The sequence below is a fragment of the Rhodococcus sp. WB9 genome (genome assembly GCF_007558985.1).
Taxonomy (GTDB): Bacteria; Actinomycetota; Actinomycetes; order Mycobacteriales; family Mycobacteriaceae; genus Rhodococcus_F; species Rhodococcus_F opacus.
On record NZ_CP041769.1, the window covers coordinates 395001 to 832500 of the forward strand.

Annotated in this window: 397 protein-coding genes, 7 tRNA genes, 2 rRNA genes, 1 other RNA gene and 8 pseudogenes (2 of these 415 only partly in view); 228 read left to right on the forward strand and 187 right to left on the reverse strand. The window is 68.1% G+C overall.

Features of this window, described 5'->3' with window-relative positions; all coding sequences use genetic code 11:
- Window positions 1-1518: ribosomal RNA gene (locus tag FND50_RS01930) — 23S ribosomal RNA — on the forward strand (it extends 1613 nt beyond the left edge of the window).
- A gap of 131 nt (window positions 1519-1649) precedes the next feature.
- Window positions 1650-1766: ribosomal RNA gene (gene rrf, locus FND50_RS01935) — 5S ribosomal RNA — on the forward strand.
- A 63-nt stretch (window positions 1767-1829) separates the two neighbouring features.
- Here the strand turns inward: rrf and FND50_RS01940 are convergent.
- Window positions 1830-2210 (reverse strand): hemophore-related protein, encoded by a 381-nt coding sequence (locus FND50_RS01940; RefSeq protein ID WP_144284569.1) that lies wholly within the window; start codon window positions 2208-2210, stop codon window positions 1830-1832.
- A gap of 92 nt (window positions 2211-2302) precedes the next feature.
- Window positions 2303-3316: an Lrp/AsnC family transcriptional regulator gene (locus FND50_RS01945; protein ID WP_144284570.1), complete on the reverse strand. Its 1014-nt coding sequence runs from the start codon at window positions 3314-3316 to the stop codon at window positions 2303-2305.
- Window positions 3317-3418: 102 nt separating this feature from the next.
- Here FND50_RS01945 and FND50_RS01950 point away from each other — a divergent pair, with 102 nt between their 5' ends.
- The 8 genes from FND50_RS01950 to FND50_RS01985 all read left to right on the forward strand — a co-directional run bounded on the left by FND50_RS01950 (window position 3419) and on the right by FND50_RS01985 (window position 12573).
- On the forward strand, window positions 3419-4882 hold the full coding sequence (locus FND50_RS01950) for an MFS transporter (protein WP_144284571.1): 1464 nt from the start codon (window positions 3419-3421) through the stop codon (window positions 4880-4882).
- Between the two features lie 45 nt (window positions 4883-4927).
- Window positions 4928-6364, forward strand: a complete 1437-nt coding sequence (locus FND50_RS01955; RefSeq protein ID WP_144284572.1) for an amidohydrolase — start codon at window positions 4928-4930, stop codon at window positions 6362-6364.
- A 34-nt stretch (window positions 6365-6398) separates the two neighbouring features.
- Window positions 6399-7640, forward strand: a complete 1242-nt coding sequence (locus FND50_RS01960; protein ID WP_144284573.1) for an amidohydrolase — start codon at window positions 6399-6401, stop codon at window positions 7638-7640.
- Window positions 7637-8986 (forward strand): L-serine ammonia-lyase, encoded by a 1350-nt coding sequence (locus FND50_RS01965; RefSeq protein WP_144284574.1) that lies wholly within the window; start codon window positions 7637-7639, stop codon window positions 8984-8986. Before FND50_RS01960 ends, FND50_RS01965 begins: the two co-directional genes overlap by 4 nt.
- A gap of 60 nt (window positions 8987-9046) precedes the next feature.
- A complete protein-coding gene (locus FND50_RS01970; RefSeq protein ID WP_144284575.1) occupies window positions 9047-9442 on the forward strand; it encodes a low affinity iron permease family protein in 396 nt (131 codons plus the stop codon).
- An 81-nt stretch (window positions 9443-9523) separates the two neighbouring features.
- The gene (locus FND50_RS01975; protein ID WP_144284576.1) at window positions 9524-11077 is read left to right on the forward strand and encodes a succinic semialdehyde dehydrogenase; all 1554 of its coding nucleotides are present in this window, start codon (window positions 9524-9526) and stop codon (window positions 11075-11077) included.
- A 2-nt stretch (window positions 11078-11079) separates the two neighbouring features.
- Window positions 11080-11523 (forward strand): SRPBCC family protein, encoded by a 444-nt coding sequence (locus FND50_RS01980; RefSeq protein WP_144288953.1) that lies wholly within the window; start codon window positions 11080-11082, stop codon window positions 11521-11523.
- Window positions 11524-11796: 273 nt separating this feature from the next.
- Complete coding sequence (locus tag FND50_RS01985; RefSeq protein ID WP_260850877.1) at window positions 11797-12573, forward strand: alpha/beta hydrolase; 777 nt, start codon at window positions 11797-11799, stop codon at window positions 12571-12573.
- On the opposite strand, the gene FND50_RS01990 is transcribed toward FND50_RS01985, so the two are convergent.
- The 3 genes from FND50_RS01990 to FND50_RS02000 are packed head-to-tail and all read right to left on the reverse strand — an operon-like array spanning window position 12570 to window position 15903.
- Window positions 12570-14129 carry a long-chain-fatty-acid--CoA ligase gene (locus FND50_RS01990; protein WP_144284578.1) on the reverse strand — a complete coding sequence of 520 codons (1560 nt, stop codon included), beginning with the start codon at window positions 14127-14129 and terminating at the stop codon, window positions 12570-12572. The genes FND50_RS01985 and FND50_RS01990 overlap by 4 nt on opposite strands.
- Window positions 14130-14137: 8 nt before the next feature.
- On the reverse strand, window positions 14138-14920 hold the full coding sequence (locus FND50_RS01995; RefSeq protein WP_144284579.1) for an enoyl-CoA hydratase: 783 nt from the start codon (window positions 14918-14920) through the stop codon (window positions 14138-14140).
- A gap of 11 nt (window positions 14921-14931) precedes the next feature.
- Window positions 14932-15903, reverse strand: coding sequence for an NADPH:quinone oxidoreductase family protein (locus FND50_RS02000; protein WP_144284580.1), 972 nt, complete (start codon window positions 15901-15903; stop codon window positions 14932-14934).
- A 148-nt stretch (window positions 15904-16051) separates the two neighbouring features.
- Between FND50_RS02000 and FND50_RS02005 the strand changes: the two genes are divergently transcribed.
- From FND50_RS02005 to FND50_RS02025, 5 genes are all read left to right on the forward strand, one after another.
- The gene (locus FND50_RS02005) at window positions 16052-16852 is read left to right on the forward strand and encodes a crotonase/enoyl-CoA hydratase family protein (RefSeq protein WP_144284581.1); all 801 of its coding nucleotides are present in this window, start codon (window positions 16052-16054) and stop codon (window positions 16850-16852) included.
- Window positions 16853-16931: 79 nt separating this feature from the next.
- Window positions 16932-18125, forward strand: coding sequence for a thiolase family protein (locus FND50_RS02010; RefSeq protein ID WP_144284582.1), 1194 nt, complete (start codon window positions 16932-16934; stop codon window positions 18123-18125).
- Window positions 18126-18165: 40 nt separating this feature from the next.
- Entirely contained in the window at window positions 18166-18927 is a 762-nt protein-coding gene (locus FND50_RS02015; protein WP_144284583.1) for a 3-hydroxyacyl-CoA dehydrogenase, read from the forward strand.
- Between the two features lie 10 nt (window positions 18928-18937).
- A complete protein-coding gene (locus FND50_RS02020; protein WP_144284584.1) occupies window positions 18938-19579 on the forward strand; it encodes a TetR/AcrR family transcriptional regulator in 642 nt (213 codons plus the stop codon).
- Between the two features lie 55 nt (window positions 19580-19634).
- Window positions 19635-20786, forward strand: a complete 1152-nt coding sequence (locus FND50_RS02025) for an acyl-CoA dehydrogenase family protein (RefSeq protein WP_144284585.1) — start codon at window positions 19635-19637, stop codon at window positions 20784-20786.
- A gap of 68 nt (window positions 20787-20854) precedes the next feature.
- Here the strand turns inward: FND50_RS02025 and FND50_RS02030 are convergent, their stop codons facing one another.
- From FND50_RS02030 to FND50_RS02040, 3 genes are read right to left on the reverse strand one after another with little or no spacing between them, the layout of a single operon-like run.
- A complete protein-coding gene (locus FND50_RS02030; RefSeq protein ID WP_144284586.1) occupies window positions 20855-21832 on the reverse strand; it encodes a nitronate monooxygenase family protein in 978 nt (325 codons plus the stop codon).
- A gap of 23 nt (window positions 21833-21855) precedes the next feature.
- A complete protein-coding gene (locus FND50_RS02035) occupies window positions 21856-22260 on the reverse strand; it encodes a nuclear transport factor 2 family protein (protein ID WP_144284587.1) in 405 nt (134 codons plus the stop codon).
- Complete coding sequence (locus FND50_RS02040) at window positions 22257-23114, reverse strand: crotonase/enoyl-CoA hydratase family protein (protein WP_144284588.1); 858 nt, start codon at window positions 23112-23114, stop codon at window positions 22257-22259. The genes FND50_RS02035 and FND50_RS02040 overlap by 4 nt, the downstream gene beginning before the upstream one ends.
- A 109-nt stretch (window positions 23115-23223) precedes the next feature.
- Here FND50_RS02040 and FND50_RS02045 point away from each other — a divergent pair, with 109 nt between their 5' ends.
- The 4 genes from FND50_RS02045 (at window position 23224) to FND50_RS02060 (ending at window position 26725) form a co-directional block, all read left to right on the forward strand.
- Window positions 23224-23829 (forward strand): TetR/AcrR family transcriptional regulator, encoded by a 606-nt coding sequence (locus tag FND50_RS02045; RefSeq protein ID WP_039951704.1) that lies wholly within the window; start codon window positions 23224-23226, stop codon window positions 23827-23829.
- Between the two features lie 62 nt (window positions 23830-23891).
- Complete coding sequence (locus FND50_RS02050; RefSeq protein WP_005254779.1) at window positions 23892-24893, forward strand: YihY/virulence factor BrkB family protein; 1002 nt, start codon at window positions 23892-23894, stop codon at window positions 24891-24893.
- On the forward strand, window positions 24890-25252 hold the full coding sequence (locus FND50_RS02055; protein ID WP_005254778.1) for a PH domain-containing protein: 363 nt from the start codon (window positions 24890-24892) through the stop codon (window positions 25250-25252). Before FND50_RS02050 ends, FND50_RS02055 begins: the two co-directional genes overlap by 4 nt.
- Window positions 25253-25474: 222 nt before the next feature.
- Window positions 25475-26725, forward strand: a complete 1251-nt coding sequence (locus FND50_RS02060; RefSeq protein WP_144284589.1) for an MFS transporter — start codon at window positions 25475-25477, stop codon at window positions 26723-26725.
- 4 nt (window positions 26726-26729) lie between these two features.
- Here the strand turns inward: FND50_RS02060 and FND50_RS02065 are convergent, their stop codons facing one another.
- Both FND50_RS02065 and FND50_RS02070 read right to left on the reverse strand, forming a co-directional pair.
- A complete protein-coding gene (locus tag FND50_RS02065) occupies window positions 26730-28274 on the reverse strand; it encodes an acyl-CoA synthetase (protein WP_144284590.1) in 1545 nt (514 codons plus the stop codon).
- Between the two features lie 48 nt (window positions 28275-28322).
- Window positions 28323-29636 (reverse strand): MFS transporter, encoded by a 1314-nt coding sequence (locus tag FND50_RS02070; protein WP_144284591.1) that lies wholly within the window; start codon window positions 29634-29636, stop codon window positions 28323-28325.
- Between the two features lie 230 nt (window positions 29637-29866).
- On the opposite strand from FND50_RS02070, the gene FND50_RS02075 reads away from it, so the two are divergent.
- From FND50_RS02075 to FND50_RS02090, 4 genes are read left to right on the forward strand one after another with little or no spacing between them, the layout of a single operon-like run.
- Window positions 29867-30952: a phosphotransferase family protein gene (locus tag FND50_RS02075; protein WP_144284592.1), complete on the forward strand. Its 1086-nt coding sequence runs from the start codon at window positions 29867-29869 to the stop codon at window positions 30950-30952.
- A gap of 34 nt (window positions 30953-30986) precedes the next feature.
- On the forward strand, window positions 30987-32216 hold the full coding sequence (locus tag FND50_RS02080) for an acyl-CoA dehydrogenase family protein (protein ID WP_144284593.1): 1230 nt from the start codon (window positions 30987-30989) through the stop codon (window positions 32214-32216).
- Entirely contained in the window at window positions 32213-33787 is a 1575-nt protein-coding gene (locus FND50_RS02085) for an acyl-CoA synthetase (protein WP_144284594.1), read from the forward strand. Before FND50_RS02080 ends, FND50_RS02085 begins: the two co-directional genes overlap by 4 nt.
- Before the next feature lie 13 nt (window positions 33788-33800).
- Complete coding sequence (locus FND50_RS02090) at window positions 33801-35153, forward strand: MFS transporter (RefSeq protein ID WP_144284595.1); 1353 nt, start codon at window positions 33801-33803, stop codon at window positions 35151-35153.
- Between the two features lie 52 nt (window positions 35154-35205).
- Here FND50_RS02090 and FND50_RS02095 read toward each other — a convergent pair whose 3' ends face one another.
- The 3 genes from FND50_RS02095 to FND50_RS02105 are packed head-to-tail and all read right to left on the reverse strand — an operon-like array spanning window position 35206 to window position 38556.
- On the reverse strand, window positions 35206-36690 hold the full coding sequence (locus FND50_RS02095) for an adenylate/guanylate cyclase domain-containing protein (RefSeq protein WP_144284596.1): 1485 nt from the start codon (window positions 36688-36690) through the stop codon (window positions 35206-35208).
- 55 nt (window positions 36691-36745) lie between these two features.
- Window positions 36746-37369: a response regulator transcription factor gene (locus FND50_RS02100; protein ID WP_144284597.1), complete on the reverse strand. Its 624-nt coding sequence runs from the start codon at window positions 37367-37369 to the stop codon at window positions 36746-36748.
- A complete protein-coding gene (locus FND50_RS02105; protein WP_144284598.1) occupies window positions 37366-38556 on the reverse strand; it encodes a sensor histidine kinase in 1191 nt (396 codons plus the stop codon). The genes FND50_RS02100 and FND50_RS02105 overlap by 4 nt, the downstream gene beginning before the upstream one ends.
- 159 nt (window positions 38557-38715) lie before the next feature.
- Between FND50_RS02105 and FND50_RS02110 the strand changes: the two genes are divergently transcribed.
- From FND50_RS02110 to FND50_RS02190, 17 genes are all read left to right on the forward strand, one after another.
- Window positions 38716-39756, forward strand: a complete 1041-nt coding sequence (locus tag FND50_RS02110) for an ABC transporter permease (protein WP_144284599.1) — start codon at window positions 38716-38718, stop codon at window positions 39754-39756.
- Window positions 39753-40463 (forward strand): ABC transporter ATP-binding protein, encoded by a 711-nt coding sequence (locus FND50_RS02115; protein WP_144284600.1) that lies wholly within the window; start codon window positions 39753-39755, stop codon window positions 40461-40463. The genes FND50_RS02110 and FND50_RS02115 overlap by 4 nt, the downstream gene beginning before the upstream one ends.
- A 129-nt stretch (window positions 40464-40592) precedes the next feature.
- Window positions 40593-41975 carry an MFS transporter gene (locus FND50_RS02120; RefSeq protein WP_144284601.1) on the forward strand — a complete coding sequence of 461 codons (1383 nt, stop codon included), beginning with the start codon at window positions 40593-40595 and terminating at the stop codon, window positions 41973-41975.
- Window positions 41972-43480 carry an aldehyde dehydrogenase gene (locus FND50_RS02125; RefSeq protein ID WP_144284602.1) on the forward strand — a complete coding sequence of 503 codons (1509 nt, stop codon included), beginning with the start codon at window positions 41972-41974 and terminating at the stop codon, window positions 43478-43480. The genes FND50_RS02120 and FND50_RS02125 overlap by 4 nt, the downstream gene beginning before the upstream one ends.
- 259 nt (window positions 43481-43739) lie before the next feature.
- On the forward strand, window positions 43740-44669 hold the full coding sequence (locus tag FND50_RS02130) for a VOC family protein (protein WP_005254764.1): 930 nt from the start codon (window positions 43740-43742) through the stop codon (window positions 44667-44669).
- Window positions 44666-45448: an alpha/beta fold hydrolase gene (locus FND50_RS02135; RefSeq protein WP_144284603.1), complete on the forward strand. Its 783-nt coding sequence runs from the start codon at window positions 44666-44668 to the stop codon at window positions 45446-45448. Before FND50_RS02130 ends, FND50_RS02135 begins: the two co-directional genes overlap by 4 nt.
- 14 nt (window positions 45449-45462) lie before the next feature.
- The gene (locus FND50_RS02140) at window positions 45463-45969 is read left to right on the forward strand and encodes a cupin domain-containing protein (RefSeq protein ID WP_144284604.1); all 507 of its coding nucleotides are present in this window, start codon (window positions 45463-45465) and stop codon (window positions 45967-45969) included.
- A gap of 2 nt (window positions 45970-45971) precedes the next feature.
- The gene (locus tag FND50_RS02145) at window positions 45972-46721 is read left to right on the forward strand and encodes a 3-oxoacyl-ACP reductase family protein (RefSeq protein ID WP_005254761.1); all 750 of its coding nucleotides are present in this window, start codon (window positions 45972-45974) and stop codon (window positions 46719-46721) included.
- Window positions 46722-46737: 16 nt separating this feature from the next.
- Window positions 46738-47520 (forward strand): SDR family oxidoreductase, encoded by a 783-nt coding sequence (locus FND50_RS02150; protein WP_144284605.1) that lies wholly within the window; start codon window positions 46738-46740, stop codon window positions 47518-47520.
- Window positions 47513-49162 (forward strand): thiamine pyrophosphate-binding protein, encoded by a 1650-nt coding sequence (locus tag FND50_RS02155; protein WP_144284606.1) that lies wholly within the window; start codon window positions 47513-47515, stop codon window positions 49160-49162. Before FND50_RS02150 ends, FND50_RS02155 begins: the two co-directional genes overlap by 8 nt.
- Window positions 49159-50289, forward strand: coding sequence for an FAD-dependent monooxygenase (locus FND50_RS02160; RefSeq protein ID WP_144284607.1), 1131 nt, complete (start codon window positions 49159-49161; stop codon window positions 50287-50289). Before FND50_RS02155 ends, FND50_RS02160 begins: the two co-directional genes overlap by 4 nt.
- Window positions 50290-51438: an MBL fold metallo-hydrolase gene (locus FND50_RS02165; RefSeq protein ID WP_144284608.1), complete on the forward strand. Its 1149-nt coding sequence runs from the start codon at window positions 50290-50292 to the stop codon at window positions 51436-51438.
- Window positions 51439-51526: 88 nt separating this feature from the next.
- Complete coding sequence (locus FND50_RS02170; protein WP_144284609.1) at window positions 51527-52261, forward strand: MBL fold metallo-hydrolase; 735 nt, start codon at window positions 51527-51529, stop codon at window positions 52259-52261.
- Between the two features lie 110 nt (window positions 52262-52371).
- Window positions 52372-53331 carry a PDR/VanB family oxidoreductase gene (locus FND50_RS02175; protein WP_186301221.1) on the forward strand — a complete coding sequence of 320 codons (960 nt, stop codon included), beginning with the start codon at window positions 52372-52374 and terminating at the stop codon, window positions 53329-53331.
- A 12-nt stretch (window positions 53332-53343) separates the two neighbouring features.
- A complete protein-coding gene (locus tag FND50_RS02180) occupies window positions 53344-53556 on the forward strand; it encodes a recombinase-like helix-turn-helix domain-containing protein (RefSeq protein WP_144284610.1) in 213 nt (70 codons plus the stop codon).
- A 2-nt stretch (window positions 53557-53558) separates the two neighbouring features.
- Window positions 53559-54590 carry an aromatic ring-hydroxylating dioxygenase subunit alpha gene (locus FND50_RS02185; protein ID WP_144284611.1) on the forward strand — a complete coding sequence of 344 codons (1032 nt, stop codon included), beginning with the start codon at window positions 53559-53561 and terminating at the stop codon, window positions 54588-54590.
- Window positions 54591-54610: 20 nt separating this feature from the next.
- The gene (locus FND50_RS02190; RefSeq protein ID WP_144284612.1) at window positions 54611-55300 is read left to right on the forward strand and encodes a TetR/AcrR family transcriptional regulator; all 690 of its coding nucleotides are present in this window, start codon (window positions 54611-54613) and stop codon (window positions 55298-55300) included.
- Between the two features lie 9 nt (window positions 55301-55309).
- Here the strand turns inward: FND50_RS02190 and FND50_RS02195 are convergent, their stop codons facing one another.
- Window positions 55310-55870, reverse strand: coding sequence for a MarR family winged helix-turn-helix transcriptional regulator (locus FND50_RS02195; RefSeq protein WP_005248915.1), 561 nt, complete (start codon window positions 55868-55870; stop codon window positions 55310-55312).
- 107 nt (window positions 55871-55977) lie between these two features.
- On the reverse strand, window positions 55978-56343 hold the full coding sequence (locus FND50_RS02200) for a RidA family protein (protein WP_005248914.1): 366 nt from the start codon (window positions 56341-56343) through the stop codon (window positions 55978-55980).
- A 105-nt stretch (window positions 56344-56448) separates the two neighbouring features.
- On the opposite strand from FND50_RS02200, the gene FND50_RS02205 reads away from it, so the two are divergent.
- A complete protein-coding gene (locus tag FND50_RS02205) occupies window positions 56449-57099 on the forward strand; it encodes a UdgX family uracil-DNA binding protein (RefSeq protein WP_144284613.1) in 651 nt (216 codons plus the stop codon).
- A gap of 55 nt (window positions 57100-57154) precedes the next feature.
- A complete protein-coding gene (locus FND50_RS02210; protein ID WP_144284614.1) occupies window positions 57155-58084 on the forward strand; it encodes an NADP-dependent oxidoreductase in 930 nt (309 codons plus the stop codon).
- 50 nt (window positions 58085-58134) lie between these two features.
- Here the strand turns inward: FND50_RS02210 and FND50_RS02215 are convergent, their stop codons facing one another.
- Genes FND50_RS02215 through FND50_RS02235 form a run of 5 tightly spaced genes read right to left on the reverse strand, consistent with a single transcriptional unit; the run spans window position 58135 to window position 61509 of the window.
- The gene (locus FND50_RS02215; protein WP_144284615.1) at window positions 58135-59073 is read right to left on the reverse strand and encodes a CopD family protein; all 939 of its coding nucleotides are present in this window, start codon (window positions 59071-59073) and stop codon (window positions 58135-58137) included.
- A 5-nt stretch (window positions 59074-59078) separates the two neighbouring features.
- On the reverse strand, window positions 59079-59612 hold the full coding sequence (locus tag FND50_RS02220; RefSeq protein WP_144284616.1) for a copper resistance CopC family protein: 534 nt from the start codon (window positions 59610-59612) through the stop codon (window positions 59079-59081).
- Entirely contained in the window at window positions 59609-60277 is a 669-nt protein-coding gene (locus FND50_RS02225) for a YcnI family protein (RefSeq protein WP_144284617.1), read from the reverse strand. Before FND50_RS02225 ends, FND50_RS02220 begins: the two co-directional genes overlap by 4 nt.
- Before the next feature lie 41 nt (window positions 60278-60318).
- Window positions 60319-60837, reverse strand: coding sequence for a hypothetical protein (locus FND50_RS02230; protein ID WP_144284618.1), 519 nt, complete (start codon window positions 60835-60837; stop codon window positions 60319-60321).
- Window positions 60838-60855: 18 nt separating this feature from the next.
- Window positions 60856-61509, reverse strand: coding sequence for a DUF6474 family protein (locus FND50_RS02235; protein ID WP_144284619.1), 654 nt, complete (start codon window positions 61507-61509; stop codon window positions 60856-60858).
- Window positions 61510-61671: 162 nt separating this feature from the next.
- Between FND50_RS02235 and FND50_RS02240 the strand changes: the two genes are divergently transcribed.
- Together FND50_RS02240 and FND50_RS02245 are read left to right on the forward strand one after the other, a co-directional pair.
- The gene (locus FND50_RS02240; RefSeq protein WP_144284620.1) at window positions 61672-63228 is read left to right on the forward strand and encodes a TM0106 family RecB-like putative nuclease; all 1557 of its coding nucleotides are present in this window, start codon (window positions 61672-61674) and stop codon (window positions 63226-63228) included.
- 37 nt (window positions 63229-63265) lie between these two features.
- The gene (locus FND50_RS02245) at window positions 63266-63940 is read left to right on the forward strand and encodes a YoaK family protein (protein ID WP_144284621.1); all 675 of its coding nucleotides are present in this window, start codon (window positions 63266-63268) and stop codon (window positions 63938-63940) included.
- A 51-nt stretch (window positions 63941-63991) separates the two neighbouring features.
- Here FND50_RS02245 and FND50_RS02250 read toward each other — a convergent pair whose 3' ends face one another.
- Both FND50_RS02250 and FND50_RS36615 read right to left on the reverse strand, forming a co-directional pair.
- Window positions 63992-64792 (reverse strand): hypothetical protein, encoded by an 801-nt coding sequence (locus tag FND50_RS02250; protein ID WP_144284622.1) that lies wholly within the window; start codon window positions 64790-64792, stop codon window positions 63992-63994.
- A complete protein-coding gene (locus FND50_RS36615; protein WP_260850880.1) occupies window positions 64782-65321 on the reverse strand; it encodes a hypothetical protein in 540 nt (179 codons plus the stop codon). Before FND50_RS36615 ends, FND50_RS02250 begins: the two co-directional genes overlap by 11 nt.
- A 397-nt stretch (window positions 65322-65718) precedes the next feature.
- Here FND50_RS36615 and FND50_RS36620 point away from each other — a divergent pair, with 397 nt between their 5' ends.
- On the forward strand, window positions 65719-66138 hold the full coding sequence (locus FND50_RS36620; RefSeq protein WP_260850881.1) for a hypothetical protein: 420 nt from the start codon (window positions 65719-65721) through the stop codon (window positions 66136-66138).
- A 356-nt stretch (window positions 66139-66494) separates the two neighbouring features.
- Here the strand turns inward: FND50_RS36620 and FND50_RS36625 are convergent, their stop codons facing one another.
- The 3 genes from FND50_RS36625 to FND50_RS02265 all read right to left on the reverse strand — a co-directional run bounded on the left by FND50_RS36625 (window position 66495) and on the right by FND50_RS02265 (window position 68541).
- Entirely contained in the window at window positions 66495-66881 is a 387-nt protein-coding gene (locus FND50_RS36625) for a hypothetical protein (protein ID WP_260850882.1), read from the reverse strand.
- A 178-nt stretch (window positions 66882-67059) separates the two neighbouring features.
- Window positions 67060-67689, reverse strand: coding sequence for a class I SAM-dependent methyltransferase (locus FND50_RS02260; RefSeq protein ID WP_144284623.1), 630 nt, complete (start codon window positions 67687-67689; stop codon window positions 67060-67062).
- Between the two features lie 84 nt (window positions 67690-67773).
- Window positions 67774-68541 carry an SDR family NAD(P)-dependent oxidoreductase gene (locus tag FND50_RS02265; RefSeq protein ID WP_065488603.1) on the reverse strand — a complete coding sequence of 256 codons (768 nt, stop codon included), beginning with the start codon at window positions 68539-68541 and terminating at the stop codon, window positions 67774-67776.
- 168 nt (window positions 68542-68709) lie between these two features.
- On the opposite strand from FND50_RS02265, the gene FND50_RS02270 reads away from it, so the two are divergent.
- Window positions 68710-69057 carry a hypothetical protein gene (locus tag FND50_RS02270; protein ID WP_144284624.1) on the forward strand — a complete coding sequence of 116 codons (348 nt, stop codon included), beginning with the start codon at window positions 68710-68712 and terminating at the stop codon, window positions 69055-69057.
- A gap of 10 nt (window positions 69058-69067) precedes the next feature.
- Here the strand turns inward: FND50_RS02270 and FND50_RS02275 are convergent, their stop codons facing one another.
- The 5 genes from FND50_RS02275 to FND50_RS02295 form a co-directional block, all read right to left on the reverse strand.
- Window positions 69068-69415, reverse strand: a complete 348-nt coding sequence (locus tag FND50_RS02275; RefSeq protein ID WP_144284625.1) for a UBP-type zinc finger domain-containing protein — start codon at window positions 69413-69415, stop codon at window positions 69068-69070.
- Window positions 69408-70856 carry an ATP-binding protein gene (locus FND50_RS02280; protein ID WP_144284626.1) on the reverse strand — a complete coding sequence of 483 codons (1449 nt, stop codon included), beginning with the start codon at window positions 70854-70856 and terminating at the stop codon, window positions 69408-69410. Before FND50_RS02280 ends, FND50_RS02275 begins: the two co-directional genes overlap by 8 nt.
- Window positions 70857-70870: 14 nt before the next feature.
- Window positions 70871-72547: an FAD-dependent oxidoreductase gene (locus tag FND50_RS02285; protein WP_144284627.1), complete on the reverse strand. Its 1677-nt coding sequence runs from the start codon at window positions 72545-72547 to the stop codon at window positions 70871-70873.
- Window positions 72548-72630: 83 nt separating this feature from the next.
- Entirely contained in the window at window positions 72631-73332 is a 702-nt protein-coding gene (locus tag FND50_RS02290) for a TMEM165/GDT1 family protein (protein ID WP_144284628.1), read from the reverse strand.
- Window positions 73333-73613: 281 nt separating this feature from the next.
- Window positions 73614-74141, reverse strand: a complete 528-nt coding sequence (locus FND50_RS02295) for a peptidase (RefSeq protein WP_087561244.1) — start codon at window positions 74139-74141, stop codon at window positions 73614-73616.
- 255 nt (window positions 74142-74396) lie between these two features.
- Here FND50_RS02295 and FND50_RS02300 point away from each other — a divergent pair, with 255 nt between their 5' ends.
- The 4 genes from FND50_RS02300 to FND50_RS02315 all read left to right on the forward strand — a co-directional run bounded on the left by FND50_RS02300 (window position 74397) and on the right by FND50_RS02315 (window position 78815).
- Window positions 74397-75251 (forward strand): polyphosphate polymerase domain-containing protein, encoded by an 855-nt coding sequence (locus FND50_RS02300; protein ID WP_144284629.1) that lies wholly within the window; start codon window positions 74397-74399, stop codon window positions 75249-75251.
- Window positions 75248-75925: a DUF4956 domain-containing protein gene (locus tag FND50_RS02305; RefSeq protein ID WP_144284630.1), complete on the forward strand. Its 678-nt coding sequence runs from the start codon at window positions 75248-75250 to the stop codon at window positions 75923-75925. Before FND50_RS02300 ends, FND50_RS02305 begins: the two co-directional genes overlap by 4 nt.
- On the forward strand, window positions 75925-77400 hold the full coding sequence (locus tag FND50_RS02310) for a CotH kinase family protein (protein WP_144284631.1): 1476 nt from the start codon (window positions 75925-75927) through the stop codon (window positions 77398-77400). Before FND50_RS02305 ends, FND50_RS02310 begins: the two co-directional genes overlap by 1 nt.
- Window positions 77401-77465: 65 nt before the next feature.
- A complete protein-coding gene (locus FND50_RS02315; RefSeq protein ID WP_144284632.1) occupies window positions 77466-78815 on the forward strand; it encodes a hypothetical protein in 1350 nt (449 codons plus the stop codon).
- A gap of 3 nt (window positions 78816-78818) precedes the next feature.
- Here the strand turns inward: FND50_RS02315 and FND50_RS02320 are convergent, their stop codons facing one another.
- Complete coding sequence (locus FND50_RS02320; RefSeq protein WP_144284633.1) at window positions 78819-80258, reverse strand: amidase; 1440 nt, start codon at window positions 80256-80258, stop codon at window positions 78819-78821.
- Window positions 80259-80374: 116 nt separating this feature from the next.
- A complete protein-coding gene (locus FND50_RS02325) occupies window positions 80375-80998 on the reverse strand; it encodes a superoxide dismutase (RefSeq protein WP_005260485.1) in 624 nt (207 codons plus the stop codon).
- Window positions 80999-81256: 258 nt separating this feature from the next.
- Here FND50_RS02325 and FND50_RS02335 point away from each other — a divergent pair, with 258 nt between their 5' ends.
- Entirely contained in the window at window positions 81257-82450 is a 1194-nt protein-coding gene (locus FND50_RS02335) for an acyltransferase (protein ID WP_144284634.1), read from the forward strand.
- Entirely contained in the window at window positions 82410-83120 is a 711-nt protein-coding gene (msrA, locus tag FND50_RS02340; RefSeq protein WP_095868420.1) for a peptide-methionine (S)-S-oxide reductase MsrA, read from the forward strand. The genes FND50_RS02335 and msrA overlap by 41 nt, the downstream gene beginning before the upstream one ends.
- A 9-nt stretch (window positions 83121-83129) precedes the next feature.
- Here the strand turns inward: msrA and FND50_RS02345 are convergent, their stop codons facing one another.
- On the reverse strand, window positions 83130-83597 hold the full coding sequence (locus FND50_RS02345) for a DUF1772 domain-containing protein (RefSeq protein ID WP_005260482.1): 468 nt from the start codon (window positions 83595-83597) through the stop codon (window positions 83130-83132).
- Window positions 83598-83599: 2 nt separating this feature from the next.
- Window positions 83600-84430, reverse strand: a complete 831-nt coding sequence (locus tag FND50_RS02350) for an NmrA family transcriptional regulator (RefSeq protein ID WP_144284635.1) — start codon at window positions 84428-84430, stop codon at window positions 83600-83602.
- Between the two features lie 81 nt (window positions 84431-84511).
- Between FND50_RS02350 and FND50_RS02355 the strand changes: the two genes are divergently transcribed.
- Both FND50_RS02355 and FND50_RS02360 read left to right on the forward strand, forming a co-directional pair.
- Window positions 84512-85453 (forward strand): AraC family transcriptional regulator, encoded by a 942-nt coding sequence (locus FND50_RS02355; RefSeq protein WP_144284636.1) that lies wholly within the window; start codon window positions 84512-84514, stop codon window positions 85451-85453.
- A 108-nt stretch (window positions 85454-85561) separates the two neighbouring features.
- Window positions 85562-86155 carry a hypothetical protein gene (locus tag FND50_RS02360; protein ID WP_144284637.1) on the forward strand — a complete coding sequence of 198 codons (594 nt, stop codon included), beginning with the start codon at window positions 85562-85564 and terminating at the stop codon, window positions 86153-86155.
- 6 nt (window positions 86156-86161) lie between these two features.
- Here the strand turns inward: FND50_RS02360 and FND50_RS02365 are convergent, their stop codons facing one another.
- Window positions 86162-86446, reverse strand: a complete 285-nt coding sequence (locus FND50_RS02365) for a DUF3303 domain-containing protein (protein ID WP_144284638.1) — start codon at window positions 86444-86446, stop codon at window positions 86162-86164.
- Between the two features lie 41 nt (window positions 86447-86487).
- On the opposite strand from FND50_RS02365, the pseudogene FND50_RS02370 reads away from it, so the two are divergent.
- Window positions 86488-86685: pseudogene (locus tag FND50_RS02370) on the forward strand (RidA family protein); the annotation flags it as partial.
- On the opposite strand, the gene FND50_RS02375 reads toward FND50_RS02370, so the two are convergent.
- A complete protein-coding gene (locus FND50_RS02375) occupies window positions 86682-87611 on the reverse strand; it encodes an LLM class F420-dependent oxidoreductase (protein WP_144284639.1) in 930 nt (309 codons plus the stop codon). The pseudogene FND50_RS02370 and the gene FND50_RS02375 sit on opposite strands and share 4 nt — an antisense overlap.
- 41 nt (window positions 87612-87652) lie before the next feature.
- Between FND50_RS02375 and FND50_RS02380 the strand changes: the two genes are divergently transcribed.
- Window positions 87653-88519 (forward strand): S49 family peptidase, encoded by an 867-nt coding sequence (locus tag FND50_RS02380; RefSeq protein ID WP_005248879.1) that lies wholly within the window; start codon window positions 87653-87655, stop codon window positions 88517-88519.
- Here the strand turns inward: FND50_RS02380 and FND50_RS02385 are convergent, their stop codons facing one another.
- Window positions 88520-90301 (reverse strand): hypothetical protein, encoded by a 1782-nt coding sequence (locus FND50_RS02385; protein ID WP_144284640.1) that lies wholly within the window; start codon window positions 90299-90301, stop codon window positions 88520-88522.
- 456 nt (window positions 90302-90757) lie between these two features.
- Between FND50_RS02385 and FND50_RS02395 the strand changes: the two genes are divergently transcribed.
- From FND50_RS02395 to FND50_RS02405, 3 genes are read left to right on the forward strand one after another with little or no spacing between them, the layout of a single operon-like run.
- Window positions 90758-91744 (forward strand): DUF4328 domain-containing protein, encoded by a 987-nt coding sequence (locus FND50_RS02395; RefSeq protein WP_144284641.1) that lies wholly within the window; start codon window positions 90758-90760, stop codon window positions 91742-91744.
- Window positions 91745-91797: 53 nt separating this feature from the next.
- Entirely contained in the window at window positions 91798-92505 is a 708-nt protein-coding gene (locus FND50_RS02400) for a glycerophosphodiester phosphodiesterase family protein (protein ID WP_206033090.1), read from the forward strand.
- Window positions 92506-92538: 33 nt separating this feature from the next.
- Window positions 92539-93453 (forward strand): DUF5926 family protein, encoded by a 915-nt coding sequence (locus FND50_RS02405; RefSeq protein WP_007298297.1) that lies wholly within the window; start codon window positions 92539-92541, stop codon window positions 93451-93453.
- Between the two features lie 68 nt (window positions 93454-93521).
- Here the strand turns inward: FND50_RS02405 and FND50_RS02410 are convergent, their stop codons facing one another.
- Window positions 93522-94067 (reverse strand): ferritin, encoded by a 546-nt coding sequence (locus tag FND50_RS02410; RefSeq protein WP_005260470.1) that lies wholly within the window; start codon window positions 94065-94067, stop codon window positions 93522-93524.
- A gap of 223 nt (window positions 94068-94290) precedes the next feature.
- Between FND50_RS02410 and FND50_RS02415 the strand changes: the two genes are divergently transcribed.
- Entirely contained in the window at window positions 94291-95481 is a 1191-nt protein-coding gene (locus FND50_RS02415; RefSeq protein ID WP_120659926.1) for a lipase family protein, read from the forward strand.
- Between the two features lie 10 nt (window positions 95482-95491).
- Here FND50_RS02415 and FND50_RS02420 read toward each other — a convergent pair whose 3' ends face one another.
- The 4 genes from FND50_RS02420 to FND50_RS02435 all read right to left on the reverse strand — a co-directional run bounded on the left by FND50_RS02420 (window position 95492) and on the right by FND50_RS02435 (window position 99160).
- Entirely contained in the window at window positions 95492-96043 is a 552-nt protein-coding gene (locus FND50_RS02420) for a ferritin (RefSeq protein ID WP_037204959.1), read from the reverse strand.
- Window positions 96044-96066: 23 nt separating this feature from the next.
- Window positions 96067-97275 carry an LCP family protein gene (locus tag FND50_RS02425; RefSeq protein ID WP_247251975.1) on the reverse strand — a complete coding sequence of 403 codons (1209 nt, stop codon included), beginning with the start codon at window positions 97273-97275 and terminating at the stop codon, window positions 96067-96069.
- 264 nt (window positions 97276-97539) lie between these two features.
- A complete protein-coding gene (locus tag FND50_RS02430) occupies window positions 97540-98358 on the reverse strand; it encodes a CPBP family intramembrane glutamic endopeptidase (RefSeq protein WP_144284642.1) in 819 nt (272 codons plus the stop codon).
- A gap of 37 nt (window positions 98359-98395) precedes the next feature.
- Window positions 98396-99160, reverse strand: a complete 765-nt coding sequence (locus FND50_RS02435) for a DUF2470 domain-containing protein (protein WP_144284643.1) — start codon at window positions 99158-99160, stop codon at window positions 98396-98398.
- Window positions 99161-99276: 116 nt separating this feature from the next.
- Between FND50_RS02435 and FND50_RS02440 the strand changes: the two genes are divergently transcribed.
- The 4 genes from FND50_RS02440 (at window position 99277) to FND50_RS02455 (ending at window position 103068) form a co-directional block, all read left to right on the forward strand.
- The gene (locus FND50_RS02440) at window positions 99277-99969 is read left to right on the forward strand and encodes a hypothetical protein (protein WP_144284644.1); all 693 of its coding nucleotides are present in this window, start codon (window positions 99277-99279) and stop codon (window positions 99967-99969) included.
- Window positions 99970-100023: 54 nt separating this feature from the next.
- A complete protein-coding gene (gene pheA / locus FND50_RS02445) occupies window positions 100024-100941 on the forward strand; it encodes a prephenate dehydratase (protein ID WP_005573465.1) in 918 nt (305 codons plus the stop codon).
- Complete coding sequence (locus FND50_RS02450) at window positions 100938-101609, forward strand: histidine phosphatase family protein (RefSeq protein WP_065488623.1); 672 nt, start codon at window positions 100938-100940, stop codon at window positions 101607-101609. Before pheA ends, FND50_RS02450 begins: the two co-directional genes overlap by 4 nt.
- A 64-nt stretch (window positions 101610-101673) precedes the next feature.
- Complete coding sequence (locus FND50_RS02455) at window positions 101674-103068, forward strand: lipase maturation factor family protein (protein WP_397493242.1); 1395 nt, start codon at window positions 101674-101676, stop codon at window positions 103066-103068.
- Window position 103069: 1 nt separating this feature from the next.
- On the opposite strand, the gene FND50_RS02460 is transcribed toward FND50_RS02455, so the two are convergent.
- The 5 genes from FND50_RS02460 to FND50_RS02480 form a co-directional block, all read right to left on the reverse strand.
- Window positions 103070-103864 (reverse strand): ESX secretion-associated protein EspG, encoded by a 795-nt coding sequence (locus FND50_RS02460; RefSeq protein ID WP_144284646.1) that lies wholly within the window; start codon window positions 103862-103864, stop codon window positions 103070-103072.
- On the reverse strand, window positions 103861-105063 hold the full coding sequence (locus tag FND50_RS02465) for a PPE family protein (RefSeq protein WP_064080277.1): 1203 nt from the start codon (window positions 105061-105063) through the stop codon (window positions 103861-103863). The genes FND50_RS02460 and FND50_RS02465 overlap by 4 nt, the downstream gene beginning before the upstream one ends.
- A gap of 34 nt (window positions 105064-105097) precedes the next feature.
- Window positions 105098-105403: a PE family protein gene (locus FND50_RS02470; protein WP_144284647.1), complete on the reverse strand. Its 306-nt coding sequence runs from the start codon at window positions 105401-105403 to the stop codon at window positions 105098-105100.
- A gap of 150 nt (window positions 105404-105553) precedes the next feature.
- Window positions 105554-105904 carry a metallopeptidase family protein gene (locus FND50_RS02475; RefSeq protein WP_005260457.1) on the reverse strand — a complete coding sequence of 117 codons (351 nt, stop codon included), beginning with the start codon at window positions 105902-105904 and terminating at the stop codon, window positions 105554-105556.
- 1 nt (window position 105905) lies between these two features.
- Window positions 105906-107012 (reverse strand): septum formation family protein, encoded by a 1107-nt coding sequence (locus FND50_RS02480; RefSeq protein ID WP_144284648.1) that lies wholly within the window; start codon window positions 107010-107012, stop codon window positions 105906-105908.
- Window positions 107013-107093: 81 nt separating this feature from the next.
- Here FND50_RS02480 and FND50_RS02485 point away from each other — a divergent pair, with 81 nt between their 5' ends.
- From FND50_RS02485 to FND50_RS02505, 5 genes are all read left to right on the forward strand, one after another.
- Window positions 107094-107513, forward strand: coding sequence for an ankyrin repeat domain-containing protein (locus FND50_RS02485; protein ID WP_005260455.1), 420 nt, complete (start codon window positions 107094-107096; stop codon window positions 107511-107513).
- A 33-nt stretch (window positions 107514-107546) separates the two neighbouring features.
- Window positions 107547-108803 (forward strand): serine--tRNA ligase, encoded by a 1257-nt coding sequence (serS, locus tag FND50_RS02490; RefSeq protein ID WP_144284649.1) that lies wholly within the window; start codon window positions 107547-107549, stop codon window positions 108801-108803.
- A gap of 90 nt (window positions 108804-108893) precedes the next feature.
- On the forward strand, window positions 108894-109073 hold the full coding sequence (locus FND50_RS02495) for a bacterioferritin-associated ferredoxin (protein ID WP_005248857.1): 180 nt from the start codon (window positions 108894-108896) through the stop codon (window positions 109071-109073).
- Between the two features lie 92 nt (window positions 109074-109165).
- Window positions 109166-109651 carry a bacterioferritin gene (bfr, locus tag FND50_RS02500; protein WP_144284650.1) on the forward strand — a complete coding sequence of 162 codons (486 nt, stop codon included), beginning with the start codon at window positions 109166-109168 and terminating at the stop codon, window positions 109649-109651.
- A 103-nt stretch (window positions 109652-109754) separates the two neighbouring features.
- Window positions 109755-110942 carry an MFS transporter gene (locus tag FND50_RS02505; protein ID WP_144284651.1) on the forward strand — a complete coding sequence of 396 codons (1188 nt, stop codon included), beginning with the start codon at window positions 109755-109757 and terminating at the stop codon, window positions 110940-110942.
- Between the two features lie 52 nt (window positions 110943-110994).
- On the opposite strand, the gene FND50_RS02510 is transcribed toward FND50_RS02505, so the two are convergent.
- Together FND50_RS02510 and FND50_RS02515 are read right to left on the reverse strand one after the other, a co-directional pair.
- Complete coding sequence (locus FND50_RS02510) at window positions 110995-112542, reverse strand: Rieske 2Fe-2S domain-containing protein (RefSeq protein WP_144284652.1); 1548 nt, start codon at window positions 112540-112542, stop codon at window positions 110995-110997.
- 99 nt (window positions 112543-112641) lie between these two features.
- The gene (locus FND50_RS02515; RefSeq protein WP_144284653.1) at window positions 112642-113469 is read right to left on the reverse strand and encodes a hypothetical protein; all 828 of its coding nucleotides are present in this window, start codon (window positions 113467-113469) and stop codon (window positions 112642-112644) included.
- Window positions 113470-113558: 89 nt separating this feature from the next.
- On the opposite strand from FND50_RS02515, the gene FND50_RS02520 reads away from it, so the two are divergent.
- From FND50_RS02520 to FND50_RS02530, 3 genes are read left to right on the forward strand one after another with little or no spacing between them, the layout of a single operon-like run.
- Window positions 113559-114314, forward strand: a complete 756-nt coding sequence (locus tag FND50_RS02520) for a 1-acyl-sn-glycerol-3-phosphate acyltransferase (protein ID WP_144284654.1) — start codon at window positions 113559-113561, stop codon at window positions 114312-114314.
- Between the two features lie 9 nt (window positions 114315-114323).
- Entirely contained in the window at window positions 114324-115055 is a 732-nt protein-coding gene (locus FND50_RS02525; protein WP_144284655.1) for a 1-acyl-sn-glycerol-3-phosphate acyltransferase, read from the forward strand.
- A 44-nt stretch (window positions 115056-115099) separates the two neighbouring features.
- Window positions 115100-115921, forward strand: a complete 822-nt coding sequence (locus FND50_RS02530) for a Cof-type HAD-IIB family hydrolase (RefSeq protein ID WP_005248850.1) — start codon at window positions 115100-115102, stop codon at window positions 115919-115921.
- 31 nt (window positions 115922-115952) lie between these two features.
- Here the strand turns inward: FND50_RS02530 and FND50_RS02535 are convergent, their stop codons facing one another.
- Window positions 115953-118091 carry an N-acetylmuramoyl-L-alanine amidase gene (locus tag FND50_RS02535; RefSeq protein WP_144284656.1) on the reverse strand — a complete coding sequence of 713 codons (2139 nt, stop codon included), beginning with the start codon at window positions 118089-118091 and terminating at the stop codon, window positions 115953-115955.
- Between the two features lie 236 nt (window positions 118092-118327).
- Here FND50_RS02535 and FND50_RS02540 point away from each other — a divergent pair, with 236 nt between their 5' ends.
- Window positions 118328-119902 carry a SpoIID/LytB domain-containing protein gene (locus FND50_RS02540; RefSeq protein ID WP_144284657.1) on the forward strand — a complete coding sequence of 525 codons (1575 nt, stop codon included), beginning with the start codon at window positions 118328-118330 and terminating at the stop codon, window positions 119900-119902.
- On the opposite strand, the gene FND50_RS02545 is transcribed toward FND50_RS02540, so the two are convergent.
- Window positions 119899-121023: a glycosyltransferase gene (locus tag FND50_RS02545; RefSeq protein ID WP_144284658.1), complete on the reverse strand. Its 1125-nt coding sequence runs from the start codon at window positions 121021-121023 to the stop codon at window positions 119899-119901. The genes FND50_RS02540 and FND50_RS02545 overlap by 4 nt on opposite strands.
- Window positions 121024-121170: 147 nt before the next feature.
- Here FND50_RS02545 and glf point away from each other — a divergent pair, with 147 nt between their 5' ends.
- The 14 genes from glf (at window position 121171) to FND50_RS02615 (ending at window position 143814) form a co-directional block, all read left to right on the forward strand.
- Window positions 121171-122388 carry a UDP-galactopyranose mutase gene (glf, locus tag FND50_RS02550; protein WP_144284659.1) on the forward strand — a complete coding sequence of 406 codons (1218 nt, stop codon included), beginning with the start codon at window positions 121171-121173 and terminating at the stop codon, window positions 122386-122388.
- Window positions 122385-124301, forward strand: a complete 1917-nt coding sequence (locus FND50_RS02555) for a glycosyltransferase (RefSeq protein WP_005248844.1) — start codon at window positions 122385-122387, stop codon at window positions 124299-124301. Before glf ends, FND50_RS02555 begins: the two co-directional genes overlap by 4 nt.
- Complete coding sequence (locus FND50_RS02560) at window positions 124282-124800, forward strand: phosphatase PAP2 family protein (RefSeq protein ID WP_005248843.1); 519 nt, start codon at window positions 124282-124284, stop codon at window positions 124798-124800. The genes FND50_RS02555 and FND50_RS02560 overlap by 20 nt, the downstream gene beginning before the upstream one ends.
- On the forward strand, window positions 124797-125702 hold the full coding sequence (locus tag FND50_RS02565) for a decaprenyl-phosphate phosphoribosyltransferase (RefSeq protein ID WP_005248842.1): 906 nt from the start codon (window positions 124797-124799) through the stop codon (window positions 125700-125702). Before FND50_RS02560 ends, FND50_RS02565 begins: the two co-directional genes overlap by 4 nt.
- A gap of 1 nt (window position 125703) precedes the next feature.
- Window positions 125704-127623, forward strand: a complete 1920-nt coding sequence (gene zomB / locus FND50_RS02570; RefSeq protein ID WP_144284660.1) for a flagellar motor control protein ZomB — start codon at window positions 125704-125706, stop codon at window positions 127621-127623.
- Window positions 127624-127960: 337 nt separating this feature from the next.
- Window positions 127961-128971, forward strand: coding sequence for an alpha/beta hydrolase family protein (locus FND50_RS02575; RefSeq protein ID WP_144284661.1), 1011 nt, complete (start codon window positions 127961-127963; stop codon window positions 128969-128971).
- A gap of 288 nt (window positions 128972-129259) precedes the next feature.
- Window positions 129260-130255, forward strand: coding sequence for an alpha/beta hydrolase family protein (locus FND50_RS02580; RefSeq protein ID WP_081792230.1), 996 nt, complete (start codon window positions 129260-129262; stop codon window positions 130253-130255).
- Window positions 130256-130386: 131 nt separating this feature from the next.
- The gene (locus tag FND50_RS02585; RefSeq protein ID WP_144284662.1) at window positions 130387-132273 is read left to right on the forward strand and encodes an alpha/beta hydrolase-fold protein; all 1887 of its coding nucleotides are present in this window, start codon (window positions 130387-130389) and stop codon (window positions 132271-132273) included.
- Between the two features lie 126 nt (window positions 132274-132399).
- Window positions 132400-132969 (forward strand): DUF732 domain-containing protein, encoded by a 570-nt coding sequence (locus FND50_RS02590; RefSeq protein ID WP_065488638.1) that lies wholly within the window; start codon window positions 132400-132402, stop codon window positions 132967-132969.
- A gap of 6 nt (window positions 132970-132975) precedes the next feature.
- A complete protein-coding gene (locus tag FND50_RS02595) occupies window positions 132976-133956 on the forward strand; it encodes a cutinase family protein (RefSeq protein WP_144284663.1) in 981 nt (326 codons plus the stop codon).
- A 194-nt stretch (window positions 133957-134150) separates the two neighbouring features.
- Window positions 134151-135140, forward strand: a complete 990-nt coding sequence (locus FND50_RS02600; protein WP_005248835.1) for an LLM class F420-dependent oxidoreductase — start codon at window positions 134151-134153, stop codon at window positions 135138-135140.
- A gap of 187 nt (window positions 135141-135327) precedes the next feature.
- A complete protein-coding gene (gene fadD32, locus FND50_RS02605; protein ID WP_144284664.1) occupies window positions 135328-137223 on the forward strand; it encodes a long-chain-fatty-acid--AMP ligase FadD32 in 1896 nt (631 codons plus the stop codon).
- A 73-nt stretch (window positions 137224-137296) separates the two neighbouring features.
- Window positions 137297-142273, forward strand: coding sequence for a polyketide synthase Pks13 (pks13, locus tag FND50_RS02610; protein WP_144284665.1), 4977 nt, complete (start codon window positions 137297-137299; stop codon window positions 142271-142273).
- Window positions 142270-143814: an acyl-CoA carboxylase subunit beta gene (locus tag FND50_RS02615; RefSeq protein ID WP_005565873.1), complete on the forward strand. Its 1545-nt coding sequence runs from the start codon at window positions 142270-142272 to the stop codon at window positions 143812-143814. The genes pks13 and FND50_RS02615 overlap by 4 nt, the downstream gene beginning before the upstream one ends.
- A gap of 20 nt (window positions 143815-143834) precedes the next feature.
- On the opposite strand, the gene FND50_RS02620 is transcribed toward FND50_RS02615, so the two are convergent.
- The 5 genes from FND50_RS02620 to FND50_RS02640 all read right to left on the reverse strand — a co-directional run bounded on the left by FND50_RS02620 (window position 143835) and on the right by FND50_RS02640 (window position 153684).
- Complete coding sequence (locus FND50_RS02620) at window positions 143835-144809, reverse strand: hypothetical protein (protein ID WP_144284666.1); 975 nt, start codon at window positions 144807-144809, stop codon at window positions 143835-143837.
- Between the two features lie 223 nt (window positions 144810-145032).
- The gene (locus tag FND50_RS02625) at window positions 145033-148356 is read right to left on the reverse strand and encodes an arabinosyltransferase domain-containing protein (protein WP_144284667.1); all 3324 of its coding nucleotides are present in this window, start codon (window positions 148354-148356) and stop codon (window positions 145033-145035) included.
- Between the two features lie 66 nt (window positions 148357-148422).
- On the reverse strand, window positions 148423-151659 hold the full coding sequence (locus tag FND50_RS02630) for an arabinosyltransferase domain-containing protein (RefSeq protein ID WP_144284668.1): 3237 nt from the start codon (window positions 151657-151659) through the stop codon (window positions 148423-148425).
- 210 nt (window positions 151660-151869) lie between these two features.
- Window positions 151870-153303: an IS1380 family transposase gene (locus FND50_RS02635; RefSeq protein ID WP_144284347.1), complete on the reverse strand. Its 1434-nt coding sequence runs from the start codon at window positions 153301-153303 to the stop codon at window positions 151870-151872.
- A 120-nt stretch (window positions 153304-153423) separates the two neighbouring features.
- Window positions 153424-153684, reverse strand: coding sequence for a helix-turn-helix domain-containing protein (locus FND50_RS02640; RefSeq protein ID WP_005572349.1), 261 nt, complete (start codon window positions 153682-153684; stop codon window positions 153424-153426).
- 52 nt (window positions 153685-153736) lie between these two features.
- Here FND50_RS02640 and map point away from each other — a divergent pair, with 52 nt between their 5' ends.
- Window positions 153737-154501 (forward strand): type I methionyl aminopeptidase, encoded by a 765-nt coding sequence (gene map, locus FND50_RS02645; RefSeq protein WP_144284669.1) that lies wholly within the window; start codon window positions 153737-153739, stop codon window positions 154499-154501.
- Between the two features lie 7 nt (window positions 154502-154508).
- Here map and FND50_RS02650 read toward each other — a convergent pair whose 3' ends face one another.
- Window positions 154509-156299, reverse strand: a complete 1791-nt coding sequence (locus FND50_RS02650) for a glycosyl transferase (RefSeq protein WP_144284670.1) — start codon at window positions 156297-156299, stop codon at window positions 154509-154511.
- Between the two features lie 214 nt (window positions 156300-156513).
- Here FND50_RS02650 and FND50_RS02655 point away from each other — a divergent pair, with 214 nt between their 5' ends.
- Complete coding sequence (locus FND50_RS02655; protein ID WP_144288955.1) at window positions 156514-157215, forward strand: MspA family porin; 702 nt, start codon at window positions 156514-156516, stop codon at window positions 157213-157215.
- On the opposite strand, the gene FND50_RS02660 is transcribed toward FND50_RS02655, so the two are convergent.
- From FND50_RS02660 to FND50_RS02675, 4 genes are all read right to left on the reverse strand, one after another.
- The gene (locus FND50_RS02660; protein ID WP_144284671.1) at window positions 157212-157484 is read right to left on the reverse strand and encodes a hypothetical protein; all 273 of its coding nucleotides are present in this window, start codon (window positions 157482-157484) and stop codon (window positions 157212-157214) included. The genes FND50_RS02655 and FND50_RS02660 overlap by 4 nt on opposite strands.
- A 112-nt stretch (window positions 157485-157596) precedes the next feature.
- Window positions 157597-159489 carry a galactan 5-O-arabinofuranosyltransferase gene (locus FND50_RS02665; RefSeq protein ID WP_186301223.1) on the reverse strand — a complete coding sequence of 631 codons (1893 nt, stop codon included), beginning with the start codon at window positions 159487-159489 and terminating at the stop codon, window positions 157597-157599.
- Between the two features lie 11 nt (window positions 159490-159500).
- Window positions 159501-160262 (reverse strand): decaprenylphospho-beta-D-erythro-pentofuranosid-2-ulose 2-reductase, encoded by a 762-nt coding sequence (locus tag FND50_RS02670; RefSeq protein ID WP_005248822.1) that lies wholly within the window; start codon window positions 160260-160262, stop codon window positions 159501-159503.
- Window positions 160262-161695, reverse strand: coding sequence for an FAD-binding oxidoreductase (locus FND50_RS02675; protein ID WP_005253221.1), 1434 nt, complete (start codon window positions 161693-161695; stop codon window positions 160262-160264). Before FND50_RS02675 ends, FND50_RS02670 begins: the two co-directional genes overlap by 1 nt.
- A 98-nt stretch (window positions 161696-161793) precedes the next feature.
- Between FND50_RS02675 and FND50_RS02680 the strand changes: the two genes are divergently transcribed.
- The 3 genes from FND50_RS02680 (at window position 161794) to FND50_RS02690 (ending at window position 164511) form a co-directional block, all read left to right on the forward strand.
- Window positions 161794-162270 (forward strand): GtrA family protein, encoded by a 477-nt coding sequence (locus tag FND50_RS02680; RefSeq protein WP_144284672.1) that lies wholly within the window; start codon window positions 161794-161796, stop codon window positions 162268-162270.
- Window positions 162271-162394: 124 nt separating this feature from the next.
- Window positions 162395-163303, forward strand: a complete 909-nt coding sequence (locus tag FND50_RS02685) for a PIN domain-containing protein (RefSeq protein WP_144284673.1) — start codon at window positions 162395-162397, stop codon at window positions 163301-163303.
- A gap of 170 nt (window positions 163304-163473) precedes the next feature.
- Entirely contained in the window at window positions 163474-164511 is a 1038-nt protein-coding gene (locus FND50_RS02690; protein ID WP_039951738.1) for an alpha/beta hydrolase, read from the forward strand.
- Here the strand turns inward: FND50_RS02690 and FND50_RS02695 are convergent, their stop codons facing one another.
- The 6 genes from FND50_RS02695 to rfbA form a co-directional block, all read right to left on the reverse strand.
- Window positions 164512-165588, reverse strand: coding sequence for a S1C family serine protease (locus FND50_RS02695; protein ID WP_144284674.1), 1077 nt, complete (start codon window positions 165586-165588; stop codon window positions 164512-164514).
- A gap of 27 nt (window positions 165589-165615) precedes the next feature.
- Window positions 165616-166023 (reverse strand): PPOX class F420-dependent oxidoreductase, encoded by a 408-nt coding sequence (locus FND50_RS02700; protein ID WP_144284675.1) that lies wholly within the window; start codon window positions 166021-166023, stop codon window positions 165616-165618.
- A gap of 85 nt (window positions 166024-166108) precedes the next feature.
- Window positions 166109-166918 carry an enoyl-CoA hydratase gene (locus FND50_RS02705; protein ID WP_144284676.1) on the reverse strand — a complete coding sequence of 270 codons (810 nt, stop codon included), beginning with the start codon at window positions 166916-166918 and terminating at the stop codon, window positions 166109-166111.
- Window positions 166919-166940: 22 nt separating this feature from the next.
- Window positions 166941-167447, reverse strand: coding sequence for a polyketide cyclase (locus FND50_RS02710; protein WP_005248804.1), 507 nt, complete (start codon window positions 167445-167447; stop codon window positions 166941-166943).
- A 57-nt stretch (window positions 167448-167504) separates the two neighbouring features.
- Window positions 167505-168092, reverse strand: a complete 588-nt coding sequence (locus tag FND50_RS02715; RefSeq protein WP_144284677.1) for a dTDP-4-dehydrorhamnose 3,5-epimerase family protein — start codon at window positions 168090-168092, stop codon at window positions 167505-167507.
- Between the two features lies 1 nt (window position 168093).
- The gene (gene rfbA, locus FND50_RS02720) at window positions 168094-168969 is read right to left on the reverse strand and encodes a glucose-1-phosphate thymidylyltransferase RfbA (RefSeq protein ID WP_007298346.1); all 876 of its coding nucleotides are present in this window, start codon (window positions 168967-168969) and stop codon (window positions 168094-168096) included.
- 63 nt (window positions 168970-169032) lie between these two features.
- Here rfbA and rfbB point away from each other — a divergent pair, with 63 nt between their 5' ends.
- Entirely contained in the window at window positions 169033-170037 is a 1005-nt protein-coding gene (rfbB, locus tag FND50_RS02725) for a dTDP-glucose 4,6-dehydratase (RefSeq protein ID WP_133985918.1), read from the forward strand.
- Here the strand turns inward: rfbB and FND50_RS02730 are convergent.
- The 3 genes from FND50_RS02730 to FND50_RS02740 form a co-directional block, all read right to left on the reverse strand.
- Window positions 170027-170818, reverse strand: a complete 792-nt coding sequence (locus FND50_RS02730; protein ID WP_144284678.1) for a class I SAM-dependent methyltransferase — start codon at window positions 170816-170818, stop codon at window positions 170027-170029. The two genes, rfbB and FND50_RS02730, sit on opposite strands and share 11 nt — an antisense overlap.
- 10 nt (window positions 170819-170828) lie before the next feature.
- Complete coding sequence (locus FND50_RS02735; RefSeq protein WP_005253238.1) at window positions 170829-171821, reverse strand: lysylphosphatidylglycerol synthase transmembrane domain-containing protein; 993 nt, start codon at window positions 171819-171821, stop codon at window positions 170829-170831.
- A gap of 69 nt (window positions 171822-171890) precedes the next feature.
- Window positions 171891-172610 carry a DapH/DapD/GlmU-related protein gene (locus FND50_RS02740; protein ID WP_144284679.1) on the reverse strand — a complete coding sequence of 240 codons (720 nt, stop codon included), beginning with the start codon at window positions 172608-172610 and terminating at the stop codon, window positions 171891-171893.
- Window positions 172611-172714: 104 nt separating this feature from the next.
- Here FND50_RS02740 and FND50_RS02745 point away from each other — a divergent pair, with 104 nt between their 5' ends.
- Together FND50_RS02745 and FND50_RS02750 are read left to right on the forward strand one after the other, a co-directional pair.
- Window positions 172715-173815 carry a DegT/DnrJ/EryC1/StrS aminotransferase family protein gene (locus FND50_RS02745; protein WP_144284680.1) on the forward strand — a complete coding sequence of 367 codons (1101 nt, stop codon included), beginning with the start codon at window positions 172715-172717 and terminating at the stop codon, window positions 173813-173815.
- Complete coding sequence (locus tag FND50_RS02750; RefSeq protein ID WP_144284681.1) at window positions 173815-174780, forward strand: Gfo/Idh/MocA family protein; 966 nt, start codon at window positions 173815-173817, stop codon at window positions 174778-174780. The genes FND50_RS02745 and FND50_RS02750 overlap by 1 nt, the downstream gene beginning before the upstream one ends.
- Here the strand turns inward: FND50_RS02750 and FND50_RS02755 are convergent.
- On the reverse strand, window positions 174770-175726 hold the full coding sequence (locus FND50_RS02755) for an NAD(P)/FAD-dependent oxidoreductase (RefSeq protein ID WP_144284682.1): 957 nt from the start codon (window positions 175724-175726) through the stop codon (window positions 174770-174772). The genes FND50_RS02750 and FND50_RS02755 overlap by 11 nt on opposite strands.
- An 86-nt stretch (window positions 175727-175812) precedes the next feature.
- Here FND50_RS02755 and FND50_RS02760 point away from each other — a divergent pair, with 86 nt between their 5' ends.
- On the forward strand, window positions 175813-176436 hold the full coding sequence (locus FND50_RS02760; RefSeq protein ID WP_144284683.1) for a helix-turn-helix domain-containing protein: 624 nt from the start codon (window positions 175813-175815) through the stop codon (window positions 176434-176436).
- Between the two features lie 61 nt (window positions 176437-176497).
- Window positions 176498-177349, forward strand: coding sequence for an SGNH/GDSL hydrolase family protein (locus tag FND50_RS02765; RefSeq protein ID WP_144284684.1), 852 nt, complete (start codon window positions 176498-176500; stop codon window positions 177347-177349).
- Here the strand turns inward: FND50_RS02765 and FND50_RS02770 are convergent.
- The gene (locus tag FND50_RS02770) at window positions 177321-179504 is read right to left on the reverse strand and encodes a YfhO family protein (RefSeq protein WP_144288957.1); all 2184 of its coding nucleotides are present in this window, start codon (window positions 179502-179504) and stop codon (window positions 177321-177323) included. The genes FND50_RS02765 and FND50_RS02770 overlap by 29 nt on opposite strands.
- An 82-nt stretch (window positions 179505-179586) precedes the next feature.
- Here FND50_RS02770 and FND50_RS02775 point away from each other — a divergent pair, with 82 nt between their 5' ends.
- The 3 genes from FND50_RS02775 to FND50_RS02785 all read left to right on the forward strand — a co-directional run bounded on the left by FND50_RS02775 (window position 179587) and on the right by FND50_RS02785 (window position 183881).
- On the forward strand, window positions 179587-180390 hold the full coding sequence (locus FND50_RS02775) for a glycosyltransferase (protein WP_144284685.1): 804 nt from the start codon (window positions 179587-179589) through the stop codon (window positions 180388-180390).
- An 81-nt stretch (window positions 180391-180471) separates the two neighbouring features.
- On the forward strand, window positions 180472-182361 hold the full coding sequence (locus tag FND50_RS02780; protein WP_144284686.1) for a glycosyltransferase: 1890 nt from the start codon (window positions 180472-180474) through the stop codon (window positions 182359-182361).
- Window positions 182358-183881, forward strand: a complete 1524-nt coding sequence (locus tag FND50_RS02785; RefSeq protein ID WP_144284687.1) for a glycosyltransferase family 39 protein — start codon at window positions 182358-182360, stop codon at window positions 183879-183881. The genes FND50_RS02780 and FND50_RS02785 overlap by 4 nt, the downstream gene beginning before the upstream one ends.
- Here the strand turns inward: FND50_RS02785 and FND50_RS02790 are convergent.
- The 6 genes from FND50_RS02790 to FND50_RS02815 all read right to left on the reverse strand — a co-directional run bounded on the left by FND50_RS02790 (window position 183853) and on the right by FND50_RS02815 (window position 189357).
- A complete protein-coding gene (locus FND50_RS02790) occupies window positions 183853-184728 on the reverse strand; it encodes a class I SAM-dependent methyltransferase (RefSeq protein WP_007298359.1) in 876 nt (291 codons plus the stop codon). The genes FND50_RS02785 and FND50_RS02790 overlap by 29 nt on opposite strands.
- Before the next feature lie 66 nt (window positions 184729-184794).
- Complete coding sequence (gene rsgA / locus FND50_RS02795) at window positions 184795-185877, reverse strand: ribosome small subunit-dependent GTPase A (protein WP_144284688.1); 1083 nt, start codon at window positions 185875-185877, stop codon at window positions 184795-184797.
- A 157-nt stretch (window positions 185878-186034) separates the two neighbouring features.
- Window positions 186035-186946 (reverse strand): glycosyltransferase, encoded by a 912-nt coding sequence (locus FND50_RS02800; protein ID WP_005571491.1) that lies wholly within the window; start codon window positions 186944-186946, stop codon window positions 186035-186037.
- Window positions 186943-187839: an ABC transporter ATP-binding protein gene (locus FND50_RS02805; protein WP_005571489.1), complete on the reverse strand. Its 897-nt coding sequence runs from the start codon at window positions 187837-187839 to the stop codon at window positions 186943-186945. Before FND50_RS02805 ends, FND50_RS02800 begins: the two co-directional genes overlap by 4 nt.
- Window positions 187840-187851: 12 nt before the next feature.
- Window positions 187852-188724 (reverse strand): ABC transporter permease, encoded by an 873-nt coding sequence (locus FND50_RS02810; RefSeq protein ID WP_144284689.1) that lies wholly within the window; start codon window positions 188722-188724, stop codon window positions 187852-187854.
- 48 nt (window positions 188725-188772) lie between these two features.
- Window positions 188773-189357 carry a bacterial proteasome activator family protein gene (locus tag FND50_RS02815; RefSeq protein WP_007298364.1) on the reverse strand — a complete coding sequence of 195 codons (585 nt, stop codon included), beginning with the start codon at window positions 189355-189357 and terminating at the stop codon, window positions 188773-188775.
- 133 nt (window positions 189358-189490) lie between these two features.
- Between FND50_RS02815 and FND50_RS02820 the strand changes: the two genes are divergently transcribed.
- On the forward strand, window positions 189491-190693 hold the full coding sequence (locus tag FND50_RS02820) for a cysteine desulfurase-like protein (protein ID WP_005253261.1): 1203 nt from the start codon (window positions 189491-189493) through the stop codon (window positions 190691-190693).
- 82 nt (window positions 190694-190775) lie between these two features.
- Here the strand turns inward: FND50_RS02820 and FND50_RS02825 are convergent, their stop codons facing one another.
- On the reverse strand, window positions 190776-191771 hold the full coding sequence (locus FND50_RS02825; protein WP_005253262.1) for an NAD(P)H-quinone oxidoreductase: 996 nt from the start codon (window positions 191769-191771) through the stop codon (window positions 190776-190778).
- Window positions 191772-191892: 121 nt separating this feature from the next.
- Between FND50_RS02825 and FND50_RS02830 the strand changes: the two genes are divergently transcribed.
- Window positions 191893-192375: a MarR family winged helix-turn-helix transcriptional regulator gene (locus FND50_RS02830; protein ID WP_005248780.1), complete on the forward strand. Its 483-nt coding sequence runs from the start codon at window positions 191893-191895 to the stop codon at window positions 192373-192375.
- Window positions 192376-192417: 42 nt separating this feature from the next.
- Window positions 192418-192505: transfer RNA gene (locus FND50_RS02835), tRNA-Ser, on the forward strand.
- A 54-nt stretch (window positions 192506-192559) separates the two neighbouring features.
- On the opposite strand, the gene FND50_RS02840 is transcribed toward FND50_RS02835, so the two are convergent.
- Genes FND50_RS02840 through FND50_RS02855 form a run of 4 tightly spaced genes read right to left on the reverse strand, consistent with a single transcriptional unit; the run spans window position 192560 to window position 194991 of the window.
- A complete protein-coding gene (locus FND50_RS02840) occupies window positions 192560-192922 on the reverse strand; it encodes a TfoX/Sxy family protein (RefSeq protein WP_144284690.1) in 363 nt (120 codons plus the stop codon).
- 3 nt (window positions 192923-192925) lie between these two features.
- On the reverse strand, window positions 192926-193717 hold the full coding sequence (locus FND50_RS02845; RefSeq protein WP_144284691.1) for a VOC family protein: 792 nt from the start codon (window positions 193715-193717) through the stop codon (window positions 192926-192928).
- Between the two features lie 24 nt (window positions 193718-193741).
- Window positions 193742-194725, reverse strand: a complete 984-nt coding sequence (locus tag FND50_RS02850) for a TIGR03086 family metal-binding protein (protein ID WP_144284692.1) — start codon at window positions 194723-194725, stop codon at window positions 193742-193744.
- On the reverse strand, window positions 194725-194991 hold the full coding sequence (locus FND50_RS02855) for a helix-turn-helix transcriptional regulator (protein ID WP_241769442.1): 267 nt from the start codon (window positions 194989-194991) through the stop codon (window positions 194725-194727). Before FND50_RS02855 ends, FND50_RS02850 begins: the two co-directional genes overlap by 1 nt.
- Window positions 194992-195133: 142 nt before the next feature.
- Here FND50_RS02855 and FND50_RS02860 point away from each other — a divergent pair, with 142 nt between their 5' ends.
- Window positions 195134-195766, forward strand: coding sequence for a maleylpyruvate isomerase family mycothiol-dependent enzyme (locus FND50_RS02860; RefSeq protein WP_005569415.1), 633 nt, complete (start codon window positions 195134-195136; stop codon window positions 195764-195766).
- Between the two features lie 310 nt (window positions 195767-196076).
- Window positions 196077-197078, forward strand: a complete 1002-nt coding sequence (locus tag FND50_RS02865) for an alpha/beta hydrolase family protein (RefSeq protein WP_144284693.1) — start codon at window positions 196077-196079, stop codon at window positions 197076-197078.
- 8 nt (window positions 197079-197086) lie between these two features.
- Here the strand turns inward: FND50_RS02865 and FND50_RS02870 are convergent, their stop codons facing one another.
- The gene (locus tag FND50_RS02870) at window positions 197087-198787 is read right to left on the reverse strand and encodes a bifunctional UDP-sugar hydrolase/5'-nucleotidase (protein WP_144284694.1); all 1701 of its coding nucleotides are present in this window, start codon (window positions 198785-198787) and stop codon (window positions 197087-197089) included.
- A gap of 89 nt (window positions 198788-198876) precedes the next feature.
- The gene (gene hisC / locus FND50_RS02875) at window positions 198877-199953 is read right to left on the reverse strand and encodes a histidinol-phosphate transaminase (RefSeq protein WP_186301224.1); all 1077 of its coding nucleotides are present in this window, start codon (window positions 199951-199953) and stop codon (window positions 198877-198879) included.
- A gap of 61 nt (window positions 199954-200014) precedes the next feature.
- On the opposite strand from hisC, the gene FND50_RS02880 reads away from it, so the two are divergent.
- The 3 genes from FND50_RS02880 to FND50_RS02890 all read left to right on the forward strand — a co-directional run bounded on the left by FND50_RS02880 (window position 200015) and on the right by FND50_RS02890 (window position 201049).
- Entirely contained in the window at window positions 200015-200740 is a 726-nt protein-coding gene (locus FND50_RS02880; RefSeq protein WP_144284695.1) for a dienelactone hydrolase family protein, read from the forward strand.
- A gap of 99 nt (window positions 200741-200839) precedes the next feature.
- Window positions 200840-200931: transfer RNA gene (locus tag FND50_RS02885), tRNA-Ser, on the forward strand.
- A gap of 45 nt (window positions 200932-200976) precedes the next feature.
- Window positions 200977-201049: transfer RNA gene (locus tag FND50_RS02890), tRNA-Arg, on the forward strand.
- Between the two features lie 59 nt (window positions 201050-201108).
- Here the strand turns inward: FND50_RS02890 and FND50_RS02895 are convergent.
- Window positions 201109-201582, reverse strand: coding sequence for an ArsI/CadI family heavy metal resistance metalloenzyme (locus FND50_RS02895; protein ID WP_144284696.1), 474 nt, complete (start codon window positions 201580-201582; stop codon window positions 201109-201111).
- Window positions 201583-201675: 93 nt separating this feature from the next.
- Here FND50_RS02895 and FND50_RS02900 point away from each other — a divergent pair, with 93 nt between their 5' ends.
- Window positions 201676-202035, forward strand: coding sequence for an Rv2640c family ArsR-like transcriptional regulator (locus FND50_RS02900; RefSeq protein ID WP_144284697.1), 360 nt, complete (start codon window positions 201676-201678; stop codon window positions 202033-202035).
- A 16-nt stretch (window positions 202036-202051) separates the two neighbouring features.
- On the opposite strand, the gene FND50_RS02905 is transcribed toward FND50_RS02900, so the two are convergent.
- Both FND50_RS02905 and FND50_RS02910 read right to left on the reverse strand, forming a co-directional pair.
- On the reverse strand, window positions 202052-202525 hold the full coding sequence (locus FND50_RS02905; protein ID WP_186301225.1) for a hypothetical protein: 474 nt from the start codon (window positions 202523-202525) through the stop codon (window positions 202052-202054).
- A gap of 86 nt (window positions 202526-202611) precedes the next feature.
- Entirely contained in the window at window positions 202612-202977 is a 366-nt protein-coding gene (locus tag FND50_RS02910; protein ID WP_144284698.1) for a nuclear transport factor 2 family protein, read from the reverse strand.
- Between the two features lie 101 nt (window positions 202978-203078).
- On the opposite strand from FND50_RS02910, the gene FND50_RS02915 reads away from it, so the two are divergent.
- A complete protein-coding gene (locus FND50_RS02915) occupies window positions 203079-203990 on the forward strand; it encodes a LysR family transcriptional regulator (RefSeq protein WP_144284699.1) in 912 nt (303 codons plus the stop codon).
- 65 nt (window positions 203991-204055) lie between these two features.
- Here the strand turns inward: FND50_RS02915 and FND50_RS02920 are convergent.
- From FND50_RS02920 to FND50_RS02930, 3 genes and pseudogenes are all read right to left on the reverse strand, one after another.
- Window positions 204056-204196: pseudogene (locus FND50_RS02920) on the reverse strand (SDR family NAD(P)-dependent oxidoreductase); the annotation flags it as partial.
- Complete coding sequence (locus tag FND50_RS02925; protein WP_144284700.1) at window positions 204193-204933, reverse strand: fumarylacetoacetate hydrolase family protein; 741 nt, start codon at window positions 204931-204933, stop codon at window positions 204193-204195. The pseudogene FND50_RS02920 and the gene FND50_RS02925, both read right to left, overlap by 4 nt.
- The gene (locus FND50_RS02930; protein ID WP_144284701.1) at window positions 204930-206378 is read right to left on the reverse strand and encodes an MFS transporter; all 1449 of its coding nucleotides are present in this window, start codon (window positions 206376-206378) and stop codon (window positions 204930-204932) included. The genes FND50_RS02925 and FND50_RS02930 overlap by 4 nt, the downstream gene beginning before the upstream one ends.
- A gap of 209 nt (window positions 206379-206587) precedes the next feature.
- Between FND50_RS02930 and FND50_RS02935 the strand changes: the two genes are divergently transcribed.
- The 5 genes from FND50_RS02935 (at window position 206588) to FND50_RS02955 (ending at window position 212887) form a co-directional block, all read left to right on the forward strand.
- A complete protein-coding gene (locus FND50_RS02935; protein ID WP_144284702.1) occupies window positions 206588-207661 on the forward strand; it encodes a D-2-hydroxyacid dehydrogenase in 1074 nt (357 codons plus the stop codon).
- Window positions 207662-207787: 126 nt separating this feature from the next.
- A complete protein-coding gene (locus FND50_RS02940) occupies window positions 207788-209026 on the forward strand; it encodes a cation:proton antiporter (protein ID WP_144284703.1) in 1239 nt (412 codons plus the stop codon).
- Window positions 209023-210591, forward strand: coding sequence for an MFS transporter (locus FND50_RS02945; protein ID WP_144284704.1), 1569 nt, complete (start codon window positions 209023-209025; stop codon window positions 210589-210591). Before FND50_RS02940 ends, FND50_RS02945 begins: the two co-directional genes overlap by 4 nt.
- Before the next feature lie 102 nt (window positions 210592-210693).
- Entirely contained in the window at window positions 210694-212007 is a 1314-nt protein-coding gene (locus FND50_RS02950; protein WP_037202823.1) for a serine hydrolase, read from the forward strand.
- A gap of 76 nt (window positions 212008-212083) precedes the next feature.
- Window positions 212084-212887 (forward strand): NAD(P)H-binding protein, encoded by an 804-nt coding sequence (locus FND50_RS02955; RefSeq protein ID WP_144284705.1) that lies wholly within the window; start codon window positions 212084-212086, stop codon window positions 212885-212887.
- Window positions 212888-212902: 15 nt separating this feature from the next.
- On the opposite strand, the gene FND50_RS02960 is transcribed toward FND50_RS02955, so the two are convergent.
- The 4 genes from FND50_RS02960 to FND50_RS02975 all read right to left on the reverse strand — a co-directional run bounded on the left by FND50_RS02960 (window position 212903) and on the right by FND50_RS02975 (window position 215764).
- Window positions 212903-213334: a nitroreductase family deazaflavin-dependent oxidoreductase gene (locus FND50_RS02960; protein ID WP_144284706.1), complete on the reverse strand. Its 432-nt coding sequence runs from the start codon at window positions 213332-213334 to the stop codon at window positions 212903-212905.
- Between the two features lie 470 nt (window positions 213335-213804).
- On the reverse strand, window positions 213805-214074 hold the full coding sequence (locus FND50_RS02965; protein WP_144284707.1) for a hypothetical protein: 270 nt from the start codon (window positions 214072-214074) through the stop codon (window positions 213805-213807).
- A 125-nt stretch (window positions 214075-214199) separates the two neighbouring features.
- Window positions 214200-214604 carry a very short patch repair endonuclease gene (locus FND50_RS02970; protein WP_005561220.1) on the reverse strand — a complete coding sequence of 135 codons (405 nt, stop codon included), beginning with the start codon at window positions 214602-214604 and terminating at the stop codon, window positions 214200-214202.
- 14 nt (window positions 214605-214618) lie between these two features.
- Window positions 214619-215764 (reverse strand): DNA cytosine methyltransferase, encoded by a 1146-nt coding sequence (locus FND50_RS02975; protein ID WP_005561219.1) that lies wholly within the window; start codon window positions 215762-215764, stop codon window positions 214619-214621.
- Between the two features lie 180 nt (window positions 215765-215944).
- Between FND50_RS02975 and FND50_RS02980 the strand changes: the two genes are divergently transcribed.
- Together FND50_RS02980 and FND50_RS02985 are read left to right on the forward strand one after the other, a co-directional pair.
- Window positions 215945-217057 (forward strand): hypothetical protein, encoded by a 1113-nt coding sequence (locus FND50_RS02980; protein WP_144288960.1) that lies wholly within the window; start codon window positions 215945-215947, stop codon window positions 217055-217057.
- Entirely contained in the window at window positions 217054-217641 is a 588-nt protein-coding gene (locus FND50_RS02985) for a putative glycolipid-binding domain-containing protein (RefSeq protein ID WP_005248751.1), read from the forward strand. The genes FND50_RS02980 and FND50_RS02985 overlap by 4 nt, the downstream gene beginning before the upstream one ends.
- 49 nt (window positions 217642-217690) lie before the next feature.
- Here the strand turns inward: FND50_RS02985 and FND50_RS02990 are convergent, their stop codons facing one another.
- Entirely contained in the window at window positions 217691-218659 is a 969-nt protein-coding gene (locus FND50_RS02990) for a prephenate dehydrogenase (protein WP_144284708.1), read from the reverse strand.
- Window positions 218660-218708: 49 nt separating this feature from the next.
- Between FND50_RS02990 and FND50_RS02995 the strand changes: the two genes are divergently transcribed.
- The 6 genes and pseudogenes from FND50_RS02995 (at window position 218709) to FND50_RS03020 (ending at window position 221676) form a co-directional block, all read left to right on the forward strand.
- Window positions 218709-219248 carry a tRNA adenosine deaminase-associated protein gene (locus tag FND50_RS02995; RefSeq protein WP_144284709.1) on the forward strand — a complete coding sequence of 180 codons (540 nt, stop codon included), beginning with the start codon at window positions 218709-218711 and terminating at the stop codon, window positions 219246-219248.
- 10 nt (window positions 219249-219258) lie between these two features.
- The gene (locus tag FND50_RS03000) at window positions 219259-219717 is read left to right on the forward strand and encodes a nucleoside deaminase (protein ID WP_005561213.1); all 459 of its coding nucleotides are present in this window, start codon (window positions 219259-219261) and stop codon (window positions 219715-219717) included.
- Between the two features lie 138 nt (window positions 219718-219855).
- Window positions 219856-220047, forward strand: a complete 192-nt coding sequence (locus tag FND50_RS03005; RefSeq protein WP_005561211.1) for a CsbD family protein — start codon at window positions 219856-219858, stop codon at window positions 220045-220047.
- Between the two features lie 55 nt (window positions 220048-220102).
- A tRNA-Ser gene (locus FND50_RS03010) sits at window positions 220103-220193 on the forward strand.
- A 95-nt stretch (window positions 220194-220288) separates the two neighbouring features.
- Window positions 220289-220923 (forward strand): annotated as a pseudogene (locus FND50_RS03015) (SDR family NAD(P)-dependent oxidoreductase).
- A gap of 69 nt (window positions 220924-220992) precedes the next feature.
- A complete protein-coding gene (locus tag FND50_RS03020; RefSeq protein ID WP_005561610.1) occupies window positions 220993-221676 on the forward strand; it encodes a YceI family protein in 684 nt (227 codons plus the stop codon).
- On the opposite strand, the gene FND50_RS03025 is transcribed toward FND50_RS03020, so the two are convergent.
- Window positions 221608-222576, reverse strand: coding sequence for a sterol desaturase family protein (locus FND50_RS03025; protein ID WP_144284710.1), 969 nt, complete (start codon window positions 222574-222576; stop codon window positions 221608-221610). The two genes, FND50_RS03020 and FND50_RS03025, sit on opposite strands and share 69 nt — an antisense overlap.
- A 165-nt stretch (window positions 222577-222741) precedes the next feature.
- Here FND50_RS03025 and FND50_RS03030 point away from each other — a divergent pair, with 165 nt between their 5' ends.
- Complete coding sequence (locus FND50_RS03030; protein ID WP_144284711.1) at window positions 222742-223158, forward strand: VOC family protein; 417 nt, start codon at window positions 222742-222744, stop codon at window positions 223156-223158.
- 37 nt (window positions 223159-223195) lie between these two features.
- A complete protein-coding gene (locus FND50_RS03035) occupies window positions 223196-223693 on the forward strand; it encodes an Rrf2 family transcriptional regulator (RefSeq protein WP_005248742.1) in 498 nt (165 codons plus the stop codon).
- On the opposite strand, the gene FND50_RS03040 is transcribed toward FND50_RS03035, so the two are convergent.
- The 5 genes from FND50_RS03040 to FND50_RS03060 all read right to left on the reverse strand — a co-directional run bounded on the left by FND50_RS03040 (window position 223659) and on the right by FND50_RS03060 (window position 227661).
- Window positions 223659-224411 (reverse strand): IclR family transcriptional regulator, encoded by a 753-nt coding sequence (locus FND50_RS03040; protein WP_005561607.1) that lies wholly within the window; start codon window positions 224409-224411, stop codon window positions 223659-223661. The two genes, FND50_RS03035 and FND50_RS03040, sit on opposite strands and share 35 nt — an antisense overlap.
- Window positions 224412-224426: 15 nt before the next feature.
- Window positions 224427-225386, reverse strand: coding sequence for a PDR/VanB family oxidoreductase (locus FND50_RS03045; protein ID WP_144284712.1), 960 nt, complete (start codon window positions 225384-225386; stop codon window positions 224427-224429).
- Between the two features lie 15 nt (window positions 225387-225401).
- Window positions 225402-225617 (reverse strand): hypothetical protein, encoded by a 216-nt coding sequence (locus tag FND50_RS03050; protein ID WP_144288961.1) that lies wholly within the window; start codon window positions 225615-225617, stop codon window positions 225402-225404.
- A gap of 18 nt (window positions 225618-225635) precedes the next feature.
- On the reverse strand, window positions 225636-226709 hold the full coding sequence (locus FND50_RS03055; RefSeq protein ID WP_144284713.1) for an aromatic ring-hydroxylating dioxygenase subunit alpha: 1074 nt from the start codon (window positions 226707-226709) through the stop codon (window positions 225636-225638).
- A gap of 136 nt (window positions 226710-226845) precedes the next feature.
- Window positions 226846-227661, reverse strand: coding sequence for a class I SAM-dependent methyltransferase (locus FND50_RS03060; protein WP_144284714.1), 816 nt, complete (start codon window positions 227659-227661; stop codon window positions 226846-226848).
- Between the two features lie 121 nt (window positions 227662-227782).
- Between FND50_RS03060 and FND50_RS03065 the strand changes: the two genes are divergently transcribed.
- The 4 genes from FND50_RS03065 (at window position 227783) to FND50_RS03080 (ending at window position 234626) form a co-directional block, all read left to right on the forward strand.
- Complete coding sequence (locus FND50_RS03065) at window positions 227783-228385, forward strand: TetR/AcrR family transcriptional regulator (RefSeq protein ID WP_005253325.1); 603 nt, start codon at window positions 227783-227785, stop codon at window positions 228383-228385.
- A gap of 50 nt (window positions 228386-228435) precedes the next feature.
- Complete coding sequence (locus FND50_RS03070) at window positions 228436-230790, forward strand: MMPL family transporter (protein WP_144284715.1); 2355 nt, start codon at window positions 228436-228438, stop codon at window positions 230788-230790.
- Window positions 230791-230916: 126 nt separating this feature from the next.
- Window positions 230917-232650: an ABC transporter ATP-binding protein gene (locus FND50_RS03075; protein WP_144284716.1), complete on the forward strand. Its 1734-nt coding sequence runs from the start codon at window positions 230917-230919 to the stop codon at window positions 232648-232650.
- On the forward strand, window positions 232647-234626 hold the full coding sequence (locus FND50_RS03080) for an ABC transporter ATP-binding protein (protein WP_144284717.1): 1980 nt from the start codon (window positions 232647-232649) through the stop codon (window positions 234624-234626). The genes FND50_RS03075 and FND50_RS03080 overlap by 4 nt, the downstream gene beginning before the upstream one ends.
- Window positions 234627-234668: 42 nt before the next feature.
- Here the strand turns inward: FND50_RS03080 and FND50_RS03085 are convergent, their stop codons facing one another.
- Window positions 234669-235910, reverse strand: a complete 1242-nt coding sequence (locus FND50_RS03085; protein WP_144284718.1) for a hypothetical protein — start codon at window positions 235908-235910, stop codon at window positions 234669-234671.
- A gap of 5 nt (window positions 235911-235915) precedes the next feature.
- Window positions 235916-237604, reverse strand: a complete 1689-nt coding sequence (locus FND50_RS03090) for a sulfatase-like hydrolase/transferase (protein WP_144284719.1) — start codon at window positions 237602-237604, stop codon at window positions 235916-235918.
- A gap of 106 nt (window positions 237605-237710) precedes the next feature.
- Between FND50_RS03090 and tgt the strand changes: the two genes are divergently transcribed.
- On the forward strand, window positions 237711-238955 hold the full coding sequence (gene tgt / locus FND50_RS03095; RefSeq protein WP_144284720.1) for a tRNA guanosine(34) transglycosylase Tgt: 1245 nt from the start codon (window positions 237711-237713) through the stop codon (window positions 238953-238955).
- Window positions 238956-238998: 43 nt separating this feature from the next.
- Here tgt and FND50_RS03100 read toward each other — a convergent pair whose 3' ends face one another.
- From FND50_RS03100 to FND50_RS03110, 3 genes are all read right to left on the reverse strand, one after another.
- Window positions 238999-239727 carry a queuosine precursor transporter gene (locus FND50_RS03100; RefSeq protein ID WP_005248717.1) on the reverse strand — a complete coding sequence of 243 codons (729 nt, stop codon included), beginning with the start codon at window positions 239725-239727 and terminating at the stop codon, window positions 238999-239001.
- 118 nt (window positions 239728-239845) lie between these two features.
- Window positions 239846-240481 carry an RDD family protein gene (locus FND50_RS03105; RefSeq protein ID WP_144284721.1) on the reverse strand — a complete coding sequence of 212 codons (636 nt, stop codon included), beginning with the start codon at window positions 240479-240481 and terminating at the stop codon, window positions 239846-239848.
- 159 nt (window positions 240482-240640) lie between these two features.
- Entirely contained in the window at window positions 240641-241309 is a 669-nt protein-coding gene (locus FND50_RS03110; RefSeq protein WP_005253341.1) for a hypothetical protein, read from the reverse strand.
- A 531-nt stretch (window positions 241310-241840) separates the two neighbouring features.
- On the opposite strand from FND50_RS03110, the gene FND50_RS03115 reads away from it, so the two are divergent.
- Window positions 241841-242410, forward strand: coding sequence for a DUF4190 domain-containing protein (locus tag FND50_RS03115; RefSeq protein ID WP_144288962.1), 570 nt, complete (start codon window positions 241841-241843; stop codon window positions 242408-242410).
- Here the strand turns inward: FND50_RS03115 and gluQRS are convergent.
- The 3 genes from gluQRS to FND50_RS03130 form a co-directional block, all read right to left on the reverse strand.
- Window positions 242379-243335 carry a tRNA glutamyl-Q(34) synthetase GluQRS gene (gluQRS, locus tag FND50_RS03120; protein ID WP_037239554.1) on the reverse strand — a complete coding sequence of 319 codons (957 nt, stop codon included), beginning with the start codon at window positions 243333-243335 and terminating at the stop codon, window positions 242379-242381. The genes FND50_RS03115 and gluQRS overlap by 32 nt on opposite strands.
- An 11-nt stretch (window positions 243336-243346) precedes the next feature.
- Window positions 243347-243955, reverse strand: coding sequence for a TetR/AcrR family transcriptional regulator (locus tag FND50_RS03125; protein WP_144284722.1), 609 nt, complete (start codon window positions 243953-243955; stop codon window positions 243347-243349).
- 79 nt (window positions 243956-244034) lie between these two features.
- The gene (locus FND50_RS03130) at window positions 244035-244613 is read right to left on the reverse strand and encodes a dihydrofolate reductase family protein (RefSeq protein WP_037239559.1); all 579 of its coding nucleotides are present in this window, start codon (window positions 244611-244613) and stop codon (window positions 244035-244037) included.
- Window positions 244614-244696: 83 nt separating this feature from the next.
- Here FND50_RS03130 and FND50_RS03135 point away from each other — a divergent pair, with 83 nt between their 5' ends.
- On the forward strand, window positions 244697-245278 hold the full coding sequence (locus tag FND50_RS03135) for a TetR/AcrR family transcriptional regulator (RefSeq protein ID WP_144284723.1): 582 nt from the start codon (window positions 244697-244699) through the stop codon (window positions 245276-245278).
- Here the strand turns inward: FND50_RS03135 and FND50_RS03140 are convergent.
- Window positions 245262-245930 (reverse strand): 1-acyl-sn-glycerol-3-phosphate acyltransferase, encoded by a 669-nt coding sequence (locus tag FND50_RS03140; RefSeq protein WP_144288963.1) that lies wholly within the window; start codon window positions 245928-245930, stop codon window positions 245262-245264. The two genes, FND50_RS03135 and FND50_RS03140, sit on opposite strands and share 17 nt — an antisense overlap.
- A 53-nt stretch (window positions 245931-245983) precedes the next feature.
- Between FND50_RS03140 and FND50_RS03145 the strand changes: the two genes are divergently transcribed.
- Window positions 245984-246565: a TetR/AcrR family transcriptional regulator gene (locus FND50_RS03145; protein WP_144284724.1), complete on the forward strand. Its 582-nt coding sequence runs from the start codon at window positions 245984-245986 to the stop codon at window positions 246563-246565.
- Here FND50_RS03145 and FND50_RS03150 read toward each other — a convergent pair.
- The 3 genes from FND50_RS03150 to FND50_RS03160 are packed head-to-tail and all read right to left on the reverse strand — an operon-like array spanning window position 246555 to window position 249498.
- Entirely contained in the window at window positions 246555-248093 is a 1539-nt protein-coding gene (locus FND50_RS03150; protein ID WP_144284725.1) for a metallophosphoesterase, read from the reverse strand. The two genes, FND50_RS03145 and FND50_RS03150, sit on opposite strands and share 11 nt — an antisense overlap.
- Before the next feature lie 38 nt (window positions 248094-248131).
- A complete protein-coding gene (locus FND50_RS03155; RefSeq protein ID WP_144284726.1) occupies window positions 248132-248692 on the reverse strand; it encodes a TIGR03086 family metal-binding protein in 561 nt (186 codons plus the stop codon).
- Entirely contained in the window at window positions 248689-249498 is an 810-nt protein-coding gene (locus tag FND50_RS03160) for a helix-turn-helix domain-containing protein (protein ID WP_144284727.1), read from the reverse strand. The genes FND50_RS03155 and FND50_RS03160 overlap by 4 nt, the downstream gene beginning before the upstream one ends.
- Before the next feature lie 155 nt (window positions 249499-249653).
- On the opposite strand from FND50_RS03160, the gene FND50_RS03165 reads away from it, so the two are divergent.
- Complete coding sequence (locus tag FND50_RS03165) at window positions 249654-250169, forward strand: hypothetical protein (protein WP_144284728.1); 516 nt, start codon at window positions 249654-249656, stop codon at window positions 250167-250169.
- On the opposite strand, the gene FND50_RS03170 is transcribed toward FND50_RS03165, so the two are convergent.
- The 4 genes from FND50_RS03170 to FND50_RS03185 form a co-directional block, all read right to left on the reverse strand.
- Window positions 250144-250824 (reverse strand): YoaK family protein, encoded by a 681-nt coding sequence (locus tag FND50_RS03170; RefSeq protein WP_144284729.1) that lies wholly within the window; start codon window positions 250822-250824, stop codon window positions 250144-250146. The genes FND50_RS03165 and FND50_RS03170 overlap by 26 nt on opposite strands.
- An 86-nt stretch (window positions 250825-250910) precedes the next feature.
- Entirely contained in the window at window positions 250911-251870 is a 960-nt protein-coding gene (locus FND50_RS03175; RefSeq protein WP_005253354.1) for an alpha/beta hydrolase family protein, read from the reverse strand.
- Window positions 251871-252059: 189 nt separating this feature from the next.
- A tRNA-Ser gene (locus FND50_RS03180) sits at window positions 252060-252147 on the reverse strand.
- 59 nt (window positions 252148-252206) lie between these two features.
- Window positions 252207-252701 carry a DUF3558 family protein gene (locus FND50_RS03185; protein ID WP_144284730.1) on the reverse strand — a complete coding sequence of 165 codons (495 nt, stop codon included), beginning with the start codon at window positions 252699-252701 and terminating at the stop codon, window positions 252207-252209.
- A gap of 125 nt (window positions 252702-252826) precedes the next feature.
- Here FND50_RS03185 and ffs point away from each other — a divergent pair.
- Window positions 252827-252921, forward strand: an RNA gene (gene ffs, locus FND50_RS03190) — signal recognition particle sRNA small type.
- A gap of 43 nt (window positions 252922-252964) precedes the next feature.
- Entirely contained in the window at window positions 252965-254263 is a 1299-nt protein-coding gene (locus FND50_RS03195) for an aminotransferase class I/II-fold pyridoxal phosphate-dependent enzyme (RefSeq protein ID WP_144284731.1), read from the forward strand.
- A 51-nt stretch (window positions 254264-254314) separates the two neighbouring features.
- On the opposite strand, the gene FND50_RS03200 is transcribed toward FND50_RS03195, so the two are convergent.
- Together FND50_RS03200 and fepB are read right to left on the reverse strand one after the other, a co-directional pair.
- A complete protein-coding gene (locus FND50_RS03200; protein WP_007298415.1) occupies window positions 254315-255151 on the reverse strand; it encodes a DUF1206 domain-containing protein in 837 nt (278 codons plus the stop codon).
- 86 nt (window positions 255152-255237) lie between these two features.
- Complete coding sequence (fepB, locus tag FND50_RS03205; RefSeq protein WP_260851019.1) at window positions 255238-256089, reverse strand: Fe2+-enterobactin ABC transporter substrate-binding protein; 852 nt, start codon at window positions 256087-256089, stop codon at window positions 255238-255240.
- 71 nt (window positions 256090-256160) lie between these two features.
- On the opposite strand from fepB, the pseudogene FND50_RS37710 reads away from it, so the two are divergent.
- Window positions 256161-257205: pseudogene (locus tag FND50_RS37710) on the forward strand (enterochelin esterase domain-containing protein).
- A gap of 86 nt (window positions 257206-257291) precedes the next feature.
- A complete protein-coding gene (locus FND50_RS03215; protein ID WP_043789991.1) occupies window positions 257292-257885 on the forward strand; it encodes an HhH-GPD-type base excision DNA repair protein in 594 nt (197 codons plus the stop codon).
- Window positions 257886-257891: 6 nt separating this feature from the next.
- On the opposite strand, the gene FND50_RS03220 is transcribed toward FND50_RS03215, so the two are convergent.
- Window positions 257892-259238: an ammonium transporter gene (locus FND50_RS03220; protein ID WP_005566991.1), complete on the reverse strand. Its 1347-nt coding sequence runs from the start codon at window positions 259236-259238 to the stop codon at window positions 257892-257894.
- Window positions 259239-259448: 210 nt separating this feature from the next.
- Between FND50_RS03220 and FND50_RS03225 the strand changes: the two genes are divergently transcribed.
- From FND50_RS03225 to FND50_RS03240, 4 genes are all read left to right on the forward strand, one after another.
- Window positions 259449-261701: a DNA polymerase III subunit gamma and tau gene (locus FND50_RS03225; RefSeq protein WP_144284732.1), complete on the forward strand. Its 2253-nt coding sequence runs from the start codon at window positions 259449-259451 to the stop codon at window positions 261699-261701.
- Window positions 261702-261786: 85 nt separating this feature from the next.
- A complete protein-coding gene (locus tag FND50_RS03230; protein WP_186301226.1) occupies window positions 261787-262485 on the forward strand; it encodes a hypothetical protein in 699 nt (232 codons plus the stop codon).
- 44 nt (window positions 262486-262529) lie between these two features.
- Window positions 262530-264473 carry a sensor histidine kinase gene (locus FND50_RS03235; protein WP_144284734.1) on the forward strand — a complete coding sequence of 648 codons (1944 nt, stop codon included), beginning with the start codon at window positions 262530-262532 and terminating at the stop codon, window positions 264471-264473.
- Complete coding sequence (locus FND50_RS03240; protein WP_005248663.1) at window positions 264470-265144, forward strand: response regulator transcription factor; 675 nt, start codon at window positions 264470-264472, stop codon at window positions 265142-265144. The genes FND50_RS03235 and FND50_RS03240 overlap by 4 nt, the downstream gene beginning before the upstream one ends.
- Window positions 265145-265152: 8 nt before the next feature.
- On the opposite strand, the gene FND50_RS03245 is transcribed toward FND50_RS03240, so the two are convergent.
- Window positions 265153-266802, reverse strand: coding sequence for an amidase (locus FND50_RS03245; protein ID WP_144284735.1), 1650 nt, complete (start codon window positions 266800-266802; stop codon window positions 265153-265155).
- Window positions 266803-267037: 235 nt separating this feature from the next.
- On the opposite strand from FND50_RS03245, the gene FND50_RS03250 reads away from it, so the two are divergent.
- The 4 genes and pseudogenes from FND50_RS03250 to FND50_RS03265 all read left to right on the forward strand — a co-directional run bounded on the left by FND50_RS03250 (window position 267038) and on the right by FND50_RS03265 (window position 272936).
- Window positions 267038-268252 (forward strand): acetyl-CoA C-acetyltransferase, encoded by a 1215-nt coding sequence (locus tag FND50_RS03250; RefSeq protein ID WP_005253367.1) that lies wholly within the window; start codon window positions 267038-267040, stop codon window positions 268250-268252.
- A 29-nt stretch (window positions 268253-268281) separates the two neighbouring features.
- Complete coding sequence (locus FND50_RS03255; protein WP_144284736.1) at window positions 268282-270420, forward strand: 3-hydroxyacyl-CoA dehydrogenase NAD-binding domain-containing protein; 2139 nt, start codon at window positions 268282-268284, stop codon at window positions 270418-270420.
- A 145-nt stretch (window positions 270421-270565) separates the two neighbouring features.
- Window positions 270566-271761: pseudogene (locus tag FND50_RS03260) on the forward strand (ISL3 family transposase).
- 137 nt (window positions 271762-271898) lie between these two features.
- Complete coding sequence (locus FND50_RS03265) at window positions 271899-272936, forward strand: type IV toxin-antitoxin system AbiEi family antitoxin domain-containing protein (protein ID WP_144284737.1); 1038 nt, start codon at window positions 271899-271901, stop codon at window positions 272934-272936.
- Between the two features lie 85 nt (window positions 272937-273021).
- Here the strand turns inward: FND50_RS03265 and FND50_RS03270 are convergent, their stop codons facing one another.
- From FND50_RS03270 to FND50_RS03280, 3 genes are all read right to left on the reverse strand, one after another.
- Window positions 273022-274641, reverse strand: a complete 1620-nt coding sequence (locus FND50_RS03270) for a transposase (protein WP_144284738.1) — start codon at window positions 274639-274641, stop codon at window positions 273022-273024.
- A gap of 137 nt (window positions 274642-274778) precedes the next feature.
- Complete coding sequence (locus FND50_RS03275; RefSeq protein ID WP_005562789.1) at window positions 274779-276080, reverse strand: class I SAM-dependent methyltransferase; 1302 nt, start codon at window positions 276078-276080, stop codon at window positions 274779-274781.
- A complete protein-coding gene (locus FND50_RS03280) occupies window positions 276077-277528 on the reverse strand; it encodes an FAD-binding oxidoreductase (RefSeq protein WP_007298428.1) in 1452 nt (483 codons plus the stop codon). Before FND50_RS03280 ends, FND50_RS03275 begins: the two co-directional genes overlap by 4 nt.
- Window positions 277529-277776: 248 nt before the next feature.
- On the opposite strand from FND50_RS03280, the gene FND50_RS03285 reads away from it, so the two are divergent.
- The 5 genes from FND50_RS03285 (at window position 277777) to FND50_RS03305 (ending at window position 281399) form a co-directional block, all read left to right on the forward strand.
- Window positions 277777-278211 (forward strand): SRPBCC family protein, encoded by a 435-nt coding sequence (locus tag FND50_RS03285; protein WP_005248646.1) that lies wholly within the window; start codon window positions 277777-277779, stop codon window positions 278209-278211.
- A 141-nt stretch (window positions 278212-278352) separates the two neighbouring features.
- A complete protein-coding gene (locus tag FND50_RS03290; RefSeq protein WP_005253373.1) occupies window positions 278353-278670 on the forward strand; it encodes a YbaB/EbfC family nucleoid-associated protein in 318 nt (105 codons plus the stop codon).
- A gap of 9 nt (window positions 278671-278679) precedes the next feature.
- Window positions 278680-279288 carry a recombination mediator RecR gene (gene recR / locus FND50_RS03295; RefSeq protein WP_005248644.1) on the forward strand — a complete coding sequence of 203 codons (609 nt, stop codon included), beginning with the start codon at window positions 278680-278682 and terminating at the stop codon, window positions 279286-279288.
- A complete protein-coding gene (locus FND50_RS03300; RefSeq protein ID WP_144284739.1) occupies window positions 279285-279857 on the forward strand; it encodes a TetR/AcrR family transcriptional regulator in 573 nt (190 codons plus the stop codon). The genes recR and FND50_RS03300 overlap by 4 nt, the downstream gene beginning before the upstream one ends.
- A gap of 84 nt (window positions 279858-279941) precedes the next feature.
- The gene (locus FND50_RS03305) at window positions 279942-281399 is read left to right on the forward strand and encodes an MFS transporter (RefSeq protein ID WP_144284740.1); all 1458 of its coding nucleotides are present in this window, start codon (window positions 279942-279944) and stop codon (window positions 281397-281399) included.
- Window positions 281400-281524: 125 nt separating this feature from the next.
- Here the strand turns inward: FND50_RS03305 and FND50_RS03310 are convergent, their stop codons facing one another.
- Together FND50_RS03310 and FND50_RS03315 are read right to left on the reverse strand one after the other, a co-directional pair.
- The gene (locus FND50_RS03310; protein ID WP_144284741.1) at window positions 281525-281857 is read right to left on the reverse strand and encodes a metalloregulator ArsR/SmtB family transcription factor; all 333 of its coding nucleotides are present in this window, start codon (window positions 281855-281857) and stop codon (window positions 281525-281527) included.
- Window positions 281854-282300, reverse strand: coding sequence for an SRPBCC family protein (locus tag FND50_RS03315; protein WP_144284742.1), 447 nt, complete (start codon window positions 282298-282300; stop codon window positions 281854-281856). Before FND50_RS03315 ends, FND50_RS03310 begins: the two co-directional genes overlap by 4 nt.
- Window positions 282301-282505: 205 nt before the next feature.
- On the opposite strand from FND50_RS03315, the pseudogene FND50_RS03320 reads away from it, so the two are divergent.
- A pseudogene (locus FND50_RS03320) lies at window positions 282506-283515 on the forward strand (type IV toxin-antitoxin system AbiEi family antitoxin domain-containing protein).
- Between the two features lie 84 nt (window positions 283516-283599).
- On the opposite strand, the gene FND50_RS03325 reads toward FND50_RS03320, so the two are convergent.
- The 3 genes from FND50_RS03325 to FND50_RS03335 are packed head-to-tail and all read right to left on the reverse strand — an operon-like array spanning window position 283600 to window position 286499.
- A complete protein-coding gene (locus tag FND50_RS03325; protein WP_144284743.1) occupies window positions 283600-284310 on the reverse strand; it encodes a type 1 glutamine amidotransferase in 711 nt (236 codons plus the stop codon).
- Window positions 284303-285556, reverse strand: a complete 1254-nt coding sequence (locus tag FND50_RS03330) for a MurT ligase domain-containing protein (protein WP_144284744.1) — start codon at window positions 285554-285556, stop codon at window positions 284303-284305. The genes FND50_RS03325 and FND50_RS03330 overlap by 8 nt, the downstream gene beginning before the upstream one ends.
- A gap of 25 nt (window positions 285557-285581) precedes the next feature.
- Entirely contained in the window at window positions 285582-286499 is a 918-nt protein-coding gene (locus FND50_RS03335) for an EamA family transporter (protein WP_144284745.1), read from the reverse strand.
- Window positions 286500-286571: 72 nt separating this feature from the next.
- Here FND50_RS03335 and FND50_RS03340 point away from each other — a divergent pair, with 72 nt between their 5' ends.
- Window positions 286572-287465, forward strand: coding sequence for a LysR family transcriptional regulator (locus tag FND50_RS03340; RefSeq protein ID WP_144284746.1), 894 nt, complete (start codon window positions 286572-286574; stop codon window positions 287463-287465).
- A gap of 57 nt (window positions 287466-287522) precedes the next feature.
- Here the strand turns inward: FND50_RS03340 and FND50_RS03345 are convergent, their stop codons facing one another.
- The 4 genes from FND50_RS03345 to leuA all read right to left on the reverse strand — a co-directional run bounded on the left by FND50_RS03345 (window position 287523) and on the right by leuA (window position 297682).
- Complete coding sequence (locus FND50_RS03345; protein ID WP_005253383.1) at window positions 287523-287900, reverse strand: SHOCT domain-containing protein; 378 nt, start codon at window positions 287898-287900, stop codon at window positions 287523-287525.
- A gap of 169 nt (window positions 287901-288069) precedes the next feature.
- The gene (locus FND50_RS03350) at window positions 288070-293559 is read right to left on the reverse strand and encodes a biotin carboxylase N-terminal domain-containing protein (protein ID WP_144284747.1); all 5490 of its coding nucleotides are present in this window, start codon (window positions 293557-293559) and stop codon (window positions 288070-288072) included.
- 416 nt (window positions 293560-293975) lie between these two features.
- The gene (gene ctaD, locus FND50_RS03360) at window positions 293976-295715 is read right to left on the reverse strand and encodes a cytochrome c oxidase subunit I (RefSeq protein ID WP_005248628.1); all 1740 of its coding nucleotides are present in this window, start codon (window positions 295713-295715) and stop codon (window positions 293976-293978) included.
- Between the two features lie 158 nt (window positions 295716-295873).
- Entirely contained in the window at window positions 295874-297682 is a 1809-nt protein-coding gene (gene leuA / locus FND50_RS03365; RefSeq protein ID WP_144284748.1) for a 2-isopropylmalate synthase, read from the reverse strand.
- 203 nt (window positions 297683-297885) lie between these two features.
- Here leuA and FND50_RS03370 point away from each other — a divergent pair, with 203 nt between their 5' ends.
- Together FND50_RS03370 and FND50_RS03375 are read left to right on the forward strand one after the other, a co-directional pair.
- Window positions 297886-298914: a hypothetical protein gene (locus tag FND50_RS03370; protein ID WP_144284749.1), complete on the forward strand. Its 1029-nt coding sequence runs from the start codon at window positions 297886-297888 to the stop codon at window positions 298912-298914.
- A 1-nt stretch (window position 298915) separates the two neighbouring features.
- Complete coding sequence (locus FND50_RS03375) at window positions 298916-299266, forward strand: hypothetical protein (RefSeq protein WP_144284750.1); 351 nt, start codon at window positions 298916-298918, stop codon at window positions 299264-299266.
- Between the two features lie 86 nt (window positions 299267-299352).
- Here FND50_RS03375 and FND50_RS03380 read toward each other — a convergent pair whose 3' ends face one another.
- From FND50_RS03380 to FND50_RS03390, 3 genes are all read right to left on the reverse strand, one after another.
- Window positions 299353-300318: a pirin family protein gene (locus tag FND50_RS03380; RefSeq protein ID WP_005569602.1), complete on the reverse strand. Its 966-nt coding sequence runs from the start codon at window positions 300316-300318 to the stop codon at window positions 299353-299355.
- 156 nt (window positions 300319-300474) lie between these two features.
- On the reverse strand, window positions 300475-300885 hold the full coding sequence (locus FND50_RS03385) for a DUF732 domain-containing protein (RefSeq protein WP_005248623.1): 411 nt from the start codon (window positions 300883-300885) through the stop codon (window positions 300475-300477).
- Between the two features lie 94 nt (window positions 300886-300979).
- The gene (locus tag FND50_RS03390; protein WP_144284751.1) at window positions 300980-311563 is read right to left on the reverse strand and encodes a type I polyketide synthase; all 10584 of its coding nucleotides are present in this window, start codon (window positions 311561-311563) and stop codon (window positions 300980-300982) included.
- Between the two features lie 349 nt (window positions 311564-311912).
- On the opposite strand from FND50_RS03390, the gene FND50_RS03395 reads away from it, so the two are divergent.
- A complete protein-coding gene (locus FND50_RS03395; protein WP_144284752.1) occupies window positions 311913-312704 on the forward strand; it encodes a putative protein N(5)-glutamine methyltransferase in 792 nt (263 codons plus the stop codon).
- A gap of 28 nt (window positions 312705-312732) precedes the next feature.
- On the opposite strand, the gene FND50_RS03400 is transcribed toward FND50_RS03395, so the two are convergent.
- The gene (locus FND50_RS03400; protein WP_144284753.1) at window positions 312733-313419 is read right to left on the reverse strand and encodes a metalloregulator ArsR/SmtB family transcription factor; all 687 of its coding nucleotides are present in this window, start codon (window positions 313417-313419) and stop codon (window positions 312733-312735) included.
- Window positions 313420-313505: 86 nt separating this feature from the next.
- On the opposite strand from FND50_RS03400, the gene FND50_RS03405 reads away from it, so the two are divergent.
- From FND50_RS03405 to ggt, 3 genes are all read left to right on the forward strand, one after another.
- Complete coding sequence (locus FND50_RS03405; protein WP_144284754.1) at window positions 313506-313943, forward strand: DoxX family membrane protein; 438 nt, start codon at window positions 313506-313508, stop codon at window positions 313941-313943.
- 125 nt (window positions 313944-314068) lie between these two features.
- On the forward strand, window positions 314069-315634 hold the full coding sequence (locus FND50_RS03410; protein WP_260850887.1) for an FUSC family protein: 1566 nt from the start codon (window positions 314069-314071) through the stop codon (window positions 315632-315634).
- A gap of 37 nt (window positions 315635-315671) precedes the next feature.
- Window positions 315672-317642: a gamma-glutamyltransferase gene (ggt, locus tag FND50_RS03415; protein WP_144284755.1), complete on the forward strand. Its 1971-nt coding sequence runs from the start codon at window positions 315672-315674 to the stop codon at window positions 317640-317642.
- An 18-nt stretch (window positions 317643-317660) separates the two neighbouring features.
- Here ggt and FND50_RS03420 read toward each other — a convergent pair whose 3' ends face one another.
- Window positions 317661-318671, reverse strand: a complete 1011-nt coding sequence (locus FND50_RS03420; RefSeq protein WP_144284756.1) for an LLM class flavin-dependent oxidoreductase — start codon at window positions 318669-318671, stop codon at window positions 317661-317663.
- 114 nt (window positions 318672-318785) lie between these two features.
- Here FND50_RS03420 and FND50_RS03425 point away from each other — a divergent pair, with 114 nt between their 5' ends.
- Both FND50_RS03425 and FND50_RS03430 read left to right on the forward strand, forming a co-directional pair.
- Complete coding sequence (locus FND50_RS03425; RefSeq protein WP_005253397.1) at window positions 318786-318977, forward strand: hypothetical protein; 192 nt, start codon at window positions 318786-318788, stop codon at window positions 318975-318977.
- Window positions 318978-318986: 9 nt separating this feature from the next.
- Entirely contained in the window at window positions 318987-321371 is a 2385-nt protein-coding gene (locus FND50_RS03430; RefSeq protein WP_144284757.1) for a glutamate--cysteine ligase, read from the forward strand.
- Between the two features lie 8 nt (window positions 321372-321379).
- On the opposite strand, the gene FND50_RS03435 is transcribed toward FND50_RS03430, so the two are convergent.
- Window positions 321380-321763: an ABC transporter substrate-binding protein gene (locus tag FND50_RS03435; RefSeq protein WP_144284758.1), complete on the reverse strand. Its 384-nt coding sequence runs from the start codon at window positions 321761-321763 to the stop codon at window positions 321380-321382.
- Window positions 321764-322212: 449 nt separating this feature from the next.
- Between FND50_RS03435 and FND50_RS03440 the strand changes: the two genes are divergently transcribed.
- Window positions 322213-322512, forward strand: a complete 300-nt coding sequence (locus FND50_RS03440) for a DUF4193 domain-containing protein (protein ID WP_005248611.1) — start codon at window positions 322213-322215, stop codon at window positions 322510-322512.
- A 9-nt stretch (window positions 322513-322521) separates the two neighbouring features.
- The gene (locus FND50_RS03445; RefSeq protein WP_144284759.1) at window positions 322522-322956 is read left to right on the forward strand and encodes an SRPBCC family protein; all 435 of its coding nucleotides are present in this window, start codon (window positions 322522-322524) and stop codon (window positions 322954-322956) included.
- Between the two features lie 67 nt (window positions 322957-323023).
- Here FND50_RS03445 and FND50_RS03450 read toward each other — a convergent pair whose 3' ends face one another.
- Window positions 323024-324847 (reverse strand): NAD(P)/FAD-dependent oxidoreductase, encoded by a 1824-nt coding sequence (locus FND50_RS03450; protein ID WP_005253401.1) that lies wholly within the window; start codon window positions 324845-324847, stop codon window positions 323024-323026.
- A gap of 220 nt (window positions 324848-325067) precedes the next feature.
- On the opposite strand from FND50_RS03450, the gene FND50_RS03455 reads away from it, so the two are divergent.
- The 4 genes from FND50_RS03455 to FND50_RS03470 are packed head-to-tail and all read left to right on the forward strand — an operon-like array spanning window position 325068 to window position 327849.
- Complete coding sequence (locus FND50_RS03455) at window positions 325068-325508, forward strand: YciI family protein (RefSeq protein ID WP_005253402.1); 441 nt, start codon at window positions 325068-325070, stop codon at window positions 325506-325508.
- A 5-nt stretch (window positions 325509-325513) separates the two neighbouring features.
- Complete coding sequence (locus FND50_RS03460; protein ID WP_144284760.1) at window positions 325514-326773, forward strand: RNA polymerase sigma factor; 1260 nt, start codon at window positions 325514-325516, stop codon at window positions 326771-326773.
- 57 nt (window positions 326774-326830) lie between these two features.
- On the forward strand, window positions 326831-327160 hold the full coding sequence (locus FND50_RS03465; protein WP_144284761.1) for a helix-turn-helix transcriptional regulator: 330 nt from the start codon (window positions 326831-326833) through the stop codon (window positions 327158-327160).
- Window positions 327160-327849, forward strand: coding sequence for a cation transporter (locus FND50_RS03470; protein ID WP_144284762.1), 690 nt, complete (start codon window positions 327160-327162; stop codon window positions 327847-327849). Before FND50_RS03465 ends, FND50_RS03470 begins: the two co-directional genes overlap by 1 nt.
- Here the strand turns inward: FND50_RS03470 and FND50_RS03475 are convergent.
- From FND50_RS03475 to FND50_RS03485, 3 genes are read right to left on the reverse strand one after another with little or no spacing between them, the layout of a single operon-like run.
- Window positions 327822-328847: a crotonase/enoyl-CoA hydratase family protein gene (locus FND50_RS03475; RefSeq protein ID WP_144284763.1), complete on the reverse strand. Its 1026-nt coding sequence runs from the start codon at window positions 328845-328847 to the stop codon at window positions 327822-327824. The genes FND50_RS03470 and FND50_RS03475 overlap by 28 nt on opposite strands.
- The gene (locus tag FND50_RS03480) at window positions 328844-330481 is read right to left on the reverse strand and encodes an acyl-CoA dehydrogenase family protein (protein WP_144284764.1); all 1638 of its coding nucleotides are present in this window, start codon (window positions 330479-330481) and stop codon (window positions 328844-328846) included. The genes FND50_RS03475 and FND50_RS03480 overlap by 4 nt, the downstream gene beginning before the upstream one ends.
- Window positions 330478-331089 carry a TetR/AcrR family transcriptional regulator gene (locus FND50_RS03485; RefSeq protein ID WP_144284765.1) on the reverse strand — a complete coding sequence of 204 codons (612 nt, stop codon included), beginning with the start codon at window positions 331087-331089 and terminating at the stop codon, window positions 330478-330480. Before FND50_RS03485 ends, FND50_RS03480 begins: the two co-directional genes overlap by 4 nt.
- A gap of 79 nt (window positions 331090-331168) precedes the next feature.
- Here FND50_RS03485 and FND50_RS03490 point away from each other — a divergent pair, with 79 nt between their 5' ends.
- Together FND50_RS03490 and FND50_RS03495 are read left to right on the forward strand one after the other, a co-directional pair.
- Window positions 331169-331954: a crotonase/enoyl-CoA hydratase family protein gene (locus FND50_RS03490; RefSeq protein ID WP_144284766.1), complete on the forward strand. Its 786-nt coding sequence runs from the start codon at window positions 331169-331171 to the stop codon at window positions 331952-331954.
- Between the two features lie 140 nt (window positions 331955-332094).
- Entirely contained in the window at window positions 332095-332994 is a 900-nt protein-coding gene (locus FND50_RS03495) for a phosphatase PAP2 family protein (RefSeq protein ID WP_144288965.1), read from the forward strand.
- On the opposite strand, the gene FND50_RS03500 is transcribed toward FND50_RS03495, so the two are convergent.
- Both FND50_RS03500 and FND50_RS03505 read right to left on the reverse strand, forming a co-directional pair.
- Window positions 332963-334120, reverse strand: a complete 1158-nt coding sequence (locus tag FND50_RS03500) for an alpha/beta fold hydrolase (RefSeq protein ID WP_144284767.1) — start codon at window positions 334118-334120, stop codon at window positions 332963-332965. The two genes, FND50_RS03495 and FND50_RS03500, sit on opposite strands and share 32 nt — an antisense overlap.
- A gap of 70 nt (window positions 334121-334190) precedes the next feature.
- Entirely contained in the window at window positions 334191-334424 is a 234-nt protein-coding gene (locus FND50_RS03505; RefSeq protein WP_144284768.1) for a hypothetical protein, read from the reverse strand.
- A gap of 84 nt (window positions 334425-334508) precedes the next feature.
- Here FND50_RS03505 and FND50_RS03510 point away from each other — a divergent pair, with 84 nt between their 5' ends.
- Window positions 334509-334784, forward strand: a complete 276-nt coding sequence (locus tag FND50_RS03510; RefSeq protein ID WP_260850888.1) for a hypothetical protein — start codon at window positions 334509-334511, stop codon at window positions 334782-334784.
- Here the strand turns inward: FND50_RS03510 and FND50_RS03515 are convergent.
- Genes FND50_RS03515 through FND50_RS03530 form a run of 4 tightly spaced genes read right to left on the reverse strand, consistent with a single transcriptional unit; the run spans window position 334767 to window position 337975 of the window.
- Complete coding sequence (locus FND50_RS03515; protein WP_144284769.1) at window positions 334767-335441, reverse strand: DUF2064 domain-containing protein; 675 nt, start codon at window positions 335439-335441, stop codon at window positions 334767-334769. The genes FND50_RS03510 and FND50_RS03515 overlap by 18 nt on opposite strands.
- On the reverse strand, window positions 335438-336112 hold the full coding sequence (locus tag FND50_RS03520) for a glycosyltransferase family 2 protein (RefSeq protein ID WP_186301227.1): 675 nt from the start codon (window positions 336110-336112) through the stop codon (window positions 335438-335440). The genes FND50_RS03515 and FND50_RS03520 overlap by 4 nt, the downstream gene beginning before the upstream one ends.
- Window positions 336105-337172 carry an NAD(P)-dependent oxidoreductase gene (locus tag FND50_RS03525; protein WP_144284770.1) on the reverse strand — a complete coding sequence of 356 codons (1068 nt, stop codon included), beginning with the start codon at window positions 337170-337172 and terminating at the stop codon, window positions 336105-336107. The genes FND50_RS03520 and FND50_RS03525 overlap by 8 nt, the downstream gene beginning before the upstream one ends.
- Window positions 337169-337975: an S-methyl-5'-thioadenosine phosphorylase gene (locus tag FND50_RS03530; RefSeq protein ID WP_144284771.1), complete on the reverse strand. Its 807-nt coding sequence runs from the start codon at window positions 337973-337975 to the stop codon at window positions 337169-337171. Before FND50_RS03530 ends, FND50_RS03525 begins: the two co-directional genes overlap by 4 nt.
- A 20-nt stretch (window positions 337976-337995) precedes the next feature.
- Between FND50_RS03530 and FND50_RS03535 the strand changes: the two genes are divergently transcribed.
- Window positions 337996-339408, forward strand: a complete 1413-nt coding sequence (locus FND50_RS03535) for a hypothetical protein (RefSeq protein WP_144284772.1) — start codon at window positions 337996-337998, stop codon at window positions 339406-339408.
- A 38-nt stretch (window positions 339409-339446) separates the two neighbouring features.
- Here the strand turns inward: FND50_RS03535 and FND50_RS03540 are convergent, their stop codons facing one another.
- The 5 genes from FND50_RS03540 to FND50_RS03560 all read right to left on the reverse strand — a co-directional run bounded on the left by FND50_RS03540 (window position 339447) and on the right by FND50_RS03560 (window position 343950).
- Window positions 339447-340115, reverse strand: coding sequence for a hypothetical protein (locus tag FND50_RS03540; protein ID WP_144284773.1), 669 nt, complete (start codon window positions 340113-340115; stop codon window positions 339447-339449).
- Window positions 340116-340204: 89 nt separating this feature from the next.
- Window positions 340205-340864, reverse strand: a complete 660-nt coding sequence (locus FND50_RS03545) for a class I SAM-dependent methyltransferase (RefSeq protein ID WP_186301228.1) — start codon at window positions 340862-340864, stop codon at window positions 340205-340207.
- Entirely contained in the window at window positions 340861-341373 is a 513-nt protein-coding gene (locus tag FND50_RS03550; RefSeq protein WP_144284774.1) for a hypothetical protein, read from the reverse strand. The genes FND50_RS03545 and FND50_RS03550 overlap by 4 nt, the downstream gene beginning before the upstream one ends.
- 1 nt (window position 341374) lies before the next feature.
- Window positions 341375-342625: a molybdopterin-dependent oxidoreductase gene (locus FND50_RS03555; RefSeq protein WP_144284775.1), complete on the reverse strand. Its 1251-nt coding sequence runs from the start codon at window positions 342623-342625 to the stop codon at window positions 341375-341377.
- Window positions 342626-342741: 116 nt separating this feature from the next.
- Window positions 342742-343950 carry a low temperature requirement protein A gene (locus FND50_RS03560; protein WP_144284776.1) on the reverse strand — a complete coding sequence of 403 codons (1209 nt, stop codon included), beginning with the start codon at window positions 343948-343950 and terminating at the stop codon, window positions 342742-342744.
- A 438-nt stretch (window positions 343951-344388) separates the two neighbouring features.
- Here FND50_RS03560 and FND50_RS03570 point away from each other — a divergent pair, with 438 nt between their 5' ends.
- The gene (locus FND50_RS03570) at window positions 344389-344838 is read left to right on the forward strand and encodes a DUF6325 family protein (RefSeq protein WP_005565516.1); all 450 of its coding nucleotides are present in this window, start codon (window positions 344389-344391) and stop codon (window positions 344836-344838) included.
- Window positions 344839-344854: 16 nt separating this feature from the next.
- Window positions 344855-345172: an SHOCT domain-containing protein gene (locus FND50_RS03575; RefSeq protein WP_144284777.1), complete on the forward strand. Its 318-nt coding sequence runs from the start codon at window positions 344855-344857 to the stop codon at window positions 345170-345172.
- Window positions 345173-345214: 42 nt separating this feature from the next.
- Here FND50_RS03575 and FND50_RS03580 read toward each other — a convergent pair.
- From FND50_RS03580 to FND50_RS03590, 3 genes and pseudogenes are all read right to left on the reverse strand, one after another.
- Window positions 345215-345825: pseudogene (locus FND50_RS03580) on the reverse strand (SDR family NAD(P)-dependent oxidoreductase); the annotation flags it as partial.
- Window positions 345822-346751 carry an alpha/beta hydrolase fold domain-containing protein gene (locus FND50_RS03585; protein ID WP_186301229.1) on the reverse strand — a complete coding sequence of 310 codons (930 nt, stop codon included), beginning with the start codon at window positions 346749-346751 and terminating at the stop codon, window positions 345822-345824. The gene FND50_RS03585 and the pseudogene FND50_RS03580, both read right to left, overlap by 4 nt.
- Window positions 346748-348208: an NAD(P)/FAD-dependent oxidoreductase gene (locus FND50_RS03590; protein ID WP_144284778.1), complete on the reverse strand. Its 1461-nt coding sequence runs from the start codon at window positions 348206-348208 to the stop codon at window positions 346748-346750. Before FND50_RS03590 ends, FND50_RS03585 begins: the two co-directional genes overlap by 4 nt.
- 91 nt (window positions 348209-348299) lie before the next feature.
- Here FND50_RS03590 and FND50_RS03595 point away from each other — a divergent pair, with 91 nt between their 5' ends.
- Window positions 348300-349358 (forward strand): AraC family transcriptional regulator, encoded by a 1059-nt coding sequence (locus FND50_RS03595; protein WP_260850889.1) that lies wholly within the window; start codon window positions 348300-348302, stop codon window positions 349356-349358.
- Between the two features lie 52 nt (window positions 349359-349410).
- Here the strand turns inward: FND50_RS03595 and FND50_RS03600 are convergent, their stop codons facing one another.
- Genes FND50_RS03600 through FND50_RS03615 form a run of 4 tightly spaced genes read right to left on the reverse strand, consistent with a single transcriptional unit; the run spans window position 349411 to window position 354299 of the window.
- Window positions 349411-350298 carry a carbohydrate ABC transporter permease gene (locus FND50_RS03600; protein ID WP_005253430.1) on the reverse strand — a complete coding sequence of 296 codons (888 nt, stop codon included), beginning with the start codon at window positions 350296-350298 and terminating at the stop codon, window positions 349411-349413.
- Between the two features lie 3 nt (window positions 350299-350301).
- Window positions 350302-351339, reverse strand: a complete 1038-nt coding sequence (locus FND50_RS03605; protein ID WP_005253431.1) for a carbohydrate ABC transporter permease — start codon at window positions 351337-351339, stop codon at window positions 350302-350304.
- A 12-nt stretch (window positions 351340-351351) separates the two neighbouring features.
- Window positions 351352-352617 carry an ABC transporter substrate-binding protein gene (locus FND50_RS03610; protein WP_144284780.1) on the reverse strand — a complete coding sequence of 422 codons (1266 nt, stop codon included), beginning with the start codon at window positions 352615-352617 and terminating at the stop codon, window positions 351352-351354.
- The gene (locus FND50_RS03615) at window positions 352614-354299 is read right to left on the reverse strand and encodes a glycoside hydrolase family 13 protein (protein WP_144284781.1); all 1686 of its coding nucleotides are present in this window, start codon (window positions 354297-354299) and stop codon (window positions 352614-352616) included. Before FND50_RS03615 ends, FND50_RS03610 begins: the two co-directional genes overlap by 4 nt.
- Before the next feature lie 183 nt (window positions 354300-354482).
- Here FND50_RS03615 and FND50_RS03620 point away from each other — a divergent pair, with 183 nt between their 5' ends.
- Entirely contained in the window at window positions 354483-355499 is a 1017-nt protein-coding gene (locus FND50_RS03620; RefSeq protein ID WP_039951819.1) for a LacI family DNA-binding transcriptional regulator, read from the forward strand.
- A 2-nt stretch (window positions 355500-355501) separates the two neighbouring features.
- On the opposite strand, the gene FND50_RS03625 is transcribed toward FND50_RS03620, so the two are convergent.
- On the reverse strand, window positions 355502-356584 hold the full coding sequence (locus FND50_RS03625; RefSeq protein WP_144284782.1) for an ABC transporter ATP-binding protein: 1083 nt from the start codon (window positions 356582-356584) through the stop codon (window positions 355502-355504).
- Between the two features lie 229 nt (window positions 356585-356813).
- Here FND50_RS03625 and FND50_RS03630 point away from each other — a divergent pair, with 229 nt between their 5' ends.
- Both FND50_RS03630 and FND50_RS03635 read left to right on the forward strand, forming a co-directional pair.
- Window positions 356814-357818, forward strand: a complete 1005-nt coding sequence (locus tag FND50_RS03630; protein WP_005253436.1) for an ROK family glucokinase — start codon at window positions 356814-356816, stop codon at window positions 357816-357818.
- A complete protein-coding gene (locus tag FND50_RS03635) occupies window positions 357803-358138 on the forward strand; it encodes a WhiB family transcriptional regulator (RefSeq protein WP_005562098.1) in 336 nt (111 codons plus the stop codon). Before FND50_RS03630 ends, FND50_RS03635 begins: the two co-directional genes overlap by 16 nt.
- Window positions 358139-358148: 10 nt before the next feature.
- Here FND50_RS03635 and FND50_RS03640 read toward each other — a convergent pair whose 3' ends face one another.
- The 3 genes from FND50_RS03640 to FND50_RS03650 all read right to left on the reverse strand — a co-directional run bounded on the left by FND50_RS03640 (window position 358149) and on the right by FND50_RS03650 (window position 362898).
- Entirely contained in the window at window positions 358149-359954 is a 1806-nt protein-coding gene (locus tag FND50_RS03640) for a serine/threonine-protein kinase PknD (protein WP_144284783.1), read from the reverse strand.
- Window positions 359955-360006: 52 nt separating this feature from the next.
- Window positions 360007-360255: a hypothetical protein gene (locus FND50_RS03645; RefSeq protein ID WP_016884498.1), complete on the reverse strand. Its 249-nt coding sequence runs from the start codon at window positions 360253-360255 to the stop codon at window positions 360007-360009.
- Between the two features lie 90 nt (window positions 360256-360345).
- On the reverse strand, window positions 360346-362898 hold the full coding sequence (locus FND50_RS03650) for a LuxR C-terminal-related transcriptional regulator (RefSeq protein ID WP_144284784.1): 2553 nt from the start codon (window positions 362896-362898) through the stop codon (window positions 360346-360348).
- A gap of 399 nt (window positions 362899-363297) precedes the next feature.
- Between FND50_RS03650 and FND50_RS03655 the strand changes: the two are divergent.
- The 3 genes and pseudogenes from FND50_RS03655 (at window position 363298) to FND50_RS36645 (ending at window position 365218) form a co-directional block, all read left to right on the forward strand.
- Window positions 363298-364433, forward strand: a pseudogene (locus tag FND50_RS03655) (acyl-CoA dehydrogenase family protein).
- Complete coding sequence (locus FND50_RS36640) at window positions 364433-364699, forward strand: acyl-CoA dehydrogenase family protein (RefSeq protein ID WP_260850890.1); 267 nt, start codon at window positions 364433-364435, stop codon at window positions 364697-364699. The pseudogene FND50_RS03655 and the gene FND50_RS36640 overlap by 1 nt, the downstream one beginning before the upstream one ends.
- A gap of 45 nt (window positions 364700-364744) precedes the next feature.
- On the forward strand, window positions 364745-365218 hold the full coding sequence (locus FND50_RS36645) for an acyl-CoA dehydrogenase family protein (protein WP_260850891.1): 474 nt from the start codon (window positions 364745-364747) through the stop codon (window positions 365216-365218).
- Here FND50_RS36645 and FND50_RS03665 read toward each other — a convergent pair.
- Both FND50_RS03665 and FND50_RS03670 read right to left on the reverse strand, forming a co-directional pair.
- Entirely contained in the window at window positions 365208-367016 is a 1809-nt protein-coding gene (locus tag FND50_RS03665) for an alkyl/aryl-sulfatase (protein WP_144284785.1), read from the reverse strand. The two genes, FND50_RS36645 and FND50_RS03665, sit on opposite strands and share 11 nt — an antisense overlap.
- Complete coding sequence (locus FND50_RS03670) at window positions 367013-368131, reverse strand: AI-2E family transporter (RefSeq protein WP_144284786.1); 1119 nt, start codon at window positions 368129-368131, stop codon at window positions 367013-367015. Before FND50_RS03670 ends, FND50_RS03665 begins: the two co-directional genes overlap by 4 nt.
- 175 nt (window positions 368132-368306) lie before the next feature.
- Between FND50_RS03670 and FND50_RS03675 the strand changes: the two genes are divergently transcribed.
- From FND50_RS03675 to FND50_RS03710, 8 genes are all read left to right on the forward strand, one after another.
- Complete coding sequence (locus FND50_RS03675) at window positions 368307-368729, forward strand: hypothetical protein (RefSeq protein WP_005253445.1); 423 nt, start codon at window positions 368307-368309, stop codon at window positions 368727-368729.
- 12 nt (window positions 368730-368741) lie between these two features.
- Complete coding sequence (locus FND50_RS03680) at window positions 368742-370436, forward strand: SulP family inorganic anion transporter (RefSeq protein WP_144284787.1); 1695 nt, start codon at window positions 368742-368744, stop codon at window positions 370434-370436.
- Window positions 370437-370522: 86 nt separating this feature from the next.
- Window positions 370523-371860, forward strand: coding sequence for a DUF1254 domain-containing protein (locus tag FND50_RS03685; protein WP_144284788.1), 1338 nt, complete (start codon window positions 370523-370525; stop codon window positions 371858-371860).
- Window positions 371861-371993: 133 nt separating this feature from the next.
- Window positions 371994-372965, forward strand: a complete 972-nt coding sequence (locus FND50_RS03690) for a hypothetical protein (protein WP_144284789.1) — start codon at window positions 371994-371996, stop codon at window positions 372963-372965.
- A gap of 95 nt (window positions 372966-373060) precedes the next feature.
- Window positions 373061-374326, forward strand: coding sequence for an aspartate kinase (locus FND50_RS03695; protein WP_005248517.1), 1266 nt, complete (start codon window positions 373061-373063; stop codon window positions 374324-374326).
- Between the two features lie 3 nt (window positions 374327-374329).
- A complete protein-coding gene (locus FND50_RS03700; RefSeq protein ID WP_144284790.1) occupies window positions 374330-375361 on the forward strand; it encodes an aspartate-semialdehyde dehydrogenase in 1032 nt (343 codons plus the stop codon).
- 81 nt (window positions 375362-375442) lie between these two features.
- The gene (locus FND50_RS03705) at window positions 375443-376561 is read left to right on the forward strand and encodes a lipase family protein (RefSeq protein WP_144284791.1); all 1119 of its coding nucleotides are present in this window, start codon (window positions 375443-375445) and stop codon (window positions 376559-376561) included.
- 93 nt (window positions 376562-376654) lie between these two features.
- Complete coding sequence (locus FND50_RS03710) at window positions 376655-377320, forward strand: GAP family protein (protein ID WP_144284792.1); 666 nt, start codon at window positions 376655-376657, stop codon at window positions 377318-377320.
- Here FND50_RS03710 and FND50_RS03715 read toward each other — a convergent pair.
- Complete coding sequence (locus FND50_RS03715) at window positions 377267-378193, reverse strand: hypothetical protein (protein ID WP_260850892.1); 927 nt, start codon at window positions 378191-378193, stop codon at window positions 377267-377269. The genes FND50_RS03710 and FND50_RS03715 overlap by 54 nt on opposite strands.
- 60 nt (window positions 378194-378253) lie before the next feature.
- A complete protein-coding gene (locus FND50_RS03720) occupies window positions 378254-379192 on the reverse strand; it encodes a formylglycine-generating enzyme family protein (RefSeq protein ID WP_144284793.1) in 939 nt (312 codons plus the stop codon).
- Window positions 379193-379292: 100 nt separating this feature from the next.
- On the opposite strand from FND50_RS03720, the gene FND50_RS03725 reads away from it, so the two are divergent.
- The 5 genes from FND50_RS03725 (at window position 379293) to FND50_RS03745 (ending at window position 385637) form a co-directional block, all read left to right on the forward strand.
- Window positions 379293-381119, forward strand: a complete 1827-nt coding sequence (locus FND50_RS03725; protein WP_144284794.1) for a multicopper oxidase family protein — start codon at window positions 379293-379295, stop codon at window positions 381117-381119.
- 100 nt (window positions 381120-381219) lie between these two features.
- The gene (locus FND50_RS03730; protein WP_080606127.1) at window positions 381220-381813 is read left to right on the forward strand and encodes a TetR/AcrR family transcriptional regulator; all 594 of its coding nucleotides are present in this window, start codon (window positions 381220-381222) and stop codon (window positions 381811-381813) included.
- Window positions 381810-383300 carry an NAD(P)/FAD-dependent oxidoreductase gene (locus FND50_RS03735; RefSeq protein WP_144284795.1) on the forward strand — a complete coding sequence of 497 codons (1491 nt, stop codon included), beginning with the start codon at window positions 381810-381812 and terminating at the stop codon, window positions 383298-383300. The genes FND50_RS03730 and FND50_RS03735 overlap by 4 nt, the downstream gene beginning before the upstream one ends.
- Window positions 383297-385009, forward strand: coding sequence for an FAD-dependent oxidoreductase (locus tag FND50_RS03740; RefSeq protein ID WP_144284796.1), 1713 nt, complete (start codon window positions 383297-383299; stop codon window positions 385007-385009). Before FND50_RS03735 ends, FND50_RS03740 begins: the two co-directional genes overlap by 4 nt.
- Window positions 384993-385637: a hypothetical protein gene (locus FND50_RS03745; RefSeq protein ID WP_144284797.1), complete on the forward strand. Its 645-nt coding sequence runs from the start codon at window positions 384993-384995 to the stop codon at window positions 385635-385637. Before FND50_RS03740 ends, FND50_RS03745 begins: the two co-directional genes overlap by 17 nt.
- Before the next feature lie 5 nt (window positions 385638-385642).
- On the opposite strand, the gene FND50_RS03750 is transcribed toward FND50_RS03745, so the two are convergent.
- A complete protein-coding gene (locus FND50_RS03750) occupies window positions 385643-386065 on the reverse strand; it encodes an SRPBCC domain-containing protein (protein WP_005256072.1) in 423 nt (140 codons plus the stop codon).
- Window positions 386062-386373 carry a helix-turn-helix transcriptional regulator gene (locus tag FND50_RS03755; protein WP_005256073.1) on the reverse strand — a complete coding sequence of 104 codons (312 nt, stop codon included), beginning with the start codon at window positions 386371-386373 and terminating at the stop codon, window positions 386062-386064. The genes FND50_RS03750 and FND50_RS03755 overlap by 4 nt, the downstream gene beginning before the upstream one ends.
- A 93-nt stretch (window positions 386374-386466) precedes the next feature.
- Here FND50_RS03755 and FND50_RS03760 point away from each other — a divergent pair, with 93 nt between their 5' ends.
- From FND50_RS03760 to FND50_RS03770, 3 genes are all read left to right on the forward strand, one after another.
- Entirely contained in the window at window positions 386467-386925 is a 459-nt protein-coding gene (locus FND50_RS03760; RefSeq protein ID WP_005256074.1) for a Fur family transcriptional regulator, read from the forward strand.
- Between the two features lie 54 nt (window positions 386926-386979).
- The gene (locus FND50_RS03765) at window positions 386980-388449 is read left to right on the forward strand and encodes a catalase (RefSeq protein ID WP_144284798.1); all 1470 of its coding nucleotides are present in this window, start codon (window positions 386980-386982) and stop codon (window positions 388447-388449) included.
- Window positions 388450-388756: 307 nt separating this feature from the next.
- Window positions 388757-389560, forward strand: coding sequence for a metal-dependent hydrolase (locus FND50_RS03770; RefSeq protein WP_144284799.1), 804 nt, complete (start codon window positions 388757-388759; stop codon window positions 389558-389560).
- Window position 389561: 1 nt separating this feature from the next.
- On the opposite strand, the gene FND50_RS03775 is transcribed toward FND50_RS03770, so the two are convergent.
- From FND50_RS03775 to FND50_RS03785, 3 genes are all read right to left on the reverse strand, one after another.
- Window positions 389562-390569: an ABC transporter substrate-binding protein gene (locus FND50_RS03775; protein WP_144284800.1), complete on the reverse strand. Its 1008-nt coding sequence runs from the start codon at window positions 390567-390569 to the stop codon at window positions 389562-389564.
- A 126-nt stretch (window positions 390570-390695) separates the two neighbouring features.
- Window positions 390696-390769: transfer RNA gene (locus FND50_RS03780), tRNA-Pro, on the reverse strand.
- 54 nt (window positions 390770-390823) lie between these two features.
- Window positions 390824-391795: a metallophosphoesterase gene (locus FND50_RS03785; protein ID WP_144284801.1), complete on the reverse strand. Its 972-nt coding sequence runs from the start codon at window positions 391793-391795 to the stop codon at window positions 390824-390826.
- Between the two features lie 67 nt (window positions 391796-391862).
- Between FND50_RS03785 and FND50_RS03790 the strand changes: the two genes are divergently transcribed.
- Window positions 391863-392330, forward strand: coding sequence for a GatB/YqeY domain-containing protein (locus tag FND50_RS03790; protein WP_005248498.1), 468 nt, complete (start codon window positions 391863-391865; stop codon window positions 392328-392330).
- A 54-nt stretch (window positions 392331-392384) separates the two neighbouring features.
- On the opposite strand, the gene FND50_RS03795 is transcribed toward FND50_RS03790, so the two are convergent.
- Window positions 392385-394730, reverse strand: coding sequence for a transglycosylase domain-containing protein (locus FND50_RS03795; protein ID WP_144288969.1), 2346 nt, complete (start codon window positions 394728-394730; stop codon window positions 392385-392387).
- A 258-nt stretch (window positions 394731-394988) separates the two neighbouring features.
- Between FND50_RS03795 and FND50_RS03800 the strand changes: the two genes are divergently transcribed.
- On the forward strand, window positions 394989-395312 hold the full coding sequence (locus FND50_RS03800) for a WhiB family transcriptional regulator (protein ID WP_005248496.1): 324 nt from the start codon (window positions 394989-394991) through the stop codon (window positions 395310-395312).
- A 63-nt stretch (window positions 395313-395375) separates the two neighbouring features.
- Here the strand turns inward: FND50_RS03800 and FND50_RS03805 are convergent, their stop codons facing one another.
- Both FND50_RS03805 and FND50_RS03810 read right to left on the reverse strand, forming a co-directional pair.
- Entirely contained in the window at window positions 395376-396515 is a 1140-nt protein-coding gene (locus tag FND50_RS03805) for an ArsA family ATPase (protein WP_144284802.1), read from the reverse strand.
- A complete protein-coding gene (locus FND50_RS03810; RefSeq protein WP_054245902.1) occupies window positions 396512-397528 on the reverse strand; it encodes an ArsA-related P-loop ATPase in 1017 nt (338 codons plus the stop codon). Before FND50_RS03810 ends, FND50_RS03805 begins: the two co-directional genes overlap by 4 nt.
- Window positions 397529-397582: 54 nt before the next feature.
- Here FND50_RS03810 and FND50_RS03815 point away from each other — a divergent pair, with 54 nt between their 5' ends.
- From FND50_RS03815 to FND50_RS03825, 3 genes are read left to right on the forward strand one after another with little or no spacing between them, the layout of a single operon-like run.
- Window positions 397583-397747, forward strand: a complete 165-nt coding sequence (locus FND50_RS03815) for a DUF4177 domain-containing protein (protein WP_005248493.1) — start codon at window positions 397583-397585, stop codon at window positions 397745-397747.
- 5 nt (window positions 397748-397752) lie between these two features.
- Entirely contained in the window at window positions 397753-398229 is a 477-nt protein-coding gene (locus FND50_RS03820; protein WP_005256087.1) for a RidA family protein, read from the forward strand.
- Between the two features lie 4 nt (window positions 398230-398233).
- Complete coding sequence (locus FND50_RS03825; protein ID WP_005256088.1) at window positions 398234-399025, forward strand: MBL fold metallo-hydrolase; 792 nt, start codon at window positions 398234-398236, stop codon at window positions 399023-399025.
- A 64-nt stretch (window positions 399026-399089) separates the two neighbouring features.
- On the opposite strand, the gene FND50_RS03830 is transcribed toward FND50_RS03825, so the two are convergent.
- Together FND50_RS03830 and FND50_RS03835 are read right to left on the reverse strand one after the other, a co-directional pair.
- A complete protein-coding gene (locus tag FND50_RS03830; protein WP_005256089.1) occupies window positions 399090-399764 on the reverse strand; it encodes a Crp/Fnr family transcriptional regulator in 675 nt (224 codons plus the stop codon).
- Window positions 399765-399983: 219 nt separating this feature from the next.
- Window positions 399984-400256, reverse strand: coding sequence for a hypothetical protein (locus FND50_RS03835; protein WP_005248489.1), 273 nt, complete (start codon window positions 400254-400256; stop codon window positions 399984-399986).
- A gap of 21 nt (window positions 400257-400277) precedes the next feature.
- Between FND50_RS03835 and nth the strand changes: the two genes are divergently transcribed.
- The 4 genes from nth to marP are packed head-to-tail and all read left to right on the forward strand — an operon-like array spanning window position 400278 to window position 403743.
- Window positions 400278-401123, forward strand: a complete 846-nt coding sequence (gene nth, locus FND50_RS03840; protein ID WP_043943640.1) for an endonuclease III — start codon at window positions 400278-400280, stop codon at window positions 401121-401123.
- 12 nt (window positions 401124-401135) lie between these two features.
- Complete coding sequence (locus tag FND50_RS03845; protein ID WP_144284803.1) at window positions 401136-401798, forward strand: TlpA disulfide reductase family protein; 663 nt, start codon at window positions 401136-401138, stop codon at window positions 401796-401798.
- On the forward strand, window positions 401795-402556 hold the full coding sequence (locus FND50_RS03850) for a CoA pyrophosphatase (RefSeq protein WP_144284804.1): 762 nt from the start codon (window positions 401795-401797) through the stop codon (window positions 402554-402556). Before FND50_RS03845 ends, FND50_RS03850 begins: the two co-directional genes overlap by 4 nt.
- The gene (marP, locus tag FND50_RS03855) at window positions 402553-403743 is read left to right on the forward strand and encodes an acid resistance serine protease MarP (RefSeq protein WP_144284805.1); all 1191 of its coding nucleotides are present in this window, start codon (window positions 402553-402555) and stop codon (window positions 403741-403743) included. The genes FND50_RS03850 and marP overlap by 4 nt, the downstream gene beginning before the upstream one ends.
- A 7-nt stretch (window positions 403744-403750) precedes the next feature.
- On the opposite strand, the gene FND50_RS03860 is transcribed toward marP, so the two are convergent.
- Genes FND50_RS03860 through nhaA form a run of 3 tightly spaced genes read right to left on the reverse strand, consistent with a single transcriptional unit; the run spans window position 403751 to window position 406455 of the window.
- Window positions 403751-404689 (reverse strand): alpha/beta fold hydrolase, encoded by a 939-nt coding sequence (locus FND50_RS03860; RefSeq protein WP_054245904.1) that lies wholly within the window; start codon window positions 404687-404689, stop codon window positions 403751-403753.
- Between the two features lie 9 nt (window positions 404690-404698).
- Window positions 404699-405223 carry a phage holin family protein gene (locus FND50_RS03865; RefSeq protein ID WP_005248483.1) on the reverse strand — a complete coding sequence of 175 codons (525 nt, stop codon included), beginning with the start codon at window positions 405221-405223 and terminating at the stop codon, window positions 404699-404701.
- Complete coding sequence (gene nhaA / locus FND50_RS03870) at window positions 405220-406455, reverse strand: Na+/H+ antiporter NhaA (RefSeq protein WP_005561768.1); 1236 nt, start codon at window positions 406453-406455, stop codon at window positions 405220-405222. Before nhaA ends, FND50_RS03865 begins: the two co-directional genes overlap by 4 nt.
- 176 nt (window positions 406456-406631) lie before the next feature.
- Between nhaA and FND50_RS03875 the strand changes: the two genes are divergently transcribed.
- Both FND50_RS03875 and FND50_RS03880 read left to right on the forward strand, forming a co-directional pair.
- Window positions 406632-408017 carry an MFS transporter gene (locus FND50_RS03875; RefSeq protein WP_144284806.1) on the forward strand — a complete coding sequence of 462 codons (1386 nt, stop codon included), beginning with the start codon at window positions 406632-406634 and terminating at the stop codon, window positions 408015-408017.
- Window positions 408018-408084: 67 nt separating this feature from the next.
- Entirely contained in the window at window positions 408085-409902 is a 1818-nt protein-coding gene (locus FND50_RS03880; protein WP_144284807.1) for an adenylate/guanylate cyclase domain-containing protein, read from the forward strand.
- A gap of 51 nt (window positions 409903-409953) precedes the next feature.
- On the opposite strand, the gene acs is transcribed toward FND50_RS03880, so the two are convergent.
- Window positions 409954-411918 carry an acetate--CoA ligase gene (gene acs / locus FND50_RS03885; RefSeq protein WP_144284808.1) on the reverse strand — a complete coding sequence of 655 codons (1965 nt, stop codon included), beginning with the start codon at window positions 411916-411918 and terminating at the stop codon, window positions 409954-409956.
- 316 nt (window positions 411919-412234) lie between these two features.
- Here acs and FND50_RS03890 point away from each other — a divergent pair, with 316 nt between their 5' ends.
- The 5 genes from FND50_RS03890 to FND50_RS03910 all read left to right on the forward strand — a co-directional run bounded on the left by FND50_RS03890 (window position 412235) and on the right by FND50_RS03910 (window position 418391).
- Window positions 412235-413851: an ABC transporter substrate-binding protein gene (locus FND50_RS03890; protein WP_144284809.1), complete on the forward strand. Its 1617-nt coding sequence runs from the start codon at window positions 412235-412237 to the stop codon at window positions 413849-413851.
- 123 nt (window positions 413852-413974) lie between these two features.
- Window positions 413975-414901 (forward strand): ABC transporter permease, encoded by a 927-nt coding sequence (locus FND50_RS03895; protein WP_005248477.1) that lies wholly within the window; start codon window positions 413975-413977, stop codon window positions 414899-414901.
- A complete protein-coding gene (locus tag FND50_RS03900; protein ID WP_043787389.1) occupies window positions 414894-415868 on the forward strand; it encodes an ABC transporter permease in 975 nt (324 codons plus the stop codon). Before FND50_RS03895 ends, FND50_RS03900 begins: the two co-directional genes overlap by 8 nt.
- The gene (locus FND50_RS03905) at window positions 415865-417610 is read left to right on the forward strand and encodes an ABC transporter ATP-binding protein (protein ID WP_144284810.1); all 1746 of its coding nucleotides are present in this window, start codon (window positions 415865-415867) and stop codon (window positions 417608-417610) included. The genes FND50_RS03900 and FND50_RS03905 overlap by 4 nt, the downstream gene beginning before the upstream one ends.
- 31 nt (window positions 417611-417641) lie before the next feature.
- Window positions 417642-418391: a hypothetical protein gene (locus tag FND50_RS03910; RefSeq protein ID WP_005256119.1), complete on the forward strand. Its 750-nt coding sequence runs from the start codon at window positions 417642-417644 to the stop codon at window positions 418389-418391.
- Between the two features lie 413 nt (window positions 418392-418804).
- On the opposite strand, the gene FND50_RS03915 is transcribed toward FND50_RS03910, so the two are convergent.
- Window positions 418805-419641: an HAD-IB family hydrolase gene (locus FND50_RS03915; protein WP_144284811.1), complete on the reverse strand. Its 837-nt coding sequence runs from the start codon at window positions 419639-419641 to the stop codon at window positions 418805-418807.
- A gap of 380 nt (window positions 419642-420021) precedes the next feature.
- Between FND50_RS03915 and ssd the strand changes: the two genes are divergently transcribed.
- From ssd to FND50_RS03960, 8 genes are all read left to right on the forward strand, one after another.
- The gene (gene ssd / locus FND50_RS03925) at window positions 420022-421107 is read left to right on the forward strand and encodes a septum site-determining protein Ssd (protein WP_144284813.1); all 1086 of its coding nucleotides are present in this window, start codon (window positions 420022-420024) and stop codon (window positions 421105-421107) included.
- Complete coding sequence (locus tag FND50_RS03930; RefSeq protein ID WP_144284814.1) at window positions 421104-422306, forward strand: TadA family conjugal transfer-associated ATPase; 1203 nt, start codon at window positions 421104-421106, stop codon at window positions 422304-422306. Before ssd ends, FND50_RS03930 begins: the two co-directional genes overlap by 4 nt.
- The gene (locus FND50_RS03935; RefSeq protein ID WP_260850893.1) at window positions 422303-423094 is read left to right on the forward strand and encodes a type II secretion system F family protein; all 792 of its coding nucleotides are present in this window, start codon (window positions 422303-422305) and stop codon (window positions 423092-423094) included. The genes FND50_RS03930 and FND50_RS03935 overlap by 4 nt, the downstream gene beginning before the upstream one ends.
- Window positions 423091-423678 (forward strand): type II secretion system F family protein, encoded by a 588-nt coding sequence (locus FND50_RS03940; RefSeq protein WP_007298524.1) that lies wholly within the window; start codon window positions 423091-423093, stop codon window positions 423676-423678. The genes FND50_RS03935 and FND50_RS03940 overlap by 4 nt, the downstream gene beginning before the upstream one ends.
- A gap of 57 nt (window positions 423679-423735) precedes the next feature.
- Window positions 423736-423972: a DUF4244 domain-containing protein gene (locus tag FND50_RS03945; protein WP_144284816.1), complete on the forward strand. Its 237-nt coding sequence runs from the start codon at window positions 423736-423738 to the stop codon at window positions 423970-423972.
- A complete protein-coding gene (locus tag FND50_RS03950) occupies window positions 423972-424346 on the forward strand; it encodes a TadE family type IV pilus minor pilin (protein ID WP_144284817.1) in 375 nt (124 codons plus the stop codon). Before FND50_RS03945 ends, FND50_RS03950 begins: the two co-directional genes overlap by 1 nt.
- Window positions 424343-424699, forward strand: coding sequence for an Rv3654c family TadE-like protein (locus FND50_RS03955; protein WP_144284818.1), 357 nt, complete (start codon window positions 424343-424345; stop codon window positions 424697-424699). Before FND50_RS03950 ends, FND50_RS03955 begins: the two co-directional genes overlap by 4 nt.
- Before the next feature lie 184 nt (window positions 424700-424883).
- Window positions 424884-426290, forward strand: coding sequence for an MFS transporter (locus FND50_RS03960; protein ID WP_144284819.1), 1407 nt, complete (start codon window positions 424884-424886; stop codon window positions 426288-426290).
- Window positions 426291-426299: 9 nt separating this feature from the next.
- Here FND50_RS03960 and FND50_RS03965 read toward each other — a convergent pair whose 3' ends face one another.
- On the reverse strand, window positions 426300-427196 hold the full coding sequence (locus FND50_RS03965) for a LysR family transcriptional regulator (protein ID WP_005256139.1): 897 nt from the start codon (window positions 427194-427196) through the stop codon (window positions 426300-426302).
- Between the two features lie 110 nt (window positions 427197-427306).
- On the opposite strand from FND50_RS03965, the gene FND50_RS03970 reads away from it, so the two are divergent.
- Both FND50_RS03970 and FND50_RS03975 read left to right on the forward strand, forming a co-directional pair.
- The gene (locus FND50_RS03970; protein WP_144284820.1) at window positions 427307-428227 is read left to right on the forward strand and encodes a CoA transferase subunit A; all 921 of its coding nucleotides are present in this window, start codon (window positions 427307-427309) and stop codon (window positions 428225-428227) included.
- Window positions 428224-429006, forward strand: a complete 783-nt coding sequence (locus FND50_RS03975; protein WP_144284821.1) for a CoA-transferase subunit beta — start codon at window positions 428224-428226, stop codon at window positions 429004-429006. The genes FND50_RS03970 and FND50_RS03975 overlap by 4 nt, the downstream gene beginning before the upstream one ends.
- Before the next feature lie 11 nt (window positions 429007-429017).
- Here the strand turns inward: FND50_RS03975 and FND50_RS03980 are convergent, their stop codons facing one another.
- Entirely contained in the window at window positions 429018-431381 is a 2364-nt protein-coding gene (locus FND50_RS03980; RefSeq protein ID WP_144284822.1) for a DEAD/DEAH box helicase, read from the reverse strand.
- A gap of 396 nt (window positions 431382-431777) precedes the next feature.
- Here FND50_RS03980 and FND50_RS03985 point away from each other — a divergent pair, with 396 nt between their 5' ends.
- The 6 genes from FND50_RS03985 to FND50_RS04010 form a co-directional block, all read left to right on the forward strand.
- The gene (locus tag FND50_RS03985; protein ID WP_005248460.1) at window positions 431778-431981 is read left to right on the forward strand and encodes a cold-shock protein; all 204 of its coding nucleotides are present in this window, start codon (window positions 431778-431780) and stop codon (window positions 431979-431981) included.
- Between the two features lie 141 nt (window positions 431982-432122).
- Window positions 432123-432707, forward strand: a complete 585-nt coding sequence (locus tag FND50_RS03990; RefSeq protein WP_144284823.1) for a hypothetical protein — start codon at window positions 432123-432125, stop codon at window positions 432705-432707.
- A 137-nt stretch (window positions 432708-432844) separates the two neighbouring features.
- Entirely contained in the window at window positions 432845-435763 is a 2919-nt protein-coding gene (gene topA, locus FND50_RS03995; RefSeq protein ID WP_144284824.1) for a type I DNA topoisomerase, read from the forward strand.
- 52 nt (window positions 435764-435815) lie between these two features.
- Entirely contained in the window at window positions 435816-437030 is a 1215-nt protein-coding gene (locus FND50_RS04000; RefSeq protein WP_005568358.1) for a DNA polymerase III subunit delta', read from the forward strand.
- Between the two features lie 31 nt (window positions 437031-437061).
- A tRNA-Thr gene (locus tag FND50_RS04005) sits at window positions 437062-437134 on the forward strand.
- A 151-nt stretch (window positions 437135-437285) separates the two neighbouring features.
- Window positions 437286-437500, forward strand: the 5' portion of a protein-coding gene (locus FND50_RS04010) for a DUF3224 domain-containing protein (protein ID WP_144284825.1). Its footprint extends 199 nt past the window's final position; 215 of the gene's 414 nt are visible here — the first part of the coding sequence; its start codon is at window positions 437286-437288; its stop codon lies beyond the right edge, outside the window.

Sequence of the window (437500 nt, forward strand, 5' to 3'; positions counted from 1 at the left end):
TGTGGATGCATGGGACCTGATCTGGTAGTAGCCAAGCGATGGGGTGACGCAGGAAGGTAGCTGAGCCAGTCAGTGGTAATACTGGTGTAAGCCTGTAGGGCGAATGGTAGGCAAATCCGCCATTCACACAGCCTGAGAGGTGACGCATAGCCGAATGAGGCGAATTCAGTGATCCTATGCTGCCGAGAAAAGCCTCTAGCGAGCTTTCACACGGCCCGTACCCCAAACCGACACAGGTGGTCAGGTAGAGAATACTAAGGCGATCGAGATAACTATGGTTAAGGAACTCGGCAAAATGCCCCCGTAACTTCGGGAGAAGGGGGGCCTCGTCCGGTGATCACTCTTGCAGTGTGAGCTGGGTGGGGCCGCAGAGACCAGTGAGAAGCGACTGTTTACTAAAAACACAGGTCCGTGCGAAGTCGTAAGACGATGTATACGGACTGACGCCTGCCCGGTGCTGGAAGGTTAAGAGGACCGGTTAGCCAGCAATGGCGAAGCTGAGAATTTAAGCCCCAGTAAACGGCGGTGGTAACTATAACCATCCTAAGGTAGCGAAATTCCTTGTCGGGTAAGTTCCGACCTGCACGAATGGCGTAACGACTTCTCAGCTGTCTCAACCATAGACTCGGCGAAATTGCATTACGAGTAAAGATGCTCGTTACGCGCGGCAGGACGAAAAGACCCCGGGACCTTCACTACAGCTTGGTATTGGTGTTCGGTTCGGTTTGTGTAGGATAGGTGGGAGACTGTGAAGCGCTCACGCCAGTGAGTGTGGAGTCGTTGTTGAAATACCACTCTGATCGTATTGGACCTCTAACCTCGGACCATGATCTGGTTCAGGGACAGTGCCTGGTGGGTAGTTTAACTGGGGCGGTTGCCTCCCAAAATGTAACGGAGGCGCCCAAAGGTTCCCTCAGCCTGGTTGGCAATCAGGTGTCGAGTGCAAGTGCACAAGGGAGCTTGACTGTGAGACTGACAGGTCGAGCAGGGACGAAAGTCGGGACTAGTGATCCGGCACCGGCAAGTGGAAGCGGTGTCGCTCAACGGATAAAAGGTACCCCGGGGATAACAGGCTGATCTTCCCCAAGAGTCCATATCGACGGGATGGTTTGGCACCTCGATGTCGGCTCGTCGCATCCTGGGGCTGGAGTAGGTCCCAAGGGTTGGGCTGTTCGCCCATTAAAGCGGCACGCGAGCTGGGTTTAGAACGTCGTGAGACAGTTCGGTCTCTATCCGCCGCGCGCGTTAGAAACTTGAGGAAGGCTGTCCCTAGTACGAGAGGACCGGGACGGACGAACCTCTGGTGTGCCAGTTGTTCCACCAGGAGCACCGCTGGTTAGCTACGTTCGGAAGGGATAACCGCTGAAAGCATCTAAGCGGGAAGCCTGTTCCAAGATGAGGTTTCTCACCCCCTCGAGGGGGTAAGGCCCCCGGCAGACCACCGGGTTGATAGGCCAGAACTGGAAGCCAGGTAACTGGTGCAGGTGACTGGTACTAATAGGCCGAGGACTTACCACAAAGAAGCTACGCGTCCACTGTGCAGTATCTGAAACAACACACAGATACTCATTTCAACCCCACCGGTCACCCAGCAGGGTGACCGAGTTGAGGGAACAAAAGAAATTGAGTGTGTGACAGTTTCATAGAGTTACGGCGGCCATAGCGGAGGGGAAACGCCCGGTCCCATTCCGAACCCGGAAGCTAAGCCCTCCAGCGCCGATGGTACTGCACCCGACAGGGTGTGGGAGAGTAGGACACCGCCGAACATCCGTTACCGAAAGCCCCCCAACCATGTTGGGGGGCTTTCGGCATTTCACAACACTTTCACCTCAGTAATTACCGCAGGTCTCGGCGATCGTCAGCGCCTTCGCACGCCACTCGACAGCCGGTCCGTCGGTCGGGACGGTCTCCAGCCGGCTCTTCAGCTGCGGGTGCGCGTCGAGGACGGCCTGACGATCGGCAGGAGCCTTCGCGAAGAAGTCCGCCAGCTGCGCCTTACGCTCGGGCGCCTGATCCAGGCGTGCGGCGAGCTGCGGGGTCACGTCGTGCATCGCCCTATCGATCTGCGCGAAGCTACAGGTGCTGTTCACGAGGCGGGCGGAGTCGGAGTCGGCCGGATCCGCGGACGCGATCCCCGGTACCAGCACGGCGGCGGCGAGGGCGCTGGCCGCCGCGATGCCGAGGTGCAGACGTGCTCGTGAAACGTTCATGACGAGTCCTCCAATGTCGGTTGGTATGCCGGGGACACGTTAGGGGTACGAGTTGTGATTCTTCTGAGGACGGTCTGAATCCCGACCCGCAATCACGTCGGGGCGGGCGAAATCATGGACACCACCGGACCCGTCGCTCTTCCGCGGTCGTCCAGGATGTGCCCCAGGTGTTTACCGATCTGCATGACCACCGATCGGTCCGCCACCCTCGACCCGGGTAGGAGCTTCTCCAGGAGCAGTTCGAACCGGTGGACGTCGTTGAGGGTGCGTAACCAGACGGCCATGATCAGGTTGTATTCGCTTGCCACGAGCACCGCTAACCGTACTTCCTCGATCTTGCCCAGCGACGTCCTCAGTCGCTCGACGAGGGGCGCGGGAACCTGCATGAAGTACCAGGCGTAGATCGGCCACTCCGAGTAGCTCCGGGCGATGTCGGTGCGCAGCCGGAGGGAGCCGTCCCGCCGCATCGTCGCGATCGCGTCGGTGATGCGCTGATTGCTGACGCCGGCGCGTTCCGCGATCGCCGTGGTCGGTGCGCGGCCGTCGATGCCCAGTTCGTGATGGATCAGGCGCTTGAGGCCGGGCGCGACCGTCCGCGCTGCGCGGGGCCGCGGGGGTCTGGCGGCGGGAACCTTGGCGACCTGCTCCGCGGACAGCGTCCGCAGCCGCCAGTTCCCGGCCTCGAAGAGCACTTCCGTGATGAGGTGCGTCCGGGCTCGCCGGATCGCCGGATACTCCCCGAGACGGTGGAGCAGGAATCGTGACGTATCCGCCGAATCCTCGGCCATCAGCGTAAGCAGCAGGTCGCGTCCGCCCGCCGTGAAATCGATGCTCGCGACCATCGGATCTCCGGAGATGGCTTCCGCGGTGGCGACGGATTGCCCGGGTGCGCATTCGATTTCGATCAGCGCGCCACGTCCGGGCGTCCCGGCGTCGTATCCGGTGATCCAGATGAGGCCGGCGTTGCGGAGCCGCTGGTACCGCCTCGACAACGTCACGGGGTCGACGGCCAGTGCGGGCGCAAGCGCCTTCCACGATGCCCGCGGCTCGATTTGCAGTGCATGCACGAGTGAGAAGTCGACGTCATCTGGCTCGTAATCCTGCATGCTTTGCCCTTCAATGCCGAGAATGCTGCAAATTTACACGACGGAATTCACGCAGCGGCACTCTTCCATCAGTCCCTTTCCACTCGTCCTCTTGGAGTCGACATGAGTTCTTCGCGCCACATCCGGGGAGGCGACGCTGCCACCGCAGCGGTCGGGTTCCTCGTGGTCATGGAGTTCGCGAGCGGGCTGCTGCAGGGGTGGTTCTCCCCGCTGCTGCCCGCGATCGGCGAGCGCTTCGATGCGTCGTCCGCCGCATTGAACTGGGTGAGCGCCATGTACCTGCTGGGAACGGCCGCCTGCGTGCCGCTGATCGCCAAACTCGGGGACCTCTTCGGGCACAAACGACTTCTCGTGCTCGCCACGACCTCCGTAGCGCTCGGCTCGTACCTCGTCGCGTTCGCGCCGTCCTACGAACTGCTGCTCGTCGGCCGGGCGCTGCAGGCACCGCTCGCGGCGTTCCTGCCGCTCGAATTCGCGATCGTGCGGGACCGCAACGCAGCCACGGCCGGCCGGAGCATCGGCCGGCTGGTCGGGGCACTGACGCTGGGCGCCGCCGTCGGCGGCCTGCTCTCGGGATTCCTCCTCGACTCCGTCGTCGACAGTGTCGCGCTGGTCCTGCTCGTCCCCGCCGTGCTCATGACGATCTGCTTGCCCGTCGTCTACTTCCTCGTCCCGGAGACGACGGTACGGAAGGAAGGAACAGTCGACTGGGCCGGTGCGGTTCTGCTCACGGTGGGTCTGCTCGGCGTGCTCGGCGGTGTGTCGAACGCGAGCACCTGGGGTTGGACGAGCGCGCTGACGTGGTCGTCCATCGGCGTCGGGGCCGCGGTTCTCGTCGTGTGGGTGCTCGTGGAACGACGCGTCCGGCACCCCCTCGTGGACCTCGACGTCATCGGACGAGGGATGCGGGTGCCGATGCTGATGGCGTTGCTGTTCGGCGCCCAGTTGTTCGGTGTCCAGACCCCCTGCGCCCTCTTCCTGCGTGCCACGCCGGCGACGAACGGCTACGGGATGGGTGTCACCGCGTCGGTGACCGGCCTGATCCTGGCGCTGTTCGCGCTCGCGATGTTCGTCGGGGCATCCGTGAGCGACCGGCTCGCCCGATCCGCCCTCACCGTCCCCGGATCCCTCGCCCTGGGTGCTTTACTCTCGGCGGCGGCCTACGGACTGATGATCGTCGTCCCCGGGAACGCCCCACTGTTCGCCCTGTGGCTCGTCGTCGCGGGCCTCGGCGGCGGAGTGGTGGTCGGGGTGCTGCCCACCGTCATCGTGCAGCAGGCGCCGCCGGATTCGGTCGGGATCGCGTCCGGCCTCTACAACACGTCCCGAACCGCGGCGGGAGCCGTGGCCGGGGCCGTGTTCGCCCTCGTGATGTCGTCGATGGTCACCCCGGCGCTTGCCGGTGGCAAGCAGATCCCCTCCGTGGGCGCCTATCACGTGGTGTGGGCAGTGTGTGCGGCACTGTGCGTGCTCACAGCTCTCCTGGCCCTGAAACTCCACCCCCCGGCGACCATCACCGAAAACGACAAGACCTCACATGCCGACAACGAGCAAGTGCACGCCTGACATCCCCCTCTCCCCCCCCGAGAACCCGAACGAAAGGACATCGAAGTGTCTGTCGATCCACAACTCCTCGGCACCATCGACGAACTCGGCCCGCAGTACGCCGCGTTGAGCGACGCCATCTGGGACAACCCCGAATTGCGTTGGGAAGAACACGCCTCCGTCGACGCGCAAATCGCGGTCGCCGAATCCGAGGGATTCACGATCACCCGGGCGGTGGCCGGCATCCCGACCGCGTTCAACGCCGAAGCCGGAAGCGGCCGGCCGGTGATCGCGCTCGTCGGCGAGTACGACGCCCTCGCCGGGCTGAGCCAGAAGTCGGGAAGTGCCGTGCCGGAACCGGAACCCGGCAACGAGACCGGGAACGGGCAGGGCTGCGGGCACCACCTGCTGGGCGGCGGTTCCCTCCTCGCCGCGACCGCGGTCAAGCGCTACCTCGACGCGAACGGCCTGCCGGGAACCGTTCGCTACTACGGCTGTCCTGCCGAGGAGGCCGCCGCCGGAAAGACGTTCATGGTGAAGGAAGGTGCCTTCGACGACGTCGATGCCGCCGTGTCGTGGCACCCCGGCGACACCACTACCGTGCAGCGGATCCGGACGCTCGCCTACGTCCAGGCGTACGTCCGGTTCACCGGCATCGCCGCGCACGCCGGGGTGTCCCCCGAACGGGGGCGCAGCGCACTCGACGCACTCGAACTGATGAACGTGGGCACGAACTTCCTGCGGGAGCACATGCCGTCGGACTGCCGGATCCACTACGCGATCCTCGACACCGGCGGCCGCTCGCCGAACGTGGTGCAGGCGTCGTCCGAGGCGTATTACCTGGTGCGCTCGCCCGACGTGGCAGGCATGCGCGAGTTGTTCGCCCGGGTGACGAAGATCGCCGAGGGTGCCGCGCTGATGACCGAGACGTCCGTCGAGATCGAGATCGACGGCGGGTGCTCCGACATCCTGCCCAACGTCGTGCTCGAGGATTCGATGCAGGAGCGGCTCCGCGAACTCGGGCCGGTTCCCTTCGACGCCGGCGACCTCACGTCCGCCGAAGCGTTCGTCACGAAGACGGCGTCGGGGCGCACGGCGAGCACGCTCGGCGGCGAAATCGAGGGCGACGGTAGCGCTCTGCACACCGGGATCGCCACGTTCGACGCGCGCACGCCGCGGCCGACGATGACCGGTTCCAGCGACCTCGGCGACGTCAGCTGGGTGACACCGTTCGTGCAGTGCGCCACCGCGTGCGTCGGTGTCGGCACCGCCGCCCACTCGTGGCAGATGGTCGCTCAGGGCAAGCTTCCCGCCGCGCACAAGGGGATGATCCACGCCGCCAAGCTCATGGCCGCGACCGCGGTCGACCTCCTGACGGACGCCGAACTGCTGGCCTCGGCGCGCAAGGAGTTCACCACCCGCATCTCCGAGACCCCGTACGACTCACCGCTTCCCGGTGACATCGTCGCCCCGCCTCTGCGCGGCGCAGTCGTCGCTCCGTGATCGTCGCTCGCAACTTCCAGGAAGGAACCCACCCATGACTCTCGCCACCTCCGCAGGCGACACCACCGACGCGCGTACCGAATCGCTGAAGGGGACTGCGGCGCAGGTACTCCGGAACCACGAGGCCGGCCTGCTCGAACTCAGCCACCGCATCCACGACGCGCCCGAGATCGCGTTCGAGGAGCATCGCGCCGCCGCGCTCGTCGGCCAGGCACTCCGGGACGCCGGCTTCGACACCACCGTCGGGGTGCACGGGCTCGACACGGCCGTCGAAGCGATCTACGGCAGCGGCGACCTCACCGTCGCGATCTGCGCCGAGTACGACGCGCTGCCCGAGGTCGGACACGCATGCGGGCACAACATGATCGCCGCCGCCGGTGTCGGCGCGGCCCTCGCGCTCGCGGCGGTCGCGGACGACGCCGGTCTCCGGATCAAACTCCTCGGCACACCCGCCGAGGAGCACGGCAGCGGCAAGATCCCCATGCTCGAAGCCGGTGCGTGGGAGGATGCCACGCTGTCCCTGATGGTCCACGGGGCGTCGGGAACGGACATGCCGTGCGCCTCGCTGTGGATGCAGGCGGTCGACCGGTTCGAGGTCACGTTCACCGGCCGCGCCGCCCATGCCGCCGGCGCCCCCGAACACGGGATCAACGCCGGTGCCGCCGCGACGATTGCGCTGAACGCCCTCGGGCTGGTCCGTCAGCAGTTCCGGGCGAAGACACGGGTCAACGCGTTCGTGTCGCACGGCGGCGAGGTCACCAACATCATCCCGGCCCGGACGGTCGTGCAGGTCGAGGTGCGCGCACCCGAGATCGAGGAATGGCGCGAGGTGAAGGAACGCGTCCTCGCCTGCTTCGAGGCGGGCGCACTCGCGACCGGCTGCGAATGGGACTACGCGGCAACGGAACCGCCGTACGCGCCGATGGTCCAGAACCCGGTGCTCGCGGCGATCTGGGACCGGAACCTGCAGGCCACCGGTCGCGAGCTGACATCCGCCTCGCTGGGCGGCGGTTCCAGCGACATGGGCAACGTGTCCCAGGTGATGCCGGCCATCCATCCCGCGATCGCCGTCCTCGGCAGCACCGCAGTCCCGCACAACGCCGAGTTCGCCGACGCCGCGGTCACCCCCGCGGCCGACGCGGCGATCCTGGACGGCGCGACAGCCCTCGCGTGGACGGTCCTCGACGTCGCGCTCGATCCCGAGGTCCGCGGTGAGCTCCTGCGCCTGCAAGCGGAACGGCCCACAGGATTCACGCAGACCGCGAACTGGGCATGAGCGCCTACGTCTCCCTGACGGATCTCTTCTCGCTCGGCATCGGTCCCAGCAGTTCGCACACCGTCGGCCCGATGCGCGCGGCAGCGGATTTCGTCGACGAACTGCACGGGTCCGGTGGACTCGGCGGGATCGAGTCGGTGGAGTGCGTTCTCTACGGCGCCCTGGCGGCGACCGGCATCGGCCACGGAACACCCGATGCCGTCGTCGCCGGGTGGGCCGGCGCCCGGCCGGAGACGTGCGACCCCGCCGAGGTCCGGGGCGCGTGGCGACGGCTCGGCGACGGGACCACCGTCCTCCTCGGCGGGCGGCACCCGGTGGTCGTGCGGGAACGCGACGTCGTGTTCGCGCCGCTCACCCGGATGCCGTTGCACACCAATGCCTTGCGGCTGCGGGCGTTCGACGCGAACCGTGGTGCCGTCGCCGACCGGGTGTACTACTCGGTCGGCGGCGGGTTCGTCGTCCCGGAGGATGCCGAGCCCGTGATCGAAAACCGGCCCGCCGTTCCGTTCCCGTTCACGACCGCCGGCGAGCTGCTCGAGATCTGCGACGAGACCGGGAACAGCATCGCCGACGTCGCGGACGCGAACGAGGCCGCGCTGATCGGCGCCGCGCGGATTCCGGAGGCGGTCGACCGCATCTGGTCGGCCATGGTGTCGTGCATCGACGCCGGGGTGTCCACCGAGGGCCGGCTGCCCGGTGGGCTGGACGTCGCGAGGCGGGCCCCCGGCCTGTTCCGGCGACTCGGATCCGGGGGCCACGATGCGATCGACTGGCTGCAGACGTACGCGATGGCCGTCAACGAGGAGAACGCCGCGGGCGGACGCGTCGTCACCGCACCCACCAACGGGGCGGCCGGGATCGTCCCCGCCGTCGGCCGGTACTACGAGCAGTTCCTCGCCGACGGCAGACCGGACATCCGCGCGTTCCTGCTCACCGCCACGGCGATCGGATCGCTGGTCAAGGCGAACGCCTCCATCTCGGGAGCGGAGGCGGGCTGTCAGGGCGAGGTCGGATCGGCGTGCGCCATGGCGGCCGGGGCACTGTGCGCGGTGCTCGGCGGGCGGCCGGCGCAAGTGGAGTACGCCGCCGAGATCGCGATGGAACACCACCTCGGGCTCACGTGCGATCCCGTCGGCGGGCTCGTGCAGATTCCCTGCATCGAGCGCAACGGCATCGCGGCGGTCACGGCACTCAGCGCGGCCCGGATGGCCCTGGGCAGCGACGGCAGCCATGTCGTCTCCCTCGACACCGTCATCGAGACGATGCGGCAGACGGGCCTCGACATGTCCGACAAGTACAAGGAGACATCCACGGGCGGTCTCGCGCTGAACGTCGTGATGTGCTGAAACGGGCATATGTACCGAAACGGGCATATCGGGAGTAGTGGCTGAGCCTAGACTCCGAAGATGGAACGCAGTGCGAAGGCTGCACGCGAGCAGCGCACCGATCAACGGTCGACGTTCGACAAGTTCGTCGAGCAGATCGAACTCCGGGTCAGCCAGGCGCCGTTCTTCGGGATCTGCGCCGGGGTGGTGGTCCTGTGGGTCGTCAGCATTCCGCTGTGGAAGGACCTCCACGAGTGGCAGATCGCCATCCACACCGTCGGCGCCGTGTTCACGCTGCTGCTCGTGGTTCTGCTCGAGAATGCGAGCAGGCGTTCGTCCGAGGCGCTGCAGGAGAAACTCAACGTCATCGCCGAGGCTCTCGCGGCGCTGCTCGACTCCTCCGCCCAGGACGACCCCGAACTGAGGAAGGCGGAGGAGAAGCTGCGGGAGGCGGTCGGGCTCGAGGAGCGGCACTAGACCATCCGCCCCTGTGACTCAGCCCACCGAACAGGTAGGTTATGTGTAACCGCGAAAACTACTAACCAGTAGGGGTACGAAATGCCTGTTCCGACCGCCGCCACGTTCGCGCGGCTCGCCGACCTCATCGCCATTCCGGATGCCGCGGATCGCCCGACGCGGTCCGTCGTCGAGGCGTTCACGGGCAAGGAACTGGCCACCGTCCCGATCGGCACGGCCCAGGACGCGAAGGATGCCATCGCCCGCGCCCGGGTGGCGCAGAAGGAATGGGCCAAGCGCCCGGTCACCGAACGCGCCGCGATCTTCCACCGCTACCGCGACCTGGTGCTCGAGAACCGCGACGCCCTGATGGACATGGCTCAGGCCGAGACGGGCAAATCCCGCGCCGCCGCGCAGGAGGAAGTCCTCGACATCTCGATGACCGCCCGCCACTACGCGCGCGTCGCCCCCAAGCTGCTGCGTCCCCGCCGCATCTCCGGCATGCTGCCCGGCCTCACCAAGACGGTGGTGCGATACCAGCCGAAGGGCGTCGTCGGCGTCATCTCGCCGTGGAACTACCCCATGACGCTCGCGGTGTCCGATGCCGTCGCCGCGCTCCTCGCCGGCAACGCCGTCGTCCTCAAGCCCGACAGCCAGACCCCGTACTGCGCCCTGGCCTGCGTCGACCTGCTGTACCAGGCGGGGCTGCCGCGCGACCTGTTCGCCGTCGTCCCCGGACCGGGCTCGGTGGTCGGCACCGCCCTCGTCGAGAACACCGAGTACCTGATGTTCACCGGATCCTCGGCCACGGGTCAGCTCCTCGCCGAGCAGGCCGGTCGCCGTCTCATCGGCTTCTCCGCCGAACTCGGCGGCAAGAACCCGATGATCGTCACCGCCGGCGCGAACCTCCGTGAGGTCGCCGACGCCGCCGTCCGCGCCTGCTACTCCAACTCCGGGCAGCTGTGCATCTCGATCGAGCGGATCTACGTCGAGGAGTCCATCGCACCCGAGTTCACCCGGATGTTCGGGGAACGCGTCCGCAACATGAAGCTCGGCGCCGGCTACGACTTCGGCATCGAAATGGGCAGCCTCGTGTCCGAGGCTCAGGTCAAGGCCGTGTCCAGCCACGTCGACGATGCCGTCGTCAAGGGCGCCACCGTGGTCGCCGGCGGCAAGGCACGCCCCGACCTCGGCCCCCTGTTCTACGAGCCGACCGTCCTGACCGGTGTCCCCGAGGACGCCGAGTGCTACCGCGACGAGACGTTCGGGCCGCTGGTCTCGATCTACCCCGTCGCCGACGTGGACGAGGCGATCGACCGCGCCAACGACACCGAGTACGGCCTGAACGCCAGCGTGTGGGCGGGTACCAAGGCGGACGGTGAGGCCATCGCCGCCCGGATCAAGGCCGGAACCGTCAACGTCGACGAGGGTTACGCCCCGGCATGGGGCAGCACCGGTGCGCCGATGGGCGGAATGGGAGTGTCCGGCGTGGGGCGCCGTCACGGCGACGACGGACTCCTCAAGTACACCGAACCGCAGACCATCGCGACCACCCGCATCCTCAACCTCGGCGGTCCGCGCGGACTGTCGCCGAAGGTGTGGGCCAAGATCATGCCGCCTTTCGTGAAGGCGCTGCAGTGGATTCCGGGCCGCTAGACGTGGACAGCGCGCGCATCCTGATCGACGTCTCGCCCGGCGAGGTGTGGGACGTGGTGACCGACGTGGAGGGCATGGGCCGGTTCAGCCCCGAGAACACCGGGGCGCGCTGGACGTCCGGCACTCCGGCGACCGTGGGGGCGCGGTTCGTCGGCGCCAACCGGCACGGGCCGGTGCGGTGGAAGACGCACTGCACCGTCGTGGATGTCGTTCCGGGTCAGACGTTCTCGTTCGAGGCGGACGAGCCGAAGGCACGCTGGACGTATCACCTCGAACCCTCCGGCGCGGGCACACTCGTCACCGAGACCCGGGAGATCTACGCAACGCCCGTCTGGTGGGTGCGGCTGGTGCAGAAGTCGAAGGTGCTGGGCAGCAACCGCGACCAACTGATGCAGGACGGGATGAGGCAGACCCTCGAGCGCATGAAAGTCGCCCTCGAGAGCTGATTTTCCACCCTGGGGTGCCGATTCTTCACCCTAGGGTGGCTGGCGTCGCTGTCCGCAGGGCCTGAGACTGGACCATGTCCACACCTCTCGGAGGCGCCTCCCATGAATCCTCGGCCGACACCCGTCGAAGCTGGTCGGTCGTGCCCTGACGTCCGCCGTGAGGACGTGTGGTTCCCCTCGCGGGGACAGCGCTGCGCAGCCTGGCTGTACCGGCGCCATTCCGAAACCCCTACGGCAGCACCCTGTGTGGTGCTCGCGCACGGCTGGAGCGGGGTGCGCGAGCAGAGACTCGACGCGTTCGCGGAACGGTTCGCGGCCGCGGGAGTCACGGCGCTGGTGTTCGACTACCGCTACTTCGGTGCCAGCAAGGGCGAACCCCGCCAACTGCTCGACATCGACAGTCAACTCGACGACTGGGACAGTGCCGTCGCGTTCGTGCGCAGCCGCCCGGACATCGACCCCAGCCGCGTCGCGCTCTGGGGAACGTCACTGTCCGGCGGACTCGTCCTGACGGCGGCCGCGCGGGACCGGCGCGTGGCCGCGGTCGTGTCGCAGGTTCCGTACGTCGACGGTCTGACGAACCTTCCGCGACTCGGCATGGCCGGGCTCGGCCGCATGGCGATCGCCTACCTGCGGGACCGGTACGCCCAGGTGCGGCACCGGCTGCCGTACATGTTTCCCGTCGTCGGGCCGCCGGGCTCGTTCGCGGCCATGACCACACCCGACGCGGAGGCGGGATATCACCGGATGGATCCGCCCGGTTCGACGTGGCGCAACGAAACCCCGGGGCGGGTGGCGTTGCAGGCAGCGCTGTACCGGCCGACGACGACGGTCGCGAAGATCGCCTGCCCCGTCTTCTTCGCCATCGCCGACCACGACGTCGTCACGTTCACCCGCAGCGCGAAGAAGGCCGCGGCCAAGACCCCCGACGCCGAGGTGCACGTGTACCCGGGCGGTCATTTCGACCCCTACTTCGGCGACCTCTTCGAGCGGGTGGTCGCGGACGAGACCGACTTCCTCGTCCGCCACCTCCGTCCACCGGCGGGCTAGCCACTCACCGTGCCGAACTGTTCGCGCAGAACGCCTTTGACGACCTTGCCGCTGGCGTTGCGAGGCAGTTGGGGGAGGACCTCGACGAATTTGGGTCGCTTGTAGCGGGCGACCCGGCCGTCGAGCCAGTCCGCGAGGACGTCGACCTCGAGCGCCGCACCGGCCCGCGGGACGACGACCGCGACGGGAACCTCACCCCAGCGCTCGTCGGCCCGCCCGATCACGGCGACATCCAGGATGTCCGGGTGCGCGGCAAGGGCATTCTCGACCTCGGCGCAGTAGATGTTCTCCCCACCCGAGATGATCATGTCCTTCTTGCGGTCCACTACGTACACGAACCCATCCGAGTCCACCCGCACGAGATCGCCGGAGTGGAACCAGCCGCCGTCGAACGCGTCCGCGGTCGCGTCGGGGTTCCGCCAGTACCCCTCCATGAGTCCCGGTCCGCGGTAGACGATCTCACCGATCTCGCCCTGCGCCACGTCGTTCATCGATTCGTCGACCACGCGCATCGCCACGGTGTCGATCGGTTTCCCGACCGAGCCGAACTTGCGCACGGCGTCCTTGCCGTCGAGCATGCACGTCACGGGCGACATCTCGGTCTGGCCGAAGAACGCGACGATCGCGGCGTCCGGGAAGGCGGCGTACAGGCGGTCGAGCAGGGTCGGGGTGGCCGGCGCGGCGCCCCATCCCAGTACCCGCAGTGCGAGGTCCCGGCCGCCCGCACCGATGCCGTCGAGGATGGCCTGCCACTGGGTGGGCACCATGAACACGCTGGTCACCCGCTCCCACTCGAGTGAGTCGAGCACATCGGTCGCGTCGAACGCGCCCGTCGGGTGGATCACAATGGTGGCGCCGATCAGCAGGAACGGCCCGACGCTGCCGAGGGCTGCGATGTGGAACAGCGGGGACGAGACCAGGTTGACCTCGGACTCGGTGTCGAACAGTCGCCATCCCCGGATGAGAGTCAGCGCCTGCGCCTGCAGATTGAGGTGCGACAGCACCGCGCCCTTCGGACGACCGGTGGTGCCGGACGTGTACATGATGGCGGCGGGGGAGTCTTCCGCCACCTCCGCGATCGGGACGTCGGGATCGGCTGCGCGCAACTGCGTCTCGAGCGAGACGTCGTCGGAGGCGTCGCCGACCACGAGAACCGGCACGCTGTCGTCGACCTCCGCGGCGAGACCGGTGAGTGAATCCTCGACGACCACGACGGTGGCGTCGCTGTCGGCGACGATGAACCGCACCTCGCCGGGGCTGAGCCGGAAGTTCACCGGGACCGCGATCGCACCCAGGCGAGTCGCGGCCAGCATCACCTCGAGGAACTCGGGGCGGTTGGTCAGCAGCAGCACGACCCGGTCGCCGCGGCCGACACCGCGGGCGGCGAGGACGGCGGCCGTCCTCGCGCTGCGGTCCTCGAGCTCACGCCAGGTGGTCGAGGTGCCCCGAAACCGCAGCGCCACCGAATCGGGTTTCGCGAAGGCGTGCCGGGCAACATGATTGGCCCAGTGTGCACGCCGGGACGCGAACGGTTGCGCGTGCGACGTCACCGTCATCGGGGCGCTCATCCCCGGCCGAACACTGCGGGCCGCTTCTCCAGGAACGCCGCGACGCCCTCCCGGTAGTCCGCGGCGGCGAGGAGTTCGAGTTGCCCCGTGCGCTCGCGGTCGAATGCGTTGTCGAGTTCGATGAGGGTCGCGTCGTTGACGGCGTCCTTGGTGAGGTGGAACGCCTCCGACGGTCCGTCGGCGAGTCGGCGGGTGAGGGCGGTGACGGATGCGGCGAACTCGTCGTCGGGGAACACGTCGGCGATCAGCCCGGACGCGAGTGCCTCACGTGCGGGGAGTCGTTCGGCCAGGAGTGCCAGCCGCAGCGCGCGGGCGCGACCGACCGACGCCGCGACGAGCGCGGTGGCGCCGCCGTCCGGCATCAGGCCCACCTTCGCGAACGCGAGCAGGAAGTAGCTCGATTCGGTGGCGACGGTGAGGTCGCAGGCCAGCGCCAGGGAGACGCCGACACCGGCGGCGGGACCGTTGACCGCGCCGATCACGGGTCGGGGGAACGCGCGAATCGCGGCGGCGGTGCGGTTCGCCGCATCGATGGTCGCGGAATCCGGCGGCCCGGAAATGTTCTCACCACCCAGGTCCGCGCCCGTGCAGAAGGCACGGCCGGTACCGGTGAGGATTGCGACGCGGACCGCGGCGTCGCCCGCGTACTTGTCGAAACTGTCGGCGACGGCGTCGAGGGTTTCGGTGGTGACCGCGTTCATGCGGGCGGGACGGTTGAGGATGACGCGCAGGACGCCGTCGTCGACGGTCGTGTCCACGCCGGGAATGTCGGAGCTCATGGGGATCCTTGTCAGGAGGGGCGAACGGAGAGGGCGATCTTGCCGGTGGCGGAACGGGTTTCGAGCGTCCGCAGCGCGTCACAGGCGTGTTCGAACGAGTAGGTGGTCGGCTCGGCGATCTGCAGCGCACCGGACTCGAGGAGCGGGCCCAGGGCCGCCCACTGCCTGCTCGTGTAGCCGGGGTTGGTGCGCACGTACTCGCCCCAGCCGGCCCCGACGACGGAGATGTTACGCAGGAGAAGGCGATTGACCTTGACGGTGGGGATCTCGCCGCCGGTGAAGCCGAGGACAACCAGTCGCCCGTTGGGCGCGAGGCTACGCAGGCTGTCGGTGAAACGGTCGCCGCCGACCGGGTCGAGGATGATGTCGACTCCGCGGCCTCCGGTGAGGTCGCGGACCCGGTCCTTCCAGCCGTCCACGAGGACGACGTGATCGGCGCGGTTGGCCTTTGCGATGCCGGCCTTCTCCTCGCTGCTGACCACGGCGATCGTCTCGAGCCCCAGCGCGGCCGCGACCTGCAGTGCGGCGACCCCGACACCGCCTGCGGCGCCGTGCACCAGCACGGTCTCGCCGGTGCGGTAGCGGGCGCGCTCGTCGAGGGCGAAGTGCACGGTGAGGTAGTTCATCAGGAAACCCGCCCCGGCAGTCAACGACACCGAATCGGGCAGCGGGAACACCGAGTCCGGCTCCACCGCGACGGTCTGCTGCCACGCTCCGTCAGACGCGAGGACGGCCACCCGCTGTCCGGCCCGGATGCCGCTGTCCTCGGGTGCGCTGCGGACCACGCCTGCGCCCTCGACGCCGAGCACGAACGGCAGTTCCCGGACGATCTGGTAGCTGCCCGTGGTCTGCAGCAGGTCGGGAAACGACACTCCGGCGGCGTGCAGATCCACGACGACGAGGCCGGTGCCGTCGGGTTCGTCGATCTCGGTGAGCTGGACTCCGGCGGGGCCGGAAGCGGTGGTCAATTGCTGGGCATACACGTGGTGATCTCCTCCGTCGGTCCCTGAATATCCATACCAGACGCAACTGAACGGGCGCTAGATAAATTCGATCATTGACCGTGCCTGCGACGCCGTGGTACTAACTTTAACGAGCGATCAGTAATCATGCCGAGGCGGAGGATGAGACGTGCCAGAACAGACGGAGACGACGGAGGCAGCCGCACTGTGGGAGCGGCGCGGAGGCATCGGCATCATCACGCTGAACCGCCCCAAGGCGCTCAATGCGGTGAACGGTGCGTTGTCGACCGCAGTGGGCAGTCTGCTCGAGCAGGCCGAGAACGACCCAGAGGTGCGAGTGGTCGTCGTGACCGGGGCCGGCCGCGCGTTCTGCGCCGGCGCCGACCTCAAGGCCCTCTCCACGGGCGGGAACATCGCCGCGGAGGGGCACCCCGAATGGGGCTTCGCCGGATACGCGCAACACTGGATCAGCAAGCCGACCATCGCCGCAGTCAACGGCTTCGCCCTCGGCGGCGGCACCGAACTGGTCCTCGCCAGTGACCTCGCGGTCGTCGATGAGGAGGCGAAGCTCGGGCTTCCCGAGGTCAAGCGTGGACTGTTCGCCGCCGCCGGCGGCGTGATCCGCCTGCAGCAGCAGATTCCGAAGAAGGTCGCGCTGGAGATCGCACTCACCGGCGAACCGATCACCGCGGCGCAGGGCAAGGAACTGGGCCTGGTCAACCGTGTCGCCCCGGCAGGCACCGCCCTCGACGTCGCGCTCGAACTCGCCGAGCAGATCGCCGCGAACGCGCCGCTGTCGGTGCGCGAATCGAAGGCGATGATCCACCGGACCGCCACCGAAGACGACTGGGGCGACCGGGCTTGGGAGGCGAACAACGCCGCCATCGCGACCATCTTCACCAGCGCCGACGCGAAGGAAGGGCCGACCGCGTTCGCCGAGAAGCGTCAGCCCGTCTGGCAGGGCCGCTGACCCGTGAGTACTTGTTAACGCCCCGCGGTTAATAAGTACTCACGGGCGGCGCAGCCGCACACTATCGAAAGGGAACATCATGACCAACGCTGTCATCGTGGACGTCGTCCGCCTCGCCTCCGGTAAAGGCAAGCCGGGTGGTGCGCTGTCCGGCACGCACCCGGTCGAACTGCTGGCTCACGTGCTGCGCAGCATCGTCGAACGCAACGGCATCGACCCCGCACAGGTCGACGACGTCATCGGCGGCTGCGTCGGACAGGCCGGCGAGCAGGCCCTCAACATCTCCCGGACGGCGGTGCTGTCGGCCGGCTTCCCGGATTCGGTTCCGGCCACCACCGTCGACCGCCAGTGCGGCTCGAGCCAGCAGGCGGCGCACTTCGCCGCGCAGGGCGTGATCGCCGGCGCCTACGACATCGTGATCGCCTGCGGTGTGGAGTCGATGTCCCGCGTTCCGATGGGCACGACCACCATCGGGCAGGACGCGTCCGGCCCGGGCATCGCCGCCCGCTACCCCGAGGGGCTGGTCAACCAGGGCATCTCCGCCGAACTGATCGCCGCGAAGTGGAAGTTCGACCGGGACACCCTCGACAGTTTCTCCGCGCAGTCGCATCAGCGTGCCGCCGACGCGCTGTCGAAGGGCTTGTTCGACAAGGAGATCGTCCCGATCTCGGTCACCAACGCCGCCGGTGAGTCGGTGACGCACACCGCCGACGAGACCGTGCGCGCCTCCACCACCGCCGAGGGACTGTCCGGGCTGAAGTCGTCGTTCTACTCCGAGAAGTACGCGGCCCGGTTCCCCGAGGCGCAGTGGCACATCACCCCGGGCAACTCGTCGCCGCTGACCGACGGCGCGTCCGCGGCGCTGATCATGAGCGAGGAGATGGCGTCGAAGCTGGGGCTGACCCCGCGGGCCCGGTTCCACTCGTTCGCCGTTGCCGGTGACGACCCGGTCTTCATGCTCACCGCACCGATCCCGGCGACCAAGAAGATCCTCGCGAAGTCGGGGCTGAGCATCGACGACATCGACGCGTACGAGGTCAACGAGGCGTTCGCGCCGGTGCCGCTGGCCTGGGCGCACGAATTCGGGGCCGACCCGGCCAAGCTCAACCCGTGGGGCGGCGCGATCGCGCTCGGGCACGCACTCGGCTCGTCGGGCACCCGCTTGCTGAGCACCCTGGTCAACAACCTCGAGGCCACCGGCGGACGCTACGGCCTGCAGACCATGTGCGAGGGCGCGGGCATGGCCAACGCCACCATCATCGAACGCATCTGAACAACCTGCTCGAAAAACCCTGCTTCCGAAAGGTATAGACATGATCGTCAACGACAGCGTCGCACTCGTCACCGGCGGTGCCTCGGGCCTCGGCCTGGCCACGACCAAGGCCCTCCTCGCCGACGGCGCCAGCGTCGTCATCATCGACCTGCCCTCGTCCAACGGTGAGACCGTCGCCAAGGAACTCGGCGACCGCGTGCGCTTCGCCGCCGGCGACGTCACCAGCGAGGCCGACGTGTCCGCCGCACTCGATCTCGCGGAGTCGCTCGGACCGCTGCGTGTCGCCGTGAACTGCGCCGGCATCGGCAACGCCATCAAGACCGTGAGCAAGAACGGCGCGTTCCCGCTGGCCGACTTCACCAAGATCGTCACCGTCAACCTCATCGGCACGTTCAACGTGATCCGTCTTGCCGCCGAGCGTATCTCGAAGAACGAGCCGATCGACGGCGAGCGCGGCGTCATCATCAACACCGCCTCCGTCGCCGCATACGAGGGCCAGATCGGTCAGGCCGCGTACTCCGCGTCCAAGGGCGGCGTCGTCGGCATGACCCTGCCGATCGCTCGCGACCTCGCGTCGCTGCTGATCCGCGTCAACACGATCGCTCCCGGCCTGTTCAAGACGCCGCTGCTCGGATCGCTGCCCGAGGCCGCGCAGCAGTCGCTCGGCGGTCAGGTTCCGCACCCGTCGCGTCTCGGCGACCCGTCCGAGTACGGCGCGCTCGCCGCGCACATCGTCAGCAACCCGATGCTCAACGGCGAGACCATCCGTCTCGACGGCGCCATCCGCATGGCACCGCGCTGATCGGCGACCTGTGACTCTGCGCGAGAACGGGCCGACCGCGACGGAGCCGGTGTACGCCGACTGGCGGACGTTCGAGGCCCTGCCGCTGACGCCCATCCTCGAGCAGGCACTGGATCTGTTCAACGAGAACGGTTACCACGGCACGACGGTGCGGCAGATCGCCCGTCGTGTCGGGGTGACCGTTCCGGCCCTGTACTACCACCACGAGAGCAAGGAAGCCGTTCTCGTGGCCCTGTTCGAACTGCAGATGCGCGAACTGAACGACCGCGCCGAGGCAGCCGCCCGCGAGGCCGGCGACGACGTGGTGGCGCAATTCTCCAACGTCGTCGAGGCGATCGTCCTGTACATGACGCACCGGGTGCGGCACGTCTCCCTCGACACCGAATTGCGGCACGTCTCGGCCGACAGCCGCAGCCGCTACGCCGCGACCCGCAAGCGGCTCGAACTGATGATGATCGACCTCGTCGCCGACGGCGTCGCCCGCGAGGTGTTCCACAGCGGGGACGTCCCCGAGACCGTGCGCGCCCTCCTCGGGATGTGCCAGTCCATTCCACGCTGGTTCCAGCTCGGTGGAGCACTGACCCCCGAGCAGGTCGCCGACCGCTACGTCGACATCGCCCTACACACCGTCGGGTATCTACCCGACCACTGACATCGCGCCGGGTCCACCGAGCCGGACGAGCTCGTCCCGGCGACAAGGAGAGACCATGCAGCGCACCCTTTTCGACAGGGATCACGAAGCGTACCGGGAGACCGTGCGCGAGTTTCTCGCCCGCGAGATCGAGCCGAATTACGAACGGTGGGAGTCGGACCGGCTCATCGACCGCTCGGCGTGGCTGGCGGCCGGCAAGTCCGGGATCGTCGGGCTCGCCGTGCCCGATGAGTTCGGCGGTTCCGGCGTCACCGATTACCGCTTCCGGTACGTCGTCGCCGAGGAGATCGCCCGCACCGCGACGACGTCGTTCGGTTCGGGACTGTCCCTCCAGGACGACATCGCCATCCCGTACATCGTGAACCTCGGCACCGAGGAGCAGAAGCAGCGGTGGCTGCCGGGCATGGCCGCGGGCGAGCTGATCGGCGCCATCGCGATGACCGAGCCCGGTGCGGGCAGCGACCTGCAGGGCGTGAAGACCACCGCGGTGCGGGACGGTGACGAGTGGGTGATCAACGGTCAGAAGACGTTCATCACCAACGGTATTCACTCCGACCTCGTCATCGTCGTCGCCCGCACCGACCCGGGCGCCGGTTCCAAGGGCTTCTCACTGCTCGTCGTGGAGCGGGGCATGCCCGGTTTCAGCCGGGGCCGCAAGCTGCACAAGGTCGGCCTGGCCGGTCAGGACACGGCCGAGCTCGTGTTCGAGGACGTGCGGGTGCCCGCCACCAACCTGCTCGGCACCGAGGGCCGCGGCTTCGTTCACCTCATGGAAAACCTGCCCCTCGAACGCATTTCGATCGCAGTCAACGCGATTGCCGCCGCGAAGGCCGCCTACCAGTGGACGAGGGACTACGTGTTCGAGCGTAAGGCGTTCGGGAAGCCGATCGGCGATCTGCAGAACACCCGGTTCGCGCTGGCGGAGATGCTCACCGAGATCGAGGTGACCGAATCGCACATCGACCGGTGCGTACTCGCCTTGAACGCAGGCGAACTCACCGCCGTCGACGCGTCGAAGGGCAAGTGGTGGGCCAGTGAGCTGCAGAAGCGTGTCGTCGACCGCTGCGTCCAATTGCACGGCGGCTACGGCTACATGATGGAGTACCCCATCGGCCGCGCGTACGTCGACAGCCGGATCCAGACGATCTACGGCGGAACCACCGAAATCATGAAGGAAATCATCGGGCGCGACATCGCGGCACGATAGGCGGCTCCGCCGCCCGTGCGCCTTTTTGGTTGTTCCAGCTACCAGAAAGGCGCACGGGCGCGAAGCGCCTAGAGCAGGCGGGCTTTCGCGTCCGCGTACTCGCGGGTGAGGCGTTCGACGATCTCCGCTGCCGGGACGACGGCGTCGACGGCGCCGATGCCCTGTCCGGCGCCCCAGATGTCGCGCCAGGGCTTGGCTTCCGTCTTCGCGGCGTTATCCGCGTCCTCGCCGACACCGAAGTTCATGGCGGACGGGTCCGACACGGCGAGGTTGTTCGGGTCGAGTCCGGCGGCCTCGATGCTGCCGCGCAGGTAGTTGCCGTGCACGCCGGTGAACAGGTTGGAGTAGACGATGTCGGACGCGGTGGAGTCGACGATCATCTGCTTGTAGCCCTGGTCCGCGTTGGCCTCTGCGGTGGCGATGAACGCGGAGCCGATGTAGGCGAGGTCGGCGCCTGCGGCCTGCGCGGCGAGGACCGAGCGGCCGTGGGCGATCGAGCCCGACAGCAGGACCGGCCCGTCGAACCACTCGCGGATCTCCTGGATCAACGCGAACGGCGACAGGGTGCCCGCGTGTCCGCCGGCACCGGCCGCGACGGCGATGAGGCCGTCGGCGCCCTTCTCCACCGCCTTCTTCGCGAACGTGTTGTTGATGACGTCGTGGAGGACGATGCCGCCGTAGCTGTGGATGGCCTCGTTCACGTCGGCGCGGGCGCCGAGGGACGTGATGACGATCGGGACCTCGAACTCGACGATGGTGGCGAGGTCCTCGTCGAGACGGTCGTTGCTCTTGTGGACGATCAGGTTGACCGCGTACGGCGCGGACGGCGTCTCCGGGTTGTTGGCGTCGTGCTTGGCGAGGGCTTCGGTGATGCGGGTGAGCCATTCGCGCAACACCGGCTGCGGGCGGGCGTTGAGCGAGGGGAATGATCCGACGATGCCCGACGTCGACTGGGCGATCACCAGGTCGGGACCCGAGACGATGAACATCGGCGACGCGACGACGGGCAGGCGAAGCCGGTCTTGCAGGATGGGGGGCAGGCTCATGAATTTCTCCTTGATGCAGTGGTTTACGACTGGGAGAGCTGGGCGGCCATCAGCGGGATGAGCGCCTGCAGGCCTTTCACGGGACGGACCATCACCTTGAACGACGTGATCTGGTCGCGGTCGTTCCAGTGGAAGAGGTCGATGCCGTTGACGTGGATGCCGTCGAGTTCGGTGGCGAATTCCAGGACCGCCGAACGGTCGCCGTACCACTCCTCGACGTAGTGGAAACCGGTGCCGTCGAACACGGTCAGGGCGGCGCCGAGATACGCCAGGACCTTCGCCTTCCCTTCCTGCGGAGTGAACACCGCGGGGGAGGAGAACACGGCGTCGTCGGCGATCAGGGCGTCGAGGGCGGCGCGGTCGCGATGTTCGACGACGTGGTGCCAGCGGTAGACGACGCCGGGGCGGGCCGGCAGTGCGGCGGTCATCCGCGGAACGCCGGGGTCGGAAGGTCTTCGCCGAACACGTCCGGCAGGTCGTCGCGGACGCTGTCGGGGAACACGGCGGGCCGTTTCTCGAGGAACGCGGAGATGCCTTCGCGCGCGTCCGGTCCGATGCCGCGGATGTTGATTCCGCGTGTCTCGACGCGGTGCGCGATCATCGGGTGCTCGGCGCCCAGTGCCCGCCACATCATCTGGCGCGACAGCGCCACCGACACCGGGGCGGAGTGCTCGGTCAGGCTCCGGGCCAGCGCGTATGCCTCGTCGAGCAGGGATTCACGCGGGTACAGCTTGTATACGAGGCCGGCGTCGAACGCCTCCGTGGCGGGGAACACCCGGCCGGAATACACCCAGTCGAGGGCCGTCTGCAGGGGGACGAGGCGCGGCAGGAACCAGGTCGAGCAGGATTCGGGGACGATGCCGCGGCGGTTGAAGACGAATCCGATGCGGGCGTCGTCGGCGGCGAGGCGGAAGTCGGCGGCGAGGGTCATCGTGATGCCCACTCCCACGGCCGGTCCGTTGATCGCGGCGATGATCGGTTTGCGGGCTTCGAACATCCGGAGCACTACGCGGCCGCCACCGTCGCGGCGGGCGTCGGCGTCCTCGTCCTCGTCCTGCCAGTGATCGAACGTGGCGGCACCGGCCGACAGGTCTGCGCCCGCGCAGAACGCTCGTCCGGCTCCGGTGAGCACGATCGCCCGGACGGAATCGTCCGCGTCGAGCTGGTCGTAGGCGGCGATCAGCTCGTTCTCCATGGTGGTGGTGAACGCGTTGAGCTGGTCGGGCCGGTTCAGGGTGATCGTCGCGATACCGTCCGCGACGGCGAGTCCGATGTGATCCACCGCACCAGCATGACATTGCTACCGAACGATCGCTAGAGCGGGTTCTGTGACGGGACCCACTATCCTGGAGTCGTCGTGTGACGATCGGAGCGGGAACGGAGACCGAGGGATGTGCGCTGCAAAGGTGGCCGCCGTGAGCACGGGTACCGGGCGGCAGGTGATCCTCGACTCCGCGGTGGCCAACATGAACGAACGCGGCTATCACGGCACGTCGATGCGGGACATCGCCCGCGGCGCGGACATCACCGTCGCCTCGATCTACCATCACTTCGCGTCGAAGCAGGAGATCCTGCAGGACATCATGGTGCGTGCACTTCACGACGCCATCGCCATGACGCGCGGTGCGCTGCTGCGCTCGGGTGGTGCCCCCGCCGACCAGTTGCAGGCGCTGATGCGGGCGTGGGTCATGTTCCACACCACCCGCCAGCTGGACGCGATGGTCGGCGCCACCGAGATACGCAGCCTCGACGACGCCGGCCGCCGGCTCGTCGTGGCCCTCCGCGACGAACAGGAACACCTCTTCCGCGACGTCGTCGAGCGCGGTGTCGAGGAGGGCGACTTCGCGACCGAATACCCGCGGGACGCCGTCCGCGGCATCATCAACATGGGCCAGTCGGTGTGCACCTGGTGGCGCGCCGACGGTCCGCTGAAGCCCGAGGAACTCGCCGAGCGCTACGCCGACCTCGCCCTCGCGATGGTGAAACCGACCGTCTGATCGCCGCCGCCGCGACCCGGGCAGAATCGGGGTGACGGGTTGGCGCGGAAACGGAGCGTGAGATGAAGTTCGCCAGACGGCTCGACGCTCTCCAGCAGAGGTACCCGGCGATGGGCTTCCCGATCGCCGTCACGTACAAATTTCTCGACGACCAGGGCGTGTACCTCGCGGCGTTGATCGCCTACTACGGGTTCATCTCGCTGTTTCCCCTCCTGCTTCTGCTGTCGACGGTGCTCGGGTTCGTGCTGTCGGGACACCCCGAACTGCAGCAGGACATCATCGACTCGGCGCTGAGCCAGTTTCCGGTCATCGGCGCCGACCTGGCCGACCCGCACCGGATCGGCGGCGGGGTGACGGGTCTGGTGATCGGACTCGTCGGTGCCCTCTACGGCGGACTCGGGGTCGCGCTGGCCAGCCAGAACGCGATGAACACGGCGTGGTCGGTGCCCCGCCACATGCGGCCCGACCCGATCCGAGGCCGGTTGCGGGGTCTGCTGTTGCTCGGCACGATCGGTCTCGCCGTCCTCGGCACCGCCGCGGTGGCGGCGGTCGGTGCCGCGACGCACCTGTCCGGATCGTTCACCGTGCTTCTCATGCTCGCCGCGATCACGATCAACTCCGCGATCTTCATCCTCGCCTTCCGGCTCGCCACTGCCCGGCCGCTGTCCGTCGCCGACGTCGCGCCCGGCGCAGTCGCGGCAGCCGTGCTGTGGCAGGTGCTGCAATCGTTCGGTGCGTATTACGTGAGCAAGGTGGTGAGCACGGCGTCCGTGACGAACGGGGTGTTCGCCGTCGTGCTGGGGTTGCTGGCGTTCCTGTTCCTCGCCGCCGCGGCGATCGTGGTGTGTGTGGAGATCAACGTCGTCCGCGTCGACGGGCTGCACCCGCGGGCGTTGCTCGGGCCGTTCACGGACAAGGCCGACCTCGTGGAGGGGGACAGACGGACGTTCACCGACCAGGCGAAGGCGCAGCGTGCGGTACCGCACGAGGGCATCCACGTCACGTTCGACGAAGTTTCTGCGAAGATGGACAGGCCTGGACCGCCGTCGAAGGAGGAACCATGACCGACCCGATCTTCGACAAGTCGGAACAGTTGAAGCAGGTTCAGCAGGGCATCCTCCCCGGAGAGTCGATCATCGCCGTGTACGACTGCATCGGCGCGGGCACCGGCTTCCTCGGGATCACGAACCTCCGCGTCGTGATCCAGGACAAGAGCTTCGTCGGCAAGCGCACCGCGATCACGTCCATCCCGTACAAGAACATCCGCTCGGTCTCGTTCCTCAGCAACAAGTCGTGGGCCGGCCAGTTCTTCTCCTCCAGCAGCATCGCCCTCGACGTCGCCGACACCACGTACGAGGCCGACTTCCGCGGCATGGACAAGGCCCACCACGTGCACACGGTGATCCTCGAACACATCACGTGACGTAGGTCGCTCCGCTCGGGTGCGTCGCGCCAGGTTACGGCGACGCACCCATATGCCGCGCCGGTGAGTGGAATCACCCCCGCGTGAATTATCTATTCGCTTGCGGCCTCGCCCATACTGGTACGAGCCGGTGTGCCACCATCTCGGCCCGGTTCATCCTCAGGCGAGTCCATCGGACGTGCTCGCCGATCCTACGATCAGCCCGACGGGAGTCTTGCTGCCATGACGCCGCCTGCAGTTCACCTCACCGAACCTGCGGTCACCGCTCGTCCGTCTCTGTGTCCGCGGATTCCGTCACCGAGTCGGCGGGGCGCGATGCTGGCGCTTGCCCTCGGCGGGTTCGGTATCGGCACAACGGAATTCGCGTCCATGGGCCTGTTGCCCGCGATGGCCGCGGGGACCGGGGTGTCGGAGCCGGTGGCCGGGCACTTCGTCTCCGCGTACGCGCTCGGCGTCGTCGTCGGGGCGCCCACGATCGCAGCGCTGGCCGCGCGCGTCGAGCGGCGCACGCTGCTCATCGCGTTGATGGCCACGTTCGTCGTCGGCAATCTCGCGACCGCCCTCGCCCCCGGGTACGAGTCGCTGCTGGCGGCCCGGTTCCTCGCCGGACTGCCCCACGGCGCCTACTTCGGGGTCGCAGCGCTGGTCGCCGCGCACCTTGCGGAACCGGGCAAGCGTGCCAAGGCGGTCGCGACCGTGATGATGGGTCTGTCGGTGGCGAACGTGGTCGGGGTGCCTGCGACGGCGTTCTTCGGTCAGATCCTGGGCTGGCGGTCCGCGTTCGTGCTCGTGGTGATCATCGGAATCGTGACGCTGGTGGCGTTGGCGCGCCTCGTCCCGCCGCTGGCGGGGGTGCACGTGAGCAACCCGGTGGCCGAACTCGGGGCGCTGAGCCGGGTGCAGGTGTGGATGACGCTGATCTTCGCGACGGTCGGGTTCGGCGGCTCGTTCGCGGTGTACACGTACATCAGTTCGACGCTCACCGACGTGTCCGGGTTGCCGCACGCAATGGTTCCGGTGGCGTTGATGCTGTTCGGTTCGGGAATGATCCTCGGCAACGTCGTGGGTGGCCGCATCGCCGACAACGCGGTGGTGCCCGGGCTGTTCGGGTGCATGATCGCCCTGATCTGCGTCCTCGCGCTGTTCATCGTCGCCGCCCACAACCCGGTGACGGCGCTGATCGTGCTGTTCTTCATCGGGATGGCGGTGACGGCGATCTTCCCTGCCGTCCAGTCGCGGCTGATGGACGCGGCGGGTGACGCGAAGACGCTCGCGTCGACGCTGATCCACGGCGCGTTCAACCTCGCCAACGCGGGTGGTGCGTGGATCGGTGGTGTCGTGATCGCGGCCGGATACGGCTACACCGCCCCGGCCGCCGTCGGCGCCCTCCTCGGCGTCGCAGGACTGATCGTCCTCACGATCGCGGTCCTCCTCGACCGCCGGCGCCGGGACGAACCGGTCGCCGACGGCTGACGGTTCAGGCGTGAACGCCCGCTGAGTAGCGCTCTCGCAGCGTGCCCTTGACGAGTTTCCCGGTGCGGGTGCGGGGGAGGTCGTCGCTGAAGACCACGTTCCGTGGGACCTTGAACCGGGCGAGCCGGCCCCGCACGTGGTCGAGGAGTTCGCCGGCCAGCGCGTCGTCCCCGGTCACACCCGGAACGGTCTGGACCACGGCCAGCACCGATTCACCCATCTCCTCGTCGGGGATCCCGATCACCGCGACGTCGAGGACGGCGGGGTGTTCGGTGAGGGTGTTCTCGATCTCCTGCGGATAGATGTTGACGCCGCCGGAGATGATCATGAACGACTTCCGGTCGGTGAGGAACAGATACCCGTCCTCGTCGAGGTAGCCGACGTCGCCGGTGGTGGTCCACGTCGGGTGTTGCGGGTGCTGGGCGGCGCGGGTCTTCGCGGGGGCGTTGTGATACTCGAACGGCAGGGTGTCGCGCTCGAAGTAGAGGGTGCCGATCTCGCCCGGTGCGAGGTCGGCACCGTCGTCGCCGCAGATGTGGGCGACGCCGAGCGCGGCGCGGCCGACGGTTCCGGGCTTGCGGAGCCATTCGTCCGAATTCACGAGGGTCATGCCGTTGAGTTCGGTGGACGAGTAGTACTCCGACAGGATCGGACCCCACCACTCGATCATCTGCCGCTTCACCTCCACCGGGCACGGGGCTGCGGCGTGCACGACGATGCGGAGGCTGGAGACGTCGTACTTCTGCCGGGTCTCGGCAGGCAGCTTCAGCATGCGGACGAACATCGTGGGTACCCACTGGCTGTAGGTGACGCGGTACTGCTCGATGTACGCGAGCGCCTGCTCGGCGTCGAAGCGGTCCATCACGACGACGGTGCCGCCGAGGGCCTGCACCGACGCGCAGGTGCGGAGCGGTGCCGCGTGATACAGCGGTGCAGGTGAGAGGTAGACGGTGTCCGGCGTGACTCCCCATACCGTCGCGTTCATGCCGGTCATGGTGTCACCGGGATCCTGGATCTGCCGTGCGGGCAGTTCCGGTTTGATGCCCTTCGGGCGACCGGTCGTGCCGGAGGAATACAGCATGTCCGCCCCGCGGGGCTGGTCGGGGAGCGGGACGTCCGACTCCGCGGCGGCGGCCTGGTCGAGCGAGTCGTAGCCGGGGATCGTTCCCGCGAACGCGAGCCGGTGTTCGGTGGCCGGGGTGAGGGCGGGGAGTTCACGCGCAACCGCGTCGAGTGCGGCGTCGACGATCAATGCCTTGGCACCGCAATCCTCGACGATGTAGGCGATCTCGGGCGGCGTGAGGTGCCAGTTCGCCATCGTGAGGTAGAGACCGGAACGCATGGCCGCCCAATAGATGTCGAAGATCGCGGGGGTGTTCGTGGCCAGCACCGCGACGTGATCTCCGCGGCGCAGACCGAGGGTGTGCAGGTGGCGGGCGATCCGGATCGAGCGGGACTCGAGTTCGGCGAAGGTGACCGTCTGCCCGGTGCCTGCCATGATCACGGCCGGCTTGTCGGGGGTGGTGGCAGCATGAGCGCCGGGGTACATGGTTACTCCAATTCGTGATGGATCTCGAGGGGTGACACTGTCCGGCCGTCAGCCGAGTTGCTCCTGCGCGACCTTGGAGCGGCGGGCCACACCGGCCACCGCGATCAGTCCGATCACCGCGGCGACGATCACGAAAACGGCAGGGGAGAGGACGTTTCCGGTCTTCTCCACCAGCCAGACGGCGACGAAGGGGGCGGTGCCACCGGCGATGACGACGCCGAGGTTCCAGCCCATGGCGACCCCGGTGAAGCGGACGTCCTTGTCGAACAGCAGCGGCATCAGCGTGTACGCGCCGACCTGGGTTCCGACGGTGTTGACCATGATCAGCAGGTAGGCGATCGCGGCAATCCACAGGCTGTGGTGCATGACGGCCATGGCGGGGTAGGTGATGATCGCGAATCCGGCGAGGCTGATCACGGTGAACCGCAACCGCCCGATGCGGTCGGCGAGCATGCCACCGAGCGGCATCACGAGCGCGACGACACCGATGACGGCGGTCGCGATCCAATAGACCGGGGTACGTTCGTAGCCGAGGTTCTTCATGAGATGGATGCTCATGTAGGTGAGGCCGATGTACGCGGTTCCGTTGCACGCCAGACTGATTCCGACCGACTGCAGGAGGGCGAGCGGTTGCCGCCGGAAGACGGCGACGACGGGCGCCTGGACCGGTCCGGAGTCGGCGTCCCCACCGTGCGTCTCCTCGACCCGGGTGCGGGCCCACAGGCAGAGCAGTGTCAGCGGCAACGCGAGCAGGAACGGGACCCGCCATCCCCAGCTCTCGAGTTGCGCGTCGGTGGTCAGCGCCGACACCGTGCCCGCGACCGCTGCGGCCATCGCGAATCCCATCGTGGATCCGAGCGGGGTGAACGCCCCGTAGGTGGCCTCGAGATGTCGCGGCGCGGATTCGGAGATGAACGTGGCCGAGCCGCCGACCTCGCCGCCGGCCGAGAATCCCTGGACCATCCGCACGACGACGAGCAGCACGGTGGCCCAGATCCCCGCCTGCGCGTGGGTGGGCAGGAATCCCATCGCCATGCTGCCGAGGCCCATGCAGACGAGCGTCGCGAGGAGGGCCTTCTTCCGCCCAAGCCGGTCGCCGATGTGTCCGAACACGATGCCACCGAGGGGACGCATGAGGTAGGCGGTGCCGAACACGGCGAGTGCGGACAGCAGCGCGGTGGCCGGGTCGCTGCTCGGGAAGAAGAGCGGGGCCATCACGATCGCGAGGTAGCCGTACAGGCTGAAGTCGTAGTACTCGATCAGGGTGCCCACGCCACCCGCGATCGCGGCGCGGCGCGCTCGGATGCGGTCTTCGGTCCGCCATTCGGTGGTGGCAGCAGACCCGGTCAACTGGTCCGTCATTGGTGTCCTGACCTTTCGGAGGCGGATGAGACGTGCATCACTTCTCGTGGATCATGCCAAGCGAACGATCGATTGGCAAGGTGTTCGGTTGGCTGGCTGTTCTCAGCACTTGTTCGTGCCTAACTCCTGCATACGGGGATATTGACTTCCGGCGCTCGATCGGTTGATGATGGAAGCGTGCCGAACGAGCGTTTGGCTGACGATGTGAAGTACTCGAAAGGACGCAGCGGATGACGACGTCCCACGCCGAAGCGGACACCCACGAGGACCGGGAGGATTCGGCAGGCGTCGACCTCACCGCTCTCGCCCACTACCTCGACGGCGCACTCGACGGCGGTGTGTGCGGCGACCTCGCCGTCTCGCTCATCAGCGGTGGCCGGTCCAACCCCACGTACCGCGTCGCCGACGCCGACCGGACGTGGGTTCTGCGGCGGCCCCCGTACGGGCACGTCCTGCCCAGCGCGCACGACATGAAGCGCGAGTTCACCGTGATCAGGGGACTGGCGGGCACCACCGTCCCGGTGCCCGACGCGGTGCTGCTGTGCGAGGACAAGGACGTGCTCGGCGCGTCGTTCTACCTCATGGAACTGGTGGACGGAACACCCGTCGGAACCGTCGAACAGGCGTCCGCACTCACCCCGGACGACCGTCGCCGGCTCGGGCTCGACCTCGCCGACACCCTGGCCGCACTGCACGGCGTCGACCCCGACGCGGTCGGTCTCGGCTCGTTCGGCCGCCCCGACGGATACCTCGAACGTCAACTCGACCGCTGGGCCCGGCAATGGGAGGCCTCGCGCACCACCGACCGCCCGGAGGTGTCCCTGCTGCTCGACAAGCTGCGCCGGGCGCTGCCCACCTCGCACTTCCCGGGCATCGTCCACGGCGACGTCAAACTCGACAACGTGCTCGCCTCCCGCGCCGACGCCGGGAAGATCGTCGCCGTTCTGGACTGGGAAATGGCCACGCTCGGCGACACCCTCGCCGACGTCGGGATCATGCTGAGCTTCTGGGACCAGCCCGGAGCCGTCGACAACCCGATCACCAAGGGTCTCGCCCGACTCGACGGATTCCCCACCCGTACCGAACTTCTCGACCGGTACGCCACGCAGCGCGGCATCGAGATCCCCGACATCGACTGGTACACGGTGTTCGCCGATTTCAAGATCGCCGTAATCCTCGAGGGCATCAACGCCCGGCACGCACAGGGGGACACCGTCGGTGGGGGTTTCGACGACGTCGGCGACATGGTCGGCCCGCTGTTGCAGCGTGCGCTCGACCTCGCCGCCGCATCGCCCGTCTCCGAACTCCGCCGCTGACCGCGGCACCACCGAACAGATTGGAGCCACGGAAGTGGATTTCGACTACAGCCCGAAAGTGCTGGAACTGCAAGCGAAGCTGACGAAGTTCATGCAGGAGCGGGTACTGCCTGCCGAGGCGATCGCCGAAGAGCAACTGGCGTCGAAGCCGGATCACTGGGGTGCGCCGCCGATCGTGGCCGACCTGAAGGCGGCCGCGAAGCGCGAAGGCCTGTGGAATCTCTTCCTGCCTGCGCGCGAGGGTGCCGGCCTGACGAACCTCGACTACGCGCCGCTCGCGGAACTCACCGGCTGGAGCCCGTTGATCGCACCCGAGGCGTTCAACTGCAACCCGCCCGACACCGGCAACATGGAACTGCTGCACCTGTACGGCACCGACGAACAGAAGCGGGAATGGCTCGAACCCCTGCTCGCGGGCGAGTTCCGGTCGTGCTTCTCGATGACCGAACCCGACGTCGCGAGCTCGGACGCCAACAACGTCCGCCTCGAGATCGCCGAGGACGGCGACGACTGGGTGCTGACCGGCCGCAAGTGGTGGTCCACCGCGGCCCTGCGCGACGACTGCCGGATGGCGATGGTCATGGGCGTCACCGACCCCGACGCCCCGGTCGGCAACCGGCACAGCATCGTCCTCGTTCCCATGGACACCCCCGGTCTGACCATCGTCCGATCCACCACGGTGCTCGGCTTCACCGACCGCCACGAGGGCGGGCACGGCGAGATCGTCTTCGACAAGGTCCGCGTCCCCAAGGCGAACCTCCTCGGACCCCGCGGCAAGGGCTTCGCGGTCGCGCAGGCCCGGCTCGGTCCGGGGCGCATCCACCACTGCATGCGGTTGATCGGCATGGCCGAGCGGGCGATTGCGCTGATGACCGAACGCGCCCGCACCCGGGTGGCGTTCGGCAGGCCCCTCGCCGACGAGGGCGTCGTGCAGGCGACCGTCGCGGACGCGCGGATCCGCCTCGACGCCGCCCGGCTGCTGGTGCTGCGGGCCGCCTGGCGGATGGACGTCGAGGGCACGAAGGCGGCCCGCCACGACATCGCCGCCGCCAAGGTGATGGTCCCGCTGACGGTCAAGCAGATCGTCGACGATGCGATGCAGGTCTTCGGCGGCGCCGGCCTGTCGCAGGACACGATCCTGCCGGTGCTGTACGCGCAGGCCCGGTTCCTGCAGATCGCCGACGGTCCCGACCAGGTACACCGCCGCTCCCTGGCCCGCGCCGAGTTCGCCGCCACCCCGGCACTGACAGAAGTCCGCGGGTGAACGAGGACAGCACGCGCGCCCGGCAGCAGAGCATCGGGGACATTCCGCGGCGGTCCGCGGCGCGTTACCCGGACAAGCTCGCCGTCGTGCACCGCGACGTCCGGCTCACGTTCGCCGAACTCGACACCCTGATCGACAGGGTCGCGGCTGCCCTGCACTCCGAGGGGCTGACGCGGGGCGACCGGCTCGCGCTGTTGTCCCACAACTGCTGGCAGTACCCGGTGCTGAACTTCGCGACCGCCCGGCTCGGTGTGGTCCTCGTGCCGGTCAACTTCATGCTGACCGGCGGGGAGATCGGATACATCCTCGACGACTGCGCAGCCGACGCGTTCGTCGTCGAGGACGCCCTGGTGCCCGTTGCCGAGAAGGCACTCGCGGAATCGAAGGGAAGCGTCCGGGTGCGGGCGACCATCCCGCTCGGCGATGCGGCCACACCGGACGGCTGGCGTTCTATGGCGGATTGGGCGGACGCCGAATTCGGTTCGCCGCCCGAGGTGCTCGTGGCGGACGACGACGTGGTCCGCATCATGTACACGTCCGGCACCGAATCACGGCCCAAGGGTGCGATGCTCACCAGCCGGTCGCTGATGTGGCAGTACATCAGCTGCATCGTCACCGGCGGCATGAGCAGCGACGACGTGGAGGTGCACGCGCTGCCGCTGTACCACTGCGCGCAGCTCGACAACTTCCTCAGCACCGACATCTATCTCGGCGCGACGAGCATCATCGTCGACGGACCCGACCCGCAGGTACTGCTCCGCACCATCGAGGCGGAGCGGGTGACCAACCTGTTCTGCCCGCCGACGGTGTGGATCTCGTTGCTGCAGTCGCCCGCATTCGAGGGCACCGATCTGCGTTCGCTGCGCAAGGGCTATTACGGGGCGTCGCCGTTGCCGGTGGAGGTCCTGCGCGAAATGAACCGCCGGTTGCCGGGTATCCGGCTGTGGAACTTCTACGGGCAGACGGAAATGGCGTCACTCGCGACAGCCCTCGGGCCGGAGGATCAAGAGACGCACGGTGGTTCGGCGGGCAAACCCGCCCTCAACGTGGAGACACGCATCGTGGACGACCGGGACCTGCCGCTTCCGGCGGGCGAGGTCGGCGAGATCGTGCACCGCAGCCCGCACGCCACCGTCGGCTATCTCGGACAACCGGAGAAGACCGCGGAAGCGTTCGCGGGCGGGTGGTTCCACTCCGGCGACCTCGGCTACCTCGACGAGGACGGGTACCTGTGGGTGGTCGACCGCAAGAAGGACATGATCAAGACCGGCGGGGAGAACGTCGCGACCCGGGAGGTCGAGGAAACGCTCTACGAACTCGACGGTGTCGGTGAGGCCGCCGTGTTCGCGGTGCCGCATCCACGGTGGATCGAAGCGGTCGCCGCAGTGGTGGTCCCCGCCGCCGGGGTCGAACTCGACGAGAAGGACGTCGTGGAGCACTGCCGTGGACGACTCGCCGGATACAAGGTGCCCAAGTACGTGATCGTCGCCGACTCCCTCCCGAAGAACCCGAGCGGCAAGATCCTCAAACGCGTCCTCAGAGACACATTCGGTTCCATCGCCCAAGACTGAGCAGGAGACCACCATGCCCACCGATTCCGACACCCGGCCCGCCGGCAAGCCCCGGGCCGCGCGCGCCTCGTTCGCGGCCGCCATCTCGACCTCACTCGAGTGGTACGACTTCTTCATCTACGCGACCGCAGCCGCACTCGTCTTCAACGCCACGTTCTTCGCGACCGACAGCCAGGTCGTCGCCGCCCTCAACTCGTTCGCCACCGTGGCGGTCGGCTTCATCGCCCGACCCATCGGCGGGGTCCTCGCAGGCCACTTCGGCGACAAGGTGGGGCGCAAACCGGTACTCGTCGCGGCCATCGTCATGATGGCCGTCGCGACGTCGCTGATCGGCCTCGTGCCCAACACCCAACTCGTCTGGCTCGCACCCACGATTCTCGTGACCCTGCGGATCTGCCAGGGCCTCGCCGTCGGAGCGCAATGGGGCGGTGCCGTCCTCCTCGCCACCGAGAACGCACCCGCCGGACGCCGCGGGTTCTACGGCAGCTTCGCGCAGCTCGGCGTGCCCATCGGCGTCGTGCTCGGAAACGTCGTCTTCCTCGTCATCACAGCGGTATTCGACTCCGAGTCGTTCCTCGCGTGGGCGTGGCGCATCCCGTTCTGGATCAGCCTCGTGATGCTCCCGGTCGCCTTCGTCATCCACCGCTACCTGGAGGAGACACCCGAATTCCGGGAACTGGCGAAGAAGCTCGCCGAGGCTCCGGTCGCGCGGAAGTCGCCGATCCTGCAGGTGCTGCGCAACAATCCCGGTACCGTGCTCACCGCGGCCGGCGCGAACGCCGTCGGCGTCATCTTCTTCTACACGATGATCACGGGGTCCGTGCAGTTCGCCACCACGTACCTCGGGATCGAACGCTCGACCGTGCTCGGCTTCATCCTCGCCGCCTGCGTTCTGATGATTCCGCTCGTCCCGCTGGCCGGATACCTCTCCGACATCTACGGCCGGAAGCTGATCTTCGGAATCGGCACCGCCGGGATGCTGCTGTGGGGAATTCCCATGTGGCTCATGATCGGACAGTCGAGCCAGGGCACGCTGTGGCCGTTCGCGCTCGCCGTCTTCGGCGCCGTGATCGTCATGTCGTTCCAGACCGGAACGCAGGGAACGCTGTTCGCGGAACTGTTCCCACCCGAGATCCGATTCTCGGGTGCCTCCCTCGGCTACCAGATCTCCGCCATCATCGGTGGCTTCTCGCCGATGGTCATGGTGCTGCTCATCAACTACGACGCGTCCAACGCCTGGCGGGTCGGCGCCTTCCTCGCCGGCGCCGGAGCGATCGGGCTGCTCTGCCTCGTCGCGATCGTCCGGAAATACTCGTCACCCGACGTCCAGCAGGCGACTGCTCGCCGGTCCACCGTGGCGGTGTGAGGTGACGTGAGTGGCACAGTGTGCTGGCGCACGCTTTGCCACTCACCTGGGGTCAGCGGGACAGTCGGCGCTGCCTCGCGTTGGCGGCGCCGACGAGCGCGCGCAGTGCCTGCGGTGCCCGCTTCGCGGTGCGCAGGATGGCCTGGTCGATCATGCCCAGCTTCGGCGCGAGTCGCGGAACGGTCCGGGGCGCGTGGTCCGCGTCGGTGAGGGAGTAGAGGGGCCAGCGGTCGGGAACGCCCTTGAGGTCGTGTTCCCCGGCGTCGGCGAACCGCAGTCCCGAACCCACCACGAGATCGCGCACGGTACGGGACACCAGCACTTCCCCGGCGCGGGCCGTCGCTCCGATGCGCGCGCCGATGTGGACGGTCATCCCGCTGACGTCGGGACCGTTGCGCTCGACCTGCCCCGTGTGGACGCCGGCCCGCACCTCGAGCCCGAGTTCGGTGGCGCCGTCGACGACCGCCCGCGCGCACCGGACCGCGGACGCGGGACCGTCGAAGATGCTGAAGGTGCCGTCGCCGGCGACGTTGAGGAGCCGCCCGCCCGCCTTCTCGACGTCGTCGCGGACCTGCCACTCGTGCGCGGCACGGAGGTCGCGGTAGGCGGCGTCGCCGATCCGCGCGAGCACTTCGGTGGACCCGACGACGTCCGTGAACAGTACGGAGGCCAGGTACCGGCCCGCGTCGGATGCCGGGTGCCCACCGGTGGCCAACTGCTCGACATGGTCGATGATCGGCTTCCACGCCTCCCCGAGCGACGCGCCGGGCGGCGACGGTGGCAACAGGTGGAAACTGCCGGCCGGGATGCGGTCCGCGACGTACTGCGAGGCGGCCACCGACACCGGACTGCCGGGGACCAGCAGCGCCCGCGCCGGGCATTGGATGGACGGCAACGTGTCGGAGTAGTCGAGCCGGAAGATCCACTCGAGGTGGGCCTGTGCGACCGCAGGTGTCGCGGAACTGCGCTCGAGCATCGCCATCAGCCGACGGTTGAACGCCGAGTCCTCCTGGGGATCCCAGAGGGGAACCGTGCTGCCCGACCCCCAGTTCCGGGCGGCCCCTCGCCACTCGTCGACGAATTTGTCGCGTTCGGCGCCGGTCCAGCCGGAGGGGTCGTGGTCACCGCCCACGAGGCGTTCCGCGAACGGCTGGATCAGGACGACGCCGGTGACCCGTTCCGGTGAGCGGGCGGCGACGAGTGCGACGGCACCGCTCCCGCTGGCAACCCCGACCAGCACAGCCTGCCGCATCCCGACCTCGTCCATGATCGCGACGATGTCGTCGGCCTGCTGCTCGAGTGTGGGCAGGTGCTCGACCGGGTCGGACAGCCCCAGCCCCCGCTGTTGGAAGTACACCGTGCGGGCGAACGTGCTGCCCCGTTCCATCAGGTAGTGGATCTGCGGGTCCGTCCACATGAGGTCGAGGTGCATGTTGATCTCGAACAGCCACACCACGTCGCGTTCACCCGCGCCCACCACCTGGTACGCCAGCGCATGCCCGTCCCGCTGCACGTAACGGACAGCAGGCGGGTCCATTTCCCCAGCGTAAACGCATGTGAGTGGCAAAGTGTGCGTCCGCACACATTGCCACTCACCTGGGGATGGTGCCCAGCTCGCGGGCCCGGGCGATTGCGGAGGTCCGGGACTTGACGCCGAGTTTGCCGAAGATGTGGACGAGATGGGACTTCACGGTGGTCTCGGAGAGAAAGAGTTCCTTACCGATATCCCGATTGGACCGTCCGGCAGCCACCAACGTCAGCACCTGGATCTCCCGTGGGCTGAGGCTGGTGGCAGGTCGGCGTACGCGGGTCATCAGTTTCGACGCCACGGCCGGGGAGAGGACGCTGTCGCCGGCCGACGCCGCGCGGACGGCGGCGAGGAGTTCGGGCGGGGGAGTGTCCTTCAGGAGATATCCGGCGGCGCCGGCCGCGACCGCGTCGAGGATGTCGGCGTCCGTGTCGTAGTTGGTGACGACCAGCACGTGCGGTGGGTTCGGCAGTGACCGCAGGTTCCGGGTGGCGTCCACACCCGAGGTACCGGCGCCGAACCGGAGGTCCATGAGCACGAGGTCGACCGGAGTCGTCGCGCACAACGCCACGGCGGCGTCGGCGGTGGCAGCCTCGCCGACCACCTCGATGTCGTCCTCGTGCTCGAGGAGGGCGCGCAGGCCCGCGCGAACGATCGCGTGGTCGTCGGCGAGCAGCAGTCGGATCATGCGCCGACCTCGAGCGGGAACGACACCGCGACCGCGGTCAGTCCGGGTTCCGACTCCACCGACATCGACCCGTCGAGCAGTTCGACGCGTCGGCGAATCGAATTCAGCCCGAACGCTTTCGACGGTTCACGGTCGAGGAGTTCGACATCGAAGCCGACGCCGTCGTCGACCACGTCCAACCGGACCGCGTCCTCGTAGTAGGTGAGCGTGATCGCCATCCGGGATGCGTGTGCGTGCCGGACCACGTTGGACACCGCACCCTGTGCGATCCGCACCAACGCCGCCTCGACGGGCATCGGCAACCGCACCGGCTCCCCCTCGACCACGGCAATGGTGTCGAACGTGTCGCTCCTCGCCTGCGTGCAGATCCGCGCGAGCGCCTCCGCGAGTGACTGCCCGTCGAGGACGGCGGGTGTGAGATCGCCGATGAGCTGACGGGTTTCGGCGAGGCTGTCGGCGGCCGTCTCCCGCGCCAACCGGATGCGGTCCCGGGCGGGGTGGTCGGGGGCGGCACGTTCGACGGCGTGGAGCAGCATCTGAATGCTCGACAGATCCTGCGCGACGGTGTCGTGGATCTCGCGTGCGAGCCGCTCACGTTCGGCCAGGGAGCCGGCGGCACGTTCCTGCTCGGCGAGTTCGGCTCGGGTTCGGGTCAATTCGTCGATGAGGCGATCGCGTTCGACGGCCTCCCGGTACAGCGCCCGGTAGCCGAGGCCGATCGCCACCGCGACGCACGCGCCGATCACCGGGCCGACGACACCCGCGACGCTCCAGCCGCGGTGCATTCCGGTACCCACGACGGCCACGACGGTCGCGGCTGCGACCGCCAGGACTCCCCAGCGTCGCGGCAGCAGATGCAGGTACAGGAAGAACAGCCCGAACGCGAGATAGGCGGCGTCGGGGGCGAGGACCATCAGCGCCACCCACAGAGCCGTCAGCGCGGCGAGCCACCACGCCCCGCGCAGACGACGCGTCGCTCCCGCCGCGTACACCGCGAGAAACGCCACCGACAGCACCACGATCGCCGGTGCCTGTGGTGCGTCCTGAAGGACGGCGCGCAGGATCACGACTGCAGTGAGCGCCGCGATCAGCGCATGCAGTCCCAGTTGGAGACCCGCGAACACGGGCGTGAGAGGGGAACGGTGCACCCCGCCCAGCTTATCGACGCGAGCGCACCCGGCATCCATCGAAAGTCGGAACGCGCACCCGACCTTCGACGACCGAGAATTCCACCCCACGTGCGATGGAACCGTCTCGTGCCCGGGGCACGGTGAGTTCGGAGGCCGTGAGCGCCGCCCCGGCCCGCATCGACTGCGGCGTCGGTCGTGATCTGGAGAGGACCACCTGTGTTCGTCGCATCGAGAGACCTGCGTGCCGCGCGTGGTCGATTCGCGCTGATATCCGTCGTCGTGGTGCTGATCGCGCTGCTCGTCACGTTTCTCAGCGGTCTCACGGCCGGACTGCGTCACCAGAACGTGTCCGTCGTGGAACGCATCGACGCCGAGTCGGTGGTCTTCGCCGCCTCCGACGACGGTCCGTCGTTCGACGAGTCCGTGCTGACGTCCGAGCAAGTGGCCGTGTGGCGGCGGAGCGCCGAGTCGGTGCAGCCGATCGGCGTCGGACGAGGCTCGGCGTCGGCGGTAGGAGGTGCGGCGAAGGGGGTGGCACTGGTCGGCGCGGACGGCGGTGTGGGCGACCGTGCACCGTCCGCGCCGGGAACTGTGATCCTCGGGGCCGGCGCGGCGCGATCCCTCGGCGTCGGCGCCGGCGACCGTCTCACCGTCGGCGACGTCACGTTCGCCGTGACCGCGGTCCGCAGCGACGACTGGTACGGCCACAGCCCGGCCGTGTGGATGACGCTCGCCGACTGGCAGCACGCGAACCCACGTGGGGGTACGGCGACGGTGCTCGCGGTGTCCGGAGGGGACGACGCCGCGAACGCCGTTGCGGGGACGACCTCACGAAGTGTGGCCGACTCCTTCTCCGCCATCGGCTCCTATACCTCCGAGAACGGGTCGCTGACGTTGATGACGGTGATGCTGTTCGCGATCTCCGCACTGGTGATCGGCGCGTTCTTCACGGTCTGGACCCTGCAGCGCACCCCCGATGTCGCGACGTTGAAGGCGCTCGGCGCGTCCACCGGGTCGCTCGTGCGGGACGCGCTCGGGCAGGCGCTCGTCGTCCTGCTCGCCGGCGTGGGTGTCGGTGCCGGGACGGCGGCGGTGGCCGGGTCGATGATCGGCGACGCCGTGCCGTTCGTGCTCGACATCTCCACCACTGTCCTGCCCGCCACCGCCCTCGTCGGGCTGGGCCTCCTCGGCGCCGCGTTCGCGCTCCGCTTCCTGTTCACCACCGACCCCCTCACCGCCCTCGGGAGCACACGATGACCACCCCCGCCCTCACCCTCGACGACGTCACCCTCACCTACCCCGACGGCGCGGGACGCGTCACCGCCCTCGACTCGGTGTCGCTGACCCTCGGCCGGGGTGAGATCGCCGCGATCACCGGTCCGTCCGGTTCCGGAAAGTCGACGCTCCTCGCGGTGGCGTCGACACTGATCCGGCCCGACTCGGGCTCCGTCCGGCTGGGCACCACCGAACTCACCGCGCTGAGCCGGCGGGAGGCGTCCACGCTGCGGCGCGACCGGATCGGCATCGTGTTCCAGCAGTCCAATCTGGTGTCGTCGTTGACGGCCCTCGAACAACTGGAGGTGATGGCGCATCTCGGGCAGCGGATGTTCGTGCCGCGGCGGGCCGGGCGCGCGAAGGCTCGCGACCTGCTCGACGCCGTCGGCCTCGCAGACCACGCCGGGAAGAAGCCCGCGCAGTTGTCGGGTGGGCAGCGGCAGCGGGTCAACCTGGCCCGGGCGCTGATGAACGATCCGTCGCTGCTGGTCGTCGACGAGCCGACCAGCGCGCTCGACCAGGAACGGGGCGCCGCGATCATGGATCTGATCCTCGGTGTCGTGCGAGGGCGCGAGGTCGCGACGCTGCTGGTGACACACGACCACACGCATCTGTGCAGAATGGATGCAGTCCACCGCGTAGTCGACGGCTCTCTCACCCGTGAGCACTTGTTAACCGCGGAAGGTTAATAAGTACGCACAGGTGTGAATAACATGTTTCTTCCAAAGTCAAGGGTTGACGTTTCTCATGTGCGTGAGATTACATCTTAGTGGTAAGCCTTTGAGGGCTTAAGTAAATGCCTCGACCCGACCCTGAGGATGCTCATGACGACGGTATCGCCCGCCATGGCTGCCACAGCTGAGATGATCAGCGCCCGACTCGAACGCCTGCCGATGAGCAGGTGGCACATCAAGGCCCGCGTCATCGTCGGCGCCGTCACGTTCTTCGACGGCTTCGACCAGCTGATGATCGCGTACTCTCTCCCCGTTCTCATCCCCAAGTGGGGTCTGACCCCCGGCGACATCGCCTGGGTGATCGCCATCGGCGGCATCGGCATGCTCGTCGGCGCCCTCGCCGGCGGCTGGTTCGCCGACCGCGTCGGCCGGCTCAACGTCATCATTTTCTCGCTCGCGCTCTACGCCGTGATGAGCCTCGGCATGGCGTTCACCGACAGCCTGATGCTCTTCCTCGTCTTCCGATTCGTGCAGGGTATCGGCCTCGGCGCCGAGGTCCCGGTCGCGGCGAGCTACATCGGCGAGATCACCAAAGCCCACAAGCGCGGACGATTCGTGCTGCTCTACGAGGTGATCTTCCCGATCGGGCTCGTGATGTCGGCGATCGTGTCGGCGTGGGTGGTCCCGAACTACGGCTACAAGATCCTGTTCGCGCTCGGTGCGCTGCCCGTCGTGCTCCTGCCTCTGCTGTGGAAGCTGCCCGAGTCGCCGCGCTGGCTCGCGTCCCGGGGCCGCTTCGAAGACGCACACAATGCCATGACCCGCATCGAGAACGAGATCACCGAGAAGTACGGCAAGACGCTTCCGGCTCCGCAGCCGCTGCCCGCCGTCGCCGTCGATAACCGCCGCGGCACCTTCGCGGAGGCCTTCCGGGGTATCTACCTGCGTCGAACCCTAATGCTCGCGGCGATCTGGGGCTGCGCCTACTTCGTCAACTACGGCATCGCGTCCTGGCTGCCGACGCTGTACCGATCCGCATTCGACGTCAGCGTCGACACCGCCCTGCACTACAGCATCGTCACCAGCGTCGCCGGCCTGATCGGCTGCATTCTCGTCGCGTTCCTCATCGACAACCTCGGACGCCGCATCTGCATCACCGCATCGATGGTCCTGTGCTCGTCGCTGCTGTTCCTGCTCGCCGCCTCCGGCGCCGACACCGCGACGAAGGTCCTGTTCTGGTCGGCCGGATCCGCGCTGTTCGTCTTCGCCGTCAACATGGCGCTCTACGTCTACACCGCGGAGCTGTACCCGACCCGGATGCGAGCCATCGGCTGCGCGATCGGCGGAGCGAGCGGACGCCTCGGCATCATCGTCGGCCCCCTCGCCGTCGGCGCCATCCTCGACGGGGGCGGCACACTCACCGTCGTCTTCGGAATGTTCGCCGCGGTCGCAATGATCGGTGCCCTCGTGGTCGGCTTCTTCGCCGTCGAAACCCGCGAGAAGACCCTCGAGGAGATCTCCCAGTGACCATCCTCGACACCGCACCACAGACACTGCCGTTCGTGCCGGTCGCCGACCGGATCCTCGTCGCCGGACACTGGCGGCAGGCGAACGGCCCCGCGTTCGCGGTCACGGACCCGTCGAACGGCGAAACCCTGCAGGTGATCCACCAGGCCACCGCCAACGACGCCGACGAGGCGGTCCGGAAGGGCCGCGCCGCCGCCGACGACCCGGCGTGGCGCGCGCTGCTCCCGCACCAGCGGGCGAAGTACCTGCACCGCATCGCCGACGCCATCGAGGCGAACACGTCCCGGCTCGCGCTGCTGCAGAGCTACAACACCGGCAAGACGGTCGCCGAGACCACCGCACTCGTCGGCAGCGCGGCCGGCACGTTCCGCTACTTCGCCGCCGTCCTCGAAACTGCGGACGACGACCTCACCACCCCGCGCGGCAACTTCCTCACGATGAGCGTTCTCGAGCCCATCGGCGTGGTCGGCGCCATCGCACCGTGGAACTCGCCGGTGGCCAGCGACGCGCAGAAGATCGCCCCCGCCCTGGCGGCAGGCAACGCCGTCGTCCTCAAGCCCGCCGAGTGGACGCCGCTGGTGTCGCTGGAACTGGCGCGGCTCATCGACGAATCGGGATTGCCGAAGGGCCTGCTGTCGGTGCTGCCGGGCAAGGGCTCGGTGATCGGCGACGCCATCGTCACCCACCCCGGCGTCGGAAAGGTGACGTTCACCGGCGGCACCAACACCGGACGGTCCATCGCCCACGCGGCAGCCGACAAGCTGATGCCCGCGTCGCTCGAACTCGGCGGCAAGTCGCCGACGATCGTGCTGGACGACGCCGACCTCGACGCCGCCATCAACGGCGTGATGTACGGGATCTTCTCGTCCACCGGGCAGAGCTGCATCGCCGGATCCCGGTTGTTCGTCGACCGCCGCATCTACGACGAATTCCTCGAGAAGCTGGTGGCCAAGACGCAGCGACTGCGACTCGGGCCCGGCCGCGACCCCGACACCCAGGTCGGGCCGATGGTCCACCGCAAGCACCGCGACAGCGTCGCCGGATACGTCGACCTCGCTCGCGAAGAGGGCGGACGAGTGCTGTGCGGCGGGGCGATTCCCGACGACGAACGGCTCCGCGACGGCGCGTACTACCTGCCGACGATCATCGACGGGCTCCCCAACAATTCGCGCACCTGCCAGGAGGAGATCTTCGGGCCCGTCCTCGTGGTGCTACCGTTCGACGGCGACGCGGATCTGGTTGCACAGGCCAATGATTCGGTGTTCGGTCTGGCGTCGGGTATCTGGACGGGCGACTACCGCCGTGCCTGGAAACTCGCCCGCCGACTCCAGGCCGGCACCGTGTGGATCAACACCTACAAGCAGTTCAGCATCTCGACGCCGTTCGGTGGCGTCAAGGAGAGCGGGCTCGGGGTGGAGAAGGGGCGCAGCGGTATCGCCGCCTACTCGCGGCAGAAGAGCATCTACTGGGGCCTCGACGAGGAACCCAATCCGTGGGCTGACTGAGCGACCCGCTCGTGGGCTGACTGAGCGACCCGCTCGTGGGCTGACTGAGCGACCCGCTCGTGGGCACATTGAGCGACCCGCGCGTGGGCTGACTGAAGCCTGCTCGCCGAATGTCACACGGGTTCCGTCTGAACCGCTGTCACATCGGCCCACGGGGAAGCTGACGTAGTAGGTCGTCCGGAAAGAAATTCCCGTCAGCTCTGTACGACCTATTACTTTAGCGCTAAGATATTGAGACATAAGCAACTGGAGGCATGCGATGAACCAACCCATAGCCCGGCTGCGGTGCCTGCGCTCCGTCGAACTGCGCACACAGGCCAGCATCGAATCCACCGACTTCTACTCGGAGGTGTGGGGACTGCGCGTGGTCGAGCAGGGCACGGACGGTGCCTGGCTGCGGGGAACCGGTGAGCACCACCACGCGCTGCAACTCACCCAGGCCGAGCGGAACGGCCTCGGCCGCATCACGTTCGCCGTCGCCACGCCGGCCGAGGTCGACGAAGCCGCCCGCCGACTCGAACTCCGCGGCGTCCCGATCGTCAGCGGCCCAGGACCGGTCGACGATCTCGGCGGCGGCTACGGCGTCAGCCTGGTCGACCCCGAGGGCCGCGTCGTCGAACTGCTTGCCGACGCGCTGGCGGTCCCGAAGCTCGGCCGCGAGGACGCCGTCCCGGTGGGTGTCACGCACGTCGTCCTCAACACCGTCGACATCGACGCCGCGGTGACGTTCTACTGCGACGTCCTGGGCATGCGGGTCTCCGACTGGTCCGAGCACCAGATGGCGTTCCTGCGCTGCAACACCGACCATCACAGCATCGCGTTCAACCAGGCCGAGTGGACGTCGGTGAATCACGTCGCCTACGAGATGCCCACCGTCGACCACTTCATGCGCGGCATCGGCCGGCTGCGTCACCACGGCACCGTGCCGCTGTGGGGTCCGGGCAAGCACGGCCCCGGCGACAACACGTTCTCCTACTTCGCCGACCCGGCAGGGCTGGTGTGCGAGTACACGTCCGGCATCGCACAGGTCGACGAGGACCGGTGGCTGTGCAAGGTCTGGCGCCGGGTTCCCGAACTCTCCGACCTGTGGGGCACCGCGGGCCCGCCGTCCAAGCAGGTCCGCGACCACATGGCCGGCATCCCCGACCCCGGAGCGTTCGAGCGGTTCGACCTCGGGCGGGCGTCGTGACGCACGTCGTCGAATCCGGTTCCGGCCCCGCGCTGCTTATGCTGCACGGGATCGGTGGCAGCGCAGACAGTTTCGTGCCACAGTTCGACGAACTGTCGTCGTCGCTGCGACTGCTGGCCTGGGACGCTCCCGGCTACGGCCGCAGCGAAGACCCGGGTCGTCCGTTCGACCTCGACGACTACGCCGACGCCGCCGCCGACGTGATCCGCGACCGTTGCGGTGACGCGGGAGCACACGTCCTGGGAATGTCGTGGGGCGGCGTGATCGCCACCCGGCTGGCGCTGCGCCATCCCGGACTCGTGCGGAGTCTGCTGCTCGGCAGTTCCACCGTCGGCTCGGGAGCGGACGGCGACGCCGCCGGCCGGATGCGCGCCCGGGCCGCGACGCTCGAGCAGGACGGTGCGGAAGTCTTTGCCGCCGAACGGGCCCCGCGGCTGCTGTCCGGAACCGCGGGCGACGAGCTGACCGCGAAGGCCACGGCGATCATGGCGTCGTCGATCCGGCTGCCCGGCTACGGGTACGCCGCCGAGTCGATGGCGGCCACCGATCACACGGCCGATCTGCCGAAGATCGACATCCCCACACTCGTCCTCGGCGGAGACGAGGACAGGGTGACCGGTGTTCCCGCGAGTCAGGTTCTCGCCGGGGGAATTCCGGGCGCCGTGTTCGTCACCATCCGGGGTGCCGGACACCTCGCGAACCAGGAGCGGCCGGAGGCCTTCAACGCCTGGGTCGAATCCTTCATCCACATCACCGAACGCCTACGCAACCACCTCTAGAGAAGGAGCACGACATGACACTCGAATACGGCACCGCCGATCTGAAGGAATTCACCGACTCGCTGATCCTCACCCGTGGCTCCCGCCACGAGGACTGGGACACCCTGGGCTTCCAGGCCAAGGCCGGCGACCAGTTCAAGCGCGCGCAGATCCGCTACGTCGGCTCCGGCGCGACGGGTAACCACGAGAACGACAACCGCACCATCTCCTCGCGCGGATTCACGTTCTCCAACATGCTGCTTCCCCCCGGTGCCGAGGGCCCGGAGCACACCCACCACGACGCCGAGGAAGCCTTCTTCGTCCTCGAGGGTGAGGTGGAGGTCGGCGTCCACCGCGACGGCCAGGTGGAGAAGCGCACCCTCGGCTACCGCGACATGATCGTCGTCCCGGCCGGAGTTCCGCGCAGCCTGAAGAACAACGGCGACACGGACGCTCTGTTCTGCGTCATCATCGGCGCGCAGAAGCCGCAGATCCCGACGTACCCCGAGACGTCGGCCATGCACGGCGTGACGCGGGACTGACCATGAGTCTCGACGGCCGCAGCATTCTCGTCACCGGGGCGGGGCGGGGTCTCGGCCTCGCCCTGGCCCGCCGGCTCGGCGAGGACGGCGCCACCCTGTGGCTCGCCGACATCCGCGAGGACTGGGGCGAGGACGCGGCGGCAAGCCTGCGCGCCGACGGCGTCAAGGCGCAGTTCGTCCGGGTCGATCTCCGCGACGCGGAGTCCGTCGACGCGATGGCGGCCACCGTCACCGCCGGCGGCCCGCTGTACGGCCTCGTCAACAATGCGGCCCTCGCGGACGGCGTGGGCGGCAAACCAATTCATGAACTCGACATCGACGAGTGGGACCGGGTGCTGGGCGTCAACCTGCGCGGCACGTTCCTCGTGAGCAGGGCGATCGTTCCCTCCATCATCGGGAACGGAGGCGGACGAGTCGTCACCATCGGCTCCGACGCCGCCCTGTACGGTTCGCCGCGCCTGGCGCACTACATCGCCTCCAAGGGCGGGGTGGCCGCGCTGACCCGCGCCATGTCCCGCGACCTCGGCCCGCACGGCATCACCGTCAACACCGTCTCGCCCGGTCTGACCGAAAGCGAATCGGCGCAGAAGGTTCCGGAGCACCGGCACGAGCTGTACCGCCTCAATCGCGCACTCGAGCGGCCACAGCAGCCGTCGGATCTCGTCGGCGCCGTCGCGTTCCTGATGGGACCCGAGGCCTCGTACATCACCGGCCAGCAACTCGTCGTCAACGGCGGATTCGTCCTGCACTAGAGAAGGGGACCACGTCGTGGACCTGCAACTGAAAGACCGCACCCACCTGGTGACCGGCGGAAGCTCGGGAGTCGGGCTCGCCACCGTCGCGATGCTGCTCGAGGAGGGTGCCAACGTCGTCACCTGCGCGCGCGACCGCGACCGGCTCGACTCCGTCATCGCCCCGCTGCCCGGCAGCGACCGCGTCCTCACCGCGTCCTGCGACGTCCGGGACCCGGCCGCGGTCGCAGCCTTGATCGACGCCGGTGTCGCCCGATTCGGCGGCCTCGACGGTCTGGTCAACAACGCAGGCAAGTCCCGCATGGTCCCGCGCGGCGAGGCGACCCTCGACGACTGGCGCGACGAACTCGACCTCAAGTTCTCCAGCGTCCTCAACACCGTCGAGGCAGCCCTGCCACTGCTGCGCAAGTCCGGCGCCGCGTCCATCGTCAACATCTCGGCGGTGCTCGCACGTCAGCCCGAGCCGCGGCTGGTCACCACCAGCGCCGCCCGGGCCGGGCTGCTGAACCTCAGCAAGTCGCTGTCTCTCGAACTCGCCGCCGACGGCATCCGCGTCAACTCGGTGTCGCTCGGACTGGTCGACACCGGCCAGTGGCGGCGCCGTTACGAGGAATCCGGCACCGACGCCACATTCGCCGAATGGGAGGCGGAGATCGCCCAGGACCGCGGCATCGGCCTCGGCCGGTTCGGCCGCGCCGACGAGGTGGCCACCATGATCGTGACCCTGCTGTCCCCCCGCTCGTCCTACGTGACGGGCACCAGCCTCGACGTCTGCGGAGGCGTCGCGCGCTATGTCTGAGAGGAACACCATGTCTGTGGGTAATGGGGGCGACCTGCTCGTCCAGGTGCTGCGCGAGGCCGGTGTCGACACCGTCTTCGGCATCGTGAGCGTCCACAACCAGCCCCTGGTGCAGGCGGTCAGCACGCACCTGCGGTTCGTGCCGGTCCGGCACGAGGCCACCGCGGTCAGCGCGGCGGACGGGTACGCCCGGGCCACCGGCGGACTCGGCTGCGCTCTCACGAGCACCGGCACCGGTGCCGGCAACGCGGCCGGCTCGCTGATCGAATCGCTCAGTGCCGGAACGTCGGTGCTGCACGTGACGGGCAACGTCGAGAGCCGGTACCTCGGCTCCGGTCGCGGATTCATCCACGAGACCAAGGATCAGCTGGGGATGCTGACGGCGACGTCGAAGCACGCCGCCACCATCCTCGACACCGACAGCGCCGGAAAGGTGTTGCGGGAAGGCGTCGCCGCCGCCCTCGCCGCGCCCGGCGGCCCGTCGAGCATCGAATGGCCGATCGACCTCCAGTACGCGGAGCACGTCATCGACGTCGTCGAGCCGGTGTCGGAGTCGCCGCGCACGCCGGACGTCGACGAATTGGCCGTCGCCTTCGCGCTGCTGCAGTCGGCGGAACACCCGGTGATCTGGGCGGGCGGCGGCGTCGCCACGTCCGGTGCCGAGCTGACCGAACTGGTGGAGCAGTGGGGAGTCCCGTTGCTCACCAGCAACTCCGGGCGCGGCGCCGTGCCCGAGGACCATCCGCTGTGCATCGGCAACTACGGCAACACCCCCGCGGGGCGCGAGCTCCTCCGGGACGCCGACCTGCTGCTGTCGCTGGGCACCCACTTCCGGTCCAACGAGACCGGCGACTACTCCATGCCCGTCCCCGCCGTGCACGTGCAGGTGGACATCGATGCGGCCGCGGTCGGACGCGTCTACCCGGCGCAGGCCGGGGTCACCGCCGACATCGCCACGTTCCTCCGGCAGCTGTCGGGCCTGGCGCCCGTCGACGCCGCCTGGACCGAACGTGCCCGCGCCACCCGCGAACTCGTCCGCAGCAAGCAGCGCGCCGGACTCGGCGATCACGCCGTGCTGTGCGACGCCGTGCGCGCCGCGTTCCCGCAGGATTCCGTGATCGCCCGCGACGTCACCATCGCGTCGAGTTCCTGGGGCAACCGGCTGCTGCCGATGTTCGACCCCAAGTCCAACGTCTTCCCCCGCGGCGGTGGCATCGGGCAGGGCCTGGGCATGGCCATCGGTTCCGCACTGGCCGACGAGACCCGGCCCACCCTGGCCCTCGTCGGCGACGGCGGCCTGGCCGTCCACTTCGGCGAGATCCTGACCATGGCGCAGGAGAAGCCGTGGCTGGTGCTGCTCGTGTTCAACGACGGCGGCTACGGTGTGCTGCGCAACATGCAGAAGGGCGGCGGCGAAGACACCTACGCCGTCGACCTCGTCACCCCCGACTTCCGGTTGCTGGCACAGTCCATCGGCGTGCCGTACCTGCGGATCGGTGGCGCCGCCGAGGCCCACGAGGTGCTCGCCGACGCCGTGTCGCGGCAGGCGCCGGTGATCGTCGAGGTCGATCTCGCCGCCTATGGCGACATGCCGGCACCGTTCACGCCGCCCGTCACGGTCCCCGGAAAGGCTGCACAGTGACCACGGTCGCCGTCTGCGGCGGCGGCATCGGCGGACTCGCCACGGCGATCGCCCTCCGCAAGTTCGGTCTCGACGTCACGGTCTACGAGCAGACGAGGCAGTTCGCCCGCGTCGGCGCCGACATCAACCTCACCCCCAACGCGGTCCGGGCTCTCGACGGACTCGGCATCGGCCCGGCGATCCGCGAATCGGCCGCCCGGCCGCAGTTCCGGATCAGCCGCACGTGGGACACCGGAGCCGAAACGTCCCGGCTGCCGATGGGGGACAGCGCGGAACAGCAGTACGGCGCACCGCAGTTGACCATGCACCGGGGCGACCTCATGACCGCGCTCGAGAACCGGCTGCCGTCGGGTGTCGTCGAAATGGGTCGCCGGGTCAGCGGCGTCGCCGATGGCCGCATCGAGTTCACCGACGGCAGTACGGCTTCCGCCGACGTGATCGTCGGCGCCGACGGCATTCACTCCGCGGTCCGGACCGCTCTCCTCGGGCGGGAACAGCCGACGTTCACCGGGGTCGTGGCGTTCCGCGCCGTCATCCCCACCGAACGCGTCGGCGAACTGCCGAACCTCGACTGCTTCACCAAGTGGTGGGGGCCGAATCCGTCGACGCAGATCGTGACGTTCCCCCTCAACCAGGGCAAGGACATCTTCGTCTTCGCCACCTGCGGTCAGGAGGAGTGGACCGAGGAATCGTGGACCACACCCGGTTCCGTCACCGAACTGCGTGAGCTGTACCGCGACTTCCACCCCGAGGCACGAGCCCTGCTCGACGCCTGCGACGACGTCCTGAAATCGGCTCTTTACGTTCGTGACCCGCTGGCATCGTGGACCGACGGGCGCGCCGTGCTCCTCGGCGACGCGGCACATCCGATGATGCCGTTCATGGCGCAGGGCGCCGGCATGGCCATCGAAGACGCCGTCGTCCTGTCCCGCTGCCTGAGCCTGTTCGACGACCCCGCGGACGCGCTGCAGACCTACCAGGAGACGCGACTGCAGCGGACCTCGCGCATCCAGCGCGGCTCCCGGTCCAACGAGTGGCTGAAGGTCGCAGGAAACGGCGACTGGGTCTACGAATACGACGCCTGGCACGTGCCGCTGGAGTTGGCCGCGGCCCGAACGGACGCGTGAATGGAACCTGTCGACCGACATCCGCTGTCGAGGCGGCGGGCGCTGGCCCTGCTGGGTTCCGCCGCCACTGCCGTCGCCGCGACGAGCTGCGCGTCCCACACCTCGGACGCGCAGCCGAGTGGTGTGACGCCACCGGACGCCTACGAGTTGTCCGGTGACGTCGACGGCTACGCAACCACGCTGATCCTGCTCGGCACGGCGGCCGGACCCATCGCCGTGCCGGGGCGGAGCGGCACGTCCAGTGTGCTCGTCGTCGGCGACCGACCGTATCTGATCGACGCGGGTCCGTGGTCGAGCCGAAAGCTGATCCAGGCCGGTATCGCCGCGGATTCGCTCGGTGGCGTCTTCGTCACGCACATGCACAGCGATCACATCGCCGATCTGTTCAACGTCTTCTGGCTGCCGGGCGGGACTCCGTCCTACACATTCCGCGACGTGGTGCCGGTGTACGGCCCGGGCTCGGCGGGCAGACTGTCGGCACCGCGTGACGGCCAGACTATTCCGATCCAGAGTCCGGCGTCGCCGGCACCCGGACTCACCGATCTGTTCGCGGGCGTACTCGGCGCATTCGCCTACGACATCAACATTCGCAACGTCGAAAAGGGCGCCGACTCCGATTACGGGCAGCGGCTGTCGCTGCACGATGTACTGCCACCGGAGTCGGCGGGTGCGTCCGCCGACAACACGGCGCCGGAGATGGAGCCGTTCCCGGTGTTCGAAGACGACCGGGTCCGGGTCACCGCGACACTGGTTCCGCACGGCCCGGTCTACCCCTCGCTGGCCTACCGGTTCGACACGGAGGACGGTGCGGTCACATTCTCCGGCGACACCGCGAAGTCGCCGAACGTGGTTCGACTCGCCCGGGGATCCGACATCCTCGTCCACGAGGTGATCGACGTCGACTTCTACGCTCCGACTTCGGGTTCCGCACTGGTCGAGCACATGATCCAGGCGCACACCACCGCGCAGGACGTCGGGCGCGTCGCCACCGATGCGGATGTCCGCCAGGTGGTGCTGTCCCACATCGGACCGGGCGACCCCCGGCAGGTCACCGACGACCAGTGGGAACGAGGCGTGAAGTCCACGTTCGCCGGCACCGTGACCGTCGGGCACGACCTCGTCCGGATCGGCGTCGGGCAACGCCGGTAGCGCCATCGCGTACCCGCAGGATCTTGCGCGCCGCCGCTGTCCCGAGAAGGCTTGTCCTCACGACACCGTGACGTGATCGGAGCCAGGGATGGACACCACGATTACCGAGATCGCTCCCGACATCTACCGGCTGTCCACGTATCTGGACGAGCCCAACCTGATCATGAACCAGTTCCTCGTCGACGGTGAGGAACCGCTGCTGTTCCACACCGGTCAGCGTGCGCTGTTCCCGTCCGTGTCCGCGGCGGTCGGTCGGCTGATTCCTCTCGACAGACTGCGGTGGATCACGTTCGGGCACGTCGAGGCCGACGAGTGCGGTGCGATGAACTCGTGGCTGGCGGCCGCGCCGAACGCCGAGGTCGCGCACGGGGCGATGGGTTGCTTCGTGCAGGTCAACGACCTCGCCGATCGCACGCCGCGTCCGCTGCAGTACGGCGACGTGCTGGAGACGGGCACCCGGCGGGTCCGTCACCTCGACACCCCGCACGTTCCCCACGGGTGGGACGCCGGCCTGATGTTCGAGGAGACGACGCAGACGCTGTTCAGCGGCGACCTGTTCACCGCATTCGGGCATCATCCGCCTGCCACCGAGGAGGAGATCGTCGGCCCGGCCATCGCGGCCGAGGACATGGGGAACGCGACGTGCCTGTCACCGGCGCTCGGGCCCACGATCCGGGGACTCGCCGATCTGGAACCCCTGCTGCTGGCGCCGATGCATGCGCCGGTGTTCACCGGTGACTGCGTGCAGAGTCTGCACGACCTCGCACAGGCGTACGAGGAGCGGCTCGCGGCCGAGACCGTGCGGTACCGCGAAGCGGAGTAGCTCGGCCTGTGTTCGACAGATTTCCCCTCAACTGTGGCGCACAATACATCTTAGTGCTAAATTATTGAGCACTAAGGAACTATGCCTTCGGTTGAGCCTGGGAGTGAGCGATGACAACAGACGCAGACACCGTCCCCATGATGGTGCGTCAGATGCGGGTCGAGTCCGCGGGCGTGGTCTCGCTTCGCCTCGAACGACAGGACGGCGGCGCGGTCGACCAGTGGACGCCCGGCGCCCACCTGGATCTGCACCTGAACCGCGGGACCGTCCGCCAGTACTCCCTCTGCGGAGACCCGGACGACAAGACCGGGTACCGCGTCGCGATCCTCCACGAGGTGACCGGCCGAGGCGGCTCCCGGCACGTCCACGAGACGCTGCGGCCCGGCGACAGCCTGTCGGTGAGCGCGCCCCGCAACAACTTCGAACTGCTGCCGTCGAAGCGCTACGTCTTCATCGCCGGCGGCATCGGCATCACGCCGATCCTCGCGATGGTCGGTGAAGCCGAGCGCATGGGCGCCGACTGGGAACTGCACTACGGCGGCCGCGCCCGCGCGTCGATGGCGTTCCTCGACGAACTGTCCGCATACGGCGACCGCGTGCACGTCGTCACCGAGGAGACCGACGGCGTCCTCGACCTCCCCGCCGTCCTCGGCACCGCCCGCGAGGAGACCCTGGTCTACGCGTGCGGTCCCGAGGGTCTGCTCGGCGCGGTCGAGAGGTTCGCCGGTTCCTGGCCGGACGGCGCCATCCGGCTTGAGCGGTTCAAGGCGAAGGAGATTCCCGCCGACACGCTCGCCGGTGACCGTCCCGTCCGCGTCGTCTGCGAACGGTCCGGCATCTCCGCCACCGTCGCCCCCGACCGGACCATCCTCGACACCCTCGAGGATGCCGGAGTGGACGTCCCCAACTCGTGCCGCGAAGGCATCTGCGGAACCTGCGAGACCCGCGTCCTCGCCGGCACCCCCGACCACCGCGACTCCCTGCTCTCCAGCTCCGAGCAGGAGTCCGGCACCACCATCATGATCTGCGTTTCCCGCGCCCGCTCCGACGAGCTCGTGCTGGACCTCTAGAAGGGAAGAACGATGAGCCTGTATCTGCAACCACGCCAGTCCGGCACGGCACCCACCCAGTACGAGCGGAAGCTGGCCGGTGCGATCGAAGAGGTCTTCGGCACCGGTGTGCACCACCTCGAGGGGCTGGTGAAGGGTCTCAACGCCCTCGGCATCCACAGTCCCGGCGGCGACGCCTGGACCACCGACACTTTCACGGACGAGATCCGACGGATGGGGGCCTGACCATGGTGAACCGACTGCACAAGGCGGCACTGACCGGCGACGAGATCTTCGCGACCGGGATGCGCGACCAGTGGCACGCGGTGTGCCCGTCCGACTTCGTGGCACGCGGCGACATGAAGAAGGTGCGCCGCCTCGGCGAGGACTGGCTGCTGTTCCGTCAGTCCGACGGCACCCTCCGCATGCTCGCCGACCGGTGCCCACACCGCGGCGCCCCGCTGTCTCAGGGGCAGCACCTCGGCGATCGCGTCGCCTGCCAGTACCACGGCGTGCAGGTGGACGGCGGCGGCACCGTCGTGTCCGTCCCGGGCATGCCCGGCTGCAACCTCGAGGGCAAGCGGCTCGTCACCAGCCTCCCCGTGCAGGAGGTCGCGGGGGCCGTCCTTGCCTGGTTCGGCACCGACCCGGACGCCGAACCCGCGCCGCTCGAACTGCCCGAGCGCCTCACCGACGACGGCATCTCGCACTTCCTCTGCTACGCGGAGTGGAAGGCGCCCTGGCGGTTCACGCTGGAGAACCTGCTCGACCCGATGCACGGGGCATTCCTGCACCGCGAATCGCACTCGATGTTCGGCGGCGAGACGTCCGCGAAGTTCCGGATCCGGGAAACCGATCGCGGGTTCTTCTTCGAGAAGACCGACCAGCGTGGTGTGAACTTCGACTGGGTCGAATTCTGCCGGACCGGCATCGACTGGGTGGACCTCGAGATCCCGTACCCGCCGACCGCGGGTCCGGGCGGGTCTTTCGGCATCGTCGGGATGGGAACGCCGATCGACGCCGAGACCACCGCCGTGTTCTTTTGGCGCTACCGGCGCGTCGAGGGCTGGGAGCGCGACGTCTGGCGGTTCCTGTACCGGACCAAGCTCGAGGAGCGGCATTGGGTGGTGCTCGAGCAGGACCGCACCATGCTCGAGGCGATGGCATTCGACGCGGACCAGGCCGAGAACCTGTACCAGCACGACCTCGGTGTCATCCGGCTCCGCCGTCTGTACCGGGCGCAGGCCGAGGCTCAGGCGAAGGCGCTTCAGGGGGCGTAGCGTCGCGCGGGTTGACTTGAATGAAATGTCAACTAAGAATGTGTGACGGCCGACACGTCGGGCGCCGGCCGGGGTACGAGGAGGCGCGTGCGGTGCTTACGAACGGTGACGATCGGGGTCGGCTCGCGCTGGTGGAGGCGGCGGGGCGGTGCTTCGCAGAGCTGGGATACGAGCGCACCACCGAGGCGGTCATCGCCGCCGCAGCCGGAGTGTCGCAGGACGAATTCACCGCCCGGTTCGCCTCCCGGGACGACGCCTTCCGGGCCGTCGCCGCCGACGTGTTCGACACGTTCGTCGAGGCGCAACGCATCCCCGTCCCGCCGGACGCCGACCCGCGCAGCATCCTGCGCGCGGCCACGGCGGCGTTCATCGAGACCGTCTACAGCAGTGGTCGCCTGTTCACGATGATCGAGGACCGCGCCGCCGTCGACCCCGTGATCGGGGAACAGCTCGAGGCGGCACACAACCGGATCCTCGGCCGGTACATCCGATTCATCGAACGGCTCAACCAGGCCGGGATCGCGACGCCGTGCGCCGAACCCGCCCAACTCGCCCGCAAACTGTCCGAGGCGCAGTGGACGGGTGCGGCACGCCTGATCGGTGCATCGCAGGACGAGCAGCGACGTTTCATCGTGGAGATGACGGCGGCATCCGAACGGTTCATCGGATTCGGTGAGGTCGCCGATCTGACCTCCCGCGCGGCCAGCTGATTTTCCCGCTCAGGCGGTGGGGGCCTGGTTCTCGACGATCGAGTGCTCGAGCTTGCGGAGCAGTTCGGCCAACGCCGCCTGATCGTCCTTCGACATACCGCTGAGGATCTGCGACTCGTTGGCGAAGTGGGCTTCCGCGACCTTCTCGATCACCCGCAGGCCCTCGTCGGTGAGTTGCGCGTGCACGATGCGGCGGTCCTCGGCGTCGCGCTCGCGCTGCACGAGTCCCGCCTTCTCGAGGCGGTCGACGCGCAGCGTGACACCGCCCGTGGTGACGAGCGCGGATTCCGCCAGCTGTCCGGACGTCATCCGGTACGGCGGACCCGAACGTCGGAGGGCGGCCAGGACGTCGAACGACGCCATGTTGATGCCGTGTTCCTCGAACACTGCGGCGAGGGACGACTGATAGCGCAGATACGAACGGTGCAGGCGGCCAAGCACTTTCAGCGGACTCACATCCAGGTCGGGCCACTGGTGGGCCCACTGGTCGACGATGTCGTCGACGGCATCGCGATCTGGAACGGGGCGTTGCGTCACCGGGCGCACCTCCTGAATCCTCGAGGGTCTCATCTGTTTAGTACCAAGGTATCGAACGAGCATAAGTGACGGCGACGCGCCGCGGGTCCCCGTCCATTTCTCGGAACGGGGACCCGCGGCGCTGCCGGACAGGTGCGCTGTCAGCGTCCCCCGACCGCCGCGACGGCGTCGATCTCCGCGATGGCGCCGTAGGGGAGGCTGCTGACCTCGAGGAACGTGCGCGCGGGGCGCGGTTCGTCGAAGATGCGCTCGAACTGGCGGTTCGCCTCCTCGCGCAACGACAGGTCGGTGACGTAGTAGGTGAGCTTGACGACGTCCTTCAGCTGTCCGCCGACGGTGGCGAGGCGATCGACCATGCGGTCGACGGCGGCGTCGAGCGCCTCGGTGCGGCCGGGGACGGCGGTGCCCTCGGCATCGACGGACAGTGCGCCGGAGACGAACGCGAGTCCGCCCGCGACCACGGCCGGGCTGTAGGGGTGGTGGGCGGTGACTTCGGTGAGGGACATGGAGGCTCGCTTTCTCGGTGGGCTTCTCCGGTGATTATATCTTAGCGCTAAACTAATTGACAGTGTGGTGCGAATGAAGCTCCGCCCGACGGGTACTCGACGCACATGTCACGCGCCACGAAGCCCTCGGCCGCACCGTTCGTGCCGGACACCGTCGACCTCGACGCGTTGTCCCACGCGGCGGACGGGTGCCACGGCTGCGATCTGTACCGCGACGCCGAGCACACCGTCTTCGGCGCGGGCAGGCGATCCGCGCGGATGATGCTCGTCGGTGAACAGCCAGGCGATCAAGAAGACCGCGCCGGTGAACCGTTCGTCGGCCCGGCGGGAAAGCTTCTGAACAAGGCGCTCGACGCGGCGGGCATCGACCGGAACCTCACGTACGTCACCAACGCCGTCAAACACTTCAAGTTCGTCCCCGCCGAACGCGGCAAGCGCCGAATCCACAAGAAGCCGAACCGTACCGAGATCGTCGCGTGCCGGCCGTGGCTGATCGCCGAACTGGCGGCGGTGCAACCCGACGTCCTCGTGTGCCTCGGGGCCACCGCCGCGCAGGCGTTGCTCGGCCCGTCGTTCCGGCTCACCGAACACCGCGGAGAGTTACTGCACCTCGACGGCGAGGTGGACGTCGACGTGGATCCGGACGTCTTCGCGACGATCCACCCGTCCGCCGTGCTCCGCGGACCGTCGGAGGATCGGGACGACGCGTTCGACGGCCTCGTCGCCGACCTGAAAACGGCCGCTGCCGCACTCTGACGATCAACCCGCCGAATGTGTGGCGCGGCGGACCGTCGAGGACGAGATTGAACCCATGACGAATTCGAACGCGAACCAAACCATGAAGGCAGTGTCCTACTCGTCCTACGGTGGTCCCGAAGTGCTCGAGACCCACGACGTGCCGGTGCCCGAGCCCACCGGCAACCAGGTGCGCCTCGTGATCCGGGCGGCCGGCGTGAACCCGATCGACTGGAAGCTGCGGTCGGGGTCGATGGCCGAGGTGATGTCGGTGCAGTTCCCGAAGATCCCGGGCAGCGAAGTGGCCGGCGTGGTCGACGCGGTCGGTCCGGAGGCGACCGGTGTGGTGGTGGGCGACGAGGTGTTCGGCTGGTCCGACACCGGCGGCTACGCCGAATACGCGCTCGCCTCGATCGTCGTGCCGAAGCCGAAAGGGTTGAGCTGGACGGACGCCGCCAGCATTCCGGTCGCCGGCGAGGCCGCGACGCGTGGACTGCGGCTCCTGAAGCCGAAGTCCGGGGAGACGCTACTGGTGAACGGCGCGTCGGGTGCGGTGGGAACCATTGCGGCGCAACTGGCGCTGGATTCGGGTGTCACCGTGATCGGTACCGCGAGCGAGAAACACCACGACGCGCTGCGGGAGCTGGGCGTGACCCCCACGACATACGGTGAGGGGCTGGCGGACCGGGTCCGCGAACTCGCGCCGAACGGTGTCGACGCCGTCCTCGACGTCGGCTTCGGCGGACTCGAGGCGGCGATGGACCTGCGCGGGGGCACCGACCGGATCGTGACGCTGTCGGACGGTGCCGCGTTCGGGCTGGGAATCACCTTCTCGTCCGGCAACGCCGGCGACCGGAGCGCGGAGACCCTGCGCCGGCTGGGCGCCCTCGCCGCGGACGGGAAGCTGGCCCTCCCGCCGGCCCGCACCTTCCCCCTGACCGACGCGGCCGACGCTCAGCGCGCCGGCGAGAAGGGCGGCAGCCGCGGGAAGATCCTCTTGCGCTGACGCGCCCGTGAGTACTTATTAACCGCCGGACGTTAATAAGTACTCACGGGTCAGGCGGTGGTGGCGAGGGCGGCGGCGAGACCGAACGGAACGGCCATCACCACCACCTCCACGATCGCGCGCCGCAGGGACCCTTCGGCGCTGATCCGGTGTGCGGCGGCCTGCCCGACCCACGTTCGCCGCCACCACCAGCCGAGCCCGAGGAGCGCCGCCAACGCCACCGCCTTCGCGAGCACGATGCGGCCGTAACCGGTGTCGAACAGTGGCGTCACCCCACCCAGCCGGACCGCGGCGTCGACGATCCCGGTCGCGGTCAGCAGCCACACGCACCGCCACGCGACGACGGAATACCGCGGCAGCCACGACGACCAGTCCCCGCGCGACCGGAGCATCAGGCCGAGGGCGGCGAGGAGCCCGAACCACACGGCGGCGGCCAGTGCGTGGACGACGTCGAGGACCGAGCCGAGAACCTGTTGCGACATGTGTCCGGTGATCGGCCGGGCCACCAGGGCGAGGGCCGCGAGCACCAGAACGGGAACGGGGAGCCGGGCGTCGGTGCGGCGGAACGCGACGGCCGACCACGCGGTGGCCGCGGCCGTGCACACGAGAACGGCGAGGTCGACGCGTCCCGCGCTGATCTCGGTCACGTACGCGCCGAACCGTCCGACCGACAGCTCGGACAACCCCAGGGCGTCGGCCTCCGCCGCCGTCATCGACAGCAGCACCGCCTCGGCGAGCATCCACGCACCGGCGACCGCGGTCGACAACCGCCACAGCCGTTGGTCCCGCACGAGGGGACGGCTGTCCGCGCGACTCCACCAGCCCAGCGCGGCGAGTCCGAGCACCGCCGAACCGAGCACCAGGCACAGCGCCCGGACGGCGCTCGACGGGGACGGGTCTTCCGGTTGCGCCAACGCCCAACCGCACGCGACCCCGACGAGCGATGTGGGTACGGTGAACAGCAGCCAGGACTGTCGCGCCGTACCCACCGTGCTCAGTTCTCGCCGCGAGGCTTGCGGAGCGCGAACCACAGCCCGCCGCCGAACACGAGCACACCGGCAACGATGAACGGCCACAGCGGAACTCCGCCGCTGCCGGATTCGCCCGAGCTGTCGGCCGCGGCGCCGGGCGTGCCCGACCCCTCCTGGGTGAGGGTGAACGTGCGGGTTCCGCTCACCGGATGCCCGTCGGCGGACGTGACGCGAAACGCGACGGTGTACACACCGGCCGGTCCCAGCTCGCCGAGTTCGGCACTGACCGTGGGTCCCTCGACGGCCGGGTCACCCTTGGTCCACAGGTTGCCGTCGGGTCCCACCACGGTGAGGGACGCGAACGATTCCTGCAGCGCCTCGTTGAACGTGACGCTCACCCGTTCCGGGCCGGCCGCGACCTCCGCGCCGTTCTCGGGGGTGGAGCTGATCACGACGGAATGGGCGACCGCGGTGCCTGCCCCGAGCATGCTCGCGAGCATGGTCAGCAGTCCGACCGCGATCACCTTCACCGACGTGAAGGTGGTGCGTCTTCTCATGAGCGACGGCTCCGGACCATGGCGCCGAGACCGAGGGCCGCGCCGAGTGCGCCCAGGATCAGGCCGATGCCGCCCAGCCAGCGGGCGGTGTCGTCGGTGCCGGACGCCGTCGTCTCGGTCTCCTCGGACGTCGTGGCGCCGCCCGCGTCGTGGCTGTGGTCTTCACCGCTCGCCGCGGCCAGCGTGAGCGTGGGTGCCGGCTTGTCGGGCTCCGCACCGTCGGCGCCGACAGCCTGATCCCAGTTGACGACCTCGCCGTCGCTGTACGTCTGGGCGGCCGCGAACGACACCTCGTCCTGCTCCGGCAGCGGTCCGGCGGACAGCTCGAACTGCTGGAACTGGCCGGGCGCGACACCGACACCGGGGTCGGCGATCCACGTCACGGACTTCGCGAGCTTCGACGTCGGGTCCTTCTCGACGACGGACGTCCAACCCGGCAGCGGGGTGGTGCGGGCCGATTTCAGGTCGGGGAGCGTGACGGTCAGCTTGGTGGTGGACGCCGTCTCGGATTCGGTGGGAACGCGGAAGGTCAGGACGGAGTAGCCGCCCTGTTCGGCGCCGGGGGCGACGACGGTGACGTGGGCGGCGGCGACACCGGCCGCGAGCAGCATGGCGCCGCCGGCCGCACCGGCCGTGAAAAGGGCACGGGAAAAGAGGGAATTCATCGAAGGTCCTTTTGAGGGTCTGAAGCGAGAAGAGGTGAGAGTCAGACCGTGACCGGGGGTCCGCGACGCGAAATGCTCGCGCGCAGCAGGGCGTCCACGGGATTCGCGGGACGCGCGGGGACGTGCGCCGTAGGCGCCGCCGAGACGGGCTGCGGTTCGCCGCGGAGTACCACCCGCCAGACGTGGACGAGGGGGCCGTACAGACGCTCGGCGTTCGCGATCAGCAGCGCGCAGATCACGGTGGCGGCCGCGTGCGCGGCCAGCATCGGCACGGCCGGGACCACCGAGTGCACGTGCGAGGTGAGTGTGAGAGCGAAGTGTCCGGCCACCTGGCCGACACCGAGGGCGCCCACGAGCGTGAGCGGGCCGTGGACGCGTGCGGGCAGTTGCGCGGTGACCGCGCCGACCCCGCTGCACGTGACGAACAGCAGGGTCAGCGCCGCGGATTCGGGAAGGCCGCCCCCGCCGATGCCGTGCGCGGCGACCGCGAGAGCGGCCACGAGCGCACCGACCGCCGAGCCCCGAAGGGTGGCGGTCGCGGCGGGGCGGGCGGGGGACATTGCGGTGGGTCGGGCGGTTCAGCGCACGCCGAGGCGGGCGAGGAGATCGGCTTCGACTCCGTCGAGTTCGGACGAGATGGCGTGATGGGCGGCCTTGCGGCGGGCCTGCGGCATCTGCTCGGCCGCGCGGACCGCGGTGTTGAGGTCGCCGAGGCGGTCGCGGATGGCGGCTGCGAACTGCTGCGTCTCTGCGTCGTCCGGCTTCTGCCCGAGGATCTCCGTGGTGGAGCTTTCGGCGCCGGCGATGCGGGCGCTGAGCTTGGCGCCGTGCCCGGTGAAGTTCGCGAGCTGATCGATGTCGACGCCCAGGCGGTCGGCGCGGCGGGCATCGATCTGCCCGCGCACGACCGTTGCGGCGCGGTAGGCGATCGGCAGCAGCACCGGCGTCAGCAGGCGTGCGACGCCGAGGTACTTGCGGACGGCGGCGACCGTGAAACCCTTCTGGGCGGCGGCCTTCTCCTCGGCCTTCAACGCAGCGATCTGAGCCTTCTCGACCTTCTTCAGCGACTTCAGTTCGGCAGCCTCGAGCTTGCGGCCGGCACTGGCGGCCTGCTTGTCGCGCTTCCGTTCGTTCTTCGCGCTCAGCTTCGCCTCCACTCCAGCCTTGTGCTTGAGTGCCTTGGCTTCCGCCTTGCGGGTGGCTCGGGACTTACGTTTCTTCAACAACCCCATCGAAAAGACCCCTTTTCCTGGTGTTTCAGCGCAGCCCACGCTACCAACTGCATCCGGTGCTTCGGGATCAGCCTAGGGGAGCACATAATCTTCGTCATCGTGTGTTCCCATATCGGTCAGCAATCAGAACCCGACGCCTCTCCCGGAAAGGCGTCGGGGACGGTGATCGATGCCAGCGCACTGACGCGGTGCCGCCACCGGGTGCACCTCGACGCGGCGTTCCCCGAACAACTCGCGGCCGCGCCCGAGGACCCGGGCGTCCGCCAGCGTCAGGACGCCGCCGCCGCCAAGCGCGAAGACGTCCGGCGGATCCTCACCGAGCATGCACCGCAACGGTGGGTGCAGATCGACACCGAGCAGAGTCTGCGCCGGCGAGCCGAGGACACGGTGGCCGCGTGCGAGGCAGGCGCGGACCGCATCTGGGGAGCCGTGCTCCCGCTCGACCGGGACGCAGGCCGGAGGGCGCGCTGCGAGATCCTCATCCGTGACGAGGACCACGGCGGGTACATCCCCGTGATCGTCGTCAATCACAAGGTCACCGATCCCGGCCGCGGCGCGATGACGTCGGACATGTTCGACTGGCAACCGCGGGAGGACCCCACGCGGAAGCCGCGCGGTCAGGTCCGCGACCAGATGCGCGTCGCGCAGGTGTACCGGATGCTCGAACGGCACGGGCTCGCGAGTCCGGCGCTGGTGGCGGGCGCGATCGGCTACGGCTCCGACGTCATCTTCGTGCACGACCTCACCACGATCCTCGACGACTACGACGAACGATTCGCCGACCGGCTCGCCGTCGCCCGCGGGGAATCGGCGACCGTGCCGTCCAGGATCGGCGAATGCCGTTCCTGCCCGTGGTGGCCCGGGTGCGAGGAGCAGCTGACCCAGACACACGACGTCAGCCTGGTGGCCACCGGTTCGCGCGCCGACATGCTGCGCGACGCGGGCTGCCACACCATCGACGACCTCGCGGCGTGGGATCGCGAGCCGCTCGAGGACTGGCCGCACGGCGCGTTCGAGGACGCCGTCGTCACCGCCAAGGCGTGGCTCGCCGGAGCGCCGCTGGTGCGACGGTTCCCCGAGATCCGGGTGACGCGCGCGGACGTCGAGGTCGACATCGACATGGAGAGCTACCAGGAACACGGCGCCTACCTGTGGGGCACGCTGCTCAACATGGACGGGGTGTCGGCGTACCGGCCGTTCGTCAGCTGGGACCCGGTGCCGACGCAGGACGAGGCGCGGTCGTTCGCCGAATTCTGGACGTGGCTGATGGCCGAGCGGGAAGCGGCGGCGCTGAGCGGCAGAACCTTCGCCGCGTACTGCTATTCGCGGTCCGCGGAGGACAAGTGGTTGCTGGACTCCGCCCGCCGGTTCGCCGGGGCACCCGGCATCCCCACCGAGGCCGAGATCCGGGAATTCATCGACAGCCCACAATGGGTCGACATCTACCAGGCGATCAGCGACCAGTTCATCTGCCCGGGCGGCAAGGGACTCAAGAAGATCGCCCCGGTCGCCGGATTCCGGTGGCGCGACGCCGACGCCAGCGGTGAAGCGTCGATGAGCTGGTACCGCGAAGCCGTCGGCTACGACGGCGAACCCGACCTCACCCAGCGCGAACGACTGCTGCAATACAACGAGGACGACGTCATCGCGACGAAAGTACTGCGCGAATGGATGTCGGATCGGGCCGAGAAGGAGATCCCGCTCGCGTCCGACCTCTAGGCTGCAAGGCAGGGCCCGATTCGGTAGGGGTGGTCAGGTGGAGGTGCCGAAGACATCCACGACGCTGCGGTTCGCTCTGCTCCTCACCGCCGCGGGCGGCTTCCTCGACGCCTACACCTACATCAGTCGCGGCGGCGTCTTCGCGAACGCCCAGACCGGCAACGTCATCCTCATGGCCATCGACCTGTCGGAGCGACACTTCCACGCCGCACGGGCCCACCTGTGGCCGATCCTCGCGTTCATCGTCGGTGTCGCGTTCGCGCATCTGCTCAAGGGCGAACTCGCCCACAGCGTCTTCGACCACCCGATCCGGATCGCCATGGTCGCGCAGATCGTCGTCCTCGTCGCGGTCGCATTCGTTCCCGCAAACGTGCCCAACGCACTGGTCACCGTTCCGATCGCGTTCGTCGCGGCGATGCAGTTCGGACTGTTCCGCACCATCGGGTCGCTGTCGTACATCGCCGTCGCCACCACAGGCAACCTCATGCGTTTCACCGAGTCGGCGTACGCCGGATTCATCGAGAAGGTCCCCGAATCGCGTCAGCACACCCGCGTCTACGCCGCCATCGTGAGCAGCTTCGCCGGTGGGGCCGTCCTCGGGGCGTTCGCCACCCGCTACTTCGGCGGATCCGCCGCCTGGATCCCCGCCGCCCTCCTCACCGTCGCCCTCATCCTGTTCTACGTCGACGACGTGCGGCGCCGCCGCCCGTGAGTGGTTGACGAGTCCAGGGACTCCCTTCGCACGCACGGGCGGCGAAGCCGCCTACTCCGAATTCGCGGGCCCGATCCACTCCGGATACTGCACGGCGACAGGCATCGTCGGCGGCTCGAACCCAGCGGGCGGAACGAGGTTGCCCGCCGCGTTCGGGGCGAAAGCCGGGAACCGCTGCTGCCACCAGTCCGTGCAACCCTGCGCAATGACATCACCATCCATCCGACGCAGGTAGCGAAGCTTCGTGATCTTCCAGCCCTCGAACACATTCCACGTCGGCACCCGATGCGCCCGAGAGTCCTGCTGGGCGGGGTCGGTATCCGGAACACCAGCCTGGCCCGGGTCATCGGCAGTGCGCGCGAGTTCGACACGGAACGCCATGTTGAGCGGATCGAGCGAGATATTCGCACCGTTCTCCGGGAATACGTGGTAATTGCACACCGTGGCGGTCACTGAAGCCCCGGTGGACTCAAAGGCAGTGATGTGGGCGAAGCTTGTTCCAGGAGCCTGCGTATCGTTCTGGACTCCGAGTGAGGTCATGAAGTACTCGATATCGGAATCACCGTGATGGGCCTCGCCGCCGACCGCTCTGGTGAAACCTGGGTACGAATTGTCCGCACCCACGAATGCCGTGTAATCGCCCGCCTCGTAGCTTGCTCGTACCAATTCGGCACCTCGGCCAAACAGATCGACCCCCTGATCGGCTGACCAGACGTTGGAATACAGCACTTCTCGGTCTTGCGACGCGGGTTCCGGTGTCAGTTCATTGCTCGTGTGCGTCCCGCAGCCTGATGCAAGCATCAGCGTCGCTGCCGCAGCGCACATGACCCGCGCTCCGTGCTCAGCCGTCATTGCGGACCACGTCGTCGTAGCCGTTGCGGATGCGCTCGGCGTTGCCGTCAACGGGGTCACCGAGATGGTTGAACATGTCTTGGTACCCATCTTTCGACCGCACATCCAAGTTCGGATTCGACCGCGCGTCATCCCAGGACAAGAGATTTCCGGATTCGTCGAACGCCCACGAGTAGTCCTCTCGGAAGCTCGCGGGAAGTTCCGGTGTCGCTTGGAGAATGTTGTAGTAGTCGCGGTAGAAGTCCGGAGCTTCCAGAGCGACGGACGGTGCCGGCCCTGGCGCCTTGCCGATGACGGCGTCCTGCAGCGGGTCGCCGCCCGCGTCGATCATGGTGTTGATGAATTCCCCGCCGGGATGGCGGTCCAGTCCTACGGAGCCGATGCTGGTGAGAGCGCCGTATGCCGCAGCTTTGCGGTCGTAGATGGCTTGCGCCTGCTCGGCCTTGTCGCTGTAGGTGTCCTCGGTCGAGAGGAGCAGTCCCCCTGTCCATGAGGCCGTGGATTCGGCCGGCGGTGGAGAGGTCGCCACCCGCCAGGGGTGCCGCGGGGTCGGTGTTCATCACGGCGAATACGTTGGACGAGCCGCCGAAGTGGTTGTTGTCGGCGGTGTCTGCCCAGGTGCCGATGTCGAAGCCGGGGTTCTCTGATCTGCCGGCGCCCGCGAGGTCGCTGATGTACGGGCTCATGCTGTGGGACATGGTCCGAAGAAGGTCCGGGTTGACCTCTCCGACGGATTGCCCGTCGGTGCCGGGTATCCCTCGGAGCGTGTCCCAGTCGGTGCTCATGCTCTCGGCGACGGCCGACATGATCTGCCCGCTGCGGGTTGCGGTTTCGACGTCGGCCGGGTTGTTCGGGTCCTCGACAGTGGCCTCTGCGTCGTCGAACCGGAACGTCGAGGCTGCCGCTTGCCCGTTGTCGGACCAGTTGTGAGTGAGGACGTCGCGAACCAAATTCTGGCCGGTGTCGGGCTGGGTGACCGCGTTCTGGACGGCGATCTTGTCGTCGCCGACGGCGGTGAAGATGCCTTCGGTGATCGCCGTGTTGTCAGTTCCCCGGCCGTCGACCGTGAAGTACTCGAATTTGTGGTTCGGGTTCTGTTCGTGCGCGACCTGGGCGTCGAGGTACTGGCGACCGACTTCCAGGAGGTGCTGATCGAGGCTGCTGCCGTTCTTGTACTGCGGATCGCCTGCCTGGACGATGTCGGCGATGGCCTGGTTGTCGGCGACTCCGTTCAGTTCGACGCTGGATGCACCGGTGGGTCCGACCATCTTGAAATCTCGGGTTCGACACGATCTGGAGCGAGTTCGCCAGGGCACGCGCAGAGTCCGGGGGCAGCTTGTCCATGATCTGCTGGATCTCCTGTGGACTCTTCCGTCCAGTGACCGGCTGACCTGGTTCAGATACTCCATCTGCGACGCGGGGATTGTCGCGGTGTTGCCGGAGTTCATGGCGTCGAGTTGTTCGGGGGTCAGTTCGCCGGCTTCGGTCAGTCGCCGGATCTGCTCGGGATTCAATCCGGCGGGGTCGGAGACGAGTTGTGTCCCGTCGGACACACCCTGTTCGGAGCCGAGCGCGGCGGCGGAGGTGAGCGTTTCCCGCAGCCCCTCGCGAGCGGAAGCGAATGCATCCCGGACGGTTGCGTCGGCAGTTTCCGTCGCCGACGCGGCGTCGGCGATGTCGCGTTGCCACCCCGTCATTTCGTTCACGCGATCGTTGTCGGGATCGGGGTCCCGGGGTCGGTGACAGTCAGGTCGTCGGCTACGCGGAAGCCCGCAGACTCGGCGGCCACGATCGCCATCCGCGCACGCTGCAGGGGTGCGTCGACGTCGTGGAAACCCTGCTTCGCACGGTTGGCCAGTGCTTCCAGTTGATCCACGACGACAAGCGCCGTCTTCTTGTCGGCGTTCGCCCTGTTCTGGGCGGCTTCGGCGGTCTTACCCTCCCAGTAGGCGTCGTTGACCCTGGTCACGCCGTCGACGTATCGGGTGAAGAGATCTTCGACCTTGCTGCCGAGGGTGATCCACGCATCACCGATCTCGGTCAGAGTCGCGGGGTTCCAGGATTCGATCTGGGTGCGCGTGAGGCTCATGCTTCACCGCTCCACTCGCCGGTGGCGTTCGTGTACGCGACGACGAACCGGTCGGCTGACGATAGCTGATCTGGACGAGCTCGAACGGCTGGGGGGAACCTTGCACGGGCTGGCCGACGAGGCGGGAAATCGAGCGCAGCCTAGCGTCCCGTGCGTGCCCCGCGAGTCGCTGGACTCCTCAACCGCGCACGGGCGGCGAAGCCGCAACCCCCAGGGAGAAGGCGCCGACGATCTTCGGTGTGGATTTCTCGTAGAAGCGATCGAGGTCTCGGATTTCGAAACCGGCGTTCGTCACAAGGGTGGGAATGTCGCGGGTGAGGTGGCAACCACCGGCCACGGTTTTCTGGATGGGCTCGAGCCGGTGCTGCCACCGCTGGACGTTCTCGTCCGGGGCGAGACCGTGCTCGACGAAATGCAGTGTGCCGCCCGGTTTCAGGACGCGTCGGATCTCGTGCAGTGCGGCGTCGGCGTCGGGGATGGTGCACATCGTCCAGGTGGACAGTGCGGTGTCGAAACTGTTGTCCGGGAAGGGGAGCGATTGGCCGTCCAGGCCGGACCGCTCGACCGGTGTCGTCGACGCCGCCAGCCGCTTGCGCGCCAGCTTCCAGCCGAGGTCGGCGGGGTCGACGGCGCTCACCGAGTCGACGGCGGCCGGGTAGAACGGGACGTTGAGACCCGACCCGAATCCGATCTCCACCACGCGCCCGTGCAGACCGGCGCAGACGCGTCGCCGCGACGGCTCGGTGAACTTCACCCCGCAGCTGACGTTGACGAGCCGGGGAACGACCTGGTCCGAGTAGAAACCCATTTCAGCCCTCCTAGGGCGCTTCGCGCCCCGTGCGCCTTTGTGGTAGCTGGAGCAACCAGAAAGGCGCACGGGCGGCGGAGCCGCCTACCGCGGCGCCATGCGCAGAGCGCCGTCCATACGAATGGTCTCACCGTTGAGGTAGTCGTGTTCGACGATCATCTGAGCGAGCTGGGCGTACTCGGCGGGCTGCCCGAGACGGGAGGGGAACGGGACGCCGGCTTCGAGGCCCTTGCGGTATTCGTCGGTGACGCCGGCGAGCATCGGGGTGTCGATGATGCCGGGGGCGATGGTGTTGACGCGGATGCCGAACTGCGCGAGGTCGCGGGCGGCGGGAACGGTCATGCCGTGCACGCCGCCCTTGGATGCGGAGTAGGCGATCTGGCCGATCTGGCCCTCGAACGCGGCGACGGACGCGGTGTTGATGATGACGCCGCGCTGCCCGGACTCGTCGACGGTGTCGGTCTTGGCGATGGCGTCCGCGGCGAGGCGCATCACATTGAACGTGCCGAGTAGGTTGACCGTGATGACGGTGCGGAACAGTTCGAGGTCGTGCGGGCCCTTCTTCGACAGGATGCGGCCGGCCCAGCCGACGCCTGCGCAGTTGACGACGATGCGCAGCGGCAGACCCGACTCGACGATCTTCTCGATCGCGGCCTGGACCTCGTCGCCGCTGGTGACGTCGGTGGCGAGGAGGGTCACGCCGTCGGGGACGTTGTCGCCGGCGCGCTCGATGGACTGCTGCAGGTCGAGTCCGAACACGGTGGCTCCGGCGGCGGCGAGACGCTTGGCGGTGGCGGCGCCGAGGCCCGAGGCCGCTCCGGTGACCAGTGCGGCGGTTCCCTGAATTTCCACAGTTCGCATCCTTACTTTCCCGGCGACCTCCGTTGGCCGACCCTGGTGACCTGCACCATAACGCCCGCTCGGTGTGACGGCAGAGGCGAGGGAAACGTCACGGGCGGGGGAGCGGGTAGTTTGTCTTCTCGCGCGGATCAGGGGACGCGCAGGACCGTAGGGGGACGGATGAGCGAGGACCGGCTCGAAGTGGACCGCGACGCGTTGGTGCGGTGCATCGCCGCGTGCGAGGTGTTGGCGGCCGACATGCAGGACCTGCGCGAGCGAGCGCATCGTGAACTCGCGCCCGAGAGCTTCGGTCTCGGCGAAACCCATCTGCGGTCGGCGGCGGAACTGGCTGCGCGGTTCCGGGCGACGGCGATCGGCGGCCCGGGTGTCGCAATCGAGAACTCGGCGGCGGGGACGTTCGCGGCGCACGAACGCTACGCCCTGGACCTGAAGGCGAATTTCGAAGCGGCGCTCGCGCGGTACGACGAGCAGGACGCGGCGACGGCACACCGTCTCGGGCAATTCTGACTGCTCGAGTTCAGTGAATCTTCGCCTGCCAGTCCGGCGGAACGCGATCCGCGGGTCCGGGAACGGCCTGGTCGAGCGGATGGTGTTGCGGCGGAGCAAGTTCCGGGCCTTCGAATGCGATTTCGGTGGCATAGTTCCAGAACCAGAGCTCACCGGGCTCGAAGCTCCGCACCACGGGGTGCCCGGTCTGGGCGGCGTGCTTGGTGGCGTGCTGCGCCGGTGAGGAGTCACAGCACCCGATGTGCCCGCACTGCGCGCAGCGCCGCAGATGCACCCACCACCCGCCGGCGCTGTCGCAGTCCACGCACCCGTCTCCGCTCGGCGGCACGCTCGGGTCGATTCCGTCCAGCTCACCCATCTGAGACTCCTTCTGCTGATACGACTTCGGGTTCGATCGGAATGCGCACCTGGAACCGGGTGTCGCCCGGTTCGGATTCCACGCGCAGGTCGCCGCGGTGCTTCTTCACGACGATGCGCCAGGAGATGTCGAGGCCGAGCCCCGTTCCCTCGCCGACGGGTTTCGTGGTGAAGAACGGTTCGAAGATGCGCGACCGGATCTCTTCGGGCACTCCGGGTCCGGTGTCGCCGATCTCGATGAGGGCCATGTCGCCGTCGCGCCGGGTGCGGACGGTGAGGGTGCCGTGGCCGTCCATCGCGGCGACGGCGTTGTCGATGAGGTTGGTCCACACCTGGTTGAGTTCCGCGGCGTAGGCGGGGATCTGCGGCAGCGTGGGGTCGTACTCCTTCACCACCGTGACGGAGTCGCCGATCTTGCGGCCGAGCATCACCAGCGAGCTGTCGAGGAGTTCCCGCAGGTCGACGCGCTGGTACGGGGCGCGGTCCATCTGCGAGTACTGCTTGGCGGCGTTCACGAGCGTGGAGACCCGGGCGGTGGAGTCGGCGATCTCGTTCATCAGCAGTTCGGTCTCGAGGGTGTAGTTGAGCCAGCGGATCGCGCTCTCGACCATCGTCTCGTCGTCGACGGAGGCCGCGATCCGCTCGAGCCACGGCACGTCGAGACCGGCCTGCACGAACGTAGGCGCCAGGTCCCAGCCGCCCGAGACGCCGTGGTCGTCGAACCAGTCGCCGAGTTCGTCCTCGCGGTCGGAGGCCTCGAGCGGAGTGAGCGTCGGCGCCTTCGCCACCAGTTCGGCGGCCTCCTCCTGCAGTCGGATCAACGTGGCGAGCGCCTGCCGGTCGTACACGCCCGACGCGATGACACCCAGTTTCTGCCGCATGTGCGACACCCGGTCGCGCAGCGACGCCGTCGCCCGGACCGCGGCGGCCGCCGGGTTGTTGAGTTCGTGGGTGAGACCCGCGGACAGCGAACCCAGCGCGAGGAGACGCTCCCTCTGGTCGACGACCTGTTTGGCGTTCTGGTTACCGAAGAACAGCCCTTCCAGGAGGTGCACGGCCATCGGAAACCACTCGCGCATCAGCTCCCCGAACCGGTCGGCGTCGAGGACGAAGAACTTCGACGGGGCGGTGATCCGCATCGACGCGGTGTACGTCTGGGGGGCACGGTCACCGAGGTACGACTGCCAGGCACCGGCGTACACGCCGCGCTGGGACGTCCGGTTGAACTCGATCTCCTCGCCGCCGGACAGCTTGCTCAGTACGATCTCGCCCTCGATCAGCACGTAGAAGCACGTCGCGATCTCACCCTCCGCGTATACCGGTCCGGGCTCGATCAGCTCGACGTGCCCGTTCTCGCAGAGCTGGTCGAGTTGGTGATCGGTGAGGTGCTCGAAGAGGAACAGCGTCCTCAGCTCGGGCGGTTTGCACGGGATGTGGGTCATGGGTCTGCCCCCGATCACGGTTGGCCGATGTAGCGGTGGACGAGCATCACGGCCATGGCGCCTTCCCCGACCGCCGACGCCACCCGCTTCGCCGACTCGGACCGCACGTCGCCGGCCGCGAAGATCCCCGGGACGCTCGTCTCGAGGTGGTGGGGGAGACGGTCGAGGGGCCAGCCGCTCGGTGGCTTCCCGTCGACGACCAGGTCGGGGCCGGACAGGACGAACCCGTTCTCGTCCCGCGCGACGACGCCGTCGAGCCATTCGGTGCGCGGTGCGGCGCCGATGAACAGGAACAGGAACCCGGCGTCGACGTTGTCCTCGTGCCCGGTCGCGTTGTTGCGCAGCCGGACCTTCTCGAGATGGCCCTCGCCCTCGACGCCGATCACCTCGGTGCACGGCCGCACGTGGATGCGCGGGTTCCGTTCGATCTGCTGGACGAGGTAGTAAGACATCGAATCCTCGAGCGACTGCGCCCGCACCACGATGGTCACCGAGCGGGCGCCCCGCGACAGGTACACCGCCGCCTGCCCGGCGGAGTTGGCCCCGCCGACGATGTACACGTCCTGGTCGGTGCAGCGGGCGGCCTCGGTGACGGCGGAGCCGTAGTAGACGCCGCGCCCGGTGAGGTCGTCGACCCCGGGCGCCGGATGACGCCGGTAGGAGACACCGGTCGCCAGGATGACGGTGTGCGCGTCGATGGTGTCGCCGTCCGCGAACCGGACGGTGCGTGCCGACCCGTTGACCTCGAGCGCCACGACGTCGCGGGTGGTGATCAGTTCCGCCCCGAACCGGGTTGCCTGCCTGCGGGCCCGCTCGGCCAGCTGGGCGCCGGACACGCCGTCGGGGAATCCGAGATAGTTCTCGATCCGTGAGCTCTGACCCGCCTGCCCACCGGTCGCCGTCCGCTCGATCAGGGCGGTGCGCAATCCCTCCGAGGCGCCGTACACGGCGGCGCCGAGACCGGCCGGTCCGCCGCCGACGACCACGAGGTCGTAGAAGTTCTCCGACGGGTCGGTCCGGAGACCGAGACGCCTGCCGAGTTCGGTGTCGGACGGCTCCACGAGGCATTCGCCGTCGGCGCAGATCACCACCGGCAGGCGGCGGCCGTCCTCCCCGGCGGCGCTGAGCAACCGGCCGCCCTCCGGCTCGTCCGACATGTACCAGCGGTACGACAACTGGTTGCGGGCCAGGAACTCGCGCACTTCCGACGACCGCGGCGCCCAGCGGTGGCCCACGACCTTCGTCTCCTCGGCGGGGTGGTGATCGGACGACGCCCACGCTTCGAGCAGCGTGTCGACCACCGGGTACAGCTTCTCCTCGGGCGGATCCCACGGTTTGAGCAGGTAGTGGTCGAGGTCGATGACGTTGATCGCCTCGATGGCCGCATCCGTGTCGGCGTACGCGGTGAGCAGCACGCGGCGCGCCGACGGGTACAGATCCATGGCCTTCTCGAGGAACTCGATTCCGCTCATCGCCGGCATGCGGTAGTCGGCGAGGATCGCGGCGACGGGATCTCCCCGCAGCTTCATCTGCTTCATCGCATCGAGCGCCGACTCGCCGGATTCGGCGCGGATGATGCGGTACCGCTCGCCGTATCGGCGCCGAAGGTCGCGGGCGACGGCGCGGGAGACCCCCGGATCGTCGTCGACGGTGAGGATCGCCGGCTTGCCGCTCGCTACGGGATTGTTCACGCACGCCCTCTCGTCCGCACAGAACTGCGAGGTACTCCTGGGCTCCGAGTATTGCCCCGGGGCGCGCCTTTGTCGACCGGGATTCAGTCCTGGTGCTGCATCGGTGCGCTCTCCGCGGGGACGCTGCGCCGACGCGACCAGACGGCGCGGACCGCGGCCCCGGCCAATGCCACCACGACGACCGCGGCGCCGGCGATCGGGCCCGCGGGGTTGCCGGGCAGCAGACCCTCGAGCAGCAACCAGATGCCGAACGCGAAGAACAGCACAGCCGCGCCGATGCGGATGACACTCTCGGGCAGGTGCTTGCCGAGTACGGCGCCGACGACGATGGCCAGGGCGTCGGCCGCCACCATGCCGACCGTCGAGCCGATCCACACGCCGATCGTGTCGTGGTCGGTGGCGAGGGTGATGGTGGCCAGCATCGTCTTGTCGCCGAGTTCGGCGAGGAAGAACGCGGACGTGACGGCCAGGAACGCGGAGCGGGTGGCACGGCCCGCCTTGAGCTGTTCGTCTTCGGTGAGGTTGTCGCCGCGCAGCGTCCACGCGCCGAAGATCAGGAACGCGGCGCCGCCGACGATGCTGATCGCCGCGGTCGGCAGCGCGACGCCGAGGTAGTGGCCGACGGCCACGGACACCAGGTGGACCACGGTGGTCGCGACGGTGATGCCGGCGATCACGACCCACCAGCGGTACCGCAGGGCGAACGTCATCGCCATCAGCTGGGATTTGTCTCCCAGTTCGGCGACGAAGATCACGCCGAAACTCAGCAGTGCGGCGGTCAGCACGACAAATCCTCCTCCAGTAGTGGGTCGGAGGATGGGATGGATTCCTCCGGCCTGGCAGACGCGACGATGCGTCTGTCGGCCGAAGGTCTCGCCCACCGGTATCGAAACCGGTCCGCCAGGCCGGGCCCGGAACCTCACGATGCGAGATTGCCGCGCCAGTATGTCGACACAGGCGATTGGGGGCTACTCCCCTTCGTCGACGCCCACGTTAGCGAGGGTTCAACGAAAAGGCAAAAGCGACAAGAAGTTTGGGGTCCCAGGGGCTCAAACTTCGGGTACCCTCACGAGGCCAGCAGCATGGCCAAAACGGCGGTGTCGGGGTCGCTGATCGGGTCGATGCCCACCCGGCTGACCATCGACGTCACCGTCCCGTCCGCCTCGGCCTCCACCCACGCCGCCCGGTGTTCCAGCCCCAGGTGGGGCAGGCCCGGCAGCAGGACGCAGCCCGAGGCCGCACCCGCGCACTCGGGGAGCGACGGCGTGGTCTCGGACGGCGGGTGCAGCATCATCAGCGCCGGCGGCAGATGATCGGCGAACCGGCCCGGAGCGAGCGCGAACTCCCCGAGGACGGTGCCCTCGGCGACCACGAGACCGACCGTCTCGGGTTCGGGTTCCTCCGGCAGGTCCTCGTGCGCGCCGAAGACCGTGGTGGTGTGGAGCAGCCCCGGAACGCACGCCACCCGCACGGCGAGCGCCAAGAGCTGAGCCCACTCCTTGGTGGTGTCGGGCCAGCGGCCGGAAATGACGAATCCCCGCAAAGTACCCGCGGCCTGGAAGGGCGAGATGCCGATGTAGCCGTCCCTGTTCATCTCTGCCTCCTCGGTGTGATGACACGCTGCGAACACGACTGGTTCTGCACACCTCGTTGGGTACTTGAAGAATGCGCCCGACAGTGCCTGGCACACAAGAGCATGTGAGTGCTAACCGGCCCGGGTGAACGCTATTCCACTCACGGATGAACGGCATCTGACGGTCCGCCGTACAGAAAACTGCCAGCTTTACTGCAGGTTTACTCGAGGTGCGGCGGCTGAGGTGGGAGAGCCCACCGACGAAAGGCTGAAAGTATGGGATCGTCCGCGCCCGAACCGGAAGCGTCCGGATACCTGAAGACCGCCAGCGCGCTGCACGCGTTCAACAGATACGAGATCAAGTACCTCGCCCACGAGTCGGACGTTCCACGCCTTCGCGAAGCGCTCTCGGGGCACATGGCGTCCGACGAATTCTCGCCGGTGGGCGGATACCCTGTGACCAGCTTGTACTACGACACCCAGAATCTGCGCTTCTACTGGGAGAAGATCGAGGGCCTGAAGTTTCGCCGCAAACTGCGGGTGCGGCTGTACGGGCCTCCCGCGGAGGCCACCGGGGAGACCCCCGTCTACGTGGAGATCAAGCAGCGCGTCAATCGGGTCACGCAGAAACGCCGGATCCAGCTGCGTTACTCGCATGCCATGCGGTTGTGCGACGCACGACAGCCGATCGACCACGACGTCTCGGCCGGGCCGTTCGTGAACGAGGTGACGACGCTCGTCGGCAACCTCGACCTGTGCCCGACCGTCACCACCGGGTACCTGCGTGAAGCGTTCGTCGGTACGGGGGCCGATCTGGGCCTGCGCGTCACGATCGACCATCGGGTGCACGGTCGCGACCGCGACTTCCACTTCGCGGCGCCGGCGGAAAACCGCTTCATCATTCCGCCGCACCTGTGCATCGTCGAGATCAAGGCCAACGAGCGGGTGCCCTACTGGGTCACCGATCTCACTGCGCGACTGGACATGTCGGTGGTCCGGGTCTCGAAGTACTGCCAGAGCGTGGAGGCCTTCGGGCTTGCGCCCCGATCCCGCATGCACATCCCCGACGAGCTCTTCCCGGCCCCGGCCGACCGTGGCCGCACCCCCGCGAAAACAGGAACCCTGTCATGAATTTCGATCTCCAGGATCTCAGTGGAGCGTTCTCGACGTTCGACATCGTCGTCTCGCTCGCGTTGTCGTTCGTGTTGTCGGCGATCATCGGATACGTCTATCGCCTGACGCACAAGAACGTCTCCTACAGCCAGTCCTACGTCCAGACCCTCGTAATGGTCGGCATGGTGATCACCCTGATCATGCTGGTGGTGGGTTCCAACATCGCCCGCGCGTTCGCGCTCGTCGGCGCGCTGTCGGTGGTGCGATTCCGCAACGCGATCAAGGAGACTCGCGACGTCGGGTTCATCTTCCTGGTGATGGCCATCGGCATGACGACGGGCACCCGGTTCTACGTGCTGGCCGTCGCCGCCACCGTCGCGATCTGCCTCGTGCTCGTCCTGATGAGCCGGTTCGACATGTTCAAGCTGGACGTGCAGCGGCAGGTGGTGAAGGTGCAGGTTCCGCCCGAGTCGGGCTACACCGCCCTCGTGGAGGACGTGCTGATCGACTACACGAAGGAGTTCGAGTTGGTGAGCACGGAATCGGTGCGGTCGGGTGCGCTCACCGAGCTGTACTACACGGCGCAGCTGAAGCCGGGCCGTAAACCGGCGGAACTCATCTCGGCGCTCAGTGGGGTCAACACCGGCCAGCGGGTCACCGTTCTCACCGGTTACGACCAAACCGACATCTGATGCGCCGCAGACTCGTTCACCGGCTGCCGATCCCGGTCCGCCGGCACTGGAAGATCCTCGCCGGCTTCCTCGCGTTCGTGGCGGTGACGGTCGGCGTGTTCGGTCAGGCGCGGGTGCGTCCATACATCACCGGTGACACGACGGTGATCGCCTCCCGCATCACCGAGAACGTCGCCGGGTCGGTCGATTTCTTCGACGCGGAGACCGCACACGACGTGAGCATCGAGTTCTCGCAATCCGATTACGACGACATGATCGCCGCCTACCGGGACGAGGGCGAGAAGAAGTGGATCACCGCAGACATCACGATCGACGGCACCCTCGTCACGGACGTCGGGGTGCGGCTGAAGGGCAACTCGACCCTGATGGGGCTCCGCGGCACCGGCGGTCCCGGCGGCGGGAAACGCGGTATCCCGGAAGAAATAAAACCTCCGGTGGGAACGGCGATGCCGGAGGGCAGGGGCGAAGGCGGGCCGGGCGGCATGGTCACGCTGTCGGCCGAGGACCCGGCGTCGCTGCCGCTGCTGATCAGCTTCGACAAGTACGTGGCGGGGCGGGCGTACCAGGGGATGACACAGCTGTCGGTCCGGCCGGGTTCGCCCGTGCTGAACGAGGCGGTGTCACTGTCGTCGACCGCCGAATCCGGCCAGCCCACCCAGCGATACGCCTACACCACGTACTCCGTGAACGGGTCGCCGACGCAGACCCGGCTCGTTCTCGAGCACCCGGACGAGGGGTATGCGAACTCGTTGTTCGACAGCGACGGCGTCCTCTACAAGGCCGACGCCAACTCGAGTTTCACGTATCAGGGTGACGACCAGACCACCTACGCGGAGCAATTCGACCAGATCAACGCGGAAGGCGCGCAGGATCTGCAGCCGATCATCTCGTTACTGAAATGGCTGGACGATGCGTCCGACGAGCAGTTCGACGCCGAACTCGCCGACCGGGTGGACGTCGAATCCTTCGCCCGGTACGTCGCGACCCAGAATCTGCTGGTCAACAGCGACGACATGGCGGGCCCGGGCAAGAACTACTACCTCTGGTACGACCTCGAGACGAAGAAGATCTCCGTCGTGTCCTGGGATCTCAACCTCGCGCTGAGCGGCAACAGTGATGCGGGCCCGCACGACTCGATCGGGATGGGCGGCGGAGCCGGGCCGGGCGGTGCAGATCCAGGCGGCGCCGGGCCCGGTGGTGGCATGCCCGGCGGAGGTGGCGGGAACGCGCTGAAGGAGCGGTTCCTGGCCTCGGAGGCGTTCACGAGCGTCTACGAGGACGCGTACCGCGATCTCTACCGGCAACTGTTCGGCAGTGGCCGGGCGGTCGAGATCCTCGACGAGATCACGCGGGCCGTACCGCTGTCCGACGGGCTCGGCGCCGAGAAACTCACATCGGAAGTCGAGACCCTGCGTGCGCGGTTGCAGGCCCGCGCGGACGCGCTGGCCGCGAACGAGGTGATCGTCGCCGGGTAGAGGTCTCAGAGAATCCTCAGAATCGTCACAATCTGCCGCTACGAATGCCACCTATCCTCACCGGAATGACCTCTGAGCGCGCACGGAACTCCGCGAATCACGCCCGAACCGAGTCGACGCGAAAGGTCCTCACTTCGCGGCGCGTCGCCGCGGCCGCCCTGGCCGGCTCGGTGCTGGCGTCCGCGGGGGGACTCGGTTACCTGTTCCTCGGTGACAGCGCGGCAGACAGCCGGACCGTGGCGATCGTCAACACCGACGCCGGCGCGACCGTGGACGGAAAACCGGTGCGTGCGAGCGACACCCTGATCGACAAGCTCGAGGCGAACGAGGCCTTCGACTGGCAGGTGGTCGACGCGGACGCGGCGACGGGCGGCGACTGGTTCGCCACGGTGACCGTGCCCGAGGACTTCAGCGAGGCGGTGTCCTCGGTGTGGGGCGCGAAGCCGCGGCAGGCGACCCTCGACCTCGACGTCGCAGGTTCCGACACCGGTGCGTCCGAGGAACTCTCCGGAGTGGTGTCCTCCCAGATCGGCGCGGACGGCATCACGGATCTGCTGGCGGACATGTCCTCGTCGCGGACGCGGTTCCAGCAGGCGGGAATGACGGCCGGGTTCCTCGCAGCCGGGACGGCCGCGGCGGACGATGCGGCGCAACAGCTCACGGAGGGGGCCGACACTCTGCTCCCGTATCTCGAGACGGCGCGTTCCGGCTCGGTGCAACTGCTGGGCGTCGCCGACCAGGTGGCGGGCGTGGTCGACCAGACGTCGGGGACGGCCAACGATCTCGCGGACCGGTTGAGCGCGCTGGGACTGACGCTGGGCGAGGCGAACGACAGCGCCACCCGGATGCGTACCAGAATCGACGAGGCGATCCGCGTTCTCGACGCCACTCCCGTTGCATCGGACGTGGTCCCGTCGCTCCGTCAGGTCAGTGCCGACCTCGGTCTGTTCTCCTCGCAGCTGGGTTCGGTGCCCGGTCTGCTGGGCGGAGGCGTCGGCCCCGACACGGATCTGGGCGAACTCGTCCGTGTCGCGATGGGTCAGCTGACCGACGCCAGCAATCAGCTGAGCAGCGGGGCGCAGCAACTGAACGACGGCATCGTCCCGATCGCCGATCAGGCACCGGAGATGCTCGAAGGCGCCACCTCGCAGATCGTCGACGGGTTCGCAAAGCTGAAGACGTTGTCCGGGCAGCTGTCCGCCGACCTCAACAACGGTGTCGCGGCGATGCCGGTGCGCACGGCCGCTCAGCAGAACCAGTTGGCGACGGTGCTCGCCGAACCGGTTGCGGTGACCCGCACGCTGTCCGCGTCGTCGCCGGTCTTGACCGCCGAGCACCTCGCCGTTGGGTTCGGGATCACGACGGTGCTGCTGGCGGGCGCCGTGGTGTGGATGGGTTTGCGGCGCAGGGCCTGACCGTCAGCGGGCGTCCTGGATACGACGCCACGGCGTGGCCTGCTCGAGCTCGAACGCCAGCTCGAGCAGAGTCCGCTCGTCGCCGTGGTCGGCGGAGAAGTGCGACGCCAGCGGCAGGCCGCGGGACGTCTCGTGCATCGGCAGCGAGATGGCCGGTCCGCCCGACGCGTTGTTCAACGGCGTGAACGCCGTGTAGGCGATCAGCTTGTCGAACAACTCCTCGAAACTCTGTGTCGGCGAAAGATATCCGAGCTCCGGCGTCGTGTGGGCCAGGGTGGGCGACAGGATCACGTCGTACTTCTGGAAGATCTGCGCGTATTCACGGTACGTGCGCCGCAACCGGTAGAGCACCCGGGGAGTCTTCGCGATGTTCTTGCGGTACATCGCGGCGAGTCCGCGCGTCAGATTGTCCGTGGCGTCGCGGTCGAAGTCCGGTCCGAGCATCCGCTTGCCGTTGCTGGAGATGACGAACGACAGGAACCCCCAGTAGATGCAGAAGTCCTCGACGAACGAGGAGTTCACCGGCATCGGGCACTCCTCGACGTGATGCCCGAGGTCCGCCAGCAGATCGGCGGTCGCGTGGACCGACTTGCGGGTCTCGTCGTCCGTGCGGGACACGGTGACCGAGTCGACCACCACCCCGACCTTCAGCCGGGTGCTGCTCGGCCCCTCGACCAACCGGATGGGTGGCAGTGCCGGATTGCGGTAGTAGCGTTCGGCGGCCGCCATCCACCGTGCGGTGTCCCGCACCGAGCGGGTGACGGCGCCCTGCGCGATGATCCGGATCGGCAGCGTCTTGTCCATGGCGTCGGGGACCGTCCGCCCACGGGACGGTTTCAGGCCGACGAGCCCACACGCGGCCGCGGGTATGCGGATGGATCCGCCACCGTCGTTGGCGTGCGCGATCGGCACGACGCCCGAAGCGACGAGTGCGGCCGAACCACCCGAGGACGCTCCCGGCGAGAACGCGAGATTCCACGGATTGTGCACGGCCTCGGCGTCCATGAACTCGGTGGACGCGCTGAACCCGAACTCGGGGAGCCGGCTCTTCCCCAGCGAGAGAACACCTGTGGACAGGTACTGCGTGACGAAGTCGCTGTCGACCCGGGCGGGCTGCGCGGCGAAGGCGACGCTGCCGTGCTGCGTGGGCAGGCCGGCGACGTCGACGTTGTCCTTGACGACGGTCGGCACTCCCGCGAAGACACCCTCGTGCGGGCGGTCCGCCTCCGTCAGAGCACGGTCGAAGTCGGCGAACGCCAGGGCGTTCAGGGCGGGTCCGACCGACTCGGCGCGTGCGATCGCCGCCTCTGTTACCTCGCGGACCGACACCTCCCCGGCGGCGATCCGTGCCGCGAGGCCGGTGGCGTCGAGGTCGCCGAGCGCGTCGTCACGGAAGGCGTGGACGACGGTGTCGTCCCGGGCGGGGTTGCTGAACTCGGTCACTTCCGAAGCCTATTGGACGCTCGGCCTGCTCGGATGGAATTCCGGACCCGAAACGAGCACAAGCGCACAGAAGCGCCGATGACGGCGTTCTGTGCGCTCGGGAACGAGGAGTGTGACTAGCCGATGAGGCCGGCACCCTGGGTGCGGGCACGGTCGAAGCGCTCCTGTGCGTCCGCCCAGTTCACGATGTTCCACCAAGCCTTGACGTAGTCCGGCTTCACGTTCTGGTAGTCGAGGTAGAAGGCGTGCTCCCACATGTCGAGCATGACGACGGGAATGATCGCGGCGGTGATGTTGCCGTGCTGGTCCGTCATCTGCTCGATCACCAGGCGCTGGCCGATGGTGTCGTAGCCGAGCAGAGCCCATCCGGAGCCCTGGATGGTGGTAGCGACACCGGTGAAGTGGGCCTGGAACTTGTCGAAGGACCCGAACTGGTCGTCGATGGCGGCAGCCAGGTCGCCGGTGGGCTTGTCGCCGCCGTTCGGGGACAGGTTCTTCCAGAAGATGGAGTGGTTGGTGTGGCCACCGAGGTTGAAGGCGAGGTTGCGGGAGAGAAGGAGCGCCTTGTCGGCGATCGTGCCGTCCTCACGGGCCTCGGCCATCTTCTCGAGGGCGGTGTTGGCGGCCTTCACGTAGGTCGCGTGGTGCTTGTCGTGGTGCAGTTCCATGATCTTGCCGGAGATGTGCGGCTCGAGAGCTGCGTAGTCGTAGGGGAGTTCCGGCAGCGTGTATTCAGACACGAGGGTCCCTTCTTTGTGGGCGTGCGAGCCCTGATTCTTCCGGGTGCAGACTTCGTGTGATCACGCGTCACACACCCGCCTTCTCTAAACCGTTCTCGGGTATATACCCAATCTCATTGGTACACCCTCCGCAACACCGGGTCTCCCGGGGGCAATTCCCGCACAGGAAAGTTCGGGCACCCGAAAAAAGGCTGTCGCGGTGACACTGGATGTCGTGAGAATTCGTCCGAGCGGTGAACGGCACCTTAAGCTGACGCGATGCCTTCGCTGATACCTGTTGCAGATTCGCACGCGGCCGCGCCGCGTGTGGAGCTCACGGGCGCGAACCTGCTCCGCTTTTTCGCAGTTCTGGCCGTGATCTACTCGCACATTTCGTTCTATCTGATCGACGACCTCGGAACCGGATGGTGGTTCATCGACGTCGTCTACCAAATCCTCATTGAGCGGGGCGGTCTCAACCAGCATCTGTCCTTTCTCGGGGTCGCCGTCTTCATGATGCTGACCGGGGTGTTGATCACCCGTTCGGCCATTCGTCATGAGCCCGGACAATTTCTGGTCAACCGGCTCGGACGAATCCTGCCCGCATTCTGGGTGGCCGTTCTCGCCGCGATCGTGCTGGTCCGCCTCGGCATCAACGGCATGTTCAGCGGCCAGGACGGGGTGTCGAATGTCGACGCCGCCCTGAGTTTCGTGCTCGGCGGTTTCTTCCTCAAACCCGAAGTGGCGGTTCTCGGGGTCACGTGGACCCTCGCCGTGCAGATCTTCTTCTACTTCGCCTGCGTGGCCGCGCGCCCCGTTCTGCGCACCCTGCCCATCGCGATGCCGATGGCCGGTGCCGCGCTCTGCGCGCTGATCCTGCTCTACAACTTGTACGCGCCGCAGCCGTACACGGTCCCGATGCTCTCCAAGATCGCCGCGACGCTGCCCGCCGTGTTCCTCGGGCAGATCATCTACCTCGGCTGGGCACGGCTCGCGGACTGCCGGTGGGTCGTCGTCGCCGGTCTGGCCCAGGTCGAGGTCATCCGCCTCGCCACCGACTTCCGCGTGTACTGGGCGGGCGATCACTACCTCTGGACGTTCGCCGTCGTCACCGCGTGCGTCGTGCTGGTGGGCCGATACGACGGTCCCGCGGCGCACTGGGCCGTCGTGCGCTGGACCGCGACGCGCAGTTACGCGATCTACCTCGTCCACACGCTGATCCTCTACCGCGTGTACGAGCACACGGTCGGCTCGTTCGGCGAGACCGGGGCGGTGATCGCATTCCTCGTGGTGACGGCGCTGGTGTCGGAGGCGCTGTACCGGTGGGTGGAGGTCCCCGCCACGGGGTGGGTGACCGCGCGCGTCGAGCGGATGCGGGCGCACTCGGCGCTCGCCCAGGAGACCACTCCGGCACCGCGCGTACCATCGAATCATGTCTTGGTACGACGAGCTTCTGGGTCGAGCAGCCGCTAAATCCGTGATGGTCACCGCCGAGGATGCCCTCCCCGGTCGCAGTCAGCCGATTCCCGTTCCGGCGATGCACTTCGTCAACGGTCACCCCCTGCAACCCCCGTTCCCCGAGGGCATGCAGACGGCGGTGCTGGGCATGGGATGTTTCTGGGGCGCGGAGAAGGAGTTCTGGCAACTCGACGGCGTCTACACCACCGCGGTGGGATACGCCGGCGGCTACACGCCCAACCCCACCTACGAGGAGACGTGCTCCGGTCGCACCGGACACACCGAGGTCGTGCTCGTGGTCTTCGATCCGAAGGTGATCTCGTACGCCGAGATCCTCAAGGAGTTCTGGGAGAACCACGACCCCACGCAGGGCATGCGTCAGGGCAACGACCAGGGAACGCAGTACCGTTCGGCCATCTACACGATCGACGAACAGCAGGTGGAGATCGCCGAGGCCACCGGTGAGGCGTTCGAGAAGAGGCTCGCCGAAGCCGGATACGGGGCGATCACCACGGAGATCGCCCCGCTCACGCAGTTCTACTACGCCGAGGACTACCACCAGCAGTACCTCGCGAAGAACCCCGGCGGTTACTGCCCAGTGCACGCCACCGGCGTCAGCTGCCCGGTCGGGCTGCTGAAGCAGGACGAGGTGCCGGCGCAGACCGACATCCTGCCGCCCTCGTAGCCCCCGGTCTCAACCGCGGGTCGCGGACCACGTGAGCACCGCGGACGCCGCGATGGCGCTGACGGTGCGCACGTGGTTCCACCCGGTCCATCCCGACACGTAGTCGCGCCAGTACGCCGCCGAGTCGGCCGCGGTGGGATCGATCGCGTCCAGCGCGTTGTTGTGAGGCACGTGGTAGACGACGGTCAGGGCGATTCCCACGAGATACAGCACGCAGGCGATTACCGCGTAGACGGCCGAACCGTCGTGCCGCACCACGCTGACGACCGCGAGCACGATCGATGTCAGTGCGGTGCCGAACAACGCGGTCATGAACCAGAAGTTCGGCGCCTCGCGGTTGATCGCCTGCATCGCCGCGATGCCCTGGGCCGGCTCCAGCCGACCGAGTCCGGTCATGATGAACGTGGAGAACGCGAACATCACGCCGCCCACCACGCCGGCGCCCACCGCCGTGACGATCGTCAGATAGCGCTCCATGGTCAGACCCTCCAGACACCGGCAGCTGCTGCGGCGTGGACATAGTCGGTGAAGTCGCGGGGCGCGCGCCCCAGAGCGCGTTCCACCCCGTCGGTGAGTGATGCGTTGCGCCCGTCCAGCACTTCGTCGAACAGGTAGGTGAGCAGGCCGATCGCGTCGGACGGTACCCCCTGCCCGGCCAGGGCCGTCGAATACTCTTCCGAAGTGATTGGTGTGTACCGGATTTCGCGACCCGTTGCCTCCGCGATCTCGGCGACGGCGTCACCGAACGACAACACCCGCGGTCCGGTCAGTTCATAGAGTTCGCCGGCGTGGCCCTCCCCGGTCAGTGCGGCGACGCCAATCTCGGCGAGATCGTCGGCGTCGACGAAGGGTTCGAGCACGCGCTCATCGACGGGCAGTGCGAGGTCGCCCGCGAGCAGTGAGTCGAGCATGAAACTCTCGCTGAAATTCTGGCTGAACCAACTGGACCGCAGGATCGTCCACTCCGCTCCCGCCTTGCGGATCGCGAGTTCGCTGCGCTCGGCCTCGGTTTCGCCGCGACCGGAGAGCAGGACGAGTCGCCGGGCGCCGTTCGCGACGGCCAGGCCCGCGAACTCCTCGACGACCTCCGCCGCTCCCGGCACCGCGAGATCCGGGTAGTAGGCGATGTACACCGAGGTGATTCCGTCCAGCGCCGGCCGCCACGTGTCCCTGTTCTCCCAGTCGAACGGGGGGCGGCCGGAGCGGGAGCCGCCCCGAGCGGGTACGTCCGCGGCGGCGAGCCGGGCGAGGACGCGGCTGCCGACCTTGCCGGTGCCGGTGAGGACGAGTGTGTGCGGTGTCGTTGTCATGTCTTTCAGTCAAGACGGCGACCTCGAGACTTTCCATGGTTGAAACGCGCTGATCCATACGCGAGCGTCTACGCTGGATGTGTGGATCCCCTCGCCGGTCTCATCAGTGGTCCCCGCGCCGCAGGCGCGTTCGTGCTCCGCTCGATCATGGAACCGCCGTGGTCGCTGCAGATCGACGACCACGCGCCGCTCAGCCTCGTCGCGATGGGCCGGGGTGAAGCGTGGATCCTCCCGCACACCGGCGAGCCGGTGCAGCTCACCGAGGGTGACGTCGCGATCGTCCGCGGACCCGAGCGGTACGTCGTCGCCGACCATCCGGACACCCCGCCGCACGTGATCATCAACCCCGACCAGAGCTGCACGACGCTCCGCGGGGAACCGCTCGCCGAGGCGATGGACCTCGGGGTGCGCACCTGGGGAAACAGTGCGGACGGCCGCACGGTGATGCTGACCGGGACGTACCAGACCCCGGGCGAGATCAGCATGCGACTGCTGACCGCGCTCCCGGAACTCGTCGTGCAGCGCCGCGCCGACTGGGACTCGCGGCTGGTCACCCTCATGCACGACGAAGTGGTGCGGGACGAACCCGGACAGGAAGCGGTGCTCGACCGTCTGCTCGACCTGCTGCTGATCGCGGTGCTGCGCGCCTGGTTCGCGCGGCCGGCGGCCGAGGCGCCGTCGTGGGTGCGGGCGCAGAGCGACCCGGTGGTCGGCAAGGCAATGCGCATCCTGCAGAACAACCCCTCCCGCCAGTGGACCGTGCAGTCGCTCGCCGCGGAAACCGGCCTGTCGCGGGCTGCCCTCGCGCGACGGTTCACGGACCTCGTCGGCGAACCGCCCATGACTTTCCTCGCCGGCTGGCGGCTGTCCCTGGCCGCGGATCTGCTCCGCGAACCCGACGCCACGGTCTCGTCGGTGGCCCAGCGGGTGGGGTACGGGAGCGGATTCGCGCTGAGTGCGGCGTTCAAACGCGTGCGCGGAGTGAGCCCCAAGGAGCATCGTGAGATGGCGGGGAGCAGATGAGTGTATTACGGCACAGTGCCCAAAGACACACCGGATCGACTTGATCTTGTTTGCCTTGCGTACGACCCTGGATGGTAGGGAATTGTCGGCGAGAGGACCGGATCCGGAATGTGGAACAACTCTCCAGCACGGGGGCTGCGTCAGCGGTCGGCCCGTCAGCGGCACAACCCGCTACTCCGGCGCTCGGACCGGATCGAGAACATGCTCACCCTCGCCGTCGTGGTGCTCGCGTTCGCGATGCTGCCCCTGGCCATCCTCGTGGGCGCCCGGACCATCGACAGTCAGCTGACGCTGGCGGAGAAGCAGGTCGCGGACTACCGCACCGTCTCCGCCACCACGCTCGCCGACTCCACCGGCGTGTCCGTCACCTCCGACGTCGCACCGTCGGGCGTCGACACCGCCCCCGCCAAGTGGACGTGGGGTAACGAAACGCGCCACGCCGACATCACCGTCGACCCCGCGACGCCTTCAGGAACGAAGGAAGACGTCTGGGTCAACGCCGACGGCAACCTCACCACCGAACCGATGTCGCCGTCCGCGGCACGAGTGGCCGGCGTGATCGCCGGGATGTTCACCTGGTTCGCGGTGATGATGATCGCGCTGTCCGGCTTCCTCATCTGCCGGGCCTCCCTGAACCGCGCGCGCGACGCGCAGTGGGACCGCGACCTCCGCCAGTTCCTGGATTCGACCACCCGGCACTGAGCCCGCTCAGCTGATCGAGCCCCTCAACTCGACCGCCTGCTGCGCAGCCGTCGTGGTGACGGCGATGTCGGCGACAGGGTAGACATGGAACTCGAAGAAAGGTCCGAATTTCGACGGGCCGTCCAAGACGTCGTTCGGGTCGTCCGCCTCGACGAAGGCAAATCCCCCGGTTCCGTCCAGGCGACCGAGGAAATGATGGAAGGTCGCCCCTTCCGCCGGCGTCCATCTCGCGAACACTTCCAGGCTCCGCCGCGCAGCTTCCTCGTTCTCGGCGGCGGACCCACCATTCACGGCCGTTCCGGTCGTACTTCGAGCATTCCACCGGTGGAAAGGCGTGGCTCACCGTCACGGGATCCGTCAACGCCGAGCCGGGCTACGAGCAGACCACCGCGGTGCTCAACGGGTTCTCCGAGGTGGTGCTCGACGTGTTCGGCCCGGACATCGGCGGCCACGCCCGGACGGCGATCGGGGTGGCCGCGCTGCCCCTCGATCTTCCGGTCGTCGTGGCCGCCGAACTCGAGCTTGCCTAGCTCAGTTGCGGAACGACCTCACTGGCGACCAGTTCCAGGTGGTCGAGGTCGCCGAGATCGAGGGTCTGCAGGTAGATCCGCTGCGACCCCGCCTCGGCGTAGCGGCCGATCTTGTCGACGAGCTCGGCGGGCGACCCGGCGAGTCCGTTCTCCCGCAGCTCGCTCACCTCGCGTCCGATGCTCGTGGCGCGTTTCGCGATCTCCTCCTCGGTACGCCCGCAGCACAGGACGAGCGCGTTGGAGTACACCAACTCGGTGGGGTCGCGATCGATCGCCTTGCACGCGAGCCGGACCCGTTCGATCACGTCCCGCGTCTCGTCGACGGACTGGAACGGGACGTTGAACTCGTCCGCGTACTTCGCGGCCAGCGCGGGAGTCTTCTTCTTGCCGGTGCCGCCGATCAGGACGGGCGGACCCTGCGGCTGCCGCGGCTTCGGAAGTGCGGGCGAATCCTTGACCGTCACGTGCGTCCCGTCGTAGGAGAACGTCTCACCGAGCGGAGTGCGCCACAGCCCCGTGATCACGGCGAGGGACTCCTCTAGCCGCTCGAACCGCTCCTTCAACGGCGGGAACGGAATGCCGTACGCCTGGTGCTCCTCCTCGTACCAGCCGGCGCCGATGCCGAGGTCGACGCGGCCACCGCTCATCTGATCGACCTGCGCCACCGAGATCGCCAGCGGTCCGGGATAGCGGAACGTCGCGGACGTGACGAGGGTGCCGAGACGGATCGTGGACGTCTCGCGGGCGAGACCCGCCAGCGTGATCCACGCATCGGTCGGTCCGGGAAGCCCCTCGGTGTTCATGGCGAGGTAGTGATCCGACCGGAAGAACGCGCCGTAGCCGAAACGTTCGGCGGCCTGCGCCACCGCCAGAAGATCGTCGTAGGTGGCACCCTGCTGGGGTTCGGTAAAGATTCGCAACTCCATGTGAACCACTCTGCCCGATCCGTGATCGGTACGCTGATTTCATGGCCAAGATCCCACTGAACCTGCCGAAACCGCTGGCCGACAAGCTGCCCGACGCGTTCGGAGGCTCCGGCGCCGGCGTGGTGCCGGTGGTGCGACTGCAGGGGATGATCGCGTCCGGCGGAGCGGGGTTCGGGCGGGCGCTGAGCGCGGAATCCGTCGAGGAACCGTTGCGACGCGCGTTCACCACGCACGGTGCCAAAGCGGTGGCGCTGTTGATCAACAGCCCCGGCGGGTCGCCGACGCAGAGCGAATACATCGCCGCCCGCATCCGTCAGCTCGCCACCGAACACGAACTGCCCGTGCTCGCGTTCTGCGAGGACGTCGTCGCGTCCGGCGGCTACTGGCTGGCCTGCGCGGCCGACGAGATCTACGCGACCGCCACGTCGGTGGTCGGCTCCGTCGGTGTCATCTCGGCGGGCTTCGGGTTCTCCGAACTGATCGACCGGCTGGGCATCGAACGGCGGCTGCACTCGGCCGGCGAGGCGAAGGCCCGCCTCGACCCGTTCTTCGCCGAGAAGTCCGAGGACGTGCAGTGGCTCGAACAGATCCAGGAAGGCATCCACGACGAGTTTCGCGACTGGGTGGTCGGCCGCCGGGGGGACAAGCTGAAGGCGGACGGGGCCGAGCTGTTCAACGGCGACGTCTGGCTGGGACGCCGCGCCGTCGAACTCGGCATCGTGGACGGGATCGGAACACTGCGCGAGGTGGTGGAGAAGCGGTTCCCCGACGCCACCCTCGAGATGACCGGGCCGCGCCGCTCCCTCTTCGCGAAGCTCGGGCTGCCCGCTGCGAGCTGGGACGACGTGGCCGCCGCGATCGTCGGCGCGGCCGGTGCCCGCGTCGCCTGGTCGCGGTACGGGCGGTAACTACTTCGGCACGACGACCCCGACCGGGCCCGCGCCGATACACAGCGACAGGTCCGGGGTCAGGGTGCTCACCCGCACGCTCTGCCCGCCGCCGGTGAGTCGCACGAACACCGAATTCGGGCCGCGGTGCACCGGCACCCGCACCGGGCTGCCGACCTCCATGGCGACGGCGATCTCACCGTCCGCGGTGGCCATGTAGTTCAGCTGCGCAGTCCACTCCCAGCCGGTCAGCGGTCCGTCCAGGGGAAGCTGGACGAAACTGCGCTGGTCGACCAGGTGCCCGCAGTCCGGAACCGGTCCGGGATCGATCGCGCGCACCCACGTGACCTGGGCGTCGACCACCGAACCCGCGTCGTCGATCATCCGGAGGTCGGGGGTGCTGTCGGAGAACTCGGGGCGGTCGCGCAGCGGGGCGAAGACCCGGCTCACCAGGTTGTTCGGGTACGCCACCGGCAACAGCACCCAGATGGACGCAGGCTGCTGGAGGATCGGAGCGTCATCCCGTTCGGCGAGCGACGCACGCGCGGTCGCGAGGTACGCGGTGGTCGGGTTCTCCTCCCAACTGCGGGTGAACGTGTACGTCGACCACAGGCTGCTCGCGACGAACGCGACCACGGCGGCGACGGACACCAGCGGCCGCACCCGGACCGGGTCGGCGCGTCGGCGGGGTGCACGGGCGATCACCGCGACGGCGATCGCGAGGATCACCGCGGTGTCCGTGTAGTAGCGCAGCGTCTGCGCGAGTTCGTAGGTGGTGTCCGCGCCCCAGCGGGTGACGACCATCGCGGTCACCGACAGCAGAAAATACGCGGCCGTGAGGACCCACACCCAGCCGATGCGGCGCTTCGACCGGACCGTCGCGACGACCGCCGCGACGAGGACCACCCAGCCGACCACCTCCAGCGCCGTCGACGGGGAGGCCCACGGGGGACTCGGAATCCACCGATCCCACGTCCACGGCCCACCCACGAACGTGGGCAGCAGTCCGAGCGACGTGCCGTGGTGGAACAATTCGAACGCGCGCGACGCACCCGCCCATTCCCACTGTGAGGCGACGGTGGAGAAGTAGAACGCCGCCCACACCGCGAGCACCGCCGCCGACGGGAGCCAGAGGGCCGCGCCTCGCCGCAGCGTCGACCGCACCGGCCGCTCCCGCTCGCCGACGTGCGCGAGCAGAGCCACGGTCGCGAACGCCGCGAACGGGACCACGACGGACTTCTCGAAGAACAGCAGCGACGCGATCAGCACGAGCGTGCCCGACACCGCGTACCGCCGCCGCCCGGTGCGGCACAGTTCGAGGGCGTCGCGCGCCACCCAGGCCAGCGCGATCTGCAGGGGCAGTGCGTTGAGTGCCGCCGCCCACCAGGCGAACGCCGGGACGGTCAGCGGAGAGAACAGGTAGATCGCCAGCGGAACGAGCAGGACGGGTCGTGGACCGAGGATCGTGCGAAGTAACCGGAAGACCGCATACGACGCGACCGCCTGCAACGCGATCATCGTCAGCATCGGCAGGATCCACTGATACGGCGCCACCCGCGTCGCGATACCCGCCACCAGGAAGGCCCCGGGCATGAGATGACCGTCGTGGTCGTAGAGCAGCAGGTCGGCGGAGAGCAGCGGGAGGCTTCCACCGCGTCCGGCAAGGATCAGATCGTCCCAGTAGAAGTCGCTGCGGGCGGCCACCCACGTCCGCACGAGAAGTTGCACCACGACGAGGGCGGCGGCCACCTGGAGGACACGGGCGGGCCCGAGGTGCCACCGCGATCCGACGTCGTCCGTCATCGTTTTCCGAGATTACAGATCGGGTGGAACCAAACCGCGCCGGGCTGCGTCAGATCAAGTGTCGGGACATTTTCGCCCGGCACAGGTGGGGGAGACGACGGCCGGTCCGGAGTTCTCGGGTCGCTTCGCGGGCGATCCGAACTGGAGGGGTAATTCCGGGCCGAGCCGTCGGTCACCGAGTCCGGTTGTTCACCGAGCTGCGATGTCAAGTTCATCCACCGTTGTGGACCGTTCATCCGAAGCTGTCAACAATCGCGGATTCGCATGCGCTCTGACCTGTGTATGAGCACTACTCACACTATCCATAACTGTGTATGAACCTGTGGAAACTGTGGATAACTCGGCATTTCTCGTGGTGCAGCTCACACATTCTCCCCAAAAAGGACGATTCGGTCGTGGGCTGCCCGCATGCGCGGGGCGTGACAGAATCGGCAATGTGAAGTGGGTGCGGAGGGCATGAGCGTCGTCGTTCAGGTGTGCGCGCGATGCGCGGCTCGGTGGCCGGTCCTCGGCTCCCCGGCGCAGTGGTGCCCGCGTTGCCACGGCGTGCTGCTCGCCCCCGTCCGCACCGACCAGCACCAACCACCCGCGAGCCGGGGATTCCGCTGGATCGCGCGATCCCCGCTGCGCCGCAGCGGTCTCGCGGCCGAGGCGCCGACGGCCGGCCCCACCCCGCACTACACCGAGATCCCCCGCTGGGGACTCCACGATCACGTCGAATCACCCTCCGCGCGCCGCGACTGGCCGGAACTGCTCGCCGGCAAGACGGCCTCCTTCCTCACCCTCACCGCCGGTCTGTACGCCTTCGCCGTGATCGCCGAACTGGGCCGATACGCCGTCCTCCTCCGCAACCGGACCCGGCTGATCGATCCCACCCTGCTCGCCGTGTCCGACATCGCGGTGTTCCTCGGCCAGGCCGGCGGAATGCTCCTCGCACTGCTGTCGGGGATCGGCGGAGTGTGCTGGTTGCTGCGGATGCGGCGCCGCACGTTCGCCCGGGCCAAGACGTCCGACCCGCGCACCCCCACCGAGGTGATCGTCGGTTGCGCGGTGCCGGGCCTGAACCTGGTGATGCCGGGTGTGTACCTGCTCGAGGTGATCCGCCGCGACCCCCGCGCGGTCCTGCTGGTCCGCGCCTGGTGGAGCCTGTGGATCTTCGGGGCCGTGCTTGTCGTCTTCAACTGGTTCTGGCGCTCCAGGCCGGGTCTGCAGGCCATGGCGGACAGTGTCCTGCTGGCCGCCTTCACGGCGCTGGTCGCCTCCGCGACCGCCGTACTCGCACTGATGGTGCTCCGGCGGCTCGAGGGCCGGACACTGAAGGGGGCGAAGGAACCCGTCACCCGCTGGGTGATCGCCACCGGTCCGCCGCCGCCGCAGACGGACGCGGAGAAGCCCGCGGAGAAGACGTCCGAGGCCGGCGATCGGGAAGCCGTCGCGCCGTGAGCCCCGACCGGCGCGGACCCTTGGTGGTGGCGCACCGCGGCGCATCCGCGGCCATGCCGGAACACACGCTTGCCGCGTACGAGCTGGCGCTGGAAGAGGGCGCGGACGGGCTCGAATGCGACGTGCGGCTCACCCGGGACGGCCACCTCGTGTGCGTCCACGACCGCACCGTCGACCGGACGTCCACCGGAGCCGGCGTCGTCAGCGAGATGACCCTCGAGGAGCTGGCGGAGTTCAACTACGGCACGGAAGACGAGCCGGCCGAACTCCTCGAGCTGAGTGCGCTGATCGCGCTCACCCTGGACTGGTCGGCGCGCCCGGTGAAACTCTTCATCGAAACCAAGCATCCTGTGCGGTTCGGTGGCCTGGTCGAGAGCAAAGTGCTCGCCGAACTGCAACGCTTCGGCATCGCCGCACCGCCGTCCGCCGACCACTCCCGCGCGGTCGTGATGTCGTTCTCCGCCGGAGCGGTGTGGCGGATCCGCCGGTCGGCGCCGATGCTCCCGACCGTGCTGCTCGGAGAATCCGCCCGGTACCTCGGTGGGGGAGCCGCGACCACCGTCGGCGCCACCGCGGTCGGTCCGTCGGTGAAGACGCTGCACGAACACCCGGACATGGTCGACAAGGCCGCCGCGGCGGGACGCGCCACGTACTGCTGGACCGTCGACAACCGCAGCGACGTCGAACTGTGCCGCGAACTCGGGGTCAGCTGGGTGGCCACCAACCACCCCGGCCGCACCAAGAAGTGGCTGGCGTCCTGACCGGACCGGCGTCGGCGTGTAGGTTTTGGCGTCGTGGCAAAGAAGAGCAAGAGAAACAGTGGTCCGAAGCCCGGTAGTGCCCGCGCCGAGAAGCTCGCGCAGCGGCAGGCGGAACGGGAGAGCGCCGCAGCGGCAGTGACCCGGCCGTTCGAAGGCCTCGCCGCCGAATGCGATCTGGTGGCGCTGCGCGAGTTCGTCCCGTCGGCGACCGCCCCGCTGCCCGTCAAGGATTCGTCCCGTCCGGTGACGCTCGCGACCGTGCTGCCCGGTGCTGTCGCGGCGCTGGTGCGCGACGAGGGAGACAGTGCCACCGGGTTCGTCGGTGTGCAGGTCCAGGCGCATTCCGCGGATCTCGGCGCCGATCTGGCCGCGTCCGTCGCCTGGGTCCGTGACGCCGCAGCCGGCGAATCGCTGACCTCCGCCAACCCTGGATCCGAGACCCCGGCACTGGCCGACGTGATCGACGCGGACGCACAGCTCGACATCACCGTGCACCAGGATTTCAACTGGTGGATCCCCGAAGGCGTGGAGCCGGCCCCCGAGGTCGCGACCACCGTGCAGCACGCGAATGCGGCGATCATGCCGTCCGCGCGAGTCGAGGCCGAAGGCGTCGTCGCGGCGTGGTGGGTGGATGCGGGCGAGAAGGCGCACATCCGCTGGGTGCGCCCGGAGAACGAGGACGATCTGATGCTGGCCCTGGCGCGCGTGCATGCGACCGGCGGCCTGCACCTCGGTGAGGGCTCGCGCTACGCCGGGTCGTTCCGGACGCACGGTCTGCTGGTCCCGGTGTTCGACCTGGACCGCGAGAAGCACGCGAACGAGTGGGCCGCCGCGACCGTCGAACTCGGTCAGCGACTGGCCGAAGCACTCGCCGTCGACGCGCCGCTCACCACCGAGGAGCGACGCGCCCGCGACGGACTGCGTGGCCGTCAGGTCACGTTGCGTTAGGCCCTTCGGGCTCGTGCGCCTTTCTGGTTGCAACCACAACCAGAAAGGCGCACGGGCGGCGGAGCCGCCTAGATGGAACCGCCCGCTGCGTGCGGTGCCCCGGACGTGTCTGCGGGGCCGCTCATCTCGCGTGCGACGAACTCCTCCAGGTCGAACAGGTTGCTGCCCGCGCGGTCGGCGATGGTCAGCAGCGTCGTCATGCTGGCGACCTCTTCGACCTGCTCCTTGAGGAACCACTGCATGAACTGCTCGCCGAGGTAGTCGCCCTCCTCGCGGGCGGTGCTCGCCAATTGCACGATCTGCTCGGTGACCGTCTGCTCCTGCGTCAGGGCGAGGGCGATCGGCTCGCGTGCGTTCTCGAACTGGCCCTTCGCCGCGTCGACACCCGACAGTTCCACGGAGATGTCGCGGTCGAGGAAGTACTGGACGATCATCATGGCGTGGTTGCGCTCTTCGACGGCCTGCTTGTAGAAGTGCTTGGCCAACTGCGGCAGGTCCGCATTGTCGAAATAGATGGCAGTCGCGATGTACTGGTGTGACGCGTTGAATTCGTTGCGAATCTGATCGTGGAGCAGAGCGTGGAATTTCGTCTTGTGCGCGTCAGTGGAAGTCATGAAATGGATAATATCGCTGGTCAGAGCGGGTGTCATCCAAGTTGGACCTAAATTTGGAAAGCTTGCCCAAACTAAAGTCAACCTAATTTCGGGACCATTCTGATGTCATTTTCCTAACCTGAGCTGGCGGCGGATCCTCGGCGGGAACGCGGCAAACTACGTCGGCGGGGCCTCGCCCGTGTATAAAATTCACAGCGTTCCGACGGTGCGGAGGGGCAGGCACATGTTGAGACGATCCGGTGCGTGGCTAGCGTTGATTCTCGGTGCCCTTTTCCTGGGGGCGGCGATTCCGGCCCCGGCGCAGGCCGAACCGTTGTATCCGTGGCCGGATCCCGACCCCTTCTACCTCGCTCCGGCCGACCTCGGGGTCCTTCGTCCAGGCGATGTCGTCCGGACGCGCCGGATCGACACCTGGATGTACGCGAACTCGGACGGGTGGCAGATCGCGTTCCGGTCGACGAATTCGACGGGACATCCGATCCTGGCCGTCACCACGGTTCTGCTTCCCCGCGGTGTCGCGAATCCTCCGCTCGTGTCGTATCAGGCCATCGTGAATTCGCTCGGAACCAAATGTGCTCCGTCGCGGTCGTTGTTCAACCTGGAACTGCAGGAGTCGCCGGGCCTGTATCTGGGTCTGCAACGCGGCTGGGCGGTCTCGGTGCCCGACCATCTCGGCCCGACCGGCGCCTACGGTGCCGCGAAACTCGGCGGCATGATCACCCTCGACAGTGTCCGGGCGGTGCAGCGGGTGGCCGAACTGGGGTTGTCGCACAGCCCCGTAGCGCTGGCCGGATATTCAGGTGGAGGAATGGCCAGCGCGTGGGCCGCGGCGCTGGCCCCGAGTTATGCGCCGGAGCTGAAACTCGACGCGGTGGTGGCGGGTGGGATTCCGGCGGACCTCGAGCAGATGGCCCAGGGCCTGGGATTCAACCCGCACCCGGGGTTCGGGCTCGCTTTCGCTGCCGCGATCGGCTTGGAACGCGAATACCCGGAACAGCTACCGATTTCGTCGCAGCTGAACGCAACCGGACTGTGGCTGCGCGAGTGGATGTCGAACGAATGCCGCCGGTTCCTCCTGTTCCACGGCGCCTTTCGCAGCGCCGGACAGCTGGCCGCGTCGACCAGTCTCATGGCGAGTTCGGGCGCGCATCAGGTGTTGCGCGACAACAGCCTGCGGTACTTCGACGGTGTCCCGACCGCACCCCTCTACCTGTGGCACGGCACCCTCGACGGGCTGACACCGTTCGATTCGGTTGCCGAGACCGCGCACCGCTATTGCGCTGCCGGCGCCAGACTGACGTTCGTCCCGTACGAGATATCCGAGCACATGACGACGGCAGTGGTGGGCTTTCCGGACGCGTACGAATACGTGGCCGCGCGGTTCCGCGGCGAACCGGCGCCCACCCGCTGCTGACCCGGAAGGGTCAGACTCCGCCGCCCGCCCTCTTCGGTGCACCCGGCCGGACCGGCGAGTTCCCGCTCATCTCGCGGGCGATGAAATCCTCGATGTCGAACAGGTTGTCGCCGGCGCGTTCGACGATCGTGAGCAGGGTGTGCATGCTCGCGACCTCCTCGACCTGTTCCTCGAGGAACCACTGGATGAACCGCTCGCCGAGGTAGTCGCCGGTGTCGCGGGCCGTCCGGGCGAGCTTGGTGATCTGTTCCGTGACGACGCGTTCCCGTTCCACCGCCAGGGCGACGGGGGCGCGCACCGAATCGAAATCGGTGACTACGTCGTCGATGCCGGGGACGGTCACGTGGAGGTTGTTGTCGATCAGGTACTGGATCATCATCAGCGCGTGGCCACGCTCCTCGGCGGCCTGCGAATAGAAGCGGCGAGCCAGTTGCGGGAGATCGTGCGAGTCGAAATAGACGGCTACCGCGATGTACTGCTGGGATGCGGTGAACTCGTTGCGGATCTGCTGCAGCAGGAGGGCGTGGAACTCGGTGGGGGTCTTCGTCGCCGATTGAGACATGGGTGTCAGTTTACGGGCGTCGGTCACGGTCCGGTGGTGACCAGTTCGGCCGGGACCTGACGGTCGTTCGCCAGCGCGTCGAAGAACTGCGACGCCCGGTCGTGATCCCAGAGCAGCACGTTCCCGGCGCCGTCGACGTCCTCGAAACCGCCCACGGGAACGGTCGTGGTGATCATGTCGCCGCGCACCGCCCACGCGAGTGCGGCGAGGTGCCAGATGTGGTCGCTCTCGTCGACACGCAGTGATGCGGCGGTGTCGGTGACGAGCGGCCAGACGCGGAACGGGTTGAGCCACGTCGCGGGACTGGTGGCCTTCGACATCAACGCCGCCATGAACATCCGCTGATGGTTCATCCGGTCGATGTCGGCGAGCGCGGTCGCACGGCTGCGGACGAAGCCGAGGGCCTGCGCCCCCGTCAGTTCCTGGCAGCCGGGCGCGAGGTTGATTCCCGCGAGCGGATCGTCGATGGCGGTGTCCAGGCACATGTCGACGCCGCCGATCGCGTCGACGATGCCGGCGAAACCACCGAACCCGATCTCGGCGTAGTGGTCGATGTGCAGACCGGAGGCCTCCTCGACCGTCTGGGTCAGCAGTTGCGGACCACCGAACGCGAACGATGCGTTGATCTTGTCCTCGCCGTAGCCGGGGATCGACACGTACGAGTCGCGCGGAATGCTCACCATCGTCGCCGGGCCGCCGCCGCTGGGGACGTGCACCACGATGATGGTGTCGGTGCGGTCGGGGCCGCTGTTGCCGCCGGTCGACAGCTGCTGTTCCTGCTCGGGGGTCAGCCCGGTGCGGCTGTCCGATCCGACGAGCAGCCAGTTCGTGCCGGGGGTGTCGTCGATCCGGCCGGGGTAATCGGCCAGCGCGTCGATCCGGTTCAGCGAACTGTCGAGGTAGTACGTCATGCCCGCGAGCGCCAGGACCAGCACCAGGAACAGGATGCCGATGCGCCGACCCCAGTTCCGCTTGCGCTTGGGGCGTCGCTGCCCCGGGGGCTCCGGGGTCCGCGGCGGTGCGAGCGGCGGGGGTGGTGGTGGCGTGCGAGGGGGTCGCCGGTCGGGCACCCGAGGCGGCGGTGGCGGCGCGTCACGGTAGGGCTGCGGCGTCTGGGTGGGCGCGTAGCCGCGCGGTCCCTGCGGCGGCGCCGACCGGGACAACTGCGGTTCGGGGGCCTGCGACCACGCCTGCTGAGGCGGCGGGGCGCCGCGTCCGTCGCGGCGGATCACCTGGGTGCCCTCCGGCGGCGGCGCCGGGGGACCCTGCCGGGGAGCGGGATGTCGCGGGCGGGGCGCAGGAGGTCCCTGTTGCGGGGGACCCTGCGGTGGCACCCGCCGCGTCTGCGGAGGAACCCGCTGGTCAGGTGGTGGCATTCGGCGGTTCGGGGGCGGCGGCACCTGCTGCCCGCCCTGCGTCCGCCGGGGCGGACGGGGCGGCAGCGGAGGATAGGGGGCGTCGCCGGTCACCCGCACGACTTTACTGGTCCGGCCGGATTACGGAATCCAGCCGACGTGCCCGCGCAGGGCGGCGTAGCCGACGAACGCGATCGAATCGATGGTGGCGTGGGCGATCACGAGAGGCCACAACCGTCCAGTCTTCTGCCAGTACCGGCCGAACACCAGACCCATGGCGACGTTGCCCAGTCCGCCCCCGAAACCCTGGTAGAGGTGGTATGTCCCGCGGAGCACCGCCGACGCGAGCAGTGACGAATTCTCGCCCCACCCGAGTTGCCGCAGCCGGGTGATCAGATATGCGACAACGAGCACTTCCTCGGCGCCGGAGTTCGCGATCGCCCACAGGATCAGAGCAGGCAGCCGCCACCAGTGATCCCCGATGGTGCTGGGCACGACGGTGAGGTTGGCGCCGACCGCGCGGGCCAGCAGGTAGAAGCCGAGCCCGGGCAGACCGATCAGCGCGGCGAGCCCGACACCCTGCGTCGCGTCGGGACGCCAGCGGAATCGGCCGAGCCCGACGTCGCGCGGGCCGAGGCCGCTGCGCCACAGGAGGTACAGGCCCAGCGCAGCCCACGCGAGGAGTTTCACGACGCCGAGCAATTGCCGGGCGATGTCGATGATCTGGTTCTCCGCGCGGGAGACGTTGAGGGCGACGGCCTGATCGGCGAGGTTTCCGGGGGTCAGCAGCGATTCGGACAGTGACAGCAGTCCCGACAGTCCGCTCGTCCCGAACGTGACGAGCAGGACGATCGTGATCTCGATCCACAGGGCCCGCCGCTCGCTCCCGGTGGCCGGCGGAGCCGCCGGTTCGGGTGGGGCAGGCCGTATCCAGGAGGCGAGCGTTGCACGCGAGATCACGCGGCACACGCTAGCGTGCGCCGAACCGGAATACCGATCAGCCGCGCGCGCGGAGTCCGTTCACGAACGGGCATCCCACCAGCAGCCGGATCGCCCTGCTCAGCGCGACGGTGTCGTCGACCGGCGCCGAGAACGGCATCCAGATGTCGCGATCGCCGTGGTCGTTCTCGACGCGCAGTCGCAGCCCGTACCGGTCGATGCCCAGGGGGCGGACACGTCCGCGTCGCATGTGGGGCGGCAGTTTGCGGGACAGCATGTCGATGAGGTCGCGGTGGTCCTCGTCGAGATGCTGGAGCCAGGCGGTCTCCAGTTCCCAGAACGGGTCGGGCCGGGCGGCGAGCAGGTCGTCGAGGGCGACGGGTTCGGCGCCACTGGAATCGGCGACCACCGCCGATTCGAGGCGGAGCTGCAGCAGCGTCGCATCGTGCCCGACGTCGAGAAGTCCGGGGTGCGGGTATTCGGACGCCACCTCGTCGGCCAGCGTCCGGGTGTGTGCCTCGCAGAGGGCGTGGAGGGTGCCGCGCAGCCAGACGAGCGACCGCACGGGCTCACGCAGCGCGAGCGGTGAGTTGTCGGTCAGCTCCAGCACGGCGGGGATTCCGCCGCCACCGGCGAGCCAGGACAACGTGGCGGCCGCCGATTCGGTGGGCACCGCGACGACGACGTCGCCGCTGGACCGCAGGTGGTGTACCGACGTGACGGTCGGTGCGCTGCCTTCGACGGCGAGTACCGCGTCCTGGGTCCGTGCGCACGAGCTACGCACACGCTCGGCGGTGGACGGACCGGTGGTCGTGACGGGCATGGAGCCTCCTTCAGGGTTCCGCGATACTGAGGTAACCCTAACCTAATCTGGCCGAGTCGGCGATGGCAACACCCCGAGACGATTCCGGTCCACGAGGTGGGCATTACGGTGGGGAGGTGGCTATACCTCTCACCCTCGGTGTCCCGCGATCCCGCGGACCGCAGTCGTTGCTCGCGGAACTTCTCAGCGGATCCCGGGACACGGGCCCGGCCGTCGGCGGCGCACTCGGACCGCGGGTGGTCCCGGCGTCCGCACTGCTCGACGCCGTCGGGACCGACGCCGGCCGCGTCATCGTGGGTCTCGACGTCGATCCCGCCGTTCTCCGCACCAGCGAGCAGGCCTCCTACGAGGCGGTCCGCTTCCACCTCGACTGCCCCGCGGACCAGCTCGGCGACGCGGTCGCGCTCCGGCTGCCGTCTCCGCTCGCGGTGTTCGTCACGGTCGACGGCAGCGACGACCTCGGTCTGGCCGAGTCGGCGCAGCAACTCGCGGACGCCGGCCGCATCCCGGGCCTCGCGAACGGGCACGCCATCGGCGAGGTCGCCGACTTCCTGGCCGTCCTCGCGCACGCGGACGTCGGGTACGTGGCGAGGGCCCGGGACACGGCGGAGGTGCTCGCGCTGCTGTCCGGGACGGTCGCGTCCCTTCGCGGCGACGACGTGCGGGCGGCGCTCGCGGCACCGGATCCCACGACGCTCACCTCGCTGATCCCCGAGGCCGCGGAGGCCGTCCGCGAGGTCCTGCTGGGGGTCGAAGTGCACGACCCGGCGCTCGTCGCCCGTGAGCTGGCGGACGCGGGTCTGCGGTAAACATTCACCGTCAATGCGCCGGTCCGTCAACGCTCGGTGCGTAATCTCGTAGGCGTGCCAAAGATCGCGTATTTCGGACCCTCGGGAACCTTCACGGAGATGGCGCTCGCCCAGCTCGAGGCCGCGGGTGCCTTCGACGGCCCGGTCGAGCGGGTAGCCGCGACGAGTCCGCCCGCCAGCCTGGCCAAGGTGCGCGACGGCGTCGTCGACGGTGCCGTCGTTCCCATCGAGAGCTCCGTCGAGGGGGCCGTGGTGCCCACCCTCGACTCGCTCGCGCTGGGCGACCGCCTGCAGATCGTGGCCGAGACCGAGCTCGACGTGGCGTTCACGATCCTCGGCGGGGCAGGCATCGAGCGGCTCGATCAGGTGCGCACCGTGCGGGCGTACCCGGTGGCGGCCGGTCAGGTGCGAATCTGGCTGGAGGAGAACTGCCCCGGCGCCGAACTCCAAACGGCGTCCTCCAACGCAGGCGCCGCCGAGGACGTGGCGAACGGCCTCGCCGACGCCGCCGTGTCCACCGCGCTCGCGGGCGAACGGCTCGGGCTGCGCAGCCTGGCCGACGGGGTGGCGGACGAGAAGAGCGCCCGCACCAGGTTCGTTCTCGTCACCGCGCCGACCCGGGTGCCCGCCCGCACCGGCGGTGACCGCACCTCGGCCGTGCTCGAACCCCACAACACACCCGGCTCCCTCGTCGATGTGCTCTCCGAGTTCGCGACCCGCGGAATCGATCTCATCCGGATCGAATCGCGCCCAGTCCGCACCACCCCCGGCTTGTACCGCTTCTTCGTCGACTGCATCGGGCACATCGACGACCCGCTTGTCGCCGAGGCGTTCCGTGCGCTGCACCGCAAGTCGCACGTGCGGTTCCTCGGGTCCTGGCCCGCGGCGAACCCCAGCGGCCCGCCGCCGCCGTCCGACGGAGACGCAGCGGACTGGATCGAACGAATCCGTCAGGGAGAGAGGGAATCGTGAGCGGCAAGCTGATCCTGGTCCGGCACGGGCAGACCGAGGCCAACGTCGAGCGCAGGCTCGACACCCGGCTGCCCGGTGCCCGGCTGACACCCGAAGGGCTCTCCCAGGCCGAACGACTGGGCACCGACCTCGCCGCGAAAGCGACGACGGCCGCCCTCGTGTCCTCGCAGGCACTGCGCGCCCGGCAGACGGCGCGCTTCGTCGAACTCGCGTCGGGCATCGCCGTCCAGGTGCGGGAAGGCCTGCACGAGGCCCAGGCCGGTGAACTCGAGGACCGCAGCGACGAGGAGTCGCACAAGCTGTTCATGAAGACGTTCCACCTGTGGCACACCGGCGAGTTGGACGCCCGGGTTCCCGGCGGGGAATCCGCCCACGACATCCTCGAACGGTATGTGCCGGTCGTGGACGCCCTGCGTGAGCAATACCTCGACGACCCGGCGGAATCGGGTGACGTCGTGCTGGTCAGCCACGGCGCCGCCATCCGGCTCGTGGCGGCGCAACTCGCCGGGGTGCCCGGGCTGTTCGCCGCCAACAATCATCTGGCCAACACCCAGTCGGTGGAGCTGACACCGCTCGCGGGCGGCGGCTGGGAGTGCGTGCGCTGGGGAACCGTCGAGCCACCGTTCGAGCACCGGGTGATCCCCGGCGCGGACGACCCGATGGGGTGACGTCGTTGCGCGCACTGTGGGGTTGCGCGACGATGGAGGAAACCGTCCTCGAGGAGTGACGGCGGTGGATTGGTTCGTTGGCGATGACTATTCGCTCGGTCGGCTGCTCGTCACCGAGGGGCTTGCCGCGATCTATCTCGTCGCGTTCGTGGCCGCGAGAAACCAGTTCAGGCCGCTCGTCGGCAGCAACGGGATGCTGCCCGTCCCGAACTTTCTCCGCGCGGTCACGTTCGGACGTTCACCGAGCATCTTCCATTTCCACTACTCGGACCGATTCTTCGAGGCGGTCTGCTGGACCGGCGCCGCACTGTCTCTCGCCGCGCTGCTCGGTCTGACGCAGGTCGTCCCGCTCGCGGCGTGCATGCTCGTGTGGTTCGCCCTGTGGGTGCTGTACCTCTCGATCGTCAACGTCTCCCAGATCTGGTACAGCTTCGGCTGGGAGTCGTTGCTGCTCGAGGCGGGTTTCCTCGCGATCTTCCTGGGCAACGCCTCGGTCGGTCCGCCGATACTCGTGCTGCTCGTGCTGAGGTGGTTGCTGTTCCGCCTCGAATTCGGGGCCGGGCTGATCAAGATGCGCGGCGACCGATGCTGGAAGGACCTCACCTGCCTGTACTACCACCACGAAACCCAGCCGATGCCCGGACCGTTCAGCTGGTACTTCCACCGGCTGCCGAAGCCGCTGCACAAGGTGGAGGTGCTCGGCAACCACTTCGCTCAGCTGGTGGTGCCGTTCGGGCTGTTCGCGCCGCAACCGGTCGCCGCCGTCGCCGCGACGATCATGATCCTCACCCAACTGTGGCTGGTGGCGAGCGGTAACTTCTCGTGGCTGAACTGGACGACCATCGTGCTGGGACTGTCCGTCATCCCGGACGACGCGTACGAGAAGGTGCTGCCGTTCGACGTCCCGGCCGCCGGCGACTCGGCGCCGATGCCCTTCGTCGTGCTGGTGATCGCGGTGACGGCACTCGTCGTCGTGTTGAGCTACTGGCCGATTCGCAACATGATCTCCCACGGACAGCGCATGAATGCGTCGTTCAACAAGTGGCACTTCGTCAACACGTACGGCGCGTTCGGCAGCATCACCCGGGTGCGTTACGAGGTGATCGTGGAGGGCACGTCGGACGCGCACGCCAGTGTGCACTCCGTGTGGAAGGAGTACGGCTTCAAGGGAAAACCGGGTGACGTCAACCGGCGACCGCGCCAGTTCGCGCCGTATCACCTGCGGCTCGATTGGTTGTTCTGGTTCACGGCGATCTCGCCCGGCTACGCCGAACCGTGGTTCCGGGGTTTCGTCGAGAGGCTGCTGCGCAACGATCGGGACACGCTGAAGTTGTTGCAGTACAACCCGTTCCCGGAGGAGCCGCCGAAACACGTGCGTGCGCGGATGTACCGGTACGAATTCACTACCTGGAAGGAGCGCCGCGAGACGGGCGCCTGGTGGAAGCGGCAACCGGTGTAGGTCAGCGGAGCCGGTCGGCCAGCGACTCCAGCGCCTGCCGCAGGCGCTGCGGGGTGCCGGGACTGAGCGACGACCACCCCACCCCGTGCGCGGAGACACTGGACGTGCCGACGATGCGTCCCGCCGACGTGTCGAAGACCGTGACAGGCCCGCCCACGGGGTCGTATCGTCCGTCGCCGTAGACGATTCCGACGATCTCGGCGTAGGAGGTACAGCCGGCCATCGCGTTGCCGAGGACGGTCGCGTCGACCGCGCTCACCCCGAGTGCGGTGAGGGCGGCGGCGAGCGTCTTGCCGTCCCCGCCCTGATCGAAGGCTTCGCCGAGCTGGACCGTGGGTGCGTTGACGACGCCGACGTTCATCGGCTCTGCGGCCCCCAGCGCTCCGATCACGGGGGCGAAGATGTCGGCGCCCGCATCCTGGACGACGTACGTGTCGCCGGCGCGCAGGGCCAGCACCGAGAGAGCATCGCCCTGGGAGATGCACAGTCTCGAGATGCTGCCGTCGACGTACCAGCGAAGGGCGATCTCCCACAGAGGCCGGGCGAGAACCCGTAGGCGGTCGGCGAGTTCGGGGTGAACCCCACCGCCCGGGAGCAGGTCCCGGGCGGCGAGGGTGTCGACTGCGCCGCGGAACGCTGCGTCCCTGGCGTCGTACGTGTCGTACCGCGGGGTGGCGTCGAGCACCACCGGCAGCACATCGAGTGCGAGCATGTCGACGAGATAATCCATTTCGTCGAGGCCCAGGGTCACCGCCGGGAGGGTCGGTACGCCCGGCTGGGTGCCCAGGTCGATCACCGTCCGGACTCCCGGTGGTCGGGGTTCGCGCCGATGACCGACGGAATGACGGTGCGTCCGTCGGAGAAGTGCTCGAAGTTCTTCAGGTAGTCGGGGGTCTCCCGTTCGTCCTCGTCCTGTGAACCCGCCCCGGCGGCGCCCGCTCCACGTCCGACCGTCATCGGTCCGCTGCCGGTGGCGCCGCGCGCCGCCGCAGCCGGGTTCACGTCGGCGCGAACGTCTCCGATCACCCCGCCAGGTGCGGTTGCCGGTGCGCCGGGCCGTGCGCCCTGGCCGCCGTCCGTCTTGCCCCAGCCCTCGGGCAGGGTCGCCCCGCCTGCGGTGCCCGCACCGATCGCACCGACCGAGGTGCGGGCTGCCGCCGCGCTGGTCGAGGCAGAGCCGCCGCCGTACGCGCCGCCGGACATCATCGGCGCACCGCCCACCATCGGGGTGACGCCGCCACCGGTGACCGCGGACAATGCCGCGCCACCGATGTTGCTCGCCGCCGACGTGGCGGTCGAGACGGTGGTGCCCGCGATGCTCCCGACCTGCGACGCGGCCGTGGTGACGGCCGGGTTCTGGCCGGCGGCCATCAGTGCGGCAGCGGCGGCACGCGTCGGATCGAATTCACCGTCGGACGGGATTTCGTCGAAGGTCCCGACCTCCTTCGAATCGGCCTTCGTGACGATACGAGGGGGCTGCCTGTACGTGCGTTTGAGTGCCAGGATGTTCGACGCGGCCTCGTATCCCTCCATCACGAGCCCGGCGCGAATGTCCATCGCGCGGTCCGCGGCTTCGGCGGCCGCGGCGGTGCCGTTGAGCGCCCCACCCGTCGTGTACGCGGTGGCCTTCGCGGTTTTCACTGCGACGATCTCGGGGATGCTGGGCATGATGAGCGCGGCGGTGGTGTAGGCGCCCGCTTCGAGCCCGGCCTTCGCTGCGGTGTCCGCGGCGAGTTCGGCACATTCCGCCGTCCACACCGTGAACGGCGTGATCTTCGCGAGCGCCGCGACCGCGGACACTCCCTGCCAGCCGGCCGCGAGTTCGGCCATCACGCGGACGAGTGTGAGGTTGGCGTCGACGAAGCTCGTGGACAGCGCCGTCCACGCCGCGCTCGCCACGCTGAGCGGCACCGGACCCGCGCCGGCGGCGAGGGTGGTCGAGTTGACGGTTGCCCCTCGGGGCAACCAGATGACACCTGTCAGTCCCATGGTCATGTCTGATCTCCTGGTGGTCTCGAGGCGCCGGCCGTCACATGCCCGCAGCGAGGGACGCGCCGAGCGCGAGGTCCTCGGCGACATACAGCGCGGCCTGGGTGCGGAGTGTGTTCGCGGTCTCGCGCATCTCGAGAATGCCCTGGGCGACAGCAGGAGTGAACGTGTTGGCGACGGTATTGAAGTAGCCAGCCGCGTGCAGCGAGACCTCTTCGCTCCCGGAGGGAAGCACGCGGATGGCCGCGGAGTTGAGAGCGACCGCGGTCTCGAGACGCGCGGCGAGCGCGTCGAGTTCCACGGCGGCGGCGACAAGAGCTTCAGGTGCGACGTGCAGAGCTGGCATTGCGTCGAACTCCTTCTTGACCTAGGCAGGCGGAAGGCAGTTGCCCCCCGGCAAACGAACTGCATGTGCAGCTGTCCCTACACACTTGGACGCTGCAACGCGCTCTTCGGTTCCCCCCGAACCCGAGAAATTTCTTCTCGGGAAAACCGTTCATCCCCAGCCGAGCTCGTGCAAGCGATCTTCTTCTATCCCGAAGTAGTGCGCAACCTCGTGTATCACGGTGACGGCCACCTCGTGGACGACTTCCTCCTCCGAACTGCAAATTTCGAGGAGGGCGTCGCGGTAGACGGTAATCGTATCGGGCAGCGATCCGCCGTAATGGCTGTCCCGTTCCGTCAGCGCGATCCCGTGGTAGAGGCCCAGAAGATACGGGTCCTCGTCGTTGCGGTCGTCGACGAGGACGACGACGTTGTCGATCGCGGACGCGAGCTGGGGTGGGATCAGATCGAGTGCGTCGCCCACCAATTCCTCGAATCGGTCGGGCGTCATGCTCACCGCCACATCAGTTCCCGGGGACCGGCGCTGCGCCGGGAAGCGGTGTCGGAATCGACCTACCCTCCGGGACCGGCGGCGGCGGTACGGGCGCCGCGCCGTTGATGAGGATCTCGCCCCTCGCCGAACCGGTGATGGTCGAGAAGCCGCCGGCGTCGGTCTCCTTGCCCACCGAGCAGTTCACCCGCCTGCTGCCCGCGAGCCAGCTGTCGAGTTCCAGGTTGTCCCAGAACAGCGTGAGCGTCTTGTTGCGCAGCGCGTCGGCGGAACCGAGGTACTCGTTGGCGGCCTGCGTGCACACGCCTTCGAGATACTTGTCCTGGTCTTCGACGGCCGGCATCGAGGAAGGGAACTGGGTGGCCAGGTCGACGACGGAGATCACTTCGAAGGCGTGGGGTTGCGCGCAGTCGACGGGATCGGTGGGCACGTTCTGGTTGATGCCGATGCAGGTGCCCGGATCCCAGATGTTGGATTGGTCCTGCTCGGCCACCTTGCCGGTGAACGGCAGCAACGTCCCTGCGGTGCTGGAGAATTGGAGGCCGCACCGCAGAGTGCGCTCGCCCGCCGCCCAACCGGACTCGCTGGGGAACATGAGACCCACGCTGAACTTGCCGTACGGATCGAACTTCGCGCCGAGGTAGGAGTCGACGGCGGGCACACAGTGTTCGTCGCGCAGCGCGGCGAACCGCAGCGCACCCGGGTAACGCGAACCCGGACCGAACTCGGCGCCCGGATACACGCTGAGGTCCAGCGGCGCCGCCACCTCGAACCGGTGTTCCTCCGAGCAGTCGACCTTCGCGACGTCCTTCCGGTCTTCCTGCGGATCGTTCGACGGCGTCCAGTCGAGGCAGTCGCCCGCGGCCGCCGAAGCGAACGCGTCGCCGTCCACCGAACCCGTCGCCTGCGGTCCGGAACCGGCGGAGTGCGCGGGGAGGTTCTCGCTGCGGTTGAAACCGCCGGCGATCGCGAACGTGGCGATCGCCGCCACCACGGCACCTGCCGCGACGGCCGCGAGCGCGCGACGCGTCGTGGTCGCGGACATGCTGCGGGGAGCCTTCTCCGGTTGCCCGGCATTCTTCGGCTGGGGGTCGGCGCCGTTCGACTGATCTGAGGACATCGATTTCCATAATGCCTGTTCCGCTCGTGGAAGCAGAACAACTCCCGCAATCGGCTGGAACCTGGCGTAACTTCGACGACCATGAGTGACGATCCTCAGCACTCCGCCGAGCCGGTGGATCCTGAACTGCAAGAGCTCGCCGGGCGTGTGTTCGACACGGCACGATCCGGCGACGCCGTGTCCTTGGCCACGTACCTCGACGCGGGCGTCCCGGTGAACCTGGCCAATCAGAACGGCGACACTCTGGTGATGCTGGCCGCCTACCACGGTCACGCCGTGGCCGTTCAGGTCCTGATCGACCGCGGCGCCGACGTCGACCGGCTCAACGACAAGGGACAGTCCCCGCTGGCAGGGGCGCTGTTCAAGGGTGAGGACGCCGTGGTGCGGACCCTCGTCGCCGGTGGTGCCGACGCCACGACCGGCCACCCGACCGCCGTCGACGCCGCCCGCATGTTCGGCCGCGAGGACCTTCTGAGCCTGCTGGAACCGAAACCGGAGTGAGCCGCCCCGCGGCGCCCGGTAGGGTTTGAAGCCGTGATTGACCTGAAGTTCCTCCGCGAGAACCCCGACGCCGTCCGCGAGTCGCAGCGCACCCGTGGCGAAGATCCCGCCCTGGTCGACGCATTGCTCGAGGCCGACGCGTCCCGGCGCGCCGCCGTTCTCGCCGGCGACAATCTGCGTGCCGAGCAGAAGGCGTTCGGCAAGAAGGTCGGGCAGGCGTCCCTGGAGGAGCGTCCGGCGTTGCTCGAGGGCTCCAAGGAACTCGCGGCCAAGGTCAAGCAGGCCGAGGCCGAGCAGCACGAGGCGCAGGCCGCGCTCGACGCCGCGCACCGGGCGATCTCCAACGTCGTCCAGGAGGGCGCCCCCGCGGGCGGCGAGGACGACTTCGTCACCCTCGAGACGGTCGGCGAGATTCCCACGTTCGACTTCGAACCCAAGGACCACCTCGAGCTGGGTGAGTCGCTGGGGCTGATCGACATGGAGCGCGGCGCGAAGGTGTCCGGCGCCCGCTTCTACTTCCTCACCGGCTTCGGCGCGATGCTGCAGCTGGGAATGCTGCAGCTGGCCGCGCAGAAGGCCATGGCCAACGGCTTCCAGATGATGATCCCGCCGGTGCTGGTGCGACCGGAGATCATGGCGGGAACCGGGTTCCTCGGCGCCCACGCGGACGAGATCTACCACCTCGCCGACGACGACCTGTACCTCGTCGGCACGTCCGAGGTCCCGCTGGCCGGGTACCACTCGGGCGAGATCCTCGACCTCGCCGACGGGCCCAAGCGGTACGCCGGCTGGTCGACGTGCTTCCGCCGCGAGGCCGGCAGCTACGGCAAGGACACCCGCGGCATCATCCGGGTCCACCAGTTCGACAAGGTGGAGATGTTCACCTACTGCAAGCCCGAGGACGCCGACGCGGAGCACCAGCGCCTGCTCGGGTGGGAGCGCGACATGCTCGCTGCCATCGACGTGCCCTACCGCGTGATCGACGTGGCCGGCGGCGACCTGGGGTCGTCGGCCGCCCGCAAGTTCGACTGCGAGGCCTGGGTGCCCACGCAGCAGGCATATCGCGAGCTCACCTCGACGTCCAACTGCACGACGTTCCAGGCGCGTCGTCTCGGTGTCCGGTACCGCGACGAGAACGGGAAGCCGCAGACGGCCGCGACCCTCAACGGCACCCTCGCCACCACCCGGTGGATCGTCGCCATCCTGGAGAACCACCAGCAGTCCGACGGCACCGTGCGGGTGCCCGAGGCGCTCGTGCCGTTTGTCGGGACGGATGTCCTGAAGCCATGAACGCAGGCGCAGGGCTTTTGGGAAGGCTACCCTTGCGCGAACGCCGAAATGATGTAACCCTTACCTAATCGAGTTGGTAAGGAGCTCCACATGTTCGTGTGCATCTGCAAGGCAGTGACGGAAGACGAAGTGCACGAGCACTGTGCTGCCGGAGCTGACAGTGCGGATGCCATCGGTGAGCGTTGCGGCGCCGGATGGGGATGCGGAACCTGCGTCGATCGGTTGAAGGAGATTCTGGAGCGGTCGGCCGCCGACAGCGTGGCCGCGTGACGAAACCGCAGCACAACTGAATCCCGCGATTCTCCACATTGCGGGATATTTCCGGTGGTACGTTCGCCTCAACCGGGGCGAACGGAGAAGTCATGCGCGGCGACGACGAGGTTATTGCTCTTCTCAACGAACAGTTGACCAGTGAGCTGACTGCGATCAACCAGTACTTCCTGCACTCCAAGATGCAGGCCAATTGGGGCTTCACCAAACTGGCGGACAAGACTCGGGCGGAGTCCATGGAGGAGATGAATCACGCCGAGATCCTCACCGACCGGATCCTGTTCCTCGAGGCGCTTCCGAACTATCAGAAGCTGCTGCCGCTGCGCATCGGACAGGACCTGCGCGAGCAGTTCCATTCCGACCTCTCCATCGAAGTCGAGGTCGTCGAGCGCCTGCGTCCGGGAATCCAGATGTGCCGCGACAAGGGCGATGCCACGTCGGCGAAACTGCTCGAAACGATCCTCAAGGAAGAAGAGGATCACATCGACTATCTGGAGACGCAGATCGAACTGATGGACAAGATGGGCGACCAGCTCTACATGGCCCAGCTCGTCGATCAGCCGCCGACCGTCGGATAGTCGAAAACGGGGTGACACCCCCGGCGCGGAGTGCGAAACTGGGCGCGTGAGATATCCCGCCGCCCAGCCTTGACCCAGTTCGCAGCGTTCTCTCGCCGTCCGCGTGGTCGGCTACGTGTCCATGCGCGACCTCATCCCGCTCTATGGTCTGTACGACCTGCTGTTCGCCGACCACGGACTGAGCGTCGGTCAGATCTCGTCCCTGTTCGTCATCTGGTCGGTCGTGTCCTTCGTCGCCGAGGTGCCGTCCGGCGCGTGGGCCGACACCGTGTCTCGACGTGGCCTCCTGGTGTTCGCGTCCGTGCTGTACACGGCCGGATTCAGCGTGTGGATCCTCGTGCCGTCGTACGCGGGATTCGCGGCCGGATTCGTGTTGTGGGGCATCAGCGGCGCCATCCAGTCGGGCACGTTCGAGGCGTTGCTGTACGACGAACTCGTGGCGCGAGGCGCCGCCGGTGACTTCGCGAGGTTGCTCGGCTTCGCCAACTCCGGCGCCATGGTGTGCAACCTTCTCGCGACCCTGACGGCGGCGCCGCTCTACGTCCTCGGCGGATATCCGCTGGTCGGATGGGTCAGCGTCGGTGCGACCATAGTCCACGGGGGCTTCGCCCTGCTGCTGCCCGCGGCACCCGAGGTCGAAGAGTCGGACGAGACCCTCGCAGCCGCGGACGAACGACGGGGACTCGCGGCCCGGTATGCCGCGATGCTGCGCGCCGGCCTCGGCGAGGTGACGCGGGAGGCGGTGGTCCGGCACGGAGTGCTGCTGTCGGCGGTGCTGATCGCGTTCCTGGCGTTCGACGAGTACTTCGGGCTCCTCGCCCGCGACGGTGGCACAGCGACGGCGTCCGTACCGCTGCTCGTCGCGATCACGGTGAGCGGTCAGGTGGTCGGCACAGCCCTCGCCGGACGCACGGCGTCGATGCGTGCCGTGACGATGGGGCGGGCCGTCGCCGTTGCCGCGATCCTGCTCGGCGGGGGAGCGCTGCTCGGCGGTGTCCCCGGATTCCTCGCGCTCGGCGTCGGCTACGGCATCCTCGGCAACGCGATGATCGTGTCGGAAGCGCGCGTACAGGATGCGATCACCGGTCCCGCACGCGCCACCGTCACGTCGGTGGCCGGACTGTTCGGTGAGGTGGCCGCGGTGCTGGTCTACGCGGGCGTCGCCGTCGGGTCACTGTGGTTGTCGGTCACGACGCTCGTCGCGGCGCTGGCCGTTCCCGTGCTGCTGTCGGCGGTCCTGGTGCGTCGGTGGCTGCCGCCGGTCCGCGCCGACGCCCCCACTGCCGGGTGAACGTACCCTTCGACGTCTCAGATGCGCCGAAGGGTACATTCGCCCGCCGGGGTCAGAGCTTCGTGGACCGCAATTCGTGACCCTTGGACGTCTTGCAGCGGCCCGACTCGAGGTCCCACTGCCAGCCGTGCAGGTTGCAGGTGAGGTTGGTGCCGTCGACGACGCCGAACTTCGACAGGTCGGCCTTCAGGTGCGGGCAGCGACGCTGAATCTCGTAGCCGCCGAGTTCGATCGACGCCGAGTCGTCGTGGGCCTCGGCGAACCAGCCGTCGGCGTACGCGATGCGCTCGTCGGTGAGGCACTTGAAGAACGTGTAGAGGAATTCGTTGTATCCGCCGACGCGCCACGCCTCGAAGCGGGTGGACAGGAAGATGGTGTTCACCCAGTCGGGCTCGTCGTCGCGCAGCACCGTGCGCACCAGTTCGGGGGCGATGCGGAAGCCGTAGCGGTATTTGCCGTCCTTCTCGCCGCGCGGACGGACGGTGCGCTGCGGGAAGTCGAGGACGACGGTCTCGTCGCCCATCACCAGGCCGACGGGGTAGCCGATGCCGTCGCAGATCAGGTCGGACTGCTTCATGATCGGCTCGAACTTCGCCTTGAGCCCCTCCAGCAGCGGCTCGCCCTCGGCGGGGGCCCACGTGGCCTTCTCGGCGGCGAGGACCGGCGCCATGCGCTTCGCCATGTCCTCGATGTAGGCAGCCTTGTCGGAGAAGATCTTGTCGACCTCGGCGTCCGGGATCGGGTGCGTGAGAGTCAGCTCGCCGCCCTTCAGGTCCGCGGTGGACCCCGGGATCATCAGGATGCCGCCGTCGTTGCCGTGGATCCGCATCTGCTCGAGGAACGTGATCTGGTCGGGGAAGATGTTGCCCTCGTCACCCCGGTCGTCGTTCAGGTAGCGCAGGGCGTCGTCGAGGAACACCGGCGGTCCGGCGGACGGCACCACCCATGTGGCCGCGACCTGCTCGATGTAGCTGCGGCAGCGGTCCATGCCGCGCTGACGCTTCTGCTTGCCGAAGTTGGCCTTCGTCTTGGTGGGGATGTCGTAGACCATCGGGTACCAGATGGCGCCCGAGTACTGCAGCAGGTGGATGTCGATCTTGCCGAACTCGTCGTGCAGGACGTCCATGTCGACGGGTCGTGCGTCGTTCATGTTGAAACACGTGGTCTCGCCGTCGGACACCACGAGACCCGAGTCGCCGATCGGACCGTCCGCGGGTGCGCGCAGCGCGATGATCATGACGTCGAGGTCACCCTTGGGGCCGGTGACCTTGTGCTTGACGGAATCCTCGGTCTCGAAGAAGGTGTGGAAGCCCAGCGCCTCGAGTTCACGCTTGAGGTCCGGCACCGGGTAGTCGGGGAGCAGCACCGTCGCGTCCTTGTTGACGTGCTTGCTCAGGTTCTCCGGGTCGAAATGATCCTTGTGCAGGTGCGACACGTACAGGTAGTCGCAGTTGCCCAGGGCGTCCCAGTCGAGCTGGGTGTTGTCCGGGAACGGGAACCAGGACCCGAAGTATGCGGGGTTCACCCAGGGGTCGCACAGGATCGAGCCTGCCTCGGTCTGGATGTGGAATCCGGCGTGTCCGACGCTGGTGACCTGCACTGGTATGCCTCCTGGGAGCTGAGCGACTGTTCCAGAGTAGGCGGTCCCCCCAGGTGAGTGGCAATGCGCGCTCCAGCACACCATGCCACTCACGTGCGGTCAGGTCACTTCGCCCAGGCAGTAGCCGTCGGGGCCGATGGACAGCGTGAGCTGCCTGGTGTTCGTCACACCGGACACGTCGGTGACGGGTACGGACACTTCCAGGTAGTCGCCGCGGACCGGCGTGGCTGTCATCGCGTCGGCGGCGAACGCCGTGGTCCCGGCGAGGACGTCGGGGTCGAGTTGGAGCGGCGGCCTGCCGCCGGTGCCCGTGCCGGACGGGTCCCAGGGGCTGAAGCCGGGGCAGATCAGCGGGTAGGCGGTCTCGGTGTCCGCCCTGTTCACCGGGGCGCCCGACTCCCGAGACAGGAATCGGGTGACGGCGTACTCGGCGTCGGCGGGGGTGTAGAAGTCGACGGTCCCGGCGGGGTGGACGTGCGGGCAGGCGTAGCCGGACGCGATCTCGCTGCGTTTGACGGACACCGTGGTGCCGCCGCCGGTCCACGACACCGCGAACTGTCCGTCGACGCCGGGTTGCGCGAGGGCCCCGAGGATCGCGGACGTGTCGGCGTACTGGTCGGCGGCTTGGGCGGGCGGCAGCGTCCAGCATTTCGCGGGGACGGTGTCGGGCCGGGTGACCAGGTCGGTGGCCCAGGCGCGGACGGCGTCGACCGCTGCGGGGTTGCCGGGTACGTCGCCGACGATCACCTGCGGCACCGGGGCAGGCGGCGTGGTGGTCGAGGGCTCGGCGGCGGATGCGGGAGCGGACGCGGTGTCGGCCGGGGGCTCCTCCGTCGGGATGCCGGATTGCGAATCGCACGCCGCCCCCGCGCCGAGGATCACCGCGACGACCGGCGCGATGAGCGCCCTCCTGCCCCTGCCAGCCATCTCCAGCGCGCCCTTTCTCTCGACTCCCCACCGAATGTCCGTCCCCGACGGCGGGCCAGATCGCGGATACCCGGCTACGCTAGCCGATTGTGGAACCCGTCTACCGAACCGTCATCGGCATCGCCCGCACCGTATTCGCCCTCGAGGGGCTGAAGTTCACGGTCAAGGGCGATCAGCACATTCCGTCGACGGGTGGGGCGGTGATCGCGATCAATCACACCGGCTACATGGACTTCACCTACGCCGGACTTCCGGCCCGCCGGGTGAAGCGGTACGTCCGCTTCATGGCGAAGAAGGAAGTGTTCGACAACAAGATCTCGGGCCCGATCATGCGCGCGCTCAAGCACATTCCGGTCGACCGGGCCGCCGGCGCGGATTCGTACAAGGCGGCCGTCGACTTCCTGCGCCGCGGCGAATTGGTGGGTGTGTACCCGGAGGCCACCATCAGCCGGAGCTTCGAGATCAAGGAATTCAAGTCGGGTGCCGCGCGCATGGCGATCGAGGCGAATGTGCCGATCATCCCGGTGGTCATCTGGGGGGCGCAGCGGGTGTGGACCAAGGGGTTCCCGAAGCGGCTGGGCCGCACGAACACTCCCATCTCGATCGCCGTCGGTGAGCCGATCCAGCCGTTCGAACCCGCGGCCGAGCTGACCGCGAAGCTGCACGCCACGATGACGACGATGCTCGCCGACCTCCAGCAGGGCTACGACCACCCGGCGGGCGAGTACTGGGTGCCCGCGCGCCTCGGTGGCAGCGCGCCGACACTCGACGAAGCGAACAAGATGGACGCCGCCGACGCCGAGGCGAAGGCACAGTCCCGTCGGGCCCGGGAGACCGGTAACTAGAAGGTGGCGGTGGAGCCTGTCTACACGGCTGTCGAGTCGACGGCCAAGGCGTTGTCCCTTTTCCAGGGGTTGAGGATGACGCGAGTCGGCCTGGACAACATCCCCACCGAGGGTGGGGCGGTTCTCGCCGTCAATCACACCGGCTACCTGGACTTCGTCCAGCTGGCACTCGCGGTCGGTGCGGTGGACCGCAAACTGCGGCTCATGGCCAAGGCCGAACTCGCGCACAACAGGGTGATGGCGTTCCTGATGCGTGGGTGCAGGGTCATCCCGGTCGACCGGACCGCCGGCGCGGGCGCCTACCTCGCCGCGGTGGAACGGCTGCGCGAGGGCGAACTGGTGGGTGTGTACCCGGAGGCGACCATCAGCCGGAGCTTCGAGATCAAGGAACTGAAGTCGGGTGCGGCGCGCATGGCGATCGACGCCCGGGTGCCGCTCGTGCCCGTCATCGTGTGGGGCGCTCAGCGGATCGCCACCAAGGGGCAGCCGAGACAACTTGGGCGGCATCGGTTCCCGGTGACCGTCGAGGTCGGCAGGCCGATCGAGCCGCGGGAACCGGCGGAGGCCCTCACCGAGACCCTGCACACGGAGATGGACGCCATCCTGCGCCGGGTGCAGGACGGATTCGACCATCCGGCGGGAGCGTACTGGGTGCCCCGGCGACTCGGCGGCAGCGCGCCGACCATCGAGGAGGCCACCGAGATGGACCGCCGCGAAGCCGAGGAACGGCGGGCCCGGTAACGGCCGCCCGGCGGCGCCGCGGACTCGGCAGGCAGAATGGCTGGGTGAGCCCAGACCGACCGAGCCTTGTAGCGTCCGATGTCGACGGCACCCTGATCGGGGAGGACGAGCGCATCAGTGCCCGCACCCGCGACGCCGTCGCGTCGGTGGTCGCGTCGGGAACCCCTTTCGTGCTGGCCACCGGCCGGCCCCCACGCTGGATCCATCCGGTGGTCGAGGGCCTCGGCTACGCGCCGCTCGCCGTCTGCGCGAACGGCGCCGTCATCTACGACAGCGACAGCGACCGCGTGCTCAGCGCCGCGACCCTCGACGTCGACACCCTCACGTGGCTGTCGGAGATCGCGCTCCGCGTGTTGCCCGGCGCCGGGCTCGCGGCGGAGCGTGTCGGGGTGAGCGCCCACGACGCCGCGACACCGCAGTTCGTGAGTTCCCCCGGCTACCAGCACGCCTGGCTCAACCCCGACAACACCGAGATGTCCGAGAACGAGGTCGTCGCGGCCCCCGCGGTGAAGTTGCTGATCCGGGTGCCGGAAATGTCCAGTCAGGCGATGGTCGACGCGCTGGCGCCGCACATCGGTCGCCGCGCGGACGTCACGTTCTCCACCGACAACGGGCTGATCGAACTGTCGGCGTCGGGAATCACGAAGGCGTCGGGTCTCGCGCTGGTGGCGGAGCGACTCGGCGTGACGGCGTCGCACATCGTGGCCTTCGGTGACATGCCCAACGACATTCCGATGTTGAACCTCGCGGGCCGGGGTGTCGCCGTCGAGAACGCGCACCCCGACGCCAAGGCGGCCGCCGACGAGGTGACGGCCACCAACTGGGACGACGGAGTCGCGAAAGTACTCGAGCGCTGGTGGTCCTGAGACCACCAGCGCCCGGGAGGGTGAAACCCGATCAGCCGGCCGGAACCGGTGCCGGTTCGACGGGAGCGGGCGCGGGAGCCGGTTCGGGTGCCGGAGCCGGAGCGGGCTCGGCCGGAGCCGGCGGAACCTGAGCCGGGTCCGCGGGCGGTGCGACGGGGGCCGCGGCATCGACCCGGGCACCGTTCTTGTAGGCCTCCGCGTACGTGTCGTTGTAGGTCTTCAACACCTTGGTGACGATGCCGGTGATCTCGTTGAAGATCAGCGAACCGTTCTCGAAGTCGGTGCGCAGACCGCCCGGGATCGGGTACTCGTCACTGGTGGGCAGGCCCAGTTCGCCGTTGTCGGCTCCGAGGTTCTGCCACGTCTTGAAGATCTGTCCGAGGACCGCCCACACACCGCCGTTGGGCGAGGTGAAGATGGCGCCGTTGGCGAACTGTGCGCCCGAGTTACCGGCCTTGGCCTGCAGCAGTCCGGTGATGGCCTGGCCGAGCCGGCCGGTGTCGCCGCCTTCCGCCACCCACTTCTGGGCGACCGGCGACGGGTCGGTGAGCCGCAGCAGTTCGTTGACCAGGGCGGGGATTCCGGCGCCGAGGCTGGCGCTGGCGTCCGTGCCGGGACCGCCGGACGGCGCCGGAGCCTCACCCGAGGGTGCGTCCGAGGCCAGCGACGCGTTGCCGCCGCCGAGGTTGGCCGCCGCGATCTGCCGGATCTCGTCCATGTGTGAGTACGCCGCGTCTCCGGGGCAGGACGTGTTGCCGACGTCGCGGTGCGCGAAGATCACCGGGAGATCGACGGCCTCACCCTCGGCATAGGGAGTGAATTCGGTGCCCTCGGAGTACATCGTCGTCTCACCGAGTGGGTCGAGTCCGGCCTTGCCGAGCTTCCAGCCCAGGAACTTGCCGACGGCGTCGAGGGTGGCCTGCGGCGGATCCTCGGACGAGAAGTCGCCCATCATCGCGACTCCGGTGGTGTTCTCGTTGAACCCGCCGGCGTGCGCGCCCTGGACCGGACGGTCGAGACCGCCTGCGCGACCCTCGAAGATCTGGCCGTATTTGTCGACCAGTGCGTTGTATCCGATGTCGCACCAGCCGAGCGTCTGCGCGTGGTAGGCGTAGATCGCCCGGACGATCTCGGCCGATTCGGCCTTCGAGTAGTCGTTGGCTCCCGCGGTGTGGTGCACGGTTGCACCGCCGATGAAGTCGTCGTAATCGGGGTCCTGGCACCGGATGGACTCGTCCGCGCCCCACTGCTGGCGGCTGATGACCTTGGGACCGCCGCTGTCGAGGGGGCTCGCGATGTCGCCGAGCGTCGCGTCGCCGGGACCACTGCCCGGTTCGATGAGCACGGCCGTGACGTCGTCGGCGCCCGCGCGTGCCGGCTGCTGCCGCAACGGCGTGTTGACGGCGGCAGGGGTGTAACCGAGCGGTGCGGCCCCGTCGGCGGCGGGAGCAGGGGCTGCGGGTGCCGGGGCGGGAGCGGGAGCGGGCACCGCGTCGGGCGCGGGTGCGCCTGCCGGTGCAGGGATCGAGGTGGGGGTCAGGATCTGGATCGCCTTCGTCAGCCCGACGTAGACGGGTTCGGTGGCGACCTTGCCGTCCGACGCCGTCTTGTCCGTGCGACGCGTGTCGATCATGTCGGGGGAGACCCACTGTCCCCACGTTCCGTCGGCCTGCAGCGCCCGGACCTTCGACTCCGCGGACGCGAGGGTCTCGGAGGTGAGCGCCACCATGCTGAACGGGGTGTCGCGGGACAGTTCCTTGACGATCGTGCCGGGCTGCTGATCGGCCGTGGGCAGGATCGCGGGGTCGGAGACGTCGCCCGGGGCGGGGAGCTTCAGTGGGATCTGCAGGTTCGGGATCTGGATTCCGCCCGGGAGCTGCACGTTGCTGGGGATGTGGAGGTACGGCGGGATCTTCAGGTTCCGGAGGTCGCCGATGTTGACGTCGGGCAGGTTCAGCCCGGTCAGTTCCTTCAGCGGAATCACGATGTCGGGGATCTGCGACAGCACGACCTGCGCGATCTCGGTGGACACTGCCGAGTTGGAGGTTTCGTTCGTGGATTTGACGTCGGAGGGTGCGCTACTGATGCCGTAGACCGCAACGGGACTTGCGACAGCCAGAGCGGCGACAGCCCCGAGGACGATCGAGGGCTTCGGTCGACGGTGCGGCAAGGGGGACTCTCCTCAGTTGTAGTTTCCTGCGAGCGACCTCGCGTGTCTGCAACTCGTGATGCTCATGTGACTGAAGAGACTGTTGTTGCTAACTCCAACCACTCTTGCCACACTAGTCACACAGGTCCATAACGCTCAACCTTACATTGAGACTTTATCCCGAATTTCTCGGACCCGCTGAGACGAGGTGCACGCCCCGTCTCAGCGCTCGTTGTTCAGCGATGAGGAGTGCAGTGATGGCGAAGACCGAATTCGGGGTTCGTGCAGGTAGACCTGCCTGGACCCGCAGGAGGCGGTACATCGCGGGCCCTCCCGCCCCGCGCGGATTCACTGCCAGGCTTCTGCGCGCGTCGGCGCTCGGCATCGCACCCGTCCTCGTCGTCGGAGCCGTCACCGGCGTCGTCGTGCATGTGCGCTCCTCCGGCCAGGACGTCCGGGAAACCGTCGCCTCCGACACGCCGTTCACGCTCTCCGGGCACGGCAACGGCCACGGCCGCGGGATGGGCCAGTGGGGCGCCTACGGATACGCGAAAGATCAGGGATGGGCGGCCGAGCGCATCCTCGGCCACTACTACGGCGGCACCACACTCGGCACCCTCGCCGACGCACAGATCAGCGTCCGGCTGCAGGCGCGTGACGATCAGCCGCTCGACGTCTACTCCGACGCCGGCGCCGTCGTCGCCGGCAAGCCCGTCGGACCGGGAGAGGCCGTCCACCTCACGCCGACCGCCGACGGCGGCGCCAACGTCGTGGTGACGCGCGGATGTGCCGGCGAGGTCCTGTGGCAGGACGCCACCGACCATCCGTGGGTGGACCCGGTCGACCTGACCCCGGACCGTCCCGCGAACGAGCACTTGAAGCTGTGCGCCGGTGACACCCCCTACCGCGGCGCGCTCGGGGTCGCGCTCGACGGCGCCGCCGTCCGCACCGTCAACGTCCTCGACATGGACGACTACCTCCTGGGCGTCGTGCCCGCCGAGGCGAAAGCCGGCTGGGCCGACACCGGTGGGGCCGAGGCGCTTCGGGCGCAGGCCGTCGCGGCCCGCTCCTACGCTGCCGCCGAGAACCGGGAAGAGTACGCGAAGACCTGCGACACCCAGAGCTGCCAGGTGTACGGGGGTTCCGCGAAGGAAGACCCGCGGACCACCGACGCCGTCCGTTCCACCAAGGGCACGATCCTGACGAAGGACAACAAGCCCGTTGCCGCCGAATTCTCCTCGTCCACAGGCGGATACACCGCGGGCGGCGAGTTCCCGGCCGTCGAGGACCAGGGCGACACCGTGTCACCGAACCACGATTGGACGGTGACCCTCACCGCGGGCGACATCGCGTCCGCGTTCAACGTCGGAGACCTCGAATCGTTCGAGGTGGTCACCCGCAACAACTTCGGATTCGACGGCGGACGCGTCACCGGTGTGAAGGTGGTCGGATCGTCGGGCACCGCCGAGGCGACGGGCGCCGAGGCGCGGTCGAAGCTGAAACTCAAGTCCGACTGGTTCACGGTCGGTGACGGGCTCGGCGTCCCCGCACCGCCTTCCGCCCCCGAACCCGAGTCCACCCTCGCGTCCGCGGGTGAGGACGAGGACACCGTCGGCACCACCGAGGGTTCGCCGATCGCCGAGAAGTACAAGGAACTGGGCGGCGTCAACAGCACGCTGGGAGCGCCGATCGGTCCCGAGATGATGCTGCCGTCGGAGGCGGGGAAGTTCCGGATGTACACCAACGGAACCATCATCTGGACCGAGAAGCTGGGCGCGCAGGTGATCGACGCCAGCGTGCTACGCGAGTGGCTACCGACGGGCGGCAGTTAGGCCGGGCAGAGCGGACCGGTTCCCTCGAGCACGGCGAGCATCCCGTCGACGGACTCGCCCCAGCCGAAGTCCTCGGCCCGCCGCCGGGCCGACGCCCGGCGCGTGCGTGACGGGATCGCGAGTACGCCGCTCACCGCTTCGGCGAACGCGGGACCCCGGTCCCTGGCCAGGGCGCCGCAGCCGGGTGTGATGATCTCGGCGAGCGCCGACGACTGTGACGCGACCACCGGGGTGCCCGCCGCGAGCGACTCGAGCGCCGACAGGCAGAACGTCTCGTGCGGTCCGGGCGCCAGCGACACGTCAGCCGACGCGAACAGCGACGCCAGGCGGCCCTTGTCGCTGATGAACCCGGTGAAGTGCACGGGGAGCCCGCGGGCGCGGTGCTGCAGCGCCTCACGCCGCGGGCCGTCGCCGGCGATGACCAGCCGGGCGTCGTGGCCCTGCCGCCGCAGCAGCCGGACGGCGTCGATGCTCCGTTCCACCTGTTTCTCCACCGACAGCCGGCCGCAGTGCAGTAGGAAACGTTGCGCCGGGTCGGCGAACGAGTCGCGCATCACCTGGTCGTGTTTGCCGGGATGGAACATCGTGAGGTCCACACCGAGCGGGACCCGGTGCAGATTGGGGGCCCCGATCCGGGTGAACTCCTCGCTCGCGAAGTCCGTCGTGCAGACGACGGCGTCGTAATTGCGGGCCATCCGGCGGTTCGCGACATCGGCCCAGCCGCGGGCCACGCGGCGCGGAGCGAGTTGGCCGAGCAGCCGGTCGAGGCGTTCGTGTGACACGACCACACTGCGCACCCCACGGGTGCGGGCCCAGCCCCCGAAACCGCGCAGAGTGAGCCGGTCGGACACCTCCAGGACGTCGGGTCGCAGACCGCTGACGACGTCGGCCACCCGCCGCGGATTGACCACGCGATAACCCCCGGTCGCGGGGATGGTGGGAGCAGACCGCGTGATCCGCAGGACCCCACTCGGCAGCAGCTCCTCGCAGTCGCGCTGACCTGGGACGACGAGGACCACCTCGTGCCCGCGTTCGACGTACCCCTGACCCCAGTTGTGGAGGGCGGTGCGTAGCCCACCCGACCGCGGTCCGTAGAAGTTCGCCAGCTGGACGATGCGCACCCGCTCATGAAGCGCGATCGCCGCGTCGGCGGGAACAACGAGGTCTGCAGAACCGGTGAATACAGGGAGAACTCCTCGTGCGTGCCGAGGGGGTCCTTGCCCCCCTTGGCCGCGCACGGGCGGCGGAGTCGCTTACCCTGGTTCATCGTGACCGCTGCAACCCCAGAGACAACCGCCCCTGGCCGGTACGACCTCATCGTCGTCGGCTCCGGATTTTTCGGACTGACCGTCGCCGAGCGTGCAGCAACACAGCTGGGTAAGCGTGTGCTGGTGCTCGACCGTCGTCATCACCTGGGCGGAAACGCCTATTCGGAGGCCGAGCCCGAGACCGGCATCGAGATCCACAAGTACGGAGCGCACCTGTTCCACACCTCGAACAAGAGGGTGTGGGACTACGTCACCCAGTTCACCGAATTCACGAACTACCAGCACCGCGTGTTCGCGCTGCACAAGGGGCAGGCGTACCAGTTCCCGATGGGGCTGGGCCTGGTGTCGCAGTTCTTCGGGCGCTACTTCACCCCGGACGAGGCGCGGAAGCTGATCGCCGAGCAGTCCAGCGAGATCGACTCGGCGTCCGCGTCCAACTTGGAGGAGAAGGCGATCTCCCTGATCGGGCGGCCGCTGTACGAGGCGTTCGTGCGCGACTACACCGCCAAGCAGTGGCAGACGGACCCCAAGAACCTGCCCGCGGGCAACATCACCCGCCTGCCGGTGCGGTACACGTTCGACAACCGCTACTTCAACGACACGTACGAGGGCCTGCCCGTCGACGGCTACACCGCGTGGCTCGAGAACATGGCGAAGGACCCGAAGATCGAGGTCCGGCTCGAGACCGACTGGTTCGACGTCCGCGACGACCTGCGCGCCGAGAGCCCCGACGCCCCCGTCGTCTACACCGGCCCCCTCGACCGTTACTTCGACTACTCCGAGGGCGAGCTGGGCTGGCGCACCCTCGACTTCGAGACCGAGGTGCTCGAGACCGGTGACTTCCAGGGAACCCCGGTCATGAACTACAACGACGCCGACGTGCCCTTCACCCGGATCCACGAGTTCCGCCACTTCCACCCGGAGCGGGACTACCCGAAGGACAAGACGGTCATCATGCGGGAGTTCTCGCGGTTCGCGGAGAGCAAGGACGAGCCGTACTACCCGATCAACACTCCCTACGACCGCGCGATGCTCGCCGCCTACCGCGACCGCGCGAAGGAGGAGATGGCGTCGAACCAGGTTCTGTTCGGCGGCCGTCTCGGCACCTACCAGTACCTGGACATGCACATGGCGATCGCCAGCGCGCTGTCGATGTTCGACAACTCCCTGCGTCCGCACTTCGAATCCGGTGCGGCCCTGGTGGGGGATGCCGAATGAGCGCCCGACATCTGCTCGAATCCGAGAAGGTCACCGAGGACGCCCCGTTACTGGGCAAGTCGCTGCTGCAGCGGGTGATCCTGCCGCGTGCCGGCGAGCCGCTCGACGTCCGCACCCTCTACCTGGAGGAGGCGAAGACCAACAGTCGTCGCGCGCATTCGCTGTCGCGCACCTCGCTGTCGGTCGGCGCCGAGGCGGAGGCGTCGTTCTGCACCTACTTCAACGCGTTCCCGGCCAGCTACTGGCGGCGGTGGAGCACCCTGAATTCCGTGGTGCTGCGTCTCGAGCTGTCGGGGCACTGCCGCATCGACGTGTACCGCTCGAAGGCCGACTCGTCGCGCATCCACGTCGAGGGCCGCGAGTTCCAGGACGGTGACGCCGCGCTGGAGTTCGAGATCGAACTCGCCCCGTTCGAGGACGGCGGCTGGATCTGGTTCGACATCACCACCGACACCGAGGTCGTGCTGGAGAGCGCCGGCTGGTACGCGCCGGTCGACGCCCCCGGCGAGGCCACCGTCGCCGTCGGCATCCCCACGTTCAACCGGCCCACCGACTGCGTCAAGGCGCTGACGGCGCTGGCGTCCGACGAACTCGTCATGGACGTGGTCAAGGCCGTCATCATCCCGGACCAGGGCACCCGCAAGGTCAAGGACGAGCCCGGCTTCACGGAGGCGGCCGAAGCGCTCGGCGACCGGCTGGCCATCCACGACCAGGCGAACCTCGGCGGGTCCGGCGGCTACAGCCGGATCATGTACGAGGCGCTGAAGACCACCGACTGCCAGCACATCCTGTTCATGGACGACGACATCGAGATCGAACCCGACTCGATCCTGCGCGCGCTCGCGATGTCGCGGTTCGCGAAGTCGCCGATGCTCGTCGGCGGGCAGATGCTGAACCTCCAGGAGCGCAGTCATCTGCACTCGATGGGCGAGGTCGTCGACCGCAGCATCTTCATGTGGACGGCCGCCCCGAACGTCGAGTACGACCACGACTTCTCCCGCTACCCGCTCAGCGACCGCGAAAACTCCCGGCTGCTGCACCGCCGCATCGACGTCGACTACAACGGCTGGTGGATGTGCATGATCCCGCGGCAGGCCGCCGAGGAACTCGGTCAGCCGCTGCCGCTGTTCATCAAATGGGACGACGCCGAATACGGCCTGCGCGCCCGGGATGCCGGCTACCCGACCGTGACCATGCCCGGTGCCGCGATCTGGCACATGGCGTGGAGCGACAAGGACGACGCCATCGACTGGCAGGCGTACTTCCACCTCCGTAACCGGCTCGTCGTCGCGGCCCTGCACATGCCGGGCAACGGCCGCGGACTCGTGATCAACACCGTCAAGGCCACGATCAAGCACCTGCTGTGCCTCGAGTACTCGACCGTCGCGATCCAGAACCAGGCCATCGCCGACTTCCTGCAGGGCCCCGAGCACATCTTCGAACTGCTCCCGACCGCGCTCGGCAACGTCCACGCGATGCGCAAGGAGTACCCGGACGCCGTCGTGCTGCCGTCGTCGACGAGCCTGCCGCTGCCCTCCGGTGAGGAAGTCGGCGCGGTCGGCCTGCCGACGAACCCGCTCGCGAAGATCGTGCGTCTCGGCAAGGGCCTTGTCCACAACGTGAAGCCCGCGCACGAGCAGCACCACGAGCGCCCCCAGCTCAACGTGCCCACCATCGACGCGCGGTGGTTCCTGCTGTCCCAGGTGGACGGCGTCACCGTCACCACCGCGGACGGGCGAGGAGTCGTCTACCGCAAGCGCAACCCCAAGCTGGCGCTCGCGCTGCTGAAGGAAGCGATCCGGCTGCGCCGTGAACTGGCCCAGCGGTTCCCCGAGCTCAAGCGCGAGTACCAGGACGCCGTTCCTGCCCTGACCAGCAAGGAGAGGTGGGAACGTGTCTTCGGCATCCAGTGAGATCCAGATCCTGCACACCGTCCAGTCGACGATCGCGAGCCGTCCCGGCGTCGTCTCGACCGCCCGGGGTATGTCGCACTTCGGTGAGCACGCCCTCGGGTGGGTGGCCGTCGCCGGCATCGGCGCGGCACTCGACAAGCCTCGCCGCCGGCAGTGGGCGGGAGTCGCGGTGGGTGCGGTCGGCGCCCACGCGGCCTCGATCGTGATCAAACGCATCGTCCGCCGCCCCCGGCCGAATGACCCGTCGATCCAGGTCAACGTGTCGACGCCCAGCAAATTGAGCTTCCCGTCGTCGCACGCGACGTCCACGACAGCGGCTGCCGTGCTGCTCGGCCGTCTCACCGGGCTACCCTTGCCTGCGTTGTTGGTACCGCCGATGCTGCTCTCCCGGCTCGTTCTGGGAGTGCACTACCCGACCGATGTGCTCGCCGGATCTGCCCTGGGGGCCGCTTCTGCGGTCGCGGTGCTGAAGGCCGAGCAGAAGTTTGGAGAGAAATGAGCGAGGAACCGGCCGTCGTCACCGGACCCCCGACATCCCTGGCGGCAGGCATCGTCAAGGCCGTCCGCCCGCGTCAGTGGGTCAAGAACGTCCTGGTCCTCGCAGCTCCCGTCGCTGCGGGCACGGCGACGGAATCCGACGTCCTGCTTCCCGTCGCACTCGCCTTCGTGGTGTTCTGCATGGCAGCGTCCGGCATCTACCTCGTCAACGACGCGATGGACGTCGAGGCGGACCGCGCGCACCCCACCAAGCGATTCCGCCCCATCGCGGCCGGTGTGCTGCCCGTCAACCTGGCGTTCGGCATGGCGGTCGTGCTGCTCGGCGGGTCCATCGCCCTGTCGTTCCTCGCCAACTGGCAGCTGGCGGTCGTGATGGCCGTCTACATCGGTATCCAGCTGGCCTACTGCTTCGGTCTCAAACATCAGGCCGTCCTCGACATCTGCATCGTCTCGTCCGGGTTCCTGCTGCGCGCCATCGCAGGCGGTGTGGCCGCCGAGATCGCGCTGTCGCAGTGGTTCCTGCTGGTCATGGCTTTCGGTTCGCTGTTCATGGCGGCCGGTAAGCGATACGCCGAACTGCAGCTCGCCGAGCGCACCGGCGCGAAGATCCGCAAGTCCCTGGAGAACTACACCACGACGTATCTGCGTTTCGTGTGGACGCTCAGCGCTACCGCGGTCGTGCTCTGCTACGGACTGTGGGCGTTCCAGCAGGACGACCTGAAGGCCACCAACTGGTACGCCATCTCCATGGTGCCGTTCACCATCGCGATCCTGCGTTACGCCGTGGACGTCGACGGCGGCGAGGCGGGGGAGCCCGAGGAGATCGCGCTGGGCGACCGCGTGCTCCAACTCCTTGCGATTGCCTGGATCGGAGTGGTGGGTGTCGCTGTCTACCTCGTCTGACTTGGTAGGAGGCGCCGAGGACTCGGACGCCGCCGCGGAGCGGACCACCGAACGCCACCGGAAGGCCATCCTCTCGAGGGTGGTCTTCCTCGGGGGTGTGGCCATCTCGGCCCTCCTGATGTTCTGGGGTGCCTGGGAACGGCGATGGATTGCCGACGACGGTCTGATCGTGCTGCGCACGGTCCGCAACCTCCTCGCAGGCAACGGTCCGGTCTTCAACTCGGGTGAGCGTGTCGAGGCCAACACCAGTACCGCGTGGACGTACATCGTCTACGCGTTCAGCTGGCTCTCCCAGGCCCGGCTCGAATACGTCGTCCTGACGATCGCGCTGATCCTGTCCACGGCGGCGATCGTGCTCGCCATGTTCGGCACCGCGCGCCTGTACCGCGGTGGGTCCTTCGCCGGCGGCGGCACGCTGTTGCTGATGCCCGCCGGTGTGCTCGTGTACATCGCGGTGCCCCCGGCCCGCGACTTCGCGACGTCGGGTCTCGAAAGCTGCCTGGTCATCTTCTGGATCGCGCTGCTCTGGCTGCTGCTGGTCCGATGGAGTCAGGCCACCGCTCCGTCCACCACCTCGGTGCTCGTTCTCTCGTTCATCGCGGGCATGGGGCCCCTCGTGCGCCCCGAGCTGGCGATCCTGGGTGTGCTGTCGCTGGCCATGATCTTCCTCGCTCCCGGTCTCACCTGGGTGGTGCGGGTGGCGATGGTGTTCGTCGCCGGCATCGTTCCGGTGGGCTACCAGATCTGGCGCATGGGCTACTACGCCCTCCCGTACCCCAACACCGCGGTGTCGAAGGACGCAGGCGGCGCCAAGTGGTCGCAGGGTTTCGCCTACCTCTGGAATCTGCTCGGCCCGTACCTGCTGTGGCTACCGCTGGTCTTCCTGTTCGCCGGCGCCGTGATCGCCTGGCGCGGCCGGGACAAGTCCATCGCAGATGGTGTTCGTCACACAGAAGGAAATCGGCTGACGCGCCTGCGCGGATGGCTGCGAACGCAGAATGCCGTAGTCGTGTTCATTCTCGCGAGCGGGCTGATCCTCGGTCTGTACTCGTTGCGCGTCGGCGGCGACTTCATGCACGGCCGCGTTCTTCTCCCCGTTCTGTTCTGTTTCATCGTTCCGGTCGCCGTAATTCCGGTGCGAATTCCGGACCGGGCGGCGTGGGGGCGTAATAGGGAATCGTCGCTTTTCCTCGCAATGGCTTTCCTGTGGGCCGGCACCGTCGTGTGGGCGTTTTTCGCGTCGAACACGACGGGAATGCCGGAAGGTGTCGTTATCGGACGGTCCGGAATTGTCGACGAACGCGCCTTCTACGTTCTCAACACCGGTCATGCGCACCCGATTCGCGCGGACGATTATCTGGACTACCCGCGGATGCGCGCCATGGTGCAGACCATCTCGGACACCCCGGACGGCGGCCTGCTCATCCCGTCCGCCGATTACACGTACTGGTTCGTCGTTCCTCCGCCCCTTCCGATCCCGGACGGCGGCGCAGGCCACACGGTGTACTTCCTGAACCTCGGCATGACGAGCATGAACGTCGGCCTCGACGTGCGAGTGCTGGACCAGATGGGTCTCGCCTACCCGCTCGCGGCGCACACCGAGCGGTTGGACGACGGCCGTATCGGGCACGACAAGAACCTGTACCCCGACTGGGTCGTGGTGGACACGGGAATGATCGACAAGCACCCGTGGATGCCCGGATTCCTCGATGAGGAATGGGTGACCGAGGCGCGGGTCGCGCTCACGTGCCCCGAGACGCAGGACCTGCTGACGTCGTATCGATCGGAACTGACGTGGCCGCGATTCAAGCAGAATTTCAAGGATGCGCTGCATTTCGCGAGTTATCGATTCGAGCGAGTGCCCGCATATGAAATTCAGCGGTGCAATCTCGAGCCGCCGCTTCCGGAACCGGCCAAATAGGGCGAACCGGGCGGGGCGTGGGTCACCGGGGCGTCCCGGGCAGATCTCGATGTCGGAACATCAGATCTCGTTTGTGTAACGCTGGAACTGTCGGCGACGATGTACGTCGATGATGAGTCATCGTGACGGTGGTCTGGGAAGTTCCCTGGAAAGCGCTCCGTGAGCGTTTGTCAGGGAAGTTCGTGTGACATACAGTCCACCGAGCGCAGTGTGACTTGGAAGAGGTCCGCTGCCGACCCGGCTTCATGCCCGGGCCGGCAGGTCGCCTGTTCCCCGACGGAATCCGCCGGAGCCGCCCAGTGGCGGAGTCCGCAGACGAAGAGAGTGAGCAGTATTCATGCGTTTTGCCAGACCGAGGTTGTCTCAGCGCCTCAAGCAGCGTGCGATGGCCATCGGAGCCGTCGCACTGGTACTGCCTATGGGCGCAGGAATCGCTGGTGGAGCCGTCGCCGCAGCAGCACCGACGCACGCGGGTCCCGCCAAGACCGCGCCGGCCGGTGGCTACGAGGAACTGTGGGTTCCCTCTTCCATGGGACCGATCAAGGTCCAGGTCCAGTGGGCAGCCCGCGGCGGTAGCGCCGCGCTGTACCTGCTCGACGGACTGCGCGCCCGCAACGACCGCAACGCGTGGAGTTTCGAGACCAACGCGTTCGACCAGTACCGCAACGACAACGTGACCCTGGTCATGCCCGTCGGTGGCGAGTCCAGCTTCTACTCCGACTGGTACTCGGCGAGCAACTTCAACGGTCAGCCCGTCACGTACAAGTGGGAGACGTTCCTGACGAAGGAACTGCCCGACTTCCTGGCCAACTACGGTGTCTCGCGCACCAACAACGCCGTCCTCGGCCTGTCGATGGGTGGTAGTGCCGCCCTGACTCTCGCCGCATACCACCGCGACCAGTTCAAGTTCGCCGGTTCGCTGTCCGGGTACCTGAACATCTCGGCTCCCGGCATGCGTGAGGCGATCCGCGTCGCGATGATCGACGCCGGCCGTTACAACGTCGACGCGATGTGGGGCCCGCCGTGGAACCCGGCGTGGCTGCGTAACGACCCGTTCGTGTTCGCCCCGCGTCTGAACGGCCTGTCGATGTTCATCTCGGCTGCCAGCGGTCTGCCCGGCGAGTTCGACCACCCGCGCGCTCCGATCGACTACTACAACACCGCCAACGGCATGGGCCTCGAGGCTCTCGCCCTGGCCAACACCCGCGCCTTCCAGGTGCGTCTGGCCACCCTCGGTGTGCCGGCCACCTTCGACTTCCCCGCCAACGGCACGCACTCGTGGCCGTACTGGGGTGCCGAGCTGTGGAAGGCACGCGGCCAGATCCTGGACACCCTGGGCGCCTGGTGATCTGACACCACCCTCGTGACGACTGCCGCCCCGCCTCACCGGCGGGGCGGCAGTCGTGCGCTCCGGAATGCGCGTCCTCGGCCGGAGGGGACGTGAGGGAAAACCCAGGATTCCCTTCCCCCGAGAGTGCACAACGGAACGTTTTGTCAGTAAGGTGATCCCGTCGAGACGCCACCCGCGCAGCGAGCGCTGCGCGGGTGGCGTCTGTACGTGAGATTTTCACGAGAGTTATCGAGAGGTTGCCGCGGCCGCGGCGCGAGACGGATCAAGCGGAGGGAAGACGAGTTCATGCGTGTTGGGGGTTCGACGAGAACAAGCGGATGGGCCAGGCGTACTGCCGCCGCAATTGCTCTGGCGGTCGCACTGCCGCTGGGCGTGACCATGGTGGGCGGCGGCGCAACCGCATCCGCCGCCTTCGACCCCGCCGCGCAGGACTTCTGGGTCGATTCCGCCATGGGCCCGATCAAGAGCCGCATCTGGCGGGCCGCCGACGGCAACACCAACCGGGTGGTCTACCTGCTCGACGGTCTGCGCGCGCAAGACGACCTGAGCGGCTGGGAGGTCAACACCGACGCGGGCCCGTTCCTCGCCTCGCAGAACATCAACGTCGTCCAGCCGGTCGGCGGGCAGTCCAGCTTCTACTCCGACTGGATCTCGAACTCGAACCTCAACGGCCAGAAGACCCCGTACAAGTGGGAGACGTTCCTCACTCAGGAACTTCGCGACGCACTGGCGAATCGCCTTGGATTCCAGTCCACCCGTAACGGTGTCATCGGCCTGTCGATGGGTGGCAGCGCCGCCCTGACCCTCGCCGCCTACCACCCCGATCAGTTCAACTACGCGGGCTCGCTGTCCGGGTACCTGAACATCTCGGCTCCCGGCATGCGTGAGGCCATCCGCATCGCAATGCTCGACGCCGGCCGCTACAACGTCGACGCGATGTGGGGCCCGCCGTGGAACCCGGCGTGGCTGCGCAACGACCCGTTCGTGTTCGCGAACAAGCTTCGCGACAACAACACCCGCCTGTGGGTGTCGGCCGCCAACGGCATCCCCGCGCCCGGCGGAGCCGCACCGACCGGATTCATGGACGTCTTCAACGCGAGCACCGGTGCGAGCCTCGAGGCGCTGTCGCTGGCGAACACCCGTGCCTTCCAGGTCAAGATGGCGACCCTCGGCGCGAAGAACGTCACCTACAGCTTCCCGCCCCGCGGCATCCACACGTGGCGTTACTGGCAGCAGCAGATCCACGATCTGGCGGGCGACCTCGGCAACACGATCGGGTAGCTCGGAAGTAACAATTGCACCAGCTGTAACAGCGCGGCACTCCCACTCGTCTGTCGTTTGCGTGTAGAAAGAACCGGAACGCGAGGCCGTGCTCCGTGTTGGCCTCGACGCGCAGAGAGAGAGTGAACGTCATGCGAGTAGGCCTGTTCAAGGCAGAACGTCAGCGTTCGTCGGCCCGAAATGTTCGAAGGCGGACGCTGGCCTCGCTTGCCGCTGTGCTCGTGGTGCCGGTGGCGGTCGGGTTCACCCAGACCGCCACCGTCTCGGCTGCGCCGGTCGCCGCGCAGGCTCCGGTGGCCACGCAGGCTCCGGGCGGCGCGACGATCCATCACGTCGACTGGCTCACCGACCGTCGCGTGGCGATCTGGATCAACTCTCCGTCGATGGGCGTGCCCATCCAGGTGCAGATGCTGCTTGCGCGCGACTGGAACTCGAAGCCCACGGAGAAGTTCCCGTCCGTCTACATGCTCGACGGTCTCCGCGCGCAGGACAACGAGAACGGCTGGACGCTCGAGACCGACGCCGAGTCGTTCTTCGCCGACAAGAACATCAACGTCGTCCTCCCGGTCGGCGGCCAGTCCAGCTTCTACTCCGACTGGGTGGCCCAGGACAACGGTCAGAACTACCAGTGGGAGACATTCCTCACGAAGGAACTGCCCCCGATCCTCGAAAGCGACTGGCGCACCACGCAGACACGCGGCGTCATCGGACTCTCGATGGGCGGCACGTCCGCGATGTTCCTCGCGGCCCGCAACCAGGGATTCTTCACGTTCGCCGCGTCGCTGTCCGGCATGCTCACCACCACCGCGCTCGGGATGCCGCAGGCCGTCGCGTACGCGATGAGCGACGCAGGCGGATTCGACGCGGACGCGATGTGGGGACCCCCGACCAGTTCGGCGTGGGAAGAGCACGACCCCTACCTGCTGGCCGACAAGCTCAAGGGCGTCAGCCTGTACATCTCCAGCGGTAGCGGAACCACCGGCCCGTACGACCAGCCGTCCGGAATTCCGGGCGTCAGCACCAATTACGCGGGTATGGGCCTCGAGATCCTGTCGCGGCTCACGTCCCAGACGTTCGCGACCAAGCTCAACAAGCTGGGCATCCCCGCCCAGGTCAACTACCGGCCGTCCGGCACACACTCGTGGCCGTACTGGCAGTTCGAGCTCCACCAGCTGTGGCCGCAGCTCGCCGGCGCCGTCGACGTCGAACCCGACAAGCCGGTGTGCGCCACAGGCGGTTCCATCGCCGGGGTCGCCGGCGCGAACCCGTGGATCGGCGACTGCCTGACCCCCGAGTACAGCCTCGCGGGCGGAACGGTGCAGGACTTCCGCAACGGCCGGATCTTCGCCAAGTCCGACACCGGCGCGCAGCCGGTGGCCGGCGCCATCGGCGGCGTCTACCAGGCGACCGGTGGTCCGGGTGGGCCGCTCGGCTACCCGACGACCCCCGAATTGGCCACCCCCGACGGTCGCGGCCGCTTCAACCACTTCGAGCACGGGTCCGTCTACTGGTCGCCGCAGACCGGGGCGCACGCCGTCCGCGGCGCGATCCGCGACGAGTGGGCACGACAGGGCTGGGAGGGCGGACCGCTCGGATACCCCGTGGCCGAGGAAATTCCGACGCCAGGCAAGGACGGCGCGGTGCAGGGCTTCGAGATCGGCGCCATGTACTTCAGTCCCGCGAACGGCACCCACCGCGTGCAGGGAATGATCATGGGCAAGTACGCCGAACTCGGTTACGAGGGCGGGTGGCTCGGATTCCCGAAGACCAGTGAGATCGCCGTCAAGGACGGCGGCCGGTTCAACCAGTTCGAGGGCGGCAACATCTACTGGAGCCCGCTGTCGGGTGCATGGGCCGTCGAGAACGGACCGATCTTCGACGCCTGGAAGAGTGCCGGCTACGAGGGCGGCCGGCTCGGCTTCCCGATCAGCGACAAGTTCGCCATCCCCGGCGGCGTTCAACAGAACTTCCAGACCGGTTACGTCACAGTGATCGACAACAAGGCCGAGATTCACTGATGGCCGGATCGCAGTAGAAATCTCACGCGCAGCGGGCGGGGCCGGGTCCGGCGGACCAGGCTTCCGCCCGATCTGCGTCTGTACCCTGTCGAGAGACAACGACTTGGAAAGCAAGGACGGAAATAGATGCCGCAGCACTCACGTATCAGCACCACCTTCCGACGGGCGATCGCCGTAGGCGCGCTCGCCGTCGCAGCGAGCGGATTGTTGGTCGGGTGCGGCAGCGACGATTCCACGGCGACGTCGAACCCGTCCACCAGCGCCACGACGTCGGCTGCGGCGTCCAGTTCCGCCGAGAGCTCGGCGTCCGCCGCGCCCAGCGCGAGCGCCTCGGCCTCCGCGCCGGTGACGAGCCCGGGTGAGGCGGCGACGGCGCCGCCGGAGCAGCCCGAGGAAGTTCCGGGCGACTTCCCCGGCCCCAGCGAGGTCCCGGTCAGCGCCGAAGGCCAGAAGTTCCTCGACGCGCTGAAGGCCAAGGGCATCGAGCCGGCCGCCGACGGCACCATGGCCGTGAGCACCGCCGACTTCATCTGCCAGGCCAAGGCCGAAGGCAAGAGCGACGCCGAAGCGATGGTGTTCGTCACAGCGATGGTCGGCACCGAGGCGTCCGCTGCCGGTCAGGAACTGACCCAGGAGCAGGCGACGGCCAACGCCCAGACCTACATGGATGTCGCCCACGCGACCTACTGCAAGTAGACGCCGATGTCGTTGACCGGGCGCGGAACGCGGAAGAAGAAGAGCAGCCTCCTGCGCAAGCTGATGGTGCTGATCGTGATCCTGCTGGTGATTCTCCTCGCAGTGATCGCGCTCTGGTATCTCCTCGCAGGGCGGCTGCCCAAGCCGATCCCGACCCCGCCCGGTCCCGAGCGTCCCAACGCCCAGCCGGCGAGCTGCCCCGACGTCCAGGTGGTGGTCGTCCCGGGCACGTGGGAGTCCAGCCCGACGGACGACCCGTACAACCCGACTGCCAATCCGGCGTCGCTGATGCTCAACGTGTCGCGGCCGCTGCAGGAGCAGTTCGAGCCGTCGCGCGCCGACGTGTACACGGTTCCCTACGTCGCCCAGTTCTCCAACCCGATCGCCTTCCCGCCGGACGGGCAGCAGTCGTACAACAACAGCCGCGGCGCAGGCACGGCCGCCACCAACGACATCCTGATTCGTCGTCACGCCGAGTGCCCGCTGACCAGCTTCCTGCTCACCGGCTTCTCCCAGGGCGCCGTCATCGCCGGCGACGTCGCGTCGAGCATCGGTGCAGGTGACGGTCCTGTTCCGGCAGATCTCGTGCTGGGTGTCGGGCTCATCGCCGACGGCCGCCGCGACCCGGCCGCCGCCACGAATGTCGGCCGGCCCGTCACGGGGGTCGGAGCCGAACTGTCGTTGGCCGGTCTGCAGATCCCGGGTATCACAATGACCGGCCCGCGCCCCGGCGGTTTCGGTGATCTCACGGACCGGGCGGTCGAGATCTGCGCCCCGACGGACGGAATCTGCGACGCCCCGGCGCAGGCGTTGAAACCGAGCAACTGGATCGGAAGCGGTCTGCGTCTGCTCGAGTACAACAACAACCCGGTCCACGCGATGTACAACTCGTACGTCGTCGACGACTCCGGCACGACGGCCACGCAGTGGATCGCCGGATGGGCTGCCGAGAAGATAGACGCCGCCCCGACCCCGGCACACAGTTGATTTTGTGGCGGGTGGGTTCACCGTGGTCGGTGAGCCGTGAAACGTCCCAAACAGATAGGCGAGACGCGTACTGGCCGGTAGTGTGCGTTTCTCGGCACCGGTAGAGTGCTGCACTGTTGCGGCATCACCGGTGCCCGACCCCACCGATGTTCACGTCCTGAAACGCGGGCGTTTCACTACAGGAGAAGCTATTCATGAGTTCCGACGCCAGCTCGTTGCGTAAGTTCCGATTCGCGGCAGGCGGAGAGGGCAACGCGGACGAGGGCGGCGCGCGTCGGTTCGTCAAGCTTGCGCAGAAGGCCGAGGAACTCGGGTTCGACAGCTTCATGATCCCCGACCACCTGGGTAACCAGGTGGGACCGATCGCCGCTCTCGGCGCACTCGCGATCGCCACGGACAAGATCCGGCTCGGCACCGCCGTCCTGGCCAACGGCTTCCGGCACCCGGCGATCCTCGCCAAGGACGCCGCCACCATCGACGTGCTGTCGGGTGGCCGCCTCGAACTCGGCATCGGAGCCGGCTGGATGAAGGAAGAGTTCGACAAGGGCGGCATCGACTACGAGCGCCCGGGCATCCGGATCGCCAAGCTCGAGGAGACCCTGCAGATCCTCGACGTGCTGCTGCGCGGCCAGGAGTGCAACTTCGACGGCAAGTACTACCAGATCAAGGGCCTGACCGGCAGCCCGCGGCCGCGGCAGGGCCCGCGTCCCCCGATTGCCGTCGGCGGCGGCGGCCCCAAGATGCTGGCGCTCGCGGCCAAGTACGCCGACATCATCTCCGTGGCGACGCCCACCAGTAAGGAAGGCAAGCTCCTGCTCTCGGGTGTCACGCTCGAGAAGACGATGGAGCGCGTCGACCGTATCCGGGAAGCTGCCGGTGACCGGTTCGACGACATCGAACTGAACTGGACGATCACCACCATCGTCATCACCGACGACCGTGAGCAGACCGCGGAGATGGCGCTCGCCGCACTCGATCAGGGCTTCCCGCCCAACATCGAGGTCGACACGAAGCTGTCCGTCGAAGACATCCTGAGCTCGCCGTATCTTGCGATCGGAAGCTTCGAGGAGATCGCCGATCAGATACGTATGGTGCGAGAAAAGACGACAATGTCTTACGTCGGTGTGTTCCCCACACAGATGGATGCGTTCGCGCCGATCATCTCGCAACTGAAGGGCGAGTAGACGCAGCGTACCGAGGGCGGCGATGCCAATCTGTAACATATCGATGGTTTGGAATCGATGAACTTATTCGGGTGAGTGGCGTGTTACGTCATTCCCCACGAGTTGTACAAGATCCGATTCGGCGAAGGAAGTCTGGGGCGCAGTCATGCCGGTGGCATGCCTGTGTGATCGCTTCGGAGGAGATGGAATGAACGCGAAGTTCGATGATTTTATCGACGAGAAGGGCCATATCAGGCTCGACTCGGGAAGCACGCTGGTCGACTACGTCCAGCGGCACACCCGGGAGAACTCGGACGAGTTGGCATACCGCTACATCGATTATTCGCGGGACCGAGACGGCGAAGCGCAGGAGCTGACCTGGGAACAGTTCGGCCACCGGTTGCGGGCCGTCGCGGCGCGCCTCCAGCAGGTCACCAAGCCCGGCGATCGTGTCGCGGTCCTGGCGCCGCAGGGTCTCGACTACGTCATCTCCTTCTTTGCCGCCATCCACGCCGGAACGATCTCGGTGCCGCTGTTCGACCCCGACGAACCCGGCCACACCGACCGTCTGCACGCCGTTCTCGGTGACTGCACGCCTGCCGCCATCCTCACGGCCACCTCCTCCGCCGCGGGTGTTCGGCAGTTCTTCCGGTCCCTCCCGGCCGCCGAGCGTCCCCGCATCATCGCCGTCGACGCCATCCCGGACAGCGTCGGCGAGTCCTGGGTGCGCCCTGAGATCGATCTCGACGACATCGCGTATCTGCAGTACACGTCCGGTTCCACCCGTGTGCCCGCCGGTGTGGAGATCACGCACCGCGCCGTCGGCACGAACGCGCTGCAGATGGTCGACTCCATCGAGCTCAACGAGAACTCGCGTGGCGTCACGTGGCTGCCGCTGTTCCACGACATGGGTCTGCTGACGGTCATCCTGCCCGCCCTGGGCGGCAAGTACATCACCATCATGAGTCCGCGCGCGTTCGTGCAGCGGCCGTACCGGTGGATCAAGGAACTGGCAGCGGTGTCCGACGGTGCGGGCACGTTCGCGGCCGCACCGAACTTCGCGTTCGAGCACGCGGCCGCCCGCGGTCTGCCGAAGAACGGTGAGAGCCTCGATCTGAGCAACGTGATCGGCCTGATCAACGGCAGCGAGCCGGTGACCACGTCGTCGATGCGCAAGTTCAACGAGGCGTTCGCGCCGTACGGGCTGCCGAAGACGGCGATCAAGCCGTCGTACGGCATGGCCGAGGCCACCTTGTTCGTGTCCTCCACCCGGCACTCGGACGAGGCCCGCGTCATCTACGTCGATCGTGACGAGCTCAACGCCGGTCGCGTCGTGAAGGTGGACCAGGACGCCGAGAACGCCATTCCGCAGGTGTCCTGCGGGTACGTGGCGCGCAGCCAGTGGGCTGCCATCGTGGACCCGGAGTCGCGCATCGAGCAGCCCGACGACCGGGTCGGTGAGATCTGGTTGCACGGCGAGAACATCGGCATCGGGTACTGGGGTCGTACCGACGAGACCGCCGAGACGTTCCACAACAAGCTCACCAACCGGCTCGCCGAGGGCAGCCACGCGGAGGGCACGCCCGAGGACGCCAACTGGATGCGGACCGGCGACTACGGCGTGTATATCGACGGTGAGTTGTTCATCACGGGCCGCGTCAAGGACCTCGTGATCGTCGACGGCCGCAACCATTACCCGCAGGACCTCGAGTACTCGGCGCAGGAGGCGAGCACCGCGCTGCGCCCCGGTTTCGTCGCCGCGTTCGCGGTCCCGGCGAACCAGCTGCCCGCCGTTGTGTTCGAGAACACGCACTCGGGTCTGAATTACGACGCGGGCGACTCCTCCGAGCAGCTCGTGATCGTGGCCGAGCGCGCACCGGGTGCGGGCAAGGCCGACCCCCAGCCGATCGCGGACACGGTGCGGGCGGCGTTGTCGAGCAGGCACGGGGTCACCGCGCGCGACATCTTGCTGGTGCCCGCGGGCTCGATTCCTCGTACGTCGAGCGGCAAGATCGCCCGCCGCGCGTGCAAGGCGAGCTACATCGAAGGCACCCTGCGCGGCGGATACACGCAGACGGCCTTCCCCGATAGCGTTTCCGAATAGTCCACTTCCTGACGGGTAGCTTGGTGAGTTGATGGCTGAAAAAGATGATGACCGGACCAGCAGCACAGGTGACATGACGGTCGCGCAGCTGCGCGAGTGGCTGCGCAACTGGATTGCCGACGCAACCGGGCAGCCGGTCGGTCAGATCACCGACGACCGTCCGATGGAAGAGTTCGGTCTTTCGTCTCGCGACGCGGTCGCGCTCAGCGGCGAGATCGAGGAACTGGTCGGCGTCACGCTCACCGCGACGGTCGCCTACCAGCACCCCACCATCGCGTCGCTGGCCACCCGCATCATCGAGGGCGAACCCGAGCAGCCCGACGACTCCGCCGACGCCGCGTACTACGCGTCGGTGCCGACGTCGGACGCACACGACATCGCGATCGTGGGTCTGGCCTCCCGCTTCCCCGGCGCGGGTAAGACTCCCGCCGAGATGTGGCAGATGCTCGCGGAGGGCCGCGACGGCATCTCCGACCTGCCCGAGGGTCGATGGGAGGAGTTCACCTCCGACCCGCAGATCAAGGCGGCCGTCGAGAAGGCCAACACGCAGGGCGGCTACCTCGACGACGTGAAGACATTCGACGCGGAGTTCTTCGCGATGTCCCCGCTGGAGGTCGCGAACGTCGACCCCCAGCAGCGCCTCGCGATGGAACTGACGTGGGAGGCCCTCGAGCACGCCCGCATCCCGGCCAGCGACCTCAAGGGTGAGCAGGTCGGTGTGTTCATCGGTAGCTCGGCCAACGACTACCAGTTGCTCGCGGTCAGCGACCCCGTCCACGCGCACCCGTATGCGCTGACCGGTACGTCGACGTCCATCGTCGCCAACCGGGTTTCCTACTTCTACGACTTCCGCGGACCGTCCATCGCCCTCGACACGGCGTGCTCGTCGTCGCTCGTCGCGGTGCACCAGGCGGTGCGCTCGCTGCGGTCCGGTGAGTCGGATCTCGCGCTCGCCGGTGGCGTCAACATGCTCGTCGCGCCGCCCGCCACGCTGGGCTTCGACCAGCTGGGTGTGATGGCCCCCAACGGCCGCATCAAGGCGTTCTCCTCCGACGCCGACGGCATGATCCGAGCCGAGGGTGGCGGCCTCGTCGTCCTCAAGCGTCTCGAGGACGCCGAGCGTGACGGCGACGAGATCCTCGCCGTCATCGCCGGTAGCGCGGTCAACCAGGACGGCCGCTCCAACGGTCTCGCGGCCCCGAACCCCGACGCGCAGGCCGACGTCCTGCGGCACGCGTACCGGGACGCGGGCATCAACCCGGCCGGCGTCGACTACATCGAGGCGCACGGCACCGGCACCATCCTCGGCGACCCCATCGAGGCAGATGCGCTCGGACGCGTCGTCGGTCGTGGCCGCGCCGACGACAAGCCCGCGCTGCTCGGCTCGGCCAAGACCAACTTCGGTCACCTCGAGGCCGCCGCAGGTGCGGCGGGCCTGATCAAGGTCGTGCTGTCGATGCGGGAGGACACACTTCCGCCAACGCTGAACTTCGCCGGACCCAACCCGTACATCGCGTTCGACAAGGCGCACCTGCAGGTCATTCCCGAGGGTGCGGCGTGGCCGCGCTACACGGGCACGGCCGTCGCCGGTGTGTCCGGGTTCGGTTTCGGTGGCACCAACGCGCACGTCGTCGTGCGTGAGTACACCGGACCCGCCGCGGACGACGCGGCCGAGGTCACCGAGCCCGCTGTTCCCACCGAGGAATCGGTGTCGGAGGCCGTCGAGCAGACGGTCGTGCTCGCGGTGTCCGGTGCGCTGCCGTCGCGTCGCCGCCGGGCCGCCGCGGATCTGGCCGACTGGCTGGAGACCGAAGAGGGCAGCACCACTCCGCTCGCCGATGTCGCGCGTGCTCTCGCCCGCCGCAACCACGGCCGCTCGCGCGCCGTCGTCCTGGCGAAGACCCGCTCCGAGGCTGTCACCGGGCTGCGCGCCATCGCCGCCGGGAAGCCCGGGCAAGGTGTGTTCTCGGCGGATTCGCCGTCGTCGAAGGGCGCCGTCTGGGTCCTGTCGGGCTTCGGTTCGCAGCACCGCAAGATGGCCAAGCAGCTCTACCTGGAGAACCCGGTCTTCGCCGCCGCCATCGACGAGGTCGACGCGCTGATCGAGGACGAGGCCGGCTACTCCATGAAGGAGAAGTTCCTCGACGACGCGATCGACTACGACGTCGAGACCTCCCAGGTCGGTATCTTCACCATCCAGATCGGTCTGGCGGCCCTGCTGCGTCACCACGGCGCCGAGCCCGAGGCCGTGGTCGGGCACTCGATGGGCGAGGCTGCCGCCGCGTACATCTCGGGTGGTCTGCCGCTCGAGGACGCGGTGCGGGTGATCTGCGCCCGGTCCCGCCTCATGGGCGAGGCCGAGGCCACGCTCGAGGGCGACGACATCCGTCTGATGGCGCTCGTCGAGTACAGCGCGTCCGAGATCGAGACCGTCCTCACCGACTTCCCGCACCTCGAGGTCTGCGTGTACGCGGCCCCGACGCACACCGTGATCGGTGGCCCCGAGCCCGAGGTCAACGCGATCGTCGCGCGCGCCGAGGGCGAGGAGAAAATGGCCCGCGTGCTTAAGACGAAGGGCGCCAGCCACACCTCCCAGGTGGATCCGCTGCTGGGCGAGCTGGCCGCGGAACTGGCGGGCATCGAGCCGACCAAGCTGAAGTTGGGCGTGTACTCCTCGGTCGACCAGGACACGTATTACCGCGCCGGCCACGAGCCGATCCACCGCGAGGAGTACTGGACCAAGGGCCTGCGCCACAGCGTGTACTTCACCAACGCCGTCCGCCTCGCCGTGGGCAGCGGGCACACCACGTTCGTGGAGCTGGCGCCCAACCCGGTGGCCCTGATGTCGGTGGCCGCCACCGCGTTCGATGCCGGCCTGCACGACATGCAGCTCATCCAGACGCTCAAGCGCAAGGAGGACGAGCCGCTCGGTGTCCTCGCGGCGCTCGCGCAGCTGTACGTGCACGGGCACGCCGTCGACCTGTCGTCGCTGCTCCCCGAGGGCGACTTCGCGTCCGTTCCGCGTACCGCGTGGATCCGCAAGCCGTACTGGGTGGAGACCCGCATCGACTCCAGCGGCAACACCCGTGTCCCCGGTGCGCACGTGTCGCTGCCCGACGGCCGCCACGTGTGGGAGGTCCAGGCCGGCGCGGTCACCGACCTGCCCGCACTGGTCACCGCCGCCGCGTCGCAGGTGCTGTCGGACGTGACGCTCGCCGCGTCCGTCCTGCACGCTCACGCTCACGCGGAGGGCACGCTCACCACCACGCTCAACCCGCATCCGGGTGGCGCGTCGCTGCAGGTGCACGCGAAGAGCGGCCCGAGTTTCACGCTGCTGTTCGATGCCGCCGTCACGTCCGGTGCGGCGTTGCCCGAGCCGGTCGTCGCGCCGCCGGTGCAGTCGACCTCCCCGGTCGAGGAGCTGCCCGAGGTCGTCGAGGACATCGGCGAGAAGTGGGACCCGAACGGTTCGCAGACCCTCGAAGACCGTCTCGCGCTGATCGTCGCCGAGTCCATGGGCTACGCCCCGGAAGACCTGCCCGCCGAGATCCCGCTCATCGAGCTGGGCCTCGACTCGCTGATGGCCGTCCGCATCAAGAACCGCGTCGAGTACGAGTTCGACATCCCGCAGCTGCAGTTGCAGGCGGTCCGGGACGCGAATCTGATGGAGGTCGGCAAGTACCTGCGTTACGCGGTCGAGAACCGCGAAGAGGTGCAGGCGCTGGCGGACAAGCAGAAGGCTGAGAAGGAAGCGGAGGAGGCCGCGGAGGCGGCGGAGGCCGACCGTGACGCGGAGGCCGCTCGTGAATCCGAGGGCGCCGCGTCTCCGCTCGACGCGGAAAACACGTCCGTGGAGGCCGAGGCCGAGGCGATCCTCGCCGCGACGCCGGTGCCGGAGACGGCTGCTACTCCTGAGGCGGCCGCCGTGGACAGCAAGGAAGCGTTCGCCGACGCGACCGGTTCCGACGTTCCGCCCCGCGACGCCGCCGAGCGTCTGACGTTCGCCACGTGGGCCGTCGTCACCGGCGAGTCCGCGAAGGGCATCTTCAACACGCTGCCGATCCTGAACGACGAGACGGCGGAGAAGCTGGCGGCTCGGTTGTCGGAACGCGCGAACGGTGAGATCACGTTCGACGACGTTCTCGACTCCACCACCATCGAGGAACTCGCCAATGTGGTGCGCGGATTCCTCGAGGATTCCGGCAAGATCGACGGACTGGTCCGTGCGCTGCGGGCCCGCCCGGAAGGATCGGATGCCGTCCCCGTGTTCGTGTTCCACCCGGCCGGTGGTTCGACGGTCGCGTACGAGCCGTTGCTGAAGCGTCTGCCCGAGGGCACGCCGATGTACGGGTTCGAGCGCACCGAGGGTCCGATCGAGGTCCGCGCGGCGGAGTACCTGCCGCTGATCCGTGAGATCCAGGGTGACGGACCGTATGTGCTGTACGGCTGGTCGCTGGGCGGTGTGCTGGCCTACGCGGTGGCGAAGCTGCTGCGCGAGTCGGGCGCGGACGTCCGGATCGTCGGCCTGATCGACACGGTGATGGCCGGGGAGAAGGTCGAGGACACCCCCGACGAGATCCGTAAGCGCTGGCAGCGGTACGCCGCGTTCGCGAAGAAGACGTACAACGTGGACTACCCGCTGCCGTACGACAAGCTCGCAGCGGCGGAGAGCGACGAAGAGCAGATCAAGATCCTGACGGAACTGCTCAAGCTGAGTGGTACGAAGATTCCGGGTGGAATCATCGAGCACCAGCGCACGTCGTGGCTCGACAACCGGGCCATCCAGACCGCCGAGCTGGAGCAGTACGACGGCGACGTCGTCCTGTACATGGCCGACCGCTACCACGACGACGTGATGAACCTGGAGCCCGCGTTCAAGACCCGGAAGCCGGACGGCGGCTGGGGCGACGCGGTGAAGAACCTGGAGATCATCCACGTGGGCGGCGATCACATCCAGATCGTCGACGAGCCGTACATCGCGAAGGTCGGTGCCGACCTCACCAAGAAGCTGGCGGCGATCCAGGCCGCCGGAACCGGAGCGCATCAGTGACCACCACGACCGCAGAGAAGCTTGCCGAACTGCGCGAAAAGCTCGAAACGGCGAAGGAACCCGCGGGCGAACAGGCTATCGCCAAGCGCGCGAAGAAGGGTATTCCGAGCGCGCGCGAACGCATCGACATGCTGCTCGACCCGGGAAGTTTCATCGAGGTCGGCGGCCTGATGCGCCAGCCCGGTGATCCGGGTGCCCTGTACAGCGACGGCGTCGTCACGGGCCACGGGACCGTCGAGGGACGACCGGTCGCGGTGTTCTCGCACGATCAGACCGTGTTCGGCGGTTCCGTCGGCGAGATGTTCGGCCGCAAGGTCGCCGCGATCATGGAGTTCGCCGCCAAGATCGGCTGCCCCTGCGTCGGCATCAACGACTCGGGCGGTGCCCGGGTGCAGGACGCGGTGACGTCGCTGGCCTGGTACGCGGAGCTCGGCCGTCGGCAGGAACCGCTGTCGGGGATGTGCCCGCAGATCTCGATGATCCTCGGCAAGTGCGCGGGCGGCGCGGTCTACGCGCCGATCAACACCGACGTCCTGGTGGCCACCGAGGAGTCGTACATGTTCGTCACCGGGCCCGACGTGGTCCGGAAGATCACCGGTGAGGACGTCAGCCTGGAGGAACTCGGTGGCGCCCGGAACCAGGCGCAGTACGGCAACCTGCACCATGTGGCGGCCGACGAGAAGGCCGCGTTCGAGTGGGTGCGCAAGTACCTCAGCTTCCTGCCGTCGAGTTGCATGGAGAAGCCGCCGGTGGTCAACCCGGGTCTCGAACCGGAGATCACGGACTCCGACCGCGACCTCGACACGTTCATCCCGGACGCCGACAACGCCGGCTACGACATGCACGACATCCTGCTGCGGATCTTCGACGACGGCGAGTTCCACGAGATCGGCGGGCAGGTGGCGCTGAACATCATCACCGGCTTCGCCCGCGTGGACGGGCGTACGGTCGGGGTGATCGCGAACCAGCCGCTGGTCGCGGCGGGCGCGCTGGACGCCCAGGCCTCGGACAAGGCCGCACATTTCATCCGTATCTGCGACGCCTTCGACATCCCGCTGGTGTTCGCGGTCGACACGCCCGGGTTCCTTCCCGGCCTCGAGCAGGAGCGGATCGGCGTCATCAAGCGTGGTGGCCGGTTCATCTTCGCGTTCGTGACGGCGACGGTCCCGAAGGTGACCGTCGTGATCCGCAAGGCGTACGGCGGCGCGTACGCCGTCATGGGCTCGAAGCAGCTGGGCGCCGACATCAACTTCGCGTGGCCGACCGCCCGCATCGCGGTAATGGGTGCGGAGGGTGCTGTCGACCTCATCGGGCGTAGGCAGATCGAGGCCGCGGGTGAGAACGCTCCCGCGGTTCGCAGGCAGCTGATCAACTTCTACAACGAGAACATCGCGACGCCGTACATCGCGGCAGAGCGTGGCTACATCGACGCCGTCATCGAGCCCGCCACCACCCGGCTCGAGATCCGCAAGGCGCTGACGATGCTGCGCGACAAGAAGGTGCAGCGCAACCCGCGCAAGCACGATCTGATGCCTCTGTAGGTCGCCACCGCGGCAGTGACTCATGCCGACCGCAGCTTGGGTTCGGTGTGGACGAACACCGGCGGCCGGGGGCGCGACGCCGCCCGCGTGTGCGCCGCGCGGAGGTCGGCGAGCACTGTCGCCGGGTCGGCCTGAATCTGCTTCGGCAGGTGCGTCACGACGACGATGCCCTCGCGCTGCATACGCGCCCGCCGCCTCATCGTCGCCTCGTGGAGTTCCGGCGAGAAGTGGTACTTCAGCGAGTCGATCTCCCAGGCGACGGCGACGTCGTCCAGCCAGCCGTCGGGACGTGTGATCCACAGCCCGGCGGCGGACAGGACGTCCACGTTGTGCAACATCGGCGGAAGACCGCTCGTCGCATACACCTTCTGCGCGTGCACCTCGGCGACGGAATGCGCGTCGTCGCTCAGTTCACGCAAGACCGCGCGGGGCAGGCGGCTTCCGCGGTCGCTGCCGTGCTCGAGTTCACGAACGAGTTCGTTGACAGTCACGTCGCCGCGCTGGATCCCGCCGGCGAGGAGCGCCCGACAGCTGTCGGCCTGAAGCGTGCGACGTCCGGCGTCCAGGAGGCTGCGCGCCGGGGGAGCGAGGCGCAGGAGCCCCCGGTGGACTGGTGCGGGCATGCGCCAAGTCCGCTCGACCTTCACGTACGCCCAGTCCCGGCGGTGCCGGGTGGACGGGATGAGCAGCAGCACGTCGTTCCGGGACGCCGACGAGGTGTAGCCGAACGCGGCGAGCGCGGCGTGACCGGACAGCAACGCGTCCGGACCGCCGTATTCGAGCGCCGCCAGATTGCGCTGCAGCGTCGTCGGTGGCCCGTTGTGGAGCAGGACGACGCCGGGGAGGATCCGCTGCCAGGGACCGCCGTCGGCGCAGCGTGCGGAGATGGTGCCCTTCGCGACACCCAGCCGTTCCAGGGTGGCCGCGCGGACCACACCGTCGCGGCTGACGGCGGCTATCGCAGAAGGATCTTCGGCCCAGGTTCCTCGTCGCATGGGTCAGAGCATGCCGCGGGCGAATCGGACCGTCGCCGGAAAGCCCACGTCGGAAATTGCCCTGTGGATGGACGGACGGTTGTGGACAACTCCGCGGGCGGCGGAGCCGTTTCGCCGTGTCGGCCCGCCCAGCGCGGCGCCCGATGTGACATTCGTTCAGTCAGAGTGAACGCGTGTGACATCGGGCGACGCAAGCAAGCAGAGCAGGAGCGAACAGGCAGGTCTACGGGCTGCTGTACACCCGCAGGGTGCCCGGCTTCCACAGTCCGGATCGGGTGGCGGTCTCGGTGTCGACCGTGGCCGCGGTGGCGTCCGGGTAGTACCGGTCGAAGCGCTCGAGGGAGCCCCAGTCGCGGCCCCAGTCGTCCCGCATGTAGGTGGGGATAGCGGTGGCGCTGGCGAGCAGTTCGGTGAAGCCGAGGGGGCCACCGTTCTCCGGGGACTGCCAGGTGTCGGTGGAGCTGACGGCCAGCGGGCGGTCGGGGAGGATGCGGTAGTTCGGCATCTCCGCGACACCGTACTGGTGGTCGAATGGACGCTGGCACGGGAACTGCAGCCCGACGGCCCAGTCCAGGAGCACCGGCTGCGAGCTGCCGATCGTCGAGTTGAGGGTCTCGAGCTTCGGGACCCGCGGCGGGGTGAAGGCCAGCCACTGGTCGCCGGTGAGGTTGGGGTCGTTGGCGACGATCCGCACGGAGTCGGCGTCGGGGGACAGTTCGCTGATCGGGACGCGCAGGTTGCGCCACGACGGTGCGGGCCCGATGTCCTTGGGCAGGTAGGTGCCCTGGGCCTGCACGGTGCCGTCGGGCTGACGCTTGCCGTATTCGAGGAGCAGTGACTGACCGTAGGTGAGGGCGCCGGTCGAGTCGACCGACCAGATGCGGCCCGCGGCGGACATGACGATCAGCGGGGCGTCGTCGCTGCGCTCGGGGAGTGCGTACCAGCTGGACGACAGCGTCGCCGGTTCCTGCACGCCTTCCTGGTAGCTGCCCATGACGGGTGTGGTGGCGGGGTCGAGTCCGAACGGCAGCTTGGCGGTGCTGCCGTTGACGCCGACGTTTCCGGTGCCGCCGCTGGTTCCCGCGCTCGATCCGGTCTCGAAGCTGGGCCCGACGCTCTGGTTGTCGGTGTTGCCCATGCCCTGCTTGACCTCGACGTAGTCGGCGGTCAGGTCGGACGGCACCCCGTTGGGGGAGAAGCCGACGGGGTTGGCTCCGCCGAGCGGGTCGGCGGGGTTCGCCAGCGGCTGCGCGGGATCGTTGAGGGGTGTGAGGTTGCCGCCGTTGGTGTCGCCTTCGACGAGGACGTCCTCGGCGAGGCCGCACGTCTGCCCGGTGAGGGAGTCGAAGTTCGACCGTGCCAGCGAGTACGCCGGGTACTGGGAGACGGCGCCCTTGAGGAGCGAGAGGACTTCGAACAGCACCATGATGCCGGCGATAACGGTGAGCGGGGCGGCCGCGAATTTCCTGATCCGCCTGCCCTTCTCGGTGTTGGCGCGGGCGGGTGGCGCGGCGAATCCCTCACGCAGGTACTGCCAGGCGGCCAGTGCGACGGCCAGCCCGAACAGGACGAGGAAGAACGTGTTGGACTGGCGGCCGCCGATGGAGACGGTCTTGTCGAACCACGGCACGCCGTAGCTCGAGACGTACCAGTAGCCGTTGATGCCCGCGAACGTCAGGGCCAGCATGAGGAGCAGGCCGGCGAGGAAGATCGTGCGGTTGCGGCGCGACCGCAGCGCGGACGCCGACACCGCGACGGCGGTGAGTGCGGCCAGGGAACCGGCGATGCCCGCGTACGCCCCGAAATGGTGGGTCCACTTGGTGGGGTTGAACATCATGAAGAAGATCGTGCCGAACACGACACCGAGCAGACGCCACGACGGGCCGGTGGCGGCGCCGGGGATCCGCTTGCGGCGCAACAGGATGAACAGCGTCGTCAGCAGGCACAGGATCATCGTCAGGAACGCGAAGCGGCGAGCCACCGAACCGTCGACGGTCGGGACGAAGAGGTAGTAGTAGCGCAGGAAGTCCTTGTACCACTCGAGGTTCGGGCCGATCAGGGTGCGGACCCGGGTGGCCTCCATCACCGCGGCGACAGTCTGGTCGGCGAACACCACGACCAGGACGATCGTGCCCGCGGCCGCGATCGGAGCCAGCAGCGGCAGCGTGCCCACCTGGCGGTGGCGCTTGACGACGATCCGGACGAGCGGACGGGCGCCGGCGAGCAGGGCGGCCACACACATCAGTCCCGTCGGCGCGGCCGCGAGCGTGAACGCGCCGATCAGCACGGCGACAGCCGCGGGGAGGAGACGTCCGGTCGCGATGGAACGCTCGATGGAGCACCACGTGAGCAGGGCGCCGAGCGCCACGATGGGCTCGGGCCGCAGGCCGTTGTTGTAGGGCAGCCAGAACGCGAGGAAGACGAGTCCGCCGGTCCACAGAGCGACCTTGTTGCGCCGGACGGACCGGCCGAGGCGGGGAGCGACCTCCCGGCTGATCACCATCCAGCACAGAATGCCGGCGATGAGGGCGGGCAGTCGCATGAACGGGCTGGCCGTCGAGATCTTGGCCATCGCGGCGAGGACGTCGTAGTACCAGCCGAACGGTGCCTCGGGGACACCGAACCAGCGGAAGTAGTTGGCCATGTAGCCGGCGTGGTCGGAGACCCGGGCCATGGTGAGCAGGTAGCCGTCGTCGGACGTGTTGGCGCCGATGAAGTGCCACAGCACCAGCGTGCCCACGACGATCGTGTCGAGTCCGGTGAATTTCCACCAGTGCGACGGCAGGAAGTTGCGGTGCCCGCGCCCGTCCGTGCCGTCGAGGCGGCCGAGGGCGACCAGGGCAATGGCCGTGGCGAGGAGGGCCACGATCATGGCGACGAGCTTGATGAGCGTGGGGCTCGACGAGAATCGGGAGTCCACGTTCATCGTGAACGACAGGCCTGCCGGTGCCGCCCCGTCGCGGAGGTCGCTGAACACGCCCACCACCTGCGGGCGGAGGTCGCCGGTGAGGGAACCGGCGATCGGGTCACCGGTCGGAGTGGTCAGACCCACGAACTCGGCGGACGTCGCGTCGATGTTCGACGTGATGCGGATCTCGGTGCAGGCGCCCGACTGCACCTGTTCGCGCGGCGCCGTCGCGATGGTGACGTTGCGGTCGAGCACGTCCACGGACTTGTCCGACACCCGCACGAACATCGCGTTCAGTGCCGCACCCTCGCCCTGCGCGGGGGCCGTGGCCAGCAGGATTCCGCCCTGCGGGGGCAGCCCGGCCACCGCCGAACACGGGATCGCCGCCGACAGGTCGACCGGGACCTGCGACATCAGCGGTGCCTCGAGGTCGCCGACGACGCCGTTCTCCGGCCAGTTCACCGCTGCGGTGGTCTGCTGCACCGGCATGAACGGGGTGGCCACTGCCAGCACGAACCCGATGAGTCCGGTGACGATGGCGATCAGACGAGCGGTCCGGTACTCACTCCGCCGGTCCTGGCGAGCAGGTGGCGAAGTGGATTCGGCGTCGGAGACGGAAGTTGTCAGAGCGTCGGGCACGGTTGTCGATGGTATGTCAGGAACCTGAGTAGGCATATTGCCGCCTACCAGAGGGTAGGGACACGTCTAGTAGTAGCGCACCGGTCCGGCCGACCAGGTACCCGACCTGGTCACCTGTTCGGATTCGACCTGCGCGGGCGTCGCCGACTCGTCGAGCGGGGTGTACCGCTCGAGCGAGCCCCAGTCGCGGTCCCAGTCGTTCGACAGGTAGGTGGCCAGGGTGCTCGCCGACAGCAGCTGGTCGGTCCAGCCCAGCGGGCCGCCGCCGAACTTGTCCTGCCAGGCATTGGTGGACTCGGCACCGATGCGGTCGGGGAGGACGCGCCACTGCGGGACCTCGGCGACGCCGTAGCGGTGGTCGAAGGGCCGCTGGCAGGGGAACGCGAGCCCGACGGCCCAGTCGAGGAGCACGGGGTCGCTGGAGCCGACGACGGTCTGCAGTGTCTGCATCGACGGCACCCGGGGCGGCGTGACCGCCAGCCACTGGCCCGGGTCGGTGTCCGGGTCGTCCGCGACGAGCCGGACCGTGTTCGCCTCGGCGGGCAGCTGGTCGAGCGGCACGCGCAGGTTGCGCCACGACGGGGACGGTCCGATGTCGATCGGGTCGACGGTGCCGAGCGCGGTGACGGACCCGTCGGGACCGGTGACCCCGTACTCGACCTTCAGGCTCTGGCCGGGGGTGACGACGCCGTCCGCGTCGACCGACCGGATGCGTCCGGCGGCCGAGATGGTGAGGATCGGTGCATCGTCGCTGCGGTCGGGCAGCCCGTACCAGCCGGTGGTGAGGGAGGCGGGCTTCTGCTCCCCGCCTTGCTGGTAGCTGCCGAGGACCGGTGTCCGGGCGGGGTCGAGGCCGAACGGCAGAGTGACGGTGCTGCCGTTGACTCCGGCGGTGGCCTCGGTGCCGCCACCGGTGCCCGAGCTGGTGCCCGTCGTCGTCTCGTCGGTCTCGGTGTCGACGGTGTTCGCGCCGCCGGTGGCGATCTTCTCGGAGTCGGCGGTGAGGTCGTCGGCGATGCCGTTGGGGGTGAAGCCTTCCGCGGCGGTCGTGCCGAATGCGCCTGCGCCGTTCGGGTCGGTGACCGGGGTGAGCGGCTGTAGCAGGGCGGCGGTGGGGTCGGTCTCGACGAGGACCTCGTCGGCGAGCGCACACGAGTTGCCGGTCACCGACTCGATGTTGGCTTTGGCGATGGAGTACCCGGGGTATTGCGCGACGGCCCCCTTCAGCAGCGACAGCACCTCGAACAGGACAACGGCCCCGGCCGCGACGGTCAGCGGCGACGGCGCCAGCATCCGGGCACGCTTGCCGTTGGGTTTCCTGCCGTTCTCGTACGGTTCGCGGACGTGGTACCAGGCGGCGAGGAGCAGCGTGAGCACGGTGAGTCCCAGGAACAGCGTGGAGAAGCCCTTGCCCGCGATCATCGGCGGCTTGTCCCACCACGGGACGCCGTAGCTGGACACGTACCACCAGCCGTTGGAGCTGGTGAACGCGACCGCGAGGATGAACAGGACCCCCGCGGCGAACAGGGTGCGGTTCCGTTTGGAGCGGATGCTCGCGGCACCCACCCCGACCGCCGCTAGCACCGCGACCGAGCCGGCGAGACCCGCGTACACACCGAAGTGGTGGGTCCACTTGGTGGGCGTGAACATCATCAGCAGCAGTGACGCGAACACGATGCCGAGGATGCGGCGGGACGGTCCGATCGCGGTCCCGGGCACCTTCCCCTTGCGCAGGATCAGCATCACGCAGACCACGACGCACAGCAGCATCACGAACACGCCGAATCGGCGGGCCAGCGAGCCGTCCGGCGAGATCCCCATGAGTGAATCCCACCGCAGCCGCTCGTCGAACCAGGCCACGTTGGGGCCGAGGGCGGTGCGGACGCGCGTCGACTCGAGCACGGTCGCGAGTGTCTGATCCGCGAAGACCGCCACCATCACCACGGTTCCGGCGGCGAGGATCGGCAGGATCTGGGACGCGAATCCCACCCGGTGGCCCCGTGCGATCACGATCTGCAGGATCGGCCGCGCGCCCGCGATCAGGGCGGCGATACAGATCAGGCCCGACGGTCCGGCCGCGAGGGAGAACGCGGCGATGAGCACGGCGACGGCACCGGGGAGGAGTCGTCCGGTGGCGATGGCGCGCTCGATGGAACACCACGTGAGGAGGGCGCCGAGCGCGATGACCGGTTCGGGACGCAGCCCGTTGTCGTAGGGCAACCAGAACGCGAGGAAGACCAGTCCGCCGGTCCAGAGGGCAGTTCTGTTGCGGCGCACGGCCACACCGAGGCGGGGAATGACCTCGCGGCTGATCACCATCCAGCAGAGGAGGGCGGCGAGGAGCGTCGGCAGTCGCATCCACATGCTCGCGGTGCTCACCTTCGCCAGCGCCGCGAGGAGTTCGTACGACCATCCGAACGGTGCCTCGGGGACGCCGAACCAGCGGAAGTAGTTGGCCATGTAGCCGGAATGCTCCGACACGCGGGCCATGCCGAGGAGGTAGCCGTCGTCGGAGGTGTTGGCGCCGACCACGTGCCACAGCAGCAGCGTCCCGATCACGACCGCGTCGACACCGGTGAACTTCCACCAGTGCGCGGGAAGGAAGCGGCGCGCGCGGCGGCCGTCGATGCCGTCCACGCGGTGCAACGCGTACAGCGAAGTCAGTGTCGCGAGGACGCACACGATCATCGCCAGCAGTTTGAGCAGTGTGGGGCTGGACGAGAATCGGGAGTCGGGGTGGACGTGCACGTTCAAATCCGCCGGCGCCGCGCCCTGCAGTTCGGTGAACAGGCCGACCATCTGCGGGCGCTGATCGCCCTCGACGGAACCGGCGAGGGGTTCGGCGGTGCCGGTGATCTCGGCCGACGTCCGCTGATGGTCGGATGTGACGGTGAGGGCGGTGCAGCCCCGGAGGTCCGCGGCGTCCGCCGAGATCAGGGAGATGCCGCGGATCGTGACGTCGACCGTGCCGCCGGCGCCCCCCTTCACGACGAGACCGTTCTTCTCGAAGTCGGGCGCGCGATTCGGGAGGGTGGAGACGACGGTGCCGCCGTCGGGTCCGAGTTGGGTGAACACCGAGCACGGCACGTTCACCTGCATGTCCAGCGGTGTGTACGAGACCAGCGGCGCCTCGACGCTGTTCAGGGTGCCGTCCTGCGGCCAGTCGATCGACGCGACGTCCTGCTTCACCGGCAGGAACGGGGTGGCCAGCGCGAGCACGAACCCGATCAGGCCGGTGACGATCGCGACGAGCCGGGAAGTGCGGATGGTCCGAAGGTCAGGCGGCGGGGATTGGGACGGCACAGAACGATGTTAGGCGATGGTGGCTCCGCCACCCGTGAGTACTTGTTAACGCCCCGCGGTTAAGCCCAAATTCACCGATCGACTGATGTGCCGGTGCTGAGTTTCGTTGTGCGGTAGCGAGTAGGTTACGGGCGTGGGTGATCGTCCGACCTGTGGGTCGGGTTGTTCCACTGGGTCTTTCGCGTCGAGGCTGGGCAGGTGGGGTGGCTGTTAGGCGATGATCGGCTGCGTGCGACCGAAGGTGTTGTCGAACAGAGTTATCCATGCTGTTTCCCAGGGCCAGTGGGTTGGTAGGTGCAGCGTCAGGCGTCGGGCGGAGGAGGCGATGCGTGCGGGGACCGAGACGAGGGTGCGCCGGATGGTGCCGGTGGTCGCCTTCGTCAGCTTGGGATCGCCGGTGAGGGTGGCGGCGGCGCGGGTGAGGTTGAAGGCCATCACCGCGGCGACGAGCCAGGCGGCGTTCGCCTGAAACGAGTTCGACGGGAGATGCGCGAGGGCGGAGTTCTTCAGGTCCGCGTGGACCTGCTCGATGACGGCATGCCCGCGGTGGGTTTTGTCGGCGGCTACGGTGTCGAGGTCGGTGGGGTCGGTTGTGGTGAAGAAGGCGTGGAACCGCCAGATGTCGAACAACGTGCCCTGGCCCTGGTCCTTGGGTGGTCGCAGGTCGGGGATGCGGCGTACGACCAGCCGCCCGGGGATCTGGTGGGCCTTCTTTTGGGAGGCGAACGCGGTGAACGGTACCTCGGCGACCTCCGCCCGCGAGATCCAGGTATCGGTGTCCTCGTCGTAGACGGCGTCGGTGTACTCGATCGGCGTCCACGCGGACTCGTCCACGTCGATGGAGGCGATCGCCCGTTTGATGGTGGAGGTCAGGCGCACCGTGACCGAGACGTCCGCGCCCGCGCGGATCGCGGCACCGACGGTGGGATGGCCGTAGAACGCCGAATCGCACCGCATCAGGACTTTCGGCGCCCCATCTCCACCCGCCCCGCCGGCCTGGGAACGCAGCCGGTCGACGGTGGTCAGGGCGTCGGCGACCATGCGGGCCGCGCCACGTGCGGAGCCGCAGGCTCCTCGGCGTAGGCGTTGGGTGAGGATCACCGGCGCAGCGGTCTGCGTGGTGACAGTGGCGAGCAGTGCGTTCAGCCCGCGCACCCCGGAGTAGCCGTACCCGGACCCTTGCTTGCCGTGGCCGTGGACCTCGATGATCGTGTCGTCGATATCGACCAGCACTCGCCCGGCGTCGATCCCGGCCACCACCGGTGTCCGGTCGGCAAGGCCGATCAGCACGCGGGATGCCACGGCATCGAGCTGGCGGACGTGCCCGAACGTGAACTCCCTCAGAAACGAGCCCAACGTCGACGGGGCATAGGGGCGGTCGAAGACGGTCCCCATCGCCCCGTGCCGCAGGATGCCCAGGTCGGCGATGCTGTCGGCGCCCGCGACCATCCCGCCGACCAGGGACCCGATCTTGCGGCCGGCGTTGGCGCCTTTGTCGGTCGGCACGCTCAGGTGCTCGTCGGCGAGGGTGAGCAGGCCGCTGGCCTGCGCCAACGCAATCACCGGGACCAGCCCCGCGGTCGCCACGAGATTGGGGTCGTCGAACCTGGCCGCAGCGACGGGTCGGGTGTGAGATAATTCCATCTACGAGATGCCCTTCGGTGTGGCTGAATCTGACCCTAGAGAAGTCTTATTCTTCCACTACGACAGGGTATTTCGACGTTATGACACTCTCAGGCGCTCATTCGAATCGGTGCATCGAGGTTAAGAAGTACTCACGGGACCGAAGGTCACGACCGCGGCGACGTCGTCGAGGGAGAGGTCGAGAACCCGGGCGACCGCCGCGATCGTGAAGAACGCGGGCGTCGCGATGCGGCCGGTCTCGATTTTGCGCAGGGTTTCGACGGAGATGCCCGCGTCGAGTGCGACCGTGACCATGCTCATGTCTCCTCGCGCGGATCGCAGCAGCTCACCGAGCCTCTGCCCGCGTTCGAGTTCCTCTGCTGTCAACGGCACACGCACCATGTGTCATATAGTAATACCGGTATAGAAATTGGAAACCGTCGTGGAGGGTGTTGTGGTCGAGTTGAAGACGGCGGCCGAGGTGCAGGCGATGCGCGCGGCCGGCCGGGTGGTGGCCGACGCTCTGGCCGCCGTGCGTGAGGCGGCCGTGACCGGGGTGACGCTTCAGGGGCTCGATGCGGTGGCCGCCGCGGTGATCCGCGACGCGGGGGCGGAGCCCGTGTTCCTGAACTATCACCCGAACTGGGCGCCCAGCCCGTTTCCCGGGGTCATCTGTGCGAGCGTGAACGACGCGGTGGTGCACGGTATTCCCGGCGAATACCGACTTCGCGACGGTGACCTCGTCAGCATCGACTGCGGCGCCAGGCTCGCCGGCTGGTGCGGGGACGCCGCCGTGAGTTTCGTCGTGGGAACGGCCGACCCCGCCGACATCGCACTCGTCGAGGCCACCGAAGCCGCTCTCGCGCACGGCATTGCGGCTGCCCGGCCGGGAAACCGGTTGGGAGACATCGGTGCCGCCATCGGACTGTTCGCGCGCGGCGCGGGGTACGGGATGCTCGCCGACCACGGCGGGCACGGCATCGGCAGGCAGATGCACGAAGATCCGCACGTGCCCAACGAGGGACGTGTCGGGAAGGGAATGCTGTTGCGTCCGGGGATGGTGATCGCGATCGAACCCATGCTCATCGGCGACGGCACCGACGACTACCGGCACGAGGCCGACGGCTGGACGCTCCGCACGGCGACGGGTGCCCGTGCCGCGCACAGCGAGCACACCGTCGCAATCGGTGAGGACGGACCGGAAGTGTTGACGCGGTAGGACTTTCCTACGTCAGTGCTCGCACGTCCCACACCCACACGCCGTCGACCGGCTTCGCGGGCGCCCCGACGAGCTGCTGGACCGTCTCGCGCAGAACGCGATCGTTCTGGGTGTGCGGCAGGACCAGGACGTCGGCGTTCCAGAACTTCAGGTCCGTCAGTGCCTGGGCTTTCGCCGCCTCGTCGATGACAGGCACCTGGCCGGACGACTGTGCGGACGCGAGCAGTAGTGCGGTGGGGCGGTCGTCGGGCCCGTACTTGCCCTGGTCCTCGCTGCCGGCCGGGCCGACGAAATACCCACCGGCGATGGGAAATGCGAGATCCTGCTCGGTCTGCCAGCGCAGCATCCGCGCGTTCTCCGGGGAGGGAAGCGGCACCGTGACGACGGAGCCGTCGGTGACGTACTCCCGCCACGTGCCGTCGGCGAAGAAACTCGGTGCGGTGTCACGCTGCACGACGGCGAGCGGCGTGGGCGCCAGCGGAAGCAGCGCCACCGCGAGCCAGCCGACCCACAGCAGGGTGGTGGTCCGCTGGCCCTCGCGGGCGGACGCCAGGGCGCGGTCGGTGCCCAGCGCGAGCAGCAGGGCGGCGGCGGGCAGGCAGCCCATCGCGAAGCGCGATTCGAGGACGGATTCGAGGAGCGGCAGGTGTGAGATCAGCTTCCACGGCAGGGGAATTCCGGTGTCCCAGCCGCCGATGGTCAGCGACGTCCCGAGCGACAGGACGCCCATCACTGCAACGGTCGCGGCCGCGGCACGAGCCAGCGGCATGCGCCACAGCCACAGGGCCGAGAGGCCGAGGAGGATCAGCAGGGGCCAGCCGAAATACGCGTTCTCCTCGGTGGCGTTCATGCTGAACTCGGCGGACCCGGGCTCGCCTGCCAGTGAGGACGTCGGAAAGCTGGTGAACGCTTCGGTGTCGTTGCCGACCGGGCCGTGTTCGATCGCCCGGTAGCTGTCGGGCCCGAAGAACTGCCACCACAGGGGAACGGCGGCGATGGCCAGCGCGACGCCGCCGGCAATCGCGAACCCCGTGATGCTGCGCGTGGCCGCCGCGAATGCCGCACGCGGACGTGACGCCGCGAAGGCGGCACCGAAAACCGCGAACGCCAGCGCGTAGATCAGCAGCGGTTCTTCGCCGAGGAAGATCTGATAGGCGATCAGCAAGCCGAGGACGATGCCGTCGCGCACCGGGCGCACACCGCTACCCAGCCTGATCACGGCCAGCGCGATGAAGGGCAGCAGGAACAGGGCGACGAAGTTGGGGTGCCCGTTGGTGTGCGAGATCAGGGCGGGGGCGAAACCGCACAGACCGCCGCCGACGGCGGCCGCGAGCCGCGACGACACGACATGCCGCGAAAACACCCAATACCAGGCAATCGCCGTGCCCGACAGGCCAAGTGTGAGCGCGAAAGTGAAGGTGACGTTCGGTCCGAACAACAGCGTGACCGGCGCCAGCGGAATGCTGATGCCGAACATCGCCGTGTTGCCCATGAGGTTGACGCCCAGCGGGTAGTTCTGCAGGTCGCTGGACAGCGGATTCTCCAGATGTACCAGTGAGCGGGCGGCGACTGCGAAGAACCATTCCCACATCGTCTGGTCCTGGCCGCTGCGCACCAGATAGCCGGTCCCGAGGTGTTTCCACTGGCGGGCCAACACGAATGCAGCGAGGCCGACGTAGAAGACGATCGCCGCGACATCGGCCGGGTGCGGCCGGAGACGGGAGCGGAGAGGGCGAGCAGTGGTGCTGGTGCTCTCTGCCTGCCGAGTGGTCTCGACCTGGGTGAGTATCTCAGTCACGCAGCTGCGCCTCCGGTTCTCGGGTCGATGTCAATCGACCGAGGGTACCGGAGGTCGCTGAGAGCTTCCTGGGTTGCGATCGCGTGATTGTTGCGTGTATCACATCAAGTTGATTTGTGAACTTCTGATCAATACAGGGATATTCTCCTGCCCCACTGGTTACGCTCAGCATGCTTTTTCGTATCGGTTGCAGTGCACTCTGAATGGGGTCGGCATGACGGACATCAGCACATCTCGATTTGGGTACAAACGGTTTACACGCTCGGTGGCAGTCGCAGGCATCGCCGCGCTCGCCATGGTCATGGGCAATGGCACCGCGTCGGCCGGTGTGGACAATTCCAGCTCCGTGATCGACGCACGAGGAAATCGCATCGAAGTCGTGCAGGGCGACACGCAGTATCAGACCGTACCGCCGTTGGACGGCGTACCGACCAGCGTGGAGTTCTTCCACAACGGTTACGCCGGGGTCGCCATCACCGGCCCGAACGCGGAGGAGTTCGAGGGGACTCAGCTCACCGTCGGTTATCAGATCGGTTACCCGGTCGCATTGGCCGGCGCGACGATCGTCCTGAACACGCCCGGACTCGGGTTCGCGATCGGGTCGAGCAACGGAATCGACCTGGGGCTCCTCCCGGAGCTCTCGTTGGGTCTGAACGCGGGGACGAACGTCGAACTCGCCGGTGACATCATTCCGTCGCAGGAGCTCGACATCGACCTGGAGCCCGGTGGAATCACCACCGTTCCGATCCTCGAGGGTCAGGAGTTCGACGGATCGGCAGCTGTGGTCAGGATGCAGGGAGTTCATGGCTCCATCTCCGGTGCTATCGGGCCGGTCACCATCCGTCCGTACGCCATGGCCGTGACGGAGAACGGTGACACCGTGATGACTTACGGTGTGCCGCAGAAGCTCAACTAGGCAGCCCGCCCGACAGGGTGCCTGACAGGGGTCGCCGGACTGATGTCCGGCGACCTTTGTCGACTGACATGGACGACGATGTCGCCGGTGATCCATACGGCACCGAGCAAGGCGATCACGAAAAGCACCCAGTGCCCGACGTAGACACCGACGATCGCTCCGATCGTCACGACGAGTCCGGCATGCACGACCACCTCACCGCCGGCGGTGCCGAGCAGATAGTCCTCGGCACCGCTACCGGCACGTCGCGGCTCCACTGCATCCGGCATGACCGCTCCTCGCGACGACCTGACAATTCCCCTCGGGGCGCGGAAAATACCCGCCTCCCTGATTGGCTGCGGTGTTCCCTCGGGCAGGGCGAGATAAACGTGAACAGACCGATCAGTTTCTTGTGACGACCACGAACGGTCCGGTCTCCGACACTGTGAATCGGGGGTCGTCGAACAGTTCCTTCGGGAACGTGACGGTGTAGCGGCGCACGTTGGGGTCGTTGGGATACACGTCCTCGGCGAGCCGCAGCGTGTACCCGTCGGGGCCCTGGCGGAACACGAACGCGTCGGGGGCGCGCCACGGCGCCGTGTCGAGTGCGGTCACCAGCTGGTCGGGCGTCTCGAGCTCGCTCCACTCCGAGATGGTCCGGGCGCGTCCGGCGAAGTCCGCCAGGGGATTCGAGTAGTGCGACGTCAGCGCCTGGAACCCGAGGTAGGGGTAGAAGCTGAGGAAACTGGTGTCGGCGGTGAGGACCACCGTGTCGTCGCGGTCGCGGGGGACCTGCGTCTCGATCAGCTCGTCGACTGCCGCGTAGTGGGCGGCGGCGCCGGGTGGGCGCTGGTCGGCGCGTTCACCGTTGCCGTCGGTGTCGGTGTAGGCGACAGCGATGTCGGAGTCGAGGAACTTGGGGATGTTCTGGACGAACGACAACGCGCCCAGCACCCCGATCACCAGGACCGCCCCTTTGACCCGCGGATTGTCGCTGGTCGCGAGCACGAGCCATCCTGCGAATTCGACGAATCCGAAGACACCTGCCGCGCCGAGCAGGACGATCAGCACAGGCTCGAGCCGGAACGAGAGGAGGGTGCTGCCGAGCACGGTGAACGCCATCGACAGTAGCGACCACAGGTAGATGGCCACCACTCCGACGCCGAGTGCCTGCGCGCGCCGCGACGTCGACGCGCGGGCGACGAGCCAGATGGTGCCGAGCAGGCACAGTGCCCCGGTGAGGGAGAAGTGGATCATCGGCAGCGGCAGATGCGCGCCTGCCTCGGGCAGATAGTGCAGCGCTGTTCCCGACGCCGCGGGCGAACCGCCCACGACCTTCAGAAGATACGGCAACCAGACGGTCAGCGCGAGAAGGCCGGACACGGCGGCGATCACGATCAGCCGGACCAGCGGATCGATCGCCGCCCGCCACGATTTCTGGGCGCGAATCCGCAGGGTCGCGGCCAGTAGTGCGAGCAGGGTGATCGCGAAGGCGGCGAGTCCGAGATACAGCGTGTAGAACGTGGCGGCGAGGCCGAGGAACAGTCCGGTGCCTATTACGGCGCCCCAGCCGCCGCGACCGTCGATACGGTGCAGCCCGCCCCAGGCGAGGACGAGTGCGGGACCGATCAGCAGGGTGATGACGGCGCCGTACGGTTCGGGTGACCCGTAGGCCAGGACGAGTGCCGTGGTCGCGAGGGACACCACGATGGCCAGGTCGTGGCGGATCAGGTTGCTCCACAACACCAGTGCCACGACGGCTGCGACGGCAAGCGATCCGATGGCGTACGGCTTGAAGGCGTCCCAGCCGTTCATGCCGAGGAGGTTGGCGACGCGCCCGCCCACCCAGAACCATCCGGCGGGGTAGTACGGCGGCAGGTCCGCGTACGTCATGTCGCGCAGTGCCGCCGAGTCGGTCAGCCGCGTGAGGTATTCGGTGCGGAACTCCTGGTCGACCGAGACGCCGTGGAGATAGAGCTTGGTGGCCGCGAGAGGCAGGCCGAGGGTGACGGTCACGAACCCGGACAGGCTCGCCCACGACAGCAGCCGGGCGAACCGCGGAGACCGGTGCAGTCGCACGAGCAGCACCGACACCGCAATTCCCGCGATTGCCACGACCTGGCCGACCGTGGTGACGGCCTGAGTCACGTTGGACGAGTTGAACGCCGGCCACTGCACCCGCGCGAACGCGAACAGTCCGACTGCCGCCACCACTGCGGCCACGACGGCCCCCAGCAGCATTTCGAGAGCTGTCGACAGGGACTGTCGGGCCGGTGCTACGTCTGCTTCCGTCACGAGGGCGAAGCTTAGATGGGCAGCTTCTTGAAGATCGGTCGCGGGATGTGCCGCAGGATCATCATCACGTAACGGAAGGCGCCCGGCGCCCACACGAGATCCTTGCCCTTCTCCGCCGACGTGACGGCGAGCTTGGCCACGTCTTCCTTGTTCACGGTGAGTGGGGCTTCCTTCACGTCCGCGGACATGCGGGTGCGGACCTGGCCGGGTCGGATGACGAGGACGCGCGGACCGAATTCACGCAGTGCCTCACCGAGTCCGAGGTAGAAGCCGTCGAGTCCGGCCTTGGTGGATCCGTACACGAAGTTGGAGCGGCGCACGCGCTCGCCTGCGGCGGACGACATGGCGATGATCTGGCCGAAGCCCTGTGCCTTCATCTTCTCGCCCACGAGCACGCCCACCGACACCGCGGCCGTGTAGTTGACCTCGGCGATCTGGACGGCCTTGCGCTGGTTCTGCCACAGTTCCTCGGCGTCGCCGAGGAGGCCGAACGCGACGATGGCGACGTCGACGTCGCTCTTCGCCCACGCTTCGTCGATGACCTTCGGGTGGCTCTCGGTGTCGACGGCGTCGAAGTCGATGACGTCGACGGCGTTGGCGCCGGCCGCCTTCAGCTGGGCGACGGCGGCATCGCGACCGGGATCACCCGGCAGTGCGGCGAGGATCACCCGCATCGGCGCCTTCTTCAGGTACTCCTCGCAGATCGCGAGACCGATCTCGGAGGTGCCACCGAGCAGCAGGAGAGTCTGGGGGTTCCCGACAGCGTTGATCACTAGAGTTCCAACCTTCTGGACATATCGGAGGCGAAGACATTGGTGGGGTCGTACTTGCGGCGGGTGGCGATCCACTCGTCGATCCGCGGGTACATGGCGTGGAAGGTCTCGGCGGTGGTCCGCGAGTCCTTGGCCGTGTAGAGGCGGCCGCCGAACTTCAGCACCCGCTTGTCGAGTTCGGTGACGAACTCGTTCAGGCCGGGCTTGATGCGGAAGTCGACGCAGATGTTCCAGCCCGGGATCGGGAAGCTCAGCGGGGCCTGGTTGCCCTCGCCGAACAGCTTGAACACGTTGAGGAACGAGTAGTGCCCCGACTTCTGGATGTCGCGGATGATGGCCTTGAATTCCTCGACCGCGGTGGTCGGCACCACGAACTGGTACTGCAGGAATCCGTTGGATCCGTAGGCGCGGTTCCACTCACCGAACATGTCGAGCGGGTGGTAGAACTGCGTCAAGTTCTGAACCTTGTCGCGGTACGTGCCGGACTTCCGGAACCACAGCTCGCCGATCATCGAGAAGTTGAACTTGTTGGCGAGGCCGTTCGGGAAGACGTCCGGGAACGTCAGCAGCTGCGGGGCGTCGAACGCGAGGGGGTTCTTCTGCAGCTTGGCCGGCAACTGGTCGAGCTTCGCGAGCGAACCGCGGGAGATCGCGGCGCGACCCAGCTTCGGCGGTGCCGCGATGGCGTCGAACCAGGCACTCGAGTACTCGTAGTTGGATTCGCTGCCGTCGCTGTGCAGCGCGATGGTCTCGTCGAGCGTCTGGGTGACGTCGCCGTCGGCGATGAAGTACGCCGTCTCGGTGGGCGTCATCTTGATGGTGGCCTTGAGGATGATGCCCGTCAGGCCCATGCCGCCGATCGTCGCCCAGAACAGTGCGCCCTTGGGGTCGTTGCGGCCGCCCTTCGGCGTCAGCGTGCGCACCTTGCCGTCGGCGGTGAGCAGGTCCAGCGACACCACGTGGTTGCCGAAGCTGCCGGCGCTGTGATGGTTCTTGCCGTGGATGTCGGAGCCGATGGCGCCGCCGATGGTGACCTGCCGGGTACCCGGCAGCACCGGAACCCACAGGCCGAACGGCAGGGCCGCCTTCATCAGCTGGTCCAGGTTGACGCCGGCGTCGACCTCCACCAGGTGGGTGTCGCGGTCGATGCGGTGGATCCGGTTCAGCGCATTCATGTCGATGACCAGGCCACCGGCGTTCTGCGCCGGGTCGCCGTAGGAGCGGCCGAGGCCACGGGCGATCACCCCACGCTGCAGGTGAGCGGGCTTCGACTCGTTCTGCTCCGCGACCTGGGCAACCGCTCGCGCGATCACTTCCACGTCGGGAGTGGACAGCACCTGCGCGGTGGTGGGCGCGGTGCGTCCCCAGCCGGTGAGGGTGCGGGTCTGTGTGGGGAGCGCCTGGGTGGGCGTCTCTTCTGCTGTCGTGGACATCGAGGTAGAGGGTACCCGGAGGCCGGCCCCGCGGGCCCGTGCGTGCTTATCCACCGCGGACGGTCGACGAGTACTCACGGGGCGCTAGCCTCGTCGTCGTGTCAGAAACCCAGCCGAGTCACGAGCACGAACCGCACGTTCCGCTCCCCGTCGAGATCCCCGTCACCGAGAACATCGCGGACGACGCACTGGACCTGAAGACGCAGATCATCCGTTTCGTCCTGACCGGTGGATTGTCGGCCATCGTCGACTTCGGGCTGTACGTCCTGCTGTTGGAAGTGGTCGGGCTCCCCGTGAACGCGGCGAAGTCGATCAGCTTCATCGCGGGCACCACCACCGCGTACTTGATCAACCGCCGGTGGACGTTCAAGGCCGAACCGAGCCGCGCCCGCTTCGTTGCCGTCGTCATCCTCTACGCGGTCACATTCGGCGTGCAGGTGGGCCTCAACTGGGTGATGTACCACGCATTCCCCGACGAATGGTGGCGTCTGCCGCTCGCGTTCGTCATCGCCCAGGGCACGGCGACGGTCATCAATTTCGTCGTGCAGCGCGCGGTGATCTTCAAGATCCACTAGCGCCGCTGCCGGGCAACCACGCGGCAATGCCCCGGCGGGTGCTGCGATGACCCCGATTCGGGTGTTTCGGTAACGACTCAGCAACTTCTCTGGCGTGGCAGGTGTGTTCGGTCAGAATCGATCAATGCTGATTGTTCTCGATACCTCGGCCGTCACACGAGACGTGCGCTTCGAGACGTTCGTCCGCGACGCCCTCGACCACGGGAGCCGGGTGCTCGTGCCGCGCCTCGTCCTCGTCGAGGTCGCGCACCGGTACCAGCGGGAATCGGTTGCGATGATCGACGCCCTCACCGTCCAGGCGCGGATGTACGACCGGCTCGGGCTCCGGGAGGACCTGTCGGTCTTCGTGGATGCCGCCCGGGCCAAGGCCGACGGGTACGTCGACTCGCTGGCCCGGCAGCTCGAGGCGATGGGCTGCGACGTGATCGAGCCGGCGCACGCGTCGCACCTCGAGATCGCCGGTCGCGAGTTGCAGCGTCGCCGCCCCTATGTGGACAAGAAGCGGCACGGCTACACCGCCACGGTGAACTGGCTGACGGTCCTGGACATCGCCGATCGCCGCCCGTCCGAGGACGTGGTGTGGGTCAGTGCCAACTCCCGGGCGTTCGGTAACGGCGAGCCGTCGACGTGGCACGACGAGATCTGGGCCGAGCTCCAGGAACGTGGTCTCGATCACCGGGTGCGGTGGGTGGTCGACCTGGACGACATGGACGTTCGGGAAACCGGCCAGCCCCGCCGCGAACGGGTCTTCGAGCCGGTCGTCACGTCGCCGCCCGTGGCCGCCGTCGAGGCGCGACTCCCGCCTCGGGCGCCCCTCGCAGCCCGCGACCCCGTAGAACCTCCGGCTCCGGCTCCGGCTCCGGCGGCGGCGCTGCCGCCCGTGCACGTGGCGCGACCCCGGGTGGCACCGCAGCGCATCCTGCCCTCGGGCAACGCGGACAGCGGCGGCCGCCGCGGCATCGGCAGGGTGATGGGCGGACGCAAGCGGAAGGTCACCGTCGTGGAGGAGCTCGACGACCTCGATTTCGGCTGAGCCGTCCGCCCGATGTCCCACATGGCACGCCCGCGATAACGATTCGGGCAAAGGGGATAACGACTTGGGGCCGAAGCCACCATGAGTGACACACGACCGCGACGGGTACTCCAAGGTTGAAGTTACGTATCCGTCAAAGGCGACGGGTATCGGCGACCAGGGGAGAAGGCATGAAATCTGTGCCGAACGACCGCAAGCCGTCCGCGCCGCAGCGGAACGGGACACCGATCGTCCAATACCGTTCGGGTGCGAGGCTCGCGGGGCCGAGTATCGAATCCCAGGTTCTCTACCAGGCATGCAGGTGGTTTCTCCGGCCTGTGGTGCGGATGGCCCCGATCAACGAGTCGGCGATCCGCAGGGCCGCGCTGCTGGATATGGCGGCGGGGATCCGTCCGGCTTCCGGTATCCGCCGCCAGAAGGTGCGACTGCCCGGATTCGACGCGGAGATCGTGCGCGCGCCCGGGGTGTCACCCGATCTCGGTGACGGCGTCGTCCTCTACCTGCACGGCGGCGGCTTCCTGTGCTGCGGGCTGAACACGCATCGGCCGGTGGTCGCGACGATCGCGAAGCTGACCCGGCTGCCGGTGATGCACGTCGGCTACCGGCAACTGCCCGACACGAACATCAGCGGTTCGGTCGACGACTGCCTGACGGCGTACAAGTGGTTGCTGGAGAACGGAGCCCGCGCGGGCGGGACGGTGTTCGCCGGTGACTCGGCGGGTGGGTTCCTCGTCTTCGCGACCGCGCTGAAGGCGCGCGAGGAGGGCGTCGATCTGCCCGCGGGCCTGGTCGGACTGTCGCCGCTGCTGGACCTGGATTGTGCCGACAAGCTGGTGCACGCCAATGCCGCCCGCGACGTGTTCGCGCCCGTGGAAGCGCTCGTCACCATCGGCAAGCTCGGCGGCGAGGTGGACGGCGTTCTCGACCCCGCGCTGTCGCCCGTGAACGGCGATCTCGAGGGTCTGCCGCCTGCGCTACTGGTCGCTGCGGAAGGCGAGGTGCTGCGGTCGGATTCGGAGCTGATGGCGTATCGGCTGAGCGCTGCGGGAGTTCCGACGACACTGCAGATCTGGGACGGCCAGGTGCACGCGTTCCCGGCGTTGTGGCCCGGTCTGCCGGAAAGCCGTGCGGTGCTTCGGCGTATCGCGCGTTTCGTCGCGACGCGTGTGCGGCCGGAGGACGGTGTCGCCCGGGACAAGACCGCCTGACTACCGCGGCGGGCCTTCCTCGAGCACGATCGTTGTCGATCGCTGTCGGCCGGTCTCGTCGAACCAGCGCACCGCGATCTCGTCGCCGGGGTGCCGCGCGATCATGCGTTCGCTGAGATCGTCCGAGGATCGGACGGGTGTTCCGTCGAATTCGGTGATGACGTCCCCGATCTCGATGCCCGCGTCGTCGGCGGGAGTGCCGATGCTGACCCAGAGCACTTCGGCGCCCCGAGCGTCGTCCGTGACGCTGATCCCGAGGAGAGGGGTGTCGCCGATGTGCACGGTGGCGGACGTGGTTCCGGCGCGGACCTGATCGACGATCGTCATCGCGGTGTCGATGGGCACCGCGTACGATTTCGGCTGGGTGGGAGCGGGTTTCGCGGGGTCGGAGTCGGCGTTTCCCGCGGTGTTGACACCGATGACGGCGGCGGTGGCGTCGACGAGGGGTCCGCCGGAGTCGCCGGGACGTACGGCCGCATCGATCTGGATCAGCCCGTTCAGCCGGTTCCGGGAACCGTCGGTGGAACTGCGGGCGGTGATCGTCTGCCCGACGTCGGTCACGAACCCGCGGGCCGCCACCGGAACTCCGCCTCCCTCCGCGTTACCCACCGCCGTCACCGGGTCACCGATGCCGACGGCGGTGTCCTTCGCGAGGGTCGCCACCGGGAGGTCGCCCGCGCCCTGGAGCCGGAGTACCGCGACGTCGCGCGAACTGTCGTACCCGAGGACGTCCGCGGCGTACTCCGCACCGTTGCCCAGGCTCACCGCGCTGATGTCGAGGGCACCGTCGATCACGTGATGGTTGGTGAGGACGACACCGTCGGGGGTGAGCACGATCCCCGTTCCCGCGGTTTCGACGAGACCCGAATCCGCGACGAGCGTGACGATCGCCGGGATCACCGTGGCCTCGACCTCCGCCGGGGTCAGGACCACGGGCGGCGGCGGAGGAGGCGCGGCGGGCTGGGCGACCGTCGCCGCCGGCGGTCCCGGTTCGCGGACCGGTGGTGCGCTCAGCAGCAGGCTGCCGATCACCGCCGTGGCCACGGCGAGGACCGTTGCGGCGCGGGGCGTCGTCATGCCGGTTGTCGTCGTTGCGGAGTCGGTTCAGGACTGTTTCAGCGACCCCCAGCCGTGCCAGGTGTCGATCTCGATCCAGGCGCTGACCCGTTTCCGGTCGCGGACGGGGTACGGCTTGCCGGTGTAATGCGTGGCGAGGCGGTCGATGTCGGCCAGGTCGCCGTCGTCGACGAATTCGGTCACCCGGCCCTGGACGCTGACGTGCGTGATCCAGTCGTCGGGGTCCATTGCGGTGAGGCTGACGCGGGGGTCGCCGCGCAGGTAGTCCAGGCGTCGGCGCTCGGCATCCATGTTGACCAGCACCTTGCCGTCCTCGAACAGGTACCAGGTGGCCACGGACACGGGCTGGCCGTCGGGTCGGACGCAGGCGATGGTGGCGTAATTGGGCCGAGCGAACATCTCGGCGGCTTTCGGTGTCAGAGGTGGCTTCGACATGTCCGAAAGATACTCCTGAGGCCTTCGGCCCTGTGCGTGGTTGGCTGAGTCCAGGCCCTCGTCAACCCCGCACGGGGCAGGCGGTCTAACGTTGGTCCCGGAACCGGGGTTCGCGCTTGTCCTTGCGTGCGGCGGTGGCCTCCTCGAAGTTGTCGGTCAGCAGCCGCACGAGCAGCTGCCCGAGACCCTCCTGGTGGATGTGGGCTTCGAGTGAGGCGGCGTCGAGCCCGGACCACAGCGTGCGCTTCGTCAGTTCCAGGCCGGGCCGGGAGAACCGCGACATGCGCTCGGCGAGGTCGAAGCATTCGTCCAGCAGGTCCTCGCCGGGCACGCACCGCGACACGAGTCCGATCCGCTCGGCCTCGTCGGCGTGCACGTCCCGCCCGGACAGCATGATCTCGAACGCCCGGGACGAACCGATCGCCCGGGGCAGCAGGTAGCTCAGGCCCAGCTCGCTCGCGGTCAGGCCGTTGTTGATGCCCGCCGCCCGGAAGTAGGCGTCGTCCGCCGCGATCCGGATGTCGGAGGCGAGCGCCAGGCACAGGCCGCCGCCGATGGCCGCGCCGTTGACGGCGCTGATCACCGGCTGGTGCATCCGGCGCAGCGAAAGCACCACGTTGTCGAGCATCTCCATGGCCCGCAGGGCGACGGTCGGCGGGGTGAGGCCGTCGACGTGGGGGAGCGTGCCCGCGGATCTCTGGTCGGCGCCGGAGCAGAAGCCGCGGCCCGCACCGGTGATCACCACCGCGCGCACCGCGTTGTCGTTGCTGATCTCCTCCAGTGCGTCGCGGAACGGGATCATCACGTCGAACGCCATCGCATTCATGCGTTCCGGGCGGTTGAGCGTCACCAGGGCGATGCCCGGCCGGGGATGGTCGACGACGACGAAGTTCACGCCCTCGATACTAGAACACGTTTCAATTCTCGGGATCGATTTGCGGTCGCGGACGCCCGGGGGCGACCGTGCGCGCGAGGATGCCCAGCGTCGCGCGCAGAGCGGTCTCGGAAATCACCGGGAAGATCCCGGACTCGCGCCACACCGGGTCGATGGACGACCAGTCGTAGAACGACGTCACCATCGTTCCCTCGTCGATCGGCTCGAGCCGGTAGCCGTACACGTGCCCGATCTGCGGCCGGATCTGCCCGAGGACCTTCCAGGAGATCTCCCGGTCGGGCACGAACGTCTCGATCGTCACCGTCACGTCGTAGAGACCGAGGTCGAAGTCGTTCAACGCGTCGCGGTCCATGTGCACGACGAACGTGTCGCCCGCCGCCGTGACCCGGTCCCCTTCCGCGGACATCAGCATCCCGGAACTGTCGATAGCCACATGTCCCTCGGGATCGCAGAGCAGGCCGAAGATCGTCGCCGGGTCCGCGGCGACAGCCCGCCGGACCTCCAGCCGCTCGCCGGTGTCAGTTGTCATGTCCGCATCCTGCCACCCCATGTGAGTGCCATCGAGTGCTCGGGCACGCAAAAACACTCACATGGGGAAGGTGGGCAGCACTCCGGCGTCCATGGCCTGCTTCAGCGACGGTGCGGCCGAATCCTTCTCGGACAGCTGGAACGTCAGCGGGCTGCCGTCCCTGCCCACCGTGGGCCAGTCGATTCCCAGTTCGGGATCGAGTGGATGGAGGTCGTGATCGAGGGCCGGGGTGTACTCGATCGAGCACAGGTACATCACGGTCGACGCGTCCTCGAGGGACAGGATCGCGTGGCCGACACCGGCCGGAAGGTAGACGGCACGGCGGTCGACGTCGTCGATGAGCACCGAATCCCACTGCCCGAACATCGGCGACCCGACGCGCACGTCGACGATCACGTCGAGGAACGCACCCTTGACGCACGTCACGTATTTCGCCTGCCCGGGCGGGTTGTCGGTGAAGTGGATGCCGCGCAGGACACCGGCGGCGGACACCGAGCAGTTGGCCTGCGCGAGTTCGAGGCTGTGCCCGACGGCGGCCTCGAACTCCGAGCCCTTGAACCATTCGAGGAACACGCCGCGGTCGTCGCCGAACTGCCTCGGGGTGATCTCCCATGCGCCCGGAACCTTCAGTTCCCGATACTCCACGTCACCAGTCCTTGCCGCGTTCGAGAAGTTCGAGGAGATAGTCGCCGTATCCCGACTTGCCGAGAGTCTCGGCGCGGGCACACAATTCGGCGTCGGTGATGAACCCGCGGCGCCACGCGACCTCTTCCGGGACGCCGATCTTCAGCCCCTGCCGGTGTTCGAGCGTGCGCACGAAGTTCGACGCCTCGAGCAGCGAATCGACGGTGCCGGTGTCGAGCCACGCGGTTCCGCGGGGAAGCACCTCGACCTGCAGCCGTCCGGCCTGCAGGTATGCCTGGTTGACGTCGGTGATCTCGTACTCGCCGCGGTCCGACGGCTTCAGATCGCGCGCGATCGAGACGACGTCGTTGTCGTAGAAGTACAGGCCGGGGATCGAGAAGTTCGACTTCGGGGTGGCGGGCTTCTCCTCGATGGACATTGCCCGGCCCGTGTCGTCGAATTCGACCACACCGTACGAACTGGGATCGGACACCCAGTAGGCGAAGACGGCGCCGCCGTCGATGTTCTCGAAGCGGTTCAGCCGGGAACCGAGACCGGGGCCGTAGAAGATGTTGTCGCCGAGCACGAGGGACACGGACTCGTCGCCGATGTGGTCGGCACCGAGCACGAACGCCTGCGCCAGGCCGTTCGGTTCCTCCTGCACCTTGTACGTGAGGTTCACCCCGAACTGGGAGCCGTCGCCGAGGAGCCGGCGGAACTGCTCGGCGTCGTGCGGGGTGGTGATGACGAGGATGTCCCGGATGTTGGCCAGCATCAGGGTGGAGAGCGGGTAGTAGATCATCGGCTTGTCGTAGACCGGGACCAGTTGCTTGCTCACTCCGAGAGTGATCGGGTGCAATCGGGACCCGGTGCCCCCTGCCAGGATGATTCCACGCATGTGCGCAGTGTTCCAGTGTTCGCGTCGGATAGAAACTCGGGCGCGCCACTAGGGTGGGTGCACATGAGGCTTCTCGTGACAGGCGGCGCCGGGTTCATCGGTGCGAACTTCGTGCACCAGACGGTCGCCGAGCGCCCGGACGTGCAGGTGACGGTGCTCGACGCGCTGACGTACGCCGGCAACCGGCAGTCGCTCGACCCGGTGGCCGACCGCATCGAGTTCGTGCACGGCGATGTGGCGGATTTCGCGCTGGTGGACCGTCTGGTCGCGGGCTCGGACGCGGTGGTCCACTTTGCTGCGGAATCGCACAACGACAATTCGCTGGCCGATCCGACGCCGTTCGTGCAGACGAACGTGATGGGCACGTTCTCGCTGTTGCAGGCCGTCCGCGCCCACGACGTCCGGTATCACCACATCTCCACCGACGAGGTGTACGGCGACCTCGAACTGGACGACCCCGAGCGCTTCACCGAGTCGACCCCGTACAACCCGTCGAGCCCGTACTCGGCCACCAAGGCGTCCAGCGACCTGCTGGTGCGGGCCTGGGCGCGGTCGTTCGGGGTGCGGGCCACCCTGTCGAATTGTTCCAACAACTACGGCCCGTACCAGCACGTCGAGAAGTTCATTCCGCGTCAGATCACCAACCTCATCGACGGGGTGCGCCCCCGTCTGTACGGCAGCGGGAAGAACGTGCGCGACTGGATCCACGTCGACGACCACAACGCGGCCGTCTGGACGATCCTGGAGAAGGGGAGTCTCGGTCAGACGTATCTGATCGGCGCGGACGGCGAGGTCGACAACCGGACCGTCGTCGGAACGCTGCTCGAACTGTTCGGCCGCGACGCCGACGACCTCGACTTCGTCACCGACCGCCCGGGCCACGACCTGCGCTACGCGATCGATTCGACGCGGCTGCGCACCGAACTGGGCTGGACGCCGCAGTACAAGGATTTCCGCAGCGGACTCGAGGCCACCGTGCGCTGGTACCGCGACAACGAGTCGTGGTGGCGGGCGCAGAAGGAATCCGCGGAGAAGGCGTACGCGGCCACGGAATCCGTCATCGGCTGACGGTTCCGCGGAACGCCCACGCTCTCGCCGTCAGTGCGATGCGGCCTGCGTCGTCGCGCCGCGAGCGGGCATCGAGCAGGTCGCGAAGCTCGTCTCGGCGCACTGCGGGCAGGGACGCGCAGTATCCGGGTGCCGGTCCCTGCCCGCCCAGAAAGGGCCGCCAGAAATCGTCGAAGTCGGCGAACACAGTGGGCACGTCGAGCGGGTGCACCTCCGCCCCGGCCAGCCCCGCGGTGGACAGTGCGTCGCGGAGCGGCTGCGGCCGGCAGAGCGGGAAGCGGACGCCCTCGTCGAGGTTCGCGGCCTTCTCGTCGAGTGCGCGGGCGGCGTCCCAGAACGCGCGAATCATCTGCATTCCCTCGGCGTAGTCCCACACGTACCCGGCGACCGTCCCGCCGGTTCGCGTGACTCGGCGCATCTCGGCGAGCCCGTCGATCGGATGGGGAACGAAATTGAGGACGAGCCCGGACACCACGCGGTCGAACTCGCCGTCCTCGGCGGGGATGGATTCGGCGGTGCCCGACCGGACGTCGAAGCGGGGATCGTCCGTGCCGGCCCGAGCCGCCGCCGCGAAGGGCTGCGACGGTTCGACGCCGACCACCCGGGCCGGATCCGCCGTGCGGAGAACGGTGTGGGCGAGGGCGCCCGTCCCGCAACCCACGTCGCACCATGCGCCGCCCGGGCCGGCGGCCAGCCACCGCAGGAACTGCGTCGCGACCGGCCGGCTCCAGCGGCCGATGTAGCGCTCGTACGCGGGATCGATCTCCCAGGCGTCCGTCATCGCGTTCTCCTCAGGACGGCTGCGGTACCCGGGAATCCTCGTGGACGAGGGCGTTGCGCAGCGAACGCGAACCGGCGATCGCGGCGACGAAGCCGGCGAGCACCTCGCACAGTGTGAACACCAGGCGTGACGCGAGGGCCAGCCCGAGCGCGACCCCGCTGTCCATGAACGGGGACAGAGCCGCGACGACGACGGCTTCGCGGACCCCGATGCCGGACGGCGCGACGACCACCAGCACGCCCGCGCACATGCCGAGGGCGATCGCGCCGATGCACTGCACCAGGGTGCCCGCCTCGAATCCCGCCGAGCTCGACGCGAGGAACCAGAGGTGCACGCCGTAGAGGACCCAGCTGACGGCGCACCAGCCGAGGGCCAGCCCGATCTTGTGCATGGTCAGCTGCCGCTGCAGCGGGGCACGCCGCAGGATCCGCAGGGCCAGGTTCACCAGCCGGGTGAGGACCGGTGGGTAGCAGCAGACGAGCGCGATCGGGACGAGAACGATCACCGCGACCGCCGCGACGGTGCTGATGTGGAACAGGGCGGGCAGCGCCAGCAGCCCGACGACCAGCGCCGACGTGATGCTCAGCCCGACGGTGACGAGGACGGCGACGAATCCGTTGGCCCGCGACACCCCGGCCCGGCGCACGAGCTCGGTCTGGAGGACGAACGCCCACACGCTGCCCGGCAGATACTTGCCGAGCTGACCGACCAGGTAGCAGCGGGCGGCGTCGAAGGCGGGGATCGGATGTTCGAGGGCGCCGAGCGCGTGCTGCCATGCGCGCACCGCCGCGCCCATGCCGAGGAAGACGAACACCGCGGAGACGGCGAGCGCCCACCAGTCCAGCTGGGTGATCGTGTCCCTGACCTCGGCCCACTGCGATTTCACGGCGAACACGACGGCGACGACGATCGCGAGGGTGACGAGGATCCGCAGCGCGTTCATCAGGACGGCGCGACCGCCGCGGTCCGGGACGATCTCGGGATCGGCGTCCACGAGGACCACCCCCTCACCGGCAGTGTGCTGCGGCAGTGCAGCGTTCGTTTCCGACGATAGCAATCGGAGGGCGCCGGATCAGGAAACGAGCGGTTTCACCGCCAGCTCCCGCCACCAGGCGAACACGTCGGCGAGCGAGTTCGGGAGTTCCGCGTCGGTGTCGAGCCGCCCCGAGGCATACGCCTTCGCCACCGCCGCGATGTCCCGGTCCGCGATCCCGGCGCGGCTCATGCCCACCCGGTTGGTGCCGCGCAGGGTGGCGGGGTTGCCGAACACCGTGGCGAACGGCGGAATGTCCTTGGCGACGACCGATCCCATTCCGACCATCGCCCGCGCACCGATCACCCGCCGCTGATGCACCACCGCGCTCATACCGAGGTTGACGCCGTCGCCGAGAGTCACGTGACCGCCGAGGGTGCTGGACGGCGAGAGGACACAGTCGTCGCCGATCCGGACGTCGTGCTCGACGGACGTGTGGTTCATGACGAATCCGCCGCGCCCGATGGTCGTCGGCCGCTCGGCCCCCTGCTGGACGGCGCTCATCTCCCGGATCACGGTGCCCGCGCCGATCACGACCCCTTGATGCGGACTGATCTCCGTCCACGTGCGGGGATGCGTCTTTCCTATCCACTCCGGCGGCGCCCCGAGCGTCGCGTGGGCGCCGATCCAGCAGTCGTCGCCGATGTCGAGCGGGCCGGTGAGGACGGCATACGGTCCGATGCTCACCCGGTCCCCGATCGTGACGCCGTCGCCTATCACGACGGTCGGGTGGATCTCGCAGTTTTCACCGATGGTCATGAAAGTTGGCGATTCCTTCCAGGAGCCGTGCAGACCGTGGGAACCTTCAAGAGGGTGCAATCTGTGAAGACGGTGTGAACGCACGTCAATCTATCGGAGGAACCGTGATCGCGATCTCGAGTATCTCTTTCGGAGAGGACGTCGAACGCGAGGTTCTCGACACCCTGCGATCAGGGATGGTCGCGCAGGGACCGAAGGTCGCGAGGTTCGAGGAGGGGTTCGCCGAACTCGTCGGCACCCGGCACGCCGTGGCCGTCAACAGCGGCACCACCGCGCTGATCGCGGCGCTGCGGGTGCTGGATCTCCAACCGGGCGACGAGGTGCTCACCACCCCGTTCACGTTCGTGGCCACGCTCAACGCGATTCTCGACTCCGGCGCGACGGCCCGGTTCGCGGACATCGGGGAGACCGATTTCGCACTCGACGCCGACATCGTGTCGCAGTGCGTGAACGAGCGCACCCGGGTGCTGATGCCGGTGCATCTGTACGGGCAGACCGCGGACATGGGTGCGCTGATGCCGCTGGCCGAGACCCGGGGACTCGTCGTCGTCGAGGACGCCGCGCAGGCGCACGGCGCCACGTTCGACGGCAAGGGTGCGGGCAGTTTCGGGCTCGGCTGCTTCTCGTTCTACGCCACCAAGAATCTCACCACCGCCGAGGGCGGCATGGTCACGACGGACGACGACGCGGTGGCGGACCGGTTGCGGGTGCTGCGGAATCAGGGCATGCGTCGCCGCTACGAGTACGAGATGGCGGGCCAGAACTTCCGGATGACGGATCTGCAGGCCAGTCTCGGGTTGCCGCAGCTGGGTTCCTATCTGCAGCAGGTGGAGTCGCGCCGGCGCAACGCCGAGGCGCTGCGGACCGGTCTGAAGGACGTCGAAGGTCTCGTTCTGCCTTCGGAACTCGCGGGCCGCGGACACGTGTGGCACCAGTTCACCGTGATCCTCGCACCCGATGCGCCGATCGACCGCGACACCCTCGCGCAGCGTCTGGGAGATCGGGGAGTCGGCAGCGGTGTCTACTACCCGAGAACCGTCTACGACTACGACTGCTACCGCGAGCATCCCCGGGTGATCATCTCGCCCACGCCGGTCGCGACGTCCGTGGCTCGCCGGTGCCTGAGCATCCCCGTCCACGCCGCGCTCTCCACCGACGACGTCGACCGGATCGTCGCCGCGGTGCGCGAGGCGATGGAGGCGTGATGACGTCCACGCGACCGCGGATCGCGCTCATCGGATCCGGCAGGATGGGTTCGCTGCACGCCCGCGTGCTCGCGCAGTCCTCGCTGTGTGACCTCGCCCTGCTCGTGGAACCGCGGGGGGAACACGGGCGGGAGGTCGCCGCGCGGTTCGACACCGCATGGGCTGCGGATTTCGACGAACTGGACGGCATCGACGCCGCCGTCGTCGCGGCGGCGACACCCGCCCACTACGAGTTGGCGGGCCGCGTCCTCGACCTCGGCAAGCCGGTGCTCGTCGAAAAGCCGCTCGCCGCAACGTACGAGGAGAGCACGGATCTGGTGAAACGTGCCGCCGCGACGGGTGTCCCGCTGATGTGCGGCCTGCTCGAGCGATTCAACCCGGCGGTCCGGACGGCCCGCGAATTCGCCGGTGACGTGTGGCAGGTCAACGGAATCCGGCACTCGCCGTTCGTCTCCCGAATCCCCACCGGCGTCGCGACCGACCTGCTGATCCACGACGTCGACCTCGCGATCGATTTCGTCGGATCACCGCCCGTCGGTGTGAAGGCCGAGTTCGGGTACTTCCACGACAGTTCGCGGCGCAACGAGGCCGAGGACTGTGCGGAGGCGGTGCTGCGTTTCGAATCCGGTGCGGTGGCCACCATCTCGGCCAGCCGGGTGAGTCAGCGGAAGGTCCGGCAGCTGTCGCTGCTGGAGCCGGACCGCCTGATCGAGATCGACCTCCTGCGCCGCGACATCACCATCTACCGGCACATCGACGACGACCTGCCCGCCGACCGCGACGGTTACAAGCAGCAGACGGTGATCGAGATCCCCACCCTCCGCTACAGCGACGAACCCCTCGCCGCCCAGCTCGCGCATTACGTCGGGCTGATCGGCGGCGAGGGGGATGCCGATGCGGAGCGCGACTCGATCCTGCCCGCGCATCGCGTGGTCCACGAGGCGACGGTGTCGGCTACCGGCTGAGCGCTCCGGCGACCGCGAGGCGGGTGTCTTCCGCGATGAGATCGGCGTTGATCGCTGCCGCGGCACTCGAGCCGGCTCCGGCGGCGACGATCACCTGCGCCTTCGGGTCTGCGACGTTGCCTGCCACCCACACCCCCGGAACCGCGGTGGCGCCGGTCGCGTCGGAGGCGACGGCGGTGCCGATCACGTGGCCGGCCATCTCCATCTCGGTGGTGTCCAAGCCGAGGCTCGTGAGGAACTCGGCGCGGGCCCTGAACAGGGGCGGGGCCACCACGGCGGTGAGGGGGAAGACCTGACCCGCGCGCAGCCGGACACCGGTCAGCCGGTCGCCTTGCACCTCGAGCCCGGCCACCCCGCCGTCGATCACGGCGATGCCGCGTGCGGCGAGCTGCTCGTACTCCTCGCCGGTGGGTTCGTCCGCGTCGTTCAGGAACAGCGTCACGTTCTCGGTCCACTGCCGCCACATCAGCGCTTGGTGCACCGCCAGCGGACCGCCGGCGAGGACGCCGATCGGCTGGTCTCGGACCTCCCAGCCGTGGCAGTACGGGCAGTGCAGGACGTCGCGTCCCCATCGCTCGGCCACCCCGGGGATGTCGGGGAGCACGTCCACGAGGCCGGTGGTCACGAGCAGTCTCCGCGCCCACACGGTCGCGCCGTCGGCGAGCGTCACCCGGAACTGTCCGTCATCGACCTTGTCGGCGGACGTGACGGTGCCGGTGACGATCTCGCCGCCGTACCCGGCGACCTCCTCGCGTCCGATGGCCAGTAGTTCGCCGGGAGGGGTGCCCTCTCGGCCGAGATAGTTGTGAATGTGCCCGGCCGGTGCGTTGCGCGGGGCGCCCGCGTCGATCACGAGCACCGAGCGGCGTGCCCGCGACAGGGCCAGTGCCCCGCCGAGTCCGGCCGCGCCGCCACCGACCACCACTACGTCGTAACTGTCTTCCATCGCGTTCTCCTTCGTTCGTCGACCTCGTGACGTCCACTGTCCGTGGAGGCCGCAAAACTGGCAAGCAAGTTTGCCGCTGTGGCAACATGGTGGGTGTGAACGACGACGTATCCGATCTGGACGGCGTCCTCGACGCCGTGGGACCGCGGCTGAAAGCACTCCGTCAGCAGCGCGGCGCGACCCTCGCCCAGCTCTCCGAATCCACCGGGATCTCGGTGAGCACCCTGTCGCGGCTCGAGTCCGGCCAGCGGAAACCCACCCTCGAGCTGATGCTCCTACTGGCCCGCGCCCACCAGCTGCCCCTGGACGAACTCGTCGACGCACCCGCCACGGGCGACCCCCGCGTCCATCTGCGGCCCCTCGAGCGGAACGGCTCGACGATCATCCCGCTGACGCGCAGGCCCGGCGGGATTCAGGCGTTCAAGCACGTGATCCCGCCGGGTGACCCGAACGGCGTCCCGAACCTGCAGGTCCACGAGGGCTACGAATGGTTGTACGTCCTGTCCGGCCGGCTGCGACTGCTGCTCGGCGAACACGACGTGATCCTGACGCCGGGGGAGGTCGCGGAGTTCGACACCCACGTCCCGCACTGGTTCGGCAACCCCGGACCGCAACCGGCGGAGATCCTCAGCCTGTTCGGTCCCCAGGGCGAGCGGGCGCACGTCCGCACGGTCCCGCGGGGAACGGCAGTCGAGCGCGACCGTCGGTAGAATTCGTCCGGACCGGTGACGAGCGCTCCCTCCGAGGCGCAGGACGTGATGGAGAGGCCCCGTGCGACGCTGGATTCTGGGTGTTCCCGTAGCGGTCCTGATTCCGCTCCTCGCCGGCTGTTCCACGACGGTGGCACCGCCCGTCGCGCAACCGCAGCCACAATCGCCGCCCGCAGGTACGACTCTCGTGGGCCTGGGGGATTCGATCCCGGCCGGTGACGGATGCCCCGGCTGCACGCCGTTCGTGGAACTGTTCGGCGATCAGCTGTCCGGCGACGACGCGCTGCCCGTCCAGGTGGCCAACCTGGGTGTCGGGGGCTGGACCAGCACCGACCTGCTCGACTCCCTCGATCCCGGCGAATACGACGCCGACGCCGTCCGCGACGCCGACGTCGTCACCGTCACGATCGGCGCCAACGACTTCTACGCCGAACTCGACGACTACCTGGACGGCGACTGCGGTGGCGACGACGGGCTCGGCTGCTTCCAACCCGTCCTCCCGCAGCTGCAGACCACGCTGACGTCCGTGCTCGACCGCATCGCCGAACTGCGAGCCGGTCAGCCGACCGCGGTGCTGGTCACCGGGTACTGGGACGTCTTCCCGGACGGCGACGTGGCCCGCGAGTTGTTCGGCCCGCAGTTCCTCCGGGACAGCGCCGTGCTGACGTTGCGCGCCAACGACGTCATCTCGGAGGTCGCGGGCGCGGAGGGCGCCACGTACGTCGACCTGTTCAGCACGTTCAAGGGGACGTGGGGCGACGGCGACCCCACCGGACTGCTGGCCGACGACGGCGACCACCCGAACCAGATCGGGCACCAGCTGATCGCCGACGCGTTGTCGTCCGCGGCGGTCGCGGGATCCGGCTCCAGCGAGGTGTCGGCGTTCACGTCGTCCGAGTGGTCGCCGCGCTGAGCCTGCGCCGGCGCACCACCGCATCGACGACGGACAAGATCAGCACCACGACCGTCGCGGCGCCGAATGCCGCTACGGACAGGTTCTGCCGCGGCGGCCGGAACGACACGACCAGATCGTGGTCACCCGGCGGAACCGGCACCTCGAGCAGACCGTGCCATCCGGCGGTCGCGTCCACCGGTTCGCCGTCGACGGTGGCCGAGTAGCCGGGCCACGCGAGGCGCGCGAACCAGACGGTGCCGCCGCTGCCCGCCACCCGCACGGTTTCCGTCGCCGCGCTCGTGTCGGACGAGAGGACCCGGACGCCGTCGGACGCGAACGCCACGCGTCCGGGCAGGGGCAGCGGCCGGTCCCGCTGCAACACCGTCCGGGAGTCGCTGCGTTCGGTGACGTGCCAGCCGGGTGGGGGCGGTGTCGTCGCGACCTCGGGCACGAGCCCGTGCTCCACGACGAGCGTCGACACCCGGAGGTAGTCGATCAGCGGGATCGGGATGTCCGCGTTCACCGGCTGCCAGAGCGCCCCGTACACCCCGGGGCAGACGGCGCCGCGGTAGTCCATGCACAGGGCTTCCTGGAACTCGGTGAACCCGATACCGGTGTAGGCGTTGATGCTGCCCTCGACGGACGACGCCATGATTTCGTTGCCGAACAGGATCCGGCCGGCGGTGACGTCCTCGTGGGACGTGTCGCCCAGGTCGGCGAGTTGCAGCACGGTGCCCAGGTAGCGGTCCGTCTGCTCGGACAGCACCGATGTACTCGCCGGGTCGACGCGGCTGCCGCGCTCGACGTCGCGGGTCAGGGACCAGACCTGCGCGGCGGCCACCACCACGGTGCCCAGGACGAGGGCGGCGACGAGAGCATTCGGCCCCCGCGTGCGCCAGCCGGTGTACGCGAGCACGCACAGCGCCGCGACGAGCAGCGCGAACAGCGTGTGCCGCAGCGTCAGGGCGGGCGAGGACGAGAACGCCAGGTAGAAGCCCAGCGCGATCAGCACCGCCGACGCCGTCGCCCGGTGACGCACCCGGTCGCGCGCGATCCCCAGCGACAGCGCGAGCGCCAGGCCGATCACCACGCACAGGTAAAGGTATTCGACGAGCCGGATCGGCCACCGGAACATCCCGACGTTCGACGGTCCGAACGTGAAGAGGAAGTAGACGACCGCGATCACGGCCAGGCTGATCAGTGGTCGCCCGTGCGCGCGACGGAACTCCGCGGACGCGAACAGTGCGCGGATCCGTCCCCACGGAAGCCACGGCAGCAGTGGCAGCACGAACCACGCGAGGTACAGCGACGGGATCACCTCGACGGGACCCCCGAACGTCATGATCACGGGGAGATACGACGGGCTGCTCATTCCCGCGAGGCCGCCGATCTGCGGTTGCAGGAACGTGTCGTTGAAGATGCCGGTGCTGCCGGCGCGGGTGGTGACGTCGACACTGAGGAACAGCGGCAGGTACGTCACCAGCGCGGCGGTGCCCGCGCACGCGCCGGTGACGACGAGCACGAGCAACCGGAAGAACTGCCGCTCGACCAGCAGGCCGATCCCGATGCCGAGGAGTACGACGACGGCGCCGAGCGCGGCGTACGGGTTGCCCATGCTGACCGTAAGCGCACCGATCACGAAGGTGACCAGCGGGTTCGTGCGACCGCGGGAGAGGCGGAGCGCCGACCACCAGAACAGCGTCACCCACGCGACGGCCATCATCCCGGACGGCCAGCCCGCCGCCTCGTAGAACAGGGTGAAACCGCTGAACGGAATGGTCAGTCCGGCGAGGATCGCGGGACCGCGGCGGGCGCCGTATTCGCGGCACAGCAGATACGTCGCGAGGGCGAGCAGCGCAAGGAACTCGGCCATGATCACGAACGCCGCGACGGACAGGTTCTCGAACTTCGCGGCCAGGACGTAGTTGGCCAGGTTGACCGGGTTGTACAGACCGTACGCGGCCTCGCCCGCGTAGTTTCCGCCGATCCAGGCGTCGGGATTGACGGTGAGCCACCGCCCGGCCAGGAGTTCCGTGCCGATCCGGTGCCAGGACGGCACGAACGATTCCAGCATGTCGCCGCCGTAGTAGAAGCGGTCGTACACGATCCGCGGAATCGTCGCGACGGCTGCGGCAGCCACCGCGACCGCCAGTGCCACCATCCACTCGGGCATGCGGTGTATCGATCGGGTGAACGTCGAAGACACGGACGCGGAGGGTGCCACGGACTCCGAGCCTACGAGTTAGGCTGCGCCCGTGCGCCTTTTCGGTTGTTCCCACGACCAGAAAGGCGCACGTGCGCCGAAGGCGCTGTCGGTCGTCGTCCCGGCCTACAATTCCGCCGCCGTCATCGAGCAGACCGTCCACCGGGTCGCCGAACGACTGGCCGGCCACGACGTCGAGATCATCGTCGTGGAGAACGGATCCACCGACGACACCGTGGACATCTGCACCCGCCTCGCCGCGGACTGGACGCCCGGACGTGTGTCGCTCACCGTCCTGCGGAGCGAGAAGGGCATGGGCAACGCGTTGCGGACCGGAGCGGAGGCGAGTCGCGGCGCGCACGTGCTGCTGACCGCCGACGACCTGCCGTTCGGGTTCGACGACCTCGACGGCGCCGAGAAACTCGCCGCCGGCCACGACGGCCGGCTGCCCGAAGTCGTGATCGGTTCCAAGGCCCACCCCGACTCGCAGGTGCGGCGCGGCGCCCTCCGGGGCACCCTGACGTGGGGTTTCGCGACGCTGCGTCGGGTGGTCCTCGGGATGCGCACCGGCGACCCTCAGGGCACCGTCCTGATGGACGGCGACCTGATGCGGGGACTGGTTCCCGACCTCGTCGAACCCGGATTCCTGTTCACCACCGAACTCGTCTACCTCGCGGAGCGGGCGGGCATCGTGCCGATCGAGGTCCCGGTGCGTCTGAGCGACGACCACGACAGCCACGAAACCCGCATATCCAGGGCAGATGTGCTCGCGATGGGGGTGGGGCTGTTCCGGCTGCGGGCCCGTCACCGGGACGGAGGTCGCCTCGCACGGTCGGGGAGCGGGTCGCGAGGTTGATACCCTGCGAACCGAGAAGAGGATCGTGCCGTCGCCGTGGCGCGGTCCAGCCCACCTCTCGCGGGGAACAGTAGGAGCACTATGAACGAGTCTGCGTCGGTAGCACCTGTGGACGGGAGCACGGCCGCGGTACGGAGTGCTCTCACCGAGCATCGCGCACCCGACCGCCTCGTGGTGGCGCGAGGTCTCTTCACGGGACCGACCACCCGGGTCAAGGACGACCTGTACGCCAGGATCGTCAAGGGCCGTGCCCACCGCGAGCGCCACGTCGTGCACCTCGAGAAGGGTGCGACGGTCGACACCGACACCTACTTCGGCCGGTTCGCGGCCAGCTACTACCAGCGCTGGACCACGGTCACCGACGTGACCGTCGGGTTCCACCACGAGGCCGGCGGACGGGCCGTGGTGGCGCTGCGCGGCTCCGATTCGGGCGGAAATTCGCGCATCCTCGCGACGACGGAGATCGACGGCTCGGGCACGGCGACGCTGTCGGCGAAGCTGGACGCCTACCTCGACGGCGGCTCCCTGTGGGTGGAGTTCACCGCCGTCGACGGCCCCCTCGCGGTGAGCGAACTGGAGTGGACTGTCGCCGCGCCGTCGGTGATCCGGCCCGCCGCGATCGCGATCTGCACGTTCAACCGCGCCGACGACTGCGCGGAGACCGTCGCCGCCATCGCGAACGACTCGACGATGGCGTCCGGCATCGACGCCGTGTACGTGGTCGACCAGGGCAGCGACCACGTGTCGGACCGGGAGAAGTTCATCGAGGTCGCCGAGATCCTGGGCGACAAGCTCGTCTACCTGCGCCAGCCGAACCTCGGCGGGGCCGGCGGATTCACCCGCGGCATGTACGAGGTCTCGGGCATCAACGAGCACGCCAACCTGATCCTGATGGACGACGACATCCTGTGCGAGCCGGAGTCGATCCTGCGGATGAACGCATTCGCCAACGTCACCACCGAGCCGACGCTCGTCGGCGCGCAGATGCTGTACCTGATGAACCCGGAACACCTGCACGTCAGCGCAGAGGAAGCGGACCTGTCGAAGCTGAAGGCGGGCCGCTGGGCGGCCGGGTCGCGGCACGACATCAACCTGATCAAGAAGAAGCAGCACAAGCGCGTCGACGCCGGCTACAACGCGTGGTGGTCGTGTCTGATCCCCGCCGAGGTGGTCGCGCAGATCGGGCTCCCGCTGCCGATGTTCTTCCAGTGGGACGACATCGAGTACGGCATCCGCGCCCGCGCCGCCGGATTCGTCACGGTCACCCTGCCCAACGCCGGTGTGTGGCACGCGGACTTCCACTGGAAGGACCGCGACGACTGGGCCAAGTACTTCAGCATCCGCAACTCGCTGATCGCCGCCGCGCTGCACAGTGACTTCGACGCCAAGTCGCTGAGCAAGATGATGACGCGGGAGATCACCCAGTACCTCGTGTCGATGCAGTACGGGTTGGCGTACACCATGATTCGCGGGATCGAGGACTTCCTCGAGGGCCCGACGGTGCTCGAGGACGGCGGTCAGGCCGTGTTGGCGTCGATCCGCGAGGAGCGCAAGCGGTTCCCCGAAACCGTCAAACACCCCGCGTCGAACATTCCCGGGGTCCGCAACTCCGACCTCGTCACCCGGTACGCCGGTTTCGAGCCGGACAAGAGCAAGCTCGACCTCGTCCTCGCCAAGCGGGCCGCGAACCAGTGGCTCGGCCGCACCCAGCACGGTGTCGCGAGTATCCCTGTGGCGGAGGCGCACTGGTGGCACGTGTCGCTGTTCGACACCGCCGTCATCACCGACGCCTCCCAGTCCGGGGTGCGGGTGCGCCGCCGCGACAAGGAGACGGCCCGGGAGCTCACGGCCCGGACCGCGAAGCTGATGAAACGGTTCCGCGACGATGCGGCGTCCACGCAGCGCCAGTACCGGGACGCGTTGCCGCAGCTCACCAGCCGGGAGAACTGGGCTCGCCTCTACGGTCAGTGACATCGGCCGGACCGTTGCGGGCCCGCGATGTGCGCGGGCTGCTCCGGGATTCGTTTTTCGTCTTCGCTGTCGGTGTGGTGCTCGGCGCGGCGTGGAGTTGGCGTCCGTCGTTCTGGTACGACGAGGTCGCGACGCTGTACTCGAGTCAGCGATCCCGGCCCGACCTGTCGAATCTGCTCGGCCACATCGATGCCGTGCACGGGCTGTACTACGTCGGGATGCACTACTGGTTCGCGGCGTTCGGTGCCTCCGAGTTCTCGGCGCGGTTCCCGAGCGCCCTGGCCACTGGCGCGGCGGGCGCAGGCGTGGTGGTGCTCGGTGCGCTGATCTCGACCAGGCGGGTGGCGGTGCTGTCCGGGATCCTGTTCGTGATCCTGCCCAGTGTCACGTGGGCGGCCGCGGAGGCGCGCGGGTACGCGGCCACGGCGGCGGCCGCGGTCTGGCTGACCGTGATTCTCCTTGCGGCACTGAGGTTCCGGCGCTGGTGGCTGTGGGCGCTTTACGCCGCCGGCCTGGCGGTGTCGATCGTGTTGTTCGTCTACCTGATCACCCTCGTTCCCGCGCACCTGCTGACGATCCTGCTGCTGCGCGAGACCCGGCGGTCCTGGCTCGGTTGGACGTCGGGCACGGCCGCGGGGGCGGTGGTCGCGGCGCCGTTCGTGGCACTGGTGCGCCGGGAATCGGTCCAAGTGGCGTGGATCCCGCCGCTCGACGGGCACCTGCCCCGGGCCGTCGCCGAGTACCAGTGGTTCGTCGGCGCACCGTGGTTCGCGGTGCTGTTCGCCGTGCTGGTGGTGGCCGGGTCGGTGGCGCTGGTGCGCGGTCACCGGCTGCCCCCGGTGCTGTCCGTCGCGTTGCCGTGGATCGCGGTGCCGATGGCGACGCTGCTCGCGTATTCGCTCCTGCGCAGCCCGGTGTATCTCCCGCGGTACTTCACATTCACGACGCCCGCGGTGGCCCTCGTCGGCGGACTCTGCCTGGCCGCCCTCACCCGGAAGTGGTGGCAGTCCGCCGCGGTGATCGCGGTGTTCGCGGTGGCCGCATCGCCGAGCTACCTCGAACAGCGCGAGCAGTGGGCGAAACCCAGCGGCATGGACTTCAGCACCGTCAACGGTTTCGCCGGGGAACACCTCCGCCCCGGCGACTGCGTGCTGTTCGACAAGCCGGCCTGGAACCCCACGTCGCTGCGGCTCGTGAAGAACGTGCGGCCGGAGGCCTTCGACGGCACCCGCGACATCGGGCTCGGGACCACGGCCGCGAGCCGGGGGTCGCTGTGGGACGACGAACTCGCGGTCCCTGACCTCGCGGGCGCGCTCGACTCGTGCTCCGTGGTCTGGTTCTTCACCGACTACGAACGCGACACCGAGCGCATCATCCGGCACACGTCCAACGAGGTGTGGACGCTGCCGCCGTACCACTTCGAGGACACCGAGGCGTTCGCCGCTCTCGCGCGGTCCGGACTGCGGATCGACGAACGCGCGACGTTCAACGTCACGCAGGGGGTGAAGCTGGTGCGGTGATCCGCACGACCACCTGCTCGTGGTTCGCGGTGTAGCTCAGGTACTCGAAGCGGACGCCGGTGCGGTCGACGAACTCCGTCCAGGCCCGGTACTCGTGCTCCTGCCAGCCCGGGAAGTTGAAGAACTCGTCGAACACGATCACCGTGCCCGCGACCAGCCGCCGTTCGAGCCGGTCGAGCACCGACTTCGTGGACGAGTACAGGTCGGCGTCGAGATGCACGAACGACACCGGTCCCGGGTGTTCCTCGAGGAAGCCCGCCAGCGTGTCCTCGAACAGTCCGGGCACCAGCTGCGCGCCCCGCACGTGCGGCAGTTTCTGCTGCGCGAACTCCCCGGCCGGGAATCCGGTGCGCCAGGTCTGCGGCAGACCGGAGAACACGTCGAACCCGAACACCTCGTGCTCGGCGTCCTTCAACTGTTCGACGATGATCCGGAGCGTGGTGCCCGACGCCACCCCGAACTCGAGGGCCAGCCCCTCGACCTCCACCTGCGACAGTCCGTAGCGCAGTGTGTCCTGCGGATTCCAGAACACGGGCGCCTTCGGCATGTGCTCGAGCACGAACGCCGCGGCCTCGTTCGTGGCCCGCACGTCCAGCGCCTGCGTGATGTCGCGGCGGGCCTGCTGCTCGAGTTCGCCGAGCCGCTGCTGGACGTCGGAGATCTCCATGCGGGCATCGGACAGCTCGGACAGCACCCGCGCGAGTTCCTGGTTGGTCGCGCTCAGCTCGGCCAGGGTCTGGTCGTGCTGGTTCTCGGTGAGTTCGCGGGACCGCCGATCCGATTCGGCCACCACCTCGGACATGGCACGTTGAAGCTTGAGACGGGCCTTTCTCCGAAGATCGAACATATACCCATGTTGCCAGTCCGCATCCCGGCTCACCGCTCGAACCGGGATGCGGGTCGGGCGCCCGTGTCAGTGACCGCGACTGCGGTACATCTGACGTTGCCGGCGGGCGATGCTCTTCCACTCGCGTTCACGCTCGGCCCGGAGCCTCGCATCGGTGCGTGACGCGATCCAGCCGTTCTCCCGAATCAGCTTGCGGTAGCTGGCAAGCCTGCGCTCGGGCAGTGCGCCGCGCTCCACCGCGTCGAGCACCGCGCAGCCGGGTTCCGTCCCGTGCGAGCAGTCCGCGAACCGGCACCGCGCCGCGAGTTCCTCTATCTCGGGAAACGTCTTGTCGATGCCGTCGGCGGCGTCCCACATGCCGACACCCCGCAGTCCCGGCGTGTCGATCAGGGCGCCCCCGGAGGGCAGCGGCAGGAGTTCACGGTGCGCGGTCGTGTGCCGCCCCTTGTGGTCGCCCTCGCGGACACGTCCGGTCGCGAGCACGTCTTCGCCGAGCAACGCGTTCGCGAGCGTCGACTTGCCCGCGCCGGACGGTCCGATGAGCGCGACCGTCCCGTCGATCACGGCGGTGAGGACGTCGATGCCGTCGCCCGTGTCGGCGCTCACCGCGAGCACCGTCGCACCCGGCGCCACCGCTGCCACCTCTGCGGTCGCGAGGGAAACATCCTGCACGGTATCGGATTTGGTGAGCGCGACCACCGGCTGGGCGCCGCTCTCCCACACCAGGGCCAGCAGGCGTTCGATGCGTCCGAGATCGAGGGCGGTGTCGAGTCCGGCGGCGATCACCACCGTGTCGACGTTGGCCGCGAGGAGCTGGCCCTCCGACCGGCCGGACGCGGACGCCCGGACGATCGCACTGCGCCGCGGGAGCAGGTCGGCGACGGCGAGCTCGTCGCCGTGACGATGGAGCGTCACCCAGTCGCCGGTGCAGAGAGTGTGCTCGCCTGCGAGCGCGCGGACGATGCCCGCGGGCGTCGCGACGTCGCAGCGACCGCGGTCCACGCGGATCACCCGACCGGGCTCGGGACCGTCGGCCGGGTAGTTGTCGAAGGTGTCGGAAAGTGTGTCGTTCCAGCCGTAGGGCAGGAGTTGTCCAGGGTCGAACATGGTGGGTGTGATCCTCGGGTCGATGAGCGCCGACCGGACCACTGCGCGGGTTCGGTCAGGCGAGGGGGAAGGGGGAGTGGACGCACACGGCGTCGGCCGACGAGACAGTCATCGGACACTCACTCCTTCGCGACACATCGAGATTCTCAGACCGGAACCTCACGATGCTCCCACCCGGCGGAACCCGGGCGCAACCGAATTACGGGCGCTCGAACCGCTCCTGACGGCCCAGCTTCCGCAACCGCATCCACTCCCGCAGACCCTGTGGATCACGCCTCGTGACGAGGAAGTACCACCCGAACCGCACCCATTCCTGCGGCAGCAGCTTCCGCATGCCCGGCTGGGACAGCAGATAACCCCGGTTGCGGTAGGTGAAGAAGCGTTTCGTCTCGTTGTCCGGGTACTGCGTGTGCATGCGGCCACCGAGGATCGGCTTGAACTCCTCCGCGCCGTTCGGGTGCACGTACGCCGTCTGCAGGCAGGTACCGAACGGCAGCCCCGACCGCACCAGCCTGCGATGCACCTCCACCTCGTCGCCGCGGACGAACAGACGCAGGTCGGGAACGCCGACCGTGTCGATCGCCGACGCGCGGAACAGGGCGCCGTTGAACAGCGACGCGATGCCCGGCAGCAGGTCGGCCGAGTCGTCGCCGTCCGCGAACAGTTCGGAACGCAGCCGTCGCCACTCCACACCGCGGCGCAGCGGGAACGCGAGACGGTCGGGGTCGTCGATGTCGCAGACCACCGGGGAGACCTCGGCCAGCCCGTGCCGCTGCGCGCAGTCGAGCAGCGTCTCCAGGACCTTCGGTCCCTCGGGCCGTCCGTCGTCGTCGGCGAGCCACACCCAGTCGGCGCCGAGCGAGAGGGCGTACAGGATCCCCAGCGCGAAGCCGCCCGCCCCGCCCAGATTGTGCTGCGAACCGAGGTAGCTGACGGGAATCCCGGACGATTCGACGAGCTCACGCACGTCGTCCTCGGCGGCGTTGTCCACGACCACCAGGTGGTCCAGCGGACGCGTCTGCGAGCCGAGGACCTTCAGCGATTCCGCCAGCAGTGCGCGGCGCTTGTGGGTGACGACGACACCGACGATCCGCTCGGCAGCAGCGCTCACGCGGACTCCGCCTCGGCTTCCGCGGCCGTACGAACGGGACGCTCGTTCGATCTGTCGCTACGGGCGTCCCGTTCGGCCGAAGCGGTGAGCCCGGACTTCTCCCGGTCCATCTCGTAGATGACGTGGCGGACGTGGTCGGCGGCGTCGTCACCCTCGTACGCGCGGACGACGTCCTCGATGCCGCCCTGCTGACGGATCTGACCGTGGTCGATCCACATGGCCCTGTCGCAGAGTTGGGCGAGGAACTCGTTGGAGTGGCTGGCGAACACCAGGATGCCGGACCGCTCCACCAGCGCCTGCAGACGCACGCGCGCCTTCTTCATGAACTCCGCGTCGACGGCACCGATGCCCTCGTCGAGCAGCAGGATCTCCGGGTCGATGCTGGTGACCACACCCATCGCGACGCGCACGCGCATACCGGTGGAGTACGTGCGCAGCGGCATCGACAGGTACTCGCCAAGCTCGGTGAACTCGGCGATCTCATCCATCTTCGCGAGCATCTGCTTGCGGGTCTGTCCGAGGAACAGCCCGCGGATGATGATGTTCTCGTACCCGGAGATCTCGGGGTCCATGCCCACACCGAGGTCGAAGACCGGGGCCACGCGGCCGCGGATGCTCGCGCTGCCGCGGGTGGGTTCGTAGATGCCGGACAGCAACCGCAACAGCGTCGACTTGCCGGCGCCGTTGTGGCCGACCAGGCCGATCCGGTCGCCTTCCTTCAGCGACAGGTTGATGTCGCGCAGGGCCTCGACCACCACGACATCCGAGTTGTTGCGCCCGATCGACCCGCCGGCCTTGCCGAGGAACGCCTTCTTCAGCGACCGGGACTTGGCGTCGAAGATCGGGAAGTCGACGCAGGCGTCCCGCGTCTCGATACTCACATGCTCTGTCATTACTTCTGACCCCTAAACCCAGTAGGGCACACGGGCCCGGTACTTGCGAAGCGCGAGGATGGCGGCGGTCCACCCGACGACGGTGATGGCCAGCACGATGTACCAGTGGTACGCCTGCTGATCCTGACCGATCATCGGCGCGCGCACGATGTCGAGGTAGTGGAACAGCGGGTTCAACTCGGCGAGCTTGACGCGCTCGGCGGCCTGCCCGCCCTGCGCCTCGAGACTCTGCGTCGTCCACATGATCGGAGTCAGCACGAACAGCAGCAGTGTCATGCTGCCGAGGATCGGCGCGATGTCCCGGTACCGGGTGGAGAAGATGCCGAACATGATCGACACCCACGCCGCATTGACGACGATCAGCGCGATCGCCGGGATCGCGGCCAGCGACATCCAGGTCAGGTGGCGCCACACCCCGAACGCGAACAGCATGACCACGTAGATCACGAGGTTGTGGGCGAACAGCAGCAGTTGCCGCCACACCAGCCGGTAGACGTGGACGCTCAGCGCCGACGGCAACTGTTTGATCAGTCCCTCGTTGGCGATGAACACCTCGGATCCCTCGAGGATGCTCGCGCTGATCAGGTTCCAGACGATCAGACCCACGGTGACATACGGCAGGAACTCGTCCAGCGGGATGTCGAGCAGGGCGGAGTACAGGATGCCCATCGCCGCGGCCTGCACGCCGGTCGCGATCGTGATCCAGAACGGGCCGATCACCGACCGGCGGTAGCGCTGCTTGATGTCCTGCCAGCCGAGGCTCAGCCACAGCTCGCGCTGAGCGAAGCCGTCCCTGAGGTCCTTGAACGCGCGACGGAAGGTCTGCGAGTCGGACGTCGGGAGCGGGCCGCCTGTGGCCTCGGTTTCGATAGCGGATGCTGACACGGGCACCGAGCCTACCGGGAGTCGAGTTCCATGCTGTTTCGCCCGTTGCTACAGGTACTGGCCGGTACCGCTCGACTGCGACCCCGGATCGTGATTGTGCGCCCCATGTGGGTTGCCCATGCTGATGCCCGGAGGAAGGGCTCCCTGACGCATCTGTTCGAGCTGGGAGCGGGCCGCCATCTGCTGGGCGAACAGGGCCGTCTGGATGCCGTGGAACAGTCCTTCGAGCCACCCCACCAGCTGTGCCTGCGCGATGCGGAGTTCGGCGTCGGTGGGGACGGTGTCGTCGGTGAAGGGCAGGGTGAGGCGTTCGAGCTCGTCGCGCAGCTCGGGGGCGAGGCCCTGCTCGAGCTCGTGGATCGACGACTTGTGGATCTCCTTCAACCGGTTGCGGCTGGCGTCGTCGAGCGGTGCGGCGCGCACTTCCTCGAGGAGCTGTTTGATCATCGTGCCGATGCGCATGACCTTGGCCGGCTGCTCCACCATGTCGGCCACCGACTCCGTGCCGTTCCCGTTCGCGTCCGCGGCGGCGTCGGAGCCCTCGGGCTTGCTCGCGGCCTCGGCGACGGGGATGGCCATGGGCTGACCGTCGGGGCCGATCACGACGACGTGTTCATTCTCCGAGTTCGTCATGCCTCCATCTTGGCTGTTCCCGCCCGGCAGTGCGAAGGTGCGTCCGATTTGGGCCCATTCCACCTTTGTTGCACTCCACAACAATCGATGGCTGGCTTCGACCGTATTGACTTGGGGTCTTAGAGTGTCGGGCATGGCTTACGACGTTGCCCGCGTTCGGGGACTCATCCCCTCACTCGGCGACGGTTGGATCCATCTCGATCCGCAGGCCGGCATGCAGATTCCGGACGCGGTGTCGCGCACTGTCTCCACGGCCTTCCGGGCGTCTGCCTCTTCGTCGACCGGGCGACATGTGTCCAGCCGGCGCAGTGCGGCGGTACTCGATGCGGCCCGAGCAGCCGTCGCCGACCTGGTCGGAGGCGATCCCGCCGGGGTCGTGCTCGGACCCGACCGATCCGTTCTCCTCGCCTGGCTGGCGGAGTCGCTGAGCACGCGACTCGGCCTCGGAACCGGGCTGGTGCTCTCCCGCCTCGACGAGGAAGCGAACGTCGCCCCCTGGCTCAGAGTCGCCAGCCGCTACGGCGCCCAGGTGCGGTGGGCGGAGGTCGAGATCGAGACGTGCGAACTCCCCAGCTGGCAGTTCCAGGACCTCATCACCACCACGACGCGTCTCGTCGCACTCACCGCCGCATCCCCGATCGTCGGCTCGGCGCCCGACGTCCGTGTCGCCTCGGACCGCGTCCACGAAGTCGGGGGACTGATGGTCGTCGACGCGATCGGCGCCGCCCCTTACGCGCACGTCGACATCAACGAACTCGGAGCGGACGTCGTCGCCGTCGGCGCCACCTCCTGGGGCGGGCCGCAGGTCGGGGCACTCGTCTTCCGCGACCCCACCCTCCTCGACCGCATCCCCGCCGTGTCGCTCAACCCGTATGCGCGGGGTGTCGAACGTCTCGAGGTCGGGGTGCACCAGTTCGCGCTCCTCGCCGGCCTCACCACGTCCATCGACTTCCTCGCGAACCTCGACGAATCGGCCACCGGTTCCCGGCGCGAGAAGCTCGAGGCGTCCATCAGCTCGCTGCAGAACTACCAGGACACCCTGTTCGACCACCTCATGTCGTCGCTGAAGCGGCTACCGCAGGTGATGGTCATCGGGCGCTCGCCCAGCCGGGTTCCGACGCTCAGCTTCACCGTCGCCGGAGTCTCGGCCGACAAGGTGGCGTCGCATCTCGCCGACAAGCGCATCGCCACCGTCAGCGGTGTCCACGGCGGTTCCCGGCTGCTCGACGCGCTCGGCGTCAACGACGAGGGCGGCGCCGTCACCATCGGTCTCGCGCCGTACACCACCCGCTACGAGATCGACCAGCTCGTGAACGAGCTCGCCACCCTGGGCTGATCCGCCGCCGTCCTGCTGCGCCCGATATGACATTCGTTCCGATCGAGTGGACGAATGTCACATCGGGCGACGCACTTCGCCGTCAGTTCCGCGGGATCGTCAGGATCACCTTTCCGACGGTGTCCGCCGAGTCCAGCAGTTCGTGCCCGCGCGGCGCCTCGGTGATGGGCAGTTCGGCCGAGACGATGGGATGCACCGCGCCCTCCGCGATCAGCGGCCACAGCCGCTTGCGGACGTCGGCGACGATGTCGGCCTTGCCCTCGTGTCCCGTCTCGGCCCGCCCCCGCAGTCCGGCCGCCGTCACGTGGCCGCGCTTGGACAGCAATTTGCCGAGGTCCAGTTCGCCCTTGCGGCCACCCTGCATGCCGATGACGACGAGCCGGCCGTCGGCGGCGAGCACGTCGACGTTGCGGTCGAGGTACGAGCCGCCCATGTTGTCGAGGATCACATCGGCGCCGTGTCCGTCGGTCGCCTTGCGGATCTCGTCGACGAAATCGGCCTCGCGGTAGTTGACGAGGATGTCGGCGCCGAGTTCGCGGCAGCGCGCCAGCTTCTCCTCGGAGCCGGCGGTGACGGCCACGCGGGCACCCAGCGCGACGCCCACCTGGATGGCGTGCGTGCCGATGCCGCCGCCACCGCCGTGCACCAGCAGCACGTCGCCGCGGGACAGCCCGGCGCCCATCACGACGTTCGACCACACCGTGCACGCGACCTCCGGCAGTGACGCGGCGACGAGCAGGTCCACCCCTTCGGGCAGCGGGAGAAGCTGCGACGCGGGGACGGCCACCTTCTCCGCGTATCCGCCGCCGGCCAGCAGTGCGCACACCTGGTCGCCGACGGACCACCCCGACACTCCCTCGCCGAGTTCGGCGATCGTGCCGGAACATTCGAGCCCGAGGACGTCGCTGGCTCCGGGCGGCGGGGGATAGAACCCCTGACGCTGCAACAGGTCGGCGCGGTTGACGGCCGTCGCGGCCACGTCGAGGAGGACGTGACCGGGTGGAAGTTCCGGGTCGGGCTGCTCCGCCCACTTCATGACTTCTGGGCCGCCCGGTTGGTCGATCGTGATCGCATACATGGGGACGACGCTAGCGAAATGCGTCGGCGCCCGGTGGATGTGAGCGATCACAGCGTTCCCTCGGCGTTCCGGGGACCGCACGCTACTGGAAAGTAATGTCGCACTACTAGACTGTGAACCTGTGACAGCAGAAACCTCCGACGCCGAAGCCGCGACCAATTGGTTGACCCCGGCCGAGATGCGCGCCTGGCGCGGGTACATGGACGGCAACCAGCGGCTGATGGACGTCCTCAACCGGGATCTGCAGGAGAAACACGATCTGTCCCTCGCGGATTACCGCATTCTGGTGCTGCTGTCCGAGTCGCCGGACGGTTCGCTGCGCATGAGCGACCTCGCGGACGGCGTCCTCTCCTCCCGCAGCCGCCTCACCCACCAGATCCGGCGGATGGAAGCGCAGGGCATGGTCACCCGCGACACCTGCCTCGAGGACGGCCGCGGGGTGCTCGCCGTCATCACCGACGAAGGTCGCGCCCGGCTGGCCGAAGCGGCCCCCACCCATGTGGCCGGGGTGCGCAGCAACCTCGTCGATCTGCTCACCAAGTCTCAGCTGAAGGTTCTCGCCGAGGTGTTCGAACGCGTCGACAAGGCCATCGGCGACCGCTGACCGGTTGCCCGCCGGCGCCTCCGTACCGATAAGATCGCCCACGGAAGCGTGGCAGAGCGGCCGAATGCACTCGCCTTGAAAGCGAGCGTCGTGAAAGCGACCGGGGGTTCAAATCCCTCCGCTTCCGCCAACGACCGGCAGCCCTGATCTGGTTTCCCTCCAGGTCAGGGCTGCTGTCGTACCGCTACTTCTTCCGGGGTTTCGGCTGCTTCGGCGGCAGTGCGCCGATCTCGGCGAGCGCCCGTTCCACCCACGGTGTGGCGCGGTCCGGGCTGCCGCGCCACCGGTCGGGCAGGGCCAGGTACTCGCGCATCGGCTTTTCGCCCGGACCGAACGGGCCTGCGCCGTCGGACGACGCCAGCTCGTCCCTTGCCTGCTCGGTGAGCAGCCGGACCCCGACTTTCGGTCCGAGGAGTCCGGCGAACATGTTCCCGTTGACGAACGCACCCAGGTTGCCGAACATCGGCTTCACCTCGACGCCGGGGGTGTCGGGGATCAGCGACCGGAAGAACTGTTTGTCCTCCTCGGAGGGTGTGGGCATCTTCACGGTCTACTGATCCTGACGTTCCTCGGGCGTCATGATGCTGAAGATCGCGCCCTGCGGGTCGGTGACGGCAGCCATGCGGCCGACGGTGGGGATGTCCATCGCTTCTTCGACGATCGTGCCGCCGAGTTCGACGGCCTTCGCGGCGCTGGCGTCGACGTCCTCGACGGCGAAGTACACCCGCCAGTGGTTCGGTGTGTCGGGTTTCATCGGCTCACCGCAGCCGCCGACCTGGTCGTCGCCCACCTCCAACAGCGTGTAGGTGTATTCCGGTCCCATCGACATCTTCGACGAGGTGATCCCGAAGACGCTGTTGTAGAACGCGAGCGCCGTGTCGACGTCGCCGGTGTTCAGTTCGTTCCACAGGCAGGCGCCCGGGTCGCCGACGAGGGTGGCGCCGATGTGCTTGTTCGCCTGCCACAATCCGACGGCCGCCCCGGTGGGGTCGGTGACGAAGGACATGCGGCCCGCTTCCCCCACGTCGAACGCCGGCATCAGAACCTGGCCGCCTGCGCCGGGGACTTTCGCGAGCGTCGCGTCGACGTCGTCGACTGCGATGTAGGTGTTCCAGTTCGCCGGCGCCCCGGCCGCGGCCGCGTCGGGTTGTAGAGGCGCAATGGCGGCGACGTTCTCGCCGCGCACGGTGGCCATCGAGTAGACGGGGCCTTCGGGCATCGGCCGGTCGTCGTACTCCCAGCCGAGCAGTTCCGCATAGAACTCCTTGGCGGCGTCCTGATCGCTGGTTTGGAGGTCTACCCAGTCCGGTGTTCCCTGGGCGTATTCCGACTTGATGGGCATGACTGGACCTTTCCGTGTGAGGTGTCAGACGGCCGGGACGGGGTGGCGGCCGGTGTAGGCGATGAGCCGGGTGATCGCGTCGCTGGTGTGCGGGGCGGGTACGGGCTCGTCGAACCCGACGGCCTTCCTGCCTTCGGGTGTGATGATCTTGTGTGTCAGCGACAGCACGTATTCGGCGAGAGGCTCGGATACGGCAACCTCACCTCCGGTCGCTGCCGCGAAATCCCAGGCGTGAACGAGGAATTCGATCGAGAGAATCCCCGCGGCGACGGTGGCGGGAGGGTTGTTCGTCCCGATCGTCACCGTGCCGTCCAGGCTGCGAGTGCGCCACGCCTCCAGTGCGGGTTGGGCGAGGTCGGCAATTCTGGCCTCGACGGGTTTTCCCGGGTCGTCGTCGAACGTCGCGCCCGCGGCGCCACCGAGGGCCGTGATCGAACCGACGAGATGATCGGCGAGCTGCGAGACGGTGAACTCGGTGCACGCCGTCTGCTTGGACATGTCCTCGTCCGTGACGTCGCGAAGGACACGCTGCACGACCGCCAATGTTGCCTCGGCACTGGACAGTTCGTCGAGTGGATCCGGTACGGCCGCCCAGTCGTCGGGTCCGGCGTCACTCTTCTGGGCGGCGGCGACGAGACGGTCGAGGTAGTGGTTCCAGCCCTCCGCGTGGCGGACGGCCTGTTCGTCGGTGAGCCCGTCGTGCACGAGTCGCACCTCGGTTCCGCCGGCGGTGGGGGTCAGAGTCACGGTCACGGTGGACGAGCCCGGGGGGAGTTCGTCGTCACCTTCCCATCCCCACGTGTATACCACCCGCTTGCCGGGGACGATCTCGCTGAACGTGCCCGCGGCGGAATGTCCGGGGACGACGGTCCACCGGTACTCGCCGCCGGCTTGCAGGTCGACGCGTGCCGCGACGGTCTGCCATCGCCGCAATCGTTCCGGTCGGGTGACGAGGTCGAACGTGGCGTCCGGGTCCAGCGGGACGACGACGGTCTTGTCGAATGGCATCAGCTGTCTCCTTTGGAAGCTGCTTCCTCGGTGGCGTCCGCGACGAGGCGGTCGAGTTCGTCGATCCAGAAGGAGTCGAACAACGTCCGGAGTTGAACGAGTCCCTGCGGGTCGAGCCGGTAGTACCTGAAGCGTCCGTCCTTACGCGCAGTGACCAGCCCGGCCTCGGTGAGCACCCGGAGATGTTGCGAGATCGCCGACCGGCTCGCGGGGAAGTGTGCGGCGAGGTTGTTGACGGTCTGTTCACCTGATGTCAGCAGTTGCATGAGGCGTCTCCGGGTGGGCTCAGCTGCGACTTCCAACTGATCGAGCACGATCAATACGTTAGTAGTGACTAACGCGTTGTGCAATGGGTCTCGCCGCAGCGATCGTGAGGTGGGAGAATTCAGAGCGACGAGGGAGTGAGAAATGACAACGTCAAGCCCCTGGCCCACGATTCACGACGAACGCCGCGCACTGGTGGACGACCTCGAACCGCTGACCGATACCCAGTGGTCGACGCCGTCGCTCTGCGAACGGTGGACCGTGCGGGACGTGTTCGCGCACATGACGGCGACGGAGAAGATGACGCCGCCGAAGTTCGTCGGAAAACTCGTCGGGTCGGGATTCCGGATCAACACCATGTTCGAGAAGGACATCGCACACGAAGAGGAAGGAACACCAGCGGAGTCGCTCGACGAGTTCCGGGCGCACATGGGTGACTCCACGCATCCGCCCGGCCCGATCGACGCCATGCTGGGCGAGATGATCGTCCACGCCGAGGACATCCGCCGACCGCTCGGCATCGCACACGAGTACCCGATGGACGCGGTTATCCGAGTCGCCGACTTCTACAAGAACTCGAACCTGCTGATCGGGTCGAAGTCCCGGGTCGCGGGGCTCACGCTGCGGGCCACCGACACCGAGTGGTCCACCGGATCGGGGCCGGAGGTCTCCGGTCCGATGCTGGCGCTCGTGCTGGCGATGACAGGTCGTCGCGCCGCCCTCGACGAACTCAGCGGCGACGGTCTCGACCAGCTGAAGTCCGCCCTGCCGAAGTAACGGCCCGGCATCCGCAGCCGCACCCCTTCTGCGTAGCCGCACACGTATTCGGGCCCCAGAAGGGGTGCGGCTGCGTGAAACGGGTGCGGCTGCCGAGGCGGATGAGCCGGGACTACCAGTGGAAGTCCCTGCTCACAGGGTTGGAGGTGCCCAGCGGCCGAGCGCCTCCCCCCGACCCTCAACCCTGGTGACTACAACGTGATCACGCTGGAGCACACAGCTGTCACAAAACCTCTAAGCTCTTGTTGACCGGACGCATTTTGTACTGTGCAATCGGGGTCCACACAGTCCGGGGAAGAGGTATTTCTTTATGCGTCGCGAAGCATTGGCTGCCATCGGTCTGGCAGTGTCACTGACCCTCATGGGGCCGGGGTTCACTGCTGTGGCCGATCCGGTGCCTGCTCCGGTCGCGCCTCCGGGAAGTGGCGTCGCGAGCGTCGACAAGATCGTCCCGCTCACCGACACCCGTAGTGCCGTCTTCATCAATTCCCCCGCCATGGGCCGCGTCGTGCAGGTGCAGGTGCTGCATCCCGCTGGTGGCGGGTCGAGGCCGTCGCTGTACCTGCTCGACGGGGTCAGCGCAGGCGCCGAGTCGGATTTCCGGGAAAGCACCTGGACGCAGAAGACGGACGTGGTCCAGTTCTTCGCCGACAAGAAGGTCAACGTGGTGCTCCCGGTGGGCGGCACCGCCAGCTACTACACCGACTGGCAGCAGCCCGACCCCACGCTGGGTGTCAACAGGTGGGAGACGTTCCTGGCCGACGAACTCCCGCCGATCATCGACAAGAACTTCAGCGGCAACGGCGTCAACGCCGTCGCGGGTGTGTCGATGGGCGCGATGGGTGCCGCCAACCTCGTCACCCGGCACCCGCAGCTCTACCGCGGTCTCGCCGCCTACAGCGGATGCCTCGACAACACGCAACCCAGCTCGCGGGACTCGGTGCGGGGCACGGTGGCGTTCAAGGGCGGGAACCCGGCCAACATGTGGGGTCCCGACACCGACCCGGCCTGGACTGCGCACGACCCTTCGGTGAACGCCGAAGCCCTGCGCGGCAAGCAGATCTACATCTCGACGGGCAACGGGCTCCCCGGACCGTATGAGATCAGCGGAGACATCGCGTCCACGATCGCGGTGGGCGGTCCCCTCGAGGCCGCGGCGAACCTCTGCACGCAGACGTTCCAGCAGCGTCTGACCCACCTCGCGATTCCGGCGACGTTCATCTACCGCCACTTCGGCACGCATTCGTGGCCGTACTGGCAGGACGAACTGCGCACGTCGTGGCCCGTCCTGAAGAGCGCGCTCGGCGTCTGACCGCGTCCCTATCCGACCACGGTGATCCGGTCGGTGTTCGGCGGCGTCACCGGTGAAGTGGTCCCCAGATACGCCGTGAACGCGTCGAGGTCGCAGCCCGCGCGCACGGCTTCGGCGCGGGTGCGGAACGCATCGAAGCCGTCGCCGCCGTCGGCGAGGAACTTGTTGACGGCCACCCGGTAGGTGCCGTCGGGGACGACCGCGTCGCCGTTCACCCGGATGTCCGAGATGCGTTCGCCGACAGTCGCCGAACGATTCATGGTGTAGGTCAGCGAACTCGACGGGGCGAGGATCCGCTCCGTGATCGTGCCGTCTCCGCGCGGCTGGAACTGCTGCTCGAGGGCACGCTTCAGGGTCGTGCCGGTGACCGTCAGGACCTCGAGGGTGTTGCCGAAGGGTTGAGCGGCGTAGGTCTGCCCGTACGTGACGGCGCCGTCCGGGCCGCGCAGCAGATCCTCGCGGAGTCCACCGGGGTTGGTGAGTGCCACCTGGGCGCCGTGCGCCGATCCGGCCGCCAGCTGGGCGTCGGCGACGACGTTGCCGAGGGTGGACTCGCCGCTGCCGGTCTCGTCGCGGGTGAGGTCGCCCGTCACCGACGCCACGCGCGCCGCACCGATCTCGGAGGCCTGGGCGGCGGCGCCGTCGGCGAGCGCCTGGATGTCGGGGTCGGACGGGATGTCGTGGGTGACCACCTGATTGAACGCGGACGCGCGGTCGCGCAGGACGTCGCGGGTGGTGCGGTCGATCGACACGTCGACCACCGAGACGATCCGGCCGTGCGACGCGCCCTGCATCATGACGCGCGGGTTTCCCATCGGGTCGGGAAACGAGCAGTTGTACTGCTGGTGGCTGTCGGCCGTGAAGATGACGTCGACCTTCGGGGACGCCCGCAGCGCGAGGTCGCGTGCGGGTCCGGATGTCACCTCGCACGAGTTGGGGCCATTGTCGGCGTCGGGTTCGGCTCCCTTGTGCATCAACAGCGCGATGGCCCGCACGCCGAAGAAGTCGAGGAGATCCGCGGTGCGGTCGACGGCGGCGAGTTCGTCCGTGAAGCGCAACCCGCCCACCCCCTCCGGGGTCACCATCGTCGCGGTGTCGGCGGGCATGGTCGCGATGACGCCGACCGGGATTCCCTCGACGTAGTTGACGGTGAACGGCAGGGTCGCGGGCGCGCCGTCGTCGAACTCCATGTTCGCCGCGAGGAGCGGGAAGTTCGCGCCCTCGAACGTGTTTCCGAACCGGCAGCCGTCGACGGGATGACAGCCACCGGTCTGCATCCGCCGGAACTCCGTGTATCCCTCGTCGAGTTCGTGATTGCCGATCGCGGACGCGTCGACGCCCATCCTGTTGAGCAGCTGCACGGTCGGTTCGTCGTGGAACATCGCGGATTCGAGCGCGGACGACCCCCAGTTGTCACCCACCGAGTACAGCAGCGAATGGGTCGCCTGGCCGCGCAGTTGGGCGACGTACGCGGCCAGGTAGGCGGCGCCGCCGGCCGGGACCAGCGAGCCGTCGGCGTGCTTCACCTGACTGCGGATTCCGGGCGGCGGTTCGAGGCTGCCGTGGAGGTCGTTGAAGGCGAGGAGCCGGACGGAGACCGCCGCGTCCTGCGACTGCGCCGCGGACAGCCCCGACGTCACCGAGATCGCCAGCGTCGTCGCCAGTCCGGCCGCCAGCACGGCAGTGCGGAGCGCGGCGCGGCGACGCATGTATGGGCTCCCTTCGGCAAAACCTCACTGAGTCTGCCAACAGGGAGTCACGGGCGTTATACCCGTGGGTAACGTTTACGTCTCGAGCGTTACGCGCGGACCGCGACGTTCGCGATCGAGCGTGCCTCGGTGCTCGTCGCGAACGCGAGGAACGCGTCGTTCTCCGCGGGATCGCCGATCGTGATCCGCACACCGTCGTCGCCGTACGGGCGCAACAGCACACCGGCCTCGGCGCTGGCGGCGGCGAACGCCCCGGAGTGCGTGCCCAGCGGGAGGTAGACGAAGTTGGCGGCCGATTCGGGCACGTCGTACCCGGCGGCCAGCAGGGCGTCGCGCACCCGGTTCCGCTCGGCGACGACGCCGTCTGTGCGTGCCAGCAGTTCTCCGGACGCGGCCAGCGACGCGATGGCGGCGGCCTGCGCGACGGCATTGACCGCGAACGCGATGTGCACCTTGGTCAGCGCGGTGACCACCGCGGGATCGGCGATCGCGTACCCCACGCGGATGCCGGCGAGGCCGTAGGCCTTGGAGAACGTGCGCAGCACCACCACGTTGGGGCGTCCGCGGAACAGTTCGATGCCGTCGGCGTCGGACCGGTTGTACTCGAAGTAGGCCTCGTCGAGGGCCACCAGAACGCCGGCGGGGACGGCGTCGAGGAACCGCTCGAGTTCGGCCTTCGTGAGCGTGTTGCCGGTGGGGTTGTTCGGGTTGCAGACGAAGATCAGCCGGGTGCGGTCGGTGATCGCGGCCAGCATCGCGTCGAGGTCGTGACCGTGGTCGGCGGTGAGCGGAACCTTGACGGGCGTCGCCCCGGCCACCTGCGTGACCACGGGATAGGCCTCGAACGATCGCCACGCGAAAATGACCTCGTCACCGTCGTTGCACGTGGCCTGCACCAACTCCTGGCACAGGCTCACCGAACCGCAACCCGCGGCGATGTTCTCCGTGGCCACCCCGAGGTGGTCGGCGAGCGCCGCGATCAGGGCGACATGGCCGTTGTCCGGGTATCGGTTGGCGTTGCCGGCGGCCTCCGCGATGGCGTCGCGCACGCTCGGCAACGGCCCCAGTGTGGTCTCGTTGCTCGCCAGCTTGATCGCGCCCGGAAAGTTCTTGCCGGGGATGTAGGCCGGAATCGTCTCGAGGTCTGCCCTGGTTCGCGGAGTCACCAGGCGATTATGCGCCTCCCGATCCACTGCGCCGACGCCCCCTTCGTGCCAAGGTAGGGGCATGTCGGGATTCTTCAGGGACAGTGCAGCCCTGCGGACGTCCGGAGACGCGCCGGAAAGCCCTCAGATGCGTGTTCCGCTCACCGCGGTCGAACCGGACGGTCCGGCGCGGGGCGGGATCGTGGTCCTGCACGAGTCGCGCACCTTCAGCGAACCTCTCCTCGATCTGATGCGCTCGCTCGCGATGGAGGGGTGGGTGACGGTAGCGCCGCACCTCTTCCACCGGGAACCGGCGCCGAGCGATGTCGAGGTGTTCGGCGACGCCCTGTTCGCCGACTTCGACGCCACCTTCGACTGGCTGATCGCGCGGGGCATCTACGCCGACTGCGTGGGCGTGCTGGGTTTCGACGACGCCGGAACCGCCGCCCTGCTGGTCGCCACCACGCGTCCCGTCGGCGCCGCCGTGAGTGTTGCCGCCCGCGGCATCGTCGAGCCGCTGTCGGAGGACGCGCCTGCGCTGGTGGACGCCGCACCCGACCTGAAGGCGCCGTGGCTCGGTCTGTACGGGGACGACGATCCGTCCACGCCGCCCGATCAGGTCGAGCTGTTGCGCGACGCCACCGCCAAGTCGGACGTCGCGGGGCTCGTCGTGAGTTATGCGGGGCTCGCCCACCGGGCCGACGAACCGCCCCAGGTGCCCGACGGCAGGGACGACGACCCGGGCGCGCAGGCGATCGTCGACGCGCAGCGGCGGATCTTCGACTGGTTCGACAGTCACCTGCGATAAACCGGCCAGCCTTACGCTCTGACCAGCCGTTTTGCCTTTGTGGTGGAAAGGTGTGTAATCTTTCGCACCGGCGGTCCGAAGGGATCGGAACCACCCCAGGGAGGCGTGCCAGAGCGGCCGAATGGGACTCACTGCTAATGAGTTGTCCCTTTTACGAGGGACCGGAGGTTCAAATCCTCTCGCCTCCGCCACACCGGGCCCAGTCGGCCGGTGCAAGCTAGACAACTGAAGAACATGCGCCCGTAGCTCAACGGATAGAGCACTTGACTACGGATCAAGAGGTTAGGGGTTCGAATCCCTTCGGGCGCACAAAGAAACCCCGTCAACTGCAGTGATGCAGATGGCGGGGTTTCTCTTTGCCGGGCGCACTAGCAGCAGGACGTGCCCGCGGCGGCCTTCTCCCCGTCCGCGGCGGTGCCGCAGCAGGCGTCCCCCTCGGTGTCGGCGTCGAGGTGCCGGGGGCTCGACCCGAACGTGTCGGAGTCGGCGAGCACGGTGTAGACCTCCCACTTCTCGCCGGCGGGGCCGGTGACCCACACCTTGTCCTGGGTCGCGAAGCAACAGGTGGTGCCGATCTCCTCGTCGGTGAAGAGGCCTTCCCCGGTCAGCCGTGCGATCTCCTCGTGCACCCGGGCGCTCGATTCGACCTCGACGCCGAGGTGGTTGATGGTGCCGCCCTCGCCGGGATTCTCCAGCAGCACCAGCTTGAGGGGTGGCTGCGCGATGGCGAAGTTCGCGTAGCCCGGCTTCAGTTTCGCCGGTTGTGTACCGAACAGTTTCGAGTAGAACGTGACTGCTTCTTCCAGATTGTCGACATTGAGGGCGAGCTGGGCGCGGGACATGACAACCTCCACCTGTGGGACATATATCGAATTGCTTGCAATCACAGAATCCCACCTTTTTGACATATGTCAAGAAGGTGAGAGGATGGAGTCATGCCCAAGACGTTGCCGGTCGTAGATGTCTCCGCGCCGATCTGTTGCGAGCCCGTCTCGGCCGCCCCGATGACCGACGAGGCCGCTCTGCACCTCGCGCTACGCCTCAAGGCGCTGGCCGACCCGGTCCGCATCAAGCTGATGTCGATCCTGCTGACCGCGAGCGGCGGCGAGGTGTGCACGTGCGATCTCGCGACCGGCGTGGGCCTGTCCGAATCGACCGTCAGCCACCATCTCGGCCAGCTCAAGAAGGCGGGAATGGTCCAGCCCGTCCGCCGTGGCATGAACGTCTTCTACAGTGCGCGGCCGGACGCCCTCGACGCACTGCGGGCGGTCCTCGACCCCAACTGCTGCACCTGACGGCGATCGGAACGGGTCACGACGTTCGCGTGCTCGATTCGAGACCGATCGTGGTGGTGGTCGAACCGAGACCGATCCGTGGCCAGCCTGCGGTGACCGCGATGAATCCCGACGTGGGTATCGCGTCCAGCCAGTAATGCGGTTCGGTGCGGTACTCGGGTGGCCCGCTCCGGTACGGCTTCGACGCCGCCGCCGGATGGTAGGGGTCGGCCTCGCCTTCGATGTCGTCGACCCGCGCCCGCACCGACAGATAGGACCACCGCGTCGAGGGATCGTCCGGGTCGGACAGCGGGCGGGTCTCGAACTGCGCCAGCTCCGCAGGCCTGCCCGTCGCGGTCAGGGCCATCCGGAGGTGGAGGCCGTCCGGGAACGCCACGACCTCGAACAGTTCGAGCGTGAGGTGGTCTTCGGCCGTGAGGAGCAGGGGACCGTGCACCCGGTGTCCTCCGGTGGTGGGTGGTGCTACTGCCGGCCAACGCGGTCTGCGCATGACCCCTATGGTCCCACCGATCCGAATGCAGATGCAATGGTGGACAACGAAGTTCATGCCGTGTAGGGGCCGGTGCAGCCACAACCTCAGCGGGTGGGCGGGATGAACTCCGGCTGGTCGAGCAGTCGGAGCCAGGTTCCGTCCGGTTGCCTGCGGACGACCTGGGCCCGCGCGCCGGATCCGTCCGTGGGCGGGGTGGACGTGAGCGCGATGTCGTCACTGATCAGCGTGGGGAGCGGCGTCTCCGGTTCGAAGTGCGGCGCGTTCGCGAGCACCGATTCCCACAGCTTCTGGATGGCTGCCCGGCCGACCGTCCGGCTGCCGGGCGGATACGCCATGACGGCGTTCTCCTCGTACAGGGCGGCGACTCCGGCCGCGTCGCCGGCATTGCTGCGCTCGACGAACAGTCGGGTGAGATCTTCGGGGTTCAGGGCCTTCTCGTAGTCGGACACGGGACTCCTTTCGTGGGTGAACTTGCTGTCACATCTCAGAATGTTTGCCCCGCAACCGGAAGTCCAACAGATAGTTTTGCTGGATACTAGAATCTTTGCTTATGGAACTGAGGCAGCTGGAGTACTTCGTCGCGGTCGCCGAAGAAGCGAACTTCACCCGTGCCGCCGAACGCGTCCACATCAGCCAATCGGGGATCAGTGCGCAGATCCGGCAGCTCGAGCACGACCTCGGCGCCACGCTGATCGACCGGTCGAGCCGGACCGCGACGCTTACGTCCGCGGGGGAGGCAGCGCTCGTGCACGCCCGCGAGGCGCTCGCGTCGGCCGAGTCGATGCGACAGGCTGTGGACGACGTCAACCAGCTGATCCGGGGCCGGCTCGTCGTCGGGATGGTCACCGCCTGCACGGTGAAGCCGCTGTTCGACGCGCTGTCCGCGTTCCACGTCGCGCACCCGGGGATCGAGATCACGCTGACCGAGGACAGTTCCGACCGCCTCGTCGAACGGGTCCGTGCCGGTGCCATCGATCTCGCTCTCGTCGGCACCGCGACCGCCCCGCCGGAAGGCCTGGACGCCTTCCCGATCATCAGCGAGGGGCTGGTCGCGGCCGTGCCACCCGAACACCCCCTGGCCGGGCGTTCGCGCGTCACCCTGGCCGAACTCGGCGACCATGCGATCGTATGTATGCCGACCGGAACGGGGATCCGGACGGTCTTCGACCAGGCGTGTGCGGCCGCAGGCCTCCGCCCCGACATCGCCCTGCAGGCGAGTGCGCCCGACGCCGTCGCCGACCTCGCGATCCGCGGGCTGGGGGTCGCGATCCTCAGCGAGTCGATGGCGACGGACTACCGAGGACGGTTGACGGCGGTCGCACTGGACGACGTGGACATCCCGGCCGTGCTCGCGCTGGTCTGGAAAAGCCTCGCGGGTCCCGCGCTCCGCGAACTCGTCCTTCACACCCGCCGCTCCTTCGGTGAGCTGCAGACCGAACCGGCCACCGCGGTCGGCGGCTGAACCCTCACACCACCGCGGTCATCCCCCCGTCGATGAAGATCACCTGACCGTTGACATACCGAGATCCGTCCGACGCGCTCGGCCGACACCCCGTTGAGGACGATCGTGGCGCCCGCCTCGGCCAGGCCCCGCGCGAGGGCGTAGCCGATTCCCCGGCTCGAACCGGTGACCAGGGCGATGCGCCCGGACAGATCGAAGAGGTTCACAGCGCACGCACCGGGTTGGCCAGCGTGCCGATTCCGCCGAGCGTGATCTCGGCACGATCACCCGGTTTGACCGGGCCGAGCGTGAACGGGCAACCGGTGAGCACGACGTCTCCCGGACCGAGGGTCAGATACCGGGTGAGATGGACCAGTTGCTCGGACACGCCCCAGGCCAGCTGCCGGGTGGACGCCTCGGCCACCGTCACGCCGTTGACGTGCACGGCGATCGGCACGTCCCCGGGATCGAGATCCGTCTCGATCCACGGTCCCAGCGGGGTGAAACCGTCGCCATGTTTCGCCTGGGTGAGCTTGTCGTCCAACGCTGTCTGCTCCACCGCGGTGACGTCGTTGCCGATCGTGTATCCGAGGATCGCGGACGGCACGTCCTCGGGGCGAAGCCTGCGGCATGTGCGGCGGATGACGACGGCCAGCTCGCCCTCGACGTTCACCTGCCCGAGCCCTTCGTCGACCACGATCGGATCTTCAGGGCCGATCACCGTGCGCGTCGACTTCATGAACGCCTGCAACGGGAGGTCGCGATCTCCGGGTGCGCCGTTGTGGGCCATCCCGAGCAGGACCCGCGGTTCGGCGGGCGCGAGCAGGCGTGCGCCGTCGAGGTCGTGTGCGGGTCCGGTGAACGTCAGGGTATCCGCGTGCGGATCCGCCACCTCGTGCCAGCGACCGTCGCGCAGGCACACCGGCCGCGGTCCCGAGTCGGTGGCGATGCGGGCCAGTCTCATGCGTCGACCCGATCCTTCGACCCGGTGGGGACGGCATCCGGTCCGTGGGCCGGGTCGGCCATCGCGTCCCAGGCGAGCCCGAGGTTGCGGCCACGGGTTTCGGGTGTCACGAACGTCGTGGCGAACGTGATGACGCTGAGGACCAGAACGTAGATCGCGAGCGGCACCCACGAGTTGTTCAGCAGCGACAGAAGCAGTGCGCCGACGAAGGGCGCGATGCCGCCGGCGAGGATGGCGCTCGTCTCCCTGGCGACCGCGACGCCGATGTAGCGGTGGCGATTGCCGAACAACTCGGGCAGGGCCGCGCACTGCGCACCGAGCATCACGTTGACGCCGATCCCGTAGCTGACCGCGAGGGTCGCCACCACGAGAACCGGGTTGCCGAGTGAGAGCAGCCACCACGACGGGATCGCGAGGACGAGCTGCAGGGCCGCACCGAACCGGTACACCCGCATCCGGCCGAAGCGGTCCGACAGCGCGCCCGAGATCGGGATGACGAGCATGCCGATGGCGGCGCCGCAGGCGATGGCGAGCGGTCCGATCGACTTGCTGACACCCACCACCGTCGTCACGTAGCTGATGCCGAGGGTCTGGAAGATGTAAGAGCCGCCGTTCTCGGCCATCCGGAGGCCGATGCCGCGGAGCACGCTGGGCATCGAGCTGCCGATCAGCTCCCGGAACGGGCTCTCGCTGATCTGATCCTGCTTCTCCAGCTTGATGAACGTGGGGCTCTCCTGCATGCGGAGCCGGATGAACACGGCGACCGCGATGAGGAAGACAGACGCCAGGAACGGCACCCGCCACACCCAGTCGAGGAGGAGTTCACGGTCGATCTGGCCGAGGATCGCGAAGACCCCGGAGGCCATCAGGGTGCCCACCATGATCCCGACGAAGGGGAGTGCGGAGAAGAATCCGCGTCGCGGGGTGGGCGAATACTCCGCCATCAGTGTCGTGGCACCGGCCTGCTCGGCGCCGGCGCCGAAGCCCTGCAGCAGTCGTAGCGCGACCAGCATGATCGGGGCCCAGATGCCGACCTGTGCGCCGGTGGGCAGGACGCCGATCAGCGTGCTCGCGCCGCCCATGATCGCGATCGTGATCATCAGGACGGCCTTGCGTCCGAGGCGGTCCCCGAGGGCGCCGAAGAACAGGCCGCCGACCGGACGGGCGAGGAAGCCGACGGCGTATGTGCCGAAACTGGCCATCAGCGCGGCCGACGCACCCATGGCGGGGAAGAACAGCTCGCCGAATATCAGCGCCGACGCCAGGCCGTACAGGGCGAAGTCGTAGTACTCGAGCGCGCTGCCGATGGAACTGGCGAGCGTCGCGCGTTTGAGGTTCGCGGCGTACTCCGGGTCGTCGGAGGCGCGCACCGGTCGGGTGGGTTCACTGCTGCCTTCCGGCATCTGCGAGTCTGCGCCTACTTGAATCTTCGATTCTGGGGACATCTTCTGCTCCGTTGTGGGACGGGACCACGTCGAGCGCGGTCACAAACAGTTCGGTGTAGTGACCCAGGTCACTGGCGTGTCGAGGACGATACCGCGAAGACGACCATTTGTCATACATAACTGAAAGTGTTGACTGAATCACATGATTAGTGCACAGTTTTTGTTCTGAACATATGGTCAGAATCGGCCCGTATACGAAGGAATCTGCAGTGAGCGCACACGACTCGAAGCCACTCGACGGGCGACTCCGCGTCGTCGCCGCGACCCCCGTGAGCGAAGAGCTCATCAGTCTCGTCACCCGGGCGGAACCGCGCATCGACTTCATCCGCGAGCAGGATCTGCTGCCGCCCTCCCGATTCCCGGGTGATCACTCCGGCGATCCGTCATTCTCCCGGACCGCGGAGCAGCAGAAGGCCTTCGACGACCTGGTCGATTCGGCGCAGGCCCTGTACGGCGTGCCCGACGAGACTCCCGCGGCGCTGACCAGGACGGCGGGCGTCAACCCCGAACTCCGCTGGGTGCACACGATGCCCGCCGGCGGCGGGGCCCAGGTGAAGGCGGCCGGCCTCAGCGACGAGCAACTTGCCCGTATCGCATTCAGCACCTCCGCCGGTGTGCACGCGGAGCCGTTGGCCGAGTTCGCCGTCTTCGGCCTGCTGGCCGGTGCCAAGACCCTCCCGCGCCTCCTCGCCCAGCAGCGCGACAAGGTGTGGAGCGGCCGCTGGGCCATGGGGACCGTGTCCGGGCAGCGCATCGTCATCGTCGGGCTCGGCAGCATCGGCCGCGCGACGGCACTGAAACTGAAGGCCCTCGGCGCCACCGTCGTCGGAACGAGCAGGCGCGACACCGCGATCGAGGGAGTCGACGAGATCGTGCACCCCGACCGGCTGGCCGACGTGGTCGGGGACGCGGACGGCATCGTCGTGACGCTTCCCGGAACCAACGCCACCGAAGGTCTCGTCAGCGCAAAGGTATTCGGCGCGGTCAAACCCGGCGTGACGGTGGTGAGCGTGGGCCGGGGCACCGTCGTCGACGAGATCGCCATGACCGCGGCGATCGAGGACGGGCGGGTCGGATTCGCCGCGCTGGACGTGTTCGCGTCCGAGCCCCTGGCGTCGGACAGTCCGCTGTGGACTCACCCGAACGTGCTGGTCAGCCCGCACACCGCAGCGTTGAACCCTGCGGAAGATCGCCTCATCGCGGAACTGTTCGCGCGCAATGCCACCCGGTTCCTCGACGGGGAGGAGCTGATCAACCGCGTCGACATCGTCGAGTTCTACTGACGCTTCCGCCTGTTTGTCGGCGGCGCGCCGGCGGCGTTCATCCCTCACGGATGATGTCTCGTCGCCCGGGCTCTGTGAGGCTCGAACGCAGTGCTGGGTCCGGGTGTTCGAGAGACGGGGTGATGCATGCCTTCCGTGGGCGCCTCGCTGTTCTGGATCGTCGCATGTGCCGTGATCGCCCCACTGCTCGCCGGGTTGTTTCCCCGGAAGCTGGTGCCCGAGGTGGTACTTCTCCTCGTCGCCGGGATCGTCATCGGCCCGCACGTCTTCGACCTGGCCGTCGAGGGCAGCGAGATCGAGCTGCTGCGCGACCTGGGGCTGGGTCTGCTCTTCCTGCTGGCCGGGTACGAGATCGACACGGCCGAGATCACCGGTCGCGGCGGCAGGCGGGCCCTGCTGACGTGGCTGGTCTCGCTTGCCCTGGCGTTCGCGGTGGTGTCGCTGCTGAGCCTCGTCCATGTGGTCGACGCCGGAACCGCGGTGGCCATTGCCATGACGTCGACGGCGCTCGGCACGCTGCTCCCGATCCTCCGGGACGTGGGCGCACTCGACACCCGGCTGGGCAGGACGATCCTCAATCACGGCGCGTTCGGCGAACTCGGACCCGTCGTCGCCATGGCTGTTCTGCTCGGCTCCCGCGGGTCGGTGGCGTCCATCGTTGTCCTCGGACTGTTCACGGCCGCGGCGGTGCTGGTCGCATTCATACCGGACCGGGTGCGGCGGGAGGGCTCGCGGATCACCGCGATCATCCGGTCGGGTTCGGAGACGACATCGCAGACCACGGTCCGGCTGACCATGCTGCTTCTCGTCGCACTCACCGTGCTCGCGGCGTCGTTCGGTCTCGACACGATCCTCGGTGCCTTCGCGGCCGGGTTCATCCTGCGGCGGGCCACACCGGAAGGCGACGAAACACTCGAAACGAAGCTCGACGGCCTGGCGTTCGGGTTCCTGATCCCGATCTTCTTCGTGACGTCCGGCATGGCTATCGACGTCGCCGCGGTGGCGTCGGAACCTGGCGTCCTGATCGCGTTCGTCCTGCTGATCCTGCTGGTGCGGGCAGGCCCGGTCTACTTCGCCGGGAGATTCGACCGGGGCGCCGACGGCACGGATCCGCCCTTCACCGGCCGCGAACGCACCCAGCTGGCGCTGTACGCGGGAACGGGTCTGCCGCTGATCGTGGCCGTCACCGGAGTGGCCGTCGACTCCGGTGACATGACGTCCGCCAACGCCTCCGTGCTCGTCGCGGCAGGCGCGATCACCGTCCTCCTCTTCCCACTCACCGCGTCGCTGCTGGCGTCGGGCCCCGAACCGTCGGCCGACACGGCGAGCCCACGCGGCGACCAGAACCCCGGGAGCAGACAGTGACTCGAACCGAAACGACGCAGGCGCCGGCCCGAGCGACGCTGATCCTCGCGACTCTCATCCTCGTCGCCGCCGTCGCCAACCTGAACCTGTCCGTCGCGAACGTCGCACTGCCCGATATCGGCCGCGCCTTCGACGCGAGTCAGACGCAGCTGAACCTCGTCGCCGTCGCGTACTCCCTCGGGCTCGCCGCGTCGGTCCTGTATCTGGGGGCCCTCGGCGACCGCTACGGGCGCAAACAGATGCTGGTGCTCGGCATGGCGCTGTCGCTGCCGGCGTCGGCGATCGCGGGATTCGCCGGGAACTTCGAAATACTGTTTCTCGCACGCGTTCTCGGCGGGGTCTCCGCCGGGCTCGCGTTCCCCACCACCCTCGCGATCATCACCGCGCTGTGGTCGGGGCCGCCCCGGACCAAGGCGATCGCATTGTGGTCGGCCCTCGGTGGCGCGATCTCGTCGCTCGGGCCGATCGTGTCGGGCGCGCTGCTCGAGCACTTCCATTGGGGCTCGGTGTTCCTCGTGACCCTTCCGCTCGCCGGTCTCGCCCTCGTGGCCGCCATCCTGTGGGTGCCCGCCCACGTCAACGAGACGACCGATCCCGTCGACAATCTCGGTGGCATCATCTCCGTCGTCTTCATCGCCGCCCTCATCCTCGCGATCAATTTCGCGCCTGTGGAGGGTGCCGGGGCGCTCGCCCTCGGTCTCGGGTTGATCGCCCTCGCCGCGGGAGCCGCGTTCTTCCTGCAGCAACGGCGGGCGGCGCACCCACTGTTCGATCTGCACGTCGCCGCCCGCCCGACGTTCTGGGTGGCCGCCGTCGGCGGGGTGATCGTGTTCGGCGCGTTGATGGGTGCGATGTTCATCGGGCAGCAGTTCCTCCAGAACGTGCTCGGATACTCCACGCTCGCCGCCGGTTCCGCGATCATCCCGGCGGCGGTCGCGATGGTCCTCGTCGCACCCCGCTCCGCGAAACTCGTCGAATCGCACGGCGCCCGGTTCACGCTGCTGCTCGGCTACCTGTTCGTCGTCCTCGGACTGCTTGTCGCGCTGGTGTGGTGGGACGAGGACGCAACCTTCTGGTGGGTGGCCCTCGCGTACGCGTTCGTCGGCATCGGAGTCGGGTTCGCGGGCACCCCGGCGTCGCGGTCGCTCACCGGTTCGGTGCCGGTGTCGCGGGCGGGCATGGCGTCCGGCACATCCGACCTGCAACGCGACCTCGGCGGCGCGATCATGCAGTCGATCCTCGGGGCGGTGCTCACCGCCGGTTACGCGAAGTCGTTGTCGGCGACGATCGCCTCGTCGCCGGACTCGAGCCAGATCACCCCGGAAACCCAAGCGGCGCTCACGAAGTCGTACTCCAGCGCCGAAGTGCTCGCGGAACGCTATCCGCAGTACGCCGAGCAGATCATCGCCGCCGCCCGCAACGCCTTCCTGGACGGCGACGATCGCGCGTACCTCGCCGCGATCCTGGTGGTGTGCGCGGGGGCCGTGGTGGTGTTCCTCTTCTTCCCGCACCGGGAGAAGGAGAAGCTGCTGCTGGCCGAATACGCGACCGAGAGAGCGCAGTAGGGCGAATGTACCGCCGGTCGCCTCAGAAGCGCCGAAAGGTACATTCGCCCGGCGGTCGCGGAGTAAATTCCCGAGAGGGGCACCTCGACGACGGGACGCACGATGACAGCTCAGGTCGTGACCAGGACGAATCGGCGACGAGGCCTCGTGGCGGCCGCCGCGGCATTGCTGCTGGTAGTGCCTGCGGCGTGCTCCGAGGACTCGTCCTCCACGGGCACCTCCGCTACCTCCACGACGACGCAGACGGGATCACCGAACGCCGGGGCGGACGCGCAGATCGACCCCGGTGTCGCGGACCGACTCGACGAGGCGATCGAGAAGACGATGTCGATGGCGGCGATTCCCGGCGCGATAGTGGGAGTGTGGGGGCCCGACGGCAACTACGTGAAGGCGTTCGGTGTCGCCGACAAGACGACTGGCGCGCCGATGGAGACCGATTTCTACCACCGAATCGGCAGTGTGACAAAGACGTTCACGGTCACCGGTGTGCTGCAACTGGTCGACGAAGACAAGGTCGCGCTCGACGACCCGATCTCGAAGTACGTGGAGGGCGTGCCGCTGGGTGATCAGATCACGCTGCGCCAGCTCGCCCGGATGCAGAGCGGGCTGGCCAACTACTCGGCCAACGAGGACTTCCAGAAGGCGTTGCTCAGCGACCCGCAGGCGGCGTTCACCCCGCAACAACTGCTGGGTTACGCGTTCGCGCAGCCCGCGACGTTCCCGCCCGGGCAAGGATTCGAGTACTCCAACACGAACACGACCCTGCTGGGACTTGTCATCGAGAAGGTCAGCGGACTGCCGCTCCCGGAGTACGTGACGCAGAAGATCGTCCAGCCGCTGAAGATGGCGGGCACGAGCTTCCCCACCACCAACGCGTTCCCCGAACCGCACGCGCAGGGCTACACAGAGCAGACCTTGGACGACAAGGAAGCCGTGGCCACCAACTGGAATCCGTCCTGGGGATGGGCGGCGGGCGCGATGATCTCGACCCTCGACGACCTGCACATCTGGGCGCCGGCTCTCGCCACCGGTACCCTGCTGCAGCCGGCCACACAGGCGCAGCGGCTCGAGACGGTGAACGCACCGGGTCTGGCATCCGACGTGGGCTACGGCCTGGGCATCTTCGACGTCGCCGGCTGGATCGGGCACAACGGCAGCCTCCCCGGGTACCAGACTGTGTGCGTCTACCTGCCCGAGCAGGAAACCACCCTCGCGATCATGATCAACACCGACGTCCCCTATCAGGGCAGCGAACCCAGCACGGCGCTGGCGGGGGCCGTCACGGAGATCATCTCGCCGGAACACGTCTACAAGCTCAGCGCCGGAGTGCAGAATCCGGACGCGTCGTCCCCGGCCACGCCGACGCCCTCGGAGACCCCGGCGACGTCCTCGACGTCCGCCCCGCCGACCAGCTGACCCCATGTGAGTGGCACAGCGTGCGGGAGCACACTTCGCCACTCACATGCCCTCCCGCGGCGGTAGCGTGCAGCGCATGACGATTCTCGTGACGGGGGCAACCGGGAACATCGGCAGAATGCTCGTCGACCACCTGCTCGCGCGGGGTGCGACGGACGTCCGGGGCCTCACGAATCATCCTGACAAGGCGCAACTTCCGGACTCGGTCACCGTCGTCGAGGGATACCTCCGCAGACTCGCAAGCCTGCCCGCGGCGTTCGAGGGCGTCGATTCCCTGTACCTCGCACCGACTCCCGACACCGCCCCGGACGCGCTCGCCCTGGCGAAGCAGGCCGGAGTCCGGCACGTCGTCGACCTGTCCGGCCCCCACGACGGACACTGGGGTGACGTCGCACGGGCCGTCGAGGCGTCCGGCATCGAGTGGACGCACCTGTGGCCCGGCGAGTTCATGGAGAACGCGGGAATCCTGGCACCGCAGATCGCCGCGGGAGACACCGTGCGTGAGCCGTACCCGACGGCGGCGAACGCGCCGATCGCCATGAACGACATCGCCGAGGTCGCGGCCGTCGCTCTCCTCGAGGACGGGCACGTCGGCGCGTCGTACGAACTCACCGGTCCCGAGACGATCACCCGCGCCGACCTCGTCCGAGAACTCGGCGCCGCCCTCGGCCGGAACATCGAGTACCGGCAGGTGTCGCTGGACGAGGCCGTGGACGTCCTGACACCGGCGATGGGGGAGTACGCCCGCTGGTATCTGGAAGGGATGGCGAGTCTGGTCGACGCTCCCCAGGAGGCGAACCGGCTCGTCGAGCAACTCACCGGGCGCCCCGCGACCACCTTCGCGCAGTGGGCGTCGGCGCACGTCGACGAGTTCCGCTGAGTCCCACCGGCCGAGTCAGCGGGTCGGGGTGAGCGCGATGACGGGGATCGGCCGATCCGTCTTTTTCTGATAGTCGCTGTACCGGCCGTGGTTGATCTTGTTCATCGTCGCCCACATCCGGTCGTAATCCGGGTCGCCCGGCAGAACCTTCCGCGCCGCCACGGTGATGTGGTCGCGGCCCACCTGGATCTCGCAGGCCGGCGCGGCCAGCACGTTGTGCATCCACGCGGGCGACGTGGGCGCACCACCCTTCGACGCGACGACCAGAAAGCGTGCGCCGTCGCGGCCGTACGTCAACGCGGACGTGCGCGGCTGCCCGGACTTCCGGCCGACACTGTGCAGCAGCAGGGTCGGCATCCCGAACAGCAATCGGTGCCCCACCCATCCGCCGCTGCGTTCGTAGACGAACTGGTGCAGTTGAAGGGCTTTCACGAACAGGTCGGCCACGGCGTCCTCGTCTCGGCACTCTGGTCTCGGCACTCGGAACAGATCGTGCCCACACAGTAGACCGTCGTCAGGCCCGGCGAACCGCGTGCAGAACGGTGTCGTGAACGGTGACGGGCCGGCCCTCGGGGTCGCGCGCCTCACGCGAGGGCGCCGCCGACACCAGGATCTCCCACTCCGCGGCGTCCAGTACGGCAGGTCCAGTACGGCAGCGACCTGTTCCGGTGTGAACAGCATGTCGGGAACATTGGGCCGCCCGACGGACGTCTCCAGATCGGACGGGTGATGCCCGACGACGAGAAGCCGCCCACCTGGACGGACCGCTCCGGCCATCCGACGATGCAGGGCCTCGCGGGCAGGTCCCGGCAGATGCATGAAATGTGCCGACACCAGGTCGAATCGGCGGGCAGGCGGCTCCCACGACAGGATGTCGGCCTGCTCCCACTGTGGCCGCCGTTGCCAACGGCAACCGATTACGGGCTGGGGAACGTGTAGATGCGGCAACCGCTCATGTTCGCGGCCGACACGACCCCGTCGGCACGCGCAAAATCGCCCTTCGCGGAGAGGTTGTTGGCGAGGGCGGCCTGGTCGTCGCAGAAACTCTGGTCCGTCGGGTTGGCTGGGGGATTGCTGATGTAGGTGTCGCCTGGTGCAGCCACGGCAAACGGCACCGGACCGACGAGTGGGACGGCCGCTGCTGCAAGCGCAATGGAGGCCGCCGCGACGATTCGGCGGATCATCATGCTCCTCCGAAGGTGGTCCGAATGGTTACCGATGAGACCATCCTGCACCGATCCGCCGTCGGCGACCATACCCCTAGGGGTGGAAAATTCAACACCTCGACCTGCCGACGTCAGCGAAGCAGGGGTCACTCGTCGGCCAGAGCTTCCTGGACCCTGTTCGCGGCGACCACCGGATTCTCGTGCTCCCAGATCCGCACCACCGTCCACCCGGCGTCGGTCAGCCTCGTGTCGGTGTCACGATCGCGGGTGACGTTCCCGGCGAGCTTCTCGGCCCACCACTGCGCGTTGTTCTTCGGGAACGTGGCGTGCTGCGGGCAGCTGTGCCAGAAGCACCCGTCCACGTACACGGCCACCTTTCGTCGCGGAAACACCAGGTCGGCGCGCCGCCGGACGCCCTTCATCGGCGCCCGGTCCACGTAGTACCGGACCCCGCGCCGGTGCAGTTCCCGGCGCAGTGCGAGTTCGGGTGCGGTGTCGCGACGCCGCTGCGCTCGCATCCGGGCACTGGTCGCGGGATCGGTGGCGGGCATCGCGGGTCCGTCCGCTACGCGGCGGCCTCGGGGAAGCCGCCCATGCGGTCGAGGTGGCTCTCGACGTCGTCGATGAACCCGGGAACGAAACGCAGATTGCCCATCCGCGCCCGCTTCAGGAAGCCGGCGGTCGCGCGCGCCGACAGCAGCCGGGTGTCCTCCAGGAATCCGCTGAGATCCTCGTACGGCTCCTGCACCGGCCACGTCGAGGTGTGCACCCGGAAGGCCTGACGATTGCTGCCCCACGCCGCCACCGGCCACGCGTCGCCGGGCTTCATCGGCGTCTCGATGCCCCGCTCGTAGTCCGCCGGCTCGAGCAGACGCCGACCGACCCACGACGCCATCCGCACACTCACCGCGTTGCCGACGAGCTTCCACCGATGACTGTTCCGCAGCCCGGGGACCAGCGCGGCGGGCGCCGTCCAGTCGGGGTCGAAGCCCTGCAGGCGTTCGGCGTCCACGAGTCCGGGCGTCACGATCTCGCCCGACGGCAGTCGAACGGCGGGCGGGCTCGCGATACCGACGGACGAACCGCCCTTCAGTGTGGGGACCGCGTTGACCGCCCACCCGAGACCGCGGGTGCCCTCGGTCCAATAGAAACCACACGGGAAGTCGGCATGGTCGTCGACGGGGCGTTCTCCGGCGTCCTCACCGAACAGCACCGCGCGGGGGTCCTCGGTGCGCGAGGCGAGCATCAGGACCCGCTGACGGCGCTGGGGGAGCCCGAACGCGCGCGCATCGACCACCCGGTACGCCCACGTGTAGCCGAGGTCCTCGAGGGCGTCCGTGATATGCCTCATAGCCGCCCCGCGACCCAGTTGCAGCATGAACGGCACGTTCTCGATCAGGAGCCAGCGCGGACCCTTCTTCCGCTTCACCAAGCGGAACACCTCGTCGACGAGGCCGGAACGGGAACCCGTGATACCGGCGGTCCGGCCGGCCTGGGAGAGGTCCTGGCAAGGGAATCCCGCGGCGACGAGTTCGATGTCCTGGGGGAGGGAACGCAGCTTGGTGACGTCGGAATGCACAGGGACGTCGGTGAATCGGGTACGCAGAACCGCCTGGGCGCCCGGGTCGATCTCACAGAGCAGTTCGGTGTTCCAGCCGTGCTCTCTCAGACCCAACTCGAGCCCGCCGATACCGGCGAACAGGCCCACCATGCTCCCGGTTGACGTCACGGCACCCTTCCTCACGAACCAGTCACCCGAGAACGTTACTCGAGATCTGTGCCCGCTTTGACCAACGACCCGTGAGTACTTATCAACGGCGGGCGGTTAATAAGTACTCACGGGTGGCGAAGCCACATAGACTTCCTGTAGGTGGGAGCACAGGGAGGCGCCATGATCTCGGGTTTCCGGATCTCGGGTTTCCGGAACCGGCCGCACCTCCTGCGCGACGCCCAGGGCAGCGGCCTCGTCGAAGCGTTCGTCATCATCGGGATCGTCACGATCCTGCTCACCCGCGCCTACCTTCATCTCACCGGTTACCCGCAGGTCGGGGGTTCCTCGTTGCACATCGCGCACGTCCTGTGGGGCGGACTCGGCATGGTCGTGGCGCTGGTGACCGTGTTCTCGTTCCTGGGGATGAAACCGCGCGTCCTGGGCGTCGTGATCGGCGGCATCGGGTTCGGGTTGTTCCTCGACGAGATCGGCAAGTTCGTCACCAAGTCCAACGACTACTTCTATCGGCCGTCCGTCGCGATCATGTACGTGGTGATCGTCGTGTTGCTGCTGGTCAACCGGTCGCTGCACGACGTCCGGCCGCCGACCCCGACGGAGGACGTCGCCAACGCCGCCGCCATCGCCCTGGGCGGCCTGGACCGTGGGCTCGACCGCGCACGCCGGGAGCAGGCGCTGGCGCAGCTGCGCCGGGCGGCCGCCGCCGGCGCGGACGAGGCGACGCTGACGTCCGTCCGGGATCTGCTCACCCACTGCCCGGACCGGAACGGCCGGACCGTGCCCACGGCCCGGGAGCTGGCCCGCCGCGCGACCCCTGCCTTCGCGAAGGGTCCCGGGATGCTCTGGATGGCGGCCGTGCTCCTCACCCTGTTCTCCACCCTGGGACTGCTCAGTGCGGTGATCACGCTCGACGACGACCTCCGCGGCGACGAGGGAACGGACATCACGACGGTCGGCCAGCTCACCGGGTCCGCGATCGCGTTCGTCCTGTGCTGGTCGGCCATCGTGCGACTGCGGAACGGGAAGCTGTGGCCGTTGCAGTTCCTGCGGGCCGCGGCCCTGGTCACGGTGCTGCTCACCGAGGTGTTCGACTTCGTCGCCCAGGAGTTCGGGGCGCTGTTGAACGTGGCGGTCGGACTCGGCGCCCTCGTCGTCTTCTCGTCGCGCATCGCGGTCACGGAACGAGCCCGGGCACTGAGTCTCGACAACTCTGCTGCAACGAAACTCGGCCCGTTGCCACCCCGGGAGCCGTCGTCGCTTACCGTAGACAGGTGAGCATCCAAGCCTCCGGTGCCTCGACCTGGCCCGCAGTACTGACGTGGCGGGCGGACAACGCACCCCGAATGGAATCGGTGCGCGTCCAGCTCAATGGCGACCGCATCAAGGCAGCAGGACGGATCATCGGCGGCGAGTGCCCTGAGCATCCGGCGTTCAGCGCGTCCTACGACCTCGTCACGGACGAAAGCGGCGTCACCCGCCGGCTGTCACTGCGGACGTCCGTCGCGGCCGGTGAACGGCAGATGTCGATCAGCCGGGACGAAGAGGGCACGTGGATGGTGGAGCACGGCGCCAACCACCAGCGGTCCACGTTCGATGGCGCCCTCGACGTCGACATGGTGCTCAGCCCGTTCTTCAACGCCCTGCCCATCCGGCGGTACGGACTGCACCTCGGGTCCGAGGACGTCGAGGTACCCGTCGTCTACGTGAACCTTCTGGACCTGCGGGTCGAGGGCGCGATCCTCACCTACAGCAGCGGTCCGGACGGCATTCACGTGCTGTCGCCGGTGTCGAGTTCCTCGGTGACCGTCGACCGCGACGGGTTCATCATCGACTACCCGGGCCTGGCCGAACGGATTTAGGCGCTCCGCACCCGTGCGCCTTTTTGGTAGCTCCGGCAACCAGAACGGCTCACAGGCGGCGGAGCCGCCCTCCCCGCCGACCCGCATCACGCATGTCGTCGATCCAGCCTGCGCGGCCGGGAACGATGCCGGTGATCTCCCACGTCTCCTGGTTGTCGTATGTCAGGCGAGCGGTGTGGCCGGCCTCGACGAGTGTCGCCGCCGACGACTGGTCCGCCAGTTCGGTCCGCGCGTCCTGCAGCAGTACCAGCGCCTCGTCCAGGGCGATCAGCAGGGCGTCCCGGTTGCCCTCGCACATGGCCCGGACGAGGCCGGGCGCGCTGCCTGCCACGCGGGTGCCGTCGCGGAACGAGCCGGCCGCCAGGCCCAGGGCGAGCGGTCCGCCGCGAGCACCGGTGATCGCGAGGGTCTCGGCCAGTAGGTGCGGCAGGTGCGAGATGCGCGCGACCGCCCGGTCGTGTTCGGCGGACTCGGCGGGCACGACGACGGAACCGCAGTCCAACGCGAGTTGCGCGACCTGCGTCCAGATGGCGGGGTCGGCGCCGTCGTCGGTGCCGACCACCCACACGGCTTCCCGGAACAGGTCGGCGCTGCCGACGCTCCACCCGGACGCCGACGTTCCCGCCATGGGGTGCCCGCCCACGTAGCGGTCGGCGAGGCCCTGACGGGCTGCCGCCGCCGCGACCTCCGCCTTGACGCTGACTACGTCGGTGATCGAGCAGTTCGGTGCGTACAGGGCGATCGCGGTGAGGGTGGCGGCGACGGCGGGCACGGGGACCGCGATCACGATCAGCGCCGACGCGGCCGACGCACGCTGGAGCACCGCGACCAGGTCGGTGTCGGCGTCGAAGCCGTCCGCCCGGGCGGCGTCGACGGACGGCGCGGATCGGTTGTGACCCCACGCCTCGCGGCCCGCCCGGACCGCCGCACGCAGCAGTGAACCGCCGATCAAGCCCAGGCCGAGCACGCACACCGGAGGTGCGGAAGGGGTATCAGACACCCGAACAGGTTGGCACATTCGAGTGCGGACTTCATTTACCGGCACCCCGCGGGCTACCGTTGCGCTCATGGGTGCACAGCGCGCGGAAAACAACAGCGCCTCCTCGGATCGGGCAGAGGATCTGGAGGGCTTCGGTGTCGCGGTAGTACACGAGGACGGCCGGTGGAAGGTCAAGGCCCTCACTTCGGCTGCTCTGACCAGTCTCAGCGTCGCGGAGGAGGAGCTTCGGGCCCTTCGTAGCGCGGGCGCGTTCTTCGGTCTGCTGGACGTGGACGACGAATTCTTCGTCGTGCTCCGGCCTGCGCCGTCGGGAACGCGTCTGCTGCTGTCCGACGCCACCGCGGCCCTCGACTACGATATCGCCGCCGACGTCCTCGAGGCGCTCAACGTCGAGGTCCCGGACATCGACCCGGACGAACTCGACGACATCGAGCCGTGGGAGGAAGGCGACCTGTCGTTGCTCGCGGACCTCGGTCTGCCTGAACCCGTTCTGGCTGTCATCACGTCCGAGTCGGACCTGTATCCCGACGAGCAGCTCGGGATGATCGCGCAGCGGCTCGGGTTCACCACGGAGCTGGCCGGGGTTCTCGACAAGCTTCCCCGGTAGTTCCCGCGCCGTGACTCTTCAGGACGACGAGCGGATGATCCGCGCGGCGATCGAGGCGGCCCGGGCCGCCACCGACGCCGACGTGCCCGTGGGTGCGGTGGTGTTCGACGCCGACGGTGTCGAGGTGTCGCGGGCCGTGAACTCGCGGGAGGCGATGTCGGATCCGACGGCCCACGCGGAGATCATCGCGTTGCGGGCCGCTGCGCGGGTGTACGGCGACGGGTGGCGCCTCGAGGGGGCGACGCTCGCGGTGACGCTGGAGCCGTGCACGATGTGCGCGGGCGCGCTCGTGCTGGCCCGGATCTCCCGGGTGGTGTTCGGGGCGTGGGAGCCGAAGACCGGCGCCGTCGGCTCGTTGTGGGATGTGGTCCGCGACCGCCGCCTCACGCACCGCCCGCAGGTCAGGGGCGGTGTTCTCGAGGACGAATGCGCCGGCATCCTCGAAGACTTCTTCCGTGAACGGCGCTGACCGGTTTCAAACTCTTTCGTGGGGTACTCGACACACTGTGGCCGGGTCCGCATGACCCGTGCTTCTCTGGAGACAGGCGCTGACGAGGCGCCGCCGGACCCGTCCCCGGGTTCGAAATCGGATTCACGGAGGTATCTCGTGGGAATCGCAGACAAAGCTTCGAACAAGGCGGAAGACCTCAAGGGCCAGGCGAAGGAAGCCACCGGCAAAGCCACGGGCGATCCGGACCTGCGCGACGAGGGCAAGGCAGACCAGGCGTCCTCGGCGGTGAAGGATGCCGGCGAGAAGGTCAAGGACGCCGCCAAGAACGTCAAGGACAAGCTGACTTAAACGGTTTCACCTGGCGATTTCGGGCTCGGGCGCCACATCCGGTAAAGTCACCGGCGGTGGCGTGTCCGAGCGGCCTAAGGAGCACGCCTCGAAAGCGTGTGACGGGTAACCCCCGTCCGAGGGTTCAAATCCCTCCGCCACCGCCAGAGCTCCCCACCTGCACACGCAGGTGGGGAGTTTTTTTGTATATCCGTGCCGGGGATGTTCGTTAGCGTGTCCTGGAGGGAAGGGGGCAGGCGACATGCGCATCGACTCGACGGGCAGGACGGCGCTGGTCACCGGATCGACGCAGGGCATCGGCGCCGCGATCGCAGCGGGTCTCGCCCGCTCCGGCGCACGGGTGGCGATCAACGGCCGCACCGAGAAGTCCGTGGGTGCGGCGATCGACGACGACGAGTGGCGCCGCTACTTCGAGGTGAATGTGCTGTCCGCGATCCGGCTGACACGTCTGGTCCTGCCCGGCATGGTCGAACGGTCGTGGGGCCGGGTCCTCGACATCGCCAGTGACTCCGCGATCGTCATTCCCGCCGAGATGATCCATTACGGGATGTCGAAGACGGCGCTGCTGGCGGTCTCGCGCGGCTTCGCGAAAGAGACGGCGGGGACGGGGGTCACGGTCAACTCGTTCTCGCCGGCCCCACCCACACGGGCGGTGTGGAGGATTTCATCTACAGCCTGCTCGACGCGGACCTGCCGTGGGACGAGGCGCAGCGCGAGTTCATGAGGACGTACCGGCCGCAGTCGTTGCTGCAGCGACTCATCGAGCCGGAGGAGATCGCGAACATGGTTGTCTACCTCAGTTCGGCGCAGGCGTCGGCGACCACCGGCGCGGCGGTGCGGGTGGACGGCGGTTACATCGATTCCATCGTCCCGTGACCGACGTTCACAGCACTCTCGCAGGTCGTAGCGAGTGACATCCATTGAAGCTGCAATTAGCGTGATCTCATGAAGAAGCTGTGGTGGTTGGTCGGCGCAGTTGTCATCGTCGTGATCGCGGTGCTGGTGGGACCGTGGTTCTACGGCCAATTCATCGCGGAGGACGACGCGCCGGCGGCCTCGGTGTCGACCGAGGGCGCGGAGGCGGCCACCGGATCGGTCGACGGACAGTGGACCGTCACGCCGGGTCAGGGCTCCAACCAGACGGCGGCGGGGTACACCGTCCACGAGATCCTCAACGGCGCCAGCGTCACGGTGGTCGGGTCGACCGGCGACGTGACCGGCAACGCGACCGTCGAGGGCGAGAAACTCACCGCGGGCGAGGTGACCGTGCAGGTGGCGACGATCGCAACCGATCAGTCCCGCCGTGACAACCAGTTCCGCGGCAACGTGATGGACACCGGCACGTTCCCGACCGCCACGTTCACGGTCGATTCCCCGGTCGATCTGTCGGGGCTGCCTGCGGACGGTTCCGTGGGAACGGTCACGGCCCAGGGCACGCTGACGCTCAAGGGGCAGTCGCGTCCGGTGTCCGTCGACATCGATGTGCTGCGTTCAGGCGACGACCTCATCGCCTCGGGCAGTATCCCGGTGACCTGGACGGACTTCGGGGTGACGCCGCCGTCACTGGGCTTCGTGACCGTGGACGGCAACGGCACGGTCGACTTCTTGGTCAGCTTCGCGCGTTCCTGACGGCGCCCAGCCGGGCGGCCCGAACACGTAGCCGAGCTTGTCGCGCCACGACGACGCCCGGCGCCAGTCCCGGACGATGGCGGCGTATTCGCGGGTCTGCAGTTTCCAGATGTTGTAGGTGCCCACCGGTTTCGTGAGTCCGTAGGTGGGGCGGTGGGTTTCGGGTTGGAACGTGCCGAACATCCGGTCCCACACGATGAGGATGCCGGCGTAGTTGCGGTCGAGGTATTCGGGGTCGCAGCCGTGGTGGACGCGGTGATGAGAGGGGGTGTTGAACACGAACTCGATGGGCCGGGGCAGCGTGCCGATGTGCTCGGTGTGGACGAAGAATTGGTAGACGAGGTTCACGGAGAATCCGATGAACACCATCCACGGCGGAACGCCGATCAGCGGCAACGGAATCCACATCACGATCTCGGCGCTGTTGTTCCACTTCTGGCGGAGCGCGGTCGAGAAGTTGAAGTACTCGCTCGAATGGTGCGCCTGGTGGGTGGCCCAGATCAGGCGGATGCGGTGCGCCATCCGGTGATACGCGTAGAACAGCCCATCGACGCCGAGGATGAGGATCGCCCACGTGTACCAGGCGTCCGCGGGTAGGTGCCACGGCGCGAGGTACACCCAGATGGCGGAGTACCCGATCAGGGCCAGCAGCTTCCAGAACGTGGTCGTCAGGATGGACACGGCGCCCATCGACACGCTCGCCCGCGCGTCGCGGCGCTCGTAGCCTCCGCGCACCGGGCGGGACCGTCCGTCGGGGTCGAACGTCGCGTCCTCGAGGTGCCGGGCCGCGAACCATTCGATGGCGAGGAACAGCACGAACGCCGGGATGGCCAGCGTCACCGGCTCGTGCAGGGGCGTCAGCAGCGCCGAATTCCACGCCGACGTCACGGTCTCCCACATGCTGCTTCCTCCACAAGACGATCGTCCAGTTCAATGTACCTCGGAGTGACACGCATCACTATCCGCCTCGATTCGAAGAGCAAAACAAAGTGCTCATCGGGTGCGCACTTTGCGGCGAAGAATGGATCCCGTCAGCAGGAACCGGATCAGTCGAAAGGACTCGTCATGTTGCGAGGACTCACCACCGTCAGTCTCTTCGCCGACGACATCCCGGCGGCCCGCGAGTGGTACAGCGCCGTGCTCGGCATCACCCCCTACTTCCAACGCCCCGACTCCGAGAACCCTGCGTACATCGAATACCGGATCGGCGACTACCAGCACGAGCTCGGCATCATCGACCGTCGATGCGCCCCGCACGGCGCCGCGGACGGCCCGTCCGGCGTGGTGGTGTTCTGGCACGTCGACGACGTGACCGCCGCCGTCGAGAAGCTGCTGTCGATGGGCGCGAAAGAGCACGAGCCGCGCACCGAACGTGAGTCGGGATTCGTCACCGCGTCCGTCGTGGACCCGTTCGGCAACATCCTCGGCGTCATGTACAACCCGCATTACCTGGACATTCTGGGTGCGCGCGGCGAAGCGTGAGTTGCCCGTTTTCATACTCGGATGGTAGGAATTCGGTGTGCACATCACCGCAAAGGTGGACTACGCCGTGCGGACGCTGATCGAACTGGCCGCTGCCGGGCCGTCCCCGTCCAAGGCCGAGTTCCTGGCACAGTCGCAGACCATTCCGCACAAGTTCCTCGAAGCCGTCCTCGCCGACCTCCGGCGTGGGGGACTGGTCAACAGCAGGCGCGGACCCGACGGCGGCTACTGGCTGGCCCGCCCCGCCGAGGACATCACGATCGCCGACGTCATCCGGACCGTCGAGGGTCCGCTCGCGTCGGTGCGGGGTGAGCGTCCCGAGGACGTCGACTACTGCGGGCCGGCCGCCAAACTGCAGGACGTGTGGATCGCGGTACGGGTGAACCTGCGGGCCGTGCTCGAGAACGTGAGCCTGGCGGACGTGGCGAACGAGCAGCTGCCGGGTTTCCTCACCACGCTGACATCCGATCCGGGGGCCTGGGAGCGTCGCACCCGTCCGGCTACGACGGCTGACGAGGGCGCAGCGCGCGGCTGATCGTCCGGCCGGCCGCACGCACCAGCGGGACCAGCGCGTTCAGTGACGCGTTCTCCGCCGAGACCACCAGCGACACGGCCGCGACCGCCGCTCCGGGACGCTCGAAGATCGGTGCCGCGACGGAGACCGCGTCCATGGTCACCTGGCGATCACTGATCGCGACCTCGGATCGGCGGATCTCGGCGAGCGTCCGCCGCAGCACGACGGGGTCGGTGACGGTCCGTTCGGTGAACTTCTCGATCGGCCCGCTCAGCACCTGCTCCTGCACGTCGGCGGGCATGTAGGCGAGCAGGGCCAGGCCGATGCCGGACGCCGTCAGCGGGAACCTGCCGCCGACGCGGGTCTGGACGGGCACGGCCTTCTGGCCGGCGATGCGTTCGACGAACACGACCTCGGTGCCCTCGGCGATGCCGAGCTGTACGTTCTCCCGCGTGATCTGCGACAGGTCCTCCATCACCGGCATCGCCAGTTCGCGCAGCATCGTGCCGCGCGGTGCGAGCGACGCGATCTCCCACAGCTTGAGCCCGACCGTGAAGCGGCCGCTGCTGTCACGTTCGAGGGCGCCCCATTCGATGAGGTCGCTGGTCAGCCGGTGCACGGTGCTCAGCGGGTACCCCGACTTCCGCGACAGATCGCTGAGGGTCAGCCGCGGGGACGCGGGGGTGAAGAGCTCGAGGAGCCGCAACGAGCGAATGGTCACCGATCCGGTGATCGCCATTGCTCGTTCTCCGTCTCACAGTTCCAGCGTCAGACGTGGACAGCTCGCACGCGAGACGCAGATCATCATGGTGTCGTTGGCGGCCTGCTCGTCCGCGGTGAGCAGGGAATCCCGGTGATCGACAGTACCGCCGAGCACGGCCGTCTCGCAGGTTCCGCAGGTCCCTTCCTCGCAGGACGACAGCACCTGGACGCCGGCGGCGGTGACGGCCTGCAGGATCGACTGCTCGGGTGCCACCGTGACGGTTTTGCCACTCAGAGTCAGCTCCACCTCGAACCCCTCGGCGCGGACCGGCTCCTCGAGATCCTTGGCCGCGAAGCGCTCGATGTGCAGCGCGCCGGACGGCCAGCTGTCACAGTGACCGGTGACGGCGTCGAGCAGCGGCGCGGGCCCGCAGCAGTACACGAGGGTGTTGTCCCGGACGTCGCCGAGCAGTCCCGGTAGGTCGATGAGGCCGTGCTCGTCCTCGGGGTGCACCACCACCCGGTCGCCGAACCGCTCGGCGAGTGCGTCGGCGAACGCCATCGAACTGCGGCTGCGCCCGCCGTAGACCAGGGTCCAGTCGGCGCCGGCGTTCTCCGCTGCGTGCGCCATGGTGAGGATCGGCGTGATCCCGATGCCGCCCGCGACGAACACGTACCGCGGTGACGGCGCGAGCTCGAAATGGTTGCGGGGTCCCCGGACCGTGACGCGGTCGCCCTCGCTCAGCTTGTCGTGCACGAACTGCGAACCGCCGCGCCCCATCGCCTCCCGCAGCACGGCGACGCGCCAGGTCCCGGTGTCGGCCGGGTCGCCGCACAGCGAGTACTGGCGGGTGAGCTCCGGCGTCAGCACGAGATCGATGTGCGCACCCGGCGTCCACGCGGGCAGGTCGGCGCCGGACGGGTCGCGGAACTCCAGGACGACGACGCCGTCGGCGCCGGTGGTCCTGGTGGTCAGCTCCAGCTCGAGCACGGTTTCGGGTGGGGTAGGCATGGCGGTTTCTCCGGGTCAGACGGGAACGGGAGCGGATCCCGGCGCCGCGGGCAGTGGCGTGGCAGGCACCGGCGGATCGGCGGGGTGGTGTCCCTCGGGGTGGGCGAGCAACCACTCCCAGAGGGTGGCGGGTTCTTCCGCGACGTGGCGCGCGCCGCAGTGGCACTCGCCCTCGAGCAGGTCCGAGCCCGGAAGCCAGACGATGCGCATCACGTTGGCGCCGCGGAGCATCCTGGTCGGTTCCACGGCTCAGCCCACCGCCGCTGCCGTGACGGCCTGCGGCGCGTCGACCAGCTTCTTCAGGATCCGGCGTGCGCCGAGGCCACCGGCGTCGATGTTGATCGACAGCTCCTGGTAGCCGTCCTTTTCCGTGTCGAGCGCCTTCTGCAGGACGTTCAGCGCCACGACGTCCTGCATCACGACGGTCCGGTTGTTCTCCGCCAGGAACGTCGTGACGGCGTCGTCGCCGAGCGCGAAGTCGCGGGCCACGGCCCAGAAGTCGAGGGTGGAATTCTCCGTCGACGGGGTGATCGCGTACACGATCTCGCTGTGGAACGCGTGCGGGTCGGAGCCGTCGTCGCCGGGCAGCGGTGCGCCGATCGGGGCGATGCGGCTGTGCAGCAGGTACAGGCACGGCGGCGTGTACTCGATGTCCTGCCAGCGGGTGATGCGTCCCTCGATGCCGGTGGACTTGGAGTAGAACGGCGGGCACTCGGCGTCGTCCATGTGCCGGGACACGTAGATGACGTTCCGGTCCTCGTCGATCTCCGTGGTGATCGGGGTTTCCGCCACCTCGGGGGTGCCGATGTAGCCGCCGTGCAGGTACGTCTCGTGCGACAGGTCCATCAGGTTGTCGACGAGCAGGCCGTAGTTGCAGTCGATCGGTTCCATACCGCTGACCACGGTGTAGTCGGGGGAGTCCATCCACGGTGCGCGGGGGATGCGGGTGGGATCGCCCTGCTCGGGGTTTTGTGGGTCGGCGATCCAGACCCACACGAACGAGTCCTGCTCGACCACCTGATACGACTTCAGCCGGGCGGTGCGGGGAACGCGCGCCTGGCCGGGCACGAACACGCAGCCGCCGTCGCTGCCGTAGGTGAATCCGTGGTAGCCGCAGACCACCTTGTCGCCGTCGAGTCGGCTCGGCGCCTCGGACAGCGGGTACCGGCGGTGCACGCACCGGTCGCTCATCGCGACGGCCTCGCCGGCCTCGGTCCGCCAGAACAGGATCGGCTCCTCGCAGATGGTGCGCGAGAACAGCTCGCGTCCGACCTCACGGCCGTACGCTGCGACGTACCACTGGTTGCGGGCGATCGTGGACATGGGGGCCTCCGAAATATGCTGGGCTGCTGCGCTATTCGTGACACCGGACTCGGTGGGGCGTCAGCGTCGTCTCCACCACTGTGCGGCACCGGAGGTGATCCACCACACTCGGTTTCCGAATGTCGGAAGGGTTTCGTCAGGGCTTGTGGACGAGGTAGGCGAACATCGTCACCGACATGTGGAAGTCGCCGCTGCGGGCGGCGGCGTTCAGCTGGTCCAGCAGCTCGGCGCTCTGCGCGTCGGTGATCGCCCCCTCGGCGATCGCGGCGGCCGTCATCATCTGGACGAGCGGGCCGGTCACATCGCCCGGATCCTGGATCAGCGCCTCCGTGCCGATGTCCTCGACGACGAGCCCGGCGGAGGTGAGCTGTCCCGGGAGTAGCCGTCCGGAGTGCGGGTTCGCGGTGTGCGACAGCATCACGTCCATGATCCGTTGCAGGATCTCGGGATCTCCGGGGTGCATGATCGCCGTGCCCCAGTCGCTGTCGACGATGACGCCGCGCCCGCCGGGCCGCAGCACGCGGGCCACTTCCGCCGCCGCGCGGTCCGGCTCGCTCAGGTGCTGGAACACCCGCTCGCACCGCACGACGTCGAGGCGGTTGTCGGGAAACGGCAGCGAGTAGGCGTCGCCGATCACGAACTGCGCCGCCGCGTCCTCCTCCTCGGTCCGCTCCCGTGCGAGGAGGGCCATGCCGGGATTGGGATCGAGTCCGATCGCGCGACCCGACGCGGTGACCGCGGCGGCGAGTGCCCGCGTCTCCGATCCCGTGCCCGATCCGATGTCGAGGGCGCTCTCGCCCGGCTGCACCTGCAGGGCAGCGAGCGACCACTCGCGCAGTCGCCGGATTCCCGGGCGCGCGGCCTGCAGGTCGAGGACGGCGGCGAGTTGGTCCAGGGCGGCGCGGTCGATCTCGTCCGCCCGGAACGACAGCGGCGCCGTCGGATCGGACATGGATCCACCGTAACGCCGCGGTGACTCCCGACACAGTGCCGCGCGGGCTGTGGGCAAGAACATAAAAGTTGCACTGTCACGCAAATTTGCAGAGCTCTGCAAGTTCTGTACCGTTGGAGTAGTGATTTCGGAAATCGGACTGCGGGACCGCAAGAAGGCCGCCACGCGCGCAGCCCTCAGCGGCGCCGCCGCACGCCTGGCCCGCGCGCTGGGCATCGAATGTGTCACCGCCGACGCCATCGCGTCCGAGGCGGGAGTCTCGACTCGGACGTTCCACAACTACTTCTCCAGCAAGGAGGAGGCGGTACTCGCGCACTTCGAGCAGTCCGTCCACGACTGGGTGGACCTGCTCCGCGCCCGTCCCGAGGACGAGCCGATCTGGGATTCCCTCGAGCACGTGGTGGTCCAGATCGTCACCGATCCGGCGAAACCGCTCGAAGAGACCGCGGTGATGATGGAACTCGTCGAGACCAGCCCCGCGCTGCTCGCGAAGAAACTCGAAGTGCACCTGCGCGTCACCCGTCTGGTCGGTGAAGTGATCGCCGAACGCACGGGCACGAACATCGACACCGACCTCTACCCCAACCTGCTGCACCTGGCGGTCGGATCGGCGTGCAAGGCGTCGCTCGACCTGTGGATGAGCGGCAAGTCCGGCGCGAGCGGACCCGAGGAACTGGTCCGCGACGCCATGCGCCAACTCCGTCAGGGAATCCCGCAGCCGTAGCCGGCTGCCCCGAATCATTCTTCGTTCCACCGACTCAGAAGGAGCCTCTCGTGGCCACCTATCTCTATCGGATCGGCAGATTCGCCTACCGGCGAAAAGGTGCGGTCCTCAGCGTCTGGTTGGTGATCCTGGTCCTCATGGGCGTCGGGGCGGCAACACTGTCCGGGCCCACGAAGGACTCGTTCTCCATCCCGGGCACCCCCGCGCAGCAGGCGCAGGACCTGATGGCCGAACGGTTCCCCGAGGCCGCGGGCAGCGACCCGATGAACGCCGTCAGCGCGCGTTATGTGTTCGCCGCTCCCGAGGGGCAGACCCTCGAGAGCGAGCAGAGTCGGCAGGCGATGGACGCGGTGCTCGCCAAGGTGCGCGGCATCGACCAGGTCCAGGACGCCGCCAAGGTCGATCCCGCCACCGCCTCGGGCGCCGACGCCGCGAAGGCGCTGGTCAACCCCGTCACGGCGAACGAGCAGCTCGTCGAGATGGCGAAGTCGTCCGCGGCCGACAAGGGAATCGGTGAAGAGGCCGCCGTCGCGAACGCGCAGGCGCTGTCCCCGCTCAACGCCGACAAGACCGTCGGCTACGTCGAGGTGCCGTTCAAGGGCAGCATGGGCGACGTCGACCAGGCTCTGCGTGACCAGATCTCGGCCGCTGCCGACGCAGGCCGCAACGCCGGACTGACCGTCGAGATCAGTGGTTCCGCCGCCAACGAAGCCGAACCGCCCGGCGGCGCCACCGAGCTGGTCGGTATCGGCGTGGCCGCTGTCGTGCTCGCGCTGACGTTCGGTTCTCTGGTCGCCGCGGGTCTGCCGTTGATCACCGCGATCATCGGCATCATGATCGGCAGCCTCGGGATCACCGTCGCCACCGGCTTCACCGACCTCAGCTCGATGACACCCACGCTGGCCATCATGATCGGCCTGGCCGTCGCCATCGACTACTCGCTGTTCATCGTGTCCCGGTTCCGGCACGAACTCACCCTCACGGACGACCGCTCGGAAGCGGCCGGACGTGCCGTCGGCACCGCCGGTTCCGCCGTGGTATTCGCCGGTCTCACGGTAATCATCGCTCTGATCGCGCTGCGCGTCGTCGGGATCCCGTTCCTCTCCGACATGGGTGCGGCCGCCGCGTTCACGGTGTTCATCGCCGTCTCGATCGCGTTGACGCTCCTGCCCGCGATCCTCGGGCTGTTCGGGAAGAAGGCGTTCGCAGGCAAGATCCCGTTCCTCAGCAGTCGCGACCTCGAGGACGACGAGGGCAAGCCGAGCCTCGCCCTGCGGTACATCAGCGCCGTGGTCCGCCGTCCCGCGATTCCGCTGATCGCCGGAGTCGTGGTGCTCGGGGCTCTCGCCATCCCCGCGGCCGGCCTGAGCCTGGCCCTGCCCAGCGAGGGCACCGGCGACCCCGCCACCAGCTCCCGGCAGGCCTACGACCTCGTGAGCGAAGGCTTCGGCCCCGGCAAGAACGGTCCGCTGCTCGTCGTCGTCGACGCCAAGGACGTCACCACCGGCACGCCGTCGGAGGCGTTCGGTGAGGTCGTGAAGACCATCACCGCGCAGGACGACGTGTCCAACGCGCAGGTCGTCGGCGTGAACAAGGCCGGTGACACCGCGCAGATCCTGGTGACGCCGAGTAGTGCCCCCAGCGATCCGGCGACGATGGACCTGGTGAACAACATCCGCGGTGCGGAGGCAGGTCTGCACGATTCGATCGGCGTCAACTACGGCGTCACCGGGCAGACCGCGCTCGAAGGCGACGTGTCCGAGACGCTGCAGGACGCGCTGATCCCGTACCTCGCGGTGGTCGTGGGCCTGGCCTTCCTCCTGCTGCTGCTCGTGTTCCGCTCGGTGCTCGTGCCGCTGACGGCCACGCTCGGCTTCCTCCTCAGCGTCGCGGCCACTTTCGGTGTCACGGTCGCGGTGTTCCAGGAGGGCTGGGGCGGCATCATCTCCAACCCGCAGCCGATCGTCAGCTTCATGCCGATTTTCCTGATCGGTGTCGTGTTCGGTCTCGCGATGGACTACCAGGTGTTCCTGGTGACCCGGATGCGGGAGGAATACGTCCACGGCGCGACCGCGAAGCAGGCCGTCACCGTCGGCTTCAACCACGGTGCCCGGGTGGTCAGCGCCGCCGCGGTCATCATGATTTCGGTGTTCGCGGCGTTCATCGCCGAGCCGAACTCGTTCATCAAGTCGATCGGCTTCGCCCTGGCGGCGGCCGTGTTCTTCGACGCCTTCGTCGTGCGCATGGTGATCATCCCGTCCGTGATGGCACTGCTCGGCGACAAGGCGTGGTGGCTGCCGAAGTGGCTGGACAAGATCCTACCCAACGTCGACATCGAGGGCGAGAAGCTGAAGAAAGTCCTGCACGACGCTGACGAACCGCTAGTAGGCGCTTCGCGCCCGTGAGTGGTTGAGGAGTCTCTGGACTCGTCAACCACTCACGGGGCCGTAGGCCCCCGAAAATCCGCGGGCCTGCGGTCGTTTCTGTTGGTAACCTTCGGGCATAATGATGACCCGCCAGGATCGCTGCCCATGTTGAATGCCCTGCTCACCACGTACCTCCGCCCGTACAAGCGGGAGCTCACGGCGGTCGTCCTGTTCCAGCTCGTCGCGACCGCGGCCGCCCTGTACCTGCCCAGCCTGAACGCCGATCTCATCGACAACGGCGTCACCAAGGGCGACACCGGGTACATCCTGTCCACGGGCCTCATGATGCTGCTCGTCACCGTCGTGCAGATCATCTGCTCGATCGGTTCGGTGTTCTTCGGCGCCCGTGCCGCAATGGGTTTCGGGCGCGACGTACGCCGCGCCGTGATGCATCAGGTCGGGAGCTTCTCGTCCCGCGAATTCGGCCGCTTCGGCGCGCCGTCCCTGATCACCCGCAACACCAACGACGTGCAGCAGGTGCAGATGCTCGTCGTGATGAGCTGCACGATCCTGGTGATGGCGCCGATCATGTGCGTCGGCGGTGTCGTGATGTCGATTCGGGAGGACGCCGGGCTCGCCTGGATCCTGGCGGTCACCGTGCCGGTTCTCGCGCTGTCCATGGGGTTCGTGATCTCGCGGATGGTGCCCGCGTTCCGGGAGATGCAGACCCGCATCGACGGGGTCAACCGGGTGCTGCGTGAGCAGATCACCGGTATCCGGGTGGTGCGGGCGTTCGTCCGTGAGCGCTCCGAGGTGGCGCGGTTCGGCGACGCGAACGAGCAGCTCACCCAGACCGCCCTGCGGGTCGGCAGGCTGACGGCGGTGATGTTCCCCCTCGTGATGGTCATCGCGAACATCACCAGTGTCGCCGTCATCTGGTTCGGCGGCCACGAAATCAACAGCGGCACCATGCAGGTCGGCTCGCTGACCGCGATGCTCAGCTACATCATGCAGATCCTGATGTCGGTGATGATGGCGTCGTTCATCGCGATGATGGCCCCCCGCGCCACCGTCTGCGCCGAACGCATCGGCGAGGTGCTCGCCACGAATTCCACCGTCGTGCCGCCGGTCGATGCGGTCACCGTGCTGGAGAACCCCGGTGCGGTGGAACTGCGCGACGCCCAGTTCAAGTTCCCCGGCGCCGACGAACCGGTGTTGCGCGACATCAGCTTCCGCGCCGAACCGGGCAAGACCACGGCGATCATCGGCGGCACCGGCTCCGGCAAGACGACGCTGCTGTCGCTGATCCCGCGTCTCATCGACGCCACGTCGGGTTCGGTCACCGTGTCCGACACGGATGTGCGTCGCATCGACCTCGACGTCCTGCGGTCCGGCATCGGACTCGTTCCGCAGCGGCCGTACCTGTTCTCGGGCACCGTCGCCACCAACCTCCGGTACGGCAAACCCGATGCCACCGACGGCGAACTGTGGCGGGCTCTGGAGATCGCGCAGGCCGCCGATTTCGTCCGCGCGATGCCCGAGGGTCTCGACACCCCGATCGCACAGGGCGGCACGACCGTGTCCGGCGGTCAGCGACAGCGACTCGCCATTGCGCGGGCACTGGTCCGTCGCCCGTCGATCTACCTGTTCGACGACTCCTTCTCCGCCCTCGACCTCACCACCGACGCCCGGCTGCGTGCGGCGCTCAAACCCGAGACCTCGGACGCGTGCGTCATCGTCGTCGCCCAACGCGTCTCGACGATCGTGGAGGCCGAGCAGATCGTGGTCCTCGAGGACGGCGCGGTGGTCGGAATCGGCACGCACGACCAACTGCTCGAGACGTGTCCGTGTTACGTCGAGATCGTCGAATCCCAACGATCGGTCCAGGAAGCACTATGAGCGATCGCGCAACCACCACCACTGCCGAACGGCCCGCCGGCCCGCGTATTCCGGGGCCGGTCGCTCCGGGCGCCCCGGGGTCCAAGCCGAACGACCTGTGGCCGTCCACCAAGCGGCTGCTGAGGCGGCTGCGTCCCCACCGGATCGCCGTCGGCATCGTTCTCCTGGTCGCCGCCGTGTCGGTGGTGCTCACCTCGATCGCGCCGCGCATGCTCGGTCAGGGCACGAACCTGATCTTCGATGGCATCATCGGCGCGCAGTTGCCCGCCGGGATGTCGAAGGATCAGGCCGTCGCCGCACTGCGGGCCGACGGGCAGAACACGTTCGCCGACATGGTTTCCGGCATGGCCGTCGTGCCCGGTGTCGGTATCGATTTCAGTGCACTCGGCCGGGTGCTGGCGATCGTGCTGGCCCTGTACCTGGGGTCGTCGGTGTTCATGTGGCTGTCGGGTTTCCTGCTGAACATCATCGTGCAGGGCGTCGTGAAGAACCTGCGCGCCGAGGTCGAACGGAAGATCCACCGACTTCCGCTGCGTTACTTCGACTCCCACTCCCGCGGCGACCTGCTGAGCCGGGTCACCAACGACATCGACAACGTCTCGCAGTCGTTGCAGCAGACGATGAGCCAGCTGATCGTGTCGGCGATGACGGTGATCGGCATCCTCGTGATGATGATCGTCATCTCGCCGCTGCTCGCGTTGATCGCGGTGCTGACGGTGCCGCTGTCGATCCTCGTGACGGCGCAGATTGCGAAACGGTCCAAGACCCACTTCGTGTCGCAGTGGAAGTCGACGGGAGCGCTCAACTCTCACGTGGAGGAGGCGTACACGGGCCACGAACTGGTCACCGTGTTCGGCCGCAGCCGTGAGGTGGAGGCCCGCTTCGAGGAGCAGAACGAGGCGCTCTACCAGGCCAGCTACCGGGCGCAGTTCATCTCGGGTCTGATCATGCCCGCGATCATGTTCCTCGGAAACCTCAATTTCGTGGCCATCGCCGTGCTCGGCGGCATGCGGGTGGCGTCCGGCACGATGAGCCTCGGCGACGTGCAGGCGTTCATCCAGTACTCGCGCCAGTTCACCCAGCCCCTCACCCAGATCGGGGCGATGGTCAACCTCATGCAGTCGGGTGTGGCGTCCGCCGAGCGGGTGTTCGCCATCCTCGACGAGGACGAGGAGGAGCGCGACCTCACCGAAGCTCCCACACCGGCGGAGCCCCGTGATGCGGGTCGCGTCCATACGTTCGGTCGGGTGGAGTTCTCGGACGTGTCGTTCAGCTACTCGCCGGAGAAGCCGCTGATCGAGAACCTGTCGCTGGTGGCGGAACCCGGTCAGATGGTCGCCATCGTCGGGCCCACCGGCGCCGGCAAGACCACACTCGTCAACCTGATCCTGCGGTTCTACGAACTCGACGGTGGCAAGATCCTCCTCGACGGCGTCGACATCGCCGAGATGCCGCGCGACGACCTGCGGTCCCGCATCGGCATGGTGCTGCAGGACGCGTGGTTGTTCGGCGGCACCATCCGCGACAACATCGCGTACGGACGTCCCGACGCCACCGAGGAGGAGATCCAGGCGGCCGCGCGGATCAGCTACGTCGACCGGTTCGTCCACTCGCTGCCCGACGGTTACGACACCGTCATCGACGAAGAGGGCAGCAACATCAGTGCCGGTGAGAAGCAGTTGATCACCATTGCCCGCGCGTTCATCTCGCAGCCGTCGATCCTGATCCTCGACGAGGCGACCAGTTCCGTCGACACCCGCACCGAGTTGCTGGTGCAGCACGCGACGGCGGTCCTGCGCAGCGATCGCACGAGTTTCGTGATCGCACACAGGTTGTCGACCATCCGCGACGCCGACCTCATCGTCGTCATGGAGGACGGTCGCATCGTCGAGCAGGGCAGCCACGACGACCTGCTTCTCACCCGCGGCGCGTACTACCGCCTCTACAACAGCCAGTTCGTCGGCGCCGATGTCTGACGACCTGTGAGTACTTGTTAACCGCCGGCGGTTAACAAGTACTCACAGGCACGCAGTGCTGCCTCCGGCTTCGAAGGCGGCGGTGTCGCAGTAGGCGGCGCGGGGATAGTACGGACCCATCGTGGTGGCGGGGTCGGTGTGATTGTTCTGCGACGCCTGCACCGACTGCGGGTAGAAGGCGTCGGACGGCAGCATGTACCGCAGGAACAGCACCTTCTTCGCGACGTCGGTGGAGCCCCAGGGGATGACGGTGACGGTCGGGTCGGACGCGGCGCGGGCGGGGACGTCCTGCGGTGCGGCGACGACGTACGTGTAGTTGCCTGCACCGTCGGTGCGTGTCTGGAAGTCGGCGGCACACGCGACGACCGGGTACGGCGTCACCTGATCGTTCTGGCACATCGACCAGTACCGGACCTGCCGGCCGGGTGCCGTGACGGGTTGGCCGGCACGGGTGTCGGGGAACGTCGGCGCCCGGCCCTGCACGACGACGATGCGTCCGGGCTGATACGTCAGCCCCGCCCCGACATATTTGTTGTCGCCGTTGGGAAACAGGCCCGACGTGCTCGCGGGGTTCACGAACGTCGCCTCGGGCACGTTGCCGGGGAACGCGCCGGACGCCGCGCCGGCGATGATCTGGTCGAATGCGGCCTCGGCGGCCTGTCCGAGTGGGCCGTTGTCGTAGGCGGAGGGATCGAATGCGGATCCGCAGGTCGGCACCGGCGACGTCCGGCCCCCGAACGTCAGTGTCACGTCGGGTAGTGGAACGCCGCCGGTCGGAGATGCCGGGTCGTCGGGCACGTACACCCGGATGATGAGGAAACCGACGGGTACCGACTGCGCGTCGGCCCCGGCGGGCAGGGCCTGAATCTGGTTGCGGGAGTGGTCTGCCGGTCCGGTCACGACCGTCGCGTGCCAGCGCTTCTGCGTGGCGGGCAGGGCACCGGCGGCGGCGTCGGCGAACGGGTTTCCGCTGCCGGGGTCGGGTCCGATCTGGTTGTCGCGCAACGTGTCGACGGTGTCGAAGTTCGTCCCGTACGTGTTGAGTGAGAAGTAGCGGGCAGCCGGGTAGCTGCCGCTGAGTTCGATGGTGTCACCCGGCCCCAACGCGTAGGGCAGCACCCAGTACGTCGCGTTGGCGTCGGGGAAGGCGACGTCGAGCACGGTCGAGTCGGACATGAACTGCCACGCGCACTGCGCGGTCGGTGGGGGCGCCGCGGACGCGAGGGAGGCGCCACCGGACCACAGCAGCAGAACCAGCACGGCGGCAACGACTTTCCCGGTCATAGCTGTCAGAACACCTCCCCGAACGCGGTCAGCTTGTCGATGCCCTCCCGGCCGCGTTCGGTGGCGTAGTCGTAGAACTCGTACTGGAACGAGGCGGGGTCGACGTAGGCGGTGGGTCCCAACCACTTCGAATACACCGCGACCTTCGCCTCGGGGGTGCGCAGCACGTAGATGTGGGTGGGGGAGTTGTTCCAGTTGACCCCCTGCGGTGCGTGCTCGTTGGTGGCGAGGACGACGTGGTCGCGACCGGCCGCGGCGTTGCTCCGCAGCAACGGCAGGAGGTCGACGCGTTCGGCATAGGTGGCGAACAGGTCCCCGGACATCCAGTTCCGGTCGCCGTGACCGAGCGTCGCGAGCAGCGGCACCACGTCGACGCTCGACGTGAGCTGGCCGCGCGGGGTGTCGGTGTCGCCGGTGAATCGCCCGGTCGGGTCGGCGACGATCAGCGGGATGTGGAACGCCTCGTCGTAGGCGGTGGACAGTTTGCCTGCGACGAAGCCGTGCGCCCCGGCGTATTCGCCGTGATCGGACGTCATGACGAAGACGGTGTTCGCCGCGACGTCTTCCGGCAGCGAGTTGATCACCGTGCCGATGTGGTGATCGACCATCGACAGCACGTTGGTGTAACTGTCCAGGGCCCGCTCCCAGTACGTGTACGGGGCGAACGCGATGTGTCGGTCGGGATCGGTGCCCTGACCGTAGGGCTGGAGGTAGTAGTTCGACAGATTCTGGATGTCGTCGGTGACGCCGCCCCACACCAGGGCCTGGAACTCCCGGGCGAACACCTGGGTGCTCGGCTTCGACTGCAGCGCCTTCTCGGGTTCCCAGTTGGGCGGCACGGACGGATAACCCAGCCGCGGAGGGTCGCTCTCGGCGGTGGTCACCGACCAGGCCCGGGCGGGGCTCAGCGGGGGAACGTTGTTCGCGTACAGCGACTGATACCGTTCCGCTTCCGTTCCGGCCCAGAAGAACTGCTGGTCGTGGGGATTGACGAAGCTCGCCGTGAGGCAGAACGGGCCGTCCCCGGGCTTCCGCGTCGACAACCACGCCGCGGCCTGGTCGGCGATGTGCCCGTCGAATTCGAATCCCTCACCGTTCATTCCGATGATGTCGGGCATGGTCAGTCCGTCGAACCCGTACTCCTCGAGGTAGCCGGGGGCGAGCCCGGAGTCCTCGTCGGGGGACGGCGACAGATGCCACTTCCCGACGTACGGCGTGACGTAGCCCGCCTGCCGCAGCAGTTTGCCGTACGTCGGAAAGTCTCTTCCCATCGCGGGCGACGGGACGGGGGAGGCCCGATTGCCGGTCCGCGTCTGCAGCATCCAGTTCTGCAGCGGATAGAGACCGGTGACGAAACACGCACGGCCGGGGCTGCATGCCACCCCGGCCGTGTAGTGCTGCGTGAATTTCACCCCGGGCGCCCACAGCCTGTAGAGGTTGGGCATGAACCGCTGCAGGAACTGGTCGGCAGTGGTAATTCCCGCCGGAAAGACCTGGGGAAACCGCATCTCGTCGACGACGATGAACACGATGTTGGGCTGCACGTAAGTGCTGGGCTGACGGTGCAGCGGCTTCTCCGAGGCGTCCGCCCGACGGTCGAAGAGGCCCGACATCACAGTCACCCCGCCGGCGACCGCCGCACCCGAGAGAAACGTTCTCCTGTCGATCCGATGGCCGGCCTTCTCGTCGCTCATGGCGGTTCCTCCGGTCGAAGGGCTGGGATCGTCTCCCTGTCTGTACCCACTTTCGAACGAAGTAGTGATGTGTCGCCGGAAATGTCGACCGTGATTGGATACACCCGTGAATGCCGTAGTCCCGACCCCGCCCGATCCGTTCTTCACCGTCGGCACCCGACTCGACGGGCAGCTGGGCCGCACCGGAACAATTCACACCCCGCACGGCGACATCGCGACGCCGTCGTTCGTGGCCGTCGGCACCAAGGCCACCGTCAAGGCGGTGCTGCCGGAGAGCATGAAGGAGCTGGGCGCGCAGTCGCTGCTCGCCAACGCGTACCACCTGTATCTGCAGCCCGGGCCGGACATCGTCGACGAGGCCGGCGGTCTGGGCAAGTTCATGAACTGGGACGGCCCGACGTTCACCGACAGCGGCGGATTCCAGGTCATGTCGCTGGGCGTCGGGTTCAAGAAGGTCCTCGCGATGGAAGCCGTCGGGGTGCGCTCCGACGACGTCATCGCGAAGGGCAAGGAACGCCTCGCGACCGTCGACGACGACGGTGTCACGTTCAAATCGCACCTGGACGGATCGCGGCACCGGTTCACCCCCGAGGTGTCGATGCAGATCCAGCACCAGCTCGGCGCCGACATCATGTTCGCGTTCGACGAGCTCACCACACTGCTGAACACCCGCGGATACCAGGAGCAGTCGGTGGAGCGGACGCAGGCGTGGGCGGTGCGCTGCATCGCCGAGCACGAGAAGTTGACCGCCGAGCGTTCCCATCGCCCGTACCAGGCGCTGTTCGGGGTCGTCCAGGGCGCGCAGTACGAGGACCTGCGGAAGCAGGCGTGCCGGGGGCTGGAGTCGATCACGGGGGAGAGTGGCCGCGGTTTCGACGGGTACGGCATCGGCGGGGCGCTCGAGAAGCAGAACCTGGGCACCATCGTCCGGTGGTGCAACGAGGAGCTTCCCGAGCACAAGCCGCGGCACATGCTCGGCATCAGCGAGCCGGATGACTTCTTCGTGGCTATCGAGAACGGCGCCGACACGTTCGACTGCGTGAATCCGTCGCGGGTCGCGCGCAACGCCGCGATCTACCACCCGGACGGCCGGTTCAACATCAACACCAGCCGCTTCCGTCGTGACTTCACGCCCATCGACGAGAACTGCGATTGCTACACCTGCGCGAATTACACCAGCGCCTACATTCACCATTTGTTCAAGGCGAAGGAAATGCTGGCGTCCACGCTGTGCACCATCCACAACGAACGCTTCACCGTCCGGTTGGTCGATCAGATCCGCGCCAGCATCGAAGGCGGCTACTTCGACGAGTTCAAGGCCGACACCCTGGGTCGCTTCTACCGCACGTGAGTGGGAAAGCGTCCTCGGGCACACTTTCCCACTCACGTGGGGGTCAGAGCTGGTAGGTGGGTTCGCGCTTCTTCACGTAGGCGATGACGCGGTACGTGATCGGCATGACCAGTACCTCGACGAGGGTCTTCCACAGGAAGCCGACGATCACGTAGTTGACGAAATCGCTCCACGTGCTGATGCCGATCGCGCCTGCGGCGATGGAGCAGAAGATCAGGGTGTCGGCGAACTCACCGACGATGGTGGAACCGATGAGCCGCGCCCACAGGTGCTTCTCCTTGGTGCGCTCCTTGATCAGGACCAGCGTCACCGAGTTCAGCATCTGCCCGACGAGGTAACCGGCCAGCCCGGCGAGCAGCAGACGCGGGTAGACGCCGACGACGGACCGCAGCGCTTCCTGGTTCTCGTAGAAGTCGGCGGACGGCAGCTCGATGAGGAGCCAGAAGCAGAACGCGGCCAGGATCAGGGCGCCGAAGCCCAGGTAGATAGCGCGACGGGTCGACTTGAACCCGTACACCTCGCTGAGGACGTCGCCGAGAATGTAGGCCAGCGGGAACAGGAAGAAGCCGCCGTCGGTGATGACGGGCAGGATCTGCAGCGGTCCGATGGTCAGCGACGAATCGGCGAAGAATGCGACGCCCTTCGTCGCGCAGATATTCGAGATCAGCAGCGTCGCGGTGAAAAGGGCGACGAACGTGGGGTAGTACCCCCGGCTGACGTGCGCGAACGTCGCGTGGTCGTCTGGTTTGGTCTGCTGATCTGAGGCTGTCACGCCGCAATCCAAGCACCTGCACGGGGAAGGGCGCGAATCAGGAACGGGTGAACGTACCTTTTGTCCGATCTGACGCGACGAAAGGTACGTTCACCCGCACGGTAGGGAGTGGTTCGGACTAGCCCTGGACGACGCGCGTGCCGCCGGCCAGTTCGTCGTGCTTGCCCTGCTTGGTGGGGCTGCCGTTGATGGTCACCCCGATGATGATCGCGGCGACGACGCCGAGCAGTCCGAACAGGAACCCGAGGAGCGGGAACCCGCCGAGCGCGGACAGGACGTAGAAACCGTTCCTGGTCAGCGACTGCTGCTGGGTGGGGAGTCCGCCGTTCGGGCCCTCGACCCGCAGGCCCAGAATCTGCTTGCCCAGGGTCTGCCCCCTCGTCGTTTCGAGGAAGACGAAATAGCCGACGGCGGCGGCCGCGGTGAGGATCGCGCCGAGGACGCTGCCCAGGAAGTTGCCCAGCACCAGCGCGAGGACGGTGCTGACCACGGCCATCGGGATGCCGACGATCAGGCCGTCGATCACCCGTGCGCCCAGGCGGGGAAGAAGTTCACCGGGGCGGAACGGGTCGAACCCGAAATCCGGCTGCGCGAACGGCTGGGTGCCGAATTGCTGCGCCGAATCGAACTGCGGCGGTGCGCCGAACTGCTGTCCGTGCTGCTGCCGGCCCGCCCCGTTGTAGTGCGGTTGCCCGTACTGCTGCCCGCCGAACGGCTGTTGTCCCTGGCCTGGATCGAATCCACCGGTAGTCATGTGTTCCCCCTCGAATCTCGAGTCCTGAATGTCTCGGATGACGCCTGAGCACCTTACGCAAGGGGTGGGAGTGACTCGAGTGACGGGAGTAGCAAAACGGGTGAGCGTACTTCCGTCCTCGTTGGACAGGAAGCACACTCACCCGTGGGGAGCGGTCGGTCAGGCCGCGACGTAACGGCCGGTGAGCACGCGGTACGCGTAGGTCGACGCGATGATCGTGATCGGGATCGAGACGAGAAGTCCGACGCCGCAGAGGATTGCACCGACGATGTTGATGCCGACGAGGGCCAGGGCCAGCAGCAGCACCGGGCCGACGTTCTGCGAGATCACGCGGAAGCTCGACTTGATGCCGGTGATGGCGTCCTCGTTCTGATCGATGACGAACTGCAGCGTCCACCAGGTCAGGAAGATCACGATGAGACCCGGGATGATGAGCAGGACGAAACCGATGGTGGCGGCCACACCGATGATCACGCTGGCGATGATGATCGCCCCGACATTGGTGAACTGGAAGAACGAACCGAACGCCGGCTTGTTCCCGTCCACTTCGTGCAGGGCGCCCCGCACCAGAGCCGCATTGATCAGGTAGCCGACGATGGTCGTGACGATCGTGCCGATGATGCGCCACACCGAGAACGCCGCGCTCATGTCGGACGACGTGCTGAAGCCGCCGAAGACGAGGTTCAGCACGACCTGGATGATGGCGGCGATCAGCAGGATGCCGATCCAGATGAGCGCGTTGTCCTTGAACTTGTTCCAGCCGTAGCCGATCGCGTCGCCCACGGAGAACTGCCCCGGTGTCTGCCCGGGCGTGCCGTAATCCGACATCGGCGGGGGTGGCGGATATCCGCCGGGCGGCGGTCCCTGGGGCGGCGGCGGGTAATTGCCCTGCGGCGGCGGGTAATTTCCGCCGGGCGGCGGCGGGTAATTACCGGGGGGCGGTGGATAGTTTCCGCCGGGCGGAGGCGGGTAGTTTCCGCCGGGCGGCGGTGGCGGATATCCGCCGGGCGGCGGTCCCTGCGGCGGCGGCGGGTAATTCCCCGGGGGCGGCGGATAACCACCGGGCGGCGGTGGAGGATTGCCCTGCGGGGGGTATCCGCCCTGGTCACCACCTTCAGGTTTGTCGTTAGGGTCGTGTCCACCAGTCGTCATGTGATCCCCTCAGCAAGAGTTGAATGCTCGCGCGTGACAGTGCGAATAAACACTACGTGGACAATCCTTTACTCGCCTCCCTTTGGTCTGCTTCTTCTCCTGCGGTTTTGATGCTTTACGCTGGTTATCGTGACTAATTCTGGGGGATCGGACGATTCGAATCCGTACAACGGGCAAACACCACCCACTTACGGTGAGGTTCCCGGCTTGCCGCGCGACGGATACGGGGTCGACGAATCCGGTTATCCCACCTATTCGGCGCCCACCGAGAAGTACCCCGACTATCAGCAGCCGGGCGCGTACGGGACTTCTCCGAATCCGTATGCCGCGCCCAATCAGAATCAGTACGGCGGCGACCAGTACGGGGCTCCGAACCAGCAGTACGGGACGCCCAACCCGTATGCCGCCCCGAATCAGTACAGCGCCCCCAACCAGTACGGCGGCGCACCCAATCAGTACGGGGCTTCGGGCCGATACGGCGGTCCCGCCCCGCTGTACGGCCCACCGAACCCGTACGGCGCGCCCTACCAGCGGGCGCTGGGGACGAACGGTCTCGCGATCGCGTCGCTGATCACGTCGATCGTCGGCGGATGCTTCTACGGCCTCGGCTCCATCGTCGGCATCATCCTCGGCATCATTGCGCTGGGCCAGATCAAGCAGTCCGGGCAGGAGGGCCGGGGACTCGCGATCGCCGGAATCGCCATCGGCGGTGCCTACGTCGTCGGCTGGATCCTGTTCTTCCTGATCATGGTGATTGCGGCGGCGTCGGGAGCCTGACCACCCACGGTTCGCGGTGCAGGCGGGCGGGGTCGAACCGGTCGAGGAGTGTCCCGAGATCCACGACCTCACCCGGTTCCGCGAGCCGGAGTGACGTCGCCAGCACCCCGAGGACGTCGCTCGGGGTGCGTCCCAACGCTTTCTGGTCGGCGAGGGTGACGGCGCCGTCGCGTTTCGCAAGCCGGTTGCCGTCCTCGTTGAGCGCGAGGGCCACGTGCGCGTAGGTGGGGGCGGTCAACCCGAGCAGCCCCGCGAGGTAGGCCTGGCGGGGCGCGGACGAGAGCAGGTCGTCGCCGCGCACCACCTGATCGATTCCCTGGGCGGCGTCGTCGACGACCACCGCGAGGTTGTAGGCGGGTGTTCCGTCGCCGCGCCGCAGCACGAGGTCGTCCACCATGCCGGAATAACTGCCGTGCAGGATGTCGTCGATGGTGAACGACGTGACGCCGGCGCGCAGACGCAGCGCGGGTGGTCGTCCGCCGGCGAGCCGGTCTGCGCGTTCGTCCGGTGTCAGGTTGCGGCAGGTCCCCGGGTACGCGCCCTGCGGCGCGTGCGGCGCCGACGCGGCTTTCAGGATTTCTCTTCTCGTGCAGAAGCACTCGTACGTGAGGCCGGCGGCGTGGAGCTCGGCGATGGCGGCGTCGTACCGCGACAGTCGGTGCGACTGCGACACGACATCGCCGTCCCAGTCGAGGCCGAGTTCCGCGAGGTCGGCCAGTTGCCGGTCCCGGGCGCCCTCGCGGACGCGGTCGAGGTCTTCGACGCGCAGGAGGAACTTCCGGCCGGTGGACCGGGCGAACAGCCACGCCAGCACGGCGGTCCGCAGGTTGCCGAGGTGCAGGTCGCCGGACGGGCTGGGCGCGAACCGTCCCGCGCCCTCAGCCCGAGGTGACAGCGGTTCACTCTGACGAGACGGGTGTGACATCGGCCGAGGGGTCAGCTGGCGAGTTCGATCGACGACGACACGACGTCGGCACCCTGCAGAATCATGCCGATCTGGGTGTCGAGGGCGTGCTCGAGGTACTCGGGCGGGTACAGCGCCGGACTGCCGATCGCATCGAGGGCGAGGCCGTCGACGGTGGCGAGGAGAAGCGCCGCACGGGTTTCCGCCTCCGGGGTGCCGATCCCGATGAGCACGGCGGACAGTCCGGTGCGGATGGTGAACAGGGTCTTGCGCCGGATCTCGGCGAGCGACGGGGAGGTGGCGGCCCGGACGGCGAATGCCGCCATGACGTGCGCCTCCCGCGACCGCGCCTCGTCGAGCGGCAGTAACTGGGACATCGCGGCGAACAGGGCCCGGGCGGGATCCCCGCCGCGGTCGACCTCCGACAGTCGGGTGAGTAGTTTGTCGACGAGGGTTCGCAGGGCGAACGCGAACATCTCGTCCTTCGTGGAGAAGTGGTGCTGCACGGCTCCGATGGACACCCCCGCCCTCTTGGCGACCTCGCGCACGCTGGCGCCCTCGAGACCCGACTCGGCCGCGACGTCGAACAAGGCTGCGGCCAGGCGTTCGGGGCTGGTGGACGAGTATCGGCGTTCGCGCATGCCTCGAACATTACTGACGTATTGAATCAATACCTGCGTCAGGTGCGCGTGTTGCCGCGAGTGGCGGGTGTGACTTCGGCTATCGGCGGACGTACGTCAGGAAGATCATCCCGCTCTCGAAGGCACGGCTCGCGGCCAGCCGGAACCGCTGAGGGCCGAGTTCGCCGTCGAACAGCGGAATGCCGGTGCCGATCGCCACGGGGTTGAGCTTGATCCGGAGCTCGTCGATCTCGGGTTGCACCGCGGCGGCGAGCTTGCCGCCGCCGCACAGCCAGATGTCCTTGCCGTCCTCCCGCTTGAGTTCGCGCACCTTCTCGATCGGGTCGCCCGAGACGATCTCGACGTCCGGGTCGGGCGACTCGGTGATCGTGGTCGAGAAGACGTACTGCCGCAGATGCGCGTATGGGCTGGTCACGCCGAGGTCGAGGCCGGGCTGGTAACTGGCACGGCCCATGAGCAGTGTGTCGAAATGTTTGTTGGGGGCATCGATTCCCAGCGGTGCCCGCATGTGGGTGGGGACCGTCTCGGGGTACTCGGCGATCATCACGGGCATGTGATCGCCCTCGATCTCGAAGATGGTGCCGGTGGGGTCCGAGCCGTCGGCGCCGGCGATGAATCCGTCGATGGTGGCGGCGGCGTAGTAGACGAGCTTTCGCATGTGAGTCCTCCCGTGGTCGGTAACTACTCCATTTGTAGTACTATGACTGCAGTGGTTCCAAGTCCTTTTGTCGAGGAGTGTCGATGGCGCAGAATCCGGAACGACGTGCGGCTCTCGTGAACGCCGCGATCGAAGTGCTTGCGCGCGAGGGTGCGCGCGGCCTCACCTTCCGCGCCGTCGACGTCGAGGCGAACGTCCCCAAGGGGACCGCGTCCAACTACTTCGCCAGCCGCGACGACCTGTTCGACCAGGTCGGTAAGCGGATTCACGAACGCATGGGCCCCGACCCCTCGGTGATCGAAGAAAGCGGGCGCAAGCCGCAGAATCTCGCGCTCGCCATCGAGTACATGCAGGGCCTGTTCGGCAGGATCACCCGCGACCGCACCGGCTATCTCGCGTTGCAGGAATTGCGACTCGAAGCGGTCCGGCGTCCCGAGCTGCGGACCACGCTGACGCGCACGATCTCCGAGAACCTGGAGCGCGACATCGGGTTTCACCTCGACTCGGGACTGCCCGGTGATCGCAGCACCGTGCTGATGCTCTACCTCGCGATGAATGCGCTCATCGTCGAGCACCTGACGCTGCCCGGTGTGCTCGAGGGGATCGACACGGAGCGGCTCGTCGCCGATCTCGTGACACGTGCCGTCGCTACGCCGGACGCCTGAGCGCGTAGTCGTCCACGTACTCCTGGCCCGACAGCGTCATGAGGGCGTGCATCAACTCGTCCGTCGCGGCCCGGACGACGTGCCGGTTGTCGCGTAGCTCGGAGAATCGGGAGAAGTCGAGTGGTTCGCCGACGGTCACTGACACCGTGCCGAATCGCCACATCCTCGATCCGACGGGGTTGACCTGCCGTGTGCCGTGCATGGCGACGGGCACGACCGGGGCGCCCGTCGCGAGCGCGACCCGGGCGATTCCGGTCTTGCCCTTGTGGAGTCGACCGTCGGGCGACCGGGTGCCCTCGGGGTAGATTCCCCAGACCTTGCCGTCGTCCAGGATCTTCTCCGCGGTGTTCAGTGCGGATTCCGCCGCGGAGGCCCCGGATCGGTCGATCGGCACCTGGCCGGCCGCGGTGAAGAACCAGTGTTTCGCGCGGCCCTTCGCGCCGCCCTCGGTGAAGTACTCGCTCTTGGCCACGAACGTGATGCGCCTGCGCACCATCAGGACGAGGAAGAACGAGTCGACGACGGTGAGGTGATTGCTCGCCAGGATCACCGGGCCCGACACCGGGATGTGGTGCGCGCCGTCGATCGTGGGCCGCCCGAAGATCCGCAGCACCGGTCCGATCAGCACGTACTTGAAGATCCAGTACCACACGGTGAACTCCTGACTCGGGTGCCAAAGTGGAGTAGACATTGTCTACTCCCGTCATGATAGACACTGTCTACATGAGTGGAGAAGTGCAACCCCTGCGCGTGCGGCTGATCGACTGCGGGCGCGAATTGCTGGACGACGGCGGCATCGACGCCGTCGGGCTGCGCGCCGTCGCCCGGCACGCGGGTGTCTCGCACGGCGCGCCGCGGCGGTACTTTCCCACCCACAAGGCGCTGCTCGCCGCGATCGCCGCGTCAGGATTCGCCGAGCTGTCCGAAGAACTCCGGTCGGCGATCGTGTCCGAGGCGGACCCCCTCGCACGCGTGCGGCGGACGGCACGGCAGTACCTCTCCTTCGCCGACGCCCACCGCACCCTGTTCGAATTGATGTTCCGGCACGACCTGCTCGAGGGTTCGGGAGAGGACCTGCGGCACCACTCGAAACCCCTGTTCGACACGGTCGTCGCACTCGTCGCGGACGCAGGCGCCGAGACCCCGCACATGGTCGCGTTGAACCTGTGGACCCAGCTGCACGGGGTGGCGACCCTCCGCGTCACCCGCAGCATCGAGGTGATTGCCGGCGACTTCGACGTGGAGGCGTTCGTCGCGCAGCTGATCGACCTCCATCTCAGGGCGTAGGCAGGACGGCGCGGGGCAGGTCGGCCCGCAGTTCCACATCGGTGACGAAGTCCCCGTCACCGGGCTGGTAGCGCCGCTGCGGATCGAAGTCCTCCACCCGGAAGCTGTCCAGCGTGGGGGAGTGCGTCGTGACGGCGAGGGTTCCGCCGTCGAGATCGAACTGAAGGAGTCGCTGGAACCCGGTCTCGCGGCGGCTGTCCACCGTGAAGTACTGGTAGTCGGCGAGCAACTCCACGACCTTCCGGTCCGTGTCGCCCACCTTCCGGTCGGTGACCGTCGTCTGCCCGTCGACGTGTCCCGCGAGGACCAGGAAGACCGTCTCGAAGGGAACGACGAGCCGGTTCCAGATCTGCTGTCCCGCACTGCTACCGATGTCGCCGAACCCGCTCATCCGCAGCGAGCCGTCCTCGTCCAGGTAGTAGTGGCTGCCGACCACCACGTTGCGGTCCGGGTGGTCGGCGAGCACGCCCTCGGCCCACTGCAGCACGTGTTCGGGTGGGTTGTAGCCGATGTAGAGCATCAGGAATTTCGCGCCGGCGATGTCGAGCAGGTCGTAGTGCGCCGAATTGTCCGTGTCCGTGACGGATTCGCCCCAGTACGGCTGGTCGCGGTACCGCCACGGCCCGAAGAACTCGTTGTAGAGGGAGTGGTTCTTCTCGTGCTCGCCGGGAATGAGCCGTCCGCCGACGTTCCACAGGTTGTCGTGGTTGCCGGGCAGGACACCGTAGGGAATGCCGGCCTCTTCGAGCGTCGCCATCGCCTTGTCCGCCACCTCGAACTCGGGCCGGGCGCGGGACTCGGGTGCTCCCGGACGAATCCAACTCTGGACGAGGTCGCCGGTGTGCATGGAATAGGCGATCTTGCGTTCGGCGGCGTTCTCGGCGGTCCAGCGGGTCATGTCGAAGTACACCTCCGGCCGGTCCCGGGACACGTACTGGGTGTCGCTGATGTGCTGCAGCGCGAAGTCGTACGCGTTCGGGTCGGCGAACTGCTGATCGGCTGTCGCGTTGGCCTCGCGGAAACTCCGATCCCGTCGAGGGCCGTCGATGACGAGGATCTGAGCGGAGTCCTCGCCCTCGATCCGGGTGGTCAGGGTGACCGGGCCGCCCGGTTCGGACGGCTGCGCCGTCGCGACCGGCTCACCCCAGCTCTGCCCCTCCTCGTCCCACACGTGCATTGCGAGGTCGTCGAGATTCATCGAACGCCCGTGCCAGGTCACGTCCGTGCCGGCGGACTCGGGGCCGAACCGGACCTCGTACCGCATGTACGGGTACTCGTCGAAGCGGTGGCTGGTGGCCGACCTACCGTTCGACTCCTCACCCGGAACCCGCTGTGAGGGAGCGGCGTCGCCGGTGATCCCGGCGAACATGACCGCGGACGCGAGGGGCGCCGAGGTGACGAGGCCACGCGCCGGCAGACCGGACGCGCCCCGCGGTTCGGGATCGGCCACCGCGATCACGTCACCGCCCAGCAGCGCCGCGGCCAGTGACACCGCCGTCAGCGCGGCAATCCTGCCCGGCACGCTCATGACCCGAGGTTACAAGCGCGACCGGGCAGGCGCTCGGGTCAGGCCTTGCGGCCGAGGAAGGCCAGGACCCTGGTCTGCTCGTCGGCGTCCGTCGGGACGTCCACGGCGGGGCCGCACACCCCGGCCGTGCGGATGCTTTCGCCCATCTGCTCGGCCACGCCGCCCACCCAGGTCAGGTCGCCTGCGGGGATGGTCTCGTCGAGGCCGGTGGCCCGGGCCAGGTCCCAGCCGTGGACCACCAGGTCGAAGCAGTAGAAGCTGTCGATGGTCTTGCCGAGGTCGGTGCGGCCGAAGTGCCCGTCGTACTCGCGGCTCACGAGAGCCGGGTCGTTCAGGATCTCCTGCATGCCATCGCGCGTGGCCGCCCACGCGGCCACCGGGTCGTCGTCGACGGACGGCGGCTCCGGCAGTTCCAGATCGACGACGGTGACGATGTAGCGCTGCGTGTCGATCACGTGCCGCACGACGTCGCGGGCCGTCCAGCCGTCACACGGGGACGCGTCGTCCCAGCGTGCGGCGGGCACGGATTCGACACGCTTCGTGAACTTCGCGGCGAGGTCGCGGTAGTGGGCTGCGGGGGTTTCGGTTGTCGAGGTCATGCTGCCGATTCTTCTCCCGTCCGGCGTCCGAGGGCTTGAACATTTCCGACATCGACGACAGATTCTGTTCCGTGCCAGTCGGGGGCCTCACTGGTGAGGAGGTCGGACGGGGTGAGCGAGGAGATCCGCCGGCATTCGCGCGACAGGTGCGCCTGGTCGCTGTAGCCGGCGGTGGCGGCGAGTTCGGCGAGTCCGGTCCGTGTCCCCGACTGCGCCAGCGCCATGAACCGTTGCAGCCGCAGGATTCCGCGGAGGGTCGCGGGCCCGTATCCGAACGCGTCGTTGCATCGCCGCTGCAGTTGCCGCTCGGTGACCGAGGCGGCGTCGGCGAGCGCGCCCACGTTCCACGAATGCCGGGCGAGCGCCTTCCGGACGGTGCCGATCAGAGGGTCGGCTTCCGGTCCGCGGTTTCGCCACGCGCGCACGGCGTTCTCGAACAGGGCGATGCGTTCCGCGTAGCCGGGAGCGTTGTCGAGCCGGTCGGTCAGTTTCCGTTCCCACGTGGATCCGAGCACGTCCCCGAGACCGACCCGGATGTTGCGGACCTCGGCGGCCGACGTCCGCAGCAGATGCGAGGCGGCACCGGGGCGGAAACGGACGCCGACGGATTCGGTGCCCGGCGGCAGCGCGAAAGACCAGGCCCTGGTTTCGGGACCGCACACGCGGATTCCCGCACCCGGGATCCACAGGATGTCCATGCACGCGTCCGGCACCAGCAGATGCTCGCCCTGTGTCCGCGCGGACCACCCGCACACCAGGGTGCCGGAGAGGTCGGGCGACGGTGCGGTCGGCGTGTACCAGCCCATGCACAGGAGCCTAATCACGGATACCGACACGTGCGGGCCGGTCACATCGCCCGAAGTGCCCGCACCGGCACGCAACTCGAGGTGAACTGTATGCACGGGTCCGCAGAGGTTCCCCGGAGGCCCGCCACTTCGCCGTCACAGAGAACGAGGACTCCATGAGACGAACATGGGCGCTGGCAGCGATCGCCGCCGTCAGCCTGACCTTCTCGAGTTGCGCCTACGACAGCACCGATTCCGGCGACACGGGCGGCAACGCCCCGGTGTCTCCGACGCCGACGTCCCCGCCCGCCGCGCCCGGCACACCCGTCCTGAAGATGGGACCGACGACGCTCGGCGAGGTGATGGTCGACGACGGTGGCATGACGGTCTACGTGTACGACAACGACGAGGTCGGCTCCGGCGCCAGTTCGTGCCGGGACACGTGCCTGCAGTCGTGGCCGCCGGTCACCTCCGTCACCGAGAACCCGACCGTGCAGGGGTTGCAGGAAGTCGTCATCGACACCATCCCGGCCGCGGACGGCACCCATCAGCTGACCGTGAACGGCCGCCCCCTGTACCGCTACAAGGACGACAACGAACCCGGGGATGCATTCGGGCAGGCGGTCGGCAGCGTGTGGTGGACCCTCGACTCCGCAGGCAACCCGGTCACGACAACTGCGGGCGGCGAGTAGCGCGGTCGATCCTCAGGTGGACGGTGACGGTCAGCGCTGCCGACAGGACGGCAGCGAACCACAGGGCGTCCAGCCCGATCCAGTGGTGCGCGAGGGCGCCCGCCACCGCGCCCACCACCAGGCCGGCCCACAGTGCGAAATGTCGTAGCCACGCCCACCGCGGCCCACCGAACAGTGCCCCGGCCAGTCGATGTCCCATCTTCACGAGCGCGCCCGTCATGTAGGTGAGACCGATGGTCACCTCGCCGTCGCGCTGGAAGAAGGAGTTCTCGGCGCCCATCGCGAGCAGCATCGCGCCGACGGCTACCGTGCTCGCCCCGACGGTCGCGGCCACCGCGCCCGCGATGAGCAGTCCCGACACGACCGCGAGCACCGTCGTCCGGACGGGCAGGCGCCGTCGCTCGGACAGGTGCACGACCACGGCACCCAGGGCGCAGCCGAGGACGAACATGCCGATCACCGCGGCAGCAGTCGCCGCGTGCGCCCACTCGGCGTCCGCGAACCCGACACTGAACCGGGTGAGATTGCCGCTCATGAACGCGACGAAGAACCCGCCGAGCGTGATGAATCCCAGCGCGTCGACGTAGCCGGCCAGCGTGGACAGCACCACCGCCAGCGCGAGCGTCCGCTTGCTGTCGTCGATCGGCACACCCACATCAAACACCGCAGCCGACGACAGTGGCCCCCGATCCGGAGATCGGGGGCCACTGTGGCGTAGGTCAGGCGATCACGACGCCTGGCTCAGGACGTCCCGAGGGCGGGTGCCAGCGTGTTGGCCCAGGACTCGTGCAAGCGGTCCTGCCAGTAGTTCCACGTGTGGAGACCGTCGTCGGTGATATGGGTCTGCAGCTTGGCGCCTGCGCGCTGCACCGCGGGCACGAAAACCTTGCTGCTCAGACCGGAGGCCGTCTCGAGGGGGACTGTCTGCGAGAACTTCACCGGGTCGAACGAGGCGCTGTCCGGGTCGACGGTCGGATCGCTCGCCGTCGAGCCTGCGCCGGACGAAATGTAGACGGACTTGCCGCGCAGCGCGCCGACGTTGAGCAGCGGGTCGTTGCGAAGCCACGCAGCCGACGGCCAGAAGCCCCACATGTTCAGCGCGTTGCCGCCCATCTGGGCGACCGAGACCTGGATGCCCTGCGCGAAGCCGGGCGAGCTGGCCGTCGGGTATCCGCTGTAGGACGCGACCGCCTTGTAGAAGTCGGGGCGGTGCGTGGCGAGGTTCAACGCGGAGGTGCCGCTCATCGACAGACCCGCGACCGCGTTGTTCACCCCGTCGCTGCCGAATTGGGAAGCCATCACCGGGGGCAGCTCATTGGTCAGGAACGTCTCCCACTTGACGCGGCCGAGCTTCGGGTCGTCGCGCTGCCAGTCGGAGTAGAAGGTGCCGCCGCCGCCGAACGGGATGACCACGTTGACGTGCTTGCCGGCGAAGAAACTCTCCACGTCGGTCTCGATCAGCCAGCCGTTGTTGTCGTCCGGTGCCCGCAGACCGTCGAGCAGGTACAGGGTCGGCGCGGGACCACCGCCCGCGGCCTTGAGCACCTTGACGGGAATGTCCTTGTCCATCGACGGTGAATACACAGAGATCAGGGCCGAGTCGGCGTGGGCGACGCCGGTTCCGGCCAATACGGACACGAGGCCCGATGCCAACACTGCGACCAAGCCCACGATCAGTGCGCGGGTGCGACGAATCGCCATACGAATGTCCTTTTATCTCGAATCGACACACAGCACAGCGAACGCTGCACCGCAAACGATAACAGGAAGATAACGGGTTGCGCCTGCTGTGGCCAGGACTTTCGGATCCGGCAGCCGGTCGGTCGTCGCTCGGAGACAGAGAAAAGAAACCCCTGCGAACCGCTTCTCAGCAGTTCACAGGGGTTCCTGTGGCGGAGGATAGGGGATTTGAACCCCTGAGGGCGTTAACCCAACCCGCGTTCCAGGCGAGCGCCATAGGCCACTAGGCGAATCCTCCGTGGAGGAGCATACCCAACGACGGCGGCTCACCGTTAAACGACCAGGTAGCAGCGTGTTCTAGGCCCACTTCAGCTGGGTGAGGGCGTGCTCGGCGAGGGGGACGGACCGGTCGCAGGACGTGTCCGGGTTCGCGGTGGCGTCGAGACCGAATTTCGTCTCGATCGACAGGGTGCCCGCATCGGTCGTGACCTCGAGGATGCACTGGTATTTGCTCTCGGCGAGCGCGCGCCCCTCGAGTCCGCCGACGGCGATCGTGCGCAGCGGGTCGACCGGTTCCGGCGCGCTCGTCGTGGTGATCGTCACGGTGTTCAGCGCCTCGGGCTTACCCCACGTGCAGGCGCGACGTTCGGGACTGTCGGTGGCGGTGCCCTCGCCGGCGCCTGCCGTGAGAAGCGGTGCGAGCGTCGCATCGTCCGCGAGCGTGCACGGCTCGGCCGCGTCCCAGCTCACCGCGTCCGACGTGGCTGCGTCGTCGCTGCCTCCGCCGCATGCCGACAGTGCTGCCACGACGGCGGCGAGTGTCACCGCGTGTGCTGTCCTTCTGAGTTTCATCCCGATCCTTTGCCGACGGTGGCCGAATGCGGGGGCGACGGTAACACTGGCCGTGGTCAGAGGTGCGGCGTCGGGCGCGGGCCGGGGTGGATCCCGACCACGGCTCGGGGCCGTCTACACTCTGTGGTGGATCCCGCGCGGCGCGCATCCTGTGAACTCCCCCAGGGCCGGAAGGCAGCAAGGGTCAACGGGCTCTGCCGGGTGCGCGGGGTCCCCTATCTTTCGCATACCCGACCCACGACGTCGGTGAGAGGCCGCTCCTGATGACCAACCAGACCCAGATCGGGTTGATGAGCCATGAGGAACTACTTTCGGAGCACGAGCGCCAGACTGCGAGTTACGCGCAGCTGAAGACGGAGAAGCTCACGCTCGACCTCACTCGCGGCAAGCCCTCGCCCGAGCAGCTGGATCTGTCGGCGGCGCTGCTGACACTGCCCGGCGACGGCGACTTTCGCGACGGCAACGGCACCGACACCCGCAACTACGGCGGGCTCACCGGACTGCCGGAGCTGCGCGCCATCTTCGGTGAACTGCTCGGCATCCCCGTCGAGAACCTGCTCGCCGGCAACAACGCCAGCCTCGAGATCATGCACGACAATGTCGTGTTCGCCCTGCTGCACGGCACCCCCGACTCCCTGCGCCCGTGGTCGCAGGAGGAGAAGGTCAAGTTCCTGTGCCCGGCGCCCGGTTACGACCGGCACTTCGGGATCACCGAGACGTACGGCATCGAGATGATCCCGGTGCCGATGCGCCCGGACGGCCCCGATGTCGGCGTCATCACCGAGCTGGTGGCGAACGATCCGCAGATCAAGGGTCTGTGGGCCGTCCCCAACTACTCCAACCCCACGGGCGCGGTGTACTCGGAAGAGGTCACGCGGACGCTGGCGTCGATGCCGACCGCCGCCCCCGACTTCCGGCTGTTCTGGGACAACGCCTACGCCGTCCACCCGCTCGTCGGCGAGACGGCACCGTCGCTGGACATCCTCGGGATGGCCGCGGAGGCGGGTAACCCCAACCGGCCGCTCGTCTTCGCGTCGACGTCGAAGATCACGTTCGCCGGTGCGGGCGTCAGCTTCTTCGGTTCCTCGACCGCGAACCTGGCCTGGTACCAGAAGTACCTCGGCAAGAAGAGCATCGGTCCCGACAAGCTGAACCAGCTCCGGCACCTGCGGTTCTTCGGTGACGCCGACGGCGTGCGCGCCCACATGGAGAAGCACCGCGAGATCCTGGCGCCGAAGTTCGCGCTCGTCCTGAAGATCCTCGAGGACCGTCTGGGGGCGTCGAAGGTGGCGTCGTGGACGGAGCCGAAGGGCGGATACTTCATCAGCCTGGACGTCGTCGAGGGCACCGCGAAGCGCGTCATCGCCCTGGCGAAGGACGCGGGAATCGCGCTCACTGCCGCCGGATCGGCGTTCCCGTACGGCGTCGACCCCGAGGACAAGAACATCCGGCTCGCGCCGAGCTTCCCCTCGATGGAGGATCTGGACAAGTCGATGAACGGTGTCGCGACGTGCGTGCTGCTCGCGGCCACCGAATCACGCCTGGACCTGCCGAAGTCCTAGCAGACGACTTCCGGCCGCTCACCCTTGCCGGGTGAGCGGCCGGACGTGTCTCTACATCCTGGCGTAGCGCGCCATCACGAAGCTGTACAGCCCGTACGCGGCGATGCCCAGTCCGGCGAGGACCAGGAGGAACTGCCCGAACGGCGCCGAGCCCAGGGTCTTCACCGCGCCGTCGAGGCCGGTGGCCTTGGACGGGTCGGCGTTGACGACCGCCACGATCACCAGCACGCCCGCGCCCGCGATGACGAGGCCCTTGGCCACGTAGCCGACCACTCCGAGGGGCTCGACGAGCTTCGACGGGGTGCCCTTCAGGTCGTCGAGGAAGTTCTTCGACGCCCCCTTGTAGATGTGGTAGCCGCCGATCGCGATGGCGACGAGACCCACCACCACGAGAAGAATCTTGCCTCCCCCGGACTCCATGAGGCGTGCACTCATTCCGGCGTTCTGCTGACCGCTCGATTTCCCACCGCCGCTCGCGAACTGGTATGCCGAGAAGGCGAACGCGAAGTAGACGACGGCGAGGCCGAACGCCTTCGCGCGGTCCAGCAGGGACGTGTCGTCGCCGTCGCCCCCGGATTTCTCGGTGACGTGGGGGCCGAGGACGGTCTCGGCGAGCCGCCACAGCGCCATCGCGATGAACGCGACCATCGCCACCCACAGCACGAACCGGCCACCGGGTTTGGCGGCCAGGGCGCCGAGGGCCCCGGACTGATCGGCGTTGCCGCCGGTGCCGAACGCCAGCTGAATGATGATGTACGCGATCAGCAGGTGGACGAAACCGCTCATCACGTGGCCGGCGCGCGCGACCCGTTCGAAAGTGTTGCTGTCGGTTGCCCTGTCGACGGCGCGGCTCATCCCGTTGGCTCGATTCGTTTCGTTCTGGGCCATCGGGTGTCCTTCGGGTTGTGCGAACGGACCGGAGTCCCTGTGACGTAGAGATACCCGATATGGGCCGCGCCGACACGGGATGAGCATTATCGCACTGTGTTCGTGACCCGGTCGATCAGGTTGGACGCGCTGTAGTAGTCGAGGCGGAAGCTGTCCTTCCCGAGCCCGATCACCTGCTTCTTCTCCACGGACGGCGTCTCCCGCAGCGTCGGATCGGCGAGGAACCTGTCGGCGTCCGCTGCTTCACCGCTCACGATGAACATGGTGTTGCCGGGCACCGCTCGCGGCAGGTTCTCCTGCCCGGCCGGCACGACGTCCTTGCGGCCGGCCATGATGCCCTTGTCGGCGGCGGTGAGGTCGGACGGCAGCTCGGCAAGCGAGAACCCGAGGCGTTCCAGCAGGATGCCCTGCGCCGATTCGGCGGTGAAGATTCGCGACTCCTCCGGCGAGTTGTACGCGAGCACATTCACCGGGTTCGCCGCAGCGACCTTGTCGCCCAGCGCCGACTTGGCGTCGTCGAGCTGCTGGTCGAACTTCGCGACGAGGGCGTCGGCCTGTGCCTCGGTCCCGATGGCCGCGGCGATCTGTCCGCTGAGGTCCTGCCACGACTTGTCGTCGTATCGCAGCACCACGACGGGCGCGATCTGCCTCAACGTGTCCACCTGATCGAGCGCCGAGTCGCCGTCGGTGGCGGACACGAAGATGAGGTCCGGATCGGAGGCGGTGATCTTCTCGACGTTGGGTTCTCCCTGGTACAGCGTGTCGACGCCGCGCTCGGCGGCGATGTCCGCCCACTGCGTGAACAGACCGTTCTCGTCGGTCACGTCGCTGGCTCTCTGCGCGCCGGTGCCGATCAGGGGAGCGTCGAGGGCGAGCAGTGAGCCGGTGAGGGTGACACTGGTGGACACGATCCGCTCGGGCTGCTGTTCGAGCGTGATGCTGCCGGTCTCATCGGTGACGGTGCGCGGCCAGCTCTGGTCGCGTTACCTTACATTCGAATGGGAAGTGGATGCTGCAACGAGTGCCGGGACCCGAGCGTCGCGTCGTACGCGTACGGTCGATCGACGATCTGACACGTGACGGCGTCCCCGCATTCTGGGACCGTCTCGCCGCCGCGGGCAGTCCCCTGATCGAGCCGGACGGGGCAGGCCCCGGCTGTGTGATCGCGACGTTCTGCTGGCGGGATCCGGACGGCGAGGAGCGCACGTCGCGCACGCGGCACGTCTACCTCGACGTCAACGGAATCACCGACCGCTCCCGCCTGGAACAGGCCGCGCTGTCGCGGCTACCCGGCACCGACCTCTGGTCCCTGTCGATCGAGGTCCCCGAGAAGTGTCGCGGCGCTTACCGTTTCATCCACCGCACGGAACCAGCGACGGTTCCCGGCGACACCCCGGGCTGGCAGTGGTGGCGGAGCGTGCTCGCCGACGCGCAGTCCGACCCGTTCAACCCGCTGCCGACGCGGGTGGTGCAGATCGGCGACAGCTCCGAGGCGGTGATGCCGGCGGCGCCCGCGCAGCTCTGGTGGACGGACCGGCCGGGCCGCGGCGTGCTCCACGAGACGACGTTCACGCTGTCGGGCACGCGCCGGTCGGTGTGGGTCCACGAACCGCCCGGACTCACCGCCCGGAACCGTCCGGTCGTGGTGGTGCTGGACGGCCGGACGTGGGCGGCCGACCTGCCGATCGCGGGCTCCGTCGACGCCCTCGCACGTACGGGGCACCGGGTTCCGCTCGTCGTGATGGTCGACAGTCCCGCAGGTGTTCGGGCGCGCTGTCAGCCTGTCCGGATCGTTCTGGTGGCCCGGCTCGGGGCCGGGAGTCCCGTTCCAGCGCCGCGTCCGCGTCGCGGCCCCATCGAACAGCCGGTTCAGCGTGGAGGTCGGGACACTCGAATGGATGCTCGTCGAACCCAACCGCGAGGTGCGCGACCTCTTGGTCGGCACCGGCCACGACGTGCGGTACCGCGAGTTCTGCGGGGGCCACGACGTCCTGCACTGGCGCGACGGTCTGATCGCCGGCGTGGCCTCGATGCTGGAGCGTACCGACCGGTAATGCAGTGATGTGGATAACTCTGTGAATAGACCGCGCGCCGAGGTGAAGGGCGCACCCGCCCGATCGTGGGATGGCAGGATCAGAGCATGGCACGCACGCTGAATCTGGTAGGGGATCCGGACGCCGACGCACTTCTGGCGAGTGATCCGCTGGCGTTGCTCATCGGGATGTTGCTCGATCAGCAGGTTCCGATGGAGACGGCGTTCGCGGGTCCGAAGAAGCTGGACGACCGGATCGGCGGCCTCGAGGTGCACCGCATCGCGGAGATGGATCCGGAAGAGTTCGCGGCCGTCTGCGCACAGACTCCGGCGGTCCACCGGTTTCCCGGATCGATGGCCACCCGCATCCAGTCGCTGTGCGCATTCCTCGTCGAGAACTACGACGGCAGCGTCGAGGCGTTGTGGACCAGCGGCGATCCCGACGGCAAAGAGGTCCTGAAACGGCTGAAGGCGCTGCCGGGTTACGGCGATCAGAAGGCGCGCATCTTCCTGGCACTGCTCGGCAAACAGATCGGTGTGGAGCCGAAGGGCTGGCGGGAGGCCGCAGGCGACTACGGCACCGAGGGATCCCGGCGGTCGATCGCGGACGTCGTGGACGACAAGAGCCTCCACGAGGTCCGCGACTTCAAGAAGGCCGCGAAGGCCGAGGCGAAGAAGGCTGCGGCAGCGAAGAAGAAGTAGCCGCCGCTACTCGGGATCGGACGGCTTCTGCTTTCGCTCGGCGTCCAGGTGCCGCCGGCGTTCGGCCTCGTGCATCCACGGGAAGACGCTGTTGCCCTGTCCGCCGCCGCCCGGACCGTGCCCGAGCACACCGTGTTCGTACGCCGATTCGGCGTGCAACGCGAGGTCGATGCCGGACGACTCGTCCTCCGCGCTCACCCGGAACCCGAAGATTCGGTCGATCAGTTTGCCCAGCGCGTACGTGACACCGAACGCGTACAGGGCGACGACCACCACGGCAAGCAACTGCTTGCCGAGTTGCGCGAACCCGCCCCCGTAGAAGAGGCCTTCCGGTCCGTCGGTCATGACCTCGGTGGCCAGCAGTCCGATCAGGAGGGTGCCGACGATGCCACCCATCAGGTGGACACCCACGACGTCGAGCGAGTCGTCGTACCCGAGGCGGAACTTCCAGCCGACGGCGAACGAGCAGACCACACCGGCGACGGCGCCGACGACCAGCGCCCCGACCATGCTGACGGTGCCGCAGGACGGGGTGATCGCGACCAGACCCGCGACGACGCCGGACGCCGCACCGAACGTGGTGGGGTGGCCGTCCCGCTTCTGCTCGACGAGGAGCCAGCCGAGCAGGCCGGTGCACCCGGCGACGAGGGTGTTGAGGAAGATCGCGGCGGCCGTGCCGTCGGCGGCCAGCGCCGAACCGGCGTTGAAACCGAACCAGCCGAACCAGAGCAGGCCGACGCCCAGCAGCACCAGCGGAAGGTTGTGGGGGCGCATCGACTCGGACCGGAAACCGAGGCGCGGGCCCAGGACCAGCGCCAGCGCCAGGCCCGACGCGCCGGACACGATCTCGACGACCAGTCCGCCCGCGTAGTCGAGGGCGCCGAACTGCGCGATCCAGCCCTGCGGGTTCCACACCCAGTGCGCGACGGGTGCGTAGACGACGAGGGCCCAGACGGGCACGAAGATCATCCAGGCCGAGAACTTGGCCCGGTCGGCGATCGCGCCGCTGATCAGCGCGGCGGTGATGATCGCGAACGTCAGCTGGAACGTGGCGAACAGGATCTCGGGGACCTGCCCGTGGACGGTGGTCGGGTCGATGCCCACCATCCCCAGGTGCTCCAGCCCGCCGATCAGCCCGCCGCCGATGTCGTCGCCGAAGATGAGGGAGTATCCGGCCACCAGCCACGCAACCGTGACCAGGGCGATCGACACGAAGCTCATCATGATCATGTTCAGTACGCCGGTGGAACGGACCATCCCGCCGTAGAACAGGGCGAGGCCCGGCGTCATCAGAAGGACCAGCGCGGTACTGATCAGAAGCCAGGCGGTTGCTCCGGCGTCGATTGCAGGCACGACATTCTCCTCACACGCCGGGACGAAACCCGGCGCGGAAAGTCACGATGACCGCGAGCGGTTTCGACTGTGCTGCCGCTGCGTTGCGAACGTGTTACACAATGCGGTCAGGTTCGGACTTTTGCTTGTGAGTAGCGCCCCGAGCGGGTGCTGAGCGGGCGCTTCGACCACCCGGCCCGGACTGTCGGGGACCGCCGGTAGTCTTTCCGCGTGGCCCTGTACCGGAAGTACCGACCCGCATCCTTCGCCGAGGTGGTGGGGCAGGAGCACGTCACCGAACCACTGAGCACCGCTCTCGACGCCGGACGGATCAACCACGCGTATCTGTTCTCCGGTCCCCGCGGCTGTGGCAAGACGTCGTCTGCCCGCATCCTGGCCCGATCGCTGAACTGCGTCGAGGGTCCGACCTCGACGCCGTGCGGCCAGTGCCCCTCGTGCGTGGCGCTCGGCCCCGGCGGATCGGGCAACCTCGACGTCACCGAACTCGACGCGGCCAGCCACGGTGGCGTCGACGACACCCGTGAGCTGCGTGACCGCGCGTTCTACGCGCCCGCCGAGTCGCGGTACCGGGTGTTCATCGTGGACGAGGCCCACATGGTCACCACGGCCGGTTTCAACGCGCTCCTCAAGATCGTCGAGGAGCCGCCGGAGCACCTCATCTTCATCTTCGCCACCACCGAACCCGAGAAGGTGCTGCCGACCATTCGTTCGCGCACCCATCACTACCCGTTCCGGTTGCTCGCGCCGGCGACGATGCGCGGGTTGCTGGAGAAGATCTGCCACCAGGAGAGTGTGCCGGTCGCCGACCCGGTGTATCCGCTGGTCATCCGCGCGGGTGGCGGTTCGCCGCGTGACTCGCTGAGCATCCTCGATCAGCTGCTCGCCGGAGCCGGCGACGAGGGCGTCACCTACCCGCGCGCGCTCGCGCTGCTCGGCGTCACCGACGTCGCGCTCATCGACGACGCCGTGGACGCGCTCGCCACCGGTGACGGCGCAGCGCTGTTCGGGACGGTCGACCGGGTCATGGACGCAGGCCACGATCCGCGCCGGTTCGCCGTCGACCTGCTCGAGCGCCTGCGCGACCTCATCCTGATGCAGGCGGTGCCCGACGCCGCCGAACGTGGCCTGGTCGACGCGCCCGGCGACGTGCTCGAGCACATGCGCGCCCAGGTCCAGCGGATCGGTCCCGCCACGCTCACCCGCTACGCCGAGGTGATGCACGCCGGCCTCGGTGAGATGCGCGGCGCCACCGCCCCCCGCCTGCTGCTCGAAGTGATGTGCGCCCGGATGCTGCTGCCCTCGGCGTCCGATGCGGAGTCCGCGGTGCTGCAGCGACTCGAACGCGTCGAACGCGGACTTCCGCCCGCCGGGTCGGCGCCGGCCGTCGACGCGGCCGAGCGGCCCATGGCGGCTCCTGCGCGCGCGCCGCAAACGCCTGCCGAGCCGGAACCGGAACCGAAATTCCAGCGACCGTCCATGCGCCAGGCCGCGGCAGCCACCGTGCCCTCGCCGCCCGAGCCGGAACCCGAACCCATGCCGCGGCCGGTTCCGGAACCCGCGCCGACACCCGTTCCCGAACCGGAGCCGCAGTCCGAGCCGACGCCTGTCCCCGAACCGACGCCCGCGCCCGAACCGGCCCCTGTTCCCGCACCCGAGCCCGAGCCGGCCCCCGCGCCGGCGCCCGCTCCCATCCCGGAACCCGAACCGACTCCTGTGCCGGATCCTGCGCCGGAACCGACTCCTGCACCGGAGCCGGAGCCGCCGCTCGCCCCCGAAGTGGATGCGGAGCCCGCCGCATCGGCCGGGCCGGATGCTGCCGCGCTGCGCGAGTCCTGGAACTCGCTGCGCGAGAAGGTGAGTCAGCGGAACAAGATTCTGCCCGCCATGTTGTCGGCCGCGACGGTGCACGACGTTCAGGGCAACCGCCTGATCCTGGCGCACCCCGTCCCCAACCTGGGCGCTCGCATCGCGTCACCGCACAACGCCCAGGTGATCACCGAGGTGCTCACCGAGATGTTCGGCGGCACCTGGGAAGTGGAGTACCAGGCCGGTGCTCCGACGGCGCCGCCCCCACCGGTCACGAAGGCCGCTGCAGCGCCGACGAAGCCGGCAGGCGCACCGCGATTCTCCCGGCCCAGCCAGGAGAAGACTGCGCAGCGTCCGCCGCAGCAGCCGTCCGACACGCAGCGCTCCACCTCGGGTCCGGGTGCGGGCCAGGCACGTCCGTCGTCCGAGCCGGACGACGACATTCCGCCGCCGGAGGCGCCCGACTACCCGGACGATCCCGGGCCGATCGACTACGAGGCTTCGGCGACGACGCCGCCCGTCTCCACACCCGAGGACGAGGAAGAGATGTTCGCGGAGGCGGCGGAACCCGCCGACCCCGCGACCCGCCGCGACCCGGAAGACGTGGCGTTCGAACTGCTCAAGGACATGCTCGGGGCCAAGAAGCTCGAGGGCTGACCCGACGGGGCAGTCGTCGCCGGTCCCGAAACGTCGGGACATCCGCCCCTGGTGCCCGGGACGCCGGGTGGCCGATTCTCGTCCCATGAGCACAGTGAATGTTCCAGACGGCGTGCAGAACGAGGTCCCGGCGGCCGGGCGGCCGCGAGCTGGCCGGTGGTGGGCCTACGTCGGGGTCCTCGCCGGCGTGGCCGGAATCGTCGGCATCCAGGCGAGCATGTCGATCGACGCGGTCTACGCGGAGGCGTCGGCCGGTGACCCGGTCGCCATCATAAACGGCCTCGCCGGACAGCGCACCGGGATCCTCGTCATGCACGTGTCGATCATGACCGCGGCGCTGCTGATCCTCGTGTTCGCCGCCGGGCTGTCCCAGCGGCTGCGAGCCGCATTGCCCGCCGAGAGCATCCTGCCGTCGGTCGCGGCGTTCGGTCTGGTCCTGACGTCGGCGGCGTGCCTGCTGGGGACCGGCCTGACCACCGAGCTGGTGTTCGGTCTCGGTGACACCGAACAGCTGGTGCCGGAGTTCGCGGTGGTCGGCGGCCACTGGATGGGCACCATCCCGTGGCTGTGGGCGGGCGCGGGTGTCAGCGCGCTGGCGGTGGCCGTCGCACTGCTGCGCGGACAGGCGGGCCCACGGTGGATCGGCTGGGTCAGCCTGGTCCTGGGCCTGGTGACGGCCGTCATCGGCGTCTCGCCGCTGCAGTACCTCGCCGGGTTCACCGGACCGCTGTGGGTGCTGGTGAGCGCGATCGGTTTCGCTTTCGCCGACACCGTGCGTGAGTAGGGGCGATACTCGTTCGCATCATGGTGAAGCAGAAGGACACTCGAATGACCGAGGGGTCGGCAGGTACGGGCGGTGCGCCCGTACCTGCTGCTGTCATGGCGGTGTCCGCCTGGATTCTGGTCGTCCTGTCGGTGGTGGCGTTCGTCCGGGCCGATCCCGGCATCGATTCGAACCAACTGTTCTTCCTGGTGGACGTCGTCGGGGCGGCGGTCTACGGAACCGTGGCGGGCGTCGTCCTCGCGCGGCGGGTGCACCCCGTGCCGATCATCATGGGGCTCACCGCGATCGGCGTGGGTCTCGCTGCGCTGAGCTACAGCTGTTCGCAACTCGCGGTCGTGCGTCCCGGGCTGCCGTGGGTCGACGTGCTGTCGCCGCTGCAGAACACGGCGTGGATTCCCGGAACGCTCAGCCTGTTCCTGATCGTGCCGTGGCTGATCCGCGACCACCCGCTGGGCGTCGGCGCGAAACTCGGCGTTCTCGCGGGTATCGCCGCGACGGCCTGGTACTTCTGGTCCCGCACGTTCACGGAGATCCCCGCGGTGTGGGTGATCGTGCCCGTTCTCGTCGTCGGCTCCGCGGCGGCAACGGACTGCGGGTGGCGGTGGCGGCACGGCCCACCCGACGAGCGTGTCGGGCTCGGATGGATGTGCCTCGGCACGGCGCTGATGACCGCCGCGTACATTCCGTTGGCCCTGCCCGCGTCGCTGCCGGGACTGTGGGTGCTCAACCCGTTGGTGCACTTGGCTGTTCAGGCGTTCTATCCGGTCGCGATCCTGGTGTGCATCCTGCGCCAGCGCATGTGGGGGCTGAATCTCGCCGTCAGCCGCGCGACCGTGGCCGGCACGCTCACCGTCCTGCTGCTGGTGCTCTACGTGGTGGTGGCCACGGTCGTGACGGCGCTGCTGCCCGAGGGCGATTCGGTGGGGGCGCAGGTGGTCGCGGCGGGTGTCGTCGCCGTCGCGGTGCAGCCGGTGCGGCTGTGGCTGCAGCGGCGGGTGCACCGCCTCGTCTACGGCGAGGGCGTGGATCCGGCTCGGGCCGTCCGCACCCTGGGCCGGCAATTCGGCAGCGCCGAGACCCCGGAACAACTCCTGGAGGGTCTCGCTGCCGGCGTGGGTGTCGCGTTGCGGCTCGAATCCGTGTCCGTGCGGCGCACCAGCGGGGTTGCCGCGGTGTGGGGTTCGGCGACGGGGCACGCCGAGTCGGTGGAGCTGGTCCACCGGGGTGCGGTGCTGGGGACGATGGTCGTGACGGCGCCGCCGGGGGAGTCGCTGGGGGCGCGCACCCGCCGGTCGCTCACCGAGCTGTCGGCGGTGGTGACGGCCGGTCTCGTGGTGCTGCAGTCGGCGGAGAACCTGCAGGAGGCGCGACGCCGGCTGGCGTCCGTGCGACTGGAGGAGCGGCAGATGATTCGCCGCGAACTGCACGACGGGCTGGGTCCGTCGCTGGCGGGTATCCAACTCGGCCTGCAGGGCGCCCGGAACCTGCTCGGCTCGGACCCGGCTGCCGCCGCGGAACTCATCGGCGCGTTGCAGGAGCAACTCGACCATCAGGTGGAGGGCGTCCGGCAGCTGTCCCGCAGCATGTTCCCGCCGGTGCTCGACGAGCTCGGACTGGTCCCGGCGCTGCACGAACTGGCAGCCAACCAGTCGCGCAGCGGATTCCGGCTGCGGGTGCAGGCCGATCCGCCGCCGAGGCTGGGTGCGGAGATCAGCGCCGCCGCGTACGGGATCGTCGTCGAGGCCGTCACCAACGCGCGCAGGCACAGCGGCGCCGACGGCTGCCGGGTCGACGCCACGTTCGCGCGGGAGATGCTCACGGTCGTCATCCACGACGACGGGTGCGGGTTCGATCCGGCCGGGGGCGGCGGCGTCGGAACCCGGTCGATGCGCGAGCGGGCCCACGAACTCGGCGGCACGCTCCATATCGAATCCGCCCGTCCGACAGGCACGGTGGTCACGGCCCGGTTACCGTTGACCGCATCATGAGCGCAGGAACCACGAATTCCACCACCTCGTCCATCCGGGTCGCCGTCGTCGACGACCACCCGGTGTTCCGGCTGGGGATGGTCGCGTTGCTGTCGACCCTGGACGGCATGGAGGTGGCCGCGCAGGCCAGCTCCGTCGCGGAGGCGCTCGACGTCGTCGACGGCGACGTCGACGTGGTGCTGATGGACCTCGAACTCGGGGACGGTTCGGGGGTGGACGCCACCCGGCGGCTCGTCGAGCGGCACCCCGCACTGCGGGTGCTCGTGGTGACCATGCACGAGGACGACGAATCGCTGGTCGCGTCGGTGCGTGCCGGGGCTCGCGGCTACCTGGTGAAGGGGGCAGATCCGGGGGAGGTGGAACGGGCGGTCCGGGCGGTCGCCAACGGGGAGGTGATCCTCGGCGCCGCGGTTGCGGCCCGTGCGATGAGCTTCATGGCCGCCTCACGCAGGGTGGGTCCCACGGTGTTTCCCGAGCTGACCGACCGGGAGCGTGAGGTCCTCGACCTCGTCGCCCGCGGCTACGACAACGCGAGTATTTCGCGGCGACTCGTGCTGAGCCCCAAGACGGTGCGCAACCACGTGTCGAACGTGCTGGCCAAACTCGGTGTGCCCGATCGTCCCACCGCGATCGTCCGGGCGCGGGACGCGGGTCTCGGCCTCGACGCCTGACCGCGAGGTCACACGGCCGCGGTCGACGTCGTCGGCACGAACCGGATGCCCGGGCCCGTGTCGTCCGTGTTGGTCGCAGTCGGTCCGGCGCCGGGGGCCGCTACCCGCGCCTCGGGGATCCGCCGCGGCGACGGACCGAGCGGCGGCGTGTCCCGCCACACCGGCTGCGCCTCCTGCAGTTCCAGGACGATGGAGATCAGCGACGCCTCGGACCACGGAACCCCGCCCAGTTGCACCCCGAACGGAATGCCGGTGGCCGCGGACCGGCCCACCGGGGTGCAGACGACCGGTGCCCCCGTGTAGTTGGCCCAGAAGTAGTTTTCCCGCGCAGCGGCGAACACGCTCGAATCGGAGAGCGCGTCGCGCCGCACCCCGTCGGTGAGGGAGCCGGGACGCAGAATCGCATCCAGCCGGTGCTCGGCGAACATCCGGTTGTAGTCGTGCTGGAAGCGCAGCCGGGCGCGCTCGAGAGCGAAGTAGTCCGCGACAGGCAGGGCGAGGCTCGCCATCGCCGCGGTCGCGGCCAGCGCCGACTCCGGACCGTACGCCGGGAGCCGGTCCGCGAACTGCCGGTGATACGAGCCGAACTCGGCATAATCTCCGCTCAGCAGCCCCTTCGGGACGTCGGGCACGGTCACGTCGACGATCTCGCCGCCCAGCGCGCGGACCAGGTCGAGGAAGCCGGAGAACAGAGTCCCGATCGGGCCGGGCAGCTCGTCGGCGACACCGCGCGGCAGCCCGAAGCGCGTCCCGGACAGTGGGCGTGACCCGCCCGCGGCGGTCAGCGGGTAACCCTCCGCGGGAACGTCCGGACCCACCGACGTGCTGGGATCGTCGACGTCGACGCCCGCCATGTGGCTCAGGAGCAGCGACGCGTCGGCGACACTGCGGCCCATCGGGCCGGTGTGATCGCGCGTCCAGGTCAGCGGAATCACCCCGCTGGTGCTGCACCGGCCGAACGTCGGTTTGATCGACGTGATCCCGCACGCGCTCGCGGGAATGCGCAACGACCCGCCGGTGTCGGTTCCCGCCGCACAAGGCGCGAACCGTGCGGCGAGGGCGGCGGCGCTGCCACCGGACGAGCCGCCCGGCGAGTACTCGACGTCCCACGGGTTCCCCACCTGCGGGGTGGCGGTTCCGACGGCGAACTCGTGGGTGTGCGCGTGGCCCATCAGCACCATGCCCGCGTCGCGAAGTTGCCGCCACACTCCGGAATCGCCGGCGGCGATGTTGCCCTCGAGGACGCCGCTCGACGCCGTCACGGGCAGCCCGGCCACCGCGTACAGGTCCTTCAGTGCGATCGGCAATCCGCAGACCAGCGGCGCGGACCCTGCCGCCAGCCGCTGCGCGGCCGACTCCGCGGCCTCGTACGCCTGCTCGGGATAGATCCGGATCCACGCCCCGATGCCGCCGTCGTGCGCGGCGCTGCGTGCCAGGCACGCATCCAGAAGTTCGCGCGGATGCAGCGCCCGGGACTGCAACAGCGACGCGGCCTCGACCGCACTGAGGAGAGCCGGATCGGACGTGGTGATCGCGCCAGGGGACGGCAGTCGGAGAGCCGGGTTCGCGGACGCTGCGGCACGCCCCAGCCCGGCAACGGTCACCGCACCTGCGGTCGCGGCGCTGAATAGTTGCCGACGGGACAGTCGGGTGGTCACAGCGTGTTCTCCTCCGCTCGGATCGGGTCGAGCGCCGCGTCATTACAGCACGAAAGGTCGGGCCGGGCATGGTGCACACCGGCCGATCGTGATCGCCTGGGTCACGATCCAGGATCGCTTCGGTCCTTCCTTCCGTTTTGCAACACGTTCTAAGGTGGACGTGCCGGGGTATGCCCCGTGCAGAGCGCCGTGTGCACGGTCGGCGTCGACGCAGATAAGGAAGGAACACTCCACAGTGACCACAGAGGCATTCATTTATGAAGCCATCCGCACCCCGCGTGGCCGCGGAAAGAAGACCGGTTCGCTGCACTCGGTCAAGCCGATCTCGCTGGTCACCGGCCTGATCGACGAGCTCCGCGCCCGCTTCCCCGACCTCGACGAGGATCGCATCTCGGACCTGATCCTCGGCGTCGTCACCCCGGTCGGCGACCAGGGCATGGACATCGCGCGCGTCGCGGTCAACGACGCCGGACTGCCCGACACCGTCGGTGGCGTCCAGCTGAACCGGTTCTGCGCATCCGGCCTCGAGGCCGTCAACACCGCCGCGCAGAAGGTGCGCTCCGGCTGGGACGAACTGGTCATCGCCGGTGGCGTCGAGTCGATGTCCCGCGTGCCGATGGGCTCCGACGGCGGACCGTGGGCACTCGACCCGGCCACCAACTACGACAACTACTTCGTTCCCCAGGGCGTGGGCGCCGACCTGATCGCCACCATCGAGGGCTTCTCCCGCGAGGACGTCGACGCGTACGCCGTCCGCTCGCAGGACCTCGCCGCGAAGGCGTGGACGGGCGGTTACTTCGCCAAGTCCGTCGTCCCGGTCAAGGACATCAACGGCCTCACCGTCCTCGATCAGGACGAGCACATGCGTCCCGGCACCACCCTCGAGAACCTCGCGGGACTCAACCCGTCGTTCGCCGGCGTCGGTGAGATGGGCGGCTTCGACGCCGTGTCGCTGCAGAAATACCACTGGGTCGAGAAGATCAACCACGTCCACCACGGCGGCAACAGCTCCGGCATCGTCGACGGCGCCGCACTGGTCCTCGTCGGATCCGAGCAGGCGGGCAAGGACATGAGCCTGACCCCGCGCGCCCGCGTTGTCGCGACGGCCACCAGCGGTGCCGACTCCACGATCATGCTCACCGGCCCGACCCCGGCCTCGAAGAAGGTGCTCGCCGCCGCCGGTCTGACCGTCGACGACATCGACCTGTTCGAGATCAACGAGGCATTCGCGTCCGTCGTGCTCAAGTTCCAAAAGGACCTGAACATCCCCGACGAGAAGCTCAACGTCAACGGCGGTGCCATCGCGATGGGTCACCCGCTCGGAGCCACCGGCGCCATGATCACCGGCACCATGATCGACGAGCTCGAACGCCGCAACGCCCGGTACGCCCTCATCACCTTGTGCATCGGCGGCGGTATGGGCGTCGCCACCATCATCGAGCGCGTCTGACCGCCCGGACCATCAGGAGACTTGAAGCAGTGAGCGAGCAGAACATCATCAACTGGGAGCAGGACGCCGACGGCATCGTCGTGCTCACCATCGACGATCCCAACCAGGGCGCGAACACCATGAACGACGCCTACATCTCCTCGATGAAGGCGACCGTCGACCGCCTCGTCGACGAGAAGGACTCCATCACCGGTGTCGTCATCACGTCCGGCAAGAAGACGTTCTTCGCCGGCGGAGACCTGAAGAACATGATCAAGGTCGGCCCGGAGAACGCCGACGAGATCTACAGCCACAGCGTCGCGATCAAGTCGGACCTGCGCCGACTCGAGACGCTCGGCAAGCCCGTCGTCGCCGCCATCAACGGTGCCGCGCTCGGTGGCGGACTCGAGATCGCCCTGGCCACGCATCACCGCGTCGCCGCGGACGTGAAGGGCGTCAAGATCGGCCTGCCCGAGGTCACCCTCGGCCTGCTGCCCGGTGGTGGCGGCGTCGTGCGCACCGTCCGCATGCTCGGCCTGCAGAACGCGCTCATGCAGGTGCTGCTCCAGGGGCAGCAGCGTGGACCGGTGCAGGCCAAGGATGTCGGACTGATCGACGAGGTCGTGTCCTCGGTCGAGGAGCTGGTGCCCGCCGCGAAGGCGTGGATCAAGGCCAACCCCGAGGGCGGCGTCCAGCCGTGGGACAAGAAGGGCTACCGGATCCCCGGCGGCACCCCGTCCACCCCGGCGTTCGCAGCCAACCTGCCCGCGTTCCCCGCGAACCTGCGCAAGCAGCTCAAGGGTGCTCCCATGCCGGCACCGCGCGCCATCATGGCCGCCGCCGTCGAGGGCTCGCAGGTCGACATCGACAACGCGCTCCTCATCGAGGCCCGCTACTTCACGTCGCTGGTCACCGGCCAGGTCGCGAAGAACATGATCCAGGCGTTCTTCTTCGACCTGCAGGCCATCAACTCCGGCGCCTCCCGCCCCGAGGGCATCGAGAAGACCCCGATCACCAAGGTCGGTGTGCTCGGTGCCGGAATGATGGGCGCGGGCATCGCCTACGTGTCTGCGAAGGCCGGCTTCGACGTCGTCCTCAAGGACGTCACCATCGAGGCCGCCAACAAGGGCAAGGCCTACTCCGAGGGCATCGAGGCCAAGGCCCTCTCGCGTGGCAAGACCACCGAGGAGAAGTCGAAGACGCTGCTCGACCGCATCACCCCGACCGCCGACCCCGCCGACTTCGCCGGTGTCGACTTCGTCATCGAGGCCGTGTTCGAGTCGCAGGACCTGAAGCACAAGGTGTTCCAGGAGATCGAGGACATCGTCGAGCCGACGGCCCTGCTCGGCTCGAACACGTCGACCCTGCCGATCACCGGCCTGGCGACGGGTGTGAAGCGTCAAGAGGACTTCATCGGAATCCACTTCTTCTCCCCCGTCGACAAGATGCCGCTCGTCGAGATCATCCGCGGCGAGAAGACGTCCGACGAAGCCCTCGCGCGCGTCTTCGACTACGTGCAGGCCATCCGCAAGACGCCGATCGTCGTCAACGACTCGCGTGGCTTCTTCACTTCGCGCGTCATCGGCACGTTCATCAACGAGGCCATCGCCATGCTGGCGGAGGGCATCGAGCCCGCCACCATCGAGCAGGCAGGCATGCAGGCCGGCTACCCCGCGGCACCGCTGCAGCTGTCCGACGAGCTGAACCTCACGCTGATGCAGAAGATCCGCAAGGAAACCGCGGAAGCTGCGAAGGCCGAAGGCAAGGAACTGCCCGCCGATCCGGCAGGCGACGTCATCAACACGATGGTCGACAAGTTCGACCGCAAGGGCAAGCTCGGCGGCGCCGGCTTCTACGACTACGCCGACGGCAAGCGCACCGGCCTGTGGTCCGGTCTCCGGGAGAACTTCGGTTCCAAGGAACTCGAGGTGCCGTTCCAGGATCTCATCGAGCGCATGCTGTTCATCGAGGCCATCGAGACGCAGAAGTGCTTCGACGAAGGCGTGCTCCTCACCACCGCCGACGCCAACATCGGCTCCATCATGGGTATCGGCTTCCCCGCCTGGACCGGCGGTGTGTCGCAGTACATCCAGGGCTACGAAGGCGGCCGGGCCGGCTTCGTCAAGCGCGCTGAAGAACTCGCCGCCAAGTACGGCGAGCGCTTCACCCCGCCGGCATCGCTGAAGTAGCAGGCGGCTCCGCCGCCCGTGCGCCTTTTTGGGCTCTACTGCTGTGATCGTGGGTGGTAGCTGGGCATTGTAGGGGCGCACGCCGTTGTCCCAGTAGCGTTCTGGCTTGTCTAGGGTCAGTCGGCTACATGTGTGGGAGAACGGCGTGCGCGAAGCCAGGATATGGCGTCAGGTGTTGGGTGTCGAAAAGACGGTGATCGAGCACGTTGATTTCGATGCCACGGCCGTGGCGGCCCGGACTGCGGCCTGGTCCGCACCTTTATCGAGGCCGACGCCCCACGGGTGTCCTGCCGCGAACACGGGGTCACGGTGGCCGCTGTGCCCTGGGCCCGGCACCGCGCCGGGCACACCCACGCGTTCGACCAGACGGTGGCGTGGCTGGCCACGCACACCTCGAAGGCCGCGACCTGCGAGGTGACGCGCACCGCCTGGCGCACGGTCGGGGCGATCGTGGACCGGGTGTGGGCCGACACCGCACCCGCCCGGGACCCGCTGGCCGGGCTGCGTCGGATCGGGATCGACGAGATCTCCTACAAGAAGGGCCACAAGTATCTGACGGTCGTCGTCGACCACGACTCCGGCCGGCTGGTGTGGGCCGCCCCCGGCCGCGACGCGGCCACCCTGTCCGGGTTCTTCGACCGGCTCGGGCCCGAACGCTGCGCGAAAATCACCCACGTCACCTCGGACGCGGCCGGGTGGATCGGATCGGTGGTGGCCCGGTACTGCCCGGATGCGATCCGCTGCGCGGACCCGTTCCACGTGGTCGCCTGGGCCACCGAAGCCCTCGACGCGGTCCGCCGGGCCGCGTGGAACCGGGCCCGGGCCACCGAGAACGCCTCCCGCGGCGGCGGCTGGAAACCACGCCGCCGCCCGAAGGCCGGACCAGCTCAAACGGTGAAACGCAGCCGGTGGGCGTTGCTGAAGAACCCGGACACCCTCACCACCGGGCAGCAGGCGACGCTGCGGTGGATCGAACTGCACGACCCGGTGCTGCACCGCGCCTACCTACTCAAGGAAACCTTGCGGTTGATCTTCCAACTCCCGGCCGAGAACGCCGCCACCGAACTCGATCGATGGATCGGCTGGGCGAGACGGTCCCGGATCCCGGCCTTTGTCGCGTTGCAGAAAAGCATCCGCGCCCACAAACCCGCCATCCTCGCCGCCATCGAACACGGCCTGTCCAACGGGCGCATCGAATCGGTCAACACCAAAATCCGCCTCATCACCCGACGCGGATTCGGGTTCCACACCCCCGAGGCCGTCATCGCACTCGCGATGCTCAGCCTCGGGGGCGCTCGACCACAACTACCCGGCCGAACCCACCCACGAATGAGTCAGTAGAGCCCCTTTTTGGTAGCTGTAACAACCAAAAAGGCGCACGGGTCGGGTTATCCACAACTTCGCGGTTATCCACAGGTAGCGTGGATAACCGCGTTTTGTCGGCATCCGAGTCGGACGCGCATCGCACGATGCGCCGTATGACCGACATCGATCTCCACGACTTTCAGCGCCTGGTCGACACCCAGTTCGGGATCGTCACACAGTCCCAACTCGAGCCGTTCGGCTTCTCCCGGGGGAGGGTTCGTCATCTCCTGGACTCGGGGCAGTGGCGCCGTGTCCTCCAAGGCGTCTATGCCGTCACCAACGGCCCGTTGACCCGGGACATGATCCTGTCCGCCGCACTCCTCTACGGCGGCGGCCATTCGATGCTCAGCCACATCACCGCCGCCGAGGAATGGGGGATGGTCCCTCGCCGCGACGGCGAACCGATCCACATCACGGTGCCGTACGGGAAATCGTCGCGGTGCCAGAGCGAGACGGGCATGCGTCCGTCGCGTAAGCCGGGCAATCCGATCGCACTGTCCTCACCGCTGCATCCCGGTGTCGTGGTGCACCGGTCGAGGGCGCACGATTACATTGCCGTCGATACGGATCCGCCTCGGACGACGCGAGCGGACACTGCGCTCGACCTCGCGATCGCCGAGCCCACGGCACGGGACGCCTACACCCGGCTCATCGCGCTCGTGACCAATGCCCGGATCCCACTGCGCGACATCCGACGACGCATGGAGGAGCGACGACCACGTCGGTACCGCAAGGCGCTCGTGGATGCGGTACGACTGCTCGCCGACGGAGTGCAGTCGGTGCTCGAATACCGCTACGCCACCGACGTCGAGGACGCGCACGGGCTCCCACGGGCGCGGCGGCAATCACCCGTGGTCGTGGACGGGCGCACCCTCTTCGAGGACTGCGACTACTCCGACCATGGTGTGCCGCTCATCGTGCGCCTCGACGGTCGCCGCGCGCACGCCATGGCGGAGGTCGCGTTCCGGGACCGTCGACGCGACAACGCCGCGGAACTGCAGGGGCGCCCACGACTCGTCTACGGATTCGACGAGGTGACGAAGAATCCGTGCGTAGTGGCCCGTGAAGTGGAGACCGTGCTCGTGCGGGAGGGGTGGATCAGGCCCGGCGAGAGGCCCTGCCCGGCCTGTGCGCCTTTCTGGTTGCTCTAGGGGCTGTTGCGGAATTGAGTGAGGGCGGTTCGGGTGTCTCGTGCCGAGGTGGGTGCCGGCGCGGGGCGGGGGTGGCCCCGCCGGGTTAGGGGGTGGCCGGGAGCGGGGTGCCTGCGGTCAGGTGGGTGAGGATCTTGCCGAGGTTGTGCACGGCGGCGTGGAACGCCCATTCGCTGCGGGCGCGGTCGAGTCCGCGGCTGGTGAAGCGGCGGAATCCGAGGTTGTGTTTGGCGTGCCCGAACACGGTTTCGGCGATGGGTGAGCGTTTGCGGTAGGTGGCGATACCGGCCTTGGTGCGCAGCCTGCGGGTCATGGCCTGGATCGGATCCGCTTGCGGCGGTGGCGGTCCGGTGACCGGATCAGCGGTGACCGGATCAGCGGCGGCGGCAGCCTCGAGGTGACGGGATTTGCCGGTGGCGATCAACCGGTCCGGGCCCGGCGCGGTGAGATTGGCGCGGGAGCAGTAGCCAGCGTCGAAGAGCATCACCCCGATCAGCTCCTCCGGGTTCGTGCCGGTCTGTTCCTTCCCACGTCGGGTGGTGTCGATCAGCTGCGCGGCCGCCCCGGCCTTGTCGACCATCTCGGGGAAATAGTCGCAGTCGACCGGGCCGGTCCCGACCCCGGTGGCCAGGATCAACCCGTCCTCGCTGGTGAAGGCCTGACAGTTGTAGCCCTGCACCCACCCGCCGCCGCGCAGCGGCTGCAACCGCGAATCGGGATCGGTGATGTTGCGGCGCCGCTGCCCGGCGGCGGCGGTGCGCTCACCCTGTTTGCGGAGGGCGGTGTCGAGTTCGGCGCGCCGACGCCGCACCAGGTGGTGCTCGTCGACCGGCTTCGGTGCGAACCGGGTGCCCCCGCCCCCGGCCGCGGTGCCGCCTTGGAACCGCTCGATCACCGACTGCTGGGCGGCGACCGCCTCGGCCAGACGCCGCTCGGCGGCGGCGACCTCGGCCCCGACCGGCACCCGGCCCAGCACCGTCTGGCCCGCGTCGAGCCGGGCCAGATAGTCCTGCGCCTTCCCGTCCCGCTCGCACCGTTCGGCCTGCTTCTGCGCGTCGAGCTGCGCCAACGCCTCGGCGATGCGTGCCGAGCGGGTGCCCGGATCGGCCAACTCCGCCGGCACCTGTCCCGGGCCCGGATCGTCCTCGCCGTAGAGGTCGTCCTCGGCCTCGTCACGGGCGGCGTGCGCGGCCGCCGCGGCCGCGGCGATCCGCGCGGCCTCGGCCTCGGCTGCCCGGCGCAGCCCGGCCTCGGTGCGGTTGGCGTCTTTCGATGCGTTCGAGGCGATCTTCACCCCGTCCAACGCGATCGTCTCGAGTCGGCCCAGACCCAACCGGGCGGCCAGGATCAGTACCTGCATGAACAGGTCCTCGCAGGCGGTGTGGTTGTCCTTGCGGAACCGGGAGATCGTCACGTGGTCGGGGGTGTCGCCGGCGCAGATCACCCGGAACGCCACGTCCTCGGTGCAGGCCCGCTCGATCTGCCGGGACGACCGCATCCCCCGCGACCACGCCCAGACCAGCAGGGTCACCAGCATGTCCGGGTCGTACCCGGCCCGCCCGGCACCGCCGGTGCGGCGCGAGGCATGAAAGGCACTGGTGTCGAGATGGGTGTCGACGATCTCGATCACCGTCCACACCGGATGCGTGGGCGGCACCCACTCCCGCATGTCCGGCGGCAGCAGAAACTGCTGGTCACGATTCACCGGTCGATATCCCTTGGCCACCAACACATTATCCAGGAAACCCAAGGTCAGGGCATGGTGCCACGCGGGCGCTCCGTCCCGGGATTTCGAAACAGCCCCTCTAGCTACCAAAAAAGGCGCACGGGCGGCGGAGCCGCCTACTTCCACCACGGACGCAGCGGCACATGCGCCTCGCCCTTGGGGCCGAGCTTGACGGCGAGGACCTGGTGCAGCTGAACGACGTTGCGTTCGAAGCCCAGTCGCGACCCGGCCATGTAGAGACCCCACACACGTGCGGTGCCTTCGCCGACCTCGGCGACGCAGGCATCCCAGTTGTCGACGAGGTTCTGGCACCATCCGGCGAGGGTGAGTGCGTAGTGCTCGCGCAGATTCTCCTCGTGCCGCACCTCGAGTCCGACGTTCTGGATCTCGGAGATGATGCGTCCGGAGCCGGTGAGTTCGCCGTCGGGGAAGACGTACCGGTCGATGAAGCCGCCCGCGCGTGCCTGACTCTGGTTGTCGGGCCGGGTGATGCAGTGGTTCAGCAGCCGGCCGCCCTCGCGAAGCTTGCTCTGCAGCAGTCCGAAGTAGGCGGGGTAGTTGCCGACGCCGATGTGCTCGGTCAGGCCGATCGACGAGATGGCGTCGAATCCGGTCTCGGGGACGTCACGGTAGTCGGAGAACCGGACCTCGGCGAGGTCGGACAGTCCTTCTTCGGCGATGGCCTTCTGTGCCCATTCGGCCTGTTCGCGGGACAGGGTGGCGCCGATGACCTTGACGCCGCGGCGGGCGGCGTACCGGACCATCGATCCCCAGCCACAGCCGATGTCGAGCAGTCGGTCGCCGGGCTGGAGGCCGAGCTTCTCGAAGACGAGGCGGTACTTGTTGTCCTGTGCCTCTTCGAGGGTCTGCTCGACGTTCTCGTAGCAGGCGCACGTGTACGTCATGGACGGGCCGAGGACATACTCGTAGAAGGTGTTCGAGACGTCGTAATGGTGGTGGATGACCTCGGCGTCGCGGGACTTGGAGTGCCGCAATCCTTCCGCGACTCGACGCCACCGCGGGAGGTGCTCCTGCGGGGGAGGGGCGATGGGGCGCAGCAGATCCCAGCCGAGCGAGCGCGTGATGGCGGCGAGCGTGAGCGCGGACGGACGGCGGAAGTGCAGTTCGTCGCCCATCACGCGGAGGATTTCGTACGGGTCGCCGGGGTGGACGCCGCGGGCCTCGAGGTCGCCGGACACGTAGGCCCGGGCCATGCCGAGGTCGCCGGGGGCGGTCGCCAGGTAGGTGGTGCCCCGGGTCGTCTTGAGGTGGAGACCGTAGGGGGCGTCCTCCGGGCCGGCGGCGCTGCCGTCGTAGGCGGAGAACCGCAGGGGGAGCATGCCGTCGGACAGAGTTTCGAGAATCTCTGCGATGGTCAGCTTGTGGTCTTGGGAGCGTGAAGCTTTCAGAGTTGTCATCGACGTTGCACCGCCTTGGAGAAAAGGTCCAGTAATCGTGATTTCGGGTCGTAGCGTTTTTTCAGTTCCGTGTATCGATCGCCGCCGTAGTAGAGGCGTTCGAAATCTTCGCGTGAATAGTACGAATCGGAGTAGAGGGACTTGTGTCCGTCGAAGTCACTGACCTTGTCTTCGATCAGCCGATTCGCGGCCCCCTCGGGTCGGCCCGGAACGATGGGCACCGATGACCAGAATCCGATGTTCACGTACGTGCGTTTCGGTTCGAGGGGGTACAGGGGCCAGGGGCGTTGCGAGGACGCGCCGGCGGGGGCAGGTTCCCGCAACCGCAACGGGCAGAGCCACAGCGGTTCGATCGGGATTTCGTCGAGGAACCAGCGGACGAAGTCCGCGGTGCGCTCGATGGGCACTTCGACGTCCTGCACGACGCGTTCGCGTGGCGGGTTGCCCTTGCGCTTCTCGAGTCGGTCGCCGATGTCGTACTTGTGGTCGAGGGCGATGAGCTTCCAGTAGAAGCTGCTGCGGAGGAGGTTCTTCGGCCACAGCCGGCGGATGGTGGGGTTCTGGGCGCCGAAGGCGCGCGAGCACCAGAACCAGTCGGTGTCCCAGCGCCACAGGTAGTCTCGGATGGTGAGTTTGTCCGTTTTGGGGTGGTTCACGGAACTGTGCTGGATGGACCGGTAGAAGATGTTCTGCCCGGTGTAGTCGCTGACGGGGCCGCCCTCGTCGGTCTGATGGCCCAGCGTCAGGTAACTCTCGGACGCGGTGAACACGACGCCGTCCAGATAGTCGACGGGGATGCCGTCGTGGACGCGCTCGGTGACGATGCGATCCATTGCCGACTGCAGCTCGTCCAGGGAATCGAAACGCAGATGCCGCAGTGCCACATACCGTTTGACGGGTTCGAGCTGAATGCGCAGTCGGGTGGAGTAGCCGAGGGTTCCGTAGGAGTTGGGGAACCCCCAGAACAGGTCGGAGTTCTCGCCTTCCGGTCTCGCGGTGACGATGTCGCCGCTGCCGGTCAGCACGTCGATCTCGAGGACTGATTCGTGGGGGAGCCCGTTGCGGAACGATGTCGACTCGATGCCGAGGCCGGTGACCGCGCCGCCGAGTGTGATGGTCTTGAGCTGCGGAACCACCAGCGGCGCCAGCCCGTACGGCAGGGTGGCGTCCACCAGGTCTTCGTACGTGCACATTCCGGCGACATCCGCGGTCCGGGCCTGCTCGTCGACCGAGATGACTCCGCCGAGACCGGAGACGTCGAGGCCTGGTGCGCTGGTCTGGGCCCGCGCCCGGAACAGGTTGGACGTCTTCTTCGCGAGTCGCACGGTGGCGTCCGTGGGAATCGCGCGGTAGGACGCGAGAAGCCGTTCGACGCCGGCGCGGTGAGCGTCGATCCCGGTGACGGGCAGAGTGCGATGCGCACGGAAGGGGCGTCCACCCTCCCGCATGCTTTTCAGTAGTTCAACCGAAGAGGCAGCCACACCCTGACGCTATCCCTCTCCGCGGGTTCAGGCCACGCATATCGGCGCGGTCGACCGAAGATTCACACAAATGTCTCATCAATGTGCGGGTCGTGACCACACCGAAGTGAGCTACCTCACAATAGATTGCCACGTCATCGCCCGGACTCGCGGACGGAAGGCAGGATGAGAGGAGGAAGCAGTTTCGTACAAATCGTACAAGAGGAGTCGCAACAGTGGGTCAGGTCAGCGCGAGCAGTTCGATCACCGTCGCAGCCACACCGGAGAAGGCGCTCGCGGCTTTGACGGACTACGAGACGGTGCGTCCGCGCATCCTCTCGGAGCAGTACCTGGACTACCGCGTCCTCGAGGGCGGGCAGGGCGGCGGTACCGTCGCGCAGTGGACGTTGAAGGCCACCGAGAAGCGGTCCCGCGACATCAAGGCCACGGTCACCGTGGCGGGCAACACGATCACCGAGACGGACGCGAACTCGTCGCTCGTCACCACCTGGGTCGTCGCCCCGAGCGGCAGTGGTTCGACGGTCACCACGACCACCGAGTGGAAGGGTGCGGGCGGCATCGGGGGCTTCTTCGAGAAGACGTTCGCCCCGCTGGGTCTGAAGAAGATCCAGGGGCAGGTGCTGGCGAACCTCGAGCGCGAACTCGCCTGACGCGACGCCGGTTCGCTCCGGCGCCGTCGTGGTGAGTCCCACGACGGCGTCGGCGCCGGACCGCGCTGACGGTCACGGTCTACGCTGGCAGGGGAAACAGCAGAAAGGACCACGTCAGTGCAACCAGGTGGACAACCCGACATGTCGCAGCTCCTCGCGCAGGCACAGCAGATGCAGCAGCAGCTGATGGCCGCTCAGCAGGAGATGGCCGAGGCCGAGGTCACCGGGCAGGCCGGTGGCGGACTCGTGACCGCGACGGTCAAGGGGACAGGTGAAGTGGTCGGTCTGAAGATCGATCCGAAGGTCGTCGATCCCGACGACGTGGAGACTCTGCAGGACCTCGTGATCGGTGCGATCGAGGACGCGTCGAACAAGGCGCAGGAGATCGCGGCGCAGAAACTCGGTCCGCTCGCGGGTGGATTCGGTGGGGGAGGCCTGCCCGGTCTCCCCGGTTTCTAGAGGCGCAGCGTGTACGAAGGTCCGGTTCAGGATCTGATCGACGAGCTCGGCAAGCTGCCCGGCGTCGGGCCGAAGAGCGCACAGCGCATCGCGTTCCACCTGCTCAGCGTCGAGCCGCCGGAGATCGACCGGCTCAAGAATGCGCTGCAGCGGGTGCGCGACGGCGTCCAGTTCTGTGTGGTGTGCGGCACGGTCTCCGACAAGGAGCACTGCCGCATCTGCGCCGATCCGCGCCGTGACCGCACGGTGATCTGTGTGGTCGAGGAGCCGAAGGACGTCCAGGCCGTCGAGCGCACGCGCGAGTTCAAGGGCCGCTATCACGTTCTGGGCGGCGCGCTGGATCCGCTGTCCGGGGTGGGTCCCGATCAGCTCCGTATCCGGGAGTTGCTCGCGCGCATCGGCAATCAGGAGGACGGCGTCGACGTCTCCGAGGTGATCATCGCGACCGACCCCAACACCGAGGGGGAGGCCACTGCGACGTATCTGGTGCGGATGCTGCGGGACTTCCCCGGGCTGACGGTCAGCAGGCTCGCGTCGGGTCTGCCGATGGGCGGCGACCTCGAGTTCGCCGACGAGCTCACGCTGGGCAGGGCGTTGTCGGGGAGACGCACGCTGTGACGTCGGATCCGGGCACTGCCGCGCCGGTGAAGCGGACGGCCGAGCAGTCGCGGTCGCTGATCGTCGACGCGGCGGGGCGGGCGTTCGCGACACGTCCGTATCGGGAGATCACGCTCAAGGACATCGCCGAGGACGCCGGGGTCAGCGCACCGCTGATCATCAAGTACTTCGGGTCGAAGGAGCAGCTGTTCGACGCGCTCGTCGATTTCCGCGCCGCCGCGGAGATCGTGTTCAGCGGTCCGCTGGGCGGTCTCGGTGAGCGGATGGTGTCGATGTTCGCGCGGCCGCTCGAACCGTACAAGCCCCTGTCGTTGAACATTCTGTTCATGAGCGGGCCGAGCGAGGAGAGCAGCCGCAAGCTCCGCGCCAACTATTCGGCGCAGATGATCGACGCGCTGGCCGAACGACTACCCGGGCCGAATGCCCGGCTGCGCGCCGAACTGGTGATGTCGATGCTGACGGGTCTCGCCGTCATGCGTCGCAAGATGATGCAGGAGCACGCGACAGGCACCCCGGAAGAGGTGGTGGCGCACTATGCCCCGCTGGTGCAGGAGTTGCTCGACGGCTGAGGGCGGATTGTCCGGCTTGCGGGGTAAATGGTTGTTCACCTACTCTGGTGAACAACCATTTACCAGCTGTGCAAGGGGTGACGTTTGACGATCTCGTTGCCGCGCCCACTGTCGGCGCTCGCGGATCAGCCGGTCGCACCGCCGGACTCTGCCGGCGGATCGCGTTATCTCTTCCCGATTCTCGCGTTCGCGGGCGTGTTCCAGGCCGTCCTGCAAACGGTCATGGTGCCCCTCCTGCCCAGCATGCCGACGTTCACCGGCGCGAGTCAGACGTCGGTGTCCTGGCTGATCACCACCACCCTCCTGGTCGGCGCGGTCGTCACCCCGATCTTCGGCAGGCTCGCCGACATGTTCGGCAAGAAGCGGATGCTTCTCGTCGCCTTCGTCTTCATGACGCTCGGCGCGTTGATCTGCGCCGTGACGTCCGACATCGCGTTCCTGATCTTCGCGCGAGGACTGCAGGGGGCAGGCGCCGCCGTCATCCCGGTCGGAATCTCGATCCTCCGCGACGAATTGCCGCGGGAGAAGGTCAACGGCGCCATCGCCATGATGAGCTCGACCCTCGGGATCGGCACGGCGCTCGGACTGCCGTTCGCGGCGTCCGTCGCCGAGTACTCAAACTGGCACGTCCTCTTCTGGGTCATCGCGGGAATCGGGCTCGCGGTCACCACGGCCGCGGTGCTGTTCATCCGCGAGTCCGAGGTGCGGTCGGGTGGGCGGTTCGACGGTGTCGGTGCCGTCGGTCTGACCGCCGCCCTCGTCTGCCTGCTCGTCCCGATCACCCAGGGCAGCTCGTGGGGCTGGGGAAGTCCCGCGGTGCTGGGCATGTTCGCGTCCGCGGTGTTCCTGTTCGCGTTGTGGGGACATCAGCAGCTGCGCAACCGGAACCCGCTCGTGGACCTGCGGGTGTCGGCGCGACGGTCGGTGCTGCTGCCGCACGTCACGGCGCTTCTCGTCGGGTTCGCGTTCTACGGAAACGCTCTCATCACCACACAGCTGCTGCAGGCGCCCCGCGGAGACGCCGGCTACGGCCTGACGATCCTCCAGGCCGCGGTGTGCCAGCTGCCGACGAGTCTGTCGATGATCGTCTTCGCGCAGGTCGGCGCCCGGGTGTCCGAGCGCTACGGGTCGAAGGTGACGATCCTGTCGGGCGCGATCTGTCTCGTCCTCGGCTACGCGCTGCACACCGTGCCGCACAAGGAATTGTGGATGGTGATCGCGGCGCTCGGTGTCGCGGCCGTCGGCACCGCGCTGGTGTACAGCACGCTGCCGATGCTGATCGTCCGGGCTGTGCCGTCCACGCAGATGGCCGCGGCCAACGGCGTCAACGTCCTGCTGCGGACGATGGGTACCACCATGTGCAGCGCGGTGGTCGCGACGGTTTTGGCGGCGAGCATGGTGGGCAGTGTCGCCTCGGCCGCCGGTTTCTCGATCGCCTACGGGGTGTGCGCCGTGCTGGCGGTCCTGGTGTTCGCGGTGTCCCTGGCCCTGCCCGGGCACGATCGGATGAAGAAAAGTCCGATAGAGCCTCTTGTGACGTAGGTCACTCACGTGTATCGTCAGTGATGCGGATCGAGGAAATGTACCTGTGAGCAGAGAAAACTCGAGAAGCAGAGATCCGGCCGAGAATGCAGAAGCATTCCCGGCCGAACCCCTGTCTGGGGTCTTTACTCCTCCATCGATTCCGCGATCTGCTTGATGGTGGCCAGCCGGCGATCCCACTCGGCGCCGATTCGTTCCAGCGTCCGCGCCGTCTTGTTGAGCTCGGCGCCCAGCGCGCGGTAGCGGATCTCGCGGCCCACCTTCACCGACTCCACCAGTCCGCAGGCCTGCAGCGCATTCAGATGCTTCGCGATGGCCTGCCTCGACACCGGAAGCCGGGTGGCGAGCGACGACGCCGACTGGTCGGCCCGCCCGAGTTCGGTGAGGATCTCCCAGCGGGTCTCGTCGGACAGCGCCGCGAACACCGAGGCCAATTCGGCGTACGTGCCCACTGTCATGCCTTCACGCCGTGCAGGTACGCGACCAGTTCGTCGAGTTCGGCGTGCCAGCCCTGGACGTTGCCCTCGCGGGCCCGCTTCTGGTCGACGACGTCGCGGTCGAGGGTGTCGAACCCGGTCTCGACGACTGTCAGTTCGGTGCCGGCCGCGTGCTCGGACAGCGTGAACCGCACCAGGGTGGAGTTGCCGATCACCGGGTCTGCTTCCATGTCGGCTGCCCAGCGGAAGCCGAACGCGTTCGGTTCGTCGACCTCCGTGACGACAGCGCGGGCGGTGCCGTGCTCGTCCCAGGTGAAGGCGGCCTTGCCGCCGACGCTGAGGTCGAGCGACGTGCGCTGCCCGAACCACTGGCTGATCTTGTCGGGATCCGTGATCGCCGCCCACACCGCCGATCTCGGGGCGTTCACGACAACGGTCCGGGTGATGCTGCTCGATGCGTCCATGGTGGGCCACCTTTTCGACGACGGTTGATATGCAACTCCATGGTTGCACTCTTTACGACGTTCTGCAACCCTTTGGTTGCGCTCGGCAGGTGAGTGCCGATGTGTACCCGGATGGACATCGGCACTCACAGGGTTTATCCACAGGCTGTGGAAAAATGGTGGGAAGGGGCGGTTCCTGTCGGGGCGGGCCGACACCGTTCCGGGCATGGAACACGACTCATGGCAGTCCATTCTCGACGCCCAGGACGGCGTCGTCACCACGGCACAGCTCCGGGCGCACGGCGTCAGTGCCACCGCACTCCGGCATCATGTGGTGTCCGGTCAGTGGCTGCGGGTGCTGCCGCGCGTCATCGCGGTCACCAACGGTCCGCTCACCCGCCCGATGGCCCTCTCCGCCGCACTCCTGTACGGCGGCCGGGCGATCCTGAGTCACCGGACCGCGGCCGAGGAATGGGGACTGCTCCGCGTCGACGACCCGTCGGCACCGGTCCACATCACTGTCCCCTACAACTGCTCGGCGGTGAATCACGGGCAGACGGTCCGCTCACCCGGCAGTCGGCGCCCGACCTCGGTCGGCAACGCACTCGTTCATGGTGGCGTCGTGGTCCATCGGTCTCGCGCGTTCGAGCACATCTCGGTCCCGTTCCGTCGGCCACGGACATCGTCGACACGGTGATCGACCTCGCGGTGTCCGAGGCCACCCCGCGGGAGGCGGCCCTCCGGTTCATCGAGGCCGCCACGAGTGGCAAGGTCCACGTCGAGGTGCTCCGGCGGAAACTCGAGGTCCGGCGTCCACACCGGTATGCGACCGACATCGCCGACGCCGTGATGCTGCTCGGCGACGGCGTTCAATCGGCCCTCGAACACCGCTACGCACTCGACGTCGAACGGGCGCACGGGCTGCCGAGCGGAAAACGTCAGATGCCGCACGTCGTGGACGGCCGGATTCTGTACGAGGACGTCGATTACAGCCCCATGTGTGTGCCGCTGATCGTCCGGCTCGACGGGCAGCAGTATCACAGCGCGCAACAGTCCCGTTTCCGTGACCGTCGGCGCGACAACGCGGCGGAGCTGGCCGACCGTCCACGGCTGGTCTACGGGTGGGATGAGACGACCCGCGACCCCTGCGGGGTATTCGACGAAGTGCGCCGGGTGTTGGTCCGCGAAGGATGGGCCGATATGTCGCGCCGCTGTCCAGCCTGCCCACGTGAGTGAGAAAGAGTGCCCCGCCACTCTTTCTCACTCACCTGCGGAGGTGAGTGAGAAAGAGTGCGGGACGACGCTTTGCCACTCACGTGCTCAGACGCGCAGGCGCTCCCGGCGCAACTGCTCGACCTCGGGCAGGTCGAGGGGCGCGAGTTCGTCGACGCCCAGCGCCCGTTTCAGGAGCAGGTCGGCGAGTTCGGGGTTGCGGGCGAGCGCGGGTCCGTGCATGTACGTGCCGATCACGGAACCCTGGACGACGCCTTCGAGCCCGTCCCCGACGCCGTTGCCGACGCCGTGCGTGACCCGGGCCAGGCCGCGGGCGTCGGTGCCGAGTGTGGTTCCGCCGCGGTGGTTTTCGAACCCAGTGAGCGGCTGCGTCAGCCCGTCCATCCGTGGTGCCGTGATCACTTCACCGATGGAACGCGTCGCCTGCGGGGACGTGGTGACGTCGAGCATCGAGACGCCGTCGACGCGTTCGCCGCTCGACGTCTCGTACCAGTTGCCGAGCACCTGGATCGCGGCACAGATCGCCAGGACGGGGGCGCCGCGTTCGGCGGCCTTCTGCAGTCCGGGGTACTTGGCGAGGTGCCGGGTGGCGAGGCGCTGCGCCGAGTCCTCGGCCCCACCGAGCGTGTAGACGTCGAGGGACTCCGGGACCGGGTCGTTCAGCGTGATCTCGACGATCTCCGCGTCGTATCCGCGCATGCGCAGTCGCTGCCGGAGGATCAGGGCGTTGCCGCCGTCGCCGTAGGTGCCCATCACGTCGGGCAGCACCAGGCCGATGCGTACGGTCGAGTCAGGCATTGCGCGCCTCCTTCGCGATGGCGGTGTTCAGGTCGCGGAAGGCGGTGTAGTTGGCGAGCACCTCGACGCGTCCGGGCGGGCAGGACGCGATGGCCCGCAACGGGTTCGGGTCGAGCGTGTGCTCGACGCCGGCGTACGTGAGGCGGACGGCCAGGTCGGTGCCGCGTTCGCCGGCGGCCACCACCTTGACGCCCTCGAAGTGCTCGAACCGCACGTCCCACAGCCAGGACAGGTCTTCGCCGTCGGGAACCTGCCCGTTGACGGCGATCACGAGTCCGTCGACGGTGGGGTCGATCATCGACAGCGCTTCCTGCCAGCCGGCGGGGTTCTTGGCGAGCAGCATGTGCACGGAGTGCGACCCGACCTCGACGGTGCTGTAGCGGCCCGCGACCTCCTGGACGGTGGCCGCCGCGGCGACGGCGTCCTCCGCCTCCGCGCCCATCGCAACGGCCGCAGCGACGGCCTGTGCGGCGTTGCCGCGGTTGGCGCGTCCGGGCAGGGCGAGGGTCATCGGGATCTTCAGGCCGTCGGGCCCGTACAGGTTTTCGTCGTCCAGCCACCAGTCGGGGGTCGGGCGCGCGAAGTCGGAACCCGTGCTGCGCCAGTGCGAGCCCTCCCACACGATGGGTTCGCCGGTGCGCGGACAGCTGGCGGCGTCGCTGGCCCATCCGCCCCCGGCGGCGACCCAGACGACGTTCTTCGCGTCGTAGGCCACCGAGGTGACGAGGACGTCGTCGCAGTTGGCGATCACGACGGCCTCCGGGTGCGCGGCGACGCAGGCGCGGAGTTTGCGTTCGATCATGTTGATCTCGCCGACCCGGTCGAGCTGGTCGCGGCTGAGGTTGAGCAGAACCAGGGCCTCGGGGTTGACGGCGTCGCTGACGTGCGGGACGTGAAGCTCGTCGACCTCGAGGGCGGCGAGGGGCGCGTGGACGCGGGTGCTGAGCGCCGCGACGATGCCGGCGTCCATGTTGGCGCCGTCGGCCTGCGTCGCGACCTCACCGAGGGTGGAGAGCGCCGCCGCGGTCATCCGGGTGGTGGTGGACTTGCCGTTGGTGCCGGTGATCACCGCGGTGCGTCGGCCGGCGCCGAGCTGCTCCATCAGGGTCGGGTCGATCTTCAGGGCGATCAGTCCGCCGATCATCGAGCCCTTGCCCCGTCCCGCCTTCTGCGACGCCCAGGAGGCCGCCGCCGCTGCGCGCAGGGCGAGCTTGCCGCGCGTCGTGATCCCAGTTCCAGTACTCACTCCGCGAGTTTTGCACAGGGTCCGGTCAGACGCCGACTCGCGCGGGTGCAGGTGAGTGCGAAAGTGTGCTCGGACGCACCCTGCCGCGCACCTGGGTGGCGGCGGCACCGGCGATGACGACGGCCCCGCCGACCAGCGACAGGACGCTCGGCTCCTCGTGCAGCACCAGCCAGGACGCCCCGATCCCGACGATCGGAACCAGCAGGGAGAACGGTGCGACCATCCCGGCGGGGTAGCGGCTGAGCAGTGCCGTCCACAGACCCGAGCCCGCGACCGTGCCGAGGATCACGATGTAGGCGAGGCCTGCGAGCGCGAGCGGGCCGTTGCCGTCCAGTGACGACGTCAGGGAGTCCCAGCCCGCCGACGGACCCTCGACGCCGAACGACAGCGCCAGCATCGGCAGCGGCGGAATGACGCACATCCACAGCATCAGGCGCATCGGCTGATCCGACGCGGCCTTGCGGTTGCCGATGTTGCCCAGCGCCCACGACAGTCCCGCGAGCAGCGTCAGGGCCACCGGCAGCAGCGCGGCGTGCTGGGCGCGGTCCCAGCCGATGACTGTCATCCCGGCCATCGCCACCAACAGTCCGCACACCTGCGTCGGCCGCAGTCGCTCCCGCAGCAGGACCGCGCCGAGGACCACGGTGAACGGCGCCGAGGACTGCAGGACCAGCGACGCCAGCCCGGTGGGCATGCCGACGTGCATGGCCCAGAACAGGAAGGCGAACTGGCCGACGCCGAACCCCAGGCCGTACACCAGCAGCCACTTCAGCGGGACCTGTGGCCGGGGAACGAACAGGATGACCGGGATCGCGATGACGAAGAATCGCAGCGCGGCGAAGAAGAACGGTGGGAAGTGGTCGAGACCCGCGCGAATGGCGAGGAAGTTGAGCCCCCACAGGACGACGACGGTGAGTCCGAGCAGCCGGTCGCGGGAGGTCATGCCTTCCATCGTGAGGGCCGAAAACAATCAGGACAAGCGCATTAAAGTGGATCATCGATGTAGTTTTGCTACATGGATGCGACCCGGTTGCGCGTGCTGCGCGAGCTGGCGGACCGCGGGACGGTGGCGGCGACCGCGCAGGCGTTGTCGATGACGCCGTCGGCGGTGTCGCAGCAGCTCAAGATCCTCGCGCGGGAGGCCGGGGTGACCCTGCTCGAACCCGCCGGCCGCCGGTTGCGGCTCACGGACGCCGGTCAGGCGCTCGTCGTCCGCGCCGACGACGTCGTGGCCGCCCTGGACCGCGCGGCGGCGGAGATGAGCGCCTACCGCGGTTCGCCGCGCGGCCGCGTGCGGGTGGCGCTGTTCCCGTCCGGTGCCGCGCTGCTGCTGCCCGGACTGCTGGATACGCTGGAAGGCAGTGGGGTGGACGTGCAGGCGCGCGACGAGGACCTGCCCGCCGCCGCGGTGCCCACCCTGCTCGCCGATTACGACGTGGTGCTGACGCATCGCGACGAGCGGGCCCCGGACTCGTCCTCGCCGCGGGTGACGGCGGAACCGCTGATGCGCGAACCCATCGACCTGATCCTGCCGCCCGGCCATCCGCTCGCCGGACAGGATGCGGTTCGCCCGGACCAGTTGGCGGACGAGAGGTGGATCAGCGTGCGCGGCGGTTTCCCCGTCGACGACGTGCTGATGTCGGTGGCCGCCGCGACCGGGGTGCAGCCGCATGTGGTGATGCGCATCAACGACTTCCGGGTCATCGAGGAACTCGTCGCCGGCGGTCACGGCGTGGCCCTGCTGGCCCGCCATGCGGTGACGAGCCGCACGGTGGTGCAGCTGCCTCTCGCCGGGGTGCGCGCGGCCCGGATCTACGAACTGGCCCGGCGGCCGGCAGCCGACGACGTTCCCGCGGTGGCCACGGTGCTGCAGGCGTTCCGGGACGTCGCGGCACGGGTGCGGGACTGACCCCCGACAGCACGAAGGCCCGCACCGGGGCGGGCCTTCGACGGTAACGGTGCGGGGTCAGGCCAGCGCCTTGGCTTTCAGCGTCTCGTACTCCTGCTGAGTGATGGTGCCTGCATCGAGCAGTGCCTTCGCGTCCGCGATCTGCTCGGCCGAGGACTTGCCCGCGACGGAACGGATGTAGCTGTCCTGCGCCTGCTTCACCTCCTGCGCGGCCGCCATCGACCGCTGGGCCATGCCGTCGCTCTTGACGATGAGATACACGAGCGCGGTCAGCAGCGGGATGAAGAACAGGAAGATGATCCAGATGGCCTTCGCCCAGCCCGACGTCTTATGGTCGCGGAACAGGTCGGTGATGATGGAGAACAACAGGATCAGGTAGGCCACGAAGCCGAAGGTGACGATGATCACCCAGAGAAAGTCCCAGAAAGAGTCCATTGCAGCGCTCCATTCACAGTCGAATTCACTCTGCGCCGACTATCGCACCGGGCCGGGGCGCCCGCGTCATCCGAAACAGGTGAAATGTGGCCGGTGCCGACCCCGCCCGCGGTCGCGAAACGCCGAACGGCCGCGACACCGGTAGGTGCCGCGGCCGTTCGGGTAGGGACTACTTGCCTGCGTCGACCGCCCGGCGCATGCCGCGCTCGACCGCACCGATGATGTACGGACGCAGCTCGACGGCCGGGATGACGGCGTCGACGGAGCCGACCCGCTGTGCCCGCTGGATGTTGTGCACAGCCTCGAACTCGGCCGCGACCTCACCGAGCTTCTCGTTGCGCACCGCAGCCTGCTGGGCCGCCAGCTCCACCCGCAGGTGAGCCTGCTGGGCGTCGTTCTGGGCGCCCGCCAGGTTGGCCTCGAGCTCCCGGATCGACGGGTCGGCGGCCACCCGAGAGTTGACCTCGCGGGTGAACACCACGGCCGCGGCGGGGGCACCACCGAGGACCGAGGCGAACGAACCCTCGACCGCCAGCACCTCCATGTTGTCGTTCAGTGCTCCGGAGAACACCACGAACGCACCACCGTGGTAGCGGGAGACGACGCAGAACACGATCGGGCCGTCGAAATTGACGATGGCGCGGCCGATCTCGGCGCCGTACTCGAGCTGGATGTGCCGCAGCGAGTCCGGGGAACCGTCGAAGCCGGACAGGTTGGCCAGCACGACGAGCGGACGGCTGCCGCTGGCGGCGTTGATCGCCCGGGCCGTCTTCTTCGACGACTGCGGGAACAGCGTTCCCGCAGTCCACTGGTCGGGACCGTTGGCCGGCGACCATCCCTTACGGGCGATGGCCCGCGACTCGATCCCGATGACGCTCACCGGGTAACCGCCGAGGTGCGCGTCGAACACGACGGACGTGTCGGCGTCCGCCATGTCGGCCCACCGCTCCAGCACCGCGTGGTCCTGGTCGACGAGCGAACGCATCACCGTGCGAATGTCGAACGGCTTCTTGCGTTCCGGGTTCGTCTCCGCGGAGAAGATGTCGCCGACCGTGGTGAAGTCGCTGGACGGATGGATGTGCGGGAAGGACCGCACGTCGCGCCCGATCGGGTCGCTGGTCTGCGCCCGGCGCGGGAAGCGTTCTCCGGCAACGACGTACGCGTGGTCGTAGTGTGCGAACAGGATCTCGCACGCGGCGGGCAGGTTCGGCGCCCAGTACTGCGCCTCACCGTTCGGGCCCATCACGCGGTCGTAACCGCCGATGCCGAAGTTGTCCTCGGCCGAGACGCCACCCGAGTAGTCGAGCGAGTTCTTACCGGTGAGCACCATGGCACTGTCCGGCGTCATGACGAGGATGCCCTTGGTGTGCATCAGCATCGTGGCTTCGGCGTTCCAGTACGGCTGCGCGCCGACGTTGATGCCGGCCACGATCACGTTGACCTCGCCACCGTTCTGCGTGAACGTGATGAGGCGACGCAGGCCGCGGGACACCCAGTCCATGTTCTCGGTGCCACTGTCCATGGAGATCGTCGCGCCGGACGACAGCGCGAACCACTCGACCGGGACACCCAGCTTCTCGGCCAGGTCGACACCGGCGACGAGGCGGGCGCACTCGGCTTCCGCGACGGTGCCCAGTGCCTTCGTCGGGTCACCGAAGAGCGCGACGCGGGTCATTCCCTCGGGATGCCGGTCGGTGCGGGCCGTGACCAGACCGACGACGAGGCCGGCCTTGTTCTGACCGTACGGACGCTCGACGGGAACCAGCTGGCCCGTCTCGTCCAGGTCGTGCTCGACGAAGCTGCCGTCGCGGCCGGTGAGCAGCGGGATCAGCTCGTACGGGTAGACGGTGCCGCGGGCACGTGAGCTGCGGACCTTCTGCGTGTACGCGTCGAGCGGCTGCAGCGGCTCGGTCGGCGGCTCGGTGACCTTGACGACCACGCCGGCACCGGTGCGGTAGGAGAAGCGCAGAGCCTTCTCCCGCGACTCCGTGCCGGGCTCGCCCTGGAGCCGGGCGATCACGGTGATCTCCTCGAGTCCGGCGCCCGCGGTGAGCGGTGCCGCGACCCGGGCGAACGCCTCGAGGTCCTCGACCGGGACGTCGATCTTCGGCCACACGTACAGCACGACGCGGTTGGCGTCGAGCTTGCGCTTGCTGCCGCGCGTGGCCTGCGCCCGGCGGATGCCGTCGAGGCACGACTGCAGCACGCGTTCCGCAGCGGGAACACCGATGACCTGGCCGTCCTCGTTGCGGACCGGCGTGATGTCGCGGATCTCGGCGAGCGCGATGAGGCGTTCGTCGGTGGGGTTGTCGCGCGAGACCAGGTTGAACAGGAACGTGTCGGCGACCGCGGGGAGGCGGGTGCCGTCGAAGTTCTTCAGGCGCCACAGGTCGAGTCGCTGGCCGGTGAGCGGGTGCATGTCCCGGATCAGCGTCTCTTCCGCCAGGACACCTGCGTCGTCCGGGCGGTACGTGAACTTGCGGACGTCCATGTCGGTTCCGCCGAAGACGGACACCGTGACCCGGCGGCAGGTCGCGGCCAGCGGCAGCGCCGCCAGCGCCTTCCGCAGGTCCTCGGACATCGTGTTCGGGTCGGCGGGCGGTGCGGTCCACGACAGGTAGAGGTCGAGGACGAGGTTGTCGGGGTTCTCCGCGGCGACGGCACCGATCTCGTCGAGCGCACCGGGCAGTTCGGCGTACTCGGCGACGGCCGACACCAGGTTGAGGCGCTCGCCGAGCAGATCGAAGTTGCCGGTGACGAAACGCCGTCCGTTGCGGTCGAAGGACGTGACGTCCTCGAGCGTGCGGATGTCGTAGTAGCGACGGGTGACGACCTCGAGCAGCGGACCGACGGTCGTGCTCTTGCGTGCGATCCGCTGCCCGAGGAGCTCGGTCAGCGACTGCGGGGTGGCGACCAGGGCCTCGAGGCGTTCCTGGTAGTCGGCGGCGTCGGGACGCTCGGCGAGGTACTCGAGGCTGCCACGGACACCGTCGTAGACCTGCTCGCGGGCCTTGCGGATCTGCGGCTCGTCGAAGAACCGGAACCGCACGTTGCGGGCGACGTTTCCGATCACCGGGTACCGGACCTGGGTGGCGATGATCAGCCGGTCCAGGACCTCACCGAGTCCGCTGGGTGCGCGGCCGGGAGCGTTGCCGTCGTTCAGCCACCGATCGAGCAGGGCGGCGATGACGGGAACCTGGTTGTCCATGCGCTGCTGCGCGAGGAACAGACGGTAGACCGCCTCCTCCAGCTCGGCGGTGCGCTCGAGGTCGGTGACGTCGTAGTGACGCAGCGCCCGCGACAGCCGGGTCGTGAACGACTCGGGCAGGCCTTCGAGTTCGACGTCGAGGGTGTGGAGGTAGGTGTGGAAGTGCTCGCGCGGGCTGTGGACGCGCTCGTCACCGTCCTCCTCGGCGGCGGTCGGACGGTTACGTCCGATCTCGCAGATATCCGCGAACGTGTTCAGTAGAGCGAGCTCTGCCTGCACGAGATCCGGGTCGCCCGCGATCTCGGCGCGCAGCTTCTCGTAATCGGCGAGGAGCACTCCGGCGCGCTTCGCGCTGACGTCGTAACCGGTGAGCAGTGCGGCGAGTGCGTCGATCTGCTCGAGGGCGTCGGCCCGGGTGTTCCCGTGCGAAGCGGGGGCACCGAGATCGAACTGGACGCGAGGCGACTTCGGAGCGGTGGACTCCTCCGAGCTCTCCTCGACGCGCAGCAGTGCCGTTCCGGCGTCGACCTGGGAGTTGACCATGGCGAGAACTTCCCGCACCCGGCCTGCGACGGGAGCGCGGACCGCGGTCTCCATCTTCATGCTCTCGAGGACGACCAGCGTGGCACCGACCTCGACCTCGTCGCCGACGGACACGGGCACCGCGACCACGACTGCGGGAGCCGGTGCGCGGACGACGCCGGCCTCGTCCTGGCTGATCTGGTGGCTGATGCCGTCGACCTCGACGAGGTACTGGGCGCGGCCTGCGACCGAGACGACGTGGTGGCGGCGGTCGCCGATCACCAGGCGGCTCTCGAACTCGCTGAGCCGGTCGACCTCGACCTCGGTCTCGGGGGCGTCCCCGTCGACGCGGTAGCTGTGGGCGCCGACCTGCGTGACGGTGAGTCCGTAGGCCTGGCCCTGGTAGCTGAGCTCCACCTTGCGGCCGATGGCGTGGCCGGCGCGGGGCCGTCCACCGCGAGCGGACGACAGGAACGCCTCACGCTCGAGCTTCTCCTCGGCGTCGTAGATGTCGATGGCGGCGGCGATCAGGGCGACATCCGCGGTCCGGGACGGGACGTTGGAGGTGCCTGCGTCGGTGCGGTCCAGCCAGCCGGTGTCCGCGGACGCCGAGATGACCTCTTCGCGGTCCAGCAGGTCCAGCAGGAAGGACTTGGTGGTGGTGCCGCCCTGCAGCACGACCGTGGTCTCGCGGAGAGCGGTGCGCAGACGCGCGAGCGCCTCGGAGCGGTCGCGACCCCAGGCGATGACCTTGGCGACCATCGAGTCGTAGTCGGGCGGGATGACGTCGCCCTGGGCGATGCCGGTGTCGACGCGGAGGCCGCTGCCGAGCGGGAACTTGAGCAGCTGCACGGCGCCGGGCGCGGGAGCGAAGCCGTTGGCGGCGTCCTCCGCGTTGAGGCGGGCCTCGACGGCGTGACCGAACTCGGGCGGGCAGTCGCCGACCAGCGGCTCACCGCTGGCGACGAGGATCTGCAGCTTCACCAGGTCGATGCCCGTGGTGGCCTCGGTGATGGGGTGCTCGACCTGGAGGCGGGTGTTGACCTCGAGGAACGTGAACGTCTTCTGCTCGGGCTGGTACAGGTATTCGACCGTGCCGGCGCCGCGGTAGCCGGCGGCGCGCACGAGCTCTGCGGAGACGGTGCGCAGGTGGTTGGACTGGTCGGCGGTGAGGAGCGGCGAGCTGGACTCCTCGATGACCTTCTGGTTCTTGCGCTGGATGGAGCAGTCGCGCACACCGGGAGCCCAGACGTTGCCGAAGTTGTCGGCAATCACCTGTACCTCGACGTGGCGTGCGTCGGTGACCAGCCGTTCGATGAACACGACGGGGTCGCCGAAGGACCGCTGGGCCTCACCTTGGGTGCGTTCGAGCGCGAGTTCGAGTTCGTCCTCCGACCACACCTTGCGGATACCGCGGCCACCACCACCGGAGCGGGCCTTGATGATGAGCGGGTAGCCGATGGCCTGGGCGTGACGGCGGGCGTCGGCGCGGGTGGCGACGGGGCCGCCGCTCCACGGCGCGACCGGGACCTCCACCTTCTCGGCGAGGAGCTTGGCCTCGACCTTGTCGCCCAGCAGGCGCATCGATTCGGCGGGCGGGCCGATGAACGTGATGCCGAGCTGCTCGCAGACCTCGACGAACGCGGGATCCTCGGCGACGAAGCCCCAGCCGACCCACACGGCGTCGGCCTTGCTCTCGCGCAGCGCGCGGGCCAGCTCGGCGTGATCGAGGTAGGCGGTGCCGGTCTTGACTGTGCGCAAGCACACACCTTCGTCGGCCTGCCGAACGAACATCGCGCGGCGTTCTGCCTCCGTGTGGAGTGCGATCGTGCGAATGCCGTAGTTGTGCTCGGCGTTCAGTTCGCGCACCGCACGAATCAGGCGGACCGCCGCTTCGCCGCGGTTGACTATCGCTATTCGCTTGAACATCTGTTATCGCTCCGTTTCCGTAAAACTCATTGATCCGCAGAGTGTTTCGATGGCCAAGGCCATGTCCGCCGAGGACTGGGTGCCGCCTTCGCGGACACGTGCACCCCTGCACAACCCACTTGACTACCTCCAGGGGCGCCCCGAACGCGATCGTCGGACCTGCGCCATTGCGGGACCGATGCTCGGGGAATGCGAGCATAACGTCGAAAATTTGTACCCGCGCGTAACTTCTGCGAGGCCCCGATCTGCTTGTCAAGCGTTCAAGGACTTGCGTGTCGACGCTACGAGGGAGTAATGCGGCCGGAATTCGGCCGAACTGGGCGTCCTCCGGAGAGGTATCTGCAACCCGTTGTCACAGAGTCGTTTTCGTCCGGTTTCTCGAGAAGCTCTCGGGGAAGGGAACTTTCACGCAGAAGTTACTGGCGGTTCACCTTCGGATCGGCACCCGCGGGTTCGGTCGCGTGCGCCACCGCGCCCCGCACTCCGACGTGTGCCTCGCGGTGCATCCGGTCGACCATGTGCGGATAGTGCAGTTCGAACGCGGGCCGCTCGGAGCGGATGCGCGGCAGCTCGGTGAAGTTGTGCCGCGGCGGCGGGCACGTCGTCGCCCACTCCAGGGAGTTGCCGAACCCCCACGGATCGTCCACCGTGACCACCTCGCCGTAGCGGTAGCTCTTGAAGACGTTCCAGACGAACGGCACGGTCGACGCGCCCAGGACGAACGCGAACACCGTGGAGACCGAGTTGAGGACGGTGAAGCCGTCCGAGGGCAGGTAGTCGGCGTAGCGGCGCGGCATCCCCTCGGCGCCGAGCCAGTGCTGGACGAGGAACGTGCCGTGGAAACCGGTGAACGTGGTCCAGAAGTGCCACTTGCCGAGACGCTCGTCGAGCATGCGGCCCGTCATCTTCGGGAACCAGAAGTAGATGCCCGCGTACGTGGCGAAGACGATCGTCCCGAACAGCACGTAGTGGAAGTGGGCGATCACGAAGTAGCTGTCGGTGACGTGGAAGTCCAGCGGGGGGCTCGCGAGGATGACACCGGTGAGGCCGCCGAAGATGAATGTGATGAGGAAGCCGAGCGAGAACAGCATGGGGGTCTCGAACGTCAGCTGCCCCTTCCACATGGTGCCGATCCAGTTGAAGATCTTCACCCCGGTGGGCACCGCGATCAGGAACGTCATGAAGGAGAAGAACGGCAACAGCACCGCGCCCGTCGCGTACATGTGGTGCGCCCACACCGCGATGGAGAGGGCCGCGATGGCGATCGTCGCGTAGACGAGCCCGCTGTATCCGAAGAGCGGCTTGCGGCTGAAGACCGGGAAGATCTCCGACACGATGCCGAAGAACGGCAACGCGACGATGTAGACCTCCGGGTGGCCGAAGAACCAGAACAGGTGCTGCCACAGCAGCACGCCGCCGGTGGCCGGGTCGTACAGATTGCCGCCCAGATGGCGGTCGACGAACAGCCCCATCAGCGCTGCGGTGAGGATCGGGAACGCCACCAGGATCAGGATGCTGGTGATGAAGATGTTCCACGTGAAGATCGGCATCCGGAACATGATCATGCCCGGGGCTCGCAGGCAGATGACGGTCGTGATCATGTTGACCCCGCCGAGGATGGTGCCGAGACCGGACAGCGCCAGCCCCATGATCCACAGATCGGCGCCGACGCCCGGCGCATGCAGCGCGCTCGTCAGCGGCGAGTACGCCGTCCAGCCGAAGTCCGCGGCGCCACCCGGGGTGATGAAGCCCGCGATCGCGATGGTGCCGCCGAACAGGAATGCCCAGTAACTGAACGCGTTGAGACGGGGAAACGCGACGTCGGGGGCGCCGATCTGCAGCGGCAGGATGTAGTTGGCGAACCCGAACACGATCGGCGTCGCGTACAGCAGCAGCATGATCGTGCCGTGCATCGTGAACAGCTGGTTGTACTGCTCGTTCGACAGGAACTGCAGACCCGGGACGGCGAGCTCGCCGCGGATCAGCAGCGCCATCAGACCGCCGGCCATGAAGAAGACGAACGACGTGATCAGGTACAGAATCCCCAGATCCTTGGGATCGGTCGTCGTGATCATCTTGTAGAAGAAGCTGCCCTTGGGGCGGCGCCGGGCCGGATACGGACGGACCGGAAGATGCTGTTGAAATGCCAGATTCACGACGCCCCCCGAAGGGTCCGAGGCGGTTCGGGTCCGGTGTGGACTCCGTTACCAGGGTAGTCACCCGAAGCCCCGAGGGAGCCGCTTTCCGTGGCCGGAAACGACGCTGCCGCAGGTGCGCGTGGTGCGCGCCTGCGGCAGTGAGGGTCGGGAAGCGGTCAGTGCGCCCGGTTGACCGCCGAGACGACGGCGCGCAGCGACGCGGTGGTGATCGACGTCGCGATGCCGACACCCCAGACCACGGTGTTCCGTCCGTCGGGAGCGGTCACCGCGCACTCGACGTACGCGGCCGCTTGGGCGTCGTCACCGGCCGACATGGCGTGCTCGGAGTAGTCGAGCACACGCACGTCGAAGTCGATGGTGGCGAGCGCGTCGACGAACGCGGCGAGCGGGCCGTTGCCCGAACCCGAGATCTCGTGCTCCTTGCCGTCGACCTTCACGGTCGCGGTGATGGAGTCGGTGCCACCGTCCTCCTCGGACGCCGTGACCTTCTGCTTCATCCGCTCGAGCGGCGTGATCGGAGCCAGGTACTCCTCGTGGAAGACGTCCCACATCTCCTTGGGCGACACCTCGCCGCCCTCGCCGTCGGTGATCCGCTGGACGGCCTGCGAGAACTCGATCTGCAGGCGACGCGGCAGCACCAGCCCGTGATCGGCCTTCATGATGTACGCGACGCCGCCCTTGCCGGACTGCGAGTTGACGCGGATCACGGCCTCGTAGGTGCGGCCCACGTCCTTGGGGTCGATCGGCAGGTAGGGAACCGCCCACAGGATGTCGTCGACGTCCGCGTCCTGCGAGTCGGCGTCGAACTTCATGGCGTCGAGACCCTTGTTGATCGCGTCCTGGTGGCTGCCGGAGAACGCGGTGTACACGAGGTCGCCGCCGTACGGGTGACGCTCGTGGACGGGCAGCTGGTTGCAGTACTCGACGGTGCGGCGGATCTCGTCGATGTTCGAGAAGTCGATCTGCGGGTCGACGCCCCGGGTGAACATGTTGAGGCCGAGCGTGACCAGGCAGACGTTGCCGGTGCGCTCACCGTTACCGAACAGGCAGCCCTCGATGCGGTCGGCGCCTGCCTGGTAACCCAGCTCGGCGGCGGCCACGCCGGTGCCGCGGTCGTTATGGGGGTGCAGCGACAGGATGACCGAGTCGCGGCGGGCCAGGTTGCGATGCATCCACTCGATGGAGTCGGCGTACACGTTGGGCGTCGCCATCTCGACGGTGGCGGGCAGGTTCAGGATCACCGGGTTCTCCGGCGTCGGCTGCAGCACCTCGGTGACGGCGTCGCACACCTCCTTGGCGTACTCGAGTTCCGTACCGGTGTACGACTCGGGGGAGTACTCCCAGCGCCACTGCGTGTCGGGGTACTTCTTCGCCTCTTGGAGGGCCAAGGCCGCCGCGTCGGTCGCGATCTTCTTGATCACGTCGCGCTCGGCCTTGAACACCACCCGCCGCTGCAGGATGGACGTCGAGTTGTAGAAGTGGACGATCACCTTGTTCGCGCCCTCACAGGCCTCGAACGTGCGCTTGATCAGTTCCGGCCGGGACTGCGTGAGCACCTGGATGGTGACGTCGTCCGGAATCGCTCCGTCTTCGATGATCTCGCGGACGAAGTCGAAGTCCGTCTGGCTCGCCGACGGGAAGCCGACCTCGATCTCCTTGTAGCCCATCCGCACCAGCAGTTCGAACATGCGGCGCTTGCGGGCGGGGCTCATCGGGTCGATCAGCGCCTGGTTGCCGTCACGGAGGTCGACCGCGCACCACTGCGGCGCACGGTCGATGATCTTGTCGGGCCACGAGCGGTCCGGCAGCGACACCGGCTCCACTTCTTCGGAGAAGGAGCGGTAACGGAACGTCGGCATCGACGAATTCTTCTGCGTGTTCCACTCCGGCTGATCGGAGGGAGCAGGCTTGGAAGGCGGCGTGATGGTGCGCGTTCCGGAGGTAAAGGCGTCAGCGGGGGACATGGGATTGATCTCCAGGTTCGATGTGGACTTTCTGAGTCCAACGGCTGTGTCGACCGGCGCACGAGAAACCCCGCGACGGGAAGCCAGTCTGGATCAGACCCCGTCGCGGCAACCAAGGAGGAGTGCGCGCTGCATACTCAGCACTGTACTCCGGGCACCGTCGTTCGCGTGCCGGGGTTCGAAGTCCGAGTGAGGAGACAGCGGTGGGCCGCAGCGCGACGGTGGTAACACCGCTGGTGGCCGCGCTTTTTGCGGCACTGCTCGCGTCGTGCTCCGGGGTGGTCGAGGGGGCGCCGAGCGTCGCCGGGGTCGGCGAGCCGATCTACGGCCTGCCGGTGAGCGACCACAGCCGCGTCGAGTTGGCCGTCGCCGCCGCGGCCCGCGACATCGCGCCGTGCGGACTGCTCGACGAAAATCTCGTCGCCTCGCTCGGGCAGGTCACTGCATTCGGGCCCGTCGGCGATCTGTCCACCTGCCACGCCGAGTTGGTGCCTCCCCGCGGCACACCCGCCAACCCAGTCTGGGTCGAGGTGACGGTGGGTGAACGCGAACCCACGGAAGACACCGGTGCCGGCGAGGCGAGGTCGGGAATCGAGGTGCGTCCCGCGGTCGGCGCGCTCCCCGGCACGTGCACCCTCTACTTCTCGCTGCCGCCGGTTCCGGGAGTGCCGGACGACGACACCGCCCCGGGGCGATGGGGGCACGTGTCGTATCTCGACGGGGCAGGCGGAACGGGTGACTCCGCCGGCGGCGACGACTGCGCCGAGGCCCGCACGGTCCTCGGATCGGTCGCCGGCAGGCTGCGCACCCCGGCGCCGGTGCGTTCGGATATTCCTCTCGCGCAGCAGGATCCGTGCCGGGTGGTCGAGAAGATGTCCGGACGGGGCGTCGAGACGTTCTCTCCGGGTAGCCGTCCCTACGAATGTCTCCTGACGCTCCGCGGCGGCGACGCGGCGTCCGTGCAACTGGCGCTGTCGCCCGAACCGTCGCAGACCGGCGGCCCCGAAGCGGTCGAACTCGACGGCAAGACGTTCACGTACTTCCGGGACGCACTCGAATGTCACTACTACTTCTACCCGGGTGCGGTGTTCGACACGAACCTGCCGTCGAGTCCGGTGAGCGAACGGGACAAACGCAGCAATCGGCTGACCGCCTCCGTGGCGGCATCCGCGCCTAGCTGCGACGACGCGGAAACGCTGGTGCTCGCCGCGGCCGAAATGTTCGACTACTGACATGAACACACAGGTCGATGTCGCCCGGGCCTACCTGGACGCGTTGCTCAGCCACGACGGCAACACGGTGCCCATCGAGCCGCGGGCCGTGCGGTACGAGGTGGGGCTGAAGACGGCGTTCTCCGGAAATCACCTGCGCCGAAGCCTGTCCGGCGGCCCCCAGTACCGGGTGATCCGGGCGATCCGCGACTGCGTGTGGACGGTCGACGGCGACGACGTCACCGTCGACTACCTCCTCGAGGCCGGACTGTTCGGCCGCACCCTCGTGACGGTCCGGGTGATCGAGACGTTCCGGATCCCCCAGGACGATCTACGGATCCACCGCATCGACGCGAAGATCCGGCGCCCCTGAGTGGGGCGCCGAATCGTCTGTCACGCATTATCTTCCGCACGTGAGTGGCATTGTGTGCCCCGCCACGCTTTGCCACTCACATGGGGTCAGTCGAGCGTTTCGTGCGCCGCGGGAACGGAACCCAGGCGGCCGGCCTGGAAGTCCTCGAACGCCTGCAGCACCTCGGCCTTGGTGTTCATGACGAACGGTCCGGCCATCGCGACGGGCTCGCGGATCGGCTTGCCGCCGAGGAGGAACACCTCGAAGGACTTGGTCCGCGAATCCTGTGTGTCAGCCGCGGCGATCGTGAGGGTGTCACCGCGTCCGTAGACGGCCGTCTGGCCCATGCGGATCGGACGACGCTCCGAACCGACGAGCCCCTCGCCCGCGAGGACGTAGGCGAGCGCGTTGAACTCGGGGTTCCACGGCAGCGTCAGACTCGCACCCGGTGCGATCGTCGCGTGGACGAGGCTGATCGGCGTGTACGTGGACCCGGGGCCGTGGTGTCCGTCCACGTCACCGGCGATCACCCGAACGAGAGCGCCGCCGTCGGACGAGGACAGCAGGGCCACCTTCTGGCCGGTGATGTCCTGGTAGCGGGGCGCGGCCATCTTGTTGTCGCGCGGCAGGTTCACCCACAACTGGACGCCGTGGAACAGGCCACCGCTCATCACCAGGTGCTCGGGCGGGGTCTCGATGTGCAGGATGCCGCCGCCCGCGGTCATCCACTGGGTGTCACCGCCACCGATGGTGCCGCCGCCGCCGTTGGAATCCTGGTGCTCCATGATGCCGTCGATCATGTAGGTGACGGTCTCGAAGCCGCGGTGCGGATGCCACGGGGTGCCCTTGGGTTCACCGGGCGCGTAGTCGACCTCGCCCATCTGGTCCATGTGGATGAACGGGTCGAGGGCCGTCAGGTCGATGCCGGCGAACGCGCGGCGAACCGGGAAGCCTTCGCCCTCGTAGCCGACGGGTGCAGTGGTGAGCGAACGGACCGGGCGGTCGACGGCGCCGGGAGCAGGTGCGTCGATACGCGGCAGGGCAAGGATGTTGTCGACCGTCACGGCAGGCATGGGGTGTCTCCTCGTACTCAGGTAATTGATTGTTCAACTACTTCATGGTGTGTAACACCCGCTGCGTCCAGGTATTCCCACGGGGGCGGCTCCGCCGCCCGTGCGCCTTTTTGGTAGCTGCAACAACCAGAAAGGCGCACGGGCGCGAAGCGCCTACTAGTTGAGGACGTTCTCGTGATCGGGGCAGTACCGCGTGATCGCGCCGATGATGTACGGGTAGACGCCGTCGTTGGTGAGCATCGGCGTCCACTCCTCACGCACCTGATCGAGGGGCTTGCCTGCGTCGAGGGCGGTGCAGATCTCGCCGGCCTGATGGACCGCCAGGTCGTCGTCGGTGACGGTCTGGTTGTTCGCACGCAGGTAAGCCAGGTAGTCGGCGGCCGTCTGCGGGTCGTCGGCGACCGAGAACACGCGGCTGCCGGGGGCGGTGGCGGCGGTCGTCCTCGCCGCCACGGAAGCCGAGGCGGATGTCGTCTCGGAGGCGGCGGTGTCGCTGTCGCCACCGCAGGCGGTGAGGATTGCCGCGGAGCAGACGGTGAGGGCGGTCAGAGCAAGGGTGCGGCGCATGGGGCGTGTGATTCCTTTCGAGGCCTGTGACGGCGACGATCGTATCGCCTGCGGGGCCGGTGTTCCCGGCGGCGATCACCCGCACTGTTTCGGGTCAGAGACCGCGATCGATGAGGTCGAGGATCTCCTCACTCGTTGCGGCGTGAATCTTGTCGACCGCGGCCGCATGCGCATCGTCGGACGTGCCGACCTCGGCCAACAGGCTTCCGAGGCGCTGCGCGATCGCCGACCGTGCCTCGCTGTCCTCGCCGAGTTCGGCGATCGTGGCGCGCAACCGGTCGACGTCGGCGAGAGCAACGGACATCGGATCCGGGACGAGTTCTGAGCGCAGGAACTCGGCGACCGCGCGCGGACTCGGGTGGTCGAACACCATGGTCGGCGGCAACCGCAGCCCCGTGGCGGCACCGAGATGGTTGCGGAGCGCAACCGCCGCCAGTGAATCGAAGCCGAGTTCCTTGAACGCCTGGTCGGGGTCCACCGAGTCCGACGCGTCGTAGCCGAGCACCGTGGCGGCTCCGCCCCGCACCAGATCGAGCATCAGGTGCCGCTGTTCGGGGATCGACCGGTCGGCGAGGCGCTGCGCCCAATCCGAGGGCCCGGACCCGCTCGCACCGGTCACGACCGCGTCCGACCCCGCGGCGTGCGGGCGCGATTCCCGGATCAGGCCACGCAGCGGGGCGGGAACGTACGGTGCGGCCGAACCGGAGTGGTCGAACCGTGCGGCCGCGACTGTGGGTGCACCGGCGGCCAGCGCGCTGTCGAAGAGGGCCAGGCCGTCGGCCGCGGGCATCGGAATCATTCCGCTGAGGCGGGCTCGGGCGAGGTCGATCGCACCGAGGTTGTCGGTCATGGCGCTCGGTGCCGCCCACATGCCCCACGCGATCGAGAGCCCGGGCAGCCCGAGGGCGTGGCGGTGATGGGCGAGGGCGTCGAGGAACATGTTCGCGGCCGCGTAGTTCGCCTGCCCGGGGGCCCCGAGGATGCCGGCGAGCGACGAGAACATGACGAACGCCCGGACGTCGGTGTCCGCGGTCAGTCGGTGCAGGTTCCAGGCCGCATCGACCTTCGGTCGCAGGACCGCGTCGAGCCGCTCGGGGGTGAGCGACGCCAGGGTGCCGTCGTCGATCACGCCGGCGGCGTGGATCACCGCCGTGAGCGGGTGTTCGGGCGGTATCCCGGCCAGCAGCGCGGCGACCCCCGACTCGTCCGCGGTGTCGCAGGCAACGATGCTCACCTCGGCACCCAGACCGCGCAGTTCGCTGCGCAGTCGGTCGCTGCCCTCGGCGTCGGGTCCGTGCCGGCTGGTCAGCAGCACGTGCCGTGCCCCGTGCTCGGTCACCAGGTGCCGGGCTACGAGAGATCCCACCGTGCCGGTGCCGCCGGTGACCAGAACGGTGCCGTCGGGATCGAACGGTGTCGGTTCGTCGACGGCGGGCATGCGACGCAACCGAGGTGCGCGCAAGGTGCCGTTCCGGGCCGCCAATTGCGGTTCCCCGCTCGCCAGTGCCGACGTGATCGCGGCCTCGGCGTCCGATGCGTCGTCGAGGTCGATCAGTACGAACCGGTCCGGGTTCTCGTTCTGTGCGGAGCCGACGAGACCCCACACCGCCGCGGCCGCGAGGTCGGGACGAGCGTCGTGGTCCTGCCCGTCGTCGGTCACCATCGCGTTGCGTGTCACGATCACGAGCGGGTTGTCGGCGACAGCCTCGTCGTCGAGCCACTCCTGGAGCAGTCGCAGTACCCGCGCGCACAGGTCGTGGGTCGCGTCCGGACCGTGGTCGCCCTCGGTCGCACACCCGACCAGCACCGTCCACGGACGCAGGTCGTCGTCGTCCGGCCTGGACTCCATCGCGGTGCGCAGCGCCTCCAGGTCGGGATAGCGCGGGAACGTCGAACCGACACCCGGGTCGCCGAACCCCTCGGCGCCGAGGACGACCGCCGGACCGGGGGCCCGTTCGGACGTGGCCACCTCCACCGGGATCCAGGCGGCCCGGTGCAGTCGCAGGGCCGCCGACCGGCCTGCGTCCTGCCCGTCGCCCGTCCTCTGCGTCACCCGCAGCGCGTCGACGGTCAGCACCGGCTCGCCCGCGGGGTCGACGGCGGCAACGCGGTACCGTCCGTCCTCGCCGGCGGTGAACCGGGCGGTCATCGCCTCTGCGCCGACGGTGTGCAGACGGATCCCCGACCAGGTCAGCGGCCAGCCGTCCCACCCGAGGAGGGGTTCGATCGCGGCCTGCAGCAGTTCCGGGTGAATACCGAAACCACTCGTGTCGGTGCCTTCGTCGAGGCGCACCTCGGTCTCGGTGTCGCCCAGGTCCTGCGGCGGCACACCGGCGGCCGGGCCGACGACGTCGTCGATCGTCGCAAAAGCGTTCCGAACCCAGCTATCCGGGCCGTCGGTGTCACCCGACTTCGACGAGATCGTGACGGTGCGAGCGCCGTCGGTGCCGGGCGGCGACACCAGCACGCGAATCGAGGCCAGTCCCGACGACGGGAGGACGAGCGGGTGGTGCAGGGTGAGTTCGTCGATGTGGTCGAGACCGACGTGGTGGGCCGCGTGCAGGGCGAGTTCGACCGGCACCGCAGGCAACAACGTCTTCGCTTCGACGGTCGACGGCTGGTCGCCGTCGTCGATCGTCGGTGGCACGAGCCATGGATCCCGGTGCAGGGACAGCTGTCCGGTGAACAGGGTCGCGTCGTCGTCGAGCGTCACCGCGGCACCGAGCAGCGGATGATCGGCCGGGGTCAGACCCAGCTCGGTCGGGTCGCCGGTATGTCGGGTGGTCGCCGTCGGCCAGTAGGAGCGGCGTTGGAATGCGTAGGTGGGCAGGGCCACCCGGCGGCGACCGGGCAGCACCCGATCCCAGTCGATGGTGGCGCCCTGCACGTAGGCGGCGGCGACCGCCTCGATGATCCCGTGTGCTTCGTCTCCGCGTCCGGGCAGCGTGGCGATCGTGTTCGGGACGACCTCGGCGGCGAGCGCCGTCAGGGCCGCGCCGGGACCGACTTCGACGAGGCGGGTGACGCCGAGTTCGTCGAGGGCGCAGACGCCGTCGTGGAAACGCACCGCGTGCCGGATGTGCCGGGTCCAGTAGTCCGGGGCCATGAGTTCCTCGGCGGTGGCGACGCGCCCGGTGACGTTGGAGATGACCGGAATCGTCGGCGGCTGCGCCGTCAGCCTCGACACGACGGCGGCGAACTGGTCGAGGATGGGGTCCATCAGGGTCGAATGGAAGGCCCGCTCGACCCGCAGGCTCGTGGTCTTCAGACCGGCGGCGGACAGTTCGGAGGCGACGGCCTGCACGTCGCGTTCGGCGCCGGCGAGAACGACGGATTCGGCGCCGTTGACGGCCGCGAGATCGACGCGCCCGTCGATCCGCGGGAGGATGTCCTCCTCGCGGGCCCGTACGGCGATCATCAAACCCGGTTTGGTCGACTGCATCAACCGCCCGCGGTCACCCACCAGAGCGGCGGCATCGGGCAGGCCGAACACTCCCGCGACGTGTGCCGCGGTGATCTCGCCGATCGAATGGCCGATCAGGTAGTCGGGGGTGATGCCCCAGTCCCGCAGCAGCCGATAGAGCGCGACCTCGATGGCGAACAGTGCCGGTTGGGTGTATTCGGTGCTGTCGAGCTTCGCGCCGCCGCCGTCGGACTCGTCCCAGATCACTTGCCGTACCGGGGTTTCCACGTGCTCGTCGAGTGTGGAGCAGACCTCGTCCAGTGCCCTCGCGAACACCGGGTACGTCTCGTAGAGGTCGCGGCCCATCCCGATGCGCTGCGCACCCTGGCCGGTGAACATGAAGGCCGTCTTGCCGCGGGCGCTCGTGCCGGTGACGACGTTGCCGCCGGGTCGCCCCGTAACGATGCGGGCGAGGCCGTCGCGCAGGTCGGCCAGTGTTTCTCCGATCACCGCGGCGCGGTGGGTGAATCCGGATCGGGTGGTGGCCAATGAGTAGGCGAGGTCGGCCGGATCCGGGAGTTCGGACTCGTCCGTGTCGAGAAACTCCGCCAACCGGGTGGCCTGCGCCCGCAGCGCATCCCCGGTCTTTCCGGAGATCACCCAGACCAGCGGCGACGCCGACGGAGAGACCTCCGGCGCCGCGTCCTCGGGCGGCTGTTCGAGGATCATGTGCGAGTTGGTGCCGCTGATACCGAACGACGAGACGGCCGCCCGCCGGGGTCGTCCGGTCTCCGGCCAGGCAACCGATTCGGCGAGCAGCGAGACCTCGCCTGCGGTCCAGTCGACGTGACGGGTGGGGACGTCGCCGTGCAAGCTCGGGGGCAGCACCCCGTGCCGCATCGCCATCACCATCTTGATCACGCCGGCGACGCCCGCCGCCGCCTGGGAGTGGCCGATGTTCGACTTGACGGAACCGAGCCACAGCGGCCGGCCCTCCCGGCCCTGCCCGTACGCGGCCAGCAGGGCCTGCGCCTCGATCGGGTCGCCGAGCGTGGTGCCGGTGCCGTGTGCCTCCACGGCGTCGATGTCGGCCGGGCCGAGCGCGGCATCGGCCAGCGCCTGGCGGATGACCCGTTCCTGGGACGGCCCGTTCGGGGCGGTCAATCCGTTGGACGCCCCGTCCTGGTTGACCGCCGATCCGCGGATGATCGCCAGCACCCGGTGGCCGTTGCGCCGGGCGTCGCTGAGCCGCTCCAGCACCACCATACCCGCGCCCTCGCTGAGCCCGGTGCCGTCGGCCCGGTCGGAGAACGGCTTGCAGCGTCCGTCCGAGGCGAGCCCGCGCTGGCGGCTGAACTCGATCAGCACACCGGGTGTAGCCATCACTGTCGCCCCGCCGGCCAGCGCCAGCGCGCATTCCCCGTCGCGGAGGGCCCGCGCCGCAAGATGCATGGCCACCAGCGACGACGAACAGGCGGTGTCCACGGTGACCGCGGGACCGGTGAAGCCGAGGGAGTAGGAGATCCGGCCGGACGCCACGCTGTTGCTCGTCCCGGTCATCAGATAACCCTCGGCGTCGACGTTGCGCTGAGTCATCAGGTGGAAGCCGTAGTCGCCGCCCATCAGCCCGACGTACACGCCGGTGTCGGTGAGGCCGGGCGCGGTCGGCCGGATTCCGGCCTGCTCCAAGGCTTCCCAGGCGCTCTCGAGAAGCAGCCGGTGCTGCGGGTCCATCGCGATCGCCTCGCGCGGGCTGATCCCGAAGAACGCGGCGTCGAATTCGTCTGCGTCGTAGAGGAACCCGCCCTCCTTCATGTACGTGGTGCCGGCCCGGTTGGGGTCGGGGTCGTACACCTCGTCGAGATTCCAGCCCCGGTTGTGGGGGTACGCGCCCACGGCGTTGCGGCCGTCCCGGACGAGCCGCCACAGGTCCTCCGGGCAGTACACCTTGCCCGGGTATCGGCACGCCATTCCCACGATCACGATCGGGTCGTCGTCCCTGCGGGCACGTGTCGGCCCGGCCGGCTGCGGAGCCGCATCGTCGCCGAGCAGGCGCGCCACCAGCTCCTGGGTCAGCGCGTCCGCGGTGGGATGGTCGAACACCACAGTCGCGGCCAGTCGCACACCGGTGGCGGTCGCCAGCTGATTGCGCAGTTGCACCGCGGTCAGCGAGTCGAAACCGAGTTGTTTGAAGGCACGTTCCGGGTCGATCGCCTCCTTGCCTTCGTGACCCAGCACGGCCGCCACGTGGGTGGTGACGATGTCGAGCACGCGGCTGTGCCGCTCGGCGGGGTCCAGCGCCCGCAACTCCTCGGCCAGTCCGGTCGGGGAATCGGCGGCAGCGGCGCGGCGACGGCGGACGCCGAGCACCCGGCGCAGGATCGGCGGCAGCGACTCACCGTCGGATCGGGAGGCCCTCGTCGAGAGCCGTATCGGCACGATCAACGGACGGTTCACGGCAAGGGCAGCGTCGAACAGGGCCAGACCCGACTCCGGACTGATGGTGTCGATGCCACTGCGCTGCAACCGGTCGAGGTCGGCCGCATTCAGATGGGACGTCATGCCGCTGGGCCGGTCCCACAGTCCCCAGGCCATGGACGTCGCGGGCAGCCCGCGGGCGCGGCGGTGTTGCGCGAGTGCGTCGAGGAAGACATTCGCCGCCGCATAGTTCGCCTGGCCTGCGCCGCCGAGCACACCCGCCGCCGAGGAGAACAGCACGAACGCCGACAAGTCGCGGTCCCGGGTGAGTTCGTGCAGATGCCAGGCACCGTCCACCTTGGGACGAAGGACGGCGTGCAACTGGTCTTCGGTCAGGGTGGCGGCGGTGGCGTCTTCGAGCACTCCGGCGGCGTGGATCACGCCGGACAGGTCGGGAATGCCGGCAAGGAGAGCGGCCACCGCGGCGCGGTCGGCCACGTCGCAGGCGACAGCGTAGACCTCCGCCCCCGACTCGGCGAACTCCGCACGCAGTTCGGCCGCACCCTCGGCATCGAGCGCGTGCCGTCCGGTCAGCAGCAGCCGGCGCACCCCGTGCCGCGCGACGAGGTGCCGGGCGATCAGCCTGCCGATGGTTCCCGTGCCGCCGGTGATCAGCACCGTGCCGCCCCGGCCGAAGATCGCGGGTACCGGTTCAGGTGCCGCCGCAACGGGTGTCACCGCGGCGAGCATGGGCGCCAGCAGTACGCCGTCCCGGATGGCCAGCTGAGGCTCGTTGCAGGCCAGGGCCATGGAGATCAACGAAGGGTCACCGGCGTGTGCGTCCAGGTCCACCAGGGTGATGCGGTCCGGGTGCTCGTTCTGCACCGCGCCGATCAGTCCCCATGCGGGGGCCGCAGACACGTCGTCGACGGGATCGTCGTCGCGGACCGCCACCGCGAGCCTCGTCGTGACCAGCAGGCGGGTCTCGGCCAGGCGATCGTCGCGGAGCCAGGACTGGACCGCCCGCAACGTCGCCTCCGCGGCGGCGTGCGCCCGAGCCGGAGTGTCCGGCTCGTCGCCCGGTTCGCCGTCGAGCCACAGCACCCGACCCTCTGGTTCACCGCCGGCAAGCGCCTCCTCGAGCGGCATCAGGTCTGCCGGGGCGGTGCTGGACGCACCCACCGGCATCCACTCCACGCGGTAGAGGCTGTCTCGCACCCCGGCGGCAGGCACGCCCGCGTCCCCGAGCGGCCGCAGCGCCAGCGATTCGGCGGTCAGCACCGGACTGCCGGCCGCGTCGTACGCGAAGATCCGGTAGCGCTCGGGTCCGGTCGTGGTGACGTGCACGCGCAAGGCGGTGGCGCCCACGGCGTGCAGTTGCACCTTGTCCCAGGCGAACGGCAGCCGGACACCGGAGTCTGCGGCTCCCAGCGCAATCACGTGCAGCGCCGCGTCGAGCACCGCCGGATGGATCCCGTATCCCGCGACCGCCGCAGCCGGGTCCTCTCCGCTCAGCCGCACCTCGCCGTACAGGTCGTCGCCGCGCCGCCACGCCGCACGGAGACCACGGAAGGCCGGGCCGTACTCGTAACCGGCCTCGTCGAGCACGTCGTACAGGCCTCGAACGTCGATCGGCGTGGCATCGACGGGCGGCCACGGCTGTTCGGAGGAGTCGGCGGTGTCCACGGCCGCCGCGAGCGTGCCGGTGGCGTGCCGGGTCCACGGGGTGTCCTGCGCGGCATCGGCAGGCCGGGAGTGCACCGACACCGTGGTTCGGCCCGCCTCACCGTCGGCGAGCACGCTCACCTGCAATGCCACCTCACCCTCGGCGGGAATCACCAGGGGTGCCTCGATGGCGAGTTCCTCGAGCCGGCCGCACCCCACGCGGTTCCCCGCGTGCAGGGCGAGCTCCACGAAAGCCGTGCCCGGCAGAATGACGGTGCCGCTGACGCCGTGGTCGCTCAGCCATGGAAGGCGTTGTGGCGACAGCAGTCCCGTGAACACCGCGCCCCGGCCGTCACCGAGCTCGACCGACGCGGCGAGCATCGGGTGTCCACCCGTTTCCATGCCCGTCGACGCGAAATCGCCCTGTGGAACCGGGCTTTCCAGCCAGTAGCGGCGGTGCTGGAAGGCGTACGTGGGGAGGTCCACCCACTGCTGCCGATCGTCGTGTCGAGCCCAGCTCACCCGATCCCACTCGACGTGCAGCCCGTGCACCTGTGCCTCGGCGAGTGCGGCGGTGAACTGGCGGAGGCCCGCGCGGTCGCGCCGGATGGTGCCGATGGCGCGGCCGGCGACACCCGCCGCGTCGAGGGTTTCCTGCAACGGCACGGTGAGGACGGGGTGGCTGCACGACTCGACGAACAGTCGATACCCGTCCGCGGCCAGTGATCTCGTCGCTTGCTCGAACCGGACCGTCCGTCGCAGATTCCGGTACCAGTAGTCCGCGTCCAGTCCGGTGCCGTCCAGCACACCACCGGTCACCGACGAGTAGAAGGGAATTCGCGACCGGCGGGGAGTGATGGAGGCGAGGACGTCGAGAATGGGTTCCCGCAGGACGGAGACGTCCGCGCAATGCGACGCGTATTCCACCGCGATCCGCCGGGCCTGGACGCCGTCGCCCTGCAACTGCCCGACCAGGAGGTCGAGGGCGTCGACGGGTCCGGAGATCACCGTCGCGGACGGCCCGTTGATCGCCGCGACCTCGACGGCGCCGGCCCAGGGCTGAATCTTTTCCCGCACGATGTCCGCCGGCAGTGCCACCGAGGCCATTCCCCCGCCCCGCCGGGCCGACGCGCCGATCACCCTGCTGCGCGCGGCCACGACGAGTGCCGCGTCCGGAAGGCTCAGCGCACCCGCGACATACGCGGCCGCGATCTCACCCTGTGAATGTCCGACGACGGCCGCCGGTTCGACGCCGTGGGAGCGCCACAGCTCCGCGAGACCGACCATCATCGCGAACAACGCCGGTTGCACCACGTCGACCCGGTCAAGTGCCGCGGGATCGCGGTCGCGCAGCACGTCCAGCAGCGAGAAGTTGGTGTACGGGGCCAGCGCGTCGGCGCACTCCCGCACGGTGTCGGCGAACACCGGCGACGTGTCCAGTAGCTCGGTGGCCATGCCCACCCACTGCGAACCCTGGCCGGGGAAGACGAACACCGGCCGGTCGCCCGCTTCCAACGCCACACCGTTGACGACGTCGGCGCTGGGCGCACCTCGACCGAGTGCGTCGAGGCCGCTCAGCAGACTCTGGGGCCGTGCGCCGATCACGGCGGCGCGGTGATCGAACGCGGCACGGGAACCCAGTAGTGCGCCTGCCACCGCGGCGGGCGTCAGCTCGGGGTGCTCGGTGACGCAGTCGCGCAGCCGTTCGGCCTGGGCGCGCAGCGCGAGCTCGGTGTGGCCCGAAAGGAACCAGGCCACGACTTCGTCCGGGGGAGTAGCTGATTCGGAAGTAGTCGGCTCGACCGGTGGGGACTCCTCCAGGACGACGTGCGCGTTTGTGCCGCTGATGCCGAACGACGAGACCGCGGCACGCCGGGGCCGATCGGACCCCGGCCACTCCCGGTTCTCGGTGAGCAACGACACCGAACCGGCGGACCAGTCGACGTGCGGGGTCGGCCGGTCGACGTGCAGCGTCTTCGGCAGGACACCGTGCCGCATCGCCATGATCATCTTGATCACCCCGGCCACGCCGGCGGCCGCCTGGGTGTGCCCGAGGTTCGACTTCACCGAGCCGAGCCACAGCGGCCGGTCGGCGGGGCGGTCGCGGCCGTAGCCGGCCAGCAGGGCGGACGCTTCGATCGGATCGCCCAGTTTCGTGCCGGTGCCGTGCGCCTCGACCACGTCGACATCGCCCGGGCCGAGTCCCGCATTGGCCAGCGCCTGCGCGATCACCCGCTCCTGAGCCTGCCTGTTCGGGGCGGTCAGGCCGTTGCTGGCGCCGTCCTGGTTCACCGCACTGCCGCGGATGACGGCCAGTATCCGGCGGCCCTTGCGCTCTGCGTCGGACAGGCGTTCCAACGCGACCATCCCCGCACCTTCACCCCACGCCGTTCCGTCCGCAGCGGCGGAGAATGCCTTGCACCGGCCGTCCCGGGCCAGTCCGCGCTGGCGGCTGAACTCCACGAACACCGCCGGGGTCGCCATGACGGTCGCCCCGCCCGCCAGCGCCAGTTCGCATTCGCCGCTGCGCAGCGCCTGCATGGCGAGGTGGATGGACACCAGCGACGACGAGCACGCGGTGTCCACCGTGATCGCGGGTCCGTTCAGGCCGAAGCTGTAGGCCACGCGACCGGACGCGACGCTCATGGCGTTGCCGGTGATGAAGTACCCCTCGAGGTCCTCGGGCGGCATGCCGCCCGCCCGCGCCGCGTAATCGATGCCGGACAGCCCCGTGAAGACGCCGACCTGGCGGCCGTGCACCGACCGCGGATCGATGCCGGCGTGTTCGAACGTCTCCCAGCTCGTCTCGAGGAGAAGTCGCTGCTGCGGGTCCATCGCCAGCGCCTCGCGCGGCGAGATGCCGAAGACCTCGGGGTCGAACCCCGCCGGGTCGTCGAGGAAGCTGCCCTGCACCGTGTATGTCTTGCCGGCCTGCTCGGCCGTCGGATCGTAGAGGTCCGCCAGGCCCCAGCCCCGGTCCTCGGGGAACCCGGCGACGGTGTCGGTGCCGGACTCCACCAGGCGCCACAGGTCCTGCGGCGATCGCACCCCGCCGGGGAACCGGCAGCCCATCCCGATGACGGCGATCGGTTCGCGGCTGACACCCTCGACCTCACGCAGCTTCTCCCGCGCTTGGTAGAGCTCCGCGGTGACTCGCTTCAGATAGTCGAGGAGCTTCGCCTGATCGGCCATATCGGGGTCCTATCCGAGATCCGCCTCTAGTAGCGCGGAAACCTCGATTGTATCCGCCACCACCATGCGGAGGCAGCGGTCCGAGCATCACCTTCGATCGATCTGCCTGGTCAATTCGGGCAGGTCACATGGGATACCCGCCGCTGCTCCGGTCCACACCACTTCCGGTTATTCGGATGCCCGGCGACCGCTGAGGGAGGTAGTGTGGCGACTCCGAGCAGGATCCGTATCGAGGAGGTGAGACCTGTGTCCGTTCGTTCAGTTCGGGTGCTCTCACTCCGCGACCGCGTGGTCGTACCGACATAAGGTGACCGGGAGAGCGCCCATCGGCATTCCGGAAGGCTCTCCCATGTCAGTGTCTCTCTCACCGTCCCTCGAATTCGTTCTCGTCACGAGGCTTCGCGCCGCCGGCTGTGTGTTCGCCGAGGACGAGGCCCGCTTGATCGTCTCCGCGGCCCGGACGTCCGACGAACTCGCGTCGATGCTGGACCGCCGCGTCGCGGGCGTCCCCCTCGAACACGTCCTCGGCTGGGCCGAATTCTGCGGGCTCCGGATCGCGGTCGATCCGCGGGTGTTCGTGCCGCGCCGCCGCACCGCGTTCCTCGTCGAGCAGGCGGCCGCCCTCGCGTGCCCGCGCGCTGTCGTCGTCGACCTGTGTTGCGGTTCGGGCGCGGTGGGGGCCGCGCTCGCCGAGACTCTGGGGGACGGCATCGAGTTGTATGCGGTGGACATCGACCCCGCCGCGGTCCGGTGCGCGCGACGCAACGTCCCAGACCCCGGCCGGGTGTTCGAGGGCGACCTGTACGAACCGTTGCCCACCACGCTGAGGGGAAGCGTCGACGTCCTGGTCGCCAACGCACCGTACGTGCCCACCGACGCGATCCGGTTGATGCCGCCGGAGGCCCGGTTCCACGAACCGCGGGTCTCGCTCGACGGAGGCGCGGACGGACTCGACATCCAGCGGCGGGTGACCCTCGGGGCGCGCGACTGGCTCGCGCCGGGCGGTCGTCTACTGATCGAGACCAGTGCGAGCCAGGCCGCGCTCACCGCCGAAGCTTTCGCCGAGGCCGGGTTGATCACCCGGATCGAGACCTCGGAAGACATGGACGCCACCGTCGTGGTCGGCGCCAACCCCAGGTGAGTGCCGAAGCGTCCCGGGGCACGCTTTGTCACTCACGTGCGGGTGGCTGCTCACTTTCGATCCGCACGCAGCAGTACCCGTCGGCGGGTGCCAGTGTGGCGCGGCGATCCTCGCATCTCGCGCCGTCGAGCAGCCCGGAGAGCAGCGCGAGGTTCATTCCGCACACCATGTCGGTGTGCTGCCGGGCGAGCGTGTGGAACGGGCAGTTGACCAGGACGATGGTGCCGTCGCTGCGGCGCGGTTCGTAACCGCACGTCGCGAGCGCCGCGAGCAGATCGTCGTCCGTGCAGCCGGTGTCGGCGCCGAGGCCGCGCCCGAAGTCGTGGGCACGCGCGGAGAGGGCCGCCCGCGGTGATGCGCCGGTGGCCTCCGCGTCCTCGATCGCCCGGGCGAACAACTCGCCGGCGAGCGCGTACGCCCGCGCGGGCAGGTGTACCGAGAATTCACGGTCGGATCGTCGGTAGAGCTTGGCGGGCCGCCCCGCGCCCGGACCCGACCGCCCCCCGCGCCGCGCGAACTCGACGGCCAGTAGCCCCTCGTCGGCCAGCTTCTCGAGATGGAATGCGGACGTCGAGCGAGCGAGTTTCAGCGCCTCGGCGACGTCGTCGCGGCTGACCGGCGTCGTCTGCGTGCGCACGTGGTCGTACACCCGCCTGCGCACCGGCTCGTCGAGGGAGGAGACGGCCGAGACGTCCGAGCGTGGAGTGTCACCCATGGACCCCATTGTAAAACCGAGAACCGTTGACTTAATTGCGCGAGAAATTCTACAGTCAATGTACATAGTTTTTAGAAGGAGTCGTCATGGCTACCAACACACCCCACGAGGTCAGTCACGGTTCGCACACCCTGGCCGTCCCCGGCTATCAGGCCTTTCTCGTGCTGCGCACGGTCTTCACCGTGGCGCCGATCGTGTTCGGGCTGGACAAGTTCACCAACTGGCTCACCGACTGGCCGGCCTACCTTGCGCCGTGGATCGACGGCATCCTGCCGGGAACCGCGCAGCAGGGCATGTACGCCGTCGGCGTGATCGAAGTGATCGCAGGAATCCTCGTCGCCGTGGCGCCGCGGATCGGCGCCTGGGTCGTCGCGGCCTGGCTGGCCGGAATAATCGTCAACCTGGTCACGCTGTCCGGGTACTACGACGTCGCACTGCGCGACTTCGGGTTGCTCGCCGGTGCCGTCGCTCTCGGCCTGCTCGCCGCGGAGTACGGGCGCCCGCTCCACCGCCCCCACACCTGATCGGTACCGCGCACCGCACGTGAGATGCACCTCATCGACTGTTTCGAGTGACTCGACCGCTCGTAGTCTGTGTGGTCGTGTCGGTAGGTGCGCAGGACCAGGGAACCGGGTCTCGGGATCACGGTGTGCCGATCCCTGCGCCGGCCCCGGCACGCTCGTTGCTCCTGGGGGTACCCAAACAGGGTCGGCGGTGGCCGGGCGTGGTCCGCGCCGCGGTGGGCGTGTGCCTGCCCGCGCTGGCGGGCGTCGCGCTCGGACACTCTGCGGTCGCCGCGACGGCGACGCTGGGAGCCTTCGCCGTCGTCTACGGCGAGGGCAGGGCGTACCGGGTGCGGTGGCGGGTGGTCTCGATAGCCGCCGCCGTGATGGTGCTCCTCGCCGGTGTGGGCGCGGCGGTCGGTGCACTCGTGCACGACGCGACCTCGGCGGGCGGTTCCGCGCTGTGGGGGATGGCGCTCGTCCTCACGATGACCGTCGTCGTGGCCGCCTGCGCCTTCGTCGTCGACGGGCTGCGGCTGGGAGCGCCCGGTGCCTTCCTCCCGCTGCTGACGGTGGAGATCTCGTCCGCGCTGCCCGCCCTCGGTGTCTCTGTGGCAGAGGTGACGTCCTGGGCGGCGGCCGGCGCGGTGTCGGCGTTGCTCGTATCGATGTCGGGGCTGCTCGCGCGTCCACGCACCCCCGAGCGTGCCGCAGTCGCGACCGCGGTCGCCGCAGTCGACGCTGCACTCTCCGACACCCCCGCACCGAATTCCCGTCGGGACGCGGTGCGGTCGCTGCACGCCGCGTGGCAGTGCCTGCACGACGCCGCCCTCGTCGGGCGTGACCATCCACTGACCCGCACGTTGCGCGCGGCTCACCTGCGGTGCGCGGCCACGGTGCACGGTCTCGACGCGGACCACGCCTCAGACGAAGACGACCTGCGGCCGCAGGTCCCGCTGCCCAGGCCGTCGATCCGCTACCGGCTCGCGCGGGCGGCTCACCTCCGGGGCCGGTCCTGGACGATCGTCGCCCGACTGCTGGTCGCGTGCCCCGCCGCCGGTCTCCTGGCGCTGGGTCTCGGTGTCGCCCGTCCCGACTGGGCCGTGATCACCGCGGCGATGATCCTGCATCAAGGCCCGGACCGGGTGCTGGGGACGTACCGCGGGCTGCACCGGTTCTTCGGAACGGTGCTCGGACTCGTTCTGCTCGCCGCGCTCGCGACGCTCGACCTGTCGGCGGCCGCGCTGGTACTCGTCGTGGCGCTCCTGATGGCGGGGACGGAAGCGTTCCTCGTCCGCAACTACGGCCTGGCGATGGTGTTCATCACCCCGCTCGCGTTGGTTCTCGGCGGCCTCGGAACGCACGTCGACCTCGTCGCCGTCACCCGGGACCGGCTTCTCGAGACCGTCCTCGGTGTGGCGGTGGCGCTGCTCGTGCTGTGGACCGTGCTTCCGGGTTCGTATCGGCGGATCCTGCGCGACGCGGACGAGCAGGTGGCCGGGACGATCGGGCGGCTCGGGGATGCGCGGGAACCGGCTGCCGTCGCGGAACTCTGCCGCGATCTCGAGTTCGATCTGCACACTTCCACCACCGCCGCGATCACCGCCGCCCACACCGACCCGGCGTGGACCCGCGACCGGTGGCCCGAGCACCACCACCTCCACGAGCTCGGCTACCGAATCCTTACCCGGCACTTCGGACCTCGTCTTTAGCCGGTCGGCACCGGATCTCCGCTGTTAGGGTTCGGTGATGGGTCCTGTGACGGGAATCGGAACAGCAATTCGGGCCTCGTTGGCCGCGGCTCTCTGCGTCGGCATGCTGGCCGCGTGCGCGTCGGACGAGGAACCGCAGAGCGATCCGGCGGCCACCTGTGCGGACGTTCCCAACGGCACCCCGATCGCCAAGGCACCGCCGCTCCCCGGCCCGGCGCCGACCACCCAGAACCTCGCGACCAACCCCGAGATCGCCACCGTGTACCGCTCCGGGATGGTGCCGGTGACCACCGCGTCGTACGCGGTCTCCACCGCCAATCCCGTGTCGACGCAAGCCGCGTGCGAGGTGTTGCGGGACGGGGGCACGGCCGCCGACGCGCTGATCGTGGCCCAGACCGTTCTCGGCCTCGTCGAACCGCAGTCCTCCGGAATCGGGGGCGGGGCGTTCCTGCTCTACTACGACGCCGGACAGAAGAGTGTCGAGGCGTACGACGGGCGCGAGGTCGCGCCGATGGCGGCGACGGAGAACTACCTGCGCTGGATCAGCGACACCGACCGCACCGAGCCCAAGCCCGACGCCCGGGCGAGTGGCCGGTCCATCGGGGTTCCCGGGGTGGTGCGGATGCTCGAGCTGGCGCACCGCGAACACGGCCGGGACCAGTGGCGGGAACTGTTCGACCCGGCCATCTCGCTCGCAGACCAGGGACTCGAGGTCAGCCCCCGGATGGCCGGGCAGATCGCCGAGTCCGCTCCCGATCTGGCGCTCGACGAGCCGTCGAAGGCGTACTTCCTCAACCCGGACGGCAGCCCCAAGCCGGCAGGCACGAAGCTGACCAACCCGGCCATGGCCAAGACGCTCGGCGCGATCGCGGCGGGCGGTGCCGACGCCTTCTACACCGGGGCCATCGCCCAGGGCATCGTCGATGCGACGGCGACGGCGTCGGGTGGGCGCACTCCCGGACAGATGACTCTCGACGACCTCGCGAACTACCAGGCGAAGAAGCGGACGGCGCTGTGCACGCCGTATCGGGATCACGAGATCTGTGGCATGCCCAACCCGTCGTCCGGTGGCACGGCGGTCGCGGCGACGCTCGGCATCCTGGAGAACTTCGACCTGTCCGAATACGGGCCCACGAACCTCGACGACAACGGCGGCAAGCCGACGGCGGAGGCCGTGCATCTCATCTCCGAGGCGGAGCGACTGGCGTATGCCGACCGGGACAAGTACGTCGCGGACTCCGATTTCGTTCCGCTGCCGGGCAATTCCCTCGACACGCTGCTGAACGAGGACTACCTGAAGCAGCGGGCAGGCCTCATCGACCCCGGCAAGAGCATGGGCACCGCGCAACCGGGAAACTTCGGGCCGGTCCCGCTCGGTGTGCAGCCGCAGGACAAGGAACACGGCACCAGCCACATCTCGATCGCCGACAAGTACGGCAACGTCGCGTCGATGACGACGACGGTGGAATCGGCGTTCGGCTCGTTCCACATGACGGACGGCTTCGTGCTCAACAATCAGCTCACCGACTTCTCGGCCCAACCCGTCGGGCCGGACGGCACGCCGCTCGCCAACCGTGTCGAACCGGGTAAGCGGCCCCGCAGTTCGATGGCCCCGACGCTCGTCTTCGACCGCCGCAGCGACGGTTCGCTGGGGGACGTCCAGTACGTGACGGGGTCGCCGGGCGGTTCCGTGATCATCCAGTTCGTCGTGAAAACGCTCGTGGGAATGCTGGATTGGGGTCTGAACCCGCAGCAGGCGGTGTCGGCGGTCGACTTCGGAGCGGCCAACACCCCGGTCACCGGCGTCGGCGGGGAGCATCCGAATATCAATGCGGCCAACGACGGCGCCGACGACCCCCTGATCGTGCAGTTGCGGGCGATGGGTCACCAGGTGTCGGTCGCGCCGCAGTCCAGCGGGCTCAGCGCGCTGCAGCGCCAGGACGCGGGTTGGGTCGGCGGCGCGGACCCACGCCGGGAGGGCGCGGTGATGGGTGACGGTACGGGTTAGGCACCGCCACCGCAGGAATCATGCCTGCTCGACGAGCGGGGCCACCTTGGTGCCGAGCAGTTCGATCGCGCGCATCACCTGGTTGTGGGGTAGGGGCCCGACGCTGGGGTGCAGCATGAACCGCTCGATGCCCAGGGTGTCGCGCATGCCGGCGATCTTCTCCGCCACCTGCTCGGGATTGCCGAGCACGAGCGAACCGCCGGGTCCGCGCAGACCGTCGAACGCCTGCGGGTTCATCGGCGCCCACCCGCGTTCGCGTCCGAGGCCGGTCATGGCCGAGGCATACGACGGGTAGAACTCCGAAACCGCCCGGTCCTCGGTGTCCGCGACGTAACCGTGCGCGTGGACGGCGAGGGGCTGCAGTTCGTGCCCACCCTCCGACACGGCACGGCGGTGCAGGTCGGCCAGCGGTGCGAAGCGGGCGGGTTGTCCGCCGATGATCGCGAGCGCCATCGGCAGGCCGAGAAGTCCGGCGCGGGCCACCGACTCGGGATTGCCGCCGACCCCGACCCAGATGGGAAGGGGACGTTCGGGCCGCGGGTAGACGGACTGGTCCGTCAGCGCCGACCGGTGCCGTCCCGACCAGTTCACTGTCTCGGAGTCGCGGAGGGCGAGCAGCAGGCCGAGTTTCTCGACGAACAGTTCGTCGTAATCGGCCAGGTCGTAACCGAACAGCGGGAACGACTCGGTGAACGAGCCGCGACCGGCCATCAGCTCGGCGCGCCCGTCGGAAATCAGGTCGAGGGTCGCGAATTCCTCGAACACGCGCACCGGGTCGTCGGAGCTCAGGACGGTGACTGCGCTGGTCAATGCGATGCGGGACGTCCGCGCGGCGGCGGCCGACAGCACGACTGCGGGCGCCGACGCGGCGAAGTCCGCCCGGTGGTGCTCACCGACGCCGTAGACGTCGAGGCCGACCTGCTCGGCCAGGACGACCTCTTCGAGCAGATCCTTCAGGCGCTGCCGCGGCGACACCGCCCCGGCTCCGCCGGAAGCGACCTCGGCGAACGTCGTCACCCCGAGTTCCATGCCACACCCCTCGCTCGTGATAGTTGAATCATCAATTAGATGGTGTAACTGGGCGGACGGACGGGATATTCCGTCCGATGATTCAGACCGGGGTAGGCGGGGAACCCGACGACCATGGCGAAATACCGAGTGATCGATCCCCGGGGCACTGTGGTCGAAACGAAGGAGATCCCGAGCGCCGACGACGCGCACGCATGGTTCGTCGACGTTCGCGCAGACAATTCCGAACTCGGATGGCGGATGGAAGTCGACGAGGACGGCACCTGGGCGTTCTTCGACGACACCGAGGGTGCCACAGAGAAATAGAGGCACATCGTGCTCGCCAGCGACCCACGGAAAGTGGGGGTCGAGGAGGAATTCCACCTCATCGATCGCAAGACCCGGCGCCTGACCACCCGCGCGCCGGAGTTGCTTGCACGACTTCCCGACGGCGTGTTCGTCGACGAACTCCAGCAGTGCGTCGTCGAGGTCAACAGCGGTGTGTACGCCGACCTCGACGGCCTGCGGACCGACCTGGAGCGGCATCGGAGAGTGCTGATCGACGCGGCCGAGGGGCTCGGCATCGGCGTGGCGGCCGCGGGCTCGATGCCGCTGGCGCTGCCCGCCGAGATGCACGTGACGGGGACGCAGCGCTACCGGCGCATGCTCGCGGACTACCAGATGCTCGCGCGCGAGCAGCTGATCTGCGGCACGCAGGTTCACGTCGACCTGCCCGACCGCGACGAGGCCGTGCAGGTCGCGCACCGCGTCGCTCCGCTGATGCCCGTCCTCCTGGCGCTCAGCGCGAGTTCCCCGTTCCGTTCCGACGGTGCGGACACCGGCTATGCCAGCGCGCGGACCCTTCTGTGGTTGCGCTGGCCGAGCACCGGTCCGGCCGCGCCCGTCTCCTCGGCCGCCGAATACGGCACCCTGATCGACGACCTGGTCGCCAGCGGGGTGATCAGTGACCCCGGTATGGCGTACTTCGACGTGCGGCCGTCGGTGAAACTTCCGACCCTGGAGTTGCGGGTGTGCGACAGCTGCCCGCGACTGGACACGGTCGTGCTCGTCGCCGCCCTGTTCCGTGCGCTCGTCGAACGCGAGGTGGAGGGTCTGCGCGCGGGGACGAAGGGCGTCGAGGTCGTCCCGACCCTGACCAGGGCGGCACTGTGGCGGGCGGCCCGGTCGGGGTTGGAGGAGGAACTCGTCGACGTGACGGTTCCGCAGGCACGTCCTGCGGCGGAACTCGTCGGCGACTTCGTGAATTCGCTGCGGCCGCAGCTCGAGGAGACCGGCGACTGGGACACCGTGGTGGAGCTGTCCGCCGAGGCCACCGCCCACGGCAGCTCCGCCGCCCGGCAACGTCAGGCGCTCGGTCGCCGTGGCCGGCTCACCGACGTGGTCGATCTGCTGCTCGCGGAGACGGCGGGCCGCGCCGAGCACCTTCCCGAAGTGGAGTCGCCACCCGCGCCGCGCGAGCTCGGCCCGAGGTCGACCGGTGCCGGCCGGACCCGGCGATACTGGAGCGCGAGGTTCTGGGACCGCGGCGAGACCGCCGACATGACGTGGACGGAGTCGACGGAGCTCGACGAGAAAAAGCTGATCGAGTGGCGCCGGGATCTGCACGCGCACCCGGAACTGTCGTTCGAGGAACGCAGGACAACCGGCGTCGTGCGCGCCCATCTCGTCGGTCTCGGGCTCGCACCCGTCCTGATGCCCGGCGGGACCGGCCTGTGGTGCGACCTCGGTCCGGACACGGGCGAGTGCATTGCGCTGCGCGCCGACCTCGACGCGCTGCCGATCGCCGAGACGACCGGTCTCCCGTTCGAGTCGAGGGTGCCCGGAGTGTCACACGCGTGCGGTCACGACGCCCACACCACCATGTTGATGGGGGCGGCATCCGTCCTCACGAAATACCCGCCGCCGTCCCGGGTCCGGCTCATCTTCCAGCCCGGGGAGGAGACCACCCCGGGCGGCTCGGTCGACACGATCGCCGCGGGCGCGCTCGACGGTGTGTCGAAAATCTTTGCACTGCACTGCGACCCGAATCTCGAGGTCGGAAAACTGGCCACCCGGACCGGGCCGATCACATCCTCCAACGACTCCGTCACCGTGCGGTTGTGGTCGGCGGGGGGACATACCGCGCGACCCCATCTGACCGGCGATCTGATCCATGCCGCGGCCGTTCTGGTGACCGGTCTGTCGTCCGTGCTCGACCGCCGAATCGACGCCCGCACCGCGACCGTCCTCACGTGGGGGAAGGTGGCCGCCGGGCAGGTCGCGAACTCCGTTCCCGAATCGGGTGAACTGGTCGGCACCCTGCGCAGCGCGTCCCGTGAGACGTGGGCCTCGCTCGAACCGCTGGTCACGGACACGATCTGTCACCTGCTCGCGCCGTACAACGTGCGGTACGAACTCTCCTACCTGCAGGGCGTCCCGCCCGTCGTCAACGATCCCGACTGCACCGCCGACCTCCGGGAGGCGATCGAATCGGTCGTCGGCTTCGACCACCTGGCCGAGGCCCATCAGTCCAGCGGCGGCGAGGATTTCGCGTGGTACCTCGAGAAGGTTCCGGGCGCGATGGCCCGACTCGGCGTGTGGGACGGGATCGGCCCCCGGCAAGAGCTTCACCAGCCGGGGTTCAACCTCGACGAACGCGCCATGATCCACGGGGTCCGGACGCTGGTCGCGCTCACCCGGCTCGAAGACCAGTCCGGGTGACCGCGGCGTCAGGCCGGTTTGGCGGCGGCATCCGCCAGTTTCGGCACCGTCGCCTCGACGGCGTACGGGAGGCTGAGGACATTCCAGACGAGGACGTCGATGTCGAACTGCTCCCTGCTGATGGTGAACGCGTCCTGGTCGGCTGCGAGTTGCGCGATCTGCTCCGGGACGACGAACCCGAGCGACTTCATCAGACGTGAGCGCGGGTCGTTCGGGGAGCGGACGTAGAACGTTCGCCTCGTACGCGAAACGGCCTCACCGGTGAACTGTCCGCGGTTGAAGCCTTGGGGGTGCGTCCCGCCGAGCGCGTCCTGGTCCCAGGGCCACGTGGCGTCGGCCAGGCCGACCCCGGCACTCACCGTCAGGAACTTGCGGCGGTCGAGCGTTCGCATCCACACGCCTCCCTGTAGGTGAGGCTGACCTACAGGGAGCGGTCCCGGCCGTGCATCTGCGGCGGAAACGGGGGAGTCGGCTCGGGAATCGGGGGCGTCGGCGGAGGTCCCGGCTGTGGTCCGGGCTCGGGAGGTGCAGGTTCGGGGCCCGGCTCGGGCGGAAACGGGTGAGGCGGCGTCGGCGTCGGCGGCACCGGAGGAGGGCCCGGATCCGGCGGCACCGGCTCCGGGTCCCGCACGGGATTGCCGAGCTCGTCGTGGGCACTCGTCATCAACTGACCACCTTCTGATCGGCTGATTGAGTGGTACCCGGAACGGGCATCCCGCAATCACGGGACGAGCTGTGGCCGCCCGGGAACAAAACGCGGGATCGGTGCGTTGTCTAGCAACCGTGCCCCGCAAGTGTGGAATTTCACGACACGGGGAACATGAGCCAAAGGGAGGAAGTCATGGCAACCGACTACGACGCACCACGGGTTACCGTCGACGACGAACTCGCCGCGGACTCGCTCGAAGAATTGAAGACACGGAGGAACGACTCGCAGTCGTCCGTCGTCGACGTCGAGGAGACCGACACGGCGGAGTCTTTCGAACTGCCCGGCGCCGACCTGTCCGGTGAGGAACTCACGGTCCGCGTCGTCCCGAAGAGGGCCGACGAATTCACTTGCAGCAGTTGCTTCCTGGTCCATCATCGGTCGCGTCTCGCGTCCGAAGAGGGCGGACAGCTGATTTGCCGCGATTGCGCATAGGAGGCCCGAGTGGCCGAGGTCAGTAGAACGTTCACCGTCGCCGCACCGCTCGAGAAAGTCGTCGCGTACCTGCGCGACTTCGCGAACACCACGGCCTGGGATCCCGGGACCGACAAGTGCGAGCAGATCACCCCCGGCCCGGTGGCGGTGGGCACGGAATGGCACAACGTGTCGTCGTTCTTCGGGCGCACCACCGAACTCACCTACCGCATGACCCGCGACGACGCCGATCACGTCGTCTTCGAAGGTCGCAACAAGACCGCAGCCACGTCGGACGATCTGGCGTTCGAGAAGGTGGACGACGCCTCCACGTCGATCACCTACCGCGCGCAACTCCACTTCACCGGCCTGGCGCGATTCGCCGACCCCGTTGCCCGCCTCGCATTCGAGGTGCTCGCGGCCAAGACCGTCAAACAGATGACCGGGGTCCTCGAAGCGAGGTAAGCGGTCTCGAGTTTCCACAGCGCCCTCACTCTCGACGAGTGAGGGCGCCGCTGCATGTCGGGGGCGATCAGCTGAGGTGATGCACCTCCTGCAGCCCGTAGACCGGCGTCGGGATCTCCTCGTGCCGGGCCTTGAGCTGCAGAGCGAGGTACAGCGAGTAGTGCCGCGACTGGTGCAGGTTGCCGCCGTGGAACCACAGCGCTTCCTGCTGGGTCGGCTTCCACATGTTGCGCTGCTCGCCCTCCCACGGTCCGGGGTCCTTGGTGGTGTCGGAGCCGAGGCCCCAGCACTTTCCGACCTTGTCGGCCACTTCCTGACCCATGAGGTCGGCGGCCCAGCCGTTCATGGACCCGTAGCCGGTGGCGTAGACGACGAGGTCGGCCGGCAGTTCCGTCCCGTCGGTGAGAACCACGGCGTCCTCGGTGAGATGGTCGACCTGTCCGGACACGAGGTGGATGCTGCCGTCGGCGACGAGGTCGGATGCGCCGACGTCGATGTAGTAGCCGGACCCACGGCGCAGGTACTTCATGAACAGACCGGACCCGTCGTCACCGAAATCGAGCTTGAATCCGGCCTTTTCCAGTCGGTCGTAGAAGTCCCTGTCCCGTTCGGCGATCTTCTGATAGATCGGGATCTGGAACTCGTGCATGATCTTGTACGGCAGCGACGCGAACGTGAGGTCGGCCTTCTCCGTCGTCATCCCCGCCGCGACAGCGCGCTCCGAGTAGAGGTCGCCGAGGCCGAGGTCCATCAGGGACTCCGACTTCACGATGTGCGTGGACGACCGCTGCAGCATCGTCACGTCGGCGCCGTTCTCGAAGAGCGCCTTGCAGATGTCGTGAGCCGAGTTGTTGGCACCCACGACGACGACGCGCTTCCCCACGTAGGCGTCCGGACCGGGGTGCTGACTCGAATGGTGCTGCTCGCCCCGGAAGACGTCCTGGCCCGGGAACGACGGGACGTTCGGCTTGCCCGACATGCCGGTGGCGAGCACCAGCTGCTTCGGGTGGAGTACCACGTCCTCGCCGTCGCGGTCGAGGACGACGGTCCACTCCTTGGTCTCCTCGTCGAACGTCGCGGATGTGCAGGTGGTGGACGACCAGTACGGAATTTCCATCACCTTGGTGTACATCTCCAGCCAGTCGCCGATCTTGTCCTTCGGTGCGAAGACCGGCCAGTTGTCCGGGAACGGCATGTAGGGCAGGTGGTCGTACCAGACCGGGTCGTGGAGGCACAGCGACTTGTAGCGGTTGCGCCACTGGTCGCCGGGGCGTTCGTTCTTGTCCACGACGATGGCCGGGACCCCGAGTTGGCGCAGCCGCGCGCCGAGCGCGATGCCGCCCTGGCCACCGCCGATCACGAGAACGTACGGCTGGCGGGTGTAGCCGAGTTCCCGTTCCTCGATCTCCCGTTTCTCCGTCCAGCTCAGGGTGTCGCCGCCGGAGCCGTGAACTGCACCCTTGACGCGGTTCCGTCCCCGGCGTTCCTCGTGGCCCTTCAACTCCTGCAGTGTGGTGAGGAAGGTCCACGCCTCGTCACCCTTCAGGCGCAGGTGCCCCTTGCCCCGGCCCGTCGCGGTCTCGAACTCGATCCACGCCGAGGTGACGCCGTCGGCCTCGTCCGGTGTCTCGGTGGTGCGGAAGTTGACGGGGTCGGTGTCGTCCAGGCGTGCGTGCAGCATCGCGGCGACGGCGTCGCGTCCCTCGACCGTCTTGAGGTTCCAGGTGAACGCCACCAGGTCGCGCCAGAAGCTGTCGACTGCGAACATGCCCGCGGCGCGGTCGACGTCGCGCGCGGCGAGAGCGGATTCGAAGCTCGCCAACCACAGGTCGACTCGTTCCTGAGGTGTCAGGGACGTCTGCACCGCAGTCGGCTGGACCGTCTGTGTCATGTACCTCTCCTTCGCTTGGTATGTGACATACAGCACACTCCGGAGTGGGGCGGGCGGCAAGCGTTGCATCGTGTTGCAGTCCCGCCCGTGAGTACTTGTCAACGTCCCGCGGTTGATAAGTACTCACGGGGCGAATGTCGAAATCCGTGGTGGCCCGCTCGACGTACTGTGTGAGTCCACGGCAAGAAGGCCTGGACCGACCACAATCGAGGAGGAAATCATGCGGGTCATGGTGATGATCGAGGGTGCAGGTGCCGACGAAGACAAGATCGCCCCGACCGAGGAAATGCTGGCCGCGATGGGCGCGTACAACGAGGAATTGGTGAACGCGGGCATCATGCTCGACGGCCAGGGTCTGAAGCCGACCAGCGCAGGCGCGCGGGTGGTGTTCGAGGGCGGCACGACGTCGGTGGTCGACGGCCCGTTCACCGAGTCGAAGGAGATCATCGCGGGCTACTGGATCTGGGAGGTGCGATCCCTCGAAGAGGCGATCGAGTGGGTCAAGAAGTGCCCCGCCGACCCCGGCACCGGAATGCGCCAGCTGATCGAGGTGCGGCCGATCTTCGAGTCGGAGGACTTCGGGGACGAGTTCACTCCGGAGTTGCGGGAGAAGGAAGAGGCACTCGCGGCGCGGATCCGCGAGCAGCACCCGAACGGCTGAGTCCGGTGGACGTCCAGCGCACGGTCGAGGCGGTGTGGCGCATGGAGTCTCCGCGCCTCATCGCGTCGCTCACCCGCCTCGTCCGTGACGTCGGGATTGCCGAGGAGATCGCTCAGGACGCGTTCGTGCTCGCGCTCGAACAGTGGCCGGAGCAGGGCGTCCCCGACAAACCGGGTGCGTGGCTGACGGCCACGGCCAAGCACAAGGCGATCGATCGCATTCGCCGTGACCGGTCGCGGCAGTCGAAATATACGGAGATCGCCGTCGATCCGTCCGCGCAACCGCCGAGCGCCCTGCCCGCGCCGGACACCGTCGACGGCGTGGAGGACGACCTGCTGGCTCTGGTCTTCGTCGCGTGTCATCCGGTGCTTCCCCGAGAATCGCGTGTGGCACTGACCCTTCGACTGGTCGGGGGTTTGCGCACCGACGAGATCGCGCGGGCGTTCCTCGTCCCCTCGGCGACGATGGGGCAGCGGATCAGCAGGGCCAAGCGGACGCTGTCGGAGGCGAAGGTCCCATTCGAAGTGCCCGCACGCGAGGAACTTCCGGCACGGTTGTCGGCGGTGCTCGAGGTGGTCTATCTGGTGTTCAACGAGGGGTACTCCGCCACGTCGGGTGAGGACTGGATTCGGCGTGACCTCGCATCGGAGGCGATGCGGCTCGCCCGTGTCCTCGCCGGCCTGCTGCCCCGGGAACCGGAGGTGCACGGACTGGTGGCGCTCACCGAGTTGCAGGCGTCACGGTTCGCCGCCCGGGTGGGTCCCGACGGTGAGCCGGTCCTGCTGCGGGATCAGGACCGGTCGCGGTGGGACCGAACCCTTCTGACGCACGGCAATGCCGCGCTGGAACGGGCTGTCGGGCTCGGCCGCCCGCTCGGCCCCTATTCGCTGCAGGCCGCGATCGCCGGGTGTCATGCCCGGGCGCCACGTTTCGAGGACACCGACTGGGAGGCGATCGTCGCCCTGTACGACGCGCTGGCGCAGGTGACGCCGTCGCCGGTGGTGGAACTCAATCGTGCGGTGGCCTTGCTGCATTCGGACGGACCCGAGGCGGCGCTCGCTGCTCTCGACGCCGTACGGGACGACCCTCGGCTGGCGCGCCACCACCTCTACGGCGCCGTGCGGGGCGAAGTCCTCGAACGCCTCGGTCGTTACGACGAGGCGGCCCGGACCCTCGAGGACGCCGCGGCGACCGCACCCACCCACCGTGAACGGAACCTCCTCATGGCCCGCGCCGCCGCCGCGTCGGAGCAGGCCGAATCGTAAGTCTCCACAATTGGTTCACGATTTGCTGAATACAGAAACCGATGTACAGTCCGGATCATGGAGGCACTGGTCCACCGGGACGCCCTCGCGCGTTTCGGGTACGCGCTGTCGGACACCACCCGCACACAGATTCTGCTGAGCCTGCGGTCCGGGCCCGGGTATCCGTCGGAGTTGGCCGAGGAGATCGGGGTGTCCCGGCAGATCCTGTCGAATCATCTGTCGTGCCTGCGTGGCTGCGGTCTGGTCGCCGCGGTGCCGGAGGGAAGGCGGAGCCGGTACGAACTCGCCGACCCGCGGATCGGACGTGCCCTCGACGACCTGCTCGGCCTGGTGCTCGCGGTCGATCCGTCCTGCTGCCCGGACGCGGAGACCGAAGGCTGCTGCTGATGGCGTCCGAACTCGGCATGCCCACCAGGCCGTCCGGCGAACGCAGGCAGATCCTGTCCCGCCGGATCAGGTTCTTCGTGGCCGCGACGATCACCTACAACGTGATCGAAGCGATCGTGGCACTCACCGAGGGTGCGCGGGTGTCGTCGACGGCGTTGATCGGGTTCGGCCTGGATTCGGTGATCGAGGTGTCGTCGGCGGCCGCGGTCGCGTGGCAGTTCGCGGGACGCGATCCCGAGTCGCGGGAGAAGGTCGCGCTGCGCGTCATCGCGTTCTCGTTCTTCGGGCTCGCCGCGTACGTGAGCGTCGACGCGGTGCGGTCACTGCTGGGGGTCGGCGAAGCGCAGCACTCGACGGTCGGAATCGTGCTGGCCGCAGCGAGTCTGGCCGTGATGCCGGTCCTGTCGTGGGCGCAGCGGCGGGCCGGTCGTGAACTCGGTTCCCTGTCTGCGGTGGCGGATTCCAAGCAGACCCTGTTGTGCACGTACCTGTCCGCGGTGCTGCTGGTCGGGTTGCTGCTCAACAGCACCCTCGGCTGGTCGTGGGCCGATCCGATCGCCGGCCTGGTGATCGCGGTCATCGCGGTGAAGGAAGGCGTCGACGCGTGGAAGGGCGACACCTGCTGCCCCGCGCCGACCGGTGCTCGCGCCGCGGATCAGGATCACGGCTGCGACTGCTGCGACTTGTGATCGCCGAACGGCTCGTCACGTTCGCGGACGGCCTCACGGAATCCGACGGTGGCCGAGCGTAATTGGAACGCATACCCCTCGCGGGTGTGCCGGGACATGCCGTCGAAGACGGTGCTCACCATCGTCGAATTCGCGACGCCCTGCGCCAGCAGCGCGCTGTTCAGTGCGAGTTTCACCATCATCAGCTGATTGACGGGCATCCTCGCGATCCGCTCGACGAGGTCCTCGGTGCGCCGGTCGAGTTCCTCCGCGGGCGCCGACTCCACCGCGAGACCCCACTCGGCAGCCTGCCGTCCCGTGATGCAGTCGCCGGTGAGGAGGAGTCGCTTCGCCCGCTGGTCGCCGAGGCGGTGCGCCCACATGCCCGCGGCAGGCACACCCCACACCCGGGTCGGGGGATAGCCGATCTTCGTGTCGTCCGCGGCGACGATCTGGTCGCAGTACAGCGCGATGTCGGTGCCGCCGGCCACGCAGAATCCGTGGATCTTCGCGACCGTCGGCTTGTTCGCGTGGAGCAGGCTCGCGAAGCCGCGGTTGAACCGGCTCATCATCGCGTAGTCGGCCATCGGATCCCAGTTGCCGAACGGATTGTGGTTGCGCGCCTGCACGATCGGATCGAGCACGGTGCCCGTCGTGCGGTCCGGCCCCTCGCCGGTGTGGCCGCCGTGCTCGGCAAAGATGCCCAGGTCGTATCCGCCGCAGAATCCCTTTCCGCGCCCCGCCAGCAGGATCACGTGGACGCGGGGATCGAGGTCGGCGCGTTCTACGGTGGCGGCGAGCTCCAGAGGAGTGTCGGCGGTGATCGCGTTGCCGTGGTCGGGACGGTTGAACGTGATCCGGGCGGTGCGTCCGGTCACCTCGTAGGTGAGGGTCCGATACTCCGCCGGGGCGTCCGCCCGATCCGGTTCCCGACCCGCGAACAGGGAGTCGTCGCCCTCGTCCCAGCCGTCGCGCCAGGCCGCCGGACGGGTGCCGGCGTGGTCGTCGTGGCCGGTCACGACCCCACCTTGGGTGTGGCGCGGTCGATGATGGCGGCGGTGTCGACGCCGGTCGGCAGCGTCCCGAACACGTTGCCCCAGTCGCCGGACAGCCGGCTGACGCAGAACGCGTCGGCCACCGCCGGATGCCCGTGGCGGATCAGCAGCGAACCCTGCAGGGCGAGCGCCATGTCGCCGACGACCCGCCGCGCCCGGTGCTCGAGCGTGTCGACGTCGCCGAAACTTGCCTTCAGATCCGCGACGGCGGCGTCGAGTCGCGCGTCGGCTCCCGCGGTGGAATCGAGTTCGTCGAAGAAGACCTGAAGTGTCTCCGGCTGTTTCGCCATCGCACGCAGGGTGTCCAGGGCGGCGACGTTGCCGGAGCCTTCCCACACCGACAGCAGGGGAGCCTCCCGATACAGTCGCGGCATCCGTGATTCCTCCACGTACCCGTTGCCGCCCAGGCATTCCAGGGCCTCGGCCGCGTGGATCGGGCCGCGTTTGCAGACGAAGTACTTGCTGACCGCCAGCGAGATGCGACGCAGGGTGTTCGCGTGCTCGTCGCCCGCGGTCGCGCGGTCGGTGAGCGCGGCCAGCCACAGGGCGACGGTCGTGGCCGCCTCCGACTCGACGGCCAGGTCGGCGAGCACGTTCCGCATCAGCGGCTGATCCACCAGGTGAGCGCCGAATGCGCTGCGGTGCACGGCGTGGTGCGCGGCCTGCGCGGTGCCGACACGCATGCCGGTGGCCGTGCCGATGGTGCAGTCGAGGCGGGTCATGTTGACCATCTCGATGATCGTCCGCACGCCGCGGCCTTCCTCGCCGACCAGCCACGCCACGGCCTCGTCGTACTCGACCTCGCTGCTGGCGTTGGAATGGTTGCCGAGTTTGTCCTTGAGTCGCTGCAGGTGCATCCGGTTGCGGGTGCCGTCCGGCAACACCCGGGGGAGGAAGAAACACGACAGTCCGCCGGGGGCCTGCGCCAGCACGAGGAACACGTCGGACATCGGCGCCGACGTGAACCACTTGTGCCCGGTCAGGACGTAACTGCCGTCGGACTGCGGCACGGCGCGGGTGGTGCCCGCGCGGACGTCGGAGCCGCCCTGCTTCTCCGTCATCGACATCCCGGCGATCAGCCCGGCCTTCGTCAGTGGAGGGTGCAGCGCCGGATCGTAGACCCGGGCGGTGAGCAACGGTTCGTACTGTTCCGCCAGCTCACGGTTGTGGCGCAGGGCGGGGACGACGGCGTACGTCATGGAGATCGGGCAGCCGTGACCGGCGTCGACCTGGCCCCACACCGCCATCTTCGCGGCCCGGACCAGGTGGGCGCGCGGGTTGGGGTCGGCCCACGGCGCGCCGTGCAGGCCCATCTCGACGGCAGTGGTCATCAATTGGTGGTACGCGGGGTCGTACTCCACCTCGTCGATGCGGTTGCCGTAGCGGTCGTGGGTGCGCAGGAGGGGAGGGTGCGCCTCGGCGAGATCGCCCCAGCGCTGCGCCTCCTCGCTGCCGGCGAGGCGGCCGACGTCGTGCAGTTCCTCGAGCGCGTCGTGGGCGCCCTCGCGTTGCAGCGCTTCGAGGATCGGTGCGTAATCGGCCGCGTCGAAGTTGATCAGCGGCGGCACCTGGTTGAAGACCTCGTGTGTGGCACTCATGTCGGGCTCCCGAGGGATCGAAGGGTGAAGGTGAGCAGGACGGGGATGATCGCGCCGTCGGCGGCACCGCGGGCCAGGGGCAGAATCAGCGCTTCGCCGATGGCGCCGACGATGCAGGCGGCGGTCACCGACGCGTCCTGTTCCGGGATCTCCCCGGCCTCGACGGCGGCGGCGATCGCGACCGCGAGGGCGTCGCGGAACGACTCGCGGAACAGGAGGCGTTCGGTGTCGACCTGCGGGTCGACGGGTTCGACGAGCAGCGCGTACGCCAGGGTGGGTGCGCGCAGCGCGCGTTCGGCGAACGTGCCGACGGAGGCGGATACCGCGGCGACGCAGCGGCCCTCGGCGCCCCGGGCGGCGTTGCCGGATTCGACGGCGGCGCTCACCTCGCGACTGCAGACGATGCGGAAGACTTCCGCGAACAGTTCGCCCTTGTTCGCGAAGTGCCGGTAGACGGTGCCGGTGCCGACACCCGCCTCGGCCGCGACCGCGGAGATCGAGCACCCGGCGTATCCGTGGCGGGCGATCAGCCCGATCGCGGAATCGATGAGGGTGGTGCGGAGCGCGTCCAGGCGTTCCTGGACGGCGGGTGTGCGCCGGTAGGCCATATTCAAGGAGTGAACACCCGTTCCGTTCTTCCGTCAAGAGTGCTAGCGTCGGCTGCACCAGCGAGGAAAGGCGCACTCGATGACTTCCGACGTGGTACTCGTCCGCAAGGACGGCCCGGTCACGACCGTCAGCCTGAACCGGCCCGAAGTCCGCAATGCCGTCGACCGGCCCACCGCCGACGCGCTCGCCGACGCCTTCCGGGCATTCGACGCGGACGAGGACGCGTCCGTCGCGGTGCTCCACGGTGAGGGTGGAACATTCTGTGCGGGAGCGGATCTCAAGTCGATCAGTTCCGGGAACGGGAACCGGGTCGCACCCGACGGTGACGCCCCGATGGGGATCTCCCGGATGCGGTTGTCCAAACCGGTGATCGCCGCGATCGACGGGCACGCCGTGGCAGGCGGGCTCGAACTGGCGCTGTGGGCCGACCTGCGGGTCGCTGGCGCGGACGCCGTCCTCGGAGTGTTCTGCCGCCGCTGGGGCGTGCCGCTCATCGACGGCGGAACCGTCCGCCTGCCGAGGCTCATCGGGGAGAGTCGCGCGATGGACCTCGTCCTCACCGGCCGGCCCGTCGACGCCGACGAAGCCCTGAGCATCGGGCTGATCAATCGGAAGGTCGCGGCCGGGGAGGCCCTCACCGCGGCTCGGCAGCTGGCCGCCGAGATCGCCGGTCTGCCTCAGGTGTGCCTGCGGCAGGACCGGTTGTCGCTGCTCGAGCAGTCGGGGCTCACCGAGGATCAGGCCCTGCTGAACGAATTCCGACACGGTGCAATCTCTCTGGCCAACGGAACGGTCGAGGGTGCCGCACGCTTCGCTGCCGGGGCAGGCAGGCACGGTGATGCTGCACCCGTGAGTACTTGTTAACCAAGGGCGGTTGATAAGTACTCACGGGCGATAGCATTGTGCGCGTGGACGACTGGTCGGACGAGCGGTCCTCACCCGCGAACACGCTGCCGCCGGGGACGCCGGGTGCCTCCTGGCGACGAGTGCGGTTCCGGCGTGCGGTGTGGTGTGCGTACCTGCTCGCGCTGGCCGTCACGATCTACACGCTGGGGCTCCCCACCGACCGCATCTACCAGGCGACGTGGATCGTCGCCGGCCTCGTCGCCTTCACGATAGATCGGCCGTGGCAGGACCATCTGCGCGTCGTGCGGGACTGGTTGCCGCTCATCGCCGCTCTCGTCGTGTACGACCTCAGCCGGGGCTTCGCCCACGAACTCGGGATGCCGGTGCGGGCGGAGGAACTGGTGTCCGTGGAGACCTGGCTGTTCGGCGGCACGATCCCCACACTGTGGTTGCAGGAGAATCTGCTGTCTCCGACGGGTGAGCTGCCGTGGTGGACTCTGCTCACGGGAATCGTCTACACCAGCCACTTCATCGTTCCGTGGGTCGTCGCGGCCGTCTTCTACGTGTACTCGCGCGACCTGTGGTCGGGGTATATGCGGCGGGTGCTCTTGTTGTCGTATCTCGGCCTGGTCACCTACATCCTGTTTCCGTCCGTTCCGCCGTGGCTGGCCGCCGAGGGGGACGTGATCTCGGGCAGCGTGGGCCGCGTCGCCGGTTTCGGATTCGGTGTGGTCCCCACGGATGTCAGCACACGGTGGCTGGAGGCGCAGAGCAACCCCGTCGCCGCGCTGCCGTCCCTGCACGCGGCGTTCGCCCTGCTCGTGGCCGTCGCTCTCTGGCCGTTCGCGAAGAACCTGTGGTCGCGGGCGCTGCTGGTCGCCTACCCGCTGGCCATGGCGTTCGTATTGGTTTACGGCGGCGAGCACTACGTGGTGGACGTGCTGGCGGGATGGGCGTACCTGGGCCTGGCGGTCTTGCTGGCACGGGCGTGGGAGTCCCGCACGACGGCGTGGCCCGGCCGGGCCGTCAGCGCCGGCCGCCCGCGGCGTCGCTGGTGACCGACACCTCGTCGAACATGGGCTGGAGGAAAGGCAGGATGCGGCCTACGATCGCCTCGTTGTACGCGACCGGTTGCTGATTCGGATTCGCGTGGCCGGTCCCGTCGAGCTTCGCCACCAGGAGCGCGCCGTCGGTCCCGCCGGACTGTTCGACGAGGATCTTCTGCGTGTAGTCGACGTCGACCACCTGGTCCTTCCACCCCGCGCGGGGACGCACGAAGACGATCCCGGGCCGCGGCTTGTCGTCCGTCTCCACCGCCAGCGACTTCAGGTTGTCGATCGCACCGGACGCGACGATGGTCTTGAACTGCGATTCGATCAGCCCGTTGCTCGCCACGTCCTCCGACAGGACCTTCTCGGTGAGGACCTCGTCGACGACGTCGCGGAACTCGTCGACGTCGACGTGCGGATACCAGTCCGACTTCGTGTCGAGGAACCTGCTCTGCCGGGCCGCGGTCTCCACCAGCAGGCGCATCGTCCGGCTCTCCCGCGCGCCGGGGAGCCAGCCGATCCACCGCAGCATGTCCTCGCCGCTGTCGCGGCTCCCGGCCCGGACGGCGTGCAGGTCCACCGGGGTGCAGTCGAGTACCACTCCGATGAGGTTGGCGTCCGTGTCCTCGTAGATGTGCTGCGCGACCTCCAGCGCGACGACGCCACCCATGCTGTGCCCGGACAGGACGATGTTGTCGATGCCCTCGTCGGCCGCGTGGGTGGCGATCAGTTCGCTGATCACCTTGGTGTCGATGCCGCCGTTGTCGTACTGGACCGCCCATACCCGCCCGATGCGGTCGTACGAGGACAGGGTGCGGGCCGTGTCGGTGGCATCCTTGTTGCCCAACCCGACCAGGTCGACGACGGCGGTGTCGTGGTCTGCGGGCGACTGCGCGTCGTACACCTCGTGGATCTGTGGCTGGGTGAGTGCGAGTCGCTCGCGTTCGGGTTGCACGTCGTGAACCCAGTACTGGCCGCCGGCCAGGAGCAGGGGGACGGTCCCGAGCGCGACCGCGGCGAGGAGGCGCCGGGTGCGACCGAATTTCTGCCACTGGTGACCGAGCCGTGTCGCGTGCAGACGCGCCTTGCGGCGATCGTTGCTCCAGTCGGCCACGGTGGACGGATGGCGTGTCATTCTCTCCGACATCCACTCCGATGGTACGCGCGGGAGCAGAGGGGCCCGGTGGCATGGAAGTTACGGTGCGTTACAGCAGTTGGACATTCGCCAGTTTCCAGCCGCCGCCCCCGCGGACCAGCGACAGTTGCATGCGGTTCCGGTCGACGCGAGGGTCGGGGGAGTTGGAGTTGGTGACCGTCTGGTCGAGGAAGACCAGGACGTCGGCGGCGTCCTGATCGCCGCTGGCCGGCCCGGCCTGCACGATCTGGGCGGACGACGTGGCCTGGTACCGGACGATCATGTCCCGCAGGTTCGACGCCACTTGCGAATACTGTCCGACGGAGTTGCTCTTGGCCAGCGACAGGTTGGTAAGGCCATCGCCGACCGCACCACCCACGACGTTTACATGCTGGTGGCGCCCAAGTTCAACTTCCTGCTCACCACACCGCACGAGGCGCTGAACCATGCCATCACCCGCTACGCCGAAGTGGTCGCCGAGCACCCGAACGTCTTCCGCTTCCTGGCAGACGGCGAGCTGAAACAGGACGGCGCGGGGTCAGCCCTGTCCCTCGACGCGTTCCTCCGTCGCAACGGGATCGAACTCGATCCCACCGAACCGCTCTACCTCGCACTTGCCCGCATCAACGCCCCCGGTGAGTACTTATCAACCTCCCGTGGTTAATAAGTACTCACGGCGGAAGCGGCTGGACTCCGGACAGAGGGCGGCGACCGGGGCAACGTCGGCCGCGTAGTCGACGTCGCGGAGCGTCGGCAGCGACAGCACCTCGGCGCCCGCCGCGAGGAGCGCCTCCCGGGTGAGGCGTCCGGTGTCCGGACTCGACGTGGGAACCGGGCGGATCGCCTCCGCCGCCACGGCGTCGGGCACTCCGAGGATCCACCACCCGCCGTCCTCCGCGAGTCCGAGGACGCATCGGCCCTTCCTCTCGGTGAGCAGGTCCGCCGATTCCGCGAGCAGTCCCGCCGTCACCTGCGGTGTGTCCGTGCCGATCTGGAGGACCGGCAGGCCGAACGCGTCGAACGTGTCGGTGTGGGCGTTCACCAATCGCTCCGCGAAATCCTCACCCCGTTGCGGCAGCACCGTGAAACGGTCGAGCGCCGACGTGATGTCGGTGCCCCGGACCGCCCGGCCGAGGTCGCCGGTCATCGCCACCACCCGCCGCGCGGCACCCGCACCGGTGACGGCGTCCAGGGTGTCCAGCAGCGAGGCGGCGGCGAGGTCGGCGGCCCGGGCGTCGCCGACGTCCCGCGCGAGCCGGGTCTTCGCGAACCCGGGCACCGGCGCCTTCGCGACCACGAGTACCGCGACGTCGAGAGTCACCCGATCACCTTCCAGAAGTCGTGGACGGCGACGACAGTGCCCTTCAGCGAACCCGACACTTTCGACGCGCCGGCGGTGCGCGGGCGATACGTGATGTCACGCTCCACGACCCGCCAGTGGGCGCGGCCGGCGAGCACCAGTAGCTGCAGCGGGTAGCCCGACCTGCGGTCGTCGACGCCCAACTCGAGGAGGTCCTGTCTGCGCACGGCTCTCATCGCCCCGAGGTCGTGGATCGGCAGGCCGTACCGGCGCCGGAGTCGTGCGGCGAGGACGGCGTTGCCGATCCTGCCGTGCAGCGGCCACGTCCCGCGCCGATCGGCCCGCCGCCGCCCCACGGCGAGATCGGCGCCCGAGTCCAGCGCGGCGACCAGCCGGGGGAGTTCACCCGGGTCCATCGAGCCGTCGCCGTCCAGCACGCAGACCACCGGTGTTCGCGCCGCCAGCACCCCGGCGTGCACGGCCGAACCGTATCCCGGGACCTGCTCCCGCACCACCGACGCACCGTGCGCGCCGGCGACGGCGGCCGTGTCGTCGGTGGAGTTGTTGTCCACCACCACCGTCCGGTAGTCGCGGGGCACCGCGGCCAGCACTCCGGGCAGGGAACCGGCCTCGTTCATGCACGGGATCACGACGGTGACGTCCCGTGCACGGATCGGTGAGCGCTCAGACACGGGGAGGTCCCGCCGGCGCCGCGTTCCTCAGGGGTGCGTGCGCGAACGCCGCGATCCCCTCGGCGGGCATGATCTGCGCCCGGAACCCCAGCCGCTCCCGGGCCAGCCGGGGGTCGGCGACGATGTGCCGCACGTCGCCGGGACGGTACTCGCCGGTGACGACGGGTTCGGGGCCACCGTACGAACGGGCGAGCGTCGCGGCCACCTCGCCGATCGTGATCGGTTGTCCCGAGCACACATTGAACGCCGAGAATCCGGTGAGCGCCGCCTCGACCGCGGCCACGTTCGCCGCCGCGACGTCGTGGACGTGCACGAAATCCCGCGTCTGCCTGCCGTCCTCGAACACGTGCGGGGGGTCGCCGTTCTCGAGGGCGGAACGGAACATCGCGGCCACGCCGGAGTACGGGGTGTTGCGCGGCATGCGCTCGCCGTACACGTTGTGGTAGCGCAGAGCGGTCACGGAACCGCCGGTGGCCAGTGCCCAGGCGAGCGCATAGTTCTCCTGCGCGACCTTGCCTGCGGCGTAGAGACTCCGCGGCCGCAGTGGCGAGTTCTCCTCTACGAGTGCCCACTCCAGGGACTCTCCGGTATCGGGATCCGTCTCGTCGAAGATTCCCGCTGCCAGGTCCTTCTCCCGGCGGGCGGCCGGTTCCACGAACTCGCCCCGCCCGTTGCGGTACCGGCCCTCTCCGTAGACGACCATCGACGACGCGAGTATCAGCTTCTCGCAACCCGACTCGTGCATCGCGGCGAGCAACGTCGCGGTGCCGAGATCGTTGTGGCTGGCGTAGGCCGGGGCATCGCTCACATCCACACCGGCACCGACGACGGCCGCCTGATGGCACACGACGTCCACACCCCGCAGCAGTTCGATCAGAGCGGGAAGGTCGCGGACGTCGGCGCGGCGCACACCGTCCGGCGGCTCGACGTCGGCACCGTGCGCGGAGGGGAGCAGCGCATCCACGGCCACGACGTCGTGACCGGCTCCGGTCAGCGCGGCGCGGACGTGACTGCCGATGAATCCGGCCGCACCCGTGAGCAGTACGCGTGTTCCCGTCATGGCAGCTCGATCGGCAGCGTCACATCCTCGTGGACGCGGCAGGCTTCGCAGGCGCCCTCGGGCGCGGCGGCGATCGCGGACCGCACCAGCGTCTTCAGCGACCCGAGATTGCGCTGGAACTCGGCGAACACGTCCACGGCGCGTACACCGTCGCCGGCCTCGATCCCCGCATCGAGGTCGGTGACCAAAGCGATGGTGGCGTAGCACATCTCGAGTTCCCGGGCGAGGACCGCCTCGGGGTGGCCCGTCATGTTGACGAGGGTCCAGCCCTGCCGGGCGAACCACAGGCTCTCCGCCCTGGTCGAGAAGCGCGGTCCCTCGACCACCACCAGCACACCGCCCTCCACGGTGCCCGGCCGGGCGGCGGCCTTGCGCAGGTCAGAGCAGTACGGGTCGGCGAACTGCACGTGCACGCCGCCTCCGTCGAAGTACGTCTGGGTGCGCCCGCTGGTGCGATCGACCAACTGGTCGGGCACGACCATCGAGCCCGGTCCGAGATCCGGGGTGAGGCTGCCGGCGGCGCAGGGGGCGAACACCTGCCGTACGCCCAGCGTGCGCAGCGCCCACAGGTTGGCGCGGTACGGGATGGTGTGGGGCGCGAATTCGTGCCGGGCGCCGTGGCGGGGGAGGAACGCCACCTGCCTGCCCTCCACGTCGCCGACCGTGATCGGGGCGCTGGGCCTGCCGTACGGAGTTTCGATCGTGACTTCCGCGGCGTCCTCGTCGAAGAACGAGTAGAAGCCGCTCCCGCCGATCACGGCGACGTCCGCGCGGGCCGGTTCGCGTGCACTCATTGCGGTCATGTAGTCAATCCTCCGTCGTTATGCTGGGCGCGAGTGCGACTTTCGCCGAAGGAGATGACGTCATCGGATCCCCGCAGCGCGCCGAGGAGCGGAATTTTCCGTACCGCGACGTCGCGGGCGCCGCGCTCGCCCTGATCCTGGTGGTGGTCGCGTTCGTCGTCCCGTGCCTGGGAAACGAGACCATCACCCCGATCGTCAACCGCACCGCGGAGAGCGTGCGGGACTTCGCGGACGCCGCGCCGCTGTTCGGGTTCCGCGACGTGCACTCCGGGTGGGGGACGCCGGTCGCCGTCGCCCTCGCGGCGGCGGTCGTGATGTGGGGGCCGGGCCTGGCACAGACGCTGGCGTGGCGTCGCCTCACGGTGGGAGTGTGGCTCGTTTCCGCCCTGTGGTCGATGGCGCTCGCGCTGGTCGACGGCTGGCAGCGCGGCTTCGCCGGGCGCCTGACCTCCACCGACGAGTATCTCCACGAGGTCCCTCGTGTCACGGACATCCCCGCGACGCTGCGCGGTTTCGCGGGGCGGATCCTGGACCTGCAGGCCGATTCGTGGACCACCCACGTGTCCGGGCATCCGCCCGGTGCGCTCCTGACGTTCGTCTGGCTCGACCGGATCGGACTCGCCGGCGGTGCCTGGGCGTCCGCGCTGTGCGTCGCGGTCGGATCCAGCGCCGGGGCCGCGGTGATCGTCGCCATCCGTGCGCTCGGCGACGAGGCCATGGCCCGCCGCGCGGCCCCGTTCCTCGTCCTCGCACCCGCCGCGATCTGGGTGGCGGTGTCGGCGGACGCACTGTTCGCCGGTGTGGTGGCGTGGGGGATCGCCCTGCTGGCCCGGTCGGCGACTCGGGCCGTCCCGGTCCCCGCCCTCGTCGCGGTGGCGGCGGGCGTGCTGCTCGGGTTCGGTGTCTACCTCAGTTACGGGCTCACGCTGATGGCGATTCCGGCGGTCGCCGTCCTGGTGATCGTGCGCACGGCCCGCCCGCTGGTCGGCGCGCTGGTCGGTGCGCTCGCGGTGGCGGCTGTGTTCACGCTGTACGGATTCTGGTGGTTCGACGGCTACCAACTGGTGCAGGAACGGTATTACCAGGGCATCGCGTCGGATCGTCCCTTCGCCTACTGGGGCTGGGCCAACTTCGCGTCGCTCGTCTGCGCGGTGGGGTTGGCGGTGCCCGCCGCGCTGCCCCGGGCGTTCGCCTGGTCGCGGGTGCGGGCGCTGTCGCCGGTTCCCCTCCTCGTACTCTCCGCGCTGCTGGCGGTGGTGATCGCCGACCTGAGCGCGTTGAGCAAGGCGGAGACCGAGCGGATCTGGTTGCCGTTCGCAGTGTGGCTTCTCGCCGCCCCCGCACTCCTGCCGCGCGGAAGCCATCGGTTCTGGCTCGCGGTGCAGGCCGCCGGTGCGCTGGCCGTCAACCATCTGCTGTTCACGAACTGGTGACGGCCGGCGCATCCGAGGTGCCGTTCGGGGGCAGACGATCACTTGGTCGCGATCGTGATGGTGGCGATTCCGACCAGCAGCCCCGGCTTCACGGCGTCGGTCTTGAACGTCTCGTTCAGCAGTCCGGCCGCGTCCTCCGAGATCTTGACCTCGGTACCCTGCAGGATCGCGGTGTCGTTCGGTCCTGTCTGCAGCGGCTTCAACGTGCGGCCGTTGAGATCGAACAACACCGCATCGGCGGCCGCGGGCGCACCGTTGACGCTCACGTCCCCGGTGAGCAGCGACGTGCCCGGGTCGATCGTGAAATCGGTGAGTTCGACGACGGTGCCGGGTGCCGCCAGCGACAATCCACTGCCGTCGTGCATGATCTCGCCCTGCACGTAGGGATCCACCGTGCCCGGATCCCAGTACTTCACGTTGCCGCCGGTGATCGGAAAGCTGACCGATCCCTCGGCGAGGGCCGCCGTACCCACCACTCCGGGAGTGAGGCCGAGCGTCGTCAGGGCTCCGGTGAAGCCGGAATCCAGTGCGACAGCGGTACTCACCCCGGTCAGGTTGTCGACCTGGGCGACGGGTGCGGGTTGCGCGGCTGCTGCTGCGCTGACATTCGACGATGCATTCGAATCGTTGCTCGAGCACGCCGCGAGCGGGGTCAGGGCGAGGGTGCCGATGGCCGCTGCTACGAGTGCTTTTCGATAGTTCGACATGATGATCAAACAACCTTTCCGGAGGAAGGGGTGGTGGGTGGATGTTCACTAGGTATTCGGTGCGACTTCGCCGTCGGATGGGAGAGCTCTTACGCCCATTCCATCCGCACGAAGTACCGATTGGCGTGCTGCAGAACATCGATCACGCTCAGTCCGGCGGCGCGTGCGACCCCGGACATCGCGGCGACACTCACACTCGCCCAGGCGAACCACTCGCCGGCGAGATGCTCCGTCTCCCAGCGCAGTAGTTCGTGACGAACTCCTGTCGTGGTCGGCGGATCCACCTCGGCGATCACAATTCCGTGTGGTTGCAACAATTCTCGCGCGCGGCGCAGTATCCGCACCGGCTCTCCGCCGATGCCGATGTTGCCGTCGGCGAGCAGCACCCGGTCCCAGTGCCCGGACCGTGGAAGCGGCGCGAAGATGTCTCGGTGCAGCGCGAGTCCACCGCGGCGGATCGTGAGTTGCACTGCTGTGAACGACGAATCGACGCCCAGCGCCGCGACGCCGGCCGACACGAGCGCCGCGGTGAGGCGCCCCGGTCCGCAGCCGAGATCCACGGTGGCGCCGTGACACCCGGTGAGCATCACCCGGTCCGCGATCCGATCGGAGAGGGAGGATGCATCCCCGCCCATCCACCGGCCTACCGGCAGGGGGCGACGCGTTCCCCGTGCGTCGCGCACCCAGCACGGGAGTCCCGCCGACGCACGCCGCATCAGGAGGTCCGTGGACACGTCCGTTCTCCTCATGAGCCGCTCACGGTGTCACCGTCCTTGCGGGACAGCGCGACCCGGGTGGCGTACGCGATGGCGGACACCGCGAAGAATGCGGCGGTGAGCAGCAGCCAGCGGTCGAGGAACGGTTCCTGCGTCAGCCCCGTCGCAGCGAGATAAGCGTCGGCACCCTGCTCGATGATTCCCGGCAGGAACAGCAGCAGCGTCAGCCCGGACGCGAGCGCCGGTACGCGAATATAGTTGAGCGCCGAAACCGTCTGCGGTCGTGACGTTCTCCTGCCCCGCATCGCGTTCAGCCCGGACGTCAGGGACCGGTCCGCGAGCGCGTACAGAGGGAACAGCACGAGGTCGTGGGCGATCACCGAGCCGAGGAACCATACGGCGATGGACTTCCACCACACGTCCTGATTCCACAGATTCTGCGGACCCACCACCGCCACCGCATATCCGGCGAGGGCGAAGCTGAACAGCACCGCCAGCAGATGCAACGGGTTGGCGCCGTAGAAGCGGGCGAATCGGCGCATCTCACGCCTCCCGGAATTCGATGGCCTGCACCCATTTGGTATTGTGGACGCCGGGCAGGGCGGGAACGATGATCCGGGCGGGGTAGCCGTGGTCGAGGGACAGGTCCGCGCCGTTGACCTCGAGGGCGAGCAGGGCGTCGGCGTCGCGCACCTGATCGGACGTCAGTACCGCCTGGTTGAACGCCCCGGACCGTTCCAGCGACGTCACCTTCGCCGACGTGAACGCCGTCACCCCGGCGGCGTCCGCGAGGTCACGCAGTCGCACGCCCGTCCACGTCTCGGTGGTGGACCATCCTTCGACGCACGCGATCGGAAGGGACGCGGTGTGCGGCGGCATCGCGCGCAGTTGACTTCGGCTCAGCTGCACGGGTTCCGCGCCACCCGTCACCGAGAGCCGCCAGGTGTCGCCGATCTGCTCCGGGGTGATCTGCGCGGCCGCGGCGGTGCGGTTGATCTGAAAGTCGTTGGGACCGTCGCCGTACGAGCGGCCGCGGGGGAGGAGTAGCGCGGCGCTGCGCAGGAACCCGCCGGTGGTCTGCCCGACCGACAGGACGGCGACCAGGGCGGCGCCGCCACCGACCAGGGCGAGGGCGCCGCGGCGGCTGATCGTGGGCGGGGTGGGGTCTTCGGCCACGAGGCCGTTCTCGTCCGGCGGTTCGGGGCGCGTGTCCGCGCGGGACGTGCCCAGCACTTCCCGGAACGACCGGGAACGCAGCGACCTCACCATCAACGGCACCTTCAGGATCGTGTGCGTCACGAACCCGGCGATGAAGACCCACGCGCCCCAGTAGTGCGCCGTGTAGAAGTCGAAGCCGAAGATGTAGTCGTACTGAATGTTCAGGACCCCGGTGATGATCTCGAACAGCGCACCGCCCACCAGGGCGATCAGCGACAGACGTTCGAGCGCCTGCGCCGGCGACCGCACCGGCGGAAACACGAACAGTTTGGGGATCACCGACCACAGCTTGGCGAGCACGATCGGCACCAGGATCAGTCCGAGCCCGACGTGCAGCCCCTGGGTGAGCCGGTACAACCACGACGGCCGGGTGGGCCACGCGAAGTACGGAAGGTGCAACCACCCGACGTCGCCGGGTCGGGCCTGCCCGAACTGCGGACCGTACGCGATGTACGAGAGCAGTCCCGTGACGATGACGACCGGAAGTCCGATGAGCAGGACGAGGCCGAATACCGAGGTCAGCCACGGTCCGCGCAGTGGACTGCGTAATCGTGGGCCGCGAGAGTTGTCTGTCATGGTGTGTCAATCCCTCCCGCTCGATCATCTCGGGCCTCAGAGGTAATTCGGTGCCGCCACCGTGCAGGACTGCTTCGCCCGTGAGTACTTGTCAACCGCCGGACGTTAACAAGTACTCACGGGTGCGCGCCGTGGCGGATCTCGTCGCGGGGCTGGTCGTACCGGACCATCTCGTATCCGATCATCGCGACCAGGACCGCGGTGAGCACGCCCAGGGTGGCGAGGGCCGGGATGTGCCAGACGACGGGGAGCAGCGCGATCAGCACGACCGCTGTCACGACGCGCGGCACGGTGACCGACCTCGTCGCATACGCCTTGAACGCGACCAGCGCGAGGAGGTACAGCGCCGCGCCGCCGAACAGTGCGATCAGCGGCCAGCCGTACAGCGGGTCGGTGAGCCGGTGATGGTTGCCGTCGCCGACGTACGACAGGATCTTCTTCAGGCCGAGCGACAGCATCACGATCCCGATCACCATCGGCAGGTGCAGGAAGCTGTAGCAGTTCCGGGCGATCCTGATCTGACGCGCACCGGTCGCCTCCTCGAAGGCGTGCTCGACGGCCAGCGACGTCACGTCGAAGTACGACCACCACAGCAGCCCCGACACCGCCAGCCCCAGCAGCGAGGCGACGATGATCGCCCAGGAGATCGGCAGGCTCGCCACACCGATGCCGATCGACACGATCGACTCGCCGAGCGCGACGATGATGATGAGGCCGTGCCGTTCGGCGAAGTGGCTCACCGACCGCAACCGCCAGTCGGTGCCGCCGATCAGTGTGCCGAGGTAGTCGCCGGCGAGGGCGAGGATCCACATCACCGTCTGCGCGGTGCCGGTGAGTTGCGACGCGATGAGCAGGAACACGGTGCCGGTGATCATGCTCGGTGCGAAGCGCAGCACCTGACCGCGCAGCTGGGGGTCGGTGCGGCTGATCACCCAGAACATCACCAGGTGCAGCAGGCGGACGACGAAGTACCCGAGGGCGAAGATGACGGGGCCGTCGAGTCCGCCGGCCAGGTCGTCGAACGCCTCGGGGATCGTCAGGGCCGTGATGAACATGGCGCCCATCGCGCCGAACATCACCACCCGCACGATGCCCTCGTCGGCGCGCACGAGGTTGCAGAGCCAGGCGTACCCCACCCAGCTCCACCACAGGACGGCCATCACCAGTGCGCCGCGCAGCAGGTTCACCCCGGTGGGGTCCTCGGCCATCAGGTCGGTGACGCGGGTGAGCGCGAAGACGAAGACGAGGTCGAAGAACAGCTCGAGCGGCGATACCGACGCTCGCTCTTCGACGAGACGGGGACGCAAACGATGAGCAAAAGTCACGGGGAGAATGCTGCCACCGGACAGCGACGCGGGAAAGTCCTACGAACGGCGGCGACCCGTGGGGGCGGCCGCAGCCTTTCGTTCGGGCGTACCGACGGGGTGCGGGGGATCCGCGCGGTTGAGAACAACGCCGTGGTGACGAGCAGTGCGGTGACGGCGTACGCCCCCGGAGCGCCTCGAGTCGCGCGCCGGAATTGATGTCGAGGACGCCCTGGGCGGTGGTTTCGGGGACCGACGCCTCCTCCAGGGCCGCGGCCAATTGTGTGTCTGGTGAACCCACCACGGTGGGATCACGGAAAGCCCGTGAGAGGGCCTCGAACCGGATTATGCTCGGACGATGGCCGGAATTCTCGCGGGAGATCCCGGACTACCGTGACCGAGCCCGGATCCGGGGTGGCATCTGCGGATCCGGTTGGCATGCACGAAGAGAGGTTTCCGGTGAACGATATCGATCCGGAGGATAGCGGACCCATCGATTATCTCGTGGTGGAGTTCCCTGCCGACCGACGACCGGACGGATCAGCGTTGGCGATCCTCCGCGAACTCGTCGAGCAGGGCACCGTGCGAGTGCTCGACCTGGTCTTCCTTCGTAAGGAAACGGACGGCTCCGTCGTGGCGATCGACGTCGTCGACGTCGGACTCGTGGGCGATATAGATGTGTCGCTCTTCGCCGAGGCCTCGACCGGCCTACTCGACCTGACGGACATCGCCGACGCCGGATCCGTGCTCGAGCCAGGTGCTTCGGCTGCGGTACTGGTCTACGAGAACACTTGGGCCGCACCGCTCGCAACCGCCCTGCGTCGCACCGGAGCGCAACTCGTGGCGTCGGGCCGCATCCCTGTACAGGGCATCCTGGCGTCACTCGACGCTCTCGAAGCCAGAAACTGAAACCGAGGACAACACCATGCCTGGACTTCTCCGCGGGATCGCCCGCACCGCTGTCATCGCCGGAACCGCGACGTCCGTGTCGAATCGAGTGTCTCGACGTCAGGGCCAGCGGTGGGCGGCGAAAGAGCAACCGCAGCAGCAACCGCAAGCACCGCAGAACGAGGCCCCGGCCTACTCCGAGGCACCCCCGCCGCAGGCCGCCCCCACCCCCTCCGCGGGAGGAGGGAGCGTCGACCGGATCGCCGCGCTGAAGGATCTTGGAGAACTCAGAGCGCAAGGTGTGCTCACCGAAGCCGAATTCAACGCCGAGAAGGCGAAGATCCTGGCGTCCTAGGACGACCCCGGCAGTCTCCTACTTCATCCACGGCATGGAAGGTACTCCGTCGAGAATCGTCGTCGCGGCCATCTCCGGGGTGTAGAGGGTGAGCCGCTTGTCGAAGAACTCCGCGAAGGTCTGCGCGTCCTCGTCCTCGGCGACAGTGGCGTTCCGGGCGACGGCGGTCTTGATGCCACCGGGATGCACGCACGTCACCTGGACGGGGCGCTTGGTGATCAGCATCTCCTGACGCAGCGACTCGGTGAAGCCGCGGACAACGAACTTCGCGGCGTTGTAGGCGCTCTAGCCGGGCACTGCGATCAGCCCGAACAGACTCGAGATGTTGACGACGTGTCCGTCGCCGGACGCGACCAGATGCGGCAGAAAGGCTTTGGTCCCGTTGACGACGCCCCAGAAGTCGATGTCCATGATCCGCTCGATGTCCTTGAACTCGGACTTCTCGACGCTGCCGTTGTAGACGATGCCGGCGTTGTTGTAGATCTGGTGGACCGTGCCGGAGTGTGCGACGACGTCATCCGCGTAGGCAAGCACTGCTTCCCGTTCGGCGACGTCGAGCTTGGCGCCGTAGTTCGCGAGATCGAGGGCGAGGGCCCGGCCGATGCCGGATCTGCTCCGGTGATGACGGCGACTTTGCCGTCGAACGTACTCATGTGGATGCAACCTGTGCTGTGTCGGGGTGAATCTTCAGGACGTGCCGGCGCAGGGATGCGCCGAGGTCGGTGACCGCCTGGCGTGCCTCGGCGAGGATGCTGACCTGGAGGTGGAAGTCGTGCCAGAGGTCGTCGAACCGGAGATGGTCGAGGACGCCCCCCGCGGCGGCGACGGCTGCTTCGATCTTCTCCGCGTCGACGGAGATCGGATCGTCGCCGGCGGTATGCACGACGATCGGCGGCAGACCCGCCATGTCGCCGTACACCGGGGAGATCCCCGGCGATCGCGGATCGTGGTGTCCGGCATAGCGCGGGGCCCATTCCGCCGTCATGGACGGAAGGATGAGGGGATCGCGCAGCACCGGGCGCGTCCTGTCGACGTCGATCGCGAGGTCGGCCCACGGGCAGATCAGGCCGAGCGCGGCCGGGGCGGGGAAGCCACGATCACGCAATGTCATCGCGAGCGCCAGCGTCAGTCCGCCGCCGGCGGAATCACCCGCGACGACGGTGCTGTTCGGGTCGAGTCCGTCGTCGAGTAGCCGGGAATAGACCGCGACCATTTCCTCGAGCGCAATCGGGTAGCGGAATTCCGGTGAGCGTGAGTAGTCGGGGATCACCGCGGCCGTCCCGGCGGCTGCGGCGAGGTGCGCGACCAGGCCGCGGTAGCCCTTCGCGCTCCCGAGGGCGTATCCGCCGCCGTGGAGGTAGATCAGCGTCCCGCGGGTGGTGTGCGCCGGCCGCACCCGGACGACGGGGACACCGGCGACCGTGTCGCGCTCGAACCGGGTGCCGCGCGGCGGGCGCGCGGCGGCCGTCACCGTCTCGACCATGAGGCGCTTCGTCCCGACGGGCACGCGGTGGGACGCGAACAGCGGTCGTGCGCTGCGCAGACAGGTCCGGATGACACCTCGGTCGATGTTCCTCATGCCGGCGCCCCGAACTGCAGCAGCCCGTCGTGAACCGGTTCGTCGAGGAGCATCGTGGAGTCCTTCTCGTAGTGCATGAGAACCTTCCACGGCTCCTTGGACCCCTGGCGGGGCATGACATCCTTGCCGCGCTGCACGTACCCGGACTGCAACTGGTCGAGCATGCCGATGTCCATCGCGGAGTTCTCCACGTCGCGGGGCGTCGCGACGGTGTGACCGCCCTCGTCCATGTACCGGAGCAGCCGGCACAGGTAGGCGCCTGCGATGTCGGACTTCAGGGTCCACGGCGCGTTGGTATAGCCGAAAACCCAGGCCAGGTTCGGGATTCCCTCGACGAGCACACCCTTGTAGGTCATCTGCCCGTGCAGCGGGCGGGGCTGCCCGTCCACGGACAGTTCCATTCCGCCGAGCATCTGGATCTTCAGGCCGGTGGCGGTGACGACGACGTCCGCCTCCAGTTCCCGTCCCGACTTCAGCAGGATGCCCTTCTCGGTGAACGTGTCGATGTGGTCGGTGACGATCGACGCGTCGCCGGACGACAGCGCGGTGAAGAGGTCCGCGTCCGGCACCGCGCAGAGGCGCTCGTCCCACGGCATGTAGTTCGGCGTGAAGTGGCTCATGTCGAATCCTGGGCCGAGGCGTCGTCGAACCTGCCAGAGCAGGAATCGCCGCATCTGCCGGGGCCACCGCCGGCATGCCAGGTAGAGCCCTCGCTGGAGGGCGATGTTGCGCTTGCGTCCGAACGCGTACACCCACTTGGCGGGGAGGAATCGGCCCAGTACCTCGGAGATCTTGTCGAGTGCGGGTATCGAGAAGATGTATGACGGTGAGCGTTGCAGCATGGTCACGTGCTCTGCATCGCCGGCCATCGACGGGACCAGGGTGACGGCGGTGGCGCCGCTTCCGATCACGACGACCTTCTTACCGGTGTAGTCGAGGTCCTCCGGCCACTGCTGTGGGTGGACGCACCGGCCCTGGAACCGGTCCGTACCCGGGAAGTCCGGCAGGTGGCCGGCGTCGTAGTCGTAGTAGCCGGTGCAGCTGACCAGGTACCCGCAGGTGTAGGTGCGAATGTCGCCGGTTGCCTCGTGCAGGGCCGTCACGGTCCAGCGTTCCTCGGCTGTCGACCAGTCGGCCTCGACGATCTTCAGGCCGTAACGAATCTTGTCCTCGACGCCGAACTCCCGCGCGGTATCGGCGATGTACTGGCGGATCGACGCACCATCCGCGAGCACCTTCGAGTCGTGCCACGGCCGGAACTTGTAGCCGAACGTGAACATGTCGGAGTCGGACCGAATACCGGGGTAGCGGAACAGATCCCACGTCCCGCCCAGCCGCTCGCGGCGCTCCAGCACGGCGATGGTCTTGTGGGGGAACTCGGCTGCCACCTGGCAGGCAGTTCCGATGCCGGACAGTCCGGCACCGATGATCAGAACGTCGAAATGTGTCGTGCTCATGGCTTCCTCGCGCTTCTGCCTGCTGGATTTGCAGGATGGGGTACAAACAGAATGACTGTGGGCCACGTCACAAGTCTTGACACTTCCGGACATGCTTTTAGCATTTCCCGACACCGCTTCCGGCGAGAGGGGAGTTGATCCCGTGGGAAGTCTGATCCGGGCCACGAACCTCTGGGGATGCGGCGACCTGATCCGGGAGCTGGGCGCCGACCCGGCGTCATTCCTCGCGCGCTTCCACATCCCCCCGGGAGTCGAGCGAGAGGAGGACGCGTTCGTGTCGTTCGAGGCGGTCGTGCACGTGCTGGAGGCCGGCGCCGCCGACCTCGGCTGCCCGGACTTCGGGCTTCGGCTCTCACATTGGCAGGGCTTGGACATCCTCGGGCCCGTCGCCGTGATCGCGCGGAACGCGCAGACCGTGCACGGCGCGTTCGAGGCGATCGCCCGCTACTTCTACGTGCATTCGCCCGCCCTGAAGCTGACCATCCGGCCGCGCACCGCAGGGGGTGACGTCCGGTTCGTCTACGAGATGACCGAACCGTCCATGCCCTATCTGCCTCAGGGGTACGAGCTGGCCATGGCCAACGGCGTCCGCATCCTGCGGCTGCTGGGCGGACCTGACGCGCGTCCCTCGATGATCTCGTTCGTGCACGACCAACTCGGGTCGGACGCCGCCTACCGGGATGCGCTGGACTGCCCCGTCCTGTTCGGACAGTCGTGGTGCGGGCTCGAACTGCCCCGCGCCCTGGCGGACCGTCGGATCGACAGCGCAGATCCGGAGACCCGGCGCATTGCCACGAAATACCTGGAATCCCACTACCTGCCGAGCACCGCGGCGCTGTCCGAACGGGTGTCGGAGCTGGCCCGGCGCCTGCTGCCCACCGGTCATTGCAGCGCCGAGGCCATCGCCGACCAACTGTCGATGCATCCGCGCACGCTGCAACGACGTCTGGCCGAGGAGGGTGTGCGATGCCAGGACCTCATCGAACGGGAGCGTCGCGACCAGGCGGCGAGATACCTCGCCGAACCGGGATTTCATCTCGGCCAGATCGCCGGACTGCTCGGCTACACCGAACAGAGCACCCTCAACCGTTCCTGCAGGCGGTGGTTCGGGAAGACGCCGAGGCAGTACCGGGCCGACCTGCACCCGTGAGTACTTGTTAACGTCGGGCGGTTAACAAGTACTCACGGGCGGCGGAGCCGCATTACTTGACGCCACCGGCGGTCAGGCCGGACACGATGCGGCGCTGCAACAGCAGCACGATGATGACGAGCGGGATGGTCACGACCGTTCCCGCTGCCATCACGGACGTGAACGGCTCCTCGTGCGGCTTGCTACCCGCGAACTGCGCGATGGCGACGGTGGCCGGCTGGGTCACGTCGTTGGACAGCTGACTGGAGATCAGGTACTCGTTCCACGACGCGATGAACGCGAGGATCGCGGTGGTGAACAGTCCCGGTGCGGCCAAGGGCAGCAACACCATTCGGAATGCCTGCCGCCTGCTGGCCCCGTCGATCCGGGCTGCCTCCTCGAGTTCCCACGGCAACTCCTTGAAGAACGCCGTGAGGGTGTAGATGGTGAGGGGCAGCACGAACGAGATGTTCGGGATGATCAAAGCCTGGTACGTGCCGAACCAGCCCATCGACGTGAACAGCTGGAACAGGGGCGTCAGGACGGCGACACCCGGGAACATCGACGCCGCCAGGATGATTCCGAGGACGACGTGCTTTCCCCGGAACTGCAGTCGCGCCAGTGCGTACGCGGTGCCGATGCCGACGATCAGGCCGATCGCGGTGGTCACGGCGCCGATGATCGTGCTGTTGACGAGCGCCCTGGCGAAGTGGTTGCCCGCCTCCGTCGAGAACACGCTCGCGAAATTCTCCAGCGTGACGTGGGTGGGCCACGGCGTGGTGTCGAACGTGTAGTCGGAGTGGCGGAAGGCGGTGACCACCATCCAATAGACGGGGGCCAGACCCCAGACGACGATCACCGCCAGGCCGAGGTAGGTGCGGATGGATGCGAGCGACGGTCCCCGGCGCCGGCGTACCACCGCGGGCCGGGACATCCCCGGTGTGACGACTGCTGTGGACATGGATCAGGCCTTTCGCTGCTGCTCTTGGGTGTCGATCACGTTGACGCCCATCACCTTCACCAGTACGTAGGCGACGGCGAAGATGAACAGGAACGTGATCGTGGAGAGGGCGGACGCGCTGTTGAAACCCTGGCGCATCTGGTCGATCACCAGGATCGACAGGGTGGTGGTGGCCGTGCCGTCGCCGCCACCGCCGCCGGTGAGGATCGCCGGGAGGTCGTAGATCCGCAGGACGTCGAGCACCCGGAAGAGGACCGCCACCAGAATGGCCGGCTTGATGAGCGGCAACGTGATCGACCGGAACCGCTGCCAGACATTCGCGCCGTCCATTCGCGCCGCCTCGTACACCTCGGCGGGCACCATCTGTAGTCCGGCGAGGATCAGCAACGCCACGAACGGTGTCGTCTTCCAGGCGTCGGCGATCACGACGGCGAACCGGGCAGGCCACGTGTCACCGGTCCACAGGATCTCCGTGCCGAGCAACTTGTTGGCGATGCCGTCGTACGCGAAGACGAAGTACCACAGCTTCGCGGTGACGGCGGTCGGGATGGCCCACGCCACGAGGATGCTGGTACGTAGCAGTGCCCGACCGCGGAAGGCCCGGTTCATGATGGTGGCGAACCACAGTCCCAGCGCGACCTCGATGGCGACCGTGACGACGGTGAAGAACACGGTGACCCACACCGACTGCCAGAACAGCGATCCCAGCGTGCCGCCGGGGCAGGACACGGATGCTCCGGTCGTGTCGGTGCACCGCTGGAACAGCCAGTGCGTGTAGTTCGACAGTCCCGCGAAACCCTGGTCGACGAACTTGCCGGTGGCGGGATCGATCGTCGGGTCCTTGAACAGCGACATCACCATGGCGCTGACCACCGGGTACAGAACGACGATGCCCAGCAGGATCATGGTCGGCAGAATCAGGAACATCGCCGCCCTGCTGCGCCCCTTCGGCGGTCGCGCCGGCACCGGTTCGCCGGATCTCGCGCCGCCCCGGTGTGGGGGAGCGGCTGTCTTCTCGAGTGAGAGTTCGTGAACGGTCATCGGCTGTCTCCTCTAGGACCCGGCCGCGGCGATCGCGGACTGGATGTCGGCGGCGGCCTGGTCCACCGTCTTCTCGCCTTTGATCGCGGCGTAGGCGTTGTTCTGCACGGCCCGGGTGACCGCGGGATAGAACGGGGTGACCGGCCGGGTCACGGCGTTCTCGATCGACGTCTTCAACGTGGGGAGGTACGGGTATTGCTCGACCAGTTCCGGGTCGTCGTAGACGTCGGCGCGGACGGGGGCGAGCGATCCCTGCGAGAGGAAGAACGCCTGCGACTTCTTCTCCAGGAAGAACTTCAGGAAGTCCGAGGCGGTGGCCTTGTGTTCGGAGTACACGTTGATCGCGGCGCTGTGCCCGCCGAGAGTCGAGTGACCGGGTCCGCCCTTTCCCGGCAGCGGCGCCACCCCGAACTTGCCCGACACCGCGGAACTGCCCTGTCCGTCCATCAGGCTGTACGCGTACGGCCAGTTGCGCATGAACAGCAGATCGCCGCTCTGGAATGCCTGCCGTGCCTGTTCCTCCTGGAACGTGACGGACTCGCGGGGGATCGCACCCGAACGGTAGGCGTCGACGAGCGATTGCAGCCCCGCCCTGGCTTCCGGGGTATTCATCGTCGGGGTCACGCCGTCCGGGCCGAGGATCGACCCGCCTGCCGTGTTGATGGCCTCGGACGCGTTGACGGTCAGCCCCTCATACTTGGCGTACTGTCCGGCGTAGCAGCCGATTCCGGCGTGCCGCGCCGTCCCGCACGCGCCGATGAGCTCGTCCCAGGTGGCGGGCGGATGATCCATCAGGTCGGTGCGGTAGTAGAGCAGGGCACCGTCACTGGTCTGCGGAGCCGCGTACAGGACGTCCCCGTACGTGGCCCCCTCGACCGTCGCGGGTAGCAGGCCGGACGTGTCGATCGCCATCGGACCCTCGAGTGGTTGCAGCCACCCGCGGGCCGCGAATTCGGCGGTCCACACGACGTCGACGACGGTGACGTCGTATCCGGAGTCGCGGGACTGGAAGTGCTGCACCAGGTCCTCGTGCTGCTGGTCCGCCTGGTCGGACTGCTCCTTGAACGTCACCTCCTCCCCGGGGTGGGTGGCGTTCCACTCGTCGATCAGCGGCCGGACGACGTTGGAGTTGTCCTTGCCCTGCACGTAGGTGATGGGCCCGCGGCCGTCGAGGTTCTCCTTCTCCGCCTGCGCGGCGGCGTCGATGCCCTGATCGGCGCAGGACGTCGCCGCGAACAGGACGCCGACGGCCACCGCGCAGGCGGCGACGCGCTTCATCGTGATTCACCCGCGCCCGGTTCCGACAGCCACACGGCAGCGTCGGACGGGAGAACTTCGCTGGTGATGCCGGTGACCGAACCGAGCACGACGGTCAGTCCTTCGGGGAGTGCGACCGGTTCGGTGCCGGTGTTCACCCAGCACTGCACCGCGCCGCGTGCGAACGCGAGCACGTCGCGGGGTGTGTCGAGCCACTCGACGGGATGCGGGGTGTCGAAGAAGTCGCGGCGCAGTTCCAGCGCCTCGCGGTACAGCGTGAGGAACGACTCGGGGTGGCCGGCCTGCGCTTCCGCGGTGTGCGGGGCCCAGTGTTCCGGCTGCGGAAGCCATGTGTCCTCTTCCGCGTCGAACGGGGAGAAGCCGTACGGCACCGCGTCGTTCGACCACGGGATCGGGACCCGGCAGCCGTCCCGGCCGCAGTCGGTGAAGCCGGTCTGGAACCACGTCGGATCCTGACGGGCCTCGTCGGGAAGGTCCTCGACCTCTTCCAGTCCGAGTTCCTCACCCTGGTAGATGTATGCGGTGCCCGGCAACGCCAGCTGCAGTAGCGCGGCGGCGCGGGCACGACGCCTGCCGAGTTCGTGGTTCGGCTCCTCGAGCGCCCAGCGGGCCCGCTCCCAGTCGGTTTCGACCAGGTGGTCGGGCTGTGAGCGGGAGTAGCGGGTGACGGTGCGGGGAACGTCGTGGTTGGAGAGCACCCACGTGGCGGGTGCCCCGACGGTGGCCGCCTGTTCGAGCGCATCGTCGATCACGGCGCGGATGCTCACAGAACGCCACGGGGCGCGCAGGAAGTCGAACTGGAACGCGGTGTGCAACTCGTCGGGGCGCAGGTAGCGGGCCAGGCGGTCGTTGCCGGGCACCCAGGCCTCGGCGACGAAGACGCGGTCGGCGTAGGCGTTGGCGACGGCCCGCCAGCCCCGGTACACCTCGTGGACGGCGTCCTGATCCCACGCGGGGTGGGCGTCGGTGTGCTGCGAACCGGGAAGGCGCTCACCGGCATCGGGGAGTGCGGGATCCTTGGCCAGGCCGTGGGCGACGTCGATCCGGAAGCCGTCGACGCCCTTGTCGAACCAGAAGCGCAGGATGTCCTCGAACTCCGCACGGACCTCGGGGTGCTCCCAGTTGAGGTCGGGCTGGGCGGGGGCGAACAGGTGCAGGTACCACTCGCCGGTGTCCAGGCGGCTCCATGCGGGACCGCCGAACGCGCTCTGCCAGTCGTTGGGCGGCTCGTCGCCTGTCGGGCCGCGGCCGGGGCGGAAGATGTAGCGGTCCCGCGCTCCGGGCTCGTCGCGGAGGGCGGCCTCGAACCAGCGGTGCTCGCTGGAGGTGTGGTTGGGCACGATGTCGAGAATCACGCGGATTCCCAGTTCGTGGGCCTCGGCGATGAACGCCTCACCCTCCGCGAGCGTGCCGTACGACGGCTCGATGTCGCGGAAGTCGGCCACGTCGTAGCCGGCGTCCGCCATCGGCGACGGGTACCAGGGATTGATCCATACGGCGTCGATGCCGAGGTCGGCGAGGTAGGGCAGCTTGGAACGCAGGCCGGTGAGGTCGCCGACGCCGTCGCCGTTCCCGTCGGCGAAGCTGCGGATGTAGACCTGGTAGACGACGGCTGTCTTCCACCAGGCTTCGGGGTGCCGGCTCGCGACGGTGGTTGCGGTCGACTCCGCGGACTGGGTCATCGAATCTCCTCGGTGCGGGGATGGGATGGGGGAATGTGATGCGTAAACGTTTGCGTAAATAGCGTGAGGCACGTCACAGGTGGCTGTCAACTCGAGCAGGGTGATTTCTTTTGCGCACTACAGCGGCATGGATTCTGTGAGGAATCTACGCAAATATTTGCGTTGCTCGCCTACTGTGGGAACGTGATCCCCAAGCAGTCCGTCAACATGGCCGACGTCGCGCGCCGCACCGGAGTCTCGATCGCCACCGTCTCGCGTGCGTTGCGCGGCGAGCGGGGTGTCTCCGAAGCGACGCGACTGCGAATCCAGAGGGTCGCGGACGAGTTGGCGTACGTCATCTCACCCGAGGCGTCGAAGCTGTCGGGGGGCGCGACCGGGCGGGTTGCCGTCGTGGTGCCGTGGATCGACGCCTGGTTCTATTCGCGGATTCTCGCCGGCATCGAACACGAACTCCGCGCCGCGGATCTGGACGTGCTGCTGTACTGCCTCGAGGAGTCGTCGCAGCGCGAATCATTCTTCGAACGGCTTCCCTTGCGCCGCAAGGTCGATGCCGTCATCGCCGTGGCGTTTCCGCTGACCGGGCCGGAGCGGGCGCGGCTCGAGGAGATGGATGTGACCGTGGTCGTCATCGGCGCGCACGCCGGCGAGTTCCCGTCCGTCCGGATCGACGACGAACTGGCCGCGCGCCAGGCCGTCGGGCACCTGATCAGGATCGGCCACACCCGGATCGGCATGATCCGCACCGTGGACCCGGAAGGCCAGTACTGGGAGGGCGACATCGCCCGGGTGGCGGGTTTCCACGCCGCCCTCGCCGACGCCGGACTCGATGACGACTGCACCGTCACCGTTCCCTGGGGAATCGAGGGCGGCGAGCGCGGCATGGAACTACTGCTCAGCCGCGCCGAGGTGCCCACCGCGGTGTTCTGTCATTCCGACGAGGTCGCCGTCGGAGCGTTGCGCACGCTGCGACGTGCGGGTATCCCCGTTCCGGCCGGGATGTCGGTGATCGGGATCGACGATCACCCGACGGCCGAGCTGGCCGACCTGACCACGGTCCGGCAGCCGGTCGGAGAGCAGGGGGCGGCGGCCGGCCGGGCGGTCGTGGAACTGCTCAGCGGCCGGGAACCGGCGGAACGGGCGGTCGTGCTCCCGACCCACCTGGTGGTCAGGGGCTCGACCGCCCGCCCGCCGGAACTCTGACGTCAGCGCACCAGGCGCTCGCCCGCCGCGTCGGTGGCGAAGAGGTGCGCATGGGCCTCGTCGACGCGGACGTGCACGACCTGGCCCTTCTCGGGTGGGTTGCGCCAGTCGACCCGCGCGACCAGGTTCTCGGTCCGCCCGCCCACGGTGGTGCGGCCGAACACGAAGGCCTCGGAGCCGAGTTCCTCGACAACGTCGATCTCGAGTTTCAGCCCGCCGGAGTCGGCGATCTCGACGTGCTCGGGCCGGATCCCGAAGATCACCTCACGCCCGCCGGTCGCGGTCAGGACGTCGCGGGGGACAGGAACCAGCTGGTCGCCGATCCGCACCCCGCCGTCGGTGACGGGGACGGTGAACAGGTTCATCGACGGTGAACCCATGAAACCGGCGACGAAGACGTTCGCGGGCCGGCGGTAGAGCTCGCGCGGGGACGCACACTGCTGCAGCACCCCGCCCTTGAGGACGGCGACCCGGTCGCCCATCGTCATGGCCTCGACCTGGTCGTGGGTGACGTAGACGGTGGTGGTGCCGAGGCGGCGCTGGAGCTGGGCAATCTGGGTGCGCGTCTGCACTCGCAGTTTCGCGTCGAGGTTCGACAGCGGCTCGTCCATCAGGAACACCTGGGGTTGCCGGACGATGGCGCGGCCCATCGCGACTCGCTGTCGCTGACCGCCGGAGAGGGCCTTGGGTTTGCGGTCCAGGTAATCGCCGAGGTCGAGCATGTCGGCGGCCTCCCCGACGCGCGTGCGGATCTCGGTCTTGTCGGTGCCGGCGAGTTTGAGGGCGAAGCCCATGTTCTCCGCGACGGTCATGTGTGGGTAGAGCGCGTAGTTCTGGAAGACCATCGCGATGTCGCGGTCCTTGGGTTCGGCGTGCGTGACGTCGCGGCCGCCGATCAGGATCTGGCCGCCGTCGACGTCCTCGAGTCCGGCGAGCATCCGCAGCGAGGTGGATTTGCCGCAGCCGGACGGGCCGACGAGGACGAGGAATTCGCCGTCCTCGATATGCAGGTCGAGTTGATCGACCGCCGGGACGTCCGAGCCGGGAAAGAGCCTGGTCGCGCCGTCATAGGTGATTGTTGCCATGAGAAATGAATCCCTCCACCGGCAGGAACGTGCCGGACGATCCGAGTGTTAGGGGTGTGTCGGCAGACGCCGACGAGGAAAAACTATGGCCTAGATCACAGTGCTTGTCCACTTGGAGATGGCCCGGCTTTGTTCTCGAAAAGACGGAAGTGTGTATTGATGAAAATCCAAAGGTCCTCTACTGTCAGCGTGACACCCCTCACTCGCAGATTTGAAGAGGACACGAGACATGGCTCTGACAATTGGCATCGACGTGGGTGGCACGAAGATCGCAGCCGGCGTGGTCGACACCGACGGAGTCATCCACCGGATGGTGCGTCGTGACACCCCGTCCCACGATGCGCGGGGGGTCGAGAACGCGATCGCCGAACTCGTTCGCGAACTGGCGGCCACGCACCCCGTGCAAGCGGTCGGTATCGGCGCGGCCGGCTTCGTGGCCGCCGATCTCAGCACCGTGCTCTTCGCCCCGAACCTGGCCTGGCGCAACGAGCCCCTGGGCGAGGTCGTCCAGGCCTCCTGCGGACTGCCGACCGTCGTCGAGAACGACGCCAACGCCGCGGCATGGGGCGAGGCGCGCTTCGGGGCCGGGCGGACGGGGCAGACCGTCGTCGTGCTCACGGTCGGAACCGGCATCGGCGGCGGCATCGTCGTCGACGGCGTTCTCCATCGCGGCAAGTTCGGTGTGGCAGCGGAATTCGGGCATCTCAACGTCGAACCGCACGGTCGCCGCTGCGGTTGCGGTAACCACGGCTGCTGGGAGCGTTACGCCAGTGGGCGGGCACTGGTCCGCGAAGCGCAGGATCTCGCGAACGTCTCGCCCGGTTTCGCCGCCGATCTCCTCGCCCGCGCCGGCGGAAGGGCGGACGCCATCACCGGCCTGCACATCACCGCGGCCGCGCAGGAGGGCGACCCCGCGGCACTCGAGTGTTTCCGGGTGATCGGTTCCTGGCTGGGGCACGGCATGGCGGACATCGCCGCGTTCTTCGACCCTGACCTGTTCATCATCGGCGGGGGCGTGTGCGAGGCGGGCGAACTGCTGCGCGGTCCCGCCGCCGCCGCGTTCGAGAACCGTCTCACCGGACGCGCACACCGACCGGTCGCCGAGGTGCGACTGGCTGAACTCGGCGCGAACGTCGGCATCGTCGGCGCCGCCGATCTGGCCCGGGAACGAGTTCTCGGGCTCGCACACAACGGCTCACGAGTATCTGGAGGAGTGCAATGTCCAATCGGTTGAGTCTTCCCATTCCGGTCGCCGAGGTGTGGGACTGGCAGAGGGACGCCGCCTGCCGCGGCTACGAGTCGTCCACGTTCTTCCACCCCGACCGCGAACGTGGCCGGGCACGCGAGATGCGGGACTTCCGCGCCAAGATGATCTGCCGCGGATGCCCCGTGCTGGTGCAGTGCCGCGAGCACGCGCTCAGTGTCGGTGAACCGTACGGCATCTGGGGTGGACTCTCCGCGAACGAGCGCGAAGAGCTCCTCGCCAATCACCAGGGCCGGGTGGACGAGGCCGTGGCGGAATCCTTCGGCTTCGATCTGGCGCGCCAGGCCTGAGCGCGAGCGGTCAGCTGCCCGCCGGGAGCATGACCACTCTGCTGTTGTCGGTGTCCGCGACGTACACGTCGCCTCGGCTCGACACGGCGATCCCCTCCGGCTGGTCCAGCCCGGAGAACGGGAGAACCTCCTGCTCGTCCGAACCGGCGGCCAGCCGCAGAATCCGATTGTGGTTCTGATCGATGGCGTACACGGTTCCCTCGTCGTCGACCGCGACACCCCCGACGCTCTGGAGGTCGGTGAAGGGCAGAAAGCTCTGGGCACGGGTGGCGGCGTTCCACGCGAGAACCTTGTTGGGCGTGCCGACGTAGAGATCCCCGTGCTCACTGACGGCGACGGCGAACGGGCCGATCACCGTCAGCGGCACCGCGACGGGAGCCGCGGTGACGTCGCGCAGGGCCATCACCCGATTGTTCAGCGTATCGGCGACATACAGCGTGGCGTCCGGTCCGAGTGCGATTCCGAACGGCTGGTTCAGGCCGCCGAACGGCATCGGTACCTGGGTGCTGCCGTGCAGCATCGTCACGGTATCGGTCACGAGGTCGGAGACGTACACATCGCCGGACGTACTGACCGCCACTCCCTGCGGAACCTCGAGTCCGGTGAAGGGAAGAGCTGTCTGCGCATACGTCCCGGCGCTCACTTTCAGGACCTGTTTGGCCGCACTGTCCGCGATGTACAGGTCCCCGGTGCCCGAGACCGCGAGCCCGGCGGGTCCCTGCAGATCGGTCAGCGGGAGCACGACCTGCGCGCTCGTCGACTCCTCGCCCGGCCAGGCGACGTAGGCGACAGCGGCGACGACGAGGACGCCCAGAAGCGCGGCGAGCAGCCAGCGCTTCCGTCGGCGCGAGCCCCCGACCGTTGTCGGTTTCGTGGGCGCCGCACCCCGTTCGGTGTCGGGGCGGGTCACGTCAGGACCGCTCGCGCGGGTGGTCGCGGCGGGGTCGACCAGGGCAGCAGGCCGGGTCACGTGGCCGGGCCCGGCCCACTCGATCGCCCGGACGGCGTCGCTGAACTCACGACAGGTCGAGTAGCGATCTTCGCGGTTCTTGGCCATGGCGCGCGCGACGACCGCATCGACACCGGCGGGCAGCCCGGGGCGCACCACGCTCGGCTGGGGAATCGGTCCGCTCAGATGGCCGTGCATCACCGAGGACGCGGTGTTACCGGGGTACGGCGGTTCGTTGGTGAGCAGGTGGAAGAAGGTGCAGCCCAACGCGTAGATGTCGACCCGGTGGTCGAGTTTCTCGCCCTCGATCTGCTCGGGCGCGGCGTAGTGCAGGGTCGCCACCAACATCCCGGTGCGGGTCAGCTGATGCGTTTCGTCCAGGGCTTTGGCGGTGCCGAAATCGGTGAGCAGTACACGTTCGGGATCACCCGGCGCGAGCAGAATGTTCGCCGGCTTCACGTCACGGTGCAGAATCCCGGCGTCGTGAGCGTGGTCGAGTGCTCTCCCCGTCTCGCTGACGATGTGCACGGCGCGCTCGACGTCCAGGGCGCCGGAACCGAGAGCTTTCCTGGCGTCGGTGCCGGGAACGTACTGCATCGCGATCCACAACCTGCCGCCTTCACGGCCACGGTCGTGGACGGTGACGATGTTGGGATGGTCGAGATGTGCGGCGTGGTCTGCTTCCGACTCGAAACGTGACCGGACGTAGTCGTCGTTCGTCCACGACGTGTCGAGCAGCTTGAGCGCGATCTTGCGCGGCAGGTTGGGATGCTGGGCGAGGTAGACGGTGCCCATGCCGCCTCGTCCCAGAACCCGTTCGATCACGTAGCCGGCAAACACCGTGCCCGGTTCGAACTCGCCGCTCACATCGGCTTCACCGCCTCCCGGGACCCTCCAACCATTGAACCCCGACGCCGGGTCAGTCCGGTAGCCGCCGCATCTCGATGACGGTCAGTCCCAGCGCGTCGAAGCGCGCCAGCATGCCACGGAGATCTGTCGGGCTGTCGACCGGACCGTAGAGTGTGGTGTCGCCGGTCGTGACGTCCGAGACGTCCAACTCGGGGAACGCGGCCAGCACCCGATCGGACAGGGCGCCGCTGATCAGGAAGGCGTACCTGACCTTGCCGGGCCAGTTCGATTCAGGACGCACCACGGTGGGCTCCTTCATTCGCATCGTCGTTCCAGAACTCGGTCAGCCGTAGATTTCAGGGTGACCGACAGAACGGCAACGCGCCTCACCCGCAAGTGGTGAACCGGCTCAGAGAAGGCCGTTGTGTTGCGCGGCGGCGATGGCGTCGCGGCGGGAGGTGACGCCGAGTTTGCGGTAGATCCCGCGCAGATGGGTCTTCACGGTGTTCACCGACACGCACAGATCTGCCGCGATCTGCTCGGCGGTCCGCCACGACGGAAGCTCCACGAGGAGTTCCAGTTCGCGGGGAGTCAACATGTCGGACGCAGCGCTCTTCGACCGCGGGAACGACGCCCGGAGCCTCTCCGCGAAGGGTTCGAGGACACCGAACCGGCCGGTGCTCCGCACCAGGAGTTCTCGGATCTGCGGTCCGCAGTCGTGGAACGGGCGCAACGCCGACTGCGGCTCCGCGAGACGCAACGCTTCGGTGAGTGCGCTGTGGGCTCGTGAATCATGTTTGCGGGCAAGCGCGATCGATGCGTCCACGAGCGACACCGCGATCAGATTGGTTCCCGCCGCGCACTCCAGTTCACCGTCGAGGACGGGTTGGAGCGTCTTGCGGGCCAAGTCGAGGCGGTGGAGATGCAGATGGATGATCGCCTCGACGAGGGCTGTGTCGCCGGTGGGCCCGAGGAGCGCGTGCGTCTCGGTCGCCAGTTCGTGCGCCCACCCGGTCTCGCCGGCAGATAGATACGCGTATTGGATGGCTGGCAGCAACACCGCCCGGACCCCCGGCGGAACCGGCAACGAGGACGACACGGGGCTCTCCGCGTGCAGTGTCGTCACCGAATTGTGCCGGTATCCGGACTCGTCGAGACCGAACAGGGTGGCGGCACCGTCGGCGAAGCCTGCGGTCCCGGTGTTCGCCCGACGCAGCGCCTCGGCGGATTCGGCGGCGAGACGGGCGGCATCGGGATCCATCCGGAGGTAGCGGCACCAGGAGTCGACGAGCTTGGTCAAGTGGAATGTCGGATCGCTCGTTGCCGAATGCGTCCGACCGATCGTGAGTGCCTTTTCCGCCAGTGCGGACGCTCGCACGACGTCTCCCCGCGACATCGCGATGGCGGCGAGAGACCCCAGGCAGTACATGACGCCCAGCGACGCATCGCCGAGGCGAGCGTGAGCCAACGACTTCTCGAGCACGACCTCCGACTCGTCGTTCCGCCCGAGGAACAGCAGCGCACGCCCTTCCTGGAGCAGGACGAACGCGTCGAGATCGGGATCGCCGCTCGATCCGACACCCACGCTGCGCAGCCGGTTCAGGGCGGTCTCGATGTCGCCGGTGCCGATCGCGGTCTGCACCCGGAGCGATTCGCGGAGCAGCAGGTGTAACCGGGACTCGGTGGCACCGTCCACCAGCAACCCCGACCGTCTGCGGTCGAGAAGTTCGAGGGTGGACGTGGCCACCGCGATGTTGCCCGACGCGAGCGCCGCGGCGGCGCGGATGAGCCGCGCAGACGGGTGGTCCTGCGAAGATCGGGGTGCCCGCGCGAGAAGCCGGCCGACGGCCTCACCATGACCTCCGACGATCAGGGCCAGCGACGTCCGGGCGAGCAGCGCCACGATCTCGTCGTGATCACCGGAGTTCACCGCGTGTTCGAGCGCGAGCAGCGCGTCCCCGAATTCATCGTGCCAGTGGGCGGCCGTCAATTCGAGGTGCTCGACTTCGACGTGGCCGATCCGGCTGATCTCCGCCCGCAGATAACTCCGCAGTAGCGGGTGGTAGCGATAGTGCGTGGGGCTGTCCGTGATTCGGCTGATCAGAAAATTGTGGTGCTCGAGCCAGTCGATGTTGCCGTGCGCATCCGTGCAGCCCGTGAGCTTCTCCGCGAGTTCGACGGTGAACGAGGCCGGGACGGACGTGCGTAGGAGGAACTCGCGCATCTCGTCGGTCTGGCCGGCGAGAACCTCCTCGATGAGATAGTCGGCAACGGCCCGGCGGTCGCCCGTGAACTCGGCGATCAGTCGGCTCGGATCCGGGTGTCCTTCCAAAGACATGCCCGCCAAGCGGATTCCGGCGGCCCAGCCCTCCGTGCGATCCATCAGCGCGTCGAGATCGGCCGGACTCAGCACGACGTCGTGCTCGTCGAGCATCTCGGCCGCCTCGGCGGACGTGAACGCGAGAGCCTTCGCCGTGAGTGTGAACAGCTTGCCGTCCAGGCGAAGTCGCTGCAGAGCGAGCGGCGGCTCGAATCGCCCGATGATGACCGTCCGCAACATCGGAGGTTGCCAGCGCATGAACGACTCGAGGTCGGTGAGTACGTCGGTGTCGCGGAGGAGGTGGGCGTCGTCGATGACCATCCAGATGTTCTCGCCGAGTTCGTGCAATGCGGCCGACAGGTGCGCGCCGACGTCCGGCGCCTCGGAATCGAGCCCGGCGCAAGCCTTCTGCAGACGAGGATTTCCGGTGTCGGTGAGTGAGCGGAGGATGGCACGGTGGACGACGTCGAGGTCGTTGTGCCGCTCCTCGATCGTGAGCCAGGCAATGGTCGGAGCGTCGGCGGCGGCGAGCACCTCCCGTGCCCAGTCGGCCACGGCCCGCGTCTTGCCCGACCCGGCCGGTGCACAGACGAGCGCAACCGGGCAGGGGTGGGCGTCGTCGGTGAGCGCTTCGGTGAGCATGGTGTGCAGGCGGGTTCGGGTAACCGTCCGACCTCCTGCACTCGAAGGTATTCGAGTACTCAGATGAAATTCCCCGAGAGGTGCTGCCGTCACGCCGACCCCCAATTCTCGCTGCACCGAGAAACGATCTTCGACAAACGCCAATCCCCGACGCCGTAGGCCGGTGCGACGATTTTAGCGAGAATGCGTTGTTTTGTGTGGGTGAACGTGTTTTACCGAACGGCAACGCCACGCTTTCGTGATGTCGTTCGGACTACTTCGTCATCGCGATCGTGCACCCGATTCGGAGTCCGTCACTTCGCGGTGACCTGAGAAAATTGGCCAAAGCCGCGTTGCAGGCGTGAGCCTGCGGAAGCATCCGCCACACGTCAACGAAAGAAGACAGCATGCACACAAGTGGTGCCGGCCGCGGACCCACCCGATCACCAACTCGACGCGTTGCGGGCCGAGGTGCGAGCGTTCCTGCGCGGGCAGATCGACGCCGGCGTGTTCACACCCGGTGTGGACACGTGGCCTACCCCGGTGGAATCCGGACTTTACGAAGGCCCTCGCGGCCCGCGGCTGGCTGGGCATGACGATCCCGGCGGAGTACGGCGGGCAGGGCCGCACGTTCATGGAGCGGTTCGTCGTCACCGAAGAACTGCTGGCCGTCGGCGAGCCCGTTGCCGCACAGTGGGTCGCGGACCGGCAGGCCGCACCGTCGCTGCTCACCTACGGAACCGAGGAACAGAAGCAGCGGTTCCTCCCCGGAATCGCGGGCGGCGAGATCAGCTGGGCGATCGGAATGAGCGATCCGGAATCGGGCTCCGACCTCGCGAGCGTCCGCACGAAAGCGGTCCGGGTCGACGGTGGCCGGCGGATCACCGGGACCAAATTGTGGACGTCCGGCGCCCACCGTGCCGACGCCTTCTTCGCGCTCGCGCGGTCGGCTCCGCTGGACCCGGAGCAGCGCCACGCCGGGCTCAGCCAGTTCATCGTTCTGCTCGACTCCCCGGGGGTGCAGATCAGGCCGATCCTCTCGATGTCGGGCGATCACCATTTCGACGAGGTGATCCTCGACGAGGTGTTCGTGCCCGACGAGTTGGTGCTCGGCCGCATCGGCGAAGGCAGGAAGCAGGTCACGTCCGAGCTCGGGTTCGAACGCAGTGGTCCGGAACGTTTCATGTCCACGTTCTCGATCCTCGCCGCGATGGCCGAGGAAATCCGGGAGGGACGGCAACCGGCCGATGCCCGCATCGGAGCGCTCGTCGCCCGGACCTTCGGCCTCCATCACATGTCCCGCGCGGTGTCGGAGGCACTGGGGGCGTGGTGACGACGCCGAGCTGGGCGCCTCGGTGGTGAAAGTCCTCGGCACCAAGACCGAAGGTGACATCGCCGACCTCGTCGAAGAACTGGCCGGTGAACCGGCGGCAGGCGTCGACCACTTCGCCGAACTGGTCCGTGCCGGCGTGATGCAGCGCCCCGGATTCACCCTGCGGGGCGGTACGAGTGAGATTCTGCGCGGCGTCATCGCGCGGGGATTGGGGATGCGCTGATGACCGGACCGGCAACCGACACCGAGATGCGGGAGTTCGCACGCATGCTCGGCCAGGTGTTCGCCACAGATCGGCGGGCCCCGGGCGAGGCTCGGGAATTCGATCGCGAGTTGTGGTCGACGCTCGCCGACCTCGGCCTCACGCGGCTCACCGGCCCCGAATCCGAGGGTGGCAGCGACGCCGGGTGGACGGAGTCGGCGTACCTGCTCGCGGCCGCCGGCGCCGTTGATCTCCCGATCGCCGAGAACGATCTGCTCGCGGGTTGACTGCTCGGCAGGTCCGGGTGCCCGACCGCGCACTCCGGCCCCGCCGTGGTCCGCACCGCAGCCGTGCTGGATGCCGACGGCACCGCGCGGCACGTCCCGTGGGCGCGTTCGGTGGATGCGCTGGTGGCCGTGTGGGAGGCGGACGTCACGTGGCGGGTCGCCGAATTCGCCCGCTCGGATGTCGAGGTGACGGAGGCGGCCAACCTCGCGTCGATGCCCCGGGACCACGTCCGGGTCGACGTCTCCGCACAGCAGGGCACGCCGGTGCCCGCCGACGTCGTGACCGAGTTCCTCCGGCGCGGCGCCCTGGCTCGGGCGCTCGCGATGGCCGGGACCATGGAACGCGTCCTGGCCCTCGTCGTCGAGCACACCTCGGCGCGCACGCAGTTCGGTCGCGCGGTGGGCAAATTCCAGGCGGTGCAGCCGGGGAACGTGGTTAGGCGGCTCCGCCGCCCGTGCGCCTTTCTGGTTGTCCCAGCTACCAAAAAGGCGCACGGGCGCGGAGCGCCTACGGCGTGACGATCGGGAACGCGCTGTCGGGTGGGTCGACGAGTTCCGTGAGGACCAAGAGCTTCGACGGGTCACCCGTCACCTCTACGCCCTCGAGTCCCTTGCCGGCGAACAGTCCGACCAACTGCATCTTCGTCAGGGTCAGCGAGACGTCCGGTTGCGTCGCGGTCCTCGGCGACAGCGTCTGGATGAGTGCACCGTTGGACAGCGTCGTCCGGTAGTGCGCTTCGGGTTCGGTGAAGTGCCACTCCGCGACGAGGGTCTTGTCCCAGGCTCGTGGGCCGTTGATGCGGAGGGCGACGGAGTCGAAGATCTGCTCGATCGTCAGGGCGCTCAGCATGTCCGCGCCGAGTTCGGTAATGGGAGGCGGAACGATGCCGCCGCGCAATTCGAGTGCGCCGGTGAGGTAGAAGTTGCGCCACGTCGCGTTCTCCGAGCCGAACCCGAGTTGCTCGTAGGTGCGGGCGAGTAGTTCTTTCGCGTCGCTGTCCGACGAGTCGGCGAACACCGCATGCTTGAGGAGTTCGGCGGCGAACCGGAAGTCGCCGTCGTCGAAATACCGTTGCGCCTTTGCCCGGACCTCGTCCTGGCCGCCCATGCATTCGACGTACCGTGTCGCGACGTTCTCCGGCGTGTGCTGCCACAGCGACGTCGGGTTGCCGTCGAACCAGCCCATGTAGCGCTGGTAGATCGCTTTGACGTTGTGGCTGACGGAGCCGTAGTAACCACGTGTGTGCCAGGCTGATTCGAGGGCGGGAGGCATCGGGAAATTCTCCGCGATCTCGAGCCCCGTCAGCCCGGAGTTGAGCATCCGAAGGGTCTGATCGTGCAGATACTGGTACAGGTCGCGCTGCTCCGACAGGTATTTCACCACCCGGTCGCGACCCCACGTCGGCCAGTGGTGGGAGGCGAACGCGACGTCGTAGCCGCTGTCGAACATCTCGATCGCCTGATCGAGGTACCGCGACCAGGCGCGGGGGTCCCGGACCAGCGCGCCCCGCAGGGTGAGGAGATTGTGCAGATTGTGGGTGGCGTTCTCCGCCATGCACAGTGCCCGGTGGTCCGGGAACAGGAAGTTCATCTCGGCGGGCGCCTCCGTTCCCGGCGTCACCTGGAAGATGATCCGGATGCCGTCGACGGTCTCCTCCTGACCGGTGTGGGTGATGTCGACGGTCGGTGGGATCAGTCCGGGGACACCCGACGACACGTTGGTGCCGAGGCCGGCGCCGACGTGACCGCGCGGCCCCTTGGGGAGCAACGCGCCGTACATGTAGGTGGCGCGGCGTCCCATAGCGGTTCCGGCGTAGACGTTTTCGGCCACCGCGTGTTCGAGGAACCCTTCGGGGGCGAGGATCGGGACGTCGCCGCGACCGTCCGGGAGAACGCCGACGACGCCGCCGAAGTGATCGATGTGGGAGTGCGTGTAGATCACTCCGGTGACGGGCCGATCGCCACGGTTCTTCCGGTACAGCGCGAGCGCGGCGGCCGCGGTTTCCTGCGAGATCAGCGGGTCGATCACCAGGATGCCCGTCTCGCCCTCGACGATCGTCATGTTGGACAGATCGATACCGCGAAGCTGGTAGATGCCCTCGGTGACCTCGTACAGGCCGTCCTTCGCGCACAGTTGCGACTGACGCCAGAGGCTCGGGTCGGCGGTGTCCGGGCAGTCGCCGTTCAGGAACGAATACTCCTGCATGTCCCACACCACGCGACCGTCCCCATCCGTGACGGTGCGGGGGTCGAGACGGTCGACGAAGCCGCGGTCGGCGTCCTCGAAATCGGTGGTGTCCGAGAAATCGGGTGTCATGATTCTTCCTTCTCGTGTCGCGGTCGGGCGGGGGCAGGGGCAGGGGGAGCGGGAGCGCTGCTGAGGATCGTGTTGACCCACCGCGTGGACGGGTCGATGTCGATCAGCAGCGCCTTCGCCATCAGCGTCAGCGGGATAGCCAGAATCGCGCCGAGAGGCCCGAGGATCCACGTCCAGAGCACCAGTGACAGGAACGTGAACGTCACGGATAGGCCCACCGCGTCGCCGACGAACTTCGGCTGGATCACGGACTGGATGATGACGTTGATGACGCTGTACAGGACGATCACGACGAGCATCAGTTCCGGACCACCCTGCAGCAGCGCCAGCAGTGCCGGTGGAACGAGCCCGAGGACGAAACCGACGTTCGGGATGTAGTTGGTGATGAACGACAGCAGTCCCCACAGGATCGGCAACGGAATCCCCAGCGCCCACAGTGCCCCGGTGTCGATGACGGCGACGATCAGCCCGAAGACGGTGGACACGATCAGGTACTTGCGGGTGCCGACCGAGAACGCGGAGAGGGCTGTGGCGATGTCGGGGCGCATCCGCGTCACGATGCGCATCCGCGAACCGTAGGTGCTTCCGTCGACCGCCATGAACAGCAGGAGGGCGAGGATGAACAGCAGATTCGAGAAGATGCCCAGCATGGCCTGCAGGATCCCCTCCACGAGACCGAACACCTTGCTGTAATCCACCTGGGAGAGCAAGGTCTGGGCGTCGGCGGAGTTCACGCCGGTACTGTTCAGAAAGCTCTGGGCGCTGTCGATGAGGGCCGTGAAGTCGTCCGCGTACTCCGGCAGAAGCGTGGCGAGCTGGGCGACCGACAGGGCCAGCGACAGCACGAGGACGAGGATGATGCCGTTGACGACCAGGATCGCCGCGATCGTCGCGAGCCATCCCGGGACACGCTTCCGGTGAAGCCATTCGGGCAGCGGGTGAACCGCGACGGTCAGCATGAGAGCAAGGAAGATCGGCCCGACGATCGACGCAGCCACCTGGATTCCCGCCACGGTGACGACGAGCGCGGCCAGCCCGAGAATCACGATCAGCCCCCGCGGCATCGACCACTGAGAAGCCGGCGCCGTGCCGGATACGTCCTGCGGATCGGTCATCGCGTTCCCTTCGCAACAATCGGCCGGCCAACCGGGATGCCCCGAATCGACTCTTGCACCCGGCCGACGACGGCACATCATCCGTTGCAGATGAGGATCACCCGGTGTGGATGATGCCGATGCCATCGCGAAGTCGCACGATTCCACTGTTCGAGCACATCCTTTCGAGAAGGGCATGGACATGACGACACATCCGGAGTCCAGGACCAACAGCCCTGTCAAACAGGGTTTTGCCGCGGGAACGTCGCTGGCAGCGGCGATATTGCTGCTGACCGTCGGCGTGATCTCCTTCTTCCAGGGCATCGCCGCAGTCGCCTCCGACGACCTGCTGGTCATCGGCGTCGAGTACACCTACCAGTTCGACACCACCGCGTGGGGATGGATCCACATCGTTCTCGGCGTCGTTCTGGTCATCAGCGCGATCGGCCTCATGACGGGCGCCACCTGGGCCCGTGTCGTGGCCGTCTGCATCGCCGCGCTGTCGATCCTCGCGAACTTCCTCTGGCTGCCCTACTACCCGCTGTGGTCGATTCTGATCATCGCGCTCGACGTCGTCGTGATCTGGGCGGTCACCACCTGGGACACCGCCAGGGACTAGGACGATGACGACGTGGTGAGCTCCGCGACCGGCACCTGGCCGGTATTCGGCTCGCTGCAGGAGTATCGGAAAGGATGGGTCAGGCCCGACGTGATCGCGGGCCTGACCGTGTGGGCCGTGCTGGTCCCGGAGGCCCTGGCCTACGCGACCATCGCGGGAGTTCCCCCTGTCGTCGGTCTGTACGCGGCGATACCCGCCCTGATTCTTTACGCGGCGGCCGGCAGTTCCCGGCATCTGGTGGTCGGGCCGATGTCGGCGACGGCCGCCCTGTCGGCTGCCATCGTCGCGCCGCTCGCCGGGGCGGACGGCGGCAAGTACGCCGCCCTGACCGCAGTGCTGGCGATCGCCACCGGCATCGCCGGGCTGCTGGCGGGGCTCCTCCGTCTGGGCTTCATCGCGTCGTTCATCTCGGAGCCGGTGCTGAAGGGCTTCATCGTCGGGCTGGCTCTGACCATCATCATCGGGCAGGTTCCTGCCCTCTTCGGCGTGGAGAAGGAGCACGGCAACTTCTTCGTACAGGCCTGGGGAGTCGTCACCCACCTGGGCGACATCGACTGGGGCACAATCGCCGTCGGTGTCCTCAGTCTCGTCGTGGTTCTCGGATTCAAGCGGTGGCTGCCGCTCGTCCCCGGTTCGCTGCTGGCCGTCCTCCTCGGGATCGCCGCGGTCGCCGTGTTCGGTTTGGACGGTCGAGGTGTCGACATCGTCGGTCACATCGACTCCGGTCTGCCGGCGGTGGGACTGCCGGACGGTGTCGGATTCGACGACTACATCGACCTTCTCGGCCCCGCAGTGGGCGTGCTGCTCATCGGGTTCGCGGAAGGGCTGGGTGCCGCGAAGACGTACGCCGCGAAAGAGGGCTACGAGGTGGACGCCAACCGGGAACTCCTCGGCCTCGGCACAGCGAATCTCGGCTCCGGGCTGTGCTCGGGAATGGTGGTGAACGGGAGCCTCTCCAAGACGGCGGTCAACGGCGGGGCCGGTGCCAAATCGCAGGTCAGCGGTCTCGTCGTCGCGGTCCTCACCGTGGTGACCCTGCTGTTCCTCACCGGACTGTTCGAGAAACTCCCCGAGGCGACGCTCGCCGCGGTGGTCATCGCCGCCGTCATCGAACTCGTGGACATCTCCGCGCTGCGCCGTCTCTACGGGGTGTGGACCGAAAGGCTCGGCAGCATCTACGGATACGCCGCGCGTGCCGATTTCGCGGCCGCCCTCGCCGCGATGGTGGGCGTGCTCCTGTTCGACACCTTGCCCGGACTCGTCATCGGCATCGGCGTGTCGATGCTGTTGCTGCTCTACCGGGCGTCGCGTCCCCACGTCGCGGCGCTCGCGAAGGAAGGGTCGCTGTGGGTGGACGCCGAGCGTCACCCCGACCTCCCGACCACACCGCACGTGGTCGTGGTGCGCGTCGAGGCGGGACTGTTCTTCGCGAACGCCGATCACGTCAAGGACCGCATCGAGGACCTGTCCACCGACGACACGCGAGTGGTGGTCCTCGACGCCGAGACGTCGCCGTTCATCGACGTCAGTGCCGCGCAGATGCTCGTGCAGTTGCGGGATGTGCTCGCGCGCCGGGGAATCGAGCTACGCGTGGCGCGGGACATCGGGCAGTTCCGGGACACGATTCGACACTCGGGTTCGGACGCGATCCCCGTCGGCCTCTATCCGACCGTGCGTGAGGCACTCGCGGAACCGGACCGACAGTAGGCGCTGCGCGCCCGGGAGTGGTTGACGAGTCTCTGTTCTCGCAGACCACGCACGGGCGGCGGAGCCGCCCATGACAGGAGGCAGTAGTGAGTGGAGAATTGCAGGAACTCGCCGCGAAGGCGTGGGTGTACGGATTTCCGCTGGTGTTCGATCTCGACCAGGTGAACCGCTTCGTGTCGGAGGGGATGGGGAGCCTCGACGCGGGACCCTTCAACACCTTCAGCCACGCCCGCACACTCGCGGGGCCGCAGGACACGTTCGTCTCGGTCAACAACGACACCATCTACTCGATCGCCCAGATCGATCTCGGCCACGGACCGCAGTTGCTGCGAGTCCCGGACGCCGGTGGTGCGTACTACGTGCTGCAATTCGTCGATGCGTGGACCGACAACTTCGCGTACGTCGGCAAACGCGCGACGGGTACCGCGGCCGGCCGTTTCCTGCTGACCGGCCCCGGGTGGTCCGGTGAGGTCCCCGACGGCGCGACGCAGATCGCGTTCCCGACCGCGGTGGGCACCATTATCGGCCGCTGGGCCTGCGACGGTGAGGCAGACCTGGAGCGGGTGAAGCGACTGCAGTCGGCCCTGACCTTGGAACCCGTCGGCGACCAGGAACCGGCGGAGGGCCTGCCGATACCCGACCCGAACGTCCCCGAGGAACTTCAATTCTGGGAGAAGCTGCGGGTGTACTCGCAGGCGTACCCTCCTTCCGCGCAGGACCTCGTCGCGCAGCAGGCGTTCGCCCCGCTCGGGTTGCTCGAGACCGGGCCGTCGCCGTACCTCGAGGCGCCGCCGGACCTCGTGTCCGTGCTCACGGCCGGAGCCGAGGCCGGGCGCCAATCGCTGGTCGCCGCACTGAAATCGGGCGCAGGTAGCGAGGTGGTCAACGGCTGGCAGCTGATGTACCACGCCTTCGACTACAACGACGACTACTTCGAGATCGGCACCCTCGACTCACCCGAGTGGCGCATCGAGGACCGCTCGAAGGCGCTGGGACTGCGGGCCGGCGCCGCGATGGCGGGACTGTGGGGAAACCACGGCTACGAGGCCGCGTATGCGCCGATCTACCACGACAGCGAAGGCAACGAACTGTCCGGCGAACACACCTACATACTCACGTTCGCGCCGACCCCGCCGGTCGACGCGTTCTGGTCGATCACCATGTACGACCTTCCGGAGTTCTACCTCGTCGATAATCCGATCGACCGCTATTCGATCGGTGACCGCACGCCGGGACTGATGTTCGCGGACGACGGTTCGCTGACCATCACGCTCAGCGCCGTCGCCCCGACCGATCCGGTCGCCCGCGCCAACTGGTTGCCGACACCGGCAGTCGGGTTCCGGCCGATGCTCCGGATGTACAGCCCGAAGCCGGAGGTGTTCGACGGAACGTTCGAGATCCCGCCGTTCGTGAGAACCATTTGATCAGGGGGCGCTGGTGAGCGATCCGATCCGGTTGCTCGTTCCCGACATGATCGGTCTGGTTCACAGCGTCCCGTCCTCTCTCCGATGATCCCGAGTCGGCGGTAGTGTTCGTGCCGATTCGAGGGGGGATCGAGTGAAGAAAGTTGCCGCGGCGCTCCTGTGCGCCGTGATCACTTCCGGGTGCGCGCACAGCGTGTCGGGGACTGCGGGGGCGTCGCCGCTGGACGAACTGAGCCCAGTGCAGCAACGGCAGGTCCACGTCGAGGACGCACTCCGCGACGCCGATCCGTGCGGACTGCTCGACGAGGCGGTCGTGCGGGGCGCCGGGACAGTTCAGCAGTACGGGTCCGCCGTCCAACTGCCGGTGTGTTCGGCGCTGATGGTCCGGCCCGGCGGCGCGACGACGTACGTGGAGTTGTCCCTGCTGCCGTCGATGCTGTCCGACGCGGCGCTGACCGGGCCGGACACGGTCGACGGCGTGACCGTCTATCGAGGCGCGGGTGCCGATCCGACCCGCGGGACGTGCGAGCGCGTCTTCCGGTTGAACCTCGGAACCGACCAGGAGCAGGACGGGCGGCAGCTGGCGACCGTCCGCGCCGGAACCGTCGCCGGCCAGGACGCCTGCCCGCTCGCCGACGCGGTGCTCGGCTCGGCGATCGACAGGATGCGGTCGGGACTGCCCGCTCGCGACCCGACGTCCCCGCGTCAGGTGGCGCTCGCGGTCCACGACCCGTGCGAAGTGCTCGACGTGCTGGGGGCCACAGCGGGCGGACGCGTCGTCGATCCGGAAGCACCGCCCACCCCGTTCGACTGCGTCCTGTTTCCGAACCCGAATCGGGTGCCCGGGAGCGAGGTGACCGTGTCGTTCACGATGTCGCCGGTCAAGGAAAACCGACCACCCGTTCCCGCCGAGCCGGAGACAGTCGGCGACCGATGCCGGTGGATGAGCCCGATGGGTGAGCCGATCGACGTCACACGGCCCGGAGCGGTAGTCGAGGAGTTCACCCGAAGGCTCGGTCACGCGGGTGCAGTCGTCACTGTTCACGGGCCGAACTGCGCGGCCGTGGCGAGGGTCGCGGACGCCGCGAACACGGCGTTCGGATAGGCGGCCGAACGGACTCACCCGGGATCAGATTGGACTCCGCCGGTAAGCTCGACAGCTGGACCAGTACAGATTCATCGACCTGGAGGTAGAAACGCGTGGCTCTCGTCGTCCAGAAGTACGGCGGATCCTCGGTGGCAACCGCCGAGAGAATCCGACGAGTGGCTGAACGGATCGTCGAGACCAAGAAGGCCGGCAACGATGTCGTCGTCGTGGTTTCAGCGATGGGGGACACCACTGATGAGCTGCTCGATCTGGCTCAGCAGGTGTGCCCAGCCCCACCCGCCCGCGAAATGGACATGCTGCTGACCTCCGGTGAGCGCATTTCCAATTCTCTCGTCGCAATGGCAATCCATTCGCTCGGTGCGGAGGCCCGTTCGTTCACGGGCTCGCAGGCGGGCGTCATCACCACCGGTGCTCACGGCAACGCCAAGATCATCGACGTCACACCGGGCCGCGTCCGGGATGCGCTCGACGAGGGCTCGATCGTCCTCGTCGCCGGGTTCCAGGGCGTCAGCCAGGACAGCAAGGACGTGACGACCCTCGGGCGCGGCGGCTCGGACACCACCGCGGTGGCCCTCGCAGCGGCCCTCGAGGCCGACGTCTGCGAGATCTACACCGACGTCGACGGCATCTTCACCGCCGACCCGCGCATCGTTCCCGACGCGCAGCGTCTCGAGACGGTGTCGTTCGAGGAGATGCTCGAGCTCGCGGCGTGCGGCGCGAAGGTGCTCATGCTCCGCTGCGTCGAGTACGCCCGCCGATACAACGTGCCTGTGCACGTCCGTTCGTCATACACGACCAAGCCGGGCACCATCGTGTCCGGATCGATGGAGGACATCCCCGTGGAAGAGGCAATCATCACCGGAGTCGCGCACGATCGCGGCGAGTCCAAGATCACCGTCGTCGGCCTGCCCGACACCCCGGGTTACGCCGCGCAGGTCTTCCGCGCGGTGGCCGAGGCGGAGATCAACATCGACATGGTGTTGCAGAACATCTCGAAGGTCGAAACCGGCAAGACCGACATCACGTTCACGCTGCCCACCGCCGACGGCCCGCGCGCCGTCGAGAAGCTGACCAAGCTGCAGGGCGAGATCGGCTTCACGCAGGTGCTGTTCGACGACCACATCGGCAAGGTGTCGCTGGTCGGCGCCGGCATGAAGAGCCACCCGGGCGTCACCGCGACGTTCTGTGAGGCTCTCGCGAAGGCCGGTGTCAACATCGACCTCATCTCCACGTCGGAGATCCGCATCTCGGTGCTCGTGAAGGACGTGGAGCTGGACAAGGCCGTGAAGGCTATCCACGATGCATTCGAGCTCGGCGGCGACGAAGAAGCTGTCGTGCACGCAGGAACGGGACGGTAGATCATGACCACCATCGCTGTTGTCGGTGCGACCGGACAGGTCGGCATCGTCATGCGCACCCTCCTCGAAGAACGCAACTTCCCCGCGGAAAAGGTGCGGTTCTTCGCCTCCGCGCGGTCGGCGGGCAAGAAGCTGCCGTTCCGCGGCGAGGAGATCGTCGTCGAGGACGCATCCGCGACGTCCGACGAGGACCTGAAGGGCATCGACATCGCCCTGTTCTCGGCCGGTGCGACGCTCTCTCGTGAGCAGGCCCCGCGGTTCGCCGCGGCAGGCGCCACGGTCGTCGACAACTCGTCGGCGTTCCGCAAGGACCCCGACGTCCCGCTGGTCGTCAGCGAGGTCAACCCGGAGCAGGCGAAGAACCCGCCGAAGGGCATCATCGCCAACCCCAACTGCACCACGATGGCCGCGATGCCGGTGCTGAAGGTTCTGCACGACGAGGCCGGTCTGCAGCGTCTCATCGTGTCGAGCTACCAGGCCGTGTCGGGCAGCGGCATAGCCGGTGTCGAGGAGCTCGTGGGCCAGGCCCGCGCCGTCATCGACGACGCGGAGAAGCTGGTGCACGACGGCAGCGCCGTCGACTTCCCGGCCCCAAACAAGTACGTCGCACCGATCGCGTTCAACGTCCTGCCGCTGGCCGGCTCGATCGTCGACGACGGCAGCGGTGAGACGGACGAGGACCAGAAGCTCCGCAACGAGAGCCGCAAGATCCTCGGCCTGCCCGACCTGCTGGTGTCGGGCACGTGTGTCCGCGTCCCCGTGATCACGGGCCACTCGCTGTCGATCAACGCCGAATTCGAGCGTCCGCTGTCGGTGGAGCGTGCGCAGGAGCTCCTGTCGACGGCTCCCGGTGTGCAGCTCGTGGACGTCCCCACCCCGCTTCAGGCCGCGGGCAGCGACCCGTCGCTGGTCGGGCGTATCCGTCAGGATCCGGGTGTCCCCGAGGGCCGCGGTCTGGCTCTGTTCGTGTCCGGCGACAACCTGCGTAAGGGTGCCGCCCTCAACACCATTCAGATCGCCGAACTGCTGGTCTGATCTCCCGCCCACGTGAGTGGCAAAGTGTGCTTCCGCACGCTTTGCCACTCACGTCTGTTTGTGCGGGTGGATACTGGGCCGATGAGAGTCGTCGGTGCTGCGGTGGCGGCGGTTCTGTTGCTGCTCACCGGTGCGGGCGAGGCGTCCGCGCAGCCGGGAATCCTGCTGTCGCAGGAAGAACTTCCACCCGCCGCGGTCCCCGCCCAGGCAGGCGACAGCGTCCGGGTCCGCTACTCGACGCTGCGCACCGCGACCGCGGCCGGTGAGTCGACCGGATCGATCTTCCTTCCCCGTGGTGATCCACCCGACGGCGGCTGGCCGGTGGTCTCCTACGCACACGGCACGGTCGGGATCGCCGACCAGTGCGCACCGTCGGTCGCCGGGTTCAACTACGTCGAACTTCCCGCGATCGAACAGTGGCTCGCCGCCGGGTACGCCGTCGCGGCAACGGATTACGCGGGAATCGGCACGGCCGGTGTGAATGCCTACCTCGACGGTCCTGCGGCTGCCGCGAACGCCGTCGACATCGTCCTGGCCGCGCACGACGTCTACGGCGACGTGCTCAGCGACCGGTGGATCGTCACGGGACTGTCGCAGGGCGGGCACGCGACCTACTTCGCCGCCCGCGAGGCCACCACCCGGGCACCCGCGCTCGACTATCGGGGTGCCGTCGCCGTGGCGGCGCCGACGCACCTCGAACAGCTCTTCCCGGCCGCGGGACCCGCGATTCCGGCACTGCCGATTACCGGAATCGTGAACTACGCGTTGCTGACCCTCGCCGGCATCGACGACCAGCGGCCCGAGGTCGACATCCGGCGGTATCTGTCGCCGAAGGGAATCGAATTGATGGAGCTGGCGAAGGTGACGTGCAGCCGGGAACTCGGCCGGTACCTGCTCGCCCATCCCACTTCGGTCGGCGACCTGTTCGCGGCGCCCTTGTGGAACGAGCAGTTCCGGGAGCTGTTCCGGGAGATGCAGCAGGCGCCCGTCGACAGCTTCGACCGCCCTCTGCGGGTGGTGCACAGTCTGTCCGACACGTCGGTGCCGGTTCCGCTGACGTGGGCGCAGCTCGCCGAGATGCAGCAGCACGGCGTGAACGTCGAATACCAGCAACTCGTCGCCGAGAACCACCGCGAATCGCTGATGGCCTCCATGCCGGAGTCCGTCGCGTTCGCGGCGCGCGTGCTGTCCCCCAGGTGAGTGGCAACGCGTACCCGAGCACACTTTGCCACTCACCTGGGTTCACCCGACACGTGCGAGGCGAAGACGACGCCCCCACCCTACGGTTCGGACATGGGCTCAGTCATCGGAGAACTGTTACCGCTCGCGGTAGGTGTCGCGATCTCGCCGATCCCGATCATCGCCGTCATCCTGATGCTGCTGTCGAAGCGTGCGGGCGGTGCGAGCGCGGGCTTCGGTGTCGGCTGGATACTGGGCATCCTCGTCGCGACGGGCATCTTCATGCTCCTCGCCGGCAGCATCGACACGTCCGACTCCGAAGGTCCCTCCGCGACAGCGTCCTGGGTGAAGGTAATTCTCGGTGTGCTGCTGCTCCTGCTCGCGGGACGGCAGTGGAGAAGCCGCAACACCCACGCGGAGCCACCGAAGTGGATGCAGGCCATCGACGACCTGAACTTCGTGAAATCCACCGGACTCGGATTTGCGCTGGCGGCAATCAATCCCAAGAACCTGCTGCTCTGCGTGTCGGCGGGCGTCGGGATCGGCACGGCCGGCGTGAACGGCAGCGAGCAGGTGGTGGCCCTGATCGTGTACACCGTGCTGGCCGGATCGACCGTCCTCGTCCCGGTGATCGCCTACGCCGTCGCCGCAGACAAGATGCGGGGGACCCTCGACAATCTCAAGGTCTGGCTCCAGGCCAACAACGCCGCGGTGATGAGCGTGCTGCTACTCGTGATGGGCGCCGTCGTCCTGGGCAAGGGTTTCGGCGGCTTGTTCTGACGCGACGGCGTCCGGTCCGCGCAGGTAATGACCGACGTAGCCCTCGTCGAGCGCGATGGCCTTGACGATCACCGCGGAACCCACGATGACGACGGAGAGGACGAACAGCCAGCTGATCGCGGTGAACACCAGGCCGAGCGGCCCGAATTGGTGTTGCGCGGCGGCGGTGATCCGGGGCAGGACGAGACGTCCGCCGACGTGGAGAGCGGTGAGCGCGGCGGCGGTCAGCGCGCCCGTCGCCCAGAGCACGCGTCCCTTGAGAGTGCCTATCGTCAACAGGTACGGGCTGAGGGTCCACACGGCCATCCACACCGCGAACTCCCCGGCGACGGCGAGAGGTGGCCCGATGAATCGGATGCTCGTAAGCTCGCTGGCCACGCCGATCGCCGTGCCCGACAGCGCAACGGCGAACAGAACGACGAGCCACCGCCAGGCGTCTCGGAGATTGATCGACGGGACGTTCCAGATCTTTCCGTAGATCCGGGCGAGGGCCCTCGCGAAGGACGTACCGCTGATCGCGATCATCAGCAGACCGACGACCCCGAACGCGGCGAAGGAGGCGTCGGTGGTATCGACGGTGCCGGACGTGGACGTCAGTTCCGTGGGGTCGAAGCCGAACTGGGTCTTGATGGTGCGTGCGGTCACGTTCCAACTGCTCAGCGTCGACGCCGCAATCATCACGGGCAGCACCGACGTGAAGATCCTGGCGGCGAGCGTCATCGACCGGTCGACGAGTTCGATATCGATCAGCCCGTCGATGACGCGCCGAACGGTACGGCCGGGAGGTGTGCCCTGCAACCAGCCGTTGGCCGTTTCGGTGCGCGCGGCCAGAGCTTCCCTGGCCAGCGCCACAGACAGTTTCGTCGACCGCACACCTCGAGCGAACACCGTTCGGGCCCGCTTGTCATCATCCGCGTCAGGTGAGAACGCCCGTCACGGGCGGATGATGCACCGGAACCCGATGTGGCACGTCGACGTCTCCTCGGTGTCACCCTGCCGGGCCGAGGGTCGGTAGCGCAGGCAGTAGTTGGGTGCGCAGAGATGCGAGCCGCCCTTGATCACGCGGCGCGCGTAGGGCTCGTCCGGGTTCTCGGCGCGTGCCGTGTCGACTCTCGGGTTGGTCGGAATGCAGCAGGAACTGGTGGGTGCGACGTTCTTCCCGCTCTCGGAGTGATCCACCGTGAAGTAGTCGGTGGTCCATTCCCACACGTTGCCGGCCATGTCACTGAGGTCGTAACCGTTGGGCCGGAAATGGCCGACCGGCGACGTCCCGGCGTAGCCGTCCTCGAGGAGGTTCTCCCACGGGAACCGTCCCTGCCAGACGTTCCCGCCGGGCCTGCCGCCCGGTTCGTGCTCCTCGCCCCACACGAACGGCTTCCGGTCCAGGCCGCCGCGGGCCGCGAACTCCCATTCGGCCTCGGTCGGCAGGTCCTTGCCCGCCCACTCCGCGTAGGCGCGGGCGTCGAACCACGATACGTGCGTGACGGGATGGTGTTCGCGTCCGCCGACGTTGCTGCCCGGACCCTCGGGGTGCCGCCAGTCCGCGCCCGGGGTGAACGACCACCAGCGGGTGTAGTCGTCGAGCGGGACGGGTCCCGGTGTCGGGGTGAACACCAGCGAACCGGGCACGAGCAGAGCCGGATCCGCGCCCGGGTACTGCGCGGGGTCGGGGGCGATCTCGGCGGTCGTGACGTGACCGGTGTCCTTCACGAATCGCCGGAACTCGGCGACGGTGACCTGGTGCGTGTCCATCCAGAACCCGCCGACGGTCACCTGGTGGACGGGCCGTTCCTCGGGGTAGAAGTCCTCCGAACCCATCCAGAAGGTGCCCCCGGGGATCCACGCCATGTTCTTCGGAGCTGCACCAGTCATGGGGTCAGACTGGCACGACGACGGCCGCCGTGCGAAGGGACGTCCCGTAAACCCGGTGAGAGGGGCAACGGTTGCGGTACCGTCGGCTACTCGATTCGCAATGCTGTTCTCACCGTGCAGGGGGCTCCTCCGAATGGATGGACGGATTCCGCGTAGGTCGTTCGTTCGTGGACTGGCGCTGACTGCCGGGCTGGGGGCGGTCGGGGTGGGATCGGCGAGCGCGTACCCGTTCGGGATCGATCCGCTGCGGCCGTTCGTCTTCTCCTCGCCGCCGCTCCAGCCGTTCCGGGAACAGTTGCCGCCGTTGCCGATGGTGGGTGGGAGCTCCGTCGAGGTGCACGCGAACAGCACGACGCACGTGTTCCATCCCGACCTGCCGGCGTCCCCGGCGCTCGGCTACGGCGGCATGGACTACCTGGGCCCGACGATCGAAGCCCACGTCGGCGAACGGACCTCACTGACCTTTCGCAACGACATCGCGAGCAACCCCCTCGCCGCCGACGTCGACACGCGGATCCACGGCGTGAGCGAGCAGGACCGCACCCAGGTGCCGACGTCGCTGCACCTGCACGGCGGACGGACGCCCCCCGAGTTCGACGGACACCCCGAGGACACGATGCGGCCCGGGCAGGGGATGGTGCACGAGTTCCCGAACCGGCAGGAGGCCTGCGCGCTCTGGTATCACGACCACGCGATGGGCGTCACCCGGCTCAACATCTACGTCGGGCTGGCAGGCATGTACCTGCTGCGCGACGAGTACGACACCGGGGGGACCGGCAACCCGCTCGGTCTGCCCTCGGGGGAGTTCGAACTTCCGCTGGTGTTGCAGGACAAGAACTTCACCGACGACGGACGGCAGAGTGTCCGGTCCAACCCGCTGAATCCGCAGGGCAGCTGGGAGGCCGCCACACCTGGTGACGTGGGGGTGGTGAACGGCAAGGTGTGGCCGGAAATGTCGGTGGCACGGGGCCTGTACCGCCTGCGGATGGTGAACGCCGCATCGTTCAGCGTGTGGAATCTGTTCTTCGAGAACCGGATGAGGTTCTGGGTGATCGGCGCCGAGGGCGGGTTGCTCGACGCGCCGGTCGCCACCGACCACGTCCGGCTCGGACCCGGCGAGCGGGTGGACCTCCTCGTCGACTTCGGGACCCTCGCACCCGGCACGACGGTGGAACTGCGTAACGACGAGCCGATTCCGGCGCAGGTCGCGCAGCGCGGGGTGCAGATCATGCCGCGGTTCTGCCGGTTCCGGGTGGGGACCGCCGCCGGGTTCACCGGTGGCGTGCCGGAGACTTTGCGGGGCGCAAGCCGTGGTCTCGCCGTCCTCCCGCCCGTCGCGCGGCCGTCGGTGGTGCGCAACGTGTCGGTGATGCAGCTCGCGCAGGGTCTCGGTCAGCCGTCGCCGCTGATGTCGCTGAACAACCTGCGCTACACGACCGACGACATCGAGATGCCCCGGCAGGGGACGGTCGAGCAGTGGAACATCGTCAACGTCACGCCCGAACCGCATCCGATCCACCTGCATCTGGTGACGTTCCGGGTGATCGGGCGGCAGGCGATCGACACGAACGCCCTGATGCAGGCCGTCCCGGTGCCCGCGGTCGGGATGCGGTGGACGCCGTCGGCGGACCCGTTCGTGCTCGGGCCGAACCTTGCGCCCCAGGTGTGGGAGTCGGGGTTCAAGGACACGGTGATCGCGGACGCGAACTCGATCACCCGGATCGTCGTCCGGTTCCCGACCGCCGACGAACTCGGCTTCGACCCGGACGCCACGTTCGGGATGTCGGCGCACACGATGGATCACTCCGAAGGCGGACACGGCCACATGGAGCAGTCGTCGCATCCCCTGCAGGGCTACGTGTGGCACTGCCACATGCTCGATCACGAGGACCACGACATGATGCTGCGGTACCGCCTGGTGCCCTAGGCCCGTTAGTACTTATTAACCGCCGGACGTTAACAAGTACTCACGGGCGCGCAGCGCAAACTTACAAGCAGTCTGGACTGTTTTCTTTTTTCCGCCTACAGTGCTAGGTGTGACACCTGACACAGAAGTAGTCAAGCCGGCCCGCACGCAGGCCGAGCGGACCGCGGCGATGCGCACGAAGCTGCTCGACGCGGCTGTCGACTCCCTGGTCGAGCTCGGGTACGCCCGCACCACCACGCAGGGCATCGCCCGTCGGGCGGGGGTGTCGCGCGGCGCGCAGCTGCACCATTTCCCGACCAAGGAGTCGCTGGTGGTGGCCGCCGTGGAACATCTCGTGGACAAGCGGCTGGAGGAGATCCTCGCCGCCGAAGTGGATGCAGGTCGGGGCGTCGAAGTGCTCGCCGACGCCTTCTCCGGCCCGCTGTTCTATGCGGCCCTCGAGCTGTGGGTGGCCGCCCGCACCGACCCGGCGCTGTACGAGGCGACGGTTCCGCTCGAGCGGAAGGTCAACGACGCTCTGCGCCGCGGGTCGGCGGCGGTGTTCGGCGATCGGTTCGACGCCGACGCCATCGAGCTCACTATCGAATTGGTTCGCGGTCTGGCGGTGTCGGCACTGTTCCGCACCCCCGAGGCCGAACAGTCACTACGCGCGCGGCTGTTGCCCGTGTGGGAATCGAAGGTGGAGAAGTCGTGAATCTTCCGCAGCACGTACACACCCTCATCGTGGGGGCAGGTTTCGCCGGTATGGGACTGGCGGCGCGCATCCTGCAGACGCAGCCGCAGGCCGACGTCCTGATCATCGAGCGCGGCGACGACGTCGGCGGCACGTGGCGAGACAACACCTACCCCGGGTGTGCGTGCGACGTTCCGACGTCGCTGTACTCGTATTCGTTCGCGCCGAGCGCCGACTGGAGTCACACGTTCGCCCGCCAACCCGAGATCCACCGTTACCTGAAGAAGGTCGCGGCCGACACCGGTGTCCGGTCCCGGGTGGTGACCGATTGTGAACTGCAGGAAGCGCACTGGGACGATGGCGAGGCCATCTGGGCCGTCCGGACGAGCCGCGGAACGCTGACCGCCGATGTCGTGGTGGCCGCGACCGGTGCGCTGTCGACGCCCAGCGTCCCGGACATGCCGGGGCTGGAGACGTTCGGCGGCACCACGTTCCATTCGGCGACGTGGAACCACGACCACGACCTCACAGGTGAGCGCGTGGCCGTGATCGGCACCGGTGCGTCTGCGGTGCAGTTCGTCCCGGAGATCGCCCCCGCGGCCGAGCATCTCACCGTGTTCCAGCGCACGCCCGCCTGGGTGATCCCGCGCCTCGACCGCGAACTGTCCGGCTCCGAGAAGGGCATCTACCGGCGACTTCCGGTGGTGCAGAAGGCTGTCCGTGGGTCCGTGTACAGTTTCCGCGAGGCCCTGGGTGGTGTGCTCGCACACGCGACCGGGCTGCTGCCGGTGTTCGAAATGGTAGCCAAGGTGCACCTGCGCAGGCAGGTGCGCGATCCCGAACTGCGCCGCAAGCTCACGCCGAACTTCACGATCGGCTGCAAGCGGATGCTGCTGTCGAACGACTGGTTGCGGACCCTCGACCGTCCCGACGTCGCGCTCGTCGACGCGGGACTCGCCGGGGTCACGCCGGACGGCGTCGTCGACGCGGTGGGTAACGAGCACAAGGTCGACACCATCATCTTCGCGACCGGCTTCACGCCGACGGAACCTCCTGTGGCGCACGCGTTGCGCGGTGCGAACGGCCGCACGCTCGCCGAGCACTGGGACGGGAGCCCGAGCGCGTACAAGGGGACCACCGTCGCCGGGTTCCCCAACCTGTTCCTGATGTACGGTCCCAACACCAACCTCGGGCACAGCTCCATCGTCTACATGCTGGAATCGCAGTCCGCGTACATCACCGACGCATTGAACGCGATGCACCGCAGCGGCGTCACCGCCTTCGAGGTCACCGAGGAGGCGCAGCGCCGGTACAACACCCGCATCCAGTCCGACCTGCAGTCCACCGTCTGGAACAAGGGCGGCTGCTCGAGCTGGTACTACGACTCCGAGGGACGGAACTCCGTCCAGTGGCCGACCTTCACCTGGAAGTTCCGCTCCCAGCTCCAGCGCTTCGACCAGGAGAACTACGTCTCACGGCGTAGGGCCGCGAAGGAGACCGTCGCGTGACGCACTACGACGTGATCGTGGTCGGCTCCGGTTTCGGTGGCAGCGTCGCGGCGCTCAGGCTCACCGAGAAGGGCTACCGGGTCGGTATTCTCGAAGCGGGCAGACGTTTCGCCGACGACGAGCTGCCCGAGACGAGCTGGCGGCTGCGGCGCTACCTGTGGGCGCCGTGGCTGGGTTGCTACGGCGTGCAACGGATCCACCTCCTCCCCGACGTCCTGGTCATGGCCGGGGCGGGCGTCGGGGGTGGGTCGCTGAACTACGCGAACACCCTCTACCAGCCGCCGCGCCGCTTCTTCGAGGACAAGCAGTGGGCGCACATCACCGACTGGCAGTCGGAGCTGGCCCCGTACTACGAGCAGGCGAAACGGATGCTGGGCGTGACGACCAATCCGTCGTTCACCCCCGCCGACGCCGTCATGCGTGAGGTGGCCGAGGAGATGGGCGCCGGTGAGACGTTCACGTCCACACCGGTGGGCGTCTTCTTCGGCGAACCGGGGTCGCGGGTGGCCGATCCGTTCTTCGGCGGAGTGGGACCTGAGCGCACGGGGTGCACCGAGTGTGGCAGTTGCATGACGGGTTGCCGGGTGGGCGCGAAGAACACGCTCGTCAAGAATTACCTCCACCTCGCCGAGAAGGCGGGCGCCCTGGTACATCCGCTGACGACGGTGACGGAGTTGCGCCCCCGATCGGGTGGCGGCTACGAGCTGCGGACCCGCCGCACCGACGGCATCCGCAAGCGCGAGCACACGTTCACCGCCGACCAGGTGGTCGTCGCCGCAGGTACGTACGGCACCGCCCGGCTGCTGCTGGCGATGAAGGAAGCCGGTGCGCTGCCGCGGTTGTCGCCGAGGCTGGGATCGGTGGTGCGCACCAACTCGGAAGCGGTGCTCGCGGCCACGGCGAAGAACCGTGCCACCGACTTCACGAAGGGTGTGGCCATCACGTCCTCGTTCCACCCGGACGATCACACCCACATCGAACCCGTCCGGTACGGCAAGGGCAGCAACGCGATCGGACTGTTGCAGACCGTCCTCAGCGACGGCGGCGGCAGGACGCCGCGGCTGCTGAAGACGGTCGGCGTCGCGTTGCGCCGCCCCGGGGCGTTCGTACGCAGCCTGTCGGTGCGGCACTGGTCGGAACGCACCGTGATCGCGCTCGTGATGCAGACCGACGACAATTCGCTCGAACTGGCCAAGGGCAAGGGCCGCCTCGGTCGCGCGGTCACCAGCCGGCCCGGACCCGGAGATCCGCCGCCCGAGTGGATCCCGCAGGGTCACACGGCCATCCGCAAGGTGGCCGAACGGATCGGGGGAGACCCCGGCGGTTCGTTCGCCGACGTCGTGAACATTCCGATGACCGCGCATTTCCTCGGGGGTTGCACCATCGGGGACTCGCCGGACACCGGTGTCGTCGACCCCTACCTGCGGGCGTACGGACACGACGGTCTGCACGTGGCGGACGGTTCCGTGGTGAGCGCGAATCTCGGGGTCAACCCGTCGCTCACCATCACCGCCCAGGCCGAGCGTGCATTCGCGTTGTGGCCCAACAAGGGTGAGGTCGATGCTCGGCCCGAGCCGGGCGAACCATACGTACGTATCGAACCGTCGCCGCCCCGGAATCCGGTGGTGCCCGCCGACGCGCCGGGTGCGCTGCGGCTCCCGCTGACGGTCGCAACCCGAAAGGAGACAGTCGATGTGGAGCGTGCCTGAATCGACCACCCAGCGCACCGACTGGCCCGAGAGTTCGCCGCCCCCGTGGCCGGCGGGAGTCCGCGCGACGCTGTGGTGGCATCGCAGCACTGCGGCCGCCCGTGCGCTCGGACCCGACGGCGCCACCGTGCCGTTGACCCTGGCGATGATGGTCGACTACCTGGACTCGCCGGTCGGCCCCTACCGGGAGATCCTCGCGAGTCCGGTGCTCCGCGCGCCCGGTCGTCGCATCGGCGTCCTGCCCCGCATGGCGGTCCCGTTCATCGCCGTGGATTCGGAACCCTCCGTACACGGCGGACGGGTGCATTGGAGCCTGCCGAAGGTGCCGGCCGAGTTCGACGGCGACGTGCACGGCGACTTCGAGGCGTCGTCCGACGCGTGGCGCGTCACCACGAACACTCGGCCGCGCGGCCCGCGACTACCGCTCGCCGGAGCGCTGGGGTTCGCGCAACCCGGCGACCGGGGCCTCGTCACGGCATCCGCACGACTGCGAGGCCATTTCCGATATGCCCGCGTGGACGTGGCGGCCGAAGGTCCCACCCTCGGTGACTGGCTGACGCCCGGCACACACCACGGCATCGTGATCACGGACGGCCGGATGACCACCGGACCCGCGCAACTCCGCTGACCCGCTCAGGCGGGTCGCGGTCCGATGTCCGCCACCACGCCGGCGAGACGGGGCAGCACGGTGTCGCGCCAGCCCGGACCCATCCGCTCGAATGCGTCGCGGCTGCGCTTGTCGTCGAGGTCGAAGCCGGAGTGGTCGAGGAACAGGCGGGTGCCCGCACCCTCGGGAACGAGGCGCCAGACCAGCGTCCAGTTCTCGGTGAACGTGTAGACGAAGCGCCGCTCGGGTTCGACCTCGACAACCTCGCAGGGAACGGCACCCCAGCCGGGCATCTCGAGGTGGAACCGATGCCCGACCGTGGCGGCGATGTCGCCCGCGGCCCACCAGCGGGCGAGCAGTTCCGGCTCGGTGAGGGCGCGCCACACCTTGGCGGGCGGCGCGGCGATGAACTGATCGACGGAGATCTTGGTGGTGGTGCGGTCGGTCACGAGTCCTCCTCGAGGAAGTCGGCGAGTGTGCGCAAGCGGCCACGCCAGAACCGCTCGAACGGGTGCAACCAGTCGCCGACGTCGGCGAGCGGCTCGGCGGTCAGGTGGTAGTGCCGTTGCCGTCCGGACGGTTCGTCGCGGACGAGTCCGGCCCGGCGCAGGACCTGTAGGTGCTCTGCCACCGCGGGCCGGCTGAGGTCGAACCGGCCGGCGAGGTCTCCGGCGGTGAGGGGGCCGTCCACCAGGATTTCCAGCAGGCGCCGTCGCACGGGGTTGGCGAGGGCGATGAAGACGTCGTCGTCGGGCACGCCGCGACTTTATGTCGGAGATTTCCGACATGTCAAGAATTTTCGACCCATCCTTTTCTTGACTAATTCCAAAAAAGCGCGATACTGGAACACATGCGACACGACACGGATCCCAAAGCGCAGCTGCGCGAGGTGGGCCTGCGTGTCACTGCACCACGTGTTGCAGTGTTGAATGCGGTTGCCGTACGGCCGCATTCCGACGTCGACGACATTGCGGCCGTAGTTCGTGAAGAGCTGGGATCGGTCTCCACCCAGGCGGTATACGACGTCCTCAAGGCGTGCACCGCCGCCGGCCTGCTCAGACGTATCGAGCCCGCGGGATCGCCCGCGAGGTTCGAAACCCGTACCGGAGACAACCACCACCACCTCGTGTGCCGCAGCTGCGGGACCGTCGTGGACGTGGACTGCGCCGTCGGTGAGGCTCCGTGCCTCGACCCTTCGCAGGCCCACGGTTTCGAGATCGACGAGGCCGAGGTCGTCTTCTGGGGGCTCTGCTCGCAGTGCCAGACCGGCGCGCAGAGCGGCACCGGGTCGGCAGCAGCCCTGTCCTGACCCCGTCCGTCCCCACCGCTACACCCTCACCCGATGCAACCTGGAGGCTTTGCCATGCCTGAAACACAGCGCGCCACCACCAACAACTTCGGAATTCCCGTCGCCAGCGACAACGAATCCCTCACCGCGGGCACGCAGGGCCCCATCCTGCTGCACGACCACTACCTGATCGAGAAGCTCGCCCAGTTCAACCGCGAGCGTGTCCCGGAGCGCGTCGTCCACGCCAAGGGCGGCGGTGCATTCGGCGAACTGGTCGTCACTCACGACGTGAGCCGCTACACGAAGGCCACGCTGTTCCAGCCCGGCGCCAGGACCGAGTCGCTGGTGCGCTTCTCCACCGTCGCCGGCGAGCAGGGCAGCCCCGACACCTGGCGTGACCCGCGCGGATTCGCCGTCAAGTTCTACACCGAGGACGGCAACTACGACCTCGTCGGCAACAACACGCCCGTCTTCTTCATCAAGGACCCGATCAAGTTCCCCGACTTCATCCACTCGCAGAAGCGACTGCCGGGATCCGGTCTGCGCGACCACAACATGCAGTGGGACTTCTGGACGCTGCGGCCCGAGTCCGCGCACCAGGTGACCTGGCTGATGGGTGACCGCGGAATCCCGAAGACGTGGCGTCACATGGACGGTTTCGGCTCGCACACGTACCAGTGGGTCAACGCCGACGGCGAACGGTTCTGGGTCAAGTACCACTTCAAGACCGATCAGGGCATCGAGTTCCTCACGCAGGACGAGGCCGACACCCTAGCCGGCAACGACCCCGATCATCACCGCGCCGACCTGTACGACACGATCGCCCGCGGCGAGTTCCCCAGCTGGACGCTGAAGGTTCAGGTCATGCCCGTCGACGAGGCCGAGGGGTACCGGTTCAACCCGTTCGACCTCACCAAGGTGTGGTCGCAGAAGGACTACCCGCTGATCGAGGTCGGCAAGTGGACCCTCAACCGGAACCCCGACAACTTCTTCGCCCAGATCGAGCAGGCCTCGTTCGAGCCGTCGAATGTCGTTCCGGGAATCGGCTTCTCGCCCGACAAGATGCTGCTGGGACGGGTCTTCTCCTACGCGGACGCGCACCGGTACCGCATCGGCGCCAACTACGCGCAGCTGCCGGTCAACGCGCCGAAGAACCAGGTGAACTCGTACTCGCAGGACGGTGCGATGCGGTACGCCACCAATTCGCCCGAGACCCCAGTGTACGCGCCGAACTCGTATGGCGGCCCGCACGCCGACGCGTCGCTCGCCGGCGACGAGGGCCTGTGGGCGTTCGACGGCGAGTCCGTGCGAGCCGGCTACATCGAGCACGCCGAAGACGGCGATTTCACGCAGGCGGGCACGCTCGTCCGCGAGGTCCTGAGCGACGACGAACGCGACCGCCTGGTGAACAACATCGTCGGCCACGCGCTCGGCGGTGTCAGCGAACCGGTTCTGCTGCGGGTCTTCGAGTACTGGAAGAGCGTCGACCCCGACCTGGGCAAGCGAGTGGAAATCGGTGTCCGGGAAGGGCAGAGTCAGAACTGATGTCGTTGGTGGGGCAGGCTCAGAGCAGGCCCCACCAATAGATCAGTACGGCGAGAACGAACACGATCACAGTTTCCACGACGACCCTCCTCCGCCCGACTGCACGCAGTGCACTTCCATCATCCACCTCGAGCGGGGACGGACGCCACTGCGCTTCGCGCCCGTGAGTACTTCTCAACCGCCCGTGGTTGAGAAGTACTCACAGGGGTGTGACGGGTGTGTCGGATGTTGTTGCTAGGTTGGGCGGTGTCAGGACACCGGCTCGGATGACCGTGTCCCGAGTCGGGGTCGAAAGGTGCTGTCTTCCATGGTGATGGGTCCCACCCATGCAATGTCCGGTGCGGCTGTCGGTCTGGCGGTGGCAGATCTGCTGCCTCTCGACTGGGGTGGGCCAACCTCGACCGCCGAGACCTTCACGTTCGCGGCGGTGTGCGCCGGAGCGGCGCTTCTCCCGGACCTGGACACGAGCCAGTCCACGGTCTCGCGCTCGTTCGGTCCGGTCAGCAACGTCGTCGCGAAGGGCGTCGATGCGGTGTCGCTGGGGTTCTACACCGTCACCAAAGGCAAACGCGACGGCAAGCGGCGGGGCGGGCACCGCACGCTCACCCACACGGCCCTGTTTGCCGTGGGTATCGGGGCCGGGGTGTCCGCGCTGGTCGTCCAGTTCGGCAAGCCCGCCATCATCGCGACGCTGTTCGTCTGCCTCGGGCTCGCGCTCCGCGGGCTGGCCGGAGAGCTGGCCAAAGAAAAAGGCTGGCTGGCGGTTTCGGCGGTCGCGGCGGTGCTGTCCGCGCTCACCTGGCAGTCGTATCCCACCGAGGCCGGTTCCACCGGACTCGGAATCGCGGTGGCCCTCGGCTGCGCCACCCACTGCCTCGGGGACGCCATCACCAAGGAGGGCGTCCCCTTCCTCGCGCCGTTCCTCACGCTCGGGAAGGAACGGTGGTGGGAGTTCCGGCTCCCCTCGTTCCTGTCCATCCGGGCAGGCGGGCCCTTCGAGAAGGTCGTGCTCGGGCCCGCCCTCACGGTGGCCGTCGGACTCATGGTCATCTGGGCCATCGACGGTGCGCCGCAGGCAATCTACGACGCGTTCATGCCCGCCCCGCAGTGACTCAGGCCGCGAGCATGTTCTCGAGATCGTCGAGGACGATCATCGCCCCGGTGGGCCCCAGCGCGAGGAACCAGGTCTCGTCGCTCACGGGCACGGCCTTGCCGTCCTTCACCGCCTGCATCTGATTCCACAGCGGACCGCCGACCACGGTCGACTCGTCGGTGGTCTCGGGCGCGCCGTAGCTGGAGTAGAAGATCCGGTCGGCGTTCGCCTCACCGATCGTCTCCTGGCTCACCTCGACGGCAAGTTCGTCGACGTTCTGCACCGTCGGACGCGGAAGTCCGACGTCCCCCAGGATGACGCCGATGAACGACAGGTTGCCGTACAGGCGGATCTTGCCGGACATGAACCGGACCAGCGAGATCGTCGGCTGGCCCGTGATGGACTCCCGGACCTCGTCGGCGCGGGTCTGATAGGCGTTGAGCACCTCCTCCGCCTTGGTCTCCTCACCGAGGGCGTCGGCGACCAGCAGGAAGTTCTCCTTCCACGGGAAACCGGGGCGGATGCCGAACACGGTCGGCGCGATGGACGACAGCTGCGGGTACAGCTTGTCGGCGCGCAGCTTGCTGCCCAGGATCAGATCGGGTTGCAGAGCGGAGATCGCCTCGAGGTTCAGGTTGTTGGTGGTCCCGACGTCCGGCACCCCGGCCAGCTTGTCGGCGAGGTAGGACGGTTGACCGGCGGCGCTCTCCGGGCTGGCCAGTCCGACGGGTGTGATTCCCAGGGAGAGCACGTCGTCCAGCTCACCGCCGTCGAGGACGATCACCCGTTCGGGCTTCTTCTCGATGACGGTCTCGCCGAGGGCGTGGGTGATGGTCCGGGGAAAGACGCCCGGTTCGGCGTCGGTGCCGAGCTTGGCGGTCTCGGCGTCCGCCGTGGCGAACTGGCGGCCGCCGGTGGCGACGTCGGCGTTGCCGGCGGACGACCCGGTGTCGGTGGTGCCGCAGGCGGCGAGAAAGACGGTGGCCAGGGCGACCAGCCCGGCGCGTACGTAGAGCCTCGAAGACATGAGGTGAGGCTAGCCTGAGGTTTCGGACCGATGGTCGCGGGGTCGCCGCAAACGGAAACACCCCACCATGCAGAAGAGGCCCTGGCCGGCGAACCGGTCAAGGCCTCTTCTCGGTGTCTCACACTGTCGGGGTGGCGGGATTTGAACCCACGACCTCTTCGTCCCGAACGAAGCGCGCTACCAAGCTGCGCCACACCCCGTGTTGAACCTCGGCTAGCTTACATTACCCAACCAGTCACCATTAAATCCCCTGGTCAGTTGCGTATAACGGTGCTCTCCGACGACTCGGCGCGACCCCGCGCGGCGTCGGCGTCCGAGCCGCCGCGCTGAGCCGGAACCAACGTCAGGAGCGTCGCCTCGGGGCGGCAGCAGAAGCGGGCGGGCGCCCACGGCGACGTCCCGATTCCCGCGGACACGTGCAGCTGGGTGTGTGCACCCCACTTGGACGGACCCTTCACCCGTGAACGGTCGATGTCGCAGTTGGTGACCAGCGCGCCGTAGAACGGCAGGCACAGCTGACCGCCGTGCGTGTGGCCCGCCAGCACGAGGTCGTAGCCGTCGTCCGCGAACCGGTCGAGCACCCGCGGTTCGGGCGAGTGGGTGATGCCCAGCCGGAGATCGGCCAGCGGATTGGGCGGACCGGCGATCGTGTCGTACCGGTCGCGCTTGAGGTGCGGATCGTCGACTCCGGCCGACGCGATCCGGACACCCGACACCTCGAGGTCGCGGCGGACGTGCGTGACGTCGAACCAGCCGCGCTCGGTGAACGCGGCCCGCAGGTCGCCCCACGGCAGCGGCTCGCCGAGGACGCGCTTGTGTTCCTTGCGGAAGTACGTGAGCGGGTTCTTCGGCTTGGGCGCGAAGTAGTCGTTGCTGCCGAAGACGAACAGTCCGGGGCGGGCGAGCAGATTCCCCAGTGCCTGGACCACTGCGGGCACCGCCCGCTGGTGCGACAGGTTGTCGCCGGTGTTCACGACGAGGTCGGGGTCGAGGTTGTCCAGTTCCCGCAGCCAGTTCTGTTTCAGCCGCTGTCCGGGCATCATGTGCAGGTCGCTGATGTGCAGCACGCGGAGCGTCGACGACCCGGGTTCGAGTACCGGCATAGTGACCTCGCGCAGCGCGAACGCATTGCGCTCGATGAGCGAGGCGTAGCCGATGCCGAGGGCGGCGGCACCCGCCGTACCCAGGGCGGCGCGGGTCAGGTTGGCACGGAACTCGTCAGACACTCTTCCAGGATACTGATGAGCGCAATCGAGATGCAGTGGACGAATCGGGGCGCGTAGCGTTTCGCCCATGCCAGATTCACTGAAAGCAAGACTGCGCTCCGACATGACGGCCGCCATGAAGGCCAAGGATTCGCTGCGCACCGCCACCATCCGCATGCTGATGGCCGCCGTGCAGACCGAAGAAGTCTCCGGCAAGGAAGCGCGCGAGCTCACCGACGACGAGGTGCTGAAGGTCCTCGCGAAGGAGTCGAAGAAGCGCGGCGAGTCCGCCGAGATCTACACCGAGAACGGTCGAGGTGAGCTGGCAGCGCAGGAGCGGGCCGAGGCTCAGATCATCGACGAGTACCTCCCGACGCCGCTGACCGACGCGGAACTGGTCGACGTCGTGGACACCGCGATCGCCCAGGTGGCCGAGGAGATCGGTGAGCGTCCCGGGATGCGTCAGATGGGTCAGGTCATGAAGGCCGCCGGCGCACTCGCGGGCGGCAAGGCCGACGGTTCGCGGCTCTCGCACGCGGTGAAGTCCCGCCTCTGACCCGCATGTGAGTGGGAAAGCGTGTGTCGCCACACTTTCCCACTCACGTGGGGGTTACCGGGGTATGGGCGGCAACTGGATCGGCGGCAGGCCGGGCAGCTGGATGGGCGGAACGGGGATCCCCTGAGCCGGCGCCTGCGGAGGAGCGGCCTTCACCGATCCGTCGCTGACGTAGATCGTGATGGTCGACCCGGGAATGGCCGAACCGGACGGCGATGCGCTCGTGACCGTCCCCTTGGCCGCCTGCGACTCGGTGGTGACCGCGTTCACGGTGAACCCCGCACCCTGCAGACGGGACGTCGCGGCCGACTGGCTCAGTCCGGTGACGTCTGGAACCTGACCGTTCTGCGAACCGCGCGCGTATTTCTGGTCGACCGGCGGCAGCGTCGTCGGCCCGAAGTTGTTGGCGATGGGGTTCATCGCCGCGTACCAGGTCCGCGCCGGTTCGTTTCCACCGAACAGGTTGCCGTCGCCACACGGCCTCAGCGGGGCCGAGCAGATCTCACCCGGTGTCGGCGAGTCGCCGAACACGTAGACGGCGGCGGCGAAGTTGTTGGTGAATCCGAGGAAGCCCGAGGACATGTGGGATTCCGTGGTACCCGTCTTGCCTGCCATCGGCAGCGTCCAGCCGACGCTGCCCGCCGCCCCGGCGGACGTGCCACCGGGCTTGTCGTCCTTGCTCATGGCGTTGGTGAGCGTGTCCGCGAGGCCGGGTTCGACCACCTGCTCGCAGGCCTGCTGGGTGACCGAGACGGGCTTGCCTTCACGGTCGAATACCGAATCGATGGGGGTGGGCGGGCACCACTTGCCGTGCGAGGCGAGCGTCGCCGCGACATTCGACAGTTCCAGCGGATTGATCCACGTGGGACCGAGGGTGAACGAACCCAGGTTCTGATCCTTCTGGAAGTCGGCCATGCTGCGGTCGTCGAATCCCGACGTGCCGGGCTGGGCGTATGAGCGCAGACCCAGCCGAACCGCCATGTCGACGGTGGGGGCGACGCCGGTCGCCTGGATCAGCTTGACGAACGCGGTGTTGGGGGACTGCGCCAAGGCGTCCGTCACCGACAGTGCCGGCGGGTACTTGCCCGCGTTCTCGACGCAGTACGTGGACGCGGGGCAGCCTCGTGCACCACCGCTACCCATGCCCCGGGCCTCGAACCGCCCGGGCACGTCCAGGATGGCGTTCGTGCCGAGGCCCTTCTCCATCGCGGCGGCCGTCGTGAAGATCTTGAAGATCGACCCGGCGCCGTGACCGGCCAGTGAGTACGGCTGCGCCTGCACGGTCTCGTTGGCGTTCGCGTCGAGGCCGTAGGTGCGGCTACTGCCCATCGCGAGGATCCGGTGTGAATCCTGGCCGGGCTGGACCACGTTCATGACGTTCGCGATGCCGTCGAGCCCCGGGCTGGCGTTCGCGCTGAGTGCCGCCTTCGTCGACGCCTGGACCGCGGGGTCGAGCGTCGTCTTGATCAGGTAGCCGCCCTTGTCGATCTGCTCGCGGCTGATGCCGGCGTTGGCCAGGTACTGCAGCGCGTAGTCGCAGAAGAAGCCGCGGTCGCCGGCCGCGATGCACCCGCGGGGCAGCCGGTTGGGCTCGGGCAGCACGCCGAGAGGCGTCTCCTTGAGCTGCCGGAGTTCGGCGGCGCGCTCGGGAATGTTCGAGATCATCGTGTCGAGAACCACGTTGCGTCGTTCGAGGACGCCATCGGGATTCGTGTACGGGTTCAGCGCCGAACTCGACTGCACCATGCCCGCGAGCATCGCGGACTGCTGCGTGTTCAGTTCGGACGCGTCGATGCCGAAGTAGGTCTGTGCGGCGTCCTGGATGCCGAACGAGGCGTTGCCGAACGGAACCAGGTTGAGGTAGCGGGTGAGGATCTCGTCCTTGGTGAGTTCCTTGTCGAGGGTCAGCGCCATCCGGATCTCGCGGATCTTGCGGGCGGGCGTCGTCTCGATCGCCGCCCGGCGTTCGGCGTCGGTCTTGGCCACGACGAGCAGCTGGTAGTTCTTCACATACTGCTGGTCGAGGGTGGACGCGCCCTGCTGCACCTCACCGCTCGTGGTGTTGGTCAGGAAGGCGCGCATCGTGCCCTGCCAGTCGACACCCTTGTGCTCGGGGAACCGGCGGTCCTCGACGGAGACGATGGCGAGCTTCATCTCGTTGGAGATCTTTTCGCTGGGCACTTCGAAGCGCCGCTGGTCGTACAGCCACGCGATGGGATTGCCCGCCGAGTCCACCATCGTCGAGACCGCGGGAACCGTTCCTTCGACCAGTTCCGCGGAGACGTTGTCGACGGTGTCAGCCGCCCTGTTGGAGGCGTAACCGAACCCGCCGGCGAGCGGAAACATCACGCCGGCGAGGAGCACTCCTGCCAAGGCGGAGGATCCCGCGAGCTTCCCCACTGTTTTTGCAATCGACACGATCTACAGAGTACGTGGGGTCTGCGGGTGCGCTGGTTGGGCGCGGAATTCGGCCAGGAAAATGCCCTGAGCACGGGGTATGGACGGGCGTACCAAAAAAGCGTGTTCTTCGTCTTGCGCGTTGCGGTTTCTTTACCTAAATTGTTGGAACAGTGTGATGGAGATAACACCCCATCGCTTATGTGGTGCAGCCTCGGCGTGCTAGGTGCCGGGGGGTGCAGACTCGAAGAGGGGAAACGAATGCACATGACCACCCCAACCAGCCGTCTGGACGTCGAGCAAGCAGAAGCGCGAATCGCCTGGGTTACCCAGGCTCGTTGCCGGGAAGTCGATCCCGACCAACTTTTTGTACGCGGCGCAGCACAGCGCAAGGCCGCAACCATTTGCCGGCATTGCCCGGTATTGATGCAGTGCGGAGCCGATGCTCTCGACAATCGTGTCGAGTTCGGCGTGTGGGGTGGCATGACGGAACGTCAGCGCCGGGCGTTGCTCAAGCAGCACCCCGAGGTGGAATCATGGTCCGACTTCTTCGAAGCTCAGCGGCAGCACCAATCCGCTGTCTGAAATTCGAGGATCGCAATCGCAGACAGGCACAGGCGGGTGACCGGTTCTCCGGCAGCGAGCTGATCAGCTCGTGCGGGTGAGCTGGTCACCTACCGCTCTCAACGCCTCGAGGTCCGACACCTCGAACGGCAGCGAGGGCACGCCGACGATCGGCACCCGAGGGTGGGCGGCCGTGAACCGGCTCAGCAGTTGGACCTCACGCTTGGCAATCACCGCCCGATGGGCGTGGATTCGCAGCACAGCGGCGGTGAGGGGGTCTTGGTCCCCGAGTTGGTCGGCGGCAGTGACCGCATGATCGGCCGACAGGGAACTGAGAGTGGGGTGCGTCCGATTCAGGACGAGGCCCGCGAGCGGCATCTCGTCGCCTGCGAGCCGGTCGACGAAGAACGCCGCCTCCCGCAATGCATCCGGCTCCGCGGCCGCGATCACCAGGAACTTCGTGCCCGGCTGCCGGAGCAATTCGTAAGTGCGCGTGGCTCTTTCCCGGAAACCGCCGAACATCGAGTCCAGTGACTGCACGAAACTCGAGGCGTCCGACAGCATCTGACTACCCACGATGGTGGAGACGCCGCGCAGCGCCAGGCCCATCGCACCGGTGACGAGCCGGGTGAGACCGCGACCCGGCGCGGTGAGCAACCGGATCATGCGACCGTCGAGGAATGCGCCCAGGCGCTGGGGTGCGTCGAGGAAGTCCAGGGCGTTGCGGGACGGCGGGGTGTCGACGATCACCAGGTCCCATTTGTCGCTGGAGGCGAGTTGCCCCAGCTTCTCCATCGCCATGTACTCCTGCGTTCCCGAAAACGAGGTGGCGACGGTCTGATAGAACGGGTTCGCGAGAATCTGCTCCGCCTTCTCCGGCGTGGAGTGCTCGATGACCATCTCGTCGAACGTGCGGCGCATGTTGAGCATCATGGCGTGCAGTTCGCCCGTCGCGTCCGGTCCGAGCTCCACGGGTTGCGGCGTGTTGTCGAGTTCCGCGACGCCGAGCGCCTGCGCGAGCCGGCGTGCCGGGTCGATGGTCAGCACGACCACCTTTCGCCCCTGCTCCGCCGCGCGCAGTGCCAGCGATGCGGCTGTAGTGGTCTTGCCGACGCCACCGGCGCCGCAACACACGACGATCCGCGTCGCCTTGTTCTGCAGAATCCCCGCGACATCGAGAGCGGAGGCGGTGCGGCGACGTTCGTGTTCAGTTGTCTGGGTCATCGGACACCCTGTTCCGTCAGATATTCGGCGAGTTCGTACAGTCCGCCCAGGTCGACACCGTCGGCGAGGGACGGCAGATGCAGTCGCGCGCCATCCACTTCGCTGAGCTGACCGGCGCTCTCCTCCTGTGCCTCGAGGACGGACGCGTGCTCGATCGTCTCGGTGAGCAACCCGGCGAAATCCTCTTCGTCGAGGGTGATCCCGCTCTTCTGCAGTCCGGCCCGGATCGATTCGGCGTCGATGCGCCCCTTCGCGGCGTCGGCCAGCGTCTCGGCGGGCAGGAACTGCGGGCTGGTGCGGTTGACGACGATGGCGCCCAGCCGCAGATCGGCCCGGACCAGTTCCTCTGCGGCGTCGGTGGTCTCCTGCACCGGAAGCGCCTCGAGCAGTGTCACGAGGTGGACGACGGTCTCGTCGGAATGCAGCAGGCGCACCACGCCCTCACTCTGCGAACGCACCGGCCCGCCCTTCGCGAGGTCGGCCATCGCCTTCGTCACGTCGAGGAAGTTGCCGATCCGCCCGGTCGGCGGGGCGTCGACGACGACGGCGTCGTACACCCGCTTGCCGGACTTGTCGGTGCGCACCACACATTCCTTGATCTTGCCGGTCAGCAGCACGTCCCGAAGCCCCGGTGCGATGGTGGTGGCGAACTCGATGGCGCCGAACTTGCGCATCGCGCGGCCGGCGAAGCCGAGGTTGTAGAACATCTCGAGGTATTCGAGGAACGCGGTCTCGATGTCGATGGCCAGCGCCATGACCTCCCCGCCACCCTCGGCGGCCGCGACTTTCGTCTCCTGCGGCGGCAGCGGGGGCACGTCGAAGAGCTGGGCGATTCCCTGCCGGCCCTCGACTTCCACCAGCAGCACGCGACGCCCACCCTCGGCCAGTGCGAGAGCCAACGCGGCGGCCACCGTGGACTTTCCGGTGCCGCCCTTTCCGGAGACGAAGTGCAGCCGGGCCTGCGCGGCCTTCTCGGGCCACGTCGGGGTGAGCTGGTCTGGGGATGCAACCACGGGTCGAGCCTATAAGTCTGGGAGCCGGGATGTGCGGGGGATAGGCTCACCGGCATGAGTGAATTGACTTCCTGGGAGTACGCCACCGTTCCGCTGCTCACACATGCGACCAAGCAGATCCTCGACCAGTGGGGCACCGACGGCTGGGAACTGGTGACGGTTCTGCCCGGGCCCACCGGTGAGCAGCACGTCGCGTACCTGAAGCGTCCGAAGGGCTGACGGCCGTGGCAGAGACACAGAACTGGTCCGCTCGCCTCGCCGAGCTCGGCATCACGCTGCCGTCCGTCGTTCCGCCGGTGGCCGCCTACGTGCCCGCCGTGCGCACCGGAAACTACGTCTACACGTCGGGGCAGCTGCCGATCGTCGAGGGCAAGCTGACGGTCGCGGGCAAGCTCGGCGCCGGCGTGTCGGACGAAGACGCCAAGGCCGCGGCCCGGGCCTGCGCACTCAACGCGCTGGCGGCAGTCGACGCGCTCGTCGGCATCGACTCGGTGGTGCGGATCGTGAAGGTCGTCGGATTCGTCGCGTCCGCCGAGGGTTTCACCGGTCAGCCCGGTGTCGTGAACGGCGCTTCCGAATTCCTCGGTGAGGTGTTCGGGGACGCGGGCGCCCACGCGCGTTCGGCCGTCGGCGTCGCGGAATTGCCGCTCGGCGCACCCGTCGAGGTGGAACTGATCGCCGAAGTGCGGCCGGAGTCGTAGTGCCATGACGCTTGCCCATCCGGCCTACGCCCAGGTGCGGGAGGTCACCCCGATCGTCTCGGTCATGCTCGAGAACAATCCCGGCATGATGACGCTCGACGGAACCAACACGTGGATTCTTCGTGCGCCGGGCCGGGACGAGTGTGTGGTGGTCGATCCGGGTGACGCCGACGAGGAGCATCTCGCCCGCGTCGCGGCACTCGGACCGGTCGCGCTGACGCTGATCACGCACCGTCATTTCGACCACACCGGGGGAGTGCAGCGGTTCTTCGAACTGACCGGTGCGCCCGTGCGTTCGGTGGATCCCGAATTCCTTCGGGGCGGCGGCGAAACCCTCGTGGACGGCGAGACCATCGACGTCGCGGGGCTCACGCTCACGGTGATCGCCACGCCCGGGCACACGAAGGATTCGGTGTCCTTCACCGTGGAAGGTGAGGGCACCGTCCTCACCGGCGACACGATCCTCGGCCGCGGCACCACTGTGCTCGACGACACGGACGGCGACCTCGGCGACTACCTGTCGTCGCTGCGCCGCCTGCTGGACCTCGGAACCGGACACCGGGTGATGCCCGGCCACGGACCCGAACTGCCCGAACTGAACGTCGTCGCGCAGCAGTACCTCGATCATCGCGAGGAGCGACTCGATCAGGTGCGGGCCGCGCTCGGCGAACTCGGCGGCACCCCCACCGTCCGCGAGGTGGTCGAGCACGTCTACTCCGACGTCGACCCGAAGTTGTGGCCGGTGGCGGAGAAGTCCGTCAACGTGCAGCTCGCCCACTTGCGCAGCCTCGACTAGTCACTGAAACGACTGCGGCCACCCCCTCGCTGTGAGGGGGTGGCCGCAGTCGTAGGTGCCGGGACTACCGCGCGCGACGTGCCAGGCGCTCGGAGTCGGAGATCAGCACGCTCTTGCCTTCGAGGCGCAGCCATCCGCGGTGCGCGAAGTCGGCGAGCGCCTTGTTGACGGTCTCACGGGAAGCGCCGACGAGCTGGGCGATCTCTTCCTGCGTGAGGTCGTGGGTGACGCGCAGCGAGCCCGCCTCCTGGGTGCCGAACCGCTGCGCGAGCTGCAGCAGCGCCTTGGCGACACGACCGGGGACGTCCGTGAAGATGAGGTCGGCCAGGTTGTTGTTGGTGCGACGCAGACGGCGCGCGAGCACCCGCAGGAGCTGTTCGGCGATCTCCGGGCGGTGGTCGATCCACGCCTTGAGCGCTTCGCGGTCCATGCTGACCGCGCGGACCTCGGTGACCGTCGTGGCGGTGGACGTACGCGGACCCGGGTCGAAGATGGACAGCTCACCGAACATGTCGGACGGGCCCATGATCGTCAGCAGGTTTTCACGGCCGTCCGGCGAGCGGCGGCCGATCTTCACCTTGCCCGAAACGATGATGTACAGGCGGTCACCGGGCTCACCTTCGTTGAAGATGACATGTCCGCGGGGGAAGTCGACAGGCTGCAGCTGCTTGGTCAGCGCCGCTACCGCTGAGGGCTCGACTCCTTGGAAGATGCCGGCTCTTGCCAGGACGTCGTCCACGTGCGCTCCTTGGGAATATTGTTCGTCTGTATGCATATTGTGCGCGATTTGCTGCATGTCGACGATGCCCCGGTGATCCGCGGCGTGTCGCTGTGCAACAGGTACGGCTCTGAAGTCTACGTTGAGACGGCTCGGTCTGAGTGACCGATACCACGGAAGTCGCAAAAGTTAACCGGGGGATGCGTCCTTCGGTGTGCTGATTCGGGGGCTGCCCAGCGCTCAGCTGGCGCGCCGCGAGCCCACTTCGGTGACGGCGGCGTCGTCGGATTCGAAGCCCGACCGACCCTTGCGACGTCGATGGAAGCGTGCCAATGCGTGGGGGAAACCTTCGTGGGCCAGGGTGGCTACTTCGTCGTGACTTGCCTGGTCGAGGAACTCTTCCACCTCTTGCTGACGAACCGTGAGCCGGCGGAGTCTGAACTCCACCCGCTCCATTGCCAGCGCAAACAGCATCAGCAGCACTGGGAAGAGGACCACAGCGAGACCTTGCATACCGGGAAGTAAACACTGGAAATGTCTCAGAAGCGACACAGCGGCGATTCGGATCGGTCGGGTATCCGTAGAGTTGATCCCGTGCATGCGACCCCCAGCGACGGCTCCGAAGTGCGTGGACGCACCCGTTCGCGGGCCGCGAAACAGGACGAAACCCGGATCGGACTCGTCCGGCGCGCCCGGAGAATGAACCGGCGGCTCGCCGAGGCCTTCCCACACGTCTACTGCGAGCTCGACTTCACCACCCCACTCGACCTCGCCGTCGCGACCATCCTCTCCGCGCAGTGCACTGACGTGCGGGTGAACATGGTGACGCCGGCGCTGTTCGCCCGCTATCCCGACGCCAAGGCGTACGCGGAGGCCGAACGCACCGAACTCGAGGAATACATCCGGTCCACGGGCTTCTACCGCAACAAGACGAACTCACTGATCGGGCTGGGGCAGGCTCTGCTCGAACGCTTCGACGGCGAGGTCCCCGGCAATCTGAAGGACCTCGTGACGCTGCCCGGGATCGGCCGGAAGACGGCCAACGTGATCCTCGGCAACGCGTTCGATGTGCCGGGAATCACCGTCGACACCCACTTCGGCAGGCTCGTCCGACGCTGGAAGTGGACCGAGGAGGAAGACCCGGTCAAGGTCGAGCACGCGATCGGCGCCCTGATCGAGCGCAAGGAGTGGACGCTGCTCTCGCACCGCGTGATCTTCCACGGCAGGCGCGTCTGCCACGCCCGCAAGCCCGCCTGCGGGGTGTGTGTGCTCGCCAAGGACTGTCCGTCGTACGGGCTGGGCCCGATCGACCCCGACGTCGCCGCCGAACTGGTTCGTGGACCGGAGACGGAGCATCTGCTGCGTCTGGCCGGCAGGTGAGGGTAGATACGGGTGTCTAGCGCAGCGCGGTGGAGTCTGGCCGCCCTCGTGGTCGTGGTGGCTCTCGTCGTCGCGATCTGGCCGCGGGGTGACGACGCGGAGGCGCCGTCGTACCAGGACCGGTTCGGTTCGGGTGGCCGTACCCCGACGGCGGTGAGCGCCGATCCCGACGCGCTCGCGGCACTGAGGACGCAGGCGGGTCTGGAATCGTGCCCGGCCTCGACGGCCACGTCCGAGCCTTCGCCGGGTTCGGTGCTGTCCGGCATCACACTGGAATGCGTGGCCGACGGCAGCCAGGTGGATCTGGCCGCCGCGCTCGATGGTAAGCCGGCGTTGCTGAATCTGTGGGCCTACTGGTGCGGACCCTGCGCCGAGGAGCTGCCCTATATGCAGCAGTTTTCGGATCGTGCGGGTGACGCGGTTACCGTGCTTACGGTGCACACCGATCCTAACGAGTCCAGCGCGCTGTCCCGGCTCGTCGACTACTCCGTCACGCTGCCCGGTGTGCAGGACGGCGACGGGCGCGTCCGCGTCGCGGTCGGAGCCCCGCCTGTCCTGCCCGTCTCGGTGCTGATCCGGCCCGATGGCACGGTGGCGAAGGTTCTGCCGCAGCCGTTCCGCAGCGTCGACGAGATCGCGGACGCCGTCGAACAGAACCTGGGGGTGGCGGCATGACGAACTCCGTGGACGGTGTCGCCGTTCCGCCGTGGCTGCGCCGGGTCGTGCACCGGACCCCGGCCGACCCGCACAAGATCAACCCCGTCCTCGATCGGCGCGCACCCCGCGGCGCGACCACCCGTGAGGCGGCGGTGCTCGTGTTGTTCGGCGGCCCCGTCGAGGCGGACCCGCTGATGTCGGGAGGTCTGCCCGCCGACGCGGACATCCTGCTCACCCAGCGTGCGTCCACGATGCGTCAGCACAGTGGTCAGGTGGCGTTCCCCGGGGGCGCCAGCGATCCCGGCGACGAGGGGCCCATCGCTACCGCGCTGCGGGAGGCCCAGGAGGAGACGGGACTCGACCCGTCCGGTGTCCGCCCGCTCGCCGTGCTCGAGGAGATCTTCATCCCGCCGTCCGGCTTCGACGTCACTCCCGTCCTCGCGTACTGGGAGAAGCCCAGCGAGGTCGGCGTGGTCGATCCCGCAGAGGCGGAACGTGTCGCCCGGGTCCCCGTGCACACCCTGATCGATCCGCGGAACCGGTTCCAGGTGCGGCACCCGGCCGGATACCAGGGTCCCGCGTTCGCCGTCGACGGCATGCTCGTGTGGGGTTTCACGGCCGGCATCCTGGCCGCCCTGTTCGCAGTCTCCGGCTGGGAACAGGAGTGGGACCGCCACGACATCCGCGACCTCGACACCGTCCTCGCCGAACTCGACAACGATCTCGACGACGACCATCTGACCCACGGTCACGGCCGGCCGGCGGCCGAGCTGTGACGGGCTCGCACTGGATCGACCTGGCGATCGTGCTGATCGCCTTCGTCGCCGCGACGTCCGGCTGGCGGCAGGGCGCGGTGGCGTCGGTGCTCGCCTTCATCGGGGTCGTACTCGGTGCGGTGGCGGGCATCCTGATCGCCCCACACGTGCTGGTGCACGTGGACGAGGGCCGCGGCCGCGTGCTGGTCGGTATCGCCTTGATCGTGGTGCTGGTGATCATCGGCGAAGTCGCGGGCATGGTCCTCGGCCGCGCCGCGCGGGGAAGTATGCACAGTCCGGTCGCGCGGTCCGTCGACAGCGTGATCGGCGCCTGCGTGCAGGCCGTCGCGGTGTTCGTCGCGGCGTGGCTGCTGGCGATCCCGCTCACGTCCTCGTCCCAGCCTCAGCTGGCGGCGGCGGTGCGCGGGTCGAGCGTCCTCGAAACTGTCGACAACATCGCGCCCGCCTGGATGCGGCAACTGCCCACCGAGTTCACTGCCCTGCTCGACACGTCCGGGCTTCCCGACGTCATCGGGCCGTTCGGGCGTACCCCCATCACGACCGTCGACCCGCCGGACGCCAGCGTCCTGGAGAGCCCCGTCGCGTCCTCGCTGCAGTCGAGCGTGCTGCGGATCCGGGGTGTGGCCCCGAGTTGTCAGCGGGCGCTCGAGGGATCCGGATTCGTCGTGGCGCCCGACCGGGTGATGACCAACGCCCACGTGGTCGCGGGAACGGCGGGCATCGTCGTCGACACGGCGAACGGGCCGATGGACGCCGAGGTCGTGCTGTTCGACCCGTCCGCCGACGTCGCGGTGCTCGAGGTGCCCGGACTGGAGGCCCCGGTCCTGAACTTCGCGCCCGAGCCGGCCCGGACCGGCGACAACGCCCTGGTGCTCGGCTACCCGGGCGGCGGGCCGTACACCGCCAGCGCCGCGCGGATCCGGGAGATCCTGGACCTCAGTGGTCCCGACATCTACCGGGCGGGAACGGTCCAGCGTGAGGTGTACACGGTCCGCGGTTCCATCCGGCAGGGGAACTCGGGCGGACCGCTCGTCGACAGCGACGGCCGGGTGCTCGGGGTGGTCTTCGGCGCCGCCGTCGACAACAGCGACACCGGGTTCGTGCTCACCGCCGCCGAGGTGTCGCGTCAGCTGCAGGCTGCGTCCGGGGCGTCCGTCGCCGTGGACACCGGCGCGTGCATCCTCTGACCGTCGGTCAGACGGTGCGGGGTGCGACGAGGTCCAGCAGGGCGGCGTTGACCCGCTCCGGGGCTTCCCAGTGCGCGTAGTGGCCGACACCGGGGACCGTATGCATCTGCTGGGTGGGCGCGAAGCGGTGACTGCGACGCACGGTGTCCGCGAGCACGTACGGGTCGAGGTCGCCGTGGAGGTGCAGGACCGGGATCCGCAGCGTCTGATCCATCGACGCCATGAACCGGCTGCCGTCCGGGCGGAACTGGCTGCGGAACGCCCACCGCTGATACTCCAGGGTGCAGTGCGCGGTCCCGGGAATCTGAATCGCCGAGCGCATCCGTGACATCACGACGTCGAACTCCGGGTTCTCCGTCCAGGCGGGTCCGGAGCGTTCGCGGATCAACCGTTCGACCTCCGACCCGTTGTCGCGGGTGAGGCGACGTTCGGGACGCCACGGCACCTGGCAGGAGACGAACGAGGGCAGCAGGGCCTTGCGCTGGTAGCGGTCGTGGAGGACGGCCTGCTTGAGCGCGACCGGATGCGGCGAGCTGACCAGTGCGATCGACCGGACGAGGCGAGCGTGGAGGACGGCCGTCGCCCAGCAGACGAGGCCGCCGTCGGCGTGCCCGACGAGGGTGGCCTCGCCGTAGCCCATCGCCCGGATGAGGCCGGCGATGTCGCCGGCCAGCGTCCACCCGTCGTAGCCGCGCGGCGGTTTGTCGGAATCGCCGTAGCCGCGCAGGTCCACGGCGACGGCCCGGTACCCCTCCGCGGACAGCGCGGTCAGCTGATGGCGCCACGACCACCAGAAGTCCGCGAATCCGTGCAGCAGGACGACGAGCGGCGCATCCGGGGCGGATGCGCCGACCTCGACGGTGTGGAAGCGGATTCCGTTGGCATGGATGTCGCGATGAATCCAGGGGCCGTCGAAACGGACGGTAGACGGATCGGGTGGTGCCACAGGAGCGAGTTACCGCGCGTGACGTCCGCTGGACGACGCGAGATGGGCTTCCGCGTCCGAGTACGACGTCGGGAGCACCGTCTTGGCCTGCTTCAGCGAGTCGATGGTCTTCTCCGGTGCGCGGAGTTTGCGTACCCGCAGATAACCGAGCAGCGCGAGGACCGCCGTCACCACGACCATGATCAGGAAGACGATCAGGAACGCCAGCCAGCGGGCGATCCACACGTCGAGGAGTTCGGCGAGGAAGAAGAAGAAGAAAAACGAGCTGAACAGCAGCACGGTGAACGCGAGGATGAAGAACAGGCTGCCCTGCAGGCCCTTCTTGACCTCACCGGTGACCTCGGCCTTCGCGAGCTCGACCTCGGCGCGGACCAGGGTGGACACCTGCGCGGTCGCATGCTTGACCAGCGTGCCGAGGCTCGCCTCGCCGGGTGTCTGAGCGTCCACGTCCGTGAGCGGGATCGACGACACCGTGTTCGGCACCCCGTCTCCCGTGTATCGCGGGCTGTCTCCCTTGCCGTGAGTGATGCTCACTTGTCGACCCCTCCAGGTAGCTCTTGCACTTCCGAGTCATCCTTCCGGGCCGCATGGACCCGACCGCGTCGCCACAGTAACGCTGATCCGATCAGCGACGCTGTCAACGATGTCACGAGCACCGCGACCTTAGCTATTTCGGCCTCGCTGCCGTCACCGATTCCCGCAAGCGCGAGATCCGCTACGAGAAGGCTAACGGTGAACCCGATCGCACCGAGCACTGAGAGGGCAAACATGTCCCGGAATCCCAGTGCTCGCGGCTTCTTCGCGATACCCAGGCGGATCGCGAGCCAGGAGATGCCGAAGATGCCGACGGTCTTGCCGACGAGGAGCCCCGCGATCACGGACTGCGAGATCGGGTTGGTGAACAACTGCCCGAGGAGCTCGCTGCTCAGGGCCACGCCGGACGCGAACAGGGCGAACAGCGGGACACAGACGCCCGCCGACAGCGGCTGGATGCGGTGCTCGAGGCGGGCGCCCGGGGATTCTCTCTCGCCGGGGTCGCGCCGGACCCGGGTGAGGAGGCCGAGCGCGACACCGGCGAGTGTGGCGTGGATTCCGGCGTCGTGCATGCAGAACCAGGTGAGCAGTGCGAGTGGAACGTAGAGCAGTGGGGTGGTGATGCGCCGGTGCTGGGCGAACGCGTAGACGGCCAGGCACACGGCGGCGCCCAGCAGCCACAGCAGGGCGATCGAGCTGGTGAACAGGACCGCGATGAGCACGATCGCGAGCAGGTCGTCGACGACGGCCAGGCTGAGCAGGAAGACCCGGGCGCTGGCCGGGATGCGAGACCCGGTCAGCGCCAGCACACCCAGTGCGAACGCGATGTCGGTGGCGACCGGGATCGCCCAGCCCCGTTCCATGCCGGGTGTGCCGGCGCCGATCGTCGCGGCGATGATCGCGGGCACGACCACACCGCCGCAGGCCGCGATGATCGGGAGCAGGGCACGTTTGCGGTCGGCGAGTTCGCCCACCACCATTTCCCGCTTCAATTCGAGGCCGGCGACGAAGAAGAAGACCGCCAGCAGCCCGTCTTGCGCCCACGTCCCGACCGTCAGGTTCAGGTGGAGTGCCTCCGGGCCGATCTGCCAGTCGCGCAGTGCGAAGTACGAATCCGAGACGGGGGAGTTCGCCCACACGAGGGCGACCGCCGCGGCGACGAGCAGGATCGAACCGCCGACCGTCTCGGTGCGGAGGTAGCGGGAGAGTTCGGAGCGGAGGGGCTGAGTCACCGGGGGCGCTCGCTTTCGATGTGGTCCGGGTACGGCAAATGCTCTGCCGACCAGACTTCCCGGCGCACCGAGAAGAGCCTATCCAATTTGCCAAGCGAAAGACACGAGGTGTTCAATTCCTAAGGAATGGACGCTCGTCCCAATAGTTGAAATAGCATCGTGCAGGAGTAAGTCGAGTGAGCAGTGCCGTCGATACGTCGAAGCCAGAACCGGACGGCGGGGCCACCGTCGCCGGCGTACCCAGAAGCCGGATCGTCGTCGCGAGCATGGTGGGAACATCCATCGAGTTCTACGACTTCTACATCTATGCCACCGCGGCCGTGTCGGTGTTCCCGCACCTGTTCTTCCCCAAGGGAAACGGCACCACCGCCCTGCTGGCGTCCCTCGCCACGTTCGGTCTGGCCTTCGTCGCCCGGCCGCTCGGCTCGATCCTGTTCGGCCACTTCGGCGACCGCATCGGACGCAAGACGACGCTCGTCGGCTCACTGCTCACCATGGGTATCGCCACGTTCGTGATCGGCCTGCTGCCGACGTACCACCAGATCGGCCTCGTCGCGCCCGCACTGCTGGCGTTGATGCGGTTCTGCCAGGGCCTGGGACTAGGCGGTGAATGGAGTGGCGCGGCGTTGCTCGCGACCGAGACCGCGCAGAAGGGCAAGCGGGCCTGGGCCGCCATGTGGCCGCAGCTCGGCGCACCCATCGGGTTCTTCCTCGCCAACGGTCTGTTCCTGATCATCACGCTGTTCCTGGCCCACGACAACAGCAGCCCCGACCTGGACGGCGCGTTCCTCACGTGGGGCTGGCGTATCCCGTTCCTGCTCAGCGCGATCATGGTGATGATCGGCCTGTACGTGCGGCTGAAGCTCGAGGAGACGCCCGTGTTCGCCCGCGCCGTCGCGCGGGGCGAGAAGGTGAAGACCCCGCTGGCCGAGGTGTTCAAGACCAGTTGGCGTCAGCTGATCATCGGCACGTTCGTCATGCTCGCCACGTACACGCTCTTCTACATCATGACCACCTGGGTGCTCAGTTACGGCACCGGCAAGACCCCCGCCCAGGGCGGCACCGGAGCCGGCTTCCACTACACCGACTTCCTCGTCCTCCAGCTGATCGCGGTCCTGTTCTTCGCGGCCGCCGTCCCCGTGTCGGGGTGGCTGGCCGACCGCTTCGGTCGCCGCATCACGCTGCTCACCATCACCGGGTTCATCATGGTCTTCGGGCTCACGTTCGGCGTGATCCTGAACCAGGAGGGCATGGGCAACGCCCGCATGCTCGTATTCCTGGCCATCGGAATGTTGTTGATGGGCATGACCTTCGGTCCGATGAGCGCCGTTCTGCCCGAGTTGTTCCCGACCAACGTGCGCTACACGGGTTCGGGGATCGCCTACAACACCGCCAGCATCCTCGGTGCCGCCGTCGCGCCGTTCATCGCCACCTGGCTCGCCACGTCGTACGGCGTCGGCTGGGTGGGCATCTACCTGCTGATCGCCGCCGCGCTCACGTTCGTGGCGCTGCTCGTCATGCGCGAGACCCGCGACCAGTCCCTCGACGACGTAGGGGCATAGCCCCCGTGCGCCTTTCTGGTTGTTCCAACTACCAGAAAGGCGCACGGGCTACGCCTATAGTTCTTGCATGGCGAAAGCCGTGCTGCTGTCCAGGACGGCCCGGATCCGGCTGCCGAAGCAGGATCTGTGGTCGTTCCTCGCCGATACCGATCGGCTCAACCGCAACATCGATCTGTCACCGGTGCACTTCGCTCCGATGCCGGACCGGCGGCGCACGGGGCACTATTTGGCGGAGACCCGTTCGTACGGGCGGCGGGTGCGGTACGAGGAGTTCCCGTTCGAGTGGATCGAGGGCCGCTTCTACCAGGTCCTTCGTCGGTTCTCTCGCGGTCCGCTCGCGGAGGTCTCCACGGGTGTCCGGCTTCGCCCGGTCGCCGACGAGACCGACGTCGAGGTGTTCGCCCGGATCGTCCCGCGGACCTGGTTCGGGTCGATCGTGGCGCGAACCCTGCTGGCGCGCACGGGAATACGGAAAACGGTGGCGCTCGCACGCGCGTTGGAACTCCACGTTCGCGACCCGCAGACGCACGCCGTGCCCGCGCTGCCGCCGCCGGAGCAACTCGACGCCGGCCGGCTGGAACTCCGCACAGCACAGCTGTCCCGATCGCACGATGCCCCGAATCTCATCGGGCGCTTGGCATCCCACCTGCGGACCGCCTCCGACCTGGAGGTGACGGGCATGCGGCCGTTCGAGCTGGCGGACCGCTGGGGTGTCGATCGGATGCAGCTGCTGTACGTCTTCCTCCACGCCGCGGACTGTGGACTGCTGGACCTGAGCTGGAGCGTGCTGTGCCCCGTCTGCCGGACCGTCCGTGAGGACGCCGGCCAGATGTCACAGTTGGCGAGCCGCGTCCACTGCGACACGTGCGACATCGCCTTCGACACCGACCTGGCGCGGTCGGTGGAGATCCGCTTCGACGTCAACCCGGCCGTTCGCCGGGCGGAACGGGCCCGGTACTGCATCGGTGGTCCGGCGAATTCACCGTCGGCGGTGGCTCAGCTGCGGCTCGAGCCGGGTGAGCAGCGTTCCGAGCGGATCGAACTCGACCCGGGGTGGCTGCGGCTCCGGTGCTATCAGGTGGGCTCTCCGGTGGCCTGCGAGGTCGGCCCGGCCGGTGGAACGCTGCGGGTCGAGTGCGGGCCGGGCGACCTCCGGGTGCGGAGTTCACCCGACACCGGCGGAGCGATCCGGCTGGAGGTCGACAACCGGCTCCCCGGCGAAGCGCTGGTGGTGGTCGAGCGGGAGCGGTGGAAGGATGCCGCGGCGACCGGCGCGCTCGTCACGTCGCTCGACGGTTTCCAGGACCTGTTCCCGGACCAGGGGGTAGCGCCCGGCGACGAGATCGGGATCGCGAACCTGGCGGTGCTGTTCACGGATCTGAGCGGCTCGACTGCCCTGTACGAGCGCATCGGGGACGTCCGGGCGTTCGCGTTCGTGCAGAGCCATTTCCGCTACCTGCGTGACGCCGTGGTGCGCGAGAACGGCGGCGTCGTGAAGCAGATGGGCGACGCGGTCATGGCGACGTTCGCGGACGCGCGGGAGGCCTGGTCGGCGGCGGCGTCGATGCAGTCCGGCTGGGACGACTTCCGTCGCGGGCACCTCGGCGGCGACGACTCGGTGGCGTTGAAAGTCGGGCTGCACCAGGGGCCCGCGGTGATGATCGACAACGACGGCCGGATCGACTACTTCGGCGCGACCGTCAACCTGGCGGCGCGGGTGCAGGGTTGTGCGGCGGGCGGCGACATCGTCCTGTCCCGGGCCGTTCACGACGACCCCGAGGTGGCACCGCTGCTGGCGGAATCGGACTACCGGTGCGACGTTTTCACGACCGGTCTGAAGGGAATCGGCGAGGAACAGACGCTGTGGCGGCTTCGCCGCCCGTGAGTGGTTGAGGAGTGCAGGGACTCGTCAACCACTCACGGGGCGCGGATCGCCCTACTTGCCGCGGATCGCGTCGAAGACCTTGGGGTCGACGAGCGTGGAGGTGTCGCCGAGGTCGCGGCCTTCGGCGATGTCCTTGAGCAGGCGTCGCATGATCTTGCCGGACCTGGTCTTCGGGAGTTCGGGGACGATCGTGATCTGGCGGGGCTTGGCGATCGGGCTGATCTCCCGGGATACTTCGGCCTTGAGTTCGGCGATGAGGGTGTCGCCGGTGTTCTCCACACCTTCGCGGAGGATGACGAACGCGACGATGCCCTGGCCGGTGGTGTCGTCGGCGGCGCCGACGACGGCGGCCTCGGCGACACCGTGGTGCCCGACGAGGGCGGATTCGACCTCGGAGGTGGAGATGCGGTGCCCGGAGACGTTCATGACGTCGTCCACGCGGCCGAGCACCCACAGGGCGCCGTCCTCGTCGTACTTGGCGCCGTCGCCGGCGAAGTACCAGCCCTGCTCGGGGTAGCGGGACCAGTAGGTTTCGCGGTAGCGGTCCATGTCGCCCCAGATGCCGCGGAGCATCGCCGGCCACGGCTTGTCGAGCACGAGGTAGCCGGAGCCGCCGGCGCCGAGTTCGTTGGCGTCGTCGTCGACGATCTTCGCGGAGATGCCGGGCAGCGGTGCCATCGCGGATCCGGGCTTGGTGGCGGTGATCCCGGGAAGCGGGGAGATCATGATGGCGCCGGTCTCGGTCTGCCACCAGGTGTCGACGATCGGGGCCGTGTTCCCGCCGATCACCTCGCGGAACCACTTCCAGGCCTCGGGGTTGATCGGTTCGCCCACCGAGCCGAGGAGCCGGATCGAGGACAGGTCGTGGGCGTCGGGAATGTCCCTGCCCCACTTCATGAAGGTGCGCACCAGGGTGGGTGCGGTGTAGTAGATGCTGACGCCGTACTTCTCGATGATCTGGAAGTGGCGGTGCTCGTCGGGGGAGTTCGGGGTGCCCTCGTAGACCACCTGGGTGACACCGTTCGAGAGTGGCCCGTAGACGATGTAGCTGTGGCCGGTGACCCAGCCGATGTCGGCGGTGCACCAGTACACGTCCTCGCCGGCCTTGTGGTCGAACACGTTGTGGTGGGTGTACGACGCCTGGGTGAGGTAACCGCCCGAGGTGTGGATGATGCCCTTGGGCTTTCCGGTGGTGCCGGAGGTGTACAGGATGAACAGCGGGTGCTCGGAGTCGAACGGCTGCGCCTGATGGGTGTCGGACGCCTTTTCGACGGTCTCGTGCCACCACAGGTCACGACCCTCGGTGGTGTCGACGTCGATGCCGGTGCGCTTGACGACGAGCACGTTCTTGACGGATGCGGCGCCGTCCACGGCTTCGTCGACGGCGGGCTTGAGGGGTGCGGCCTGGCCGCGGCGCCACTGTCCGTCGACGGTGACGACGAGCTTGGCTTCGGCGTCGTCGATGCGCGAGCGCAGGGCGCTGGCGGAGAAGCCGGCGAACACCACCGAGTGGGTCAGGCCGAGGCGGGCGCAGGCGAGCATGGTGACGATGGCCTCGGGGATCATCGGCATGTAGATCGCGACGCGGTCGCCGGCGACGAGTCCGAGGTCTGTGAAGGTGTTGGCGGCCTTGCTGACTTCGGCGAGCAGGTCGTTATAGGTCAGGTCGCGGGTGTCGCCCGGTTCGCCTTCGAAGTGGATGGCGACGCGGTCGCCGTTGCCGGCGAGGACGTGGCGGTCGACGCAGTTGTAGGCGACGTTGAGCCGTCCGTTCACGAACCACTTCGTGACGGGCGCGTCGGACCAGTCGAGAACCTCGGAGAAGGGGGCGTGCCAGTGCAGGCGCTCGGCCTGCTTCGCCCAGAATGCGAGACGGTCTTCGTCGGCGGCAGCCTGAAGCTCGGGGCCGGCGTTCGCCGTTGCGGTGAACTCGGGGCTCGGCGGATACACCTGCGGGACGGAATCAGAATGTTCCGACTTCTCCGTCGCTCCGCTCGCCTGTGCTGCACTGGTCATTGTGGCCCGGCCTTCTTTCCAGTCTCGAATTCGGCACTTCTAGCACGTGTGAGGGTAGTCACATGGTCTCCCGAGCGCACCGTTGCAGAGGGTTGCATGCCCATATTCTGCGACGATCGGTCGGCTGGACGCGACGGACGGCGACCGGGTGCGACGAGTGGAGACCCCTGCGCCGACGATGTTTCGATCAGGTGCCGATTGCACGAGTTTCGCCCGTCGTGGCTACACAGATTGAAACCTTGACTTATCGTCATCCCATCATTCGGGCTGCGCCCGGAGCCGCTGCCCGGAACCACGCAGATCTGGGAGGAACGCTTTGCGCATCACACGTGTGGCAACCGCCGTTGTGGCGGTCGGCCTGGCAGCAGGGATGCTGTCCGCCTGCTCGTCCGGTGATTCGACGAGCGGGGGTGGTAGCGGAATCGTCAACGCCTGGGCAAGTGAACCGCAGAATCCGTTGATTCCCACCAATACCAGCGAGAATCAGGGCGGCCGCGTCGTCGACTCACTGTTCGCGGGCCTCGTTTCCTACGACGCCGACGGCGGGGTGAACAACGAGGTCGCCGAGTCGATCGAGACGACGGACGGCAAGAACTTCACCGTGAAGCTGAAGGACGGCTGGACGTTCACCGACGGCACGCCGGTCACGGCGGCCTCGTTCGTCGACGCCTGGAATTACGGCGCGCTGTCCACGAATGCGCAGATTCAGGCGTCCTTCTTCGACCCGATCCAGGGCTACGACGAGGTGGCTGCAGAGAACCCGACGGTGCAGACCATGTCGGGACTGAAAGTGGTCGACGACTCCACGTTCACTATCGAACTGAAACAGCCCGAGTCGGCCTTCCCGGACCGCCTCGGGTTCGCCGCGTACTACCCGTTGCCTGCGGTCGCGTACCAGGACATGGCGGCGTTCGGTGAGAATCCCGTCGGCAACGGTCCGTACATGATGTCCGGCCCCGGAGCGTGGCAGCACAACGTCCGGATCGACACCGTCGTGAACCCCGACTACAACGGCAACCGTAAGCCGAAGAACGCCGGCGTCGACTTCGTCATGTACAACAGCCTCGACACGGCGTACACGGATCTGCTCGCGGGCAACGTCGACGTTCTCGACCAGGTGCCGCCGAGCGCGGTCACGACGTTCGAGACCGACCTGCCGGGCCGCACCGTGAACCAGCCGTCCGCGACCATCGAGACGTTCACGATCCCGGGCCGGCTGCCGCACTTCAGCGGTGAGGAGGGCACGCTGCGCCGCCAGGCCATTTCGATGGCGATCAACCGCGACCAGATCACCCAGCAGATCTACAACAACACCCGCACCCCCGCGCTCGACTTCACCAGCCCCGCCATCGAGGGCTGGTCGGATTCGCTCGTCGGCAACGGCAACCTGAAGTACGACCCGGAGACGGCGAAGCGGCTGTGGGCCCAGGCCGACGCCATCGCCCCGTGGTCGGGCAGTTTCGAGATCGCGTACAACGGCGACGGCGGCCACAAGGAATGGGTCGACGCCACCGCCAACAACATCCGCAACACCCTCGGTATCGACGCGAAGGGCAAGGAGTACCCCACGTTCGCGCAGATTCGCACCGAGGCCACCAACCGCACCATCCCCAGCGCGTTCCGTTCGGGGTGGCAGGGTGACTACCCGCAGCAGTACGGCTTCCTCGCGCAGAACTACCAGACCGGCGGCAGCTCCAACGACGGCGACTACTCGAACCCCGAGTTCGACCGGCTTCTGCGTGCCTCCGCGGGTGAGGTCGATCCCGACAAGGCCCAGCAACTGCTGAACCAGGCGCAGGAAGTGCTCTTGCGTGACCTGCCTGCCGTCCCGACGTGGTACCGCAACGCCGCCAGCGGCTGGTCGGAGAACGTGTCGAACGTGGTCATCGACTGGAAGGGCATCCCGATGTACTCCGACATCGAGAAGAACTGACGCACCGGAGATTCTTCGAGACGGGTGGGGCCGCGAGCTGTCAGTTCGCGGCCCCGCTCGGGAGTACGAGCCGAGGCTACGGATTCCTGACGTCACTGCTCCCGACGAATAGGAGGTGATCCGATGCTCTGGTACGTCGGTCGCCGTTTGCTCCAGATGATCCCGGTGTTCCTCGGGGCCACGTTCCTGATCTACGCGATGGTGTTCCTGCTGCCCGGAGACCCGATTGCCGCGCTGGCCGGCGACAAGGCACTCAGCCCCGCGGTGGCGGCCCAACTCCGTGAGCGATACCACCTCGACGAGCCGTTCCTGACGCAGTACCTCCTGTATCTGAAGGGCATCTTCACCCTCGACTTCGGTACGTCCTTCTCCGGCCGCCCCGTCAGTGAGGTTCTGGCGCAGGCATTCCCGATCACCATCAAGTTGTCCCTGATGGCGCTCGCCATCGAGGGGATCTTCGGAATCGGCTTCGGCCTGTGGGCCGGACTCCGCAAGGGCGGCATCTTCGACAGTTCCGTCCTCCTCGTGAGCCTGGTGATCATCGCGATCCCGATCTTCGTCATCGGCTTCCTGGCCCAATTCTTCGTCGGCGTGAAATGGGGGTTGGTGCCGCCGACGGTCGGGGGCAACACCAGTTTCAAGAATCTTCTGCTGCCCGCGTTCGTCCTCGGGTCGGTGTCGTTCGCGTACGTTCTCCGGCTCACCCGGACGTCGGTCGCCGAGAACCTCACCGCCGACTACGTGAGAACCGCGACGGCCAAGGGTCTTTCGCGGCGCCGCGTGGTGCAGGTGCACGTGCTGCGGAATTCGCTGATCCCGGTGGTCACGTTCCTCGGCGCCGACCTCGCGACCCTGATGGGCGGCGCGATCGTCACGGAGGGCATCTTCAACATCAACGGTGTCGGCGGCACGATCTATCAGGCGGTCACCCGGGGTGAGGCGCCGACGGTGGTGTCCTTCGTGACGGTGCTGATCGTCATCTATCTGCTCGCCAACCTGCTCGTCGACCTCCTGTACGCCGCGCTCGACCCGAGGATTCGCTATGTCTGAGAAAGTGGAGAACGAGTCGCCTCGGACGGGCGACCGGAAGACCCGTCAGGCGCATTTCGTGGCACCCGAAGAAGTGGCGGCGCCGGGGGAGACCGACGCCGTCCACATCGACCAGCCGCCGACGAGCATGTGGTCGGATGCGTGGCGGGACCTCCGCAAACGTCCGCTGTTCCTGGTCGCCACGGTGATCATCGTCGTGGTGATTGCCGTGGCAGGCTTCCCTGGTCTGTTCACCGGCACCGACCCCAGGTTCTGCGATCTCGCGTTCAGCATGCAGGGTCCGTCGGCGGGGCACTGGTTCGGATTCGACAAGCAGGGCTGCGACATCTACTCCCGCACGATCTACGGGGCCCGGGCGTCGGTGCTGGTGGGTGTCGGTGTCACGTCGATCGTGCTCGTCGTGGGCGTGGTGTTCGGTGCGGTCGCCGGGTTCTACGGCGGCTGGGCCGACTCGCTGCTGTCCCGGATCGCCGATATCTTCTTCGGCATCCCGCTCATCCTCGCCGCGATCGTCCTGATGCAGCTGTTCGCCGACCGCACCATCTGGACGCTGATCGTCGTCCTGGCGCTGTTCGGGTGGCCTCAGATGGCGAGAATTGCTCGTGGCGCGGTGATCTCGGCGAAGAACAACGACTACGTGATGGCGTCGCGGGCGCTCGGTGTGTCGAACGTGCGCACCCTCGTCCGGCACGTGCTGCCGAACTCCCTCGCCCCGATCATCGTGATCGCGACCATCTCGCTCGGCACCTACATCGTGGCCGAGGCGACGCTGTCGTTCCTGGGCATCGGGCTGCCGTCCACCGAGATCTCGTGGGGCGGAGACATCAGCACGGCCCAGGTCACGCTGCGTCAGGGGTCACCGATCCTGTTCTACCCGGCAACCGCGCTGGCGATCACGGTGCTCGGTTTCATCATGATGGGCGACGCTCTGCGGGACGCGCTCGATCCCAAGGCCCGGAAGAGGTGAGCGCGGTGCCCACGAACGAATCGGCCGGACTGCAGAATTCGGCCGACGAGGTGCCGTTGCTCGAGATCCGGGACCTGGAGGTGTCGTTCCAGTCGCATTCCGGGCTCGTGCCCGCGGTGCGCGGTGTCAGCCTCACGGTGTATCCGGGGCAGACGGTGGCGATCGTCGGTGAGTCCGGTTCGGGTAAGTCCACGACCGCGCACGCGATCATCAACCTGCTGCCCGGGACCGGCAAGGTGACCGGCGGTCAGATCCTGTTCGAGGGGCAGGACCTCGCGGAGGCGTCCGAGCGCGAGTTCGTCGCGCTGCGCGGTCAGAAGATCGGGCTCGTCCCGCAGGACCCGATGTCCAACCTCAACCCGGTGTGGAAGGTCGGCTTCCAGATCGAGGAGGCGTTGGAAGCCAACGGGATCGAGAAGGGCAAGGCCGCGAAGGCGCGTGCTGCCGAGCTGCTCGAGGAGGCCGGACTCGCCGACGCCGAGGACCGCCTGGGCCAGTATCCGCACGAGTTCTCCGGCGGCATGCGCCAGCGCGCCCTCATCGCAATCGGGCTGTCGGCCCGCCCGCAACTGCTGATCGCGGACGAGCCGACGTCGGCCCTCGATGTCACGGTCCAACGCCAGATCCTCGACCATCTCGACGGTCTCACCAACGAGCTGGGCACCGCGGTCCTGCTCATCACCCACGACCTCGGCCTGGCCGCCGAGCGGGCCGAGCACCTGATCGTCATGAGCAAGGGGCGGGTGGTCGAGGCCGGGCCGGCATTGGAGATCCTGCAGCGGCCGCGCCACCCGTACACCCGGAAGTTGGTGGCGGCGGCGCCGTCGCTGGCGTCGCAACGCCGGAGTTCTTCGCTGGCCCGGGCGGACGTCCGGGAGCACGCCCTGGAGGTGGTCGGCGAGGCCGAACAGCACGGCGAGATCGGCGTCGAGTTCGGCAAGGCCACCGACGACGTGGTCGTGGCCACCGGGCTGACCAAGATGTTCAAGCTCCGGCACGGGCTGCGGAAGTCCACCGACTTCACCGCCGTCGACGACGTTTCGTTCGCGGTCCGCCGCGGGACGACCACGGCCATCGTCGGCGAGTCGGGGTCGGGTAAGTCGACGGTCGCGCAGATGGTCCTCGGGCTTCTCGCGCCGACGTCGGGGAATGTCGTTTTCGACGGCAAGGACGTCGCGACGCTGGACCGCCGGGAGACGCTCGCGTTCCGTCGCCGGGTGCAGCCGATCTTCCAGAATCCGTACGGCACGCTCGACCCGATGTACTCGATCTTCCGCACCGTCGAGGAGCCTCTGCGCACCCACAAGGTGGGGACGAAGGTGGAGCGGGAAGCGCGGGTACGCGACCTGCTGGACAAGGTGGCGCTGCCGGCTTCGGTGATGCGGAGGTTCCCGAACGAGCTGTCCGGTGGCCAGCGGCAGCGGGTGGCGATCGCCCGGGCGCTGGCGCTGCAGCCGGAGATGGTGGTGTGCGACGAGGCGGTGTCGGCGCTCGACGTGCTGGTCCAGGATCAGATCCTGACCCTGCTGAACGACCTGCAGGCAGAGCTGGGGTTGACGTACCTGTTCATCACCCACGACCTGGCGGTGGTGCGGCAGATCGCCGACGACGTGCTCGTCATGTCCACCGGCGCGATCGTGGAGAAAGCGACCACGGACGAGGTCTTCACGTCCCCGCGGGAGGAGTACACGCGGAAGCTGCTGGATGCGATTCCCGGCGGATCGATCCGGCTCGGCGCCTGACGCGGGACCGCGCCGGGTAGCGTTCCGGTATGTGAGCGACCCGTTGCAGCCCCTCGTCGACCTTCCCGGCGTCCGTGAAGCCGCGGACCGTGCGCGCGACGCGCTCGGTGCGGTTCACCGTCACAAGACCAACCGGCGCGGCTGGCCGACCACGGCGGCCGAGGCGGCGGTCCGGGCGGCCCGCGCCTCGGCGTCGCTGGACGGCGGCAGCACCGAGTTACCCGCGCCCGGCGAGGCCGGCGACCCGATTCTGTCGGGGGCGCTGCGGGTCGGGCAGGCCCTCGACGGTGACGCCCTCACCCTTCTGCAGTCCACCTGGCAGCGGGCACCCCTGCAAGCGCTCGCGCGGCTGCATCTGCTGGCCGCGGCCGATCTCGTGGAGGATCAGGAATCGCTCGGCAGGCCGCGTGCCGGGTCCGGCGTCGCGGAGCGGCTCGACGGTCTCGCCCAGCTCGTGACGGGGGGAACGGCTGCGCCCGCGCCGGTACTGGCGGCCGTGGTGCACGGGGAATTGTTGACGCTGAAGCCGTTCGGAGTCGGCGACGGTATCGTCGCGCGCGCCGCGTCACGTCTGGTTTCCGTGGCGAGCGGGCTCGATCCGCACAACCTCGGGGTCCCGGAGGTCAGCTGGTTGCGGCGGCAGCAGGCGTACCGCAACGGGGCTGCCGCGTTCGCGTCGGGCGAGCCGGAGGGTGTCGGCAGTTGGGTCGTCCTCTGCTGCGGCGCTCTGGAGGCCGGAGCGCGGGAGGCCACGTCGATCGCGGAGGCCGCAGCGAGTTAGCCGAAATATCTTGCGCTACAAGAAGTTCCCGAACATGTGAAACGGGCGGCGCTGCCGACTGCTGTCGACTTCGCCGCCCGTTAGCACGGACAACCGGTTACCAAGCGTGCAATGTGGGTTGTGTGGGTGGCCTCGGCGAGAGTCCGAATATCGTCGGGTCGTCCTTGCAACCTGTGCAGGGTCCTTGCCGGTGAAGACTCGAGTCTCGCAGGCCCACAACGCTTCTGCCCTTATAGTGGCTTATGCTTCGCGTGGGTACCTAGTGCCCGTGCTGGGAATCCTGGTCGGGAGATCGATCCTTCTCTTCTGGGTCGACCTTGGCCTTCCGTTCTTCCGTAACTCCTTTGTACCCCGTGACCCCCCTCACAGCAAGTATCAAATTCGGTTTGTGACCGTGTCGCGGGTTGCGGCGGTCAGCGCTTGCGGCGCAACACTCCATACGTGAATGCGCCCGCGACCAGGGCCCCGACGCTCACCGCCGCCGTGGTCGCGACGGTGGTGGCGGACGGCGCCTGGAGGCGTGCCCGGAGGGAGACTGGATTCGAGAAAGTCAATATGGGCCAACCGTTTCCGGCCGCGGCCTTCCGCAACGCCCGGTCCGGGTTGACCGCAGTCGGGTGGCCGACCGCGGTCAGCATCGGGAGATCGGTCACGGAGTCGGAGTAGGCGTAGCATGCCGACAGGTCGTAGTGGTATTCGTCGGCCAGTTGCCGCATCGCGTCCACTTTGCCTTCGCCGTAGCAGTAGAACTCCACCTCGCCCGTGTAGAGCCCGTCCGCGACCGCCATGCGGGTGGCAGTGCTGCGCGTGGCCCCGAGTGCTTCGGCGATCGGCGCCACCACCTCCTCGCCCGACGCCGAGACCACGATGACGTCGTGGCCGCGCAGCTTGTGGTCTGCGATGAGGTCGGCGGCCTCGGCGAACACCAGGGGGTCCACGATGTCGTGGAGGGTTTCGGCGACCACGGACCGGACCTGGTCCACGTTCCAGCCCGCGCACATGCTCGTGAGGTAGGCGCGCATCCGCTCCATCTGATCGTGGTCCGCGCCCGACAGCAGGAACAGGAACTGCGCGTAACTGCTCTTGAGGACCGATCGGCGGTTGATCAGGCCCTGGTCGAAGAACGGTCTGCTGAACGCGAGGGTGCTGGATTTCGCGATGATCGTCTTGTCGAGGTCGAAGAATGCGGCAACCCGACCTGTCTCGGTGTGTCGACCTGTCTTGGCACTGCTCTGTGGCTTCACGGTCACAATTCCCAAGGATATGCGGACTTCGGGTCGGGTGGGGGTTCGTATGAACGGCCTGAGGAAGGGTCTTTCGGCACTATCGACACGACGGAACGTTCAACAGTTGAACTTGCAAATACTGATCGGGGGAGGTGTAGTATTGCTGATGTCCGGATTTGATCCGGGCGATGTTCAGCCCGACCCCCCGGGGCTGAACACTGACGACCCTCGCCTCCTCCCCCCCTGGCGAGGGTCGTCCTCTGTCTGCGGCAAGTGTGCGCCGCCTCTCTCGAATCGGACAAAAATTGGTGCGGTAGTACCAGTTTTTATCCACAGGGCCGAAGTTGTCCACAGTTCGAGCCGAGCCCCTTCCGGCGGTCGCCGGCAGCGGGCACGCTCGCTGCATGGACGCAGAAGGCGGGGGTGAAGTGCTGGTTCTGGTCGACGACCCGGCGCTGTTGCACAGCATCAGGCGCGTGGCGGCAGCGGCCGACCGGGCACTGAACGAGGTCGACGTCGCCGACGCCCGGCACGTCTGGGGGAGTGCCCCGATCGTCGTGCTCGACGCACGCGCAGCCGCCGCGTGCCGTAACCGGCTCCCACGCCGGCGCCGTGTGGTGCTGCTGTGCGACGGGCCGCCGGGCATCGACGAGTGGCGGATCGCGACCGCGGTCGGTGCGGAACACGTGCTCGCGGTGCCCGAGGACGAGTCGGCGCTGGTCGCGGTGCTCGGCGAACAACCTCAGCGTCCCGAGGCGGACGGCACCGTCGTCGCTGTCGTCGGCGGATGTGGCGGGGCGGGTGCCTCCACGCTGGCCGCGGCGACAGCCCTCGCCGCGGCGTCGCGACCGCGGCCCACGCTTCTGCTCGACACCGACTCGTGGGGCTCCGGACTCGACGTCCTGCTGGGCATCGAGGACGTGCCCGGACTGCGGTGGTCGGGTCTGTCGATCGAGGGTGGCCGGATCTCCTCGGGCGCGCTGAGGGATGCACTCCCCGCTTGTGGCGAGTGGCTGCGGGTGCTCGCCTGCAGCAGGACGGGGCACGGTGCCGGCCCGACAGCGGCCGCGGTCCGTGCGGTCACCGACGCCGGCCGCCATGCGGGCGATCTGGTCGTGTGCGACGTGTCCCGGTTCCCCGGCCCGGCCACGGAGACCGTCCTCGAACTCGCCGATCTGGTGGTCCTCGTCGTGCCCGCCACCGTCCGGGCCTGCATCGCCGCGGGAAAGGTGTCGCAGTGGATCACCGAGAGGAACCCCAACCAGGGACTCGTGGTTCGCGGCCCGGCACCCGGTGGGCTCCGCGGCGCCGACGTGGCGGAGGTTCTCGACCTGCCGCTGATCGCGTCGATGCGCGCCGAGCGCGCGCTCACCGGAATGCTCGAACACGGCGGCCTCAGGCCGGGCCGGCGCTCCCCGCTGGGCGCCGCGGCCGAGGCGGTCCTCGACACGGTCGGCAGCAGACCGCGGTCGCGGGAGTGGGCGGCATGAGTTCCCTCGTCACCCCCGACCTCCTCGACCGTGTGCGCGAACGTCTCGCGCACACGTCCGGCGAGCCGACACCGGCCACGGTCGCCGCTGCCATCCGCACCGAGTCCGGTGGCGTGCTCGGCGACACCGACCTGCTCGGGGCGCTGCGGGTGCTCATGACCGAACTCACCGGCGCCGGCCCGCTCGAGTCGTTGCTGACGGAACCCGGAGTCGCGGACGTGCTCGTCACCGCGCCCGACCGCGTGTGGGTCGACCGAGGCCGCGGCCTCGAACGCGCGGCTGTCCGGTTCACCGACGAGGCGGCGGTGCGCAGGCTCGCGCAACGTCTCGCGCTGTCTGCCGGACGCCGCCTCGACGACGCTCAGCCGTGGGTCGACGGAAGGCTGCGGGACGTCGGAAACGGCTCGTTCGGTGTGCGGCTGCATGCCGTCCTCGCTCCCGTGGCTCAGGGCGGAACCTGCCTGTCGCTGCGGGTGCTGCGCCCGGCGACCCAGGGGCTCGGGGCGCTCGTCGCGAGCGGTGCCGTGGCGGAGGCGGCCCACGACCTGCTGGTGACGATCGTGCACGCGCGGCTCGCCTTCCTGGTCACGGGCGGTACCGGCGCAGGCAAGACCACGCTGCTGGCCGCGTTGCTGGGTGCGGTGGACCCGGCGGAACGGATCGTGTGCGTGGAGGACGCCGCGGAACTGGCGCCGACGCACCCGCACGTGGTCCGGCTCGTGGCTCGGGCACCCAACGTGGAGGGCGTGGGTGAGGTGACGGTCCGGGACCTCGTCCGTCAATCCCTGCGGATGCGCCCCGATCGGATCGTCGTCGGCGAGGTTCGCGGCGCCGAGGTCGTCGACCTGCTGACGGCGCTCAACACGGGTCACGACGGCGGTGCCGGGACGGTGCATGCCAACTCGCCCGAGGAGGTTCCGGCGCGGCTCGAAGCGCTTGCGGCACTGGGTGGAATGGACCGCTCGGCGTTGCACAGCCAGCTGGCCGCCGCGGTCCAGGTGGTTCTGCACGTCCACCGGGCTTCGAGCGGGGCGCGGCGGCTGACGCAGATCGGTGTCGTCACTCGCGACGAGTACGGGCACGTCACGATCGTGCCCGCCTGGAACCACGACACGGGTGAGGGTCCGGCGGTGGACCGGCTCCACCGCTTGTGTTCTCGTCGTGGAGCGGAGGATTCGGGGACGGAGGTGCCGTCGTGATCGCCGGTCTGGTGGTGCTCGCCTGCGCAGTGCTGACTGTGCCGTCCGCGAGGTCGCGGCCGCGGTTGCTCGCGGTCACGGGCAGGGAAGGTCCGCGCCGCCGGTTGCGTCTGCCCTGGGTGGTTCCGGCGGCGCTCGCCGGTATCCCGATCGTGTACGAACTGGGCGGACTGTGGGCGGTCCTCGCCGCGACGATCGTCTGTGCAACAGTGCGTTTCAGATCGGTGCGACGCAGTGCGGCGAAAGCGAAGGACGCCGATCTGGGTGTCGTACTGTCGAGTCTCGAGGTGGTGACGGCGGAACTTCGGGTGGGCGCCCATCCGGCTGCCGCATGCCAGACGGCGGCCGACGAAGCGGCAGGCAGTGTGTCGGCGGCATTCCGGGCCGCGTCGGCGCGCTCGCGGCTCGGAGGATCGGCCGCCGACGGGTTCCGGATCGCGGATTCCCGTGTCGGTACCGAGTTGGGGCGGATCGCCGATATCTGGGCGGTGGCCGACGCGCACGGTCTCGCGCTGGCGGAACTGCTCGAAGCGGCACGGACGGACCTGTTGGGACGCAGTCGCTTCCGTCAGCGAACGGAGGCGTCGCTGGCCGGGGCGAGGGCGACGGCGACCGTACTGGCCGGGCTGCCGCTCCTGGGTGTCGGTCTCGGTCAGATGATGGGGGCGGCCCCTCTGACGGTGCTGTTCGGCGGCGGTGTGGGTGGCATCCTGTTGCTGATCGGTGCGGGGCTGGTGTGCGCGGGCCTGTTGTGGACCGACCGGATCACCGGACGGGTGACGGGATGATCTGGTGTGCGGTACTTCTCCTCGCCTGCGCCGTGCTGGTGCTACCCGCACCCAGATCGCCGGTGCAGCGACTGCGCGCCGACGGCGTCGGCCCGGGTGATGCGGCGTCCGCGGTGGACGAGGGCGCGCGCCGCGAGGACCCGCTCGCGATCGCCGCGGCCTTCGACCTGCTGGCAGCGTGCCTGCGCGCCGGACTGCCCGTCGCGACCGCGGCGCAGGCCGTGTCGCGGTCGGCGCCCGCGCCGTTGTCGGAATCGCTTCGCCGCGCCGCGGACCTGCTGTCGCTGGGGGCGGATGCGGCGACCGCATGGGAGGCGGCGGCGTCGGACCCCGCCACCGAATCCCTTGCCCGCATGGCGCGCCGGTCGGCCGCATCGGGATCGTCGCTCGCCGGTTCCATGACGGAACTCGCCGCCGACGGCCGAGTCCAGGTCGAACACCTGGCGGCGGCGTCGGCCGAACGCGCGGGCGTGCTCATCAGCGGTCCTCTCGGGCTGTGCTTTCTTCCGGCATTCCTCTGTCTCGGCATCATCCCGGTCGTCGTCGGGCTGGCCTCGCGGGTGCTGGACGGCGGGCTGTTGTGACACATCGACACTTCCGGCGCAGAACCGCTGCGCCGGACACTCTGAAGGGGGAACACCATGGAACACGGAATCCGGGCGCTGGCGGGAGTTCGGGCGTTGGCGGAAGGTCGGGCTCTGACGGCTCGCCTGACGCTGCTCGCGACGGACGAGGACGGTATGTCGACGGCGGAGTACGCCATCGGCACCATCGCGGCCGCGGCCTTCGGCGCCGTGCTGTATTCGGTCGTCACCGGCGACAGCATCGTGACGGCGTTGACGAACATCATCGACAAAGCGCTGAACACCGCGGTGTGATGAGTGCTGTCGAGAACCTGCGCCGGTCGGAGGCCGGCGGCGTGACGGTCGAGGCTGCCATCGCAATCGCATCGATCGTGGCGGTGGTCGTGCTGTGTGTCGGCGCGATCACCGCGGCGACACTGCACGTCCGGTGTGTCGACTCGGCCCGCGAGGCAGCACGGCTCGCTGCCCGTGGAGATCGCGAGTCGGCGATCTCCACGGCGGCGAGAGTGGCACCCGACGGCGCCGACGTGTCGGTCCGGACCGAGGGGGAGTTCGTCGTCGCGACCGTGCGGGCACGCAGTCCACTCCTTCCGCTCGTGAACATCTCCGCGGAGGCGGTGGCGGCTCTCGAACCCACGGTGCCCGGGTGGAGCGGAGGAGGGCGGTGAGTTCGGGGGCCACCGACGACCGCGGGTCCGCGACCGTGACGGCGTGCTGTGCGCTCGCGGCGCTGGTAGTGGTCACGGCGATGCTGGTGCACGTCGGTTCGGCGGTGTCGGTGCGGCACCGGGCGCAGTCCGCCGCAGATCTGGCCGCCCTCGCCGCGGCCGTCGGGCTGGACCGCGGCACCGACGCGGCGTGTGCCGCGGCCCGGGAAGTCGCGGGGCGCATGCGTACCGAAGTCGTGTCCTGTGAGGTCGACGACTGGGACGTCGAGGTCGCGGTCACCGCACCGGTGCTTCTGTCCTCGCGGGGTGTCCGGGATGCCCGCGCCGTGGCGAGGGCAGGTCCCGCGGAGTGACGTCGAAGCGAGTAGGCGGGCCGGTGACGCGCATCACGCCAGCGTGTGGGAGGTTTCCGCAATTATGACCAGATTCGGAATAATCCCCCGCTCAGGAAGTATTGGACGGCATGGATCCTGTGATGCGAGTCTCACTGATGCGAGCTGGTTTTCATCCACTCCCTTTGGCGAGAGAGGGCATTACATGACCACGGCACCACCGAAGCGGACCGAGGCCGAGACAAAGGCGCGGAAGGCGGGCATCGCCTCGTTCATCGGCACCACGATCGAGTGGTACGACTTCTACATCTACGGCACCGCGTCGGCGCTGGTCTTCGGTCAGGTGTTCTTCTCCGACACCCTGCCGGCGGGCATGGGCACGCTGCTCGCGTTCGTCACCCTGTGGGCCGGGTTCCTCGCCCGTCCCATCGGCGGCATCGTCTTCGGCCATCTCGGCGACAAGATCGGTCGAAAGAACACGCTGGTCATCACACTCATGATGATGGGCACCGCCACCGTCGGAATCGGACTCCTGCCCTCCTACGCGCAGATCGGAATATGGGCACCCGCCGCCCTGGTGTTCCTCCGGGTCGTTCAGGGTGTGGCAGTGGGCGGTGAATGGGGCGGGGCGGTCCTGATCGCCAGTGAGAACGCACCCAAGGGGAAGGGGATTCTGTACTCGGCGTTCGCCCAGCAGGGGTCGCCCGCCGGAAACCTCCTGGCGACGATGGCGTTCTTCCTGCTCTCCGCCATGCCCACCCCGGCGTTCGTGCTCTACGGCTGGCGCATCCCGTTCCTGATCTCCGCGGCCCTGGTGATCGTCGGAATGATCATCCGTCTCAAGCTCGAAGAATCGGACGCGATGAAGACCGTGCTGAAGCGCAAGAAGACCGTCGCACTGCCGATCGGTGAGGTGCTGCGCAAGCATTGGGTCCTCGTCCTCCTCGGTGCAGGCGCGCTGCCCCTGGCCCAGGTGACGTACTTCAAGAACACCTTCGCGTTGTCCTGGGCCACCAGCGAACTCGGCTACGACCGGGGCACGTTCCTCGGCGCCATCGCCATCGCCCTCGTGGTCCAGTTCATCGTGCAGCCGTTCGGCGCCGTCCTGGTGTCCCGGATCGACATGCGGAAAGCCATGTGCATCATGGTGATTCCCGAGTTCGTCCTGATGCCGGCAATGTTCTTCGCGATCCGGACCGAGAACTTCGCCATTGCCGTCGTCGTGATGTGCCTCGCGACCATTCCGCACTCGATGTTCTACGGCGCCATCGCCGGAGTGCTCGCGCGTGCCTTCCCCGCCAACATCCGCTACACCGGTCTTTCCGCGGCCTACCAGCTGTGTTCGCTGGTCGTCGGCGGCGGCACCCCGGTGCTGGCGCAGTGGATGCTCAACTCGTCCGGAAACATCGTCGGCGTTGCATTCGTTTCGGCCGGCTATGCCGCCGTCTCCCTGGTCTGCACCCTGTTGTTGCTGAACCGGACCGGATTCGACGCGCGCCGGTTGTCGACCGCGGAGCAATCCGACGCGGACGAACTGCAGCTCGACGTCGAAGAGGATGCGGTGGACACCGCTCCGAGTGCAGGGCAGGCCCGTGCGACAGCCCACACCTGACCGCGCAGGTCATTCCGGAGTGGGCAATGCCTCCTCGGACAGCCTGAGGACTTCCCGCAAGGCGGCGTTGTCGTCGTCCGCTCGCCACGCGATCCGCAGTTGCAGGGTGCTGGGACCGCCGACCAGTGGGAGGAACACGACATCCGGGTTGTTCACGTTCTCGGCCACGGAGGAGACGGTCAACGCGCAGCCGACCTCCGCGGACACCAGCGCCATCAGCGCCATCGAGTCCGGCGCGCTCTGCACGATCCGGGGCGTGAAACCGGCGTCGTGGGCCGCCCTCTGCAGGGAGTCACGCAGCGCCGATCCGGGATCGGCGGGCAGCGTCACCCAGGGCTCGGTGGCCAGTTCCTCGATGCGAACGCCGTCCCTGCCTGCGAGCGGGTGGTCGGTGGGCAGGGCCACCACGAAGTCCTCGTTGAGGATGACGCGGGACGCGATGCCCGGCGGGGTGAAGATCCACCGGACCAGACCGATGTCGAGGGTTCCGTCGAGAAGCTTGTTCAGTGCTTCGCTCGCGAAAGCGGAACTGTCCAGGACGAATTCGATACCCGGGTGGGTGTGCCGGACGAGTTTCGCCCACCGCCCGATGAGCAGGTGGGACGAGACTCCGGCGAAGCCGATGCGGACCCGGCCGACCTGTCCGCGCCCGGCGGCGGCGACGGCGATTTCCGCGAGCCGGCAGGCGTCCAGGATCTCGCGTGCCGGGCCGAGCAGTGCCTCACCGGCGGAGGTCAACCGGACGTTCCGCGTGTTTCTTTCGAAAAGAGTTGCTCCGAGCTGCTTTTCCAGTCGCCGAATCGTGCGGCTCAGCGGCGGCTGGGCCGAGTGCAGGCGCTGTGCGGCGCGGCCGAAGTGCAACTCCTCGGCGACCGCGAGAAAGGCAGTGATCTGAGAAATCTCCACGGGAGAACTATTGCAGTTCCGGCAACAGATTTGTCAACACTATTGAGTCAAACGGCGGTAATCCGGTGGGGAAGGTCCCGAGGCGACGTCCCGTCGTTCCGGAGAAGGGCATGGCGATGAGCAAAGTGGTCAGCATGGCGGAAGCCATAGGAACGTACGTCGAAGACGGCATGACCGTGTGCCTCGAGGGCTTCTCGCATCTCATCTCGTTCGCGGCTGCGCACGAGATCATCCGGCAGCAGCGGCAGAACCTCACGCTGTGCCGGATGACTCCCGACATCGTGTCGGATCAACTCGTGGCTGCCGGTTGTGTCACCAAGCTCGTGGCCTCGTTCTTCGCGAGCGGATCCGCCGGATCCCTGCACGAGTTGCGACGCCGTATCGAGCACCACGATCCGGTGGCCCTCGAGGTCGAGGAGTACAGCCACTACGGAATGGTCTGCCGCTATCAGGCGGGCGCCGCGCGCCTCCCGTTCTTTCCGCTGCGCTCCTATGCCGGAAGCGACCTTCCGCGGCTCAATCCCCGAATTCGGCTCGTCGACGATCCCTACGGGGAGGGCACCGTGTTCGTCGTGCCTCCGCTGAACCCGGACGTCACCATCGTTCACGCGCAGCGCGCCGACCGTCACGGCAACGTGCAGATCTGGGGTATCTCCGGGGTGCAGCAGGAAGCGGTGTACGCCGCGGGGAAGGCGATCGTGGTCGTCGAGGAGATCGTCGACGACGAGGTCGTCCGCTCCGACCCCAGTCGCACGCTGATCCCTTCTCACGCGGTCGATGCCGTCGTCGTCTGTCCGCGCGGGGCGCATCCGTCCTACGTGCAGGGCTACTACGACCGGGACTGCGCGTTCTACCGACGCTGGACCGCGATCAGCAAGGACTCCGCACTCCTGCAGGCGTGGCTGAAGGAGTGGATCCACGGCACCGCGAATCACGACGAGTACCTGGACAAACTCGGCGGCGACTACTGGAACGACCTCGCCGTCGAGCCGCGATTCTCCGAACCAGTCGACTACGGGAGCCGGAAATGACCACAGCACCAGTCGGAGCGATCTCGGCGACCGAGGTCATCGTGTCCGTTGCCGCCCGCGAACTCGCCGGGAAGGGGCGCGTCTTCGCCGGCGTCGGACTCCCGACGCTCGCCGTCGATCTGGCCAAGCGGACCAGTAACCCGGACGTCGAACTGATCTACGAATCGGGAGTGTGCGGCGCGCACCCCGCCGCGATGGCCGAGGGCATCGCCGACTCGGTCGTCGTGTCGGGCGCGGAGTCGGTTGTATCGATGTCGGCGTTGTTCGGTTACGTGCTGCAGGGCGGCAACGTCGATGTCGGATTTCTCGGCGCGGCCCAGATCGACCGGTACGGGAGCCTCAACACCAGCATCATCGGAGACTGGGACAAGCCGACGGTCCGGTTGCCCGGTGCCGGTGGCGCCGTGGAGATCATGCCCAACGCCGGCGAGATCTTCGTGGTGATGCGGCGACACGATCCGAGCGCTTTCCCCGCGGAACTCGACTTCTGCACGTCGCCGAGTCCCGTCCGGGCCCGGGCGGCAGGTGACGGGATCATGCCAAGGGGCCGAGGGGTGACGAAGGTGTTCACGAACCTCGGGGTGCTGTCGCGGCAGGGTCCGTTCGACGAACTCGAACTGGTCAGCGTGCACGAGGGGGTCACCGTCGACGACGTGCGAGCCCAGACCGGCTGGGAGCTGAAGGTCGCGGACGATCTCACGGTCACCGCCCCGCCGACCAGCGAGGAGATTCACCTGCTCCGCGATGTGATCGACAAGGTTCGGCTGTATCTGCGCTGACCGGGAGACCGTCAGCCGAGCGAGGCCAGAACCGCCGTGAGGACCCGGATCGCGCCGTCCTTGTCGAGGGGATCGTTGCCGTTTCCGCACTTCGGTGAGTACACGCAGGACGGGCACCCCGAGGTGCATTCGCACGATTCGATCGCCTCGCGGGTCGCGCCGAGCCATCGGGTGAGTTCGGCGTGACCTCGGTCGGCGAATCCTGCGCCGCCTGCGTGACCGTCGTAGACGAACACGGTGGGAAGTCCGGTGTCGGCGTGCAACGCGGTCGAGACGCCGCCGATGTCGCCTCGATCGCACACCGCGACGAGAGGCAGGAGGCCGATCGCGGCATGTTCGGCGGCGTGGAGCGAACCGGGCACGCGTTCGGCCGGAACACCCGCCTGCACCAGAAGTTCCGGGGTGATCGTGTACATCACCGCACGGGTGGGGAGGGTCTGCCTCGGCATGTCCAGTTCGACCGCGTCGAGAACCTCGCCCGAAGACAGTCGTCGGAGGTATCCGATCACCTGATGGGTCACCTCGACCTCGACGAGCGCGACCTCGACGTCGCCGAACTGCTTCTGCTCGAGAACGGAGGTGACCGTGATCTCGGTGGTCTCGCGGGCCGAGGTCGTCCAGTCGGGGTCCTCCGCGTGCACCAGGGCGAGTCCCTGGTCGAGATCGAGTTCGTCGACGACGTACGACTCACCCTGATGGATGTGGACGGCGCCGGGATGCGCCGTGGCGGGAGCGCGGCCGGTGTCGACGGTTCCGAGCATGCGTCCGGATTCCGACACGACAATTGCCACCTGGGTACCGATTCCACCCCGGATATCCACTGCGCCATGAGGATTTGTGCCGGCGGTGACGAACCAGCCGTGGGCGCGCCGACGGATCAGGCCCTGCTCCGCCAGCTTTCCGAGGACGTCGATCGCCCCGAACGCCTCGGCCTCGGCGTCGGACAGTGGTAGTTCCATTGCCGCGCAGAGCAACTGCGGGCCGAGGACGTAGGGATTGCTCGGGTCCGTGACGGTCGCCTCGACGGGCTTGTCGAGCAGCGCGGACGGGTGGTGGACGAGGTAGGTGTCGAGGGGATCGTCACGCGCGATCAGGACTACGAGCGAACCTTCGCCGCGTCGGCCGGAGCGGCCTCCCTGTTGCCAGAACGACGCCACCGTGCCGGGGAACCCGGCGACCACGACGGCGTCGAGGCCGGCGATGTCGACGCCGAGCTCGAGCGCATTCGTCGTCGCCGCTCCCAGCAGCGTGCCGTCGGCGAGCGCGGTCTCGAGCTCACGCCGATCCTCGGCGAGGTACCCGGCTCGATACGACGCGACCCGGGCCGAGAGTTCGGGATCGATCTCCCCGAGTAGGCGTTTGGTCGCCATCGCGGTCAGCTCCGCGCCCCGGCGGGAGCGCACGAAGGTGAGCGTGCGGGCCCCTTCGACCATCAGGTCGGCCATGATGCGCGCGGCCTCCGAACCGGCGGGCCGTCGTACGGGGCTTCCGTTCTCTCCGGTGACCTCCCGCATGAGCGGGGGTTCCCACAGCGCGACCGTCCGGGGGCCGTGCGGTGAACCGTCTTCCACGACCTCGGCGCAGGGCGCGCCGATCAGCCGCGACGCCGCCGCCCCGGGATCCGCCGTGGTGGCGGACGCGAGGACGAAGACGGGATCGGCGCCGTACCGGGCCGCGATGCGCCGGAGCCGCCGCAGTACGAGCGCGACATTCGAGCCGAAGACACCACGGTAGGAGTGGCATTCGTCGATCACCACGTAGGCCAGATTGCGGAAGAAATGCGCCCATCGCTGATGGGTCCGGAGGAGGGAGATGTGCAGCATGTCGGGGTTCGTGAAGAGCCACCGCGAGTTCTCCCTCGCCCAGTGCCGCACCTCGAGTGGGGTGTCGCCGTCGAACACGCACGGGCACACGCTCCGGAGGTCGTCCCCGGCATCCAGGACTTCCGAGTCGATGAGCGAGGTCACGGCCCGCAGCTGGTCTGCGCCCAGCGCCTTGGTCGGGGAGAGGTAGAGGGCGGTCGCCCGCGGATCCGTTGCCAGAGTGGTGAGTACCGGAAGCTGGTAGGCCAGCGACTTGCCCGAGGCGGTGCCGGTCGACACCACGACGTTCGTCCCGTGACGGGCCAGGTCGGCGGCGGCGGCCTGATGGGTCCAGGGGCGGGGGATCCCGTTCTCCTGCATGGCCCGGACGACGCTCGGGTGCGCCCACGCCGGCCATTCCGACAGCTGAGAAGTCCGGGCAGGCATTTCCGCGGCGAAAGTGAGCGGGTTTTCGTCTCGGGGAACTCCCTCGAGGACTCGGTTCAGTAGCGCTCGGCCGTATGTTTCGCCCGTATTTCCACTGTCGTCACGTGGTGAAAACGGTGTGCTCACTGATGTCTCCGGGCTGTCGTAGGGGACGGGCGAGTAGCTTCCACACCGCCACGACCTGCGCATTTGATGATAACGAGTGCCTCTCCAGGGCTGTCGCCCGGGGTGTCGCGACCCCCTCATGAATCCGCTGTTTCGTGCCTGTTCGCTACAAGATCAACTTTTTGTGTGAATTGTTCGGATTTCGACTGTTGCGTTCGCGGAGTTCATGGTTGACTACAACTGGTCGCAGCTTCTGTGTTCGTAGGCTTGAAAGAGTGAACGTTCGCAGGATCGATGTTGCGAACGCGGTGCTCTGCTTTTCCTGAGGGGGAAATCTAGTAGTACAGCGGTCGGAACCGGCCCGGCGGACTGTATGTGCTGTCCGCCGAATCCGGTGTTAGAAAGAGAAGGAAAAGCATGGCACAGGGCACTGTGAAGTGGTTCAACGCGGAAAAGGGCTTCGGCTTCATCGCACCCGAAGACGGCTCCGCTGACGTCTTCGTTCACTACTCCGAGATCCAGGGCAGCGGCTTCCGCACCCTCGAGGAGAACCAGCGCGTGGAGTTCGAGGTCGGCCAGGGCACCAAGGGCCCCCAGGCTACCGGCGTTCGCGCAGTCTGATTCTGCCGTTCACATTCGTGAACACGTAAATCAGATAGGCGGGGTCCTCGTGACCACGTCTGATTCGTCCCCCATCGCCTGAGGCGGTGGGGGACGAGTCGTTTTCACGGCAACGGTGCCGTGGCATAAGGGGGTACTTCAGTGAGCCAGCTCTCCTTCTTCTCCGCGGAGGCGATGCCGCCGGCAGTCACCGATCTGTGCGGTCTTCTCGCCGCGACGGGTCAGGTGGTCACATCGGCCGGGCGTGCGCGCATCTCGATCGTGGTCGACGCCCAGTGGCGGGCGGAGGCGATTGCGGAGTTGATCGCCCAGGCCGGACTCGAGGTCGAGATCACGCGCAGCGACGAGGGAAGCCCGCTGGTCCGCACCGCCTCGGTCGTCGACTTGCGGCCCCTCGCGGACCAGTGGACGAGGGGAGCGGTCAAGGCCGTGCCCTCTGGCTGGGTGCCGTCGGGGCGTCAGTTGAGGGTGTGGGCTCTCGCGTCGGGCAGGAGCGAAGCGGACGGGGAACGGTTCGTCCTCGGACTCGATCCGCACGCCCCGGATACCCACGCGCCGTTGGCTCAGGCATTGATGAGAGCGGGCATCGCGCCGACGCTGATCGGCACCCGGGGCTCCGGTCCGGGGCTCCGAATCTCGGGTCGGCGTAGGCTCGGCAGACTCGTCGAGAGCATCGGTGAGGCGCCCGGAAATTTGGACGACCGTACCGGTTGGCCCCACGTGTAGAGCCGCGTAGACGGTACTGATCTGCGAGGATGGGTTCCGGGTATGTCACTCTAGTAATAGGCGAACCGGGTATAAAAGGGTTTGTCTGCACAACTGTCGAGTGGCAGCGATCGACTTCAGGAAGGCTCGGGCTACAGGTGGCTAAAGGGGACAACGGCAGTGCACAGGGTGCGGCGGGAGCGTCCGGCCAGCCTCGCCGCCTCGTGATCGTCGAGTCGCCGACCAAGGCCCGCAAGATCGCCCCGTACCTCGGAAAGAACTATGTCGTCGAGGCGTCGGTCGGCCACATCCGCGACCTTCCGCGCGGAGCCGCAGACGTCCCGGCCAAGTACAAGGGTGAGTCGTGGGCTCGGCTCGGCGTCAACGTCGACCATGATTTCGAACCGCTCTACGTGGTCAGTCCGGAGAAGAAGTCCAAGGTCACGGAGCTGAAGAGCCTGCTCAAGGACGCCGACGAACTCTTCCTCGCCACCGACCCCGACCGCGAAGGCGAAGCGATCGCTTGGCACCTCCTCGAGACGCTCAAGCCGAAGATCCCGGTTCGCCGGATGGTCTTCCACGAGATCACCGAGCCGGCCATCCGAGCCGCGGCCGAGGACACCCGCGAACTCGACAACGACCTGGTCGATGCGCAGGAGACACGCCGCATCCTCGACCGTCTGTACGGCTACGAGGTCAGCCCCGTGCTGTGGAAGAAGGTCATGCCGAGGCTGTCGGCGGGCCGCGTGCAGTCCGTCGCCACCCGCGTCATCGTGCAGCGTGAACGCGAGCGGATGGCGTTCCGCTCGGCGTCCTACTGGGACATCTCCGCCACCCTCGACGCCGGCGCCGAGGCCAGCCCCCGCAGTTTCGGGGCGCGTCTGGTGAGCGTCGACGGCTCCCGGGTGGCCACCGGCCGCGACTTCGGCGCGGACGGCCAGCTGAAGACGAGCACCGTCACGGTTCTGGACGAGGCACGGGCGCAGCGTCTGGCCGAGTCCCTCGCCGGTGTCGACCTCACCGTCTCCTCCGCCGAGAGCAAGCCGTACACCCGCAAGCCGTACGCGCCGTTCATGACGTCGACGCTGCAGCAGGAGGCGGGCCGCAAGCTCCGCTTCACGTCCGAGCGGACCATGCGCATCGCGCAGCGGCTGTACGAGAACGGCTACATCACCTACATGCGTACCGACTCGACGACGCTGTCGTCGTCGGCGATCGCTGCCGCCCGCGCGCAGGCCACCGAGTTGTACGGCGCCGAGTACGTGCACGACACACCGCGCCAGTACACGCGGAAGGTCAAGAACGCGCAGGAGGCGCACGAGGCCATCCGTCCGGCCGGTGACGTGTTCCAGACCCCTGGTCAGTTGCACTCCCGCCTCGACACCGACGAGTTCCGCCTGTACGAGCTGATCTGGCAGCGGACCGTGGCGTCGCAGATGGCGGACGCGCGGGGTACGACGCTGACCCTGCGGATCACCGGAACCGCGGGCACCGGCGAGGAGTGCACCTTCTCCGCGTCGGGACGCACCATCACTTTCGCCGGATTCCTGAAGGCCTACGTGGAGAGTGTCGACGAGGAGGCCGGCGGCCAGTCCGACGACGCCGAGTCGCGCCTGCCGGTGCTCGTCGAGGGCCAGGCGGTCACCGCCACCAAGCTCGATCCCGACGGCCACACCACCAACCCGCCCGCCCGCTACACCGAGGCGAGCCTGATCAAGACCCTCGAAGAGCTGGGCATCGGCCGCCCGTCCACCTATTCGTCGATCATCAAGACCATTCTCGATCGCGGATACGTCTACAAGCGCGGCAGCGCGCTGGTCCCGTCGTGGGTAGCGTTCGCCGTCATCGGCCTCCTCGAGATGCACTTCGGGCGGTTGGTCGACTTCGACTTCACCGCCGGGATGGAAGACGACCTCGACGCGATCGCCGGTGGCCGGGAACAGCGCGGCAACTGGCTGAGCAGTTTCTACTTCGGCGGCGATCACGGCGCCGAGGGCTCGGTTGCCCGTGAGGGCGGCCTGAAGAAGATGGTCGGTGTCAACCTCGAGGAGATCGACGCTCGCGAGGTCAACTCGATCAGGCTCTTCGACGACGCCGAGGGCCGCGAAGTGCACGTCCGCGTCGGACGGTTCGGTCCGTACCTCGAGCGGATGGTCCAGAACCCGGACGACCCCGACGGCGATCTCATCTCGCAGCGGGCCAACCTGCCCGACGACCTTCCGCCGGACGAGCTGACACCGGAGTACGCGGAGAAGCTGTTCTCGACCCCGCAGGAGGGTCGCAAGCTGGGCGTCGACCCGCTGACCGGACACGAGATCGTGGCGAAGGAGGGCCGCTTCGGCCCCTACGTCACCGAGATCCTTCCCGAGCCGGAACCGGAGCCCGAACCGGCCGTGGTGCCGGTGCCCGACGAATCGGGCGACGGGACGACCAAGACCAAGACGGCTGCCAAGAAGGCGCCGGCGAAGAAGGCAGCGAAGAAGTCCACGGGTCCGAAGCCTCGGACGGGTTCGCTGCTCAAGTCGATGGACCTGGCGACGGTGACTCTCGACGACGCCCTCAAGCTGCTGTCGCTGCCGCGTGTGGTGGGTGTCGATCCGGAGTCGAAGGAAGAGATCACCGCGCAGAACGGTCGCTACGGCCCGTACCTGAAGAAGGGGACGGATTCGCGGTCCCTCGCCACCGAGGACCAGATGTTTACGGTGACCCTCGACGAGGCTCTGAAGATCTACGCGGAGCCCAAGCGTCGCGGACGTCAGGCCGCCGCCACCCCGCCGCTGCGTGAGCTGGGTGTCGACTCGGTCAGCGAGAAGCCGATGGTGATCAAGGACGGCCGGTTCGGGCCGTACGTGACCGACGGTGAAACCAACGCCAGCCTCCGCAAGGGCGACGAGGTGGAGTCCATCACCGACGCTCGCGCTTCGGAACTGCTGGCGGATCGGCGTGCCCGCGGTCCCGTCAAGAAGAAGGCCGCCGCGAAGAAGGCACCCGCCAAGAAGGCTGCTAAGAAGACCGCCGCCAAGAAGGCGCCGGCCAAGAAGGCGGCCTCGAAGAAGGCAGCGGACAAGAAGGCGTGAGCCGGTACCTCGGGCCGGTTGGGTTGTCGCACGTGCCGGTTAGGCTGGCGCGGTGACGGTATTCGACCGGTTGGTGGGCCAGGAGGACGTCGAGGCCGAGCTGACGGCCGCGGCGACTGCCGCCCGTCGTGGAGTCGGTGCGATGGGCTCTTCGATGACGCATTCGTGGCTGTTCACCGGCCCGCCCGGATCGGGTAGGTCGGTGGCCGCGCAGTGTTTCGCCGCCGCACTCCAATGCACCAGCGACGGCGTTCCCGGCTGCGGCGTCTGCCACGCCTGCACCACCGCGATGGCCGGTACCCACGGCGACGTCCGGCAAGTCGTCCCCGAGGGCCTGAGCATCAGCGTCAAGGAGATGCGTGCCATCGTGCAGACGGCTGCTCGCCGGCCGAGCACCGGGCGTTGGCAGATCGTGGTCGTCGAGGACGCGGACCGGCTCACCGAGGGTGCGGCCAACGCTCTCCTGAAAGTGGTGGAGGAGCCGCCGGATCGCACCGTGTTCCTGTTGTGTGCGCCCTCCGTCGACCCGCAGGACATCTCCGTGACGCTGCGGTCGCGCTGCCGGCACATCCATCTCGTGACCCCGTCGGCCGACTCCATAGCCAAGGTCCTGCGCGAGCGGGACGGCCTGGATCCCGCCGATGCGCAACTGGCGGCCTCGATCAGCGGCGGTCACGTCGGGCGAGCCCGGCGTCTGGCGACGGATCTGAACGCCAAGGTGCGTCGTAAGGACGCTTTGGATCTCGCTGTCGCGGCACTGCGGCCCGCTACCGCCTTCGCTGCGGCGGAGGAACTGGTGCGTTCCGCCGACGCAGAGGCGAAGGAGATGAGCGCGGCCAGGGACGAGCAGGAGACCGAGGAGTTGCGCACGGCTCTGGGGGCGGGCGGCACCGGTAAGGGTGCTGCCGGAGCCCTGCGAGGCTCGGCCGGCGTGCTGAAGGATCTCGAGAAGCGCCAGAAGTCCCGGGCCACTCGCACGGGCCGTGACGCACTCGATCGTGCACTGATCGATCTGGCCGGTCTCTATCGCGACGCGCTCGCCGTCGCATGGAAATCGAACGCGGCCGCGAACCATCCGGACATGGCGGATCGCGCGGCCGACCTCGCCTCGCGAACAACCCCGGAAGGCCTTCTGAAGTGCATCGAAGCGGTTCTCGAGTGCCGCGAGGCGATCACCGTCAACGTCAAACCGCAGTGGGCTGTCGATGCCATGGTGGCCACTCTCGGCGACGCGTTCAGGGAGCCGTTTTCGCATACTCGGGGTTGAGGCGCTAGACTCGCCACCGCCGAAAGGCACCGCTGCCTTAGCTCAGTCGGTAGAGCATTTCACTCGTAATGAAAAGGTCGAGAGTTCGATTCTCTCAGGCAGCTCAGCGGTCCTCTGGCCCTTTCCGATCAGTCGGGAAGGGCCAGAGTCGTCTCCGGGGTCGGGACACCTTCGCCGTGTCGGATATGTACAAGAAGTTCGGGATCGCTCCCGCGATGCTGGGGCGACTCACTTCTCCGTCCCGGAAGGCACACCATGTCCACTCGTCATGCCGCCAGCACGTTCGACGTCAGTGATTTCAGCCCGTGGGACGGGTGTCCGTCCGTCGCCACCGGCGTCACCCCGGGCGACATCGACATGGTGAAGAACTTCTCCGGCGATATCGAGGGCCGGTCGGTCACCAGATTCGTCGGCAGTCTCACCGAGGATCAGAGTGCGGGCGCCTACGCGGCGTGGGAGAGCTTCGAAGG

Excerpts from the sequence above, each read along its gene's own strand:
- FND50_RS03280 (WP_007298428.1), bottom strand. The coding sequence starts at position 277,528 with ATGCGGGAGGGTGGACGCCCCTTCCGTGCGCATCGCACTCTGCCCGTC.
- FND50_RS03590 (WP_144284778.1), bottom strand. The coding sequence starts at position 348,208 with ATGAGCACGACACATTTCGACGTTCTGATCATCGGTGCCGGACTGTCC.
- FND50_RS03310 (WP_144284741.1), bottom strand. The coding sequence starts at position 281,857 with ATGACAGTGGGCACGTACGCCGAATTGGCCTCGGTGTTCGCGGCGCTG.
- FND50_RS03960 (WP_144284819.1), top strand. The coding sequence starts at position 424,884 with ATGACCACGGCACCACCGAAGCGGACCGAGGCCGAGACAAAGGCGCGG.
- FND50_RS02315 (WP_144284632.1), top strand. The coding sequence starts at position 77,466 with ATGACCTCTGAGCGCGCACGGAACTCCGCGAATCACGCCCGAACCGAG.
- FND50_RS02385 (WP_144284640.1), bottom strand. The coding sequence starts at position 90,301 with ATGACGGACGACGTCGGATCGCGGTGGCACCTCGGGCCCGCCCGTGTC.
- FND50_RS03455 (WP_005253402.1), top strand. The coding sequence starts at position 325,068 with ATGCGGGTCATGGTGATGATCGAGGGTGCAGGTGCCGACGAAGACAAG.
- FND50_RS03770 (WP_144284799.1), top strand. The coding sequence starts at position 388,757 with ATGGTGATGGGTCCCACCCATGCAATGTCCGGTGCGGCTGTCGGTCTG.
- FND50_RS02380 (WP_005248879.1), top strand. The coding sequence starts at position 87,653 with ATGGCCAAGATCCCACTGAACCTGCCGAAACCGCTGGCCGACAAGCTG.
- FND50_RS03130 (WP_037239559.1), bottom strand. The coding sequence starts at position 244,613 with ATGCGAAAGCTCGTCTACTACGCCGCCGCCACCATCGACGGATTCATC.
- FND50_RS02820 (WP_005253261.1), top strand. The coding sequence starts at position 189,491 with ATGGCTTACGACGTTGCCCGCGTTCGGGGACTCATCCCCTCACTCGGC.
- FND50_RS03195 (WP_144284731.1), top strand. The coding sequence starts at position 252,965 with ATGACCAACCAGACCCAGATCGGGTTGATGAGCCATGAGGAACTACTT.
- FND50_RS02055 (WP_005254778.1), top strand. The coding sequence starts at position 24,890 with ATGACCGACCCGATCTTCGACAAGTCGGAACAGTTGAAGCAGGTTCAG.
- FND50_RS03090 (WP_144284719.1), bottom strand. The coding sequence starts at position 237,604 with ATGAGCGACGAGAAGGCCGGCCATCGGATCGACAGGAGAACGTTTCTC.
- FND50_RS03700 (WP_144284790.1), top strand. The coding sequence starts at position 374,330 with ATGACCACCATCGCTGTTGTCGGTGCGACCGGACAGGTCGGCATCGTC.
- rfbA (WP_007298346.1), bottom strand. The coding sequence starts at position 168,969 with ATGCGTGGAATCATCCTGGCAGGGGGCACCGGGTCCCGATTGCACCCG.
- FND50_RS03050 (WP_144288961.1), bottom strand. The coding sequence starts at position 225,617 with ATGCTCCGCGGCGCCAACGTGATGCGCATCGTCTGGCTTCCGGGCTCG.
- FND50_RS03240 (WP_005248663.1), top strand. The coding sequence starts at position 264,470 with ATGAGCGCAGGAACCACGAATTCCACCACCTCGTCCATCCGGGTCGCC.
- FND50_RS02295 (WP_087561244.1), bottom strand. The coding sequence starts at position 74,141 with ATGAACAGGGACGGCTACATCGGCATCTCGCCCTTCCAGGCCGCGGGT.
- FND50_RS03550 (WP_144284774.1), bottom strand. The coding sequence starts at position 341,373 with ATGCGCCGATTCGCCCGCTTCTACGGCGCCAACCCGTTGCATCTGCTG.
- FND50_RS03760 (WP_005256074.1), top strand. The coding sequence starts at position 386,467 with ATGCGACACGACACGGATCCCAAAGCGCAGCTGCGCGAGGTGGGCCTG.
- FND50_RS03545 (WP_186301228.1), bottom strand. The coding sequence starts at position 340,864 with ATGAGGAGAACGGACGTGTCCACGGACCTCCTGATGCGGCGTGCGTCG.
- FND50_RS02995 (WP_144284709.1), top strand. The coding sequence starts at position 218,709 with ATGGGTGCACAGCGCGCGGAAAACAACAGCGCCTCCTCGGATCGGGCA.
- FND50_RS03900 (WP_043787389.1), top strand. The coding sequence starts at position 414,894 with ATGTCTGAGAAAGTGGAGAACGAGTCGCCTCGGACGGGCGACCGGAAG.
- FND50_RS02575 (WP_144284661.1), top strand. The coding sequence starts at position 127,961 with ATGCGTTTTGCCAGACCGAGGTTGTCTCAGCGCCTCAAGCAGCGTGCG.
- FND50_RS03230 (WP_186301226.1), top strand. The coding sequence starts at position 261,787 with ATGAGCACAGTGAATGTTCCAGACGGCGTGCAGAACGAGGTCCCGGCG.
- rfbB (WP_133985918.1), top strand. The coding sequence starts at position 169,033 with ATGAGGCTTCTCGTGACAGGCGGCGCCGGGTTCATCGGTGCGAACTTC.
- FND50_RS01970 (WP_144284575.1), top strand. The coding sequence starts at position 9,047 with ATGGAACGCAGTGCGAAGGCTGCACGCGAGCAGCGCACCGATCAACGG.
- FND50_RS03485 (WP_144284765.1), bottom strand. The coding sequence starts at position 331,089 with ATGGCCTACCGGCGCACACCCGCCGTCCAGGAACGCCTGGACGCGCTC.
- FND50_RS02375 (WP_144284639.1), bottom strand. The coding sequence starts at position 87,611 with ATGGAGTTGCGAATCTTTACCGAACCCCAGCAGGGTGCCACCTACGAC.
- FND50_RS01965 (WP_144284574.1), top strand. The coding sequence starts at position 7,637 with ATGAGCGCCTACGTCTCCCTGACGGATCTCTTCTCGCTCGGCATCGGT.
- FND50_RS02100 (WP_144284597.1), bottom strand. The coding sequence starts at position 37,369 with ATGATCCGACTGCTGCTCGCCGACGACCACGCGATCGTTCGCGCGGGC.
- FND50_RS02350 (WP_144284635.1), bottom strand. The coding sequence starts at position 84,430 with ATGACAACGACACCGCACACACTCGTCCTCACCGGCACCGGCAAGGTC.
- FND50_RS02760 (WP_144284683.1), top strand. The coding sequence starts at position 175,813 with ATGGTGGGTGTGAACGACGACGTATCCGATCTGGACGGCGTCCTCGAC.
- FND50_RS03650 (WP_144284784.1), bottom strand. The coding sequence starts at position 362,898 with ATGCTCACCGAAGCGCTCACCGACGACGCCCACCCCTGCCCGGTTGCG.
- FND50_RS03675 (WP_005253445.1), top strand. The coding sequence starts at position 368,307 with ATGGACATGACGACACATCCGGAGTCCAGGACCAACAGCCCTGTCAAA.
- FND50_RS02580 (WP_081792230.1), top strand. The coding sequence starts at position 129,260 with ATGCGTGTTGGGGGTTCGACGAGAACAAGCGGATGGGCCAGGCGTACT.
- FND50_RS03150 (WP_144284725.1), bottom strand. The coding sequence starts at position 248,093 with ATGAGCGTGCCGGGCAGGATTGCCGCGCTGACGGCGGTGTCACTGGCC.
- FND50_RS03720 (WP_144284793.1), bottom strand. The coding sequence starts at position 379,192 with ATGACTGGTGCAGCTCCGAAGAACATGGCGTGGATCCCCGGGGGCACC.
- FND50_RS02075 (WP_144284592.1), top strand. The coding sequence starts at position 29,867 with ATGACGACGTCCCACGCCGAAGCGGACACCCACGAGGACCGGGAGGAT.
- ggt (WP_144284755.1), top strand. The coding sequence starts at position 315,672 with ATGGGTCCTGTGACGGGAATCGGAACAGCAATTCGGGCCTCGTTGGCC.
- bfr (WP_144284650.1), top strand. The coding sequence starts at position 109,166 with ATGCGCGGCGACGACGAGGTTATTGCTCTTCTCAACGAACAGTTGACC.
- FND50_RS03105 (WP_144284721.1), bottom strand. The coding sequence starts at position 240,481 with ATGACTACCGGTGGATTCGATCCAGGCCAGGGACAACAGCCGTTCGGC.
- FND50_RS03930 (WP_144284814.1), top strand. The coding sequence starts at position 421,104 with ATGAGTTCCCTCGTCACCCCCGACCTCCTCGACCGTGTGCGCGAACGT.
- FND50_RS02270 (WP_144284624.1), top strand. The coding sequence starts at position 68,710 with ATGAGCGAGGACCGGCTCGAAGTGGACCGCGACGCGTTGGTGCGGTGC.
- FND50_RS02790 (WP_007298359.1), bottom strand. The coding sequence starts at position 184,728 with ATGTTCGATCTTCGGAGAAAGGCCCGTCTCAAGCTTCAACGTGCCATG.
- FND50_RS02930 (WP_144284701.1), bottom strand. The coding sequence starts at position 206,378 with ATGTCCCCAGAATCGAAGATTCAAGTAGGCGCAGACTCGCAGATGCCG.
- FND50_RS02635 (WP_144284347.1), bottom strand. The coding sequence starts at position 153,303 with ATGGAATTATCTCACACCCGACCCGTCGCTGCGGCCAGGTTCGACGAC.
- FND50_RS03030 (WP_144284711.1), top strand. The coding sequence starts at position 222,742 with ATGTTGCGAGGACTCACCACCGTCAGTCTCTTCGCCGACGACATCCCG.
- FND50_RS03815 (WP_005248493.1), top strand. The coding sequence starts at position 397,583 with ATGAGTGAATTGACTTCCTGGGAGTACGCCACCGTTCCGCTGCTCACA.
- FND50_RS03625 (WP_144284782.1), bottom strand. The coding sequence starts at position 356,584 with ATGGCAACAATCACCTATGACGGCGCGACCAGGCTCTTTCCCGGCTCG.
- FND50_RS02975 (WP_005561219.1), bottom strand. The coding sequence starts at position 215,764 with ATGGTGGGCCTGTTCGCCGGTATCGGCGGGCTCGAGTTGGGTCTGAGA.
- FND50_RS02565 (WP_005248842.1), top strand. The coding sequence starts at position 124,797 with ATGAGCGAGGAACCGGCCGTCGTCACCGGACCCCCGACATCCCTGGCG.
- FND50_RS03025 (WP_144284710.1), bottom strand. The coding sequence starts at position 222,576 with ATGTGGGAGACCGTGACGTCGGCGTGGAATTCGGCGCTGCTGACGCCC.
- FND50_RS02305 (WP_144284630.1), top strand. The coding sequence starts at position 75,248 with ATGAATTTCGATCTCCAGGATCTCAGTGGAGCGTTCTCGACGTTCGAC.
- FND50_RS03055 (WP_144284713.1), bottom strand. The coding sequence starts at position 226,709 with ATGTCCACGATCGCCCGCAACCAGTGGTACGTCGCAGCGTACGGCCGT.
- FND50_RS03850 (WP_144284804.1), top strand. The coding sequence starts at position 401,795 with ATGACGAACTCCGTGGACGGTGTCGCCGTTCCGCCGTGGCTGCGCCGG.
- FND50_RS02140 (WP_144284604.1), top strand. The coding sequence starts at position 45,463 with ATGACACTCGAATACGGCACCGCCGATCTGAAGGAATTCACCGACTCG.
- FND50_RS03575 (WP_144284777.1), top strand. The coding sequence starts at position 344,855 with ATGCCTGGACTTCTCCGCGGGATCGCCCGCACCGCTGTCATCGCCGGA.
- FND50_RS02010 (WP_144284582.1), top strand. The coding sequence starts at position 16,932 with ATGACCAACGCTGTCATCGTGGACGTCGTCCGCCTCGCCTCCGGTAAA.
- FND50_RS03585 (WP_186301229.1), bottom strand. The coding sequence starts at position 346,751 with ATGAGGAACATCGACCGAGGTGTCATCCGGACCTGTCTGCGCAGCGCA.
- FND50_RS03290 (WP_005253373.1), top strand. The coding sequence starts at position 278,353 with ATGTCGCAGCTCCTCGCGCAGGCACAGCAGATGCAGCAGCAGCTGATG.
- FND50_RS03465 (WP_144284761.1), top strand. The coding sequence starts at position 326,831 with ATGGAGGCACTGGTCCACCGGGACGCCCTCGCGCGTTTCGGGTACGCG.
- FND50_RS03450 (WP_005253401.1), bottom strand. The coding sequence starts at position 324,847 with ATGACACAGACGGTCCAGCCGACTGCGGTGCAGACGTCCCTGACACCT.
- FND50_RS02280 (WP_144284626.1), bottom strand. The coding sequence starts at position 70,856 with ATGACCCACATCCCGTGCAAACCGCCCGAGCTGAGGACGCTGTTCCTC.
- FND50_RS03645 (WP_016884498.1), bottom strand. The coding sequence starts at position 360,255 with ATGAAGGAGCCCACCGTGGTGCGTCCTGAATCGAACTGGCCCGGCAAG.
- FND50_RS02275 (WP_144284625.1), bottom strand. The coding sequence starts at position 69,415 with ATGGGTGAGCTGGACGGAATCGACCCGAGCGTGCCGCCGAGCGGAGAC.
- FND50_RS03045 (WP_144284712.1), bottom strand. The coding sequence starts at position 225,386 with ATGCCTACCCCACCCGAAACCGTGCTCGAGCTGGAGCTGACCACCAGG.
- FND50_RS03160 (WP_144284727.1), bottom strand. The coding sequence starts at position 249,498 with ATGGGCTGGTACACGCCGACCGCACCGTCGCCCGACCTCTCCGGCACC.
- FND50_RS02090 (WP_144284595.1), top strand. The coding sequence starts at position 33,801 with ATGCCCACCGATTCCGACACCCGGCCCGCCGGCAAGCCCCGGGCCGCG.
- FND50_RS02750 (WP_144284681.1), top strand. The coding sequence starts at position 173,815 with ATGACGTCCACGCGACCGCGGATCGCGCTCATCGGATCCGGCAGGATG.
- FND50_RS03600 (WP_005253430.1), bottom strand. The coding sequence starts at position 350,298 with ATGTCCACAGCAGTCGTCACACCGGGGATGTCCCGGCCCGCGGTGGTA.
- FND50_RS02895 (WP_144284696.1), bottom strand. The coding sequence starts at position 201,582 with ATGTCCCGCGCCCAGCTCGCCCTCAATGTCGACAATCTGGAAGAAGCA.
- pks13 (WP_144284665.1), top strand. The coding sequence starts at position 137,297 with ATGACGGTCGCGCAGCTGCGCGAGTGGCTGCGCAACTGGATTGCCGAC.
- FND50_RS03800 (WP_005248496.1), top strand. The coding sequence starts at position 394,989 with ATGCACATGACCACCCCAACCAGCCGTCTGGACGTCGAGCAAGCAGAA.
- FND50_RS03335 (WP_144284745.1), bottom strand. The coding sequence starts at position 286,499 with ATGACCTCCCGCGACCGGCTGCTCGGACTCACCGTCGTCGTCCTGTGG.
- FND50_RS03510 (WP_260850888.1), top strand. The coding sequence starts at position 334,509 with ATGCTGGTGGCGCCCAAGTTCAACTTCCTGCTCACCACACCGCACGAG.
- FND50_RS02015 (WP_144284583.1), top strand. The coding sequence starts at position 18,166 with ATGATCGTCAACGACAGCGTCGCACTCGTCACCGGCGGTGCCTCGGGC.
- msrA (WP_095868420.1), top strand. The coding sequence starts at position 82,410 with ATGTCTTGGTACGACGAGCTTCTGGGTCGAGCAGCCGCTAAATCCGTG.
- FND50_RS02955 (WP_144284705.1), top strand. The coding sequence starts at position 212,084 with ATGACGATTCTCGTGACGGGGGCAACCGGGAACATCGGCAGAATGCTC.
- FND50_RS02755 (WP_144284682.1), bottom strand. The coding sequence starts at position 175,726 with ATGGAAGACAGTTACGACGTAGTGGTGGTCGGTGGCGGCGCGGCCGGA.
- FND50_RS03175 (WP_005253354.1), bottom strand. The coding sequence starts at position 251,870 with ATGGCGATTCGTCGCACCCGCGCACTGATCGTGGGCTTGGTCGCAGTG.
- FND50_RS02780 (WP_144284686.1), top strand. The coding sequence starts at position 180,472 with ATGAACGAGTCTGCGTCGGTAGCACCTGTGGACGGGAGCACGGCCGCG.
- FND50_RS02815 (WP_007298364.1), bottom strand. The coding sequence starts at position 189,357 with ATGACGAACTCGGAGAATGAACACGTCGTCGTGATCGGCCCCGACGGT.
- FND50_RS02115 (WP_144284600.1), top strand. The coding sequence starts at position 39,753 with ATGACCACCCCCGCCCTCACCCTCGACGACGTCACCCTCACCTACCCC.
- FND50_RS02970 (WP_005561220.1), bottom strand. The coding sequence starts at position 214,604 with ATGCCCGCCACCGATCCCGCGACCAGTGCCCGGATGCGAGCGCAGCGG.
- FND50_RS02260 (WP_144284623.1), bottom strand. The coding sequence starts at position 67,689 with ATGGGTTTCTACTCGGACCAGGTCGTTCCCCGGCTCGTCAACGTCAGC.
- FND50_RS03480 (WP_144284764.1), bottom strand. The coding sequence starts at position 330,481 with ATGAGTGCCACACACGAGGTCTTCAACCAGGTGCCGCCGCTGATCAAC.
- FND50_RS02045 (WP_039951704.1), top strand. The coding sequence starts at position 23,224 with ATGTGCGCTGCAAAGGTGGCCGCCGTGAGCACGGGTACCGGGCGGCAG.
- FND50_RS03470 (WP_144284762.1), top strand. The coding sequence starts at position 327,160 with ATGGCGTCCGAACTCGGCATGCCCACCAGGCCGTCCGGCGAACGCAGG.
- FND50_RS03835 (WP_005248489.1), bottom strand. The coding sequence starts at position 400,256 with ATGCAAGGTCTCGCTGTGGTCCTCTTCCCAGTGCTGCTGATGCTGTTT.
- FND50_RS02465 (WP_064080277.1), bottom strand. The coding sequence starts at position 105,063 with ATGACCATGGGACTGACAGGTGTCATCTGGTTGCCCCGAGGGGCAACC.
- FND50_RS03530 (WP_144284771.1), bottom strand. The coding sequence starts at position 337,975 with ATGACCGCAATGAGTGCACGCGAACCGGCCCGCGCGGACGTCGCCGTG.
- FND50_RS03350 (WP_144284747.1), bottom strand. The coding sequence starts at position 293,559 with ATGTTCAAGCGAATAGCGATAGTCAACCGCGGCGAAGCGGCGGTCCGC.
- FND50_RS03080 (WP_144284717.1), top strand. The coding sequence starts at position 232,647 with ATGAGCGATCGCGCAACCACCACCACTGCCGAACGGCCCGCCGGCCCG.
- FND50_RS02180 (WP_144284610.1), top strand. The coding sequence starts at position 53,344 with ATGAGCCTGTATCTGCAACCACGCCAGTCCGGCACGGCACCCACCCAG.
- FND50_RS02345 (WP_005260482.1), bottom strand. The coding sequence starts at position 83,597 with ATGGAGCGCTATCTGACGATCGTCACGGCGGTGGGCGCCGGCGTGGTG.
- FND50_RS03725 (WP_144284794.1), top strand. The coding sequence starts at position 379,293 with ATGCTGTTCTCACCGTGCAGGGGGCTCCTCCGAATGGATGGACGGATT.
- FND50_RS02905 (WP_186301225.1), bottom strand. The coding sequence starts at position 202,525 with ATGCGCAGACCGCGTTGGCCGGCAGTAGCACCACCCACCACCGGAGGA.
- FND50_RS02300 (WP_144284629.1), top strand. The coding sequence starts at position 74,397 with ATGGGATCGTCCGCGCCCGAACCGGAAGCGTCCGGATACCTGAAGACC.
- FND50_RS03500 (WP_144284767.1), bottom strand. The coding sequence starts at position 334,120 with ATGACACGCCATCCGTCCACCGTGGCCGACTGGAGCAACGATCGCCGC.
- FND50_RS02870 (WP_144284694.1), bottom strand. The coding sequence starts at position 198,787 with ATGCGTCGCCGCGCCGCGCTCCGCACTGCCGTGCTGGCGGCCGGACTG.
- FND50_RS03705 (WP_144284791.1), top strand. The coding sequence starts at position 375,443 with ATGAGAGTCGTCGGTGCTGCGGTGGCGGCGGTTCTGTTGCTGCTCACC.
- FND50_RS03185 (WP_144284730.1), bottom strand. The coding sequence starts at position 252,701 with ATGAAACTCAGAAGGACAGCACACGCGGTGACACTCGCCGCCGTCGTG.
- FND50_RS03635 (WP_005562098.1), top strand. The coding sequence starts at position 357,803 with ATGTCCAATCGGTTGAGTCTTCCCATTCCGGTCGCCGAGGTGTGGGAC.
- FND50_RS03395 (WP_144284752.1), top strand. The coding sequence starts at position 311,913 with ATGTCAGTGTCTCTCTCACCGTCCCTCGAATTCGTTCTCGTCACGAGG.
- FND50_RS03315 (WP_144284742.1), bottom strand. The coding sequence starts at position 282,300 with ATGGACGCATCGAGCAGCATCACCCGGACCGTTGTCGTGAACGCCCCG.
- FND50_RS02640 (WP_005572349.1), bottom strand. The coding sequence starts at position 153,684 with ATGGTGCGTGTGCCGTTGACAGCAGAGGAACTCGAACGCGGGCAGAGG.
- FND50_RS03540 (WP_144284773.1), bottom strand. The coding sequence starts at position 340,115 with ATGTCGAACTATCGAAAAGCACTCGTAGCAGCGGCCATCGGCACCCTC.
- FND50_RS01995 (WP_144284579.1), bottom strand. The coding sequence starts at position 14,920 with ATGAGCTCCGACATTCCCGGCGTGGACACGACCGTCGACGACGGCGTC.
- FND50_RS02155 (WP_144284606.1), top strand. The coding sequence starts at position 47,513 with ATGTCTGAGAGGAACACCATGTCTGTGGGTAATGGGGGCGACCTGCTC.
- FND50_RS03420 (WP_144284756.1), bottom strand. The coding sequence starts at position 318,671 with ATGGAACTCGGGGTGACGACGTTCGCCGAGGTCGCTTCCGGCGGAGCC.
- FND50_RS03040 (WP_005561607.1), bottom strand. The coding sequence starts at position 224,411 with ATGGCGATCACCGGATCGGTGACCATTCGCTCGTTGCGGCTCCTCGAG.
- FND50_RS02145 (WP_005254761.1), top strand. The coding sequence starts at position 45,972 with ATGAGTCTCGACGGCCGCAGCATTCTCGTCACCGGGGCGGGGCGGGGT.
- FND50_RS03435 (WP_144284758.1), bottom strand. The coding sequence starts at position 321,763 with ATGCGAACGCTCGACCGCCGCAAGTTCCTGACGGTGAGTGCCGGGGTC.
- FND50_RS03165 (WP_144284728.1), top strand. The coding sequence starts at position 249,654 with ATGAGACGAACATGGGCGCTGGCAGCGATCGCCGCCGTCAGCCTGACC.
- FND50_RS02105 (WP_144284598.1), bottom strand. The coding sequence starts at position 38,556 with ATGGATGCCGGGTGCGCTCGCGTCGATAAGCTGGGCGGGGTGCACCGT.
- FND50_RS02410 (WP_005260470.1), bottom strand. The coding sequence starts at position 94,067 with ATGACTTCCACTGACGCGCACAAGACGAAATTCCACGCTCTGCTCCAC.
- FND50_RS02660 (WP_144284671.1), bottom strand. The coding sequence starts at position 157,484 with ATGCCGGATGCAGTGGAGCCGCGACGTGCCGGTAGCGGTGCCGAGGAC.
- FND50_RS03085 (WP_144284718.1), bottom strand. The coding sequence starts at position 235,910 with ATGACCGGGAAAGTCGTTGCCGCCGTGCTGGTTCTGCTGCTGTGGTCC.
- FND50_RS03145 (WP_144284724.1), top strand. The coding sequence starts at position 245,984 with ATGATAGACACTGTCTACATGAGTGGAGAAGTGCAACCCCTGCGCGTG.
- FND50_RS02070 (WP_144284591.1), bottom strand. The coding sequence starts at position 29,636 with ATGACGGACCAGTTGACCGGGTCTGCTGCCACCACCGAATGGCGGACC.
- FND50_RS03235 (WP_144284734.1), top strand. The coding sequence starts at position 262,530 with ATGACCGAGGGGTCGGCAGGTACGGGCGGTGCGCCCGTACCTGCTGCT.
- FND50_RS02770 (WP_144288957.1), bottom strand. The coding sequence starts at position 179,504 with ATGCCCGAGTGGATGGTGGCACTGGCGGTCGCGGTGGCTGCCGCAGCC.
- FND50_RS02600 (WP_005248835.1), top strand. The coding sequence starts at position 134,151 with ATGAGTTCCGACGCCAGCTCGTTGCGTAAGTTCCGATTCGCGGCAGGC.
- FND50_RS02120 (WP_144284601.1), top strand. The coding sequence starts at position 40,593 with ATGCTCATGACGACGGTATCGCCCGCCATGGCTGCCACAGCTGAGATG.
- FND50_RS03630 (WP_005253436.1), top strand. The coding sequence starts at position 356,814 with ATGGCTCTGACAATTGGCATCGACGTGGGTGGCACGAAGATCGCAGCC.
- FND50_RS03275 (WP_005562789.1), bottom strand. The coding sequence starts at position 276,080 with ATGACAACTCTGAAAGCTTCACGCTCCCAAGACCACAAGCTGACCATC.
- FND50_RS03825 (WP_005256088.1), top strand. The coding sequence starts at position 398,234 with ATGACGCTTGCCCATCCGGCCTACGCCCAGGTGCGGGAGGTCACCCCG.
- FND50_RS02065 (WP_144284590.1), bottom strand. The coding sequence starts at position 28,274 with ATGTACCCCGGCGCTCATGCTGCCACCACCCCCGACAAGCCGGCCGTG.
- FND50_RS03390 (WP_144284751.1), bottom strand. The coding sequence starts at position 311,563 with ATGGCCGATCAGGCGAAGCTCCTCGACTATCTGAAGCGAGTCACCGCG.
- FND50_RS03405 (WP_144284754.1), top strand. The coding sequence starts at position 313,506 with ATGGCTACCAACACACCCCACGAGGTCAGTCACGGTTCGCACACCCTG.
- FND50_RS02225 (WP_144284617.1), bottom strand. The coding sequence starts at position 60,277 with ATGAATTCCCTCTTTTCCCGTGCCCTTTTCACGGCCGGTGCGGCCGGC.
- FND50_RS02195 (WP_005248915.1), bottom strand. The coding sequence starts at position 55,870 with ATGAGACCCTCGAGGATTCAGGAGGTGCGCCCGGTGACGCAACGCCCC.
- FND50_RS03525 (WP_144284770.1), bottom strand. The coding sequence starts at position 337,172 with ATGACGGGAACACGCGTACTGCTCACGGGTGCGGCCGGATTCATCGGC.
- FND50_RS03340 (WP_144284746.1), top strand. The coding sequence starts at position 286,572 with ATGGATGCGACCCGGTTGCGCGTGCTGCGCGAGCTGGCGGACCGCGGG.
- FND50_RS02900 (WP_144284697.1), top strand. The coding sequence starts at position 201,676 with ATGCCCAAGACGTTGCCGGTCGTAGATGTCTCCGCGCCGATCTGTTGC.
- FND50_RS03805 (WP_144284802.1), bottom strand. The coding sequence starts at position 396,515 with ATGACCCAGACAACTGAACACGAACGTCGCCGCACCGCCTCCGCTCTC.
- FND50_RS02685 (WP_144284673.1), top strand. The coding sequence starts at position 162,395 with ATGCTGATTGTTCTCGATACCTCGGCCGTCACACGAGACGTGCGCTTC.
- FND50_RS02855 (WP_241769442.1), bottom strand. The coding sequence starts at position 194,991 with ATGCAACTGCTGACATCAGGTGAACAGACCGTCAACAACCTCGCCGCA.
- FND50_RS03075 (WP_144284716.1), top strand. The coding sequence starts at position 230,917 with ATGTTGAATGCCCTGCTCACCACGTACCTCCGCCCGTACAAGCGGGAG.
- FND50_RS02825 (WP_005253262.1), bottom strand. The coding sequence starts at position 191,771 with ATGTATGCGATCACGATCGACCAACCGGGCGGCCCAGAAGTCATGAAG.
- FND50_RS01960 (WP_144284573.1), top strand. The coding sequence starts at position 6,399 with ATGACTCTCGCCACCTCCGCAGGCGACACCACCGACGCGCGTACCGAA.
- FND50_RS02690 (WP_039951738.1), top strand. The coding sequence starts at position 163,474 with ATGAAATCTGTGCCGAACGACCGCAAGCCGTCCGCGCCGCAGCGGAAC.
- FND50_RS02030 (WP_144284586.1), bottom strand. The coding sequence starts at position 21,832 with ATGAGCCTGCCCCCCATCCTGCAAGACCGGCTTCGCCTGCCCGTCGTC.
- FND50_RS02210 (WP_144284614.1), top strand. The coding sequence starts at position 57,155 with ATGACGAATTCGAACGCGAACCAAACCATGAAGGCAGTGTCCTACTCG.
- FND50_RS02435 (WP_144284643.1), bottom strand. The coding sequence starts at position 99,160 with ATGCCCGTCACGACCACCGGTCCGTCCACCGCCGAGCGTGTGCGTAGC.
- FND50_RS02310 (WP_144284631.1), top strand. The coding sequence starts at position 75,925 with ATGCGCCGCAGACTCGTTCACCGGCTGCCGATCCCGGTCCGCCGGCAC.
- FND50_RS02420 (WP_037204959.1), bottom strand. The coding sequence starts at position 96,043 with ATGTCTCAATCGGCGACGAAGACCCCCACCGAGTTCCACGCCCTCCTG.
- FND50_RS02865 (WP_144284693.1), top strand. The coding sequence starts at position 196,077 with ATGCGTCGCGAAGCATTGGCTGCCATCGGTCTGGCAGTGTCACTGACC.
- FND50_RS03880 (WP_144284807.1), top strand. The coding sequence starts at position 408,085 with ATGGCGAAAGCCGTGCTGCTGTCCAGGACGGCCCGGATCCGGCTGCCG.
- FND50_RS03765 (WP_144284798.1), top strand. The coding sequence starts at position 386,980 with ATGCCTGAAACACAGCGCGCCACCACCAACAACTTCGGAATTCCCGTC.
- FND50_RS02555 (WP_005248844.1), top strand. The coding sequence starts at position 122,385 with ATGAGCGCCCGACATCTGCTCGAATCCGAGAAGGTCACCGAGGACGCC.
- FND50_RS02130 (WP_005254764.1), top strand. The coding sequence starts at position 43,740 with ATGAACCAACCCATAGCCCGGCTGCGGTGCCTGCGCTCCGTCGAACTG.
- FND50_RS02990 (WP_144284708.1), bottom strand. The coding sequence starts at position 218,659 with ATGTGCCAACCTGTTCGGGTGTCTGATACCCCTTCCGCACCTCCGGTG.
- FND50_RS03775 (WP_144284800.1), bottom strand. The coding sequence starts at position 390,569 with ATGTCTTCGAGGCTCTACGTACGCGCCGGGCTGGTCGCCCTGGCCACC.
- FND50_RS03950 (WP_144284817.1), top strand. The coding sequence starts at position 423,972 with ATGAGTGCTGTCGAGAACCTGCGCCGGTCGGAGGCCGGCGGCGTGACG.
- FND50_RS01945 (WP_144284570.1), bottom strand. The coding sequence starts at position 3,316 with ATGCAGGATTACGAGCCAGATGACGTCGACTTCTCACTCGTGCATGCA.
- FND50_RS03555 (WP_144284775.1), bottom strand. The coding sequence starts at position 342,625 with ATGACAGACAACTCTCGCGGCCCACGATTACGCAGTCCACTGCGCGGA.
- FND50_RS36625 (WP_260850882.1), bottom strand. The coding sequence starts at position 66,881 with ATGAGCCTCACGCGCACCCAGATCGAATCCTGGAACCCCGCGACTCTG.
- FND50_RS03375 (WP_144284750.1), top strand. The coding sequence starts at position 298,916 with ATGAACACACAGGTCGATGTCGCCCGGGCCTACCTGGACGCGTTGCTC.
- FND50_RS02185 (WP_144284611.1), top strand. The coding sequence starts at position 53,559 with ATGGTGAACCGACTGCACAAGGCGGCACTGACCGGCGACGAGATCTTC.
- FND50_RS02060 (WP_144284589.1), top strand. The coding sequence starts at position 25,475 with ATGACGCCGCCTGCAGTTCACCTCACCGAACCTGCGGTCACCGCTCGT.
- FND50_RS36640 (WP_260850890.1), top strand. The coding sequence starts at position 364,433 with ATGACCGGACCGGCAACCGACACCGAGATGCGGGAGTTCGCACGCATG.
- FND50_RS01990 (WP_144284578.1), bottom strand. The coding sequence starts at position 14,129 with ATGACGGTGACGTCGCACGCGCAACCGTTCGCGTCCCGGCGTGCACAC.
- FND50_RS03060 (WP_144284714.1), bottom strand. The coding sequence starts at position 227,661 with ATGTCCGATCCGACGGCGCCGCTGTCGTTCCGGGCGGACGAGATCGAC.
- FND50_RS02585 (WP_144284662.1), top strand. The coding sequence starts at position 130,387 with ATGCGAGTAGGCCTGTTCAAGGCAGAACGTCAGCGTTCGTCGGCCCGA.
- FND50_RS02595 (WP_144284663.1), top strand. The coding sequence starts at position 132,976 with ATGTCGTTGACCGGGCGCGGAACGCGGAAGAAGAAGAGCAGCCTCCTG.
- FND50_RS02470 (WP_144284647.1), bottom strand. The coding sequence starts at position 105,403 with ATGCCAGCTCTGCACGTCGCACCTGAAGCTCTTGTCGCCGCCGCCGTG.
- FND50_RS02220 (WP_144284616.1), bottom strand. The coding sequence starts at position 59,612 with ATGAGAAGACGCACCACCTTCACGTCGGTGAAGGTGATCGCGGTCGGA.
- FND50_RS02035 (WP_144284587.1), bottom strand. The coding sequence starts at position 22,260 with ATGACCGCCGCACTGCCGGCCCGCCCCGGCGTCGTCTACCGCTGGCAC.
- FND50_RS03940 (WP_007298524.1), top strand. The coding sequence starts at position 423,091 with ATGATCTGGTGTGCGGTACTTCTCCTCGCCTGCGCCGTGCTGGTGCTA.
- FND50_RS03380 (WP_005569602.1), bottom strand. The coding sequence starts at position 300,318 with ATGCCTGCCGTGACGGTCGACAACATCCTTGCCCTGCCGCGTATCGAC.
- acs (WP_144284808.1), bottom strand. The coding sequence starts at position 411,918 with ATGACCAGTGCAGCACAGGCGAGCGGAGCGACGGAGAAGTCGGAACAT.
- FND50_RS02850 (WP_144284692.1), bottom strand. The coding sequence starts at position 194,725 with ATGCCATTCGACAAGACCGTCGTCGTCCCGCTGGACCCGGACGCCACG.
- FND50_RS02590 (WP_065488638.1), top strand. The coding sequence starts at position 132,400 with ATGCCGCAGCACTCACGTATCAGCACCACCTTCCGACGGGCGATCGCC.
- FND50_RS02620 (WP_144284666.1), bottom strand. The coding sequence starts at position 144,809 with ATGCGACGAGGAACCTGGGCCGAAGATCCTTCTGCGATAGCCGCCGTC.
- FND50_RS02235 (WP_144284619.1), bottom strand. The coding sequence starts at position 61,509 with ATGGGGTTGTTGAAGAAACGTAAGTCCCGAGCCACCCGCAAGGCGGAA.
- FND50_RS03325 (WP_144284743.1), bottom strand. The coding sequence starts at position 284,310 with ATGCCTGACTCGACCGTACGCATCGGCCTGGTGCTGCCCGACGTGATG.
- FND50_RS02230 (WP_144284618.1), bottom strand. The coding sequence starts at position 60,837 with ATGTCCCCCGCCCGCCCCGCCGCGACCGCCACCCTTCGGGGCTCGGCG.
- FND50_RS03345 (WP_005253383.1), bottom strand. The coding sequence starts at position 287,900 with ATGGACTCTTTCTGGGACTTTCTCTGGGTGATCATCGTCACCTTCGGC.
- FND50_RS03975 (WP_144284821.1), top strand. The coding sequence starts at position 428,224 with ATGACCACAGCACCAGTCGGAGCGATCTCGGCGACCGAGGTCATCGTG.
- FND50_RS03265 (WP_144284737.1), top strand. The coding sequence starts at position 271,899 with ATGACCGACATCGATCTCCACGACTTTCAGCGCCTGGTCGACACCCAG.
- FND50_RS02395 (WP_144284641.1), top strand. The coding sequence starts at position 90,758 with ATGAGCGTCGTCGTTCAGGTGTGCGCGCGATGCGCGGCTCGGTGGCCG.
- FND50_RS03385 (WP_005248623.1), bottom strand. The coding sequence starts at position 300,885 with ATGCGCCGCACCCTTGCTCTGACCGCCCTCACCGTCTGCTCCGCGGCA.
- FND50_RS02980 (WP_144288960.1), top strand. The coding sequence starts at position 215,945 with ATGATCTCGGGTTTCCGGATCTCGGGTTTCCGGAACCGGCCGCACCTC.
- FND50_RS02805 (WP_005571489.1), bottom strand. The coding sequence starts at position 187,839 with ATGACAGAGCATGTGAGTATCGAGACGCGGGACGCCTGCGTCGACTTC.
- FND50_RS02335 (WP_144284634.1), top strand. The coding sequence starts at position 81,257 with ATGCCTTCGCTGATACCTGTTGCAGATTCGCACGCGGCCGCGCCGCGT.
- FND50_RS02940 (WP_144284703.1), top strand. The coding sequence starts at position 207,788 with ATGCCTTCCGTGGGCGCCTCGCTGTTCTGGATCGTCGCATGTGCCGTG.
- FND50_RS02495 (WP_005248857.1), top strand. The coding sequence starts at position 108,894 with ATGTTCGTGTGCATCTGCAAGGCAGTGACGGAAGACGAAGTGCACGAG.
- FND50_RS02175 (WP_186301221.1), top strand. The coding sequence starts at position 52,372 with ATGACAACAGACGCAGACACCGTCCCCATGATGGTGCGTCAGATGCGG.
- FND50_RS02165 (WP_144284608.1), top strand. The coding sequence starts at position 50,290 with ATGGAACCTGTCGACCGACATCCGCTGTCGAGGCGGCGGGCGCTGGCC.
- gluQRS (WP_037239554.1), bottom strand. The coding sequence starts at position 243,335 with ATGTCACACCCGTCTCGTCAGAGTGAACCGCTGTCACCTCGGGCTGAG.
- FND50_RS02710 (WP_005248804.1), bottom strand. The coding sequence starts at position 167,447 with ATGACAACTGACACCGGCGAGCGGCTGGAGGTCCGGCGGGCTGTCGCC.
- FND50_RS02925 (WP_144284700.1), bottom strand. The coding sequence starts at position 204,933 with ATGAGACTGGCCCGCATCGCCACCGACTCGGGACCGCGGCCGGTGTGC.
- FND50_RS02695 (WP_144284674.1), bottom strand. The coding sequence starts at position 165,588 with ATGACGACGCCCCGCGCCGCAACGGTCCTCGCCGTGGCCACGGCGGTG.
- FND50_RS03110 (WP_005253341.1), bottom strand. The coding sequence starts at position 241,309 with ATGTCGGATTACGGCACGCCCGGGCAGACACCGGGGCAGTTCTCCGTG.
- FND50_RS02480 (WP_144284648.1), bottom strand. The coding sequence starts at position 107,012 with ATGTCCTCAGATCAGTCGAACGGCGCCGACCCCCAGCCGAAGAATGCC.
- FND50_RS03790 (WP_005248498.1), top strand. The coding sequence starts at position 391,863 with ATGCCAGATTCACTGAAAGCAAGACTGCGCTCCGACATGACGGCCGCC.
- FND50_RS02730 (WP_144284678.1), bottom strand. The coding sequence starts at position 170,818 with ATGACGGACGCCTGGGAGATCGATCCCGCGTACGAGCGCTACATCGGC.
- FND50_RS03215 (WP_043789991.1), top strand. The coding sequence starts at position 257,292 with ATGGCACGCACGCTGAATCTGGTAGGGGATCCGGACGCCGACGCACTT.
- FND50_RS03605 (WP_005253431.1), bottom strand. The coding sequence starts at position 351,339 with ATGACCGTTCACGAACTCTCACTCGAGAAGACAGCCGCTCCCCCACAC.
- FND50_RS01975 (WP_144284576.1), top strand. The coding sequence starts at position 9,524 with ATGCCTGTTCCGACCGCCGCCACGTTCGCGCGGCTCGCCGACCTCATC.
- FND50_RS03595 (WP_260850889.1), top strand. The coding sequence starts at position 348,300 with ATGCTTTTAGCATTTCCCGACACCGCTTCCGGCGAGAGGGGAGTTGAT.
- ssd (WP_144284813.1), top strand. The coding sequence starts at position 420,022 with ATGGACGCAGAAGGCGGGGGTGAAGTGCTGGTTCTGGTCGACGACCCG.
- leuA (WP_144284748.1), bottom strand. The coding sequence starts at position 297,682 with ATGTCCCCCGCTGACGCCTTTACCTCCGGAACGCGCACCATCACGCCG.
- fadD32 (WP_144284664.1), top strand. The coding sequence starts at position 135,328 with ATGAACGCGAAGTTCGATGATTTTATCGACGAGAAGGGCCATATCAGG.
- FND50_RS03125 (WP_144284722.1), bottom strand. The coding sequence starts at position 243,955 with ATGCGCGAACGCCGATACTCGTCCACCAGCCCCGAACGCCTGGCCGCA.
- FND50_RS01950 (WP_144284571.1), top strand. The coding sequence starts at position 3,419 with ATGAGTTCTTCGCGCCACATCCGGGGAGGCGACGCTGCCACCGCAGCG.
- FND50_RS03615 (WP_144284781.1), bottom strand. The coding sequence starts at position 354,299 with ATGACCCAGTCCGCGGAGTCGACCGCAACCACCGTCGCGAGCCGGCAC.
- FND50_RS02845 (WP_144284691.1), bottom strand. The coding sequence starts at position 193,717 with ATGCCCATCAAGTCGGAATACGCCCAGGGAACACCGGACTGGGTAGAC.
- FND50_RS03400 (WP_144284753.1), bottom strand. The coding sequence starts at position 313,419 with ATGGGTGACACTCCACGCTCGGACGTCTCGGCCGTCTCCTCCCTCGAC.
- FND50_RS03970 (WP_144284820.1), top strand. The coding sequence starts at position 427,307 with ATGGCGATGAGCAAAGTGGTCAGCATGGCGGAAGCCATAGGAACGTAC.
- FND50_RS02170 (WP_144284609.1), top strand. The coding sequence starts at position 51,527 with ATGGACACCACGATTACCGAGATCGCTCCCGACATCTACCGGCTGTCC.
- FND50_RS03020 (WP_005561610.1), top strand. The coding sequence starts at position 220,993 with ATGAAGAAGCTGTGGTGGTTGGTCGGCGCAGTTGTCATCGTCGTGATC.
- FND50_RS03710 (WP_144284792.1), top strand. The coding sequence starts at position 376,655 with ATGGGCTCAGTCATCGGAGAACTGTTACCGCTCGCGGTAGGTGTCGCG.
- FND50_RS02950 (WP_037202823.1), top strand. The coding sequence starts at position 210,694 with ATGACAGCTCAGGTCGTGACCAGGACGAATCGGCGACGAGGCCTCGTG.
- FND50_RS02205 (WP_144284613.1), top strand. The coding sequence starts at position 56,449 with ATGTCACGCGCCACGAAGCCCTCGGCCGCACCGTTCGTGCCGGACACC.
- FND50_RS03985 (WP_005248460.1), top strand. The coding sequence starts at position 431,778 with ATGGCACAGGGCACTGTGAAGTGGTTCAACGCGGAAAAGGGCTTCGGC.
- FND50_RS02400 (WP_206033090.1), top strand. The coding sequence starts at position 91,798 with ATGCCGGAACACACGCTTGCCGCGTACGAGCTGGCGCTGGAAGAGGGC.
- FND50_RS02915 (WP_144284699.1), top strand. The coding sequence starts at position 203,079 with ATGGAACTGAGGCAGCTGGAGTACTTCGTCGCGGTCGCCGAAGAAGCG.
- FND50_RS02415 (WP_120659926.1), top strand. The coding sequence starts at position 94,291 with ATGTTGAGACGATCCGGTGCGTGGCTAGCGTTGATTCTCGGTGCCCTT.
- FND50_RS03665 (WP_144284785.1), bottom strand. The coding sequence starts at position 367,016 with ATGACACCCGATTTCTCGGACACCACCGATTTCGAGGACGCCGACCGC.
- FND50_RS03895 (WP_005248477.1), top strand. The coding sequence starts at position 413,975 with ATGCTCTGGTACGTCGGTCGCCGTTTGCTCCAGATGATCCCGGTGTTC.
- FND50_RS03440 (WP_005248611.1), top strand. The coding sequence starts at position 322,213 with ATGGCAACCGACTACGACGCACCACGGGTTACCGTCGACGACGAACTC.
- FND50_RS02740 (WP_144284679.1), bottom strand. The coding sequence starts at position 172,610 with ATGACCATCGGTGAAAACTGCGAGATCCACCCGACCGTCGTGATAGGC.
- FND50_RS03200 (WP_007298415.1), bottom strand. The coding sequence starts at position 255,151 with ATGGCCCAGAACGAAACGAATCGAGCCAACGGGATGAGCCGCGCCGTC.
- FND50_RS02485 (WP_005260455.1), top strand. The coding sequence starts at position 107,094 with ATGAGTGACGATCCTCAGCACTCCGCCGAGCCGGTGGATCCTGAACTG.
- FND50_RS02540 (WP_144284657.1), top strand. The coding sequence starts at position 118,328 with ATGGCGAAGACCGAATTCGGGGTTCGTGCAGGTAGACCTGCCTGGACC.
- FND50_RS02025 (WP_144284585.1), top strand. The coding sequence starts at position 19,635 with ATGCAGCGCACCCTTTTCGACAGGGATCACGAAGCGTACCGGGAGACC.
- FND50_RS02515 (WP_144284653.1), bottom strand. The coding sequence starts at position 113,469 with ATGGCTGGCAGGGGCAGGAGGGCGCTCATCGCGCCGGTCGTCGCGGTG.
- FND50_RS02050 (WP_005254779.1), top strand. The coding sequence starts at position 23,892 with ATGAAGTTCGCCAGACGGCTCGACGCTCTCCAGCAGAGGTACCCGGCG.
- FND50_RS03745 (WP_144284797.1), top strand. The coding sequence starts at position 384,993 with ATGTGGAGCGTGCCTGAATCGACCACCCAGCGCACCGACTGGCCCGAG.
- FND50_RS02965 (WP_144284707.1), bottom strand. The coding sequence starts at position 214,074 with ATGATGATCCGCCGAATCGTCGCGGCGGCCTCCATTGCGCTTGCAGCA.
- FND50_RS03155 (WP_144284726.1), bottom strand. The coding sequence starts at position 248,692 with ATGACCTCGACAACCGAAACCCCCGCAGCCCACTACCGCGACCTCGCC.
- FND50_RS03490 (WP_144284766.1), top strand. The coding sequence starts at position 331,169 with ATGACTTCCGACGTGGTACTCGTCCGCAAGGACGGCCCGGTCACGACC.
- FND50_RS03135 (WP_144284723.1), top strand. The coding sequence starts at position 244,697 with ATGGCGCAGAATCCGGAACGACGTGCGGCTCTCGTGAACGCCGCGATC.
- FND50_RS03425 (WP_005253397.1), top strand. The coding sequence starts at position 318,786 with ATGGCGAAATACCGAGTGATCGATCCCCGGGGCACTGTGGTCGAAACG.
- FND50_RS02095 (WP_144284596.1), bottom strand. The coding sequence starts at position 36,690 with ATGGACCCGCCTGCTGTCCGTTACGTGCAGCGGGACGGGCATGCGCTG.
- FND50_RS03535 (WP_144284772.1), top strand. The coding sequence starts at position 337,996 with ATGCTGGGCGCGAGTGCGACTTTCGCCGAAGGAGATGACGTCATCGGA.
- FND50_RS02700 (WP_144284675.1), bottom strand. The coding sequence starts at position 166,023 with ATGTCGAAGCCACCTCTGACACCGAAAGCCGCCGAGATGTTCGCTCGG.
- nth (WP_043943640.1), top strand. The coding sequence starts at position 400,278 with ATGTCTCAGAAGCGACACAGCGGCGATTCGGATCGGTCGGGTATCCGT.
- FND50_RS02880 (WP_144284695.1), top strand. The coding sequence starts at position 200,015 with ATGTCGGGATTCTTCAGGGACAGTGCAGCCCTGCGGACGTCCGGAGAC.
- FND50_RS02655 (WP_144288955.1), top strand. The coding sequence starts at position 156,514 with ATGACGGACATCAGCACATCTCGATTTGGGTACAAACGGTTTACACGC.
- FND50_RS02360 (WP_144284637.1), top strand. The coding sequence starts at position 85,562 with ATGTGGAACAACTCTCCAGCACGGGGGCTGCGTCAGCGGTCGGCCCGT.
- FND50_RS03610 (WP_144284780.1), bottom strand. The coding sequence starts at position 352,617 with ATGAAGCGCGTCGCCGCCTGCGCGGTGGCCGTCGGCGTCCTGTTCGCG.
- FND50_RS02675 (WP_005253221.1), bottom strand. The coding sequence starts at position 161,695 with ATGTCCACGACAGCAGAAGAGACGCCCACCCAGGCGCTCCCCACACAG.
- FND50_RS02860 (WP_005569415.1), top strand. The coding sequence starts at position 195,134 with ATGACAACGTCAAGCCCCTGGCCCACGATTCACGACGAACGCCGCGCA.
- FND50_RS02190 (WP_144284612.1), top strand. The coding sequence starts at position 54,611 with ATGAAATGTCAACTAAGAATGTGTGACGGCCGACACGTCGGGCGCCGG.
- FND50_RS02200 (WP_005248914.1), bottom strand. The coding sequence starts at position 56,343 with ATGTCCCTCACCGAAGTCACCGCCCACCACCCCTACAGCCCGGCCGTG.
- FND50_RS03945 (WP_144284816.1), top strand. The coding sequence starts at position 423,736 with ATGGAACACGGAATCCGGGCGCTGGCGGGAGTTCGGGCGTTGGCGGAA.
- FND50_RS01940 (WP_144284569.1), bottom strand. The coding sequence starts at position 2,210 with ATGAACGTTTCACGAGCACGTCTGCACCTCGGCATCGCGGCGGCCAGC.
- FND50_RS02250 (WP_144284622.1), bottom strand. The coding sequence starts at position 64,792 with ATGACGGCTGAGCACGGAGCGCGGGTCATGTGCGCTGCGGCAGCGACG.
- FND50_RS03670 (WP_144284786.1), bottom strand. The coding sequence starts at position 368,131 with ATGACCGATCCGCAGGACGTATCCGGCACGGCGCCGGCTTCTCAGTGG.